Origin of the sequence: Amycolatopsis sp. cg9, from assembly GCF_041346945.1 — a bacterium.
In the GTDB taxonomy this organism is placed as follows: Bacteria; Actinomycetota; Actinomycetes; order Mycobacteriales; family Pseudonocardiaceae; genus Amycolatopsis.
On the sequence record NZ_CP166850.1, the window covers coordinates 3,249,821 to 3,690,340 of the forward strand.

Annotated in this window: 460 protein-coding genes and 1 pseudogene; 266 read left to right on the forward strand and 195 right to left on the reverse strand. The window is 71.6% G+C overall.

The genetic code is table 11. The annotated features are described in order from the left end of the window. Positions 1–235: 235 nt before the first annotated feature. The 39 genes from rpsL to truA all read left to right on the forward strand — a co-directional run bounded on the left by rpsL (position 236) and on the right by truA (position 24,607). Positions 236–610: a 30S ribosomal protein S12 gene (rpsL, locus tag AB5J73_RS15585; protein ID WP_003102113.1), complete on the forward strand. Its 375-nt coding sequence runs from the start codon at positions 236–238 to the stop codon at positions 608–610. Beyond that, on the forward strand, positions 610–1,080 hold the full coding sequence (gene rpsG, locus AB5J73_RS15590) for a 30S ribosomal protein S7 (protein WP_003102106.1): 471 nt from the start codon (positions 610–612) through the stop codon (positions 1,078–1,080). Before rpsL ends, rpsG begins: the two co-directional genes overlap by 1 nt. 63 nt (positions 1,081–1,143) lie before the next feature. After that, positions 1,144–3,243, forward strand: a complete 2,100-nt coding sequence (gene fusA, locus AB5J73_RS15595; protein WP_370970417.1) for an elongation factor G — start codon at positions 1,144–1,146, stop codon at positions 3,241–3,243. 129 nt (positions 3,244–3,372) lie between these two features. Further along, entirely contained in the window at positions 3,373–4,566 is a 1,194-nt protein-coding gene (gene tuf / locus AB5J73_RS15600) for an elongation factor Tu (protein WP_370970418.1), read from the forward strand. 408 nt (positions 4,567–4,974) lie between these two features. After that, positions 4,975–5,280, forward strand: a complete 306-nt coding sequence (gene rpsJ, locus AB5J73_RS15605; RefSeq protein ID WP_003102098.1) for a 30S ribosomal protein S10 — start codon at positions 4,975–4,977, stop codon at positions 5,278–5,280. 34 nt (positions 5,281–5,314) lie between these two features. Beyond that, positions 5,315–5,971 (forward strand): 50S ribosomal protein L3, encoded by a 657-nt coding sequence (gene rplC, locus AB5J73_RS15610; protein ID WP_086675504.1) that lies wholly within the window; start codon positions 5,315–5,317, stop codon positions 5,969–5,971. Continuing rightward, entirely contained in the window at positions 5,968–6,657 is a 690-nt protein-coding gene (gene rplD / locus AB5J73_RS15615) for a 50S ribosomal protein L4 (protein ID WP_370970419.1), read from the forward strand. The genes rplC and rplD overlap by 4 nt, the downstream gene beginning before the upstream one ends. Beyond that, positions 6,654–6,965, forward strand: a complete 312-nt coding sequence (gene rplW, locus AB5J73_RS15620; RefSeq protein WP_003102087.1) for a 50S ribosomal protein L23 — start codon at positions 6,654–6,656, stop codon at positions 6,963–6,965. The genes rplD and rplW overlap by 4 nt, the downstream gene beginning before the upstream one ends. 15 nt (positions 6,966–6,980) lie before the next feature. Further along, the gene (gene rplB, locus AB5J73_RS15625) at positions 6,981–7,817 is read left to right on the forward strand and encodes a 50S ribosomal protein L2 (protein ID WP_086675502.1); all 837 of its coding nucleotides are present in this window, start codon (positions 6,981–6,983) and stop codon (positions 7,815–7,817) included. A 17-nt stretch (positions 7,818–7,834) separates the two neighbouring features. After that, complete coding sequence (gene rpsS, locus AB5J73_RS15630) at positions 7,835–8,116, forward strand: 30S ribosomal protein S19 (protein WP_003102083.1); 282 nt, start codon at positions 7,835–7,837, stop codon at positions 8,114–8,116. A gap of 31 nt (positions 8,117–8,147) precedes the next feature. Then, positions 8,148–8,564 carry a 50S ribosomal protein L22 gene (rplV, locus tag AB5J73_RS15635; protein WP_370970420.1) on the forward strand — a complete coding sequence of 139 codons (417 nt, stop codon included), beginning with the start codon at positions 8,148–8,150 and terminating at the stop codon, positions 8,562–8,564. After that, entirely contained in the window at positions 8,564–9,391 is an 828-nt protein-coding gene (gene rpsC / locus AB5J73_RS15640) for a 30S ribosomal protein S3 (protein WP_086857324.1), read from the forward strand. The genes rplV and rpsC overlap by 1 nt, the downstream gene beginning before the upstream one ends. Before the next feature lie 3 nt (positions 9,392–9,394). Further along, a complete protein-coding gene (rplP, locus tag AB5J73_RS15645; RefSeq protein WP_004558864.1) occupies positions 9,395–9,814 on the forward strand; it encodes a 50S ribosomal protein L16 in 420 nt (139 codons plus the stop codon). Next, positions 9,814–10,059, forward strand: a complete 246-nt coding sequence (gene rpmC, locus AB5J73_RS15650) for a 50S ribosomal protein L29 (protein WP_086675500.1) — start codon at positions 9,814–9,816, stop codon at positions 10,057–10,059. The genes rplP and rpmC overlap by 1 nt, the downstream gene beginning before the upstream one ends. Then, positions 10,056–10,334, forward strand: coding sequence for a 30S ribosomal protein S17 (rpsQ, locus tag AB5J73_RS15655; RefSeq protein ID WP_004558866.1), 279 nt, complete (start codon positions 10,056–10,058; stop codon positions 10,332–10,334). Before rpmC ends, rpsQ begins: the two co-directional genes overlap by 4 nt. Positions 10,335–10,412: 78 nt before the next feature. Continuing rightward, the gene (gene rplN, locus AB5J73_RS15660; protein WP_004558867.1) at positions 10,413–10,781 is read left to right on the forward strand and encodes a 50S ribosomal protein L14; all 369 of its coding nucleotides are present in this window, start codon (positions 10,413–10,415) and stop codon (positions 10,779–10,781) included. Beyond that, positions 10,781–11,095, forward strand: coding sequence for a 50S ribosomal protein L24 (gene rplX, locus AB5J73_RS15665; protein ID WP_086857322.1), 315 nt, complete (start codon positions 10,781–10,783; stop codon positions 11,093–11,095). The genes rplN and rplX overlap by 1 nt, the downstream gene beginning before the upstream one ends. Then, on the forward strand, positions 11,095–11,658 hold the full coding sequence (rplE, locus tag AB5J73_RS15670; protein ID WP_125306115.1) for a 50S ribosomal protein L5: 564 nt from the start codon (positions 11,095–11,097) through the stop codon (positions 11,656–11,658). Before rplX ends, rplE begins: the two co-directional genes overlap by 1 nt. A 4-nt stretch (positions 11,659–11,662) precedes the next feature. Next, positions 11,663–11,848, forward strand: a complete 186-nt coding sequence (locus tag AB5J73_RS15675; protein ID WP_004558870.1) for a type Z 30S ribosomal protein S14 — start codon at positions 11,663–11,665, stop codon at positions 11,846–11,848. 91 nt (positions 11,849–11,939) lie between these two features. Further along, positions 11,940–12,338: a 30S ribosomal protein S8 gene (gene rpsH, locus AB5J73_RS15680; RefSeq protein ID WP_004558871.1), complete on the forward strand. Its 399-nt coding sequence runs from the start codon at positions 11,940–11,942 to the stop codon at positions 12,336–12,338. A 16-nt stretch (positions 12,339–12,354) separates the two neighbouring features. Further along, entirely contained in the window at positions 12,355–12,894 is a 540-nt protein-coding gene (rplF, locus tag AB5J73_RS15685; RefSeq protein WP_093949030.1) for a 50S ribosomal protein L6, read from the forward strand. 2 nt (positions 12,895–12,896) lie between these two features. Beyond that, a complete protein-coding gene (rplR, locus tag AB5J73_RS15690; RefSeq protein ID WP_370970421.1) occupies positions 12,897–13,295 on the forward strand; it encodes a 50S ribosomal protein L18 in 399 nt (132 codons plus the stop codon). A 34-nt stretch (positions 13,296–13,329) separates the two neighbouring features. Beyond that, positions 13,330–13,974, forward strand: a complete 645-nt coding sequence (rpsE, locus tag AB5J73_RS15695; RefSeq protein ID WP_004558874.1) for a 30S ribosomal protein S5 — start codon at positions 13,330–13,332, stop codon at positions 13,972–13,974. 1 nt (position 13,975) lies between these two features. Continuing rightward, positions 13,976–14,161: a 50S ribosomal protein L30 gene (rpmD, locus tag AB5J73_RS15700; protein ID WP_033291195.1), complete on the forward strand. Its 186-nt coding sequence runs from the start codon at positions 13,976–13,978 to the stop codon at positions 14,159–14,161. Continuing rightward, positions 14,158–14,604 (forward strand): 50S ribosomal protein L15, encoded by a 447-nt coding sequence (rplO, locus tag AB5J73_RS15705; RefSeq protein WP_086857318.1) that lies wholly within the window; start codon positions 14,158–14,160, stop codon positions 14,602–14,604. Before rpmD ends, rplO begins: the two co-directional genes overlap by 4 nt. A 431-nt stretch (positions 14,605–15,035) precedes the next feature. Then, entirely contained in the window at positions 15,036–15,884 is an 849-nt protein-coding gene (locus AB5J73_RS15710) for a hypothetical protein (protein WP_370970422.1), read from the forward strand. Positions 15,885–15,906: 22 nt separating this feature from the next. After that, positions 15,907–16,530, forward strand: coding sequence for a LysE family translocator (locus AB5J73_RS15715; protein WP_370970423.1), 624 nt, complete (start codon positions 15,907–15,909; stop codon positions 16,528–16,530). Positions 16,531–16,786: 256 nt separating this feature from the next. Then, positions 16,787–18,094, forward strand: a complete 1,308-nt coding sequence (secY, locus tag AB5J73_RS15720; RefSeq protein ID WP_370973164.1) for a preprotein translocase subunit SecY — start codon at positions 16,787–16,789, stop codon at positions 18,092–18,094. Then, the gene (locus AB5J73_RS15725; protein ID WP_086862317.1) at positions 18,091–18,645 is read left to right on the forward strand and encodes an adenylate kinase; all 555 of its coding nucleotides are present in this window, start codon (positions 18,091–18,093) and stop codon (positions 18,643–18,645) included. Before secY ends, AB5J73_RS15725 begins: the two co-directional genes overlap by 4 nt. A 44-nt stretch (positions 18,646–18,689) precedes the next feature. After that, positions 18,690–19,466 carry a type I methionyl aminopeptidase gene (gene map / locus AB5J73_RS15730; RefSeq protein WP_370970424.1) on the forward strand — a complete coding sequence of 259 codons (777 nt, stop codon included), beginning with the start codon at positions 18,690–18,692 and terminating at the stop codon, positions 19,464–19,466. 262 nt (positions 19,467–19,728) lie between these two features. Beyond that, positions 19,729–19,950 carry a translation initiation factor IF-1 gene (gene infA / locus AB5J73_RS15735; RefSeq protein WP_004558881.1) on the forward strand — a complete coding sequence of 74 codons (222 nt, stop codon included), beginning with the start codon at positions 19,729–19,731 and terminating at the stop codon, positions 19,948–19,950. A 37-nt stretch (positions 19,951–19,987) separates the two neighbouring features. Then, positions 19,988–20,101: a 50S ribosomal protein L36 gene (gene rpmJ / locus AB5J73_RS15740; RefSeq protein WP_004558882.1), complete on the forward strand. Its 114-nt coding sequence runs from the start codon at positions 19,988–19,990 to the stop codon at positions 20,099–20,101. 206 nt (positions 20,102–20,307) lie between these two features. Beyond that, on the forward strand, positions 20,308–20,688 hold the full coding sequence (rpsM, locus tag AB5J73_RS15745; protein WP_004558883.1) for a 30S ribosomal protein S13: 381 nt from the start codon (positions 20,308–20,310) through the stop codon (positions 20,686–20,688). Further along, complete coding sequence (locus AB5J73_RS15750; protein WP_323329534.1) at positions 20,685–20,870, forward strand: hypothetical protein; 186 nt, start codon at positions 20,685–20,687, stop codon at positions 20,868–20,870. Before rpsM ends, AB5J73_RS15750 begins: the two co-directional genes overlap by 4 nt. A gap of 18 nt (positions 20,871–20,888) precedes the next feature. Continuing rightward, entirely contained in the window at positions 20,889–21,296 is a 408-nt protein-coding gene (rpsK, locus tag AB5J73_RS15755; protein ID WP_004558885.1) for a 30S ribosomal protein S11, read from the forward strand. A gap of 23 nt (positions 21,297–21,319) precedes the next feature. Next, positions 21,320–21,925, forward strand: coding sequence for a 30S ribosomal protein S4 (gene rpsD, locus AB5J73_RS15760; RefSeq protein WP_160695227.1), 606 nt, complete (start codon positions 21,320–21,322; stop codon positions 21,923–21,925). 105 nt (positions 21,926–22,030) lie between these two features. Next, positions 22,031–23,101, forward strand: coding sequence for a DNA-directed RNA polymerase subunit alpha (locus AB5J73_RS15765; protein ID WP_004558887.1), 1,071 nt, complete (start codon positions 22,031–22,033; stop codon positions 23,099–23,101). Between the two features lie 41 nt (positions 23,102–23,142). Further along, positions 23,143–23,703, forward strand: a complete 561-nt coding sequence (rplQ, locus tag AB5J73_RS15770) for a 50S ribosomal protein L17 (RefSeq protein WP_370970425.1) — start codon at positions 23,143–23,145, stop codon at positions 23,701–23,703. 73 nt (positions 23,704–23,776) lie between these two features. Then, a complete protein-coding gene (gene truA, locus AB5J73_RS15775) occupies positions 23,777–24,607 on the forward strand; it encodes a tRNA pseudouridine(38-40) synthase TruA (protein WP_370973167.1) in 831 nt (276 codons plus the stop codon). A 63-nt stretch (positions 24,608–24,670) separates the two neighbouring features. On the opposite strand, the gene AB5J73_RS15780 is transcribed toward truA, so the two are convergent. Next, positions 24,671–25,390, reverse strand: a complete 720-nt coding sequence (locus AB5J73_RS15780; RefSeq protein WP_086862313.1) for a hypothetical protein — start codon at positions 25,388–25,390, stop codon at positions 24,671–24,673. Beyond that, complete coding sequence (gene eccE, locus AB5J73_RS15785; protein WP_370970426.1) at positions 25,387–26,568, reverse strand: type VII secretion protein EccE; 1,182 nt, start codon at positions 26,566–26,568, stop codon at positions 25,387–25,389. Before eccE ends, AB5J73_RS15780 begins: the two co-directional genes overlap by 4 nt. Before the next feature lie 663 nt (positions 26,569–27,231). Here eccE and eccB point away from each other — a divergent pair. The 3 genes from eccB to AB5J73_RS15800 all read left to right on the forward strand — a co-directional run bounded on the left by eccB (position 27,232) and on the right by AB5J73_RS15800 (position 30,313). Beyond that, positions 27,232–28,869 carry a type VII secretion protein EccB gene (eccB, locus tag AB5J73_RS15790; protein ID WP_370970427.1) on the forward strand — a complete coding sequence of 546 codons (1,638 nt, stop codon included), beginning with the start codon at positions 27,232–27,234 and terminating at the stop codon, positions 28,867–28,869. A gap of 62 nt (positions 28,870–28,931) precedes the next feature. Next, positions 28,932–29,252: a hypothetical protein gene (locus AB5J73_RS15795; protein WP_370970428.1), complete on the forward strand. Its 321-nt coding sequence runs from the start codon at positions 28,932–28,934 to the stop codon at positions 29,250–29,252. Then, positions 29,249–30,313, forward strand: a complete 1,065-nt coding sequence (locus AB5J73_RS15800) for a WXG100 family type VII secretion target (RefSeq protein ID WP_370970429.1) — start codon at positions 29,249–29,251, stop codon at positions 30,311–30,313. The genes AB5J73_RS15795 and AB5J73_RS15800 overlap by 4 nt, the downstream gene beginning before the upstream one ends. Positions 30,314–30,355: 42 nt before the next feature. On the opposite strand, the gene AB5J73_RS15805 is transcribed toward AB5J73_RS15800, so the two are convergent. Then, positions 30,356–31,957, reverse strand: a complete 1,602-nt coding sequence (locus tag AB5J73_RS15805) for a S8 family serine peptidase (protein WP_370970430.1) — start codon at positions 31,955–31,957, stop codon at positions 30,356–30,358. A 20-nt stretch (positions 31,958–31,977) separates the two neighbouring features. Then, the gene (eccD, locus tag AB5J73_RS15810) at positions 31,978–33,342 is read right to left on the reverse strand and encodes a type VII secretion integral membrane protein EccD (RefSeq protein ID WP_370970431.1); all 1,365 of its coding nucleotides are present in this window, start codon (positions 33,340–33,342) and stop codon (positions 31,978–31,980) included. A gap of 473 nt (positions 33,343–33,815) precedes the next feature. Between eccD and eccCa the strand changes: the two genes are divergently transcribed. From eccCa to AB5J73_RS15835, 5 genes are all read left to right on the forward strand, one after another. Then, positions 33,816–37,829, forward strand: a complete 4,014-nt coding sequence (gene eccCa / locus AB5J73_RS15815) for a type VII secretion protein EccCa (RefSeq protein WP_370970432.1) — start codon at positions 33,816–33,818, stop codon at positions 37,827–37,829. A gap of 103 nt (positions 37,830–37,932) precedes the next feature. Then, entirely contained in the window at positions 37,933–39,924 is a 1,992-nt protein-coding gene (locus AB5J73_RS15820; protein WP_370970433.1) for a type VII secretion-associated protein, read from the forward strand. Between the two features lie 11 nt (positions 39,925–39,935). Continuing rightward, positions 39,936–40,283 (forward strand): hypothetical protein, encoded by a 348-nt coding sequence (locus AB5J73_RS15825; RefSeq protein ID WP_370970434.1) that lies wholly within the window; start codon positions 39,936–39,938, stop codon positions 40,281–40,283. A gap of 254 nt (positions 40,284–40,537) precedes the next feature. Beyond that, positions 40,538–40,858 (forward strand): WXG100 family type VII secretion target, encoded by a 321-nt coding sequence (locus AB5J73_RS15830; RefSeq protein WP_290058923.1) that lies wholly within the window; start codon positions 40,538–40,540, stop codon positions 40,856–40,858. Between the two features lie 56 nt (positions 40,859–40,914). Further along, the gene (locus AB5J73_RS15835; protein WP_086857634.1) at positions 40,915–41,208 is read left to right on the forward strand and encodes a WXG100 family type VII secretion target; all 294 of its coding nucleotides are present in this window, start codon (positions 40,915–40,917) and stop codon (positions 41,206–41,208) included. A 78-nt stretch (positions 41,209–41,286) separates the two neighbouring features. On the opposite strand, the gene AB5J73_RS15840 is transcribed toward AB5J73_RS15835, so the two are convergent. After that, on the reverse strand, positions 41,287–42,021 hold the full coding sequence (locus AB5J73_RS15840; protein ID WP_370970435.1) for a DUF4333 domain-containing protein: 735 nt from the start codon (positions 42,019–42,021) through the stop codon (positions 41,287–41,289). Positions 42,022–42,050: 29 nt separating this feature from the next. Next, a complete protein-coding gene (locus tag AB5J73_RS15845) occupies positions 42,051–42,944 on the reverse strand; it encodes a hypothetical protein (protein WP_370970436.1) in 894 nt (297 codons plus the stop codon). A 260-nt stretch (positions 42,945–43,204) separates the two neighbouring features. Between AB5J73_RS15845 and rplM the strand changes: the two genes are divergently transcribed. The 3 genes from rplM to glmM all read left to right on the forward strand — a co-directional run bounded on the left by rplM (position 43,205) and on the right by glmM (position 45,700). After that, a complete protein-coding gene (rplM, locus tag AB5J73_RS15850; RefSeq protein WP_086857631.1) occupies positions 43,205–43,657 on the forward strand; it encodes a 50S ribosomal protein L13 in 453 nt (150 codons plus the stop codon). A 14-nt stretch (positions 43,658–43,671) separates the two neighbouring features. After that, positions 43,672–44,193 carry a 30S ribosomal protein S9 gene (gene rpsI, locus AB5J73_RS15855; protein WP_086857630.1) on the forward strand — a complete coding sequence of 174 codons (522 nt, stop codon included), beginning with the start codon at positions 43,672–43,674 and terminating at the stop codon, positions 44,191–44,193. Between the two features lie 172 nt (positions 44,194–44,365). After that, on the forward strand, positions 44,366–45,700 hold the full coding sequence (gene glmM, locus AB5J73_RS15860) for a phosphoglucosamine mutase (protein ID WP_370970437.1): 1,335 nt from the start codon (positions 44,366–44,368) through the stop codon (positions 45,698–45,700). A gap of 25 nt (positions 45,701–45,725) precedes the next feature. Here glmM and AB5J73_RS15865 read toward each other — a convergent pair whose 3' ends face one another. After that, on the reverse strand, positions 45,726–46,610 hold the full coding sequence (locus AB5J73_RS15865; protein WP_370970438.1) for a cytochrome P450: 885 nt from the start codon (positions 46,608–46,610) through the stop codon (positions 45,726–45,728). A 30-nt stretch (positions 46,611–46,640) separates the two neighbouring features. On the opposite strand from AB5J73_RS15865, the gene AB5J73_RS15870 reads away from it, so the two are divergent. From AB5J73_RS15870 to AB5J73_RS15890, 5 genes are all read left to right on the forward strand, one after another. Beyond that, on the forward strand, positions 46,641–48,218 hold the full coding sequence (locus tag AB5J73_RS15870; protein ID WP_370970439.1) for a fatty acyl-AMP ligase: 1,578 nt from the start codon (positions 46,641–46,643) through the stop codon (positions 48,216–48,218). Continuing rightward, positions 48,211–48,471 carry an acyl carrier protein gene (locus tag AB5J73_RS15875; RefSeq protein WP_370970440.1) on the forward strand — a complete coding sequence of 87 codons (261 nt, stop codon included), beginning with the start codon at positions 48,211–48,213 and terminating at the stop codon, positions 48,469–48,471. The genes AB5J73_RS15870 and AB5J73_RS15875 overlap by 8 nt, the downstream gene beginning before the upstream one ends. Before the next feature lie 176 nt (positions 48,472–48,647). Beyond that, positions 48,648–48,929 carry a hypothetical protein gene (locus AB5J73_RS15880; protein WP_370970441.1) on the forward strand — a complete coding sequence of 94 codons (282 nt, stop codon included), beginning with the start codon at positions 48,648–48,650 and terminating at the stop codon, positions 48,927–48,929. Further along, positions 48,929–51,436 carry a hypothetical protein gene (locus tag AB5J73_RS15885; protein WP_370970442.1) on the forward strand — a complete coding sequence of 836 codons (2,508 nt, stop codon included), beginning with the start codon at positions 48,929–48,931 and terminating at the stop codon, positions 51,434–51,436. The genes AB5J73_RS15880 and AB5J73_RS15885 overlap by 1 nt, the downstream gene beginning before the upstream one ends. 19 nt (positions 51,437–51,455) lie before the next feature. Next, positions 51,456–51,923: a hypothetical protein gene (locus tag AB5J73_RS15890; protein WP_370970443.1), complete on the forward strand. Its 468-nt coding sequence runs from the start codon at positions 51,456–51,458 to the stop codon at positions 51,921–51,923. A gap of 34 nt (positions 51,924–51,957) precedes the next feature. On the opposite strand, the gene AB5J73_RS15895 is transcribed toward AB5J73_RS15890, so the two are convergent. Then, on the reverse strand, positions 51,958–52,782 hold the full coding sequence (locus AB5J73_RS15895) for a dienelactone hydrolase family protein (RefSeq protein ID WP_370970444.1): 825 nt from the start codon (positions 52,780–52,782) through the stop codon (positions 51,958–51,960). Positions 52,783–53,088: 306 nt separating this feature from the next. Here AB5J73_RS15895 and glmS point away from each other — a divergent pair, with 306 nt between their 5' ends. The 8 genes from glmS (at position 53,089) to tsaE (ending at position 62,610) form a co-directional block, all read left to right on the forward strand. Beyond that, a complete protein-coding gene (gene glmS / locus AB5J73_RS15900) occupies positions 53,089–54,951 on the forward strand; it encodes a glutamine--fructose-6-phosphate transaminase (isomerizing) (protein WP_370970445.1) in 1,863 nt (620 codons plus the stop codon). A 17-nt stretch (positions 54,952–54,968) separates the two neighbouring features. Next, complete coding sequence (locus AB5J73_RS15905) at positions 54,969–56,408, forward strand: NAD(P)H-hydrate dehydratase (protein ID WP_370970446.1); 1,440 nt, start codon at positions 54,969–54,971, stop codon at positions 56,406–56,408. Between the two features lie 135 nt (positions 56,409–56,543). Beyond that, positions 56,544–57,380: a DeoR/GlpR family DNA-binding transcription regulator gene (locus AB5J73_RS15910; protein WP_370970447.1), complete on the forward strand. Its 837-nt coding sequence runs from the start codon at positions 56,544–56,546 to the stop codon at positions 57,378–57,380. Further along, the gene (gene xylB / locus AB5J73_RS15915; protein WP_370970448.1) at positions 57,370–58,800 is read left to right on the forward strand and encodes a xylulokinase; all 1,431 of its coding nucleotides are present in this window, start codon (positions 57,370–57,372) and stop codon (positions 58,798–58,800) included. Before AB5J73_RS15910 ends, xylB begins: the two co-directional genes overlap by 11 nt. Before the next feature lie 3 nt (positions 58,801–58,803). After that, positions 58,804–59,895, forward strand: a complete 1,092-nt coding sequence (locus AB5J73_RS15920; protein WP_370970449.1) for an ABC transporter ATP-binding protein — start codon at positions 58,804–58,806, stop codon at positions 59,893–59,895. A 29-nt stretch (positions 59,896–59,924) separates the two neighbouring features. Further along, complete coding sequence (alr, locus tag AB5J73_RS15925) at positions 59,925–61,055, forward strand: alanine racemase (RefSeq protein ID WP_370970450.1); 1,131 nt, start codon at positions 59,925–59,927, stop codon at positions 61,053–61,055. Then, the gene (locus tag AB5J73_RS15930) at positions 61,052–62,152 is read left to right on the forward strand and encodes an alpha/beta fold hydrolase (RefSeq protein WP_370970451.1); all 1,101 of its coding nucleotides are present in this window, start codon (positions 61,052–61,054) and stop codon (positions 62,150–62,152) included. The genes alr and AB5J73_RS15930 overlap by 4 nt, the downstream gene beginning before the upstream one ends. Beyond that, entirely contained in the window at positions 62,149–62,610 is a 462-nt protein-coding gene (tsaE, locus tag AB5J73_RS15935; protein WP_370970452.1) for a tRNA (adenosine(37)-N6)-threonylcarbamoyltransferase complex ATPase subunit type 1 TsaE, read from the forward strand. Before AB5J73_RS15930 ends, tsaE begins: the two co-directional genes overlap by 4 nt. A 33-nt stretch (positions 62,611–62,643) precedes the next feature. On the opposite strand, the gene AB5J73_RS15940 is transcribed toward tsaE, so the two are convergent. The 3 genes from AB5J73_RS15940 to AB5J73_RS15950 all read right to left on the reverse strand — a co-directional run bounded on the left by AB5J73_RS15940 (position 62,644) and on the right by AB5J73_RS15950 (position 66,439). After that, a complete protein-coding gene (locus AB5J73_RS15940; RefSeq protein WP_370973170.1) occupies positions 62,644–63,606 on the reverse strand; it encodes a serine hydrolase in 963 nt (320 codons plus the stop codon). Between the two features lie 87 nt (positions 63,607–63,693). Then, positions 63,694–65,022: a carboxyl transferase domain-containing protein gene (locus AB5J73_RS15945; protein ID WP_370970453.1), complete on the reverse strand. Its 1,329-nt coding sequence runs from the start codon at positions 65,020–65,022 to the stop codon at positions 63,694–63,696. After that, complete coding sequence (locus tag AB5J73_RS15950; protein ID WP_370970454.1) at positions 65,015–66,439, reverse strand: acyl-CoA synthetase; 1,425 nt, start codon at positions 66,437–66,439, stop codon at positions 65,015–65,017. The genes AB5J73_RS15945 and AB5J73_RS15950 overlap by 8 nt, the downstream gene beginning before the upstream one ends. A gap of 99 nt (positions 66,440–66,538) precedes the next feature. On the opposite strand from AB5J73_RS15950, the gene tsaB reads away from it, so the two are divergent. From tsaB to tsaD, 3 genes are read left to right on the forward strand one after another with little or no spacing between them, the layout of a single operon-like run. Then, positions 66,539–67,201, forward strand: a complete 663-nt coding sequence (gene tsaB / locus AB5J73_RS15955) for a tRNA (adenosine(37)-N6)-threonylcarbamoyltransferase complex dimerization subunit type 1 TsaB (RefSeq protein ID WP_370973172.1) — start codon at positions 66,539–66,541, stop codon at positions 67,199–67,201. Beyond that, positions 67,198–67,677 carry a ribosomal protein S18-alanine N-acetyltransferase gene (gene rimI, locus AB5J73_RS15960; protein WP_370970455.1) on the forward strand — a complete coding sequence of 160 codons (480 nt, stop codon included), beginning with the start codon at positions 67,198–67,200 and terminating at the stop codon, positions 67,675–67,677. The genes tsaB and rimI overlap by 4 nt, the downstream gene beginning before the upstream one ends. Then, positions 67,677–68,723 carry a tRNA (adenosine(37)-N6)-threonylcarbamoyltransferase complex transferase subunit TsaD gene (gene tsaD / locus AB5J73_RS15965; RefSeq protein WP_370970456.1) on the forward strand — a complete coding sequence of 349 codons (1,047 nt, stop codon included), beginning with the start codon at positions 67,677–67,679 and terminating at the stop codon, positions 68,721–68,723. Before rimI ends, tsaD begins: the two co-directional genes overlap by 1 nt. Positions 68,724–68,800: 77 nt before the next feature. Here the strand turns inward: tsaD and wecB are convergent, their stop codons facing one another. From wecB to AB5J73_RS15980, 3 genes are all read right to left on the reverse strand, one after another. Beyond that, on the reverse strand, positions 68,801–69,952 hold the full coding sequence (gene wecB, locus AB5J73_RS15970; RefSeq protein WP_370973175.1) for a non-hydrolyzing UDP-N-acetylglucosamine 2-epimerase: 1,152 nt from the start codon (positions 69,950–69,952) through the stop codon (positions 68,801–68,803). Between the two features lie 197 nt (positions 69,953–70,149). Continuing rightward, positions 70,150–70,329, reverse strand: a complete 180-nt coding sequence (locus tag AB5J73_RS15975) for an LPXTG cell wall anchor domain-containing protein (RefSeq protein WP_086861812.1) — start codon at positions 70,327–70,329, stop codon at positions 70,150–70,152. A gap of 11 nt (positions 70,330–70,340) precedes the next feature. Further along, the gene (locus AB5J73_RS15980; protein ID WP_370970457.1) at positions 70,341–71,108 is read right to left on the reverse strand and encodes a choice-of-anchor P family protein; all 768 of its coding nucleotides are present in this window, start codon (positions 71,106–71,108) and stop codon (positions 70,341–70,343) included. 363 nt (positions 71,109–71,471) lie between these two features. On the opposite strand from AB5J73_RS15980, the gene xrtP reads away from it, so the two are divergent. From xrtP to AB5J73_RS15995, 3 genes are all read left to right on the forward strand, one after another. Continuing rightward, entirely contained in the window at positions 71,472–71,981 is a 510-nt protein-coding gene (gene xrtP, locus AB5J73_RS15985; RefSeq protein ID WP_370973178.1) for an exosortase P, read from the forward strand. Further along, complete coding sequence (locus tag AB5J73_RS15990) at positions 71,978–73,354, forward strand: glycosyltransferase family 2 protein (protein ID WP_370970458.1); 1,377 nt, start codon at positions 71,978–71,980, stop codon at positions 73,352–73,354. The genes xrtP and AB5J73_RS15990 overlap by 4 nt, the downstream gene beginning before the upstream one ends. An 86-nt stretch (positions 73,355–73,440) precedes the next feature. Next, positions 73,441–75,315, forward strand: a complete 1,875-nt coding sequence (locus tag AB5J73_RS15995; RefSeq protein WP_370970459.1) for an N-acetylmuramoyl-L-alanine amidase — start codon at positions 73,441–73,443, stop codon at positions 75,313–75,315. On the opposite strand, the gene AB5J73_RS16000 is transcribed toward AB5J73_RS15995, so the two are convergent. The 5 genes from AB5J73_RS16000 to AB5J73_RS16020 are packed head-to-tail and all read right to left on the reverse strand — an operon-like array spanning position 75,312 to position 78,253. Next, positions 75,312–76,052: a methyltransferase domain-containing protein gene (locus AB5J73_RS16000; protein WP_370970460.1), complete on the reverse strand. Its 741-nt coding sequence runs from the start codon at positions 76,050–76,052 to the stop codon at positions 75,312–75,314. The two genes, AB5J73_RS15995 and AB5J73_RS16000, sit on opposite strands and share 4 nt — an antisense overlap. Next, positions 76,049–76,369, reverse strand: a complete 321-nt coding sequence (locus AB5J73_RS16005; RefSeq protein WP_370970461.1) for an ArsR/SmtB family transcription factor — start codon at positions 76,367–76,369, stop codon at positions 76,049–76,051. The genes AB5J73_RS16000 and AB5J73_RS16005 overlap by 4 nt, the downstream gene beginning before the upstream one ends. Positions 76,370–76,428: 59 nt before the next feature. Further along, positions 76,429–76,836, reverse strand: a complete 408-nt coding sequence (locus AB5J73_RS16010; RefSeq protein ID WP_370970462.1) for an arsenate reductase ArsC — start codon at positions 76,834–76,836, stop codon at positions 76,429–76,431. Next, entirely contained in the window at positions 76,833–77,894 is a 1,062-nt protein-coding gene (gene arsB, locus AB5J73_RS16015; RefSeq protein ID WP_370970463.1) for an ACR3 family arsenite efflux transporter, read from the reverse strand. The genes AB5J73_RS16010 and arsB overlap by 4 nt, the downstream gene beginning before the upstream one ends. Further along, positions 77,891–78,253, reverse strand: coding sequence for a metalloregulator ArsR/SmtB family transcription factor (locus tag AB5J73_RS16020; protein WP_370970464.1), 363 nt, complete (start codon positions 78,251–78,253; stop codon positions 77,891–77,893). The genes arsB and AB5J73_RS16020 overlap by 4 nt, the downstream gene beginning before the upstream one ends. Before the next feature lie 83 nt (positions 78,254–78,336). On the opposite strand from AB5J73_RS16020, the gene AB5J73_RS16025 reads away from it, so the two are divergent. The 3 genes from AB5J73_RS16025 (at position 78,337) to groL (ending at position 81,012) form a co-directional block, all read left to right on the forward strand. Beyond that, positions 78,337–78,816, forward strand: coding sequence for an ArsI/CadI family heavy metal resistance metalloenzyme (locus AB5J73_RS16025; RefSeq protein ID WP_370970465.1), 480 nt, complete (start codon positions 78,337–78,339; stop codon positions 78,814–78,816). Positions 78,817–79,007: 191 nt separating this feature from the next. Beyond that, positions 79,008–79,301, forward strand: coding sequence for a co-chaperone GroES (groES, locus tag AB5J73_RS16030; RefSeq protein WP_004559922.1), 294 nt, complete (start codon positions 79,008–79,010; stop codon positions 79,299–79,301). 97 nt (positions 79,302–79,398) lie between these two features. Further along, entirely contained in the window at positions 79,399–81,012 is a 1,614-nt protein-coding gene (gene groL, locus AB5J73_RS16035; RefSeq protein WP_370970466.1) for a chaperonin GroEL, read from the forward strand. 112 nt (positions 81,013–81,124) lie between these two features. Here the strand turns inward: groL and AB5J73_RS16040 are convergent, their stop codons facing one another. Further along, on the reverse strand, positions 81,125–81,445 hold the full coding sequence (locus tag AB5J73_RS16040; protein WP_013222678.1) for a WhiB family transcriptional regulator: 321 nt from the start codon (positions 81,443–81,445) through the stop codon (positions 81,125–81,127). 230 nt (positions 81,446–81,675) lie between these two features. Here AB5J73_RS16040 and AB5J73_RS16045 point away from each other — a divergent pair, with 230 nt between their 5' ends. From AB5J73_RS16045 to AB5J73_RS16065, 5 genes are all read left to right on the forward strand, one after another. Further along, a complete protein-coding gene (locus AB5J73_RS16045; protein ID WP_370973181.1) occupies positions 81,676–82,581 on the forward strand; it encodes a MerR family transcriptional regulator in 906 nt (301 codons plus the stop codon). A gap of 77 nt (positions 82,582–82,658) precedes the next feature. Beyond that, on the forward strand, positions 82,659–84,086 hold the full coding sequence (locus AB5J73_RS16050; RefSeq protein ID WP_370970467.1) for a hypothetical protein: 1,428 nt from the start codon (positions 82,659–82,661) through the stop codon (positions 84,084–84,086). A 131-nt stretch (positions 84,087–84,217) separates the two neighbouring features. Continuing rightward, positions 84,218–84,814 carry a response regulator transcription factor gene (locus AB5J73_RS16055; protein ID WP_003073605.1) on the forward strand — a complete coding sequence of 199 codons (597 nt, stop codon included), beginning with the start codon at positions 84,218–84,220 and terminating at the stop codon, positions 84,812–84,814. 396 nt (positions 84,815–85,210) lie between these two features. Beyond that, complete coding sequence (locus AB5J73_RS16060) at positions 85,211–85,783, forward strand: sigma-70 family RNA polymerase sigma factor (RefSeq protein ID WP_026468912.1); 573 nt, start codon at positions 85,211–85,213, stop codon at positions 85,781–85,783. Then, the gene (locus AB5J73_RS16065) at positions 85,784–86,713 is read left to right on the forward strand and encodes an anti-sigma-D factor RsdA (RefSeq protein ID WP_370970468.1); all 930 of its coding nucleotides are present in this window, start codon (positions 85,784–85,786) and stop codon (positions 86,711–86,713) included. It begins immediately after the preceding gene. A gap of 62 nt (positions 86,714–86,775) precedes the next feature. On the opposite strand, the gene AB5J73_RS16070 is transcribed toward AB5J73_RS16065, so the two are convergent. Continuing rightward, the gene (locus tag AB5J73_RS16070; protein ID WP_086856224.1) at positions 86,776–87,171 is read right to left on the reverse strand and encodes a DUF5319 domain-containing protein; all 396 of its coding nucleotides are present in this window, start codon (positions 87,169–87,171) and stop codon (positions 86,776–86,778) included. A gap of 129 nt (positions 87,172–87,300) precedes the next feature. Here AB5J73_RS16070 and guaB point away from each other — a divergent pair, with 129 nt between their 5' ends. The 6 genes from guaB (at position 87,301) to AB5J73_RS16100 (ending at position 92,305) form a co-directional block, all read left to right on the forward strand. After that, on the forward strand, positions 87,301–88,812 hold the full coding sequence (gene guaB / locus AB5J73_RS16075) for an IMP dehydrogenase (protein WP_370970469.1): 1,512 nt from the start codon (positions 87,301–87,303) through the stop codon (positions 88,810–88,812). Positions 88,813–88,883: 71 nt separating this feature from the next. Beyond that, on the forward strand, positions 88,884–89,333 hold the full coding sequence (locus AB5J73_RS16080; RefSeq protein ID WP_370970470.1) for a DUF3574 domain-containing protein: 450 nt from the start codon (positions 88,884–88,886) through the stop codon (positions 89,331–89,333). Between the two features lie 74 nt (positions 89,334–89,407). Beyond that, positions 89,408–89,932 carry a hypothetical protein gene (locus AB5J73_RS16085; RefSeq protein ID WP_370970471.1) on the forward strand — a complete coding sequence of 175 codons (525 nt, stop codon included), beginning with the start codon at positions 89,408–89,410 and terminating at the stop codon, positions 89,930–89,932. An 81-nt stretch (positions 89,933–90,013) separates the two neighbouring features. Then, on the forward strand, positions 90,014–91,147 hold the full coding sequence (locus AB5J73_RS16090; protein WP_086856222.1) for a GuaB3 family IMP dehydrogenase-related protein: 1,134 nt from the start codon (positions 90,014–90,016) through the stop codon (positions 91,145–91,147). 115 nt (positions 91,148–91,262) lie between these two features. After that, entirely contained in the window at positions 91,263–91,688 is a 426-nt protein-coding gene (locus AB5J73_RS16095; protein WP_370970472.1) for a hypothetical protein, read from the forward strand. Positions 91,689–91,696: 8 nt separating this feature from the next. Then, positions 91,697–92,305: a DUF3558 domain-containing protein gene (locus AB5J73_RS16100; protein WP_370970473.1), complete on the forward strand. Its 609-nt coding sequence runs from the start codon at positions 91,697–91,699 to the stop codon at positions 92,303–92,305. A 71-nt stretch (positions 92,306–92,376) separates the two neighbouring features. On the opposite strand, the gene AB5J73_RS16105 is transcribed toward AB5J73_RS16100, so the two are convergent. Beyond that, positions 92,377–92,577, reverse strand: coding sequence for a DUF397 domain-containing protein (locus AB5J73_RS16105; RefSeq protein WP_370970474.1), 201 nt, complete (start codon positions 92,575–92,577; stop codon positions 92,377–92,379). Between the two features lie 166 nt (positions 92,578–92,743). On the opposite strand from AB5J73_RS16105, the gene AB5J73_RS16110 reads away from it, so the two are divergent. The 3 genes from AB5J73_RS16110 (at position 92,744) to AB5J73_RS16120 (ending at position 96,803) form a co-directional block, all read left to right on the forward strand. Further along, complete coding sequence (locus AB5J73_RS16110; protein ID WP_370970475.1) at positions 92,744–94,456, forward strand: FAD-dependent oxidoreductase; 1,713 nt, start codon at positions 92,744–92,746, stop codon at positions 94,454–94,456. A gap of 10 nt (positions 94,457–94,466) precedes the next feature. After that, positions 94,467–95,177: a maleylpyruvate isomerase family mycothiol-dependent enzyme gene (locus AB5J73_RS16115; RefSeq protein WP_370970476.1), complete on the forward strand. Its 711-nt coding sequence runs from the start codon at positions 94,467–94,469 to the stop codon at positions 95,175–95,177. 99 nt (positions 95,178–95,276) lie between these two features. After that, complete coding sequence (locus tag AB5J73_RS16120) at positions 95,277–96,803, forward strand: FAD-binding oxidoreductase (RefSeq protein ID WP_370970477.1); 1,527 nt, start codon at positions 95,277–95,279, stop codon at positions 96,801–96,803. On the opposite strand, the gene AB5J73_RS16125 is transcribed toward AB5J73_RS16120, so the two are convergent. Both AB5J73_RS16125 and AB5J73_RS16130 read right to left on the reverse strand, forming a co-directional pair. Then, on the reverse strand, positions 96,800–98,245 hold the full coding sequence (locus tag AB5J73_RS16125) for an aldehyde dehydrogenase family protein (RefSeq protein ID WP_370970478.1): 1,446 nt from the start codon (positions 98,243–98,245) through the stop codon (positions 96,800–96,802). The genes AB5J73_RS16120 and AB5J73_RS16125 overlap by 4 nt on opposite strands. Before the next feature lie 55 nt (positions 98,246–98,300). Beyond that, entirely contained in the window at positions 98,301–99,335 is a 1,035-nt protein-coding gene (locus tag AB5J73_RS16130; RefSeq protein ID WP_370970479.1) for a zinc-dependent alcohol dehydrogenase family protein, read from the reverse strand. Positions 99,336–99,410: 75 nt separating this feature from the next. On the opposite strand from AB5J73_RS16130, the gene AB5J73_RS16135 reads away from it, so the two are divergent. Further along, a complete protein-coding gene (locus AB5J73_RS16135; protein ID WP_370970480.1) occupies positions 99,411–100,022 on the forward strand; it encodes a rhomboid family intramembrane serine protease in 612 nt (203 codons plus the stop codon). A 25-nt stretch (positions 100,023–100,047) separates the two neighbouring features. Here the strand turns inward: AB5J73_RS16135 and AB5J73_RS16140 are convergent, their stop codons facing one another. Then, positions 100,048–100,479: a hypothetical protein gene (locus AB5J73_RS16140; RefSeq protein ID WP_370970481.1), complete on the reverse strand. Its 432-nt coding sequence runs from the start codon at positions 100,477–100,479 to the stop codon at positions 100,048–100,050. 69 nt (positions 100,480–100,548) lie between these two features. After that, positions 100,549–101,094 (reverse strand): DinB family protein, encoded by a 546-nt coding sequence (locus AB5J73_RS16145; protein WP_370970482.1) that lies wholly within the window; start codon positions 101,092–101,094, stop codon positions 100,549–100,551. Between the two features lie 109 nt (positions 101,095–101,203). On the opposite strand from AB5J73_RS16145, the gene guaA reads away from it, so the two are divergent. Next, positions 101,204–102,760, forward strand: coding sequence for a glutamine-hydrolyzing GMP synthase (gene guaA, locus AB5J73_RS16150; protein ID WP_370970483.1), 1,557 nt, complete (start codon positions 101,204–101,206; stop codon positions 102,758–102,760). Between the two features lie 75 nt (positions 102,761–102,835). Here guaA and AB5J73_RS16155 read toward each other — a convergent pair whose 3' ends face one another. After that, positions 102,836–103,078, reverse strand: a complete 243-nt coding sequence (locus tag AB5J73_RS16155) for a hypothetical protein (RefSeq protein ID WP_370970484.1) — start codon at positions 103,076–103,078, stop codon at positions 102,836–102,838. Continuing rightward, on the reverse strand, positions 103,071–104,339 hold the full coding sequence (locus AB5J73_RS16160; RefSeq protein WP_370970485.1) for a PspC domain-containing protein: 1,269 nt from the start codon (positions 104,337–104,339) through the stop codon (positions 103,071–103,073). The genes AB5J73_RS16155 and AB5J73_RS16160 overlap by 8 nt, the downstream gene beginning before the upstream one ends. Before the next feature lie 134 nt (positions 104,340–104,473). On the opposite strand from AB5J73_RS16160, the gene AB5J73_RS16165 reads away from it, so the two are divergent. Together AB5J73_RS16165 and AB5J73_RS16170 are read left to right on the forward strand one after the other, a co-directional pair. Beyond that, complete coding sequence (locus AB5J73_RS16165; protein WP_370970486.1) at positions 104,474–105,766, forward strand: PspC domain-containing protein; 1,293 nt, start codon at positions 104,474–104,476, stop codon at positions 105,764–105,766. A gap of 7 nt (positions 105,767–105,773) precedes the next feature. Next, a complete protein-coding gene (locus tag AB5J73_RS16170) occupies positions 105,774–106,454 on the forward strand; it encodes a response regulator transcription factor (protein WP_103353375.1) in 681 nt (226 codons plus the stop codon). On the opposite strand, the gene AB5J73_RS16175 is transcribed toward AB5J73_RS16170, so the two are convergent. Further along, positions 106,451–107,353: a DMT family transporter gene (locus AB5J73_RS16175; protein ID WP_370970487.1), complete on the reverse strand. Its 903-nt coding sequence runs from the start codon at positions 107,351–107,353 to the stop codon at positions 106,451–106,453. The genes AB5J73_RS16170 and AB5J73_RS16175 overlap by 4 nt on opposite strands. A gap of 104 nt (positions 107,354–107,457) precedes the next feature. Between AB5J73_RS16175 and AB5J73_RS16180 the strand changes: the two genes are divergently transcribed. Then, the gene (locus tag AB5J73_RS16180) at positions 107,458–108,360 is read left to right on the forward strand and encodes a LysR family transcriptional regulator (protein ID WP_370970488.1); all 903 of its coding nucleotides are present in this window, start codon (positions 107,458–107,460) and stop codon (positions 108,358–108,360) included. Here the strand turns inward: AB5J73_RS16180 and AB5J73_RS16185 are convergent. From AB5J73_RS16185 to AB5J73_RS16215, 7 genes are all read right to left on the reverse strand, one after another. Then, positions 108,357–109,448, reverse strand: coding sequence for a serine/threonine-protein kinase (locus AB5J73_RS16185; RefSeq protein WP_370970489.1), 1,092 nt, complete (start codon positions 109,446–109,448; stop codon positions 108,357–108,359). The genes AB5J73_RS16180 and AB5J73_RS16185 overlap by 4 nt on opposite strands. Positions 109,449–109,461: 13 nt before the next feature. Then, positions 109,462–111,084: a serine/threonine-protein kinase gene (locus AB5J73_RS16190; protein WP_370970490.1), complete on the reverse strand. Its 1,623-nt coding sequence runs from the start codon at positions 111,082–111,084 to the stop codon at positions 109,462–109,464. Between the two features lie 215 nt (positions 111,085–111,299). Further along, positions 111,300–112,157 carry a hypothetical protein gene (locus AB5J73_RS16195; RefSeq protein ID WP_370970491.1) on the reverse strand — a complete coding sequence of 286 codons (858 nt, stop codon included), beginning with the start codon at positions 112,155–112,157 and terminating at the stop codon, positions 111,300–111,302. 259 nt (positions 112,158–112,416) lie between these two features. Beyond that, entirely contained in the window at positions 112,417–113,511 is a 1,095-nt protein-coding gene (locus AB5J73_RS16200) for a hypothetical protein (RefSeq protein ID WP_370970492.1), read from the reverse strand. A gap of 589 nt (positions 113,512–114,100) precedes the next feature. Then, positions 114,101–114,418, reverse strand: coding sequence for a hypothetical protein (locus AB5J73_RS16205; protein ID WP_370970493.1), 318 nt, complete (start codon positions 114,416–114,418; stop codon positions 114,101–114,103). A 64-nt stretch (positions 114,419–114,482) separates the two neighbouring features. Next, positions 114,483–114,779 carry a chorismate mutase gene (locus tag AB5J73_RS16210; RefSeq protein WP_103342490.1) on the reverse strand — a complete coding sequence of 99 codons (297 nt, stop codon included), beginning with the start codon at positions 114,777–114,779 and terminating at the stop codon, positions 114,483–114,485. A 166-nt stretch (positions 114,780–114,945) separates the two neighbouring features. Further along, on the reverse strand, positions 114,946–115,371 hold the full coding sequence (locus tag AB5J73_RS16215) for a DUF1707 domain-containing protein (protein WP_370970494.1): 426 nt from the start codon (positions 115,369–115,371) through the stop codon (positions 114,946–114,948). Between the two features lie 279 nt (positions 115,372–115,650). Here AB5J73_RS16215 and pcrA point away from each other — a divergent pair, with 279 nt between their 5' ends. Then, positions 115,651–118,065: a DNA helicase PcrA gene (pcrA, locus tag AB5J73_RS16220; protein WP_370970495.1), complete on the forward strand. Its 2,415-nt coding sequence runs from the start codon at positions 115,651–115,653 to the stop codon at positions 118,063–118,065. Between the two features lie 786 nt (positions 118,066–118,851). On the opposite strand, the gene AB5J73_RS16225 is transcribed toward pcrA, so the two are convergent. Further along, on the reverse strand, positions 118,852–119,532 hold the full coding sequence (locus AB5J73_RS16225; protein ID WP_370970496.1) for a M23 family metallopeptidase: 681 nt from the start codon (positions 119,530–119,532) through the stop codon (positions 118,852–118,854). Between the two features lie 1,323 nt (positions 119,533–120,855). Here AB5J73_RS16225 and AB5J73_RS16230 point away from each other — a divergent pair. From AB5J73_RS16230 to AB5J73_RS16270, 9 genes are all read left to right on the forward strand, one after another. Further along, positions 120,856–122,658, forward strand: a complete 1,803-nt coding sequence (locus AB5J73_RS16230; RefSeq protein ID WP_370970497.1) for a hypothetical protein — start codon at positions 120,856–120,858, stop codon at positions 122,656–122,658. Beyond that, positions 122,648–122,941, forward strand: a complete 294-nt coding sequence (locus AB5J73_RS16235) for a hypothetical protein (RefSeq protein WP_370970498.1) — start codon at positions 122,648–122,650, stop codon at positions 122,939–122,941. The genes AB5J73_RS16230 and AB5J73_RS16235 overlap by 11 nt, the downstream gene beginning before the upstream one ends. 132 nt (positions 122,942–123,073) lie before the next feature. Then, entirely contained in the window at positions 123,074–124,243 is a 1,170-nt protein-coding gene (gene sucC / locus AB5J73_RS16240) for an ADP-forming succinate--CoA ligase subunit beta (RefSeq protein WP_370970499.1), read from the forward strand. 1 nt (position 124,244) lies between these two features. Beyond that, on the forward strand, positions 124,245–125,135 hold the full coding sequence (sucD, locus tag AB5J73_RS16245) for a succinate--CoA ligase subunit alpha (RefSeq protein ID WP_370970500.1): 891 nt from the start codon (positions 124,245–124,247) through the stop codon (positions 125,133–125,135). Between the two features lie 207 nt (positions 125,136–125,342). Next, on the forward strand, positions 125,343–126,122 hold the full coding sequence (locus AB5J73_RS16250) for a DUF5336 domain-containing protein (RefSeq protein ID WP_370970501.1): 780 nt from the start codon (positions 125,343–125,345) through the stop codon (positions 126,120–126,122). A 143-nt stretch (positions 126,123–126,265) separates the two neighbouring features. Beyond that, positions 126,266–127,717, forward strand: coding sequence for a DUF6350 family protein (locus AB5J73_RS16255; protein WP_370970502.1), 1,452 nt, complete (start codon positions 126,266–126,268; stop codon positions 127,715–127,717). A 78-nt stretch (positions 127,718–127,795) separates the two neighbouring features. Further along, positions 127,796–128,413, forward strand: coding sequence for a phosphoribosylglycinamide formyltransferase (gene purN, locus AB5J73_RS16260; RefSeq protein ID WP_370973184.1), 618 nt, complete (start codon positions 127,796–127,798; stop codon positions 128,411–128,413). After that, positions 128,403–129,971 (forward strand): bifunctional phosphoribosylaminoimidazolecarboxamide formyltransferase/IMP cyclohydrolase, encoded by a 1,569-nt coding sequence (gene purH, locus AB5J73_RS16265; protein ID WP_370970503.1) that lies wholly within the window; start codon positions 128,403–128,405, stop codon positions 129,969–129,971. Before purN ends, purH begins: the two co-directional genes overlap by 11 nt. Before the next feature lie 90 nt (positions 129,972–130,061). Continuing rightward, positions 130,062–130,814 carry a hypothetical protein gene (locus tag AB5J73_RS16270; protein ID WP_370970504.1) on the forward strand — a complete coding sequence of 251 codons (753 nt, stop codon included), beginning with the start codon at positions 130,062–130,064 and terminating at the stop codon, positions 130,812–130,814. On the opposite strand, the gene AB5J73_RS16275 is transcribed toward AB5J73_RS16270, so the two are convergent. Together AB5J73_RS16275 and AB5J73_RS16280 are read right to left on the reverse strand one after the other, a co-directional pair. After that, positions 130,811–131,569: a hypothetical protein gene (locus AB5J73_RS16275; RefSeq protein ID WP_370970505.1), complete on the reverse strand. Its 759-nt coding sequence runs from the start codon at positions 131,567–131,569 to the stop codon at positions 130,811–130,813. The two genes, AB5J73_RS16270 and AB5J73_RS16275, sit on opposite strands and share 4 nt — an antisense overlap. Positions 131,570–131,633: 64 nt before the next feature. Next, the gene (locus AB5J73_RS16280; RefSeq protein ID WP_370970506.1) at positions 131,634–132,095 is read right to left on the reverse strand and encodes a GNAT family N-acetyltransferase; all 462 of its coding nucleotides are present in this window, start codon (positions 132,093–132,095) and stop codon (positions 131,634–131,636) included. 216 nt (positions 132,096–132,311) lie between these two features. Between AB5J73_RS16280 and AB5J73_RS16285 the strand changes: the two genes are divergently transcribed. The 4 genes from AB5J73_RS16285 to AB5J73_RS16300 all read left to right on the forward strand — a co-directional run bounded on the left by AB5J73_RS16285 (position 132,312) and on the right by AB5J73_RS16300 (position 139,141). After that, a complete protein-coding gene (locus AB5J73_RS16285; RefSeq protein ID WP_370970507.1) occupies positions 132,312–133,010 on the forward strand; it encodes a hypothetical protein in 699 nt (232 codons plus the stop codon). 373 nt (positions 133,011–133,383) lie between these two features. Further along, entirely contained in the window at positions 133,384–134,946 is a 1,563-nt protein-coding gene (locus tag AB5J73_RS16290; RefSeq protein WP_370973187.1) for a DNA polymerase Y family protein, read from the forward strand. A 2-nt stretch (positions 134,947–134,948) separates the two neighbouring features. After that, positions 134,949–135,830 (forward strand): hypothetical protein, encoded by an 882-nt coding sequence (locus AB5J73_RS16295; protein ID WP_370970508.1) that lies wholly within the window; start codon positions 134,949–134,951, stop codon positions 135,828–135,830. Continuing rightward, positions 135,830–139,141 (forward strand): error-prone DNA polymerase, encoded by a 3,312-nt coding sequence (locus AB5J73_RS16300; protein ID WP_370970509.1) that lies wholly within the window; start codon positions 135,830–135,832, stop codon positions 139,139–139,141. The genes AB5J73_RS16295 and AB5J73_RS16300 overlap by 1 nt, the downstream gene beginning before the upstream one ends. Before the next feature lies 1 nt (position 139,142). On the opposite strand, the gene AB5J73_RS16305 is transcribed toward AB5J73_RS16300, so the two are convergent. The 3 genes from AB5J73_RS16305 to AB5J73_RS16315 are packed head-to-tail and all read right to left on the reverse strand — an operon-like array spanning position 139,143 to position 141,136. After that, positions 139,143–139,871, reverse strand: coding sequence for a trans-aconitate 2-methyltransferase (locus tag AB5J73_RS16305; protein WP_370970510.1), 729 nt, complete (start codon positions 139,869–139,871; stop codon positions 139,143–139,145). A 31-nt stretch (positions 139,872–139,902) separates the two neighbouring features. After that, positions 139,903–140,334: an acyl-CoA thioesterase gene (locus AB5J73_RS16310; RefSeq protein ID WP_370970511.1), complete on the reverse strand. Its 432-nt coding sequence runs from the start codon at positions 140,332–140,334 to the stop codon at positions 139,903–139,905. Continuing rightward, positions 140,300–141,136, reverse strand: a complete 837-nt coding sequence (locus tag AB5J73_RS16315) for a helix-turn-helix domain-containing protein (protein WP_370970512.1) — start codon at positions 141,134–141,136, stop codon at positions 140,300–140,302. Before AB5J73_RS16315 ends, AB5J73_RS16310 begins: the two co-directional genes overlap by 35 nt. 77 nt (positions 141,137–141,213) lie before the next feature. On the opposite strand from AB5J73_RS16315, the gene AB5J73_RS16320 reads away from it, so the two are divergent. Beyond that, a complete protein-coding gene (locus tag AB5J73_RS16320; RefSeq protein ID WP_370970513.1) occupies positions 141,214–141,681 on the forward strand; it encodes a VOC family protein in 468 nt (155 codons plus the stop codon). Between the two features lie 28 nt (positions 141,682–141,709). Next, positions 141,710–142,297, forward strand: a complete 588-nt coding sequence (locus AB5J73_RS16325) for a pentapeptide repeat-containing protein (protein WP_370970514.1) — start codon at positions 141,710–141,712, stop codon at positions 142,295–142,297. A gap of 63 nt (positions 142,298–142,360) precedes the next feature. Here AB5J73_RS16325 and AB5J73_RS16330 read toward each other — a convergent pair whose 3' ends face one another. Then, positions 142,361–145,321: a TNT domain-containing protein gene (locus tag AB5J73_RS16330; protein ID WP_370970515.1), complete on the reverse strand. Its 2,961-nt coding sequence runs from the start codon at positions 145,319–145,321 to the stop codon at positions 142,361–142,363. A 229-nt stretch (positions 145,322–145,550) separates the two neighbouring features. Between AB5J73_RS16330 and AB5J73_RS16335 the strand changes: the two genes are divergently transcribed. Next, a complete protein-coding gene (locus AB5J73_RS16335; protein ID WP_370970516.1) occupies positions 145,551–146,408 on the forward strand; it encodes a bifunctional methylenetetrahydrofolate dehydrogenase/methenyltetrahydrofolate cyclohydrolase in 858 nt (285 codons plus the stop codon). Beyond that, complete coding sequence (locus AB5J73_RS16340; RefSeq protein WP_370970517.1) at positions 146,405–146,728, forward strand: DUF3017 domain-containing protein; 324 nt, start codon at positions 146,405–146,407, stop codon at positions 146,726–146,728. The genes AB5J73_RS16335 and AB5J73_RS16340 overlap by 4 nt, the downstream gene beginning before the upstream one ends. 52 nt (positions 146,729–146,780) lie before the next feature. On the opposite strand, the gene AB5J73_RS16345 is transcribed toward AB5J73_RS16340, so the two are convergent. Together AB5J73_RS16345 and AB5J73_RS16350 are read right to left on the reverse strand one after the other, a co-directional pair. After that, the gene (locus AB5J73_RS16345) at positions 146,781–147,962 is read right to left on the reverse strand and encodes an MFS transporter (RefSeq protein ID WP_370970518.1); all 1,182 of its coding nucleotides are present in this window, start codon (positions 147,960–147,962) and stop codon (positions 146,781–146,783) included. A 183-nt stretch (positions 147,963–148,145) separates the two neighbouring features. Next, positions 148,146–148,469, reverse strand: coding sequence for an ArsR/SmtB family transcription factor (locus AB5J73_RS16350; RefSeq protein ID WP_370970519.1), 324 nt, complete (start codon positions 148,467–148,469; stop codon positions 148,146–148,148). A gap of 107 nt (positions 148,470–148,576) precedes the next feature. Between AB5J73_RS16350 and AB5J73_RS16355 the strand changes: the two genes are divergently transcribed. Next, a complete protein-coding gene (locus AB5J73_RS16355; RefSeq protein WP_370970520.1) occupies positions 148,577–149,743 on the forward strand; it encodes an MFS transporter in 1,167 nt (388 codons plus the stop codon). On the opposite strand, the gene AB5J73_RS16360 is transcribed toward AB5J73_RS16355, so the two are convergent. Beyond that, complete coding sequence (locus tag AB5J73_RS16360; RefSeq protein ID WP_364518082.1) at positions 149,740–149,928, reverse strand: DUF1918 domain-containing protein; 189 nt, start codon at positions 149,926–149,928, stop codon at positions 149,740–149,742. The two genes, AB5J73_RS16355 and AB5J73_RS16360, sit on opposite strands and share 4 nt — an antisense overlap. A gap of 112 nt (positions 149,929–150,040) precedes the next feature. On the opposite strand from AB5J73_RS16360, the gene AB5J73_RS16365 reads away from it, so the two are divergent. Then, positions 150,041–150,556 carry a TrmH family RNA methyltransferase gene (locus AB5J73_RS16365; protein ID WP_370970521.1) on the forward strand — a complete coding sequence of 172 codons (516 nt, stop codon included), beginning with the start codon at positions 150,041–150,043 and terminating at the stop codon, positions 150,554–150,556. Next, a complete protein-coding gene (locus AB5J73_RS16370; RefSeq protein ID WP_370970522.1) occupies positions 150,553–151,107 on the forward strand; it encodes a hypothetical protein in 555 nt (184 codons plus the stop codon). The genes AB5J73_RS16365 and AB5J73_RS16370 overlap by 4 nt, the downstream gene beginning before the upstream one ends. On the opposite strand, the gene AB5J73_RS16375 is transcribed toward AB5J73_RS16370, so the two are convergent. Genes AB5J73_RS16375 through AB5J73_RS16385 form a run of 3 tightly spaced genes read right to left on the reverse strand, consistent with a single transcriptional unit; the run spans position 151,104 to position 152,992 of the window. Then, positions 151,104–151,685, reverse strand: a complete 582-nt coding sequence (locus tag AB5J73_RS16375) for an HhH-GPD-type base excision DNA repair protein (RefSeq protein WP_370973189.1) — start codon at positions 151,683–151,685, stop codon at positions 151,104–151,106. The genes AB5J73_RS16370 and AB5J73_RS16375 overlap by 4 nt on opposite strands. A 5-nt stretch (positions 151,686–151,690) precedes the next feature. Then, on the reverse strand, positions 151,691–152,194 hold the full coding sequence (locus AB5J73_RS16380; RefSeq protein WP_370970523.1) for a DUF2165 domain-containing protein: 504 nt from the start codon (positions 152,192–152,194) through the stop codon (positions 151,691–151,693). 21 nt (positions 152,195–152,215) lie between these two features. After that, entirely contained in the window at positions 152,216–152,992 is a 777-nt protein-coding gene (locus tag AB5J73_RS16385) for a helix-turn-helix domain-containing protein (RefSeq protein WP_370970524.1), read from the reverse strand. Positions 152,993–153,042: 50 nt separating this feature from the next. Here AB5J73_RS16385 and AB5J73_RS16390 point away from each other — a divergent pair, with 50 nt between their 5' ends. Beyond that, complete coding sequence (locus AB5J73_RS16390) at positions 153,043–153,456, forward strand: DUF2000 family protein (protein ID WP_370970525.1); 414 nt, start codon at positions 153,043–153,045, stop codon at positions 153,454–153,456. Between the two features lie 84 nt (positions 153,457–153,540). Beyond that, complete coding sequence (locus AB5J73_RS16395; protein ID WP_370970526.1) at positions 153,541–154,029, forward strand: hypothetical protein; 489 nt, start codon at positions 153,541–153,543, stop codon at positions 154,027–154,029. Here AB5J73_RS16395 and AB5J73_RS16400 read toward each other — a convergent pair. The 4 genes from AB5J73_RS16400 to AB5J73_RS16415 are packed head-to-tail and all read right to left on the reverse strand — an operon-like array spanning position 154,019 to position 156,244. Next, on the reverse strand, positions 154,019–154,705 hold the full coding sequence (locus tag AB5J73_RS16400) for a hypothetical protein (RefSeq protein ID WP_370970527.1): 687 nt from the start codon (positions 154,703–154,705) through the stop codon (positions 154,019–154,021). The genes AB5J73_RS16395 and AB5J73_RS16400 overlap by 11 nt on opposite strands. Next, on the reverse strand, positions 154,702–155,319 hold the full coding sequence (locus AB5J73_RS16405; RefSeq protein WP_370970528.1) for a class I SAM-dependent methyltransferase: 618 nt from the start codon (positions 155,317–155,319) through the stop codon (positions 154,702–154,704). The genes AB5J73_RS16400 and AB5J73_RS16405 overlap by 4 nt, the downstream gene beginning before the upstream one ends. A 9-nt stretch (positions 155,320–155,328) precedes the next feature. Further along, positions 155,329–155,709, reverse strand: a complete 381-nt coding sequence (locus AB5J73_RS16410; protein WP_370970529.1) for a DUF2203 domain-containing protein — start codon at positions 155,707–155,709, stop codon at positions 155,329–155,331. A 25-nt stretch (positions 155,710–155,734) separates the two neighbouring features. Continuing rightward, positions 155,735–156,244, reverse strand: coding sequence for a hypothetical protein (locus AB5J73_RS16415; protein ID WP_370970530.1), 510 nt, complete (start codon positions 156,242–156,244; stop codon positions 155,735–155,737). Between the two features lie 257 nt (positions 156,245–156,501). Between AB5J73_RS16415 and AB5J73_RS16420 the strand changes: the two genes are divergently transcribed. Both AB5J73_RS16420 and AB5J73_RS16425 read left to right on the forward strand, forming a co-directional pair. After that, positions 156,502–157,725, forward strand: a complete 1,224-nt coding sequence (locus AB5J73_RS16420) for an NADP-dependent isocitrate dehydrogenase (RefSeq protein WP_003064245.1) — start codon at positions 156,502–156,504, stop codon at positions 157,723–157,725. A 184-nt stretch (positions 157,726–157,909) separates the two neighbouring features. Beyond that, complete coding sequence (locus AB5J73_RS16425) at positions 157,910–158,206, forward strand: hypothetical protein (protein WP_086858088.1); 297 nt, start codon at positions 157,910–157,912, stop codon at positions 158,204–158,206. A gap of 4 nt (positions 158,207–158,210) precedes the next feature. Here the strand turns inward: AB5J73_RS16425 and AB5J73_RS16430 are convergent, their stop codons facing one another. The 3 genes from AB5J73_RS16430 to AB5J73_RS16440 form a co-directional block, all read right to left on the reverse strand. Next, complete coding sequence (locus tag AB5J73_RS16430) at positions 158,211–158,759, reverse strand: permease (protein ID WP_370970531.1); 549 nt, start codon at positions 158,757–158,759, stop codon at positions 158,211–158,213. A gap of 79 nt (positions 158,760–158,838) precedes the next feature. Further along, a complete protein-coding gene (locus AB5J73_RS16435) occupies positions 158,839–159,414 on the reverse strand; it encodes a TetR/AcrR family transcriptional regulator (protein WP_370970532.1) in 576 nt (191 codons plus the stop codon). Between the two features lie 669 nt (positions 159,415–160,083). Beyond that, complete coding sequence (locus tag AB5J73_RS16440) at positions 160,084–160,824, reverse strand: MBL fold metallo-hydrolase (protein WP_370970533.1); 741 nt, start codon at positions 160,822–160,824, stop codon at positions 160,084–160,086. A gap of 55 nt (positions 160,825–160,879) precedes the next feature. Between AB5J73_RS16440 and AB5J73_RS16445 the strand changes: the two genes are divergently transcribed. Beyond that, positions 160,880–161,686: an exodeoxyribonuclease III gene (locus AB5J73_RS16445; protein WP_370970534.1), complete on the forward strand. Its 807-nt coding sequence runs from the start codon at positions 160,880–160,882 to the stop codon at positions 161,684–161,686. Between the two features lie 496 nt (positions 161,687–162,182). On the opposite strand, the pseudogene AB5J73_RS16450 reads toward AB5J73_RS16445, so the two are convergent. Beyond that, positions 162,183–162,800, reverse strand: a pseudogene (locus tag AB5J73_RS16450) (chitinase); the annotation flags it as partial. A 565-nt stretch (positions 162,801–163,365) separates the two neighbouring features. Here AB5J73_RS16450 and AB5J73_RS16455 point away from each other — a divergent pair. From AB5J73_RS16455 to AB5J73_RS16480, 6 genes are all read left to right on the forward strand, one after another. Next, the gene (locus tag AB5J73_RS16455) at positions 163,366–163,719 is read left to right on the forward strand and encodes a hypothetical protein (protein ID WP_370970535.1); all 354 of its coding nucleotides are present in this window, start codon (positions 163,366–163,368) and stop codon (positions 163,717–163,719) included. 704 nt (positions 163,720–164,423) lie between these two features. Continuing rightward, positions 164,424–165,458: a tryptophan--tRNA ligase gene (gene trpS / locus AB5J73_RS16460; RefSeq protein WP_370970536.1), complete on the forward strand. Its 1,035-nt coding sequence runs from the start codon at positions 164,424–164,426 to the stop codon at positions 165,456–165,458. Beyond that, positions 165,455–165,955, forward strand: a complete 501-nt coding sequence (locus tag AB5J73_RS16465) for an AAA family ATPase (RefSeq protein WP_370970537.1) — start codon at positions 165,455–165,457, stop codon at positions 165,953–165,955. The genes trpS and AB5J73_RS16465 overlap by 4 nt, the downstream gene beginning before the upstream one ends. A gap of 45 nt (positions 165,956–166,000) precedes the next feature. After that, positions 166,001–167,011, forward strand: coding sequence for an inner membrane protein YhjD (gene yhjD, locus AB5J73_RS16470; protein WP_370970538.1), 1,011 nt, complete (start codon positions 166,001–166,003; stop codon positions 167,009–167,011). A gap of 57 nt (positions 167,012–167,068) precedes the next feature. Then, positions 167,069–168,175 carry an acyl-CoA dehydrogenase family protein gene (locus AB5J73_RS16475; RefSeq protein ID WP_370970539.1) on the forward strand — a complete coding sequence of 369 codons (1,107 nt, stop codon included), beginning with the start codon at positions 167,069–167,071 and terminating at the stop codon, positions 168,173–168,175. Next, positions 168,172–168,609, forward strand: coding sequence for a helix-turn-helix domain-containing protein (locus AB5J73_RS16480; protein WP_160700278.1), 438 nt, complete (start codon positions 168,172–168,174; stop codon positions 168,607–168,609). Before AB5J73_RS16475 ends, AB5J73_RS16480 begins: the two co-directional genes overlap by 4 nt. Here AB5J73_RS16480 and AB5J73_RS16485 read toward each other — a convergent pair. Next, complete coding sequence (locus AB5J73_RS16485; protein ID WP_370970540.1) at positions 168,606–169,850, reverse strand: D-alanyl-D-alanine carboxypeptidase family protein; 1,245 nt, start codon at positions 169,848–169,850, stop codon at positions 168,606–168,608. The two genes, AB5J73_RS16480 and AB5J73_RS16485, sit on opposite strands and share 4 nt — an antisense overlap. Before the next feature lie 43 nt (positions 169,851–169,893). Here AB5J73_RS16485 and AB5J73_RS16490 point away from each other — a divergent pair, with 43 nt between their 5' ends. Further along, positions 169,894–170,127, forward strand: coding sequence for an SCO4848 family membrane protein (locus AB5J73_RS16490; RefSeq protein WP_370970541.1), 234 nt, complete (start codon positions 169,894–169,896; stop codon positions 170,125–170,127). Between the two features lie 63 nt (positions 170,128–170,190). Then, entirely contained in the window at positions 170,191–171,585 is a 1,395-nt protein-coding gene (locus AB5J73_RS16495; protein WP_370970542.1) for a S8 family serine peptidase, read from the forward strand. Positions 171,586–172,108: 523 nt separating this feature from the next. On the opposite strand, the gene AB5J73_RS16500 is transcribed toward AB5J73_RS16495, so the two are convergent. Genes AB5J73_RS16500 through sdhC form a run of 4 tightly spaced genes read right to left on the reverse strand, consistent with a single transcriptional unit; the run spans position 172,109 to position 175,511 of the window. After that, positions 172,109–172,879: a succinate dehydrogenase iron-sulfur subunit gene (locus tag AB5J73_RS16500; protein WP_370970543.1), complete on the reverse strand. Its 771-nt coding sequence runs from the start codon at positions 172,877–172,879 to the stop codon at positions 172,109–172,111. After that, positions 172,879–174,633 carry a succinate dehydrogenase flavoprotein subunit gene (gene sdhA, locus AB5J73_RS16505; RefSeq protein ID WP_370970544.1) on the reverse strand — a complete coding sequence of 585 codons (1,755 nt, stop codon included), beginning with the start codon at positions 174,631–174,633 and terminating at the stop codon, positions 172,879–172,881. Before sdhA ends, AB5J73_RS16500 begins: the two co-directional genes overlap by 1 nt. 19 nt (positions 174,634–174,652) lie before the next feature. Further along, the gene (locus AB5J73_RS16510) at positions 174,653–175,066 is read right to left on the reverse strand and encodes a succinate dehydrogenase hydrophobic membrane anchor subunit (protein ID WP_086861783.1); all 414 of its coding nucleotides are present in this window, start codon (positions 175,064–175,066) and stop codon (positions 174,653–174,655) included. 1 nt (position 175,067) lies between these two features. After that, positions 175,068–175,511 carry a succinate dehydrogenase, cytochrome b556 subunit gene (gene sdhC, locus AB5J73_RS16515; protein WP_370970545.1) on the reverse strand — a complete coding sequence of 148 codons (444 nt, stop codon included), beginning with the start codon at positions 175,509–175,511 and terminating at the stop codon, positions 175,068–175,070. Between the two features lie 668 nt (positions 175,512–176,179). Between sdhC and AB5J73_RS16520 the strand changes: the two genes are divergently transcribed. From AB5J73_RS16520 to AB5J73_RS16545, 6 genes are all read left to right on the forward strand, one after another. Further along, a complete protein-coding gene (locus AB5J73_RS16520; protein WP_370970546.1) occupies positions 176,180–177,322 on the forward strand; it encodes a BMP family protein in 1,143 nt (380 codons plus the stop codon). An 80-nt stretch (positions 177,323–177,402) separates the two neighbouring features. Next, positions 177,403–178,974: an ABC transporter ATP-binding protein gene (locus AB5J73_RS16525; protein ID WP_370970547.1), complete on the forward strand. Its 1,572-nt coding sequence runs from the start codon at positions 177,403–177,405 to the stop codon at positions 178,972–178,974. After that, on the forward strand, positions 178,971–180,062 hold the full coding sequence (locus AB5J73_RS16530; RefSeq protein WP_370970548.1) for an ABC transporter permease: 1,092 nt from the start codon (positions 178,971–178,973) through the stop codon (positions 180,060–180,062). The genes AB5J73_RS16525 and AB5J73_RS16530 overlap by 4 nt, the downstream gene beginning before the upstream one ends. 47 nt (positions 180,063–180,109) lie before the next feature. After that, positions 180,110–181,339 carry an ABC transporter permease gene (locus AB5J73_RS16535; RefSeq protein WP_370973191.1) on the forward strand — a complete coding sequence of 410 codons (1,230 nt, stop codon included), beginning with the start codon at positions 180,110–180,112 and terminating at the stop codon, positions 181,337–181,339. Beyond that, positions 181,339–181,737 (forward strand): cytidine deaminase, encoded by a 399-nt coding sequence (locus AB5J73_RS16540; protein WP_370970549.1) that lies wholly within the window; start codon positions 181,339–181,341, stop codon positions 181,735–181,737. The genes AB5J73_RS16535 and AB5J73_RS16540 overlap by 1 nt, the downstream gene beginning before the upstream one ends. Further along, a complete protein-coding gene (locus AB5J73_RS16545) occupies positions 181,734–183,017 on the forward strand; it encodes a thymidine phosphorylase (RefSeq protein WP_370970550.1) in 1,284 nt (427 codons plus the stop codon). The genes AB5J73_RS16540 and AB5J73_RS16545 overlap by 4 nt, the downstream gene beginning before the upstream one ends. Positions 183,018–183,187: 170 nt before the next feature. On the opposite strand, the gene AB5J73_RS16550 is transcribed toward AB5J73_RS16545, so the two are convergent. Further along, on the reverse strand, positions 183,188–184,312 hold the full coding sequence (locus tag AB5J73_RS16550) for a PA containing protein (RefSeq protein ID WP_370970551.1): 1,125 nt from the start codon (positions 184,310–184,312) through the stop codon (positions 183,188–183,190). Between the two features lie 213 nt (positions 184,313–184,525). On the opposite strand from AB5J73_RS16550, the gene AB5J73_RS16555 reads away from it, so the two are divergent. Both AB5J73_RS16555 and AB5J73_RS16560 read left to right on the forward strand, forming a co-directional pair. Further along, positions 184,526–185,620 (forward strand): adenosine deaminase, encoded by a 1,095-nt coding sequence (locus AB5J73_RS16555; protein ID WP_370970552.1) that lies wholly within the window; start codon positions 184,526–184,528, stop codon positions 185,618–185,620. A gap of 111 nt (positions 185,621–185,731) precedes the next feature. Then, the gene (locus AB5J73_RS16560) at positions 185,732–186,940 is read left to right on the forward strand and encodes an MFS transporter (protein ID WP_370973194.1); all 1,209 of its coding nucleotides are present in this window, start codon (positions 185,732–185,734) and stop codon (positions 186,938–186,940) included. Positions 186,941–187,243: 303 nt separating this feature from the next. Here the strand turns inward: AB5J73_RS16560 and AB5J73_RS16565 are convergent, their stop codons facing one another. Then, positions 187,244–188,509, reverse strand: coding sequence for a primosomal protein (locus tag AB5J73_RS16565; RefSeq protein ID WP_370970553.1), 1,266 nt, complete (start codon positions 188,507–188,509; stop codon positions 187,244–187,246). 147 nt (positions 188,510–188,656) lie between these two features. Here AB5J73_RS16565 and AB5J73_RS16570 point away from each other — a divergent pair, with 147 nt between their 5' ends. After that, complete coding sequence (locus AB5J73_RS16570) at positions 188,657–191,161, forward strand: DEAD/DEAH box helicase (RefSeq protein ID WP_370970554.1); 2,505 nt, start codon at positions 188,657–188,659, stop codon at positions 191,159–191,161. Positions 191,162–191,262: 101 nt separating this feature from the next. Then, complete coding sequence (locus AB5J73_RS16575) at positions 191,263–192,306, forward strand: C45 family autoproteolytic acyltransferase/hydolase (protein ID WP_370970555.1); 1,044 nt, start codon at positions 191,263–191,265, stop codon at positions 192,304–192,306. Between the two features lie 226 nt (positions 192,307–192,532). Here the strand turns inward: AB5J73_RS16575 and AB5J73_RS16580 are convergent, their stop codons facing one another. From AB5J73_RS16580 to AB5J73_RS16595, 4 genes are all read right to left on the reverse strand, one after another. Beyond that, positions 192,533–193,150, reverse strand: a complete 618-nt coding sequence (locus tag AB5J73_RS16580; protein WP_370970556.1) for a hypothetical protein — start codon at positions 193,148–193,150, stop codon at positions 192,533–192,535. A gap of 2 nt (positions 193,151–193,152) precedes the next feature. Then, complete coding sequence (locus AB5J73_RS16585) at positions 193,153–194,118, reverse strand: hypothetical protein (RefSeq protein WP_370970557.1); 966 nt, start codon at positions 194,116–194,118, stop codon at positions 193,153–193,155. Further along, the gene (locus tag AB5J73_RS16590) at positions 194,119–194,748 is read right to left on the reverse strand and encodes a hypothetical protein (protein WP_370970558.1); all 630 of its coding nucleotides are present in this window, start codon (positions 194,746–194,748) and stop codon (positions 194,119–194,121) included. A gap of 131 nt (positions 194,749–194,879) precedes the next feature. Next, positions 194,880–195,461: an NADPH-dependent F420 reductase gene (locus AB5J73_RS16595; protein WP_370970559.1), complete on the reverse strand. Its 582-nt coding sequence runs from the start codon at positions 195,459–195,461 to the stop codon at positions 194,880–194,882. Positions 195,462–195,529: 68 nt separating this feature from the next. On the opposite strand from AB5J73_RS16595, the gene AB5J73_RS16600 reads away from it, so the two are divergent. After that, positions 195,530–195,853, forward strand: coding sequence for a winged helix-turn-helix transcriptional regulator (locus AB5J73_RS16600; RefSeq protein ID WP_370970560.1), 324 nt, complete (start codon positions 195,530–195,532; stop codon positions 195,851–195,853). Here the strand turns inward: AB5J73_RS16600 and AB5J73_RS16605 are convergent. Together AB5J73_RS16605 and AB5J73_RS16610 are read right to left on the reverse strand one after the other, a co-directional pair. Beyond that, positions 195,744–196,394 (reverse strand): hypothetical protein, encoded by a 651-nt coding sequence (locus tag AB5J73_RS16605; protein WP_370970561.1) that lies wholly within the window; start codon positions 196,392–196,394, stop codon positions 195,744–195,746. The two genes, AB5J73_RS16600 and AB5J73_RS16605, sit on opposite strands and share 110 nt — an antisense overlap. Before the next feature lie 120 nt (positions 196,395–196,514). Beyond that, complete coding sequence (locus AB5J73_RS16610) at positions 196,515–197,501, reverse strand: sugar-binding transcriptional regulator (RefSeq protein WP_370970562.1); 987 nt, start codon at positions 197,499–197,501, stop codon at positions 196,515–196,517. Between the two features lie 129 nt (positions 197,502–197,630). Between AB5J73_RS16610 and AB5J73_RS16615 the strand changes: the two genes are divergently transcribed. From AB5J73_RS16615 to AB5J73_RS16635, 5 genes are read left to right on the forward strand one after another with little or no spacing between them, the layout of a single operon-like run. Beyond that, entirely contained in the window at positions 197,631–198,635 is a 1,005-nt protein-coding gene (locus tag AB5J73_RS16615) for a zinc-dependent alcohol dehydrogenase family protein (RefSeq protein ID WP_370970563.1), read from the forward strand. Continuing rightward, on the forward strand, positions 198,622–199,962 hold the full coding sequence (locus AB5J73_RS16620; protein WP_370970564.1) for a sugar ABC transporter substrate-binding protein: 1,341 nt from the start codon (positions 198,622–198,624) through the stop codon (positions 199,960–199,962). Before AB5J73_RS16615 ends, AB5J73_RS16620 begins: the two co-directional genes overlap by 14 nt. After that, complete coding sequence (locus AB5J73_RS16625; RefSeq protein WP_370970565.1) at positions 199,962–200,894, forward strand: carbohydrate ABC transporter permease; 933 nt, start codon at positions 199,962–199,964, stop codon at positions 200,892–200,894. The genes AB5J73_RS16620 and AB5J73_RS16625 overlap by 1 nt, the downstream gene beginning before the upstream one ends. Then, positions 200,891–201,727, forward strand: a complete 837-nt coding sequence (locus AB5J73_RS16630; RefSeq protein ID WP_370970566.1) for a carbohydrate ABC transporter permease — start codon at positions 200,891–200,893, stop codon at positions 201,725–201,727. Before AB5J73_RS16625 ends, AB5J73_RS16630 begins: the two co-directional genes overlap by 4 nt. Positions 201,728–201,729: 2 nt before the next feature. Then, positions 201,730–202,803, forward strand: a complete 1,074-nt coding sequence (locus AB5J73_RS16635; RefSeq protein WP_370970567.1) for an ABC transporter ATP-binding protein — start codon at positions 201,730–201,732, stop codon at positions 202,801–202,803. Between the two features lie 60 nt (positions 202,804–202,863). Here AB5J73_RS16635 and AB5J73_RS16640 read toward each other — a convergent pair whose 3' ends face one another. The 3 genes from AB5J73_RS16640 to AB5J73_RS16650 are packed head-to-tail and all read right to left on the reverse strand — an operon-like array spanning position 202,864 to position 205,525. Further along, on the reverse strand, positions 202,864–203,058 hold the full coding sequence (locus AB5J73_RS16640; RefSeq protein ID WP_290056061.1) for a ferredoxin: 195 nt from the start codon (positions 203,056–203,058) through the stop codon (positions 202,864–202,866). A 38-nt stretch (positions 203,059–203,096) separates the two neighbouring features. Next, the gene (locus AB5J73_RS16645; RefSeq protein WP_370970568.1) at positions 203,097–204,290 is read right to left on the reverse strand and encodes a cytochrome P450; all 1,194 of its coding nucleotides are present in this window, start codon (positions 204,288–204,290) and stop codon (positions 203,097–203,099) included. 11 nt (positions 204,291–204,301) lie between these two features. Then, complete coding sequence (locus AB5J73_RS16650) at positions 204,302–205,525, reverse strand: cytochrome P450 (protein WP_370970569.1); 1,224 nt, start codon at positions 205,523–205,525, stop codon at positions 204,302–204,304. Positions 205,526–205,704: 179 nt separating this feature from the next. Between AB5J73_RS16650 and AB5J73_RS16655 the strand changes: the two genes are divergently transcribed. Both AB5J73_RS16655 and AB5J73_RS16660 read left to right on the forward strand, forming a co-directional pair. After that, positions 205,705–206,343, forward strand: coding sequence for a TetR/AcrR family transcriptional regulator (locus AB5J73_RS16655; RefSeq protein ID WP_370970570.1), 639 nt, complete (start codon positions 205,705–205,707; stop codon positions 206,341–206,343). A 226-nt stretch (positions 206,344–206,569) separates the two neighbouring features. Next, positions 206,570–207,268, forward strand: coding sequence for a hypothetical protein (locus AB5J73_RS16660; RefSeq protein ID WP_370970571.1), 699 nt, complete (start codon positions 206,570–206,572; stop codon positions 207,266–207,268). On the opposite strand, the gene AB5J73_RS16665 is transcribed toward AB5J73_RS16660, so the two are convergent. From AB5J73_RS16665 to deoC, 4 genes are all read right to left on the reverse strand, one after another. Continuing rightward, positions 207,265–207,771, reverse strand: a complete 507-nt coding sequence (locus AB5J73_RS16665) for a hypothetical protein (RefSeq protein WP_370970572.1) — start codon at positions 207,769–207,771, stop codon at positions 207,265–207,267. The two genes, AB5J73_RS16660 and AB5J73_RS16665, sit on opposite strands and share 4 nt — an antisense overlap. A gap of 131 nt (positions 207,772–207,902) precedes the next feature. Beyond that, positions 207,903–208,769 (reverse strand): aldehyde dehydrogenase family protein, encoded by an 867-nt coding sequence (locus AB5J73_RS16670; protein WP_370970573.1) that lies wholly within the window; start codon positions 208,767–208,769, stop codon positions 207,903–207,905. Then, positions 208,762–210,195: an aldehyde dehydrogenase family protein gene (locus AB5J73_RS16675; RefSeq protein ID WP_370970574.1), complete on the reverse strand. Its 1,434-nt coding sequence runs from the start codon at positions 210,193–210,195 to the stop codon at positions 208,762–208,764. Before AB5J73_RS16675 ends, AB5J73_RS16670 begins: the two co-directional genes overlap by 8 nt. Continuing rightward, positions 210,195–211,169 carry a deoxyribose-phosphate aldolase gene (deoC, locus tag AB5J73_RS16680; RefSeq protein ID WP_370970575.1) on the reverse strand — a complete coding sequence of 325 codons (975 nt, stop codon included), beginning with the start codon at positions 211,167–211,169 and terminating at the stop codon, positions 210,195–210,197. The genes AB5J73_RS16675 and deoC overlap by 1 nt, the downstream gene beginning before the upstream one ends. Before the next feature lie 173 nt (positions 211,170–211,342). On the opposite strand from deoC, the gene AB5J73_RS16685 reads away from it, so the two are divergent. Then, the gene (locus tag AB5J73_RS16685; protein WP_370970576.1) at positions 211,343–211,915 is read left to right on the forward strand and encodes a Uma2 family endonuclease; all 573 of its coding nucleotides are present in this window, start codon (positions 211,343–211,345) and stop codon (positions 211,913–211,915) included. Between the two features lie 3 nt (positions 211,916–211,918). Here AB5J73_RS16685 and AB5J73_RS16690 read toward each other — a convergent pair whose 3' ends face one another. Next, entirely contained in the window at positions 211,919–212,533 is a 615-nt protein-coding gene (locus tag AB5J73_RS16690; RefSeq protein ID WP_370973197.1) for a DUF1707 domain-containing protein, read from the reverse strand. Positions 212,534–212,618: 85 nt separating this feature from the next. On the opposite strand from AB5J73_RS16690, the gene AB5J73_RS16695 reads away from it, so the two are divergent. Genes AB5J73_RS16695 through AB5J73_RS16705 form a run of 3 tightly spaced genes read left to right on the forward strand, consistent with a single transcriptional unit; the run spans position 212,619 to position 214,619 of the window. Further along, the gene (locus tag AB5J73_RS16695; protein WP_370970577.1) at positions 212,619–213,041 is read left to right on the forward strand and encodes a protein-tyrosine phosphatase family protein; all 423 of its coding nucleotides are present in this window, start codon (positions 212,619–212,621) and stop codon (positions 213,039–213,041) included. Positions 213,042–213,046: 5 nt separating this feature from the next. After that, positions 213,047–213,670: a uracil phosphoribosyltransferase gene (gene upp, locus AB5J73_RS16700; protein ID WP_370970578.1), complete on the forward strand. Its 624-nt coding sequence runs from the start codon at positions 213,047–213,049 to the stop codon at positions 213,668–213,670. A gap of 4 nt (positions 213,671–213,674) precedes the next feature. Continuing rightward, positions 213,675–214,619, forward strand: coding sequence for a pentapeptide repeat-containing protein (locus AB5J73_RS16705; RefSeq protein ID WP_370970579.1), 945 nt, complete (start codon positions 213,675–213,677; stop codon positions 214,617–214,619). On the opposite strand, the gene AB5J73_RS16710 is transcribed toward AB5J73_RS16705, so the two are convergent. After that, the gene (locus tag AB5J73_RS16710; RefSeq protein ID WP_370970580.1) at positions 214,601–216,001 is read right to left on the reverse strand and encodes a hypothetical protein; all 1,401 of its coding nucleotides are present in this window, start codon (positions 215,999–216,001) and stop codon (positions 214,601–214,603) included. The genes AB5J73_RS16705 and AB5J73_RS16710 overlap by 19 nt on opposite strands. A 76-nt stretch (positions 216,002–216,077) precedes the next feature. On the opposite strand from AB5J73_RS16710, the gene AB5J73_RS16715 reads away from it, so the two are divergent. Together AB5J73_RS16715 and AB5J73_RS16720 are read left to right on the forward strand one after the other, a co-directional pair. After that, entirely contained in the window at positions 216,078–216,653 is a 576-nt protein-coding gene (locus AB5J73_RS16715; RefSeq protein ID WP_370970581.1) for an RNA polymerase sigma factor, read from the forward strand. Then, positions 216,650–217,888, forward strand: a complete 1,239-nt coding sequence (locus AB5J73_RS16720; protein WP_370970582.1) for a hypothetical protein — start codon at positions 216,650–216,652, stop codon at positions 217,886–217,888. Before AB5J73_RS16715 ends, AB5J73_RS16720 begins: the two co-directional genes overlap by 4 nt. Here AB5J73_RS16720 and AB5J73_RS16725 read toward each other — a convergent pair. Continuing rightward, positions 217,861–218,478 carry a TetR/AcrR family transcriptional regulator gene (locus tag AB5J73_RS16725; protein WP_370970583.1) on the reverse strand — a complete coding sequence of 206 codons (618 nt, stop codon included), beginning with the start codon at positions 218,476–218,478 and terminating at the stop codon, positions 217,861–217,863. The genes AB5J73_RS16720 and AB5J73_RS16725 overlap by 28 nt on opposite strands. A gap of 83 nt (positions 218,479–218,561) precedes the next feature. Here AB5J73_RS16725 and AB5J73_RS16730 point away from each other — a divergent pair, with 83 nt between their 5' ends. The 8 genes from AB5J73_RS16730 (at position 218,562) to AB5J73_RS16765 (ending at position 227,118) form a co-directional block, all read left to right on the forward strand. Next, positions 218,562–218,963, forward strand: coding sequence for a MerR family transcriptional regulator (locus tag AB5J73_RS16730; RefSeq protein WP_086673859.1), 402 nt, complete (start codon positions 218,562–218,564; stop codon positions 218,961–218,963). 50 nt (positions 218,964–219,013) lie between these two features. Beyond that, positions 219,014–219,937 carry an aldo/keto reductase gene (locus tag AB5J73_RS16735; protein ID WP_370973200.1) on the forward strand — a complete coding sequence of 308 codons (924 nt, stop codon included), beginning with the start codon at positions 219,014–219,016 and terminating at the stop codon, positions 219,935–219,937. Between the two features lie 122 nt (positions 219,938–220,059). Further along, complete coding sequence (locus tag AB5J73_RS16740; RefSeq protein ID WP_370970584.1) at positions 220,060–221,601, forward strand: NAD(P)-binding domain-containing protein; 1,542 nt, start codon at positions 220,060–220,062, stop codon at positions 221,599–221,601. Then, positions 221,601–222,671: an alpha-hydroxy acid oxidase gene (locus AB5J73_RS16745; protein WP_370970585.1), complete on the forward strand. Its 1,071-nt coding sequence runs from the start codon at positions 221,601–221,603 to the stop codon at positions 222,669–222,671. Before AB5J73_RS16740 ends, AB5J73_RS16745 begins: the two co-directional genes overlap by 1 nt. Then, on the forward strand, positions 222,668–223,933 hold the full coding sequence (locus AB5J73_RS16750; RefSeq protein ID WP_370970587.1) for a cytochrome P450: 1,266 nt from the start codon (positions 222,668–222,670) through the stop codon (positions 223,931–223,933). The genes AB5J73_RS16745 and AB5J73_RS16750 overlap by 4 nt, the downstream gene beginning before the upstream one ends. Beyond that, positions 223,930–225,210, forward strand: a complete 1,281-nt coding sequence (locus tag AB5J73_RS16755) for a cation:proton antiporter (protein WP_370970588.1) — start codon at positions 223,930–223,932, stop codon at positions 225,208–225,210. Before AB5J73_RS16750 ends, AB5J73_RS16755 begins: the two co-directional genes overlap by 4 nt. A gap of 64 nt (positions 225,211–225,274) precedes the next feature. After that, the gene (locus AB5J73_RS16760) at positions 225,275–225,922 is read left to right on the forward strand and encodes a response regulator transcription factor (RefSeq protein WP_370973202.1); all 648 of its coding nucleotides are present in this window, start codon (positions 225,275–225,277) and stop codon (positions 225,920–225,922) included. Beyond that, entirely contained in the window at positions 225,919–227,118 is a 1,200-nt protein-coding gene (locus tag AB5J73_RS16765) for a sensor histidine kinase (protein ID WP_370970589.1), read from the forward strand. Before AB5J73_RS16760 ends, AB5J73_RS16765 begins: the two co-directional genes overlap by 4 nt. Before the next feature lie 83 nt (positions 227,119–227,201). Here AB5J73_RS16765 and AB5J73_RS16770 read toward each other — a convergent pair whose 3' ends face one another. From AB5J73_RS16770 to AB5J73_RS16810, 9 genes are all read right to left on the reverse strand, one after another. Then, positions 227,202–228,506: a hypothetical protein gene (locus AB5J73_RS16770; RefSeq protein WP_370970590.1), complete on the reverse strand. Its 1,305-nt coding sequence runs from the start codon at positions 228,504–228,506 to the stop codon at positions 227,202–227,204. Positions 228,507–228,538: 32 nt separating this feature from the next. Then, positions 228,539–229,828, reverse strand: coding sequence for a histidine--tRNA ligase (hisS, locus tag AB5J73_RS16775; protein WP_370970591.1), 1,290 nt, complete (start codon positions 229,826–229,828; stop codon positions 228,539–228,541). Between the two features lie 26 nt (positions 229,829–229,854). Further along, on the reverse strand, positions 229,855–230,244 hold the full coding sequence (locus tag AB5J73_RS16780) for a hypothetical protein (RefSeq protein WP_370970592.1): 390 nt from the start codon (positions 230,242–230,244) through the stop codon (positions 229,855–229,857). 91 nt (positions 230,245–230,335) lie between these two features. After that, positions 230,336–231,505, reverse strand: coding sequence for an amidohydrolase family protein (locus AB5J73_RS16785; protein WP_370970593.1), 1,170 nt, complete (start codon positions 231,503–231,505; stop codon positions 230,336–230,338). 1 nt (position 231,506) lies between these two features. Further along, positions 231,507–232,586, reverse strand: a complete 1,080-nt coding sequence (locus tag AB5J73_RS16790) for an MAB_1171c family putative transporter (protein WP_370973205.1) — start codon at positions 232,584–232,586, stop codon at positions 231,507–231,509. Positions 232,587–232,719: 133 nt separating this feature from the next. Then, the gene (locus AB5J73_RS16795; protein ID WP_370970595.1) at positions 232,720–233,241 is read right to left on the reverse strand and encodes a hypothetical protein; all 522 of its coding nucleotides are present in this window, start codon (positions 233,239–233,241) and stop codon (positions 232,720–232,722) included. Next, positions 233,238–233,642 carry an XRE family transcriptional regulator gene (locus AB5J73_RS16800; protein ID WP_370970596.1) on the reverse strand — a complete coding sequence of 135 codons (405 nt, stop codon included), beginning with the start codon at positions 233,640–233,642 and terminating at the stop codon, positions 233,238–233,240. Before AB5J73_RS16800 ends, AB5J73_RS16795 begins: the two co-directional genes overlap by 4 nt. A 305-nt stretch (positions 233,643–233,947) precedes the next feature. Then, positions 233,948–234,400: a flavodoxin family protein gene (locus tag AB5J73_RS16805; RefSeq protein ID WP_370970598.1), complete on the reverse strand. Its 453-nt coding sequence runs from the start codon at positions 234,398–234,400 to the stop codon at positions 233,948–233,950. Beyond that, entirely contained in the window at positions 234,400–236,034 is a 1,635-nt protein-coding gene (locus AB5J73_RS16810; protein ID WP_370970599.1) for a phospho-sugar mutase, read from the reverse strand. Before AB5J73_RS16810 ends, AB5J73_RS16805 begins: the two co-directional genes overlap by 1 nt. Positions 236,035–236,064: 30 nt before the next feature. Here AB5J73_RS16810 and AB5J73_RS16815 point away from each other — a divergent pair, with 30 nt between their 5' ends. Further along, positions 236,065–237,225, forward strand: coding sequence for a glycosyltransferase (locus AB5J73_RS16815; protein ID WP_370970600.1), 1,161 nt, complete (start codon positions 236,065–236,067; stop codon positions 237,223–237,225). Between the two features lie 80 nt (positions 237,226–237,305). On the opposite strand, the gene AB5J73_RS16820 is transcribed toward AB5J73_RS16815, so the two are convergent. Genes AB5J73_RS16820 through AB5J73_RS16830 form a run of 3 tightly spaced genes read right to left on the reverse strand, consistent with a single transcriptional unit; the run spans position 237,306 to position 239,438 of the window. Next, positions 237,306–238,085, reverse strand: a complete 780-nt coding sequence (locus AB5J73_RS16820) for a purine-nucleoside phosphorylase (protein WP_370970602.1) — start codon at positions 238,083–238,085, stop codon at positions 237,306–237,308. After that, entirely contained in the window at positions 238,078–238,500 is a 423-nt protein-coding gene (locus AB5J73_RS16825) for an ABA4-like family protein (protein WP_370970603.1), read from the reverse strand. The genes AB5J73_RS16820 and AB5J73_RS16825 overlap by 8 nt, the downstream gene beginning before the upstream one ends. Continuing rightward, positions 238,497–239,438 carry a hypothetical protein gene (locus AB5J73_RS16830; protein ID WP_370970604.1) on the reverse strand — a complete coding sequence of 314 codons (942 nt, stop codon included), beginning with the start codon at positions 239,436–239,438 and terminating at the stop codon, positions 238,497–238,499. Before AB5J73_RS16830 ends, AB5J73_RS16825 begins: the two co-directional genes overlap by 4 nt. Before the next feature lie 120 nt (positions 239,439–239,558). Here AB5J73_RS16830 and AB5J73_RS16835 point away from each other — a divergent pair, with 120 nt between their 5' ends. Continuing rightward, positions 239,559–240,188 (forward strand): MerR family transcriptional regulator, encoded by a 630-nt coding sequence (locus tag AB5J73_RS16835; protein ID WP_370970605.1) that lies wholly within the window; start codon positions 239,559–239,561, stop codon positions 240,186–240,188. Positions 240,189–240,216: 28 nt separating this feature from the next. Here the strand turns inward: AB5J73_RS16835 and AB5J73_RS16840 are convergent, their stop codons facing one another. Beyond that, complete coding sequence (locus tag AB5J73_RS16840; RefSeq protein WP_370973208.1) at positions 240,217–241,908, reverse strand: serine/threonine-protein kinase; 1,692 nt, start codon at positions 241,906–241,908, stop codon at positions 240,217–240,219. Between the two features lie 186 nt (positions 241,909–242,094). Here AB5J73_RS16840 and AB5J73_RS16845 point away from each other — a divergent pair, with 186 nt between their 5' ends. From AB5J73_RS16845 to AB5J73_RS16865, 5 genes are all read left to right on the forward strand, one after another. Next, entirely contained in the window at positions 242,095–243,930 is a 1,836-nt protein-coding gene (locus AB5J73_RS16845) for a methylmalonyl-CoA mutase family protein (protein WP_370970606.1), read from the forward strand. After that, entirely contained in the window at positions 243,927–246,095 is a 2,169-nt protein-coding gene (gene scpA / locus AB5J73_RS16850; RefSeq protein WP_370970607.1) for a methylmalonyl-CoA mutase, read from the forward strand. Before AB5J73_RS16845 ends, scpA begins: the two co-directional genes overlap by 4 nt. A gap of 3 nt (positions 246,096–246,098) precedes the next feature. After that, positions 246,099–247,094: a methylmalonyl Co-A mutase-associated GTPase MeaB gene (gene meaB, locus AB5J73_RS16855; protein ID WP_370970608.1), complete on the forward strand. Its 996-nt coding sequence runs from the start codon at positions 246,099–246,101 to the stop codon at positions 247,092–247,094. Between the two features lie 49 nt (positions 247,095–247,143). Further along, the gene (locus AB5J73_RS16860; protein WP_370970609.1) at positions 247,144–247,446 is read left to right on the forward strand and encodes a hypothetical protein; all 303 of its coding nucleotides are present in this window, start codon (positions 247,144–247,146) and stop codon (positions 247,444–247,446) included. Positions 247,447–247,643: 197 nt separating this feature from the next. Beyond that, positions 247,644–248,945 carry an amidohydrolase gene (locus AB5J73_RS16865; RefSeq protein ID WP_370970610.1) on the forward strand — a complete coding sequence of 434 codons (1,302 nt, stop codon included), beginning with the start codon at positions 247,644–247,646 and terminating at the stop codon, positions 248,943–248,945. Positions 248,946–249,242: 297 nt separating this feature from the next. Here the strand turns inward: AB5J73_RS16865 and AB5J73_RS16870 are convergent, their stop codons facing one another. Further along, positions 249,243–249,695, reverse strand: coding sequence for a gamma-glutamylcyclotransferase (locus AB5J73_RS16870; RefSeq protein ID WP_370970611.1), 453 nt, complete (start codon positions 249,693–249,695; stop codon positions 249,243–249,245). A gap of 128 nt (positions 249,696–249,823) precedes the next feature. Between AB5J73_RS16870 and AB5J73_RS16875 the strand changes: the two genes are divergently transcribed. The 5 genes from AB5J73_RS16875 (at position 249,824) to AB5J73_RS16895 (ending at position 254,075) form a co-directional block, all read left to right on the forward strand. Next, on the forward strand, positions 249,824–251,224 hold the full coding sequence (locus tag AB5J73_RS16875; RefSeq protein ID WP_370970613.1) for an NAD(P)H-quinone dehydrogenase: 1,401 nt from the start codon (positions 249,824–249,826) through the stop codon (positions 251,222–251,224). Between the two features lie 237 nt (positions 251,225–251,461). Next, positions 251,462–251,761, forward strand: coding sequence for a hypothetical protein (locus AB5J73_RS16880; RefSeq protein ID WP_370970615.1), 300 nt, complete (start codon positions 251,462–251,464; stop codon positions 251,759–251,761). A gap of 151 nt (positions 251,762–251,912) precedes the next feature. Next, entirely contained in the window at positions 251,913–252,455 is a 543-nt protein-coding gene (locus AB5J73_RS16885) for a hypothetical protein (protein WP_370970616.1), read from the forward strand. Positions 252,456–252,537: 82 nt separating this feature from the next. Then, on the forward strand, positions 252,538–253,185 hold the full coding sequence (locus AB5J73_RS16890; RefSeq protein ID WP_370970617.1) for a class F sortase: 648 nt from the start codon (positions 252,538–252,540) through the stop codon (positions 253,183–253,185). A gap of 86 nt (positions 253,186–253,271) precedes the next feature. Next, the gene (locus tag AB5J73_RS16895) at positions 253,272–254,075 is read left to right on the forward strand and encodes a VOC family protein (RefSeq protein WP_370970618.1); all 804 of its coding nucleotides are present in this window, start codon (positions 253,272–253,274) and stop codon (positions 254,073–254,075) included. Positions 254,076–254,155: 80 nt separating this feature from the next. Here the strand turns inward: AB5J73_RS16895 and glpK are convergent, their stop codons facing one another. Beyond that, positions 254,156–255,670, reverse strand: coding sequence for a glycerol kinase GlpK (gene glpK / locus AB5J73_RS16900; protein ID WP_370970619.1), 1,515 nt, complete (start codon positions 255,668–255,670; stop codon positions 254,156–254,158). 31 nt (positions 255,671–255,701) lie between these two features. Further along, on the reverse strand, positions 255,702–256,451 hold the full coding sequence (locus AB5J73_RS16905; RefSeq protein ID WP_370970620.1) for an MIP/aquaporin family protein: 750 nt from the start codon (positions 256,449–256,451) through the stop codon (positions 255,702–255,704). A gap of 235 nt (positions 256,452–256,686) precedes the next feature. Between AB5J73_RS16905 and AB5J73_RS16910 the strand changes: the two genes are divergently transcribed. After that, positions 256,687–258,420: a glycerol-3-phosphate dehydrogenase/oxidase gene (locus AB5J73_RS16910; protein ID WP_370970621.1), complete on the forward strand. Its 1,734-nt coding sequence runs from the start codon at positions 256,687–256,689 to the stop codon at positions 258,418–258,420. Between the two features lie 321 nt (positions 258,421–258,741). Here the strand turns inward: AB5J73_RS16910 and AB5J73_RS16915 are convergent, their stop codons facing one another. The 7 genes from AB5J73_RS16915 to AB5J73_RS16945 all read right to left on the reverse strand — a co-directional run bounded on the left by AB5J73_RS16915 (position 258,742) and on the right by AB5J73_RS16945 (position 264,691). Then, positions 258,742–259,272 (reverse strand): GNAT family N-acetyltransferase, encoded by a 531-nt coding sequence (locus tag AB5J73_RS16915; protein ID WP_370970623.1) that lies wholly within the window; start codon positions 259,270–259,272, stop codon positions 258,742–258,744. A gap of 59 nt (positions 259,273–259,331) precedes the next feature. Further along, positions 259,332–260,324, reverse strand: coding sequence for a hypothetical protein (locus AB5J73_RS16920; RefSeq protein WP_370970625.1), 993 nt, complete (start codon positions 260,322–260,324; stop codon positions 259,332–259,334). Between the two features lie 110 nt (positions 260,325–260,434). After that, the gene (locus tag AB5J73_RS16925) at positions 260,435–261,454 is read right to left on the reverse strand and encodes a hypothetical protein (RefSeq protein ID WP_370970627.1); all 1,020 of its coding nucleotides are present in this window, start codon (positions 261,452–261,454) and stop codon (positions 260,435–260,437) included. 72 nt (positions 261,455–261,526) lie between these two features. Continuing rightward, positions 261,527–261,913, reverse strand: a complete 387-nt coding sequence (locus AB5J73_RS16930; protein ID WP_360772688.1) for a DUF1707 domain-containing protein — start codon at positions 261,911–261,913, stop codon at positions 261,527–261,529. Positions 261,914–261,920: 7 nt separating this feature from the next. After that, positions 261,921–262,460 (reverse strand): DUF1707 domain-containing protein, encoded by a 540-nt coding sequence (locus AB5J73_RS16935; protein WP_370970629.1) that lies wholly within the window; start codon positions 262,458–262,460, stop codon positions 261,921–261,923. A 58-nt stretch (positions 262,461–262,518) separates the two neighbouring features. Further along, positions 262,519–264,309, reverse strand: coding sequence for a biotin carboxylase N-terminal domain-containing protein (locus AB5J73_RS16940; protein ID WP_370970631.1), 1,791 nt, complete (start codon positions 264,307–264,309; stop codon positions 262,519–262,521). Between the two features lie 106 nt (positions 264,310–264,415). Continuing rightward, the gene (locus AB5J73_RS16945) at positions 264,416–264,691 is read right to left on the reverse strand and encodes an SAV_915 family protein (RefSeq protein WP_370970633.1); all 276 of its coding nucleotides are present in this window, start codon (positions 264,689–264,691) and stop codon (positions 264,416–264,418) included. 129 nt (positions 264,692–264,820) lie between these two features. Here AB5J73_RS16945 and AB5J73_RS16950 point away from each other — a divergent pair, with 129 nt between their 5' ends. Then, positions 264,821–265,555 carry a hypothetical protein gene (locus tag AB5J73_RS16950; RefSeq protein ID WP_370970635.1) on the forward strand — a complete coding sequence of 245 codons (735 nt, stop codon included), beginning with the start codon at positions 264,821–264,823 and terminating at the stop codon, positions 265,553–265,555. Positions 265,556–265,590: 35 nt separating this feature from the next. Here the strand turns inward: AB5J73_RS16950 and AB5J73_RS16955 are convergent, their stop codons facing one another. Beyond that, a complete protein-coding gene (locus AB5J73_RS16955; RefSeq protein WP_370970637.1) occupies positions 265,591–266,943 on the reverse strand; it encodes a dicarboxylate/amino acid:cation symporter in 1,353 nt (450 codons plus the stop codon). A gap of 100 nt (positions 266,944–267,043) precedes the next feature. Next, complete coding sequence (locus AB5J73_RS16960; RefSeq protein WP_370970638.1) at positions 267,044–267,673, reverse strand: nucleoside triphosphate pyrophosphatase; 630 nt, start codon at positions 267,671–267,673, stop codon at positions 267,044–267,046. Between the two features lie 111 nt (positions 267,674–267,784). On the opposite strand from AB5J73_RS16960, the gene AB5J73_RS16965 reads away from it, so the two are divergent. Then, a complete protein-coding gene (locus tag AB5J73_RS16965) occupies positions 267,785–267,910 on the forward strand; it encodes a hypothetical protein (RefSeq protein WP_370970640.1) in 126 nt (41 codons plus the stop codon). A gap of 183 nt (positions 267,911–268,093) precedes the next feature. On the opposite strand, the gene AB5J73_RS16970 is transcribed toward AB5J73_RS16965, so the two are convergent. The 3 genes from AB5J73_RS16970 to AB5J73_RS16980 form a co-directional block, all read right to left on the reverse strand. Further along, positions 268,094–269,707, reverse strand: a complete 1,614-nt coding sequence (locus AB5J73_RS16970) for a DHA2 family efflux MFS transporter permease subunit (protein WP_370970641.1) — start codon at positions 269,705–269,707, stop codon at positions 268,094–268,096. Beyond that, entirely contained in the window at positions 269,688–270,314 is a 627-nt protein-coding gene (locus tag AB5J73_RS16975; RefSeq protein WP_370970643.1) for a helix-turn-helix transcriptional regulator, read from the reverse strand. Before AB5J73_RS16975 ends, AB5J73_RS16970 begins: the two co-directional genes overlap by 20 nt. Positions 270,315–270,453: 139 nt before the next feature. Beyond that, positions 270,454–272,031, reverse strand: coding sequence for a TROVE domain-containing protein (locus tag AB5J73_RS16980; protein WP_370970645.1), 1,578 nt, complete (start codon positions 272,029–272,031; stop codon positions 270,454–270,456). Positions 272,032–272,437: 406 nt separating this feature from the next. On the opposite strand from AB5J73_RS16980, the gene AB5J73_RS16985 reads away from it, so the two are divergent. The 3 genes from AB5J73_RS16985 to AB5J73_RS16995 all read left to right on the forward strand — a co-directional run bounded on the left by AB5J73_RS16985 (position 272,438) and on the right by AB5J73_RS16995 (position 275,249). Further along, positions 272,438–273,331: an LLM class flavin-dependent oxidoreductase gene (locus AB5J73_RS16985; protein ID WP_370970647.1), complete on the forward strand. Its 894-nt coding sequence runs from the start codon at positions 272,438–272,440 to the stop codon at positions 273,329–273,331. Positions 273,332–273,340: 9 nt separating this feature from the next. Next, positions 273,341–273,793, forward strand: coding sequence for a MarR family winged helix-turn-helix transcriptional regulator (locus AB5J73_RS16990; protein ID WP_370970648.1), 453 nt, complete (start codon positions 273,341–273,343; stop codon positions 273,791–273,793). Positions 273,794–273,863: 70 nt separating this feature from the next. Further along, positions 273,864–275,249, forward strand: coding sequence for a hypothetical protein (locus AB5J73_RS16995; protein ID WP_370970650.1), 1,386 nt, complete (start codon positions 273,864–273,866; stop codon positions 275,247–275,249). On the opposite strand, the gene AB5J73_RS17000 is transcribed toward AB5J73_RS16995, so the two are convergent. Together AB5J73_RS17000 and AB5J73_RS17005 are read right to left on the reverse strand one after the other, a co-directional pair. Beyond that, the gene (locus tag AB5J73_RS17000; RefSeq protein WP_370970652.1) at positions 275,246–275,464 is read right to left on the reverse strand and encodes an acyl-CoA carboxylase subunit epsilon; all 219 of its coding nucleotides are present in this window, start codon (positions 275,462–275,464) and stop codon (positions 275,246–275,248) included. The two genes, AB5J73_RS16995 and AB5J73_RS17000, sit on opposite strands and share 4 nt — an antisense overlap. Next, on the reverse strand, positions 275,461–277,098 hold the full coding sequence (locus tag AB5J73_RS17005) for an acyl-CoA carboxylase subunit beta (protein WP_370970653.1): 1,638 nt from the start codon (positions 277,096–277,098) through the stop codon (positions 275,461–275,463). The genes AB5J73_RS17000 and AB5J73_RS17005 overlap by 4 nt, the downstream gene beginning before the upstream one ends. Positions 277,099–277,153: 55 nt before the next feature. On the opposite strand from AB5J73_RS17005, the gene AB5J73_RS17010 reads away from it, so the two are divergent. Next, entirely contained in the window at positions 277,154–277,939 is a 786-nt protein-coding gene (locus AB5J73_RS17010) for a GNAT family N-acetyltransferase (protein ID WP_370970655.1), read from the forward strand. Here the strand turns inward: AB5J73_RS17010 and AB5J73_RS17015 are convergent. The 5 genes from AB5J73_RS17015 to AB5J73_RS17035 all read right to left on the reverse strand — a co-directional run bounded on the left by AB5J73_RS17015 (position 277,920) and on the right by AB5J73_RS17035 (position 281,740). Beyond that, positions 277,920–278,621 carry a hypothetical protein gene (locus AB5J73_RS17015; protein ID WP_370970656.1) on the reverse strand — a complete coding sequence of 234 codons (702 nt, stop codon included), beginning with the start codon at positions 278,619–278,621 and terminating at the stop codon, positions 277,920–277,922. The two genes, AB5J73_RS17010 and AB5J73_RS17015, sit on opposite strands and share 20 nt — an antisense overlap. A 97-nt stretch (positions 278,622–278,718) precedes the next feature. Next, positions 278,719–279,366: a response regulator gene (locus AB5J73_RS17020; protein ID WP_370970657.1), complete on the reverse strand. Its 648-nt coding sequence runs from the start codon at positions 279,364–279,366 to the stop codon at positions 278,719–278,721. Then, positions 279,363–280,466 carry a sensor histidine kinase gene (locus AB5J73_RS17025; protein WP_370970658.1) on the reverse strand — a complete coding sequence of 368 codons (1,104 nt, stop codon included), beginning with the start codon at positions 280,464–280,466 and terminating at the stop codon, positions 279,363–279,365. The genes AB5J73_RS17020 and AB5J73_RS17025 overlap by 4 nt, the downstream gene beginning before the upstream one ends. A 34-nt stretch (positions 280,467–280,500) precedes the next feature. Further along, positions 280,501–281,292, reverse strand: coding sequence for an SRPBCC family protein (locus tag AB5J73_RS17030; RefSeq protein WP_370970659.1), 792 nt, complete (start codon positions 281,290–281,292; stop codon positions 280,501–280,503). Positions 281,293–281,323: 31 nt separating this feature from the next. Then, positions 281,324–281,740, reverse strand: coding sequence for a MarR family winged helix-turn-helix transcriptional regulator (locus tag AB5J73_RS17035; RefSeq protein WP_086857143.1), 417 nt, complete (start codon positions 281,738–281,740; stop codon positions 281,324–281,326). A gap of 78 nt (positions 281,741–281,818) precedes the next feature. On the opposite strand from AB5J73_RS17035, the gene AB5J73_RS17040 reads away from it, so the two are divergent. Further along, on the forward strand, positions 281,819–282,382 hold the full coding sequence (locus AB5J73_RS17040) for a flavodoxin family protein (RefSeq protein WP_370970660.1): 564 nt from the start codon (positions 281,819–281,821) through the stop codon (positions 282,380–282,382). On the opposite strand, the gene AB5J73_RS17045 is transcribed toward AB5J73_RS17040, so the two are convergent. Next, on the reverse strand, positions 282,379–282,951 hold the full coding sequence (locus tag AB5J73_RS17045) for a TetR/AcrR family transcriptional regulator (protein WP_370970661.1): 573 nt from the start codon (positions 282,949–282,951) through the stop codon (positions 282,379–282,381). The two genes, AB5J73_RS17040 and AB5J73_RS17045, sit on opposite strands and share 4 nt — an antisense overlap. A gap of 73 nt (positions 282,952–283,024) precedes the next feature. Between AB5J73_RS17045 and AB5J73_RS17050 the strand changes: the two genes are divergently transcribed. Next, positions 283,025–284,209: an FAD-dependent monooxygenase gene (locus AB5J73_RS17050; RefSeq protein WP_370970662.1), complete on the forward strand. Its 1,185-nt coding sequence runs from the start codon at positions 283,025–283,027 to the stop codon at positions 284,207–284,209. On the opposite strand, the gene AB5J73_RS17055 is transcribed toward AB5J73_RS17050, so the two are convergent. Then, positions 284,175–284,540: a winged helix-turn-helix transcriptional regulator gene (locus tag AB5J73_RS17055; RefSeq protein WP_370970663.1), complete on the reverse strand. Its 366-nt coding sequence runs from the start codon at positions 284,538–284,540 to the stop codon at positions 284,175–284,177. The genes AB5J73_RS17050 and AB5J73_RS17055 overlap by 35 nt on opposite strands. A gap of 83 nt (positions 284,541–284,623) precedes the next feature. On the opposite strand from AB5J73_RS17055, the gene AB5J73_RS17060 reads away from it, so the two are divergent. Together AB5J73_RS17060 and AB5J73_RS17065 are read left to right on the forward strand one after the other, a co-directional pair. Then, the gene (locus AB5J73_RS17060) at positions 284,624–285,481 is read left to right on the forward strand and encodes an NAD(P)-dependent oxidoreductase (protein ID WP_370970664.1); all 858 of its coding nucleotides are present in this window, start codon (positions 284,624–284,626) and stop codon (positions 285,479–285,481) included. Next, positions 285,478–286,227: an SDR family oxidoreductase gene (locus AB5J73_RS17065; protein WP_370970665.1), complete on the forward strand. Its 750-nt coding sequence runs from the start codon at positions 285,478–285,480 to the stop codon at positions 286,225–286,227. The genes AB5J73_RS17060 and AB5J73_RS17065 overlap by 4 nt, the downstream gene beginning before the upstream one ends. On the opposite strand, the gene AB5J73_RS17070 is transcribed toward AB5J73_RS17065, so the two are convergent. Then, positions 286,211–286,987 (reverse strand): NAD(P)H-dependent oxidoreductase, encoded by a 777-nt coding sequence (locus AB5J73_RS17070; RefSeq protein ID WP_370970666.1) that lies wholly within the window; start codon positions 286,985–286,987, stop codon positions 286,211–286,213. The two genes, AB5J73_RS17065 and AB5J73_RS17070, sit on opposite strands and share 17 nt — an antisense overlap. 71 nt (positions 286,988–287,058) lie before the next feature. On the opposite strand from AB5J73_RS17070, the gene AB5J73_RS17075 reads away from it, so the two are divergent. After that, complete coding sequence (locus AB5J73_RS17075) at positions 287,059–288,057, forward strand: GlxA family transcriptional regulator (RefSeq protein WP_370970667.1); 999 nt, start codon at positions 287,059–287,061, stop codon at positions 288,055–288,057. A 19-nt stretch (positions 288,058–288,076) separates the two neighbouring features. After that, positions 288,077–288,946, forward strand: a complete 870-nt coding sequence (locus AB5J73_RS17080) for a transglutaminase domain-containing protein (protein WP_370970668.1) — start codon at positions 288,077–288,079, stop codon at positions 288,944–288,946. Here AB5J73_RS17080 and AB5J73_RS17085 read toward each other — a convergent pair. After that, a complete protein-coding gene (locus AB5J73_RS17085) occupies positions 288,903–289,802 on the reverse strand; it encodes a LysR family transcriptional regulator (RefSeq protein ID WP_370970669.1) in 900 nt (299 codons plus the stop codon). The genes AB5J73_RS17080 and AB5J73_RS17085 overlap by 44 nt on opposite strands. 96 nt (positions 289,803–289,898) lie before the next feature. Here AB5J73_RS17085 and AB5J73_RS17090 point away from each other — a divergent pair, with 96 nt between their 5' ends. Continuing rightward, positions 289,899–290,282, forward strand: coding sequence for a nuclear transport factor 2 family protein (locus tag AB5J73_RS17090; RefSeq protein WP_370970670.1), 384 nt, complete (start codon positions 289,899–289,901; stop codon positions 290,280–290,282). Between the two features lie 472 nt (positions 290,283–290,754). On the opposite strand, the gene AB5J73_RS17095 is transcribed toward AB5J73_RS17090, so the two are convergent. The 3 genes from AB5J73_RS17095 to AB5J73_RS17105 all read right to left on the reverse strand — a co-directional run bounded on the left by AB5J73_RS17095 (position 290,755) and on the right by AB5J73_RS17105 (position 293,151). Continuing rightward, a complete protein-coding gene (locus AB5J73_RS17095; protein WP_370970671.1) occupies positions 290,755–291,357 on the reverse strand; it encodes a TetR/AcrR family transcriptional regulator in 603 nt (200 codons plus the stop codon). A 25-nt stretch (positions 291,358–291,382) separates the two neighbouring features. Beyond that, a complete protein-coding gene (locus AB5J73_RS17100) occupies positions 291,383–292,201 on the reverse strand; it encodes a class I SAM-dependent methyltransferase (RefSeq protein ID WP_370970672.1) in 819 nt (272 codons plus the stop codon). An 89-nt stretch (positions 292,202–292,290) separates the two neighbouring features. After that, a complete protein-coding gene (locus AB5J73_RS17105) occupies positions 292,291–293,151 on the reverse strand; it encodes a sigma-70 family RNA polymerase sigma factor (protein ID WP_370970673.1) in 861 nt (286 codons plus the stop codon). A 65-nt stretch (positions 293,152–293,216) separates the two neighbouring features. On the opposite strand from AB5J73_RS17105, the gene AB5J73_RS17110 reads away from it, so the two are divergent. Next, on the forward strand, positions 293,217–294,284 hold the full coding sequence (locus tag AB5J73_RS17110; protein WP_370970674.1) for an alkene reductase: 1,068 nt from the start codon (positions 293,217–293,219) through the stop codon (positions 294,282–294,284). On the opposite strand, the gene AB5J73_RS17115 is transcribed toward AB5J73_RS17110, so the two are convergent. Genes AB5J73_RS17115 through AB5J73_RS17125 form a run of 3 tightly spaced genes read right to left on the reverse strand, consistent with a single transcriptional unit; the run spans position 294,245 to position 295,374 of the window. Further along, positions 294,245–294,649, reverse strand: a complete 405-nt coding sequence (locus AB5J73_RS17115) for a nuclear transport factor 2 family protein (protein ID WP_370970675.1) — start codon at positions 294,647–294,649, stop codon at positions 294,245–294,247. The genes AB5J73_RS17110 and AB5J73_RS17115 overlap by 40 nt on opposite strands. A 55-nt stretch (positions 294,650–294,704) precedes the next feature. Next, the gene (locus tag AB5J73_RS17120) at positions 294,705–295,043 is read right to left on the reverse strand and encodes a VOC family protein (RefSeq protein ID WP_370970676.1); all 339 of its coding nucleotides are present in this window, start codon (positions 295,041–295,043) and stop codon (positions 294,705–294,707) included. Positions 295,044–295,053: 10 nt separating this feature from the next. Next, entirely contained in the window at positions 295,054–295,374 is a 321-nt protein-coding gene (locus AB5J73_RS17125) for a DUF6223 family protein (RefSeq protein ID WP_370970677.1), read from the reverse strand. A 152-nt stretch (positions 295,375–295,526) separates the two neighbouring features. Here AB5J73_RS17125 and AB5J73_RS17130 point away from each other — a divergent pair, with 152 nt between their 5' ends. Continuing rightward, positions 295,527–296,627, forward strand: a complete 1,101-nt coding sequence (locus AB5J73_RS17130; RefSeq protein ID WP_370970678.1) for a sensor histidine kinase — start codon at positions 295,527–295,529, stop codon at positions 296,625–296,627. Beyond that, positions 296,624–297,301 (forward strand): response regulator, encoded by a 678-nt coding sequence (locus AB5J73_RS17135; protein ID WP_370970679.1) that lies wholly within the window; start codon positions 296,624–296,626, stop codon positions 297,299–297,301. Before AB5J73_RS17130 ends, AB5J73_RS17135 begins: the two co-directional genes overlap by 4 nt. Here the strand turns inward: AB5J73_RS17135 and AB5J73_RS17140 are convergent. Continuing rightward, positions 297,274–298,296, reverse strand: a complete 1,023-nt coding sequence (locus tag AB5J73_RS17140) for a C40 family peptidase (RefSeq protein WP_370970680.1) — start codon at positions 298,294–298,296, stop codon at positions 297,274–297,276. The genes AB5J73_RS17135 and AB5J73_RS17140 overlap by 28 nt on opposite strands. Before the next feature lie 81 nt (positions 298,297–298,377). Here AB5J73_RS17140 and AB5J73_RS17145 point away from each other — a divergent pair, with 81 nt between their 5' ends. The 5 genes from AB5J73_RS17145 (at position 298,378) to AB5J73_RS17165 (ending at position 301,968) form a co-directional block, all read left to right on the forward strand. Beyond that, on the forward strand, positions 298,378–299,175 hold the full coding sequence (locus AB5J73_RS17145) for a biotin--[acetyl-CoA-carboxylase] ligase (protein ID WP_370970681.1): 798 nt from the start codon (positions 298,378–298,380) through the stop codon (positions 299,173–299,175). A gap of 85 nt (positions 299,176–299,260) precedes the next feature. After that, positions 299,261–299,839 (forward strand): PH domain-containing protein, encoded by a 579-nt coding sequence (locus AB5J73_RS17150; RefSeq protein WP_370970682.1) that lies wholly within the window; start codon positions 299,261–299,263, stop codon positions 299,837–299,839. After that, on the forward strand, positions 299,839–300,768 hold the full coding sequence (locus AB5J73_RS17155) for a hydroxymethylglutaryl-CoA lyase (protein WP_370970683.1): 930 nt from the start codon (positions 299,839–299,841) through the stop codon (positions 300,766–300,768). The genes AB5J73_RS17150 and AB5J73_RS17155 overlap by 1 nt, the downstream gene beginning before the upstream one ends. A 31-nt stretch (positions 300,769–300,799) precedes the next feature. Then, on the forward strand, positions 300,800–301,708 hold the full coding sequence (locus tag AB5J73_RS17160) for a TNT domain-containing protein (protein WP_370970684.1): 909 nt from the start codon (positions 300,800–300,802) through the stop codon (positions 301,706–301,708). Beyond that, the gene (locus AB5J73_RS17165) at positions 301,708–301,968 is read left to right on the forward strand and encodes a hypothetical protein (protein ID WP_003105220.1); all 261 of its coding nucleotides are present in this window, start codon (positions 301,708–301,710) and stop codon (positions 301,966–301,968) included. Before AB5J73_RS17160 ends, AB5J73_RS17165 begins: the two co-directional genes overlap by 1 nt. On the opposite strand, the gene hisN is transcribed toward AB5J73_RS17165, so the two are convergent. Then, on the reverse strand, positions 301,965–302,750 hold the full coding sequence (gene hisN, locus AB5J73_RS17170; protein ID WP_370970685.1) for a histidinol-phosphatase: 786 nt from the start codon (positions 302,748–302,750) through the stop codon (positions 301,965–301,967). The genes AB5J73_RS17165 and hisN overlap by 4 nt on opposite strands. 42 nt (positions 302,751–302,792) lie before the next feature. Between hisN and AB5J73_RS17175 the strand changes: the two genes are divergently transcribed. Further along, positions 302,793–303,488, forward strand: coding sequence for a response regulator transcription factor (locus tag AB5J73_RS17175; RefSeq protein ID WP_086862134.1), 696 nt, complete (start codon positions 302,793–302,795; stop codon positions 303,486–303,488). A gap of 3 nt (positions 303,489–303,491) precedes the next feature. Beyond that, positions 303,492–304,775, forward strand: a complete 1,284-nt coding sequence (locus AB5J73_RS17180; RefSeq protein WP_370970686.1) for an ATP-binding protein — start codon at positions 303,492–303,494, stop codon at positions 304,773–304,775. Here the strand turns inward: AB5J73_RS17180 and AB5J73_RS17185 are convergent. The 7 genes from AB5J73_RS17185 to AB5J73_RS17215 form a co-directional block, all read right to left on the reverse strand. Further along, a complete protein-coding gene (locus tag AB5J73_RS17185) occupies positions 304,772–305,404 on the reverse strand; it encodes a response regulator transcription factor (protein ID WP_370973210.1) in 633 nt (210 codons plus the stop codon). The two genes, AB5J73_RS17180 and AB5J73_RS17185, sit on opposite strands and share 4 nt — an antisense overlap. A 118-nt stretch (positions 305,405–305,522) precedes the next feature. Further along, the gene (locus AB5J73_RS17190; RefSeq protein ID WP_370970687.1) at positions 305,523–306,167 is read right to left on the reverse strand and encodes a response regulator; all 645 of its coding nucleotides are present in this window, start codon (positions 306,165–306,167) and stop codon (positions 305,523–305,525) included. Positions 306,168–306,185: 18 nt separating this feature from the next. Beyond that, positions 306,186–307,040, reverse strand: a complete 855-nt coding sequence (locus AB5J73_RS17195) for an NAD(P)H-binding protein (protein ID WP_370970688.1) — start codon at positions 307,038–307,040, stop codon at positions 306,186–306,188. A 10-nt stretch (positions 307,041–307,050) separates the two neighbouring features. Continuing rightward, positions 307,051–308,298 carry an MFS transporter gene (locus AB5J73_RS17200; protein WP_370970689.1) on the reverse strand — a complete coding sequence of 416 codons (1,248 nt, stop codon included), beginning with the start codon at positions 308,296–308,298 and terminating at the stop codon, positions 307,051–307,053. Positions 308,299–308,570: 272 nt separating this feature from the next. Continuing rightward, complete coding sequence (locus tag AB5J73_RS17205) at positions 308,571–309,095, reverse strand: GtrA family protein (RefSeq protein WP_370970690.1); 525 nt, start codon at positions 309,093–309,095, stop codon at positions 308,571–308,573. A gap of 38 nt (positions 309,096–309,133) precedes the next feature. Next, positions 309,134–309,631 (reverse strand): GtrA family protein, encoded by a 498-nt coding sequence (locus tag AB5J73_RS17210; RefSeq protein ID WP_370970691.1) that lies wholly within the window; start codon positions 309,629–309,631, stop codon positions 309,134–309,136. A gap of 10 nt (positions 309,632–309,641) precedes the next feature. Continuing rightward, the gene (locus AB5J73_RS17215; RefSeq protein ID WP_370970692.1) at positions 309,642–311,840 is read right to left on the reverse strand and encodes a sigma-70 family RNA polymerase sigma factor; all 2,199 of its coding nucleotides are present in this window, start codon (positions 311,838–311,840) and stop codon (positions 309,642–309,644) included. 269 nt (positions 311,841–312,109) lie between these two features. On the opposite strand from AB5J73_RS17215, the gene AB5J73_RS17220 reads away from it, so the two are divergent. The 5 genes from AB5J73_RS17220 (at position 312,110) to purE (ending at position 317,305) form a co-directional block, all read left to right on the forward strand. Then, on the forward strand, positions 312,110–312,958 hold the full coding sequence (locus AB5J73_RS17220) for a GGDEF domain-containing protein (RefSeq protein WP_370970693.1): 849 nt from the start codon (positions 312,110–312,112) through the stop codon (positions 312,956–312,958). Positions 312,959–313,029: 71 nt separating this feature from the next. Further along, positions 313,030–314,373: a glycosyltransferase 87 family protein gene (locus tag AB5J73_RS17225; protein WP_370970694.1), complete on the forward strand. Its 1,344-nt coding sequence runs from the start codon at positions 313,030–313,032 to the stop codon at positions 314,371–314,373. Next, a complete protein-coding gene (locus AB5J73_RS17230) occupies positions 314,348–315,595 on the forward strand; it encodes a glycosyltransferase 87 family protein (protein ID WP_370970695.1) in 1,248 nt (415 codons plus the stop codon). The genes AB5J73_RS17225 and AB5J73_RS17230 overlap by 26 nt, the downstream gene beginning before the upstream one ends. A gap of 13 nt (positions 315,596–315,608) precedes the next feature. Further along, positions 315,609–316,793, forward strand: coding sequence for a 5-(carboxyamino)imidazole ribonucleotide synthase (locus AB5J73_RS17235; RefSeq protein WP_370970696.1), 1,185 nt, complete (start codon positions 315,609–315,611; stop codon positions 316,791–316,793). Between the two features lie 14 nt (positions 316,794–316,807). Beyond that, positions 316,808–317,305, forward strand: coding sequence for a 5-(carboxyamino)imidazole ribonucleotide mutase (gene purE / locus AB5J73_RS17240; protein ID WP_086857853.1), 498 nt, complete (start codon positions 316,808–316,810; stop codon positions 317,303–317,305). 17 nt (positions 317,306–317,322) lie between these two features. Here purE and AB5J73_RS17245 read toward each other — a convergent pair whose 3' ends face one another. Continuing rightward, complete coding sequence (locus AB5J73_RS17245; RefSeq protein ID WP_370970697.1) at positions 317,323–318,999, reverse strand: class I adenylate-forming enzyme family protein; 1,677 nt, start codon at positions 318,997–318,999, stop codon at positions 317,323–317,325. A gap of 114 nt (positions 319,000–319,113) precedes the next feature. Here AB5J73_RS17245 and AB5J73_RS17250 point away from each other — a divergent pair, with 114 nt between their 5' ends. From AB5J73_RS17250 to AB5J73_RS17260, 3 genes are all read left to right on the forward strand, one after another. After that, entirely contained in the window at positions 319,114–320,271 is a 1,158-nt protein-coding gene (locus tag AB5J73_RS17250; protein WP_125307160.1) for an acyl-CoA dehydrogenase family protein, read from the forward strand. Positions 320,272–320,519: 248 nt separating this feature from the next. Next, positions 320,520–321,449 carry an esterase/lipase family protein gene (locus tag AB5J73_RS17255; RefSeq protein WP_370970698.1) on the forward strand — a complete coding sequence of 310 codons (930 nt, stop codon included), beginning with the start codon at positions 320,520–320,522 and terminating at the stop codon, positions 321,447–321,449. 68 nt (positions 321,450–321,517) lie between these two features. Next, positions 321,518–321,943, forward strand: coding sequence for a hypothetical protein (locus AB5J73_RS17260; RefSeq protein ID WP_370970699.1), 426 nt, complete (start codon positions 321,518–321,520; stop codon positions 321,941–321,943). Here AB5J73_RS17260 and AB5J73_RS17265 read toward each other — a convergent pair. After that, a complete protein-coding gene (locus tag AB5J73_RS17265) occupies positions 321,940–322,332 on the reverse strand; it encodes a hypothetical protein (RefSeq protein ID WP_370970700.1) in 393 nt (130 codons plus the stop codon). The genes AB5J73_RS17260 and AB5J73_RS17265 overlap by 4 nt on opposite strands. Before the next feature lie 80 nt (positions 322,333–322,412). Between AB5J73_RS17265 and AB5J73_RS17270 the strand changes: the two genes are divergently transcribed. Next, a complete protein-coding gene (locus tag AB5J73_RS17270; protein WP_370970701.1) occupies positions 322,413–323,228 on the forward strand; it encodes a DUF1206 domain-containing protein in 816 nt (271 codons plus the stop codon). On the opposite strand, the gene AB5J73_RS17275 is transcribed toward AB5J73_RS17270, so the two are convergent. Beyond that, complete coding sequence (locus AB5J73_RS17275; protein WP_370970702.1) at positions 323,225–325,078, reverse strand: GTP-binding protein; 1,854 nt, start codon at positions 325,076–325,078, stop codon at positions 323,225–323,227. The genes AB5J73_RS17270 and AB5J73_RS17275 overlap by 4 nt on opposite strands. A 247-nt stretch (positions 325,079–325,325) precedes the next feature. Between AB5J73_RS17275 and AB5J73_RS17280 the strand changes: the two genes are divergently transcribed. Then, a complete protein-coding gene (locus tag AB5J73_RS17280) occupies positions 325,326–325,763 on the forward strand; it encodes a DoxX family protein (RefSeq protein ID WP_370970703.1) in 438 nt (145 codons plus the stop codon). Here AB5J73_RS17280 and AB5J73_RS17285 read toward each other — a convergent pair. Further along, entirely contained in the window at positions 325,760–326,470 is a 711-nt protein-coding gene (locus AB5J73_RS17285) for a TIGR03089 family protein (protein ID WP_370970704.1), read from the reverse strand. The two genes, AB5J73_RS17280 and AB5J73_RS17285, sit on opposite strands and share 4 nt — an antisense overlap. A 108-nt stretch (positions 326,471–326,578) precedes the next feature. On the opposite strand from AB5J73_RS17285, the gene AB5J73_RS17290 reads away from it, so the two are divergent. Further along, a complete protein-coding gene (locus AB5J73_RS17290; protein ID WP_370970705.1) occupies positions 326,579–327,415 on the forward strand; it encodes an NAD(P)H-binding protein in 837 nt (278 codons plus the stop codon). Between the two features lie 81 nt (positions 327,416–327,496). Here AB5J73_RS17290 and AB5J73_RS17295 read toward each other — a convergent pair whose 3' ends face one another. Together AB5J73_RS17295 and AB5J73_RS17300 are read right to left on the reverse strand one after the other, a co-directional pair. Further along, positions 327,497–328,768 carry an LCP family protein gene (locus AB5J73_RS17295; protein WP_370970706.1) on the reverse strand — a complete coding sequence of 424 codons (1,272 nt, stop codon included), beginning with the start codon at positions 328,766–328,768 and terminating at the stop codon, positions 327,497–327,499. A 37-nt stretch (positions 328,769–328,805) separates the two neighbouring features. Beyond that, positions 328,806–330,332, reverse strand: a complete 1,527-nt coding sequence (locus tag AB5J73_RS17300; RefSeq protein ID WP_370970707.1) for an LCP family protein — start codon at positions 330,330–330,332, stop codon at positions 328,806–328,808. 138 nt (positions 330,333–330,470) lie between these two features. On the opposite strand from AB5J73_RS17300, the gene rfbB reads away from it, so the two are divergent. Both rfbB and rfbD read left to right on the forward strand, forming a co-directional pair. Beyond that, complete coding sequence (gene rfbB, locus AB5J73_RS17305; RefSeq protein ID WP_370970708.1) at positions 330,471–331,460, forward strand: dTDP-glucose 4,6-dehydratase; 990 nt, start codon at positions 330,471–330,473, stop codon at positions 331,458–331,460. 9 nt (positions 331,461–331,469) lie between these two features. After that, positions 331,470–332,360 carry a dTDP-4-dehydrorhamnose reductase gene (rfbD, locus tag AB5J73_RS17310; RefSeq protein WP_370970709.1) on the forward strand — a complete coding sequence of 297 codons (891 nt, stop codon included), beginning with the start codon at positions 331,470–331,472 and terminating at the stop codon, positions 332,358–332,360. Here rfbD and AB5J73_RS17315 read toward each other — a convergent pair. Beyond that, positions 332,339–332,914, reverse strand: a complete 576-nt coding sequence (locus tag AB5J73_RS17315) for a TetR/AcrR family transcriptional regulator (RefSeq protein ID WP_370970710.1) — start codon at positions 332,912–332,914, stop codon at positions 332,339–332,341. The two genes, rfbD and AB5J73_RS17315, sit on opposite strands and share 22 nt — an antisense overlap. A gap of 75 nt (positions 332,915–332,989) precedes the next feature. On the opposite strand from AB5J73_RS17315, the gene AB5J73_RS17320 reads away from it, so the two are divergent. Next, positions 332,990–333,727: an ABC transporter ATP-binding protein gene (locus AB5J73_RS17320; protein WP_370973212.1), complete on the forward strand. Its 738-nt coding sequence runs from the start codon at positions 332,990–332,992 to the stop codon at positions 333,725–333,727. Here the strand turns inward: AB5J73_RS17320 and AB5J73_RS17325 are convergent. From AB5J73_RS17325 to AB5J73_RS17335, 3 genes are read right to left on the reverse strand one after another with little or no spacing between them, the layout of a single operon-like run. Beyond that, entirely contained in the window at positions 333,721–334,806 is a 1,086-nt protein-coding gene (locus tag AB5J73_RS17325) for a glycosyltransferase family 4 protein (RefSeq protein WP_370970711.1), read from the reverse strand. The two genes, AB5J73_RS17320 and AB5J73_RS17325, sit on opposite strands and share 7 nt — an antisense overlap. Next, on the reverse strand, positions 334,799–337,300 hold the full coding sequence (locus tag AB5J73_RS17330; RefSeq protein WP_370970712.1) for a glycosyltransferase: 2,502 nt from the start codon (positions 337,298–337,300) through the stop codon (positions 334,799–334,801). Before AB5J73_RS17330 ends, AB5J73_RS17325 begins: the two co-directional genes overlap by 8 nt. A gap of 30 nt (positions 337,301–337,330) precedes the next feature. Continuing rightward, positions 337,331–338,266, reverse strand: a complete 936-nt coding sequence (locus AB5J73_RS17335; protein WP_370970713.1) for a glycosyltransferase family 2 protein — start codon at positions 338,264–338,266, stop codon at positions 337,331–337,333. Positions 338,267–338,275: 9 nt separating this feature from the next. Here AB5J73_RS17335 and AB5J73_RS17340 point away from each other — a divergent pair, with 9 nt between their 5' ends. Beyond that, on the forward strand, positions 338,276–339,352 hold the full coding sequence (locus AB5J73_RS17340; protein ID WP_370970714.1) for a glycosyltransferase family 4 protein: 1,077 nt from the start codon (positions 338,276–338,278) through the stop codon (positions 339,350–339,352). Positions 339,353–339,424: 72 nt separating this feature from the next. Then, positions 339,425–340,555, forward strand: coding sequence for a glycosyltransferase family 4 protein (locus tag AB5J73_RS17345; protein WP_370973214.1), 1,131 nt, complete (start codon positions 339,425–339,427; stop codon positions 340,553–340,555). 112 nt (positions 340,556–340,667) lie between these two features. Here AB5J73_RS17345 and AB5J73_RS17350 read toward each other — a convergent pair whose 3' ends face one another. Further along, positions 340,668–341,201 (reverse strand): hypothetical protein, encoded by a 534-nt coding sequence (locus AB5J73_RS17350; RefSeq protein ID WP_370970715.1) that lies wholly within the window; start codon positions 341,199–341,201, stop codon positions 340,668–340,670. A 135-nt stretch (positions 341,202–341,336) separates the two neighbouring features. Here AB5J73_RS17350 and AB5J73_RS17355 point away from each other — a divergent pair, with 135 nt between their 5' ends. Then, complete coding sequence (locus tag AB5J73_RS17355) at positions 341,337–342,194, forward strand: glycosyltransferase family 2 protein (RefSeq protein WP_370970716.1); 858 nt, start codon at positions 341,337–341,339, stop codon at positions 342,192–342,194. On the opposite strand, the gene AB5J73_RS17360 is transcribed toward AB5J73_RS17355, so the two are convergent. Next, positions 342,191–342,643 (reverse strand): hypothetical protein, encoded by a 453-nt coding sequence (locus AB5J73_RS17360; RefSeq protein WP_370970717.1) that lies wholly within the window; start codon positions 342,641–342,643, stop codon positions 342,191–342,193. The genes AB5J73_RS17355 and AB5J73_RS17360 overlap by 4 nt on opposite strands. Before the next feature lie 142 nt (positions 342,644–342,785). Here AB5J73_RS17360 and AB5J73_RS17365 point away from each other — a divergent pair, with 142 nt between their 5' ends. Both AB5J73_RS17365 and AB5J73_RS17370 read left to right on the forward strand, forming a co-directional pair. Continuing rightward, the gene (locus AB5J73_RS17365; RefSeq protein ID WP_370970718.1) at positions 342,786–343,865 is read left to right on the forward strand and encodes a sugar phosphate nucleotidyltransferase; all 1,080 of its coding nucleotides are present in this window, start codon (positions 342,786–342,788) and stop codon (positions 343,863–343,865) included. A gap of 3 nt (positions 343,866–343,868) precedes the next feature. After that, on the forward strand, positions 343,869–344,765 hold the full coding sequence (locus AB5J73_RS17370; protein ID WP_370970719.1) for a DNA-3-methyladenine glycosylase: 897 nt from the start codon (positions 343,869–343,871) through the stop codon (positions 344,763–344,765). Between the two features lie 147 nt (positions 344,766–344,912). Here the strand turns inward: AB5J73_RS17370 and AB5J73_RS17375 are convergent, their stop codons facing one another. Genes AB5J73_RS17375 through AB5J73_RS17405 form a run of 7 tightly spaced genes read right to left on the reverse strand, consistent with a single transcriptional unit; the run spans position 344,913 to position 349,715 of the window. After that, positions 344,913–345,191, reverse strand: a complete 279-nt coding sequence (locus AB5J73_RS17375) for a hypothetical protein (protein WP_370970720.1) — start codon at positions 345,189–345,191, stop codon at positions 344,913–344,915. After that, positions 345,191–345,556 (reverse strand): GntR family transcriptional regulator, encoded by a 366-nt coding sequence (locus AB5J73_RS17380; protein WP_370970721.1) that lies wholly within the window; start codon positions 345,554–345,556, stop codon positions 345,191–345,193. The genes AB5J73_RS17375 and AB5J73_RS17380 overlap by 1 nt, the downstream gene beginning before the upstream one ends. Further along, a complete protein-coding gene (locus AB5J73_RS17385; protein WP_370970722.1) occupies positions 345,553–346,050 on the reverse strand; it encodes a hypothetical protein in 498 nt (165 codons plus the stop codon). The genes AB5J73_RS17380 and AB5J73_RS17385 overlap by 4 nt, the downstream gene beginning before the upstream one ends. 27 nt (positions 346,051–346,077) lie before the next feature. Beyond that, complete coding sequence (locus AB5J73_RS17390) at positions 346,078–346,623, reverse strand: NUDIX hydrolase (protein WP_370970723.1); 546 nt, start codon at positions 346,621–346,623, stop codon at positions 346,078–346,080. Continuing rightward, a complete protein-coding gene (locus tag AB5J73_RS17395; protein WP_370970724.1) occupies positions 346,620–348,014 on the reverse strand; it encodes a coenzyme F420-0:L-glutamate ligase in 1,395 nt (464 codons plus the stop codon). Before AB5J73_RS17395 ends, AB5J73_RS17390 begins: the two co-directional genes overlap by 4 nt. Beyond that, positions 347,950–348,939, reverse strand: coding sequence for a 2-phospho-L-lactate transferase (cofD, locus tag AB5J73_RS17400; protein WP_370970725.1), 990 nt, complete (start codon positions 348,937–348,939; stop codon positions 347,950–347,952). The genes AB5J73_RS17395 and cofD overlap by 65 nt, the downstream gene beginning before the upstream one ends. Further along, the gene (locus tag AB5J73_RS17405; protein WP_370970726.1) at positions 348,936–349,715 is read right to left on the reverse strand and encodes a GNAT family N-acetyltransferase; all 780 of its coding nucleotides are present in this window, start codon (positions 349,713–349,715) and stop codon (positions 348,936–348,938) included. Before AB5J73_RS17405 ends, cofD begins: the two co-directional genes overlap by 4 nt. A gap of 59 nt (positions 349,716–349,774) precedes the next feature. Here AB5J73_RS17405 and AB5J73_RS17410 point away from each other — a divergent pair, with 59 nt between their 5' ends. The 3 genes from AB5J73_RS17410 (at position 349,775) to dapC (ending at position 351,466) form a co-directional block, all read left to right on the forward strand. Further along, positions 349,775–349,948 carry a hypothetical protein gene (locus AB5J73_RS17410; RefSeq protein ID WP_370970727.1) on the forward strand — a complete coding sequence of 58 codons (174 nt, stop codon included), beginning with the start codon at positions 349,775–349,777 and terminating at the stop codon, positions 349,946–349,948. Between the two features lie 109 nt (positions 349,949–350,057). Further along, a complete protein-coding gene (gene fdxA, locus AB5J73_RS17415) occupies positions 350,058–350,378 on the forward strand; it encodes a ferredoxin (RefSeq protein WP_360772467.1) in 321 nt (106 codons plus the stop codon). After that, on the forward strand, positions 350,375–351,466 hold the full coding sequence (gene dapC, locus AB5J73_RS17420) for a succinyldiaminopimelate transaminase (protein ID WP_370970728.1): 1,092 nt from the start codon (positions 350,375–350,377) through the stop codon (positions 351,464–351,466). Before fdxA ends, dapC begins: the two co-directional genes overlap by 4 nt. Here the strand turns inward: dapC and AB5J73_RS17425 are convergent. Continuing rightward, a complete protein-coding gene (locus AB5J73_RS17425; protein ID WP_370970729.1) occupies positions 351,460–352,077 on the reverse strand; it encodes a TetR/AcrR family transcriptional regulator in 618 nt (205 codons plus the stop codon). The two genes, dapC and AB5J73_RS17425, sit on opposite strands and share 7 nt — an antisense overlap. Positions 352,078–352,158: 81 nt before the next feature. On the opposite strand from AB5J73_RS17425, the gene AB5J73_RS17430 reads away from it, so the two are divergent. Next, complete coding sequence (locus AB5J73_RS17430) at positions 352,159–353,565, forward strand: FAD-dependent monooxygenase (RefSeq protein ID WP_370970730.1); 1,407 nt, start codon at positions 352,159–352,161, stop codon at positions 353,563–353,565. On the opposite strand, the gene AB5J73_RS17435 is transcribed toward AB5J73_RS17430, so the two are convergent. The 4 genes from AB5J73_RS17435 to AB5J73_RS17450 all read right to left on the reverse strand — a co-directional run bounded on the left by AB5J73_RS17435 (position 353,566) and on the right by AB5J73_RS17450 (position 356,371). Beyond that, positions 353,566–353,742 (reverse strand): hypothetical protein, encoded by a 177-nt coding sequence (locus AB5J73_RS17435; RefSeq protein WP_370970731.1) that lies wholly within the window; start codon positions 353,740–353,742, stop codon positions 353,566–353,568. A 242-nt stretch (positions 353,743–353,984) separates the two neighbouring features. Beyond that, the gene (locus tag AB5J73_RS17440; RefSeq protein WP_370970732.1) at positions 353,985–354,923 is read right to left on the reverse strand and encodes a CHAD domain-containing protein; all 939 of its coding nucleotides are present in this window, start codon (positions 354,921–354,923) and stop codon (positions 353,985–353,987) included. A 28-nt stretch (positions 354,924–354,951) separates the two neighbouring features. Continuing rightward, the gene (gene dapD / locus AB5J73_RS17445; RefSeq protein WP_370970733.1) at positions 354,952–355,935 is read right to left on the reverse strand and encodes a 2,3,4,5-tetrahydropyridine-2,6-dicarboxylate N-succinyltransferase; all 984 of its coding nucleotides are present in this window, start codon (positions 355,933–355,935) and stop codon (positions 354,952–354,954) included. Positions 355,936–355,963: 28 nt separating this feature from the next. After that, on the reverse strand, positions 355,964–356,371 hold the full coding sequence (locus tag AB5J73_RS17450; RefSeq protein WP_370973215.1) for a hypothetical protein: 408 nt from the start codon (positions 356,369–356,371) through the stop codon (positions 355,964–355,966). 44 nt (positions 356,372–356,415) lie between these two features. Here AB5J73_RS17450 and dapE point away from each other — a divergent pair, with 44 nt between their 5' ends. Beyond that, positions 356,416–357,486, forward strand: a complete 1,071-nt coding sequence (gene dapE / locus AB5J73_RS17455) for a succinyl-diaminopimelate desuccinylase (protein WP_370970734.1) — start codon at positions 356,416–356,418, stop codon at positions 357,484–357,486. Here the strand turns inward: dapE and AB5J73_RS17460 are convergent. Further along, positions 357,483–357,950, reverse strand: coding sequence for a hypothetical protein (locus tag AB5J73_RS17460; RefSeq protein WP_370970735.1), 468 nt, complete (start codon positions 357,948–357,950; stop codon positions 357,483–357,485). The two genes, dapE and AB5J73_RS17460, sit on opposite strands and share 4 nt — an antisense overlap. A 226-nt stretch (positions 357,951–358,176) precedes the next feature. Between AB5J73_RS17460 and AB5J73_RS17465 the strand changes: the two genes are divergently transcribed. After that, positions 358,177–358,986 carry a DUF3152 domain-containing protein gene (locus tag AB5J73_RS17465; protein WP_370970736.1) on the forward strand — a complete coding sequence of 270 codons (810 nt, stop codon included), beginning with the start codon at positions 358,177–358,179 and terminating at the stop codon, positions 358,984–358,986. 1 nt (position 358,987) lies between these two features. On the opposite strand, the gene AB5J73_RS17470 is transcribed toward AB5J73_RS17465, so the two are convergent. The 7 genes from AB5J73_RS17470 to AB5J73_RS17500 all read right to left on the reverse strand — a co-directional run bounded on the left by AB5J73_RS17470 (position 358,988) and on the right by AB5J73_RS17500 (position 369,385). Then, positions 358,988–360,040 carry a chitinase gene (locus AB5J73_RS17470; protein ID WP_370970737.1) on the reverse strand — a complete coding sequence of 351 codons (1,053 nt, stop codon included), beginning with the start codon at positions 360,038–360,040 and terminating at the stop codon, positions 358,988–358,990. 142 nt (positions 360,041–360,182) lie between these two features. Beyond that, a complete protein-coding gene (locus AB5J73_RS17475) occupies positions 360,183–361,787 on the reverse strand; it encodes a M28 family peptidase (RefSeq protein ID WP_370970738.1) in 1,605 nt (534 codons plus the stop codon). A gap of 85 nt (positions 361,788–361,872) precedes the next feature. Beyond that, positions 361,873–364,137: a M4 family metallopeptidase gene (locus tag AB5J73_RS17480; RefSeq protein WP_370970739.1), complete on the reverse strand. Its 2,265-nt coding sequence runs from the start codon at positions 364,135–364,137 to the stop codon at positions 361,873–361,875. 109 nt (positions 364,138–364,246) lie between these two features. Next, positions 364,247–364,417, reverse strand: coding sequence for a hypothetical protein (locus tag AB5J73_RS17485; protein ID WP_370970740.1), 171 nt, complete (start codon positions 364,415–364,417; stop codon positions 364,247–364,249). Between the two features lie 43 nt (positions 364,418–364,460). Further along, positions 364,461–365,726: a helix-turn-helix domain-containing protein gene (locus tag AB5J73_RS17490; RefSeq protein WP_370970741.1), complete on the reverse strand. Its 1,266-nt coding sequence runs from the start codon at positions 365,724–365,726 to the stop codon at positions 364,461–364,463. 79 nt (positions 365,727–365,805) lie between these two features. Beyond that, positions 365,806–367,836 carry a M4 family metallopeptidase gene (locus AB5J73_RS17495; protein WP_370970742.1) on the reverse strand — a complete coding sequence of 677 codons (2,031 nt, stop codon included), beginning with the start codon at positions 367,834–367,836 and terminating at the stop codon, positions 365,806–365,808. Positions 367,837–368,092: 256 nt separating this feature from the next. Beyond that, on the reverse strand, positions 368,093–369,385 hold the full coding sequence (locus AB5J73_RS17500; RefSeq protein ID WP_370970743.1) for a tetratricopeptide repeat protein: 1,293 nt from the start codon (positions 369,383–369,385) through the stop codon (positions 368,093–368,095). 106 nt (positions 369,386–369,491) lie between these two features. Between AB5J73_RS17500 and AB5J73_RS17505 the strand changes: the two genes are divergently transcribed. The 3 genes from AB5J73_RS17505 to AB5J73_RS17515 are packed head-to-tail and all read left to right on the forward strand — an operon-like array spanning position 369,492 to position 372,703. Continuing rightward, on the forward strand, positions 369,492–371,324 hold the full coding sequence (locus AB5J73_RS17505; RefSeq protein WP_370970744.1) for a glycoside hydrolase family 9 protein: 1,833 nt from the start codon (positions 369,492–369,494) through the stop codon (positions 371,322–371,324). Between the two features lie 9 nt (positions 371,325–371,333). Beyond that, the gene (locus AB5J73_RS17510; protein ID WP_086860961.1) at positions 371,334–372,119 is read left to right on the forward strand and encodes a TIGR00730 family Rossman fold protein; all 786 of its coding nucleotides are present in this window, start codon (positions 371,334–371,336) and stop codon (positions 372,117–372,119) included. Beyond that, the gene (locus tag AB5J73_RS17515) at positions 372,119–372,703 is read left to right on the forward strand and encodes a TIGR00730 family Rossman fold protein (RefSeq protein ID WP_370970745.1); all 585 of its coding nucleotides are present in this window, start codon (positions 372,119–372,121) and stop codon (positions 372,701–372,703) included. Before AB5J73_RS17510 ends, AB5J73_RS17515 begins: the two co-directional genes overlap by 1 nt. A gap of 15 nt (positions 372,704–372,718) precedes the next feature. Here the strand turns inward: AB5J73_RS17515 and AB5J73_RS17520 are convergent, their stop codons facing one another. Continuing rightward, positions 372,719–373,393 (reverse strand): lysophospholipid acyltransferase family protein, encoded by a 675-nt coding sequence (locus tag AB5J73_RS17520; protein ID WP_370970746.1) that lies wholly within the window; start codon positions 373,391–373,393, stop codon positions 372,719–372,721. A 51-nt stretch (positions 373,394–373,444) separates the two neighbouring features. Here AB5J73_RS17520 and AB5J73_RS17525 point away from each other — a divergent pair, with 51 nt between their 5' ends. Further along, positions 373,445–374,347 carry a glucosyl-3-phosphoglycerate synthase gene (locus AB5J73_RS17525; RefSeq protein WP_370970747.1) on the forward strand — a complete coding sequence of 301 codons (903 nt, stop codon included), beginning with the start codon at positions 373,445–373,447 and terminating at the stop codon, positions 374,345–374,347. Here AB5J73_RS17525 and cydC read toward each other — a convergent pair. The 4 genes from cydC to AB5J73_RS17545 form a co-directional block, all read right to left on the reverse strand. Beyond that, a complete protein-coding gene (gene cydC, locus AB5J73_RS17530; protein WP_370973217.1) occupies positions 374,283–375,842 on the reverse strand; it encodes a thiol reductant ABC exporter subunit CydC in 1,560 nt (519 codons plus the stop codon). The two genes, AB5J73_RS17525 and cydC, sit on opposite strands and share 65 nt — an antisense overlap. A 184-nt stretch (positions 375,843–376,026) precedes the next feature. Then, complete coding sequence (gene cydD, locus AB5J73_RS17535; protein WP_370970748.1) at positions 376,027–377,589, reverse strand: thiol reductant ABC exporter subunit CydD; 1,563 nt, start codon at positions 377,587–377,589, stop codon at positions 376,027–376,029. A gap of 10 nt (positions 377,590–377,599) precedes the next feature. Then, entirely contained in the window at positions 377,600–378,586 is a 987-nt protein-coding gene (locus AB5J73_RS17540; RefSeq protein WP_370970749.1) for a cytochrome d ubiquinol oxidase subunit II, read from the reverse strand. Between the two features lie 3 nt (positions 378,587–378,589). Then, positions 378,590–379,750 (reverse strand): cytochrome ubiquinol oxidase subunit I, encoded by a 1,161-nt coding sequence (locus AB5J73_RS17545; protein WP_370970750.1) that lies wholly within the window; start codon positions 379,748–379,750, stop codon positions 378,590–378,592. Between the two features lie 140 nt (positions 379,751–379,890). Between AB5J73_RS17545 and AB5J73_RS17550 the strand changes: the two genes are divergently transcribed. Genes AB5J73_RS17550 through AB5J73_RS17570 form a run of 5 tightly spaced genes read left to right on the forward strand, consistent with a single transcriptional unit; the run spans position 379,891 to position 382,204 of the window. Continuing rightward, a complete protein-coding gene (locus tag AB5J73_RS17550) occupies positions 379,891–380,208 on the forward strand; it encodes a helix-turn-helix transcriptional regulator (protein ID WP_125307115.1) in 318 nt (105 codons plus the stop codon). Then, positions 380,205–380,873 (forward strand): permease prefix domain 1-containing protein, encoded by a 669-nt coding sequence (locus tag AB5J73_RS17555; RefSeq protein ID WP_370970751.1) that lies wholly within the window; start codon positions 380,205–380,207, stop codon positions 380,871–380,873. The genes AB5J73_RS17550 and AB5J73_RS17555 overlap by 4 nt, the downstream gene beginning before the upstream one ends. After that, positions 380,870–381,193, forward strand: coding sequence for a DivIVA domain-containing protein (locus AB5J73_RS17560; RefSeq protein WP_370970752.1), 324 nt, complete (start codon positions 380,870–380,872; stop codon positions 381,191–381,193). Before AB5J73_RS17555 ends, AB5J73_RS17560 begins: the two co-directional genes overlap by 4 nt. Next, positions 381,190–381,648, forward strand: a complete 459-nt coding sequence (locus AB5J73_RS17565) for an SRPBCC family protein (RefSeq protein WP_370970753.1) — start codon at positions 381,190–381,192, stop codon at positions 381,646–381,648. Before AB5J73_RS17560 ends, AB5J73_RS17565 begins: the two co-directional genes overlap by 4 nt. Beyond that, on the forward strand, positions 381,641–382,204 hold the full coding sequence (locus AB5J73_RS17570) for a DNA-3-methyladenine glycosylase I (RefSeq protein WP_370970754.1): 564 nt from the start codon (positions 381,641–381,643) through the stop codon (positions 382,202–382,204). The genes AB5J73_RS17565 and AB5J73_RS17570 overlap by 8 nt, the downstream gene beginning before the upstream one ends. A gap of 19 nt (positions 382,205–382,223) precedes the next feature. Here the strand turns inward: AB5J73_RS17570 and AB5J73_RS17575 are convergent, their stop codons facing one another. Then, positions 382,224–383,018, reverse strand: a complete 795-nt coding sequence (locus tag AB5J73_RS17575; RefSeq protein WP_370970755.1) for an enoyl-CoA hydratase/isomerase family protein — start codon at positions 383,016–383,018, stop codon at positions 382,224–382,226. 198 nt (positions 383,019–383,216) lie between these two features. On the opposite strand from AB5J73_RS17575, the gene AB5J73_RS17580 reads away from it, so the two are divergent. Together AB5J73_RS17580 and AB5J73_RS17585 are read left to right on the forward strand one after the other, a co-directional pair. Further along, positions 383,217–383,384, forward strand: a complete 168-nt coding sequence (locus AB5J73_RS17580) for a DUF3117 domain-containing protein (RefSeq protein ID WP_013222969.1) — start codon at positions 383,217–383,219, stop codon at positions 383,382–383,384. Between the two features lie 90 nt (positions 383,385–383,474). Beyond that, positions 383,475–384,929, forward strand: coding sequence for a M17 family metallopeptidase (locus AB5J73_RS17585; protein ID WP_370970756.1), 1,455 nt, complete (start codon positions 383,475–383,477; stop codon positions 384,927–384,929). Here the strand turns inward: AB5J73_RS17585 and AB5J73_RS17590 are convergent. After that, positions 384,854–385,843, reverse strand: coding sequence for a LysR family transcriptional regulator (locus AB5J73_RS17590; RefSeq protein ID WP_370970757.1), 990 nt, complete (start codon positions 385,841–385,843; stop codon positions 384,854–384,856). The genes AB5J73_RS17585 and AB5J73_RS17590 overlap by 76 nt on opposite strands. A 50-nt stretch (positions 385,844–385,893) precedes the next feature. Here AB5J73_RS17590 and AB5J73_RS17595 point away from each other — a divergent pair, with 50 nt between their 5' ends. Next, complete coding sequence (locus AB5J73_RS17595; RefSeq protein WP_370970758.1) at positions 385,894–387,078, forward strand: MFS transporter; 1,185 nt, start codon at positions 385,894–385,896, stop codon at positions 387,076–387,078. A gap of 88 nt (positions 387,079–387,166) precedes the next feature. Here the strand turns inward: AB5J73_RS17595 and AB5J73_RS17600 are convergent, their stop codons facing one another. Beyond that, positions 387,167–387,811, reverse strand: a complete 645-nt coding sequence (locus AB5J73_RS17600; protein WP_086865531.1) for an O-methyltransferase — start codon at positions 387,809–387,811, stop codon at positions 387,167–387,169. 190 nt (positions 387,812–388,001) lie between these two features. On the opposite strand from AB5J73_RS17600, the gene sigE reads away from it, so the two are divergent. From sigE to tatB, 4 genes are all read left to right on the forward strand, one after another. Next, positions 388,002–388,613 carry an RNA polymerase sigma factor SigE gene (sigE, locus tag AB5J73_RS17605; protein ID WP_370970759.1) on the forward strand — a complete coding sequence of 204 codons (612 nt, stop codon included), beginning with the start codon at positions 388,002–388,004 and terminating at the stop codon, positions 388,611–388,613. Further along, a complete protein-coding gene (locus AB5J73_RS17610) occupies positions 388,610–389,263 on the forward strand; it encodes an anti-sigma factor (RefSeq protein WP_370970760.1) in 654 nt (217 codons plus the stop codon). Before sigE ends, AB5J73_RS17610 begins: the two co-directional genes overlap by 4 nt. A 180-nt stretch (positions 389,264–389,443) precedes the next feature. Beyond that, on the forward strand, positions 389,444–390,961 hold the full coding sequence (locus tag AB5J73_RS17615) for a trypsin-like peptidase domain-containing protein (RefSeq protein ID WP_370970761.1): 1,518 nt from the start codon (positions 389,444–389,446) through the stop codon (positions 390,959–390,961). Between the two features lie 78 nt (positions 390,962–391,039). After that, positions 391,040–391,450, forward strand: a complete 411-nt coding sequence (gene tatB, locus AB5J73_RS17620; RefSeq protein ID WP_290051750.1) for a Sec-independent protein translocase protein TatB — start codon at positions 391,040–391,042, stop codon at positions 391,448–391,450. 105 nt (positions 391,451–391,555) lie between these two features. Here the strand turns inward: tatB and AB5J73_RS17625 are convergent, their stop codons facing one another. The 4 genes from AB5J73_RS17625 to AB5J73_RS17640 are packed head-to-tail and all read right to left on the reverse strand — an operon-like array spanning position 391,556 to position 395,413. Then, positions 391,556–392,701, reverse strand: a complete 1,146-nt coding sequence (locus tag AB5J73_RS17625; RefSeq protein ID WP_370970762.1) for an Mrp/NBP35 family ATP-binding protein — start codon at positions 392,699–392,701, stop codon at positions 391,556–391,558. Positions 392,702–392,711: 10 nt separating this feature from the next. Then, a complete protein-coding gene (locus AB5J73_RS17630; RefSeq protein WP_370970763.1) occupies positions 392,712–393,221 on the reverse strand; it encodes a DUF1003 domain-containing protein in 510 nt (169 codons plus the stop codon). Further along, positions 393,214–394,491, reverse strand: a complete 1,278-nt coding sequence (locus AB5J73_RS17635) for a magnesium transporter MgtE N-terminal domain-containing protein (protein WP_370970764.1) — start codon at positions 394,489–394,491, stop codon at positions 393,214–393,216. The genes AB5J73_RS17630 and AB5J73_RS17635 overlap by 8 nt, the downstream gene beginning before the upstream one ends. Before the next feature lie 10 nt (positions 394,492–394,501). Then, on the reverse strand, positions 394,502–395,413 hold the full coding sequence (locus AB5J73_RS17640; RefSeq protein ID WP_370970765.1) for an aminoglycoside phosphotransferase family protein: 912 nt from the start codon (positions 395,411–395,413) through the stop codon (positions 394,502–394,504). A gap of 92 nt (positions 395,414–395,505) precedes the next feature. Here AB5J73_RS17640 and AB5J73_RS17645 point away from each other — a divergent pair, with 92 nt between their 5' ends. Beyond that, entirely contained in the window at positions 395,506–396,357 is an 852-nt protein-coding gene (locus AB5J73_RS17645; RefSeq protein ID WP_370970766.1) for a slipin family protein, read from the forward strand. On the opposite strand, the gene AB5J73_RS17650 is transcribed toward AB5J73_RS17645, so the two are convergent. Together AB5J73_RS17650 and AB5J73_RS17655 are read right to left on the reverse strand one after the other, a co-directional pair. Next, the gene (locus tag AB5J73_RS17650; protein WP_370970767.1) at positions 396,354–397,013 is read right to left on the reverse strand and encodes a DUF4190 domain-containing protein; all 660 of its coding nucleotides are present in this window, start codon (positions 397,011–397,013) and stop codon (positions 396,354–396,356) included. The genes AB5J73_RS17645 and AB5J73_RS17650 overlap by 4 nt on opposite strands. 34 nt (positions 397,014–397,047) lie before the next feature. Continuing rightward, positions 397,048–397,398, reverse strand: coding sequence for a DUF4190 domain-containing protein (locus AB5J73_RS17655; RefSeq protein ID WP_370970768.1), 351 nt, complete (start codon positions 397,396–397,398; stop codon positions 397,048–397,050). A gap of 131 nt (positions 397,399–397,529) precedes the next feature. On the opposite strand from AB5J73_RS17655, the gene AB5J73_RS17660 reads away from it, so the two are divergent. The 6 genes from AB5J73_RS17660 to AB5J73_RS17685 all read left to right on the forward strand — a co-directional run bounded on the left by AB5J73_RS17660 (position 397,530) and on the right by AB5J73_RS17685 (position 403,946). Then, a complete protein-coding gene (locus AB5J73_RS17660) occupies positions 397,530–398,726 on the forward strand; it encodes an acyl-CoA dehydrogenase family protein (RefSeq protein WP_370970769.1) in 1,197 nt (398 codons plus the stop codon). A 133-nt stretch (positions 398,727–398,859) separates the two neighbouring features. Continuing rightward, entirely contained in the window at positions 398,860–399,375 is a 516-nt protein-coding gene (locus AB5J73_RS17665) for a general stress protein (protein ID WP_163046823.1), read from the forward strand. A gap of 255 nt (positions 399,376–399,630) precedes the next feature. Then, entirely contained in the window at positions 399,631–400,953 is a 1,323-nt protein-coding gene (locus AB5J73_RS17670; protein ID WP_370970770.1) for an ABC transporter substrate-binding protein, read from the forward strand. Next, positions 400,950–401,921 carry a carbohydrate ABC transporter permease gene (locus AB5J73_RS17675; RefSeq protein ID WP_370970771.1) on the forward strand — a complete coding sequence of 324 codons (972 nt, stop codon included), beginning with the start codon at positions 400,950–400,952 and terminating at the stop codon, positions 401,919–401,921. Before AB5J73_RS17670 ends, AB5J73_RS17675 begins: the two co-directional genes overlap by 4 nt. After that, positions 401,921–402,760 (forward strand): carbohydrate ABC transporter permease, encoded by an 840-nt coding sequence (locus AB5J73_RS17680; protein WP_086858878.1) that lies wholly within the window; start codon positions 401,921–401,923, stop codon positions 402,758–402,760. The genes AB5J73_RS17675 and AB5J73_RS17680 overlap by 1 nt, the downstream gene beginning before the upstream one ends. A 4-nt stretch (positions 402,761–402,764) precedes the next feature. Beyond that, positions 402,765–403,946, forward strand: coding sequence for an ABC transporter ATP-binding protein (locus tag AB5J73_RS17685; protein WP_370970772.1), 1,182 nt, complete (start codon positions 402,765–402,767; stop codon positions 403,944–403,946). Between the two features lie 67 nt (positions 403,947–404,013). On the opposite strand, the gene AB5J73_RS17690 is transcribed toward AB5J73_RS17685, so the two are convergent. Then, entirely contained in the window at positions 404,014–404,874 is an 861-nt protein-coding gene (locus AB5J73_RS17690; RefSeq protein WP_370973218.1) for a hypothetical protein, read from the reverse strand. Positions 404,875–405,159: 285 nt separating this feature from the next. On the opposite strand from AB5J73_RS17690, the gene AB5J73_RS17695 reads away from it, so the two are divergent. Further along, complete coding sequence (locus AB5J73_RS17695) at positions 405,160–405,354, forward strand: PspC domain-containing protein (RefSeq protein WP_370970773.1); 195 nt, start codon at positions 405,160–405,162, stop codon at positions 405,352–405,354. A 19-nt stretch (positions 405,355–405,373) separates the two neighbouring features. Continuing rightward, entirely contained in the window at positions 405,374–407,146 is a 1,773-nt protein-coding gene (locus AB5J73_RS17700; protein ID WP_370970774.1) for a hypothetical protein, read from the forward strand. A gap of 3 nt (positions 407,147–407,149) precedes the next feature. Here AB5J73_RS17700 and AB5J73_RS17705 read toward each other — a convergent pair whose 3' ends face one another. After that, on the reverse strand, positions 407,150–407,815 hold the full coding sequence (locus AB5J73_RS17705) for a TetR/AcrR family transcriptional regulator (protein WP_370970775.1): 666 nt from the start codon (positions 407,813–407,815) through the stop codon (positions 407,150–407,152). Positions 407,816–407,935: 120 nt separating this feature from the next. On the opposite strand from AB5J73_RS17705, the gene AB5J73_RS17710 reads away from it, so the two are divergent. Continuing rightward, positions 407,936–409,435, forward strand: a complete 1,500-nt coding sequence (locus tag AB5J73_RS17710) for an MFS transporter (protein WP_370970776.1) — start codon at positions 407,936–407,938, stop codon at positions 409,433–409,435. Between the two features lie 41 nt (positions 409,436–409,476). On the opposite strand, the gene AB5J73_RS17715 is transcribed toward AB5J73_RS17710, so the two are convergent. Genes AB5J73_RS17715 through AB5J73_RS17725 form a run of 3 tightly spaced genes read right to left on the reverse strand, consistent with a single transcriptional unit; the run spans position 409,477 to position 412,087 of the window. Then, complete coding sequence (locus tag AB5J73_RS17715; RefSeq protein WP_370970777.1) at positions 409,477–410,133, reverse strand: response regulator; 657 nt, start codon at positions 410,131–410,133, stop codon at positions 409,477–409,479. Beyond that, positions 410,130–411,263, reverse strand: a complete 1,134-nt coding sequence (locus tag AB5J73_RS17720; protein WP_370970778.1) for a sensor histidine kinase — start codon at positions 411,261–411,263, stop codon at positions 410,130–410,132. Before AB5J73_RS17720 ends, AB5J73_RS17715 begins: the two co-directional genes overlap by 4 nt. After that, positions 411,260–412,087 (reverse strand): lysostaphin resistance A-like protein, encoded by an 828-nt coding sequence (locus AB5J73_RS17725; protein ID WP_370970779.1) that lies wholly within the window; start codon positions 412,085–412,087, stop codon positions 411,260–411,262. Before AB5J73_RS17725 ends, AB5J73_RS17720 begins: the two co-directional genes overlap by 4 nt. Before the next feature lie 179 nt (positions 412,088–412,266). Between AB5J73_RS17725 and AB5J73_RS17730 the strand changes: the two genes are divergently transcribed. Together AB5J73_RS17730 and AB5J73_RS17735 are read left to right on the forward strand one after the other, a co-directional pair. Further along, positions 412,267–412,761: a SigE family RNA polymerase sigma factor gene (locus AB5J73_RS17730; RefSeq protein WP_370970780.1), complete on the forward strand. Its 495-nt coding sequence runs from the start codon at positions 412,267–412,269 to the stop codon at positions 412,759–412,761. After that, the gene (locus AB5J73_RS17735) at positions 412,761–413,501 is read left to right on the forward strand and encodes a hypothetical protein (protein WP_370970781.1); all 741 of its coding nucleotides are present in this window, start codon (positions 412,761–412,763) and stop codon (positions 413,499–413,501) included. Before AB5J73_RS17730 ends, AB5J73_RS17735 begins: the two co-directional genes overlap by 1 nt. Positions 413,502–413,600: 99 nt before the next feature. Here AB5J73_RS17735 and AB5J73_RS17740 read toward each other — a convergent pair whose 3' ends face one another. The 3 genes from AB5J73_RS17740 to corA all read right to left on the reverse strand — a co-directional run bounded on the left by AB5J73_RS17740 (position 413,601) and on the right by corA (position 416,354). Then, positions 413,601–414,440, reverse strand: coding sequence for a chromosome partitioning protein ParB (locus tag AB5J73_RS17740; protein ID WP_086857204.1), 840 nt, complete (start codon positions 414,438–414,440; stop codon positions 413,601–413,603). Beyond that, a complete protein-coding gene (locus tag AB5J73_RS17745; RefSeq protein ID WP_370970782.1) occupies positions 414,437–415,087 on the reverse strand; it encodes a metallophosphoesterase in 651 nt (216 codons plus the stop codon). The genes AB5J73_RS17740 and AB5J73_RS17745 overlap by 4 nt, the downstream gene beginning before the upstream one ends. A gap of 184 nt (positions 415,088–415,271) precedes the next feature. Further along, positions 415,272–416,354, reverse strand: a complete 1,083-nt coding sequence (gene corA, locus AB5J73_RS17750; protein ID WP_370970783.1) for a magnesium/cobalt transporter CorA — start codon at positions 416,352–416,354, stop codon at positions 415,272–415,274. Positions 416,355–416,663: 309 nt separating this feature from the next. On the opposite strand from corA, the gene AB5J73_RS17755 reads away from it, so the two are divergent. Together AB5J73_RS17755 and AB5J73_RS17760 are read left to right on the forward strand one after the other, a co-directional pair. Next, the gene (locus AB5J73_RS17755) at positions 416,664–417,167 is read left to right on the forward strand and encodes a MaoC family dehydratase (RefSeq protein ID WP_013223004.1); all 504 of its coding nucleotides are present in this window, start codon (positions 416,664–416,666) and stop codon (positions 417,165–417,167) included. 7 nt (positions 417,168–417,174) lie between these two features. Then, complete coding sequence (locus AB5J73_RS17760) at positions 417,175–418,269, forward strand: DUF2332 domain-containing protein (protein ID WP_370970784.1); 1,095 nt, start codon at positions 417,175–417,177, stop codon at positions 418,267–418,269. A 510-nt stretch (positions 418,270–418,779) separates the two neighbouring features. Here AB5J73_RS17760 and AB5J73_RS17765 read toward each other — a convergent pair. Continuing rightward, positions 418,780–419,193 carry an NUDIX hydrolase gene (locus tag AB5J73_RS17765; RefSeq protein WP_370970785.1) on the reverse strand — a complete coding sequence of 138 codons (414 nt, stop codon included), beginning with the start codon at positions 419,191–419,193 and terminating at the stop codon, positions 418,780–418,782. Positions 419,194–419,378: 185 nt separating this feature from the next. On the opposite strand from AB5J73_RS17765, the gene AB5J73_RS17770 reads away from it, so the two are divergent. The 7 genes from AB5J73_RS17770 to AB5J73_RS17800 all read left to right on the forward strand — a co-directional run bounded on the left by AB5J73_RS17770 (position 419,379) and on the right by AB5J73_RS17800 (position 426,038). Beyond that, positions 419,379–419,543 carry a hypothetical protein gene (locus AB5J73_RS17770; RefSeq protein ID WP_163046845.1) on the forward strand — a complete coding sequence of 55 codons (165 nt, stop codon included), beginning with the start codon at positions 419,379–419,381 and terminating at the stop codon, positions 419,541–419,543. Positions 419,544–419,563: 20 nt separating this feature from the next. Then, the gene (locus AB5J73_RS17775) at positions 419,564–420,124 is read left to right on the forward strand and encodes a PH domain-containing protein (RefSeq protein ID WP_125307077.1); all 561 of its coding nucleotides are present in this window, start codon (positions 419,564–419,566) and stop codon (positions 420,122–420,124) included. 50 nt (positions 420,125–420,174) lie between these two features. Beyond that, positions 420,175–421,038, forward strand: a complete 864-nt coding sequence (locus AB5J73_RS17780; RefSeq protein ID WP_370970786.1) for a PHP domain-containing protein — start codon at positions 420,175–420,177, stop codon at positions 421,036–421,038. A gap of 1 nt (position 421,039) precedes the next feature. Then, positions 421,040–421,669 carry a MarC family protein gene (locus tag AB5J73_RS17785; RefSeq protein WP_125307075.1) on the forward strand — a complete coding sequence of 210 codons (630 nt, stop codon included), beginning with the start codon at positions 421,040–421,042 and terminating at the stop codon, positions 421,667–421,669. A gap of 125 nt (positions 421,670–421,794) precedes the next feature. Further along, positions 421,795–424,257, forward strand: a complete 2,463-nt coding sequence (locus tag AB5J73_RS17790) for an alpha-L-rhamnosidase C-terminal domain-containing protein (RefSeq protein WP_370970787.1) — start codon at positions 421,795–421,797, stop codon at positions 424,255–424,257. Between the two features lie 274 nt (positions 424,258–424,531). Continuing rightward, on the forward strand, positions 424,532–425,383 hold the full coding sequence (locus AB5J73_RS17795) for a RecB family exonuclease (protein ID WP_370973220.1): 852 nt from the start codon (positions 424,532–424,534) through the stop codon (positions 425,381–425,383). A 10-nt stretch (positions 425,384–425,393) separates the two neighbouring features. Further along, entirely contained in the window at positions 425,394–426,038 is a 645-nt protein-coding gene (locus AB5J73_RS17800) for a hypothetical protein (protein ID WP_370970788.1), read from the forward strand. On the opposite strand, the gene AB5J73_RS17805 is transcribed toward AB5J73_RS17800, so the two are convergent. Together AB5J73_RS17805 and AB5J73_RS17810 are read right to left on the reverse strand one after the other, a co-directional pair. Next, positions 426,031–427,374 carry a hypothetical protein gene (locus AB5J73_RS17805; RefSeq protein WP_370970789.1) on the reverse strand — a complete coding sequence of 448 codons (1,344 nt, stop codon included), beginning with the start codon at positions 427,372–427,374 and terminating at the stop codon, positions 426,031–426,033. The genes AB5J73_RS17800 and AB5J73_RS17805 overlap by 8 nt on opposite strands. A 25-nt stretch (positions 427,375–427,399) precedes the next feature. Then, entirely contained in the window at positions 427,400–428,869 is a 1,470-nt protein-coding gene (locus AB5J73_RS17810) for a DEAD/DEAH box helicase (protein ID WP_370970790.1), read from the reverse strand. Between the two features lie 555 nt (positions 428,870–429,424). Between AB5J73_RS17810 and AB5J73_RS17815 the strand changes: the two genes are divergently transcribed. After that, complete coding sequence (locus AB5J73_RS17815; protein ID WP_370970791.1) at positions 429,425–430,078, forward strand: ferritin-like fold-containing protein; 654 nt, start codon at positions 429,425–429,427, stop codon at positions 430,076–430,078. Between the two features lie 119 nt (positions 430,079–430,197). Further along, positions 430,198–430,428, forward strand: coding sequence for a DUF3107 domain-containing protein (locus AB5J73_RS17820; protein ID WP_125307071.1), 231 nt, complete (start codon positions 430,198–430,200; stop codon positions 430,426–430,428). Positions 430,429–430,481: 53 nt separating this feature from the next. Here the strand turns inward: AB5J73_RS17820 and AB5J73_RS17825 are convergent, their stop codons facing one another. Continuing rightward, entirely contained in the window at positions 430,482–430,841 is a 360-nt protein-coding gene (locus AB5J73_RS17825) for a DUF4440 domain-containing protein (RefSeq protein WP_370970792.1), read from the reverse strand. A 25-nt stretch (positions 430,842–430,866) separates the two neighbouring features. Here AB5J73_RS17825 and AB5J73_RS17830 point away from each other — a divergent pair, with 25 nt between their 5' ends. Beyond that, on the forward strand, positions 430,867–431,247 hold the full coding sequence (locus AB5J73_RS17830) for a winged helix-turn-helix transcriptional regulator (RefSeq protein WP_370970793.1): 381 nt from the start codon (positions 430,867–430,869) through the stop codon (positions 431,245–431,247). 43 nt (positions 431,248–431,290) lie between these two features. Continuing rightward, the gene (locus tag AB5J73_RS17835; RefSeq protein ID WP_370970794.1) at positions 431,291–431,740 is read left to right on the forward strand and encodes a pyridoxamine 5'-phosphate oxidase family protein; all 450 of its coding nucleotides are present in this window, start codon (positions 431,291–431,293) and stop codon (positions 431,738–431,740) included. Between the two features lie 20 nt (positions 431,741–431,760). Here AB5J73_RS17835 and AB5J73_RS17840 read toward each other — a convergent pair whose 3' ends face one another. Both AB5J73_RS17840 and AB5J73_RS17845 read right to left on the reverse strand, forming a co-directional pair. Then, positions 431,761–432,078, reverse strand: a complete 318-nt coding sequence (locus AB5J73_RS17840) for a DUF4873 domain-containing protein (RefSeq protein ID WP_370970795.1) — start codon at positions 432,076–432,078, stop codon at positions 431,761–431,763. After that, positions 432,075–432,842, reverse strand: a complete 768-nt coding sequence (locus tag AB5J73_RS17845) for a TetR/AcrR family transcriptional regulator (RefSeq protein ID WP_370970796.1) — start codon at positions 432,840–432,842, stop codon at positions 432,075–432,077. The genes AB5J73_RS17840 and AB5J73_RS17845 overlap by 4 nt, the downstream gene beginning before the upstream one ends. Before the next feature lie 55 nt (positions 432,843–432,897). On the opposite strand from AB5J73_RS17845, the gene AB5J73_RS17850 reads away from it, so the two are divergent. Together AB5J73_RS17850 and AB5J73_RS17855 are read left to right on the forward strand one after the other, a co-directional pair. Further along, positions 432,898–433,806 (forward strand): diiron oxygenase, encoded by a 909-nt coding sequence (locus tag AB5J73_RS17850; protein ID WP_370970797.1) that lies wholly within the window; start codon positions 432,898–432,900, stop codon positions 433,804–433,806. Beyond that, a complete protein-coding gene (locus tag AB5J73_RS17855) occupies positions 433,803–434,714 on the forward strand; it encodes an alpha/beta fold hydrolase (RefSeq protein WP_370970798.1) in 912 nt (303 codons plus the stop codon). The genes AB5J73_RS17850 and AB5J73_RS17855 overlap by 4 nt, the downstream gene beginning before the upstream one ends. 75 nt (positions 434,715–434,789) lie before the next feature. On the opposite strand, the gene AB5J73_RS17860 is transcribed toward AB5J73_RS17855, so the two are convergent. Continuing rightward, positions 434,790–435,416 carry a TetR/AcrR family transcriptional regulator gene (locus AB5J73_RS17860; RefSeq protein WP_125307066.1) on the reverse strand — a complete coding sequence of 209 codons (627 nt, stop codon included), beginning with the start codon at positions 435,414–435,416 and terminating at the stop codon, positions 434,790–434,792. A gap of 113 nt (positions 435,417–435,529) precedes the next feature. On the opposite strand from AB5J73_RS17860, the gene AB5J73_RS17865 reads away from it, so the two are divergent. The 5 genes from AB5J73_RS17865 (at position 435,530) to AB5J73_RS17885 (ending at position 440,418) form a co-directional block, all read left to right on the forward strand. Further along, entirely contained in the window at positions 435,530–436,507 is a 978-nt protein-coding gene (locus AB5J73_RS17865) for an alpha/beta fold hydrolase (protein WP_370970799.1), read from the forward strand. Positions 436,508–436,587: 80 nt separating this feature from the next. Then, positions 436,588–437,739, forward strand: coding sequence for a DUF3152 domain-containing protein (locus AB5J73_RS17870; protein WP_370970800.1), 1,152 nt, complete (start codon positions 436,588–436,590; stop codon positions 437,737–437,739). Positions 437,740–437,835: 96 nt separating this feature from the next. Then, positions 437,836–439,011 (forward strand): adenylyltransferase/sulfurtransferase MoeZ, encoded by a 1,176-nt coding sequence (gene moeZ, locus AB5J73_RS17875; protein WP_160699676.1) that lies wholly within the window; start codon positions 437,836–437,838, stop codon positions 439,009–439,011. A 132-nt stretch (positions 439,012–439,143) separates the two neighbouring features. Beyond that, positions 439,144–439,941, forward strand: a complete 798-nt coding sequence (locus tag AB5J73_RS17880; RefSeq protein ID WP_370970801.1) for a TIGR02569 family protein — start codon at positions 439,144–439,146, stop codon at positions 439,939–439,941. Between the two features lie 51 nt (positions 439,942–439,992). Next, complete coding sequence (locus AB5J73_RS17885) at positions 439,993–440,418, forward strand: hypothetical protein (protein ID WP_370970802.1); 426 nt, start codon at positions 439,993–439,995, stop codon at positions 440,416–440,418. Positions 440,419–440,520: the final 102 nt, after the last annotated feature.

Consider the following 440,520-nt stretch of genomic DNA (forward strand, 5'->3'; position numbering starts at 1 on the left):
CGGATCCGGGCGGGTATCTTTGGAGACCGTGCCCGGCATGCGTCGGGCCGCTCCGCGTGCCGTGCGGCATGGGCGGGGTGCTCAGGCACCCGGTCACCGGCTTCGGCAGGTCGGGGTTCCGACGGAAATCCCTCCGGGAAGTTACCGGTCGTCAGACCGTGACGCGGGTCGACACGCCCGACCGCGGGGGCCGGTGAAGACACGAAGAAGCAGATCACGACAGGAAGCTGGTCCATTGCCCACGATCCAGCAGCTGGTCCGCAAGGGCCGCCAGGACAAGGCTGCCAAGCAGAAGACCGCGGCCCTCAAGGGGAGCCCGCAGCGGCGCGGCGTGTGCACCCGCGTGTACACGACCACCCCCAAGAAGCCGAACTCGGCGCTGCGCAAGGTCGCGCGTGTGAAGCTGACCAGCGGCATCGAGGTCACCGCCTACATCCCCGGTGAGGGCCACAACCTGCAGGAGCACTCGATGGTGCTCGTGCGTGGTGGTCGTGTGAAGGACCTTCCGGGTGTCCGTTACAAGATCATCCGCGGTTCGCTCGACACGCAGGGTGTCAAGAACCGCAAGCAGGCGCGCAGCCGGTACGGCGCGAAGAAGGAGAAGAGCTAATGCCCCGCAAGGGTCCGGCCCCGAAGCGGCCGCTGATCTCCGACCCCGTCTACGCCTCCCCGCTGGTCACCCAGCTGGTGAACAAGGTGCTGAAGGACGGGAAGCGGTCCCTGGCCGAGCGCATCGTGTACGGCGCGCTCGAAGGCGCTCGCGAGAAGACGGGCACCGACCCGGTCGTCACGCTGAAGCGCGCTCTCGACAACGTGAAGCCCACCATCGAGGTGAAGAGCCGCCGCGTCGGTGGTGCCACCTACCAGGTGCCGATCGAGGTCAAGCCGGGCCGCTCCACGACCCTGGCGCTGCGCTGGCTGGTCTCCTTCTCGCAGGCTCGCCGCGAGAAGACGATGATCGAGCGCCTGCAGAACGAGCTCCTGGACGCTTCCAACGGCCTCGGTGCCTCCGTGAAGCGTCGCGAAGACACGCACAAGATGGCCGAGTCCAACCGGGCCTTCGCGCACTACCGCTGGTGATGACCGCCCGGCTGTCGACCAAGCCATGCCGGGCCCCAAGCTTGAGAACAGGGGAACACTCTCGTGGCACGTGAAGTGCTGACCGACCTGAACAAGGTCCGCAACATCGGCATCATGGCCCACATCGACGCCGGCAAGACGACGACCACCGAGCGGATCCTGTTCTACACCGGGGTCAACTACAAGATCGGTGAAGTCCACGACGGCGCCGCCACCATGGACTGGATGGAGGAGGAGCAGAAGCGGGGTATCACCATCACCTCGGCTGCCACCACCACCTTCTGGGCCGACCACCAGATCAACCTGATCGACACCCCCGGGCACGTCGACTTCACCGTCGAGGTGGAGCGCAACCTCCGGGTGCTCGACGGCGCGGTCGCGGTCTTCGACGGCAAGGAAGGCGTCGAGCCGCAGTCCGAGCAGGTCTGGCGGCAGGCGGACAAGTACGACGTCCCGCGCATCTGCTTCGTCAACAAGATGGACAAGCTGGGTGCGGACTTCTACTACACCCTGAAGACCATCACGGACCGCCTCGGCGTCAAGCCGCTGGCGATCCAGCTGCCGATCGGCGCCGAGAACGACTTCGAAGGCGTCATCGACCTGGTCCGCATGAAGGCGCTGACCTGGCGCGGCGAGGTCCAGAAGGGCGAGGACTACTCGGTCGAGGACATCCCGGCCGACCTGGCCGACCGTGCGGCGGAGTACCGCGAGAAGCTGATCGAGGCCGTCGCCGAGACCGACGACGCGCTGATGGAGAAGTTCCTCGAGGGCGAAGAGCTGTCGACGGACGAGATCAAGTCCGGTATCCGCAAGCTGGTCATCACCCGCGAGGCGTTCCCGGTCCTGGCCGGCTCCGCCTTCAAGAACAAGGGCGTGCAGCCCATGCTCGACGCGGTGATCGACTACCTGCCGTCGCCGCTGGACGTCCCGGCCGTCGAGGGCCTGCTGCCCGACGGCGAGACCGTGGTGACCCGCAAGGCCTCCGTGGACGAGCCGTTCGCCGCGCTCGCGTTCAAGATCGCCGCGCACCCGTTCTTCGGCAAGCTGACCTACATCCGGGTGTACTCGGGCAAGGTCGCCGCCGGCGCGCAGGTCATCAACGCGACCAAGGAGCGCAAGGAGCGCATCGGGAAGATCTTCCAGATGCACTCCAACAAGGAGAACCCGGTCGACGACGCCCAGGTCGGCCACATCTACGCGGTCATCGGGCTGAAGGACACCACCACGGGTGACACCCTGGCGGACCCGCAGAACCCGATCGTGCTGGAGTCGATGACGTTCCCCGAGCCGGTCATCCGGGTCGCGATCGAACCGAAGACGAAGGCCGACCAGGAGAAGCTGTCCCTGGCGATCCAGAAGCTGGCCGAAGAGGACCCGACGTTCCAGGTCAAGCTGGACGAGGACACCGGCCAGACGATCATCGCGGGCATGGGTGAGCTGCACCTCGAGGTGCTGGTGAACCGGATGAAGTCCGACTACAAGGTCGAGGCGAACATCGGCAAGCCGCAGGTCGCCTACCGCGAGACGATCAAGAAGACGGTCGACAAGCTCGACTACGTCCACAAGAAGCAGACCGGTGGTTCCGGCCAGTTCGCGAAGGTCATCGTGAAGCTGGAGCCGCTCGAGCGCACCGACGGCGCGCTCTACGAGTTCGACAACAAGGTGACCGGTGGTCGCGTGCCGCGGGAGTACATCCCGTCGGTGGACGCGGGCGCGCAGGACGCGATGCAGTACGGCGTCCTGGCCGGCTACCCGCTCGTCGGGTTGAAGTTCACCCTGTTGGACGGTGCTTACCACGAGGTCGACTCTTCGGAGATGGCGTTCAAGATCGCCGGTTCCATGGCGATGAAGGAAGCCGCGAAGAAGGCCGGCCCGGTGATCCTGGAGCCGATGATGGCGGTCGAGGTGACCACGCCCGAGGACTACATGGGTGACGTCATCGGTGACCTCAACTCCCGCCGTGGTCAGATCCAGGCCATGGAGGAGCGGTCGGGCACCCGCGTCGTGAAGGCGCTGGTCCCGCTGTCGGAGATGTTCGGCTACGTCGGCGACCTGCGGTCCCGCACCCAGGGCCGGGCGAACTACTCCATGGTGTTCGACTCCTACGCCGAGGTTCCCGCGAACGTCGCGAAGGAAATCATCGCGAAGGCGACAGGGGAGTAACTCCCCCGAGCGCTCGCGGGCATTAAGGGACTCTCCTGAACGTCCGCAGCACCGACGAAGGAACATTCACGGGGCGGCAGCCACGCCGCCCCGTGAGCACGAAGCAAATCAGTCCAGGAGGACATTCCAGTGGCGAAGGCGAAATTCGAGCGGACCAAGCCGCACGTCAACATCGGCACCATCGGCCACGTTGACCACGGCAAGACGACTCTGACCGCGGCGATCACCAAGGTGCTGCACGACAAGTACCCGGAGCTGAACGAGTCGCGGGCGTTCGACCAGATCGACAACGCGCCGGAAGAGAAGCAGCGCGGCATCACGATCAACATCTCGCACGTCGAGTACCAGACCGAGAAGCGTCACTACGCGCACGTCGACGCCCCCGGTCACGCGGACTACATCAAGAACATGATCACCGGTGCGGCGCAGATGGACGGCGCGATCCTCGTGGTCGCGGCGACCGACGGCCCGATGCCGCAGACCCGTGAGCACGTGCTGCTCGCCCGCCAGGTCGGCGTGCCCTACATCGTGGTCGCGCTGAACAAGGCCGACATGGTCGACGACGAGGAGATCCTGGAGCTCGTCGAGCTCGAGGTCCGCGAGCTGCTGTCCTCGCAGGAGTTCCCCGGCGACGACGCCCCCGTCGTGCGCGTTTCGGGCCTCAAGGCGCTCGAGGGCGACGAGAAGTGGGCCGACGCCGTTCTCGAGCTGATGACCGCCGTCGACAACAACGTGCCGGACCCGGTGCGCGAGCTCGACAAGCCGTTCCTGATGCCGATCGAGGACGTCTTCACCATCACCGGTCGTGGCACCGTGGTGACCGGTCGCGTCGAGCGCGGCCAGATCAACGTCAACGAAGAGGTCGAGATCGTGGGTATCCGCGAGAAGTCGACCAAGACCACCGTCACCGGTGTCGAGATGTTCCGCAAGCTGCTCGACTCGGGCCAGGCGGGCGACAACGTCGGCCTGCTGGTCCGCGGCATCAAGCGCGAGGACGTCGAGCGCGGCCAGGTCGTCGTGAAGCCGGGCACCACCACCCCGCACACCGACTTCGAGGGCCGGGTCTACATCCTGTCGAAGGACGAGGGTGGCCGTCACACCCCGTTCTTCAACAACTACCGCCCGCAGTTCTACTTCCGCACCACCGACGTGACCGGCGTCGTGACCCTCCCCGAGGGCACCGAGATGGTCATGCCGGGCGACAACACCGACATCTCGGTCCAGCTGATCCAGCCGGTCGCGATGGACGAGGGTCTGCGCTTCGCCATCCGCGAGGGTGGCCGGACCGTCGGCGCGGGTCAGGTCACCAAGATCAACAAGTGATTTCACGCCCCGGCCGGGGGGTAATACACCCCCGGCTCAAGGGCGTCAAATCACGTGTGCGACACTATTCAGGTTGCTCGTCCTGGGGCGGCCGATCCTCGTCGGGGTTTTCCCCGCGGGGGTCCGGCCGCCCTGGCGCGAGTGGCCACGGTCCGCCGAGCCTCTTCCTTCGGGTAGGCGAGCGGGCAAAGGCGGTGAGACGGCCAGCCGGCTCATAGCCTCCTCACGTTGAGGAAGACCAGGCAAGACGACGATCCCGCGGGATCCGTCTGTGCGTCGGGCGCGACACGCCCGACCGCGTGGACCGGGGACAGGGCCGTTGAACTGCGGAAACCCAGGCTCAGGGTGGCAACACCCAGCGGGGTTTGTGAGATAGCGGCACGAGACGACAAGGAACGAGCAGCCACCATGGCGGGACAGAAGATCCGCATCCGGCTCAAGGCCTACGACCACGAGGCGATCGACACCTCGGCGCGCAAGATCGTGGAGACGGTCACGCGCACCGGCGCCCGGGTTGTCGGGCCGGTGCCGCTGCCCACCGAGAAGAACGTTTACTGCGTCATCCGCTCGCCGCACAAGTACAAGGACTCGCGCGAGCACTTCGAGATGCGCACGCACAAGCGTCTGATCGACATCCTCGACCCGACGCCGAAGACGGTCGACGCGCTCATGCGCATCGACCTGCCGGCGAGCGTCGACGTCAACATCCAGTAGTAGCGGCGGGCGAGCGGCGGAGAGTAAGAGACTCATGTCTGACAGGCAGATGAAGGGCATCCTGGGCACCAAGCTCGGCATGACCCAGGTCTTCGACGAGCAGAACCGGGTTGTCCCGGTCACCGTCGTGAAGGCCGGCCCGAACGTGGTGACCCAGGTTCGGACCCAGGAGAAGGACGGCTACAAGGCCGTGCAGCTGGCGTTCGGCGCGGTCGACCCGCGCAAGGTGAACAAGCCGCGCACCGGCCACTACGACAAGGCGGGCGTGACGCCGCGCCGGTTCCTCGCCGAGCTGCGCACCACCGACGCCGAGACCTACGAGGTCGGCCAGGAGATCACCGCCGAGGTGTTCGCCGCCGGCGTCGAGGTCGACGTGACCGGTACCAGCAAGGGCAAGGGCTACGCGGGCGTCATGAAGCGCCACGGCTTCAAGGGCCAGGGCGCGAGCCACGGTGCCCAGGCCGTGCACCGCAAGCCGGGTTCCATCGGTGGCTGCGCCACCCCCGGCCGCGTCTTCAAGGGCCTGCGCATGGCGGGCCGGATGGGCAACGACCGGGTCACCACGCAGAACCTGACCGTGCACGCCGTGCGTGCCGAGGACGGCCTGCTGCTGATCAAGGGCGCCGTGCCCGGTCCCAAGGGCGGCCTGCTGTTCGTGCGCAGCGCCGCGAAGGGTGGTAACTCCGAATGACAAGCGTCGAGCTGAAGACCCCGGCCGGTAAAGCCGACGGCACCGTGGACCTCCCCGAGGAGATCTTCGACGTGCAGGCCAATGTCGCGCTGATGCACCAGGTGGTGGTGGCCCAGCAGGCCGCCGCGCGCCAGGGCACGCACGACACGAAGACCCGTGGTGAGGTCTCCGGTGGCGGCAAGAAGCCGTACCGGCAGAAGGGCACCGGCCGTGCCCGCCAGGGTTCGACCCGCGCGCCGCAGTTCGTCGGCGGTGGCGTCGTTCACGGCCCCACGCCGCGTGACTACTCGCAGCGGACCCCGAAGAAGATGAAGGCTGCCGCTCTGCGTGGCGCCCTCTCCGACCGGGCCCGCGCCGGCCAGCTGCACGTCGTCACCGAGCTGGTGACCGGCGAGAAGCCGTCCACCAAGGCCGCCAAGGCCGCTCTCGCCGCCGTCACGGCCGCGAAGCGCGTGCTCGTGGTGCTGCACCGGGACGACGAGCTGAGCTGGGTTTCCCTGCGGAACCTGCCCGAGGTGCACATCCTCTGGGCGGACCAGCTCAACACCTACGACGTGCTGGTCAACGACGACGTCGTGTTCACCAAGGCCGCGTACGACGCGTTCGTCGCCGGCCCCGTCCGCGGCAAGGCCGTCAAGGCTTCCGCGCGGTCGGGCGAGGTCACGGAAGGGAGTGACGAGAAGTGAGTTCGGTCGCCATTCCGGACCCCCGCGACATCCTGCTCGCGCCGGTCATCTCCGAGAAGTCCTACGGGCTGCTCGAGGACCACAAGTACACGTTCATCGTCCGCCCGGACGCCAACAAGACCCAGATCAAGATCGCGGTCGAGAAGGTGTTCGGCGTCAAGGTGGTCAGCGTCAACACGGCCAACCGCCAGGGCAAGCGGAAGCGGACTCGCGCGGGCTTCGGCAAGCGCAAGGACACCAAGCGCGCCATCGTGACTCTTTCGCCCGAGAGCAAGGCGATCGAGATCTTCGGCGGACCCACCGCGTAAAGGACTGAGCTGACAATGGGCATCCGCAAGTACAAGCCGACGACCCCGGGTCGTCGCGGTTCGAGCGTCTCGGACTTCGCCGAGATCACCCGCTCCACCCCGGAGAAGTCGCTGCTTCGTCCGCTGAGCGGTTCGGGCGGTCGCAACTCGTCCGGCAAGATCACCACCCGGCACAAGGGTGGCGGCCACAAGCGCGCGTACCGAGTCATCGACTTCCGTCGCAACGACAAGGACGGCATCCCCGCCAAGGTCGCGCACATCGAGTACGACCCCAACCGGTCCGCTCGCATCGCGCTGCTGCACTACGCCGACGGCGAGAAGCGCTACATCATCGCGCCGGAGAAGCTGAAGCAGGGCGACACCGTCGAGAACGGCCCCCGGGCCGACATCAAGCCGGGCAACAACCTGCCGCTGCGCAACATCCCGGTCGGCACCGTGATCCACGCGATCGAGCTCCGCCCCGGCGGCGGCGCGAAGATGGCGCGGTCCGCGGGCGCGAAGGTGCAGCTCGTCGCCAAGGACGGTCCGTACGCCCAGCTGCGTCTCCCCTCGGGCGAGATCCGCAACGTGGACGTGCGCAACCGCGCCACGGTCGGCGAGGTCGGCAACTCCGAGCACGCCAACATCAACTGGGGCAAGGCCGGCCGCAACCGCTGGCGCGGCAAGCGCCCCACGGTCCGCGGTGTCGTCATGAACCCGGTCGACCACCCGCACGGTGGTGGTGAGGGCAAGACCTCCGGTGGTCGCCACCCGGTCAACCCGAACGGTAAGCCCGAGGGCCGCACGCGCCGGCGCAAGCCGTCCGACGCCCTCATCGTCCGCCGCCGTCGCACCGGCAAGAACAAGCGCTGAGCAGGGAGGTAGAAGCAATGCCACGCAGCCTTAAGAAGGGCCCGTTCGTGGACGACCACCTGCTCAAGAAGGTGGACGCGCTGAACGAATCGGGCAAGAAGACGGTCATCAAGACCTGGTCGCGCCGCTCGACGATCATCCCGGACTTCCTGGGTCACACGATCGCCGTGCACGACGGCCGCAAGCACGTCCCGGTGTTCGTCACCGAGGCCATGGTGGGTCACAAGCTGGGCGAGTTCGCCCCGACGCGGACCTTCAAGGGCCACATCAAGGACGACCGCAAGTCGCGCCGCCGCTGAGCGGGCACGAAACCAGACAAGGGAAGTAGCGATGAACGCCCAGAACGACGCGACGGTCGAGGCCCTGCCTACGGCTTACGCGCGGGCTCGCTTCGTCCGGGACTCGCCGACCAAGGTGCGCCGGGTGATCGAGCTCATCAAGGGACGTAGCGCCGCCGACGCCTTGGCCGTGCTCCGGTTCGCCCCGCAGGCGGCCAGCGAGCCGGTCGCGAAGGTGCTCGCCAGCGCCGTGGCCAACGCCGAGAACAACCTTCAGCTGGACCCGGAGACGCTCTGGGTCAAGAACGCGTACGCCGACGAGGGCCCCACCCTCAAGCGCATCCGGCCGCGGGCCCAGGGCCGTGCGTACCGGATCCGCAAGCGGACCAGCCACATCACCGTCGAGGTGGAGTCGCGTCCGGCCGTCACGCAGAAGGCGCAGAGCAAGAAGAAGGCAGGTGGCCGGTAGTGGGCCAGAAGATCAACCCGCACGGTTTCCGCCTGGGTATCACCACGGACTGGAAGTCGCGCTGGTACGCCGACAAGCAGTACGCCGAGTACGTGGCCGAGGACGTCAAGATCCGCAAGCTCCTCGCCACGGGCATGGAGCGCGCCGGCATCTCCAAGGTCGAGATCGAGCGCACCCGTGACCGCGTCCGCGTGGACATCCACACCGCCCGGCCGGGCATCGTCATCGGCCGCCGCGGCGCGGAGGCCGACCGGATCCGCGGCGCGCTGGAGAAGCTGACCAAGAAGCAGGTCCAGCTGAACATCCTCGAGGTCAAGAACCCCGAGGCCGACGCCCAGCTGGTCGCCCAGGCGGTCGCGGAGCAGCTCTCCAACCGCGTGGCGTTCCGCCGCGCGATGCGGAAGGCGATCCAGACCTCCATGCGCTCGCCGCAGGTCAAGGGCATCCGCGTGCAGTGCGGCGGTCGTCTCGGCGGTGCCGAGATGTCCCGCTCCGAGCACTACCGCGATGGCCGCGTCCCGCTGCACACGCTGCGCGCCGACATCGACTACGGCTTCTTCGAGGCCAAGACGACGTTCGGTCGCATCGGCGTCAAGGTGTGGATCTACAAGGGTGAGCTCGTCGGTGGCCTGAAGGCCCGCGAGGCCCGTGACGCCGCCGAGCGCGCGCCGCGTCGCGAGCGCAGCGACCGGCCGTCCCGCCCGCGTCGTTCCGGCGCGTCGGGCACCACGGCCACCTCGACCGAAGCCGGTCGGGCGGCCGCTGCCGCCACGACCGAGGCCCCGGCGGCCCCGGCCACCGAGACCGCAGAAAAGACGGAGGGCTGAGACGTGCTCATCCCGCGCAGGGTCAAGCACCGGAAGCAGCACTCCCCGAAGCGCCACGGCGCCGCCAAGGGTGGCACGAAGGTCAGCTTCGGCGAGTACGGCATCCAGGCGCTTGAGCACAGCTACGTGACGAACCGGCAGATCGAGTCCGCTCGTATCGCCATGACCCGTCACATCAAGCGTGGTGGCAAGGTGTGGACGACCATCTACCCGGACCGCCCGCTGACCAAGAAGCCGGCCGAAACCCGCATGGGTTCCGGTAAGGGTTCGCCCGAGTGGTGGATCGCCAACGTGAAGCCGGGCCGCGTGATGTTCGAGATCTCGTTCCCGAACGAGGAGACCGCCCGTGAGGCGCTCCGCCGCGCGATCCACAAGCTGCCCATGAAGTGCCGCATCGTGACCCGTGAAGGTGGTGAGTTCTGATGGCGAACGCTGGTGCTCTGGCATCGGAGCTGCGTGAGCTCACCGCGGAAGAGCTCGTCCTGCGTCTGAAGGAATACAAGGAGGAGCTCTTCAACCTCCGCTTCCAGATGGCGACCGGGCAGCTCGACAACAACCGCCGTCTGCGCACCGTCCGCACGGACATCGCGCGGATCTACACGGTCATGCGCGAGCGCGAACTCGGCCTGTCCGTTGCCCCCGACGCCGAGAGTGAAGGTGCCGCATGAGCGAGCCCACCACCGAGACGCCGGCCCGGAACGACCGCAAGGTCCGCGAGGGCTACGTCGTCTCGGACAAGATGAACAAGACGATCGTGGTCGAGCTCGAGGACCGCAAGAAGCACCCCCGTTACTCGAAGGTCGTCCGCACCACCTCCAAAGTGAAGGTGCACGACGAGAACAACGAGGCGGGCGTGGGCGACCGGGTCACCCTGATGGAGACCCGCCCGCTGTCGGCATCGAAGCGGTGGCGCCTGGTGCAGATCGTGGAGAAGGCCAAGTAAGCAGGGCTCTTTCGAGAGTTCTTAGTTCCGCAAGGCTCGCTCGTCGGGCGAGAACCGGCGCGACATACAGGAGTTGACGTGATCCAGCAGGAGTCGCGGCTTCGGGTAGCCGACAACACGGGTGCGAAGGAAATCCTCTGCATCCGGGTTCTCGGTGGTTCCGGGCGGCGCTACGCCGGCATCGGCGACATCATCGTCGCCACCGTGAAGGACGCCATCCCGGCTGCCGGGGTGAAGAAGGGCGACGTCGTCAAGGCTGTCATCGTCCGCACGGTCAAGGAGCGTCGTCGTCCGGACGGTTCCTACATCCGGTTCGACGAGAACGCCGCCGTGCTCATCAAGAACGACAACGAGCCCCGCGGCACCCGCATCTTCGGCCCGGTGGGCCGCGAGCTGCGCGACCGAAAGTTCATGAAGATCATTTCGCTCGCGCCGGAGGTGCTGTGATGAAGGTGAAGAAGGGCGACACGGTCGTCGTCATCGCCGGCAAGGACAAGGGCGCCAAGGGCAAGGTCATCCAGGCTTACCCCGAGCGCGACCGCGTGCTGGTCGAGGGCGTGAACCGGATCAAGAAGCACACGCGGATCAGCCAGACCCAGCGCGGCGCGCAGTCCGGCGGCATCGTCACGCAGGAGGCGCCCATCCACGTCTCGAACGTGATGGTCGTCGACTCGGACGGCAAGCCGTCCCGGGTGGGTTACCGCATCGGCGAGGACGGCAAGAAGGTCCGGATCTCGCGCCGGAACGGTAAGGACATCTGATGACCACCGCAGAGAAGGTCGCGCCGCGCCTCAAGGTGCGCTACCGCGACGAGATCAAGGGCCAGCTGCAGGCGGAGTTCTCCTTCGCCAACGTCCACCAGATCCCGGGCGTGGTGAAGGTCGTCGTGAACATGGGTGTCGGTGACGCCGCCCGTGACAGCAAGCTGATCGAGGGCGCGGTCAAGGACCTCGCCCTGATCACCGGTCAGAAGCCCGAGGTCCGGAAGGCCCGCAAGTCCATCGCGCAGTTCAAGCTGCGCGAGGGCCAGCCGATCGGCGCGCGCGTCACGCTGCGCGGCGACCGGATGTGGGAGTTCCTCGACCGGCTGCTGACCATCGCGCTGCCGCGTATCCGCGACTTCCGCGGGCTTTCGCCGAAGCAGTTCGACGGCCACGGCAACTACACGTTCGGTCTCAACGAGCAGTCGATGTTCCACGAGATCGACCCCGACTCCATCGACCGCCCGCGCGGCATGGACGTCACCGTCGTCACGACCGCCACGAACGACGACGAGGGCCGGGCGCTGCTGCGCAAGCTCGGCTTCCCGTTCAAGGAGAACTGAGCCGATGGCCAAGAAAGCACTGGTCCACAAGGCCGCGAAGAAGCCGAAGTTCGCCGTGCGCGCCTACACCCGCTGCCAGCGGTGCGGCCGCCCGCACGCCGTGTTCCGCAAGTTCGGGCTCTGCCGGATCTGCCTTCGCGAGATGGCACACGCGGGCGAACTGCCCGGCGTCCGCAAGTCCAGCTGGTAAGAGCTTCTTTTTAACTCCCACTTCGCCACAGGCCCTGCCGCCCGTGTACCGGGCGGCGGGGAACCAGGGCGAGAAAGGTTGACAGGTCACCATGACGATGACCGACCCCATCGCAGACTTCTTGACGCGTCTGCGTAACGCGAACTCGGCGTACCACGACGAGGTCAAGCTCCCGCACTCGAAGCTCAAGGCGAACATCGCCGAGATCCTCAAGCGCGAGGGTTACATCGCGGGCTACCACGACGAGCCGGGCGAAAAGCACAAGAACCTCGTCGTCGAACTCAAGTACGGCCCCAACCGCGAGCGGAGCATCGCCGGCCTGCGGCGCGTCTCCAAGCCCGGTCTGCGGGTCTACGCAAAATCGACCGAACTGCCGTCCGTTCTCGGCGGCCTGGGCATCGCGATCATCTCGACGTCCGGTGGCCTCCAGACCGACCGGCAGGCCAAGCGCAACAGCGTGGGCGGCGAAGTCCTCGCCTACGTCTGGTAAGGAAGGGGGCACAGACATGTCACGCATCGGAAAGCTGCCGGTCGCCGTCCCCTCCGGGGTCGAGGTGACCATCGACGGCCAGCACATCAAGGTCAAGGGGCCCAAGGGCACCCTGGAGCACACGGTCGCCGAGCCGATCGTCGTCGAACGCGACGAAGACGGCACGCTGCTGGTCAAGCGCCCGGACGACGAGCGCAACTCCAAGGCGCTGCACGGGCTCACCCGCACGCTGGTGAACAACCTCGTCGTCGGCGTCACCGCCGGCTACGAGAAGAAGATGGAAATCCACGGCGTGGGTTACCGCGTGCAGGCCAAGGGCTCGGACCTCGAGTTCGCCCTCGGCTACTCGCACCCGGTGAAGATCGAGGCCCCGGAGGGCATCACCTTCAAGGTGGAGACCCCGACCCGGTTCTCGGTCTCCGGCATCGACAAGCAGAAGGTCGGCCAGATCTCGGCGGTCATCCGCCGGCTGCGGCGCCCGGACCCGTACAAGGGCAAGGGCCTGCGGTACGAGGGCGAGAAGATCCGCCGCAAGGTCGGAAAGACGGGTAAGTGATCATGAGCGACACGACTACGAAGCGCAAGCCGGTGGGCAAGGACATCTCGACCCGCCGCCGCGTCGCGAAGGCCCGTCGGCACTTCCGCCTCCGCAAGAAGGTGTCGGGCACGGACCAGCGTCCGCGCCTGGTCGTCAAGCGGTCCTCGCGGCACATCGCCGTGCAGGTCATCGACGACCTGGCCGGCCGCACGCTGGTGTCGGCGTCCACCCTCGAGGCGGACGTCCGGACGCTCGACGGCGACAAGAAGGCCAAGGCCGCCAAGGTCGGGGAGCTCGTCGCCGCGCGCGCCAAGAACGCCGGGATCTCGGCTGTGGTGTTCGACCGTGGGGGCAACGCCTACCACGGCCGCATCGCCGCGCTCGCCGACGCCGCCCGCGAGGCGGGGTTGGAGTTCTGACGATGCAGAAGCTTGTTAACGGAAGGAAAGCCTGATGCCGGGACGTACACGGCAATTCGGCGGCGGCCAGGGTGGACCCGGCGGGCAGGGCGGCAACGACCGCGGTGACCGTCGCGACCGCCGTGACCGGCGCGACAGCGGTCGTGGCGGGGCGGCCCAGGACAAGACCCCGCACCTCGAGAAGGTCGTGACGATCAACCGCGTCGCCAAGGTCGTCAAGGGTGGTCGTCGCTTCAGCTTCACCGCCCTGGTGGTCGTCGGTGACGGCGACGGTCAGGTCGGCGTCGGCTACGGCAAGGCCAAGGAAGTTCCCGCGGCCATCGCCAAGGGCGTCGAGGAAGCGAAGAAGAACTTCTTCCGCGTCCCGCGCGTCGGCGGCACCATCCCGCACCCGATCCAGGGTGAGGAAGCCGCCGGTGTCGTGCTGCTCCGTCCGGCGTCCGCCGGTACCGGCGTCATCGCCGGTGGCCCGGTGCGCGCGGTGCTGGAGTGCGCGGGTGTCCACGACGTGCTGTCGAAGTCGCTCGGCTCCGACAACGCGATCAACATCGTGCACGCGACCGTGGCGGCCCTCAAGGGCCTGCAGCGTCCCGAAGAGGTGGCGGCCCGCCGTGGCCTGCCGCTCGAGGACGTCGCCCCGGCCCGGATGCTGCGCCAGCGTGCCGGCCAGGGGGTCTGACATGGCTCAGCTCAAGGTCACGCAGGTCAAGAGCAAGATCGGCACGAAGCACGCTCACCGCGAGTCGCTGCGCACCCTCGGGCTGCGCAAGATCCGCCAGAGCGTCGTGCGTGAAGACACCCCCCAGGTGCGCGGCCTGATCCACACCGTCCGCCACCTGGTGGAGGTCGAGGAGGTCAAGGCATGACGGCCATCAAGATCCACCACCTGCGTCCGGCTCCGGGCGCCAAGCGCGACAAGATGCGCGTCGGTCGTGGTGAGGGTTCGAAGGGCAAGACGGCCGGTCGCGGTACGAAGGGCACCAAGGCCCGGAAGAACGTGCCCGCCGGGTTCGAGGGTGGGCAGATGCCCATCCACATGCGGCTCCCGAAGCTGCGTGGGTTCAAGAACCGCTTCCGCACCGAGTACCAGCCGGTGAACGTGGGCGACATCGCCCGCGTCTTCCCGGACGGCGGCAAGATCGGCGCCGAGGAGCTCGTGCAGGGCGGCCTGGTCCGCAAGGGCAAGCTGGTGAAGGTCCTCGGCAACGGCGACCTCAACGGCGTCAAGCTGGACATCACGGCGGACGCCTTCTCCGGCTCCGCCAAGGAGAAGCTCGAGGCGGCCGGCGGTTCGGCCACCACCAACTGAGCGGTTCCACGCTTTCGAAGGCCCGTCTGGCTCGCGCCAGGCGGGCCTTCGGCGTACCCGGGTTCCTTGCCGGGAGGCGGATCCGGACGGAGGATCGGGGAGTGGACAGATCACCGCAGGAGCCCCCTGACCCGGCAGGGCCGCCGGAACCGCCCGGATCGCCGTTGAGCTTCCCGGTCGAGGCACCCCGCCCGGCCGGGCTGGAGCCAGGCGCGGGCGCACCGGCGGGGGAGTCGCCCCTCGAGCCGCTGCAGTTCCCGGTGGAGGCTCCGCGGCCGTCGGATGTTGCGGGTGCAGCCGCGCCGCTGCAGTTCCCGGTGGAGGCTCCGCGGCCGTCGGATGTTGCGGGTGCAGCCGCGCCGCTGCAGTTCCCGGTGGAGGCTCCGAGGTCGCCGGATGTTGCGGGTGCAGCCGCGCCGCTGCAGTTCCCGGTGGAGGCTCCGCGGCCGTCGGATGTTGCGGGTGCAGCCGCGCCGCCGAGCTTCCCCGGCGCGGACCCGCAGCCGCCGGACGCGGCCGGGCCGCCGCCGGCGTCGTTCGGTGGCCCGGTGGACGCGGTGCACCCCCTCGGTGAGCCGCCACAGCCTTCGGTACCAGCGCCGTTCCCCGTCGCGCAGCTGCCCGGCCTGCCAGCCCAACCGCCACCACCGTCCCCGCAACCCCCCGTCGAAGCCCCCGCACCGGCCCCCGCCGCCGGTGTCCTGCGCTTCCTCCCGCCCGCCCTCACCCTCCTCGCGGCCCTCCTGACCGTCGCCGGGACGCTGTTGCCGCTGTTCCGCGTCCAGGAGCAGCTCAGCATCCGCCAGCGGGCCTTCGAAACCCGCCTGGTCATCACCGAGACCGCCTGGGGCACCAGCATCGAAATCCCCGGCCAGGACGCCACCGACCGCGCCGGCGCACCCCTGGGCGTGCCGCTGGTCCTCGCCGCCGTCCTGCTGTTCGCCGCCGCCTTCGTCGCCTTTTCGCGACGGGACCGCGGGCGGTGGCTCATCGGGGCGGGTGCCGTCTTCATCGCCGGCGTGGTCACCACCGTCGGGATGAACCGGTTCGAGCTGAGCGCCCTCGTCGGCGACGTCGACCTCGAAGTCGTCACCGCGGCCGGCATGTGGCTGCTGATCCTGGCCACCGCCGTGGCCGTCGCCGCCGCGGTCGTCGCGTACCTGCCCCTGCGGAACCGCGACTGGGCCGATCCGGCCGTCGCCTACGCCGACACCCCGACGCCGCCGAGCGGGGTCGCCATCACCGTGCTCCCGCCCGAAGAACCCCAGCAACCCGGTTGACCGACGGCGTTACCGTGAAGACGTGTCGTGGCTACTGGTCTTCTTCGGGGCATCGCTGCTCATCGCGCTTACGCCAGGGGCGAACAACCTGCTGGGGCTCCACCACGGCATGACGCACGGTGTTCGTCCCGCCCTCGCCGGATTGGGCGGCCGGCTGGCCGCGTTCACCCTGTTGATCACGGCCGTCGCCGCCGGGCTGGGGCAGCTGCTGGCCGCCTCCGAGACCGCGCTCACGATCATCAAGTGGGCCGGTGTCGCCTACCTGCTGTACCTCGGCGTGCGCCTGCTTTGGTCCACTTTCCGGGGCACCGCCGAACCGCGCGAACCGGACACCCAGCCCGCCGGCCCGTGGCGCGCCGCCCGCAAGGAGTTCGGCGTCGCGATCACCAACCCGAAGGCGATCCTGATCTTCACCGCGTTCGTCCCGCAGTTCATCGACGCAGGTCGCGGGCCGGTTCCGGGGCAGATCGCGCTCCTCGGCGCGGTGTACCTGCTGGCCGAGTTCCTGGCCGGCTCGGTCTACGTCGGCGTCGGCGCCGCCGCGCGGTCGGCCAGGCTCTCGCGCCGGGCCCGGCGCAACGTCGACCGCGGCACCGGCGTGGTCCTCGTCGGGCTGGCCGGCGTGCTGGCGTCGGCGAACGCTTGATCCACAATCTGTCAAGGAATTCCGCCAAGACGGCGATGTGGATCAACCCGCCGGAGCAACCTTGGTACGGAAAACGCACACGGACTGCGGACACGCCCTGTGAAGCTGTTAGAGTCGGCGACACGCTTCGGGACGAGTGTGCCCCGAAGCGTTCCTGGCTTGCGTGCCAGTAGTGCTGTGTGTTCCCGCCGGCCACCGTGCCGGCCAAGCCGATCGTCGGTTGAGGACGGCCGACGACGCCGAGGAGGTCCCCCGCGTGTTCAGCGCCTTCCGCTCGGCTCTCGCGACGCCGGATCTACGCAAGAAGATCCTGTTCACGCTAGCCATCGTCGCGGTCTACCGAATCGGTGCGACCATTCCGGCACCCGGGATCTCGTACGGAGCCGTGCAGGCCTGTAGCTCCCAGGGCGGCCAGGAAGGCGTCTACCAGCTGCTGAACCTGTTCAGCGGCGGTGCGCTGCTGCAGCTGTCGCTCTTCTCGACCGGGATCATGCCGTACATCACGGCGAGCATCATCATCCAGCTGCTCACCGTGGTCATCCCGCGGTTCGAGGAGCTGAAGAAGGAAGGCCAGTCCGGCCAGGGCAAGCTGACCCAGTACACCCGGTACCTGACGATCGCGCTGGCGATCCTGCAGGCCACCGGCGTGGTCGCGCTCGCGGACCGCAAGCAGCTCTTCCCGGACTGCGACCAGCCGATCATCCCGGACAACAGCATCTACTCGCTGTCCCTCATCGTCATCACGATGACCGCGGGCACCGCCGTGATGATGTGGCTGGGCGAGCTGATCACCGAGCGCGGCATCGGCAACGGCATGTCCGTCCTGATCTTCCTGAACATCGCGGCGCGCATCCCGGCCGAGGGCGGCAACATCCTCAGCAACGCCGGTGGTGTCGGCCTGGCGGTCGTCTGCGTCTTCGGGCTGATCATCATCGCCAGCGTCATCTTCGTCGAGCAGGGCCAGCGCCGGATCCCGGTGCAGTACGCCAAGCGCATGATCGGCCGCCGGATGTACGGCGGCACGTCGACCTACCTGCCGATCAAGGTGAACCAGGCCGGTGTCATCCCGGTCATCTTCGCGTCTTCCCTGCTGTACCTGCCGGACCTGATCAGCCGCCTCGTCGGCGACCAGAACGCCAACTCCGGCTGGCAGGTCTTCATCAAGAACTACATCGTGAACCAGTCCAGCTGGGTGCACATCGCGCTGTACTTCGCGCTGATCATCTTCTTCACGTACTTCTACATCACGATCACGTTCAACGTGGACGAGCGTGCGGAAGAGATGAAGAAGTTCGGCGGGTTCATCCCGGGCATCCGCCCCGGCCGCCCGACCGCGGAGTACCTGAGCTTCGTGCTCGGCCGGATCACCCTGCCGGGCTCGCTGTACCTGGGCATCATCGCGATCCTCCCGAACTTCTTCCTGTCGTTGACCGGTAGCGGGAACAACCAGAACTTCCCGTTCGGCGGCACGGCTGTGCTGATCATGGTCGGTGTCGGGCTCGACACCGTGAAGCAGATCGAAAGCCAGCTGATGCAGCGCAACTACGAAGGGTTCTTGAAGTGACGCGGCTGGTTCTCGTGGGTCCGCCCGGCGCGGGCAAAGGCACGCAGGCGGTGGCCCTGTCCGAGCAGCTGCGGATCCCGCACATCTCGACCGGCGACCTCTTCCGCGCGCACGTCGGCCAGGAGACCCCGCTCGGCCAGGAAGCGAAGCGCTACCTGGACTCGGGCGAGCTCGTGCCCGACTCGGTGACGAACGAAATGGTCCGCGAGCGGCTCGCCGAGCCGGACGCCAAGGTCGGCTTCCTGCTCGACGGCTTCCCCCGCAACACCAAGCAGGCCGAGGTCCTCGGGGAGATCCTGGGCGACACGGACGTCTCGCTCGACGCGGTGATCCAGCTGCAGGTGCCGGAGGACGTCGTCGTCGGCCGGCTCATGTCGCGCGGCCGCGCGGACGACACCGAAGAGGTCATCCGACGCCGTCAGCAGATCTACGTGTCGGACACCGCGCCGCTGCTGGAGTACTACGCCGACATCCTCGTGACCGTCGACGGCGTCGGCAGCGTCGAGGAGATCTCCGGCCGGGTCCTGGAAGCGCTGCGCGACCGCACGTGAATCTCGGAGGGTTGCGTGTTCTGCAAGTGCTCCGGCGTGGGCGCATGATCGAGGTCAAGACCCCGGACGAGCTGCAGGCGATGCGGGCGGCGGGTCTCGTCGTGGCCCGCACGCTGGCGGCCGTCCGCGCCGCGGCGAAACCGGGCGTTAGCACCGCCGAGCTCGACGAGCTGGCGGAGCAGACGATCCGGGACGCCGGCGCGGTGCCGTCGTTCCTGGGCTACCACGGTTTCCCGGCGTCGATCTGCGCCTCGGTGAACGAACAGATCGTCCACGGCATCCCGGCGAAGACGCAGGTGCTGGCCGACGGCGACATCATCTCCGTCGACTGCGGGGCGATCCTCGACGGCTGGCACGGCGACTCCGCGGTGACGCTGGCCATCGGCGACGTCTCCGACGCCGACCTGGCGCTGTCCGCGGCGACCGAAGCGGCGATGTGGGCCGGCATCGAGGCGGTCAGCGCCGGCGGCCGGTTGACCGACATCTCCTACGCCGTCCAGTCGGCCGCCGAACGCGCGGGCCGCGACGACGGCATCGAGTACGGGATGATCCTCGAGTACGGCGGCCACGGCATCGGCCGCCAGATGCACATGGACCCGTTCCTGCCGAACGTCGGCAAGCCCGGCAAGGGCCCGCGGCTCAAGCCCGGCATGGCGCTGGCGATCGAGCCGATGCTGACCGGCGGCGGCGGCGAGACCCGCGAGCTGGACGACGGCTGGACGGTCGTCACGGCCGACGGCTCCCGCGCGGCCCACTGGGAGCACACCGTCGCGATCACCGAAGAAGACCCCTGGGTGCTCACCGCCCCGGAAGACGCCTGACCTGCGCATTCACCCACAAGGGGTGATCGCGATCACGTCCACCTGCACGGTCCTTTAGCATGGTCACCCCCGGTTTGGGGGTCGCGACACGACATGCGTACACTGTCAAGTCGGCGCACTTATCGCGCCCGGATCCTGCGCGCTCGTGAACTCACGATCTTGGGAGCCGGGCACCAGTGTGCCACGCAACACCCAACCCAGCACTGTGCTCGAGTTGATCAGGTGTGGCGACAGACGCTGTTGACAAGGAAATGCGGAGGACATGGCGAAGAAAGACGGGGCCATCGAGGTCGAAGGCCGCGTAGTCGAGCCGCTCCCCAACGCGATGTTCCGCGTCGAGTTGGAGAACGGTCACAAGGTCCTGGCACACATCAGCGGCAAGATGCGGCAGCACTACATCCGCATCCTGCCGGAGGACAGGGTTGTCGTGGAGCTCTCGCCCTACGACCTCTCTCGTGGTCGCATCGTCTACCGCTACAAGTGATCACGAAGAGCAGCTCAGAAGCAGGAGAGCAGAAGACGTGAAGGTCCAGCCGAGCGTCAAGAAGATCTGCGACAAGTGCAAGGTGATCCGCCGTCACGGCCGGATCATGGTGATCTGCGAGAACCTGCGGCACAAGCAGCGGCAGGGCTGATCGCCCAGCACTCGACCAGAGTGGATTGACGGCTACACAACCTCCCCGCACCTGCCGGGCCACGCGAGTGGCCCGGTTCACCCCCGGACTTCAGGCCGGGGCCGGGACACCCGAAGCGCAAGCCGAGGGCACGACAGGCGAGTCGGTCCCGGAACCGGACGGGGAGCAGACCTGAAGAGGAAACCTACGAAGGAGCATCAGCGCCAATGGCACGACTCGCTGGCGTAGACCTCCCCCGCGAGAAGCGGTTGGAGATCGCGCTTACGTACATCTACGGCATCGGCCGTACCCGCTCGAAGCAGCTCATCAAGGCTGCCGAGCTGAACGCGGACACCCGCGTCAAAGACCTCAGCGATGACGACCTCGCGAAGCTGCGTACGTACATCGAAGAGAACTTCAAGGTCGAGGGTGACCTTCGCCGCGAGGTGAACGCCGACATCCGTCGGAAGATCGAGATCGGGTGCTACGAGGGCCTTCGCTGGCGCCGCGGACTTCCCGTCCGTGGTCAGCGCACGAAGACCAACGCCCGTACCCGCAAGGGTCCGAAGAAGACGGTCGCCGGCAAGAAGAAGGCTGGCAAGAAGTGAGCGTCCAGGGCAAGAAGGTCGTGCAGATGGGCGGCGCCCAGCGCCGTGGCACGGCTTGCGTTTCGCCCAAGGCGCTCTACGCCCGCCCGATGGCGCTCCGCAACCTGTACACCGACGCCGGTTCGATCATCCGGCGCGGCCAGGCCGAAGCGGTCGCCGCTCACCAAGAGAACGCGCGCTAACAGGAGAACCCTCAGAACATGCCACCGAAGTCTCGTACTGCGGCCGGGGCCAAGAAGGTCCGCCGCAAGGAAAAGAAGAATGTCGCGCACGGTCACGCGCACATCAAGAGCACCTTCAACAACACCATCGTCTCGATCACGGACCCGACCGGTGCCGTGATCGCGTGGGCGTCGAGTGGTCACGTGGGCTTCAAGGGCTCGCGCAAGTCCACCCCGTTCGCCGCGCAGATGGCCGCCGAGAACGCTGCCCGCAAGGCCGCCGAGCACGGCATGAAGAAGGTCGACGTCTTCGTGAAGGGCCCGGGTTCGGGCCGCGAGACGGCGATCCGCTCGCTGCAGGCGGCCGGCCTCGAGGTCGGCACCATCCAGGACGTGACCCCGCAGCCTCACAACGGCTGCCGCCCGCCCAAGCGGCGCCGGGTCTGAGGAACGGGGAGGAGTAAGAAGAAATGGCTCGTTACACCGGCCCCGCGACGCGTATTTCGCGTCGCCTCAAGGTTGACCTCATCGGCGGCGACCAGGCTTTCGAGCGTCGCCCCTACCCGCCGGGCCAGCACGGCCGCGGGCGCATCAAGGAGTCCGAGTACCTCCTGCAGTCGCAGGAGAAGCAGAAGGCTCGCTACACCTACGGCGTTCTCGAGCGCCAGTTCGTCCGGTACTACAAGGAAGCCGTCCGGCGTCCCGGTAAGACCGGTGAGAACCTGCTGCAGATCCTCGAGTCCCGCCTGGACAACGTGATCTACCGCGCCGGCATCGCCCGCACCCGCCGTCAGGCGCGTCAGCTGGTGAGCCACGGCCACTTCCTGGTCAACGGCGTCAAGGTCAACGTCCCGTCCTACCAGGTCACCAAGTGGGACATCATCGACGTGCGGCCGAAGTCGTTCGCGATGCTGCCCTTCGTCGTGGCCAAGGAGTCCTTCGGCGAGCGCCCCATCCCGGCGTGGCTGCAGGTCGTCCAGTCCAACCTCCGCGTGCTGGTCCACCAGCTGCCGGAGCGTGCGCAGATCGACGTTCCGGTTCAGGAACAGCTGATCGTCGAGCTCTACTCGAAGTAGTCCGGCCCCGGTCGGAATACGGGCGGCGGCGCAACAGGTGCGCCGCCGCCGCGCCATCCCTTCGACGTCATATGGCGGGCGTCGTCTGGAAAGGAATTTGGAAGAATGCTGATTTCCCAGCGGCCGGCTCTCGGCGAAGAGACGGTCAACGAGACCCGCTCCCGGTTCACCATCGAACCGCTGGAGCCCGGCTTCGGCTACACGCTCGGCAACTCGCTGCGTCGTACGCTGCTGTCGTCCATCCCGGGCGCGGCCGTGACGAGCATCCGCATCGACGGCGTGCTGCACGAATTCACCACCGTTCCCGGGGTGAAGGAAGACGTCACCGACATCATCCTGAACCTCAAGGAGCTCGTGGTGTCCTCGGAAGAGGACGAGCCGGTCACCATGTACCTGCGCAAGCAGGGCCCGGGTGAGGTCACGGCGGCCGACATCGTGCCGCCGGCGGGTGTCACCGTGCACAACCCGGATCTGCACATCGCGTCGCTGAACGGCAAGGGCAAGCTCGAGATCGAGCTCGTCGTCGAGCGCGGCCGCGGTTACGTTCCGGCCCTGCAGAACAAGCAGGCGGGCGCGGAGATCGGCCGGATCCCGGTCGACTCGATCTACTCGCCGGTGCTCAAGGTGACCTACAAGGTCGAGGCCACCCGTGTCGAGCAGCGCACCGACTTCGACAAGCTGATCCTGGACGTCGAGACCAAACCGTCGATCACGCCGCGCGATGCGGTCGCGTCGGCCGGCAAGACGCTGGTGGAGCTGTTCGGTCTCGCCCGCGAGCTGAACGTCGACGCCGAGGGCATCGAGATCGGCCCGTCGCCGCAGGAGGCGGACACCATCGCCGCCTACGCGATGCCGATCGAGGACCTGGACCTCACCGTCCGGTCGTACAACTGCCTCAAGCGCGAGGGCATCCACACGGTGGGCGAGCTCGTCTCGCGCAGCGAGGCGGACCTGCTCGACATCCGCAACTTCGGCGCCAAGTCGATCGACGAGGTCAAGCTCAAGCTCGTCGGCCTCGGCCTCGCGCTGAAGGACAGCCCGCCCGGGTTCGACCCGACCGCGGCGGCCGCCAGCTACGACGGTGAAGGCTGGTCGGAGGGTGTCGGTGGCATCGCCGACGGGATTTCGGACGGCCACGACGATGGCCAGGACTACGCAGAGACCGAGCAGCTCTGAGGCGCTGAGCCTGGACGCTGTGAGCTGAACTAGGAGAACCAATGCCCACCCCTACCAAGGGAGCCCGGCTCGGCGGGTCGTCCGCGCACGAGCGGCTGATCCTGGCCAACTTGGCCACGCAGCTGTTCGAGCACGGCAAGATCACGACGACCGAGGCGAAGGCGAAGCGGGTCCGCCCGCTGGCCGAGAAGCTGATCACGAAGGCGAAGCGGGGCGACCTGCACAACCGCCGTCAGGTGCAGAAGGTCGTCCGTGACAAGGACGTCGTGCACAAGCTGTTCGCCGAGATCGGTCCGCACTTCGCGGAGCGGGCGGGCGGCTACACCCGGATCACCAAGACGATGCCGCGCAAGGGCGACAACGCCGCCATGGCCGTCATCGAGCTGGTGGCCGAGAAGACGGTGACTTCGGAAGCCGAGCGCGCTCGCAAGACGAAGTTCGCCAAGGACGAGAAGGCCGCCGCTCCGGTCGCCGAGGAGACCACCGAGGCGCCCGCCGCCGAGGAGGCTCCGGCTGCCGAGGAGGCCAAGGCCGAGGACACCGCCGCCGAGACCGAGGCTCCGGCTTCGGACGACGCGGACGCGGACGCCAAGAAGGACTGACGTCCTGACGGCCGATTCGACACCGGACGAGCCCGCCACTCCCGCTGGGGAGGGCGGGCTCGTTCGTCTGCGCCTGGACGTCTCCTACGACGGCACGGACTTCTCGGGCTGGGCTCGCCAGCCGGGCCGCCGGACTGTCCAGGGGCTGCTGGAGGACGCGCTGCAACGCCAGCCGCCAGGGGCGTCCGTGCCGAAGTCCGTGGTCGTGGCGGGCCGCACGGACGCCGGAGTGCACGCGACCGGGCAGGTGGTGCACGTCGACGTCGTGCCGCTCGCCCCGGGCGCCGCGGGCCGGATTCCCGTGTCCCCCGAAGGCATCCCGGACCTGACCCGCATGGCGGGCCGCTGGAACCGCCTCCTGCCCGGCGACGTCCGGGTGCTGGGCGCCCGCGTCGCCCCGGCGGGCTTCGACGCGCGCTTCTCGGCGATCCGGCGGCACTACCGCTACCGGGTCTCCGACGCACCGTGGGGCGTCGACCCGTTGCGCCGCCACGACACCCTGGCCTGGAACCGTCCACTGTCGACGGACGCGATGAACGCGGCGGCCGCCGGCCTGCTGGGGCTCAACGACTTCGCGGCGTACTGCAAGCAGCGCGACACGGGCACGACGATCCGCGAACTGCAGCGCCTGGAGTGGAAGCGGGTGGACGAGCACCTGCTGGAGGTCGAGGTCTCGGCGGACGCGTTCTGCCACTCGATGGTCCGCAGCCTGGTGGGCGTGCTCCTGCTGGTCGGCGACGGCCGCCGGACCGACGCATGGCCGTCGAAGGTGCTGGAGAGCGGCATCCGCGACAGCGCGGTGGCCCCGGCCCACGGCTTGACGCTCCTGGGCGTGGATTACCCGCCGGACGAGGAACTCGCTGCACGGGCTGAGCAGACGAGGAACGTCCGCACCTCACTCTGACCAACGAAAAGCGGGTGGCTCCCCGAGGGGAAGCCACCCGCTTTCGGCTGTCCGGAAAGGACTTCAGTCGCCGCGGCGGACCGGGCCCAGGAGCTGCTGCTCCTTGCCCGTCGTGACCAGGCGCAGGGGGCGCCACAGGTTGCGGCCCAGTGCCACCACCTGGTCGTCCTTCAACGTCGTCAGCTGCCGCATCATCTGCGGCGGGAGGCGCCAGATGCGGGCCGCCAGCTCGGCCTGGCCCGCCGGGAGGCGCTGCATCAGCACCAGGTCCGCCGCGTTGGCCGTCGCGCCCGCCTGCGGGTGCAGGTACGGGAGGACGTAGATCGTCGTCTGCCACGGCGACCGCGGGGGGAACAGGTCCTGCGGGGTCGGGCCGCCGTCGGTGACGACCAGCAGCGGTGCGTCCTCCGAGGGGCGGGGGAGCTCGACCGGGGACAGGCGGCGGATCTGCACGAGCGGCGACGGCCGTCCGTCACGGCTGCCGGCCGCGCGGGACAGCACCTGCCACTCCGTCGGGCGGCCCGTCGCCACCACGACCCACGCGCCGACCGCCATCGCGCGCATCGCCACCTGGCGGGCCAGGTAGAGCCCGCCCACGAGCACGATCCGGGTCGGGGTCGAGCGCAGCGCCGAGATCGTCAGCGGCTCGCCCTTGAGGCCCGAGCCGAGCACGATGCCGCCGCGGTCGCCCGAGGGGCTGATCGCGTCGAGCATCGCGGGGTCCACGGTGAACTCCGGCGAGACCCCGGTGTTCTGCCCGGCGTCACGGACGCGGGAAGTCATGCCGTACCTCCGATCGGCAGCGTCGCGGCGAACGCGGAAACCTGCAGCCCGCGCAACGGCGTCAGGTCCACGCCCAGCCGCTCGGACAGCGCGTTCAGCCGCTGGTCGGCGGCGTCGAGCTCACGCGGGTTGCGCGCGCTCACCCGGACCACGCCGCGCAGCCCGATCTTGCCTTCGTCGGACGCCGGGGAAATCGACATGGCGAGCGTCGCCGACAGCGCGCGGACGCTCGTCAGCGCGTCGAGGCTGCCGGAGATCTTGCCCTTCGGCCAGCCGGTGATCGCGTAGCTCGCGTGGCCGATGCCGGCCGCGGTCACGCCGGACCAGCGTTCCTGCAGCGTGACCTTGTTCGGCGAACCGGCGACGGCGGTGAGCTCGGCGGCCGAGATGCCGGCCCGCAGTAGCTCGTCCGGGTCGAGCGGCCGCGTCGGCACGCCCTGCGACTCGAGCGCGTTGCGCACCCGCGAAAGCGCGCCGATCAGCGCGCGGTGGGCGCCGACGACGCCGCCGCCGCGCTCCCGGATCGCCGCCGGGCAGCGCTTCGGGTCCAGCCGGATCGCGACCCACGTCGTCCGCCGCGCCGCCGCGGGCAGCGGCCCCAGCACCTCCATGTAGGAGCTGAGCGCCGGCGAGTCCGACGGCAGCGCCGCGCTGCCCGGGTAGCAGTGCCAGATCATCTGGATGGAGTCGAGCACGACGCCGCGGTCTTCGAGGCACGGGGCGAGCGCCGACAGCGGCAGGCTGGGCGCGCCGCCGGCCTGGGTGATCAGCGCCGGCGTCGGCTCGACGAGCAGCACCGCCGTCCACGTGCCGTCGTTCCAGGCGAGGCCGACCTGCTGGCGCTCGTGGTCGACGCCGTGCGCCACGACGAGGTCCGGCACCGCGATGCGGAGCAGGTTCACGCGGGCGTCGTCCGGGCCGGTCACCGTGGTCTCTTCGGCCGCCAGCTCCTCGACGGTGCTCGGCGGCAGCGGGTTCGCGGTCCGGTCGTGGGACCGGAACGAGTAGCGCATCGTGAGGCCGATCCACTGGGTGAACCAGCGGCCGCGCCAGCGCAGCAGCGCGACGATCAGGGCGAAGCCGACGATGCCGATCCCGACGTACTTGAGCGACATGTCGATCGCGAGCAGCACCAGCCCGATCGCGAGGCCGACCTCGAGCACGACGAGGTTCGCCACCGGGAGCGGGCCGAGGTTGACGCCGGACGAGCGGCGCCGCGCCGGCGGGGCCAGCCGCGTCGCGCCGGACGGGGGAGCGGGGCTGCCGCTGTCTTCGGGTCCCTGCGGGCCGCTCGGGCCGCCAGGCCCACCAGGACCGCCGGGGCCACCGGGACCGCCGCCACCGGGACCACCCGGGCCACCGGGACCGCCGCCACCGGGACCACCCGGGCCGCCAGGCCCACCAGGGCCACCAGGACCGGGGCCGCCGGGCCGCCCACCGGGACCGGGGCCGGGACCACCGGGACCGGGACCACCAGGACCACGCGGGGGCATGCCGGGACCGCCCGGGCCACCGGGACCGCCACCGGGCCCACCGGGCCCACCGGGTCCGCCAGGTCCACCGGGGACGCCTCCGGGGCCACCGGGACCACCGGGTCTCACCGGACGCGGCGGCGGGCCCGGCTGGCGGCCGGGCGGCGGGGGCCCGGGCGGGCCAGGCGGACGTGGAGGGTTGGTGACGGACATCCGCGCTTTCTCTTCCCCTCGTGCTTGCTGCGTACCCGGAAGCCGGGTCCCGGGGTGTCCGACACTAGCTTGAGTTGGTAGAAACCCCACACCAGACGGTCCCCGTACGGCTATCCTGCGGAACCGTACCGCGACGGGGAGAGCTGTAGGTCGAGAATGCCATCAACACCCACGACTAAGTCTCAGGTTCAGGCGTATCAGTTCGTCCTACGGAGGATGCAGTCGGCGCTGGTCCGGCGGGACGCCGTGATGCTGCACGACCCGATGCGCACCCACACGAGGGCCACCATCGTGGGGGTCGTGCTGGGCGCGCTGGGCATGATCGTGTTCGTCGTCTGGGGCCTGCTCAGCCCGGCGCCTTCGGTGCCCGAGGCCGGGAACATCGTGATCGGCGAGCAGTCCGGCACGGTGTACGTCGTGACGGGCAACCCGAAGAGGCTCATCCCCACGTTCAACCTCGCGTCCGCGCGCCTCCTGCTGCTGGCGCAGCAGAAGCAGTCGAGCGCGGGCAGCGGCGGCGCGACCGCGGCACCGGCCGCGCCCGCGGCGGCGAGCCCGGCGAGTGTGAAGAACCCCACGGTCGTTTCGGACGCGCAGCTGGAGTCCATTCCGCGCGACAAACTCACCGGAATTCCGGACGGCCCGCAGCTGATCCCGTCGGATTCGCAGCGCATTTCCCCGAATTGGGCGGTGTGCGACCAGGTCCAGCTCGACACGTCACTGCCGAACCCCGACACCGGCAGGACCAACACCTACGTCTTCGGCGGCATCGCGCCGTCCGGGCTCGGCACCGAACTGGGTGAGAACGAGGCGTTGCTGGCGAAGGCCGACAACGGCAAGACCTACCTCGTCTACCGCCTGCCGAGCTCGCGGAACCGGCCGAACGCCAACACCGTGCGCGCGGAGATCGACGTCGACAACGCCAACGACGCCGTCCGGACGGCGCTGCAGCTGCCGCCGACGGCGCGGAAGATCACGCCGGGCCTGCTGAACGCGATCCCGGAGGTCGCGAAGCTGTCGCCGCCGCAGATCCCGAGCGGCCAGGCCCCGGCCGACTTCGACGGCCTGACCGCCGGCGACGTCTTCTCCACGCAGCCGACCGGCGCGCAGCCGGACTACTGGGCGATCACGACCACCGGCATCCAGAAGGTGTCCAACGCGGTCGCCGACATCATCCGCGTCGCGAAGAACGGCAGCGCGGGCCGGATCCAGGTCCTCGGCCTGGACAAGCTGGCCGGTGTGCGCGTGCTGCAGCCCACCGACAAGGACTACATCGCGGTCGACGACTTCCCGCGGTCGGTCCCGACGGTCCTCGACGCGACGAAGAACTCGTCGGTCGCCTGCCTGGGCTGGTCCCTGGTCGGGTCCGGCACCGACCGGGACGCGCACACCTCGGTGTACGTCGACACGCAGCTGCCGGGCCAGAAGGGCACCGGCGACAAGTTCACCCCGATGACGGTGACCACGCCGGGCCCGAACCGCGTGCCGATCAACGGCTTCTACCTCAAGCCGGGCTTCGCCGCGGTGGTCCAGTCCGCGACCGGCAAGGACAGCTTCGGCAAGGGCGCCATCCAGCTGATCTCCGACCGGGGGATCCGCTACAGCGTCCCGGACGCGGCGACGGCGGACGCGATCGGCCTGAACAACCGGCAGCCCGCGCCCGAGTCGGTCATCGGGCTGCTGCCGACCGGGGCGTCGCTGAACACCCAGGACGTGCGCAAGCAGTTCGACTCCGTGCCGATCGACCCGAACGCCGGCTCGTTCGCGACGCCGACCGCCCCGGCGGGGAACTGACCGGAACCGCCGGTCCGCCGCGGGCGTCACACGCCCACACGCAACAGCTGAGCGGAGGTGCCGTGGCCGGCTTGAGGATGGACGGCGTCGTCGTCGCCGAGTACGCCAAGACGGCCGAGGCGGCCGCAGGCGACTTGGACGCGGCGGCGGGCGAGATCGGGGGCGAAGGCGTTTCCGCGGAGTCCTACGGGCCGCTGGGGGCCGGGATCGGCCTCGGCGCGTCGTACGGGCGCGCGGCCGGGGCGCTGCGGCGGCAGCTGACCGACGGCGCGGAAGCGCTGCGCTCGGCCGCGGAGGCGCTGCGGCAGGTCACGGTGCGCCACGACGGCCAGGACGCCGACGCCGCCGAGCTGATCAAGCGGGCCGGGAGGCTCGAAGGATGATCGCCGAGAGCTCGACCGAGTCCATCCCGCACCCCTTGGCGAAGCAGCAGCCGGTCGCGGTGGCCGTGCCGCAGGGCGAGGACATCACCGCGGCGGCCGAGCCGTACCTGGGCTACCTCACCGACCTCGCCCGGCAGCTGGGTGTCCTCGATCCCGTCGAGACGTACTTCCGCCCGCTGATCGGCCGCTGGGCCGACCTCGGCGCCGAAGCGGACCGCCTGCGCCAGGCGGCGTCCGTCGCGGCCGAGGTCTCCTCGCGGCTCGACGACCAGCTGGGCCGCCTCGACGCGGGCTGGGAGGGGCGCGACGCGGACTCGTTCGTGGCCTACATCCGCGAAATCGGCGCTGCGGGCGGCGACCTCGAGGAAGCGCTGAACGTCCTGGCGGGCGCGCTCGACGAGCTGGTCGAGTCGGTCCGCCACGTCGTCGTCGACCTCGTCGAAGTCCTGGTGGACACGGCGGACCTGACGTCGGAGACGATGCTCCTCCCGAGCGGCGGCGCCCGGCGGGCGCGGGCCCAGCTGGCGGAGACGCAGGAGTCGGCGAAGGCGCTGTACGAGACCGCGCGGGACGTGATGGAGGCGTTCGACCGGCTCTGCGACGGCGTCGACGACCCCGACGCGGCTTCGCGGAGCATCGAGATCCGGCACCGGTACCCGCAGGAGCGGTTCAAGCTGCACGACGGCGCGCTGAACGACGCCGCGGCCGAGGAAGCGACGACGCCGTCGTCGGCCGGGGCTTCGGACGAGGTCACGTCGCCGTCTTCGGCCGAGCCGAAGCACACCGGCGCGGGCACCCCGGACACCGCGCAGCCCGCCGACGCCCCGCCGCCCGCGCCCGCCCCGGAGCACGCGGCGAACCAGACGACGTCGGGTGTCCCGATGATGCCGATGATGGGCTTCGGCGCGTTCGGCGGCGGTGGCCAGGGCCGGCGTCAGCCGAAGACGCGGCCGGTGACGAAGCCGTCGGAGCTGCTGGGCGAGCCCGGGCTGGTCGCCCCGCCGGTGATCGGCGAAGACGAGAAGCCGGCGCAGGACCAGAAGAAGCCGCCGGCGCAGTGATTTCCCGTGGCCCGCGCGGGAAGCGCGGGCCACGGGCCGTCGTCAGCGGCGGGCCGGCCCGGTTTCGGCCGGGCGGTTGCGGCGGATCGTGTGCATCACGAACAGCGTGATCAGCAGCGCCACCACACCACCGCCGGTCCCCGCCAGCGCCACGATCACCGGGGTCGAGCTGCGGTCGTTCGCCGGGGGCAGCTGGGCCATCTGCTGGGACGGGATCGGGGCCATGCCGCCGACCTCGGAGGGGAGGGTCGCCGTCAGCGCGGCCACCGGGTCGATCACGCCGAAGCCGACGAAGTTGTCCCGCCCGCCCGGTGCGGCCGGGTGCTGCGCCGTCTCCTTGATGCGGTTGACGATGCCCCGCCCGTCGAGGTTCGGGAACTTCGCCTTGACCAGCGCCGCCAGGCCGGCGACGTACGGCGCCGCGAAGCTGGTGCCCTGGATCTCGCTGGCCTTGTCGCCGCTTTCGAACGTCAGGTTCGCCAGGCCGTTGGAGCCTTCGGCGGGGTCGAGCGAAATGATCTTCGTGCCGGGTGCCGCGACCCCGACCCACGGGCCGTGCACGCTGAACGCGGCCACGCCGCCGGTTTCGTCGATCGCGCCCACCGACAGGACGTCGTCGGCGAACCACGGCGGCGTCACGATCGTCTTCGGCTTCTTCGCGTCGGGCTGGTCGTTCTGCGGGCAGGTGTCCGTCGCGTTGCCCGCGGCGGCGATGATCACGACGCCCTTCTCCGCCGCGAAGTGCACGGCGGCCTGGACCTGCTGCTCGCCTTCGGTGATCGACCCGGTCGCCGGACGGCAGTTGTCGACCGACATGTTGATGATGTCGGCTTCGTTGCGCTCGGCGATGCCGCGGATGATCTCGGCCAGCGTCTTCAGCGTGCCCGCGGTGCCGGCCTTCTCCAGCTGGCGCCCGCCGTTGGACTGCCCGGGCGAGGTCTGATCGCCTTCGCTGCTCCCGCCACCACCGCCGCTGGGCGGCAGCGACGATTCCGACCCGGACGGCGGGTTGGTGCTCGACGAGGGCGTGCCCCCGGTGCTGGACGACGGCGGCGGTGCCGCCGTCTCGGTGTTGGGCTCGTAGTTCTCGCTCAGCTGGCGGTAGGACACGATCGTCGCGTCCGGGGCGACGCCGACGAACCCGACCTCGGGGTTGTCCGGCTTGCCCGCGATGATCCCGGCGACCTCGGTGCCGTGGCCGTCGCAGTCCTCGAGCCCCGGCGGCTGGTTCTTCGTCGTCGGGGCGACGTAGTCACCGCCGGGCAGGAGGTTGGGCAGCCAGGGGTGCCGCGTCACGCCGGTGTCGACCACCGCGACCCGGACGCCCTTGCCCGCGCCGCCGCCGGTGGCCGCCTTGACGATGTCCTGCGCCTTGGAGATCTGCAGGTACTCCTGGCCCCACGGCCGGTTCTTGAGCACGATGTTCTCGCCGAGGCTGCGCTGCACGCAGCCCTTCGACTGCTTGTAGCTCTTGTCCGGCTTGCGCTCGTCCGGGATCAGCTTGCCCGGGTCGACCGGCGGCGGGGTCGCGAAGTAGCCGTCGGCCGCCGTCTGCGCCCACCCCGGCACCGCGATCGCCAGTGGCGACAGGACGCCGATCGTGCCGGCCAGCAAAGCCGTCGTGGTCCGCCGTGCCACTGACATCCGAGATTCACCCGATCCGGTCACTTGAAGTTCAGGTGCCGCAGGGTGGTGTAGAGGTCCATCACACCCAGGGCGAGCGGGAGCACCGACGCGATGCAGAGCGCCTCGATGATCTCCACGGTCCGGCGCAGCGGCGGCGAGAAGCGCTGGTTCGGGAAGATCACGCCGACCACGAGCGCGCCCGCGGCGAGCAGGATCAGCGCGCCGAAGACGTAGAGCAGGCGGTTCTGGGCGCTCGCCGAGACCAGCCAGCCGATGCCGATCCCGGTCGCCGAGACCAGGCCGGTGGTGAGCAGGGCGATGGCCTGGCTGCCGTTGGCGTACGCGCGGGCGCGCAGCAGCAGGACGAGCGTCGCGACGACGCCGAGGATGATCCCGAACGCGCCGGGCGCGCTCGCGGCGATCACCGCGGAGATGGCGACCGTGGCGCCGCAGCCGACCATCAGGCCGGTCATGTAGTTGTGCGCGACCGCCGTGCGGCGTTCGATCGCCCGGTAGTCGGGGAAGCCGGAGTCTTCCTTCAGCTCTTCCGCGTTGCTCGGGACGTGCGGCAGCGGCAGCTTCGCGAGCCAGATCGTGGCGCGCGGCAGGATGGAGATGCAGGCGAGGGCGACCGCGACGGTGCCGGCCGCGATGCCGGCCGCCGGGTGCGCGATGAGCGTGCCGAAGAGGAACGCCAGCGCCCCGAAGGTGCCGGCGGTGGCCGCCGCGATGAACGTCGTGATGCCGGCGCCGATGACCATGATGCAGACGGACGCGACGATGATCACGAGGACCGCGCCGAGCAGCAGGTTCGCCCGCAGGGACAGGCCGGGCACGATGTAGAAGCCGCTGACGAAGGCCAGTGGGAGGCCGCCGGCCGCGGCGATCAGCACGCCGGTCGCTTCCGCCTGGTAGCCCTTGGCGAGCGTGGCGCCGACCGCGACGCACGCGATCGCGCCGATGCCGCCCGCGATGGCCGCGCCGAGCGCGCTGCCGCCGTAGAAGGAGCCGCTCATGAACAGCGCGACGGCGGCGACGACCAGCGCCAGCCCGCCCGCGACGTGCCCGAAGCGGTTCGCCGTCTCCTTGGTCCACGGCCGGAAGCTGTCGGGGGAGGACTCGGCGATCGCGTCGACGACGTCGTCGTACAGCGGTGGCGGCGGGTTCTCGTTGCGCTTGCGCAGCTGCAGCAGCTCACCGTCGACGACGCCGAGCGAGGCCAGCGTCCGGCTCGGGTCGAGCGGCGCGTCCCCGAGCTTGGCGAGCGCCCAGCCCCCGTGGCGGGCCCCGCCGTCGGGCGACGTCTCCTTGGCCATGTCCAGCAGCATCGGCAGGAGGTCGGCCACCGCGACGTCGGCGGGCAGCGCCACGTCGATCCGCGTGGAGGGCGCGACGACCGTCACCCTGCTGAAAACTGTCGTGCCCGTAGCCACTGCACTGCCCCCGCTCGGTTGAGACTGCTCCCGGGGGAACTTATACCGGACCGCGGTGCCCGCATCACCGAACGTCCGAAATTCACCGCCGGGCCCAGCTCAGGTCACCGGTGGTCCGGGCCGCGGACGTCATGAACGGGTCGTTCATGACGTCCGGTGCGGTGAAAGGGTCGTTCACCGCGTCCGACGGGAGCGGTCGCGGCGCCGAGCAGCGGCTCCGAGTGCCGCCGGCATCCGGGCGTCCGGCGAACGCAGGTCGGCGACCGGACGGCGGCGTTACTGTCGGTGCCGCGCCGTACACTCGCCTGGCGAGGTCGGACCGGGTTCACGAGGGCGTTACGGCATCCGCCGGAATTCCGCCGCGGCGTTCGATAGGTTGATCCGCGCACCTTGCGCACCAAAGCGGTGGCAGCCATCGTCGAGTTTGAATGAGGGGTCCTTCGATGAGCACGCTGCAGTTCAAGAAGTCGCCGCGGCTGGCGGCACCGCGCCCACCGGGCGGTGAGGTGCACCTCGAGCCGCCGCCCGAGGTGCCCCGGGTCATCCCCGGGAACATCGTGATGAAGGCGCTTCCGGTCGTCATGATCGTCGCGTCGCTCGGGATGATGGTCTTCATGTTCCAGGCCAGCAACCGGAACCCGATGATGATGGCCATGGGCGGCATGATGGTCGTCGGGACGCTCGGGATGATGGCCGGCGGCGGTGGCAAGGGCGGCGGCGCCAAGCGCGCCGAGATGGACGAAGACCGCAAGGACTACCTCCGCTACCTGGGCCAGATGCGCGACCGCGCCCGTGAGGCGATGGTCGACCAGCGCGCCGCGCTCGAGTGGGTGCACCCCGACCCGCAGTCGCTGTGGTCGCTGGCCGCGAGCCGCCGGATGTGGGAGCGCCGCCAGAACGACCAGGACTTCCTGCACCTGCGCGTCGGGCGCAGCTCGCACCGCCTCGCGACGCGGCTGGTCCCGCCGCAGACCGGGCCGGTCGACGAGCTGGAGCCGATCGCCACCCTCGCGCTGCGCCGGTTCGTGCGCGCGCACTCGATCGTGCCGGACCTGCCGACCCAGATCACCCTCCGCGGGTTCGCCGCGGTGAGCATGCAGGGCGACCGGGCGCTGACCCGCGGCCTCACCCGCGCGATGCTCGCGCAGATGGTCACCTTCCACAGCCCCGACGACGTGCTGGTCGCGGTCGCCACCGCGGGCCGCGCGAAGGAGGAGTGGGAGTGGGCGAAGTGGCTGCCGCACGCCCAGCACCCCACGCTGTCGGACGGCATCGGCCAGCTCCGCATGATGGCCGGTTCGCTGGCCCAGATCGAAAACTGGCTCGACGAAGAACTCCGTGACCGCCAGCGGTTCTCCCGCAACGCCACGCCGGCGCCGGACCAGCCGCACGTCGTCATCATCATCGACGACGCCGAGGTCACCCGCGAAGAGCAGATCGTCCTCGAGGAGGGCCTGGTCGGCGTCACGCTGATCGACCTGTCCGACTCGCTGGGCAACCTCGCCGCCCGCCGCGGCCTCCGGCTCGTCGTGGAGGCCGACCGGCTCGGCGCCCGCAGCGCCGGCGGTGTCGAGTGGTTCGGCCGCCCCGACACGTTGAGCCTGGTGGAGACCGAGTCGCTGGCCCGGCTCATCTCGCCGTACCGCGTCGGCGGGGCGGCGGGCCAGGACGTCGGCGACGAAGAGCCGCTGCTGTCCAACCCGTCGCTGCTCGAACTGCTCGGCATCCCGGGCGACCCGATGACCTTCGACGTCCAGCAGGCGTGGCGGCCGCGGCCGATCCGCGACCGCTACCGCGTCCCGTTCGGCGTCGGCGAGTACGGCCAGCCGGTCGAGCTGGACATCAAGGAAGCCGCCGCCGAGGGCATGGGCCCGCACGGCCTGTGCATCGGCGCCACCGGTTCCGGCAAGTCCGAGTTCCTCCGCACCCTGGTGCTGGGCCTGCTGGCCACGCACTCGTCGAGCACGCTCAACTTCGTCCTCGTCGACTTCAAGGGTGGCGCGACGTTCATGGGCCTGGACAAGGCCCCGCACGTCTCCGCGGTCATCACCAACCTCGCGGACGAGGTCACGCTGGTCGACCGCATGAAGGACGCGCTGGCCGGCGAGATGAACCGGCGCCAGGAAGCGCTGAAGAACGGCGGCAACTTCAAGAACGTCTGGGAGTACGAGAAGGCCCGCGAGAACGGCGCGGACCTCGACCCGCTGCCCGCGCTCTTCATCGTCTGCGACGAGTTCTCCGAGCTGCTGTCGGCGAAGCCGGACTTCATCGACCTGTTCGTCGCCATCGGCCGGCTGGGCCGGTCGCTGCAGATGCACATGCTGCTCGCCTCGCAGCGCCTCGAGGAAGGCAAGCTGCGCGGCCTCGACTCGCACCTGTCGTACCGGATCGGCCTCAAGACGTTCTCGGCGGCGGAGTCCCGCGCCGCGATCGGCGTGCCGGACGCGTTCGAGCTGCCGTCGGTCCCCGGTGGTGGCTACCTGAAGTACGACACCTCGACGCTGGTGCGGTTCAAGGCGTCCTACGTCTCGGGCCCGTACCGCCCCGCCGGTCTCAAGGCGGCCGGCCCGGCGGCGACCGTGGTCCGCGCGGACAAGCGGCCGCAGCTGTTCGTCCCGGACTTCGTCGAACTGCCGAAGGAGCCGGAGCCGCAGTTCATCGAGGAAGCCCCGAAGGAAGAGCAGCGGCAGTCCGAAGAGGCGGTCGAACCCAGCGAGCTGGACGTCATCGTCTCGCGGCTGGTCGGGCAGGGCCCGCCGGCGCACGAGGTGTGGCTGCCGCCGCTGAAGGACCCGAACTCGCTCGACACGCTGCTGCCGAACCTGAACCCGACCGACGACCGCGGCCTGTCCCCGGTCGGCTTCTTCGGCAACGGGCGGCTGCAGGTGCCGCTCGGCATCATCGACCGGCCGTACGAGCAGCGGCGCGACCCGCTGTGGGCGGACTTCTCCGGTGCGTCCGGCCACGGCGTGATCGTCGGCGGCCCGCAGTCGGGCAAGTCGACCATGCTGCGGACGCTGATCATGTCGATGGCGCTCACGCACACCCCCGAGGAAGCGCAGTTCTACTGCCTCGACCTCGGTGGTGGCACGCTGACCGGGCTGGCCGACCTGCCGCACGTCGGCGGGGTCGCGGTGGCGCGGCGCGAGCCGGACAAGGCCCGCCGGATCGTCGCCGAGCTGACCACCCTGCTCACCGAGCGGGAAGGCCGGTTCGGCGCGATGGGCATCGACTCGATGACCGAGTTCCGCAACCGGAAGCGCCGCGGCGAGATCCGGCCGGACCAGGACCCGTTCGGCGACGCCTTCCTCGTCGTCGACAACTGGCGGGCCCTGCGCGACGACTTCGAAGAGCTGGAAACGACGATCACCCGGCTGGCCACGCAGGGGCTGTCCTACGGCGTGCACGTCATCGTGGCCGCCAACCGGTGGGCGGACATCCGGCCGGCGATCAAGGACATGCTGGGCACCCGGTTCGAGCTGCGCCTCGGTGACCCGACCGAGTCGGACATCGACCGCCGCGTCGCGGTCAACATCCCGGCCGGGCGGCCGGGCCGCGGCCTGACCCGCGAGAAGCTGCACATGCTGGGCGGCCTCCCGCGGATCGACGGCTCCAGCGACCCGGAGACGATCGCGGCGGGCGTGGCCGACGCGGTGGCGAAGATCAAGGGCGCCTGGCGCGGCCGCGTCGCGCCGCAGGTCCGCCTGCTGCCGGAGATGATCACCTACGAAGAGGTGCTCAAGCTCGACAGCGCGCGGGACTCGAAGCTGGTCCCGATCGGCGTCAACGAGGAAGACCTGCAGCCGATCTACCTCGACTTCAACGCCGAGCCGCACTTCTACGCGTTCGCGGACGGCGAGTCGGGCAAGACGAACCTGCTGCGGCAGATCGCCCGGGGCATCTCGGAGCGGTACACGTCGCAGGAAGCGCTCATCCTGCTCGTCGACTACCGGCGCACGATGCTCGGCTTCGTCCAGGGCGACGCGCTGCTCGGGTACGCGGTGTCGGCGAACCAGCTGGAGAGCATGGTCGGCGACGTCTTCAACTCGATGACGCGGCGCCTGCCGGGCCCGGACGTCACCCAGGAGCAGCTGAAGACGCGGTCCTGGTGGAAGGGCCCGGAGCTGTTCATCCTGGTCGACGACTACGACCTGGTGGCCACGTCGACGACCAACCCGCTGCGGAAGATCTCCGACTTCCTGCCCCAGGCGAAGGACGTCGGCCTGCACCTGGTGGTCGTGCGGCGCACCGGTGGTGCGAGCAAGGCGATGTACGACCCGATCATCGGCAAGCTCAAGGAGATCGCGGCGCCGGGCATGGTGATGAACGGTTCCCGCGACGAGGGCGCGCTGGTCGGCAACATCAAGCCGAGCGCGATGCCGCCGGGCCGGGGCAACCTGCTCACCCGGAAGAACGGCAAGCAGCTCATCCAGGTGTCGTGGATCCAGCCCGACTGAGGACGGCGGCGGGACGCCTCGCGGCGGGAGGTAGGTTCCTCCCCGTGGAGGCGCCCCGCCGGCGGGGTGTGGGGGATCGCGACGAAATGTGCGGGAGCTGCTGGTGACGGTCCGGGTTGCGGTGGACTTCGGGACATCGAGCACCTGCGTCGTCGCCTCGGTGAACGGGCGCGAGCCGCAGGTCGTGGTGATCGACGGCCAGCCGCTGATGTCGTCGGCGGTGTTCGCGGCCGCGGACGGCACCCTGTTCGTCGGCCAGGAGGCCGAGCGGCAGGCGGCCGTCGACCCGTCGCGGTACGAGCCCAACCCGAAGCGGCGGATCGACGAAGGCGAGCTGCTCCTCGGGGATAGCGTCCTGCGGGTGACCGACGTCGTGCACGCCGTCCTGGGTCGCGCGGTGGCCGAGGCGCGCCGCCTCGCCGGGGACGCCGAGATCGACCTGCTGGTGCTGACCCACCCCGCGGACTGGGGCGCGATCCGCACCCGGCTGCTGCGGCAGGCGGCGGGCGGGCTGGCGCGCGAGGTCGCGCTGGTGCCCGAGCCGGTCGCGGCGGCGGTCTACCACGCGGCGACGTTCGCACCGCAGGACGTCACGAACGATCGCACCGTCGAGTTCAGCGGCCGCCCCGGCGACGCGCTCGCGGTGCTGGACCTCGGCGGCGGCACGGTCGACGTCAGCGTGGTCCGGCGGCTGCCGCCGGAGACCGCGCGGGACCGCGCCGGCCGGCCGCAGCGCGGCGGGTTCCAGGTCCTCGCCACCCGGGGCGACCCCGGGTTCGGCGGCGCGGACATCGACCAGGCGCTGCTGGAGCACGTCGGCTCGCTGGTGGCCGCCGCGGACCCGGACGCGTGGCGCCAGCTCGTCGAGGGACGCGAGCTGGTCGACCGGCGCCGCCGGCGCGTGCTGCGCCAGGACGTCCGGGGTGCGAAGGAGACGCTTTCGCGGCACGCCTACACGGACGTGCCGATGCCGCCGCCGTTCGCCGACGCCCACGTCACCCGCGAGGACCTGGAGCGGCTGATCGCCGCGCCGCTGGGCCGCGCGGTGGAGCTGACCGTCGCGGCCATCGGCGACGCGGGGTTGCGGCCGAAGCAGCTCACGGCGATCTTCCTGGTCGGCGGGTCCAGCCGGATCCCGATGATCTCGCGGCTGGTGCACGAGCGCACCGGCGTCGTGCCGACGAGCCTCGACCAGCCCGAAACGGTCGTGGCGCGCGGTGCGCTGCGGGCGGTGCTGGTGGACCCGGACCGCACCGGCGCCCTCCCCGGCGAAACGATGGCGCGGCTCGGCGCGGTGCCGGGCGGCGCCCACAGCCCGGCGGCGCAGCGCACGGAGGTCGTCCGGCCCGGCGACGTCGCCCCGCGCCAGGCACCGGTCCCGCCGCGCACGCCGCCCGCGCCGGGCGGGTTCCCGAACCGCCAGGGGCCGCCGCCGTCGCCGCCTCACGGGCAGCCCGCGGCCCGCCCGTGGACCCCGCCCGCCGGGCAGCCCGCCCAGCCGGGCCCGCCGCCGGTGCGGTCCACGCCGGAACCGGCGGGGAAGAGCAAGCGGAAGCTGTGGGGCGTCGTCGGGATCGCGGTGGTCGTCGTGGCCGCGCTCGTCGTCGCCGGCATCTTCGTTTTCAAGAGCTCCGGGAACGACGCCGCGACCGGCCGCACGCTTTCGCAGTACGACTTCAAGTTCGTTTCGCCGGGGGACTGGGTCCAGACCGACGACCGGGTCGCCGACCGGCAGGTGGTGATCCACCCGCAGGAGTCCCGCGACGGCAACGACCTGCTCGTCGCGCAGGAATACGTGATGGACTACGACGCGACCGCCGATCCGCAGAAGCTGGTCGACGAGCTCAAGCGCAGCGCGGACGCCGACACCGAGCGCTGGAGCGCGTTCACGCCGAACCTGACCTACGCCGGCCGGACCGTGATCGGTTACCACGAAAGCAAACCGGACCGGCCGGATCTCCAGGTCGACTGGTACGTCGTGGCGAAGGGCAAGGTGCGGGTGCACATCGGCTGCCAGTACGCCACGGCCCAGCTGCGGGACCGGGTGGCCGTCGCGTGCACGCAAGCCGTGTCCACGGTCGAAATCCTCAACTGAGAGAGCACGCGGTGCCGTCCGAAGAATTCGAAAGCGCCGCGGCGTCCTTCAAGCGGACCGGGCAGGACGCGGTGACGCACGCCCGTCGCGTCGCGGGGAACGCGAAGGCGCGCAACCAGCGGCGCCGGAGCGAAAACGCCGAGCTGCTGAAGCGCAGCGGCCGGGACGCGAAGTCCGGCGACCCGACGCCCGGTGCGCTGCGCGCCGCCGCCGAACGGTTCCGCCGCGCCCGCGGCCTGGCCGTCCCGGCGGTTCCCGATCCGGTTCCTTCGCTTTCGCAACCCCCGGCCCGGACCCCTCGATCGGGTGACGAAGACGAAGACTTTTCCCAGATGCGAATCATGAAACGCGATCAGTGAGCGCGCCCGGCGGTCGCTGTGCGTGTGCTAACCCCGCTGGTAGAGAACACATTTTCGGGTGACGCTTCGCCGGGCCGGTGCGCCGGCCGAATACCCGCGGCGAGCGGTTCCCGCGGGGAGCGTTAACGCAAGCAACTACTTGCCGGCAAACCACGACAAGGGGGAACCGGGCATGGCAATGTCTGCGTCGTAGGGCCGTACAAACGAACAAGCCTGGTACGGACGACCATCAATCTTGCGAAGGGGGTTCCGGCATGACTGTCGGATTCCAGGGAACACCGGCTCAGTTCACCGAGGCCGAAGGCCGCGTCACCGAGGTGCGCGCCAGCATGGACGCCAACCTCTCGACGCTGCGCGACCGCATCGAGGCCACCCGCGCCGGCTGGCAGGGCGAGGCGCAGAAGGCGTTCGACCACGTCATGCAGCGCTTCGACGAGGACGCCCGCGGCATGAACCAGGCCCTGCAGAAGATCGCGGAGCTGCTCAAGGAAGCCGGCTCGAAATACGAGCGCTCCGAGCAGCAGCAGCAGGAGATCATGCAGGCCGTCAACCGCGGCTTCGACCGGCTCGGCTGACCCACCCCGTTCACCCAAAGACCACCTGACTTCCGCATTCTCAAAAGGAGCACACCATGCCTGATGGCGCCGGCATTGTCGTCAATTACGCCACCATCCACGCGGCCGCCGAAGACTGCAGCACCACCGGCAACGAGCTGCAGCAGGCCTTCGACCGCCTGAAGGACGACCTCAAGCCGCTGGTCACCACCTGGACCGGTGCCGCGAAGGACCAGTACGACCAGGCCCAGCGCAACTGGGACCAGAAGTTCGAAGACCTGAAGCAGGTTCTGGCGCAGATCGCCGCCGCCCTGCCGCAGATCGCCGACGGCTACCAGAGCACGGACAAGGCCGTCGAGGGCCTGTTCTGAGCCGCTAGCCCCGGAAACCACGGCGGGCCCGCACTCCGGTGCGGGGCCCGCCGTTTTCCGTTGTGCGGCGGGGAAAACTCAGTGCGGGGCGCCGACCTCGTACTCCGGCCGGTCGTTGAGCACCCGCACGGTCACCTTCTTCGCCTGCCCGCCGATCGTGACGGTGCAGTCGAAGGTCGTCCCGTTCCGGGCGGCTTCGTTCGCCGGGCACTGCGCGTCCTTCACGTCCGGCTCGCCGTAGTTCTCGTTGAGGACCTTGACCACACCGTCCTGAAGGGACTGTTGCTCGAGGACGTCCCCGCGGAACGCGCCGAGCAGCCACGCCGTTCCGCCGCCGACGACGAGCACCAGGACGGCCGCGCCCGCGATCAGCGCCGGCTTCTTGGACTTCGGCTTCTTCTCGGGCTCCGCGGCGAACGCGCCGAGCCCGCCGTACTGCGTCGGCTGGAACCCGCCGCCGTACTGCTGCCCTGGCTGACCCGGCTGCCCCGGCGCGGGTTGCGCCGGCCAGCCACCGCCGGGCGTGCCCGGCTGCTGCGGCGTCGGCTGGGACGGCGGCTGCCACGGGCCGCTGCCCGGCGCCCCGGGCTGCCACGGCCCCGAGAACGACCCGCTCGTGCCGGGCTGCTGCCCCTGGTTCCACTGGCCCGTGTAGGACCCCGTGCCCGGGTCGGCGTTCTGCTGCTGCCACTGCCCGGCGTGCGGGCCGGTCGCCTGCTGCTCGGGCTGCCAGGCGGGCTGGCCGGCCTGCTGGTTCGGCTGTGGCTGCGGTTGCCACCACTGCGGCTGCTGCTGGTCCGGCGGCTGGGTCATCGGAGCTCACCTCGGGTCGTGGTCACGCTTCAGCTGCCTTGGGCTTCGCCGAGCTTGCGGTAGAACTCGTTCATGGCCGCTCGGTCGGGCAGCACGGTGATCTGGGACGCGTCCGGCAGCTTCGGCATGTCCTGGAGGCTCGCCTTGCCGGTGAACCGGAAGTCGTACTTGAGCTCGAGGTTGTGCCCGTCGCCGGAGAACTTGGCTTCCATCCCGAACGAGACCAGGCTGCCGTCCGGGTTCAGCGTGATCGTCGCGGGGACCGGCGCCTTCTTGAGCTCCGGCCCGATCTGGTCGGTGATGCTCTTCGGCAGGATCTCGACCCGGTTCTTGACGAAGACCTCGAACGGCACGGTGACCGTCAGCGCGGTCTTGCCGTCGCCGAGGCTCTTGGCGCCGCGCACGGCCCGCTTGTCGGCCTGGTAGGCGGCGATGGTCGAGTCAGCCATCCGGCACGGCGTCAGCACGCCGCCCCAGACGCACGGCTGGACCAGCCCGGCCTCCGGCTTCGGCATCGACACCCACGCCGTCGGCGAGACGCCCTTCTGGACGTACATCGGGCCGAGGTAGGTGTACTCGACCGTGCCGTCCGCCGGCGTGTAGGTGTCGATGATCTCGTCGGGGTTCTTCTGCGAGCGGTGCCGCACCGCGCGGCTCTCCGGGCTGCCGGTGCGGGCCGACGTCACCGTGCTGTGGATCCACTTGTCGTCGAACTTGAAGTAGGCGTCCAGCGAGTTGGTGACGTCGCGCGTGTCGGTGATGGCGTCGCTCAGCTTGCCGATCACCTGCTCGAACTTGCCGCCGACGTAGTCCGCGGCGTCGTCGCCCTTCGCCAGCGCGGTGCCCGCCTTCGCCTGGCCGCAGGCGCTGACCAGGGCCAGGAGGGCACCCAGGACGAAGGTCGCCGTCGGTCGTTTCCTCATGCCGTCCCCTGCTCGCGTGTGCCGCCCGGATGGTCCCATCCTCGCGTGTCGTGGCGACGCGTGCAGGCGGTTCGGCCGGAAAACCGGGTAGAGTCCGGCTGCGCCCGGGCCGGTGGAAGCCTAGTATGGGCACTCCCACCCACCCCCGATGCACGGGCGCGGTGGACGTGGGGGTATCTTCATATGTCGTTGTGCGTTGCGGCGCATCAGCGCTAGGCCCGCACAGAACCCACACGCAATGTTGACGACGAGGTAGACCCTTGCCCACGTACAGCCCCAAGCCCGGCGACGTCACTCGTGCCTGGCACGTGATCGACGCCGAGGATGTCGTGCTCGGCCGGCTCGCGACCGAGGTCGCCACGCTGCTGCGCGGTAAGCACAAGCCGACCTACGCCCCGCACGTGGACACCGGTGACTTCGTCATCATCGTCAACGCCGAGAAGGTCGCGCTCACCGGAAACAAGCGCGAGCAGAAGTTCGCGTACCGGCACAGCGGTTACCCGGGCGGTCTGCGGAAGCGCTCGTTCGGCGAGCTGCTGGACACCAAGCCCGAGCACCTTGTCGAAAAGGTCGTCAAGGGCATGCTGCCGAAGAACAAGCTCGGCCGCGCCCAGGCGAAGAAGCTCAAGGTGTACGCAGGCCCGCAGCACCCGCACACCGCGCAGCAGCCGCAGGTGCGCGAGATCACCAAGATCGCGCAGGTCGCGCAGTGAGTGAGGAACAGTCTGTGACCAGCACCGAGACCGAGACCCCCGAGGTCGTTGAGGCCACCGAGGCGACCGAGACCGGCGCCGTGGCCACCAGCGAGACCCCGGTCGCCACCAGCGAGTCGGAGGCCGCGCCGCGGCCGTCGCGTGCCGCCGGCGGCAACGCGCAGACCGTCGGCCGCCGCAAGGAAGCCGTCGTCCGCGTGCGGGTCGTGCCCGGCACCGGGCAGTTCAAGCTCAACGGCCGCACCCTCGAGGAGTACTTCCCGAACAAGGTGCACCAGCAGCTCATCAAGGACCCGCTGGTCCTGGTCGAGAAGCCGGACTCGTTCGACATCTTCGCCAACCTGCACGGTGGCGGCGTTTCGGGCCAGGCGGGCGCGCTGCGCCTCGCGATCGCCCGTGCGCTCATCGAGGTCGACGCCGACGACCGCCCGGCCCTCAAGAAGGCCGGCTTCCTGACCCGTGACGCGCGCGCCACGGAGCGGAAGAAGTACGGCCTCAAGAAGGCCCGCAAGGCCCCGCAGTACAGCAAGCGCTGATCGCGCCCTCAGGCGCAACCCACCGGAGCGCCCATCCGTCCATCGGATGGGCGCTCCGGCGTTTTTTGGTGGATGTGTCGTTTCCGGTCTTCGGAGCGACACTCGGGGGTGGGGTTACGCGGTCCGTCAGGATCGCTAGGTTGTCGTGGTAGGTCCACAAGGAGGTCGATCGATGGCACGCCTGTTCGGTACCGACGGGGTACGTGGCCTGGCCAACGCCGAGCTGACGCCGGAGCTGGCGCTCGCGCTGGCGGCCAGCGCCGCCCGGGTGCTCGCCGCGCACGACCGCTCGCACCGGCCGGTCGCCGTCGTCGGCCGCGACCCGCGCGCCAGCGGCGAGATGCTCGAAGCCGCGGTGGTGGCGGGCCTCACGTCCGCCGGGGCCGACGTCCGCCTCGTCGGCGTCCTTCCCACGCCCGCGGTCGCGTACCTGGTCGGCGCGCTCGAAGCCGACCTCGGCGTGATGATCTCCGCGTCGCACAACCCGATGCCGGACAACGGCATCAAGCTCTTCGCCGCGGGCGGGCACAAGCTCCCCGACGGCATCGAGGACGAGATCGAGGCCGGCCTCTCCGCCGGCGCGGTCCGCCCGACCGGCATCGGCGTCGGGCGCGTCACCGCCGTCGAGGACGCGCTCGACCGCTACGCCGCCCACCTGCTGAGCGCGACCCCGCACTCGCTCGCCGGGCTGAAGGTCGTCGTCGACTGCGCGAACGGTGCGTCGTCGGGCGCCGCGCCCGAGGTCTACCGCCGGGCGGGCGCCGAGGTCGTGGCGCTGCACGCCGACCCGGACGGCGTCAACATCAACGAGCACTGCGGCTCCAACCACCCCGAGAAGCTGCGCGAGGCGGTCGTCGCGCACGCCGCCGACCTCGGCATCGCGCACGACGGCGACGCCGACCGCTGCGTGGCCGTCGACTCCGCCGGCGAGCTCGTCGACGGCGACCAGATCATGGCGGTGCTGGCGCTCGCGCTGGCCGACGCCGGTGAGCTGACCAAGGACACCCTGGTCGCGACCGTGATGAGCAACCTGGGCCTGCACCTGGCGATGAAGGCCAACGGCGTCAACGTCGTGACGACGGCGGTCGGCGACCGGTACGTCCTCGAGGAGCTCCGCGCCAGCGGTCTCGCCCTCGGCGGCGAGCAGTCCGGCCACGTCGTGCTCCCGGCCCACGCCACCACCGGCGACGGCCTGCTGACCGCGTTGCGCCTGATGAGCCGCATGGCCGAGACGGGCAAGTCCCTCGCCGACCTCGCGGCCGTGATGAACCGGCTGCCGCAGGTGCTGGTGAACGTCCCGGTCGCGGACAAGGCGGCGGTCGCCGGCTCCACCGAGGTCCGCGACGCCGTCGGCGCGGTCGAAGCCGAGCTGGGCGAGGAGGGCCGGGTGCTGCTGCGCCCGTCCGGTACCGAGCAGCTGGTCCGCGTGATGGTCGAGGCCCCGGCCCAGGCCACCGCCCAGGCGGCGGCCGACCGGCTGGCCGGCGTGGTCTCCGCGGTCTCGTAACCGGTCGGGAGCGGGAAACAGCGTTCTAACCCTGTTTCCCACTCACGACCACGTGCGCCGAGGCCAGGCCGTGGAACACCGGGTGGGTCTTCCAGACCACGTCGGTGACTTCGCAGCCGGCGGTGAGCAGCTTCGCCAGCGCTCCCAGCGCGGCCTCGCCCTCGGCCAGCGCGACGGCCGAACCCGGGCACGCGTGGCGCCCGAGCCCGAACGGCAGGCCGTCGGCCAGCGAGATCGCGACCGGGCCGCCGGCGCCGAAGCGCAGGACGTACCGGGCCGGGCAGATCGCCGCCACCAGCTCGCGCACGGACTTGGGTCCCGAAGTGGCCAGCGCCAGCCCGGCGCAGGCCAGGAAGTTGAGCGAGTTCTCGTAGGCGGCGTGCGCGAGCACGACCGGGGTGAACGCCAGCTCGTCCTCGTCCAGCCGCCCGGCCGCGTGCGCGTCCCGCAGCGCCGTCAGCCCGCCGGGCCCGGCCGGGGCGCGGCCGAGCTGCACCGCGAGCCGGAACGCGGCCGCCTGCCCGGCCCGGTCCGTGCCGCCGAAGACGTCGAGGTTCGCCGTCGTCGCCGCCAGCCGGTCCAGGAAGCCGTCGTCGAGAGCGATGCCCAGCACCGCCGACGTCACCGCGCCCGCGACCGGCCGCGCGAAGTCGCGCACCAGGTCGAACGCCGGGCCCAGCCCGGCCACCACGGCCTCGATCCGGGCGAGCACCGGCGCCGGCAGCGGCTCCAGCCCGGCGATGATCTCCCGCAGCACCCCGCGCAGCCGGGTGTGGTCCTCGCCGTCGCGCAGCAGCACGCTGGGCGAGCCGCCACCCGGATCCGACGTGAGGTCCGGTGAGCGCAGTGCCCGCGCGCTCGCGTCGCGTCCGGTGACGACGCCGATCCCGTGCTCTTCGAACTGGTCCATCGCCCGCCCACGGTAGGGCAGGATGGGGCCGTGCCGCCCGCAGCCGTCCCGGACGAGGTCCTGGCCACGCCGTTCACGGACTACCTGCTCCGCAACGCCGCCGAAGACCGCCCGGCCTTCACGTGCCTGACCTTCCCCGGCCCGGCCGAGCACACGCTGAGCTGGCCCCAGGTGCTCGCGCGCGTCCGCGGTGTCGCCCGCGAGTTGCGGCGCCACACCCGGCCGGGTGATCGCGTGGCGATCGTCGCCCGCCAGGACCTCGAGTACGTCGTCGCCTTCCTCGGCACGCTCTACGCGGGGCTCGTCGCGATGCCGCTGTCGGTCCCGACCGGCCGCACCCACGGCGCCCGGATCGAGTCGGCCTTCGCCGACGCCCGGCCGTCGGTGTGCCTGACCTCGAAGAACCTGCTGGAGAAGACCGCCTCGCTGGCCGGACGGCCCGACGTCGTGCTCGCGATCGAGGACATCGGGCCCGACGACGCCGAGCCGCCCGCCGCGGTGGCGATGTCCGACCCGGCCTACCTGCAGTACACGTCGGGCTCGACGCGCCGCCCGGCCGGTGCGGTGATCTCGCACCGCGCGCTGGTGGCCAGCTGCTGGCAGACCACCCGTTGCTACCACGCCGACGCGTCGACCCCGCTGGCCGGCTGGGTCCCGTTCTTCCACGACATGGGGCTGGTCCTGCTCATCGGCACGCCGGTCTTCCTCGGTTCGCGGTCGGTGTTCTTCACGCCGATGGAGTTCGTGCGCGACCCGCTGCGCTGGATCCGCCTGCTGGCCGAGCACCCGGGTGCGGTGACGGCCGCGCCGAACTTCGCCTTCGACCTGGCCGCCGAGGCGGCGGGGGACCTGGAACCCGTCGACCTCTCGCACGTGAACTCGGTGCTCAACGGCAGCGAGCCGGTCCGCGCGGCCACCGTCGCGGCGTTCGAGCGGGCGTTCGCGCCGTTCGGGCTGCCGCGCGCGGCGCACAAGCCGTGCTACGGGCTGGCCGAGGCCACGGTCTTCGTCACGAGCACCGGTGCCGAGGGCCCGACCGTGTCGACGTCCGGCCTGGTGTCCGCGGGGCGCCCGTACGGCCAGCGGATCCGCATCGTCGACCAGGGGACCGGTGCGCTCCGAGCGGACGGGGAGGTCGGCGAGATCCAGGTGTCCGGCCCGAACGTCGCCGACCGCTACTGGGGCCAGGACGGTCCCTTGGCGACCGGCGGCTGGCTGGCCACCGGCGACCTCGGCTTCGTCCGCGAAGGGCTGCTGTACGTCACCGGCCGGCTCAAGGACCTGATCATCGTCGACGGCCGCAACCACTACCCGCAGGACATCGAAGCCACGGTCGAGGCCGCGCACCCGGCCGTCCGGTCCGGCCGGGTCGCCGCGTTCGCCGTCCAGGAGGCGGGCGGCGAAGGGGTCGCGGTCGTGGCCGGCTGCACGGCGCCGGACGAATCCGTGGCGAAGGCCGTGCGGCGGGCCGTCTCGGCGGGGCACGACCTGCCGCTGCGCGCGCTGTGGCTGGTTCCCCCGGGCGCGGTGCCGCGCACCTCCAGCGGCAAGGTGGCCCGGGCCGCGGCCCGCGACCGCTGGTGGGGCGAGAATGGGCGGCATGGCTGACCCGGGTACCTACGTCGACGAGATCAAGCGGACCATCTGCTTCGCGCTCGAGATCCCGCCGGAGCGGCTGACGGACTCGACGCCGTTCGACGAGCTCGGCATGACGTCCCGGCAGCGGATCCAGCTGCTCGCCCGCGTCGAAGTGACGTACGGCGTTTCGGTCGACCTCGACGAGCTCGACCGGCTGGTGGACGTCCGCGGCGTCGCCGAGGTGATCTCCGAGGCGGTCGACGCGCAACGCCCGACCGGGTGAGGGCAGTTCGGTTGAAGCCCAGGTAGACCGCGGGACCGACCGCTAGACTCTGTGTGCATCTGCGACGGCACCGAACGGCGGCCGGGCGCGTCACAGTCCGGAAACCCGAGCCAGGGACTGTGGGATCGAAGGGGGCAGCGACCATGCCAGACGGGTATGCAGCGAGTTCGGAAGCGATGACGCGGGCGCAGATCCGCCTCGCGGACGCCGCCGACGACCCGGCGGCCGAAGCGAAGAAGGTCGCGCCGACCGAGATCGCCGCCGCCGACTTCGGCCGCGTGCACCAGGAGGGTTTCGGCAAGTACAAGTCCGGGATCGACGAGATCGGCGCGGGCATGACGGGGCTGTCGAACGCCCTCATGAACCTCGGCAGCGGGATCGGGACGGCCGGCTCCAAGTACACCGCGCAGGAAGCGAACGCCGGCGCGCAGGCGAACCAGGCCGGGGGTAACCGCTGATGGCTGAATGGGCCGAAATCAAGAAGGTCCTCGACGACCCGAACGTGTCGATGGAAGCCAAGTCCAAGCTGATGGAGGAATACAGCGAGGACACGGTCAACTTCAACGACGAAGAAGAAGAGTACGCGAAGAAGTACATCGAAAACTACTCGGACACCTGGAGCTTCAACGACGACTGGCTCCCGGGTTCGTCCTCCGACGTCGACGAGGCGCTGAAGGAAGCCCAGCAGGAAGCGGCGGCCAAGAACCAGGAGCACCAGCGCCAGACCGACGAGCGCGACCAGGCGAAGAAGAACCTGGACGGGATCGCACCGCCGACGCTCGGAGCCGGCGCGAAGAGTTCCGACGAGCAGCTCGACCAAGGCAACGTCGCGGTCGACATGCTCGCGAAGTGGACCGACGAGGTCTGGAACCAGATCAAGGGCGCCGAGAGCGAAAAGAAGAATTCCCAGACGGACCTCAAGGACAAGTTCCACGAGAACCGCGGGATCCAGTACCAGAAGTTCCTCTCCGACGCCGACGACCTGACGAAGGCGCACAAGGTCGTCGAAGACGCGCTCGGCAAGAGCGACACCGAGCTCCAGACCCTCTTCGGGGAGTGGAAGGGCAAGGGCGCCAACGCGGCGGAGATCAAGTACGACGAGACGATCAAGCCGCACGCCAAAGAGCTTTCGCAGCAGATCGACGGCGCGGCGAAGCTGATCCCGCAGACCGTGACGCACGTCTACGACGCCGTCAAGAAGAAGGTCGACGAGGTCCTGCAGCTGCACCGCCCGGTGATCGCCGAGGCCGACATCCCGATGGCGAAGGACGTCCTCAAGATCGCCAACGGGGAAACCGAAGAATTCGACGACTTCATGAAGGTCGCCGGCTGGATCGACTCGGTCAACGCGAAGAACAACAACCCGTCGAACCTCGCCGAGCGCCTGCAGAACGACGACGGCTGCTTCAACGACGAGAACATCACATACGGCCGCCAGGTCACCCGCTACTGGCGCGACGGTGCTTTCTCGAAGGAGTACAAGGGCCTGATCAACGCCTTCGAGGGCTCCTGCAAGACCGCCAAGGAAACCATCGACCAGCAGTTCGGCGCGCTCGCGCGGTACATGGACGGCTACCGCAACCAGCTGACCGAGGCGAAGAACGAGGGCAAGCCCGACGACGGCGGCGGCGACAAGGGTGGCAACACCGGTGGCGGCGACAAGGGCGGCAACACCGGCGGTGGCACGGGCGGCGGGACCGGCGGGGGCACCGGTGGCGGCACCGGCGGTGGCGGCACGACGCCGTCGGCGACCGAGCCGCCGAAGACCGAGGACCCCGCGAAGCCGGAGGAGGGCAAGAACCCGATCACCGGCAAGCCCCTCGAAGTCGACCCGGCGACCGGCGAGCCGTACCCGATCGACCCGAAGACCGGCGAAGCCATCAAGGACATGGACGACACGGACACGGTGTCGGTCAAGAAGGGCGACAACACGATCGAGATGTCCGAGCCCGACAAGGAGGGCAAGCAGGACATCTCCGTGGACGACGGCCACGGCAACAAGAAGGACTACCACCTCGACTGGGGTGACGACGACAAGGCCGAAGCCGGCAAGGACGGCGCCAAGGCCGACGGCAGCTTCGGCCCGCAGGGCAGCCAGCAGGCGGTCAAGGAGGGGCAGCCCTCGGCTGACGGCAGCTACAAGCCCGGCCCGGACGGCAAGATCCACATCCAGGACGGCAACCTCAAGATCACGGCCGAGCGGCCGGAGGGCCCCGACGGCCCGACGATCGTGACCGTCGACGACGGCAAGGGCGAGCCGACCACCTACACGCTGGACGAGAAGGACGACCCCAAGGCGGACGACCTCAAGGCGGACGGCAAGACCGACCCGGCGGGCTCGGACGTCAAGCACGACCCGAAGGCCGAGTCCCCGCTGACGAAGGACCCGGCGCCGCCCAACCCGGACCCGGGCTTCACGCGCAGCGAAGCGGCCGGTGGCGGGGCGAGCGGGTTCAGCGCCCCGGGCGGTGTCGACGTCAGCGGTGACTTCGGCGGCGGCAGCAGCGTCGGGGCCGAGCCCGCCGTGGCGACGGCCGACGCGGGCGCGGGTGCCGGCGGCGACGCGACGACGACGGCCGGGGCGAGCGACTTCGGCTCCGCCGTCACCGGCGGCGGGGCGACGGCGGACTTCGCCGGCGCGGTCTCGCTCGACCCGGGCGCCCAGACGGGCAGCGACGCGTCGATGCCGATGTCCGACGGCGGCGGGCTGGGCGCGACCCCGGTCGACGCCGGCGCGCACCAGGCCGCGGCGAGCAGCTCGTCCGGCATGAGCGGGATGAGCGGCATGGGCGGGATGATGGGCGGCATGGGCGGTGCCCCGGGCGGCGGTGGCGGCGGCGACCAGCAGCGCGGGCCCAGCCAGTACCGCATCGAGGGTGGCGTGTTCGAAACGAGCGGCGCGAAGGGCCGGATCAGCGGCTCGCTCGACGACGAGGGTGACCGTTCGATCCGGTACGACCGGTGACGAGGGCTGAGGAGGGCCGATGAGCAGCGCCGAAGACCGGTATCGCGCGGCGATCTCGACGATGGAGGCCGCGGCGCGGGAGCAGGACGAGCAGCGGGGGCTGCGCGAACGCCGGGTCGCCGAGGCCACCGCGGAGGCGCGCGAAGGGCTGCAGCGGGAGATGGGTGCCGCGCAGAAGTACGCCGAGCACATGGACGAGCTCAACAAGCGCAAGCAGAGCGCGGGCGGCTGGGCGACGGAGAAGACGCTGGCCGACAAGTCCCGCGAGTCGCTGATGGAGTTCGGCGTCCAGGACGAAGAGGCGGACACGGGCTACACGGCGTACCCGACGCCGAGCTACGGGACGCCGGCGCCCGCCCCGGCCGCGGTCGCCCCGCGTCCCGAGCCGGTACCGGAACCCGCGGCACCGGAGCCGCCCCGGCGGGGCAGGCACGCCCGGCAGCCGGACGACGAAGACGATTTCTCCAGCACCAGCTGGCTGGTGTGAGAAAGGGCCCGGCTCCGGCCGGGCCCTTTCCGCGTCAGTGCGCGGGTTCTTCCTCGCGCTCGATGGGGGCGCGCTTGACGTCCGCTTCGAGCAGCGGCCGGTACTTGTCGGTGCCGGTCAGGTGCGTCAGGAAGAAGGCGGTGAACAGCGCGCGGACCAGCTGCTGCGTCCCGCGGTGCGGCTTGCCGTGCATGATCAGCTGCGACCAGTGCCTGCCCTCGGTGACGCCCAGGTGCGACGCCTTGCCGAGCAGCCGCAGCTGGACGTCGTCGCCACCCCAGCCGTTCGCGATGGCTTCGGCGTGCCCGACGGCGGGCGCGACCAGGTCCCCGTCCGCGGCGAGGTGCATCCCGGGCACGGTGATGGCCTGAGCGGCCTCGTGCGCCGGCGGCAGCGTCTGGGCGGCGGTGATGGTGGCGACCGCGCGGATCCGCGGGTGCTCGGCCTGGGCGTCCTGCGCCGCGGCGAGCACGGCGGAGCCACCCCCGGTCGAGTGCCCGGCGAGCCCGAGCTTGGCGGGATCGACGCTGATGCCGTCCGGCCCGAGCCGCACGGTGGTGACGACGTCGAGGGTGGTCAGCAGATCGGCGGCGAGCAACCGGTGCGACGGCAGCGGCCCCCGTTGCGTGGCCGGCGCGGCGGCGACGATGCCCCAGCTGGCGAGGTGCCGCAGCAACTGCCGGTACCGATCGGGCGGCTGCAGCCACCCGTGCCCGAAGGCGACGGCGGGGAGACCGAGACCGGCGCGGGGGGTGAACACCACACCGGGCAGTCCGACCAGGGCGAGGTTGCCCCGCAGGACCTCGTGCGGACCCGGGTGCGTCAACTCCGCGAGCAGCTGCTTGGGCTTGCTGGCCATGGCCGAACCCTACTGTGCCCGGTCGCGAGTGGCGCGCCGCCGCCCCGGCAAGCCTCGGGAACGCCGCCGCCCGCTTCGCCCACCTCAAGCGCCCCAATGTGGCGTTCGGTGCGTCCAGCGCACCCAATGTGGCGTTCGGTGCGTCCAGCGCAACCAACGCCACATTGGGGCGCTCGCCCCGGCCGTGCGGCACCCGAGTGGGTGACCTCGCATTGGTCCGGACCACGGGTAAGCCAATCCGTGCAGGTCAAGAGGCCTTTCCGGACCCAGTCAGCCCGCTGAATGTCCCTCGTTAGGCTGGTGCGCGTGTGTGGAATCGTGGGATATGTCGGGCACCGCCCGGCTCTGGACGTCGTCCTCGGCGGGCTCCGGCGCATGGAGTACCGCGGTTACGACTCGGCCGGGGTCGCGGTCCTCGACGGGGCCGGTGCGCTGACCGTCGAGCGCAAGGCGGGCCGGCTGGCGAACCTGGAAGCCGAGCTCGACAAGGTCGGGCGGGACGCTTTCGCCGGGACCGCCGGCATGGGGCACACCCGCTGGGCCACCCACGGCGCGCCCGTCGACCGCAACTCGCACCCGCACCGGGACGCCTCGCAGCGCGTCGCCGTCGTGCACAACGGCATCATCGAGAACTTCGCCGCCCTCCGGGCCGAGCTCGAAGCCGTCGGGGTCGAGATGACCAGTGACACCGACAGCGAAACCGCCGCGCACCTCGTCGCCCGCGCCTACGCCGACGGGGACACCCAGGGTGACCTCGCCGCCAGCGTCGCCGCCGTCTGCCGCCGGCTGGAAGGCGCCTTCACGCTGGTCGTGACGCACGCCGACGAGCCCGACACGATCGTGGCCGCGCGGCGGTCGTCGCCGCTGGTCGTCGGGGTCGGGGACGGGGAGCACTTCGTGGCTTCCGACGTCGCCGCCTTCATCGAGCACACCCGCGAGGCCGTCGAGCTCGGGCAGGACCAGCTCGTCGTCATCACGCGCGAGGGCTACGACGTCCGGGACTTCCACGGCGACGCCGCCCAGGCCAAGCCGTTCACCGTGGACTGGGACCTGTCCGCCGCCGAGAAGGGCGGCCACGAGTACTTCATGCTCAAGGAGATCGAGGAACAGCCCGAAGCGCTGGCCAACACGCTGCGCGGGCACTTCGAGTCCGGCCGGATCATCCTCGACGAGCAGCGCATCTCCGACCAGGACCTCCGCGACGTCGACAAGGTCTTCGTCGTCGCCTGCGGGTCGGCCTACCACTCCGGCCTGGTCGCGAAGTACGCCATCGAACACTGGACGCGGCTGCCGGTCGAGGTCGAGCTGGCGTCCGAGTTCCGCTACCGCGACCCGGTCCTCGACCGCGACACGCTGGTCGTCGCCGTGTCCCAGTCCGGCGAAACGGCGGACACGCTCGAAGCCGTCCGGCACGCGCGGGAGCAGAAGGCGCGCGTCCTCGCCGTCTGCAACACCAACGGCGCGCAGATCCCGCGCGAGTCCGACGCCGTGCTCTACACCCACGCCGGGCCCGAGATCGGCGTCGCGTCGACCAAGGCGTTCCTCGCCCAGATCGCGGCGAACTACCTCGTCGGCCTGGCGCTCGCGCAGGCCCGCGGCACGAAGTACCCGGACGAGGTCGCGCGCGAGTTCGCCGAGCTCGAGGCCATGCCCGCGGCCGTCCAGAAGGTACTGTCCACTGTGGACCAGGTGCGCGACCTCGGCCGCCGGATCGCCGACTCCAAGGCGGTGCTGTTCCTCGGCCGCCACGTCGGGTTCCCGGTCGCCCTCGAAGGTGCGCTCAAGCTCAAGGAACTCGCGTACATGCACGCCGAGGGCTTCGCGGCCGGCGAGCTCAAGCACGGCCCGATCGCGCTGATCGAGGACGGCCTCCCGGTCGTCGTCGTGATGCCGTCGCCCAAGGGCCGCGCGGTGCTGCACTCGAAGCTCGTGTCGAACATCAGCGAGATCCAGGCCCGCGGCGCCCGCACGATCGTGATCGCCGAAGAGGGCGACGAGACCGTCCGGCCCTTCGCCGACGAGCTCATCGAGGTCCCCGCGGTGCCGACGCTGCTGCAGCCGCTGGTGTCCACGGTGCCGCTGCAGGTGCTGGCCGCGGAGATCGCCCGCACCCGCGGGTACGACGTCGACAAGCCGCGTAACCTGGCGAAGTCCGTCACAGTCGAGTAATCGCGGGAGGCCCCGCCGTGCAGGGAATCTGGACCACGGAACGGATTCGCGAGGCGGAGGGGCGGGCGTTCGCCGTCACGCCGGAAGGCGAGCTGATGCGGCGGGCGTCGTTCGGCTTGGCGGTGCAGGTCGCCGACCTGCTCGAAGACCACACCGGCGGTGTCTCCGGACGCCGGGCCGTGCTCCTGGTCGGCTCGGGGGACAACGGCGGCGACGCGCTCTGGGCGGGCGCCTTCCTGCGCCGCCGCGGAGTCGCCGTCACGGCCGTCCTGCTCAAGCCCGAGAAGGCGCACACCAAAGGACTCGACGCGCTCAAGCGCGCCGGCGGCCGGGTGGTGCCCGCCGCGGACGGTCCACAGTGGATCGCCAAGGCCGACGTCGTCGTGGACGGCATCATCGGGATCTCGGGCAAGGGCTCGCTGCGCCCGGACGCGGCCCGCCTGGTGGCGCTGGTCGAGGCGCCGATCGTCGCGGTCGACCTGCCCAGCGGCGTCGACCCGGACACCGGCGCGGTCGACGGCCCCGCGGTGAAGGCGGCCCGCACGGTGACGTTCGGCGCGCTCAAGCCGGTGCACGCGCTCGCGCCCGCCCAGTGCGGCGAGGTCGTGCTCGTCGACATCGGCCTCGAGCTGGCCGACCCCGACCTGCGGCGGCTCGACATCGTGGACGTCGCCGCCGCGTGGCCGGTGCCCGGCCCGGAGGACGACAAGTACAGCCAGGGGGTCGTCGGCGTCGCGGCGGGCTCGGCGACGTACCCGGGTGCGGCGGTGCTGACCGCGGGCGCGGCGGTGCGCGCGACGGCCGGCATGGTCCGGTACGCGGGGCACGCGGCTGACGTCGTCCGGGCGCGGTGGCCGGAGGTCATCGCGACCGGCACGGTCGCGGACGCCGGGCGGGTCCAGGCGTGGGCGGTCGGCCCGGGCATCGGCACCGGCTCGGAGGGCCGCGACGTGCTGCGGTACGTCCTCGGCCAGGGCCTGCCGGTCTGCGCGGACGCGGACGCGACGACGATCATCGCGAAGTCGCCGGACGTCCTCGACGCCCGCGACCCGGACACGCCGCTGATGCTGACCCCGCACGCGGGCGAGTACGAACGCCTGATGGGCCGCAAGCCGGGCGCCGACCGCGTGACGGCCGCGCGTGAAGCGGCGAAGAAGTACGACGCGGTGGTGCTGCTCAAGGGGCACGTGACGGTGGTGGCGGCTCCGGACGGCCGTGCGGCGGTCAACACCCCGCGCGGCGCCTGGCTGGCGACGCCGGGCTCGGGTGACGTCCTGTCCGGCCTGATCGGCGCCCTGCTGGCGGCGGGCCTCGAACCGTGGCTGGCCGCGGCCGCCGCGGCGCACGTCCACTCGCTGGCGGGCGCGATCGCCGCCCAGAACGCCCCGACGTCGTCGTCCGCGCTGGTCCACGCGATCCCGGAGACCCTGCGGTCGATCCGCTCCCTCACCACCTGACCCGCACTTTCACGTGAAAGTGAACCGGAGTGAGCACTCCGGGTCACTTTCACGTGAAAGTGCCGGCGTGGGGGCTTGAGAAGAGTTATCGAGTTCTCTGTTAACTCCGGGCGGCAAATCTGGTAAGAATGCCGTGTGAGCGGCGGCACAGCACCCGGAGACCGGAAGACCCGGCCGTCCGACGCTGCCGTCGAGCAGCGGCGGCAGGAGATCCTCGACCACGTCATCGAGCAGGGCGAAGTGCGGATCGACGATCTGACCGCGCGCTTCAAGGTCAGCCTCATGACCATGCACCGCGACCTCGACGACCTGGCCGAACGCCGGCTCCTGCGCAAGCTCCGCGGCAAGGTCGAGGCCTACCCGGCGCTCACCATCGAGTCCGCCGCCCGCTTCGGCGACACCCTCCACCACGGCGAGAAGGACGCTCTCGGCGAGGCCGCCGCGAAGCACGTCCACCCCGGCCAGACCGTCTTCGTCGACGACTCGACCACCCTCCTCCCGCTGGTCAAGCGGCTCGCGGAGATCGACGGCCTCACCGTCGTCACCAACTCCCTGCGGGCCGCGCGGGTGCTCGGCGACGGCGGAGCCGACGTGGTGCTCGCCGGTGGCCGCTACTCCCGCGAGTACGACTCCTGCGCCGGCCCCGAGGTGCTCGACCTGCTCGACTCGATCCGCGCCGACGTCTCCTTCGTCTCGGTCACCGCGGTCGCCGTCGGGCGGCTCTTCCACCCGGACCGCGACTACGCCGAGCTCAAGAAGGCGGCGCTCAAGGTCGCGAACCACAACGTCCTGGTCGTCGACCACTCGAAGTTCGGCCGCACGGCCACCTACGCCCACGGCGACGTCGGCGACTACGACCTGCTGATCACCGGCGAAGCCACGCCGACCGAGGAGATCGAGGCCGCGCTCAACGCGGGCACCGCGATCGAGATCGTCGAACACGTCGCAGAGGGGCAGCCCTATGACAGCTGAGCTGGTCGCCGGCATCGACTCGTCCACGCAGTCGACCAAGGTCGTCGTGTGCGACGCCGAAACCGGGGAGATCGTCCGCACCGGCCGCGCGCCGCACCCCGAAGGCACCGAGGTCGACCCCGCCGCCTGGTGGGACGCCTTCCAAGAGGCCACGAAGGGTCTGCTCGACGACGTCAGGGCCATCGGCGTCGGCGGTCAGCAGCACGGGATGGTCGCCCTCGACGAGGACGGCGAGGTGGTCCGGCCCGCGCTGCTGTGGAACGACACGCGCTCCGCGCAGTCGGCGCTCGACCTCATCGAGGAGCTCGGCGGGCCGTCGGTCTGGGCGAAGTCCGTCGGCTCGGTGCCGGTCGCCAGCTTCACCGTGACGAAGCTGCGCTGGCTGGCCGACCACGAGCCGGAGCTGGCCGACCGCGTCACGCGCGTGCTGCTCCCGCACGACTGGCTGACCTGGAAGCTCACCGGCGGCGACCCGGTCACCGACCGCGGCGACGCGTCGGGCACCGGCTACTTCTCGCCGTCCGACAACGCCTACCGCCTCGACGTCCTGAGCCACGCCTTCGGCGGCCGGACGCCGGAGCTGCCGGCCGTGCTCGGCCCGGCCCAGGCCGCCGGCCACACCGACGGCGGCGTGCTCGTCTCGGCCGGCACCGGCGACAACATGGCCGCCGCGCTCGGGCTCGAACTGCAGCCGGGCGACGTCGTCGTTTCGCTCGGCACCAGCGGCACGGTGTTCGGCGTCGCCGAGACCGGCGCGGCCGACGCCACCGGCGAGGTCGCCGGGTTCGCCGACGCCACCGGCCGGTTCCTGCCGCTGGCCTGCACTCTCAACGCCGCCCGCGTCCTCACCGCGACGGCGTCGATGCTCGGCGCGACGCTGAGCGAGTTCGACCGGCTCGCGCTGGCCGGCGAGCCCGGCGCCGAGGGCCTCACGTTCCTGCCGTACCTGGACGGCGAGCGCACGCCGAACCTGCCGGACGCCACCGGCTCGCTGACCGGACTGACCCGGGCCAACATGACCCCGCAGAACCTCGCGCGCAGCGCCGTCGAGGGCATGCTCTGCGGCCTCGCCGCCGGGCTCGACGCGGTCCGCGCGCACGGCCTCGACGTCCGCCGCGTGCTGCTGATCGGCGGGGGCGCGCAGTCGGCCGCCGTCCGCGCGGTCGCGCCGCTCGTGTTCGGCGTGCCGGTGCAGCTGCCCGAAGTCGCCGAGTACGTCGCCATCGGCGCGGCGCGGCAGGCGGCGTGGGCGCTGGCCGCCGGTGCGGAACCGCCGTCCTGGCAGCGGAACCAGAAACTTCGGCTCGAGCTGGACGAGCCGACCGAGGCGCAGCGCGCCGAGGGCCACCGGATCCAGCAGCGCCACCTCGAAGCCCGCGAAGCGGCGTACGGGGTCCGGCGGAATCTCGGAGAGGACTGACCGATGGCTTCCATCACCTACGACAAGGCGACGCGGCGTTACGCCGGTTCGGAGCGCCCCGCGGTCGACGCGCTGGACCTGGAGATCGCCGATGGCGAGTTCCTGGTGCTGGTCGGCCCGTCCGGCTGCGGCAAGTCGACCAGCCTGCGCATGCTCGCCGGCCTCGAGGACATCGACGACGGCGCGGTCTGGATCGGCGACCGCGACGTCACGCAGCTGCCGCCGCGCTCGCGCGACATCGCGATGGTGTTCCAGAACTACGCGCTGTACCCGCACATGACGGTCGCGCAGAACATGGGCTTCGCGCTGAAGATCGCCGGCCGCCCCGCGTCCGAGATCAAGCAGAAGGTCCTTGAGGCCGCGAAGCTGCTGGACATCGAGCAGTACCTCGACCGCAAGCCGAAGGCGCTCTCCGGCGGTCAGCGCCAGCGCGTCGCGATGGGCCGCGCGATCGTCCGCGAGCCGCAGGTCTTCCTGATGGACGAGCCGCTGTCGAACCTCGACGCGAAGCTGCGCGTGTCGACGCGTACGCAGATCGCCGCGCTCCAGCGCCGCCTCGGCGTCACGACGGTGTACGTCACGCACGACCAGGTCGAGGCCATGACGATGGGTGACCGCGTCGCGGTGCTGTCGGACGGCCTGCTGCAGCAGTGCGACACCCCGCGTGCGCTGTACGACCGGCCCGCAAACGCTTTCGTCGCCGGGTTCATCGGCTCTCCGGCGATGAACCTCGCCACCGCGAAGCTCACCGCCGACGGCGCCGAGGTGGGTGGCGCGCGCGTGCCGCTGACCCGCGAGACGATCGCCGCGGCCGACGGCGACACCGTGACCCTGGGCTTCCGCCCCGAGGCCCTCGAGGTCGTGACGAACGAGGACGGCGCCCTGCCGATCAAGGTGGACCTGGTCGAGGAGCTCGGCTCGGACGCGTTCGTCTACGGCAAGCTCGCCCAGACCGACGCCGACGACACCCGGCCCAACGTCGTCGTCCGGGTCGACCCGCGCACGCCGCCGGCCATGGGCGACACGCTCCACCTGCGGATCCGCCCCGACGAGCTGCACGTGTTCTCCGCCACGTCCGGGCTGCGCCTGCCCTGACCTCGGGTCATGGGAAACTGGAGGGCGTCATGACCTCCAGTTTTTTCCATGAACACAGCCCCCGCGCCCAGGTCGACATCGACCTCGACGCGATCCGCCACAACCTCACCCTGCTGGGCGCCCGCGCGCCCGGCGCCGAGGTGATGGCCGTGGTGAAGGCCGACGCCTACGGCCACGGCGCGCTGCCGGTGGCGCGCGCCGCGGTCGAGGCCGGCGCGAGCTGGCTCGGCACCTGCTCGCTCGGCGAAGCCCTCGCCCTGCGCGAAGCCGGGATCACGACCCGGCTGTTCAGCTGGCTGGACACCCCCGACGTCGACTTCGCGCCGGGCATCGAGGCCGGCATCGACCTCGCCGCCAGCTCGCTGGGTGAGCTACGCCGCATCGCGGCCGCCACGCCAGTGGGTACCCGGGCCCGTGTGCACCTCAAGATCGACACCGGGCTCTCGCGCAACGGCTGCCCGCCCGCCGCGTGGGCCGAGCTGGTCGAAGCGGCGGCCGCCGAACCGCGGGTCGACGTCGTCGCGATCTGGTCCCACCTCGCGTGCGCGGACGAACCCGAGCACCCCTCGATCGACATGCAGGCCAAGCGGTTCGCCGAGGCCTACGACGCCGCCCGCGCCGCCGGCCTGGACCCGAAGCGGCACCTGGCGAACTCCGCGGCCCTGCTCACCCGGCCCGACCTGCACTTCGACGTCGTCCGGCCGGGCATCGCGATGTACGGGCTCAACCCCGTGCCGCAGGCCGAAGACCTGCGCCCGGCCATGACGTTCCGGTCCGCGGTCGCGCTGGTCAAGCGCGTCGAAGCCGGCGAATCGGTGTCCTACGGGCACACCTGGACCACGCCGCGCGACACGAACCTCGCGCTCGTCCCGGCCGGGTACGCCGACGGCGTCCCGCGGTCGCTGTCCGGGCGGATGGACGTACTCCTCGGCGGGCGGCGACGGCCGGTGGCCGGACGCGTCTGCATGGACCAGCTGGTCGTCGACTGCGGTGACGACGAGCCGTCCGTCGGCGACGAGGTCGTCCTGTTCGGCCAGGGGGCGCACGGCGAGCCGACCGCCCGCGAATGGGCCGACAAGCTGGGCACCATCGACTACGAGATCGTCACCTCGATGTACCGCCCGCGGGTCCGGCGCCGGTATCTGGGGGAGCGCTCGTGACACCTTCACGTCGACTGCTGGCCATCGCCGGCGGGGTCGGGGCCGTGGCCACGGGGACCGCCGCCGCCGCTATCGCCGTCGCCGCGCAGCAGCGGCGGCACAGTGAGGATCCGTACGTGGACGAGCCGCTGGGGGAGCTGAAGCCGGACCGCACGTCCACGGTCGCGGCCGAGGACGGTACGCCGCTTTCGGTCGAGGAGATCGACCCGGGGGACGGCGGAAAGCCCGAACTGACGGTCGTGGGGGTGCACGGCTTCGCGCTTTCGAAGCGGTGCTGGCACTTCCAGCGTCGCGACCTCGAGTCGCTTCGGCTGCCTCGCGTGCGCCAGGTGTACTACGACCACCGCGGCCACGGCCTGTCCGGCGCGGCGTCGGCGGAGAACTCGACGATCGAGCAGCTGGCGCGCGACCTCGACGTCGTGCTGCGGTCCGTGGTCCCGGACGGGCCCATCGTGCTGATGGGGCACTCGATGGGCGGCATGGTGATCATGGAGCTGGCCGCCGAGTTCCCCGAGATCTTCGAAGACCGCGTCGAGGGCGTCGCGTTCATCGCGACCGCGGCGGGCGAAGTGGGCGCACGCGGGTTGCCGCGCTCGCTGCTCTCGAAGTACAACCCGCTGACGCGCGCCGCCGGTGGTCTCGCCGGCTGGCAGCCGGGACTGGTGGAGTTCGTCCGCGCCGCGGGCGGGCAGCTGACGCGGCAGGCCGTGCGCCGGCTGGCGTTCGGCAGCCGCGACGTCGCGCCGCGGCTCGTCGACTTCATGCTCGAGATGCTCGAGGTGACGCCGGTGCGCGGGCTCGTCAACTTCGTCGACACGCTCGGCAGCCACAACCGGTACGCGGCGCTCGCCGGGCTGAAGCACGCGGAAGTGCTGGTCATCGGCGGCGACTCGGACCGGTTCACGCCGTTCGCGCACGCCGAGCGGATCGCGGCCGAGCTGCCCGACGCGGAGCTGGTGCGCGTCCGCGGCGCCGGCCACATGGTCCAGCTCGAACAGCCCGAGCTGGTCAACAGTCATCTGATCGATCTCCTGCAACGCTGTTCCGGTGCGGACGGCGAAAACTCGTCCCGGCGAACCTGGTGGTGGCAGCGTTGAGCATGGTGTTTCCCACGCCCGAAGAGACCATGGACTTCGGGCGCGCGCTCGGCCGGGCGCTGCGCGCGGGCGACCTCGTGCTGCTCGCGGGTCCGCTCGGCGCGGGCAAGACGACGCTGACCCGCGGCATCGCCGACGGCCTCGGCGTCGGCGGCCGGGTGAGCTCACCGACGTTCGTGCTGGCCCGCGTGCATCCGGCGGGCGCTTCGGGCGTGCCCTTGGTGCACGTGGACGCGTACCGCCTCGGCGGCGACCTCTCCCAGCTCGACGACCTGGACCTGGACACGGACCTGGAGCGCTCGGCGATCGTGGTCGAGTGGGGCGAGGGCTCGGCGGAACGGCTTTCCGACGACTACCTGGTCGTCCGGCTGGACCGGCGCGAGGACGACGTCCGCGAGATCACCCTCGAGCCGCACGGCACGTGGACCGAGCGGGTCCCGGAGCTGGTGCGGGCGTAAGTCCACACCAGCTCCGGGACTGCCGTCGGCTGCTCAGCCGCCGTTGGACGGCTGGTAGGCCGGTGCCCGGAACGCCCTGGTGCCGGCGCCCGCGATCTTGTCGACCGCGCGCAGGAACTTCGGCCCCATCTTCGCGCCGGCCTGCCGGACCGGGTGCGTGGCCCCGAAGTCCTCCGGGTTCGCTTGGCCGTGCGCGAACATCGAGTAGATCACCACCGGCTTGCCCGCGGCGTCGAACATGATCCCCGCCTCGTTGCGGCCGTCGTTCAGCCAGCCCGCCTTCGTGGCGATCCTCGCCCGATCGGCGGACGACATCTCACGGCGGATGCCGTCGGTGAACGCCACCTGCGACCGCAGGATGGACAGGAGGTAATCCGTCGACGCCGGGCTCAGCAAGGTGCCCGCGACCAGCGCCTTCAGCAGGTCGTGGGTCTCGCGCGGAGTGGTCTGGCCGAGGAAGTAGCGGTTCGGGTTGGCCACCGGCGTGACCTGGGTCTTGGGGAAGCCCTTGGTCACCAGGATCTGGTTGATCTCGGCCGCCGGAACCACGAGCCCCACCAGCCGGACGCACGTGTCGTCCGAAACAGTGAGGAACAGCGACAGGACGTGGCCCAGCGTGAAAGCGCTCGGGTACGCCTTGTCCAGGATGATGATGCCGTCACCACCCGGCACGACGATGCTCTCGGGCACCTGGACCTGCTGGTCCAGCGTAAGCAGGCCACGGTCGATCTTGTCCATCAAGGTGACCGCGACGGCCACCTTGTTGACGCTGTACGCCTCGACGATCTCGTCGGACGCCACGTCGACGGCCACCTGGTCGGCCACGCTGATGTAGGAGTTCCAGATGCCGCCCGCTTCAGCGGCCGCGTCGTCGTAGACGCGCTTCACCTTCTGCCTGGCCCGGTCCGGTGTGGCCGGGCTGGCCTCGATGTCTGCTTCCTGCGCGAACGCGGGAGAGCCGGTCAGAACGCTTCCAGCGACGACAGCGGTCCCCAAACCGAACGCCGCTCGCCTGTTGAGTCGATACCCCATCGCAAGATCCAACCACGGATGGACCCGCCGGCGGGCCTGGTCGGACGTCGATCATCGAGCCGGACTCACGACCGCTCGTGCCACGCCCAGGTCCACCAGGTCCTGGGGGCGCAGGTGCAGCCGGTTCGCGATGTCCGGCACCTCCGCCGCCGGCCGTTTGAGGATCGCCGCCGCGGCTTCCGGGGACGTCACCGAGAAGTACGCGTCCGGCGTCACCCACGTCGACTCCGCCGCGGCGAACGCCAGAGCGCCGCCCGAGCCGCCTTCGCCGATCACCAGCGTCGTCACCGGGATCGAGGCCGTCGCGACCGCCTCGAACATCGCCGCGATCGCCGCGCCCGCGCCCGCTTGCTCGGCGGCCGCGTCGTTGGCCGCGCCCGGGGTGTCGACCAGCGTCAGCACCGGGAAACCCAGCCGGGACGCCAGTCGCACCAGCCGCGCGGCCGTGCGGAAGCCCGCCGGGGACGTCGGTGTGCCGCACTGGGCCGCGTACGCGATCGTCCGGCCGTCGCGCCAGCCGAAGCCGCACGCCACGCCCGGGTCGACGCCGCCCGCGCGGTCGCCGCTGATGTCCTCCCGCCAGTCGAAGTACGCGTCCAGGTACTCCGCGGCCCGGGCTCGCGAAGGTGACCGCGCTGCCTGAACCGCTTCCCAGCCCGTCGAAGGCAGCGAAGCGGCCCGAAGCGCGGAAGGTGGCGGAGCGGCCGCCGACGAACGCGCGGTCAGCAGCCGCAGCCACCGTTCCAGCGTCGCGCCGAGTTCGTCCGGGGTGACGACGGCGTCGGCCTGACCCCACTCGAGCTTCGCCTCCGCGGTGTACGCCTCCGGAGCTTCCGGCGGCCGCACCCGCGAGCCCGCGAACCCGACCTGCGCTTCCGGCAGGGCGAGCACGACGTCGGCGCCCGCGCCGAGGGTCGCCCAGCCGCCGCCGGTCGTCGGGTCGCGCAGCACCGAGATCTGCGGGATGCCCGCCGCGCGGGTCAGCGCCGCCGCCCGCGCCACGCGCTGCAGCTGCATCAGCGCCCGCATGCCCTGCTGCATCCGGCTGCCGCCGGTCGCGATCAGCGAAACCACCGGCAGCCGCGCGTCGCGGGCGTGCGCGAACGCCGCCTCGATCCGGTCGCCGGTGCGCTGCCCGAGCGACCCGCCGAGGAACCCGAACTCGAACGCGATCAGCACCGCCTCGACGTCGCCGATCTTCGCCGTCCCGCAGACGACCGACTCCTTCTCGCCGGTGCGCGTCTCCGCCGCGGAGCGGGCTTCGCGGTAACCCGGCCAGCCGATCGGCCCGTCGGCCGGCTCGTCGCGCAGCGGCGTCGGGAACTCCGTGAAGCCGTTCGCGATCGCGCCGACGACTTCGCGTGCCGGCAGCCTAGACACCGAGCGCCCGCTTCATGACCTTGCCCATGTCGTTGCGCGGCAACGCTTCCAGGTACCGGACGACCCGCGGGCGCTTGTGCGGCGCGAGCAGCTTCGCGACGTGGTCGGCCAGCTCGTGGGCCGGAGGCGGCGGGCCGTCGGGCACGATCCACGCGACGATCCGCTCGCCGAGGTCGTCGTCCGGCTCGCCGGTGACGGCGGCTTCGGCGACCCCGGGGTGTTCGAGCAGCGCGTTCTCGATCTCGCCCGCGCCGATCTTGTAGCCACCGCTCTTGATCAGGTCGGTCGCCTTGCGCCCGACGATCTTGACGTAGCCGTCGGCGTCGCGCGTCGCCATGTCGCCGGTGCGGAACCAGCCGTCGTCGAAGGCGGCCGCGGTGGCGTCCGGGCGGTTGAGGTACTCGGTGAACAGGTTCGGCCCGCGCACCTGGATCTCGCCGACGGTCTCGAGGTCGTCGACCACCTCGCCGGCGTCGCCGACCAGCCGCAGGTCGACCCCGCCCAGCGGGACGCCGACCGTGCCGGGCTTGCGCTCGCCGCCGGCGCGGACGCTCGTGTTCATCAGGGTTTCGGTCATCCCGTAGCGCTCGACGACCTGCTGGCCGGTCGCCGCGGCGATCCGCTGGTGGTCGTGCACCGGCAGGGCCGCCGACCCGGACACGAGCAGCCGCGCCCCCTTGAGCGCGTCCGCCAGCGCGGCGTCCGCGCCGACCTCGCCCGCGATGCGGTGGTACATCGTCGGGACGCCGAACAGCATGGTGGCGCCGGCCGCGAGTTCGCGCGCGACGCCTTCGGTCGAGAACCGGCCGAGGTGGCGCACCGAGCCGCCGCGCCGCAGCGGCCCGAGGATGCCGAGGATCAGGCCGTGCACGTGGAACAGCGGGAGCCCGTGCACGAGGACGTCGCCGGCCGTCCAGCCCCAGGCGTCTTCGAGGGCGTCGAGCGTGGTCGCGATCGCGCGGCGGGGGAGGACGACGCCCTTGGGCGGCCCGGTGGTCCCCGACGTGTAGACGATCAGCGCGGGTGTCTCCGGATCCGGCTCTTCGGCGTCGAGCGCTTCCCCGCCGGTCAGCGGGATGTCCCGCCGCGGCAGCCCGCCGAGCGCGGCAGGCAGCTCGGCGCCCGGTTCGGCGAGCACCAGCTGCGGTTCGCTGTCGGCCAGGATGTGCGCGAGTTCGCGCTCGCCGATCTTCGGGTTGAGCGGCACGGCGGGCACCCCGGCGAGCAGGGCGGCGACGACCGCGACGCTCGTGTGCACGGTCGGGGTCGCCCACACCGCGACCCGGCCGCGCGGCAGCTCGCGGGCGAGCCCGCCGGCGACGGCCGCGAGGTCGTCGTAGGTCAGCACGTGGTCGCCGAAGCGCAGGGCCTCCCGGCCCGAACCGGCGGCGAGGGTGGGGAACAAGGGGTCGGGCACCGCGGGGACCTCCCAGTGTCGGACTCGAACCGCACGTTACCGTGCGGATCCTTCCCCTGCAGCGAGGTGTCGAAGACGCTGGTCGTAGGCTGGGACACCGTGTTGGTACTGGCGATCGATACCTCGACCCCGGCGGTCACCGCGGGCGTCGTCGAGGTGGACGGCGACGGGGTCGAGACGCGCGGTGACCGCGTGACGGTCGACCCGCGCGCCCACGGCGAGCTGATCACGCCGCACGCGCTGGCCGCCGCCGAAACCGCGGGGGTCGCGCTCAAGGACCTCGACGCGATCGTCGCCGGCGTCGGCCCCGGTCCGTTCACCGGCCTGCGCGCCGGGATGGCGACCGCGGCCGCGCTCGGGCACGCCCTCGGCATCCCGGTGTACCCGGTCTGCAGCCTCGACGCGCTGGCCGCCGACGTCACCTCGGCCGATCCCTTCCTGGTCTGCACCGACGCGCGCCGCCGCGAGGTCTACTGGGCCGCCTACGACGGCGCCGGGAACCGCACCGACGGCCCGCACGTCCAGCGCCCGGCCGAGCTGGCGACCGACGTCAAGGTCGCGGCCGGGGACGGTGCCGTGCTGTATTCGGCGGCGCTGGGCGTCCAGCCGATCGAGCCGCGCTTCCCGTCGCCCGCCGGGCTGGTGAAGGCCGCCCGGAGCGCGTTGCTGGCGAAGGCGGATCCGGCGCCGCTGACACCGCTCTACCTGCGCCGCCCGGACGCCGCCGAGCCCACCGCGCCGAAACGGGTGACCGCGAGGTGAGACTCGAGCCGCTGCGCCGCCGGGACATCGCCCGGTGCGTCGAGATCGAGCAGATCCTCTTCCCGGGCGACGACCCGTGGAGCTCCCGCGCGTTCCACTCCGAGCTGGACGCGGGCCACTTCTACCTCGCCGCGCGCCCGGACGAGGGCGCCGAGCTGCTCGGCTACGCCGGGCTGGCCGTCGTCGGGCGCCGCCGCGGCGAATACGAGGCGACCGTGCACACGATCGGCGTCGCCCCGGAGTACCAGGGCAAGGGGATCGGCAAGGCGCTGCTGCGCGCGCTGCTGGAGCGGGCCGACGAGTTCGAAGCGCCGGTCTTCCTCGAGGTCCGCACGGACAACACGACGGCGCTCGGCCTGTACGAGAGCCACGGTTTCGAACGGCTCGGCATCCGGAAGCGCTACTACCAGCCTTCCGGCGCCGACGCGTACACGATGGTCCGCCCGGCGCGGACGCGAGACGGGGTGGCGGGCTGATGGCACGCATCATCATGGGCATCGAGAGCTCGTGCGACGAGACGGGCGTCGGCCTGGTCCGCCTGCACGACGACGGCACGGTCGAGCTGCTCGCCGACGAGGTGGCGTCCAGCGTCGAGCAGCACGCCCGCTTCGGCGGCGTGGTGCCGGAGGTCGCGAGCCGCGCGCACCTGGAGGCGATGGTCCCGACGACTTCGCGGGCCTTCGAGAAAGCCGGGCTCGCACTGTCCGATGTGGACGCGATCGCCGTGACGGCCGGGCCCGGCCTGGCGGGCGCGCTGCTCGTCGGCGTCTCGGCGGCGAAGGCGTACGCGACGGCGCTGGACGTGCCGCTCTACGGCGTCAACCACCTGGCCGGGCACATCGCGGTGGACACGCTGCAGCACGGGCCGCTGCCGACGCCGTGCCTGGCGCTGCTGGTTTCCGGCGGGCACACGCAGCTGCTGCGCGTCGACGACATCGCGTCGTCGATCACCGAGCTGGGGTCCACTGTGGACGACGCGGCGGGCGAGGCGTACGACAAGGTCGCGCGCGTGCTCGGCCTCCCGTACCCGGGCGGCCCGCCGATCGACAAGGCGGCGAAGAACGGCGACCCGGCGGCGATCGCGTTCCCCCGCGGCATGACCGGCCCGCGCGACGCCAAGAACGACTTCTCCTTCTCCGGCCTGAAGACCGCGGTGGCCCGCTGGGTCGAAGGCGCGTCCCGCCGCGGCGAGGAGATCCCGGTGGACGACGTCGCGGCGTCGTTCCAGGAGGCCGTCGCGGACGTGCTGACGATGAAGGCGGTCCGCGCGGCGAAGGAGCAGGGGATCGGCACCATCGTGATCTCCGGCGGCGTCGCGGCGAACTCACGGCTGTCGGCCCTGGCCGCCGAACGCTGCGCGGCGGCAGGCATCGAGCTGCGCGTCCCGCGCCCCCGCCTGTGCACGGACAACGGCGCGATGATCGCGGCACTGGGCGCGCACGTCGTGGCGGCGAAGCGCCCGACGGCGAAGCTGGACTTCAGCGCGAACCCGGCCCTCCCGGTGAACGTGGTCTCGCTCTAGCGCACTGAAGGGGACGTTCCTGGCATCTGGTGAGCTGAAGGGGACTTTCCTCGCATCAGATGCGAGCAACGTCCCCTTCAGGACGCCGCGGCGTGGCGGGGGGCCGCCGTTCGCACGCCGAGGAGTTCCTCGATCGCCGCCACCGCCAGCGTGGCCGCATTGCCTTCGCCGTACGGGTTTCCGACCTGGGCCGGCCGCAGGTCGCCGCTCAACAGCCGGGCTGCCGTGTCGGCGATGCGCTCGGTGTCCGTGCCGACCAGCCACGCGCAGCCCGCCTCGACGACCTCGGCGCGCTCGGTCACGTCGCGCAGCACCAGCACCGGGGTGCCGAACGTCGGCGCCTCCTCCTGGATGCCGCCCGAGTCCGTCAGCACCAGCGACGCCAGCCGCAGGGCGCGGACCAGGTCCGGGTACTCCAGCGGGTCCGTGACCGTCACCCGCGGCAGGCCGTCGAGCGCCGCCTCCACCTGGGCGCGGACCTGCGGGTTGGGGTGCGCCGGGAACAGCACCTGCACGTCCGGGTGCTCGGCGACGATCAGCTGCACCGCGGCCAGCGTCCGTTCCAGGGGCTCGCCCCAGGACTCGCGGCGGTGCGACGTCACCAGCACCAGCCGCTCGCCGGCCTCGGCGATCTCCATCTCCAGCAACGCCAGCGCCGTGTCGCGGGCCGGCAGGTCGCGGGCCGCGATCTCCAGGACGGCGTCGACGACCGTGTTGCCGGTGACCGCGATGCGTTGCCGCGCAACGCCTTCCGCGCGCAGCTCCGCCGCCGCGCCGAGGGTGGGAGCCAGGTGCAGCGCCGCGAGTCGCGACACCATCTGGCGAGCGCCCTCCTCCGGGAACGGCGCCGCGAGGTCGTGCGTGCGCAGCCCGGCTTCCAGGTGCACCACCGGGATGCCCAGCCAGAACGCGGCCAGCGCGCCCGCGAGCGTCGTCGTGGTGTCGCCCTGGACCACCAGCGCGGCGGGGGCGTGCCGGCGCAGGAGGTCGTCGAGCGCGGGGAGCAGGCCGGCCACCAGCTCCGCCTGGCCGCCGGTGACCCGCGGCGGCACGTCCAGCCACGCGTCGACGGCCAGCCCGAACGGTTCCAGCGCCTGCTCGACCATGCCCGGGTGCTGGCCGCTGTGGACCAGGACCGGCCGCAGCGCCGGGTGCGCGTCGAGCGCCAGCGCCAGCGGAGCGAGCTTGAGCGCTTCCGGCCGCGTCCCGGCCAGCAACATCACGTCCACCCCGCGGTGCCCCTTCTCCACATCGTCCAGTTTCCCTGACTGTGCTGATCATTCCCAACCCGACCACAGTCACGGCCGAATGGCTTCGTGCCAACGGTTACCTACCGTGCGGGCGGTCGGCCTACTTTTGGCCGGCTTGGGAATTGCCACCGTAGGGGCCGCCGGCGTGCGAGGGGCGCACGCCGACGGCCCTTTTCTCAATCCCGCGCCTGGGAGAGACGGCGGTTGCGGCGGTGGACGGCGATCAGCGCGGTGGTCCCGAGCAGGACCAGGAGCACGCCGACGGCCAGCCACCACCCGATGTCGGCGCCGGTGGCGGCGAGGGTGCCCACCCCGCCACCGGCCACGCCGACGCCGGCGCCCGGCATCTTGTACATGCGGGCCTCGCTCAGGCCTGCGCGGAGCGGCGGCGGAAGATGCGCGTCCCGACCGGCACCGCGACGGCGCCGAGCAGGCCGAGCCCGATCCACAGCCCCGCACCGGACGCCAGCGGCATCGGCGGTGCGGCCGGTCCGCAGGTCGCCGACGACACGACGACGTCGCCCGAGCCGAGCGCGCCGACGACCCCGCCGAGCAGCTTCACGTGGATGGCGTTGACCGTGAGGCTGCCGTCCTTGTTCTGGATCTGCTCGTTGAGGATGACCGTCGCGACGTTGATCCCGGCGATCGCGACCTTGACCTGGGTGTTCGGCGCCGGGGTCGCGTCGACCGCGCCCGCGCTGCCGAGGTTCGCGCCGACCAGCGTGGTGCTGCCCTTGACGCCTTCCTGGGTCGCCGTGCAGACCGCTTCGACGGCCTTGGCGCCGACGTTGTTCCCGAGGGCCTTGAGCAGCGGCAGCCCGACGTCGGCGGTGCTCGCCTTGGCCGTCACCGCGCCGGAGTTGTCGTCGCGCTTGGCTTCGGTGTTGATCACGCCGGTGGTCAGGATCCCGGGCAGGTTCACCGTCGCCGTGCTGTTGCTGGTCGGGCCCGCGGTGTTCGCGGCCGCGAGGGGCCCCGCCTTCACCGCCGGCTGCCCGAGCAGCGTCACGTCGACGTTCACGCCGTACGCCGACCCGTCACCGGGAGCGGCCGACGCGGGGGCCGCGCCGGCGAGCACGACGCTCGCCACGACCGCGGCGAGCAGACCGCCGCGGCGCACGAGGGAGCTCTTCATCAACTGTCCTCCGAATTCGCTGGATTTTTCCGGGGGTTTCGCGTGACGGCGGCGCGGATCGATACCGGCTTGCCTCGAGTCGGCACGCGAATCGACTATCGCGAAGAGCGGCCCGAATAGCACACGAAATTTCCCGAATCACCGGATCGGGTATGACATGGGGAAGTTTCCGCAGGTCGTTTTCGCATCACTCGGATGGCCTAGCAAGTTCGCGACCCGATCTGCCGAATGGGCGGCTAAACCACACCTCCGGGTGGAAGCCGGGGCCGGTCGTGTTTTACGCTCGCCCGGGGTCCGCAGCTTGATCCGAGAATCGACACCGAGAGGAACGTCGTGGCCGTAGCGAGCGCTCCGAACGCAGGTATGGCACGGTTTCCGCTGGTCATCGCGCTGAGCGCGCTGGCGGCCGCGGGTGCCGTGGTGGTGCTGGCCGAGCGGTTCTACCGCGAGCTGGAAGTGCGGCTCGCGGGCGCGATCCTCGACGTGATCACTACATCGGGTGTTTATGTGGCCCCGGATCGGGAGTCCGTTTACTTTGGGTTGACGAGCGCTACTCCGTTCGGGTTGAGAATGACGCCGGAATGTTCATCGGCGTTCCTTTTGCTGCCACTGCTCGTTGTGACCATGGTCATGGTGTACTTCCGTCCCGCGAATGCGAAGCGGCTCTTCTTTTCGCTCGGCATTTCCGCGCTCGTCGTCGTGCTGGTGAACCAGCTGCGCATTCTCACGATCGTCGGGCTCGTCAACGGGTTCGGCACGGACGAGGGCTACTACTGGGGCCACACGCTGCTCGGCTCGATGGTCAGCGTGTTCGGCGGCGCCGTCTCGCTCGTCCTGTTCGTCTGGCTGGCCACGCGGAAGAAGAAGGCATGAGCGTCAAGGTCCTGCTGGCGATCACGCAGGCGTTCGCGCTCACGATGAGCGTGGCGTTCCTGGTCTACGTCGTCGTGATCGTGGTGCCCTACCTGCGCCGCAAGCCGGCCCCGGTCGGCGACCCGGCCGAGTTCACCTGGCACTTCTTCGTCCCGTGCCGCGACGAGCAGACGGTCATCCGCGAGACGATCCGCTACCTGCGCACGACGTTCCGCAAGGCGCACGTCTGGGTCGTCGACGACGACTCGGAGGACCGCACCGCCCGCGTCGTCCGGATGCTGTGGCGCCGCCACGGCGGGTACGACCCGTACCTGCACCTGGTGCCGCGCACGCGGCCCGAGGCCCGGACCGGCAAGGGGGACGCCCTCAACGCGGCCTACCGCGCGCTGAACGACTGGATGGGCCCGGACGCCTCGCGGGACGACGTCGTCGTGGTGGTCGTCGACGCCGACGGCCGCCCGGCGCCGAACTGCCTCGAGGTGTGCGCGGCCGGCCACCTCTTCGGCGACCCGGACGTCGGCGCGGTGCAGCTGGACGTCTGGATGAGCAACGTCGGGACACCACCGCCGACGGGCAACCCGGTCGGGCGCTGGTTCGGCCTCAAGCTCGCGCAGCTGCAGGACCTGGAGTTCCGGACGGCCATCGCGGCGATCCAGACGTCCCGCGGCTTCACCGGCACGATCTCCATGGGCGGCAACGGCCAGTTCACCCGGCTCACCGCGCTGGACTCCATCGCGGGCACCGACGCACAGCCGTGGCGCGGCTCGCTGCTGGAGGACTTCGAGCTCGGCGTCCACTTGCTCACGGCCGGCTGGCGCACCGGGTTCACGCCGGATTCGCACGTGGCGCAGGAAGGCCTCTACAGCCTGCGGCGCTTCCTCGTGCAGCGCACCCGGTGGGGCCAGGGCACCATGCAGTGCGCGCGGTACCTGCGCCGGATCTGGGACTCGCCGCACGTCAGCACGCTCGGCGCGGCGGAGATGATGTACTACCTCGCCCAGCCGTGGCTGCAGCTGCTCGGCTCACTGCTGTACCCGATCCCGTTCATCCTGCTGGTGGCGAGCACCGCGGGCGACCCGGCGCAGATGTGGACGTGGTTCACCGGCGGCGCGTGGATCCTGTTCGCCATCTACGGCTCGTTCGGGCTGCTGCCGTTCCTCGTCTGGGGCCCGATCTACCAGCTGAAGTGCTTGCGCAGCAAGAACATCCTGCGCGGCATCGGCCTCGGGTTCGCGTACGCGGCCTACATCTACACGTTCTACGTGACGTCGTGGCGGGCGCTGTTCCGCCTGGTCCGCGGCCGCAACGGCTGGGCGAAGACGCGCCGCAACACCGAACAGGCGGCGGGGGCGAAGGTCGCGCTGGACGCCTGAGCGGGGGCCGGGCCGCGATGCCTCTTACCCCCGCCGTGAGTTTCTGGTTAGGTTCTCACGGTCTGGCACCTGAACCCTGGGGGTTTATGCCCATGTCCGCTCGGTCCGTTCCCAGAGCGGCGGCCCTCGCCGCCGCCGTCGCCCTCCTCTCCGGGCTGGCCGCCGCGCCGGCCCGAGCCGATACCGCCGGTCAGCGGCAACGCGACTTCGCGGCCGCCGCCGCCGAGTTCGGCGTCCCGGAGAACGTCCTGCTCGGCGTCTCCTACCTGGAGTCCCGGTGGGACTTCAACGCCGGCACGCCCAGCACGTCGGCCGGCTACGGCCCGATGCACCTCACCGACGTGCGCGAGGCCGGGGTGGCGACCAGCCACCACGACGAAGGCACCGAAGACCCGCGCGGCGACGACGCGCGGCCCGCACTGCACCCGCAGGCCGGGCCCGCCGCGCCGCCGGCCGGGCTGCAGACCGTCGACGAGGCCGCGCAGCTGCTCAAAACGGACGCGAAGACCCTTCGCACCGACCCGGCCCAGAACATCCGGGGCGGCGCCGCCCTGCTCGCGAAGTACCACGCCGGCCAGACCGGGTGGTACGACGCGGTCGCCCGCTACAGCGGGTCCGACCAGGCCGCCGCCCGGTCCTTCGCAGACGAGGTCTTCGAGACCGTCAAGAGCGGCGTGGCCCGGACCACCGACGACGGCCAACAGGTCACCCTCGCCGCGACGCCGGACGTGCAGGTGCCGGCGCCCGCCGGGAACCCCGCCGGCGTCGAGTGCCCCCGGACCGTCGCCTGCGAGTCCGTCCCGGCGCCCTACCAGGAGCTGCCGAACGACGACTACGGCAACCACGACCTCGCCGACCGGCCGGAGAGCCAGAAGATCGACCACATCGTCATCCACGACACCGAGGGCTACTGGGACAACGTCCTCGACCTCGCCCAGGACCCGACGTACGTGAGCTGGCACTACACCATCCGCTCCAACGACGGCCTGATCGCGCAGCACGTCCCGACCAAGGACGTCGCCTGGCACGCCGGCAACTGGTACGTCAACGCGAAGTCCATCGGCATCGAGCACGAGGGCTTCGCCGCGAAGGGCACCTGGTACACCGAGGCGATGTACCGCTCGAGCGCGAAGCTCGTCGGCTACCTCGCGCGCAAGTACGGCATCCCGCTCGACCGGGCGCACATCATCGGCCACGACAACGTGCCGGGCACGGTCCCGTCGACGATCAAGGGCATGCACTGGGACCCGGGCCCCTACTGGGACTGGTCGCACTACTTCGACCTGCTGGGCGCGCCGCTCGGCGGGTTCGGCCTGCCCGGCTCGTCGCTGGTCACCATCGACCCGGACTTCGCGAAGAACCAGCCCGCGTTCACCGGCTGCGACAGCCCCGGGACCCCGTGCGCGCCGCGCGGGTCGGAAGCGGTCGTGCTGCACTCGGAGCCGAGTGAGTCCTCGCCGCTGCTGAAGGACGCCGGCCTCCACACCGACGGCTCGCCGTCGACGATGGACGTCTCCGACGTCGGCAGCCGCGCGGCGACCGGCCAGCGGTACGCGGTCGCGGACGTCAGCGGCGACTGGACGGCGATCTGGTACCTCGGCCAGAAGGGCTGGTTCCACAACCCGCGCGGAGCGAAGGTCGCGAAGCCGGCGATCGGCTGGGTCGCGACGCCGAAGCCGGGTCTCGCGACGGTGCCGGTCTACGGCCGCGCCTACCCCGAGCCGGAGGCCTACCCGGCGAACGTGCCGGTGCAGGCCATCACGCCGTTGCCGTACACCCTGGCCGCCGGGCAGAAGTACTCGTCGGCAGGCACGGTCGGGTCGGAGTACTACTACGCGGTGACCTTCGACCTCGCCGACCACGTGGTCGTGAAGGGCAAGCTGAAGTACGTCCAGATCCAGTTCGGGCACCGGATCGCGTTCGTCAAGGCGGACGACGTCCGGATCGTCCCGGCGTTCTAGGCGGTGTCCGGCGCCGGCCGCGTTCCCGCCGGGGCGCGGCCGGCCCGGATGATCGCGGAGTGCAGTTTCTCGCCGGCTTCGTGGGTGATCCGGACGTCGATGCCGGCGAACCCCGCGTCGCGGAGCAGGGCCCGGTAGCGGCCGGCGGTCAAGGCACCGCCCAGGCATTCGGCCGCTCGGGCCGCGCGGTCGGCGTCGGTGACCGCGTCGTCGGCGACGACGTCGGTGATCCCGAGCCGGCCACCGGGTCGCAGGACGCGGGCGATCTCGGCGAACACCGCCGGCTTGTCGGCGGAGAGCGCGATGACGCAGTTGGAGATGACGACGTCGACGGAGGCGTCCGGCAACGGGATCCGTTCGATCTCCCCTCGGATGAACTCGGCGTTGGTGACGTCGGCCCGCTCCGCGTGGCGGCGGGCGAGGGTGAGCATGTCGTCGGTCATGTCCAGGCCGATGGCGCGGCCGGTGGGACCGACCCGGCGAGCGGAGAGCAGGACGTCGAGCCCGCCGCCGGAGCCGAGGTCGAGCACGGTCTCCCCGGGCCGCAGGTCCGCGACGGCGAGCGGGTTGCCGCACCCGAGGCTGGTGGCGGCCACCTCGGCCGGGATCCCCGCCCCGGCGTAGTGGCCGGTCCCGAGCCGATCGGCGTCGGTGCGCAGGCCGGTTCCCCCGCCGGCCAGTGCGCGACGGGCGGCGGCGGCGTAGCGCTCGCGGACGGCTTCGCGGTCGGGGTTCACCGGCAGACCTCCGAGAACTCGACGGCGGCGTGGCCCATGACCACGTCGGCGGCGGTCGGGAAGCAGGACACGCAGCGCTGGTTGACCCGGTAGAGCCGGGCCGTGCCGCGCGGTTCGGCGAGCACGAACCGGGCTTCGGTGAGGACCTTCAGGTGGGCGGACACGGTCGACTGCCCGACCGCGACCCGGTCGACGATCTGCCCGACCGTCAGCGGGGAGCCGGTGGACGCCAGCAGGTTGAGGATCTGCACCCGGGTCGGGTCGGCCAGCGCCCGGAACCAGCCGGCGTAGGTCTCCGCGGTCGCACGGTCCAGCACGGCGGTCTCCCTTCCATCGTCCATCGACGATAAACGATGGAAGGGGTCGTGCGGAAGCCTCAGGGCGCGGCCGGCACCAGCTCGGCGAGCAGGGCCCGGACGCGGCGGTCGATCTCGTCGCGGATCGGGCGGACCTGCTCCACCGGGCGGCCGGCGGGGTCGTCGAGCTGCCAGTCGAGGTAGCGCTTGCCGGGGAAGACCGGGCAGGCGTCGCCGCAGCCCATGGTGATCACGACGTCGGCGGCTTCGACCGCGCCGGTGGTCAGGCGCTTGGGGAACTCGCGGGAGACGTCGATCCCGAGCTCGGCCATCACCGCGACCACGGCCGGGTTGACCGCGCTCGCGGGAGCCGACCCGGCGGAGCGGACGGTGACGCGCCCGGCGGCGTGGTGGTCCAGCAGGGCCGCGGCCATCTGCGAGCGGCCGGCGTTGTGGACGCAGACGAACAGCACTTCGGGGGTGTTCACGGGGTGACCTCCACGGGAGCCGGGGTGAAGCGGCGGCGGCGCAGCGCCAGTGACACGTAGACGAGCGCGACGAGCACGGGTACTTCGATCAGCGGCCCGACGACCCCGGCCAGCGCCTGCCCGCTGGTCGCCCCGAACGTCGCGATGGCCACGGCGATGGCGAGTTCGAAGTTGTTGCCCGCCGCGGTGAACGCCAGCGTCGTGGTGCGCTCGTAGGACAGCCCGACGGCTTTGCCGAACGCGTAGGACCCGGCCCACATCAGTCCGAAGTAGACCAGCAGCGGCACCGCGATCCGGACCACGTCCCACGGCCGCGCGGTGATCCGATCGCCTTGCAGCGCGAAGAGGACCACGATGGTGAACAGCAGCCCGTAGAGCGCCGCCGGGCCGATCTTCGGCAGGAACTCCGACTCGTACCAGGTCCGGCCCTTGGCGCGTTCGCCGAGCCGGCGGGTCAGGTAGCCGGCCACGAGCGGGATGCCGAGGAAGATCAGCACGCTCTTGGCGATCTGCCACCCGGACACCGCGAGATCGGCCTGGGGGAGGCCGAGCCGGCCGGGCAGGAACGCGAGGTAGAACCAGCCGAGCAGGCCGAACGCGAGCACCTGGAACACCGAGTTCAGCGCGACCAGCACCGCGGCGGCTTCGCGGTCACCGCAGGCGAGGTCGTTCCAGATGATCACCATGGCGATGCAGCGGGCCAGCCCGACGACGATCAGCCCGGTCCGGTACTCGGGCAGGTCCGGCAGCAGCAGCCAGGCCAGCGCGAACATCAGCGCGGGGCCGATCAGCCAGTTCAGCACCAGCGACGGCCAGAGCAGCCGGCGGTCCCGGGTGACCGCGCCGAGCCGGTCGTAGCGGACCTTCGCCAGGACCGGGTACATCATCACGAGCAGCCCGAGCGCGATCGGCAGCGAGATCCCGTCCACCCGCACCGCCGAGAGCCCGGTGTCCAGGCCGGGGATCCAGCGGCCGGCGAGCAGCCCGGCGACCATCGCGGCCGCGATCCAGCCGGGCAGGAACCGGTCCAATGTGGACAGCTTGCCGACGACCCTCACGTCAGGACCGGGGTGTCGCCGGTGACCAGGACGGCCGACAGGCGGGCCAGCACCTCGGGGTGGACGCGGTAGTACACCCAGGTCCCGCGGCGCTCGCCGGTGATCAGGCCGGACTCGCGCAGCACCTTGAGGTGGTGGGAGATCGTCGGGCCGGTCAGGTCGAACGCGTCGGTCAGGTCGCACACGCACGCCTCGCCCCCGGCGTGGGAGGCGATCAGCGACAGCAGGCGCAGGCGCACCGGGTCGGCCATCGCCTTGAACAGCTTCGACAATTCGACGGCCTGCGGTTCGGTCAACGGCTCGCGTGCCAGCGGGGAGCAGCAGGCGTCCATCGCGACGATGGGCAGCTGGTTCGGCATACGTCTATGTTGACACACGTCTATATAGAGAGCAATCTAAGTCCCGTCGCTGTTTTGATGAACGTCTATCCAAGGAGGACGGGATGTCACGGGTGCAGCTCGCACTGCGGGTCGGAGACCTCGAAGGCTCGATCGACTTCTACTCGAAGCTGTTCGGCACGGAGCCGGCCAAGCTCCGGCCCGGCTACGCCAACTTCGCCATCGCCGAACCGGCCCTCAAGCTCGTGCTCCTGGCGGGCGAGCCCGGTCAGGCGACCGTCATGGACCACCTCGGCGTCGAGGTCGAATCCACCGACCAGGTCAGCGAAGCCAGCAAGCGCCTGACCGGCGAAGGGCTGGAGACGCTGACCGAAGACGACACCACCTGCTGCTACGCGGTCCAGGACAAGGTGTGGGTGCACGGCCCCGGCCAGGAGCCCTGGGAGGTCTACACCGTCAAGGCCGACTCGCAGACCTTCGGCACCGACAGTGCCGCGCTCGTGACCCCGGCCACGTGCTGCACGCCCGACGCCGAAACCGGCCAGGTCGACAAGGCCGCCCAGCCCGAAGGCTGCTGCTCCTGACCCGAAACGGCCGGTCAGGCGAGCGTGGCCGGCATTTCGGCACGCCGGGTGGACCCTCCTTGCGAAGCTGGCACTCCCGTGGCTAGAGTGCTAATCGCACGGCCCGACAGCCCCGGCACCCGCGACGGCGGGGGTGGTAGAGCCGTAACCACATCCTGCCAACGCTTTCGACGACCGTGGAGGTCAACCCGGTGAGCGTGAACATCAAGCCGCTCGAGGACAAGATCGTTGTCCAGACGAGCGAGGCCGAGGAGACGACCGCTTCCGGCCTCGTCATCCCCGACACCGCCAAGGAGAAGCCCCAGGAGGGCAAGGTTCTGGCCGTGGGCCCGGGCCGGATCGACGACAAGGGCAACCGCGTCCCGCTGGACGTGAACGTCGGCGACGTCGTCATCTACTCGAAGTACGGCGGCACCGAGGTCAAGTACAACGGTGAGGACTACCTCATCCTGTCCGCCCGCGACGTGCTGGCCGTCATCAACTGACGTCCGCTCGCAGCGCATGACGCCCCGGGCCCCGCACAACGCCGGGGAGCGGGGCGTTTTTGCGTCCAGACCCACCGAAAGGTAAGCGGAACACGCTATGCCCAAGCAGATCAGTTTCGACGAGGACGCTCGTCGCGCGCTGGAGCGCGGGGTGAACAAGCTCGCCGACGCGGTCAAGGTCACCCTCGGCCCGCGCGGTCGCCACGTCGTGCTCGACAAGAAGTTCGGCGGCCCGACCATCACCCTCGACGGCGTGACCGTCGCCCGTGAGATCGAGCTCGACGACCCGTTCGAGAACCTCGGCGCGCAGCTCGCCAAGAGCGTCGCCACCAAGACCAACGACGTCGCCGGCGACGGCACCACCACCGCGACCGTGCTCGCGCAGTCGCTGGTGAAGGTCGGCCTGCGCAACGTCGCGGCCGGCGCCAACCCGACCTCGATCGGCCGCGGCATCGAGGCCGCCGCGGAGAAGGTCATCGAGGTCCTCAAGGCCAAGGCCACCCCGGTCAAGGGCCGCGAGAACATCGCCCAGGTCGGCACCGTGACCTCCCGCGACGCCAACATCGGCGCCCTGCTCGGCGAAGCCGTCGAGAAGGTCGGCGAGGACGGCGTCATCACCATCGAGGAGTCGTCGACCCTGGCGACCGAGCTGGTGATCACCGAGGGCGTCCAGTTCGACAAGGGCTTCCTCTCGGCGCACTTCGCGACCAACCCGGAGGAGCAGAAGGCGATCCTCGAGGACGCCTACATCCTGCTCGTCCGCGAGAAGGTCTCGTCGCTGGCCGAGCTGCTGCCGGTGCTCGAGAAGGTCGTCGAGGCCAAGAAGCCGCTGCTCATCATCGCCGAGGACGTCGACGGCGAAGCGCTGTCCACCCTCGTGGTGAACTCGCTGCGCAAGACGATCACCGCCGTCGCGGTCAAGGCGCCGTTCTTCGGCGACCGCCGCAAGGCGTTCCTGGACGACCTCGCGGTCGTCACCGGCGGCGAGGTCATCTCCGCGGAGATCGGCCGCAAGCTGGCCGACGTCGACCTCGGCGCGCTGGGCAAGGCCCGCCGGATCGTCGTCACCAAGGACGACACCACGATCGTCGACGGTGACGGCACCAAGGACGCCATCGCCGGGCGGGTCGCGCAGATCCGCAAGGAGATCGAGACGACCGACTCCGACTGGGACCGCGAGAAGCTGCAGGAGCGGCTCGCGAAGCTCGGCGGCGGCGTCGCGGTCATCAAGGTCGGCGCGGCCACCGAGACCGAGCTGAACGAGCGCAAGCACCGCATCGAGGACGCCGTGGCTTCGACCAAGGCGGCCGTCGAGGAGGGCATCCTGCCCGGCGGCGGTTCGGCGCTGGTGCACGCGGTCAAGGAGCTCGACGGCGGCCTCGGCCTCGAGGGCGACGAGGCGACCGGCGTCCGCATCGTGCGCGACGCGCTGTCCGCCCCGCTGTTCTGGATCGCGACCAACGCGGGCCACGAGGGCGCGGTCATCGTCAACAAGGTGCGGGAGCAGAGCTGGGGCCACGGCTTCAACGCCGCCACCGGCGAGCTCACCGACCTGCTGGCCGCCGGCATCGTCGACCCGGTCAAGGTGACCCGGTCCGCGGTGGCGAACGCCGCCTCGATCGCGCGTCTCGTGCTGACGACGGAGTCGTCTGTCGTCGAGAAGCCGGCCGAGGAAGAGCCCGCCGCGGCGGGCCACGGCCACTCGCACTGAGTCCGACGAAAACGGGGCGGTACTCCCAGGGAGTACCGCCCCGTTTCCGTGCCCGGAGAAGCACGGAGGGCGGCACCCCACCCGGTGCCGCCCTCCGATGTCCGGTGTCCGCTCAGCCGCCCGACATGCTGAGCGCGCGTTTGTCCGCCTTGATGAGGTGCTCGCGTTCGGACTCCGAGAGCCCGCCCCAAATGCCGTACGGCTCGTGCACCGCCAGCGCGTGGCTGCGGCACATCTCCAAGACCGGGCAGCTCAGGCAGACCGCCTTCGCCCTGGCCTCCCGTCGTGCTCGCGCCGGGCCGCGCTCGCCGTCCGGGTGAAAGAAGGACGCGCTGTCCATCCCCCGGCACGACCCTTCGAGCTGCCAGTCCCACATGTCGGCGTTGGGTCCTGGGAGCCTGCGCGTGTCTGCCATCCTGACCGCCTCCGTCATCCGGTCGATGCCGCTAGCTGCTCTGCTGTGGTGCCGATACTCCATTCGGTGCAACGGCGGTAACGTTAGAAGCGCGCCAATAGTTGTTCAAGCGATTCGGTTCGATTCAGCCGTTAGGCATCCCCCGGATGTGTGAGCAGGGGTTTCGCCTCCGGTTGCCGACGACGCCGGGTGCCTGGATATTGAGGCTCGTGGGAGCTGGGTCGGGCACCGAAGAACCCACCCTGCCGGTGGCCTCGGTCGCCCGCCGGCTCGGGGTCGCCCCGTCCACCCTCCGAACCTGGGACCGCCGCTACGGGCTGGGGCCCAGCCGCCACACGGACGGCCGCCACCGCCGCTACGGCAGCTCCGACATCGGCAGGCTCGAACTGATGCAGCGCGCGCTCCTCAGCGGCGCTTCGACGGCCGAAGCCGCGAAGTACGCCCTCGAGCAGATGCCGCGCTCCGGGCCGCCGCAGCCGGAGGAGCCCGACGAGCCTCCGGGGGTCCCGGGTCCCGACGACGGCCTCGAGGTGCGGTCCCGCCTGGCCCGCCGCCTGAGCACGGCGGCGCTGGCGATGGACGTCGGCGCGGTCCAGCGCATGCTCGCGGACACGATCGACGAGCTCGGCGTGCTCCCGGCGTGGGCGGGGGTGATCGAGCCGGTGCTGTCGGCGCTGGGTGCCCGCTGGCGCGGCGCGAGCGCGGGGGCGGAGGTCGAGTACCTGCTCGCGGAGTGCGTGTTCGCGGCGCTGGTGCGCGCCACCCCGGTGCTGGACGAGCCGCGCAACACCCGCCCGGTGCTGCTCGGCTGCGTCCCGGAGGAACGCGACAGCATGCCGATGTACGCGCTGGCGGCCTCGCTCGCCGGCCGGCGGATCGGCGCCCAGCTCTTCGGCGTCCCGCTGCCGGCGGAGGTACTGGCGGTGGCGGTCCGCCGGAGCGCGCCGGCCGCGGTGGTGCTCTGGGCGCACCGGCGGGGCGTGGCCGACACGAGGCTGTTCGCGCGCGTCTCGCGGGGGCGGCAGCGGAGCCGGCTGTTCGCGTGCGGACCGGGGTGGGACCCGGCGACGCTGCCGGACAAGGTGGAGCTGCTGACGGACCTCCCGGCGGCGGCGGACCGCATCGAGCACGTCTTGGTGGGCGGGCGGGAGTAGCCCTGTTCCTGACGTCCGGGCGCGCGGGACGGCAGTTCGATCATGTTTCCGTCGGTGGGAACCGCTAGAAAGGACGGGTGCACGAACCCGCCCTGAGGGCCGCCGCGTTCGGGAGCGACCCGCTGCCCGATCCCGCCGTCCTGCGCGGGGCCGGAAGCCCGCGCGAGCGACTGCTCGCCGCCATCGTGCTCGGCGCCCAGGGCCGCTACGCCGCCGCGGCGGCCCTCCTGGACGTCCTCCGCCACGACCCCGACCCGGTGACGGCCTCCCTGGCCGCCAGCACCCTCGGCGCCCACCGCCGCCAGCTGGGCGGCCACCGGCAGGCCCGCGCCCTCGACGGCGAGGCCTTCGCGAAGGTGGCCGCGCTCGAATCGGGCGCTGGTGCCGGCGGCCTCGGCGTGGCGGGGGTGAGGGCCGCAGCGTTGGAGGTCGGTCTCGGCACCGGTGCCGGCGGTCGCGGTCTCGGCGGCGAGGCCTTCGCCAGGGTCGCCGCGCTCGAAGGCGATCCCGACCCCGAGGGTCTCGGTGCGGGGTCTGCCGCGCGCGAAACCGGCCCCGAGGGTCTCACCGCGGCCCGCACGAGGACCGCGGCTGGTCCCGGCCCCGGCGGTCTCGATGCGTCCGGCGCCAAGGTCGCCCCGCCCGGAACCGGCCCCGACTCCGAGTGGCTCGCCGCGGCCCGCGTGAAAGCCGCGGCGTCCGAACCCGGTCCCGACTCCGGCGGCCTCGCCACGTCCGGTGCCAAGGTTGCCCCGTCCGGAACCGCCCCCGACCCCGAGGGGTCCGCCGCGGCCCGCGCGAGGGCCGCAGCACCCGAGCTGAGTCCCGGCTCCGGCCGCTCCGGAGTGGCCGCTGCGGAGGCTGCCACGCCCGGAACCGGTCCCGCGCCCACCGCTCCCGGCCAACCCGGCGCCAAAACCCTCCCCAACGCCGCCCACCCCGAGTCCGGCCCCGACCCCGACGGTCTCGACGCGGCCGGCGCGAGAGCAGACGCCCTCCTCGGTCTCGCCGCCGACAACCTCGCCCTCGGCCGGCTCCGCGCCGCCCGGCGGCTCGCCGCTCGGGCCGCCGAACAGCACGCCGGGTGGCGGGCCTGCGTCCGCGGGGGCTGGGTCGGGGCCGAGATCGAGCTCGCCGCAGGTCAGGGCGCTGCCGCCGTCCCGCACGCCGAGCGCGCATTCGAAACGGCGCTCGCGCGGGGTGCGCGGCGGCACGCGGTGAAATCCGGGATTGTGCTGGCTGTCGCCGTGCGGGCGGCCGGGCGTCCCGATCACCGGGAGATTTCGGACGGTCTTGTCGGAAATGCGTTGGCGACCGCCGAGGAATGCGAACTGCTTTCACTTTTGTGGCCCGCCGCCCTCGTCGCGGCCGACCTGCGCCCAGGACACGCCGAGGAGTATCGATTCAGAGTCGCCCAGGTGTTGCACGCAGTGTTACGAAGCGCAGATCCTTGCGGGAGGAGGATCGCGGGGGAATCGCCATGGGTGCCCGACCCGGGTGGTTGAGCCGTCGGAATGGGGTGTTCCGGCATCCGGGCTAAGAAACTTCAAAAAAAGCCACCGGATCGTGTCAAGGTTCGGGCTAAAGCGTCCGATAGGGGAAGAGGAATGTCACCCGGCTGCAGGAAGGAAACCCCGTGACGACGGTCTTGATCTGCGATGACCGACGCAGTGTCCGTGAAGGGCTCACCCGAGTGATGTCCGCGGTCCCTGGGGTCAGTCGCATCGACTGCGTAGCGCACGGTGACGAGCTGCTGGCCCGGTACTCCCGTCAGCCCGTCGACGTCGTGCTGGTCGGAACGCAGCGCGCGGTCCCGACAGGTGTCGAAGCCACCCGGCGGCTCGTCTCGGCCAACCCCCAGGCGAACGTCATCGTCTTCGGCGCCCCGGACGACGCGGGCAGCATCGCCGCCGCGATCGCCGGCGGTGCGCGCGGCTACCTCCGCTGGGACGCGTCCCGGCCGGAGCTGGTCGCCGCCCTCGCCCACACCCTCGCGAGCACTTCGGTGCCCGCGCCCCGTCAGCCGTCCGACCCGGGCGTCCAGCTGACGGAGCGCGAGCTCCAGGTGCTCCGCGGGATGAGCCAGGGCAAGAGCAACGGCCAGATCGGCCGCGAGCTGTACCTGTCCGAGGACACGGTGAAGACCCACGCCCGGCGGCTGTTCCGGAAGCTCGGCGTGCGCGACCGCGCGCAGGCCGTGGCGCACGGCTTCCGCCGCGGCCTGGTCAGCTGACCCGTCCCCGCGGCAGTTCTCCCCGATCCTGACACGGCCGGAATACAGGTGACGACGGGCCAGGGCGCACCGCCCTGGCCCGTACCTGTGTGGTCCCCATCACACTCCGGCGCCCGATGAGGCAGCCCCCGCGACGGTTCGCCGCCGCGGCACCCGTCCCTCCGACGGATCTCGTACCCGTGGCCCCGTTCGCTCGTTGAATCGTCGGATCCGGCCGCGGGTCTGCAGGAAGAACCGTATTTTCGCGGCTCCGGCGAGCACGGCGCGCCGGGGAACACCGCGCGCGTCGGTCCGGTGCGGGCCGAAGGTACGGTAGCGGTCACCGGTTCGAGGTGGAGGCGACCACGGGCCGGGTTCTTTGCACACCTACGCGTAACACTGGGACTGTTGTCTGCGATGGCCAATGTGGGGGATGGACTGGATGAACCGGTCGCCGCTGCTGTCGAGGGAGATCCCCAGGCAGTGGAGCGGCTGCTGGCTGCTATCCGTCCACTGGTAGTGCGGTATTGCCGCGCCCGGGTTGGCAGGCAGGAGCGATCGTTCGCTTCGGCGGACGACGTTGCGCAGGAGGTGTGTCTCGCGGTGTTGACGGCATTGCCCTCGTACCGTGACCAAGGCCGCCCATTCCTGGCGTTCGTCTACGGAATCGCTCAGCACAAGGTGGCCGACGCGCACCGCGCGGCGGCGCGCAACCGGGCCGAGCCGGTGGCCGAGATCCCCGACGAGGTCGAAGGCGGGGTCGGCCCCGAGCAGCGCGCGCTGCAAGGTGAGCTGAACGAGCGGATGTCCCAGTTGTTGCAGGTGCTGCCGGACAAGCAGCGGGAGATCGTGGTGCTTCGCGTGGTCGTCGGCCTGTCGGCGGAGGAGACCGCGGACGCGGTCGGCTCCACCCCGGGTGCCGTCCGCGTCGCCCAGCACCGCGCCCTCGCGCGGCTGAGAAAGGTCCTGGCCGCGGAGGAGGTGATCTGAGTGACCGGTCACGAGAGAGGTTTCGAGCCGGATGACGTCTTCGCCAGTGGCCTGACGGCGTCGGAGGCGGAGTTCGCCGCCGACTTGTCGGCCGTGCAGGCGGATGACGCGCTGCTCGACGCGCTCGGGGGTTCCGACCCGGCGCTGGCCGACGGCCTCGGCGACCAGGAGCTCAACGCGTTGCTGGTGGCGTGGCGAAGAGACATCGACAGCGAGCCGCTGGCCGAGCTCGTCGACGTCGACACCGCCGTGCGCACCGTCAGCACCGCCGCTCTCGCGAAGCGGCACGCCTCGAGCGGACGCCGCCGCAGGCTGCTCGTCCCCGTCGCCGTCGCCGCCGCCGTGCTGGCGATCGCGTTCACCGGGACCGGGCTGGCCGCGCGCTCCGCGGAACCGGGCGACACCCTCTGGGGCCTCGCGAAGGTCCTGTACTCCGACCACACCCGCTCGGTCGAGGCCGCCGCGAACGCGAAGCTCGACCTCGAGAAGGCGAACCTCGCCATCGCCGGCGGCAACCTCGACGCCGCCCGCGAAGCCCTCGACGCCGCCCAGGCCGCGCTGTCCCAGGTCAGCGACGAGGACAACCGCGACCAGCTGATGGAGCAGCACCGGCAGCTCGCCGCGCAGCTGCAGAACCCGGAAGCACCGGTCCAGGGTCCGATCCAGACGACGGTGCCGACGGTGCCGCCCGGCGCGTCGTCGACGCAGGTGCCGCCGGCGGGCTCGGCGACGTCCATCCCCGGCAGCGGCAGCGGCACCACCAGCCTGCCCGGCAGCGGGACGCCGACCCCGACGCCCCCGCCGCCGACCACCGAGACCCCGACCCCGACGCCCACCCCGCCGCCGACCACCACGGGGGCGACGGGTAACGAGCCGGGCACCCCGCGCAGCGAGACCGCGGGCGGGCAGCAGAGCGTCAGCGGCGAATAACGGCTACGAAAAAGCCCTGGTGAGCAAACTCACCAGGGCTTTTTTCGTCGGTGCGGAGGCGCTCAGTAGGCGCTTTCGTTGGCCGTCACGCCGTCGGCGAAGCCGCGGCAGTAGTCCCAGCTGACGTAGTCGCCGGGGTTCGGGTCGTAGGCCGGCTCGTGCGGGCGCATCCGCCCGTCGGCCAGCAGCTGCTCGAGACTGGCCCGCAGCAGGTGCCAGTCGTGGTAGTGCGGTTCGTCGCATTCACCGCAGTCCACGACGATCCCGCGGACCCCGCGGGGTTCGAGGAGCGCCTGGTAGACGGCGAGATCCGAGAGGTCGGCCAGCAGTTCGGTGCGTTCGGAGTCGCTGATCGGCTCGTCCAGCCGGTCCTCGTCGTCACCGAAGGCGCGGGCCGGGTCGTCCGGATCGTCCGCGAACGGGTCTGGGGGCAGGACATCGTGCGCCACGGCCTGCACGGTACCCGGCGGTCGCGGCGGCTCGCCCACCGCCCGGGGCGGGCGTGGCGCCCCGATATCATGAGGAGAAGGCTCCGAGTCGCCACAGCGACCCCGCTCATCCCGCGCCAGGAAGGCCCTTCACCCGCTATGACCAGCGACGGCACCACCGCCCCCGTTCCGGCCAAGTTCGCCATGCTCGGCCTGACCTTCGACGACGTGCTGCTGCTGCCGGCCGAATCGGACGTCGTCCCCAGCGCCGTCGACACGAGCTCCCGGCTGACCCGGAACATCACCCTCGGCGTCCCCCTGGTGTCCGCCGCGATGGACACCGTCACCGAAGCGCGCATGGCGATCGCCATGGCCCGGCAGGGCGGCATCGGCGTCCTGCAGCGCAACCTGCCGATCGACGAGCAGGCCGCCGCGGTCGAGGTCGTGAAGCGCTCCGAGGCGGGGATGGTGACCGACCCGGTCACCTGTTCGCCGGACGCGACACTGGCCGAGGTCGACGCCCTGTGCGCGAAGTTCCGCATCTCCGGCGTGCCGGTGACCGACGCGGCCGGGACGCTGGTGGGCATCATCACCAACCGCGACATGCGGTTCGAGGTCGACCACTCCCGCCCGGTGTCCGAGGTGATGACGAAGCCGCCGCTGGTCACGGCGCAGGTCGGGGTCTCGGCGGACGCGGCGCTCGGGCTGCTGCGCCGCCACAAGATCGAGAAGCTGCCGATCGTCGACGGCGCGGGCAAGCTGCGCGGCCTGATCACCGTCAAGGACTTCGTGAAGACCGAGCAGTACCCGAAGGCGACGAAGGACCCGGACGGCCGGCTCATCGTCGGCGCCGCGGTCGGCGTCGGCCCGGACGGGCACCAGCGCGCGATGGCGCTGGCCGACGCCGGGGTCGACGTGCTGATGGTCGACACCGCGCACGGGCACTCCCGCGCGGTCGTCGAGACCGTCTCGCTGCTGAAGAAGGAGCTGGGCGACTCGGTCGACATCGTCGGCGGCAACGTCGCGACGCGGGCGGGCGCGCAGGCGCTGGTCGACGCGGGCGCGGACGGCATCAAGGTCGGCGTGGGCCCGGGCTCCATCTGCACCACCCGGATCGTGGCCGGCGTCGGCGTGCCGCAGATCTCGGCCATCTACGAAGCCGACCAGGCCGCGCGCCCGGCGGGCATCCCGGTCATCGGCGACGGCGGCATCCAGTACTCGGGCGACATCGCCAAGGCCATCGCGGCCGGCGCGTCCACGGTGATGCTGGGCAGCCTGCTCGCCGGCACCGCCGAGTCGCCCGGCGACCTGATCCTGGTCAACGGCAAGCAGTTCAAGGTCTACCGCGGCATGGGCTCGCTGGGCGCGATGCAGTCCCGCGGCCAGGGCAAGTCCTACTCGAAGGACCGCTACGCCCAGGACGACGTGCTCAACGAGGACAAGCTGGTCCCGGAGGGCATCGAAGGCCGGATCCCGTTCCGCGGGCCGCTGGCGAACGTCGTGCACCAGCTGGTCGGCGGCCTGCGCGCCGGCATGGGCTACGCCGGTGCCGAGACGATCGCGCAGCTGCAGGACGCGCAGCTGGTCCGGATCACCGCGGCCGGGCTCAAGGAGAGCCACCCGCACGACATCACGATGACGGTCGAGGCGCCGAACTACACGACCCGCTAGTCCGCCCCTTCGATCATTCCCCCCGGCCGCCGCGGCCGGAAAACTCGGCCGCGGCGACCGAGGAGGGACGCATGGCGATGCCACGACGGACTGTGGTGACGGCGGCGGTGGCGGCGCTCATCGGGCTCGGCGGTGGCATCACCGCGTCCGCGGCGGCCACTCCGGAGGCCCCGCCGGCCCAGGCGCAGTCGCCGGGCGAGCTCTGGAAGCGCACGGAGCTGTTCTTCGGCACCGGCAAGCCGGACGGCACCGAGGTGACCGACAAGGAGTTCGCCGCGTTCTCCGACCGGGAGATCACCCCGGCGTTCCCGGACGGCTTCACGCGCCTCGACGGCAGCGGCCAGTGGCGCGGCGGGTCCGGCTCGATCGTGCGCGAGCACACCCACGTGATCGTGCTGCTGTACCCGTTCGCCGATCGTGCGGCCGAACGGGAGATCGAAGAGATCCGCGCCGACTACCGGAAGCAGTTCGAGCAGGAGTCGGTACTGCGTTCGGACTCCGTGGAGCGGGTCTCATTCTGAGTTACCGTGACCTAGCGTGCTTACGGTAATCGGCCTATCGCCTTGCGTGGCGGTCGTAGTGTGCACTGAGGGGCATGACGGTCGGCCGCTTGACGCGGGTGCTGCGCACGGTGTTCTTCACGGCCGTCGCGCTGGTGTCGTTGTTGCTCGGCGGCATCGTCTGCCTGATGTGCCAGGTGCTGGCGGGCCGGGACGCCCCCACGTTCCGCGTCGAGGGGTTCGTGGTGTCCCACGAGCGCGGCGCGCTCCCGGTCGGCGGGGAGGGCGGGCTCAGCCACACGCTCTCGGTCGTCGCGGGCGGGCGGCAGTACCGCGTCACCGCCGTCGACTCCGGCCTCGACCTGCCGGCCGGCCAGTCAGTGGTGCTCGACGTCTCCACGGCGGACGGCAGCATCGCCTACCTCCGCGCGGGCGGCGGCGTGGTCGACCTGCGCCCGGGCGTCGTCCGGCCGGTCCTGCTGATCGCCGCGGCCCTGCTCGCGCTCGGCGCGGTGTACTTCGGCGCGGTCCGGCTCAACGTCTATCCACCGGTGGCGACCTGGCTGGCCTTGGCGCTGGGGGCGACGCTGGCGCCGATCGCGGTCTTCGTCCGGCTGTAGTGCCACCCCCGTGCGCAGGTCACCCACGCGGACTAGCGACAATGGGGCACGGCAGATTGTCGTCGTCGGAGGAGGCTTCACGTGCGGGACCTGGTCGAGATCGGGATGGGCCGCACCGCGCGGCGGGCGTATGACCTCGACGACGTCGAGATCGTGCCGTCGCGGCGGACCCGGTCGTCTTCGGTGGTGTCCACCTCCTGGCAGATCGACGCCTACCGCTTCGACCTGCCGCTCGTCACGCACCCGACGGACGCGATCGTCTCGCCCGGCACCGCGGTCGCCGTCGGCGAGCTGGGCGGCCTGGGCGTGCTGAACGCCGAGGGCCTCTGGGCTCGGCACGCGAACGTCGAGGACGCCATCTTCCAGCTGGTCCGCGCGGCCGAGGACCTCGAGGACCCGACCGCGGTCGGCCGCGTGCTGCAGGAGCTGCACGCCGCGCCGATCCGGCTGGACCTGCTGAGCGAGGCCATCAAGACGGTCCGCGAGTCCGGCGTCACCGTGGCCGCGCGGGTCAGCCCGCAGCACGCCGCCGAGCTGACCCCCGACCTCATCGCGGCCGGCGTCGAGATCCTGGTCGTGCAGGGCACGATCATCTCCGCCGAGCACGTCCAGCGCGACGCCGAGCCGCTGAACCTCAAGGAGTTCATCGGCCGCCTCGACGTCCCGGTGATCGCCGGCGGCGTCAGCGACTACCGCACGGCGATGCACCTGATGCGCACCGGCGCGGCCGGCGTCATCGTCGGCCACGGCTACACGCCGGGCGTCACCAGCACCGACCGCGTCCTCGGCATCGGCGTCCCGATGGCCACGGCGATCATCGACGCCGCGGCCGCCCGCCGCGACTACCTCGACGAGACCGGCGGCCGCTACGTCCACGTGCTGGCGGACGGCGGCATGACGACATCGGGCGACATCGCGAAGGCCATCGCGTGCGGCGCGGACGCCGTCATGCTCGGCTCCCCGCTGGCCGCCGCCCAGGACGCCCCGGGCCAGGGCCTGTACTGGACCGCGGCGGCCGCGCACCCGTCCCTGCCCCGCTCACGCGTGGCGGCGGGCCCGGACTACGCGGTCGACCTCAAGACCCTGCTGTTCGGCCCGTCCTCCGACGCGGAGGGCGTGGTGAACCTCTTCGGCGCCCTCCGCCGCGCGATGGCGAAGACGGGCTACTCGGACCTGAAGGAGTTCCAGCGGGTGGGCCTCACCGTCCGTCGGTGAGGGGCGGCGTCCCCCGAAGGAGTTAGCGCCGGAGGGAACCTCGCTGGTGTTCTCCTCGTCCGACAGCGCATAGTGTCCGTGGTGGCGCACAGCGTAGTCAGGGGAGGGTGGAGCGATGGTGCCTGATGCCCAGTCGCCCGCATACGACCCCAGCCGGACGTGGTCGATGCCGGAGCCGAACGGTGTGCCGGCGCCGGGTTCCTACGGTGTGCCGGCTTGCTCGGGGGGTTCCGGCTTCGCCTACGACGAGGCGACGCTGCGGGAGCTGGCCAAGGACTGGGACGACCTGGCCGACGAGTTCAGGGCAGACCGCCAGAAGGCGTACTACGTCGTCGGCGCTCAGGGGCCGGGACTGGAGTACGCCAGCCAAGGCAATGCCGAGCTGGTGCGGGCATCTGGTGAAGCGTTGCTGGAGACGCTGGCCGGGCGGGAGAAGTACTGCCGGGCGATGGCGGCGAGGTTCCGGGCTGCACTGGGTGAGCAGGCTGCGGCCGAAGAAGCGCATCGGACCGAAATCGACCAAGCCGGAGGCAGTCTGTGACGCGCCGCATGATCGTTTCGCTGGGCGCCGCGTTGCTCATGCTGGCGGCTTGTAGCACCACCAGCGGCGGGACGCCGGTTCCGGTTTCGTCGGCGCCGAGTGTTTCGCCTTCCGCCACGGCTTCGGACGAGGTACCCGGTCCGGGGGTGCCGAAGGTGGCGAACCCCGTCGACCTCACGACGCTTGAGCAGTCGCCGTGCAATGCGTTGACGCCGACCCAAGTTGCCGGGCTGCTCGGTTCGGGAGTGGAGACGAAGCCAGAGCCTGGAGCAGGCGTAGGTCCTGTTTGCAACTGGGAGGCGCCCGGCCGGGCCGGCATCGGCATCATCTTCGGCAAGCTGGACAAGCGCGGCCTGACCAGGGTGTATGCCGAGAAGGGCAAGGCCTATCCCTTCGTCGAGCCCTTGGAGCCGGTTGGCGGCTATCCGCTGGCCGCGTACGACGGGCTGGGGGACCGGCGGGCCGAGGGGGAGTGCACGGTCGCCGTCGGGACCAGTGACACGCAGACCATCGACATCAGCGTCAACCAGTCGGAGAAGAACATCGGCAAGAGCGACCCCTGCGAGGCCGCCCGCGAAGTCACGGCGATGGTCTTGGGCAACGCGCGCGCGAACTAGCGGCCGCCCCACCTTCACGCAGGTGGGGCGGTCAACTCGCCTTCGGGGTTACTCGGACCTCGAGATGGGCCTCACCGTCCGTCGGTGAGGTGGTCGAGGAACGCGCGGAAAGCCGTCGTCGAATACACGAGCACCGGGCGGGCGGCCAGTGCCGCCTGCTTGGTGTCCCGTACGCCGACGACGCCTGGGCCGGTGCCGACCTCGACGCACGCGTTCTCCTCGAAGTGGCTGTGGCTCGACTTGCGCCAACCGGTGAGCTTTCGTGGGCTCATCGTGGTGCCTCCTGGGATCGTGTCCCGCTCGGCGGTGAATCGCCGACGTGGACATCGAGCTCTCTGATAAGTACCCACCCGCGGCGCTCGTGTAAGCGTCCAGAAGGGTGACTGACGAGTAACTTACCTCTGGTCAGAACCTGGACCCCGGGTTACGCTCCCAGGTGTGACTGCCAGTAACACCACCACCAGTGCGGGTGGCCCCGACTACGACGTCGTCGTGGTGGGGTCGGGGTTCGGCGGCAGCGTCGCGGCGCTGCGGCTCACCGAGAAGGGCTACCGGGTAGCCGTCGTCGAGGCCGGGCGGAGGTTCGCCGACGACGAGTTCGCCAAGACGTCGTGGGACCTCAAGCGCTACCTCTGGGCGCCGCAGGTCGGCTGCTACGGGATCCAGCGCATCCACATGCTCAACGACGTCATGGTGCTCGCGGGCGCCGGCGTCGGCGGCGGGTCGCTCGTCTACGCGAACACGCTGTACCGGCCGCTCAAGCCGTTCTACCGCGACCGGCAGTGGTCCCACATCACCGACTGGGAGGCCGAGCTCGCGCCGCACTACGACCAGGCGAGCCGGATGCTGGGTGTCGTCACGAACCCGACGACCACCCCGTCGGACGTCGTGATGCGCGCCGTCGCGAAGGACATGGGCGTCGCCGATTCGTACCACCCGACGCCGGTCGGTGTGTACTTCGGCAAGCCGGGGGAGCGCGCGAAGGACCCGTACTTCGGCGGTGCCGGACCCGAGCGCGTCGGCTGCACCGAGTGCGGCTCGTGCATGACCGGCTGCCGCGTCGGGGCGAAGAACACCCTGGTCAAGAACTACCTCTACCTCGCCGAGCAGGACGGCGCGAAGGTCATCCCGCTGACGACCGTGACGTCCGTGCGCCCGGTCGAGGGCGGGTACGAGGTCGACCTGAAGAAGACCGGCACGACCTCGAAGAAGTTCCGCACCACGATCACGGCCGAGAAGGTCGTCTTCGCCGCGGGCACCTGGGGCACGCAGAACCTGCTGCACAAGATGAAGGACACCGGCACGCTGCCGAAGCTGTCGCGCCGGCTCGGCGAGCTGACCCGGACGAACTCCGAGGCCATCATCGGCGCCGCCCGGACCGACGTCGACGAGAGCCGGAACTTCAGCCGCGGGGTCGCGATCACGTCGTCCATCCACCCGGACGAGAACACCCACATCGAGCCGGTCCGCTACGGCAAGGGCAGCAACGCGATGAGCCTGCTGCAGACGATCGCGACCGACGGCGGTTCGCCGGTGCCGCGCTGGCGGCAGGCCGTCAGCTTCATGGTCAAGCACCCGCTCCAGACGGCGAAGCTGCTCAACGGCTACCGCTGGTCGGAGCGCACGGTGATCCTGCTGGTGATGCAGAGCCTCGACAACTCGATCACGACGTACACGCGGCGCGGGCTGTTCGGCCGCCGCAAGTACACGTCGAAGCAGGGCCACGGCGAGCCGAACCCGAGCTTCATCCCGGCCGGCCACGAAGCGAACGAGCGCACGGCCGACCACATCGGCGGCATCGCGGGCGGCACCTGGGGCGAGATCTTCGACATCCCGCTGACGGCCCACTTCATCGGTGGCGTCCCGATCGGCGCCACCGCCGACGAGGGCGTCATCGACCCGTACCACCGCGTGTTCGGCTACCCGGGCCTGTCGGTGGTCGACGGCGCGGCGATCACGGCCAACCTCGGCGTGAACCCGTCACTGACGATCACGGCGCAAGCCGAGCGGGCGTTCTCGTTCTGGCCGAACAAGGGCGAACCGGACGCCCGGCCCGCGCAGGACGCGCCGTACGCGCGGCTGGAGCCGGTCGCGCCGAAGAACCCGGCCGTCCCGGCGGAAGCGCCCGCCGCGCTGCGCCGATCCTCCTAGACTCGAGGCCGTGACGACGGCATCGGAAAAGGCACGCGAGCTCCTCGGCGGGGTGCGGAAGCTCGACGACGAATGGGCCAGGGTCATCGGTGGCCTCGGCGAACCCGAGCTGCGCGCGCCCAGCGCGTTGCCCGGCTGGTCGCGGGCGCACGTGCTCGCCCACCTCGCCCGCAACGCCGATGGTCTCAAAAACCTGCTGAGCTGGGCGGACACCGGGGTCGAGGCGCCGATGTACCCCAGTGCCGAAGCGCGCGAAGCCGACATCGAGGCCAGCGCGCAGCACTCGGCCGCCGACATCCTGGCCGACTTCGTCGCGTCCGCCGGGCGCTTCGAGCAGTACGCCGCGGCGATGCCGGACGACGCCTGGGCGCGCGAGGCCCGCAACCGGCAGGGCGCGCCGGTCACCGGGGCCGTCGTCGCGCGGATGCGGCTGTCCGAGCTGACCATCCACCTCGCCGACCTCGACCGCGGCTACGACCTCGACCGCGTGCTCGGGCTGCTCGGCCCGCTCACCGAGGACGTCGTGCAGCACGCCATCAGCTCCCGCAGCGCGCACCTCCCCGCGCTGCGCCTGGTCGCCGGCGGGTTCGAGTGGACGATGGGCGCCGCGCCGGGCGAGACCGTCTCCGGCACCGCCGGGCAGCTGCTGGCCTGGCTGAGCGGGCGCTCCGACGGCTCGGCCCTGGACGGCGCCGTGCCGCGGATCCCGGCCTGGTCGTGAACGCGGCGCCGCCGCGGCGCGTGTACCCGGTGGGCCGTCGAGGTGTTGACGTCCGCCCGCCGACCTAGACTGGGCGTCCCCGGCCCCGAGGAGTCCGCTGTGGACAGTGAGCACGACCAGGCGCAACCCGCCGGACGGCCGCGCGTCCACCACCGTGTGGACAGAAGGACGTTCCTGCGGGTGGCGGGGGTGTCGGCCGCCGGTGCCGTCGCCGCCGCGTGCGGGCCGGGCGGCTCGCCGTCGCCCGTCGCCTCGAGCTCGCCGGCGCCCACGACCTCCGCGCCGCCCACCTCGCGGCTGCCGACCGGGCCGCCGAACTGGGACGACCTGCGCGGCAAGCTGACCGGGAACCTGCTGCGCCCGGGCGCCGACGGCTACGACACCGCCAAGCGCGCGTTCAACCAGCTCTTCGACACCAAGAACCCGGTCGCGGTCGTGACGGCGTCGACCGCCGAGGACGTCCAGGCGAGCGTCCAGGCCGTGGCCGGGCGGGCGTCCATCGCCGCGCGCAGCGGCGGCCACAGCTACGCCGGCTACTCGGTGCCCGACGGCGGGCTGGTCGTCGACGTCGCCGGGCTGAACAAGATCGACGTACAGGGCAGCCAGGCCGTCATCGGCGCGGGCGCGAAGCTCAAGGACGTCTACGCCGCGCTCGCGCGGGCGGGGCGCGCACTGCCCGCCGGGTCCTGCCCGACGGTCGGGATCGCCGGGCTGACGCTGGGCGGCGGCATCGGCGTGCTCTCCCGCAAGTACGGCCTGACCTGCGACCACCTCGGTTCCGCGCAGGTCGTCACGGCCGACGGCCGGGTGCTCAAGGCGTCCGCGGACTCCGAGCCGGACCTGTTCTGGGGGCTGCGCGGCGGGGGCGGCGGCAACTTCGGCATCGTCACCGAGTTCACCTTCGACACCGACCCGGCGCCGGACCTGACGGTCTTCTCGCTGCACTTCCCGGCCGGGTCCGCGGCCGACGTGCTGGGCGCGTGGCAGCAGTGGATCGCCGCGATGCCGCCGGAGCTCTGGGCGAACTGCGTCATTTCGGGCGGTTCGCCGGTCCAGGTCCGCGTCGGCGGCTGCTACGTCGGCGGGGCGGCCGGGCTGAACACGCTGCTCAACAACCTGACCACCAACGCCGGCGCGCGGCCGGCCCAGCGCACCGTGAAGAGCCTCGACTACCTCGGCGCGATGAACTACTTCTCCGGCAGCTCGAACCGGCAGTCGTTCGTGGCGTCGTCGCGGATCATCACCAGCCCGGTGGACGCCGCGAAGGTCGTCGCGCTCGCCGACGGCCGCACCGGCACCGACCTGCTCATCGACGGCCTCGGCGGCAAGGTCGGCGAGCCGGCGAAGAACGCGACCGCGTTCTGGCACCGCGATGCGCTGGCCAGCGTCCAGATCTACGCGCCCGCGACCGCGAAGACCCAGCAGAAGGTCGCGGCGTCGGTGGGGGAGGTCGCCGCCGGCCTGGCCGCGGCCGGTGCGGGCGGCGGGTACGTCAACTACATCGACCCGGCCCTGCCCGACTGGAAGTCCGCCTACTACGGCGACAACGCGAAGCGGCTGCAGGACGTCGCGAAGAAGTACGACCCCGACAACGTCTTCCGGTTCGGGCAGGGCGTGGTGGCTTAGAGGTCGATGCCGGTGAAGACCGTGACGCGTTCTTCGGTCAGGTCGTGCATCGCCGCGAGCACGCCTTCGCGGCCGACGCCGGAGCCCTTCACCCCGCCGTAGGGCATCTGGTCCGCGCGGTAGGACGGCACGTCGCCGATGATCACGCCGCCCACTTCGAGTTCCGCCGCCGCGTGGAACGCCAGCTGGACGTCGGTGGTGAAGACGCCGGCTTGCAGGCCGTACGCGGAGTCGTTGACCGACCGGAAGGCGTCGTCGACACCGTCCACAACGGACACCGCGAGCACCGGCCCGAAGATCTCCTCGGCCCACGCCTTCGTGCCCGGCGGGACGTCGGTGAGCAGGGTCGGGGCGACGGTCGCGCCGTCGCGAGTGCCGCCGGTGAGCACCTTCGCGCCCGCCGCGACGGCCTCGTCGACCCACGCGACGATCCGTTCGGCGGAGGCTTCGTCGACGACCGGGCCCACGTCGGTGTTGCGGTCGTAAGGGTCGCCCGTCCGCTGCGCCTCGACGGCTTCCCGCAGCGCGGGCACGAACTCTTCGGCCACGGCGGCGTCCACGATCACCCGCTGTACCGCGATGCAGGACTGGCCGGCCTGGTAGTTGCCGAAGGTGGCGATGCGGTGCGCGGCGCCTTCGGGGTCGGGCCAGTCGCGCAGCACGACGGCCGCCGCGTTGCCGCCGAGTTCGAGCACGACGTGCTTGCGCGGCGCCGCGTCCTTCAACGACCAGCCGACCGGGCCCGAGCCGGTGAACGACACGACGGGCAGCCGCGGGTCCGCGACGAGCCGCTGCGTCTCCTCGTTCCCCAGCGGCAGCACCGAAAACGCGCCTTCCGGCAGGTCCGTCTCGGCCAGGATCTCGCCGAGGATCAGCGCCGACAACGGCGTCCGCGGCGCGGGCTTGACGATGATCGGCGCGCCGATCGCCAGCGACGGCGCGACCTTGTGCGCCACCAGGTTCAGCGGGAAGTTGAACGGCGCGATGCCGAGCACCGGCCCGCGCGGGACGCGGCGGGTCAGCGCCAGCCGCGCTTCGCCCGCGGGATCGGTGTCGAGGCGCTGGACTTCGCCGGTGAACCGGCGGGCCTCCTCGGCGGCGATGCGGAACACCGACACCGCGCGCTTGACCTCGGCCTCGGCCCACTTGAGCGGCTTGCCGTTCTCCGCCGTGATCACCTCGGCGATCTCCTCGGCACGCGCGGCGAGCACGCGCGAGACGTGTTCGAGCGCGCCGGCGCGGACGTGCGCCGGTGTACCGCGGAACTCGCGGGCGACCGACGCCGCGGCCGCGACCGCGCGCTCGACCTGCTCCGGCCCGGGCACGGCGACCGTGGCGACCTCGCTGCCGTCGTACGGGTGGTGCACGACGAGGGTGGTGGCGCCCGCCTCGGGGCGGCCGGCGATCCAGGCGGGGCGCGGCTCGGGGGTGATCATGTCCATGCGTACCAACGTAATCCGGGTGGCGGACCGGGCGTGGGACCCCCACCCGGACGGGTCACGGCTTGATGAGCACCTTCAGCGCTTCGCGGTCCGCCATCGCGCGGTAGCCGTCCGGCACGCCCTCGACGTCGATGGTCCGGTCGAAGACGCGACCCGGCCGGTACTTGCCCTCGAGGACGTCCGGCAGCAGCTCGGGGATGTAGTGCCGGGCGGGGGCGACCCCGCCGGTGATCGTGACGTTGCGGCGGAACACCCCGACGCCGGCGGGCGCGTCTTCGTACTGCGGCAGGCCGACGCGGCTGACCGCGCCGCCCGCGCGCACGACCCCGACGCCCATCTCGAACGCGCCCTTCGTGCCGACGCACTCGAGCACGGCGTGGGTGCCCTGGCCGTTCGTGAGCTCGCGCACCTTCTCGATGCCCTCGTCCCCGCGCTCGGCGACGACCTCGGTCGCGCCGAACTCGCGGCCGAGGTCGGTGCGCGCCCGGTGCCGTCCCATCAGGACGATCCGGTCGGCGCCCAGGCGCTTCGCCGCGAGGACGGCGGACAGCCCGACCGCGCCGTCGCCGATCACGGTGACGTTCTGGCCTTCGCTCACCCGTGCCTTCACGGCGGCGTGGTGGCCGGTGGAGAAGACGTCCGAGAGCGTCAGCAGGGACGCGAGCAGGTCGTCGTCCTCGGTGTGGGGCAGCTTGACCAGGGTGCCGTCCGCCTGCGGCACGCGCACGGCCTCGCCTTGGCCGCCGTCGACGCCCTTCGCGCCCCAGCCGCCGCCGTGCAGGCAGGACGTTTGGAGGCCTTCGCGGCAGAACTCGCAGGTGTTGTCGGACCACACGAACGGCGCGACGGCGAGGTCGCCCTTCTTGAGGGTGGTGACGTCGGCGCCGGTCTCTTCGACGACGCCGAGGAACTCGTGGCCGATCCGGCGCCCGTCCTCGCGCGGCGGCATGTCGGCGTACGGCCAGAGGTCGCTGCCGCAGATGCAGGACCGCACGACCCGCAGGACGACGTCGGTGGGTTCGGCCAGCTTCGGGTCCGGCACGGTCTCGACCCGGACATCACCGGCGCCGTAGATGACTGTCGCTCGCATACTGGGGGCCTTCCCTGGGCTGAACGTGACAAACGTCGGGGGTGCGGCGGCGGGGACGCGCCTAGATTTTCGTCCATGAGCACGCGCACCGCATCCCGCAACCCGCCGGCGGCCCTCGCCGTAGCCGCCCGCCGCCCGTACCTGACGGTCGCGGTGTTCGCGGTGACGCTGGCGTGCGGGATCGCGCAGCTGGCGGACGGCGGGCTGTACGACCACGTCGTCCGCGACGCCGCCCGCATCGACGCGGGCGAGTGGTACCGCCTGGTCACGGGGATGTTCTTCCAGGACGGGCAGGTGTTCGGCCTGGTGTCGAACCTGATCTGGCTGGCGGTCTTCGGCACCGTCGCCGAGCGCGTGTTCGGCCGCGCCCGCTGGCTGGTCCTCTACTTCGGCTGCGGCCTGTTCGGCCAGTTCACGAGCTACGTGTGGCTGAACCCGGTCGGGGCGGGCAACTCGATGTGCGTCGCGGGCCTGATCGGTGCCCTGGCGGCGGTGGTGATGGTGGCTTCGCGCCGATACGGCGTGGTGCTGCCGGTGCAGTTCCGGGTCCTGGCGTACGCGGTGCCGGTGCTGGCCGTGGTCGACACGCTGGTGCACGACAACCACGGCCTCCCGGCCCTGCTCGGCCTGGCCCTGGGCTTCCTGCTCCTGCCCCGCCGCCCGGTCGTGAGTGTGGAACAGGGTTAGAACCCTGTTCCACACTCACGAGGGCTCAGTCGGGGTAGCAGCCGCCGAGCCGGCACCAGTGGGCGACCAGGTGCGGTTGCGGCGGTACCGCCAGGAGCTCGGCGAGGTCCAGTTCGGCCTGGCGGGCCGCCCGCTCGCTGCGGTCCCACTCCAGGTCCTCGTCCACGCTTTCGCCCCGCTCCGCGCGGGACTGCGCGGCGGCGATCCGCTCGCACCGCAGCTCGTCGGCGCGGCCCAGGTCTTCGGTGTGCCGGGCGTCCAGGACGATCCCGCTGCCCGATCGAGCGCCGTAGCGCAGGGCGATCCGCAGCAGGTCGGTGCTGAACGCGCGGGTCTCGGCGGGCACCCACGACAGCCGTTCCCAGTCGGGCGGGGGCTGGTCGTCGGCGCGGCAGACCACGTACCCGGGCACGTCACACCAGGTCAGAGCGCCTTTCGGGCGGAGTCGGTACAGCATGCGCAGGTCCCCCTCGGAGCCGTCCTCGATACCCGGTGAATCGGGCCGACGGTGACTCCCCGTTACAGCTCACCGATTGCGGTACAGGTCGCGCAGCAGCAGGACTTCGGCGCAGTGGTGGATCATCTCGCGGTGGATGTGCAGCACCAGCGTCGCCATCGGGTACTCCGCGTACGGGCCTTCGGCGGGGCCGCACGGCCGCGCGAGCGCCGCTTCGTCGAGTGACCGGACGCCGGAAACCCACCGGGCGTAGTACTCGTCCAGCAGCGCCAGCACTTCCGCGGCCGTCCCCGGGTACGGGTAGTCGTCGTAGGTCATCGCCGGGCCGCCGAAGTGCGACGCCACCCGCATGCCCAGGACGCCGACCAGGATGTGGTTGAGCCGCCACGCGATCGTCGTGACCGGCGGCGGGGTCGGCTCGGGGAAGGCGAAGTCGATGGTGAACGGGCCCGTGCCGGGCTCGTCGTCCGACTTCCGCGGCCGCACGGTCCAGCAGCCCGCGACCGGCTCCCAGAAGTACTCGTCGTCGGTGAGCCCCTCGAGCTTCGGGCGCGTGTGGACGTTCCAGTGGAAGTCGAGCTGGTCGGTCAGTTCCTTGGTCCAGTTCACAGCCATACGCGGACCGTAGGCCGGATCGCGGACAGGGGCGGCCCTGAATCCCGGGTGACCCAGCCCACCTGGGACGATGGACCTCGATTCCCGCTTCTCGCCAGGAGGTCGTCAGGTGCCCAACCCCACCGGTCCGGTTCTCGTCGTGGACTTCGGGGCGCAGTACGCGCAGCTGATCGCCCGGCGCGTCCGCGAGGCGCAGATCTACTCGGAGGTCGTGCCGCACAGCGCGTCCACCGAAGAGATCCTCGCGAAGAACCCCGCGGCCATCATCCTCTCCGGCGGCCCGTCGAGCGTGTACGCCGAAGGCGCCCCGGGCATGGACCCGAAGCTCACCGAAGCGGGCGTCCCGATCTTCGGCATCTGCTACGGCCACCAGCTGCTCGCCAGCGCGCTCGGCGGCGTCGTCGAGCCGACCGGCGTCCGCGAGTTCGGCCGCACCGAGGTCCGCGTGACCGGCGACGGCGGTGTCCTGCACGCCGGCCTGCCCGCGCACCAGCCCGCGTGGATGAGCCACAACGACAGCGTCACCAAGGCCCCGGAAGGCTCGGTCGTCACCGCGTCCTCCGACGGCGCCGAGGTCGCCGGCTTCGAAGACGTCGAGCGCCGCTTCGCCGGCGTCCAGTACCACCCGGAGGTCGCGCACTCGCCGCACGGCCAGGAGGTGCTGCGCCGGTTCCTGCACGACATCGCGGGCATCAAGCCGCAGTGGACGACGTCGTCGATCGTCGAAGAGCAGATCCAGCGGATCAGCGACCAGATCGGCGACGGCCGCGCGATCTGCGGCCTGTCCGGCGGCGTCGACTCCGCCGTCGCGGCCGCGCTGGTCCAGCGGGCCATCGGCGACCGGCTGACGTGCGTGTTCGTCGACCACGGCCTGCTGCGCGCGGGGGAGCGCACCCAGGTCGAGCGCGACTTCGTCGCCGCCACCGGCGTCAACCTGGTGACCGTGGACGCGCGCGAGCGCTTCCTCGACGCGCTCGCCGGCGTCACCGACCCGGAGCAGAAGCGCAAGATCATCGGCCGCGAGTTCATCCGCGTCTTCGAGCAGGCCGAGCGCGACCTCAAGGCCCAGGGCGACTACAAGTTCCTGGTCCAGGGCACGCTGTACCCGGACGTCGTCGAGTCCGGCGGCGGCGAGGGCACGGCCAACATCAAGAGCCACCACAACGTCGGCGGCCTGCCGGACGACCTGGAGTTCGAGCTGGTCGAGCCGCTGCGGCTGCTGTTCAAGGACGAAGTCCGCAAGGTCGGCACGGAGCTGGGCCTGCCCGAGACGATCGTGCAGCGCCAGCCGTTCCCCGGCCCCGGCCTGGGCATCCGCATCATCGGCGCGGTCGACCAGGAGCGCCTGGACACCCTGCGCGCGGCCGACCTGATCGCCCGCGAGGAGCTGACGGCGGCCGGGCTGGACCGCAGCATCTGGCAGTGCCCGGTGGTGCTGCTCGCGGACGTCCGCAGCGTCGGCGTCCAGGGCGACGGCCGGACCTACGGGCACCCGGTGGTGCTGCGGCCGGTGTCGTCCGAGGACGCGATGACCGCGGACTGGACGCGCCTGCCCTACGACGTCCTGGAGCGGATCTCCACGCGCATCACCAACGAGGTGGCGGAGGTCAACCGGGTCGTCCTGGACGTGACGTCCAAGCCGCCGGGCACCATCGAGTGGGAATGAGTCCGCTGTAGACAAGGCTCGAGGCCCCGGCGTGGGATCCGGGGCCTCGAGGGTTTTCGGTTCGGCGCGGCCGGTTCAGCGGCGGCGTTTGCCGCCGAAGGACGCGCCGAGGAGCAGCAGCCCCACGAACACCGCGCCGCCGGCGATCACCCAGCGGAAGTCGAACGAAGGCAGCCAGCTGGCGCCGTCCGAGAGGACGTAGGCCGACACCAGCAGGGTCGCGATCCCGACGATCAGGGTGAAGACGTCGAAGCCGCCGCGCTTGGCGGGCTGGGTGTCCGCCGGTTCGTCGTAGAGGTAAGGGTTCTGCTCAGCCACGTCGCACCTCCACGCTGCCCACGCTGTTGTCCACCTTCAGGGTGATCTTCTGGCCGCCGACGCCGTCGGGGCCGTTGTCCGTGCCCTTCAGCGCGGCCTGGCTGATGCCGTCGGTCGAGCGGTCGAAGCACTCCGTCGAGCCGGCGCCGGTGTGGCACTCGTAGGTGACGTCCGCGTTCTCCGGCACGATGACCTTGGTGTCGCCCGCGCCGTTGGAGACGGTCGTCGAGTACGGGTCCCCGGCCGGCACCTTGCTCAGGTCGAGGTCGATGTCGCCGGCCGCGTGCTGGTAGAGCGGCTGCACGTCGGCGATGGTGGCCGGGGTCTGCTTGATGTCGCCGACACCGCCGCGGAAGTCGAGGTTCTCGAACGGCGCCGTCGTCAGGATCATCCCGACGATCGCCAGCGGCACCGCGAGCCCGATCAGGCCGCGCCCGCCGCGGGCGAACGCGCCGGAGACGAGGCCGATCCCGGTCACGCCGAGCACCAGCCCGATGATGTGCTGCGCGGAGAACCAGGTCACGTCGTTGAGGTTCAGCAACACCCCGGCGCCGGCGGTCAGCACGGCGAGCGCGAAGGTCACCGAACCCACCTTGGAGTGCGGCCGCCGCTCGATTGCGCGGTACGACGGCGGCGGGGTCGGCTGCGGCGGCTCGGCCGGCGCGTCGGGCAGGTCCCAGCCGGCCGGGTCGGCGGCGAGGGGATCGAACCCCTGCGCCGGCGACTGCGCCTCGGCGGTGTCGGTCATGGTGAAGGCTCCGTTCCCGGTGAAGGCCTCGGTCCGCGGCCGCAGCACGACCGGCGCCGGCCGGTTCAGGTGCCCGCGGCTGCGGTGCAGCAGGTAGAGGGCGGTGGCGATGAGCGCGAAGCCGATCAGGCCGCCACCGTCGAACCAGGTGGAGCTGAACATCCCGCCGGCACTGACGACGGTGAGCACGGCCAGCACGACGGCGAAGGCGGGCGACACCGACGACCGGCCACGCCCGATGAGGCCCTCGAAGCCGGAAACCTCGTCGTTTTCGCCCGGCAGGAACAGCCACGCCAGCAGGTAGAAGGTCAGGCCGAAGCCCCCGAAGATCGTGGCGACCACCAGCGCGATCCGCACGACGACGGGATCCACCCCGTACCGGTACCCGATCCCGGCGGCCACCCCGGCCACCTTCCGCCCCGCCTGCGGCCGCCTCGGCCGGCTGGCCCAGAAGTCCTTGACGGTCTCCTCGAAGCCGTTCAGGACCCCCGGCTTCTCGCTCGCACCACTCATACCGAGAAGCATGCGGCACCGGCGCCGGCGGGACATCCGGGATGGTCCCTGAGGTTTCCCCGGTCCCGGAACCCGGGCCTGGACCAGTGGATCAGGGGTTTCCCCGATGGAACCCCAAGCCCCTGCGTGTGACCATGGACGGCGTGCAGGACTCCCTCGACCTCGTAGCCACCGACCAGGCGGTCGTCGTCCCGGAAAAGCCCAAGATGTTCCGGCGGCGCTCCGGGCGGGCGATCGCCGGGGTCGCCGGTGGGCTCGCCGATCACCTCGGTGTGCCGGTGCTCTGGGTGCGCACGGCGTTCGCGCTGCTCGCCGCGCTCAACGGTGCCGGGTTGCTCGCCTACGGGCTGCTCTGGGTGTTCGTGCAGCAGCAGTCCCAGGAGGCCGCGGGCTCGCCCACGCCGAAGGAACGGCAACAGGCGTTCGGCCTGATCGCGCTGGGTGTCGGCCTCGCCGTCGCCAGCGGGACGCTCACCGGCTTAATCAGCGGCTGGGTCGCCGTGCCGCTCGCCGTCGCCATGATCGGTCTCGCGGTCGTCTGGCGGGAGGCCGACGAGTCGCAGCGCCGCCGCTGGCGGGTCGGGGCGAAGGACGGCTTCGCGGGCGCCTTCCTCGGCGGGGGTGGCTGGTCGGCCGCCATCCGGATCGTCGCCGGCGTCGCGCTGGTGATCACCGGCATCACCGTCGTCGTGCTGCGCAGCGGCACCCTCGACCAGGTCCAGTTCGCGCTCATCGCGGTGCTCGCCACGCTGATCGGCGTCGCCGTGCTGACCGTGCCGTTCTGGCTGCGGCTGGTCCGCGACCTCTCCGACGAGCGCAAGGCCCGCATCCGCACCGACGAACGCGCCGAGATCGCCGCCCACCTGCACGACTCCGTACTGCAGACCCTCGCGCTCATCCAGAAGCAGAGCGAGCAGCCCCGCGAGGTCGCGCGCCTGGCCCGCAGCCAGGAACGCGAGCTGCGCGGCTGGCTCTACGGCCCCAACGGCTACGGCAAGCCCGCCGAGAAGGTCGAGGAGGAAACCGGCCAGCTGTCCGAAGCGCTCGCGACGGCGTGCGGCGAGGTCGAGGACACCTTCGCGATCTCGGTCGGCCAGGTCGTCGTCGGCGACGCGGAACTCGACGAGGCGCTGGTCGCGCTCGTCCAGGCCGCCCGCGAGGCCATCGTCAACGCCGCCAAGCACGCCGGGGTCGACGAGGTCAGCGTCTACGCCGAGGTCGAGCCGACCGCGGTGACCGTGTTCGTCCGCGACCGCGGCAAGGGCTTCGACCCCGACCTCGTCCCGGACGACCGCCACGGCCTCGCCGACTCGATCCGCGGCCGGATGACCCGGCACGGCGGCACGTGCAAGGTGCGGACCGCGCCGGGCGAGGGCACCGAGGTGCAGCTCGCCATGCCGGTGAAAGCGGGCAAGGGAGCGGCGTGAGGCGGCTATGCTCGACGACGTGACGGACAGCCAGCGTGAACCGGTCAAGGTGTTCCTCGTCGACGACCACGCGCTGTTCCGCGCGGGCGTGCGCACCGAACTCGACTCGATCACCGACGAAGTCCGCGTCGTCGGCGAGGCCGGTTCGGTCGCCGAAGCCGTCGCCGGCATCGCGCGGACGAAGCCCCAGGTCGTCCTGCTCGACGTGCACATGCCCGACGGCGGCGGCGCCGAAGTGCTGCGCCGCGTCCGCCCGGAGCTGCCGGACGTCGTCTTCCTGGCGCTTTCGGTCTCCGATGCCGCCGAGGACGTCATCGCCGTCATCCGCGCCGGCGCCCGCGGCTACGTGACGAAGACGATCTCGTCGAAGGAACTGGTCCGCGCGGTGGTCCGCGTCTCGGACGGCGACGCGGTGTTCTCCCCGCGCCTGGCCGGCTTCGTACTGGACGCGTTCGCCGACCGCCCCGGCTCGGCCCCGATCAACGACCCCGAGCTCGACCTGCTCACGCCCCGCGAGCGCGACGTCCTGCGCCTGCTGGCCCGCGGCTACGCGTACAAGGAAATCGCGTCGGAGCTGTTCATCTCGGTGAAGACGGTCGAGACGCACGTCTCGAGCGTGCTGCGGAAGACCCAGCTTTCGAACCGCTACGAGCTCTCCCGCTGGGCTTCCGACCGCCGGCTCGTCTAGACCCGTTCCAGCACCGGCTCCACCGGCGCCCGTTTCGGCAGCCGCGTCAACGCGACCCCGCCGAGCACGACCACCATGCCCGCGATCACCCGCAGGTGCAGCTGCTCGCCCAGGAACAGCGCCCCCAGCAGCACCGACACGACCGGCAGCAGGTAACCCACCACCGAAGCCGCGACCGCGCCTTCGCTCGCCAGCAGCTGGTAGTTGAGCGCGAACGCGAAGCCCGTCGACCCGATCCCCAGCACCAGGATCGCCAGCAAGGGCCCGGGGGACACGTGCACCGGCGTGAGCCCGCCGACCGGCAGCGCCAAGACCAGGAAGCCGCTCGCCAGCAGCATCTGGCCCGCCGCGGTCGCGTACGGCGACAACGACGAGTCCGAGAGGTACTTGCCCTCGTAGACGAACGCGAAGCCGTAGCTGGCCGCCGCCGCGAGGCACGCCAGCGCGCCCCAGCTCAGCAGGCCCGACGCCTGCCACGGCGCGAAGATCAGCAGGATCCCGCCGAGCCCGATCAGCAGGCCCGCCAGCCGCGCCCCGGTCATCCGCGACGACGTCCCCATCAGCGGCGCCGCCAGCAGCACCCACAGCGGCGTCGTCGAGTTCAGCACGCCGGTGATCCCCGAATCGACCGTCGTCTCGCCGATGGCGAACAGCAGGAACGGCAGCGCGTTGTGGAAGAACGCCGCCACCGCCAGGTGCCCCCACATCCGGCGGTCGCGCGGCAGCCGCGCCCGCTGCAGCCGGCACAGCACCAGCAGCATCGCCGCGCCGAGCACGAGCCGCGCCAGCACCAGCTGGACCGGCGAGAACATCCCCAGCCCCAGCTTGATCCAGAAGAAACTCGAGCCCCACATCAACGCCAGCGCGCCGATCCTCAGCAGGGTCTTCGTCTCGCCCACCCCAGGCCTCCTCAGCCGATCAAGCGTCAGCTTCGCCCGAGCCAGACGTAAGGACAAGCGAAAATAACTGCAGAAACACTTAAGCCCAGCTGTAAGATCCGGTCATGCTCGACGTCCGCCGCATGCAGGTCCTCCGCGCCGTGATCACCAGCGGGTCGATCACCGCCGCCGCCCGCAACCTGGGCTACACGCCGTCCGCGATCAGCCAGCAGCTGTCCGCGCTCGAACGCGAAGCCGGCACCGAACTCCTCGAACGCGTCGGGCGCGGCGTCCGGCCGACCCCGGCGGGGGCGCTGCTGTCCGAGCACGCCGAGACGCTGAGCACCGAGCTCGCCAAGGCCGAGGCGGCGCTGGCCGAGCTCAAGGAGGGCCGCACCGGCCGCGTCTCGATCCGCTACTTCGCCACGGCGGGCGCGTCGCTGGTGCCGCCCGCGATCGCCGCGGTCCGCCGCGAGCACCCCGGCGTGCACCTCGACCTCAAGCTCGTCGAGCCCGACGACCCGATGACGGACGTCGAGGCGGGCCGCGCCGACGTCGCGATCACCGTCTTCCCGCGCAAGACCCCGCCCGGCAAGGGCGTCGAGCTGGTGCACCTGCTCGACGACCCGTACCGGGCGGTGCTGCCGAAGGCCCACCCGCTGGCCCGCAAGCGCGTGCTGGACCTGACGGAGTTCGCCGACGAGCCGTGGGTCGGCGTCGACGGCCTGCCCGGCATCTGCCGCGACATCCTGGACAGCGCGTGCGCGTCCGCCGGGTTCGCGCCGAACGTCGTCGTCGAGTCCGAGGACTACCAGACGGCGCAGGGATTCGTCGCCGCCGGCATCGGCGTCGGCCTGATCCCGGAGCTCGGCCTCGGCGCGCAGCACCCCGGCGTGGTCGTCCGCCGGATCCGGAACCCGGAGCCGGTCCGCGCGATCCACGCCGCGGTCGCGTCCCGGGCGGCGGGCCACCCGGCCGTCCGCACGCTGCTCGAAGCCATGCGCGCGGCGACCGCCAAGGTGGCTTAGACGAAGAACAGCTCCGAAACGAGGATGCCGACCAGCACCGCCGCGAGGATCGCGGCCACGGTGATCAGCGTCTTCTTCGACACCGGCAGGTTCCACGCCTCGGCCTGCTGCACCGGAGCGGCGGGCGGCGGTGCGTACTGCGTCGCGTGCGGCGGAACCGGCTGCATCCGCTGCGTCTCTTCCGCGGGGGAGTAGCCGGGTGCCACCGGGATCTGCTGCTGGAACTGCGGCCCCGACGGCGGCATCGGCGGCGCGGCGGGCGCCAGGCCAGGGTTGAACGGCGGGGGCGGTGGCGGCGGCAACCCGGGCGCGGTCGGCGGGATGAACGCCGTCTCGCGGCCCTCGGTGATCGCCTTCAGCGAGCGGACGGTGTCCGCCATCGTCGGGCGCGTGGTCGGGTCCGAGCGCAGCATCTTGCGCAGCGCCTCGGTGAGGACGCCCGCGTTCTGCGGCGGGCGCTCGGACGACTGGCCGTCGTCACCGAACGGCGGCACGCCCTCGACGGCGGTGTACAGCGTCGCGCCGAGGGAGAAGACGTCCGCGGCCGGCGTCGGCGGCAGTCCCCGCACGACCTCAGGCGCCACGTACGCCGCGTGGGGCCCGCCGCCGCTGATGCCGATGTCGGTCAGCTTCACGCCGCCGTCGTCGGCCAGCAGCACCGTGCCCGGTTCGAGGGTGCGGTGGACGAACCCGGCGGTGTGGATCGCGGCCAGCGCGTTCCCGAGCTGGATGCCCAGCGCCGCCGCCTGGTCCGAGGTGAGCCTGCCGTGCTCGGCGAGGAACGTCGCCATGCTGCGCGAGGGGATGTACTCCATCACGAGCCAGACGTCCTGGCCCTCCGGCAGCACGTCGAACACCTTGATCGCGCACGGGTGCTCGATCCGGGCCGCGTCCTTGCCCTCCTGCATGGCGGCCGCGCGCGCCTGCTCGGCGCGGTCACCGCCGCCGACCGGCAGGTACATCCGCTTCATCGCGACGGTGCGGAACAGCCGCGTGTCGAACGCCAGCCACACGATGCCCGCGCGGCCGCGGCCGATCGGCTGGTCCAGCCGGAACCGGCCGCCGACGATGGTGCCTTCAGAACTCAAGTCGGATCCTCGGTCATCCGCCAGCCGGAGGTGTGGTCGTCCCGCCGGGCGTTGTCGTGTCAGGCGGTGGAGTCGTGGTCGGCTCCGAAGTCGTGGGCTTCGGAGTCGTCGTCTTCGGCGTCGTGGTCCGCTCCGGTTCGCTGGCCCGCGAGGTCGTCTTCTTCGACGAAGACGTCGCTTCCTCCGTGCTCGACGGCAGGTCGACCGTGCTGGTCGGCAGGTCCGTCGTCGACGGCAGCGACTCCGACGTCGCGGCGGGCGTCGGCTTGCTGCTCGACACCGGCGCGGCCGGCGCCTCCGGGTTGTTCGGGCTCAGCAGCCAGACGACGAGGGCGACCAGGCCCACCACCACGACGCCGCCGATGATCGCCGGGCGCTTCCACGCGCCGGGCTTCTCGTCGTCATCGTCGGGCCTCGCCTGCGGGCGGGGCCGCGGCGGGGGCGGCGGGGCCGGCTCGTCGTCGTAGTCGTCGTACTGGTCGTCCGCGTACGGGTCCTGGCCGTGCGGCGGCACCGGCACCGCGCGGGTCGCGGCCAGCCCGGGCGGCACGCCCCCGTGGCGGTTGTCCTCGGGGTAGTGGTCGTACCCGTCGTAGTCGTCTTCCGGGTAGCCGGTGCCCTCCGGGTAGTCGTCCTCGTCGTAGTACGGGACGGCCTGGGTCGGCGCCTGCCCGTCGAGCAGGCTGCCCGAGTGCCCCGCGGGGACCTCGTCGAACATCTGGGTCGCGTTCGGGTCGGCGAGGGCGGCCGCGCCGAGCACGCCGGCGGCCGGCGCCAGCATGGTCTCCTCCGCCGGGCCGCCGAGCGGCGTCTCGCCGCGCGCGACGGCCGCGAGCAGCTCCTCGCACTCCTCGGCGGTCGGCCGGTGCTCGACGTCCGGGTGCAGCAGCACGGCCAGCACGCTGGCCAGCGGCCCGGACTGGCGCGGCGGGTTGATCTGCCCGGCCGCGACCGCGTGCAGCAGGCTCAGCGTGTTCTCGGACAGCCCGAACGGCGGCTGGCCCTCGCACGCGGCGTACAGCGTGGAGCCGAGCGAGAAGACGTCGGACTCCGGGCCGGGATCGCCGCCGATGGCGACCTCGGGGGCCAGGTAGGCGGGCGTGCCGGCGATCATCCCGGTCTTGGTGACCGTGACGTCGTCCTTGGCGCGCGAGATGCCGAAGTCGGTGATCTTCACGGTGCCGTTGCCGGCGAGCAGGATGTTGCCCGGCTTGATGTCGCGGTGGACGATGCCGACCGCGTGCGCCTCGCGCAGCGCCGCGGCGACCTGGGCGCCGATGCGCGCCACCTCGGTCGGCGGCAGCGTGCGGCGTTCCTGCAGCACGGCGGCCAGGCTGGTGGAGTTGAGGTACTCCATGATCAGGCAGGGCTGGCCGTTGTCGTCGGTGACGACGTCGAAGACGGAGATCGCGTTCGGGTGGTGCAGCCGCGCCGCGATCCGGCCCTCGCGCATGGTGCGCTGCCGGGCGTCTTCCTTGTCGTGCTCGTCCAGGTGCGGCTGGAGCAGGAGCTGCTTGATCGCCACCGTGCGGCCCAGGACCTCGTCGTGCGCCTGCCAGACGGCCCCCATCGCGCCCGTGCCGATCCGGCCGACGATGCGGTACCGATCGGCGACCAGACGACCCTCGTCGCTCACGCGACCTCCCTTTGGGCTCCGACTTCACCAGGGCGTGAGGATAGGTGCCTGGTGACGCGGCCACGAGCACGCCGCGTCGCTGGAGCGTATGCACATGTCGTGGGCTCTGTGCCGGCTTTTCCGAGACCGGCCCGTGACAAGGCTAGGCGCTCACTCTGCGCACACGAATCCGGCACGGGCACTTGAACCAGGGGTGAAGGGATGATCGCCGAGGGCTACATGTACTGGGCCGAGACGAGCTCGGCCTCGGTGATCAATCCGCCGGTGTCGGCGACCCGGAACAGCTGGGTGACGCGCACGAGCGCGCCGTCCGGCCGGTGCAGCGTCGCGACCGCGAGGATCGAGCCGTCCGGCTTGATCTGCGTGTCGGCTTCCTGCACGTCGATGGCGTCCATCGCGCTCCAGGTGCGGACGAGTTCACCGGCCGCGCCACCCGCCAGGTCGGGGCTCAGCAGCGCGAGCGCGCCCGACGAGTCCCGCGCGATGGCGGCGTAGAAGTCCTTGACCGCCTGGATCTTCCGGCTCGCGCTGCGCGCGTCGGCCGCCTTGTCCGGAATCGGCTCGGCGGTGCTCGGCGTCGTCTCCCGCCGCGAGCCCTCGGTGGTCTGGGCGACCGGCGAGCCGGCGTCGGCGGGCGAGTCCTCCGTCGACTGCCCGGGTCGCGCCGGGGTGCCGCCGCCGGCCTGGTGCTGCGGGACGGCGAGGCCGCCGAGCTCCGCGGCCCCGCTGAAGCCGGCCGGGGTGGACTGGCCGCCGGCGGACACCGCGCGGTGCGAGCTGGTCAGCATCGGCGCGGCGATGACCGCGCCGGCGACGAGCGCGCCCGCGGCGACGAGACCGGTCAGCTTGGCGCGGCGGGCGAACCTGCTTTCGGGCTCGCCGGAGTCCTCGGCCTGCTCCGGTTCGCGCACCGGTTCGGGCCGCGGCGGCAGGAACTTCTGCGGGTCGCGGAAGACCTGCTCGAGATAGTCGCGGTCGGCGTCACCGACGCCGTCGAGAATCTCGGCCGGGATGACGTCCTCGACGCGGACGGCGTGGGGTGTCTCACGCCGTGTGCGCTGCCGATCAAGCACGAAAGTCCTCGCTCTGGGTTCCGGGGACGGTCGCCTGGCCGTTCGGCCGAGCTTCCGTTGGTCCGGATGGCCGACTCGTGGCCGGTTCCGGATCCGCTGTCGTCAGGTAACCCTGTGCGGACGGCGACCACCAGGCTCTGTCGCCGGAATGCCGTCGCGATACGACGAGCGGCAGCTTATGTCACCCACCCGGACCAGGCATTACCGCTCGGCGATCCGCACGTGCATCAGAACGGGCGAACCGCACGTGCAGGACCGGTTACTGGCCGTCAGCCGCGATCTTGTCGCCATCGCCGAACGTCAGCGTGCGCTGTTCGATCGTCTTGGTCCCGTCCTTGTGGGTGACCTCGACGGTGTTCACGGTGACGCCGCGTTGCTGGTCGATGCTGACCTTCCTGACCTCGAAGTAGGCGATGTCGGCGTACCGCTCCGCGAGCGCCTGCGGCCCCTGGTCGTGCAGCTCGCCGGTGGTCACCGCCGACGCCGAGGCGGGGTCGGTGGTGACCGTGTTGAAGAACTTCTCCGAGTTGTCGCCCATGGTCTGGGCGTCCGGCGGGAAGGAGTACCACCACGGCGGTTTGACCGGGGTCTCGCGCTGCGCGGGCGTGACCGGCGGCTTCTGCGGCGCGCTGCTCGGCGTGGCCGTGCCGGGCGTCGGCTCCGCGGGGCCGGACGTGCTGCTGCCCGGGATGGCGGCCGAGTCGTCGACCGGCCCGGAGCCGCCGTTGCCACTGGTCTTCTTGTCGCCGGCGTTGTCGTTGTCCGGCCGGGACGAGCTCTCCGGGCCGGGCGCGGAACCGCCTTCCGAAGGCGGCTGGTGCTCCCCGGTCGGGTCGATGACCGTCGGCACGCCCTGGTAACCGGGCCATGAGCCCTGGACGGCCTGGTCCACCGGCGGCTTCCCGACCAGGAAGGACCCGGCGCACAGCAGCCCGACGACGACGGCGCCGGACGCGCCGGTGGCGAACCACGCGGCTTTCCGCCACGTCTTCGGCGGCGTCACGGACGCGGGCACCGAGCCGATGGTGAAGCCGCCCAGCCCGTCGAGCGGCGGCGCGCTGTAGATGCGGACGTCGTCTTCGTCCAGGTCGACCCCGCGCGGCTTCGGCGCGGTCAGCGAAACGCGGGTGCGGCGCGCGGCCAGGTCGGCGCGGGACTCGGCGGGCGGCGCCTCGGCCGGTTCCGGCTCGAAGTCGTCGTAATCGTCGTCGTAATCGTCGTGGCCGGTGCCGACGGGGAGGCTGCCGTGCGCGGGCGGGAACAGCGGCCGCCCGTCCCGCGGCTGGGGCAGCGGGAGCGACCCGGAGACCGAGCCGCCGCCCGGCTGCGGGAGCGGCGGGAGCGAGCCGGGCATCGGGGTGGCGGAAAGGGTGCCTGGTCCGCCTTGCCGGCGAAAGGGGCGTGCGCCGGAACCCGGTGCCGGGGCGGGCGCCCCCGGCTGGCGAAGGGGGAGCGAGCCGGACGCCGGCGGGTCGACCGGGGTCGCGTGGTGCCGCACCGGACGGTGCGGCGGCAGCGGCGGCGTCCAGTTGTCCGCGCCGCCGGGCCGGTGCCGTCCGGGGTGCGCGGGAGCGGCGCCGCGTCCGTGGAACTCCGTGCCGTTGCTCATGTGGGCTCGACCACCCGGCGGAGCGGTCCTGACGCCATCCGGCGGCGGGACGACCCGAAAGGAGCACCCTCACGCGCGGAATCGCGTTCGGAATCCTGCGCAGATGCACGCGCACGCGACAGCGGACGCGCGGGGCCAGTGCCCCCGCGCGTCTCACGGGCACCGCCCGACCCAGACGCAAGGGTCCTCACGGCGTCAACCCTAAAAGCATCCGGCGGCGAAAGTCGCCCCCAAACCTGCAAGTTGCAGAGGTTTCACTCGGTCGGGCGCGACCGATCGGGCGAAGGTGACGCTGCGAAGTTTCACGCAGCGCCATCAAGCCAGCTCAGGGGATTCAGCCTCCGGTGCGGTAACGATCCCGAGTGGATTGCAGGGCCTTCGTGGCCACCGCACCGCTACCCGCAGCGATCAGGATCGCCACGACGTCGAGCGTCGTTCCCCCGGCCGTGAGCAACCAGGCGAACAGCGAAGCCGCGGTGGTGCCCCCGGCGACGGCCCACCGGCTGCGGACGTACTGCCCGACCGGAGCGCCGCTGGCACCGCGTTTGCCCGCCGCGCTGTTCAGCAGCGCCAGATACCCCACATGGCCCAGCGCGGCCAGCACGCTCGCGAGCGCGACGATGACGGCGATGAGGTTCACGAGCCAGTCCATGACCCCAGTCTGCCCGTGCCCGGGCCGCCGGTGCCTCCGGGAAGTCCCCGAATTCGGCCAACCGTTACCGGCCGAGCCTGCCCCGGCCGAGGTTCAGCAGCGCCATGGCGAGCTGGCGGCCGTCCGGGCCGAGTTCGCGGTAGCGTGCGAGCACGTCCATCTCGCGGTTGTAGACGATGCGCGTGCCACCGGCGGCCATCCGCGCGGCCCCGATCGTCTTGGACACCTCCACCCGGCGCTTCACCAGCCGGAGGATCTCCTTGTCCAGCCAGTCGATCTCTTCACGGAGCGCCGAGATGTCGTCGCCGGCGGGGGTGTGCTCGGCGGGCTGGCCGTCGGCGTTCGTGGCATGTGCGTTCATCGGGACCTCTTCCTCGAATCCCGGACCCGCCCGGCCCCAGGGAAGGCGGCAGCCCCGGGTCCGTGGACTCCGGGGCTGGCTGTGATGGCGGTGGTGGCACTACGCGATCACGGGAGCCGGAGTCCGGGTCCCGTAAAAAAATCGCTCTGCGTGGTGCCGCACACGCTCAGTATGGCACAGCGGCACCGGCGCGCTCCCGGAACGACCGCGCGCCCGCGTGGACCACGAGGCTCACGGTGAGCCAGAACATCGGGAAGGCCGGCCAGAAGAAGCCGGCGCCGAGCACCGCCCACCGGACGACGGCCAGCACCGAGATCGCGACCACGACGGCGAGGTGGAACCGCAGCGCCGGGTGCCGCCGCAGCGCGTCCCGGGTGAGCGGGAACCCCGGCCGCGGCGGCACGGGCCGCGGCAGGTCGGTGGTGAGCGAGGCCAGTTCGTCGGTGAACCGCGCGGCGTAGACGCGGGCGAGGCGCTCTTCCACCTCTTCGAGGGTGAGCCGGCCTTCGGAACCGGCGGACTGGACGGTCTTCGCGACGCGCTCACGATCGGCGTCGGCGGCCCGGAGGCGGGCGGGGTTCGGTTCGTTCATGTCCACCGATGCTCCGCGCGCCGCGGCCCCGGCGCGTCGGGCCCCAGGCGACACTCCCCGCTACGCCCGTCGCGGTACCCGGGCGGCCCGCGATGCCGTGAACGACTCTTTCATGTCGTCGGAGGCCGTGAACGAGTCGTTCACGGCGTTCGGCGCCGGACCACCCCCGGGGTGCGGCGCCCTCGCGGGCGGACGCACGTCCGCCCGTCCGCGCGCGAGACCCGCCGCGTGGGCACGCTCTGCCGCCCTCCCACCCACCCGGGGTAGCGTGGACGGACGATGGACACCCTCTTCGATCTCCCCGCCGAGACCCCCGCGCGCAAGCCCGCTTCCGGCGGGCAGGCCGATCTGCTCGACGACCTGAACCCCGCCCAGCGCGAAGCCGTCACCCACGCCGGTGGCCCGCTGCTGGTGGTGGCGGGTGCGGGATCGGGCAAGACCCGGGTGCTGACCCGCCGGATCGCCTACCTGCTCGGGCAACGCCGCGTGCACCCGGGCGAAATCATGGCGATCACGTTCACCAACAAGGCGGCCGCCGAAATGCGCGAGCGCGTCGCCGCGCTCGTCGGGCGCCGGGCGAACGCGATGTGGGTGTCGACGTTCCACTCGATGTGCGTGCGGATCCTGCGCCGCGAAGCCAAAACGCTCGACATGTCCTCGAGCTTCTCCATCTACGACTCCGACGACACCAAGCGGCTGATCACCCTGGTGGCGCGGGACCTCGACATCGACCCGAAGCGGTACGCCGCGCGCACGCTCGCCGTGCACATCTCGAACCTCAAGAACGAGCTCACCGACCCGGAGACGGCGGCGGCGAACGCGGGCAACGACCTCGAGCGCCGCGTCGCCGAGGTCTACGCCGAGTACCAGCGGCGGCTCAACCAGGCCAACGCCTTCGACTTCGACGACCTCATCATGCGCACGGTCTCGCTGCTGCAGGCGTTCCCGGACGTCGCCGAGTACTACCGGCGCCGGTTCCGCCACGTGCTCGTCGACGAGTACCAGGACACCAACCACGCGCAGTACACGCTGGTCCGCGAGCTGGCCGGGACCGCGCCGAACGAAGCGGGCGTCGAGCCGGCCGAGCTGGTCGTGGTCGGTGACGCGGACCAGTCGATCTACGCCTTCCGCGGCGCGACGATCCGCAACATCGAGGAGTTCGAGCGGGACTTCCCGAACGCGCACACCATCCTGCTGGAGCAGAACTACCGCTCCACGCAGACGATCCTGTCCGCGGCCAACGCCGTCATCGAGCGCAACCCGAATCGGCGGGCGAAGCGGCTGTGGACGGATTCGGGCGACGGCGAGAAGATCGTCGGCTACGTCTCGGACAACGACCACGACGAAGCCGCGTTCGTGGCGGGCGAAATCGACGCGCTGGCGGAGCGGGGCGAGGCGGACTACTCCGACGTCGCCGTCTTCTACCGCACCAACAACCAGTCGCGCGTCTTCGAAGAGATCTTCATCCGGCTCGGCCTGCCGTACAAGGTCGTCGGCGGCGTGCGGTTCTACGAGCGGCGCGAAGTCCGCGACATGATCGCGTACCTGCGCGTGCTGGCGAACCCGGAGGACACGGTCAGCCTGCGGCGCGTGCTGAACGTGCCCAAGCGCGGCATCGGCGACCGCGCGGAAGCCGTCGTGGCGACGCACGCCGAGCGCGAGCGGATCTCGTTCGCCGCGGCGCTGCGGGACGCCACCGAAGACAAGGTCCCCCTGCTGAACCCGCGCTCGGTCAAGGCGATCAAGGGGTTCGTCGCGATGCTCGACGAGCTGGGCGTGCTGATCTCCGAAGGCGCCGAGGTGCACGACGTCCTGGAAGCCGTGCTGGAGAAGACCGGCTACCGCATCGAGCTGGAGGAGTCCGAGGACCCCCAGGACCACACGCGCGTCGAGAACCTGGACGAGCTCATCACCGTGGCCCGCGAGTTCACCGAGATCACCGCCGAGATCGTCGCGGACGAGAACGCCGAGCTGGTCGTGGACGACGGCGTCCCGGCGCCCGGTTCGCTGCCCGCGTTCCTGGAGCGCGTTTCGCTGGTGGCGGACGCCGACTCGGTGCCTTCGCCGGACGGTGGCGAGGAAGGCGACGGCGGCGCGGGCGTGGTCACGCTGATGACCGTGCACACCGCGAAGGGCCTGGAGTACCCGGTGGTGTTCTGCACCGGTTGGGAGGACGGCGTTTTCCCGCACATGCGGGCGCTGGGCGACCCGACGGAGCTGGCCGAGGAACGCCGGCTCGCGTACGTCGCGATCACGCGGGCGAGGAAGCGGTTGTACGTCTCGCGCGCGATCACGCGCTCGGCGTGGGGCCAGCCGTCGATGAACCCGGCTTCGCGGTTCCTCGACGAGCTGCCGCCGGACCTCGTCGACTGGCGGCGCCTCGAGCCCTCCAGCCCGGGCTTCGGCTTCGGCGGCGGCTCGCGGGGTACCCCGCGAGCGGCGACCACCTGGGGCGGCAGGCGGACTTCTTCTCCGTCGTCTTCGTCCGGCACGCCGTCGTTCGGCAAGGGCTGGAAGGACACGGTGGCGCTGAAGCTCGACGTCGGCGACCGGGTCAGCCACGACAAGTACGGCCTGGGCACGGTGATCTCGTGCGACGGCGTCGGCCCGCGCGCGACGGCGACGATCGACTTCGGCGCGGCGGGCAAGGTCCGCCTGATGCTGATCGGCAGCGTCCCGATGGTGAAGCTCTAGCACAACCCGGACGAGTGAATCCGGCGTCGATCCCCGCGATCGCCGCCGGAATCGTCGTACCCACCCGGTACAACTGACCCTGCGATCGAACAAAGGTTCGACGGAGGGGGTAGTGTGGTGTGGACGCGGTGCTGTTTCACCTGTTGGCCGAAGGGGTACAAAAATACCTGCGGGGAGTCCTGCGGACGACGGTTTCCGATCGGGGTCGGGAGCCATCGGGGGCCTCAGGAACCGCCCCGCGTGCGGGAGCGGAGGCGTGCCGGCTGGCCGCCGCCTGGCGAGCGCTGCTCAGGCAGCACGAGCTGGGCGCGGACGGGCACTGCGTCACCTGCGGCCGGGGACGCCGCTGGACGACCAGGGCCCGGAGTGCCGCGCGTGTCCGCTCCGCGGGGGGCGCAGGGGGAGTCGCGCCCTGGGGCTGGCTGCCCGTGCGGCGGCCGGCGGAGCTGTGCTCGGTGTGGCAGGTCGCGGTGGCGTACTTCATCCGCCGGTTGCCGGGTGAGCGCCGCTAGTGCGTTGAGGGCGCTGAGGGGCCTGTGGCGGGTTTTTCGCGGCCTCGGCGTGGTTCCGGGTGTCCCGGTGGGTTCCGGCGCTCCTGTGGCCGGCTCCGCGCCCGATGAGGTCCGGACCATTGCGCGTGCCCGGACGACCGGAGTGCGCTGCTCACTCGTTCACGCCGCGGCTCCGCCGTGTTTCAGCGGGCCCCCGACGGCGGAACCTGGTTCGACGGCGGGATTTCCCGTGTTCCCGGCTGTCCTGCCGGACGGCCGGGGTGGAGTGCTCGGATCAGAGAACGATGCCGCGCGCGGCCAGCCACGGCCGGGGGTCGATCTTCTTGGTGCCGTTCTGCCACACCTCGAAGTGCAGGTGCGGGCCGGTGCTCTGACCGCGGTTGCCGATCTCGGCGATCTGCTGGCCGCACTTGACCTTCTGCCCCTCCTTGACGGAGAAGCTGTTCATGTGGCCGTAGACCTGGATCGTGCCGTCGTCGAGCTGGACGCGGACCCAGAGGCCGAAGCCGCTGGCCGGGCCGGCCTCGATCACGGTGCCGTCGGAGGCGGCGTAGATCGGGGTGCCGATCGAGTTGGCGATGTCGATGCCGAGGTGGCTCGTGCCCCACCGGGCACCGAAGCCCGAGGTGAAGGTGCCGTGCGCGGGCAGGCAGGTCTTGGGGCGAGCGGCTTCCTCGGCGGCCTTGCGGGCGGCGTCGGCTTCGCGCTGCTCACGGGCCTGCGTGATGGAGGCGGAGTCCGCGATCTTCGCGGCTTCGGCGGAAGCGTCGACGGCGTGGCCGGTCGGCAGGAGCTCCGGGGCGCCCCCGGTGCCCGCACCTCCCGCGGTCAGGGAAGCGCTGGCGTCCTGGCTGTTGGCCAGCGGCGTCACGGCCGCGTCGGAGTCGGTGACGGTCTTGAGGGTCTGCCCTGCCGCTGCGGCAGCGAACGCTCCGGCCGCAACCGCGGCAACCACGACCCGGCCACGAAGGGCCGAGGAGGGCGGGGCGATGCGGTGCGCACCCCGGACACGAACGACCGCACCTTCCAGTGCGTCCTTCAATGCCGGGGAAGGAGCTTGGCCGCCGGGGGAGCGGTGTGAAGCCAAGACAGGGCCTTCCATCGTCGGGGAGCCGGGTCGAGGACTGCGGGCGGGGGAACCCGGTGAGCCAACCTCGGGGGCGGTTTGCTCGGTGTCCTACTTCGTGACCTGACTGTAATGGGGACCCGGGGACAGTAACGAAGGGGCACCGGTGTCGGCAAGATCTGCCCCACCCGTCGGCCGATCGGGTGGCGCCCGGGCGACGCTCACCTGTGGGAATTACCCAAAGTTAGAAGGGGTTTACTGCTTTGGTTGTGACTTGCCTTACAGCTCTTGCGGACGGTTTAAGCCAACCAACGGTCGGGGAGGCCCCGGAGGGGTGGAATAAGGGTTTGCCAGGGGATGTTTAACGTCTTCGACTCCCTCGAGTCGGTTGTGGACGCTTCCGGTCCCTGCTCGAGGCTGGTCCCGCGGTGCGCGAAGTCGACCGTTCATCGACGCAGGAGAACCGCTCGCCGACTGATTGAGCAAGATCGCGGTTGCGTGCCGGATTTGTCCCCTTGCGCCCCCGTCTTCGGCCACCCGAGAGCCGCGAGGTCACGCTCAACCGGCGGTGAGTGATGCATCCGCGCCTGAGACCCGCGCTGCGTATCCGGCTGCCCGCCCGCCCGCCCGCCCCCGCTCGCCGACCCGCCGCCCACCCGGGTCCGGCTCACCCGGCCGACTCCGCCCGGCCCGCGGCCCGTGCAGCGCGCCTCTTCGCTGCTGCCTGCGCCGAGCCACCACTGACTCGCGTCCGCCCCGCCAGGCTGCCTCGTGCCGACCCCGCTCGGCCGGTGGCCGGTGCAGCCGCTCCCGGCTGCCTCCTGCGCTGCCCCGCCGCCGACTCGAGTCAGGCCCGTCACCAGTGCGGCGTGCCTGCTCACTGCCTCTTGCGCTGCCCCGCTGCCCACTCGAGTCCGCCGCCCGGCCACCGCTCCCCGGGGCCAACCCGGCGCCCCGCCTCACCCCGCCTCGTGCCGACCCCGCTCGGCCGGTGGCCGGTGCAGCCGCTCCCGGCTGCCTCCTGCGCTGCCCCGCCGCCAACTCGAGTCGGGGCCCGCGCCCGGCCGCCCGGCCACCGCTTCCCCGGGACCAACCCAGCGCCCACCGCACCCCACCCCGCTCACCGACTCCCGCCACCCCGCTCAGCCCGTTCGCCGACTCGCGCCCCGCTGACCCCTCCCGTCCCGCCCAACCTTGCTAGCGTCGCCAGCAATGCCCCCACGCTCAGAACCCCCAGGCCGGAGCACCCCCCGCTCCCCGGCCCCCGCGGCCTCTCCCACCGGCGAGCGGACACCACCGCAGACCTGGGTCGAAGACGACCGCCCCCAGACCGTTGCCCTCGGCCTCGCCGCCGCCGGGGCGATCGCCCTCACCGCCGGTGCCATCGTCCGCGTCTCCCCGGATGCCGGTCCCGGGTTCGCCGCCTGGCCCTGGCTGGCCGTCCTCGCCTTGGCTCCCGTCGTCGCCGCGGTCGTGGCCGCCGGCAAACGGCCCGCGCTGGCCGGTGGGATCGTTCTCGGGCTCGCCGCGCTCGCGCCCGGGCGGCTGGTGCTCGACCTGCAGTTCGCCGTCAACGGGCCGCTCGCCGTGCGGCCGGAGCTTTACCTCGCCGACCGGTTCGTCGGCGGGTCGGCCGTCGGTGCCGGGTTCTGGCTGCTGATCGCCGGGCACCTGCTCACCGCGGCCGCCGGGGTCGCGGCCTGGCGGGCCGGGCGGACCGGGGAAGAGCCCGAACGGCGGCGGTGGCGGCTGCTCGTGCCGTTGCTCGCCGTCGCGGCTTCGGTGGGCCTGCTGACCATGCCCGTCTTCTCCACCAACGGCTTCCTCCTCGCGCGCGCGTCCTTCGAAGGACCCTGGCCCGCCCTCGGCGGCTACCTCCTGCTCGCCGCCGCCCTGCCGCTGGCCGCCGCGCTCGCGCTCGCCGCGCCCGCCGAACGGACCGCGCGCGGGACGCTGGTCGGGCTGGCCGCCGGTGCGTTCAGCGTCGCCCTGCCGCCCGTGCTGGCCGGGCTCTACCGGACCGACCTGGAAGTCACCTGGGGGCCCGCCCTCGTCCTCCTCGCGGCGGCCGTCATCGCCGCGCTCGCCTTCACCCGGCTCTCCGAACAGCCCGCGAACGACGAAGCCGACCTGAAGATCCCCGGCCTCTTCTGGTGGCGGCTCGTCACCGGGCTGCTCGGCCTCACCACCGCGGTGGCCGCGCTGATCGGCAGCTTCGCGCCGCAGGTCGCGGTCACCGCGCTGAACCCCGGGGCCACCGCGCCGGTCAGCGCCGCCGCCGAAAGCCCCGCGCGCTGGTTCCTGCTCGTCGCCGCGATCGTGCTGGTCGTCGCCGCCCTCGGCGTGCTCGTCCCCAAGACCGCTCCCGGCGCGCGACCGCTGCTCGGGCTCCTCTGGGCCGGGATCGTCCTCGCGGGCACGGCCGTCCTCAACACCGCGCTGACCGCCACCCAGGCCGGCAACCTCGGCGGCTTCGGCGGCTTCGGCGGCACCGCCGCGCCCGCCTTCACCTACGACCTCGGGGCCGGCGCCGCCTGGACGTTCGCCGCGCTCGTGCTCGCGGCGCTCACCGCGCTCGCCGCCGCCGGGGCCGGGGTCGTCGAACGCGAAGACGCCGGGAACGCCGCCGAGCCGGACAAGAACGTGCTCACGCCGGTCGTCGCCGGGGCCGTGCTGGCCGTCGCCGGCTTCGGGCTGCCCGTCTTCACCGTGCCCGGCTACGTCGCCCCCGGGCTGTGGTCGGACTTCGACACCCCGTCGTGGGGGTTGCTGACCGCCGCCGTGGCCGTCGTCGGCGCGGCCGCGCTCGCGCTGCGGTCCCGGCCGAAGCCCGCGGCCGCGCTGCTGGCCGGCGCCGCCGTGCTCACCGGGCTGCACGCCGCGGAGCTGCCGCTCGTGGGCGGGACGCTCGGCGGCGCGAGCCCGGCGACCGGGTTCTGGCTCACCCTCGCCGCCGCGGTCGCGCTGCTGATCGCGGCCGGGCTGGCCGCCGCCGGCGGACGCCGTGGCGCGTGACCGGCGCCGGGTGCTGCTCGTCGAGTTCGCCCGGCCCGATCCGGCCGCCGTCGCGCTGGGCCGCCTGCTGCGCGACGAAGGCGTCGAGGTCGTCCACGCCGGACCCCTGGACACCGAAGAGCAGATCCTGCGCACCGCGGAGCAGGAGGACCCGGACGCGGTGGGCGTCCTCGGCGCCGCGCCGTCGGAAGCGCTCGCGGCCGCACTGACGGATTTCCACGTCTTCACCACCCCGGAAGAGGCGGCTCGGTGGGCGGTCTCACACCGCGGGAACACCGTCTGACCGCGTACGGTGACCGACTTCACCAGGTGCGGAGTCCCCGCCGTTCACGCAGGTCGCTAACCTCGACTGGTCCGACAGCGCGGTCCGGTAACGCGGACCACCACAGTGGCGTGTCGTCAGGAGACTGGAGTAGTGGACCTCTACGAGTACCAGGCGAGGGATCTCTTCGCCGCCCACGGAGTACCGGTTCTGCCGGGTGCCGTGGCTAGCACCCCCGAAGAAGCCAAGACCGCCGCGGAGCAGATCGGTAACCAGGTCGTCGTCAAGGCGCAGGTGAAGGTCGGCGGCCGTGGCAAGGCGGGCGGCGTCAAGCTGGCCCAGACGCCGGACGAGGCGAAGGAGAAGGCGGAAGCCATCCTCGGCCTCGACATCAAGGGCCACATCACGCGCCGCGTGCTCGTGGCGGAAGCGTCGGACATCGCGTCCGAGTACTACTTCTCCTTCCTGCTGGACCGCGCGAACCGCACGTTCCTGGCGATGGCGTCCTCCGAGGGCGGCATGGAGATCGAGCAGCTCGCCGTCGAGCGCCCCGACGCGCTCGCGAAGATCCCGGTCGACGCGATCGCCGGGGTCGACAAGGCGAAGGCGCTCGAGATCCTGAAGGCCGGCAACTTCCCGGCCGAGATCATCGACGAAGCCGCCGACGTGGTCGTGAAGCTCTGGGAGACCTTCGTCTCCGAGGACGCCACCCTGGTCGAGGTCAACCCGCTGGTCCGCGACCCGCAGGACAAGATCATCGCCCTCGACGGCAAGGTCACCCTCGACGAGAACGCGGACTTCCGCCAGCCGGGCCACGAGGCCTTGGTGGACAAGGAAGCGGAGAACCCGCTCGAGGCGAAGGCCAAGGCCAAGAACCTCAACTACGTCAAGCTCGACGGCCAGGTCGGCATCATCGGCAACGGCGCGGGCCTCGTCATGTCCACTTTGGACGTCGTGGCGTACGCGGGCGAGAAGCACGGCGGCGTGAAGCCGGCGAACTTCCTCGACATCGGCGGCGGCGCGTCGGCCGAGGTCATGGCGGCCGGGCTGGACGTCATCCTCAACGACACCGACGTGAAGAGCGTCTTCGTCAACGTCTTCGGCGGCATCACCGCCTGCGACGCGGTGGCGAACGGCATCGTCGAGGCACTGAAGATCCTGGGCGACGAGGCCAGCAAGCCGCTGGTCGTCCGCCTGGACGGCAACAACGTCGTGGAGGGTCGCAAGATCCTGGCGGACGCGAACCACCCGCTGGTCACCGTGGTGGACACAATGGACAACGCGGCCGACAAGGCTGCCGAGCTCGCCGCGGCAGGTGCGTGAGATGTCGATCTTCATCAACGAGAACAGCAAGGTCATCGTCCAGGGGCTCACCGGCTCCGAGGGCATGAAGCACGCGACCAAGATGCTGAAGTCCGGCACGAACATCGTGGGTGGCGTCAACGCCCGCAAGGCCGGCCAGACCGTCACCATCGAGAGCAAGGACCTCAAGGTCTTCGGCACGGTCGAAGAGGCCATCAAGGAGACCGGCGCCGACGTGTCGGTCATCTTCGTGCCGCCGAAGTTCGCGAAGGACGCGGTCATCGAGGCGATCGACGCCGAGATCCCGCTGGCCGTCGTCATCACCGAGGGCATCCCGGTGCACGACTCGGCCTACTTCTGGGCGCACGCCGTCGCGAAGGGGAACACGACCCGGATCATCGGGCCGAACTGCCCCGGCGTGATCAGCCCCGGCAAGTCGAACGCCGGCATCATCCCGGCCGACATCTCCGGCCCGGGCCAGATCGGCCTCGTGTCGAAGTCCGGCACGCTGACCTACCAGATGATGTACGAGCTGCGGGACATCGGCTTCTCCACCGCGGTCGGCATCGGCGGTGACCCCATCATCGGCACCACGCACATCGACGCCCTCGAGGCGTTCGAGGCGGACCCCGAGACCAAGGTCATCGTGATGATCGGCGAGATCGGTGGCGACGCCGAAGAGCGCGCCGCGGCGTACATCAAGGAGAACGTGACGAAGCCGGTCGTCGGCTACGTCGCGGGCTTCACCGCGCCCGAGGGCAAGACCATGGGCCACGCCGGCGCCATCGTGTCGGGCTCCTCCGGCACGGCCGCCGCGAAGAAGGAGGCCCTCGAGGCCGCCGGCGTCAAGGTCGGCAAGACCCCGAGCGAGACCGCCGTCCTCGCGCGTGAGCTGTACAACAGCCTCGGCTGACGACAGCGCGTAACCGCAGGTAGAGCCGGGCACCCCCAAGGTGTCCGGCTCTCCTCCGTTCGGGGACGAAACCTCCTGAGGTATTCACGCGTCTGGTGGGCTGAGGGCTTGAGAGTGCGCTAGCGTTCTGCGCACACAAGCCGCCTCGTCTTCCCCCGGGTGCCCGCGTGCCCCGGAGTGCCGGTCGAACCGACAGGAGTGCATCCGATGACCTTCCCCAGCGGCGGGCCTGGCTACCCCCAGCAGGGTGGCGGCCAGCAGCCCCCCGGTCCCCCGTCCAGTGGCTTCCCGGCGCAGCAGTCCCACGCGCACCCGGCGCCGTCGGGCTCCGGCGGCCTGCCGCAGAACCTGCCGCTGCTGCTCGCCCTGGTCGTCACCGGCCTCAGCCTCGTGCAGTACTTCCTCGGGTTCGTCGACACCGGCGAAGTCGGCCTCGGCGGGGTCTTCCTGCTCGGTGGCGGTCTGCTCGCCGCGCTCCAGGTGCTGCCGAAGGGGCCGCGGACGCTGCCGTTCGCGGCGCTGTTCAGCGTGCTCGGCACGCTCGACGTCCTGGACACGCTGATCGGTCTGCAGACGACGCCCGGGGTCGTCATCGTCATCCTGATCCTGGCGTTCCTGCAGGCGGCGGCCGCGGTCGGCGCGCTGCTCATCGAGCACGGCGTGATCAAGCCGCCGTCGCCGAAGCCCGCCGCGCCCGCCTACGGCGGTCAGCAGCAGTTCAACCAGCCCGGCCAGCAGCAGCAGTACGGCCAGCCGGGTCAGCAGTTCGGTCAGCCGGGGCACGGCCCGGGCCCGGTCGCCCAGGCCGGGGAGCCGTCGGCGCCGTTCTCGCAGCCGGGCCAGTACGGCTCGCCGAACCCGCCGTCGACCACGCCGCCGCCGGGGCAGCAGGCCACGACCTACGCCCCGCAGCAGGGCTCGTTCTTCCAGCAGCCGCCGTCGGACAACCCGGGCACTCCGCCCGGTGGCTTCGGCAAGTCGAACTGACGCAGTCCCGGAACACCCGCTGTGACGCAGAGTGTCACGGCGGGTGTTCTGCACTCCGGGGGTTACTCGACCGGGTGGGTTAGCTTCCCCACGTCGGACGGCGGCGGCGTGGCTCACTCGGACGGACCAGCCCGGATGTCAGGGTGCGGATCATGGACCTGCTCACCGACGCCCGCGAGGAGCCGGTGAGCGACCTCGATCCCGACGTCGGGCTCTCCCGGGCGGCGCGGGTGCGGGTGTTGCTCGCCGCCGCTCTCGGCCCGCTGGTCACCGGCTACGCCGCCGTCGCGACCGTGCTGACCCTGGTCGCGCTCACCGCCGACCGCACCGTCTTCTCCGGCACTGGCGTGCTGCTGGCCGCCGGCCCCGGCTGGCTCGCCGCGCACCAGGTCCGCCTCGGCTTCGGCGGTCACCCGCTCGGCGTGCTGCCGCTGCTGCCGACGCTCGGCGCCGCCCTGCTCGCCGCGCGCACCGCGACCGGCGCCGCCCAGCGCCTCGGCTGCCGCTCGGTCCGCGACGCGCTCCCCGTGCTGCTCACGATCGCCGGCGCGCACGCCGTGTTCGGCCTGGTCGTCGCGCTCGGCACGCGCGGCTCGCCGGTGACGGCGAACCCGCTGGCGGCCTTCTTCGTGCCCGGGCTGCTCGCCGCGGCCGCCGCGTTCGTGGGCGTCACCCGGTCCTGCGGGCTGCCGGACGTCGTCGCGGACCGCCTCGACCCCCTCGCCCTGCGCGGGCTCCGGGCCGGCGCGCTGGGCTTCGCGGTGCTCGTGGCCTGCGGTGCCCTCGTGTTCACCGTCGCGACCGCGGTGTCCTGGGCGACCGTGTCCGACATCTACGAGCCCGCCTTCGGCACCAGCTTCGGGCTCTTCCTGCTGTCGGTGCTGTACCTCCCGAACGCCGTCGCCGCCGCGCTGTCCTTCGTCACCGGGCCCGGGTTCTCGATCGGCGACCTGAACGTCGGGATGTTCGGCTACCGCGGCGGCGCCGTGCCCGGCGTCCCCCTGCTCGGCGGCCTGCCCGAGCACCACGCGGCCTGGTGGCCCGCCCTGCTGGTACTGCCCGCGGCGACCGGCGCGCTGGTCGGCTGGTCGCTGCGCAAGGTCGACGCCGACCCGGCGCAGCGCATCCGCGCGGTCGCGGTGGCCGGCGCGGTCGTCGCGCTCGGCTGCGTCCTGCTCGGCACGCTGTCCGGCGGGCGGCTCGGCGACGGCCCGTTCGACCCGGTGAGCGTGCCGGTGGGCGTCGCGTCCGTCGTCGCGTTCTGCTGGATCGTCATCCCGGGTTCGTTCGTCGCCTTCTTCACCGGCGAGCACGAGCCGCCCGCGCCGCCGCCGGAAGCGCTCGAAGACAACGAAGCCTTCGAGGACGCCGACGAGGTCGACACCGAAGCGGCCGCCGAAGCCGTGGAGGAACTGGAAGCGTCCGATCCGTCCGATCCGTCCGATGGGGACGATGAAGAAGCCGCCGAAGACGCGGAGTTCGAGGCGGAAGCCGACGCCGAACTCGGCCTCGACGACGAGCCGGCCGAGGACGAAGCTGTGACCGGAGGCACCGAGACCTGCGGCGACGTCGAGCCGGACGAGACCGACCGTTAGGGTTGACGCGACCTGGTGAAGCGCCGTGCGCACCGGCTGCGCACCGCCCGCGGCAAGGAGCCCGCTCTGTCTCAACGGTTGGAGCTGCCCACTCCGGTGAAGCTCGTCGTCCTCGCGTCGGGCTCCGGCACCCTCCTGCAGGCGGTGCTGGACGCCACCGGGCGGTCCGGCTTCCCGGCCAAGGTCGTCGCCGTCGGCGCCGACCGCACCGGCATCGAAGCCCTCACCCGCGCCGAGCGCCTCAGCGTCCCGTCGTTCACCGTCCGCGTCGCCGACCACCCCGACCGGGCCGCCTGGGACAAGGCGCTGACCGAGGCCGTCGCGGCGTACCAGCCCGACCTCGTCGTCTCCGCCGGGTTCATGAAGATCCTCGGCGAACAGTTCCTCGGCCGCTTCACGGTGGTCAACACACACCCGGCGCTGCTCCCGTCGTTCCCCGGCATGCACGCGGTCCGCGACGCGCTGGAGGCCGGGGTCAAGGTCACCGGCTCGACCGTGCACTTCGCGGACGCCGGGGTCGACACCGGGCCGATCATCGCCCAGGAAGCCGTCGTCGTGGAGTACGACGACACCGAAGACGTCCTGCACGAACGGATCAAGGCCGTCGAACGCAGGCTGCTGGTGGAAACGATCGAGCGACTCGGCCGCGGTGGCTGCACCGTGGACGGACGAAAGGTGACATTTCGTGAGCACTGACCTGGGACGGCGCCCGGTCCGCCGGGCGCTGATCGGCGTCTCGGACAAGGCGGGCCTCCTGGACCTCGCGACCGGCCTGCACGCGGCCGGCGTCGAGATCGTCTCCACCGGCGGCACGGCGAAGGTCATCGCCGACGCGGGGGTCCCGGTCACGCCGGTCGAAGACGTCACCGGCTTCCCCGAGTCGCTGGACGGGCGCGTCAAGACGCTGCACCCGCGCGTGCACGCCGGCCTGCTGGCCGACCAGGGCAACCCCGACCACGTCGAGCAGCTGCGCACGCTCGGCATCGCGGCGTTCGACCTGCTCGTGGTCAACCTGTACCCGTTCGCGCAGACCGTCGCGTCCGGCGCGAGCGCCGAGGACTGCGTCGAGAACATCGACATCGGCGGCCCGGCCATGGTCCGCGCGGCGGCGAAGAACCACGGCAGCGTCGCGGTCGTCGTCGACCCGGCCCGCTATGGCTGGGTCATCGAGCGCGTCGCCGACGGCGGCTTCGACTTCGAGGACCGCAAGCGGCTCGCGGCCCGGGCGTACGCGCACACGGCGGCGTACGACACGGCCGTCGCTTCGTGGTTCGCCAGCGCGTACGCGCCCGACGAGGACACCGTCGACGCCGGCTTCCCGGACTTCCTCGGCGCCACCTGGGAACGCGCCGACGTCCTGCGCTACGGCGAGAACCCGCACCAGAAGGCCGCGCTGTACAAGAGCCAGAACCCCGGCCTGGCGCACGCCGAGCAGCTGCACGGCAAGGCCATGTCCTACAACAACTACGTCGACACCGACGCCGCCCGCCGCGCCGCGTACGACTTCGCCGAGCCCGGCGTCGCGATCATCAAGCACGCCAACCCGTGCGGCATCGCGGTCGGCGTGGACGTCGCCGAGGCGCACCGCAAGGCGCACGCCTGCGACCCGGTTTCGGCCTACGGCGGCGTCATCGCGACGAACCGGCCGGTCAGCCGCGAGGCCGCCGAGCAGATCGCCGAAGTCTTCACCGAGGTCGTGCTGGCGCCGGACTTCGACGCCGAAGCCCTGGAGATCCTGCAGCGCAAGAAGAACATCCGCCTGCTGAAGCTGCCGGCGGCCCCGGCGTTCCCGGTCGAATTCCGCCCGATCTCCGGCGGCGTCCTGCTGCAGACGGTCGACGCGATCGACGCTTCCGGCGACGACCCGGCGAACTGGACGCTCGCCACCGGCGCCGCGGCCGACGAGAACACCCTGCGCGACCTCGAGTTCGCGTGGCGCTCGCTGCGCGCGGTCAAGTCGAACGCGATCCTGCTGGCCGCCGACGGCGCGACCGTCGGCGTCGGCATGGGCCAGGTCAACCGCGTCGACTCCTCGCGGCTCGCGGTCTCGCGGGCGGGCGACCGGGCCAAGGGCTCGGTCGGCGCGTCGGACGCCTTCTTCCCGTTCCCGGACGGCCTGGAGGTGCTGGTCGAGGCGGGCGTCCGCGCGATCGTGCAGCCCGGCGGCTCGGTCCGCGACGCCGAGGTCATCGCGGCCGCGGAGAAGGCGGGCGTCACCATGTACCTGACGGGGACGCGCCACTTCGCGCACTGACCGCTTTCGGGGGCTCCGGGTGGCGGAGCCCCCGGCCCCGGGGCGAAGCCCCGGATGTCACTGACCCCGCGCTTCGAGAGGGAGGGCTCGATGCAGCAACCGCCGCCGTACGGACAGGGTCAGCAGGGGTACCCGGGCCAGCAGCCCGGGTACCCGGGCTACCCGCCGCAGCAGGGGTATCCGCAGGGTTACCCGGGTTATCCGCCGCCCGGGTACGGCCCGCCGGTGCCGCCGCCGAAGAAGAAGCGCACCGGGCTGGTCCTGGGGATCGTCGGCGGCGTCGTCGTGCTGCTCGGCGCGGGCATCCCGCTCGGCATCTTCGCGAGCGACTACTTCGCGAGCACGGGCAAGGCGCCCAGCTCGGTGCCGCCCGCCGCGGAGTGCTCGATCCCGGCGCAGGTGCTGGAACAGGCCGGGTTCCCGAGCTACGTCGGCGGCAACCCGGGCAGCAGCGAAACGTTGCCGGGCTTGAAGCAGATCGGCTGCGGCTTCAAGCCGGGGCCGGACGAGAACGTCCGGGACGCCACCCTGAACGTCCGCGTCGTCGAGTACTCCGGCGAAGACGCGGAGGAGCAGGCCAAGGACAACTTCATGACGACGAAGCCGGAAGTGCCGCCGATCGACGTGCCCGGCATCGGCGACAAGGCGGCGCTGGTCCGGCTGATCACCAAGAGCGCGTTCAGCGGCGCCGAGCTGCACGTGCTCTCGGGCGCGAACCTCGTCACGGTCGAGGTTTCGGGCTGGGACAAGGGGTTCTTCTCGAACTCGCCGATGCCGCAGGAGGAGTCCGACGCGACCGTGAAGGCGATCGGCGCCGAGGTCGTCAAGAAGCTGCCGCGTTAGGCGGGCGCGGGCAGCGCCTTGCAGAGCGCGACCGGGAACTTCGGCTCGGCCGCCCGGATTTCCGCGCAGCCCGCGGACTTGGTCTGCGCGAACGACGTCCAGCCGCCGTCGCCCCAGCGGAACGCGGTGCGGGACGGGGCTTCGGTCTGGCGCACCAGGAGGTCGACGACCAGCCAGGCCGGGTCGCAGGCGCGGGTGGTCCCGGCGCTTTCGGCGCCCGCGGCGGACACCGCGGCGCCGATCCACGCGGGGTCGCAGTGGTCGGCGGGCGGGGCGCAGGTGCCCTGGCGGTCGCAGTGGCCCCAGCCGGCGCCGAGCTTGTGCCAGGCGTTGCCGGTGTCGGCGTTGAGGATCACGGTCCGGTCCGCGACCGGCGCGGAGGTGGTGAGCCGCAGCTCGGCGGGCACCTTGTCCTGGCAGCCGCCCGCCGCGGGCCGGGTCGAGTAGACGACGTCGGCGCGGATGTCGGTCTTCGCCTCGACGAGCTGCTCGATCCGCGGCTCCCGGACGCAGCCGGGGTCCTTGCCGGGCAGCGCCACCTGCACGAACAGGGTGGTCTCGTCCGGTCCGGGGCGGATCCCGGTGACGTCGGCGCGGAACGACCGCCACTCCGCGCCCATGGTCGTCGGCCCGGGGGCCGCGGCCGTCGCCCCGGGTACCCCGCCGCCGGCGGTCAGCACAACGGTGAGCACCGCTCCCGCCGCGACGAGCGCGCCGGCGATCCACAGGACCGGCCGTCTCCGCCGTTCGGTCATCGCCCACCCCCCAAGTCCACCGGGCAATCTAGCCGACCCGGCGGCGCCCGGTGGCCGGACCGGGCTATTGGCGGTCCTTCGCCAGGTACACGGCGCCGGCGATGTGGCCGCCGGCTTCGGGTGCGTCGGTCAGCTGGTAGCCCGCCCGCTGGTACATCCTGATGTTGCGGGCGCTGCGGGCCCCGGTGAAGAGGGCGAACCGGCGCGCCTCGGCGGGCGCCTGCGCTTCGGCGTGGGCGAGCAGGCGGCGACCGAGCCCGCGGCCGGCGAAGTCCGGCGCGACCATCAGCCTGCCGAGCTCCCAGGTGCCCGCTTCGAGCCGGGCGCGGACGGCGCCGATCAGGCGGTGGCCGTCCCGCAGGACCCACACGGACCAGGTCTTGGTCCAGTCGCGCACGTCTTCGAGCGATTCGTGCAGCGCGGGGATGTCGAGGGTGTCGTTCAGGAGGGCTTCCTGGACCCAGCAGCAGCGTTGCAGGACCAGCAGTTCCGGGACGTCTTCGGGCCGGGCGTCGGTGAGCTCCACGCGGGTCTGTCTAGTTGTTCCGCCGGGACCCGGGCAACTGGTTTGTGTGCCGCTTTCGAGTGACTTGACAGGGTGTCGGGTTCGCGGTTTCATGGTTCATGTCGAACACGTGTTCGACGTAGTGCCGCCGCCTTCCCCGCGGCGAACCAGTGCCGTCGGTCGTGTTTTGGGAGAGGCCCGACCGCCGGCCCAGTCCGTGGTGGGGAGGTGCGTGCGGTGACCGCTGTGGTGGAGCCGCCGGTGGCCCGGCTGGCGGCCCTGCCCGGGGTCAGCACGGCGAGCCGGGTGGCGGCCCAGGCCGAGCGTGCGCGGGCGACGGGAAGGGTGCTCCCGGTCGCCCCGGCACTGGCCGGGCTGCTGCCCGCCGCCGGGCTCCGGCGCGGGAGCACGGTGGCGGTCCACGGCTCGACCTCGCTGCTGCTCGCCCTCCTCGCCCCGGCCACGGCGGCGGGTTCGTGGGCGGCGGTGGTCGGCATGCCGTCCCTGGGCCTGGCGGCAGCGGCCGAGTACGGAGCCGACCTGACCCGGCTGGCACTGGTTCCCCGCCCGGGCGCGGAGTTCCCCGGGGTGGTGGCGGCCCTGCTCGACGGCGTGGACGTGGTGGCGGTCCATTCGGAGACGGTCCAGCCCTCGGTGGCCCGACGCCTGTCGGCCCGCGCCCGCCATCGCGGAGCGGTGCTGCTGACGTCGGGGGCGTGGCCGGGAGCGGACGTCGAGCTGTCCTGCCGCCGCGAGGCGTGGACGGGCCCGGAAAACGGCTACGGTCACCTGCGCGACCGCCGGGTACTGGTCCGAGCCCACGGCCGCGGCTCGGCGGCCCGCCCGGTGTCGGCGGAGCTGTCGTTGCCCGGCCCGGAGGGCGGGGCGACCCCAGCGGTGCCCGCGGCGCAGCTCGGCGACGAGGCGACGGCATGAGCGTTGCCTCACGTCCGATGCGGACGGCCTTGCCCGAGTGGCGGCCCTCGTTCGGCTGCGATGCTTCGCGGTGGTGTGCCGCCAGCTCGCGGTTGTCTTCGGCGCCCTCCGCGTACCGGTCCTTCGGCGGGGCCGTGGTCGCGGCCCCGTGTGACGTCGCTGTTCGTGGACGATCCGCACACCGGTCCTTCGGCGGGGAACGGTTCCGTGCGGTGCCGGGCAGGCGGGCCATGGTCGTGTGCGGTACCGCTGCTCGGAGACCCTTCATGAACCGGTCCTCCAGTGGCGTCCGCCTCGGTGTGAGCCGAGCCAGTGGGCAGGCGGCCGCATGACCGTTCCCGCACAGCGCGGCACCCCCGACACCGCCACCCGGATGCTCGTCCTCTGGTGCCCGGACTGGCCCGCGGTCGCCGCCGCGGCCGTCGCGGGGACCGCCGTGACCGAACCCGCCGCCGTCTTCAGTGCGAACCGGGTTGTCGCCTGCAACGCCGTCGCGCGCCGGAGCCGGGTTCGGCGGGGGATGCGGCGGCGGGAGGCGCAGTCGAACTGCCCCGAGCTCGTCGTCTTCGCCGCGGACGACGGTCGCGACGCGCGGCTCTTCGAGGCCGTCGCGCGGGCGGTCGAGGCGCTCGTCGTCGGTGTCGAGGTCGTGCGGCCGGGGCTCGTCGCGGTCCCCGTCGACGGCGCCGCTCCCTACTTCGGCGGCGAACACGCGCTCGTCGAGCGGCTCGTCGACGAGGTCTCGGCCGCGGCCGGCGTCGAATGCCAGGTCGGGATCGCCGAGGGGCTCTTCGCCGCGACGCTCGCCGCCCGCTGCGGGGAGTTCGTCGAACCCGGGCGCGTCGCCGAGTTCCTCGCGCCGCTGCCCGTCACCGAGCTCGACCAGCCCGGCGCCGACCGCGCCGAACTCGTCGACCTCCTGCGCCGCCTCGGGCTGAAGACCCTCGGCGCGTTCGCCGAACTGCCGGAACGCGACGTCGCCAACCGGTTCGGCACGGCCGGGCTGCTCGCCCACCGGCTGGCGCGCGGCCGCTCCGAACGGCCGCCGCTGCGCCGCCGTCCGCCGCCGGAGCTGACTCTGACCGAGGAGTTCGACCCGGTCGTCGAGCGCGTCGACGTCGCCGCGTTCCTCGCCAAGGGCCTCGCGACGCGGTTCTGCGCGGGCCTCGCCGGGCGCGGCCTGGCCTGCACGCGCCTCGGCATCTACGCGGTCACCGAAGAAGGCGAACACCTCGGCCGCGTGTGGCGCTGCGCCGAACCGCTGACCCCGGCGGGCGTCGCCGACCGCGTGCGCTGGCAGTTCGAGGGCTGGCTGCGCGCGGCACCGGGTCAGCGCCCGACGTCCGGCGTGGTGCGGCTGCGGCTCGAACCGGAGGAGACGGTCGAAGGCCGGTCGCTGCAGCTCGACCTGTGGCAGAACGGCGGCTCCGAGGAGGAGGACGAGCGCGCGGCCCGCGCGTTCGTCCGGGTCCAAAGCCTCCTGGGCCCCGAAGCCGTGCTCACCCCGCTGCTCGACGGCGGCCGCGATCCCGCGGGCCGCGTCCGCTTGGTGCCGTGGGGCGACCCACGCGAGCGCACACACCCCCCGGACGCGACCTGGCCGGGCCGGCTGCCCTCCCCATCCCCGGCGACGGTCCTGGACCGGCCGGTCCCCGCCCAGGTCTTCGACGCCGACGGCCGCGGCGTCGGACTCACACCCCGCGACCAGCTCACGGCACCCCCCAGCGGCCTGACGATCGCCGGCGGCCGGCGCCGGAACGTCGTGGGCTGGGCGGGCCCGTGGCCGCTGACCCCGGATCGCCACCGCCCGGGCCCCCGCCGAGCCCGGCTCCAGCTGGTGCTCGCCGGCGAGGGCGACGAGCCACCCGAGGCGGTGCTGGTGCACTGCGCGGGCACGGAAAATCCACTGTGGACGGTCGAGGGAGTGTACGACTGAGCATGGACGAGGACTACGCACGACGCCTGCGCGACTGGCTGCGAGCCGAACCCGAAGCGGCACCCCACCAGTGGCTGCGGGAAATCCCGGCCCCGGAGGAGCCCGCCGAACCGGACCCGGCGCACCGCTGGTCGGTGCGCGGCCAGCTGCCGCCCGTCGATCCGATGGTCGACAAATCGACAGGCGACGAAGCGGAAGGCTTGGCGGTGGTGATCCCGCTGCCGCGCCCCTCGCGGGAAAACGGCTGCCGTCTGAGCGGTCCGGTCCGCCGAACCCGCCGCGAGCACGCCACCGATTCGCGCGACTTCGGCCGGGTGGGCGAAGTCGAGGCTGAGCCACACCGCCGCGAGCAGGGCACCGAGTCACAGCGCGCTCGGCCGATGAGCGAGGCCGAAGCCCGCAGCCGCTGGAACCACCCGTCGAACGCAGTGCGCCGCGAGGAAGCCGCCCGAAACGAAGCCGCCGAGCCGCGGGGTCCCGCGGGCGCGGCGGAGGCGCGCGGCGGTTGGGGCCACCTGTCCAACGGCCACCACCGCGAGGATGCCGCCGAGCCGCGGGGGCGAATGGGCGAGGCGGAGGCTCGCAGCCGCTGGAACCACCCGTCCAACGGCCACCACCGCGAGGATGCCGCCGAGCCGCGCGGCCGAACGAGCGAGGCCGAGGCCCACCGCCGCTGGAACCACCCGTCGAACGCGCCGCACCGCGAGGAAGCCACCGACCACCGTGGCGAAGCCGCCCGAACCGAACCCGTCGAGCCGCGCGGTCCCATGAGCGAAGCCGAAGCACGCAGCCGCTGGAACCACCCCGCCAACTGGCACCGCCGCCGCCGCGCTGCTGCCGCCGATCAGGAGCGGCGGCGGCAGGATGAGCCCGGGAGCCACTGATGGGCTGGAACAACCCGCCCGTCCGCTGGAAGGACCTCGCCCGCACCCTCGCCGGCGACCTCCCGCCCGGTGACCACGGGGACAGTCCCGCCTGGGGCCGCCACCGCGAGGGCTACCAGCGCCCCCAAGACCTCCCCGCGCGCGGCACCGACGACGGCGGCGAGGCCGTCCGCGTGCCCTACGCCGAACTGCACTGCCACTCCAACTTCAGCTTCCTCGACGGTGCCAGCCATCCCGAGGAGCTCGTCGAGGAAGCCGCGCGCCTCGAGCTCGATGCCATCGCCCTCACCGATCACGACGGGATGTACGGCGTCGTCCGGTTCGCCGAAGCCGCGCGGGAACTGGGCGTCAACACCGTCTTCGGCACCGAGCTCAGCTTCGGGCTGCGGAACCCGCAGAACGGCGTTCCCGATCCCGAAGGCGAGCACCTCCTCCTGCTCGCCCGCGGCGACCAGGGCTACCGGGCCCTCTGCCGCGCCATCACCGCCGGGCAGATCCACGCCGAGGCCGAGAAGGGCAAGCCGCGTTACGACCTCGGTGCGGTCGCCGAAGAGGTCGCCGGGCAGTGCGTCGTGCTGACCGGGTGCCGCAAGGGGGCCGTGCGGTCGGCGCTCGTCACGCACGGTCCGGCGGCCGCAGCCGAAAAACTCCGGGAACTCGTCGACCGGTTCGGTCGCGACCACGTCTACGTCGAGCTCACCGACCACCGCCAGCCGCTGGACAGCACGCACAACGACCTCCTCGCCGAGCTCGCCGGGGAACTGGACCTGCCGACCGTCGCCACCACCGCCGCGCACTACGCCCGGCCCGAGCGGGCGCCGCTGGCCGACGCGCTCGCCGCGATCCGGGCGCGGCGGGGCATCGACGAGCTCGAAGGGTGGCTGCCCGCCGCCGGCACGGCGTTCCTGCGCAGCGGCGCCGAAATGGACGCCCTGTTTCGCCGCTACCCGGGCGCGGTGCGGCGCAGTGCGTTGCTGGGCATGGAATGCGCGTTCCCGCTGAAGCTGCTCGCCCCGAAGCTGCCGCCCTTCGACGTCCCCGAGGGCCGGACCGAAAAGACGTACCTGCGCGAGCTGACGTGGAAAGGCGCGGAGGAACGCTACGGCGGCAAAGCCCACGAAGAAAAGGCGAAGGCCCAGATCAAGCACGAACTGCAGATCATCGAGGAGCTCGGCTTCCCCGGGTACTTCCTCATCGTCTGGGACATCGTGCGGTTCTGCCGCGACAACGACATCCTCTGCCAGGGCCGCGGCTCGGCGGCGAACTCGGCCGTGTGCTACGCGCTCGGCATCACGAAGGTCGACTCCGTCGCCTACGAACTCCTCTTCGAGCGCTTCCTCGCCCCGGACCGCGACGGCTACCCCGACATCGACCTCGACATCGAGTCCGACCGCCGCGAGGAAGCCATCCAGTACGTCTTCGCCAAGCACGGCCGGCTGCGCACCGCCCAGGTCGCGAACGTGATCACCTACCGCGCCCGGTCCGCGGTCCGCGACGCCGCGCGGGCGCTGGGCTATTCACCGGGCCAGCAGGACGCCTGGAGCAAGCAGATCGACCGCTGGGGTTCGCTGCGCAGCACCGAAAAGGACCACGACCACGACATCCCGGACGAGGTCGTGCAGCTGGCCTTCGCGCTCGAGGACTTCCCGCGCCACCTGGGCATCCACTCCGGCGGGATGGTGATGTGCCAGGAGCCGGTGAGCCAGGTCGTGCCGGTCGAGTGGGCGCGGATGGCCGACCGCAGCGTCATCCAGTGGGAGAAGGAGGACTGCGCCGCCGCCGGGCTGGTCAAGTTCGACCTGCTCGGCCTCGGCATGCTCTCCGCGCTGCACTACATGATCGACCTCGTCCAGGAGTACAAGGGCGAGCGCGTCGACCTCGCCGAGCTGGACCTCGCCGACGAGAAGATCTACGAAATGCTGTGCCGCGCCGACGCGATCGGCGTCTTCCAGGTCGAAAGCCGGGCGCAGCTGGCGACCTTGCCGCGCCTGCGGCCCACGGAGTTCTACGACCTCGCCGTCGAGGTGGCGCTGATCCGGCCCGGCCCGATCCAGGGCGGCTCGGTGCACCCGTACATCCGCCGCAAGCAGGGGCGCGAGAAGTGGAGCTACGACCACCCGCTGCTGGAGAAGGCGCTGCACAAGACCAAGGGCGTGCCGCTGTTCCAGGAACAGATGATGCAGATCGCGCTCGACGTCGCGAACTTCACCGCGGCGGAGGCCGACCAGCTGCGGCACGCGATGGGCTCGAAGCGCTCGGACCGCAAGATGGACCGGCTGCGGCAGCGGTTCCTCGAGGGCGCCGCCGCGAACGGCGTCGACGACGAGCTCGCGCAGAAGATCTTCCTGAAGCTGAAGGCGTTCGCGAACTTCGGCTTCCCGGAGAGCCACGCGCTGAGCTTCGCGCACCTGGTGTTTTCCAGCGCCTACTTCAAGCTCTACCACCCGGACGCGTTCCTGGCGGGCCTCCTGCGCGCGCAACCGATGGGGTTCTACTCGCCGCAGTCGCTGGTCGCCGACGCGCGGCGCCACGGCGTCACCGTGCACGGCCCGGACATCAACCGCAGCCTGCCGCACGCGACGCTGGAACCGTTGCCGGACGGGGGAAAGCTGCACGCGGTCCGGACCGGGCTGAGCACCGTGCGGAAGATCGGCGAAGACGTCGCGAAGCGGATCGCGGCCGAGCGGACGGAAAACGGCGAGTACCGCGACCTGGCCGACGTCGCCCGCCGCGTGCGGCTGACCACCCCGCAGATCGAGGCGCTGGCCACGGCCGGCGCGTTCGCGGGGTTCGGCGGCGACCGCCGCCAGGCGCTGTGGACCGCGGGCGCGGTCGCCGGCGAACGGCCGGAGAAGCTGCCCGGCCTGGTCGGCACGCGGGCCCCGGTGCTGCCGGGCATGGACGGCCTCGACCTCGCGGCGGCGGACGTCTGGGCGACCGGCGTGTCCCCGGACAGCTACCCGACCGAGTTCGTCCGCGATCACCTCGACGAGCTCGGCGTCGTCCCGGCGAACGGCCTGGCGGCCCTCGACGACGGCGCCCGCGTCCTGATCGGCGGCGCGGTGACCCACCGCCAGCGCCCGGCGACCGCGGGCGGGGTCACCTTCCTCAACATCGAGGACGAAACGGGGATGGTGAACGTGATCTGCACGCTCGGCCTCTGGCAGCGCTACCACCGCGTGGCGCGCAGCAGCCCCGCGCTGCTGATCCGCGGCGTGGTGGAGAAGGCCGACGGCGTGGTGAGCGTCCTCGCCGACCGCGTCGAGCCGCTGCAGCTGCGGATCAAGGCGAAGTCCCGCGACTTCCGGTGAGTCAGGGCCGCCGGACGATGGTGATGATCTCCGGACCGGCCGGGCGGCGGTCCCAGTGGCCGTACTGCTCGTCGACCACCAGCCCGGCCTCCGCGATGAACTCGCCCAGCGAGGGGACGTCGAGGAACCGCAACGTGCTTTCGCTGTACTGCGGCGCGTCCCAGGCCGGGCTCTCGTACGTCGTCGTGAAGCTGACGTACCCGTTCTCGAACGGCCCCGCCTCGTTCCACGACCGGACCGTGATCCCGTCGGCCGTGACCACTTCGGACGCGTTGGCGGACGTCCACCGATCCCAGCCGCGAGCCGCCGGGTCGCGGGTGTCGAACCCGAAGCGGCCGCCGGGTTTCAGCGCGCGTCGGATCGCCGCGAACGCCGTCCGCAGCTCGGCGTCGGTCAGCAGGACCTGGAACGCGTGGCCGGTCATCACGGCGAAGTCGAACTCGCTGTCCCAGGTGGCGGTCGACAAATCGCCCAGCACCCACTCGACGTCGTCGCGACGGTGGGCTTGCGCGAGCATGCCCTCGGCCGGGTCGAGGCCGACCAGGCGCCCCTGGTGCCCGGATTCGCGAGCCCAGTGCAGCAGTGAGCCGGTGCCGCAGCCGACGTCCAGCACCGAGTTCGCCGCCATGATCATCGGCAGGTAGAACTCGAAGTCGCCGGAGATTTCGCGCGGGTTGAAAGCGTCGTAGAGCGCTGCGAGGCCGGGGTCGACGTAGTCGTGGTCGGGCACGCCGCCACCGTAGTGACCGGCGCGGCGAAGCTCACCCGGTTTTCGGGGCCAGCCCGAGCAGTTCCGGTCGCGCGGCCAGCTCCCGCCAGTGCGCCGCCGGGTCGCTCACCAGCCGCCGCCGGTCGAGGTCGAGCAGGCCCGACACCGACGACACCGAAGCCACCAAAGTGCCGTCCGGGGCGTGGAACTCCTGCGTCACCCGCGAAGTCTTCCCCGCGCCCCACTCGAACGAGCAGCTGACCGTCACCTCACCGCCCGGGACGAGCTCGTGGTGGAACCGCACCGTCGTCTCCAGGTTGACCGGGCCGATCCGGCGCGCGGCCAGCTCCGCCAGGTCGATCCCCGCCGCCTGCACGCACGACCAGCGCGCGTGATCGGCGTACGCCAGGTAGGCCGGGCCGCGGACGTGGCCGTTGGCGTCGATGTCGTCACAGCGCACGGGAATCGTCACCTGGAAAGCCATGCCCCGGATCCTGGCCCGGCGCCGCGGCGGGCGTCTGGAACTTTTCGGCCACCCGGACGAGCGCGGCGGGCGAAGAACCCGACAGGCGGCGGCAGTCGCGGCCGAGGTGGGACTGGTCGGCGTAGCCGAGGTCCGCCGCGACGCCCGCCAGCGACGCCCGCTGGACCGCCAACGGCTCGAGCCGGCGCAGGAACCGCTGGAACCGCCGGATCCGGTGCACCTGCTTGGGCCCGGCGCCGACCGCGTGCGCGAAGTGCCGCCGCAGCGCGCGTTCGCTCACGCCCAGTTCGGCGGCGACGTCGGTGGCGCGCACGGCGGGACGGCCCAGCGCGTGGATCGCGGCCAGCACCCGGCGGTCCGGCGCCGCACCCCGGCCGGCGACGAGTGCTTCGAGGATTTCGCGCTGGGCCACCGGATCGGCGGTCGCGGCGAGGGCGCCTTCGGCACGGCGGGCCGGCGCGCCCCAGAGGTCGCTCAGCCGGGTCGTGCCCGCGGGCAGCTCCGGCATCGGCGTGCCGAGGACCGCCGCCGCGGCGCCGCAGCGCAGCCGGACGCCGACGCGGGTTCCCGCCGCCGGGAGCCACAGCCGCAGCGGGACGCCGACGGTGACGGCCACCGTGAGCGCGTCGCCGTCCCAGACCCGGTCCGCGCAGCCGTCGGGGAGGACGCGCAGCGGCCGCGCCCAGCCGGTGCGCCCGTGCCAGCCGCAGACCAGCACGTCGGCGAGCGCGGCCGGTGGGGCGACTTCGCGGTACACCGACCGTGCCCCGGCCACGGCCAGCGGCCGCAGGGGAACTCCCATGAAGCCCAGTATGCAGCGGCCGGGAGCTGTCCTAATTCGGCACTAGCGTGCCCAGCACCCGACCGAGGAGGAAAACCATGGCCAGCCCCGTTCCCGCCGGCTACACGACCGTCACCCCGTGGATCATCGGCCGCGACACCGCGGCGCTGCTCGACTTCCTGAAGCGGGCCTTCGACGCCGAGGAACTCGGCCGGGTCGTCGGCGACGACGGGAAGATCGGGCACTCCGAGGTCCGCATCGGCGACGCCGTCGTGATGGCGTTCGACGCACCCGCCGACTGGGCCGAGACCCCGGCCTTCCTGCGGCTCTACGTGCCCGACAGCGAGGAAACCCAGCGCCGCGCCATCGCCGCGGGCGCCACCGAGGTGACGCGTCAGACGGTGCTCTTCTTCGGCGACCGCGTCGGCCGCGTCCGGGATCCGTTCGGCAACCTGTGGTGGATCCAGACTCGGCTCGAGGACCTCGACGAAGCCGAGATGGCGCGTCGCGCTCAGCTGTCAGAGCACATCGAGGCCATGGCGTACGTCCAGGGTGCGAAGCTCTGACGGCCGGCGCGTGTGAAACCCTGGGCCGGTGCTGGAGACCGGGGAGGACTACCGCGAAGCGGTGTTGTCGGGTCAGTGGTGGGAAAAGCGCCGGTTCACCGGCTGCGACTTCACCGGGGCGGACCTCAGCGGGCTGCGGACCCGCGGCTGCACCTTCGACGACTGCGTGTTCAGCCGGGCCGACCTGTCGCGCTCGCGCCACGACGCGTCGGCGTTCCGCTCGTGCACCTTCGAGCGCACGGTGCTCGCCGAAAGCCGCTGGACTTCGTGCTCGCTGCTGGGCACTTCGTTCACTGACAGCGGGTTCGGCGGGATCGCGCTGACCGAATGCGACCTGTCGCTGGCCTCGCTCGCGAAGGCGCGGCTGCGCAAGCTCGGGCTGTCGGGGCTGCGGCTGCGGGAAGCGAACCTGACCGAGGCCGACCTGTCGGGCGCCGACCTCCGCGGCAGCGACCTGACCGGCGCCCGCTTGCAGGGCGCGAAGTTCGACGGCGCCGACCTGCGCGGTGCGCGCCTCGACGCGAACGCCCTCGTCCAAGCCGACCTGCGGGGCGCCGACGTCGACGTCGAGACGGCGCTCGCCTTCGCCGCCGCCCACGGCCTCGTCATCCGCTGAACGCGCTGAAGGCCACCATCAGGGCACGGGATGCGCTGATGGTGGCCTTCAGCCGCGACTACGTCAGTCGACCGGGGGTTCGCCCGGGTCGAGTTCGATCAGGTCGCCCTCGGCGAGGAGCTCCTCGATCGACGCCGGGAGCAGGTACGCCGACCCGCCGCCGGGCTGGTTGAACCACGGGATCGCGACGCCGGCGAGCGCCTCCAGCGGCCGCTGCACCCGGTAGACGTGGTACGGGCGGTTGACCCACTCCGGCACCAGCGACCGCTCGGCGAACGGCGTGCCCGCCGCGTACGTCAGATTGCCGGTCGGGCCGCCGAAGCGGTCCAGCTCGCTGCCCGCGGGCAGCTCGCGCAGCTCCTTGCCGCGGAACAGCGTCAGCGGCGGCTCACCGGCCATCGGCCCGATCGGCCACTGCTGCTGACCGCCGCCACCACCGCCGTTGACGGCCGGGCGAGCGGGTTCCTGGCGCGGCGGCACCGGCGGCTGGACCGGCGGGACACCCGGCGGCACCGGGGCCAGGACGGTCGGCGCCGACGGCGGTTCACGCCGCGGCGGCGCGGGCGGCGGGGCGACCTGCTGCTGCGCCATCGGCGGCGGCCCGGCCGGCACCGGCGCCGGCGGGACGGGCTGGCGCGGCGGGGCCGGCGGCTCGTCGTCTTCGAGGTCGCCGAACAGCTCCTCGGCGCTGGTGAACGCCGTCTGCTCCTGCGGGGGCACCGGTTCGGGCTTGCGGACCGGGTACGAGCCGGTCGCGACCTCGGGCGACAGCGTCGCGACGACCCGCTGCGGCGCCGGTTCCGGCTCGGGCTCGGGTTCGGGCTCCGGTGCGGGCGGCTCCTCGGCCGGCACGTGGCCTTCCGGGTTGAGCAGCAGCTTGCCGAGCATGAACGCGGCCGCGTCCTCGGCGTCGCCGAACACCGCGGGGTTGCTGAGCTTGCCGTCGTACCAGCCGACGCGCCAGCCGTCGTCGACCTCTTCGACGCTCCAGCCGTGCTCGGCGGGCTCACCCAGCTTGTAGCCGCTCTCGGGCACGTCGAGCTCGTCGAGCTTGGCCTGCAGCCCGGCGAGCACCGGGTGGTCCGGGGTCTCCCGGCGCAGCGCCCGGCGGCCCGGCCGGGGCGCGGCAGCGGCCGGCTCCGCCTGGGCGGCGGGCTGCGGGGCCGGCGGTTCCGGCACCGGCAGGACGCCGGGGATCTCGGGCTGGGTGATCATGGTCGGCGGGCCCGGGTCGAACGCGGGCTGCTCCTCCCGCCGCGGCGGGAGGCCGGGCTGGAAGGAGTGCGCGGCCTCGTCCTCGTGCCGAGCCTGACCGGGCTGGAAGGAATGTGCGGCTTCGTCCTCGTGCCGGGCTTGGCCGGGTGTGAAGGAGTGCGCGGCTTCGTCCTCGTGACGCCGGCCGGGTTCGTCCTCGTGCCGGGCCTGGCCGGGCGCGAAGGCGTGGGCGGGTTCCTCGTCGTGGTGCGGCTCGTCCTCGTCGTGGGCCTGGAACGGCGACTCCTGGCCGGACTGGAAGGCTTCGTCGTCGCCGGGCTGGAACGGCGGCTCTTCGCCGTGCCGTGCTTGCCCCGTTGCGAAGGCGTGCGAGGACTCGTCGTCGTGGCGCGCCGGGAAGCCCGTGGGCTCCTCGTCGTGCCGCGGCGGCTGGAACGCGGCGCGCGCTTCCTCGTCGTGCCGGGACGCCTGGCCGGCGTCGAACGCGTGCCCGGCCTCGTCCTCGGCCGCCTCCGCGGGCGCACCGGACCGGAACGCGGCGTGCTCGCCGTCCCGCGGCTCCTGCTCGTGCCCGATCGGCTGGTCGGGCACGTACTCCGCGGTCTCGTCGAGGTCGGGCACCCGGCCCGGCTCCGGCGACGAGCCGTTCGTCCCGGCGTGCTCGGCCTGCTGGTCGTACTCGTCTTCGGCGTACTGGTCGTCCTCGGCGAAGCGGTCGTCGAACTCCTGGTCGTCGTAGCCGTCCTCGGCGTACTGACCCTCTTCGGCGTACTCGTGCTCCTCGGCCGGGGCCTCCGGCTCGACCGGCGCGTGCGCCGCGAGCGGAGCCTCCACCGGCGCGGGCGGCTGGGGCGGCACGACCGGCGGCGGGACGGCCGCGGCGGGCGGCGGGCCCGCGGGAGCCTGCTGCTGCGGGGGCGGCCCCTGCGGCGGCGGGCCCTGGGGCGGCGGCCCGGCCGGGCGCTGCTGCGGCGGGGGCGGCGGCTGGTTCCCCCGCGTGAGGTAGCCCGCGGCGGCCTGCAACGTCGGCTCGTCGACCGGCGGCAGCTTGAACCCGACCGCGCGGACGTGCTCGACGAGGTCCGGTTCGGGCGAAACGCCGTACTTGTGCAAGTAGAAGTTGACGGCGGCGGGCCAGATCCACTGGCCGTCGCTGTGGAAGGCGACCGGGACGGTGGCCTCCGGAGTCGCGGCGAGCCGGTCGATGTCGTACCCGCGCTCGGGCACCACCAGCGGCGCGCGCTCGAGGTACTCCAGCAGCCGGTCCTGCTCGTCGACCTCGAGGTCGGGCCGGTTGATGACCGGACGGCCGGCCGGGCCGACGGTGTCGAAGATCCGGGCGATCCGGAAGTGCGGCCCCGGCTGCTCCGGGCCGAGCCCGGACATCCGCCGGATCAGCCACTCGGGCACGTTGTCCTCGGTGCGCGGGAACATCCGCAGCTCGTCCGAGTAGGCCTGCGGCGGCGGCGCGAGGTTCCACACCGGTTCGTCGCGGTTGTACTCGAGGTTGTAGCTGGACGGGTGGTCGAGCTGGTAGCGCGCGTTGAACCAGGTGCCGCGGCCGTCGCGGTACATGCCGCCGCGGAGCCTGCCGAAGAGCGTGGCGATGTCGTGGGTGGCGAGCCACTCGTGGACCGTCCCGTCTTCGGTGACGATCTCGCCGGTCAGCTCGTGGTACCTCCCGACGGCTCGGTACTCCGCGGTGACCTTGCGCCAGTCGCGCGGGGCGGCACGCAGCAGGGCAAGTCCGATCTGCTTGACCAGGGTGTCCTGCTCGGTCGCGTTCAGCTGCGTCGTCGGTTGTGCCACGGGGACATTTTGACTGTTCGCGCGCGCGTGTGCACCCCGCATGTGGGTTTTGCCGCTCGGCGACCCGGCGGCACCCGGTCTGACCTCGCGTGATGCGAAGTGCGGTAGATCACAGCTTGATCGCGGCGAGCGTCGCGAATGGACCGTGTGGGGTAGCGGCCAGTCTACGGGCAGCGACCACGCGCGCCTGGAAGCGACGCGCGGGGGTCGCTTTGCCAGAATGGGCGGCGTGACGGCGAAGATTCTCGACGGCAAGGCCACCAAGAACGCCATTTTCGCGGAGCTCGAACCCCGCGTCGCGGCTCTGGCCGCGAAGGGGGTGACGCCGGGCCTGGGCACCGTCCTGGTCGGCGACGACCCGGGGTCGCACTCGTACGTGCGGATGAAGCACGCCGACAGCGGCAAGATCGGGATCAACTCGATCCGCCGCGACCTGCCCGCGGACATCACCCAGGAGAAGCTCGAAGCCGTCGTCGACGAGCTGAACGCCGACCCGGCGTGCCACGGCTACATCGTCCAGCTGCCGCTGCCGAAGCACCTCGACGCGAACCGCGTGCTCGAGCGGATCGACCCGGAGAAGGACGCCGACGGTCTCGCGCCGGTCAGCCTGGGCCGTCTGGTGCTGGGCCAGCAGGGCGCGCTGCCGTGCACGCCGTACGGGATCATCGAGCTGCTCAAGCGCCACGGCGTCGAGCTGAACGGCGCCCAGGTCGCCGTGGTCGGCCGCGGCATCACCGTCGGCCGCACGCTCGGCCTGCTGCTGACCCGCCGCAGCGAGAACGCCACCGTCACCCTGTGCCACACCGGCACCCGCGACCTCGCCGCCGAGGTCCGCCGCGCCGACGTCGTGATCGCCGCGGCCGGGGTGCCGGGCATCATCACGCCGGACATGGTCGCGCCGGGCGCCGCGGTGCTCGACGTCGGCGTGTCCCACGTGGACGGCAAGCTCACCGGCGATGTTCACCCGGACGTGGCCGAGGTGGCCGGCTGGCTTTCGCCGAACCCCGGCGGGGTCGGCCCGATGACCCGGGCGATGCTCGTCAGCAACGTCGTCGAAGCGGCGGAGCGCTCGCTCCAAGGCCGATGACGATGACCGAAGACCGGCGGGACATCGGCGACCGCCGGGGCAGGCAGGCCCGCTTCACGCAGCTGCCGTTCGCGCTGGTGCTGCTGGTGGTCGCCGTCGCCGTGCTGCGGATCGTCCAGTACCACTGGCGGGAGGGTGCGGCGCTGATCGGCGTCGCGCTCCTCCTCGCCGGGGTGCTGCGGGCGGTGCTCCCGGCCGCCAGGGCGGGCCTGCTCGCGATCCGCGGCCGGGTCGTGGACGTCGTGACCTACACCGGCCTGGCGGCCGCGGTGCTGTACGTGGCCTTGACGATCATCGGCGGCCCGTTCGCGTCGTCCTAAGACGCCAAAAGCGCCACTTTCATAGGGAAAGTGGCGCTTTTGGGAGTCGCTGTCAGGAAGCGAGGGCGAGTTCGCGGCGTTCGGCCTTCGCCTCGCGCCGGTCCAAAGTGCCCGAGACGATCGCCAGCGACAGGCCGAAGACCGCCAGGAGCGCGCCGACCCAGTTCGGGGCGACCAGGCCGAGGCCGCCCGCGATCACCAGGCCGCCGAGGTACGCGCCGATCGAGTTGGCGATGTTGAACGCGGACTGGACGGCGGCCGACACCAGGGACGGTGTGCCGCCCGCCTTCTCCATGATCCGCGCCTGCATCATCGGGCCGATCATGAACCCGGCGACGCCGACGAAGAAGATCGTGATCGCGGCGCCGACCTTGCCCTGCGCGGTGATCGTGAAGATGCCCAGCACGCAGGCCAGCGACAGCAGCGCGGCGTACAGGCCCGGCATCAGCGCGCGGTCGGCCAGCCGGCCGCCGAGCAGGTTGCCGATCGTCATGCCGACGCCCGCCAGGGACAGCAGCAGCGTGACGTTCGACGGCGAGTAGCCGGCGACGTCGGTCAGCATCGGCGTGATGTAGGACAGGCACGCGAACACGCCGCCGAGCCCGAACGTGACGATCGCCAGCGCGAGGTGCACCTGGGGCCGCTTGAACGCGCCGAGCTCACCGCGCAGCGACGCGTCGGCGGGCTTGCCCTGGTGCGGGACGAGCTTCGCGATGGCGGCGACGGCCACCAGTCCGATCACGGCGACGACGCCGAACGTGGCGCGCCAGCCGACCTGCTGGCCCAGCAGCGTGCCGAGCGGTACGCCGATGACGTTCGCCAGGGTCAGGCCGAGGAACATCATCGACACGGCCTTGGCGCGCTGGCCGGGTCCGACCAAACTGGATGCGACGACCGCGCCCGCGCCGAAGAACGCGCCGTGCGGCAGGCCGGCGAGGAACCGGAACGCGACGCCGAACTCCTGGTTGGGGGAGAGCGCGAAGAGGGCGTTGCCCAGGGTGAACAGGCCCATCATGGCCAACAGCATGGTCTTGCGCGGCAGCCGGACGGCGGCCGCGGTGAGCAGGGGGGCGCCGATGACGACGCCGAGGGCGTAACCGGAGATGAGGTAGCCGGCGGTCGGGATGTCGACGCCGAAGTCGGCGGCCGCCTGGGGCAGCACGCCCATCATGACGAACTCGGTGGTCCCGATGCCGAAAGCTCCGATGGCGAGCGCGAGCAGCGCGACGGGCACGGCACTCCTTCCAGGGTGAGAAATCGATTTCTTAGCCGATGTCTGGATCGGTTCAGTTCGGGGGCATTAAGAAAGGCAGTCATCCGGCCCCAGCGCCGTGAGCTGCCTACGGACAGTCCAACAAGCGAGGGGGGTCGTTGTCATCCCGATATCGGGTGACGATCCACACCGTAACGCCGGTGATCAGCGCGGGGCGGCCAGAACCCCGTCGAGCAGACCCGGGAACAGGGCGTTCAGGTCGTTGCGGCGCAACGAGTTGAACCGGGTTGTGCCTTCCTGGCGACCGGCCACGACCCCGGCCTGGCGCAGGATGCTCAGGTGGTGGGTGATTGTGGACTTGGTCACCGGCACGGTCAGCCCGCCGCACGCGATCTCGTGGTCCGCGGCCGCGAGCTGCCGCACGATCGCCAGCCGCACCGGGTCGGCGAGGGCGCGGAGCACGCCTTCGACGGTGATCTCGTCCCGCTCGGGGTGGACGAGCGGCGGCAGGGTGACGGACTTGGCCATGCGGCCATTGTACGACGCCGATCGAAATTGCCGGAGTTACGTAGTACGGTGGTCGTCGAACTACGACGTTCATCGAACCAATCCCGCTCCGCTTGGGGGACCCACCCATGTCCGCACCCTCGTCCTCGAGGATCTCGGTGCTGGCCTTCGGCGCGTTCGGCGTCGGGACCAGCGGCTACATCGTCGCCGGGCTGCTGCCCGCGCTGACCGGCGAGCTGCACGTCTCGGCGACCGCCGCGGCCCAGCTCGTCACGGCCTTCGCCATCGCGTACGCGATCGGGTCGCCGCTCTTCGCCGCCGTCACCGGCACGTGGGAGCGCCGGACGCTGCTGGTCGCCGCGCTCGCCGTCACCGCCGCCGGCAACCTGTTCGCCGCGCTCGCCCCCGGCTACGGCTCGCTCCTGGTGGCCCGCGTGGTGACCGCGGTCGGCGCCGCGGTGTTCACGCCGGCGGCGAGCGCCGTCGCGGCCCAGCTCACCGCCCCGGAACGCCGGGGCCGCGCGATCGCGCTCGTGTTCGGCGGCCTGACCGTCGCGCTCATCTTCGGCGTGCCGCTCGGCAGCCTCATCTCGCAGCACCTCGGCTACCGGACGGCGTTCGCGCTGGTCGCGGCGTTCTCGCTGGCGAGCGCGCTGGCCGTGCGGCTGGCGCTGCCCTCGGTCGCCGCCCCGCCGCGGGTGAGCTTGGCCGAGCGGTTCGCCGCGGGCCGCGACCCGCGTGTCCTCGTCATGCTGGCCGTGACGGTCCTCGGCTGCCTCGCCGCGTTCATGGTCTACACGTTCGTGTCCCCGCTGCTGGCCGCGACCGCGGGCCTGCACGGCACGGCGGTCACGGTGCTGCTCTTCTGCTACGGCGTCGGCGGTGCGGTCGGCAACTTCGCCGGCGGCCGGGCGGCCGACCGCTGGGGTTCGCGCGCGCCGCTGCTCGTCGTGACGGCCTCGATCACCGTCGTCATGGCGCTGCTGCCGATCGCGACGACGACCCCGATCGCGGCCGGCGTCGCGCTGTTCGTCTGGGGCATGGCGACGTGGTCGTTCAGCCCGCCGGTGCAGCACCGGCTGATCGAGCTGGCCCCGGGCCACGCCGGCCTCGTGCTCTCGCTCAACGCGTCGGCGATCTACCTCGGCGTCGGCCTGTCCGGCGTGGTCGGGGGCGCTGTGCTCGACTCCGGCGGGCCGCTGATCCTGCCGGAGGTCGCGGCTGCCCTGACGCTGCTCGCGCTGGTGCTCGTCGGAGCGGCGTGGGGGCGGGTCCGCGAGCCGGTCGCCGCTTAGTCCGCGCGGGCCTGGACTTCGCAGTCGGGCCCGGGGTAGACGAGCGCCTCGTGCCCGTCGGCGAACCGGACCAGGTAGGGCGGCGCGCCGTCGGGCCCGCGGACTTCGAGGATCTCGCCGCGCTGCTCGGCCGACCCGACCGTCCGGCCGTGCACCTGGATTTCGTCTCCCACTCCTGCGTGCATGGGCTTCACCTCCGCATCCAGGGTAGGAGCGAAATCCGGTGCCCGGTCCCGGCGAACGGGTTAGGCTCCACGGCGTGATCAGCGAATTCGGAGGCGCCGCGCCTCGGCGCCGGTGAGCCCGTCGGTCCGGGTCCGCACGCCGGGCGAGCTGCGGAAGGCCCGGCGCAAAGCGCATCCCTGCTGGGGCCACCTGGTGGCCGCCCCGCTCTGGCCGTTGCACGGCGCGAACCTGGGCACGCTGCTGCGCACGTGCGACGCGGTCGGCGCGTGCCTGGCCGTCCCGCGGTTCCCGTGGGTGCCCGAAGCGCTGCGACGCGGGAACACGTTGCGGCGCCCGGCATGCGTGCACTGGGTGCACGACCCGCCGGGCTGGCTGGCCCGCGAACGGGCGGCCGGCACCCGGGTGGTCGGCGTCGAGCTGGCGGAGGAAGCGGTGCGGCTGGCCGACCTGCCGGCGGCCCGCGGCCGCACGATCGCCGTGCTCGGCCACGAGCAGACCGGCATCCCGCCGGAGGTGCTGGACCTGCTCGACAGCGTCGTCGAGATCCCGATGGTCGGCATCGGCGCCAGCCTGAACGTCGCCGTGGCCGGCAGCCTCGTGCTCTACAAACTCTCTGGACTGGTGTGAGCGGAACTCTGAAGTGGACAGTCGCGGAAAACGCGTCGTGGTGCGACCTGGTGTGCGGTGGGCGGTTCGGCCCGCGGGCGTGGACCAGCCCCACCCGCACCCGGGAGTACTACCCGGACGCGGTGACCCTGACCCACGACACCACCGCCGCCGATGTGCTCCCGTACATCGACGATTCCGCGGGCTGCTCGGTGAAGGACAGCTTCGCGACCCTGGACCTGCCGGGCTTCTCGGTGCTGTTCGAAGCGACGTGGCTCGCCTGCGGCCCGGGCGTCCCCGAACCGGGCTGGCACCGGACGGCGTCGCCGCTGGGGCCATCGGTGGCGCTGCTGTCCCACGGCGAGCACCGGGTGGTGGCCCACCGCGGCGAGAACGTGGTCGGGCTGTACGACTTCTCGGCCCCACCCGAATCCTGGCCGGGCGCGGTCGCGGCGGTGGCAGCGGCGTTCCCCGGCGTCCCGGTGGTCGGCTACGAACACGGCGACACCCTGCGGCTCGCACTGCACCACGGCGCGCGGCCGCTGGGCCCGTTGCGCGTCTGGGTGCGTTAGCTCGTCTTGGCCGCGGCCTTGGCGGCCTTCTTGAACGCCCGGACCTCGGCCAGGGTCTCGGCACTGGTGACGTCCGCGATCGACCGGCGCGAGCCGCGGTCCCCGTACGCGCCGGCGGCTTCGCGCCAGCCCTTCGGCTGAACGCCGCGCTGCTTGCCCAGCAGGGCCAGGAAGATCTTGGCCTTCTGTTCGCCGAACCCGGGCAGGGCCCGCAGGCGCTTGAGGACCTCGGGGCCATCGGGCTTCGGACGGCCGTCGAGCCAGATTCCTTCGGTGCGGCCGTCGTAGTTCTCGATGATGTGCTGCGCGAGCGCGTGGACGCGGCGGGCCATCGAGCCGCCGTAGCGGTGGATGGCGGGCGGTACGACGCACATCTCGACGAATGCCTCGACGTCGGTGGCGGCGATCTTCTGCAGCGAGAACCCGTCCATCCGGTCGGCGATCTTCCGCGGGCCGGCGAAGGCGTGCTCCATGGGGTACTGCTGGTCCAGGAGCATCCCGACGAGCAGGGCGAACGGGTCTTCGTTGAGCAGCTTGTCGCCCGCCGGGTCGCCGGTCAGGTGGAGTTCGCGCAGCATGCCGGTCATCTTGACACAGCTTGCTTCTCCGGCAGGTGCGCGACGACCAGTGCCACCGTCGCGATGAGGAAGTTCTGCAACGCCGGCTGCAGCCCGTTCCACTTCTCCGACTGCCACATCTGGAACCACTCGCCGCCGATCGCCAGGAAGCCGACGCCGAACAGCAGGATCCACATCACCCAGCCGAGGGTGGCGAGGCGCCGGGCGGTCGCGTCGCGGCCGCGGAGCCACTGGACCAGTGCCGCGATCAGCGCCAGCGCGCTCAGCGCCTCCCACGCGATGATCACGACGTACGCGGTGTTCTGCAGGCCCGGGCTGGTGATCGCGCGCCACATCATGTCCGGCGAGCGGAACGTCGTGTCCATCGCGAGCACGTGCTGGACGAACGCCTGGTTCGTGCCGAAGTCGGTGATGTTGCCGAACGCGATGAGCGCCATCTGGAGCGCGGTCATCGCGGTGAGGACGACGACCGCGGAGCGCAGGCCGCCGATCCTGGCTGAAAACCCCATGTCCGCAGCGTAACGACGCCGTCACCGGGTTTTCGCGTACCGCGACGGCGTCGTCCCCAGGTACCGCTTGAAGTGCCGCGTCAGGTGCGCCTGGTCGCTGAACCCGGCCGCGGCGGCGACCTCGGCCGCCGGGGCGCCGTCCAGCAGCAACCGGCGGGCGCGGTCGACGCGGCGGCCCGTCAGGTAGCGGTGCGGTGGCAGCCCGAACCGCGCCCCGAAGCAGCGGACGAGGTACGCCGGGTGTGCGCCGAGCGTCTCGCCGGCTTCGGCGAGCGTCAGCGCTTCGGGCAGCTTCGCGTCGAGGAGGTCCCGCAAATCCTCCGCCAGCCCGCGCTTCGGTTCCGGGGAGACCGGCCGGCCCAGGTGGGTTCGCAGCCGGTCGGCCACCAGGGCGAGCCGGCTCTCGGCCTCCAGCGCGTCGCCGGGGTGGGCGAGGGACTCGTGCAGCTGGTGGATGCGGGTCCGCAGCAGGCCGTCGGCGACGCTCGGCCGGTCCACCGCGGCCCCGATCAGGTCGTCGCCCAGCACCGACGTGTCCAGGTACAGCACGCGCTTGCGGAAGCCGTGGCTGGTCGCGGCCCGCCCGTCGTGGGCGACGTTCGGCGGCAGCAGCGTCACGGCCGGCCCGAGGGCGCCGTGGTGGTGGCGGTCGAGGTCGTAGCGGATGACGCCGTCGTCGACGATCAGCAGCGTCCACGTGTCGTGCGTGTGCAGCGGGTACGCGTGCGTCGTGAAGCGGGCGTGGAAGACCTCGGCGATCCCGGGGATCGCCGGCCGCCAGGCTTCGACGTGCGCCATGTCAAGAACGTACAAGACGCACGGGTGGCCGGCGGGCGAGTCTTCGGGGCATGAGTTCCTTCGACACGAAGATCGCCGTCCTGCTCCGCGACGACCTGGCGTCCTGGCAGCGGCTGAACGTCACCGCGTTCCTGGTGAGCGGGATCGCCCACGTGACCCCGGAGCTGATGGGCGAGCCCTACGAAGACGCCGACGGCACGGCGTACCTGCCGATGTTCGGCCAGCCGGTGATGGTCTTCTCGGGCACCGCGGACGTCCTCACCGCGGCGCACACGCGCGCCCTGGGCCGCGGCCTGCGGATTTCGATCTTCACCGACGAGCTGTTCCACACCGGCAACGACGTCGACAACCGGGCCGCGGTGCGCGCGGTGCCGGGGGAGAAGCTGGCGCTGGCCGGGCTCGCGGTCCACGGCCCGAAGAACGCGGTGGACAAGATCCTCAAGGGCGCGTCCCTGCACCGTTGAGTAGAAATCCCCTGTCCCCGTGGGCCCGGCGCTGCCAGCATGATCGGCGAGCCGCGAAAAAGCGGCCGGAAATGGGGAGAATCCGTGAAATCACTGCATCGCGCCGGCGTGGTCCTGACGGCGGCGGCCGGGCTGGGCCTGGCGCTCGTCCCGGTCGCTTCGGCGGACCCGGCGCAGACGGTGAGCTACACCTCGGAAGACGGCGCCTGGCCGATGCAGGGCAGCGTCCAGTACTCGTCGCCGGGCGCCGAGATCACCGTGCGGGAGCGCGACGGCAAGCTGGTGATCGACGTCGACGCGGGCTTCGACTACCTGCGCGTCGAGCTGAGCGCGCCGGCCGGGGAAACCCTGCACACCGGGCAGTACACGGGTGCGCGCTACCGCGGCCCGGAAGACCCGGCGCTGAGCACACCGGGCTTCTCGGCGATCACCGCCGGCTTCGGCTGCGGCGACGACTACGCGGACTTCACGATCGACCGCCTCGACGCGACCGGCGTGGACCTGACGTTCGTCCAGCACTGCGGCAGCCCGGACGGCCCGGCGACCCGCGGCGAGGTCCACTTCACCGCCTGAGCCGCTCGACCGGCGGCAAGACCCCGGTGGTCACCCAGGTGACCCAGTCCGCGGGCTCGAACACGCAGTTGCCGGACGACACCCGGCTCGCGTGCCTGCCGAGCAGCTGCACCGAGCGCCACAGCTCGTCGTCGGCGTCGTGGCGCTCGAACGCGACCGGGGCGGTCGCCCGGCAGAAGACGCCGGTCAGCGAACTCGCCAGCCGGTCCCGGCGCTGGAGGAACCAGCCGCCGGGATCGGTGGGCGTGCCCGCCTCGCCGCCGTAGGTGCGCCACACGACGTCCCGCTCCAGCCGCGTCGCGAGGCCGAGCGCGTCGGCGGACTCGAAGGCGCAGCGATCCGGGTACGGCGAGGGCGGCACCGGCCGCGGCTCGACCCCGAGCGACTCGAGCTCGAAGGCGGCAGCCGTCACGCGGATCCGCAGCGGGGCGAAGAACTCGACCGTCACGAGGCCGTCGTGTTCCCAGCTCCACGGTTCTTCCAGCGAGTGGTCCGCCGACGGCGGCTCGGCCGCTTCCAGCTCGGCCGGGTCGGCGCTCAGCTCGAAGACCTCGACGACCGAGACCTCACCCGGTACGAGCCGGTACTCCACGTACGCCTCGAGCCGCAGCGAGACCCGGCTGCCGTCCGTGGTGACCTCCGTCAGGTGGCCGTCGACGAACCGCTCGAGGTTCACGGAGCCGTCGCGTGCACCAGGAACACGCTGCGCACCCGGTCGCCGCCCTCGACGGTGAACGTCCGCGCCGAAGCGTCCACGAACCCCGCTGACGTCGCCAGAGCCGCCGCTCCGGCGTCGTCGGTCGGGAACGACAGGTCCCGCGGCACGAAGTCCGCGAACGCCCCCGACGGCTTGAACCGCGCCCCCGAAACGACCGAAAACGCCAGCCGGCCGCCCGGCCGGAGCACCCGCAGCCAGTCCTCGAACGCGACCGCCCCGAGGAAGTGCAGCGACGACGCGCACAGCACGACGTCGGCCGAGCCGTCCGCCGCCGGCATCGGGACCGCGGGCGCGACCTGCCACGAGATCACCCCGGACGGGTCCAGCGTGGGCGCCTTCGCCGTCGCACGGGCGAGCATCGCCGGCGACAGGTCGACCGCCAGCACCCGAGCCGGCTTCAGACGCAACGCCGCGTACGCCGCGAAGCCGGTCCCGGTCGCGACGTCGAGCACCAGCTCCGGCTCCGGCGGCAGCGGCTCGACCAGCGCCTCGGCCACGGAAACGTGGAAGGTGTCTTCGTCGTAGTGCTCGGCCGTGCCGTCGAAGAGGGCTGCCCTCGCGTCGTGGTCCACGGACCCAACCTAGCCGGGCCCACCAGTCGTTTTCAGCGGACGACGGCCGGCGAACCCCAGGTCGGTGCGGTGGTACCAGCCCAGCTCGCGATCACCCTCGAGCCAGCACAGCAGCACGTCGGTGCCGTCGAGCTCGGCCGGGAAGTCGACCAGCAGCGGCGCGAACCCCTTGAGCTCGGCGCCGGTGCGCTGGACCGTCGTCATGAGCTCGTCGAGGCGGGCCTGCGCGGCCTTCCACTCGGGCAGTCCGCCCAGCTCGGTGGTCCGGCCGCCCGGGCGCAGCGACGCCGCGAGCTCGGCGGCGTCGGCGCGGACGCGCACCAGTTCGTCGAGGACCGGCCGCAGCCGCGCCAGTTCGTCGCGTGCTTCCGCGACGGTGAACAGTCCCATCCGCCGATTTTGCCACCGGCGGGGTTCAGGCCTCCCGGCGCCGCCGCACCAGCGCGTTGGCCAGCCCGCTGCCGACCAGCAGGAAGCCCACGCCGAGCAGCCCGCCGATGAAGAGGAAGTCCATGACGCCGTAGGCGATGTCGCTCTTCGGCATCAGGTTGACCAGCCGGAACCCCCACTCGGGCACCGCCATCGAGGCGACGCCGGGCAGCACGCCGTAGATCAGCCCGCCCAGGATCGGGCCGACCGCGGACAGCGCGCCGAGCGCGGCGACGACCAGCAGCAGGATCGCCCCGCCGGCCAGCAGCGCGATGCCCAGCGCGTCGCGGTTGGTGCTGAGGGTGGCTTGGATCAGCTGCTGCTGGCGCAGCCCGCCCCAGCTCAGCAGCCCGAGGGCCACCGGTGTGAGCACGAGCCCGCCCAGTGCGCTGACGACGTGCGCGCCACCTCGGCGCGGCCGTTCGTCGCGAACGTCGGTGCTGTCTTCGTAGTCTTCGTAGTCGTCTTCGTAGTCGGCGTACCGATGGGTCGACATGGCCGTCACCTCCCGCATGATGAGTTCACGGGTGGCATCGTGCCTTGGTTCACCGCGGAACGCGACGCTCTCTCGGCGAGCGGTCGGCTGAGCCGAACGGTCGGCTCGGCCCCGTGAGCTGTGCCACAACGGGCGGGTGGAGACTTGATACCGGCCACTACTGGAACCATCCAGCTCGGTCAAGCAGTACGCTTGTACCGCTACCGGCGAGACTTAAAAGAAGAACGCGAAGATCCGCGGAAGGAGCACCGCTGCTCATGGCCAAGATCAAGGTCCAGGGCACCGTCGTCGAACTCGACGGCGATGAGATGACCCGCATCATCTGGCAGTTCATCAAGGACAAGCTGATCCACCCGTACCTGGACGTGAACCTGGACTACTACGACCTGGGTATCGAGGAGCGGGACCGCACCGACGACCAGGTCACGGTCGACTCCGCGAACGCGATCAAGAAGCACGGCGTGGGCGTCAAGTGCGCCACGATCACCCCCGACGAGGCCCGCGTCGAGGAGTTCGGCCTCAAGAAGATGTGGCTGTCCCCGAACGGGACGATCCGCAACATCCTCGGCGGCGTGATCTTCCGCGAGCCGATCGTCATCCAGAACATCCCGCGGCTGGTGCCGACGTGGACGAAGCCGATCATCATCGGCCGCCACGCCCACGGCGACCAGTACAAGGCCACCAACTTCAAGGTGCCGGGCCCGGGCAAGCTGACCGTCAGCTACACCCCGGACGACGGCTCCGAGCCGATGGAGTTCCAGGTCGCCCAGTTCCCCGAGGGTGGCGGCGTCGCCATGGGGATGTACAACTTCAAGAAGTCGATCGAGGACTTCGCGCGCGCGTCGCTGCAGTACGGCCTCGACCGCGGCCTGCCGGTCTACCTCTCCACCAAGAACACCATCCTCAAGGCCTACGACGGCCAGTTCAAGGACGTGTTCGAGGAGATCTTCCAGAACGAGTTCAAGGCCGACTTCGACGCCAAGGGCATCTCCTACGAGCACCGCCTGATCGACGACATGGTCGCCGCGGCGATGAAGTGGGAGGGCGGCTACGTCTGGGCGTGCAAGAACTACGACGGTGACGTCCAGTCCGACACGGTCGCGCAGGGCTTCGGCTCGCTCGGCCTGATGACGTCGGTGCTGCGCACGCCGGACGGCCGGACCGTCGAGGCCGAGGCCGCGCACGGCACGGTGACCCGGCACTACCGCCAGCACCAGCAGGGCAAGCCGACGTCGACGAACCCGATCGCGTCGATCTACGCCTGGACCCGCGGCCTCGAGCACCGCGGCAAGCTGGACGGCAACCAGGAGCTGATCGGCTTCGCGAACAAGCTGGAGCAGGTCGTCGTCGAGACCGTCGAGAGCGGCCAGATGACGAAGGACCTCGCGCTGCTCATCAGCAAGGACCAGCCGTGGCAGACGACCGAGGAGTTCCTCGCGACGCTGGACGACAACCTGGCGAAGAAGATCGCCCAGGGCTGAGTTCTCCCCTCGAGAAAGCCCCCTTCCCGATTCGTCGGGAAGGGGGCTTTCCTTCGTTCACAGCGCGTCACCTCGCGGTGACTTCGTTGGCGCCTCCGGGTGGTTGCTGCGTACGGCGCTGTCGGTCCGGGTAAAGGATTGCCTACCCTTGGCGGAGGACGGGGCTCGCGGGTTGGAGGAAGGCATGTCGAAGAAGACTCTGATCATCTTGGGCGCCATCGTCCTGGTCATCGTCGTGTACGCCATGAACACGGGCAAGCAGGCTTCGGGCGCTTCGGCCACCGGCTGCAAGGTGACCGTGACCGCGGACGTCCTGAACGCCCGCGAAACGGCGGACGGCAACGCCAAGATCGTCGGCAAGTACCTCCGCGACGCCCAGTTCGACGCCTTGCCGGGCGTGCAGAACGGCTTCCGCAAGGTCGCCGACGACAAGTGGGTGGCGGCCGCGTTCACCCAGCCCGTCGAGGGCTCCACCTGCTGATCCGTCAGACGCCGAGCAGGTCGGCCGCGAGCGTGGCGACACCGAACGCCGCGGCCGACAGGCCGAGCGTGCGAGCGCGCTTCGGATCGCGCTTCGCGGCGGCGCGCCAGTAAAGGCCGATGCCGACGGCCAGCACCAGCAGTTCGACGACGGCCGAGACGGCGGGCAGCCGCCAGAGCCCGAAGCCGAACGTGGGCAGGTCACCGGCGTTGCCGGGCAGGATCGGCAGGTCGGCGCGGTGCACGACCAGGTCGAGCAGCCAGTGCGAGAACACGACTCCGCCGAGGACGAGCCCGGCTTCCCGGCCGAGCCAGCGGCTCGCGACCGCGCCGAAGAGGGCGGCGAGCACGAGCGCGCCGACGAGCGAGTGCGTGTAGTCGGCGTGGATGACGCCGCCGCCGTAGCCCGCGCCGTCGACCGTCTCGACGCCGCTCAGGTAGAGCGGCACGAACACGACGTCGAGCCAGGCGGTGGCGAGCATGAGCGTCCAGACGGGGATCGACGGCCGGCCCGCCTTGACGGCGGCGGCCAGCCCGAAGTGGCCGGCGATCATCTGCGGGCCTCCGTCCAGGGGAAGCGGGCGTCGAGCACGCCCAGCCCGACGGTGAAGAGGAGCACGGCGAGGATGAAGCTCATGGTTTCTCCGCGTAGTTCGTGAGGCCTTGGACGAGCATGGATTTGAGGACTTCGAAGCTCTGGTCGACGTCTTCGGGCCGCCCGAAGCCGCCGGACGCTTCGAGCCCGGCGAAGCCGTGCACGGCCGCGCGGATGCAGCGGGTGGCGTGAACGGCCTGGACGTGGTCGAAGCCGAACGGCCTGAGCACGGCGAAGACGACCTCGGCGACGGCGTGGGTGGCCCGGCTGAGCTCGGTGTCCGTTTCGTCGGGCGCGGTCGTCAGCGCGTTGGTGCGGTGCGGGTGGCGGTGCAGGTAGGCGCGGTAGGCGTCGGCGAGGGCGCGGACCGCGGCCGCGCCTTCACGCCCGGTGGCGGCGGTCCGCAGCGCTTCGGCCATCTCCTGGACGACCGTGAGGTCGATGAGCCGGCGCAGGTCGGCGAGGTTCTTGACGTGCTTGTACAGCGAGGGCGCGGCCACGCCGGCGCGTTCCGCGACCTTGGCGAGGGTCAGGGCGTCGGCACCGGAGTCGTCGACGATCTCGAGGGCCAGGCCGACCACGGCGGTGGTGGTCAGCCCCGCTCTAGGGGACATCGGGTTGGCTACTTGGCATAGCTTTAAAGCTAATGACCGTAGCTTCGGTCGTCAAGGCGCGGTTTTTGTCGGTGGTCGCTGGTAGAACTCGGGGAGTCGGAAAACGCAGGTGAGCGGAGGTGGCGGCGACGTCCCGGGGGCGGGCGACAACTGAATGCGGCATGGGCTGAGGCGGGTGTCCGCGGGGTCTCCAGGGGGAGTTCCGCGGGCGCCGGGGCCGGCGGAGTGGAGCTAGGGGATGTGCTCGGACGGGGGTCTGAGCACGGCGGCGAGACTCCTCCGGCCTGCCGGACGGCGTGTTCCGTTCGCGTGGAGCTGGACTTGCCACCGCGGGACTCCTGCGGCCTGCCGGATGGCGGGGAGGGCGTGGTCCGCCCGCGACAGGCCGGACTTGCCACCGCGAGCCGTGTGGGCCGGGCCGGTCCCGCGCCGTCAGAGAGGGCGGGTTCCGCCGGGGGTTTCCCGGGCCGCGCTTGGGTGGGGGCAGGTTCTCCCGCGCCTGCCTTGGGCGGCAGCGGACGCGAGCCGAGATGTCCCGTCGGTGCTCGGCCGAGGCGTGGTGCGGCAGCACCCTCGCCGCTGCGAGCCGTGCCAGGGGCCACCGCCGCGGGCCGTGCGAGAGCCTGGACCGGCCACCGCGAGCCGTGCCAGGGCCCGGACCCGTGGCCGTCAGAGCGTGAAGGTCGCGTCCTCCTCCGCGACCAGCACCTCGCCGCCGAACTCGGCGCGTGCCTCGGCGGCCGCCGCCGCGCGGTCGGTGTCCGGCCAGAAGTGGGTCAACAGTAAGCGGCGTGCTCCGGCGCGCTCCGCCCAGTGGCCCGCCTCTGCCGCGGTCATCAAGAACCGGGGCTCTCCCTCCGCCGGTGGGGTGCGGAGGGTGGCGTCGCAGATGAACAGGTCCGCGTCGCGGCCGAGGTCGGCCAACACCGGCGACGGTCCCGTGTCCCCGGTGTACGCCACCGTGAGCCCGGGCGCCGTCAGCCGCACGCCGAAGTTCGGCACGTAGTGCGGCAGCTCGTGCGTCGTGAGGCGGAACGGTCCGAGGTCGGCCGGTGCGCCGAGGTCGTGCACCTCGAACAGCTGCTCCGGGTGCGGCCGCGGCTCCATCGCCGCCAGGCGCCGGACGGTGCCGGGCGTGCAGTGCAGCGGAAGCCGGCGCGTCGAACCGTGCGGCTCCTGGACCGTGTAGTACCAGGCTCGCCCGAGCGCGCTCACGTCCGCGAGGTGGTCCGGGTGCTCGTGCGTCACCACCACGGCGTCGGGCAGCCCGTGGGCGAACAGGCGCGACGCCGCGCCGTAGCCGAGGTCGAGGACGACGCGGAACCCGTTGTGCGACAACAGGAATCCCGCGCACGCCCGTCCGGGCTCCGGAAACCCGCCGCAGCTGCCGAGAACCGTCAGCTCACCCATGCCCGGCAGTCTGGCAGAGCGGCCACCGGCGGGCACGCGAGTTCCGGCCGGTAGCGTGCAGCAGGTGCTGACCGTCTCCACCGTGAACGTCAACGGCCTCCGCGCCGCCGCCAAAAAGGGCTTCGTCGAATGGCTCGCCGCCACCGAAGCCGACGTCGTCTGCTGCCAAGAGGTGCGCGCCACCGCGGAGCAGCTCCCCGCGTCGGTCGTCGAGCCCGAAGGGTGGTTCACGGCGCACGCACCGTCGGCCGTCAAGGGGCGCAACGGTGTCGCCGTGTACAGCCGCATCGAGCCCGAGGAGGTGCGCGTCGGCTTCGGGGAGCCCGAGTTCGAGGACAGCGGGCGCTACCTCGAGGTCCACCTGCCGAACGTCGTGGTCGCGAGCCTCTACCTGCCCAGCGGGGACGTCGGCACCGAACGCCAGGACGAGAAGGAGCGCTTCATGGCGGCGTTCCTGCCCTACCTCGTCGAGCTGCGGGCGAAGGCCGCCGCGGCCGGGCGCGAGGTCGTGGTCGTCGGCGACTGGAACATCGCCTACGACACCGTCGACCTGAAGAACTGGCGCGGCAACCGCAAGAACTCCGGCTTCCTGCCCGAGGAACGCGAGTGGCTCGGCCGGGTCTACACCGAGGCGGGCTACACCGACGTCCAGCGCCGGCTCGACCCCGAAGGCCCCGGCCCCTACACCTGGTGGTCCTACCGCGGCCAGGCCTTCGACAACGACTCCGGCTGGCGCATCGACTGCCAGCTCGCGACGCCGGGTCTCGCCGAGAAGGTCGTCGAAGTCGTGGTCGAGCGCGCGGCCACGTACGACCAGCGCTGGTCCGACCACGCGCCGGTCACCGCGACCTACGACATCTAGGCCGCGCTGTCCACGAAGTGGTTGTCGAACCGGTCCTGCGACGCCAGGACCTCCGCCGGTGACGCCTCGCCCGCCGGATCCGGTCGATCATCCGGAAGTACTCGAAGCGCTCGACGCCGGGCGTGAACACTCGCCGGTCCGACGAGGTGTGGGAGTGCGGCGTCGCCCCGTCGCGCCCGCGGCCGAGGGACGCGCGGTTCGTGCTCAGCCGCCCGCCGGTCTGCGGAGCGTCCGCGAGCAGGGTCATCGTGTCGGGGGTCGAACCGAGTACGCCGTCGACGCGGTCGTGTCGGCTGGGCACCGTGAACGCCCCGACCTCGACCCGACGCCGCGATGACCGAGCACACCGCGAACGTCTCCGAACTGCTGTCCGGACCGGAGCTGGGCCTGCTGGACAGTCCTGCGCAAGCTGCGGGGCCACCTCGATCCCCAGGCGTGACCGCGAAAAGGGCCTCCCCGGCAGTGCACCGGGAAGGCCCTTCTCGCCGCGCCCGGCTCAGCAGGACAGGTTGCCGCCGGTCGGGACCCCGAGGATCCCGGTGATCTGGGTGTACTTGTCGATCCGGCTCTGCACCTGGGCGGGGTTGCCGCCGTTGCACTCGATCGACCCGTTGATGCTGCGGATGGTCTCGCCGAACCCACGCTGGTTGACCATCGCGTCGTGCGGCGTCATGGTGCCCGGCCCGGTCTGGGTGTTCCAGTACCAGAGCCCGGTCTTCCACGCGACGGCCGAGTTCTGCTCGACCTGGTACGGGTTGCCGAGCAGGTCGATGCCGAGCGCGTCGCCCGCGGCCTTGTAGTTGAAGTTCCAGCTGAGCTGAATCGGACCGCGGCCGTAGTAGGCGGCCTGGCCGGCCGGGCAGCCGTAGGGCTGGCTCGCGTCGCAGTAGTGCGGGTAGTTCGCGGTGTTCTGCTCGACGATGTAGACGAGCCCGCCGGTCTCGTGGTTGACGTTGGCCAGGAACGCGGCGGCTTCCTGCTTCTTGACCGTGTCGTCGCCGGTGTTGGCGAAGCCGGGGTAGGCCGACAGCGCGTCGGTCAGGCCGCTGTAGGAGTAGAAGCTGTTGCGGTTCGGGAAGATCTGGTTGAACTGGGCTTCGCTGACGACGAACGAGGCGTCGGCCGCGGCGGACGCGGTCGTGGCCGGGAGCACGACGGCGGCGGCCGCCGCGGCGAGCGCGCTCACCGCCACTGCGGTGCGCTTCAAGAACCGGGTAATCGGCATTCGGGACTCCTCTTGATCACGCCGGTCGTGCGCGGTCCGACCGAGCCGAATGGGCTACTCCAAGAGGTATAGACCAATCACTATTGAGTGAAAAGTTTTCCGAATAAGACGACGCGATCGGAGCAGCGGACGCTGCGGCGAATGGCACAGCGTGAGCCGTTGTTGAGACGAATGGGTGACAGGTCGGTGGACACGAATCAGTCAGGCTCTACTTTGAGTGTGAGCGTTCCGTCTTCCGCAACACCCTCTTGGGCGGTTGGAGTGAACCGCAGGGGTGCCCGGACCGTGTTCCCGGTTGGGCGCTAGTCTCGGCCCCCGAGCCGATCGGGCCGGCAGGCCTTGACACGCTCGGTAGCTTTTTGACCAGCAACACGCAATGTCTCACTCGTATGGGTGAGCGTTTCGCTCGTCAATCGCGGGAGGCACTCCGGTGCGCAACCCAGGTCATCTCCTGTTGCGGTCCACGCTGCGCGGCTTCCGCGCGGCCGCGGTGGTCGCGCTGGTCCCGGCCACCCTGCTCATCGCGGGTGGCGGCAGCGCGTTCGCCGACGTCACGACGACCGCACAGGCCGAAACGACCGCGGAGAGCTTCGGCGTGCTCGGCCCGGTGGGCCTGGTCGCGGTCGCGCTCGGCATCGTCGGCATGACACTGGGTGTGCTGCGCCAGCGCCGCAAGAACCGCGTCGCCGAGGCCGCCCCGGCCACCCCCGAACCCCCCGGCCCGGTAACGGCCATGGCGGAAGCCGTCCTCGGCGAGCCCGACGCGACGCCGACCCGCCCGTTCCTCACCCAGCACCCGCAGGCCTGACCCGTCGGCTGGGCCCACGCGCTTCCGGCTGCCCGCGCCGCTGAGGTCGCTCACTTGCCCGCGCTGGCGGGCGCCCGCCGCGGAGTCGGCCTCGTCCGCTGAGCCACTCACCGCGCGGACCTGCGGGCCCGAGCCGCCGAGCGCGCCCCGCTGAACCTGCGCTGCACTGGTCCGCTTGCCCGCCTGCCTCGCTGCGTGGGCCGGCCTGCCGAGCCGCCGAGCCTCGAGCGGGCCGGCCAGTCGCCTGACTGGTCGCGCGGATCTGCTCGTCCGAGCTGCCGAGCGCGCCCCGCTGAACCTGCGCTGCACTGGTCCGCTTGCCCGCCTGCCTCGCTGCGTGGGCCGGCCTGCCGAGCCGCCGAGCCTCGAGCGGGCCGGCCAGTCGCCTGACTGGTCGCGCGGATCTGCTCGTCCGAGCTGCCGAGCGCGCCCCGCTGAACCTGCGCCGCACTGGTGCACCCGCCCGCCTGCCTCGCTGCGTGGGCCGGCCTGCCGAGCCGCCGAGCCTCGAGCGGGCCGGCCAGTCGCCTGACTGGTCGCGCGGATCTGCTCGTCCGAGCCGTCGAGCCGCCCAGCTGTCGAGCCGCCGCCGCGCCAGCCGCCGACCCGCCGGCGCCACCCTCCACGCCCCTGAGCTGCCGCGCCACCCGCCCTCCGAGGGACCTCGGCGCCCACCTCCTCGCCCGGCCTGAAAGAATCTCGGCGTGTCCGAAGAGCAGACCGTCGCAGCCGCACGCCGTCCGCGGGTCCTGTCGGGGATCCAGCCCACCGCCGACTCGTTCCACCTCGGGAACTACCTCGGTGCCCTGCGCCAGTGGGTGCGGATGCAGGACACGCACGAGACCTTTTACTGCGTGGTCGACCTGCACGCGATCACCGTCGAGCAGGATCCGAAGGTGCTGCGGCAGCGCACCCGCGTCTCGGCCGCGCAGCTGCTCGCGATCGGCATCGACCCGCAGCGCAGCGCCCTGTTCGTGCAGAGCCACGTCCCGGAGCACGCGCAGCTGAGCTGGGTGCTCGAATGCCAGACCGGCTTCGGTGAGGCCGGCCGGATGACGCAGTTCAAGGACAAGTCCGCCAAGCAGGGTTCCGACCGCTCCAGCGTCGGCCTCTTCACCTACCCGATCCTGCAGGCCGCGGACATCCTGCTGTACCAGGCCGACGCCGTCCCGGTCGGTGAGGACCAGCGCCAGCACCTGGAGCTCACGCGCGACCTCGCGCAGCGCTTCAACAACCGCCTTGGCAAGACCTTCGTCGTGCCCGAGCCGTTCATCATCAAGGACACCGCGAAGATCTACGACCTGCAGGACCCGACGAGCAAGATGAGCAAGTCGGCGTCCACCGCGAACGGTCTCGTCGAGCTGCTCGAAGACCCGAAGCGCTCGGCGAAGAAGATCCGCTCGGCGGTCACCGACACCGGCCGCGAGGTCAAGTTCGACGCCGAGAACAAGGCGGGCGTCTCGAACCTGCTGACCATCTACTCGGCGCTCACCGAGCGGACGATCGCGGACCTCGAAGCCGCCTACGAAGGCAAGGGTTACGGCGACCTCAAGAAGGACCTCGGCGAGGTGTTCGTCGAGTGGGTCACGCCGATCCAGGAGCGCGTCAAGTCCTATTTGGACGATGTCGCGGAGCTGGACAAGGTCCTCGCCGCCGGTGCCGAGCGCGCCCGCGAGGTGGCGTCGAAGACGCTGGCCAAGACCTACCAGCGGATCGGGTTCCTGCCGCCGGTGCGGTGAAGCTGATCCTGCTCAACGGCCCGCCGGGCAGCGGCAAGTCGACGCTCGCCCGGCGCTACGCCGACGACCACCCGCCGGCCCTGGCGCTGGACGTCGACCGGGTCCGGGCGATGCTCGGCGGCTGGCGCGCGAATCCCGGTGAGGCGGGTCCGTTGGCCCGGGACATCGCGGTCGCCGCCGCGCGCACGCACCTGAGCGCGGGTCACGACGTCGTGGTGCCGCAGCTCCTGGCCCGCCCGGGTTTCGCCGAGCGGCTCGAAGCGCTGGCCGACGAAACGGGCGCCGCGTTCCACGAGTTCGTGCTGCTCCCCGGCCGCGAACTGGCCCGCCGCCGCTTCGAGGCGCGCGGCCCGTCGGAAATCGAGACGGCGACCCCGTTGAGCAGCGCCGAACTCGACCGGAGCTATGCAGCCGTCGAGGCGTTCGCCGCGAGCCGCCGGGCGCGGGTCCTGGCCGGTGCGGACGCCTACGAAGCGCTGCGAACCTCCCTCACCTGAGCCGCTCGCGTTGCAGGAGTCACCGGGCGTGGTTAGCGTTTCACAGTGGCGAACGAAGAGAAGGAAAAGCTCCTGCCGCGCCTGCGCAGGAAGTACCCGTGGCTCGATCACCTGATCCGCGCCAACGACGCCTTCACCGAGCGGTACGGCAACCACTACGCCGCCGCGATCACCTACTTCAGCGTGCTGTCGGTCATCCCGCTGCTGATGGTCGCCTTCGCCGTGGTCGGGCTGGTCGTCAACAACGACCCGGCGATCATCAAGCAGATCTCCGACAGCATCAACAACTCCGTCCCCGAAGGCCTGCGCAGCCTGGTCAAGGGCATCGTGGACGCCGCGCTCAAGTCCGGTGGCGGGGTCGGGATCTTCGGTCTGCTCATCGCCCTCTACTCCGGCATCGGCTGGATGGCGAACCTGCGTGACGCGCTCACCGCGCAGTGGGGCCAGGAGAAGCAGCCGCAGCCGTTCGTCAAGCAGACCGCCAAGGACCTCGTCGCGCTGGTCGGGCTCGGCGTGGCGCTGGTCGTTTCGTTCGCGCTGACCGCGGTCGGCGGCGGGGTCGGGCAGTTCCTGCTCGAGCTCGTCGGGCTCGAGCAGCAGACCTGGGCGATCGTCCTGCTCCGCGGCGCGACCATCGTGCTCGGCCTGGCCGCCAACACCCTCGTCTTCCTCTGGGTGATCGCGCGGCTGCCCCGCGAGCGCGTCGCCCTGCGCAGCGCCGTGAAGGGCGCCGCGTTCGCCGCCGTCGGGTTCGTCATCCTGCAGCAGGCCGCCACCTTCTACCTCGCCAGCGTGACGAAGTCGCCGGCGTTCGCGCTGTTCGGGCCGGTCATCGGCCTGCTGGTGTTCGCGAACCTCGTCTCCCGCTTCCTGCTGCTCGTGACGGCGTGGACCGCGACGGCGAAGGAGAACCAGCGCAAGATCGTCGAGCCCCCGCCGCCGGTGCGGCTCGAGCAGAGCGTCACCGTGCAGCGCGGGCCGGGCCTCGGCGCCGTTGCGGGCGCGTTCGGCGCCGGGGCGCTGCTCGCGTGGTTCGGGGGCCGCCGCAAGCCTTGACAGCGGGTGGGTCGGTAAAGAAACTGAACCGGTAAGAAATCTGAACCGGGGGGTTTCATGCTGGACGCCGCCCGCGAGTGCGCCGCGCTCGCCAAGACGCTCGCGCCGGTCACCGAGCGGGACCGCGCGCTGCCGGCCGAGCTCGTCGCGAAGCTGACCGACGCCCAGCTCCTGCGCAGCGGCGTCCCCGGCCACCTCGGCGGGCCCGAAGCGCCGCCCGCCGTCAGCCTCGAAACCGCGGAGACGGTCGCGCGCGGCGACGCGTCGGCCGGCTGGTGCGTCTCGATCGCCGTGACGAGCAGCCTGCTGTCGGCGTACGCCCCGCGGAAGTGCGCCGAAGAGGTCTTCGGCGACCCGCGCACCGTCGCCGCCGGGGTCTGGGCGCCGCGCGGCACCGGTGAAAAGGTCGACGGCGGGTACACCGTGTCGGGCCGGTGGGCGTTCTGCAGCGGGATCCCGCACTGCGACTGGCTTTTCGCCGGGTTCGTCCACGAAGGACAGCTCTACGTCGCCGCGCTGCCGAAGACCGGGATCGCCGTGCTCGACACCTGGCACACGAACGGCCTGCGCGGCACCGGCAGCCACGACTGCGTCGCCGACGCGCTGTTCGTCCCGGACCACCGCGTCTTCTCGGTCATGGGCGGCCCGCCGCCGGAAGCCGGTGCGCTGCACCGGTTCCCGCTCTTCGGCTTCTTCGCGCTGTCCGTCGCCGCGGCCGCGCTGGGCAACGCGCGCGGCGCGATCGACGACCTCGTCGAGCTGGCCGCCACGCGGAAACCGCTCGGCTCCAGCCGGTCGCTGGCCGAACGGTCCCAGACCCAGGCCGCCGTCGCGGAGGCCGAAGCCGCTTTGCGCGCGGCGCGGCTGTTCTTCTACGCCAGCATCGACGACGCCTGGCAGGCCGCGCAGGGCACCGAACCGGTGCCGGACGCGCTCAAGCTGGGCCTGCGCCTCGCCGCCACGCACGTCACGCGCACCGCCGCGAAGGTCGCCGAAAGCATGTACGACCTCGGTGGCGGCGCCGCGATCTACGAGACTTCCCCGCTGCAGCGCCGGTTCCGCGACGCCCACACCGCCACCGCCCACTTCCAGGTGAACCCGGCCAGCTTCGAGCTGTCGGGGAAGCTGCTCCTGGGGGTCCCGGCCCGCACGGAGCAGCTGTGACCGACCTCGGCCACCGGTTCACCGCGGACTCCGTCGGGCGCGCGCTCGACCTGGTCGGCGAGCGGTGGAGCCTGCTCATCCTGCGGGAGGCGTTCTTCGGCGTGCGCCGCTACGGCGAGTTCGCGCGCACGCTCTCGATCCCGCGCCCGACGTTGTCCGCCCGGCTGAAGACCCTCGTCGACGCCGGTGTGCTCGACCGCGTGGACCCGGTGCCCGAATACCGGCTGACCCCGGCCGGGCGCGACCTCTTCGGCGCTGTCGTCACGCTGATGCAGTGGGGCGACCGGCACCTCGCCGGGCCGGAGGGGCCACCGATCCTGTTGCGGCACAACGACTGCGGCGAGATCGCCGAGACGTTCGTCGCCTGCGGGCACTGCGGCGGCGCGATCGCGACCGACCGGGTGACCCCGGAACCCGGGCCCGGGTTCCGCTAGTTCGCGGCCTTCTTGCGCTGGTGCCCGACGGCGAACCCGCCGACGATGATCAGGAACACGACCAGCGTGATGATCCAGCCGGTGACGCCGAACGGGTCGTCCTCGGCCGAGGCGGCCGTGGACGTTCCGCTGTTGCCGGTGCCGCCGTCGGCCAGCACCGACGGGTCGCTGCCGGGCGCGTCGGTCGACGGCGCCTGGTAGGTGATCTGCCCGACCTGCTCGGCGCGGTCGTCTTCCAGTGCGAAGCCGTAGTCGAGCAGCTTCGCCGCCTGGTCGACCACCTTCGTCGGCTTCTGCTCGGCGCGCAGCATCACGACCGCGAGCCGCTTGCCCTTGCGCTGCGCGGCGCCGACGTAGGTGTGGCGGGCGTCGTCGGTGAAGCCGGTCTTGCCGCCGAGGAAGCCGGGGTAGACGCCCAGCAGCTTGTTGTCGTTGAAGACCGGGATCGCGGGCTTGCCGCCGGCCGGCGGGATCTCGAAGTTCTTCGTCGCGACGACCTTCGCGAACTCGGGCTGCTTCATCGCGTAGTGGAAGATCAGGCTGAGGTCGTAGGCCGACGTCGACATGCCCGGCCCGTCGAGGCCCGACGGCGTCGCGGCCCGCGTGTCCAGCGCGCCGATGCGGGCCGCCAGCGCGTTCATCTTCGCCACCGCGGAGTCGACCCCGCCGAGCGCGGTCGCCAGCGCGTGCGCGACGTCGTTGCCCGAGTGCATCAGCAGGCCGTGGAGCAGCTGGTCGACCGTGTACTGGCCGCCGGCGACGAGGCCGACGCAGGTGCACTCCTGCTCGGCGTCCTCCTTCGTCGCGACGAGCACCTGCTGCGGGTTCAGCTGCGTGACGACGACGAGCGCGAGCAGCGTCTTGATGAGCGACGCGGGCCGCTGCCGGGCGTGCGGGTCCTTCGCCGCGACGACCGCGCCGCTGTCGAGGTCCTGCACCAGCCAGGACGCCGCGGTGTTGCCGTCCGGCGGGTTGAGCGCGCCGTCCGGGGTGATCAGGCCGCACTCGGCCATCCGCGGGCCGCCGACCGGGGCGGCGGGCACGGCCAGCGGCGCCGGGGCCTGCTTGCCGGGCGCGGGCTTCTCCGACGTGTCGACCGGCGGCGGGGGAGCGAGGTGGTTCGCGCACTGGCCCTGCTGCTGCGGCGCCGCGCCCGCGGTGACCGGGGTGCCCAGGGCCAGGAGGGCGGCGGCGAGCGTCGTCGTGAAGACCTTGAGCGACCGGGAGACAGCGGAGTGCACCCACGCAATCTAGCGCCGCGGCCGTCGGCGCATACTCAGGGGCATGCGCCTTTCCCGACGAACCTCGCTGTTCCTGCTGGCCTTCGGCGTGTGGTCGTGGATCATCTGGATCACGTTCGCCAAGAACCTGTGGGAGAGCGACCGGGCGTGGGCGCCCGACGGCTCGCCGACCGCGTACTTCGTCGTGCACGCCGTGCTGACCGTCGTCTCGTTCGTGCTGGGCACGATCATCGGCGTGCTGGGCTGGCGCGGGGTGCGCACGCGCGCGTCCTCCTGACTTTGGTCGGTGGCGCGGTCCCCGGGGCCGGTTTAGGTTGGCGCCACCGACTCTGGAGGTGGAATGTCCCGTTTACGCCGAATGGCGGCCCCGCTCGTGCTGGCCGTCGGGGGCGGCCTGTTCGCGGCGGCCCCGGCCGCGGAGGCCGCACCGGTCGCCTGCGACACGACGAGCACGCCGTACACCTACGTGGTGACGTACCAGCCGGGCACGCGCGCGTCGGCCGTCGACAAGGAACTGGCGGCCAAGTGCGGCACGAAGGTCGCGTACTACGCGGAGATCGGCGTCGCGATCGCCAGCTCGCGCAACGCGGACTTCCAGCAGAAGATCGGCGTCTACCGGGCCTACTCGGGTGGCAAGGACGTGGCTTCCACTTCGGGTGCCGCGGCCCGTTCACTCGGTGCGGTGAAGACGCTGGAGGACACGCGGTCGGTCGCCGCGGCCGGTGACGTGTCGGCGCAGCAGTGGGACATGAAGGCGATCCACGCGCCCGAGGCCAACAAGAAGTACCAGGGCAGCTCTTCGGTGACCGTCGGCGTGCTCGACTCGGGCATCGACGCGACGCACCCGGCGCTGAAGGCGGCCGTCTCGGCTTCGGCGTCGGCCGGCTGCATCACGGGCGCGCCGGACACCGCCCCGGCGGCGTGGGCCCCGACGACGTCCGACCACGGAACGCACGTGGCGGGCACGATCGCGGGCAAGGACCAGGCGGCGGGCTTCACGGGCATCGCCCCGGGCGTCAAGCTGGCCTCGGTGAAGGTCGTGAACGACGAGGGCTACATCTTCCCGGAGTCGGCGGTCTGCGGCTTCGTGTGGGCCGCCAAGCACGGCTTCCCGGTGACGAACAACAGCTACTACATCGACCCGGGCATGTTCTTCTGCTCCCGCGAGCCGGGCGACGCGGCGGCGTACGAGGCCGTCCGCCGCGCGATCGAGTTCTCGACCCGCCACGGCGTCCTGAACGTGTCGGCAGCGGGCAACTCGGGCTTCGACACGACCAAGCAGACGACGGACCCGAACCGCCCCCACCCGGTCGACTCGTCCTGCGGCATCCTGCCGAAGGCGATCGACGGCGTGGTGAAGGTGTCGTCGGTGGGCTACGCGGGCACGAAGTCGTCGTTCAGCAACTACGGCGAGATCGACGTGACGGCCCCGGGCGGCGACTTCATCCAGACCCCACCGGCCGGCGAGGGCCCGTCGTGCCCGCTGTCGACGGTGTTCGGCGGCGCGTACGGCGCCAAGTGCGGCACATCGATGGCATCCCCGCACGCGGCTGGGGTGGCGGCACTGCTGGCTTCCCGGTTCCGCGGGTTGCCGCCTTCGCTGCTGGCCCGCGTGCTGACGGGCGAGGCCGACGCGGTGAAGTGCGCATCGACGGAGACGGAGTGCACGGGCCCGGCGAAGAACAACTCGTACTACGGCCACGGCCTGGTAAACGCCCTGGACGCGGTGCGCTGACGCAACACCCGACAAAGGAGCTGCGTGGTCATCCCGTCGCCTGAGGCCGTCAAATCACTTTGAGCCGGGCCCGCAACACAGAGTTCAACGCGAGAAGACAGCGCAAGCTTGCGGGCCCGGCTCAAAGTGATAGGCCTCGTTCAGGCGACGGGATGACCACCCAGCGGCCCACCTCGAAAAGGTGAGGGGACAGCGGGACGGGTGGTCATCCCAGAGCCTGCCCGTCCGGCGAGGACAGTTTTTGTCTTTTCTCCCGCGGCTTCGACCGCGCGGGAGAGCGGGTCCGACCTCCCCCGCCCCTCCGGTGGGATTCTCAGCCGCCGGTCGGGTTCGTCAAGGCGGGAAAGCGTGCCTTGACAAACCCGACCGCCGACTGAAGAGCGGCTTGGTATGAGGGGCGGGGGAGGTCTGGTGACGTCGTGGTCGGCTTGCGTTGCCGGCCGCCGGTTCGCGAGTGGGACGGCAAGACGAGAAGGCCCTCCGGCGGAAGTCGCCGGAGGGCCTTTTCGGATGTTGCGGAAGCTCAGACGCGCTTGAACAGCAGAGCGCGCTTCACTTCCTGGATCGCCTTCGTCACCTGGATCCCGCGGGGGCAGGCGTCCGTGCAGTTGAACGTCGTCCGGCAGCGCCAAACACCCTCACCATCGTTGAGGATGTCCAACCGCTCCTCCGCCCCCTCGTCCCGGGAGTCGAAGATGAACCGGTGCGCGTTCACGATCGCCGCGGGCCCGAAGTAAGACCCGTCGTTCCAGTACACCGGGCACGAAGAAGTGCAGCACGCGCAAAGGATGCACTTCGTCGTGTCGTCGAACCGGTCGCGGTCCGCCTGGGACTGGATGCGCTCCCGCGTCGGCTCGTTGCCGTACGTGATCAGGTACGGCTTGATCGCGCGGTACGCCTCGAAGAACGGGTCCATGTCGACGTACAGGTCCTTCAACGTCGTCAGGCCCTTGATCGGGGCGATCGTGATCGTCGTCGGCTTGCCGGACGCCGACAGCAGGTCCTTCATCAGGACCTTGCAGGCCAGCCGGTTGATGCCGTTGATCTGCATCGCGTCCGAGCCGCACACGCCGTGGGCGCACGAGCGGCGGAACGAGAACGTGCCGTCGATGTAGTCCTTGACGTAGAACAGCAGGTTCAGGAGGCGGTCGGTGCGCTGCGCCGGGACGTCGTAGGACTCCCAGTGCGGCTCCGAATCCACCTCCGGGTTGAACCGCAGGATCTTCAGCGTGACGGTGATCGGCGTGTGCTCGTCCGAAGCAGCGGGAGCGTCCTCAGTGGTTGCCGCAGTCATCAGTACTTCCGCTCCATCGGCTCGTAGCGGGTGAAGGTGACCGGCTTGTAGTCGAGCCGGATGTCGGACGACAGACCCGAGCCCTGCTTGTAGGCCATGGTGTGCCGCATGAAGTTCGTGTCGTCGCGGGTCGGGTAGTCCTCGCGGGCGTGGCCGCCGCGGGACTCCTTGCGCGCCAGGGCGCCGACCACCAGGACCTCGGCCAGCTCCAGCAGGAAGCCCAGCTCGACGGCCTCGAGGAGGTCGGTGTTGTAGCGCTTGCCCTTGTCCGACACGGTGATCCGCTGGTACCGCTCCTTCAGCGCCTGGATGTCGGTCAGCGCCTGCTTCAGCGTGTCCTCGGTCCGGTACACCGACGCGTGCGAGTCCATGGTCTGCTGCATTTCCTTGCGGATGTCGGCGACGCGCTCGTCACCGTGCTCCGACAGCAGGCCCGCCAGCTGGTCCTCGACCAGCTTGGTGGGGTCCGAAGGCAGCTCGACGTGCTCGTGCGCCAGCGCGTACTCCGCGGCCGCGATGCCGGCGCGGCGGCCGAACACGTTGATGTCCAGCAGCGAGTTCGTGCCCAGGCGGTTCGAGCCGTGCACGGACACGCACGCGACCTCGCCCGCCGCGTACAGGCCGGGGATGACGTTCTCGTTGTCCCGCAGCGCTTCGCCGTGGACGTTGGTCGGGATGCCGCCCATCACGTAGTGGCAGGTCGGGAACACCGGCACCGGCTCCTTGACCGGGTCGACGCCCAGGTAGGTGCGGGAGAACTCGGTGATGTCCGGCAGCTTGGTCTCCAGGACCTCGACCGGCAGGTGCGTGACGTCGAGGACGACGTAGTCCTTGTTCGGCCCGCAGCCGCGGCCCTGCAGCACTTCCTGCACCATCGAGCGCGCCACGATGTCGCGCGGCGCGAGGTCCTTGATGGTGGGGGCGTAGCGCTCCATGAACCGCTCGCCGGACGCGTTGCGCAGGATCCCGCCCTCGCCGCGGACGGCTTCCGAGATCAGGATGCCCAGGCCCGCGAGGCCGGTCGGGTGGAACTGGAAGAACTCCATGTCCTCCAGCGGCAGGCCCTTGCGGAAGATGATGCCGAGGCCGTCACCGGTGAGGGTGTGCGCGTTCGACGTCGTCTTGAAGATCTTGCCCGCGCCGCCGGTGGCGAACACGACCGACTTCGCCTGGAAGACGTGCAGCTCGCCGGTGGCCAGCTCGTAGGCGACGACGCCGGAGGCGACCGGGTTGCCGTTCTCGTCTTCCGACGTGATCAGGTCGAGCACGTAGAACTCGTTGAAGAACTCCGTGCCGTACTTGACGCAGTTTTGGTACAGCGTCTGCAGGATCATGTGGCCGGTGCGGTCCGCGGCGTAGCAGGCGCGGCGCACCGCGGCCTTGCCGTGGTCACGCGTGTGCCCGCCGAAGCGGCGCTGGTCGATCTTGCCCTCGGGCGTGCGGTTGAACGGCAGGCCCATCTTCTCCAGGTCGAGGACGGCGTCGATGGCCTCCTTGGCCATGATCTCCGCGGCGTCCTGGTCGACGAGGTAGTCGCCGCCCTTGACCGTGTCGAAGGTGTGCCACTCCCAGTTGTCCTCTTCGACGTTCGCCAGCGCGGCGCACATGCCGCCCTGGGCCGCGCCGGTGTGGGACCGGGTCGGGTAGAGCTTGGTGAGGACCGCGGTGCGGGCGCGCTGGCCGGACTCGATGGCCGCGCGCATCCCGGCGCCGCCGGCGCCGACGATCACCACGTCGTACTTGTGGAACTGCATGGTGGGAGGTCTCCGGGGGTCAGTTCGCGGGCATGTTCGGGTCGAAGGTGAAGATCACCATCGTGCCGACGGCCAGGATCAGCACCATCGAGACGTACAGCACGATCTTCAGCCAGAACCGCGTGCTGTCCTTGCGCGCGTAGTCGTCGATGATGGTGCGCAGGCCGTTGCCGCCGTGGATCTCGGCCAGCCAGAGCATGGCCAGGTCCCAGAACTGCCAGAACGGCGAAGCCCAGCGGCCGGCGACGAAGCCCCAGTTGATCCGGTGCACACCGCCGTCGAGGATGTTCATGATCAGCAGGTGGCCGAGCACCAGGATGACCAGCGCCAGGCCGGAGATCCGCATGAACAGCCAGCTGTAGAGCTCGAAGTTGCTCCGGCGGGCGGCGGGCCGCTTCGGCGCGCGGGGGTTCGCGAGGGCGAGGTCGGCCATGTCAGTTACCCCCGAAGAGCGTTTCGGCGGTGCGCTTCAGCATGAAGAAGGCACCGGGGACCATCACGACGACCCAGACCACGCCGATGACCCAGAGCATCGCCTTCTGCAGCTTCGGGCCCTTCGACCAGAAGTCGACCAGCATGACGCGGATCCCGTTGAGCGCGTGGAAGAGGACCGCGCCGACGAGGCCGACCTCGAGGAGGTTGACGATCGGGGTCTTGTAGGTCTCGATGACCTGGTCGTAGGTGTTCGGCGACACGCGCACGAGCGCGGTGTCGAGCACGTGCACGAACAGGAAGAAGAATGTGAGCACGCCGGTGATGCGGTGCAGCACCCAGGACCACATGCCGGGGTCGCCCCGGTAGAAGGTTCCCTGCCGGCGTGAGGCACCCGCCCGATCGCTCGCCCCTGCCTCGGTGGCAGTGCTCGCCGTGGTGGACATCGGTGAACGGCCTCCAACGTCTGACTATGTGCCCGGGTGACCGGTGAGGTCCGCACTGATCGTCGTCGTCCACCTGGGACGACTACGGCGGCAATGCCGAGATCAAGGGTCATCGAGCGTGGATGAAAAGGATGCTAGACCCGACCCGGACGGACGGCTCACCTCCGGGTTCCTCTCTGTGATGGACCAGACACCTGGGCGCACACCGGTTGTGGGCGCCGTCACAGCACACGGGGTCCACTGTGGACGCATCGCGGTCGTGGGAGGCCGGCTCGCCCGCTCGGCTGACGCCCGATCGAGTGGCATCGCCCGAACCGGCACTGGAACGATTCGGACGAGCAGCGGTTGGAGCGTCGTCTCACAGAGTGATCGGGGTGGTCCACTCCTCGGTCGGCCTGGCACACTGAGTGACAGCAAACGGCATTTCGGCCGTCCCGTAGCCCGGGAGTCCGCCGAAAGAACGCGCCCCGTGAGCCTTTTGATCACGGTGGGTGCTCGTCCGGTCGCGCGTGCGACTCGTGAGTAAACGTTTGTGTTACGTAGCGTGCCTTTCCTATGGCGCTTTCCTGTCCGCCGGGTACGGTCTGGCGGTCGACCCGGCAGTAGGGCCGGGTCGTGCCCTTGACCATCCGCTGGATCAGCGGGGAGGGAGAAACACGTTGCGTCGCATGCGTGGAACCGCGCTGGCCGCCGCGGCCATGGCCGGGGTGCTCGCCCTGGCCGGGTGCGCCAAGGACTCCAGCGGTGGTAGCAGCTCGAACAACACCGCGGCCTCTTCGGGCGGTTCCGACTGCGTCACCGCGCAGAAGCCGCCCGCCGCGCCCGCCGCGGCGAGCAGCTCGACGGCCGCCGGGGAGAAGGTCGACGGCAGCAAGCTGAAGATCGGCCTGGCGTTCGACGTCGGCGGCCGGGGTGACGCGTCCTTCAACGACGCCGCCGCCGCGGGCACCGACAAGGCGAAGGCCGAGCTCGGCGTGACCACGGTCAACGAGAGCACCGCGTCCGCCAGCGAGGCCGAGTCGGCCAAGCAGCAGCGCCTCGACCAGATGGCCGCCTCCGGCCTCAACCCGATCATCGCGGTCGGCTTCGCCTACGCGCCGTCGGTCAAGGTCGTCGCGGCCAAGTACCCGAACACCAAGTTCGCGATCGTCGACGACGACTCGATCACGCTCCCGAACGTGACGCCGCTGGTCTTCGCCGAGGAGCAGGGCTCGTTCCTGGCCGGCGTCGCCGCCGCGTACAAGAGCAAGAACTGCCACGTCGGCTTCGTCGGCGGTGTCAACACCCCGCTGATCCAGAAGTTCGAGGCCGGCTTCCTGCAGGGCGCGAAGACGGTTTCGTCCAAGATCAAGATCGAGGACGACTACCTGACCCCGGCCGGTGACTTCTCCGGGTTCCAGGACCCGGCGAAGGGCAACGTCAAGGCCGCGGCCGAGATCGCCAAGGGCGCGGACGTGATCTACCACGCCGCCGGCGCCTCCGGCAAGGGTGTGTTCGACGCCGCCAAGGCGGGCAACGCGCTGGCCATCGGTGTCGACTCCGACCAGTACAACCAGAAGACCGTCGCCGCCGACAAGGACGTCATCATCACGTCCATGCTCAAGCGCGTCGACGTCGCCGTCTTCGACTACGTGCAGGCGCTCGCCAAGGGCGACCTGACCACCCTGCCGAAGCGGTTCGACCTCAAGGTCGACGGCGTCGGCTACGCCACCTCCGGTGGCAAGGTCGACGACATCAAGGACGTTCTGGACGGCTACAAGGCCCAGATCATCTCGGGTGCCATCACCGTCTCGGACAAGCCGCAGAAGTAGCTCACTACGCGTCGGGGCTCGGAGGATTTTTTCCTCCGGGCCCCTCACGCGTTTAGACGAGATATGGAATTCTCCCGCCCATGAGCACTGCCGAGGCCCCGGCCGAAGCCGTCCCCGACCGGGGCGCGCCCGCCGTCCAGCTGACCGGGATCACCAAGCGATTCCCCGGCGTGGTGGCCAACTCCGACGTCAACCTCACCGTCACCGCCGGCGAGGTGCACGCCATCTGTGGCGAGAACGGCGCCGGCAAGTCCACCCTGATGAAGATCCTGTACGGCATGCAGCCGCCGGACGAGGGCACCATCGCGATCAACGGTGACGAGGTGAAGCTGCGCAACCCGCAGGACGCCATCCGGGCCGGCATCGGCATGGTGCACCAGCACTTCATGCTGGCCGACAACCTCACCGTCGGCGAGAACGTCTTCCTCGGCGCCGAGGGCCTGCACGGCATCGGCCGCGCCGCCCGCGCGCGGCTGGCCGAGCTCGCGGAGCGGACCGGCCTGCACGCGAAGCCGGACACGCTGCTGGAGGAGCTCGGCGTCGCCGACCGCCAGCGCGTCGAGATCGTCAAGGTGCTCTACCGCGGGGCGAAGATCATCATCCTGGACGAGCCGACCGCGGTGCTGGTGCCGCAGGAGGTCGACGCGCTGTTCGCGACCGTCCGGGAGATGAAGGCCGACGGCTACACCTTCCTCTTCATCTCGCACAAGCTCGACGAGGTGCGCGCGATCGCCGACACCGTCACGGTGATCCGGCGCGGCACCACGGTCGGCACCGCCGACCCGAAGACCATCACCTCCCGCGAGCTCGCGGAGATGATGGTCGGGTCCGAGCTGCCCAGCCCGGAGACCCGCGAGTCCACGGTCACCGACCGGGACGTGCTGCGGCTGACCGGCCTGACGCTCGGCGCCGAGGGCTCCGACCGCAACGCGCTCGACGACGTCACCTTCACCGTGCGCGCGGGCGAGGTGCTCGGCATCGCCGGCGTCGAGGGCAACGGGCAGACCGAGCTCGTCGAGACCATCATGGGCATGCGCAAGCCGTCCGGCGGCACGATCGAACTGGTCGACGCCGACGGCAAGGCCCGCGATCTGACGAAGGCGGGCACGCTGGCCCGGCGCGAGGCCGGCATCGGCTACATCGCCGAAGACCGCACGCGGCACAGCCTGCTGCTCCAGCAACCGTTGTGGGTCAACCGGATCCTGGGTTACCAGACCCGCGAACCGGTCTCGAAAGGACAGTTGCTCGACATCGCCGGCGCCCGCGCCGACACCGAGCGGATCGTCCGCGACTACGACGTCCGCACGCCGGGCATCGACGTCCCGGCCGCGGCGCTCTCGGGCGGCAACCAGCAGAAGCTGATCGTCGGGCGCGAGCTGTCCGGCAACCCGGTGCTGCTGGTGGCCTCGCACCCCACGCGCGGCGTCGACGTCGGCGCGCAGGCGCTGATCTGGGAGCAGATCCGCCAGGCCCGCGCCGCCGGCCTCGCGGTGCTGCTGATCTCCGCCGACCTCGACGAGCTGATCGGCCTGTCCGACACGATCCGGGTCATGCTGCGCGGGCGCCTCGTCAGCGAGGCCGACCCCGCCACCGTGACCCCGCAGGAACTGGGCTCCGCGATGACCGGCGCGGGGGAGGGTGACCAAGAATGACGTCCTGGCGCACGAAACTGCTGCCGCCGCTGCTGGCGATCGTCTTCGCCGTGCTGCTGTCGGCGATCGCGCTGATCATCTCCGGCGCCGACCCGCTCACCGCGTACGGCACGATGATCGGCCAGATGTTCAAGGGCTCCACCGCGGTCGACACGGTGAACCTGGCGACGGTCTACTACCTGTCCGGGCTCGCGGTGGCCATCGGCTTCCAGATGAACCTCTTCAACATCGGCGTCGAGGGTCAGTACCGCTTCGCCGCGGTCGTCGCGGCCATCACCGGCGGCGCCTTGAAACTGCCGCCGGTCATCCACACGCTCGTCATCCTCATCGTGGCCGTCGTCGCCGGCGCGGCGTACGCGGCGATCCCGGCGATCCTCAAGGTCACCCGCGGGGTGAGCGAGGTGATCGCGACGATCATGCTCAACGCGATCGTCGGCGGCATCATCGCCTTCCTCATCAACGCCGACCAGTTCGGCGTGCAGACCGGCAACAACATCGGCACCCGCGTGATCGAGCCGTCCGGCCGGATCCCGGGCATCCCGCTCGGCTCGGGCACACTGTTCGGGTTCGTCTTCATCGCCGCGCTGATCGGCGGCGCCTACTGGTTCATGCTCAACCGCACCCGGTTCGGCTTCGAGCTCAAGGCGTCCGGCGAGTCCACCACCGCGGCCGCCGCGGGCGGCGTCAACGCCAAGAAGATGACGCTGATCGCGATGCTGCTCTCCGGCGGTGTCGCCGGCCTGGTCGCGATGCCGGAACTGCTCGGCCGCGACTTCAGCTACGGCATCACCTCGACCCAGATGTACGGCTTCACCGGCATCGCGGTCGCGCTGCTGGGCCGCAACCACCCCGGCGGCATCGCGCTCGGCGCGCTGCTGTGGGCGTTCCTCGACACCTCCGCGGTGTCGCTGGAGCAGATCAACGTGTCCAAGGAGATCGCGACGATCATGCAGGGCATCATCGTGCTGTCGGTCGTCGTGGCGTACGAGATCGTGCGGCGCGCCGACCTGGCCGCGGAGCAACGCCGGGTCGGGCGGGCACTCGCCGGCCGCAAGGGTTCCACGGTCGCCGAAGGGGGTGCCGTCTGATGGCCGTCACCGACGTTTCCCGGCCCGACGCGGGCAGCCCCGGCACGATGCCGGTGCGCCGCAAGCGGTCCCGGATCCCGGGCTGGCTGCGCGGGGTCATCTGGGCGGTCATCGCCATCGCCGTCCTCTCGACGGCGTCGTACTCCACCGGCGTCTCCGCGCTGACGTCGTCGAACACCGCGCAGACGGCGTTGCGGCTGGCCCTGCCGATCCTGCTCTGCGCGCTCGGCGGCCTCTGGGCCGAACGCGCGGGCGTGGTCAACATCGGGCTCGAGGGCATGATGATCCTCGGCACGTGGGGCGCCGCCTGGGGCGCGTACTACGGCGGGGTGTGGGCCGGGCTGCTGGCCGCGCTCGTCTTCGGCGCGCTCGGCGGCCTGCTGCACGCCGTGGCGACGGTGACGTTCAACGTCAACCACATCGTCTCCGGCGTCGCGATCAACCTGCTCGGCCTCGGCGTCACCAAGTACCTGGCGAACCTGATCTTCGAGCCGCTGTCGGGCAACCCGCGGCAGTCGCCGGTGGTGCCGAAGTTCGACACCTACTCGGCGACGTTCCTCTCGGACTGGCTCGGCGACCTGGAGAAGGAGCAGCGCGTCGGGATCTCCGACGTCGCCGGCATCCTGCGCGGCCTGGTCACCGAGGTGGCGCCGCTGACGATGATCGCGATCATCCTGGTCCCGGTCAGCTTCTGGGTGCTCTGGCGGACGCGCTTCGGCCTGCGGCTGCGCTCGTGCGGCGAGAACCCGGTGGCCGCGGAGTCCCTCGGCGTCAACGTCTACCGGCACAAGTACATCGCGATGCTGATCTCCGGCGCCTTCGCCGGGATGGGCGGCGCGTCCCTGGTGCTGCTGCGCGGCGGCGCGGACTACCTGGAGAACCAGACCAACGGCCGCGGGTACATCGGCCTCGCGGCGATGATCTTCGGCAACTGGCGGCCGGGCGGCCTGCTCGGCGGCGCGGCGCTGTTCGGCTACGCGGACGGCCTGCAGCTCTCCGGCGGTGGCGAAGCGGTGCTCGCGCTGCTGTACGGCGCGGTCATCCTGGTCGGCGTGATCGTCGTCGTGCAGCTGTTCCGGCGGCAGTGGATCGCGGCCGGGCTCGGCGTCGTCGGGGCCGGCGTGCTGTACGCGATCTACTGGGCGAACGACACGCTGCCGTCGGACCTGATCCCGTACACCGCGCACTTCGTGACGCTGATCGTGCTGGCGGTGGCTTCGCAGCGGCTGCGGCCGCCGAAGGCCGACGGCCAGCCGTACCGGCGGGGTGAGGACTGATGCCTGCTGTGTCCTCTGTGGACTGGGACGCGCTGCGCGCTCGGGCGATCGACGCCGCCTCCCATGCGTATGCGCCTTATTCGGGTCTGCACGTGGGCGTCGCCGGGATCGTCGACGACGGGCGGGTGGTCACCGGGTGCAACGTCGAGAACGCGTCCTACGGGCTCGGGCTGTGCGCGGAGTGCACGATGGCCGGGCAGCTGCGGCTGTCCGGCGGCGGCCGCCTGGTCGCCGTCGCGTGCCGCAGCGGCGCGGGCGACCTGCTGATGCCGTGCGGGCGCTGCCGGCAGATCCTGTTCGAGCTGGGCGGGTCCGCGTGCCTGGTGGACACGCCCAGCGGGATCCTGCCGATGTCGGACGTCCTGCCGGACGCGTTCGGCCCGGACGACCTGCCGTGACCGCCTTCGCCGCGGTCGACGTCATCCGCGCCAAGCGGGACGGCGGCCGGCTCTCGGACGAGCAGATCGACTGGGTCGTCGACGCGTACACGCGCGGTCTGGTGGCCGAAGAACAGATGTCGGCGCTGGCCATGGCGATCTTCTTGCGGGGCATGGACTCCGGCGAGATCTCGCGCTGGACCGGGGCGATGATCGCGTCGGGGGAGCGGCTGTCGCTTTCCGTTTCCCGGCCGACGGTCGACAAGCACTCGACCGGCGGGGTCGGCGACAAGATCACGCTGCCGCTGGCGCCGCTCGTGGCCGCGTGCGGGGCGGCGGTGCCGCAGCTGTCCGGGCGCGGGCTCGGGCACACCGGCGGCACGCTCGACAAGCTGGAGTCGATCCCTGGCTGGCGGGCTTCGCTGACCACCGCGGAGATCGCCCGGCAGCTCGAGGACGTCGGCGCGGTGGTCTGCGCGGCGACGTCGGGGCTGGCTCCGGCGGACAAGAAGCTGTACGCACTGCGGGACGTCACGTCGACCGTGGAGTCGATCCCGCTGATCGCCAGCTCGATCATGAGCAAGAAGATCGCCGAGGGCGCGTCCGGGCTGGTCCTGGACGTGAAGTTCGGGTCGGGCGCGTTCATGAAGACGCTTTCCCAGGCCCGGGAGCTGGCGTCGACGCTGACCTCGATCGGTGTCGACCACGGCGTCCCGACGACGGCGCTGCTGACCGACATGAACGTGCCGCTCGGGCGGGCGGTCGGCAACGCGGTGGAGGTCGCGGAGTCGGTCGACGTGTTGCAGGGCGGTGGCCCGTCGGACGTCGTCGAGCTGACGCTCGCCTTGGCCCGGGAGATGCTGGCGCTGGCCGGGATCTCCACGGACCCGGCCGCGGTGCTGGCTTCGGGGGAGGCGTACGAGGTCTGGTGCCGGATGATCGCCGCCCAGGGCGGCGACCCGTCGGCGCCGTTGCCGACGCCTTCGCACGTCCACACGGTGGTCGCGCCGGCCTCGGGCGTGCTGGCTTCGCTGGACGCGTACGCGGTGGGTGTCGCGGCGTGGCGGCTGGGCGCGGGCCGGGCCCGCAAGGAGGACCCGGTCCAGGCCGCGGCGGGCGTGCTGTGCCTGGCCAAGCCCGGTGCGTCCGTCACCGAGGGTGAGCCGCTGCTGGAGCTGCACACGGACACCCCGGACGCGGTCCCGGCCGCCTTGGCGGCGCTGGAGGGCGGCTTCACGATCGCTTCGTCAGCACCGGCTCCGACCCCGATCGTGCACGAGACGATCCGCGGCCAGCTGTGACGATCATCGCGAAGATGATCACCCACCCGAGTGACCCCCGGGCTGGCACTTTCACGTGAAAGTTCCCACCTGGGGGCCGCACTTTCACGTGAAAGTGAGCCGGAGGGGTTACTCCGGAACGTGAAAAGGCCCCCATCGGCGAACCGGTGGGGGCCTTTTCGTGGGGCTGGTTACTCCGTGGGCTCTTCCGAGCCTTCGCCCGACTTGGCCTTGGCGTCGGCCGGCTTCGGCGCGCGGCCGTTGCGGGAGCTGCGACGCGGCTGGCGCGGGGCCGGCGGGGGCGGGGCGATCTGCTGGACGGCCGGGCCGCCGCCGAGCATCAGCTCCGCGAACGTCGCCATCGCCTCGTCGAGCTGGCCGCCGATGCGGCGGACGCTCTCGTCGTTGCTCTTGCGGACCAGCGTGTCCACCGAGTCGGTGTCCGGCTGCTTGGACAGCGTGCCCTCGACCTTGGACAGCCCGGCCTTGAGCGCGCCGTCGAGGTCGCCGATGCCGGAAAGGAAGCCGTCCTCCACCTTGTCGAGGCGGCCGGCGAGGTCGTCGAGGCGGGTGGTGACCGTTTCGAGGCGGTTGCCGAGGTTCTCCAGGCGGTCCGAGGCGTCGATCATCTCGCCGGTCTCGGTCAGCGCCACCTTGAGCGCTTCGGTGTTCGCGTCGATCCGCTCGTGCGTGGTGCGGCCCAGCTCGCCGACGCGCTCCTGCGTGACGCGGCTGAGCTCGTCGACCTTGCCGCGCAGCTCGTGGTCGGTGCTGTCGACGCGCTCGCGCAGCGTGCCCTCGGCCTGCTCGATCCGCTCGCGGACCGGGCCGGTGACCGACTGCGGGATCGAGTCGAGCTTCGCGTCCTGCTTGTCGAGGTGGCCGCCCAGCTCGTCGAGCCGGCGGTGGATGTTCTGCAGCTTGTCCTCGAGCCCGTCCATCCGCCCGGCGACACCCTCGAAGCGCGCGGCGACGCCGTCGAGGCGGCCGTCCAGCTGCGCGAAGGGCTTGGCGAGCTTGTCCGGGAGGCTCTCGATCGCGCGGGTCAGCGCCGCGATGGCGTTGTCCTGCGCTTCGAGGCGGGACATCGCCTCGTCGAGGCGCTCGGCCAGCACGCCGACCTCGGTGCGGTCGGGGAGCTCGGACAGCCGCTTGCGGACCGCGCCCAGCGAGTCCACCGGCGCGAGGCGGGCGTAGATGTCGTCGAGCGCGTCGAAGATCTGCTGCTGCTCGCTCTCACGCACTTCGGCCGCGCGCACCAGCATGTTGCGCATCCGGTCGAAGGACGGGGCGGCAATGTGGTTGTCAGTGGTCACTGCTGTGTGTCCTTCGTCGGCGGGGAAATGGAGGGACGTGCCACGAAGCTTATCGATTGCAAAAATTGCTGTCTGTATGGCCCCCGTGAAGAGCCTATTGCGGAGGCTGCCCCCGGATGGCCGATTCGTCGCATGATCGTCAACGCTGAGGGTTAGCCCGAGCCTGAGAGTTACGGCCATGTAGGGGAATGACAACGAGGTTACCGTTGGGAGATGCCTGACGAAAGCCCTGTTCTGCCCACCGAGACGCTCCGCCGCGCGCCCAAGGTGCTCCTGCACGACCACCTGGACGGCGGCCTCCGCCCGGCGACCGTCGCCGAACTCGCCGACGAGACCGGTTATGCCGGCCTGCCCACCAGCGACCCGGCCGAGCTGGGCAGCTGGTTCCGCCGGGCGGCCGACTCCGGCTCGCTCGTGTCCTACCTGGAGACCTTCGCGCACACCTGCGGGGTGATGCAGACGGAGGATGCGCTGGTCAGGGTCGCCGCGGAAGCGGTCGAAGACCTGGCCGCCGACGGCGTCGTCTACGCCGAGGTGCGCTACGCACCGGAGTTGTTCGTCGAACGCGGTCTGTCACTCGATGCGGTGGTCGAGGCTGTCCAGGCGGGGTTCACGGAGGGCACTCGCCGCGTGGCCGCGAACGGCGGCAGCATCCGCATCGGGACGTTGCTCTGCGCGATGCGCCAGCACGCCCGCGCCCTCGAGATCGCCGACCTGGCCGTCCGGTACCGCGACGCCGGGGTCGCCGGGTTCGACATCGCGGGCCCGGAAGACGGATTCCCGCCGACCCGCAATCTCGACGCGTTCGAATATCTGCGCCAGAACAACGCGCATTTCACCATTCACGCGGGCGAAGCGTTCGGTTTGCCGTCCATTTGGGAAGCGATTCAGCACTGCGGCGCCGAGCGGCTCGGGCACGGCGTGCGCATCATCGAGGACATCAAGACGGACGCGGACGGCACGGTCCACCTTGGACGGTTGGCCGCGTATGTCCGCGACCGCCGCATCCCGCTGGAGATCTGCCCGACGTCGAACGTCCAAACAGGCACGGTCCGCTCGATCGCCGAGCACCCGATCGGCCTGCTCGCCAAGCTGCGCTTCCGGGTGACCGTGAACACGGACAACCGCCTGATGAGCGGATGCACGATGACCAGCGAATTCGCCGCGCTGCACGAGACCTTCGGGTATGGCCTGGCCGACTTCCGCTGGTTCACCATCAACGCGATGAAATCCGCGTTCATCGATTTCGACGCGCGGATCGCGCTGATCGACGACGTGATCAAGCCCGGGTACGCCGCGCTGGCCTGAGCCGCCGCTCGCCGGGACCGCGGCCGCCGAACGGTGGTTGCGGTCCTTAGGCACGCCAACTATCGTTCACCATGTAGGAATTGTTTCTCAATATTTGAGACGGTGACGACGATGGCGCAGGTCGCGGACGGCTCGGTGGAGCGGGTGCAGGCGAGTTCACGGCGGTGGCTCATCCTCGCGCTCGGCCTCGCCGCGCAGACCGCGAGCTGCTCGTTCCTCTACGGCCTCCCGTTCCTCGTCCCCGCCATGCGCGCCGCGGACGGGCTCACCCTCGCCCAGGCCGGCACGGTCGTCGCGGCCCCGAGCATCGGCCTGTTGTTCACCCTGATCGTGTGGGGTGCGGCTGCGGACCGTTACGGAGAGCGCCTGATCATGGCCCTCGGACTGGGGGCCTCGGGGTTACTCCTGGTGTACGCCGGCGTCGGCGATCACTCGGTCGGGCTCCTCTTTGGGGTGTTCCTGGCGGCCGGTGCCTGCACGGCTTCGGTGAACGCGGCGAGCGGCCGCGTGGTGATGGGCTGGTTCGCGAAGTCCGAGCGCGGCGTCGCGATGGGGATCCGCCAGACGGCCCAGCCGCTCGGCGTCGGCGTCGCCGCGCTGGGGCTGCCGCCGCTGGCCGCGCACTTCGGGTTCCGCGCGGCGGTGCTGCTGCCGGCCGGGCTGGCGATCGCCGTGGCGCTGCTGGTCGCGTGGCTGGTGACGGACCCGCCGCGGCCCCCGCGGGCGTCTACGGGTGAGAAGCCGCCTTCGCCGTACCGGCACTCGGCGCTGTGGCGGGTGCACGGGGCGAGCGCGCTGCTGGTGGTGCCGCAGTTCGCGGTGTCGGCGTTCGCGCCGGTGTACATGGTGTCGGTGCAGCACTGGAGCCCGCTGTCGGCGGGCTGGTACCTGGCGGTGGTCCAGGTGCTGGGCGCGCTGGGCCGCCTCGGCTCGGGCTGGTGGTCCGACCGCGCCGGCAGCCGGCTGCGCCCGATGCGGCTGCTGGCGGTGCTCAGCTGCTTCGTGATGCTGCTGGTGGCGCTGGGGGACGTGTCGTGGCCCTGGCTGGTGCTGCTGGCCCTGGCGCTGGCGGGCGTCATCACGGTGGCCGACAACGGCCTCGGCTTCACGGCGTCGGCCGAGCTGGCCGGCCTGGCCTGGTCGGGCCGCGCGATGGGCACGCAGAACACCGGCCAGAATATCGCGGCCTCGCTGACCCCGCCCCTGCTGGGCCTGGTGATCGGCGACAGCCGCTACGCACTGGCGTTCTGCGTGGCGGCGATCTTCCCGGCCCTGGCGGTGGCGGTGGTCCCGGTCCGCGCGGAACACGAGCGCGACTGACCACCCGCCCGCGGGGGCGCCCCCCGTCTCCAGCGTATCGGCGGCCACTGACGGAAACCGGCCGCCGGAGCCGCCCCGGACCCGAGTTGTCCACAACCGGCGGGGCCTGTGGACAGCTGCGTTGCGCCAAAGCCAGGGCCCGAGCGGCGGCGACCGCCGGAGGTCGCGAATGACTCATTCGGGACTTCCCAGGTCCCCAATGACTCATTCGCGACGTCCGAAGCCTCGGCGATCGAGCCACCGCGACCCCGGACACGACGAAGGCCGCCACCCCGACCAGCGGGGCAGCGGCCTCCGGAAAACTCAAGCCACCGTCAGGCGGTTCTCGAACGTCTCCACCAGCTTCCGCCAAGCGCTCTGCTCGGCGTCGAACGGCGCGCTCGGCTCGAGGCGCGTCGGGTCCGGGCGGAGCACGAACGACACCAGCCAGCCCAGGCTTTCGTTCGACGCCAGCGCCGTTTCCACGCTCTCGTCGCCCGCCCAGTCGGCCGCGTCCGTGATCAGCTCGACCGCCAGCTCGAGCTGCGTCGGGTCGATCGCCTCCGGGCCCTCCGCGATGTCCGCGTCGAGGCCGGTCAGGACGTACGTGTTCTCCGCGTCGACCTCGATCTCGAGCTCGCCCGCCGTGGCCTTCGCCAGCACCTCGTCCCACGTGGACACGTCGGCGAGGTCGGTCTCGGCCAGGTCCTTGCCGTCGGCCAGGGCCCGCGCCAGCGCCTTCTCCGACGTGAACACGTCGATCTCGCCCTCGCTGCCGAGGAAGACCGGGGTGTCGTCGAGGTAGCAGCGCAGCGTGTAGTACTCCGCGCCGGACGTGATGATCTTGATCGGGTCGATGCCGACCTCGGCCCAGAAGCCGACCGGGCCCTCTTCTTCTTCTTCTTCGTCCTCGTCGTCCGAGTCCGCGGAATCGATCGCCTCGAGGTCCTCTTCGCCCTCCGCGCCGGCCTCGGCCTCGGCGGACTCCTCGTGGAACGCCGCCAGCTCCTCGGCGGTCTGCTCCAGGACCTTCTCGTCGACGTCCGGCACCGTCACCAGGCCGTCGATCGCGTCCAGCACGGTGTCCCACTTCGTCGACACCGTCTCGGACAGGTCGTTCCACACCTGCACGCCGACGCTCCCGGTGAACGGGAGGGTGCCCTGGTCGAGCAGCGAGAAGCCCTCGGTCGAGTCGAGGATCTCGTGGACCTCTTCGAGGTCGCAGACGTCGGCGAGCGAGCGCACGATGCCGACGATCTCGGCCAGCTCGGCGATGTGCCAGACGTCCGGCTCCTCGGCGACGAGCTCCGGCACGCCGACGAGGTCGTACGTGTGGTCTTCGTCCGGGATCAGCTCGGGCACGTTCAGCGACGGCACCGCGTCCCACGCCGGGTGGTCGATCAGGTCGTGCCGCTCCGACGTGCGGACGAAGGCGGCCAGGTGCGCGGCGTCCGGGAAGGCGTACAGGTCGTCCTCGTCGCCGAGGAACGCTTCCCACTCCTCGCCGTCTTCCCGCCAGCGCGGGGCCCACAGGGTGACGACGTCGCCCTGCGGCAGCCCGAGTTCGATCGGGATGATGTCCTGTGCCATTCCTAAGCCCTCCGGTGTACCGCCCGTGTGCGCGCGACACCGTATCTCCCGGTCGAAGCGCGGTAACGCGAAGCCTACGGGTTTACCACGCGCGATGCGATCGCCCCTGCCGACTTTGCGACGAGCGGATGGCACGATGGACGCCTGATGACTCTCACAGACCTCCTGCCTGCGGATCCCGACCCCGACGCCCTCTTCGAAGCGTTCACGACCTGGACGGCCGATCGGGGCATCGAGCTGTACCCGGCGCAGGAGGAGGCGGTGATGGAGGTCGTCTCCGGATCGAACGTCATCCTCTCGACGCCGACCGGCTCCGGGAAGAGCCTCGTCGCCGTCGGCGCGCACTTCACCGCGCTCGCCCAGGGCCGCCGCAGCTACTACACCGCGCCCATCAAGGCCCTCGTCTCGGAGAAGTTCTTCCAGCTCATCGAGATCTTCGGCGCCGACAACGTCGGGATGATGACCGGTGACTCCAGCGTCAACCCGGACGCCCCGATCATCTGCTGCACGGCCGAAATCCTGGCGAACATCGCGTTGCGGTTCGGCGCCGAGGCGCCGGTCGGGCAGGTCGTGGCCGACGAGTTCCACTTCTACTCCGAGCCCGACCGCGGCTGGGCGTGGCAGGTGCCGCTGCTGGAGCTGCCGAAGGCCCAGTTCGTCCTGATGTCGGCGACCCTGGGCGACGTGTCCTTCTTCGAGAAGGACCTCACCCGCCGCACCGGCAAGCCGACCGCCGTCGTCACGTCGGCGCAGCGCCCGGTGCCGCTGACCTTCCGCTACGCGCTGACGCCGTTGCACGAGACCATGTCCGAGCTGCTCAACGGTGGTCAGGCGCCGGTCTACGTCGTGCACTTCTCGCAGGCCGCGGCGATCGAGCGGGCGCAGACGCTGATGAGCATCAACGTCACGACCAAGGCCGAAAAGGAGGCCATCGCCGAGCTGATCGGCGACTTCCGGTTCTCCGCCGGCTTCGGCAAGACGCTCTCGCGGCTGGTCCGCCACGGCATCGGGGTGCACCACGCCGGCATGCTGCCGAAGTACCGCCGATTGGTCGAGACCTTGGCCCAGTCCGGGCTGCTCAAGGTGATCTGCGGGACCGACACCCTCGGCGTCGGCATCAACGTGCCGATCCGGACGGTGGTCTTCTCCGCACTGACCAAGTACGACGGCGTCCGCCAGCGCCACCTCAAGGCGCGCGAGTTCCACCAGATCGCCGGCCGCGCCGGGCGCGCGGGCTACGACACCGACGGCTACGTCGTCGTGCAGGCGCCCGACCACGTCGTCGAGAACGCCAAGGCCCTGGAGAAGGCGGGCGACGACCCGAAGAAGAAAAAGAAGATCGTCCGGAAGAAGGCCCCGGAGGGGTTCGTCAACTGGACCGAGAGCACCTTCGACCGGCTCATCGCGGCCGAGCCCGAGCCGCTGACGTCCAGCTTCAAGGTCACGCACTCGATGCTGCTCAACGTGATCTCGCGGCCGGGCAACGCCTTCGACTCGATGCGCCACCTCCTGGAGGACAACCACGAGGACCGCGCGTCGCAGCGCAAGCTGATCCTGCGCGCCATCGCGATCTACCGCGCGCTGCTCGCCGCCGGCGTCGTCGAACGGCTGTCCGAACCGGACGAGCAGGGCCGGATCATCCGGCTCACCGTCGACCTGCAGTTCGACTTCGCGCTCAACCAGCCGCTGTCGCCGTTCGCGCTGGCCGCGATCGACCTGTTCGACCTCGAGTCGCCGAGCTACCCGCTCGACGTCGTGTCCACTGTGGAATCCACTGTGGACAACCCGCGGCCGGTGCTGTCGCAGCAGCAGTTCAAGGCGCGCGGCGAGGCCGTGAACGCGATGAAGGCCGAGGGCATCGAGTACGACGAGCGGATGGAGCTGCTCGAGAACGTCACCTACCCGAAGCCGCTGGAAGAGCTGCTGCAGGGCGCGTTCCACAGCTACCGGCAGGGCCACCCGTGGGTCGACGACTACGAGCTTTCGCCGAAGTCCGTGGTGCGCGACATGTACGAGCGCGCGATGAACTTCGTCGAGTACATCGGCTTCTACCAGCTCGCCCGGTCCGAAGGGCTGGTGCTGCGTTACCTCGCCGACGTCTACGACGCGCTGCGCCACACGGTGCCGGACGAGGCGAAGACCGAACCGCTGCAGGACCTCATCGAGTGGCTCGGCGAGCTGGTCCGGCAGGTCGACTCCAGCCTCCTGGACGAGTGGGAAGCGCTGCGGCACCCGTCGGAAGAAGGGCCGGTGTCGCACCGGCCGCCGGAGCTGCCGCCGGCCGTCACGCGCAACGAGCGCGCGTTCCGCGTTCTGGTGCGCAACGAGCTGTTCCGCCGGGTCGAGCTGTTCGCGCGGCGGGCGTGGAACGTGCTCGGCGAGCTGGACGCGGCGTCCGGCTGGGACGCCGAGGCGTGGGAAGACGCGATCGAGGACTACTTCGAGGAGTACGAGACGCTCGGCACCGGCCCGGACGCGCGCGGTCCGGCGCTGCTGATGATCGAGCAGCAGCCGGACGTCTGGAAGGTGCGGCAGATCTTCGACGACCCGGCGGGCGACCACGACTGGGGCATCAGCGCCGAAGTGGACCTGGCGGCGTCGGACGAGGCCGGGTCCGCGGTCATCCGGGTGACCGCGGTCGGCGCGCACTGACTCTTTCCGGGGGTTCCGGGTGGCGGAGCCCCCGGCCCGGGGCGAAGACCCGGATGGCGCCGCCCGTTGCGGATTCCTGACCGCTCAGTCATCGTGATCACATGGTGGCGACAGTGCGGGAGCACCGGATCGGCGACGTGCGCTGGACGATCGTCCGGGGGCCCCGGGAAGCCGCTTTCCGCGAGCTGGGGGCGTACGCCGCCGCCGACATCGGGACCGTCCTGGCGGGGCTGCCGTCGTGGCCGGTCACCGCGCGGGCCCGGCACTCGCCGGTGCGGTTCCGGGCGGTCGAATCGGCGTCGCAGGTCGAGCACCCGGACGCCTACGCCGAGCTGACGGCGCTGGCCGAGGGCGCCGGCGTCCCGTTCGACGACCTGCTGCTGGCCAACCTGCGCGGCGACCTCGGCGCGGGCGACGGCACCGGCTGCACGGACCTCGCGTGGGCCGGCGAGCCGTCGCTGCTCGGCCACAACGAAGACGGCGCCCCGGTGTTCGACGGCATCGGCCGGCTGCTGACGCTGCTGATCGACGGCGAGCCGGGCGTGTGCGTCTGGTGGTACCCGGGCTTCCTGCCGTCGAACACGTTCACGCTGACCACGCACGGGCTGGTGTGGGGGATCGACAGCGTGAGCGTGGCGGCCCCGTCGCCGTGCGCCGGCCGGCACTTCGTGGCGCGCACGGCCCAGCGCGCGACGTCCGTGGCGGAAGCGGTGTCCCTACTGCGTTCCCACGCTTCGGCGGGCGGGTTCGCGTACACGATGGGCGCCCTCGGCGCCCCGGCGGTGACGGTGGTCGAAAAGGCGGGCCACGACACCGCGGTGACCACTGTGGCCAGTGGGCTTTCCTGGCACACCAACCACTTCCGCCAGCTGCCCCCGCACCTGGACGTCGCCGCGGAGGAGAGCCTGGACCGCGCGGAGGTGTGCGCGCACCTGGCGCCCACGTCCCCGGACGCGAAGTGGCTGCTTTCGGCGTTGACGAACGACGTCCACCGCAACGCGACCGGCGGCGACGAGCTGATGACGTTGAGCACCCTGGTGACGGACCTGGGTTCGGGCGAAGTGACCCTGGTGGCCCGCGGCGGGGAGCCGGTGCGGGCGCGGGCGGTGGACCTGGCCGCGGGGAACGTCGACGAGGTGGGCTGAATCGGCCTGCACGAGCTGTCCACATGGGGTCTGGTTGTCCACAGATTTGGGTCGTCACCCTTTCGTGCAGGTCGGGGCCGGTAGGCTGGAATCGGGACGCGCCCCCCAGTGGAGGGCGGGGGTGCGCTCAGCCCGCGTCGGCCGCATCGACGGTGGAGTACGCGCTGCTGGCGGGCACCAACGCCACCGCCATCGAATACGGCCTCTGACGCTCAGCCCGCCGGGGTCAGTCCTGGCGTCGACCCACGGCGAGGGACTCCACCGCCTTGACCAGGTCTTCCGGCAGGTCGACCACAGCGTCCGCTGCTGCCGCGGACAACTCCTCCGCCACCGCCGCGGCGTCCAGCGTGTAGACGACGACGGGGATGGTGTTTCCGGCTGCTCTCGTCTCCCGGATGAAGTCCAACCCGGCCCGGGGGTCTCCGGAGCGGGTGAGGTCGGTGATGACGACGGCGAATTCCAGCTGGGACAGGTAGACGCGCGCGGCTTCCGTCGACGTCGCGACGGTGACCAGCTTGCCGAGGCGTTCGAGGGCGAGCGTTTCGTACACGTTGTTGTCCGGGACGTCGTCCACCCAGAGGATGCGGGCGAGCACGCTGTTCGTGCCGATCGACGTCAGATCGGGCCGGGCGGTTCCCCGCCCCTTGTCCTTGGTGGCCTCCAGCGCCGCTTCTTCGGCCTTCGCCGTGTTCAGGGGCGAAAGACTGAGGTCCATCTCGAAAACTTCCCCCAATGAGAACTTGAGGGTGCTGTGCCCGGAACCGTGCTGCCCGCGCCAGAGGAGGATCAGGACGCCGATCACCAGTACCAAGCCGACAACCAGCAAAATGATGTTCGTATCCACCGCTACCCCCTCTCGAAACGGTCATCGGATCCACCTGCCAGGGCTGCGCCCAGTTCGATCGGCATGCGTCCGATGGGGCTGAGGTCGCGGCCGCCAGGTACCTCGGCCAACGCGTTCAGCAGGGTGTCCTGGCCGAAGGCCCTCGTCGTCAGTGCGGCGATCCCGCAGATGTCCAGATCCGCGACGTCCACCGGAGCCGCTCCGTTCCGCCACAGGTAGGTGTTGGTCCGGGCGAGACTGATCGTCTCTTCGTACGAGCGGCACATGGCGACGACGTGCTGGGCGATGCGGTGGGCATCTCTGCGGCGCCCCCGGAGCAGGTGTTGAGCCACGGACCAGAACCGGTGGATGGGGGTGCCCAGGCTTCCCACGGGCAGTACGCCGGAGCGGTGCGGAGAGGAGTCCAGCATGTTCGACAGCGCCTCGGTGAGAGGATCGAACTCGCGTACGTGCTCTCCGGAGAAACGTGCCCTGCTGGCTACGCCACTCGCGGTCAAGACCAGGTAGGCCTGCTGCTGCTGCTGCTGGTGCAACTGGATGTCGGGCAAGGGGGCCGGAGCCGGTGCGGAAGTGGCACGGTCCGGCGGCAGTCCTGAGGCTTGTCGAACAGCTTGAGCGAGAACGCTGTAGTCCTCGTCGTGCTCCCGTCCGGTGGTGACGACCTCGAGGTACATCCCGAAGGCATGACCCAGCGCGCGGAAGAGTGCTCCCGCGCGCTGGAGGAGCTCACCTGCCCGTACCGGATCCAGGAGCAGCGCCCATTGCCCGGCTTCGCGCAACGCGCTGGCCGTATCGGCGATCAGCGTGAACGTCAGGTCGTCTGCGCCTGGGCGAATTACCGCCTGCTTCACGGTGGAAATGGACTCGAGTTCGAGCGCTGCGGTCGTCGCGTAGGCTTCGTGGAACTGTGCTGTCGCGCGGACCTGTTCCGGGTCGAGCCCGAGGTGTTCGAGGTGTTCGACGGTCACTCAGATCAGCTCCCGGACGTTCGTCAAGATCTCCGGTGGGGTGAACCGCGGGTTGTGCTGGGTCCAGACCTTGACGAATTTCTTCCGATTGCCGCCGCGGAGCTCCCATTTTTCGCAGTGGCTGATCTGGTTGTCGGGAACGATGATCTTGGCCGCGACTTCGCCCTCGGTCTGGTAGGCCGAGTACCGTCGGTAGGCGTTGAGATCGCGCACCTCCTCGGCCACTCCTTCGATGCCGACCGCGGTGCGCGGCGCTAGGATGACCCAACACGTGTAGAGGTACGCGACGTCACGTCGGCCGAACTGGGTACCGAACCACAGTGCCGTCTTCCTGGCGCGGTGCACCAGGTTCGTCGCCGCCAGGACGTCACGCTCCACCGTGCCGGCCGAGAGGGAGATGAACGGGCTGTTCTCGGAGAAAGGAATTCCGGTCGTGGGGTCGTTTTCCTCGAAATGATTGACGTGCCGATCGATGTTCGCCGGCGTGAGCTTGTCCCTGACCTCGACTGGTCTGATCTGGTGGACCTTTCGCCACCAGTTGCAGTGCAGACCGTCTCCGTCTGCGATCAACTGCCGTGCTTCGTCGTCGCCGGGCAGGTGGATGCCCTTGACGCACCACTGAATGATCATTTGCCCTGCTGCCCCTCGGCGAACGTGGCATCGGCGATTTTCGGCCGATTTGTCGAGTCCTAAGTCGCGTCCGGGATCGAAAACGTTTCGCTCACTTTCGCCGGCTCTGAGGACCGGCTATTTCCTGACGCTCAGCCCGCCGGGGTCAGGATCGCCTGGGCGTCCTCGCCCGCGAACCACAGCCCGATGACGAACGCCGCCGTGGCCTCCAAGAGGGCCGCGCGGTCCAGGCCGCCCGCAGGCACCGGCTTCGCGCCGATGTCGTGGACCAGCGTGCTCACCGCTTCGAGCGCCGCCGGGTCGTCGCCGCACAGGGGGACCGACAGCGGGCGGCCACCGAACACCGGGGGTGTCATCCGCCAGACGTCGACGTGCGCGAGGTTGAACGCCTTGACCACGTGGGCGTCCGTGGCGATCCGCGAAGCCACCGGCGCGCCGGTCAGTGCCGGGTCGTTGGTGCAGTCCACCAGGACCTTCCCCGCGAGCGGGCCCGCCGCCGCGACGACCTCGGCGATCGCGGAAACCGGGACGGCCAGGAGCAGGACGTCCGCGAATTCCGCCGTGGAACGCCAAGACCCGTGAGAAGCGCCGAGTCGTGCGGCCAGAGCTGCCGGGTCGGACCGGCCGCTCACCCTCAGCTCGTGCCCCGCTCGCGCCCACTGCGTGCCGAGCGCGTCCGCCATCCCGCCCGTGCCGAAGATCCCGATCCGCATGCGTCCTCCTTGTGCTTGGCTGGTACCAGCACGACGGTAGGAACCCGGGAAGGAACCGAACGGTAACCATGGACTTCCTCGCCGACTGCCGGACGCGGCTCGCGTTCGACCTGGTCGCCAACACCTGGAACCCGGTGGTGCTCTGGGCGCTGCGCCACGGGCCGCGGCGGCACGTCGACCTGCGGCGCGAGATCGGCGGGATCAGCGCCAAGGCGCTCACGGAAACCGTGCGGCGCCTGGAGTCCGACGGTCTCGTCGAGCGTCGCGAAGGCGCGTACGCGCTCACGTCGTTGGGCTCAAGCTTCCTGGAGCCGATCGAGGGCTTCGGGCGCTGGGCCGCTGAGCACGGCGACGCCGTCGTCGCCGCTCAAAGCCGAGCACGACCAGCGTGACCAGGGACAACGCGGGCAACGGGTAGCCGATCAGGAGCCCGGCGGTGACGTCGAAAACCGGTGCGGCGACCCCGGCCACGAACACCCACGTCGGCGCGGTCGGCGGTTTCGCGGCCGGGGACCACGGCGTCTTGCGGCCCGGCTTCGCGACCGAAAGCCACGCCTGGAACGCCAGCGCGCTCGCCATCGACGCCGCCCCCGCGATCTGCGGCCAGGCGACGGTGCCGGTGTCCGCGGATTCGTGCAGCGCGGGGGAGAGCAGGAAGATCCCGGCGTAGAGCTGCACCAGTGTCAGGGCGAACTTCGTGAGCACCCACCAGTGCCGGAAGTAGCCCCACGCGGTCGCGCCGGCGAGCAGGAGGCCGGTGAACGCGGAGGCGTTCGCCATCGGCGCGAGCAGCACGGTGTCGAGCCGCTCGGCCATCGCGGGCGCGCCCGTGGCGGTCAGCACGACCAAGGCGAGGGCCTGGCTCATCCAGGCGACGGACGACACGACGTGCAGCCAGACGACGGCCTGGCGCCAGCGGGGAGAAGTCTTCACGCCGTTCAGGCTCGCCGAACCGACGACCACGGCACATCGGGCGCGACCCGGGTTTCGCCCCGGAGCCCGGGAGGCCGCGCGTACTCCCGGCGGAGTACGAACCCGCGGCGGCCGTACGCCTCAGGTGGTCGTGACCGGGTTTTTCGCGGCCAGGGCCAGGAGGGGGACCGCGGCCGCCGCGTCGGTGATGAGCGTCGAGACCATGCCCGACCGCAGGACCGCGTCCACCGCCGCCGCCTTCGGCTTGCTGTAGCCCAGCGCGATCACCTCCGGCACCGCCGTCAGCTCCTCGTGGCTGATCGCCAGCACGTGGTGCGCCAGCCCGGTCGACAACGCGTTCCCGGCCGCGTCGAACAGCCGCGCGGCCACCTCCGCGGTCGCCCCGCGGGCCGCGATCGCCGCCCGCTCGGCCTCGTCCAGCGCGTCGTACACCGTCGATTCGCCGGGCTGCCACGCGCCGATGCTGACCACCGCCTTGGTCAGGTTCCGGAACTGCCCGAACGTCTCCGCGATCCCCGGCTGCCGCCGCAGCGTCTCGGTCGTGCGGCGGTCGGGCAGCACCAGCGGGCCGAAGATCGGGTAGGGGTCGCCGCCGGACACCGCCGTCACGCGGCTGACCGTCTCCACCGAGCGGCCGCGCATGTCCATCCCCGCCTGCACCCCGCACAGCTGGACGACCGGGCAGCGCGGCAGCGTCCGGATGGCCTCGGTCATCGCGTTGACCGAGCGCGCCCACGACAGCCCGATGACGTCCGACGGGGTCGCGATCTCCTCCAGCAGCCGGGCGGCCAGCGCCCCGATCTTCGCCCGGACGACCTCCTTCGGCTCCCGCTCGGTTGAGCGCTCGAGCACGAGGGCCCGCTGCAGGCCGTACGCCGAGCGCACCTCGTCCGACAGCGCCAGGTCCACCGGTGCCGGCAGGGCGAACTCCACCCGGACCAGCCCGGACTCCATGGCCGTGTCGAGCATCCGCGCGACCTTGAACCGGCTGACCCCGAACTCGTCGGCGATCTCCAGCTTGGAGCGTCCCTGCACGTAGAAGCGCCGGGCGACGGTCGCCAGCAGCATAGCTTCGGTGAGCGACGACTGCTTCCTAGTGGTGCTCATATGAGCACTATAGCCAGAAATATTCCCGAAAGGTTGACGTAACACACATGTCAGACCTGTAATGCCTTCACATGTTCTCGACGCCATAGGTCAATGCCGCTCATATGAGCGCGAGGAAAGGGGCTTGGCATGCGTGCCGCCATCATCGACCGGCCCGGCGAGATCAGGGTCGGTGAGGTGCCCGATCCGAAGCCGCGGGAACGCGAGGTGGTCGTCAAGGTCGGGGCCTGCGGGATCTGCGGGACCGATCTGCACATCGCGGACGGGCACTTCCCGCCCACCCCGTACCCGATCATCCCCGGCCACGAGTTCTCCGGGGAGATCGTCGAGCTCGGCTCGGACGTGCCGGGCGGCTGGCAGGTCGGTGACCGCGTCGCTGTCGACCCGTCGCTGTTCTGCGGCTACTGCGGCCCGTGCCGCTCCGGCCACGGCAACCTGTGCGCCAACTGGAACGCCACCGGCGACACCGTCGACGGCGCCTTCGCCGAGTACGTCGCCGTCCCGTCGGCGAACTGCTACCGCATGCCCGACACGATGACCTGGGAACAGGGCGCGCTGGTCGAGCCGGTCTCCTGCGCGGTGCACGGCGTGCGCCGCGTCGGCGTCGAAGCCGGCGAACGCTTCCTGGTCGTCGGCGCCGGCACGATGGGCCTGATCATGCAGCAGCTGCTGCAGCGGGCCGGCGCGCACGTCACGGTGGTCGACCGCAACGCCGACCGGCTGCCGCGCGCGTCCCGGCTCGGCGCCGTCGCCACCGCGGCGGACGTCGGCGAGCTGAACGACGAGAAGTTCGACGTCGCCGTCGACTGCACCGGCGCCGCGCCCGCCATCGAAGCGGCCTTCGACGCCACCCGCCGCGGTGGCCGGCTGCTCGTCTTCGGCGTCGCGCCGGCCGAAGCCCGCGTCGCGCTCTCGCCGTTCCGCATCTACAACGACGAGATCACCATCGTCGGCTCGATGGCCGTGCTGAACAGCTACGGCGCCGCGCTCGACCTCGTCGGAGGCGGCGCGATCGACACCGAAGAGCTGCTCACCGACCGGCTGCCGCTCGAGCGGTACCCGGACGCGCTGGCCAAGATGCGCAGCGGCGCGGGCCTCAAGGTGCAGGTGCTCCCGGGAGGTGGCCGTGCGTAAGCTGCTCACCCTCCTCGCCGCGACGTCGCTGGTGGCCACCGGGTGCGCGGGCGCCGGTTCGGTCGGCCAGGGCAACTCGACACTCGTCATCGCGATCGTGTCCAACCCGCAGATGAAGGACGCGATCTCGCTCGCGCCCGAGTTCGAGAAGGTCACCGGCATCAACCTGAAGTTCGTGTCGCTGCCGGAAAACCAGGCCCGCGCGAAGATCACCGCGTCGACCGCCACCGAGGGCGGCGAGTTCGACGTCGTCATGATCAGCAACTACGAGGCCCCGCAGTGGGCGGCCAACGGCTGGCTCGAGAACCTCGAACCGCACATGGCGGCCACCCAGGGCTACGACGAAGGCGACTTCATCCCCAGCATCAAGCAGTCGCTGTCGTACCAGAACCAGATGTACGCGGTGCCGTTCTACGGCGAGTCGTCGTTCCTGGCCTACCGCAAGGACCTCTTCGAGAAGGCCGGGCTCACCATGCCGGCCAAGCCGACGTGGCAGCAGATCGCCGGCTTCGCCGCGAAGCTCGACGACAAGGCCAACGGCGTCGCCGGCATCTGCCTGCGCGGCAAGCCCGGCTGGGGCGAGAGCCTCGCGCCGTTCACCACGGTGGCCAACACCTTCGGCGCCCAGTGGTTCGACAAGGACTGGAACGCCAAGCTGACGTCGCCGGAGTTCGAGGAAGCCGCGAACTTCTACGTGAACCTGATCCGCGAGCACGGCGAGGTCGGCGCCTCCAGCGCCGGGTTCTCCGAGTGCGGCACGCGCTACACCCAGGGCAACGCGGCGATGTGGTACGACGCGACGGTCATGGCGGGCACCAACGAGGACCCGTCGAGCAGCAAGATCGTCGGCAAGTCCGGGTACACGGCGGCGCCGGTCGTCAAGACGCAGGCCAGCGGCTGGCTCTACACCTGGGCGCTGGGCATCCCGAAGGTCGCCAAGGACAAGGACGCGGCCTGGAAGTTCATGGCCTGGATGACCGACAAGGCGTACGTGCAGAAGGTCGGCCAGACCTACGGCTGGAACCGCGTCCCGCCGGGCGTGCGTCAGTCCACTTACGACATTCCCGACTACGCCAAGGCCGCCGCGGCCTACGCGAAGCCCACTTTGGACGGGATCGCGGACGCGAACCAGCAGAAGGTCATGGCGAACCCGGTGCCCTACCCGGGCATCCAGTTCGTCGGCATCCCCGAGTTCCAGGACCTCGGCACCCGGGTGAGCCAGCAGCTGTCGGCGGCGATCGCCGGGCGCCAGTCCGTCGACGACGCGCTGAAGCAGTCCCAGGACTACGCCCAGACCGTGGGCGACTCCTACAAGGCGGTGCAGTGATGTCCACGCTCTCGGTAGATACGCCCAAGCCCCAGGCACACGCCAAGACCGCGGAGAAACGCGGCCTGAGCACCGCGGCCAAGCGGCGGCTGCCGCTGCTGCCCGCGCTGGTCTTCGTCATCGCGGTGACGCAGCTGCCGTTCCTGCTCACCGTGTTCTACTCGTTCCAGTCGTGGAACCTGGTCCGCCCGGGTTCGCGGCACTTCGTCGGCCTGGACAACTACATCGACGTCTTCAGCGATACGACGTTCCTGGTCGCGCTGCTCAACACCGTGGTGCTGACCGTGGTGTGCGTGCTGGTCGCGCTGCTGCTGGGCCTCGGCCTGGCGATCCTGCTCGACCGGAAGTTCTTCGGCCGCGGCGTCGTCCGGACGCTGCTGATCACGCCGTTCCTCATCCTGCCGGCGGCCGGCGCGCTGCTGTGGAAGACGACGATGTTCGACCCGACCTACGGGCTGCTGCACTTCGTCTTCGGCACCGACGTCGACTGGCTTTCGGAGTTCCCGCTGGCCTCGGTGATGGCGCAGATCGTGTGGCAGTGGACGCCGTTCATGATGCTGCTCATCCTGGCCGGCCTGCAGAGCCAGTCCAAAGAGGTCCTGGAAGCGGCCGCTGTGGACGGTGCGAGCCGGTGGCGGACGTTCGTGTCCATCACGCTGCCGCACCTGTCCCGGTTCCTGCAGCTGGCGACGCTGCTGGGCGCGATCTACATCGTGAACAGCTTCGACGCGATCTTCCTGATGACCCAGGGCGGCCCGGGCACGGCGAGCACGAACCTGCCGTACTACATCTACCAGCGCGCGTTCGAAGGCTTCGACGTCGGCCAGTCGTCCGCGATGGGCGTGGTCGTCGTGATCCTGACGATGATCGTCGCGACCTTCGCGCTGCGCTTGATGTTCCGCACGTTCTCCGTGAGCGGAGGGATCAAATGACCACGACCGCCGCACCCCGCAAGCGGGCCTACGGCAAGGGGTCGCTGACCCTGGCGACCTGGGTGATCGCGATCCTGTTCGTCTTCCCGCTGCTGTGGATGATCCTCACGGCGTTCAAGCAGGAGGCGGACGCCTACACCGACCCGCCCAAACTGCTGTTCACCCCGACGTTCGACCAGATCGGCAACGTCCTGAGCGGCGGGTTCCTGCCGTACGTGTCCAACTCGGCGTTCGTCACGATCCTTTCGACGGCGCTGGTGCTGCTCTTCGGCGTCCCGGCGGCGTACGCGCTGTCGCTGGCGCCGGTCAAGGGCACGTCGAACGCGCTCGGGTTCTTCCTCTCGACGAAGATGCTGCCGATCGTGGCGGCGATCATCCCGCTGTACATCATTTCCCAGAACACCGAGCTGCTCGACACGGTGTGGGCGCTGGTCATCCTCTACACGTCGATGAACCTGCCGCTGGCGATCTGGATGATGCGGTCGTTCTTCCTCGAGGTGCCGCACGAGATGATCGAGGCGGGCCGGATCGACGGCGCGAACCTGCCGACGCTGCTGCGCAAGATCATCATGCCGGTGGTCGCGCCCGGGATCGCGGCGACGGCGCTGATCTGCGTCATCTTCTCCTGGACCGAGTTCTTCTACGCGGTCAACCTGACGGCGGCGCGGGCCGGCACGGTGCCGGTGTTCCTCGTCGGGTTCATCACCAGTGAGGGCCTGTACTGGGCCCAGCTTTCCGCCGCCGCGCTGCTGGCTTCGCTGCCGGTGATGATCGTCGGCTGGATCGCCCAGAACCACCTCGTCCGGGGGCTGTCGATGGGAGCGGTGAAGTAGTCATGGCGGGAGTCAGTTACGAACAGGCGTCGCGGATCTACCCGGGCACGCACGAGGTGCGGGCGGTCGACCAGCTCGACCTGTCGGTGCCGGACGGCGAGTTCCTGGTCCTGGTCGGGCCGTCGGGCTCGGGCAAGTCGACGGCGCTGCGGATGCTCGCCGGGCTGGAGGACGTCGACGAGGGCGCCATCCGCATCGGCGACCGCGACGTCACGCACCTGCCGCCGAAGGACCGGGACATCGCGATGGTGTTCCAGTCCTACGCGCTGTACCCGCACATGACGGTGGCCGACAACATGGGCTTCGCGCTGAAGCTGCGCGGACTGTCCAAAGCGGACATCGACGCCAAGGTGGCCGAGGCCGCGAAGATGCTGGACCTGACTCGCTTCTTGGACCGCAAGCCGAAGGCGCTGTCCGGCGGGCAGCGGCAGCGCGTCGCGATGGGCCGGGCGATCGTGCGCGAGCCCAGTGTGTTCCTGATGGACGAACCACTGTCCAACCTGGACGCGAAGCTGCGGGTCGAGACCCGGGCGAACATCGCTCAGCTGCAACGCCGGCTCCGGACGACGACCATCTACGTCACGCACGACCAGGTCGAGGCGATGACGATGGGCGACCGGGTGGCGGTGCTCAAGGACGGCGTGCTGCAGCAGTGCGCGTCACCGCGGGAGCTGTACGAGAACCCGACGAACTCGTTCGTGGCGGGCTTCATCGGATCCCCGGCGATGAATCTGGCGACGCTGCCGCTGACCGAAGGCGGCGTCCAGCTCGGTGACGTCACCCTGCCGCTGCCGCGGTCGGTTCTGACGGCCGCCGGGGACCTGCGCGAGGTCGTCTTCGGCGTCCGCCCGGAGTCGCTGCAGCTGGTGTCCGAGGGCGGCTTCGAGCTGGTGGTGGAGCTGGTCGAGGAGCTGGGCGCCGACGCGTACCTGCACGGCAAGGTGGGCGACGACCGTTTCGTCGTCCGCGTCGACGGCCGCACGCCGCCCCGGATGGGCGACAACGTCCGGGTGGGCCTGCGCGGCGAAGGTGAGACGCACGCGTTCCACCCGGAGACGACGCTGCGCCTCTCCTGAAAGAACAGGCCACGGCCACCTCGCGGGAACCCCTTACCCGCGAGGTGGCCGTTTCCCTCGCTACTCCTGCAGGGAGAGGGCCTGGCTGGGACAGACGTGCACCGCTTCGCGGGCCTTCTCGACCAGCTCGCCCTCCGGCGTCTCGTTCAGCACGATGACCGTGCCGTCGTCCTCGCTCTGGTCGAACAGCGCGGGCTCGGTGAGCACGCACTGACCGGCGCCGACGCACTTGCCGGTATCCGCGATGATCTTCATGGTCCTTCTTTCCTGTGGTGGGATGGCAGGTTCGATCTCTACCAGGTCACCGGCAGCCGGTACAGGCCGTAGATGTTCGCGTCGTCCTTGAACGGCAGGTCGTCCACCGGAGCGCCCAGTGCCAGCGAAGGCACGCGGCGGAACAGCGTGTCGAACACGATCTGCAGCTCCATGCGGGCCAGGTTCTGGCCGAGGCACTGGTGCGGGCCGAAGCCGAACGCGACGTGGTGGCGGGCGCCGCGTTCGATGTCCAGCTCGTCGGCGTTTTCGAACGCCCGCGGGTCGCGGTTGGCGGCGTAACCCAGCGCCAGCACGCCTTCGCCGGCCCGGATCAGCCGGCCGCCGACCTCGATGTCCTCGACGCACAGGCGCGCCGTGGCCGCGTCCACGATCGTCCAGTAACGCAGCATCTCCTCGACCGCGTCGAGCGTCTTGCCCGGGTCGGCCTTGATCGCCGCGAGCTGCTCCGGGTTGCGCAGGAACGCCACGGTGGACAGCGAGATCATGTTCGCCGTCGTCTCGTGCCCGGCCACCAGCAGCAGGAACCCGGTCGCGGCCAGCTGCTCCCGCCGGTAGGTGCCGTCTTCGCGGAGCTTGACGATCTGCCGCCCGAGCAGGTCGTCCGGCGGGTTCGCCTCCTTCGTGGCGATGAGGTCGGCCATGTAACCGCGGATGGTGTCGAACGCCGCCCGCCGGTCTTCCGCCGACGTCGAGCGCTTGATCAGCTTCGCCGTGTGGGTCTGGAAGAAGTCGTGGTCGGTGTACGGGACGCCGAGCATCTCGCAGATCACCAGCGACGGCACCGGCAGCGACAGCGCCTCGACCAGGTCACCGGGATTCGGGCCGGCCAGCAGTGCGTCGATCCGCTCGTCGACGATCTCCTGGATCCGTGGCCGCAGCGCCTCCATCCGGCGGACGGTGAACTCGCCGAGCACGGCCTTGCGGGCCGGCCCGTGCTCGGGCGCGTCCATGGTGATCATGGTGCGCTCGTCGCCCTGCCGCCGGAACCCGCCCTTGACCAGCTGCGGGAAGTCCGGGTGCTGGCGGTCGGCGCTGAAGCGCCGGTCGTTCAGCACCGTGCGGACGTCCTCGAGGCGGGTGACCGCCCAGGCCTGGCCGCCGTCGGGCAGCCGCACCCGCGAGACCGGCTGCTCCTCGCGGATCTCCTCGTACGCCGGCGGCGGCGCGAACGGGCACGTGCGGGTCATCGGGAACTCGTGGACCGCGGTCATGGCGTCCCCCTTCACCAGGTCACGGGCAGGCAGTAGAGACCGAAGATGGACGAGTCGTGCTTGAACGGCAGCCGGTCGACGGGCGCGGCCAGCTTGAGCTCCGGGATCCGGCGGAAGAGCGTGTCGAAGACGATCTGCAGCTCCATCCGGGCCAGGTTCTGGCCGAGGCACTGGTGCGGCCCGAAGCCGAAGGCGACGTGGTGGCGCGCGCCGCGCTCGAGGTCGAGCTCGTCCGGGTTGTCGAAGGCCTCCGGGTCGCGGTTGCCGGAGTAGCTCAGCCCGAGCACGCCCTCGCCCTCGCGGATCAGCTGCCCGCCGATCTCGAGGTCCTCGGTGGCGACGCGCGAGGTCGCGAACTCCGCGATGGTGAAGTACCGCAGCAGCTCCTCGACGGCGTCGAGCGTCTTGCCGGGGTCGTTCTTGATGATGGCGAGCTGGTCCGGGTTCTCCAGCAGCGCGACCGTGCCCAGCGAGATCATGTTCGCCGTGGTCTCGTGGCCGGCGATGAGCAGCAGGAAGGCCAGCGAAACCAGCGAGTCGTGGTCGGCGTCGCCGTGCTCTTCGCGCTGCTTGAGGATCTGGCGGCCGAGCAGGTCGTCGGTCGGGTCGGCTTCCTTCTTCGCGACCAGCTGGTCGAGGTAGCCCTGCAGCTCGTCGACGGCCTTGACCCGGACTTCCTGGTCGACGTCCCGGTTGAGCAGCGTCGAGCTGCGGACCTGGAAGAACTCGTGGTCGTCGTAGGGCACGCCGAGCAGCTCGCAGATGACCAGCGACGGCACCGGCAGCGACAGCGCCGTGACCAGGTCGGCGGGCTTCGGCCCGGCCAGGATCGCGTCGATGTGCTCGTCGACGATCTGCTGGATGCGCGGCTCGAGGGCCTTCATCCGGCGGACGGTGAATTCGCCGACGACCTCGCGGCGGGCCGCGCCGTGCTCCGGCGGGTCCATGTTGATCAGCGACGCGGTGAAGTTGTTCCGCCGGACCGGCCGGCCCTGCTTGGTCAGGAACGGGAAGCCGGGGTTGAACCGGTCGGAGCTGAACCGCGGGTCGGTGAGCATCTGCCGGACGTCCTCGAGCCGGGTGATCGCCCACGCTTCCTGGCCGGACTGCAGCTCGACGCGGTGCACCGGGCCCGCCTCGCGGAGCTTCCCGTAGGCCGGCGGTGGGGCGAACGGACAGCTGCGCTCCATCGGGAACACGTCGCCCTGGGTGGTGGGTTCGGCGACTTCGGTCATTTCGGGCCCCCTAAATCGGACGTACAGTATGCGGAGGATTACATTCCGGTTCCTCAACCCAAGGTACCGAAGCGGAAGGAAGTCGTCCACTAGCTAACGGGTGACTCGATGCGGATCCATTGTGTGGCCGTCTGACCATGCGAGAATCAGCCCGCGCGATTCAGCGAGGAGCGAACGGCATGACGGCAGACCCCGAGACCACCCTGCGAGCGGACGCGCGGCGCAACCGCGACCAGATCCTCGCGGCGGCGAAGACCATCTTCGCCACGTCCGGTGCCGAGGTGCCGATGGAGGAGATCGCCCGGGCGGCCGGCGTCGGCGTCGGCACGCTCTACCGCCGCTTCCCGGACCGCGACGCGCTGATCCGCGCCGTCGCGATGGACAACTTCGAGCGCGTGCTGATCGACGCCAAGGTGATCGCGGCCGAGGAGACGTCGTCGTGGCGCGCGCTGGAGCGCCTGCTGCGGCAGTCGGTGGAGCTGCAGCTGAGCGTCCAGCTGGCGATGGTGTCGCCGCGGGCGCTGGTGATCCTGAAGAGCGACCCGGAGGTCCGCCGCCTGCGCGACGAGATCCTGGCGGTCCTGGACGACTTCGTCGACGGCGCGCAGGCCGAGGGCAAGCTCCGCCAGGACGTCGCCGCCGGCGACATCGCGATCCTGTTCGCGACGCTGCTGCGCCAGATGCGCGCGAAGTCCCCGGACGTCGCGGAAATGGCGGCGCGCCGCTGCGTCGGCATCATGATCGACGGCCTCAGCGCCGACCCGGGAACCGAACTCCCGGGGCGGCCGATCACATCCCGTGACCTGGACCCCAGCTGATTCCTGCGATTTCCGTGTTAATGTTCCGCCTCGTTCTGCCTGATTCTGGCCGTGGGGCGGGAAAATGCGACGAAGATCCGCGTTGTTGGTCATTCCCCTGCTGTTGCTCGTGAGCTGCGGTCAGGAGGGCGGCACGCCGGTCGCCGGGTCGGCTCCACCGGCGCCGACGACGTCCAGCGCGTCGCTCGCCCCGGCGACCTCGGTGCCGCCGAGCACGTCCCGATCCGTGCCGTCACCTGCGCCGACGCCGACCGCGCCGTCGGTGACACCGGCCCGGAACTGCGGCAGCCCGGAGTTCACCACGAGCGACCCGGACGGCGGCTGGTCCGACGGCGGGTACTACGTGCACAACAACATGTGGAACGCGGGTGAAGCGGGTCCGGAAACGCTGCGCGCGTGCGCGTACGACAACTGGTTCGTCGATTCCGTCCAACCCGATTCCACGTCGGTGAAAACCTATCCGAACGTGCACAAGGACATCAATGACCAGAACGGGAAACCGGTCAACGACTTTTCGGTGATCAGGTCGACCTTCGCGGGCCGCGGCCCGGGCGTCGGCATCTACGACGTGGCGTACGACCTGTGGCTGAACGGCGTGGGCAACGGCAACGGCGTCAGCGAGCTGATGGTCTGGACGGAGAACCGCAAACAGGTCCCGGCGGGCGACAAGCTGACGACGTACACCGCGGGCGGCTTCACCTACGACGTCTGGGCGGAGGACGAGGGCTACGTGGCGTTCGTTTCGCGGACGACGCAGTACTCGGGAACGGTGGACCTGAAGGCGATGATCGCGTGGGCGATCGGGAAGGGCCTGATCCCGCCGAACCCGACGGTGAACCAGATCGGGTACGGCATCGAGTTCTGCTCGACGGGCGGGGGCAAGGCGCGGTTCACGTTGACGGACTTCTCGGTGACGATGAGCTAGCGGGCGTAGCGCTCGATGGTCCGCTGGGAGGGGCGGAAGAGGGGCCAGGCGACCAGGACGTTGACCACGCACAGCGCGACCGCGACGGCCGGGAGCGTCAGGTAGGCCGCGACTCCCGGGGTCACGAGGTGGAGGGTGCGGGTCACGTTCTCGGCAGACCAAGTGAAGCGGCCGAGGAAGGTCACGTAGAAGAAGAGCGACGTGAAGAGGCCGGCGCCGACCGGTACGCCGAGCGGGTAAAGCGCCATGCCCGACTTTCGCCGGTCCAGGACGTCGCCCTGCGGGATCGTTGTCACCCACTGCCGGGCCAAGGTCATCGTCGCGCCGGAGACCAGCAGGAACAGGCCGAGGAAGACACCCGTGGCGGCCGTCATCGCGAACATCGGGCCGGAGCCGCCCGGCAGCAGGACGCCGCCGATCGGGAGTCCGAGCCCGATCAGCACGCCCGCGGCAACCGTGACCGCGCCCAGCGTCAGGCACGGGCCGCGGAGACGCGCGGCCATCCGCGGTGGGATCAGGATGGGTCCGTTCACAAGCTCCCCCGAAATACTCTGCGTATCCATTCGGGAGCATAGTGTCGTCGGATGTCACGGAGGCCACCACCCGGACCGGGTGGTGGCCTCCGTTCGTGAACTCAGACGCCCAGCGGGTGCCAGACCGTCTTCGCCTCCAGGTACCGCCGCAGCCGGGTCAGGTCCGGGGCTGTCGTCCAGTCCGGCTCCGCCTCCGGGACCCTCAGGACCCGCTTCACCGTGTTCGCCGCTTCGCGGGCCAGGTCCGGGCGGTCGGCCGGGGTGGCTCCCGTCGGGTCCAGCGCGTTGACGTCGCCGTGCGAAGCCAGCCACGAGCCCAGCTCCGAGGCGTGGCCCGTCAGGATGTTCGCCACGCCGCCCGGGACGTCCGACGTCGCCAGGACCTCGGACAGCGTGATCGCCGGGAGGGGGCGCTCCGCGCTCGAGACCACCACCGCCGTCGAGCCGGTGGCCAGGACCGGGGCCAGGACCTCGACCAGGCCCAGCAGGGACGAGCCCTGCGGCGCCAGCACCCCGACCACGCCGGTCGGCTCCGGGACGGTGAACGAGAAGTACGGGCCCGCCACCGGGTTCGCCGCGCCGAGGACCGTGGCGATCTTGTCCGTCCAGCCCGCGTACCAGACCCAGCGGTCGATCGCCGCGTCCACAATGGACTCGGCCTTCTTCGGTGCCAGTCCCTCCGAAGCGGACACTTCCGCGACGAACTGGTCGCGGCGGCCCTCCAGCACCTCGGCCACCCGGTAGAGCACTTGGCCGCGGTTGTAGGCCGTGGCGGAAGACCAGCCGGGGAACGCCTTCCGGGCCGCCACCACCGCGTCGCGGACGTCCTTGCGGGACGCGTGCGCCGCGTTGGCCAGGAACTTGCCCTTCGCGTCCGTCACCGGGTACACCCGGCCGGACTCCGAACGCGGGAATTTGCCGCCGATGTACAGCTTGTACGTCTTGGCGACGGAGATCCGATCAGACATCGAGGTAAGCCTCCAGCCCGGTGCGGCCGCCTTCGCGCCCGAAGCCGGATTCCTGGTAGCCGCCGAACGGGGCGGCGGGGTCGAAGCGGTTGAAGGTGTTGGCCCAGACCACGCCGGCGCGCAGCTGGTTCGCCATCCACAGGATCCGGGAGCCCTTTTCGGTCCAGATGCCCGCCGAAAGCCCGTACGGCGTGTTGTTCGCCTTCGCCACGGCCTCGTCCGGCGTGCGGAACGTCAGCACCGACAGCACCGGGCCGAAGATCTCCTCGCGGGCGATCCGCATCGACTGGTGCACGTTCGCGAACACCGTCGGGGCGAAGAAGAACCCGCGGTCCGGCACCGGGCACGGGCTGGTCCAGCGCTCCGCGCCTTCGGCGTCGCCGGACTCGACGAGCCCGCGGATCTTCGCCAGCTGCTCGGCGGAGTTGATCGCGCCGATGTCGGTGTTCTTGTCCAGCGGGTCGCCGATGCGCAGGGTCGAGACCCGGTAGCGCAGCTTCTCCAGCACCTCTTCGGCGACGGACTCCTGCACCAGCAGCCGCGAGCCCGCGCAGCAGACGTGGCCCTGGTTGAAGAAGATGCCGTTGACGATGCCCTCGATCGCCTGGTCCAGCGGGGCGTCCTCGAACACGATGTTCGCGGCCTTGCCGCCCAGCTCCAGCGTCAGCTTCTTCGGCGTGCCCGCGACCTGGCGCTGGATCGCCTTGCCGACCTCGGTCGAGCCGGTGAAGGCGATCTTGTCGATGTCGCCGTGCTCCACGATGGACGCGCCGATGTCGCCCGCGCCCGGGAGGATGTTGACGACGCCCGGCGGCAGCTCGGCCTGCTGGCAGATCTCCGCGAAGACCAGCGCGGTCAACGGCGTCGTCTCCGCGGGCTTGAGGACGACGGTGTTGCCCGTGGCCAGCGCCGGCGCGATCTTCCAGGCCAGCATCAGCAGCGGGAAGTTCCACGGGATGATCTGGCCCGCGACACCCAGCGGCTTCGGCGACGGCCCGTACCCCGCGTACTCGAGCTTGTCCGCCCAGCCGGCGTGGTAGAAGAAGTGCGCCGCCGCGGTCGGGACGTCGGAGTCGCGCGACTCCTTGATCGGCTTGCCGTTGTCGAGGCTCTCCAGCACCGCCAGCTCGCGCGAGCGCTCCTGGATCAGCCGGGCGATGCGGAAGAGGTACTTCGCGCGCTCGGTGCCCGGCATCTTCGACCAGACGCCGGTGTACGCCTTGCGCGCGGCCTTGACCGCGGTGTCCACATCGGACTTCGACGCGGTGCCGACCTCGGCCAGCACCTCTTCGGTGGCCGGGTTGACCGTCTTGAGCGGCTCACCCGAGCCGTCGACGAACTCGCCGTTGATAAACGGCTTGTAGTGGTCCTTGAGGTTCGCGATGGCGCGCGACTCCGGCGCCGGTGCGTACTCGAAAACGGGCATCAGTCCACCGTCACGTAGTCGGGGCCGCTGTAGTGGCCGTCCACCTGGGTGCGGCGCTGCAGCAGCAGGTCGTTGAGCAGGCTGGACGCGCCGAACCGGAACAGGTCCGGCACCAGCCACCGCTCGCCGGCGACCTCGTGCACGGCGACGAGGTACTTGATCGCGTCCTTCGTGGTCCGGATCCCGCCGGCGGGCTTGACGCCGCGCAGCTCGCCGGTCTGGACGTGCCAGTCGTGGACGGCCTGCAGCATGATGTGCGTGACCGGCAGCGTCGCGGCGGGGGAGACCTTGCCGGTGGAGGTCTTGATGAAGTCGCCGCCGGCCAGCAGCGCCAGCCACGACGCGCGCCGGACGTTGTCGTAGGTCGCCAGCTCGCCGGTCTCGAGGATGACCTTGAGGTGGGCGTCGCCGCACGCGGCCTTGATGGCCTGGATCTCCTCGAAGACGTCCATGTAGCGGCCCTCGAGGAAGGCGCCGCGGTCGATCACCATGTCGACTTCGTGCGCGCCGGCGTCGACGGCGATCTTGGTGTCGGCCAGCTTGATCTCCCGGCTGGTGCGCCCGGCGGGGAAGCCGGTCGCGACGCTCGCGACGTGGACGCCGCTGCCCTCGAGCGCTTCGACGGCGGTGGCGACCATGTCCGGGTACACGCAGACGGCGGCGACGCGCGGGGTGTCCTGGCGCTCGGGGTCGGGGCGGACGGCCTTCGCGGCCAGCGCCCGGACCTTGCCGCGGGTGTCGGCGCCCTCCAGGGTGGTCAGGTCGACCATGGAGATGGCGGTGTCGATGGCCCACCGCTTGGCGTCCTTCTTGATGCTGCGCGTGCCGAGGCCCGCCGCGCGCTGCTCGACGCCGACCTGGTCGACACCGGGCAGCCCGAGCAGGAAGCGGCGCAGGCTCGCGTCGTCGCGAGTCGCGTCCGCCAGCGGTGCCGGGGTGGCCGGCGCCGCTGACGTGCTGGTCGTGGCTGTCATGCGCCTGAGTCTAGGCGGCGGGTACGACAGTGCGCGGCGTCCGGAGGTGGGTCACCCGGTGTGACGTTCTCGACGGTCTGTGTCACGTCGACCATCTCCGGTCGGGGCAATTCGCCACAACTGTGGTTCTATTTCTGTGACGGTATGAAAGGTACGGGTTGGGAGTTGGGGTCATGACCGCTCTGCCTGACTGGATGGATCTTCCGGTCACTGGCTTGAGTGCGAACGATTACGATGCGTTGCCGGAAGAAGTCTGCCGTCGCATCGAGATCGTTGATGGAGCCATCCTCGTGAACCCGTCACCACGCCGTTCGCACCAGAACTTCGCGCGGCGCTTGGCCCATGCCTTCGAGGATGCTTGCGGCCCGCAGTTCGAGGTCTCAACCGGTGTTGACCTGCGGCTACGAGATGTCCCGCTGCTGAACCGGCGGCCGGACATCGTCGTCTACGACGCGTCGCTGCCCGACGAGGTCGTCCTCAGGCCGGAGTACTGCGTGCTCGTGGTCGAGGTCATGTCCCCGGGCTCGGTCACCGCTGACCAGATCGACAAGCCCGGCGAGTACGCGGCCGGCGGGATCCAGCACTTCTGGCGGGTCGAGAACACCGACGATCCCGAGAAGCTCCGCGTGTTCCGCTACCTCCTCGACCCCACCACCAGGACCTACGCACCCGCGGCCGTGCACGACGGGCCGTTCACCGTGACCGATCCCTTCACGGTGAACGTCGACCTCGCCAAGCTGCTCTGAAGGTCAGCCCTTCTCGATCCGCGGCGGGTCCACCCGCTGGGCCGGCCGCCGGTACACGACCACCCCGCCCCAGAAGCCGAGGCCGTTGATCTTCACCGTCGGTGCCGTCGGGGGCGCGGGCGGCGCTCCCGACTTGTCCTCCAGCACGAAGCCGCCCATGAAGCCGATGCCCGTCACGTCGACGTTGATGTCGTCCGGGACCGTGATCTGGATGCCGCCCATGATCGCGATCGCCGTGATCGTGCAGTGCTTGTCCGCGAACCGGGCTTGGCGCAGGTCGATCTCCGCGCCGCCCCAGAAGGCGATGCTCGTGTGCTGCGGGGGCAGCACCCAGCTGCCCTTGCGGACCGCGCCCGACATGACGCCGATCGACACCGGGGAGCCCGCGTAGCCGCCGATGCGCTGGTCGGGGAAGCCCAAAGCACGGGATGTCGCCGGCTCGACGACGCCCGACGACGCCGGCAGGTCCACCGTCACCGGTTTGAGGTCACCGATGGTCTTCGCCGCGTAGACCGTCGACAGGCGCTCTTCGAGCTCGTTCACCGTGATCCGCCCTTCCGCGAGGGCGTTGTGCAGCACCTGGGCGACGCGCTCGCGGTCGGCGTCGGAGGCCCGCATCTGGTCGGGCGTCAGTTCGCTCACCCGGGGCAGCCTATCGGCGAAAACCACCCTCCGTGTCCACCTTCTGGAGGACACTGCTCCGATGGTGCGATTCCCTGACGGCGTCGAGGTCCGCGGCCGCGGTCTCGGCCGCCCGCGACCCGACGAACCCGAGCCGGATTTCGGGCTCTACCTCGGCACGAGCCGGCTGCGGCGCAAGCACGGCGGGGGTATCACCTGGCCGCACGAATGGGTCACCTGGCCGGACTTCCTGCTGCCGGTGAACAGCGCGGACGCGACAGCCAAGATCAAGGCCCTCCACGAACGAGCCAAGACCGAAACCGTCGAGGTCGCCTGCTACGGCGGTGCGGGCCGCACCGGCACCGTCATGGCCTGCCTGGCCGTCCTCTCCGGCGTCCCGGCCGGCGAAGCCGTCGCCTGGGTGCGAAAGCACTACAACGAACGAGCCGTCGAAACGCCCTGGCAGCGCAGCTGGGTGAAGCGCTTCGCCAAACGGCTAGATTGACCCGCATGGATGTGCACGTCGTCGACCACCCCCTCGCGAAGGCCCGGCTCTCCACGATGCGCGACGCGCGCACCGACAGCGCCGCGTTCCGGGCCGCGCTGCACGAGCTGACCGTCATGCTGGTCTACGAAGCCACGCGCGACGTCCCGGTGAAGACCGAGCGGATCCACACGCCGGTCGCCCGCACCGACGGCTTCAAGCTGGCGAAGCCGCCGCTGCTGGTGCCCGTGCTGCGGGCCGGGCTCGGCATGGCCGACCAGGCGCACAAGCTGATCCCGGACGCGCAGATGGGCTTCGTCGGCCTCGCGCGCGACGAGGAGACGCTCAAGCCGACGCCGTACCTCGAATCGCTGCCGGAGTCGCTCGCCGACCGGCCGGTGCTGGTGCTCGACCCGATGCTCGCCACCGGCGGCTCGATGGAGTACACGATCCGGCTGCTCACCGGCCGCGGCGCCGACGACGTCACGGCCATCTGCGCGCTCGCCGCGCCGGAAGGCCTGGCGCACCTGGAGAAGACCGGCCTGCCGGTCCGCGTGGTCACCGCCAGCGTCGACGAGCGCCTCAACGACTCGGGCTTCATCGTGCCGGGCCTCGGCGACGCCGGTGACCGCCAGTACGGCGCCGTCTGAGCCCTTGCCGATCCTGAAGCGGCGGTGGGTCGCCGCGGCCGGCGCCGCGGTCGCGGCCGTCACCGCCGGGCTGCTGTGGCTGCTGCTGGGCTGGTCCGGGTCGCCGGACGCGCCGGTGCGCATCGACGCGGTCAAGACGGCGTTCGGCGTCGGCGCCGGCGCGGGCGGCGTGTTCGCGCTGTGGCTCGCGACGCGCCGCCAGCGCACCCTCGAACTCCAGCTGGCCGAGACCACCCGCGTGGCCGGCGTGACCGAGCGGGACCTCGAGGAGCGGCGGGTCACCGAGCTGTACACGAAGGCCGTCGAGCAGCTCGGCAGCGACAAGGCGCCGATGCGGTTCGGCGGGCTCTACGCGCTGGAGCGGCTCGGGCAGGACAACCCGAAGCAGCGCCAGACGATCGTGAACGTGCTGTGCGCCTACCTCCGGATGCCGTTCGCGGCCCCGGCCACGGGCCTGCGCGGGCGGACCGGCGAGGAGCTCGGCGAGGACACCGATCCCGAACTGCTGGTTCGCCTGGCCGTGCAGGAGCTGCTCAAGACGCACCTGAGCCACGACGAACCGGGCTACTGGCCGGGGATGTCGGTCGATCTGCAGCGGGCCGTCCTGGTCGACTTCCGGCTGAGCGGCTGCACCCTGGCCGCCGCGGACTTCAGCCGCGCCCGGTTCGTCGGCGCGGTCCACATCCGCGGCACGACCTTCACGCGCCGGGCGGGGTTCTACGGCACGGAGTTCACCGACATCGCGAACTTCGACCGGTCGGTCTTCGCGGAGGGCGCGTTCTTCTCCTGGGCGCACTTCGCCCGGGACGTCCGCTTCACCCGGATCCGCTCGGGCGGCCCGTTCGAGTGCTCCCACACGCGGTTCGACGGGGGAGCCGACTTCGAGGGCGGCGAACACCAGGAGCTCGACCTCGCGGACGCGCGGTTCCCTCAGGACGGCACCAGGTAGAGCTCCTGCGGCCCGAGCGTCGGCGCGTCGAGCGTCCAGTGGGCCAGCGCGTCCGGCGGTGGTGCCGGCAACCGGCGCAGCACCAGGTCGGGCCGCCGCGGCCGGACGTCGAAGTCGAAGAACGCGTAGTCCACGCGCAGTGCCGCGCGGAGCCAGCGGTTGCCGGCCCCGCGGGCTTCGATCGCCGCCGGCAGCAGGCCGCGGTCGGCGAAGACGTCGACGATCGCGCACTCGCAGGTGTAGGCCAGCACGCCGATCTCGCCGGCGCTGCCGATCACGCGGCCACCGGCCAGCGCGCGGAGGTCGCGGCCGATCTCGGTGTACTTCGCCGTCGAGGCGTAGTTCGACGTCAGCGGGGCGAACTCGCGCGGCAGTCCCGGCGCCGCGTACGCGACCGCGGAGGCGACGACCACCGCGAGGACGGCACCGGTCGCGACGCGGTGCGAAGCCGCCCAGGCGCAGGCGAACAGCGTCGCCGCGGTGATCCCCGGGCCGTAGTACCAGTGGTACGGCGGAACGGTCAGCAGCACGTACACCCCGTGGTACAGCGCACCGCCCAGCGCCAGGAGCGCGAACGGCCGCGGCGCGCGTCGCCGCACCGCGAGCGGCACCACCGCCAGCGGCAGGAACGACAGCACGGTCGTCCACAGCGCGGTCCGGGCGTAGAAGAGCGGACCGTCGGCGAAGTCCCAGCCACCCCACGCCCGCTGCGCGCCCTGCAGCGTCTTGATCACGAACGTGTCGGGCACCGCTGCGCCCAGCACGACCCAGCTGAAGGCGAACCACGGCACCGCGACCGCCGCCGCCCCGAGCAGGGCCCGGCCGGAGCGCAGCGAGAAACCCAGGACGACGGCGAAGACCAGCAGGTCGAGCCGCACGAGCACGAGCACCCCGGCCGCCGTCCCGAAGGCGAGCGGCCGCCGCGCGGTGGCGAACACCGTCAGCCACGCGAGCACCGCGGCGCCCAGCGCGACCTCCAGGCCGAGGGACGAAAGCAGCAGCGGGTTCACCGTCAGCGCCGCGAACGCGAGCGCCGGGAACCACCGCGGCAGCGCCGTGCCGAGCCGGCGCAGGGCCAGGACGAGCGCGACCTGACACAGCACGTACAGCACTCCGGCCGCGAAGACGGCATCGCGCAGCACGAACGTCAGCGCGGCCAGTGCGAGGACGTTCGCCGGGGACGTCGCCGAGTTCGACGTCGCGTCGGCCAGCAGTCCCCAGTGCCCGTGGAACGCGAGGTTCCGCGCGTAGGCGAGGGTGATGAAGGTGTCGTCGACGAGGTGCGGCCGAGCCAGCGCGAACACCACCGCCGACACGCAGGCCGCCGTCACGGGCAGCCGCCGGCCGCGGGTCTGGTGGTCCGTGGTCCGGACCTGGTGCATGATCACGACCGGAAGTGGCCGCCCGGTGCGCGGAAGTTGCGCGCAACGTTCCCGCCGCGGCCGGCCACTGAAGGGTGTGACCAGCCATGCGACGGGGGTGCCGGTGGGCGACCGTGCCCTGTGGGACCGGGCGGCCGACGGCGACGAAGCGGCCTTCGGCGAGCTCTTCGAGCGGCACGTCGAAGCCGTCTGGAACCACGCCTACCGGCTGACCGGCTCGTGGGCCGCCGCCGAAGACCTCACCTCGAGCACCTTCCTCACCGCCTGGCGCCGCCGCGCCGACGTGACGCTGGTGCGGGACAGCGCCCTGCCCTGGCTCTACACCGTGGCCGGAAACGCCGCCCGCGACGAACACCGCGGCGCGAGACGGCGGCTGCGGCTGCTCCGGAAGATCCCCGACCCGCCGGTGGTGTCCGACCACGCCGACGCGGTGGCCGAGCAGCTGGACGGCGAGCGGCGGCTGCGCGAGGTCGTCGAAGCCGTGCGGACGCTGCCGAAGGCGCAGCGCGCGGTCGTCGAGCTGTGCCTGCTCGGGGACCTGAGCACCGCCGACGCGGCCGCGTTGCTGGCCGTCGCCGAGGTCACCGTCCGCGCCCACCTGTCCCGGGCCCGCGCACGACTGCGCTCGCTGCTGAAGGAGACGGAGAAATGAGCGACGACCTCGGCCTCCCGCCCCGGCGCGCGCTGCCCGACGGCGTCCGGGCCCGGCTGCGGGCGGAAGTCCGTGCGGGAGCGGGGAAACCGCGGCGGTCGAAGCACGCCTGGTACGCCGCCGCGGCCGCGGTGCTCGTCCTGGCCGCGGGTGCGGTCGTCGTGACGCGGCAGCTGCGGCAGCCCGCCGAGGTGGTCCCCGCGGCGCCCGGTGGGCTGGCCCTCGACGGCGAGCTCGCGACGGCGTCGCTGGACCGCTGCTGGGCCGCGGTCCGGGCGGCGGGCAAGACCGACCGGGTCCCGCCGCGCGCGGACTGGGTCCCGCTGTTCACCGAGGAGCTGAACGGCGACGCGGTGGTCGCGGCCACCGCGGCGGGCAAGCCGATGTTCTGCGAGACGACCGTGACGACGGTGACGCTGTCGGATCCGGGCGCCACCCCCGCCTACGCGCCGGGCACCGGGTCCGGGCTGCTGCTGCACAGCGCGACCGGGCTGGTCGGCGGGGTGATCGACCCGAAGTGGGCGAAGGCGGTCTTCTCGACGAAGACGGCGGGCGGTACCTCGGGGGCGAGCGACGTCGGCTTTTCGCCGGTCAGCCGCCAGTTCGCGGTGTTCACCCGCACGGTCCCCGCGCGGACGGAACTGGCCGTGGGGGACGGCCTGGACGGCCGGCCGCGGCCCACGCTGCCCGCCGCGCCGGCACCGCTGCTTTCGGTCACCGACCGGCCGGCCGGCGCCGAACGCGGCTCGGCCGCGGGCGAGGCGCTGGGCGACTGCCTGGCCGGCGCGGAAGAGGTCATCCCGGACGCCGCCGCCTACCGGGCCGGCCCGCTGCTGGCCGAGGCCGGGTACGAAGTGGTGCTCGGCCGCCTGGGCGACCGGGTCGCGGGCTGCACGATCGAGCCGGGGCCCTCGGGGCAGCGCGTGCGCGCCTACCCGGACTTCTACGGTCCGCGCCAGCCGGTGCGCACGCTGGTGTTCGACTCGCTGGGCGCGACCGAAGCCGGTGGCGGGCCGAACCGGCCGCGGACGCCCTTCGCGGCGGTCGTCCCCGGCGCGGCGAGCACCGTGTCGGTCGACTTCGGCGGCGGTGCCACGGCGGACGCGGCCGTGACCGACGGGATGTTCGCCGTCTGGCTGCCGGCGGGCCAGTACGAGGCGGACGCGAAAGCGCACGTCGTCGCCCGGGACGCCGCGGGCACCCTCGTCTACGACGGATCGCTGCCGGTGTTCTGAGGCCGCAGCCAGCCGGACGCGTTCGCGCGCAGCGCCCGCTCGTACGAGCCGGTGACGTCGAACCCGTCCGGCAGGTTGCCGGTCAGCTCCAGCGAGACGAGGCCGTGCACGATGGCCCAGCAGCCGACCGCGACGGTCTCCGGCGGGACGTCGGAGAAGACGCCGTCGGCGATGGCCCGGCGGATGACCGCCTCGAGGGGCTCCAGCGTCTTGCGGGCGAGCTTTTCGGCGTCTTCGTTCGGCTCGAACCCGGGGACGGACCGGCTGAACATGATCCCGTACAGGTGCGGGTCGGCGAGCGCGCTCGCGCGGTAGGCGCTGCCGAGCGCGACCAGGTCGTCGACGGCGTCGCCGGTCAGCGCGGTGCCCGCCATCCGGGCGCCGAACCGGCGGAAGCCCTCGGTGTAGAGGGCGTTCACCAGATCGGGTTTGCTGCCGAAGAGGGAGTACACGGCGGTGGTCGACGTCCCCGCGTCGGCGGCCAGCTTCCGCAGGGAAAGCGCCTTCGGCCCGTCGGCGGCGATGAGCTCACCGGCGCGGTCGAGGAGCTTCAGCCGGAGCGCTTCGTCGTGCGTGCGGGGTCGAGCCATGCACGCAGCGTATCGCAACGCTGTTATGAATGGCCAGACGAGCAGTTGACCTGGAGTGCACTCCAGGTCGTAGTGTCGAGCTCATGAGCTACTCGATAGCGGAAGCCGCTCGACGTAGCGGACTGTCCATCGACACCCTCCGGTACTACGAGCGCATCAAACTGCTCGACCCGCCCGCGCGGGACACCGCGGGCCGCCGGGCCTACTCGGACGACGACCTGAACTGGCTCGGTTTCCTGACCAAGCTGCGCACCACGGGGATGCCCATCAAGAGCATGCGCGAGTACGCGTCGCTGCGCCGCCACGGCGTCGCCAGCGCGGGCCGCCGCAAGGCCTTGCTGGTGGAGCAGCGGCGGTCGGTGGCCGAACGGATCGCCGAGCTGCAGGGCTGCCTCGACATCCTCGACTACAAGATCGACAACTACGCACAGGTCGAGCGCAACGTGCTCGGCGTGGAACCCGGCAGGGAGGAAATTTCCGCGTGAAGACCAGGAAGCTCGGCGGACTGGAAGTGGGTGCCCAGGGGCTGGGCTGCATGGGGATGAGCCAGGCGTACGGCGTCCGCGACAACGACGACGAGTCGATCGCGACGATCCACCGGGCGCTCGACCTCGGCGTGACGCTGCTGGACACCGCGAACGTCTACGGCGGTGGCGTCAACGAAGAACTGGTCGGGCGCGCGATCGCCGGCCGCCGCGACGAGGTCGTGCTGGCGACGAAGTTCGGCATCGTGTGGACCGACGGCTCGATGGGCGCCCGCGGCGACGCGGCGTACGTCAAGCAGAGCTGCGACGAGTCCCTGCGGCGGCTCGGCGTCGACCACATCGACCTCTACTACCAGCACCGCGTCGACCCGGACACCCTGATCGAGGAGACCTGGGGCGCGCTGGGTGAGCTGGCCGAGGCCGGGAAGATCCGGTACGCCGGGATTTCCGAGGCGAGCGCCGCGACGATCCGCGCCGCCCACGCCGTGCACCCGGTGACGGCGCTGCAGAGCGAGTGGTCGCTGTGGACCCGGGGGATCGAGGGCGAGATCCTGGACACGTGCCGGGAGCTCGGCATCGGCGTGGTGCCGTTCTCGCCGCTGGGCCGGGGCTTCCTCACCGGCGCGGTGACGTCGGTGGCGGACCTGCCCGAGGACGACATGCGCCGCGGCCTGCCGCGCTTCGCCGAGGGCAACTTCGAGCGCAACACGGCGATCGTCGACGCGCTGCGGAAGCTGGCGGAGGAGAAGGGCGTCACGGCGGGGCAGCTCGCGCTCGCCTGGGTGCAGTCCCACGGCGAGGACGTCGTGCCGATCCCGGGCACCAAACGCCGCAAGTACCTCGAGGAGAACGTGGCGGCGGCTTCGCTGGAGCTGACGGCCGGCGACCTGGCCGCGATCGAGGCCGCCGCCCCCGCCGACGCGATCGCCGGCGAGCGCTACCCCGAACGCCTCGCCCGCGCCGCCGGCCGGTAACGCCGCACTTCCACCAGGGGCTCGCACTTTCACGTGAAAGTGCGGCTCTGAGGCTTTTCTGAGATCTCCGGAGCAGGCTCGGCGCCGATCAAGCGGTCGGTGCCGAGCCTCAGGAGGTCGTCGTGGCGGAGGAAGTGCTCGATTATCTGGTGGTCGGCGCCGGGCCGGCCGGGCTGCAGCTGGGGCAGTTCCTCGGCCACGCCGGGCACCGGTACCTGGTGCTGGAGGGCGGTTCCGCGCCCGGGCACTTCTTCGAGACCTTCCCGCGGCACCGGACCCTCATCTCCATCAACAAGAAGCACACCGGCTACACCGACCCGGAGCTCAACCTCCGGATGGACTGGAACTCGATCCTCGCCGACGGCGACGCCGACCCGGTCCTGTTCACCGACTACAGCGAAAAGCTCTTCCCGGACGCCCCGGACCTGCTGCGCTACTTGGCCGATTACGCCGAGAAGTACCAGGTGAACGTCCGTTACGACACCCGGGTGACGCGCATCCGCCGCGATCCGGAAAGCGCTCTCTTCGTTCTCACCGCCGGTGACGAAGAGTTCAAAGCCAGGCGGCTCATCATGGCCACCGGCGTCACCAAGCCGTACCTCCCGCGGTTCCCCGGCGTCGAGCTGATCGACCAGTACGTCGACGTCGGCGTCGACCCGGCCGAGTTCACCGACCAGCGCGTCCTGGTGCTCGGCAAGGGGAACTCCGCGTTCGAGACCGCGGACAACCTCATCGAGCAGGCCGCTGTCGTGCACGTCGGCGGCCCGCGGCCGGTGAAGCTGGCCTGGCGCACCCACTTCGTCGGCCACCTGCGTGCCTACAACGCGGGCATCCTCGACATGTACCAGCTGAAGCTGCAGCACGCGATCCTCGACGGCGACGTGCGCGAGGTCCGCAAGGACGCCGACGGCTACCACGTCAAGTTCGCCTTCGCCCGCACCGACGAGGTGATCAAGGAGATCCGCTACGACCGCGTGATCGGCTGCACCGGCTTCCGCTTCGACGCGGAACTGTTCGACGAGGACTGCCGCCCCGAACTCACGATCGACGACCGCTTCCCGGCGCAGACGCCGAGCTGGGAGTCGGTGAACGTGCCGGACCTGTACTTCGCCGGCACGATCACGCAGGTCCGCGACTTCAAGAAGGCCACCAGCGCGTTCATCCACGGCTTCCGCTACGGCGCCCGCGCGCTGGTCAAGGTGCTGAACGAGCGCTACCACGGCACGCCGTGGCCGAACACCGAGCTCCCCGCCAAACCGGACGCGCTGACCGACGCCGTGATCACCCGGATCAACCGGACTTCCGCGCTGTACCAGCAGTTCGGCTTCCTCGGCGACGTCGTGGTCGTCGACGGCGACACCGCCCGCTACCTCGAAGAGGTGCCCGTGGACCGGGTGCTCGACGACCCGCCGGAGGACGCCTACGTCGTCACCCTCGACTACGGCCCGGACCACGACAAGATCGACCCGTTCGACTTCGTCGCGCGCGCCGCGCAGGACAAGGCGAACGACCACGGCGAGGGCCACTACCTGCACCCGATCGTCCGGCACTACCGCCGTGGCGAGCTGGTCGCCACCCACCACGTCACCGAGAACCTCGAGAACGAGTGGGACAAAGAGGTGCACGTCGAACCGCTGACCGCGTTCTTCTCGCGGGAGCTCTGATGCGCACCATCGCGGAGTTCGAGGCGGCCGCCCGCGAGCGCCTCGACCCGGCGCACTACGACTACTTCGCGGGCGGCGCGCAGGACGAGATCACCGTGGCGGAGAACGAGGCCGCGTTCCGGAAGCTGCGGCTGCTCCCGCGGGTGCTGCGCGGCAGAGACAAACGGGACCTGAGCGTCGAGCTGCTCGGGACGTCGTCGTCGATGCCGATCCTGGTCGCCCCCACGGCGTTCCACCGGCTCGCGCACGCCGACGGCGAACTCGCCACGGCCCGGGCGGCGGCGCGGGCGGGCACGATCATGGTCGTCAGCATGGCCGCCACCACGGCGATCGAGGACGTCGCCGCGGCGGCCCGCGAGGTCGCGCCGGACCCGGGCCTGTGGTTCCAGCTCTACCTGCAGCCGGACCTGGAGTTCACCGAGGCGATCGTGCGCCGCGCGGAAGCGGCCGGGGTCAAGGCGTTCGTCGTCACCGTCGACTCGCCGGTGCTCGGCCGCCGCGAGCGCGACGACCGCAACGACTTCCACGACCTGCCGTCGGGGCTGGTCGTGGAAAACCTCCGCAACATCGGCGAGAACCGCAGCGGCGGCAACGCCAGTCATGTCCGCGACATCGTCATGTCGGCCGGGCTGAACTGGGACCACATCGCGTGGTTGCGCGGCAAGACCAAGCTCCCGGTGCTGATCAAGGGCGTGCTGCACGCCGAGGACGCGCGGCTGGCCGTGCACCACGGCGTCGCCGGGATCTTCGTGTCCAACCACGGCGGCCGCCAGCTCGACACCGTGCCCGCCACCGTCGACGTCCTGCCCGACATCGCCACCGCGGTCGGGGGTGCCGTCCCGGTGCTGGTGGACGGCGGGATCCGCCGCGGCACGGACGTCGTCAAGGCGCTGGCGCTCGGTGCGGACGCGGTCGCGGTCGGCCGTCCGATCGTGTGGGGCCTGGCCGCGGGCGGGCGCGAAGGCGTCACGCAGGTCTTGGAGCTGCTGCGGGAGGACTTCGACCAGGCCCTCGCCCTCTGCGGCGGGCGGCACCCGGCCGACCTGACCCCGGACCAGGTGCGGCGATGATCGGCAAGGTGCTGGCGGCGGCCGCCGCGCTGACCGCGCCCGCGTGGCTGCCGAGCCGGGTCGTGGCGCTGCGGATGAAGATCTTCTCGCTGGTCAACGGCCAGGAGACGGTGACCATCCCCGGCGAACGGGTCGGCGTCGAGGACTTCCGGCGCGTCTACGCCGACCCGGCGGCGAACGGCCGGAGCCGCGGCGCCGCGCTGTCCGACCTGTTCTGGTACTGGCTCGCGCCCGGCCCCGAGGTGCACCAGGAGCACCTCGAACCCGGGCCGCGCTACGACGAGGTCGCCAAGTGCACCCGGCACATCCTGGTCCGGTCCAAAAAGGACTCCGAGGACCTGGCCCGGCGGGTGGCGGCGCACGTCCTCGACGGCGTCCGGCCGGGGCTCGTCCGGCTGCGCGACGAAATGATGCCGATCTGGGCCGAGCTGTACTACGAGCTGGTCTTCGAGGAGCCGTGCCCGCCGGAGGCACGGGACCTGATCGTCGCGCACGCCGACGACGTCGTCTCGGCGCTGAAGTGCGTGCGGCCGCGGAACATGCGCCGCCGGGCCCGGCTGACGAAGTACCTGCGGCGGCGCCTCGGCGACGTCCCGCACCCGCTGCCGCAGTCCCTGACCCCCGAGGAGCAGGCCTACTACCTGCAGGGCACGTTCTTCAACACGGCCGTGGTGCAGATGTCCGAGGCGATGGCGCACCTGCTGATGATCATCGCCAAGTCGCCGGACACCCAGCGGCGGCTCGCCGAGCACCCGGACGACGACGCCCACCTCGACCGCGTCATCGACGACGGCCTGCGCCGGTACCCGCTGTTCGGCATCGCGCACCGGATCTCCACCGCCGACATCGAGCTCGCGGACCTGACCATCCCGGCGGGCACGGTGCTGTGCTTCAGCTACCCGGAGTTCGCGGCCCAGTCCGAAAAGGACGCGTTCATCCCCTTCGGCGTCGCGCAGAACCGGGCCTGCCCGGCCCGCGGGCTCGCGCCGCCGACCATGCGCGTGGTGACGCGCGAAGTGCTGCGCCGGTTCAGCCTCGCCTCCACGGCCGGCCACACGCGGTCGATCCCCAACCGCGGCCCGGCGCTGCTCACCCCGCGCGGCGCCCGGCGAAAGCGCTTGCCGCTGCTCCGGCTGGCGGTGCGCGACCGCTGGGAAGACGTCTGGCGCAGCTTCGCCCAGCTCGTGTTCGGCACGTACATGGTTCTCGACGCCCGTCGCCAAGCCTTGTGCACCACCTACTTCGCCGGAGGTAACCGATGAGCCCGTCCGAGGCGGCACCCACGTTCTTCCTCGCCGTCGTGGCGATCCTCGTCGTGGTCCGGCTGGTCTGCCTGGTCGCGGTCAAGCTCGGCCAGCCGCCGGTGGTCGGGGAGATGATCGCCGGCGTGCTCCTCGGTCCCTCGCTGTTCGGGCTGGTGCTGCCGGACGTCCAGGCGGCGCTGTTCCCGGACGCGATCCGGTCGCTGCTCTACGTCGGCGGCCAGATCGGCCTGGTCATCTACATGTTCGGGGCCGGCTACGAGTTCAACCTGGGCAGCATCATGAAGTCGCGGAAGTCGGTCGCGGCGATCTCCTCGGCCGGCACGCTGGTGCCACTGGCGCTCGGGATCGGGGTCGCGGTCCTCGGCACGACCTGGGTCGGCATCGGCAAGGAAGGCGTTTCGCCGGTGACGTCGGCCGCGTTCGTCGGGGTGGCGGTGGCGATCACGGCGTTCCCGATGATGGTCCGGATCATCACCGAGCGCGGGATCGGGTCGACGCGGTTCGGCTCGCTGGCGCTGGCCTGCGGCGCGCTCGACGACGTCCTCGCGTGGCTGCTGCTGGCGGTCGTGCTGGGGATGCACGCCGGGTCGCTGGGGCCGATCGCGCTCGCCCTCGGCGGCGGGCTGCTGTTCGCGCTGCTGGTGTTCATCGTCGGGCGGCGCCTGCTGGCCCGGGTGATGGGCAGCGACCGGGTGAGCGTCGACCAGCGGGTGCTGATCACCGCGATGACGTTGTTCGCGGCCGCCTGGTTCACCGACACCATCGGGCTCTACGCGGTGTTCGGCGCGTTCACCGTCGGGGTGGCGTTCCCGCGCGGCGCGGCCTCCGACGCCGTGCTCGCGAAGCTCATGCCGATCGGGTCGATCGTGTTCGTCCCGCTGTTCTTCACCTATTCCGGCCTGAACACCCGGTTCGCGCTGCTCGCCGACCCGAAGCTGCTCGCCTTCGCGCTGGTGACGGTGGCGGTGGCGATCATCGGCAAGCTGGGCGCGTCCTGGGGTGCGGCCCGGCTGGCGGGGGAGCCGCCGGCGATCGCCACGCGCGTCGGCGTGCTCGTCAACGCGCGGGGGCTGATGCAGCTGATCGCGCTCAACGTCGGGCTCGCCGCCGGGATCGTCTCGCCGGCGTTGTTCACGGTCCTGGTGCTCGTCGCGCTGGTCACCACGATCATGACGGCGCCGGTGCTCGGCTGGCTCGACCGGCGCGATGCCCGCAGGGGGAGCAGCGAGGTGCTCCTGATGGCCGAACCGGTGCCGGTGAGCGGGAAAAGTTGATAGTTCAAATTTAGAAAATCACTGCCAGTATGGACTCGTGCACGATGGGGCGACGAAACCGCGGGTGCTCGTGGTCGAGGACGACCGCGAACTGGCGGGCATGCTCGCGGAGCTGCTCGGCGACGAAGGCTACGAAACCGAGGCGGCGCACGACGGGCAGCGCGGCCTGCACCTCGGGCTCACCGGGCGGTACGACGTGATGATCATCGACCGCCGCCTCCCGGTGCTCGACGGCCTGGAGCTGGTGCGGCAGCTGCGGGCCAGGGCGGTGACCACGCGGGTGCTGGTGCTCTCGGCGCTCGGCGAGCTGGCCGACCGCGTCGGCGGGCTCGACGCCGGCGCCGACGACTACCTCGTCAAGCCGTTCGAAGCCGAGGAGCTGCTGGCCCGCCTGCGCGCGCTGGGCCGGCGCGACCTCGAAGGCGCGGAGTGCCTCCCGCTCGGCACCGCGGCCCTCGACCTGCGGCGGCACGAGGTCGTGCTGCCGCGCGGCGAGCGGATCACGTTGTCCGGGCGGGAGTTCGAGCTGCTGCGGACCCTGGCGCAGCGGCCCAAGGCGATCCACCCTCGGGCGGCGCTGCGGACGAACGTCTTCGCCGACTCGACCGGAGAGTCTATTGTGGACACCTACGTGTACTACCTGCGGCGCAAGCTCGGGCGGGACGTCGTGCGGACCGTGCACGGCCTCGGGTACCAGATCGGCGCGGTGTGAGACCCGGCGGCGACCCCGAGGACCGGGCCCTGCGGCGGGCGCGGTGGGCGATCACCGCGCAGATCTCCGTCGTGGTGTCGCTGCTCGTGGCGGTCGCGGGCGCGATCGCGTACGGGATCCTGCTGGCCGGGCAGCACGCCGACGCCGACCGGGTGCTGGCCCGCACGATCCAGCTCGGTCCGGCCGAGACCCCGCCCGGCTGCGTCTGGCTGTTCACGCCGGTGCTGCACGCGCCCGCCGGACCGCCGCCGGCCGGGATGCCGCTGGCTTCCCTGGCGTCGACCGTTCCCGCGCCCGGCGACGTCCACACGGAACGGCGCCCGATCGGCGCGATGACGTACACGATCCGCGTGGAGAACCGCGGTGGCGTCGTTTCGCAGGCGTACTTCGAGGAGGTCTACCAGATCCAGGACCGCTCGTCGCTGGTGTTCGGCCTCGGCGTCGCGGAGGTGCTCGCGCTGCTCGCGGCGGTGCTGTGCGGCCGGGTCATGGCCGGCCGCGCGATCCGGCCGCTGGCCGACGCCCTGCGGCGGCAGCGGACGTTCGTCGCCGACGCGTCCCACGAACTCCGGGCCCCGCTGACCCGCCTGCACACCCGCGCCCAGCTGCTGGCCCGGCGCGCGTCGGGACGGGACGCCGACGACCTCGACCAGCTGGTCCGCGGCACCCGGGAGCTCGGCGAAGTCGTCGAAGACCTGCTGATGTCGGCGCAGGCGGGAGACCGGTCCTCGCTGGAGCTGGTGGACCTGGGCTCGCTCGCGGAAGAAGCGGTCGCGGCGGAAACGGACCGCGCGGGGGAGGGCCAGGTCCGGCTCGCGGTGACCCGCGAGCGGCGGCCGTACGTCGTCCAGGGCGTGCCGACGGCGTTGCGGCGGGTGCTGTCGGCGTTGCTGGACAACGCGCTCGGCCACACCCCGCCGGGCGGCTCGATCGAGGTGTGGCTGGGCGTCCCCGACGAGCGGCACGTGGAGCTGCGCGTCCACGACACCGGCGTCGGCTTCCCGGCGGCCGACGCGGACCGGATCTTCGAGCGCTTCGCCCGCGGTTCCGACGGCGACGGCCGCCGCTTCGGCCTGGGCCTCGCATTGGTGCGCGAGGTGGTGAACGGCCACGGCGGCACCATCGCGGCGGCGGGCCGGCCGGGCGCGGGAGCGACGTTCACGTTGACGCTGCTCCGCGCGGACGCGGCCACGTGATCGGGATCGGGCGGGCCGAGCGTCGGGCGGATCGAGCGGGCCGTGACCGGTTGATGTTGCGCCGTGCGGATGCGGCCACGTGATCAGGCGCGGAACCGGGCGGACCCGAGCATCGAGCGGATCCAGCGGGCCGTGGCCGGGTCGAGGCCGGTGCAGGCGGTCTCGATCTCGGTCCGGAGCCGGGCCGGCGGTTTGGTGTAGACACCGGCCAGGTGCTGGTGACACGACCGCAGGTCCTGCTCGGCGTCGGCGCCCAGGTCCGCGTCGGGCAGCAGCGTCAGGTTCGTGTGCAGGCGCAGCCAGGTGTCGCGGTCGCGGAGCAAGGCCGCGCCGGCCCGCCGGGTGTGGCGCGGGAGCCCCGGCGCCAGCAGCTCTCGCAGGGCGGGCACGCCGACGAGCGCGGGCTTGCCGCGCAGGAACGCCACCACCTGGCGGGTGACCGCGGGCGACGGGTCGGTCAGCAACGGCCGCACCGCGGCCGATTCCGGCGCGATCCGGCGCAGACCGCGGACCGCGAACGCGCGGACCCGGGGCCGTTCGTCCGCGAGGTGCTGTTCGAGCCGCCACGCGTCTTCGGCGGTGCCGGTCTCGCCGAGCCCGGCGATCGCGCCGGGCGAGGCGGGCAGCGTCCGGTAGTGCGCGGCGGGATCGCCGCCCGCCTTGAGGACGAGGGCCTGGGCCATCGAGCGGACCAGGGAGGAGCGGTCCGCCAGGTGGTCTTCGACGGTGGCCTCGCCGACGAGCGTCAGCGCGCGCAGACGGACCTTCGGCGACCCGGCGGCGAGGAGTTCGCCGACGAACTCGCCGCGGTCGAGCAGCGCGGTGCCGCACAGCGTCCGGACCACGAGGTCGTGGTCCCGCCGCGCGATGTCCAGCAGCCGCTCGCGGGGGAGCAGGCCGAGTGCTTCGGCGTGTGCCCAGCGGCGGCTCGCGCGATCTTCCAGCGCCAGTGCGGCGTCGAGCATGCGGGGCAGGTTGTCGCGGAACAGCGTGGTCATCCACGCGTCGACCTGCCGCCGCGCCAGGACGGCGATGAGCGGCAGCATCGCCCGGAGCGCGGAATCGTCCAGTTTGGACAGCGTTGCGGCCCGCGCCGCCGCCCGGACCGGCTCCACCCAGTCGACGCAGCGGATCAGCAGCAGCGGCAGCGCTTCCGGCTGGCGGCCGGCCGCCAGCCGCTCGACCGCGGCCTGCCGCACCCGCCCGTCGCCGTGGCAGGCGGCTTCCGCCAGCACCTCGCGCGGTGGCCGGCGGCCGAGGCCGGCCCCGCGAAAGACGAGATCGGGTCGCCACCAGCGCCGCACGGCGAGGTCGAAGTCCGCCCACCGGCGGACGTCACCCCCGGCGAGCGACTCCAGCTCCTCGAACGAAAGCGGCGCATCGAACACCCCTTCAGCGTGCCAGGGGCGTCGAGCGGGTTTCAGGCCAGCAGCGCCTGGACCGCCGCGGGGGCGTCCGCGATCGCGACCGGGTTCTGCTCGCGCGTGGCCAGGCTGCGGACCGTCACGTTGCCGGCCGCCCAGTCCTCCTGGCCGACGATCACGACCGCGACCGCGCCCGCCTTGTCCGCGCGGGTCAGCTCCTTGCCGAGCTTGCGGTGCTCGATCGGCGTCGACGTCCGCAGACCCGCCGCGCGCAGCGCCCGCGCGACCGTCCTGGCCTCGTCCGCGAGGTCTTCCGTCACCGGGATGACCATGACGTCGACCTCGCTGCGCGGCGCCGGGGTCAGGCCGTGGGTGGCGAGGAAGTCGATCAGCGTGACGTCGCCCATGCCGAAGCCGATGCCCGGGATCTGCTGCGGCGTGAACATCGACGCGAGGTCGCTGTACCGGCCGCCGCCGAACAGCGCGCGGCGGTTTTCCGGCGAGGTGTCGAAGACCTCGAACACGGTCGACGTGTAGTACGCCAGCCCGCGCACGATCATCGGCTCGTACTTCACCAGGTCCTTGGCGCCGCTGTTGAGCACCTTGACGAGGTTCGACTGCTCCCGCACTTCGGCGGGCAGCTCGTCGAGCAGCGCCTCGCCCATGTCGAGCGTCTCGGCCAGCTTCTCGAACTGCTTGTCCGACAACCCGATCTCGCCGGCGCTCTCGGCGAGCTTCTCGCGCGGGTACTTCTCCCACCGGTCGACCAGCGCGAACACCTGCGCCAGGTGGTCCTCGGACACCCCGGCGACGTCGGTGAGCGCCGACGTCAGCAGGTTCCGGTCGTTGACGCGCAGCACGAACATGTCCGGCGTCGCCCCGAGCGCGGCCATCAGGTCGTGCACCAGCTCGAAGATCTCGATCTCGCAGTTGGCGCTGTCCGACCCGAAGATGTCGGCGTTGATCTGCCAGTGCTCCCGCACCCGCCCGCGCTGCGGCGCCTCGTACCGGTGGCAGTTCGGGTGGCTGTACCAGCGCACCGGGAAGGAGAGGGACTTGGCGCTCCCGGCGATCATCCGCGCCACCGACGGCGTCATCTCGGGCCGCAGCGCCAGCCGCCGCCCGCCCTTGTCGGTGAGGGTGTAGAGCTGCTTGTCCGCGATCTCCTGCCCGGACTTCCGCTCGTAGATCTCGGCCGACTCGAGGATCGGCCCGTCGTAGCGGAGGAAGCCGCGGCGCTCGAGGACGTCGTAGAGATGACCGAACACCTGGGTCCGCACGGACATTTCGGCGGGCAGGAAGTCCCGGGTCCCCTTGTAGGGCGCGGTCGGCAGGTATTCAGGCACGTCGTCAAGCTTAACGACCGGTTTCGTCAGGCGAAGGCGACCCCATAGGCGGTGAGCAGCACCGCGGCGGCGAGGAGGGCCGCACCCGCCGTCGTGACGCGGCCGCCGAGCTTGTTCTGGTTCGGGAGCAGGTGGAGGAAGAAGCCGCCGGACTGGGCGAGGATGCCGAAGAGCAGCAGGAAGCACGTGATCCAGACGGTGGTGCCGGTCAGCGTCGTGCGGCTCAGGATCTGGAGCGCGACCAGCGCGAGGACCAGGAGGACGCCGGCGTGGGCGTGGCCGGCCCGGAACATCGCGCGCTGGTGTTCGGTGAGCTTCCGGTCGCGCAGCACGCCCATGAGGGCGTAGCCGCCGTACATGACGGTGGGGAGCGAGACCAGGGCGATCACCGTGAAGAGCTGGGTGGGTCCGTGCATCGGGGGACTCCTCGGGTTGGGGTGGCGCTAACAGTAACACTGTTTTAAAACGCTGTCACCAAACTGGGCATTCCCTGCTCGGGTCGCCGGTCTACGCGGCGCGCCCCCGAGCCAGCACGAGCAGCGGGTTGCGGAGCGCGGCGAGCGACGCCAGCGGATCCCCTTCGACGACGAGCACGTCACCCGCCAGCCCGGCCTCGAGCCGGCCGGTCACCGCCGACAGCCCGAGCCCGGCCGCGCTGTCCTCGGTCGCGATCTCCAGGATCCGCCGCCGCGGGAACCCGAGCCACTCGTACAGCTCCAGCGCCCCGACCGGATCGTCGAACACCGATCCCGGCAGCCCCGCGTCCGTCCCGGCCAGCAACCGGACCCCGTGCTCCTCCAGCCACGGCAACCGCCCGTACATCGCCTCCGCCGTGGCCTCGCCCAGCTTCTCGACGATCACCCGCCAGTTCCGGCTGCTGGTCGAGCACGCCGAAATCCCCTCGGCGGCCATCCGCGCCGCCACCGAGTCCCGTCGGTCGAAGGTCCGCGGGCCGGTCAGGAAGCTGCAGTGCTCCACCGTCGACACCCCGGCCGACACCGCCGCCGAAATCGCGTCGGCGCCGTGGGCGTGCGCCGCCACCGGGAGGCCGTGCGAAGCCGCGTGGGAGACGATCACCGACAGCCGGCGGGCGTCGAACTGCGACTCCCACATGTCGGCGCCGCCCTCGGTGAGCTGGCCGCCGCTGGCCATCACCTTGATCACGTCCGCGCCCGCCGCCGCGTTCTCGTCGATCAGCTCGCGGATCGCGGAGTCCGACGCGACCGCGCCGCCGAAGAAGTGGCAATGGCCGTCCGGCACCGTGATCGGCGGGCCCGACACCAGCAGGCGCGGGGCCGCCACCGAGTCCGGGAACGACCGGCGGACCGCCGCGCCCAGGTGACCGCGGTCGCCGAGGTCCCGGACCGTCGTCACGCCGCTGCGCAGCATCGACGTCAGCCGCGAGCGCGCGTCCTCGACGGGAAAACCATCGGCGGAAAAGTGCGCCAGCACCTCCCGGGACGCGTCGAAGGCCAGGTGCACGTGGACGTTGAACAGCCCGGCCAGCGCGGTCCCGGTGGGGAAGTCGTGCCGGACGGCGTCCGGCGCCGCCTGCGCGACGACGTCGGCCCGCGGGCCCGCCGCCACGATCACGCCGTCGCGGACCAGGACGGCGCCGTCGCGCACCGGGGCCGACGGCCGGGGCAGGACCCGGCCGGCCGTGATCAGCGTGTCCACGTCAGGAATCCAGCGCGGCCGACAGCGCGAGCAGCGGCCGGACGTCGGATTCGATGTCGTCCGCGAGCGCGGGCAGGACCTGCTTGGCGCGGCCGTCGGTCTCCTCGCCCGCCGCGTGCCGCTCCAGCGCCGCCTTCAGCGCGGCCGCCGCGGCGCCCGGGTCGGTGGCCACGACCTCGCCGAAGTCCGCCGCCAGGTACGGCGACAGCTGGACCAGCCCGTCCCGGATCTCGATCACCCGCCGGTAGTGCACGCGGTGGATGCCACGCGGCGAGAACCGGTCGCGGCGCGGCGGGGTCCGTAGCACGATGCTGGGGAACGCGCGGACCAGGAGCGTCCACAGTGGAGCGAGGGTCTGGTGCTCGCGCCGGTGCTGGCGGCGGCGCCGCAACGCCGAAAGCCGCGCTCGCACGCCGGGGTAGGTCATGCCGGCCAGGAACAGCATCCCGCCGATGATCACGAACGGCACGCCGAGCAGCAGCAGGACCTTCACCACCGGCCCGAACGCCCACGCCACCACGATGTACAGCGCGCGGAAGATGCTGCCGGCCGCCGCGCCGGCCATGCCGATCGCGCTCAGCTTGAGGCCGATCCGCAGGTTCCGGTCGGCCACCCGCAGGTACCGCACGATCCACGCCGAGCACGCGATCAGGCCGTAGATCAGGTACAGCCCGGCACCGAGGTAGAAGAGGGCGACCCCACTGTCGTGGACCGTCGACGGCCCCAGCGGGAGGCCGCGCAGCTCCGGCGGCGTCACGGCCATCGCGACGATCATCAGCGCGATCGCCGCCAGCAGCGGCACCAGCTCGGCCGTCACCCGGCGGTACCGGCGGGGGCCCAGCGTGGAGCCGAGGAAGAAGATCACCAGCGCGCAGATACCGCACGCCAGCAGCGCGTTGTTCGCCACCCGGGCCGCGCCGCGGCCGAGGAGCGCGTCCACTTCGTCGGAGATCGTCGTCTGCTGCAGCAGGAACGCCGTGGCGAACCCGGCCACGCACGCCGTGACGGCCCAGTTCGGCACCGTCGGCGCGCGCTGCACCTGGTAGATCCGCCACGCGAGCGCGGCGGCGAACAGCACCATCGCGATCAGGTTCACGGGGCTGACTGTGCCGTCGGTTGCCAATCCGGCGGCAGTCACGGCGGAAACCCCTGCCTCGTGCGGATCGGCTGCGGACCGTGTCCGCCTGCTTTCGGCCGGATCGGCGACAGTGTGCTCACAACCACCCTTGGTGATCGCCGAGCGCCCCCTGGATCCGGCGGAGATCCCGGTCCGCAGCGCGCCGCGGGATCGTGTAGTTCAGGACCGACGCCCACTCGAGGATGATGGTCGCGACGGTCTCGGCTTCCCACTCGTGCGCATCATCGTAGGACGAGCGGCGCAGGGCGCGGTGCACGGCATCCGGGTCGAGGTCGGTCGCCGGGCCGCGCAGGAAGTCCGCCGGCTCGGCGTCGCCGTGCGGGTGGTGGTCGGCCAGCATGTGCCCGAGCTCGTGCAGGATGATGTGGTCCTGGTGCGATTTCGTCGTTTCGGCCTGGTAGAAGATGTAGTCCGCGGACGTCGTCGCGATCCAGCAGCCGAACGGCCCCGGCACTTCGAGCGGGTACGCCATCAGCCGGATCGGCTTGCCGCGCCGCTCGCCCAGCCGCGAGCACAGCACCTCGACGTCGAGCGGGGGGCCGATGTCGAGGTCCTTGAGCAGCTTCCGGCACCGGCGGCGCAGCTCCCGCTCCTTCATCGCGCCGCGTCCTCCGGATTCCGGCCTTCGCGTTCGGCCCGCTCGTAGCGTTCGACGAGGTCGAGGAGGTCCATCACCTGACGGCGGCCCTGCGGCGACAGCTCCTGCGCCCGCATCGCCATCAGCTGGGCCTCGCCCGCCGGCGGCGCGGCCGCCTCTTCGTCGAAGAAGTACGTCACCGGCACGCCGAACAGCCGCGCCAGCGCCTCGACGTAGTGGATCTTCGGGTTGACCCGCTTCCCGGTCGCCAGCTGCTGCAGGTAGGCGGGCGACATCGCCGGCCCGCCCGCGCGCTCGACGGCCGCGGAGATCTCCCGGTAGCTGTGCGGCGCGCGGCCGTCCAGCCGGGCCGCCTCGATCAGGGCACTCAGCCGTTCCGCGAAGGTGCGTTCCCGTGCCATCCCCGCCCCCTAGGTTTCCGCCGTGAAAATTCTAGCCGGGAAACCACTGTACGCACACGTTGACAGCTATCGTATGCAGTGGTTTACAGTTGGCACGCCTCTCGCCCGGCGGTCCGTGCCCTGGGGGTGTACGGAACAGCTGGGCGAGGGGCTTGTCGTGCCTCCGGCTCGTCATGATCGGCGGTCTGTAGTACGCTGCACAGGCCAAGGTCGATCGCCCTCGGGTGGGTCCCTTGGCAACGGCCTGTTGCCGGAGGTCGACCCCCAGGGCTTCCGGTGACAGGCCTTCTTATTTCCGCGTTCGCTCAGCCCAGCAGGGTCGCGGCCAGCGTGCCGCCCAGTTCCGCGCACGCTTCAAGAGTCTTTTTGTCCGGTTCGCCCGTGCTGATCACCGGTTCCGCCGCCTGGCTCCACGCCAGGCCCGTGGTGATGGAGCGCAGCTGGCGTTCCGTCCCCGACGTGTCGCTCCCGCCGTGGATCCAGTACCCGAACGGGCGGCCCCGCGTCGCGTCCAGGCAGGGGTAGTAGACGGTGTCGAAGAAGTGCTTCAGCGCGCCGCTCATGCTGCCCAGGTTCGCCGGCGTGCCCAGCAGGTAGCCGTCCGCCTCGAGGACGTCGGGGACGGTCGCCGCCAGCGCCGCGCGGCGGACGACCTCCACCCCTTCGACGTCCGGGTGCGTCGCGCCCGCGAGCACGGCCTCGAACAGCGCCTGCGTCGACGGCGACGGCGTGTGGTGCACGATCAGCAGCCGCGGCATCAGGCGAGCAGCTCCTCGACGTCGGCCCGCACCGCCGCCAGCCGCTCTCGCGCCGCCCCGCGCGCGTCCGCGAGCGAGCCGGTGACCGGGGCCACCACCTGCAGGTACGCCTTCAGCTTGGGCTCGGTCCCGGACGGCCGGATCACCACGCGCACGCCGTCGCCGGCCAGGCGCACGACGTCCGCGTCCGGCAGCAGGTCCTCGAGACCGACCTCGGTGCCGCCGAGCCGCGACGGCGGCGCCTTCCGCACCTTCGCCATCAGCTGCCCGCGGACGGCGAGGTCGGTGACGCGCAGCGAAACCTGGTCGGTCAGGTGGACGCCGTGGCGCTGCGCCAGTTCGTCGAGCACGTCCAGCGGCGTGCGGCCCTGCGCCTTGAGCTGCGCGGCGAGCCCGGCGGCCAGGGTCGCGGCGGCGATGCCGTCCTTGTCGCGCACGAAACCCGGGTTCACGCACAGGCCGAGCGCCTCTTCGTAGGCGAACACGAGTCCTTCGCCGGCGCGCACCAGCCACTTGAAGCCGGTCAGCGTCTCGGCGTAGCGGGCGCCCTCGGCCTTCGCGATCTCGCCGAGGAGCGACGACGACACGATCGTCGTGGCCACCAGCGGGTCCGGCAGCTGCGTGCGGTCCACTGTGGACAGGACGTACGAGCCGAGCAGGACGCCGGTTTCGTCGCCGCGCAGCATCCGCCACGACCCGTCGCGCTCGCGCACGCCGAGTGCGCAGCGGTCGGCGTCCGGGTCGAGCGCGATCGCCAGGTCGGCGTCCACATCGGACGCCAGCGCCAGCAGCAGGTCCGTCGCGCCCGGTTCTTCCGGGTTCGGGAACGACACCGTCGGGAAGTCCGGGTCCGGGGTGGACTGCGCGGTCACCAGGTGCAGGTCGGTGAACCCGGCCCGCTCGAACGCCGCGCGCAGCGTCTCGGCGCCGACGCCGTGCAACGCCGTCGCGGCCACCCGCACCGCGCGCCCCGCGCCGAGCGGCAGCGTCGCGACCTCGTCGAGGTACCGGTCGACGAGGTCGACGACCTCGGCGCCGTCGGCCCGCTCCACGCTCACCGCGGCGGGCGCGGCCTGGATGGCGCGCTCGATCTCGCCGTCGGACGGCGGCACGATCTGGCCGCCGGTGGCGTCGTAGAGCTTGTACCCGTTGTCCGCCGGGGGATTGTGCGACGCGGTGATCTGGATCCCGGCCACCGCGCCGAGCCGCCCGACGGCGAACGCGAGCACCGGCGTCGGCAGCGGGCGGGGGAACACCTTGACGTCGAAACCCGCCGCGGCGAGCACCTCCGCGGCCGCGGTCGCGAACGCCTCCGAGCCGTGCCGCGCGTCGCGGCCGACGACGACCAGCGCGCCCGCGTGCCCCTGCGCCTTCAGCCAGTCGGCCACCCCGGCCGTCGTGCGGGTGACGACGGCGACGTTCATCCCGTTCGGCCCGGCGCGCACCGGGCCGCGCAGGCCGGCGGTGCCGAACTCGAGCGGCCCGGCCATCCGGTCGGCCAGCTCGGCGGCGGCGTCGGCGTCGCCGCCCATCGCCTTCGCGAGGACGGCCTGCAGCTCGGCGCGCGAGGCGTCGTCCGGGTCGTCGGCGATCCAGCGGAAGGCGGCGTCACGCAGGGTGGAATTCACTGTCACCGCGCCAGCCTACGGGCTAGGGTCGGGTGAGTGCGCTTGCTCTTCACCTCACTGGGGTCCTTCGGTCACACGTTCCCGCTGGTGCCGCTGGCGGTCGCCGCGCGCGACGCGGGCCACGACGTCGTCTTCGCCACTTCGGAAGACTTCCTGCCGCAGCTGACGAAAGCCGGGCTGGAGACGGCCGCCGCCGGGCTCGCGATCGCGGACGCGTTCGGGCAGGCCTTCGCCGAGTCCGGGCCGCCCGGTCCGCGGCGGCCGCCCGGCGAGATCCCGCCCGAGGTGCTCGGGCCGATCGTGGCGAAGGTGTTCGGCGAGGTCATGCCGGAGCGGTTCGTCGCCGACCTGCTGCCGCTGTTCGAGCACGTCCGGCCGGACCTGGTGGTGAGCGAAGCCGGCAACTCCGGCGGCGCGTTCGCCGCGCTGAAGGCCGGGATCCCGGTGGTGGCGCACGGGTTCGGCCGCGTGTCGAGCGAAGACCCGATGGTCACGCGGATCCGCGACGCGATCCGCGCGCACGCCGCGACGCTCGGGATCGAGGTCGGGGAGGACCTGGCGTTCGCCGGCCCGTTCATCGACATCTGCCCGGAGTCGGTGCAGGAGCCGGGGTTCCTGGCGCGCGCGACGCGCGTCCCGTTGCGGCCGGTCGGCTGGAGCGAGCCGGGCGACCTGCCCGCGGGTGTGCTGGACAAGCGGCGGCCGCTGGTCTACCTGACCCTCGGCACGGCGATGGGCCACGCGGGCGTGCTGGGCGCGGCGATCGCCGGTCTGTCCGGTTTGGACGTCGACGTCCTGGTTGCCACCGGCCCGACGGTCGACCCGGCGGTGCTCGGCGAAGTCCCGGAGAACGTCCGGCTGGAGGCCTGGGTCCCGCAGTCGGAGCTGCTCCCGCACGTCGACCTGGTGGTCCACCACGGCGGCAGCGGCACGACGCTCGGCGCGTTCGGCGCGGGCCTCCCGCAGCTCCTGCTGCCGCAGGGCGCGGACCAGTTCAGCAACGCGGACGCGGTCGTCGCGGCCGGCGTCGGCGCGCGGCTGCTCGCCGCCGAAGTCACCGCGGACGCCGTCGCGTCCCAGGCCCGCCGCCTGCTCACCGACACCGCAGTCGCCGACGCCACCCGCGCCCTGGCCGCCGAGGTCGCGGCCATGCCGTCCCCCACCGACGTCGCCGCCCACCTCCCCACCTTCACCTGAACCCAAGCGGCACTTTCACGTGAAAGTGAGGTGGAGGACCGGCCTCCGGATCACTTTCACGTGAAAGTGCGGCGTTTGGGTCAGGCGCGGGTGATGAGGTCGCGGAGCAGGGAGCCCATCTTCGTGGCCGCGGCGCGGCCCGCTTCCAGGACTTCCTGGTGGTTCAGCGGTTCGCCGGTCATGCCCGCGGCGAGGTTCGTCACCAGCGACAGCCCGAAGACCTCGACGCCGGCCGCGCGGGCGGCGATGGCTTCCAGGACCGTCGACATGCCGACCAGGTCCGCGCCCAGCGTGCGCAGCATCCGGATCTCCGCCGGCGTTTCGAAGTGCGGGCCGGTCAGTCCCGCGTAGACGCCTTCTTCGAGCGACGGGTCGATCTCGCGCGCGATCTTCCGCAGTCGCGCCGAGTACAGGTCCGTCAGGTCGACGAAGTTCGCGCCGACGATCGGCGAGCGCGCGGTCAGGTTCAGGTGGTCGGCGATCAGCACCGGCTGCCCCACCTGGAAGCCTTCGCGCAGCCCGCCCGCCGCGTTCGTCAGCAGCACCGTCCGGACGCCGGCCGCCGCGGCGGTGCGCACGTTGTGCACCACCGGGTCGATGCCCTTGCCCTCGTAGAAGTGCGTCCGCCCCAGCATGACCAGGACGTTCTTGTCGCCGATCTTCAGCGAGCGGATGGTGCCGCCGTGGCCCACCGCGCCGGGCGTGGTGAAGCCGGGCAGTTCGGCGAACGGGATCTCCGTCTCGCACTCCCCGATGACGTCCGCCGCCGGGCGCCAGCCCGATCCCAGGACCACCGCGATGTCGTGCGCGGCCACGCCGGTGCGCTGCGCGATGGCGCTCGCGGCCTCTTGTTCAGTCATGCCGGGAGCGTAACCGGATGCTTCTCGCCAGCAGGAACACCACCAGCCCGAACGGCGACAGGAAGATCGTCACCGCCAGGATCGGGCTGACGAGCCACGGCGAGAGGCCCCGCTCGCGGCCTTCGAAGTACATCCACCGCGCGATGAACAGGTCGAACGCGATCAGGTGCGCCCAGACCAGCCCGGCGCCCCACGGCGTGGCGAGCAAGGTCTGGAGCACGCCGAGGTCGGGCCGGAGCATCGCCCGGCCCCACTCGCCGAAGTGCGGGAGCACGAGCGTGAAGTAGCAGGCCAGCGGCAGCAGCGGCACCCACGGCGACGCCATGGTCCGGGCCGTCCACCGCCAGTTCGGCGCGAAGATCAGCAGGGCCCAGAACGGCGCCGCCAGCGGGAACGCCAGGTCGAAGAGGGTCATCGGACGCGCACCGCGGCCCACGAACCCAGCCCGACCGCCCCGGCCAGCAGCGCGGCCGCGCCCAGCGTCGTCGCGTCCGGGTGGACGATCGACTGCGCCCGCAGCGCCTGCCACGTCACCAGCGCGATCAGCCCCGCGTACCCGGCGGCCCCGATCAGGACGAGCCGCGCGCGGACGGCGTCGTCGCGCAGCCGCGGGAAGCGCGAGGCCAGTGCCAGCAGCCCGATGGCCAGCAGCGGCAGCGCCTGCAGCGCGTGCATCCCGACGAAGTGCGGGATCCGCAGGTCGCCCGCCACCGTGCTCCAGCCGAGGATCGGCAGGCCGGGTCCGCCGTCGGCGAGCCCGACGGTGTGCGCGCCGACCATGTCCGGCCGCCCGCCGGCCTGCCACTGGGCGAGCTGCCGCGCGGTCGGGTTCGTCATCAGGATGCCGAGCGAAATGCCCACCAGGGACAGGACGGCGCCGGCACGCACGGCCCAGAAGCCGGCCCGGTCTTCGAGCTTGGTGAACATCATCAGCACGGTCAGCGCGAGCGTCGCGACCTGCAGCCCCATGATCATCTTGCCCATGACGTTGTAGAGCAGCTCGTCCTGCGGGGTCGCGATGTTGAAGTGGCTCGCCCGCCCGCGCGCGGCCTGGAACGTCAGCAGGACGTACTCGGCGGCGAAGATCAGCACCAGGAAGTTCGTCAGCCACCCGGCCGTCCGCCGGAACCGCGGGAGCAGTGAGACGAGCCAGCTCCAGGTGGCGAAGTAGAGCGCGCCGGACACGGCGAACTTGAACGGCTTGGCCCAGATCGGCGCGCCGGCGAGCGTCCGCTGGTCGACGAGCAGCGCCGCGACGCACAGCACCGCGATGGCCCCGAGGGTGGCGGCGAAGACCGCGGACGGCCGGTGCCACCCGCGCGTTCTGCTCCGGACGTCGGCAAGGATGGTCATGGTTCCCTCCCAGAATGGATAGTCAAGCTCTCCGTTATGGGAAGTTAAACTCTCCATGCTGAGAAGTCTTCAGGGTTGCCCCGGAGGCCGCCCCTGGGATCGGAGCGGATGCGCATGCGGATGGCCGAACTGAGCGCCGAGTCGGGGGTGCCGGTCGCGACCGTCAAGTACTACCTGCGCGAAGGCCTGCTCCCGCCGGGGGAACGCACCAGCCCGAACCAGGCCCGGTACTCCGCGGACCACGTCCAGCGCCTGCGGCTGATCAAGGCGCTCACCGACGTCGGCGGCCTCCCGCTGGCCTCGGTCGGCGCCGTGCTGAGCGCGATCGACGACGACCGCACGCCGCACGAGACGATGGGCGTCGTCCAGCTGGAGCTGGCCGGCGAGCCGCCGAAGGTCTCGGAGGAGGCCGCGGCGTGGGCGTCGGAGCTGCTCCGGGAGCTGGCCCAGCGGTACGGCTGGAAGTGGCACGGCGCGGAGGACCGCACGGTCGCCAACCTGATCGCCGCACTGGCCACGGCTAAGGAACTGGGCCACGAGAAGCTCGCCGAGCGCCTCGACGAGTACTTCGAGCTGGCGCTCCGGGTGGCGGAGCTGGACGTCGAGGTGGTGACCGGGCTGACGTCGTTCGACAAGATCATCGAGGCCGGCCTGATCGCGACCGTCCTGGGCGACCGCATCTTCACCGGCCTGCGGCACCTCGCGCAGGAGTACGTCTCCCGCGAGGTGCTGGGCCGGGCGCCGAGCTGACGAGGCCGGTTCGCAACGGCCGGGCGCCCTAGTCCGAGACGCTCAGCGTGGGCGCCACGCGGTCGAAGACGTCCCGCCTGGTCGCGTCCTCCTGCTCGACCGGCGCCGTCACCGAGAGCACCCACAGGCTGTCGCCCGCCTGGACCAGGTTCATGAACGTCACCCGCGTGACGCGGCCGTCGTCGCCGTTGCCCGGCAGCAGCCCGCTCTCCAGCGTGCGGTAGGTGAACGTGGTGCCCTTGCCGCCCGCGTCGGGGGAGGGGCCGAACAGCTCGAACCCGTCGCCGGAGTACGTCTGCTTCAGCCAGGCGACGTACTCGGCGTCGTCCGGGAACTTGCCGAAGTAGTTCGCCAGCCGCTCGACGCGGATCGAGCGGCGGCCGTCCGGTGAGACGTACTGGACGGCGGTGCTCGCCCCGAACTTCGTGGTGTTGTGGGGCGCGACGAACTTCTGCCAGCCCTGCGGCACGTCGAGGCCGAACTGGCCGCCCTCGCCGGTCGCGTAGCTCGCGTCGCCGGACTGGCGGACCAGCGACGGCGGCGGGACGTCGGTGAGCCCGTTCGAGGGGTCTCGCGGCTCGGCCGCCGGCGGCAGCAGCGACTGGCCGCCGACCGCCCTGGCCAGCGCGAACCCGCCGCCCGCGGCGACGAGGAAGAGCAGGATCGCCACCGCGACGAGCACCGCGGTGGCCCGTGACCCGCGGCGGGCGGGCCGGGGCGGGGCGACGAACACCGTCGGCGCCGGGCCCGCGTTCGGGGCGGCCGGGGTGGGCGGGCGCAGGAACGGCAGCGGGCCGGGGTCGGTGGCGAGCTCGCTGCTCGACCCCTCGGCCTTCTTCTCGGCCTTGTCCTTGTCCTTCTCGGGCAGGACGGTCTTGATCACCTGCGTGTCGGTCGCGTCCGGCTGCGCGGACGTCTTCTTGCCGTCCGGGGTGCGGAACAGCTCGGGCCCGAACAGGTCGAGCGGCGTCTTCGACTGGAGCGGGTAGAGCCGGTGCCGGACCTCGCGCAGGGTGATCCGGTCGCCGGGCTCCTTCTTCATCAGCGCGGAGATGACCTCGGCGAGCGGCCCGGCCTTCGGCTTGGGCACCTTGCCGTTGACGACCTTGCCGACGGTCTCCAGCGGGTCGCCGTCGGCGTCGTACGGCGGCGCGCCCTCGACCGCGGCGAACAGCGTGGCGCCGAGGCCCCAGAGGTCGGCGGCCGGGATGACCGCGCCGCCGGAAGCGACCTCCGGCGCGATGTAGGCGGGGGAGCCGAGCATGATCCCGGTGCGGGTCATGGTCGCCTCGGAGACGTTGCGGGCGATGCCGAAGTCGGTCAGCTTGATCCGGCCGTCGCTGGCGACCAGGACGTTGCCCGGCTTGACGTCGCGGTGGGTGATCCCGGCGGCGTGCGCGGCCTCCAGCGCGGACGCCACGGCGATGCCGACCGCGGCGGCCTGCTCGACGGTCAGCGGCCCGTGGTCGCGCAGGATGTGCGCCAGGCTGCGCGAGGGCAGCAGCTCCATGACCACGAACGGCTGGTCGTCCTCGCGGGCGACGTCGTGCAGGATGATCACGTTCGGGTGGGACAGCACGGCGATGGCGCGGGCCTCGCGCAGCGTGCGCTCCCGCAGCTCGTCCGCCTGCGACGCCGGGATGCCCGGCGGCACCTTCATCTCCTTGACGGCCACCTGCCGGTGCAGGAACTCGTCGTAGGCCGACCACACGGTGCCCATCGACCCGGAGCCGAGCACCGAACGCAGCCGGTAGCGACCGGCGACCACTCGTGTCTCTTCGCTGGAGGGGGGCACGCGCCAATTGTGTCGTACCCGCGCGACCGGCCCCTAACCTGCCCGGGCCGTCCCCCTAGCGCGACCAGACTCACAGGGCGAGCGCGGCGAGTGCCTCTACCATCACTGGGTATGACTGAAGTGGCCGGTCCGGAGTCAGTGCCGATCTCCGAACTCGACCTGGCGGCCGAGTTCCCCCAGGCGACGCGCGAGCAGTGGCAGGAGCTCGTCGCGGGTGTCCTGCGCAAGAGCGGCAAGCTCCCCGAGGACTTCGCGGGTGCGCCCGAGAGCAAGCTCGTCACGCGGACCTACGACGGGATCGAGATCCAGCCGCTCTACACGGCGGACGACGTCCCGGGCGAGACCGGCTTCCCCGGCCTGCCGCCCTACGTGCGCGGCGCGCGCCCGGAAGGCCAGGTCAGCACCGGCTGGGACGTCCGCGCCCGGTTCGCCGGCGACGACGGCCGCGCGGTCAACAAGGCGATCCTCGCCGACCTCGAAGGCGGCGTGACGTCGATCTGGCTCTCGGTCCCGCCGGCCGCGCTCGGCGACGCGCTCAACGAGGTCTACCTCGACCTCGCGCCGGTCGTCCTGGACGCGGGCGCCGAGTACGAGGCCGCCGCTTCGGAGCTGCTGGCGTTGTTCGACGAGCGCGAGATCCCGGCCAGCGAAGCCACCGCCGTGCTGGGCGCGGACCCGATCGGGCTGGCGGCCCGGTCCGGCGCGGCCGCCGACCTCGGCCCGGCCGCCGCGCTCGCCGCGCGTGTCGCCGCGAAGTACCCGAAGGTGCGCACGATCGTCGCCGACGGCCTGCCGTTCCACGAAGCGGGCGGGTCGGACGCCCAGGAGCTGGGTGCGCTGGTCGCCGCCGGCGTCTCGTACCTGCGCGCGCTCACCGACGCGGGCCTCGACGCCGAAGCCGCGGCCGGCCAGCTCGAGTTCCGGCTCGCCGCGACCGCCGACCAGTTCTCCACCATCGCGAAGCTGCGCGCGGCCCGCCGCCTGTGGGCCCGCGTCGCCGAGGTGTGCGGCTTCTCCTCGCCGATGCGCCAGCACGCCGTGACCTCGCCGGCGATGCTGACCCGGCGCGACCCGTGGGTGAACATGCTGCGCACGACCGTCGCCTGCTTCGGCGCCGGGGTCGGCGGCGCGGACGCGGTCACCGTGCTGCCGTTCGACGCCGCGATCGGCCGTCCCGACGCGTTCTCCGCGCGGATCGCCCGCAACACCCACGCCGTGCTGCTGGAGGAGTCCAAGCTGGCCGGCGTCGTCGACCCCGCGGGCGGCTCCTGGTACGTCGAGAAGCTCACCGACGACCTCGCGCACGCGGCCTGGGCCGAGTTCACCGCCGTCGAAGGCGCGGGCGGCCTGGTCGCCGAACTCGCTTCGGGTGCGCTGGCCGCGCGGCTGGCCGAGACGTGGGCGAAGCGGTCCCGGCGGATCGCCACCCGCCGTGACCCGCTCACCGGCGTCAGCGAGTTCCCGAACCTGGCCGAAAAGCCGGTGACCCGGGAGCCGTCCGAGTCCACTGTGGAGGGCGGGCTGCCGCGGCACCGGTACGCCGAAGGCTTCGAGGCCTTGCGGGACGCATCGGACGCCTACCTCGCTTCGCACGGCGAGCGGCCCAAGATCTTCCTCGCCACCCTCGGCCCGGTCGCCGCGCACACCGCGCGCGCCGGCTTCGCCGCCAACCTGTTCCAGGCCGGCGGGATCGAAGCCGTCAACCCGGGCGCGACCGACGACCTGCCCGGCGCGTTCCGCGCGTCCGGCGCGAAGATCGCCTGCCTCTGCGGCACCGACGACGCCTACGCCGAGCAGGCCGCCGAAGTGGCCGCGTCCCTCGGCGCCGACCACGTACTACTGGCGGGCAAGGGCTCGTTCGACGGCGTGGCCGGCAACGTCTTCGCCGGCTGCGACGCCCTCGACGTCCTCAACGGCCTGCACGCCAAGCTGGGAGTCACCCGATGAGCATCCCGAACTTCGCCGGTCTCGACCTCGGCACGCCGACGGCGGGCGATCGCGACGCGTGGGCCAAGGCCGTGCAGGAAGCCACCGGCAAGGGCCCGGACGCCCTGGACTGGGAGACGCCCGAGGGCATCGGCGTCAAGCCGGTCTACACCGCCGCCGACCTGTCCGATGTGGACTTCCTGGGCACGTACCCCGGAATCGCGCCGTTCCTGCGCGGGCCGTACCCGACGATGTACGTCAACCAGCCGTGGACCATCCGCCAGTACGCCGGGTTCTCGACGGCGGAGGAGTCCAACGCCTTCTACCGCCGCAACCTCGCCGCGGGGCAGAAAGGGCTTTCGGTCGCCTTCGACCTGGCCACCCACCGCGGCTACGACTCCGACCACCCGCGCGTCTCCGGCGACGTCGGCATGGCGGGCGTGGCGATCGACTCCATCTACGACATGCGCCAGCTCTTCGACGGCATCCCGCTCGACAAGATGTCGGTGTCGATGACGATGAACGGCGCGGTGCTGCCGGTGCTGGCGCTCTACGTCGTAGCGGCCGAGGAGCAGGGGGTGAAGCCGGAGCAGCTCGCGGGGACCATCCAGAACGACATCCTCAAGGAGTTCATGGTCCGCAACACCTACATCTACCCGCCGCAGCCGTCGATGCGGATCATCTCCGACATCTTCTCCTTCACTTCGCAGCACATGCCGAAGTACAACTCGATCTCCATCTCCGGCTACCACATGCAGGAAGCCGGGGCGACCGCCGACCTCGAGCTGGCGTACACGCTCGCCGACGGCGTCGAGTACATCCGCTCGGGCGTCGCCGCCGGGCTGAGCGTCGACAAGTTCGCGCCGCGGCTGTCGTTCTTCTGGGCCATCGGCATGAACTTCTTCATGGAGGTCGCGAAGCTGCGCGCGGCGCGCCTGCTGTGGGCGACGCTCGTGAAGGGCTTCGACCCGAAGTCGCAGAAGTCGCTTTCGCTGCGCACGCACTCCCAGACGTCGGGCTGGTCGCTGACCGCGCAGGACGTCTACAACAACGTCGTCCGCACCTGCGTCGAGGCGATGGCCGCGACCCAGGGGCACACGCAGTCGCTGCACACGAACGCCCTCGACGAGGCGCTCGCGCTGCCGACGGACTTCTCCGCCCGGATCGCCCGCAACACGCAGCTGCTGCTGCAGCAGGAGTCCGGCACCACCCGCGTGATCGACCCGTGGGGCGGCAGCGCCTTCGTCGAGAAGCTGACCTACGACCTCGCGCGCAAGGCGTGGGGCCACATCAGCGAGGTCGAGCAGGCCGGCGGCATGGCCAAGGCGATCGACGCGGGCATCCCCAAGCTGCGCATCGAAGAAGCCGCCGCACGCACCCAGGCGCGCATCGACTCCGGGCGGCAGCCCGTCATCGGCGTGAACAAGTACCAGGTCACCGGCGACGAGGACATCGAAGTCCTCAAGGTCGACAACGCCGGCGTCCGGACGCAGCAGCTGGAGAAGCTCCGGCGGCTGCGCGAAGAACGCGACGGCCAGGCGACCGAGGACGCGCTGCGGCGGCTCACCGAAGGCGCCGGCAACGGCGGCAACCTGCTGGAGCTGGCGATCGGCGCCGCCCGCGCGAAGGCCACCGTCGGCGAGATCTCCGACGCGCTCGAGAAGCTGTGGGGCCGCCACTCCGGGCAGATCCGGACGATTTCGGGCGTCTACCGCGAAGAGGTGGGTAAGTCGCAGAACGTCGAACAGGCCCGTGAACTGGTCGAGAAGTTCGCCGAGGAGGAGGGCCGCCGTCCCCGCATCCTGGTCGCGAAGATGGGCCAGGACGGCCACGACCGCGGCCAGAAGGTGATCGCCACCGGGTTCGCCGACATCGGCTTCGACGTCGACGTCGGCCCGCTGTTCTCCACCCCGGCCGAGGTCGCCCGCCAGGCGATCGAGGCGGACGTGCACGTCGTCGGCGTCTCGTCGCTGGCCGCCGGGCACCTCTCGCTGGTGCCGGCGCTGCGCCACGAACTCGCCGAGCTGGGCCGCGAAGACATCATGGTGGTCGTCGGCGGCGTCATCCCGCCGCAGGACTACCCGGCGCTGCGCGAAGCCGGCGCGGCGGCGATCTTCGGCCCCGGCACGGTGCTCGCGGACGCGGCCATCGACCTGCTCGGCCAGCTGACCGCGCAGGAGTCCTGACCCTTGCCGCGCAAGATCGACGTCACCGCCTACGCCGAGGGCGTGCTGGCGGGGGACCGCGGGACGCTGTCGAAGGCGATCACGCTGGTCGAGTCGCAGCGGGCGGACCACCGGGCGCAGGCGCAGGAGCTGCTGGTCGAGCTGCTGCCCGCGTCCGGTGGCGCCCGGCGCATCGGCATCACCGGCGTCCCCGGTGTCGGCAAGTCGACGTTCATCGACCAGCTGGGCACCGACCTGACGGCGGCCGGGCACAAGGTGGCCGTGCTCGCGGTCGACCCGTCGTCCACGCGGACCGGCGGGTCGATCCTCGGCGACAAGACCCGGATGGCGCGCCTCGCGGTCGACGAACGGGCGTTCATCCGGCCGTCGCCGACGTCGGGGACGCTCGGCGGCGTCGCGCGGGCGACCCGCGAGACGATCGTGCTGATGGAAGCCGCCGGCTACGACACCGTGCTGGTCGAGACGGTCGGCGTCGGGCAGTCCGAAGTGACCGTGGCGAACATGGTCGACTGCTTCCTGTTCCTGACGCTCGCGCGCACCGGCGACCAGCTCCAGGGCATCAAGAAGGGCGTGCTGGAGCTCGCCGACGTCATCGCGGTCAACAAGGCCGACGGCGACCACGAACGGGACGCGAAGCGGGCGGCGCGGGAGCTTTCGGGCGCCCTGCGGATGATCTACGGCCCCGAGGCGTCCTGGACCCCGCCGGTGCTCACCTGCAGCGGCCTGCACAACCTGCGCCTGGACGAGGTCTGGGGCGCGATCGAGCAGCACCGGGACACGCTTTCGGCGTCCGGCGAGCTGGACGCGCGGCGCCGGCGGCAGCAGGTCGACTGGACGTGGGCGATGGTGCGCGAGCAGTTGCTCAGTCGCTTGGCGGCGCATCCGGACGTGCGAACGGTCGTTCCCGACGTCGAACGGGCGGTGCGCGACGGTGAACTGACGGCTACCCTCGGTGCACAGCGGATCCTCGACGCGTTCGGTCCACCTCGTGGCGGCTGACGCGCGGGCGTTCCGCGGGCAGAATGCCTGGTCGTGGCGAAGGGATGACATGGCGAAACTGCGGGGTCTGGTCCTGGTCGGAGTGCTCGGCGCGGTGCTGTTCACCGCGTCCCCCGCGCTGGCCGGACCAGCGCGGCCGGCGACCGTTTCGGTGACCGCGGCGCACGTCGCGGCGGCGCCCGTCCCGGCGCAGACCCAGCCGCCGGGCCCGGTGCTCGACCCGGCGCAGACCGACAAGGCGAACACCGAGAAGACGAAGAACAAGCTGGTCGCGGGCCTGCTCGCGGTCGTCCTGCTCGGCATCGTCATCTGGGGCAGGCGGATCCGTTCGAAGAAGGCGAAGAAGTCCTGAAGCGTTCGGCTTTGCCGAACTACTGCACGCCGTTCAACGCAGATCCGCTACCGGCCATCTAGGACGGCCGTTTTCGAGGCGCGGCTTGCCGCCTGCATGGTGCACGATCGTCTGCAAATGCGTACAACAGATCGATCGGCACGATGCGTGACCCCAGCCGCTGCGCGGGTTACCCGTGTTGCGGGAGGAGGTGCGGCGTGACGGTGCTGGACTCACGACCGGACGTTCCAGGCGACCCCCATGGGCGCATGATGACCCCTATGGAGGGGCCTGAAGCGCTCATTTCCGAAGCCGGCGTAAGCATGGCTCCCGTGGAGGACCTTGGTGCGGGCCGCGGCCCGTTCTGGCTCGACGACTGGCTGCGCGCCAACGCGACCGACGTGCTCGCCTGGCGCCGGCACATCCACGCGCACCCGGAGCTTTCGCGGCACGAGTTCGCGACCACGGAGCTGGTCGTCACGCTGCTGCGCACCGTCGGGCTCAAGCCGTGGGTGCTGCCCGGCGGCACCGGCGTCGTCTGCGACATCGGCAGCGGCGAGCGGTGCGTGGCGCTGCGCGCGGACATGGACGCGCTGCCGCTCACCGAGGCGACCGGGCTGCCCTACGCCTCGACGGTCGAGGGCGCGGCCCACATGTGCGGCCACGACGCCCACACGGCGATCCTGCTCGGCGCGGCCCGCGCACTGGCCGGCGCGCCGGAGCTGCCCGGCCGCGTCCGGCTGATCTTCCAGGCCGCCGAGGAGGTCATGCCCGGCGGCGCGCTGGACATGATCGCGGCCGGCGCGCTCGACGGCGTCGAGCGGATCTACGGCCTGCACGTCGACCCGCGGCTCGAAGTGGGCTCGGTCGGCATGCGCGTGGGCGCGCTGACCTCGGCGGCGGACCTGATCGAGCTGCGGCTCACCTCGCCGGGCGGCCACACGTCCCGGCCGCACCTGACGGCCGACCTGGTCCACGCGCTGGGCACGGTGATCACCTCGCTGCCCGCGGTGCTGTCGCGCCGGGTCGACCCGCGCTCCGGCACCGTCCTGGTGTGGGGTGCGGTCCACGCGGGCCAGGCGGCCAACGCGGTGCCCCAGGACGGCGTCCTGCGCGGCACGCTCCGCACCGCCGACCACGAGGTCTGGACGTCGCTGGAGCCGCTGGTGGCGTCCTCTGTGGAGTCCCTGCTGGCCCCGACCGGCGTCGGCTTCTCGCTGGACTACCGCCGCGGCGTGCCGCCGGTGGTCTCGGACGCGGACTCGACGGCGCTGATGCGCGCGGGCGTCGAAGCGGCCCTCGGCGAGGGCGCGGTGGCCGGCACCGAGCAGTCCTCCGGCGGGGAAGACTTCGGCTGGTACCTGGAGCACGTCCAGGGCGCGTTCGCCCGCCTGGGTGTCTGGTCCGGCCCGCCGGCACCGCAGTCGGACATCCACCGCCCGACGTTCGTCCTCGACGAGCGAGCCCTCCTCTGCGGGGTCCGCACCCTGGTCCACACCGCTTTGGCCGCTCTCGCCTGAGCGGAGTTGTCCACAGCTTCACCGAGTTGTCCACAGGCCGTGAACCGGCCCTTCCCTCGATCGGGGGAAGGGCCGTTTTGCGCGCCCGCGGACCGGCGGGCAGACTGGTCGACGGCCCGCCGCGCGGGCCCCGCAGACCCGGCGTTTTCGTTGTACCGCAAGGAAATTCACGTTCGCCGGGAGCGGGGCCGAGGCCGGCACGCACACGTGGTCCGGCGCGCTGACCGGGGTGCCCGCGCGAGGCCGCGCGGGCTCGTGGTAGCGCTCAGGCCACCGAGTTGTCCACAGGGTGTGGAGTCAGCCGCTGATGCCCGAACAGGGGCGGGTCCGCAGGTCGTCGACGTAGTCCGCCGGCGCCCCGGCCGCCTCCGCGGCATCGGCCAGCACGCCCAGGTAGCGCGCCGAGGGCAGCCCGCCCTCGTACGCGTCCAGGACGTACAGCCAAGCCAGGGCCGAACCGTCCATGGTCTGCACGCGGAGCCGGATCTTCGAGTGCATCCCGAGCTCGCCGCCTTCCCAGCGGTCCAGCCCGTCCTCGTCCAGCGACGTCACGTCGTAGAGGACGACGAAGACCCGGGCTCCCGGGTCTTCGACGATCGTGGCCAGGGCACCTTCCCAGCCGAGGTCCTCGCCGCCGAAGGTCAGGCGCCACCCCTCCAGCCAGCCGGTGCCGGCCATCGGAGAGTGCGGCGCGCGCTCCAGCATCTGGGCGGGCTCCATGTTCGATCCGTACGCGGCATACAACGGCACGACGACAGCGTAGCGACCTCTCCCCCTCCCGAGTGGACGCACTCGCCGTGTTCGCCCACTTCAGTCTCCGGACACCTGTGCCGCGTACGGTGAGAGCACCGCACACGAGCACATCGAGGAGGACCCAGGTGACCAGGATCGTGATCATGGGCGGGGGCCCGGCCGGCTACGAAGCCGCGCTCGTCGCGGCCCAGCACGGCGCCGACGTCACGATCGTCGAACGGGACGGCCTGGGCGGCGCCTGCGTGCTCTACGACTGCGTCCCGTCGAAGACGTTCATCGCGAGCTCGGGCGCGCTGGCGAAGATGCACGACCTCGGCGAGCTCGGCATCAACACCGACCTGGCCGACACCAGCATCGACCTCCCGACCGTGCACGGCCGCGTGAAGGGCCTCGCGCTCGCCCAGTCCGCCGACATCCGCGCCCGCGTCCAGCGCGAAGGCGTCCGCGTCCTCATCGGCGAGGCGCGCTTCTGCGACGAGGAAACCGGCCTCGCCACCCACAAGGTCGCCGTCACGACCAAGGACGGCACCGAAGCCCTGCCCGCCGACGTCGTGCTGATCGCGACCGGCGCCACCCCGCGCGTCCTCCCGGGCGCGGTGCCGGACGGCGAGCGCATCCTCGACTGGCGCCAGCTCTACGAGCTCCAGGAGCTGCCGGAGCACCTCGCCGTGATCGGCTCGGGCGTCACCGGCGCCGAGTTCGCGTCCGCCTACACCGAGATGGGCGTCAAGGTCACCGTCGTCTCCAGCCGCGACCGCGTCCTCCCGCACGAGGACGCCGACGCGGCCGCGGTGCTCGAAGAGGTCTTCTCCCAGCGCGGCACGACCGTGGCGAAGCAGGCGCGCGCCGACCGCGTCGAGCGCACCGACAAGGGCGTCGAGATCCACCTCGCCGATGGCCGCGTGATCGAAGCCAGCCACGCGCTGATGACCGTCGGGTCGGTCCCGAACACCCAGGACATCGGCCTCGACAAGGTCGGCATCGCGCCCGGCCCCGGCGGGTTCATCACCGTCGACCGGGTTTCGCGCACGTCCGTGCCCGGGATCTACGCCGCCGGCGACTGCACCGGCGTGCTCATGCTGGCCTCGGTGGCGAGCATGCAGGGCCGCATCGCGATGTGGCACGCGCTGGGCGAGGGCGTCGCGCCGATCAAGCTCAAGACCGTCGCCGCCAACGTGTTCACCCACCCGGAGATCGCCACCGTCGGCATCAGCCAGCAGGCGATCGACTCCGGCGAGGTGCCCGCGCGCACCATCATGCTGCCGCTGGCCACCAACGCGCGCGCGAAGATGGAGGGCCTCCGCCGAGGCTTCGTGAAGCTGTTCTGCCGCCCCGCCACCGGCGTGGTCGTCGGTGGCGTCGTCGTGGCGCCGCAGGCGAGCGAGCTCATCCTCCCCATCGCGCTCGCCGTCCAGAACCAGCTCACCGTGGACCACCTGGCACTGACGTTTTCGGTGTACCCGTCGCTGTCGGGGTCGATCACCGAGGCCGGGCGCCAGCTCATGCGCCACGACGATCTCGACTGATCCCGGCCGATCCCGTAGGCAACCCGTCGCGCCCCGTCGCGTCTTGTCGGTGGTAAGGCTGAAGGACGCGAAGGGTGCGATGGTGCGCAAGACGGTGGTTTTCGTTGCGGCAGCGGTGATCGGGGCGACGGCGCTGGCGGCGCCCGCGACGGCGCAGAGCAGCAGTCCCGCGGCGCCGGCGCGGCGCCGGCCGGCAGCGTCCAGCTCAACGTCAACACCGCGATCAACCAGTCGCTCGTGGACAAGTACGTCCGCGACGCGCCGAACGTCGCGCTGGCCAAGTGCGAAGGCGCTTCGCCGAAGTTCTCCTCGCCGGCACTGGACTTCGCGAACTACACCCCGGGCCCGTTCATGGGCGCGGACGCGAACATCAGCGCCGACGCCACGCTCAAGCCCGGCACGGCCGCGGGGGAGTACCCGCTGACCGTCACCTGCGGCGGCCAGACCTACACCACGAAGTTCACGGTGCCGGCCGCGCAGGTCGCGAAGGTGCCGTCCGGTGCCGCGAAAGCGGGCGACGGCAGCATGGCCGGCTGATTCTTTCTTTTCCCAAAACCGCCCCGGAGTGCGCTCCGGGGCGGTTTTTCATGTCGGATTCGTGACCTCCGGGCGCAACCGATCGCAGGTGGAGACGTCTTTGGAGGCATAAGCGAGCGGAGGCCGCTTTCATTCCACAGGGGAGAAAAGAATGAAGAAGACTGCCGTTGTCACGGGTGTTGCCGCCGCATTCCTCGTCCTCGCGCCCGGTGCCGCACTGGCGGCCACACCCACCACCACGCCGTCCGCCTCGCCCACGTCGACGGTGCCGGTGGACCCGGACGGCCCGTTCTCGCGGATCACCCGGCTGCTGACCGTGAGCCCCGCCCAGGCGCAGCCGGGCGCGCGGGTGAAGCTGGACTTCGCCTGCCAGACCCGCGAGCCCGCGGAGAAGGTCACCGTGCGGTCGGCGGCGCTCGTCTTCGGCAAGGGCATGTGGGCCACCGGCACGGTGAAGGACGTCAAGCCCGGCAAGTACGCCGTCACGCTGCACTGCGGCCCCGAGACCTCGAGCGCGACGCTGGAAGTCCTGCCGGTGAAGAAGCAGGTCGTGAAGGTGCCCGCGGGCGCACCGCAGACGGGCGGCACCGACGTCCCGGCCGACAGCTCCCCGCTCGCGGCGGCGGCCGCCATGGGCGCGCTCGCGCTCGGCGGCAGCGGCCTCGTGCTCGCCCGCCGGGCCCGCCGGCGCTGACCGCGGCCGAGGTACCGTCGGGACTCAACCGAAGAGACCACCCGGACGTGTGAACGGCAGGCGAGGAACCACGGGGGAGAACATGTCGACGAGGAGCACGAGCAGACGGGGTTACCTGATCGCCCTCGTCCTCGCGTTGCTGGCCGCGCTGGTGGTCGTGGCACTGGTGTTCGGCGGCGGGACCGAACCACCCGCCGCCCAGCCGCCGCCCGCGCGGCCGGTCGCCGTGCAGCCCGAACCCGCGGCCGCCGGCCAGGACGCCGTCGCGGCCCTGCCCAAGTCCGACCCGGTTTCGATCGACATCCCGAAGATCGGCGCGCACTCGTCGCTGGTCCCGCTCGGGCTCAACGCCGACAACACCGTCGAGGTGCCGCCGGTGACCACGCCACTGCAGGCCGGCTGGTACACCTACGCGCCGACCCCGGGCGAGACCGGCCCGGCCGTCGTGCTCGGGCACGTCGACGGCAACCACCAGAAGGGCATCTTCTTTCGGCTCAAGGAGCTCGCCGCGGGCGACCGCGTGTCGGTCGCCCGCAAGGACGGCACCACGGCGGTGTTCGAGGTGACGAAGGTGCACCAGGTGCCGAAGAAGGACTTCGAGGGCGAAGGCGTCTACGACGACACGCCCGGCCCCGAACTGCGCCTGATCACCTGTGGCGGCGTCTTCGACCGGAACGCGCGCAACTACGTCGACAACATCGTCGTCTACGCCAAGCTCGTCGGGCACTGAGTCCTTCGGCCCTGGTTTTGTCGGTGGTGGGTGCCAGACTGTGTCGGCCGTCACCCCGGCGGCGTTCACGAGGGTTGGGAGTCGACATGGTGTTCCGGGACGAGCGGTGGCCGGACGGCACGCCCAGTTGGGTGGACCTGATGGTGCCGGACCAGGCGAAAGCGGTGGCCTTCTACAGCGGCCTGTTCGGCTGGGACGTGCGGACGGGCGGTGAGGAGACCGGCTTCTACGGCATGGCGGAGCTGCGCGGCCGCCCGGTCGCCGGCATCGGGCAGACACCACCGGGGCAGGAGCTGCCCGCGGTGTGGACGACTTACCTGTCGGTGTCCGACGTGGACAAGACGGTCACGGCGATCACCGAGGCCGGCGGCCAGGTCCTCATGCCGGTCATGGAGGTCATGAAGGAGGGCCGCATGGCGATCGCGGCCGACCCGGCGGGCGCGGTCTTCGGCCTCTGGGAGGCGGGGAACCACATCGGCACCCAGGTCACGGCGGCCCCGGGCACGCTGGCCTGGAACGAGTGCATGAGCCGCGACTACCCGGCGGCGAAGGCGTTCTACGAGCAGGTCTTCGGCTTCGGCTTCCAGGACCTGTCGAACGACGACTTCACGTACGCGGTCCTGCTGCTCGACGGCCGCCCGGTCGGCGGCCTCGGCGCACTGCCGGCCTCGGTCCCGGCGGAGGTCCCGTCGAACTGGTCGGCGTACTTCTCGGTGGCGGACGCCGACGCGAGCGCGGCGAAGGTCGTCGAGCTCGGCGGGCAGGTGCTGGACCAGCCGTTCGACTCCCCGTACGGCCGGCAGGTGCGGGTGCTGGACGACCAGGGGGTGCCGTTCCTGGTGATCGCGCCGAACGAGCAGTCGGGCAAGCCGGAGGGCTGGGAGGAGTGAGCCCGGTCCGCCACCGGTGAGGGGGCCGGCCCACCGCGAGCAGGCCGGAGGCGCGCCACCGCGCCCCCGGCCCGGATCGGTCAGTCCTCGTCGGACACCCAGTCGAAGGTCTTCGTCACCGCCTTCTTCCAGTTCCGGTACTCGCGCTCGCGGCGGGAGTCGTCCATCGACGGGTCCCACTGCTTGTCCTGCGCCCAGTTGTTCCGGATGTCGTCCTCCGACTTCCAGAACCCGACGGCCAGGCCGGCGGCGTAGGCGGCGCCCAGCGCGGTCGTCTCGTTGACCACCGGGCGGATCACCGGCACGCCGAGGATGTCGGCCTGGAACTGCATGAGCAGCTCGTTGACGACCATGCCGCCGTCCACCTTGAGCGACTTCAGCGGCACCCCGGAGTCGGCGTTCATCGCGTCGATGACCTCGCGCGACTGGAACGCCGTCGCCTCCAGCACCGCGCGGGCGAGGTGGCCCTTGTTGACGAACCGGGTGAGGCCGACGATCGCGCCGCGGGCGTCGGAGCGCCAGTAAGGAGCGAACAGGCCCGAGAACGCCGGGACGAAGTACGCGCCGCCGTTGTCCTCGACGCTGCGGGCGTGCTCCTCGATCTCGGCCGCCGTGGCGATCATGCCGAGGTTGTCGCGCAGCCACTGCACCAGCGAACCGGTGACGGCGATGGAGCCTTCCAGCGCGTAGACCGTGTCGTTCGAGCCGATCTTGTAGCAGACCGTGGTGAGCAGCCCGTTCTGCGACATCACCTTTTCGGTGCCGGTGTTGAGCAGCATGAAGTTGCCGGTGCCGTAGGTGTTCTTGGCCTCGCCGGGTGACAGGCAGGCCTGGCCGAACGTCGCGGCCTGCTGGTCGCCCAGGATGCCCGCGATCGGGACGCCGGCGAGCGCGCCCTTCTCGCGGACCTTGCCGTACTCCTCGGACGAGGAACGGATCTCCGGCAGCATCGAAAGGGGGATGCCCATCTCGCCGGCGATCCCGGCGTCCCACTGCAGGGTGTCGAGGTCCATCAGCATGGTGCGCGAGGCGTTGGTCGGGTCGGTGACGTGCACCCCGCCGTCGGCGCCGCCGGTCATGTTCCACAGCACCCAGGTGTCCATGTTGCCGAAGATCAGGTCACCGGCTTCGGCCTTCTCGCGCGCGCCTTCGACGTTGTCGAGGATCCACTTGATCTTCGGCCCGGAGAAGTAGGTCGCGAGCGGGAGCCCGACCTTGTCGCGGTAGCGCTCCTGGCCGCCGCCGAGGTTGCCGAGCTCGGTGACGATCTTGTCGGTGCGGGTGTCCTGCCAGACGATCGCGTTGTACACCGGCTTGCCGGTCTTCTTGTCCCAGACGAGCGCGGTCTCGCGCTGGTTGGTGATGCCGACGGCGGCGATGTCCTTCGCGGTCAGGTCGGCCTTGGCCAGCGCGCCCGCGGCGACCCGGCGCGTGTTCTCCCAGATCTCCTCGGCGTTGTGCTCGACCCAGCCGGCCTTCGGGAAGATCTGCTCGTGCTCGCGCTGGTCGACCGAGACCACGCGGCCTTCGTGGTTGAAGATCATGCACCGGGTCGACGTGGTGCCCTGGTCGATCGCGGCTACGTACGAAGTCATGTGCGCTCCAGGAATTCGGTGGGTGGGGCGATCAGGTCAGGTTGTGCACGCCGAGGTACAGCAGCGCGGCGAGCGCGCCGCCGACGAGCGGGCCGACGACCGGGATCCAGGAGTAGCCCCAGTTCGCGTTGGCCTTGTTCTTGATCGGCAGCAGGAACGCGTACGCGATGCGCGGGCCCAGGTCGCGGGCCGGGTTGATGGCGTAGCCCGTCGGCCCGCCGAGCGACGTGCCGATCACGAGGACGACGAACGAGACGCCCGCGTAGCCCAGCGCGGAGTTGCCGAAGTTCGGCGTGCCGCCGTCACCGGTGGCGAAGACCGGGCTGAGCAGGATCCACGCGACCAGCACGAAGGTGCCGATGATCTCGGTGACGAGGTTCCACGCGGTGTTCGGGATCTGCGGTGCGGTGGAGAAGATGCCGAGCGTGTTCTCCGGCTCGGGGTGGTCGTCGAACTGCAGCTTGTAGGCGGCCCAGCAGAGCACGGCGCCGAGGATGGCGCCGACCATCTGGCCGAGGAAGTAGAACGGGACGTCGGCCCACTGGGTCTTGCCCGAAATGGCCAGGCCCAGCGTCACCGCCGGGTTGAGGTGCGCCCCGCTGGGCGCGGCGATGCTGGCACCGGTGAAGACGGCGAAGGCCCAGCCGAAGTTGATGAAGAGGAACCCTGCGTTGTGACCGTTGTTCTTACGGAGGACGTGGTTCGCGACCACACCGTTGCCGAGCAGGATCAGCGCGGCCGTTCCCAGTATTTCCCAGACGATTATTGCCCCAGCACTCACCGCTGCACCTCCACACTGGACACTCTGCGCAGGGTCGATCACGGCGTGCCACGGCACCGTTGCCGACCCACGTCCGGGCGACGTTACCGGTGTGCCGAAGATCATTCCAGGCACCGGGTAGCCGAATCTTTTCAAGATCGCGGAGGGTTACGCCACAAGTGTCATCCGTGGACGGGCGGAGGATCACCAGGTCGTGCGATGCTGGAAGCCTCGCCGGCACGAGGAGGAATGTCACGTGGCGCAGCACGCAGCGGAGACCAACCCGGCTCGACTGGGCCCGGTCAAGCGGGAAGAGACGTGGCGGCGCCTCGGCAAGGAGACCTTCGACGTCGTCGTCATCGGCGGCGGTGTGGTGGGCGCGGGCACGGCCCTGGATGCCGCGACGCGCGGGCTGCGCGTCGCGCTCATCGAAGCCCGCGACCTCGCTTCGGGGACGTCGAGCCGGTCGAGCAAGCTTTTCCACGGCGGCCTGCGCTACCTGGAACAGCTCGAGTTCGGCCTGGTCCGGGAAGCACTTCGCGAGCGCGAGCTGATGCTGACGACGATCGCGCCCCACCTGGTGAAGCCGGTGAGCTTCCTCTACCCGCTGACGCACCGCGTGTGGGAACGCCCGTACACCGCCGCCGGCCTGCTGATGTACGACACGATGGGCGGCGCCCGCAGCGTCCCCGGCCAGAAGCACCTGACCCGCGCGGGCGCGCTGCGAATGGTGCCGGCGCTCAAGCGGTCCGCCCTGATCGGGGGAATCCGCTACTACGACGCCCAGTCCGACGACGCCCGCCACACCATGACGGTGGCCAGGACGGCGGCGCACTACGGCGCGGTCGTGCGGACGTCGACCCAGGTCGTCGGGTTCCTGCGCGAAGCGGACCGGGTGTCCGGCGTGCGCGTGCGAGACGTCGAAGACGGCCGCGAGACGGAGATTTCGGCGGCCGCGGTGATCAACTGCACCGGGGTGTGGACCGACGAGCTGCAGCGCCTTTCCGGTGGCCGCGGGCGGTTCCGGGTGCGTGCCAGCAAGGGCGTGCACATCGTCGTGCCGCGCGACCGGATCGTCTCCGAGTCGGGGATGATCCTGCGCACCGAGAAGTCGGTGCTGTTCGTGATCCCGTGGCGCAACCACTGGATCGTCGGCACGACGGACACGGACTGGAACCTCGACCTCGCCCACCCGGCGGCGACGAAGCACGACATCGACTACCTGCTGGAGCACGTCAACAGCGTGCTGGCGACCCCGTTGACGCACGACGACATCGAAGGCGTGTACGCGGGCCTGCGCCCGTTGCTGGCGGGGGAGAGCGAAGAGACGTCGAAGCTTTCGCGCGAGCACGCGGTGGCGCGGGTGGCCCCGGGCCTGGTGGCGATCGCGGGCGGCAAGTACACGACGTACCGGGTGATGGCGGCGGACGCGGTCGACGCGGCCGCGGTGGACCTGCCGGGCCGCTCACAGCCGTCGATCACGGACAAGGTCCCCCTCCTCGGCGCGGACGGCTACCACGCACTGGTCAACCAGGCCGACCACGTGGCCGCCGAGCACGGCCTGCACCCGTACCGCGTCCGGCACCTGCTGGACCGCTACGGCTCCCTGGTCAACGAGGTCCTGGCGGCGGCGAACGGCCGCCCGGAGCTGCTGAAGCCGATCGAGCACGCCCCGGACTACCTCGGCGTCGAGGTGGTGTACGCGGCTTCGCACGAGGGAGCGCTGCACCTGGAGGACGTCCTGGCCCGCCGGACGCGCATCTCGATCGAGTACGCCCACCGCGGCGTGGACTGCGCGGAGCAGGTGGCGTCGCTGGTCGGCGACGTCCTCGGCTGGTCACCCGAGACGGTGAAGCGGGAGATCGAGGTCTACAACGCCCGGGTCGAGGCAGAGCGCGAGTCCCAGTCCCAGCCGAGCGACGAAGCGGCGGACGCCCTGAGGTCGGCGGCCCCGGAGGCACGGGCGGGCATCGTGGAGCCGGTGAGCTGAGCCCCGTCGATCCCGGGTGAGCGTGGCTTGCGTCCGCTGCTCACCCGGCTGCACGGCGGCCGCCGTGCAGCCCCACTCGCCTGCGCCGATTTCGCGGTCTTGGCTCGACCCCGGACGGGGGAGCCGGCCGGGGCATCCCCCGCAGAGGAATTCCGCGAGCGGCGATGCTCGGTGCGGGGTTGTGGAACCTGTTCGAGGAATCCACAGCCCCCGCGAGTTGTGGACAGCGGCGGTGGTGGGGCGGCGAGGAAGCGGTTTTGGTCCGGGGGCGCCGATAGACTGGCCACGGGGCCGCCCCCCTGGGAGTGGCGGGGGCTGTGGTCAGGACGTCCGGTGCCACCGCATCAGGCGTTCACCCGTCGGGGCGAGCTCGTCCTCCGGGCCCAGCGGGGTGAACCCGCACCGCTCGGCCACGATCGCCGAAGCCGCGTTGCTCTCCTCGTACCGGTAGCTCACCTCGGTCAGGCCCAGTCCGCCGAAACCGAAGCGCAGGGCCGCGCTCAACGCCGTCGTCGCGATTCCCTTGCCCCGTTCCGCCGGGTGGACCCAGATGGTCGCCTCCGCGTACGCCGCGTCCAGGTTCAGCTCGCGCAGGCCGACCTCGCCCAGCAGGCGGCCGGATGTCGGCTCGGCGATCGCCCACGAACAGCGCTCGTCGCCCGCCCACTGGGCCGCGCGCAGTGCCACGTACTCCGTGGCCTCGTCCAGGGTGCGCAGGCGGTAGTTCAGCACGTACTTGCGGTGCGTCGGGTCGGCGAACGCCTCCATCAGCAGCGGGCGGTCGTCCAGGTGCCGGTCGGCGCGCAGCTGGCGCAGGTAGTAGGTGCCCGCGTTGATCTCCACCGGTTCCACTCCGCCCAGCCTAGCCAGGCCGGGAGCGCGCCGCTCCCGGCCTGGTGATCAAGGCCTGATCAGGGGGTCAGGTGCCAGACCACCGGCACCCCGCCCTGGTCCACCGAGCCGCTCGTCGCGAAGCCCGCCAGGGACCCGTCGTCCGCGGCGAGGCTCGCCTGGAACACCGGGTACGTACCCGGGCGCTGGACTTCGCCGGGGACCGTTCCCCGCCACGCCGTCGCGTTGCCGCCGGGGAGCAGCCCTGTCGTCAGGCCCACCTGGTTGACGCTGATCGCCGACGCGCCGCCCTCCAGGCCGACCGTCGCGTCCGGGGTCGACCACCGGGCCCCCTGCTCGACGCCGCCCCAGGACCGCTTGCCGACGACGACCCCGTTGCGGATCGCCAGTGCTTCGGCCCACGCCGCCGGGCTCGGCGACAGCTGCCGGATCACCCCGTTCTTCCACAGCGCCGACGTCGCTCCCGAGTCGAACAGGACCGTGCCGTCGTCGTCGAGGTCGCGCGCGTAGTACGTGTCGTTGCCCGACGGGATGATCGTCGGCGCGGAGCCGTCCGCCGGCCACAGGACCGTCGCCGCGTACGGGCCGGTGCGGTTGGCCCTGGCGAGGACGTCGCCGCGGGCGTTGACCGCCACCGCGTACAGGTTCTCCCAGGTCGGTGGGTTCTCCTTCACGTGGAACCCGGTCGCGTCCAGGACGAACACGCGGTTCGCCTTCGTCTCGTGGTCGTAGGCGGTGCCCACCACGACCCCGGACGCGTTTTCGTCCACCGCGTCCGCGCGCTCGTACCCGCCCGGCAGCCCGCGCACCACCGGCTGCCCGCCGCGCCAGCTCACCACCTGCTGGACGCCGTTCACCGCGAACGTGCCCGTGTACTCGCCCTTCCCGTTCGACCCGGTCAGGAACCCGCTGCCGCCGCCGGCCGGCAGCGGCAGCACGGTGGGCCGCCACGGGATGCGGATCCCCAGCGCGCCGGCGGGCTGCGCCAGCGTCACCGCCGCGAGCACGGCGACGGCGGGCGCGAGCGCGCGCACCCAGGACTTGCTGCTCATCGAATCTCCGTTTCCCCCGACCTGCACCGGATACATCGGTGCAGGCGGGGGACCGTTGCCGGGCAAACGGAGCAATCTTGATCAAGAACCGGAGGAATCTCCCGAACCGGTCACGGGGTCAGGCGCCAGACCACCGGCACGCCGTGCGAATCCTCCGGGCTGTTCGCCGCGAAGCCCGCCAGGGAACCGTCGTCCGCCGCCACCCGGGCTTCGAACTTCGAGTAGCCGCTCGGCGCGCGGACCTCGCCCGGCGTCGTCGTGCGCCACACGATCGCGTTGCCGACGATCACCGGACCCGACGGGTTCGGCACCAGCCCGGCCGTCAGGCCCGCCTTGTTGACGCTCAGCGCGCGCCCGCCGCCCGGCAGTGCGGCCCACGAGCTCGTCGCGGAGGACCAGCGCACCGCCTGCTCGACGCCGCCCCGGATCGCCGTCCCGACCACGACGCCGTTGCGGATCGCGTAGCCCCAGGCCTGCAGGGACGGCTCCGGCGAGAGGTACCGGAGAACGCCGTCCTTCCACAGCGCCGAGCGGTTGCCCGCGTCGAACAGGATCGTGCCGTCCTCGTCGATGTCGCGCGCGTAGTACGTGTCCGGCGTTTTCGGGATCAGCACCGGCGCGCTGCCGTCCGCGCGCCACAGGACCGCGGCCTCGGCGCCCCCGCTGCCGAACTGCGTGGCCCGGCCGAGCAGGTCGCCGCGGGCGTTGATCGCGACGCCGTAGACGTAGTCGTAGCCCGCCGGGACGTCCCGGATGTGGAACCCGGCCGCGTCCAGCGTGTACGCCCGGCTGATGAAGGTGTCGTAGTCGTGCACCGTGCCGGCCACCACACCGGCCGCGTTCTCGTCCGCGGCGAGCGCGGCTTCGTACCCGCTCGGCACGCCCCGCACCACCGGCTGCCCGTTGCGCCAGCTGACGACCGTCTGCACTCCGTTCACGTCGAACGTGCCGGTGTATTCGCCCTTGCCGTCCGATCCGGTCAGGACGCCGGTGCCCGCGCCGGACGGCAACGGCAGGACCGTCGGCCGCCACGCGATGCGGATCGCGGCGTCCGCGGGCTGCGCCAGCACCGCCACGGAAAGCGCGGCGACGACGGGCGCCACGACCCGCCCCCAGAACTTGCTCTTCATGTCTCTCCCTTGTCCCCGACCTGCACTCCCACCACGTCCGGGGCGGCGGTTCGGTTGCCGGGAAAAGGAAGATCAGCGCGGGCGGCGGACCCGCGCGAGCGCCGCCACCACGAGCGGCAGCGCGACCGAGATGATCAGGAGCCTGCCCCGCGAAAGGATCAGCACCGCGATCGCCAGCACGATGGCGATCGGCACCGCGCTGCGCGTCAGGAACTGCGAGAGCGCGGTTTCCCCGGCCGGTGCCGCCACCGGTGCGGAAGCCCCGTTCAGCAACGCGCTCGGCCGCGGCGACGGCAGGTCGTCGAACAGCGGGACGAGCTCGCTGACCCGCTTGGCCGCGGTGACCTTCGCGGTGCGGGACCCGTACTCGTCGATGTCGAGGCGGCCGCTGCGGACGTGCTCTTCGAGGACGTCGAGGGCGTCCTGGCGCTCGGCGTCGCTCAACCGCATGTCGCCCACGGCGGGGTCAGCGGCCCAGCTCGCGCCGGTAGGAGTCGCGCAGCTCGCGACGGCGCTCCCGGTCGCGCAGGTGGCGGTCGTGGCGGCGGCGGTGCTGCTCGTCGTGGTTCCAGCCGTGGCCCCACATCGCCTTGCCGAAGACGCCGACACCGATCGGGAGGAAGATGATCGGCCACGCGAGCGTGCCGGTGGCGATCAGCGCGATCGCGGCGATGAGGGTCAGGGGGAAGATCGCGGCGACGAACCGCTGCGGGGGTGTCCAGTTGTCCGGTCCGCCCGAGGACCGTGGCGCCGGGGCGGCGGCCGGCTCGGGTGGCGGCGCGACGGCGGCCTGCGGGACGTCGTCGTACCGGGGGTGCGGGGCCGGGAGGTCCGCGAAGACCTCGCCGAGCTCGCCGCGCGTCTTGGCCGCGGTGATCCGGGCCGAGCGCTCGCCGTACTCGTCGATGTCCAGCCGCCCCGCGGTCATGTGCTCACCGAGCGCGGACAGCGCGGACTCGCGGTTCTGGTCGCTGATCCGCAGCTGCGGAGACGGGACTTCGGTCACGTAGTCGATGGTAGGCCGCCTCGGGGGCGGCCCACCACGACATCTGTAACGAACCGTCCTACTTGAGCTCGAGCAGCTGCGTGCCCTGCGTCACGGCGGCGCCGACCTCGACGGAAAGTCCGGTCACGGTGCCCGCTTTGTGCGCGGTGACCGGGTTCTCCATCTTCATCGCCTCGAGGACGACGATCAGCTCACCGGCTTCGACCGCCTGGCCCTCTTCGACGGCGACCTTGACGATGGTGCCCTGCATCGGCGCCGTGACGGCGTCGCCGCTGACCGCGGCCTTGGTGCCGCCGGCCCGCTTGCGCGGCTTCGCCTTGACGGCGGTGCCGCCCCCGCCGCCTTCGAGCGCGAACCCGCCCGGCAGCGAGACTTCCAAGCGCCGCCCGCCGACCTCGACCACGACGTTCTGCCGCGGTTCTTCTTCGGCGGCTTCGACGTCCGGCGCCACGAACGGCTCGATCTTGTTGTCGAACTCCGTCTCGATCCAGCGCGTGTGCACGCTGAAGCCGTTCTCGTCGCCGATGAACGCGGGGTCGTCGACGATCACGCGGTCGAACGGCAGCACCGTCGCCATGCCCTCGACGACCATCTCGGCCAGAGCCCGGCGGCTGCGCTCGAGCGCGTTGTTCCGGTCCGACCCGGTGACGATCAGCTTCGCCAGCATCGAGTCGAACTGCCCGCCGATGACGCTGCCGGACTCGACGCCGGAGTCGACGCGGATGCCGGGGCCGCTCGGCGCGACGAACTTCGTCACCGTGCCCGGCGCGGGCAGGAACCCGCGGCCGGCGTCCTCGCCGTTGATGCGGAACTCGATCGAGTGGCCGCGCGGCTCGGGGTCTTCGGTGATCCGCAGCTTCTCGCCGCGGGCGATGCGGAACATCTCGCGGACGAGGTCGAGGCCGGTGGTTTCCTCCGACACCGGGTGCTCGACCTGCAGGCGCGTGTTGACCTCCAGGAAGGAGATCGTGCCGTCGGTGGCGACGAGGTACTCGACCGTGCCGGCGCCGTAGTACCCGGCTTCCTTGCAGATCGCCTTCGCCGACTCGTGGATGCGCTTGCGCTGCTCGTCGCTCAGGAACGGCGCGGGCGCCTCCTCGACGAGCTTCTGGTGCCGCCGCTGCAGCGAGCAGTCGCGGGTGCCGACGACGATCGCGTTGCCGTGCATGTCGGCCAGCACCTGCGCCTCGACGTGCCGCGGCTTGTCCAGGTAGCGCTCGACGAAGCACTCGCCGCGGCCGAACGCGGCGACCGCCTCGCGGGTGGCCGACTCGAACAGCTCGGGGATCTCTTCGCGGGTGCGCGCGACCTTGAGGCCGCGCCCGCCCCCGCCGAACGCGGCCTTGATGGCCACCGGCAGGCCGTGCTCGTCGGCGAACGCGACGATCTCGGCGGCGTCCTGCACCGGCTCCTTGGTGCCCGGCACGAGCGGTGCGCCCGCGCGCATCGCGATGTGGCGCGCGGTGACCTTGTCGCCGAGGTCGCGGATGGCCTGGGGGCCGGGGCCGATCCAGGTCAGCCCGGCGTCGAGGACGGCCTGGGCGAAGTCCGCGTTTTCGGAGAGGAAGCCGTAGCCCGGGTGCACCGAGTCGGCGCCCGAGCGCTTGGCGGCGTCCAGGAGCTTTTCGATGTTGAGGTAGCTCTCGGCGGCCGTGGTCCCGCCGAGCGCGAAGGCTTCGTCCGCGAGGCGGACGTGCGGTGCGTCCCGGTCCGGATCGGCGTACACCGCGACGCTGGCCAAACCGGCGTCCTTGGCCGCTCTGATCACGCGTACCGCGATCTCGCCCCGGTTGGCGACCAGGATCTTGGTCACCGGACCACCGGTGGATTCGCCGACCTGCTCGGCCACCCCGCACCTCCTGCGTCCCGACAGCTGCATTGCTGACCGCCCACGCGGTACCGGGGAGTCTACGGATATGACGTCGCGAGTCAGTTGAGTGAGAGGTGAACCACGCTCAGACGTGGTGGCGCAGCTGCTGGGGCAGCGGCGAGTCGAGCACGATGACGTCGTACGGGTTCGCCGCGTGGACCTTCGGCAGGTGCTCGGTGTTCACCAGCACCCACGGCTGGTGCTCGCCGCAGCAGTCGATCAGCCGGTCGAGCGCGGTGAAGGCGACCAGCGCGGTGCGGCCGTCCGGCGTCCGGCGCAGCTCGATCGACGCGCCTTCGGTCTCGGCGCTGGCCGGGCCGGTGGGGAGGTAGAGGGCGGGGGGAAGGTTCGGGTTCGTCACCCGGACAACATAGACGGACACGCTCCGCTAGCCGCGCCCTAGTCGATCGGGTGCACCGCCGGGGGATTTCAGCCACATCGGCCCGGGCGTCGCCCACACACCGTCGCGAAGCGGCTTACGCTCTGTCTTATGCGGACTACGGCAGCGCGGACGCCCCGGTCGGCGCTGCTCACGGCGGTGCTGGCCGCGGTGGTGACGCTGGGCGCGATCGGCGCCGTGTTCGCGCTGCGCCCGCGTCCCGAAGCGCCCGCCGGCGCGGCCGAACCCGCGGCGGCGCCGGTGGCACCCGCGGTGACCTGCGGCGGCGGCCCCTGCCGCCAGCTGGCGGCGGTCACGGTCGGGGGCACGCCGGTGGTGCTGCTGACCGACACCTCGGGCGGGTCGGCGCGGCTGCGCGTCGGGCCCGAGCCGGGCACGGTGTTCGAGCTGGCGATCGCGCAGCTGGGCGTCCGGCTGGACCAGGAATCGCTGCGCTGCGTCGACGGCTCGGCCCCGGCCTGCCTGGTCCGCGGCGACGTCGGCGACGACAGCGACGACGGCACGGCCGCGTACGGCGAGCTGCTGGTCGGCAGCGGGGGAGTGTGGCGCGACCCGGGCAAGCCGTACTACGCGGACGCCGGGACGCTGTCGCTCTACGACGTCACGGCCGACGGCCGCGCGGACGTGATCGTGGTCCGCCACGACTGCCCGGGCGCGGCGTCCGGCACCCCGAAGTGCGAGGCGTCGCCGGTGCTGGGCGAAGTGTACGACCTGGCGGGCAAGTCGGTCGGCTGCACCCGCCGCTACACGGCGCCGTCCGACCTGCGCGGCTGGCCCGACATCCGCCTGACGCGCGCCGACCTCCGCCCCTGCCCCACCTCCTGACCCTCAACCCGTCACTTTCATGACGAAAGTTGCGCTCAGGCGGGGGCGGGCTCGGTGTGGCGGGCCTCGGTGCCGTCGTCGCTGTGCTGCGGGTTGTCGGTCGGGGTGTTGAGGACCTCGTCGTCGAGGAGGCCTTCGCCGCGGGCCACGATGACCGGCACCGTGATCTGGCCGGCGACGTTCGTGGCGGTCCGCATCATGTCCATGATCGGGTTGACGGAGTAGATCAGCGCCAGGCCGAGCGCGACCTGCTTGGCGTCGAGGCCGATGAACGACGTCGTCAGCGTGAACGCCGTCAGCCAGCCGGTGGTCCCGGCCGTCGCCAGCGCGCCGACCACGGCGACCACGACGATGCCGGCGTACTGCCAGAAGTTCAGCGACACCCCGGCCAGGTTGGCGACGAAGATCGCCGCGATCGCCGGGAAGACCGCCGCGCAGCCGTCCATCTTGGTCGCGCTGCCGAGCGGGGTCGCGAAGGCCGCGTAGGCCGGCTGGACGCCGAGGTTGACCGCGGACTGGCGGGTCAGCGGCAGCGTCGCGGCCGAGGACTGGGACGCGAACGCGAACTGGATCGCCGTCCCCGCCTTGGCGAAGAACTTCAGCGGGCTGACCTTGGCCACGAACTGCAGCAGGATCGGGTAGACGACGAAGAGCACCAGGAGGCAGCCGACGTACACCGCGAGCGTGGTGGAGAACAGCGGCCGGAACAGCGCGTCGCCGTAGTTGGACACGGCCGCGCCGATCAGGCCGATGATGCCGATCGGGGCCAGCCGGACGATCCAGCCGAGGTAGCGCTGGATGATCTCGAAGACGCTCGTCGTGAAGTCCACGAACGGCTTGGCCTTGTCACCGAGGCTGTAGGCGGCGGCGCCGATGACCAGCGCGAGGAAGAGCACCTGCAGCGTCTCGCCGTCGGCAAACGCTTTCACGAAGTTCTCCGGCAGCAGGCCGTTCACGAAGGCGCTCCACGAGCCCCAGTGGTCGACGCTGGCCGCCGCCTTGTCGGCGTTCTTCGCGGTCGCTTCGACGCCGCCGAGACCGCCCGCGCCCGGGTTGAAGATCTTGCCGACCGCGATGCCGATCAGCGACGCGATGAACGACGTGATGGCGAACCACAGCACCGTCTTGCCGCCGAGGCGCGCGGCGGTGCGGCCGCCGCCGAGCTTCCGGAGGCTGTTGATGCCGACCACGATGGCGGTGAAGACCAGCGGGATCACCGCGATCTGCAGCAGCGTGGTGAAGATGGTGCCGATCTGGTCGAGGAGATCGGTCAGCCAGCCGGCCTCGGTCTGCCGTGCGACGACGCCGAGGGCGGCGCCGACGACGAGCGAGCCGAGAACCGCGGCCGCGAACACCCGCGGTTTGGTGTATGTCCGTACGAAAGACACGGGGCGACTCCGGTGCTCGAAAATTTCTCGTATTGCCTCGTCAGGAGAACGTTAGGCAAGACGGGACTCTTCCGGATCACCCGTTCGTGTGGCGCCTTTCTCAGGATGCGGGACGCGCCCAGAGATCCACGACACCCACCCCGACCTCGGCCAGCAGGCGGCGCGTCAGCGGCAGGCTGATCCCGATGACGCTCGTGTGGCCGCCGTCGAGTCCTTCGACGAACCAGCCGCCCCGGCCGTCGATCGTGAAGCCGCCCGCCACGTGCAGCGGCTCGCCGCTGGCGACGTAGGCGTCGATCTCGTGCTCGCTCGGCGTGCCGAACCGGACGGTGGTCGATTCCCAGCCCGCGGCCTCCTTCGCGCGCGTCCCGCCGTCGAGCCGGACGACCGCGTGGCCGGTCAGGAGTTCACCGGATGTCCCGGCCATCGCGGCCCATCGCTGCCGCGCGATGTCCGGATCGGCCGGTTTGCCGACCATCTGCCCGCCGATGTTCAGCATCGAGTCGCAGGCGACGACGACGGCGTCCGGGTGCACCGAGGCGACCTTGTCGATGACGGCTTCGGCCTTGGCCGCGGCGAGGGCGGCGACGAGCTCGGACGGCGAGGGATCGGTCAGCGCGGCGGCGACGGCGTCCTCGTCGACGCCGGAGACGAACACGGCCGGATCGAGGCCCGCGGAGCGCAGGAGGGCGAGCCGGGCGGGGGACTGGGAGGCGAGGACGAACTGCACCCGGCGAACGTACCCGGCCGCCTGTCGTGACCGGATTGTGACCGGCGGCACTCCGGGGGAGAGTTATTTTGTTGTTGCTCGCAACATATGGATCCGGTGCGGGAGGTGCCCATGACCGTACGCGTGACGGAGTCGACACCGGCGCCGGTGCCGCGCTCGCCGTGGTGGGCGAAACGCCGCGCGCCGAAGACCAGCCGGGCCGGCTCGGCCCCGGCACCGAAACTGACCTCGGGCTGACGACCACCGCTCCCGCGGTCCGGGCGGGCTTCCGGCACCCGACACCGGAGGCTCGCCCGGTTTTCAAGCCGCGGCAGTCGGCGCCGGGTGTGCTGAAGGGGACGTTCCTCCGATGCGACGCCAGGAAAGTCCCCTTCAGCGCATCGGATGAGAGCAACGTCCCCTTCAGCCCCGGCTGTTCGGTCAGGCCGCGGCGGCTTCGGGGGCCGGTGCCGGGGTTTCCCAGCGCGGCTTGACCCGGCGCAGCAGCGCCGCCGAGAGGATCCCCAGCAGCAGCACGCCCATCGGCAGCAGCATCGTCACGCGGGCCGCGTCCGTAAGTCCACTGTGGACCGCGTCGGTGGCCAGCTTCCCCGCCTGCGCGGCGATTTCCGCCGGCAGCCCCGGCATCGGCGACGGCCCGCCGGCCGAGCCGAACTCGCCCGTGCCGGCCGCGGCGTGCGCGATCCCCTCCGCGAACGGTGCCCGGTATTGCTCCGGCAGCTGCGAAGCCGCCTTCGTCGCTTCGTCCGCGATGGACGCGCTGATCCGCGCCTGCAGCAGCACGCCGATCGCCGCGCTGCCCAGCACGCCGCCGACCTGGCGCGCGGTGTTGAAGATGCCTGACGCCGTCCCGGCCAGCCGCGGCTCGACCGACCCCATCGTCATGTTGCTCATCGGCGAGAAGATGCAGCCGATGCCGAGCCCGCACACCAGCAGCGCCGGGACGAACGCCCAGGGGCTGCTCGTCGGCGTCGCCTGCAGCGCGATGATCCCCAGCCCGGCCGCGAGCGCGGCGAGGCCGAACACCACCAGGTACTTGCCGTTCACCCGGTCCGACGCGCGCCCGACGAACGGCGCCACGATCCCGGACAGCAGCGACATCGGCGCGGTCAGCAGGCCGCCCATGGTCGGGGTCAGCCCGAGCACCGACTGGATGTAGATGACCAGCGGCAGGAACATGCCGGTCATCGCGAAGCCGACCGTGGTCGCGGTGAGCGTCCCGGCGGAGAAGTTCCGGTTCGAGAACACCTGCAGCGGCAGCAGCGGCTCGCGCTTGTTGAACCGCTGCCACACCAGGAACGCCGCCAGCAGCACCACGCCGGCGCCGATGATCTCGAAGACGGTGATGCCGCCGAAGACCGTGCCCCAGTCGTACTGCTGGCCGTTCTGGACACCGAACACGATGCAGAGCAGCGCCGCGCTCGACAGGAAGATCCCCAGCAGGTCGAACGAATGCGAGTGCTTCGGCTGCCAGTCCGGCACCAGCAGCAGCGTCAGCACGATGGCGATCACGCCGATCGGCACGTTGACGAAGAAGATCCACTCCCAGCCGAGGTGGTCGACCAGCACGCCGCCGAGCAGCGGGCCGGCGATCGTCGCCAGGCCGGCGACGCCGCCCCACATGCCCATCGCCGGCCCGCGCTTGGCCGGCGGGAACAGGTGCGTGATGAACGCCAGCGTCTGCGGCGTCATCAGCGCGGCCCCGAGCCCCTGCACGGCCCGCGCGGCGATCAGCATCTCGACGTTGCCGGACAGGCCGCACCACAGCGACGCGCCGGTGAACACGACCAGCCCGGCGAGGAACACCCGCTTCGGGCCGAAGCGGTCACCGAGCCGGCTGGTGAACAGCATCGGCACCGCGTAGGTGAGCAGGTAGACGCTGATCACCCAGACGACCGAGTTCAGCCCGGCGTTCAGCTTGTTCAGCATGGTCGGGATCGCGATCGACACGATCGTCGTGTCGAGCAGGATCATGAAGAAGCCGAGGCACAGCGCGCCGAGCGCGGCCCACGGGTTAGCTTGTCTGGCGTTCATCGTCGTCTTCCCTGGTGATGAGCGTGAGCTTGGGTTGTTCGCAGTCCTGGAACGGGATCCGCCCGGACTTGAGGTCGGCGAGCAGCCGCTCGGTCCACTCGAGCTCGAACTTCCGGTGGTCGCACTGGTAGCGCCAGTCGAGCCAGTAGATCGGCGGCGTGTCGTCTTCGGCCAGCCGCTGCAGCACGGCCTGGTCGGCGGCCACCGCGGCGCGCAGCCGCGTGACCCGGTGTTCGAGCTCGATCAACGAGGTTTCGCGCCCCAGTTCGTCGATCACGGCGAGCCCGGACAGGTAAGCGGGGAACTCGGCCACGAGGTCGCCGAGCAGCTCGCGACCCCGCTGGTTGAACTCGTCGAGCCCCGCCTGCGTCATGCCGTAGACGGTCCGTTCGGGCCGCCTGCCGTCACGCTGCGTGTCGACGACCTCGATGAATCCGTCGCGCCGCAGGCGTTCCACGGTGTGGTAGAGCGAGCCCGCTTTGACGTTGACCCGCGTGTTGACGTACCGCTCACGCATGAGCTGGGCCATCTCGTACGGGTGCATCGGCTTCTCGTGCAGCAGCTCCAGCACGGCGATACCGAGCGGCGTCAGCTTGGCCGAGGCCATGGTGAGGTCCCTCCAGATCGGTTATTCCACGTGGACTATACGACGTGGGGTAGTGGTGGGTCCACGACCATTGCTGTGACCGTCCGTACACAGCGTGAAGGCCCCCATGATGTCGTCATGGGGGCCTTCACGGCGTCTCTCAAAACGGCCAGTCGGCGTTCTCGCCCGCCTCGAGCAGCGGGATCATCCGGAACGCCTGGTCGGTCAGGCCGCCGAAGGTGTGCCGGTGCGGGACGCCGGAGGGCGCGTGGCCGAACCGGTAGCCCGCCAGGTTCCACGTGTACAGCGGAACGCGCGCGGGCAGCGCCTGCCCGACGTCGCCGTAGCCGGCCTGCTCGTCGGTGAGGATGACGACGCGGTCGTGCTTCGCGAAGTGCTTCCGCACCGCGCCGGCGGTGTTGGTGCCGCCGCCGAGGAAGAACCCGCCGGACTTCCAGCGCCCGACGTCGCTCAGCAGCGACCCGCCGGGCCGCAGCCTGAACGTCTTGGTGCGCGTGCCGCCGAGCAGCCGGTCCGAGAACGACACGACGTCGGCATCGGCGCACCGCCGGCCCAGCGCGAGCCCGAAGACCGCGGCGGCGTCCCACCGCAGCAGGGTGCCGTCGCGGCTGAAGCCCATGTTCATCGACGTCGAGGTGTCGACGAGCACGAGCGTCCGCCCGGGCAGCTCCGGGACGCCGCTCAGCGAGTGCGCGATCGCCTGCTCCAGCGCCCACGCCCACCGCAGCGACGGCGCCGCCCGGTAGGCCGACAGGAACCGCATCGGCAACTGCCGCGACTTCGCGACCTGCGCGGGATCGGCGAGCTTCGCGGCGACGCGCCGCGCGACCTCGTCGGAGACACCGGCCTCGTCGAAGTTGCGCAGGTTCCGCAGGAGCGCCATGTAGCCCATGGACGGGATCAGCGCCTCCCAGACGCGCGCGTCCAGGGGACCCTGCAGCCAGCCGGCGACCGACTCCCACGTCATCCCCGCCGCGCGCAGGACGTCCGCCGCGTCCGGCCGCGCGAACAGCGCACGCCGGCGCGGCGCGTCCCACGCCGTCAGCTCGGCGCGGGCGCGCAGCACCCGGAGCGCGTCCGGGAGCGGGTTGCCGCGGTCGTGGCGCTCGTCGAGGACGTGCTTGAACAGCGCGCTCTGGGCGGCGTCGCGGTTGGCCGGGTGCGTCAGCTCGAGGACGTCGGCGAAGCGGAACGTCCGCGCGGCGGAGTCCCACTTGGCGTAGGAGCGCTCGTCGTAGAGCTTCCGCGCCGCGTCGGCCACGCCGCGCTTGACCGGCTTCGGGATGTTCTTGCCGTGCGCGGAAGTCCAGTAGGCGAGCAGCTCCCCCGGCTCGTCGGCCCGCTGCAGGACGTCGGCGACGACCTGCCGGCCGAGCCCGTCGAGCCCGGCGTCGAGGCGGGCCTTGGCGAACTCGGCCGCACCGACGAGGGACGCGGTCCGCAGGTTCGCCTCGGAGCGCAGCCAGCGCAGGAACCGCGCGGTCCACTGTGGATCCTCGAGGGTCGCGGCGTGGACGAGCGCGGAGTAGCGCGTGTCGCGCGCGTTCGCGGACTCGTAGAAGGTGTGCTCGCCGACCATGTTCGTGACGGCGAGCAGGAAAAGCTCGGACCGGGCGTCGCGCGCGTAACCGGCGCCACCTTCGTAGGTGACACCGGGCGCCTCGCTGCGGACGGGTGAGGTCGCGGCGGGCGCGCGTGCGGTGTTGAACTTGCTCATTTCTCCCCCCTGATTTTCCTGGGGAGCCACGGCCGCGGCGATGCCCGAGATCGAATTCGGTGAAGGTACGTTGCTGCTCTGCCGGGCTGAGCTACCGGACCTGCCGGCCCGGGAGGGATTCGAACCCCCGACCTGCCCATTACAAGGAAGTAACCCTCGCCTGCGCACCGGGCATCGATGCGGCCGTGACTCCGCCCGAGATCGAAGTGGTGAAGGCTTTCGGGAGTCGAACCCAAGGGATACCAGAGAAGTAACCCTCACCGCCGCACCGGGCGAGAGCAACGTTAGCCGCCGCGGCGCCGGGGCGAAACCGAATATCCGACCGGCCGCCTGGCGAGCAGGCGGTAGTTCGCGCTAAGAACTATGTATAGTAAGTTCGTAGCACGAACTACCACTGGGAGGAATCATGACGCACTTCGGCATCGGCGTCTCCACCGCGGTCGCCGCCGTCCCGGACACCCTCGACCTCGCCGTCCAGGTCGACCGCGCCGGCCTGGACCTGCTCACCGTCTCCGATCACCCCTACCACGCCGACCGGCTCGACGCGTACGCCGAAATCGGGGTTCTGCTCGGACGCACCGAACGGATCTCCGGCCTGGTCAGCGTCACCAACCTGCCGACGCGCCCGGCGCCGATGCTCGCGCGCGCCATCACCAGCCTGTCCGCGCTCACCGGTGGCCGGATCGTGCTCGGCATGGGGGTCGGCGGTCTCTGGGACGACATCGCGCGGCTCGGGTTCACCAAGCTGACCCCCGGCCAGGCCGTCCGGGCCTTCGAGGAAGGCATCCGGCTCGTCAAGATGCTCGGCGGAGGCGGCGAACCCGTCACCTTCGACGGCGAGTTCCACCAGGTCACGAACCTCGAGCCCGCCGCCGAAGAAATGCCGCCGGTGTGGACCGGGTCCGTCGGGCCGAAGTCCCTGGCCGTCACCGGGCGGGTCGCCGACGGGTGGATGCCCGGTCACGCCGCCGACTGGCTCAGCGAGCGCTTTCGCACCTCGCGGCCGCTGATCGACAAGGCCGCCGCCGACGCCGGGCGCGATCCCGCCGACATCGCCACCGTCTACAACTTCCCCGGCCGCATCACGGCAAAGCCGCTCCCGAAGACCCGCACCGACGACGGGCGCTGGATCGGCGGCTCGCCGGACCAGTGGATCGAGGAGCTGACCGGCGCTGTCCTGGAGCACAACGCTGCCGGATTCGTCCTCTTCGGCCCGGGCGGCAGCACGCCCGACGCGGAGTCCGCCGCGCGGTGGGCCGGCGAGATCGTGCCCGCCGTGCGGGAAGCCGTCGCGAAGTAGGCTGGTGCGATGGGGAAACACGGGGAGGACCTCGGCGTGGTGGCCGGGCTCGTGCGGGCGTCGTTCCTGGTGAACGCCGTCTACGCCGAGTCGGCCCGCGAGTACGGGCTGACCGTGCAGCAGGGCCAGCTGCTGTGCGTGCTGATGGCGCAGCCGTACGGCATGGGCGAGCTCGGCGCGACGCTCGGCCTCGAGAAGTCCAGCCTCACCGGCCTGGTCGACCGCGCAGTCCGGCGCGGGCTCGTCCGCCGCGAACCCGACCCGGACGACCGCCGCGCGGTGCACGTCGTGCTGACCGAGGAGGGGCGCGACCTGGCGGAGGAGTTCTACGCGGCGACGTGCCGGCGCGTGGACGAGCTGGCCTCCGGGCTGCCCGCCCCGGACCGCGACCGGCTCGCGGCGCTGCTGGGCCGGGTCGTGCGGGACAACGAAGTCCCGACCGTGTTCCTGGACGTGGTCTGAACCCGACTTTCGTCGGGCCGCGGCCGGGTGACAGTGGGAGCGCCCAGGTCCCCTTTCGCCGAGGAGCACCATGAAGCGCCTCATCCCCGCCGCCGTCGCCACGCTCGCCGCGGGCCTGCTCGCCGCCGCGCCCGCGCACGCCGCCGCCGTTCACCGCGTCCTGTTCGACAACACCAAAGCCGAGACCGCCGGCAACGCCGATTGGATCGTCGGCACCGCCCAGCCCGACCCGACGGCGCAGAACTCCGCGCCGCAGAAGGAAACCGACTGGACCGGCGCGCTCTCGGCGTGGGGTGTCGCGCTGCAGAAGACCGGGCAGTACAGCATCAAGACGCTGCCGGCCGGCAACACCATCACCTACGGCACCGGCGGCGCGCTCGACCTCCAGAACTTCGACGAATTCGTGCTGCCCGAACCGAACGTCGTGCTGAGCGCGTCCGAAAAGACCGCCGTCATGCGGTTCGTCCAGAACGGCGGCGGGCTGTTCCTGATTTCGGACCACACCGGCAGCGACCGCAACAACGACGGCTGGGACTCCCCGGAGATCATCAACGACCTGATGACGAACAACGGCGTCGACAACACCGACCCGTTCGGGTTCTCGGTCGACCTGAAGAACATCTCCAGCGACCACCCGGTGGCCCTCAGCGACACCACGAACCCCGTGCTCAACGGCGCTTTCGGCACGGTGAAGCACAGCCTGATCGCCAACGGCACGACGTTCACCCTCAAGCCCGCGGACAACGCGAACGTCAAGGGGCTCGCCTACCTGAGCACGTCGTCGCCGGGGAACTCCAACGCCTTCTTCGTGACCAGCACCTTCGGCTCCGGCCGCGTCGCGATCTGGGGTGACAGCTCGCCGGCCGACGACGGCACCGGCCAGTCCGGCAACACGCTCTACAACGGCTGGACGGACTCGACGGCCGACAACGCGGCGCTCGGCCTCAACGCGACGGCGTGGCTCGCGGGCGGCGGCACCACCACGCCGCCGCCGGGCGGGTGCACGGCCGGGCAGCTGCTCGCCAACCCGGGCTTCGAGTCGGGTGCGACGGCGTGGACGGCGTCCGCGAGCGTGATCGGCCAGCACGGCACCGACGAGCCCGCCCGCACCGGGACGTGGAGCGCCTGGCTCGACGGCTACGGCTCGGCGCACACGGACACCGTGAGCCAGACCGTGACGCTGCCGAGCGGGTGTTCGGCGTACACGTTCTCGTTCTGGCTGCACATCGACACGGCGGAGACGGGCACGACCGCGTACGACAAGCTGACGGTCAAGGCGGGCAGCACGACGTTGGCGACGTACACCAACCTCAACGCGGCCGGCGGGTATCAGCAGCGAAGCTTCTCGTTGTCCGCGTACGCGGGCCAGTCCGTGACGCTCAGCTTCAGCGGCGTAGAGGGCTCACAGCTGCAGACGTCCTTCGTCGTCGACGACACCGCCGTCACCGTGAGCTAGCTGGGGAAGCCCGAAGCGCGCCAAGCACCTTCGCCGGGGTGGAGCGGTCTACGCAGCGATGCAGCGTGATCGCCCCACCACGACGTGCGCGGCTTCGGCTTCTCCGGCGCCTTCGCGGCCGACGCCGCGGCGACGACCGCCGTCAGCGCCGCCAGCTCGGCGTCGCTCGGGTTCCCGCGGACCACCCGCAGCAAGGGCCGCTTCTCGTCGCTCACAGCGGGATGTTCCCGTGCTTCTTGGGCGGCAGCGACTCGCGCTTGTTCCGCAGCAGCGACAGCGCCCGCGCGACGTGTCCACGGGTGTGCGCCGGCACGATCACCGAGTCGACGTAGCCGCGCTCGGCCGCCGCGTACGGGTTGAGCAGCGTGTCTTCGTACTCCTGGATCAGTTCGGCGCGCAGCGCGTCGACGTCCTTGCCCTCGTTCGCCGCGTTGGCGAGCGTCTTGCGGTGCACGATGTTCGCCGCGCCCTGGGCGCCCATCACCGCGACCTGCGCGGTCGGCCACGCCAGGTTGATGTCGGCGCCGAGGTGCTTCGAGCCCATGACGTCGTACGCGCCGCCGTACGCCTTGCGCGTGATGATCGTGACCAGCGGGACGGTCGCTTCCGCGTAGGCGTAGATGAGCTTCGCGCCGCGGCGGATGATGCCGTTCCACTCCTGGTCGGTGCCCGGCAGGAAGCCCGGGACGTCGACGAAGGTGAGCACCGGGATGTTGAACGCGTCGCAGGTGCGCACGAACCGCGCGGCCTTCTCGGACGCGTCGATGTCGAGGCAGCCGGCGAACTGCGTCGGCTGGTTGGCGACGACGCCGACGCTCTGGCCGTCGACGCGGCCGAAGCCGACGATGATGTTCGGCGCGAACAGCTCGTGGACCTCGAGGAAGTCCCCGTCGTCGACGACGCGGATGATCACCTCGTGCATGTCGTACGGGGTGTTCGGCGAGTCCGGGATGATCGTGTCCAGCTCGCGGTCGGAGTCCGTCACGTCGTCGAAGAACCCGGCCGGGCTGTCCGACGGCTCGAACACCGGGGCGTCCGACAGGTTGTTCTGCGGCAGGTAGGAGAGCAGTTCCTTGACGTAGGCGATGGCGTCCTCGTCGTCGGAACCGAGGTAGTGCGCGACGCCTGACTTCGTGTTGTGGGTGCGGCCGCCGCCGAGCTCCTCGAAGGTGACGTCCTCGCCGGTGACCGTCTTGACGACGTCCGGGCCGGTGATGAACATCTGCGAGGTCTCGTCGACCATCACGATGAAGTCGGTCAGCGCGGGGGAGTAGACGTGCCCGCCCGCGTTCGCGCCCATGATCAGCGAGATCTGCGGGATGACCCCGGACGCCTTGACGTTGCGGTTGAAGATCTCGCCGTAGAGCCCGAGCGAGACGACGCCTTCCTGGATGCGCGCGCCGCCGCCCTCGTTGATGCCGATGATCGGGCGGCCGGTCTTGATGGCCAGGTCCATGACCTTGACGATCTTCTCGCCGTAGACCTCGCCGAGGCTGCCGCCGAAGACGGTCACGTCCTGGCTGAACACGCAGACCGGGCGGCCGTCGACGGTGCCGTAGCCGGTGACGACGCCGTCACCGTAGGGCCGGTTCTTCTCCTGGCCGAAGTTGGTCGAGCGGTGCCGGGCCAGCTCGTCGAGCTCCACGAACGAGTTCTCGTCGAGCAGCAGCTCGATCCGTTCTCGCGCGGTTTTCTTGCCCTTGGCGTGCTGCTTCTCCACCGCGCGGGCCGAGCCCGCGTGCACCGCCTCGTCGTAGCGGCGGTACAGATCGGCCAGCTTGCCGGCCGTGGTGTGGATGTCCGGTTCATCCTCGGGCGGCGTCCCGAGCGGCTCCGTCGCACTGCTCATGCCACGGGAGCTTAGCTACTTGCCGGTCACTTCGCGTGTGGCGTAGGCAACGTCCATGGACATCCGGACCCTCGGCGTGCCCGACCTGCCCGCCTGCTCCGACCTGGCCGAATCCCGCTCGTGGCCGCGCGAGCCGCCGAAGTGGGCCCTGCTCCACCAGGTCGGGCGCGTGTTCGGGGTGACCGCCCCGGACGGCTCCGGCCTGGCCGCCACCGCGGTCCTGGTGCCGTTCGGCTCGGTGGCGTCGATCTCGATGGTGCTGGTCGCACCCCGCTACGAGCGGCAAGGGCTGGGCCGCGCGATCACGGCGCACGCGGTCGCGGCGGCGGGCGGGGCGGTGGTCTGGCTGCACGCGTCGAAGTCCGGCCGCCCGCTGTACGAGTCGATGGGCTTCGTCGCCGACGGCGGCTGCCAGGGTCACGTGGGTCGATTTGTCGACGACGGCGGCCCGGGTGCGGCGCCGGGGACGGTGTCCGACGTCTTCCGGCTGGACCGCGCGGCTCACGGCGTGGACCGGAGGGCACTGCTGGAGCGGCTGGGAACCCCGTTCGTGGTCGGCGGCGGCTTCGCGTTCGGGACGGACATCGGGCACGTGACGGTGATCGGCCCGGTCGTGGCGGAGACGGCGGAGCAGGCGAAGGCGCTGATCCGCGGGGTGGCGCGGAGGGCGCCGGGGGAAGTCCGGGTGGACCCGGACTTCCGGTTCCCGGCGCTCACGGCGTGGGTCCGGGACCGCGGGCTGGTCCCGGGCGCACTGGCGCCGCGCCTGGTCCTCGGCGGGCGGCCGCTTCCCGGAGACGCGGGGAAGCGGTTCGCCCCGTTCACCCGGGCGGTGGGTTAGCGGGCACTTCCGCCGGGGGTGCGGTGGTTCCCGTGATCGCGGCCTGCTCGGCACCGGTGATGGCGAATTCGATCGTTTTCGCGATCCAGTACGCGCTGAACACCCAGAGTCCGGCCGCTTCCACCCAGAAGAGGTTGACCCAACCCGCCCAGTCGAAAAGGCCGACCAAGGCGGGCAGCCCGATCATCAGCCAGCCGATGGTCCGGTACGCGACGCGGAAGATCTTCTGCTTTCCCGGCGGGAGCAGCCCCAAGGTTTTCTTCGCGCAGAGAATCGCGGTCAAGCCGATGCAGCCGAAGGTGATGATCGCGAAGATCGCGTGGCCGGCCGGGAAGGTGAAATCGGCGGGCGGCCTGCCCTCCGGCACCGCGCACGGCAGCATGGCGACCAGGATCGCGCTGACCCCCGCGATGTTCAGCAGCCAGTTCTCGAGCGGGGTGAAGATCTTGTACAGGATCATGAAGGTCCCCGTGGTGACCAGGGCGCCGACGAACACGTCCCGCAGCGGCGTGTGGTAGTAACCGCTGATCGAATCCGGCTGTGCGCCGGAATCGGCCAGCGGGCCGACGATCCAGAGGAAAAAGGGCAGGAGAAAGGCGATTCCCGCCATTCCCCAACGCAGCGCGAAGTACGTTTTGGCGATGTAGGTCCGCAGGGTTTCGCTGTTCGGTGGAATGTTCATGGCCGGCACCTCGGAATCTCGTGTGCCGGTGAGTCGCCCGCGGCGCGGCCGCGGTTACGTCGTTTTCTCCGTTGACAGCCGAACGGAAACACTCCCGTTACTGCGCTGTAGGCCGGATCAATCCCGATTCGTACGCCGCGATCACCAGCTGCGCCCGGTCCCGCGCCGCCAGTTTGTGCAGCAGCCGTCCGATGTGGGTCTTCACTGTCGCGATCCCCAGGTGCAGGCGCGCGGCGATTTCGTCGTTCGACAGCCCCCGTGCGATCAGCGTCAGCACCTCCTGTTCCCGCGCCGTCACGCCGGCCAAGCGGGTCACCGGGCCTGTCGGCAGCCGGGCGAACTCCGCGACCAGGCGGCGGGTCACCGAGGGGGCCAGCAGCGCGTCGCCGGCCGCCACCACGTCGATCGCCGCCAGGAGGTCCGCCGGGCGGGTGTCCTTGAGCAGGAAGCCGCTCGCGCCCGCGCGCAGGGCCGCGTAGACGTACTCGTCCAGGTCGAACGTCGTCAGCATCAGCACCCGGACGTCGGTCTCCGCGCAGATCCGGCGGGTCGCCTCGATGCCGTCCAGCTCCGGCATCCGGACGTCCATGAGCACGACGTCCGGCTGTTCGCGCCGCGTCAACGCGATCGCTTCGACGCCGTCGGACGCCTCGCCGACGACCTCCAGGCCCGGGGCGCTGTCGACCAGGACCCGGAAGCTGCCGCGCAGCAGCGCCTGGTCGTCGGCGATCAGGACGCGGGTCACCGGGCCACCGCCGGCTCGTAGGGCAGCCGCGCGAAGACGCGGAAGCCGTCGCCGGACGGGCCCGCGGCGAACTCGCCGCCGTAGACGGCCACGCGTTCGCGCATCCCGATCAGGCCGTGGCCCGGGGTCGCGACGCCGCCGCGGCCGTCGTCGCGGACTTCGATGCCGACCTCGCCGTCGCCGCCCGTCACGCGGATCCGGCACGTCGTCGCGGCCGCGTGCTTGACCACGTTGGTCAGCGCCTCCTGCACGATCCGGTACACCGACTGGCCGACGCCGCCGGGCAGTTCGTCGAGGTCCTCGACGGCGAGGTCGACGGCGAGGCCCGTCACCTGCGCGCGGTCGGCGAGCGCGCGCAGGTCGGCGAGCGTCGGCGCGGGCGCCAGTGCCGGGACGCCGGTGCCGTCGCGCAGCACGCCCAGCACGCGCCGCAGCTCGGCCAGCGTCTCGCGGCTCGTGTCTTCGATGACCCGCAACGCTTCCCGAGCCTGGTCGGGTTGTTCGAGGGCGACGTGGTTGCCGACCGCCGCCTTCACCGCGATCAGGCTCATGCTGTGCGCGACGACGTCGTGCATCTCGCGCGCGATCCGCAGCCGTTCCGCGGAAACCGCTTCCCGCGCGTGGTTTTCCCGCTCGATCGCGGCGTACTCGCGGCGGCCGTGGACGGCGATGCCGAGCGCGAACCCGACGATCAGCGCCGACGCCCCGAAGTTCACCGTCGTCGCGGTGCTCGGGTTCGGCACCACGATGCCGAGCAGGCCGATCCCGAGCAGCCCGGCCGCGAACCCGATCCGCGAGGCGCGGCTGCCGCGGTGCACGACGAACGTGTACAGCGCGCACCCGGCGGACACCACGGCGATCGCCAGCACCGGCCCGCCGATCGGGATCGCCGCCGCGGTCAGCACCAGGGAAAAGACGTAGGCGGGCCGCGGCCACCAGCGCCGCAGCAGGATCGGGGTGACGCTCGTCAGCAGGATCGCCCAGCCGAGCCAGGCGGGCAGCCACGGCGGCAGCGCCCACGCGCCGGCGGCGAGGTTGCCGCCGGCGCCGATCGCCAGCACGAGGACCGCCAGCACGTCGAGAACCACGCGGATGCGCATGAACCGAACGTAACGCCGACCCCGGCGGCGCGCGTCAACCCTGGGTCGGACGCTCCGCGTAGTGCTTCCGCACGGCCTCGACGCGGTCCGGCGGCCAGTCCGGCAGGGCGACGTCGTGGGTGGCGGCGAACAGCTTGTCGAGCTGTTCGTGCCGCCGGGTCAGCTGGGCGGCGACGTCGGCTTCGGGCGGCTCGGTCAACTCGACGCGGGTGCCGTCCCGGGGATCCTGGACGACCGCCCAGCCGGGTTCGTCCGGCAGCAGCGCCCGGACTTCGGCCACCGGCTTCCAGACCAGGTCGCGGCGGAAGCGGATGGTGCCGTCGGCGAGGACCTCGCCCTCGCCGAGGCCGAATTCCGCCACGTAGGACGCCATCCGGTCGTGCCATTCCCGTGGCTGCTCGAAGTCCCGCCCGGCCAGGCGCGCGTCGAGGGCGTCGAGGCAGACGTCCCAGCCGGCGGCGTTGCGGCCCGCGGCGAGCTTCGCGATGGCCGGGTCGCCGCGGCCGAAGGTGTGCGTGAACTCCAGGAGGCTGCCTTCGCCGTCGGGGGAGATCAGCCAGCGCAGGGTGTCGTCGTTCCAGACGAAGGTGAACTCGCGCGGCGGGTCGGCCGTCACGACCCGCCCGGTCGTCGAGGTGTCCTCGCCGGGGAAGGTGAACCGGATCGCACCGCCGTCGCGCAGTTCGACGTCGACCTTCGCCGGGAACCAGTGCTCGAGCTCGGCCGGGTCCGTGATGGCCCGCCACACCTTCTCGGGTGCGTGCTTCAGCCGGCGTTCCAGCCTGAGCACCGGGCGTTCCTCGACGGTCTGCAGTTTCGCGGGCATGCCCGTATATAACCACCGAGGCATATACGGGTCAAGCGCCGCGGACGGCGGCGACCGCGCCGGCGAGCTCCGGGTCGCTCGCAGCCTTGTCGAGCGCCGTGCGCAGCACCGCGCAGTACGTCGGCTCGGTTTCGGCGTAGCGCTTGCGGCCGGCGTCGGTGATCACCGAGTAGACGCCGCGGCGGTCGTCCTCGCACAGGTCGCGGATGGTCAGGCCGGCGTCCTCGAGGCGGGCGCACATCCGGCTGACCGAGCTCTGGTTGAGCCCGATCGCGTCCGCGAGTTCCTGCATCCGCAGTCCGCCGCGCGGCCCGGCGACCAGCTTGCCGAGCGCGCGGTACTCGGACAGGCCGAGCCCGTGGCGCCGCTGCAGGGCCTTCGCGAGGTCCTGCTCAATCCGGGCGTGCAGCACGAGTACGCGTCCCCACGCCTGTTCGTCGACGGTCATTTCGCGCCTCCTCTTGACGTCAGGATAGTCCATGGGCAGTCTTTATATGTACATGCAAGTAACTGGAGGGGTTCCGAGATGAGTGACCGCAGCTTCCTGTTCCTGGTGGGTGCCGCGCGGGCCGGCGGCAACACGGAGATGCTGGCCCGGCGGGCGGCGAAGGAACTGCCCAAGGACGTCGAGCAGCGGTGGATCCGGCTGCCCGAGGTGCCGCTGCCGCCGTTCGAAGACCGCCGCCACGGCGCCGGTTCGCACCCCGAGCCGGGTGAGAACGAGCAGCTGCTGATGGACGCGACCTTCGCCGCGACCGACATCGTGGTCGTGTCGCCGGTGTACTGGTACTCGGTCGCGGCGAGCGTGAAGCTCTACCTCGACTACTGGTCCGGGTGGATGCGCCTGCCGGTGGAGTTCAAGCCGCGGATGCGCGGGAAGTCGTTGTGGGGCGTCAGCGTGCTGAGCGAGACCGCGCGCGAGGCCCAGCCGCTGATCGGCACGCTGGAACTCTGCGCGGAGTACCTGGGCATGAACTGGGGCGGGGTGCTGCTCGGCAACGGCAGCCGCCCCGGCGACGTGCTGCTGGACGAAGCCGCGATGGCGGCCGCGCCGGCGTTCTTCGCCGGCGCGGACCTGGTCACCGCCTAGTCCAGGACGGCCTGCGCGATCCGGCGCAGGCCGTCGATCAGGTCGGCGCCCGACGGCGCGTGGTCCGGGTCGATCAGCCACTGGAGCATCACGCCCGAGAGCAGGGCCTGGTGCACGGTGCCGGCGGCCCGGGCCGCGTCGCTGCCGTCGTCGAGGCCCTGGAAGAGGTTCGCCAGGCCGTGGCGGGCCAGCTCGAGCGCGTTCGCCAGTTGCGCCCGCACGGCCTCGTCGAGATCCGGCTGCGAGTACGCCTCGAACGTCATCGCCCACATCCGGCGGTGTTCCGGGAACGACTCGATGACCCGCTGCCAGATCAGCTCGAACCGCTCGGCCGGCGACGCGTCCGCGGGTGTCCCGGCCTGCAGCGTCTTCGCGAGGGTTTCGCCCCACTCCTCGTTCGCCTCGATCAGGGCCGCGTTGAGCAGCGCCTCGCGCGAGCCGAAGTGGTACCCGATCGCGGCCATGCTCACGTCCGCCGCCGAGGCCAGGTCCCGGACGGTCGTGCGGGCGTAGCCCTTCTCGTTCAGGCACTGCTTCGCGCCGGTCAGGAGCGCTTCCCGGTTTCCCATGCCGCCAGCCTAGCACGAACGCCTTAGGCGATCGCCTTGCGCGATCGCCCAAATCGGGGTTACCGTTCCCGGCATGCCGAACAACCGAGTCCTCATCTCCGGCGCGAGCGTCGCCGGCCCCGCCCTCGCCTTCTGGCTCCGCCGGTACGGCTTCACGCCGACGGTCGTCGAACGCGCCCCCGAGCTGCGTGACGGCGGCTACGCGGTCGACTTCCGCGGTGCGTCGCTGGAAGTCCTCGACCGCATGGGCCTGCTCGGCGCGGTCGAGGCGGCCGCGACGCGGATGGGCGAAGTGACCTATGTGGACGGTGCGGACCGGCCGCTGGTCGTCACGCCCGCGACCTACCAGAGCGGCGAACTGGAGATCCTGCGCGGCGACCTCTCGCGCATCCTGTACGACGCGACGAAGGACGACGTCGAGTACGTCTTCGGCGACTCGATCACCGGCATCACCGAGCACGGTGCCGGGGTCACGGTGACCTTCGCCCACGGCGAGCCGCGCGAGTTCGACCTGGTCGTCGGTGCCGACGGGCTGCACTCGAACGTGCGCTCGCTCGTCCTCGGCGACGAGCGGCGGTTCCGCCACGACCTCGGCTACTACGTCTCGATCTGCACCGTGCCCAACCACCTCGGGCTCGACCACGTGGGCCGGTTCTACAACGAGCCCAACCGCACGGTCGGGGTGTACAGCGCGCGGGACAACACCGAGGCCAAGGCCCTGTTCTGGTTCGGCGCCGACCGGCTCGACCACGACCACCGCGACGCCGGGCAGCAACGCCGGATCGTCGAGGAGCGCTTCGCCGGCGTCGGCTGGGAGACGCCCGCGCTGCTCGAGGCCATGCGCACGGCGCCGGACTTCTACTTCGACTCGGCGAGCCAGATCAAGCTCGACTCGTACGCGCGCGGCCGCGTCGCGCTGGTCGGCGACGCCGCCTACTGTGCCGCGCCCCTCTCGGGGATGGGCACGAGCCTGGCGGTCGTCGGCGCCTACGTGCTGGCGGGCGAGCTGGCTTCGGCGTCGTACGAAACGGCGTTCGCCGACTACGAAAGGGAAATGCGGCCCTTCGTCGACGCGTGCCAGAAACTGGCCGAGGGCAACGGGAAGTGGTTCGTCCCGCCGACGCGCGCGTGGCTGAAGTTCCGCAACCTGAACTACCGGCTGCTGCCGTACCTGCCGTGGCGCAAGCTGATCGAGGAGCTGCCGCTCAAGGCGGGCAACGCGATCACGCTGAAGCGGTATGCGGGGGCGCCGGTGTGACGCCGCGGCGCTTCGCGATGCCGGCCATGTTCTCCTCGCCCCAGTCGCCCAGCGGCAGCAACGCGGTGTTCAGCCGCTGACCCAGCTCGGTCAGCGAGTACTCGACCTTCGGCGGGATCTCGTGGAACACCTCGCGGTGCACCACCTCGTCCGCCTCCAGTTCCCGCAGCGCCTGGATGAGCATCTTCTCGCTGATCCCGCTGACTTTCCGCTTCAGCTCGCCGAACCGCAGCGGCTCGGCGTGCAGTGCCCACAGGATCAGGGCCTTCCAGCGCCCGCCGATCACGTCGACGGCCGCGTCCAGGCCGCAGCGGTAGGTTCGAGGCTGCATGCAGGATCCTTACGTTTTGGTGGGTACCTGACTTATTAGTCGGTACTTGTCCAGTGTAAAGCGCTGCCCGCAGCATGGAACCCATGGGAGAAAGCAAGAAACAGGTGGGCGTGCTCGGCCTGGGGCGGATGGGCGCCGCCCTCGCCGGCGCGCTGCTGGGGGCGGGGCACGACGTCTCGGTGTGGAACCGGTCGCCGCTCAAGGCGGGTCCGCTGCTCGACCGCGGCGCCCGGCTCGCGGCCACGCCGGCGGAGGCGGCATCGGCGGACGTCGTCGTCAGCTGTCTGTCCACATACGACACCCAGCAGCCGGTCCTCGACGCGGCCGCGTTGCGGGGCCGGACGCTGGTGAACTTGACGTCCGGGACGCCGGAACAGGCCCGTGGCGCCGCGAAGTGGGCGGCCTCGGAAGGCGTCGACTACGTGGACGGCGTCATCATGGCGGTGCCGCAGGGCATCGGGACACCCGGCGCGCGAATCCTCTACAGCGGCTCGGAAGCCGCGTTCGCGGCGCAGCGGAACGTCCTGGAAGTGCTGGGAGAACCGGTGTTCCTCGGCGAGGACGCCGGACTGGCGGCCCTGTACGACTTGGCGCTGCTCGGGATGATGTGGTCGGCGATGGGTGGCTACCTCCACGCGCTCGCCCTGGTCGGCAGCGAAGGCGTCACGCCGGGGGAGTTCACACCGATGGCCCTGGACTGGCTGTCGTCGGTCGGCGGGTTCCTGACCGGCATCGGCGCGCAGGTGGCCAGCGGCGACTACGAGACCGACGTGTCCGCGTTGGACATCAACGCGGCCGGGCTCGGCCTGCTCGTCGAGACGAGCCGTTCGCAAGGGATCAGCACGGAGGTGCCCGCGGCGTTGCGGGCGTTGTTCGACCGCGCGGTGGCGGCGGGCCACGGCGCGCACGCGATCGCGAGCGTCATCGAGGAGATCCGGTGAAGTACCTGGGGAAGAAGGCCGTCGTCGCCGGCGGCACGCACGGCATGGGCCTGGCGGTGGTGCGCGCCCTGCTCGACGGCGGCGCCGAGGTACTGCTGACCGGCCGGGACGTCTCGCCGCTGGCGGGGAAGCTGCCGGGCAAGGCGCACCTGCTGTCGTCGGACGCGGCCCGCCTGACCGACGTCGACGAGCTCGCCGCGGTCGCCGCTTCGGCGCTCGGCGAAGTGGACCTGGTGTTCCTCAACGTCGGCTTCTCGACGCTGACGCCGTACGAAGCGGCGACGCCCGAGGTCTACGACCGCACCTTCGACGTCAACACCAAGGGCGCGTACTTCACGGCGCAGCGCCTGGCCCCGCTGGTGCGCCCCGGCGGCTCGTTCGTCTTCACGACGTCGGTCGCGGCCGGGGCCGGGATCGCCGGGATGGGCCTGTACTCGGCGGCGAAGGCCGCGGTGCGCTCGTTCGCGCGCACCTACGCGGCCGAGCTGGCGCCGCGCGGGATCCGGGTCAACGTGGTCAGCCCGGGCTACACGGACACGCCGACGATGGGCGTCACCGGCGTCCCGGCCGAGGTGCTGGCGGAGTTCAAGACCCACGGTGACGAGATCACGCCGTTGAAGCGCCACGCGACGGCCGAGGAGGTGGCGGCGGCGGTGCTGTTCCTGGCCTTCGAGGCGACGTTCACCACCGGCGCCGACCTCCCCGTCGACGGCGGTCTCGGCCAGCGCCTCACCCTGCCCGCGTGAGGTGGACGTCCAGGCCGGTGGTGCCCGGCGCGCGATCGGGGCGGAGGACGAGGTCGTCGTCGTAGTCGCCGCCGTTCTGCGTGCGGAACGGGATGGGCTCGGTCGTTCCCAGTGCGCTGAGGCGGCTTCGCAGTAGTTCGCGGGCTTCGGCGAACTCCACGTCGGACACCCGGTCGGCGCCGAAGACCGGAACGGGCGGCAGCACGGACATCCCGGCGTAGAACAAGGTCCCGTGGTGCAGCGGGAACAGGACGTCGGCCAGCGCGCCGTTCACCCCGCGCGGCCCCATGGCCGGTTCGCGGGCACCCGCGGTGAGCACCACCACCGCGCGCTTGCCCGCGAGCCGGCCTTCGCCGTAGCGCAGCGTCCGCCCGTCCTCGCCGCGGACGCCGTAGCCGAAGCCCTTCACGAAAACGCGGTCGAACCAGCCCTTCAGGATCGCCGGCAGGCCGTACCACCACAGCGGGAACTGCACGACGACGGCGTCCGCCCAGCTCAGCTTTTCCTGCTCGGCGACGATGTCCGCGCTCAGCTCGCCCCGCGCGTGCGCACGGGCCGACGTCGCCCCGACGACCAGCCGCTCGTCCCCGGCCTCGGCCCTGAAGTCGGCGGCGTCGACCACGGGGTTCCACTTCATCGCGTACAGATCCGACTCCCGGACGTCGTGCCCGAGTGCCTGGAGCGTCCGGACGCCGTCGTCGCGGAGGGCCCCGCTCAGCGAGCGCGGCTCGGGATGCGCGAAAACCCACAAGACGTTCATGACCTCGATGATCGAGCTCGCCGGCGCCGCTTTCGAGTGGCCCGATGGCCAACCTGTGCAAGAATCGGGCCATGGCCGAATTCGTGCACCCGAACCGCCACCACATCGCCGTCCTGGTCCGCCACGGCATGCTCGTGATGGAGCTGGGCATCGTCCACCGGCTGTTCGGCCAGGCGCGTTCGGCGTCGGGCGAGCCGCTGTACGAGGTCGTGACCTGCACGCTCGAGCCCGGCCCGGTGCGCACCGACTCGGACGTCACCATCCCGGTCGACCGCGGCCCCGAGGTGCTGGCCGAGGCGGACACGGTGATCGTCCCCGCGTCCCTGGCCGAGTACGAGCCGATGGCCCGCGTGCTGACCCCGCCGCTCAAGGCCGCGCTCGCCCGCATCCCGGAGCACGCGCGGATCGCGTCGATCTGCACCGGCGCGTTCGTGCTCGCCGCGGCCGGGCTCCTCGACGGCCGCCCGGCCACCACCCACTGGCGCTCCGCCGAGGAGCTGCAGGACCGGTTCCCCGAGGTCGACGTCGACCCCTGCGTGCTCTACACCGACGACGGCGACGTCCTGACCTCGGCGGGCGTCGCCGCCGGCATCGACCTGGTGCTGCACATGATCCGCCGCGACCACGGCGCGGCCGTGGCCAACGAGGTCGCCCGCGGCACGGTCGTCTCCCCGCACCGCGAAGGCGGCCAGGCCCAGTTCGTCCGCCGCCTGGTCCCCGAGCCGCGCACGTCGTCGACGAAGGAAGCCCGGGCGTGGGCACTGGAAAACCTGCACCGGCCGCTGACCCTGCGCGAACTCGCCGCCCGCGAGGCGATGAGCACCCGTACGTTCACCCGCCGCTTCCGCGAAGAAGTCGGCATCTCGGCCCTGCAGTGGCTGACCCAGCAACGCGTCGAGCGCGCCCGCCAGCTCCTCGAGGAAACCGACCTCGCGGTCGACCGCGTCGCCACCGAAGCCGGCTTCGGCACGGCGGCGTCCCTGCGCCAGCACTTCCAAGCGGCCCTCGGGGTGTCGCCGAGCGCGTACCGCACGACGTTCCGCGGCGAACTGGCCACGCAGGCCGGGTAAATCCCGCTAGCGTCGGCGCATGGACGACTGCTACGTCAGCCACAGCCGGTTCTCGGACCCGGGCGCGCAGGCGTCCTGGCTCGACGCGGCTCCCCGGGACGTCGCCGCCATGCGCGAGGCCGCGTACCAGCTCGTGTTCCACTACTGGGCCCACGGCGACATCACGCAGCACGGGTTTCCGGCGTCACGCCGCGAAGAGATCACCCTGCGCTACGCGTCGGACATGTTCGCGTGCCTGCGCGAACTCGACCCGGCGCCACCCGGCGGCCCGCGCCCGCCGCTGCACCGGATCGTCGGCTGCTGCCGCGACTACACCCTCCTGTTCGTCTCGATGGCCCGCCACCACGGCATCCCGGCCCGCGCCCGCGTCGGCTTCGCCGGCTACCTGATGCCCGGCTGGTACCTCGACCACGTCGTCGCCGAAGTCCACGACGGCGCCGGCTGGCACCTGGTCGAGCCGGGCTTCGGCGAGCCGGGCGACGTCGGCTTCGACCTCCTCGACGTCCCCCGCGACCAGTTCCTGACCGGCGCCGACGCGTGGACGGCGGCCCGCGCGGGCGACCTCGACCCCGCCCGGCTGGTCGTCTCCCCGGACCTGGACGCGCCGTTCCTGCGCGGCCTCCCGTACGCGCGGCACAACCTCGTGCTCGACCTCGCCGCGCTCAACAAGCACGAGATGCTCCAGTGGGACCTCTGGGGCGACCTCGACACCGCCCCCGAGCTCGGCCCGGCGGCCCTCGCCCGCACCGACGAGCTGGCCGAGCTGATCGCCGACGCGGACGTCGATCAGCTTCGGGTCGCGTTCGAGGCCGACGACGTCCGGGTGCCGCCGGTCATTCGTTCGCTTACCCCGCCGGCACAGCTCCCGGTCGAGGTCGTGCTTCGCTGATCTCGACGGCGGTCCGCACGAACCGCGCGATCCGCAGGTCACGCGCGGTGGCCGCCCAGGCGAGCGCGAGCGCGTACGGCGTCGCGTCCACCACCGGCCGGTAGACGACGTCGTTCCGCGACCGCAGGTCGGCCACGGACGCCGGCAGCAGCGCGATCGCCTGCCCGAGCGCGACGGTCTCCAGCAGCTGGGCGCTGTCGCGCACCACGGGCCCCGGCGTCACCGGCCCGCCGGTGACGTCCTGCCCCGACCAGTACGCCCGCTCCGCGGCGGACGAACCCGGCCAGAACGGCGTGGCCCGCCCGGCGAAGTCGGCGCAGGTCAGCACCGAGCGCCGAGCCAGCTCATGCCCCGAAGGCAACGCGGCGACCCGCGGCTCGCTGACGAGCACCTCGACGTCCAGCCCGTCGTGGTCACCCGGGCAGCCGAGCACGGCCACGTCGGCCTGACCATCGCGCAGCAGGTCAGCTTGCTCGCCGAACCCGCTGACCCGGATCTCCACCGGATCCGGGTGCGCGTCGGCGATCCGCCGCAGCAGATCGGTCGCGACCCCGGGCTTCGCGGTGACGACGAGCGCCGGCATCCGCTGCCCCGCCCGCCGGGTCCGCCGCACCGCCGCGGCGACGGCGTCCAGCGCCTTCGCGGACTCGACGAACAGGACGTCCCCGGCCGGCGTCAGCGCCACGTGCCGGCTGGTCCGTTCGAAGAGCTGCACGCCGAGCCGCCGCTCCAGCAACCGGATCGCCCGCGACAGCGGCGGCTGCGCCATCCCGAGCCGCTCGGCGGCGCGGGAGAAGTTCAGCTCCTCGGCGACCGCGCGGAAATAGCGCAGCTCACGGACCTCGACATCGTCCATACCGGGAGGGTATCGCGGCAGAGTCCACAGGTCTTTCCCTTTCTGTTTCGCGAATGGTGGGGTTGGTGTCGATAACTCCACAAAGGACGGACAGTGATGACGGATTCGCAGCGGAACAAGGAAGTGGTCCTCGGGTTCCTCAGGGTGGCGTTCGAGGAGAAACGGCCGGTGGAGGCGTTCGAGTCGTACGTGGGGGAGGGGTATGTCCAGCACAACCCGCACGCGCCGGGCAGCGCGGCGGAATCGGCCCGGTACCTGGCCCGGTTCGTGAGGGAATTTCCGGAGTTGAGGTTGGAGGTGAAGCGAGTGGTCGCGGAGGACGATTTGGTGTGCACGCACAGCCTGATGCGGTTGACGCCGGATGCGCGGGGGAGCGCGATCGCGGATGTGATGCGGGTGCGGGAAGGGCGGATTGTGGAGCATTGGGATGTGGTGCAGGAGGTGCCTGAGGACACGGTGAGCGGGAATTCGATGGTTTAGGTGGGTTGCGGGCCGGGGTGTGTGGGTGGATGGAGGTTCCGGGCGGGGCGGGTTGCTTGGGCGGGCGGAGGTTGCGTCGCGGGCTGGTTGCCCGGGGCGGGGCGCGGGTCGTGTGGGCGGGGCCGGATGTGCGCGGGTGGGGCGGAGGCTGTGCGGGCGGGCCGAGTTTTGGCGGGCGGGGCACCGGCTGGCTGGGCAGGCGGACGGTGGGCGGGCGGCAGTGGGCGGGCGAGGTGCACGCCGGCTGGGTAGGCGGGGGCGTGGGTGGTCGGGTTGTGTGGGTGCGCGGAGGCCGTCCGGGTAGGGCTGGGTGGGCAGGGGGCGTGGGTGGTCGGGTTGTGTGGGCGCGTGGAGGCCGCCCGGGCAGGGCTGGGTGCGCGGGCGGCCGGCGTGCGCCGGTTGGGTGTGCTCGGCCGCGGGGGCGCAGTGGGGCGCGGGGCGGTGAGCTGTGGGGCTGGTGGGTCGATGGCCGCTACGGGGCTATGCCGTTGAGTACCGTGCGGATCACCGCGTCCGGCTGTGGGGGGTTGGTTCGGCTTGCGTGGGGGAAGATCGTGCCCAGCACCGTCTCGTGGCAGTAGCCCACCAGCAGGGCCGCTGCTGCGTCCACATCGGACTGGGGAGCGAGCCTGCCCAGGGCTCGCTCCTCCTTCAGGTAGGCCAGCAGGCGGTCGCGCCAGTAGCCGGGGCGCTCGCCGATGTCCGCGAAGCGTTGGAGGATCTCCGGGTTGCCGTGGAGGCCGCTGAAGGCCGGGACGATGACGCGGTGGAGGCCGAGGCCGTACTCCAGGTGGCGGTGGAGGTTGTCCGCCACCGTTCCTTCGCCCGCCACCGGCAGCTCGCCCAGCAACACCTCCGCCGCGCGTATGTGGCGGTCCAGGGCCCAGGCCACCAGCTCCTCCTTGTCGGAGAAGTGGTTGTACAGCACGCCGTCGGCGACGCCTGCCGTTCGCGCTATTTCGCGCACCGTCAGGCCCGCGGTGCCGCGGGTGGCGATCAGCTTCTCGGCGGCTTCGACCAAGAGGTCGTGCAGGGACTGCCCGTCCTTCTGGGCCGCGGCTTTCCTCGGTGACATCACCGCCATCGTACGGGGACCCGCGTCACGACCTCCGTCCCGTGACCAGCCACGCCGTGCCGCGCAGGCGGATCGCGTCCGGGGTCGCGAACTGCTCCAGGGCCGCCGTGAGGGCTTCGGTCGCCTTGGTGGCCGTCGCGCCGTCGAGCCGGCCCAGATGGTGGCGGACCGGGCCCCAGTCAGCGATGAACTTCGCCGCGTCCGGGATGTCGCGGCCCCAGACCTGGTCCGCCTCGACGTGGGTGCACGCCACGTCTTCGAAGCCCGCTTCGGTCAGGACCGCCTTCGTGCGGTCCGGGTCCGCGAACGATGTCGGGCCGCTGCCGTCCGGGCCGGTCGGCTGGGGCAGGTACGCCGCCATCGCGCCGAACAGCCGGCCGAGGTCCGTACCTGACAGGGCTGTCATGCACAGGAACGCCAGGCGCCCGCCCGGGCTCAGTGCTCGCCGGACGTTGGCGAACGCCGCCACCGGGTCGGCGAAGAACATCACCCCGAACCGGCTGATCGCCAGGTCGAACCCGCCGCCGGTGAACGGGTGGACCTGGACGTCGCCCTGCTCGAACGTCACGTTCGGCACCTCCGCCGCCCGGGCTCGCGCGGTCGCCAGCATCGGCCCGGACAGGTCCACGCCGGTCGCGGACCGCGCCCGCGCCGCGGCCAGCCGGGTCAGCTGGCCGTTGCCGCAGCCGATGTCGAGCACCCGGTCTTCCGGACCGGCCCGATCGAGCAGGTAGTCGTTGAAGCCGCTGTTCACCGCGTCATAGCGGTCGGCGTTCGTCGCCCAATGTTCCCCCTCGTACCCGTTCCACGCCTCGGCCTGCGCGGTGTTGACGATCCCGGTCATCCCCATCCTCCCCACCATGAACAAGCGTTCATGAACATGTGTTCATGGTGGCGCGCAACCGAGCCGGCTGTCAAGGAAACGAGCGTCGATCACCTGTTCGAGTGGAACACCGCGATGTGCAGTGAAGCGAGGCGGGCGGGCGACGCGATCACCTCGTACCCCGCCACCCGGTCGCCGTCGACCACCACGGTGAGGACGAGCGAAAGCCGTCCGCGCGGGGCGACGACGACCCCGACCGAGCCGTCGATCAGCGCCGCTTCGGCGAACCGGGCCCGCTTCCCGAACACCCGCGTTTCCGCCGCCACCGCACCGGCTCCGCGCACCTCGAGCGCCGCTCCCGCCGGCAGCGCGGCCGCGTCGGCGCGGCGGACGACGTCCGGCGCCAGCACCTCGAGCAGCGCGGCGAGGTCGCCGCCGCGGGCCGCGGTCAGGAACGCGTCCACCACCCGGCGGTGCCGCGCCAGATCGGCCGGCGGCAGCGGGGACGTGCCCCGCACCCGCTGCCGCGCGCGGCTGGCCAGCTTCTTGGCCGCCACCGGCGTGCGGTCCAGCACCGGCGCGATCCGGTCGAACGGCACCGCGAACAGGTCGTGCAGCACGAACGCGATCCGCTCGGCCGGCCCGAGCGCGTCCAGCACGACGAGCAGTGCGCGGCCCACCGAGTCGGCCAGCTCGGCCTCACCGGCCGGATCGGCGTCGTCCACCGGCTCCGGCACGACCGCGAAGGGTTCCTCGCCCCGCGACTTCCGGGTGCGCAGCACGTCCAGGCAGACGCGGGAAACGACCGTGGTCAGCCACGCCGCCAGGTTGTCGACGGACCCGGCCCGGGTGAGCCGCAGCCACGCTTCCTGGACGGCGTCGTCCGCTTCGGCCGCCGAGCCGAGCATCCGGTAGGCCAGCCCGCGCAGCCTGCCGCGTTCGGCCTCGAACAACTCCGCCAGCTCGTCCATCGGTCACCTTTCGCCGCTGCCCTCCGTCGCCTTCATGACGAACATCGACGAGCAGAGGTGACCGAATGAGTTTGCTGACCCCCGCCGACCTGGGCGGCTGTCGCCTGCCGAACCGCGTGGTGCTGGCGCCGACCACCCGGGCCCGCGTCCCCGGCGGCGTGCCCGGCGACCTCCAGGCCGCCTACTACGCGCAGCGCGCCGGCGCCGGGCTCGTCATCGCCGAAGGGACCTGGGTGAGCGAACGGGCCATCGGCTTCGAGAACGTTCCGGGCCTGTACACCGAAGCGCAGGTCGCGGGCTGGCGGCGGGTCACCGACGTCGTGCACTCGCTCGGCGGGCGGATCGTGGTGCAGCTGTGGCACACGGGGGCGGTCTCGCACCCGGACTTCCTCGGCTCGCGGCCGGCCGGGCCGTCGGCGGTGAACCCCGGGGAACCGGTGCACACCGCCGCCGGACGAACGTCGACGCCGACACCGCGCGAGCTGAGCGCGGCCGAGATCCGGGCCACCGTCGCGGACTACGGCGAGGCGGCGAAGAACGCGCGCCGCGCCGGGTTCGACGGCGTCGAGATCGCGGCCAACGGCGTGTACCTGCTCGCCCAGTTCCTGCACCCGCGGCTCAACCGCCGCACCGACGCCTACGGCGGGTCCGCGGCCAACCGCCGCCGGCTGCTCGCGGAAGTCGTCGACGCGGCCCGCGCGCACGGCCGCGTCGGCGTCCGGCTGTCGCCGTGGTGGACCGGCGGACTGTTCACTGTGGACGAAGAGCTCCGCGCCGAGTACGACGCGCTGGTCGCCGCGCTCGACGTGGACTACCTCCACCTCCGCGGACCCGACAGCGGACCCGACAGCGGACCGGACTTCGCCGCCTTCGCCCGGTACCGGCGGCTGTTCGGCGGTTTCGTGATCGTCAACAACGGCTTCGGCCGCGACAGCGGGAACGCCGTGATCGACGCGGGGATCGCCGACGCGGTCTCCTACGCCCGGCACTTCGTCGCGAACCCGGACCTGGTGACGCGGTTCGCGCTCGGCCTCCCGCTCGCGCCCGGCGACCCGGCGACCTACTACGGCGGCGGCACGGCCGGGTACCTCGATCAGCCGCAGGCGGCGGCGATGGCGGCGGTGTCCCAGTAGAACGGGCGGACTTCGGTGATGCGCCCGCCGGTCACGGTGATCGTCTGGAGGATCGGGAAGTCGAGTTCGCGACCGGTGGCGCGGGCCCGCGCGTGCACGTGGGTCAGGACGACCAGCGGCGAGGTCGTGGCGAGGAACGCCTGGTCCACCAGCTCGAAGACGTCCCAGGTGCCGCTCATCGCGGCGAAGAACGCCTCGATGCCTTCGTGGCCGCGCCACTCACCGCCGTACGGCAAGGCCGCGGCCTGGTGCAGGACGACGTCCGGTGCGAAAAACGGGGTCAGGGCCGCGAAATCACCTCCGGTCAGGTAGTCGGTTTCGGCCGCGTACATGCCTTCGAGTACGGCGACGGGATCGGTGCGCATGTCCGCCACCGTGCCGCACCGGCGGGCGCGCCACCGGCGGGAAACGGACGGCGAGCTACTCCGCCGGGCACCACACCGCCAGCTCGCTCCCACCCGGCTCCCGGAAGTGGAACCGCCGCCCGCCGGGGAAGGCGAACGGTTCCTTCGTCACCTCGCCGCCCGCGGCCACCACCGCCTCGCGGGCGGCGGGCAGGTCGTCCGTGCGGATCGTGATCAGGGGCGCGCTCGGCCGCTCCGCCGCGTCGGACTGGAACCCGAACGTGAGGCCCGCGGCCCGGACGTCGGTGTAGTCCGGGCCGTACGGCGTCACGCTCCAGCCGAACGCGCGCTCGAAGAACTGCCCGGACGCCGCGGCCGATGCGGACGGGAACTCGGCGAAGTCGACTTCGTACATGCCGCCGACGCTAGCGGTGACCACCGACAAAACCGCGCGAGCGGGCGGCGGCCAGCGCGCCGAGGGCCACGGCGACCAGGCCGATCACCAGCGCCGCGTAGCCGCCGACGATCCCGTAACCGGTACCCGGACCACCCTCGGCCGCGGCCACGACCCACCCGCCGACGACCGCGCCCGCCACCCCGGCGACCAGCGCGACGACCGCTCCCCGGCCGAGGCGGAGGGCCAGCCCGCCCGCGACCACGCCGGCCAGGCCCAGCGCCACACCCACCAGGGACCACAGCCGTCCGGGCGTCAGGTCGTACGTGCTCGCGGCGGCGACGATGTTCATGAGCTGCTCCTTCGCTTCCCGGATCGGACGTCCCCGAGCTTGGCCGCGAAGTCGCCGCTGGTCGTCGTGCGGACGTCGGCACTGCGCTACCGCGTCCGCGGTAGCCGGAAGATGCTCCCCGGGCGGCAGTTCCGCGCGGCTAGGGTGCGGGGGTGAGCCGCGCGCGGATCGTGGACGGGGTGATCGCCGCCGGTGTGGCGGTGGCGTTGCTGAGCGCCGGGCTGTCCGCGGACCACCCGCCGTCGGTGCCGGGGTACGCGGCATTGGTCGCGGGCGGGCTGGCGTTGGCCGCGCGGCGCCGGGCGCCGGTCGCGGTGCTGGCGGCGACCGCGGTGTGCGCGCTGGTCTACCAGGCCGCCGGCTTCGAAGTGCCCGTCGTGGCCTACCTCTTCGCCGTGTACGCGGCGGTTCGCGCGGGCCACCGGATCGCCGCGGTGGTGGCGTCGGTGGGCATGCTGGCCGCGGTCCCGCTCGCGCTGCTGGTCTCGGGCCTGCCCGACGCGAGCCAGGCCTTCACGCAGTCGCGGGACGTCCTGCAGCTGGCGTGGCTGATCGCGGCCGGCGCGGCGGGCGAGGCGCTGCGGCAGGCCGAGCGCCGCGCCGACGAAGCCGAGCGCACCCGCGAGGAGACCGCGCGGCGGCGGGCCGACGAGGAACGCCTGCACATCGCGCGGGAGCTGCACGACTCGCTCACCCACCAGATCTCGGTCATCAAGGTGCAGGCCGAAGTCGCCGTCCACCTGGCCCACAAGCGCGGCGAGGACGTGCCGGAGTCCCTGCTGGCGATCCGGGACGCCGGTCGTGAAGCGGCGCGGGAACTGCGCGCGACCCTCGAGGCGTTGCGCGACGACGACAAGAACCCGCCGCGCGGTCTCGACGACGTCCCGGACCTCGTGCGCCAGGCCCGGACCGCGGGCCTCGACGCGCGGCTCACGATCGAAGGTGACGGCGCCGGCGTGCCGGCCGCGGTGGGCCGGACCGCCTACCGGATCGTCCAGGAGGCGCTGACCAACGTCGCCCGGCACGCCGCCGCGGCCACCGCGTCGGTCCGGATCGACCACCGGCCCGGCGCGCTCGTCATCCGCGTCGACGACGACGGCCGGGCCACCGCGGGCGCCGCACCGGTGCCGGGTGTCGGCCTGCTCGGGATGCGCGAACGCGTCACCGCGCTCGGCGGCCGGCTCGAAGCTGCTCCGCGCACCGAAGGCGGCTTCCGCGTCGAGGCCGAGCTGCCCGTGGACCACCCGGCATGATCCGCGTCCTGCTGGCCGACGACCAGCCACTCATCCGCAGCGGCTTCCGCTCGCTCCTGGACGCCGAGGACGGCGTCGAGGTGGTCGCCGAGGCCGCCGACGGCCGCGAAGCCGTGGCGCTGGCCCGCGAACACCTGCCGGACATCGTGCTCCTCGACGTCCGGATGCCGGGCGTCGACGGTCTGGAAGCGACCCGGCGCATCGCGTCGGACCCGGCGCTGGCCGCGGTGCACGTCGTCATCCTGACCAACTACGGCCTGGACGAGTACGTCTTCGATGCCCTGCGCGCAGGCGCGGCCGGCTTCCTCGTCAAGGACATCCGGCCGGAGGACTTCCTGCACGCCGTCCGCGTCGCCGCCCGGGGTGACGCCCTGCTCGCGCCGTCGATCACCCGGAAGCTGATGGACCGGTACGTCACCCAGCCGCCCGCCCCCGGCGCCGGGCTCGCGGAGCTGACCAACCGCGAGCGCGAGGCCGTCGCCCTGGTCGCGCGGGGCCTGTCCAACGACGAGATCGCCGCGCGGATGGTGATCAGCCCGCTGACCGCGAAGACGCACGTCAACCGGGCCATGGCCAAGCTGCGCGCCCGCGACCGCGCGCAGCTCGTGGTGTTCGCCTACGAGTCCGGGCTCGCGCCGCCGGGACCTCAGGCCGGCCGGCCCGCGCCCGCGTAGTCGTCGCCCTTCGAGTGGTATGTGTGGATCTGGATGGCCTGGCCCTCGGTCGGCGCGTTGATCATCAGGCCGTTGCCCAGGTACAGGCCCACGTGGTGGATGCGCGTCGCCGGGCTGCCGTAGAACACCAGGTCGCCCAGGCGCGGCTCGTCCGACGCCGGCACCGGCGGGAGCGCGCGGAACTGGCTGTCCGCCGTCCGCGGCAAGCCCACGCCCGCGCTGTCGTAGGACGCCTTCGTCAACCCCGAGCAGTCGAAGCCCGCCGCGCCCGCGTCCGGTCCGTTGCCGCCCCAGACGTACGGGAGGCCCAGCTGGCCGAGCGCGAAGCGGGTCGCCTTGACCCGGGGCGAGCTCGCCGAGGCCGGATCCAGCGAGAGCGTCGCGTACAGCTGGGCCATGCCGAGGACCCGCTGGCGGAACAGCTCCGAGTCGCTGCCCGGGTGGTACGCCGCGATCGCCTTCCACCAGCCCGTGCCGGCGCCGAGGTCCGTGCCGCCCGCGCAGAGCGCCCGGCCGGCCGCGGCCGGCGCGTCGTCGCCGTACTTCTTCGCCTGCGCCGAGGACAGCCCGAGCAGGTTCTCGCCGCCGCGGCCGTGGTTCGACGCCGCCGAGCCCACACCCGCGAGGGTGACCCACGAGAGGTGGCAGGACGGGGCTTCCTTCCGCAGCGCCAGCTCGCCGTTCGCGTAGCCGATCAGGGCGTCCGCGGGGATGTCGAGGGGGCCCGCCAGCTGCTCGGCCCACTGCTGCAGCGGGCTCTTGCCGCCCTGGCCGGACGCGCCCTGGCCCGGCTCCTGCGCCTTCACGGGTGCGCTGACCTCGAGGACCGACGGGCCCGAAGCCACGTCCCGGGCCACGGGCAGCGGAGCGGGCGCGGGTTCCGGCGAGCGGTCGGCCAGCAGCCAGCCCGCCGTCACCAGCCCCGCGACGAGCGGCAGCGCGACCAGGCCGCGCAGGGCCGCCCCACGGGCCCAGGAACTCGGCTTCGTCGTCACGGGGTCCAACTTAGAAGAGCGCACCTCCAAGTGAACGACTGAGTAGCTTGCACGTTAGGGGGACTCCCATATGGTGGGCAGATGGCTGAGATCGACGCTGCCCGGTTGACCGCGGCGCTCCAAGATCGGTACGCGAAGGTCGACGTCGTCGAGCGCACCGGCTCCACCAACGCCGACCTGCGGAAAGCCGTCGAAGAGGGTGCTCCGGACCGGACCGTTCTGCTCGCCGAAGAGCAGACCGCCGGGGTCGGGCGCCGGGCCCGGTCGTGGAGCTCGCCGAAGGGCGCCGGGCTGTACCTGAGCGTCGCGCTCCGGCCGGGTGTGCCGTTCGCCGCGCTCGGCTCACTCTCCGTCGTCGCCGGGCTCGCCGTCCGCGCGGCCGCCGCGTCCGTCGGGGTCGACGCCGCGCTGAAGTGGCCGAACGACGTCCTCGTCGGCGGCGCCAAGTGCGCCGGGATCCTCGCCGAAGCCGTGGCCGGCCCCGACCCGTCGATCGTGCTCGGCATCGGTCTCAACGTCCTGCCGCTCGGCGACGTTACGCCGGGGCCCGGCGGGCTGCCCGCGACGTCGCTCGCCGAGCAGGGCGCCACCACCACCGACCGCACCGACGTCGCCGTCGCGCTGCTCACCGGGTTCGCCGACCTCGAACAGCGCTGGCGGCTGGCCGGCGGCGACCTCACCGAGGCCGGGCTGCTCGGCGACTACCGCGCCCACTGCGCGACCCTCGGTCAGGACGTCGAGGTCCAGCTGCCGGACGGGACGTCGCTGACCGGGCGCGCGGCCGACATCGACGCCGCCGGGCAGCTGCAGGTCGACATGGCGGGCGGCCAGCGGCACACGGTGTTCGCGGGTGACGTGGTGCACGTCCGCCCGGCCTGATTTCTCGGGGCGTTGCACTCACCGGCCGAGCGTCTCGCCGGTACGGTGGGACGACACCGCCGCACCGACCTTGGGAGCGTCCGCCGTGGCTTATCCGGACGATTTGCTCAGCGAGCAAGAGCACGTCGTGGTGCACAGTCACCCGCACTTCAAGATGCTGATCTTCCCGACGCTCGCGTTCCTGGTCACCCTGGGCGCGGGCATCTGGCTCGCGATCCTCGCGAAGGACGCCGGCTCGCCGTGGAACACGGTCGGGCTGATCGCCATCGCGGTCGTCGCGCTCGTGCTGATCGTGTGGCTGTTCCTGGCCCCGCTGGTGCGCTGGCGGACCACCCACTTCATCGTGACGACGGACCGCCTCATCGCCCGCGAGGGCGTGCTCAAGCGCACCGGCATCGACATCCCGATGGGTCGCATCAACAGCGTCCAGTTCGAGCACGGCCTGCTGGACCGGGTGTTCGGCTGCGGCACGCTGATCATCGAGTCCGCGTCGGACGAGCCGCTGCGGTTCGAGGACATCCCGCACGTGGAAAAGGTGCACACGGTGATCTACCGCGAGGTCAACGACAACCCGTACGACGACTACCGGCCGGGCGCCCAGCAGACCGCGCCGCTGCCGCCCCAAGGTGGCGGGCACCCGCCCCGCGGCGAGCGACGTCGCTGATGGGCACTCGCGAACTGGGCCTGCCGGAACGCTCGCCCGCGGTGGCCGAGCTGCCGGAGCGGGTCACGATCTGGGAGGTCGGCCCCCGGGACGGCCTGCAGAACGAGAAGACGATCGTCCCCGTCGAGGTCAAGCTCGAGTTCCTCGACCGGCTCGCCGGCGCCGGGCTCACCACGCTCGAGGCGACCAGCTTCGTGCACCCCAAGTGGGTGCCGCAGCTCGCCGACGCCGAGCAGCTGCTCGCCGGGCTCGACCGCCGCGAAGGCGTCCGGTACCCGGTGCTCGTGCCGAACGAAAAAGGCCTGAACCGGGCCCTCGACGCCGGGGTCGAGCACATCGCGATCTTCGCCAGCGCCACCGAGACGTTCGCGCGCAAGAACCTCAACTCGTCGCTGGACGAGCAGTTCGCGATGTTCGAGCCGGTCGTCACGCGGGCCCGGGAAGCCGGCCTGGACGTGCGCGGGTACCTCTCGATGTGCTTCGGCGACCCGTGGGAGGGCGTCGTGCCGGCCAAGCAGGTCGCCGCCGCCGGGCGCCGCCTGCTCGACATGGGGTGCTCGCAGCTGTCGCTGGGCGACACCATCGGCGTCGCGACCGCCGGCCAGGTCGAAAACCTGATCGGGCTGTTCGGCGATGTCGGTACTTTGGCCGTGCACTTCCACGACACCTACGGTCAGGCTCTCGCGAACACGCTGGCGGCGCTCCGATGTGGAGTGTCGACTGTGGACTCTTCGGCGGGTGGGCTGGGCGGCTGCCCGTACGCCGAGTCGGCGACCGGGAACCTGGCGACCGAGGACCTGGTCTGGATGCTGGACGGTCTCGGGGTGGCGACCGGTGTCGACCTCGACGCGCTGGTGGCGGCCAGCTCCTGGATGGCGGGACAGCTGGGCCGCCCGAGCCCGTCCCGCGTGGTCAACGCGCTGAGCTGACGCGGACCACGGTGCACGACCGAGCCGGAGGATGTGGGTGACGGAGCCTTCCGAGGCGGGCGAGGACGACCTCGACACGGGGCCGGTGCGACTGCCCGGGTACGAGGACGCCCCGACGCCGCCCTCGGGCAGTCCCGCCGCGTGGCCGCACGCCGTGTCGCCGTTGCTGCCGCCGTTCCCGCTGCCCCCGGCCCCGCCGATGCCCGCGGCCCCGCCGCCCCCGGTGTCGCCGGCGCCGATCGCGCCCGCGCCGCTGCCGCCGCTGGGTTCGCCGCGCACCGAGCGGGAAAGCGTTGTCGCGCTGTTCCTGGTGCACATGTTCCCGATCGGGCACCTGCCGGTCGCCATGGACAAGCCGGCGCGGCAGCTGCCGCTGCCGGACGACCCGGAGGGCTTCGGCCCGAACGACCACCCGGACGCCCGGCTGATCTTCGACGACCAGGCGCTCACCAACGTCACGGCGGGCTTCCGCCGGTCGCCGACCGCGCCGTCGCGGCCGGTGCCGCGGCACCTGACCGAGGGCTACGTGCCGTACGCCCACGCGACGCAGGCGGTGTGGATCCGCCGGTTCGTCGTCGGGCACAGCGAGCTCGGGCCCGAATACGCGTGGCCGCCGGGCGACCACTACCCGGAGGGCAGCGTCGACCACGGCGAGCCGGTGATGGTCCCGATGAACACCGTGCTCGACCGCTTCGGCCCGGCGTACGGGCGCGTGTTCTTCGCCGACGGCACGCCGTTCGCGGAACGCTCGCTGCCGCCGGGGATGCTGGACGCCGAGTACCGCCGGTACGTCGTGGTGCGCGCGGTGCCGATGTGGCGCTCGGAGACGGCGAACTGGTTCGGACAGGTCGGCGGGGGTACCCGGTACCGTGCCCTGCTGGCCGCGGACGAGCTCGTGACCCTCGGCTACCTCGCCGAGGCCAAGGGGGAAGAGGATTGATGAACACCCAGTCGATCCAGCGCTGGCTAGGCGTGCTGGGCGTGCCGCCGGAGGTCGTTTCGCTCGGCGCCGAGGTCGACAACGCCTGGTGCCTGATGCAGGGCGAGGACGAGGCGTGGGAGGTGTTCTGGCGGGAGCAGGGCAACCGCTACGACTGGGCGCGGTTCACCAGCGAACAGGTCGCGTGCCACTACCTCTTCGGCCGGCTGGCCTGGGCCCAGGTGGCTCGCGGGGCGGTCGGCCTGCTCCCGGGTTCTTAACGCTTGAGGGTCCGCAGCGCCTCGTCGTGCAGGAGGCCGTTGGTCGACAACGCGCTCCCGTTGTCGTAGCGCCCGACGCCGTCCAGGTCGCTGAACCGCCCGCCCGCCTCGGTGACGATCACCTGCGCCGCCGCGACGTCCCACGGGTTCACGATGCACTCCGCCGCGACGTCCACCGCGCCCTCCGCGACCAGGACGTGCGACCAGAAGTCGCCGAACGCGCGCGATTCCCAGCACGCGTTCACCAGGTCCAGGTACTTTTCGCGCGAGTGGTACTCGACCCACGAGTTCAAGTCCGTTGTGGACAGATAAGCGTCCGAAAGGGACGAAACACCGGAAACCGACAGCCGGCGGGTCCCCGCGGAATCCGACGAGAACGCGCCGGACCCCGTGGCCGCCCACCAGCGGCGGCCCAGCAGGGGCGCGCTGATCAGGCCGACCACCGGGTCGCCGTCCTCGACGAGCGCGATCAGCGTCGCCCAGACGGGTACCCCGCGGAGGAAGTTCTTGGTCCCGTCGATCGGGTCGAGCACCCACGCGCGGCCGGTCGCCGCGGAACCGCCGCGCTCTTCGCCGAGCACCGCGTCGGCCGGGCGTTCCGCCGCCAGCAAGTCGCGGATCGCGTCCTCGACCGCGGTGTCCGCGTCGGTCACCGGCGTGCGGTCGGGTTTGCGCGACACCGCCAGGTCCAGGGCGCGGAACCGCGCCGTCGTGATCGCGTCGGCGGCGTCAGCCAGCCGGGTGGCGAGGGCCAGATCATCTCCGTAGCCAGGCACGGTCACGATGGTTTCACGCCCTCGCGCCGTAGAGTTGACCAGGTGAGCATGGTCCTACTTGCCGAAGACGATCCGGCCATCGCCGAACCGCTCTCCCGCGCCCTCGAACGCGAGGGATACGAGATCCACGTCGTCACCGACGGCCCTTCGGTCCTCGACGCCACCGCCGCCCAGCGAGTCGACCTGCTCGTGCTGGACCTCGGCCTGCCCGGGATGGACGGCTTGGAGGTGTGCCGGCGGCTGCGCGCCAACGGCACCGAGCTGCCCGTCCTGATGCTCACCGCCCGCACCGACGAGGTCGACTTCGTCGTCGGCTTGGACGCGGGTGCCGACGACTACGTCGCGAAGCCGTTCCGGCTCGCCGAGCTGCTGGCCCGGATCCGCGCGCTGCTGCGCCGCCGGGTGCCCGAGGTGCTCGAGGCGGGCGGGGTCCGGATGGACGTCGGCGCCCGGCTCGTCACCGTCGACCTGCACGAGGTGCAGCTGGCGAACAAGGAGTTCGAGCTGCTGCGCGTGCTGATGAGCCGCGCCGGGCAGGTCGTCAGCCGCGACGAGATCCTGGCCGAGGTCTGGAACGACCTCGAGTCGAAGACCTCGAAGACCCTCGACATGCACATGTCGTGGCTGCGGCGGAAGCTCGCCATCGCCGCCGACGAAGCCGCGGGCCGCACCAGCAAGGCCCACGACGGCGAACGGCGGATCGCGACCGTCCGCGGTGTCGGCTTCCGCTTCAACGCCGAATAAGCCGTGCGCCGCCGCATCCTGCTGGCCATCCTGCTCGCGGTCGCCGTCACCGCGGCGGTCCTCGGCATCCCGCTGGGCATCGTGGCGAGCTGGCAGATCGAGTCGAGCTACCGCGAAACGCTGGCCGAGAACGCCCGCGCGGCGGCGGCGATCCTCGACACCGAAATCGCCAACGGCCAGGAGATCGACCTCGACCAGGTGCGCGCTGCGGTCCCGGCGAACGGGCTGCTGACCGTGCGGGCCAGCGGCCAGATCGAGAAGCGCTACGGCAGCGACCCGGGCAGCGTCACCGTCACCGAGACGGCCGACCTCGCCCGCGACGGCAAGGTGGAGATCGCCGTGCCCGCCGGGCCGATGCACGAGCGGCAGACGACGGTGACGCTCGTCGTCATCCTGCTGGTGCTGCTGTCGATCGGGACCGGCGCGGTGGTGGCGATCGCGACGGCGCGCCGGCTCGCGAAACCGCTGCGGCACGTCGCCGAACGCGCGGCCCGCCTCGGTGGCGGCGACTTCCGGCCCGACCCGAGCCGCTACGGCGTCGGCGAGCTCGACATGGTCGCCGAGGCGCTGGACGCGTCCGGGACCGCGCTCGCCCAGCTCGTGCAACGGGAACGCCAGCTCGTCGGCGACGTCTCGCACCAGCTGCGCAGCCGGCTGACGGCGTTGCAGCTGCGGCTGGAACCGCTCACCGTGCACCCGGACGAAGAGGTCGCCGACGAGTCGAAGGCCGCCCAGGAGCAGGCGGACCGGCTCGCCGAGGCGCTGGACGAGCTGCTGGCGGCGGCGCGCGCGGCCCGCGAGGTCGGCGCGGAGCCGGTCGACCTGCCCACGCAGCTGCCCGAAATGGCCCAGGAGTGGCGGGAACTGCTCCGCGCGGAGGGCCGCAACCTCCGGACGCGCCTGGCCGACGGGCTGATGGCGCGCGCCACGCCCGGCCGGCTCCGCGAGGTCATCGGGGTCCTGCTCGACAACGCGCTGCGCCACGGCTCGGGCACGGTGACGCTGGTCGCCCGCCGCGGCGACGCCGAGGGCACGGTGGTGATCGAGGTGAGCGACACCGGCTCCGGCGTGCCCGACGAGCTCGCCCCGCACATCTTCGAACGCGGCTTCTCCGGCGGCGGCTCCACCGGCGTCGGACTGGCGCTGGCCCGAGCGCTGGTGGAGGCCGACGGCGGGCGGCTGGAGCTGTCCAACCGCCGCCCGGCCGTCTTCAGCTTGTTCCTCAAGGTCCCGCGGCCCAGCGACGTCCCGGAAGTCCGCTGGCCCGCCGAACGCGTCCCGCGCTAGATCAACCCTTCCCGCAGCGCGTACGCGACGGCGTGCGACCGGTTGCGCAGCTGGAACCGGTTGGTCACGTCGTGCAGGATGCTCTTCACCGTGCGCTGCGAATAGCACAGCTGGTCGGCGATCTCCTGCGTCGAGTACCCGGCCGCGACCAGCCGGAGGACCTCCGTCTCCCGGTTGCTCATCCCGCCCATCTGCAGGCCGCGCGGCTGGAGGACCTGGCGCTGCAGCCGGGAAACCCGGTTGAGCAGCCGGCCGAGCAGATCGGGCGGCAGCGCGCCCTCGCCCGCCGCGGCCGCCTTGATCAGCCGGACGAGCACCTCCGGCCCGGCGTCGGCGCGGCGGGCGACCGCGCAGACGCCGTGCTCGACGGCGTTGAGGACCTCGTTGTCGTCGACTTCGCCCGCGATCAGCACGATGCGGGTGAAGCCCTGGTGGTGCAACGCGGACAGCAGCTGGGTCATCGTCTCGTCGAGCCGGTCGGCGACCAGCAGCGCGACCACGGCGGGACCGGCCGCGTCCCCGTCGACCACCCGGACCTCGTCGCGCGAACGCAGCGCCACGCAGACGCCGTTGTGCAGGATCGGATCGGTGGCGCGGACCACCACCGGCGTCCTGTCGGATTCGAACATCGTCACCCATTCCCCTCGAACGGTGCGAAGGGGTACACCCCCCACGTCACCACAGTGCCCGTCGAGGTGTCCCGGGCGCATGGGACCGGCGTCCCGATGTTGCCCGGAAAGCTGCCCGTCAGGACCGGCCGAGGCCCGCGTCCCTGGCCCGGACGATCGCCCCGGCGCGGTCGGTGACGTGCAGCTTGGCGAAGACGTTCGAGATGTGGTTGCGGACGGTCTTGGGGCTCAGGCACAGCGTGTTCGCGATGACGCCGTTGCTGTGCCCGGCCGCGATCAGCTCCAGCACCTCGCGCTCGCGCGTGGTCAGTTCGGGGAACACCGGCTCGCTGGCCGGCGCGGGCTGGTTGAAGAAGCCGAGCACGCGGTTGGCGATGTCGGGCCCGAAGATGGCTTCCCGCCGCGCCACCGCCTGCACCGCGCGGATGATCTCGTCCGGCTCGGCGTCCTTGAGCAGGTAGCCCCGGGCACCGGCGCGCATCGCCGCGAAGACCGACTCGCTTTCGTCGGCCATCGTCAGCATCAGCACGCCGGTGTCCGGGTTGGCCGTCACGATGTGCCGGGCCGCCTGGATCCCGGAGAGGTCGGGCAGGTGCAGGTCCATGACGACGACGTCCGGGCGCAGCGCGGCGGCGGCGTCGACCGCGTTCGCGCCGCTCGCGGCCTCGCCGACGACCTCGATCCCCGGCTCGTTCCCCAGCAGCGTCACCACGCCGAACCGGAACAGCGGGTGGTCGTCCACGACCAGGACGCGCAGGCCCATCCCGTCACCTCCCCGCCGTCACCCCCTGTAAGGGTAGGGGAATGCGGCCGCGTTCTCACGTGCCCATTTCGCGAAGTTCAGCGGCGGCCTGCCGAGCACGCGTTCCACGGTGTCGAAAACGACGTGTTCGCGCTCGGCGGACTCCCGCTTGAGCGCGAAGAAACCGTCGACGGCTTCGGCGGGCCAGCCGTACTTGCGCATCATGCGCGCACGAGCGGCGCTTTGCGGTTCTTCGACGTATTCGATCGGGCGACCGAGAGCGTCGGAAAGGATCGCGACCTGCTCCGCGGTGGTGAGGGCTTCGCCGCCGGTGAGTTCGTAGGTCGCGCCTTCGTGGTCCGGCGTCGTGAGCGCGAGGGTCGCGACCGCGGCGATGTCCCGGACGTGGACCAGCGCGGACGCCGGGTCGCCTTCGGGTGCGTACACGGTGTTCTCTTCGCGGATCGAGTCGCACCAGGCGAACCGGTTGTCCATGAAGGCGCCGGGCCGCAGGATCGTCCAGGCCGGTCCGGCTTCCCGGATCGCCTGCTCGGCTTCGGCGTGGGTGCGCGTGATCGGGTCCGTCTGTCCGAAGTGGACACCGGTGGTGGACAGCTTGACCAGGTGCGTGGCCCCGGCCCGGGCGGCGGCCTGCGCGACCGCCGCTTCCCGGCCGGCGCTGTGCCCCTGCGTCAGCACGAAAACGCGGTCCGAGCCGTCGAGCAGCGCGGGCAGGTCGGCGGTGTCCAGGTCGCCCCGCACGACTTCGGCGCGCGGGTCGATCCGGGCCTTCGCCGGGTCGCGGGTCAGGGCGCGGACGGCGGCGCCGGCGTCGAGGAGGGCGGGGACGAGGGCGCGGCCGACCTTGCCGGTGGCGCCGAGGACGAAGATCATCGTGGTTCTCCTAGCGGTGGAGCGGGACGTGGGGGAGCGCGAACGCCGTGACGAGGGCGAGCGCGAGCACGGGCAGCAGGGCGAGGAAGACGCCGTGGGCGCCGGCGCTGTAGGCGAAGCCGAGCGCGACCGGTCCGAGGGCCGAGCCGAGCGCGCGGGCGAGGTTGATCGCGGCGGCGACCGCGCCGCGGTCGCCGGGTGGCGCGGTGTTCTGCGTGGCCAGGGCCGGCACCTGGAGGTTCAGGCCGGCCGCGAGGCCGAAGACGACCAGGCAGGCCACGACTTCCGGAAGGCCGTGCAGCGTCGTCAAGCCGAGGACCGCGAGCAAGCCGAGGGCCGTGCTGAGCCGCGGCGCCCACCGGTAGGCGCCGGTGCGGGCGATGATCTTGCTCGCGACGACGGAGGAAAGCGCCACGGCGAGGGTCATCGGCACGAGGAGGAGGCCGCCCTCCGCCGGACCGGCGTCGGCCTGCAGGTAGCCCGCGAAGTAGTTGACCGAGCCGAGGAACGCGAACCCGGCGAGCACGCTGAGCAGCACGGACACGGTGAAGGTGCGGTCACCGAAGAGCCGGAGCGGGAGCACGGGTGCGTCGGCTCGGCGTTCGACCAGCACGAACCCGACGGCCGCGACCGTCCCGGCGAGGACCGACCACGGCGTCAGCAGCGTGAACCCGGTGATCGCGACGCCGAGGAGGACGACACCGGCGAAGTCGAACGGCGAGTCCTTCCGCCGTCGCGGTAGCTCGAGGGTCGTGAGGCAAGCCGTGGCGACCAGGCCGAGCGGCAGGTTGACGAGGAAGATCGACCGCCAGCCGGCGAGCCCGGTCAGGAACCCGCCGGCGACCGGCCCGGCGAGGGAGGCGACGGCGAAGCAGATCGAGAACCACCCGAAGTACTTCGCGCCTTCGCGCGGCGAGAACATTTCGCCGAGCGAAGCGCCGACGGAGACGAACAGGCCGCCGGAGCCGGCCCCCTGCAGCACCCGGCCGGCGATGAGCCACGCGGCCGACGGCGCCAGCCCGCAGGCGAGCGAGCCGAGCAGGAAGAGGGCGAGCGCCCCCAGGAGCACGCGTTTGCGGCCGTGGACGTCACCGAGCTTCCCGTAGAGGGGAGCGGTGACGCTGCCGGCGAGCAGGTAGGCGGTGGTGACCCAGGCGTAAGCGCCGGTCCCGCCGAATTCGGCGGAAATCTCCGGGAGCGCGGTGGCGACGGCCTGTGCGTCGAGCATCGCGAGGAAAACGGACAGGAACAGGCCCACGAGAGCCGTTTTTAGGGCGCGCTGAGGCGCGATGGTGCTCAAGAAGAAGTCCTTGTTTCGTCAGAAGGGACGAGAGGTGCGGACGCGCGCGAAAACGCGTCCCGTCGAGCCGGGAAAAGGTTCCATCGTCACCCGCTGGGCGGGTGCGACCTCTTCGCGCTCGGAAACCACCTCGAATCGTCCCGCTCGCCCGGCCGAACCCGGACGGCGTCCTCACGAAGGAACACTGACGAAGATGACTGTAGACAACTACATGTCAGAAGACAAGTAGTTCAGCGGATCCTGGTGACGTCGCTGTCCCGCCGCCGCTCGCCCAGCTCGTCCGGGAACACCCACTTCTTGAAGCCCCAGAACCGGAAGAACATCGCGAGCAGCATGCCGATGATCGACCCGCTCGCGAAGTCCGCGACCTCCTGGACCAGCCGCGTCACGTGCGGGACCTCGAGGTCGAGCACGTACCTCGACACGTACAGCGGGATCAGGTTCACCACGACCGCGATCCCGCTGATCACGAAGAACAACGCCGCTTCGTGGTGGCGTTCGCGGCCGCCGCGGGTGCGGAAGGACCACTCGCGGTTGAGGATGTACGACACGATCGTCGCGACGATGATCGCGATCGCCTTCGCGGTGGTCGGTTTCGGCTCCAGCACCGTCAGCTTGAGGAGGTACCAGACCCCGTTGTCGACCAGGAACGTCGTGCCGCCCACGATCGCGAACTTCAGCAGCTCCCGGTGCTTGATCAGCACCGAACGCAGTGGTTCCGGCGTGCGCTTCAGCACGGTTTCCACAACGGTCACACCACGCAGTCTAGGAGCACACCGCGATGACCTGTGGTTCAGGCGGCTTTCCGGTCCTGAATGTCCGGATCCTCCGAGACCTCGGCGAACCGCGCCTCCTCGTCCGGGAACACCCACTTCTTGAACGCCCACCAGCGGAACACCGTCCCCAGCAGCGTCCCGATGACGATGCCGCTGACGAAGTCGGCCACCTCGACGCCGAACGGCGACAGCCGCGGCGCCTGCAGGTCCAGCACGTACCGCGAGAACCACTGCGGCAGCGCGTTCAGGCCCAGCGCGATGCCGCTGAACAGGAAGAACAACGCCGCTTCGTGCGCCCGCTCGCGGCCGCCGCGGGTGCGGAACGACCACTCGCGGTTGGCGACGTAGGAAAAGATCGTCGCGACCAGGACGCCGAGGATCAGCGCCGTCACCGGGTGGGTCCGCAGCACGGTGAACTTCAGGCCGTAGTCGACGGACATGGTGATCACGAAGCTGATCCCGCCGACGACGGCGAAGCGGAGGAGCTCGCGATGCTTTTTCAGCAGCTCGCGCACCGCGCGGACGCTACCCCGTCAGCCAGCCGAAACCCTTCTCGGGGGTGACGGTCGGCTGCTTGGGGCCCGGGTTCGTCCCCGGCCGCGGTGGCGCGCTGGTCGTGGTCGTCGACGCCGGGGGCTCGCTCGTCGGCTTGGTCTCGGTCGTCGTCGGCGGGGTCGACGACGGCTTGGACGGAGTCGGCTTCGACGGCTTGGTCGGGGTGGTCGACGACGACGGCGGCGTGGTCGTCGGCAGCGGGTCCTTGCCGCACCAGTGGTGCCAGCAGCCGAAGTCGACGGTCACCGGTTGCGCGGAAGCCTTGCCGAGCGTCGCGGTGATCGTCACGCGCCCGTCGTCGGGACGGCCCTTCAGCCGTACCCACAGGTTGACGTGCTGGCCGGGAGCCAGCGCGCTGTTCGTGGTGCAGGTCGCGCCGTCACCGGCGGGCGTGCAGGGGAAGCCGCGCAGGCTCCACCACTGCCAGAGCGGGTGGTCGAAGGTGACCGTGACCGGCTTGGTCGTCTCGCCGGTGTTGCGGACGCGCACGTAGACCAGCGGGTTGCGGGTCCACGGGAACGCCGAAAGCCCGTCGCCCTGCGCTTCCAGGACCACTGCGTCCGGTGGCTGCTTCACGGTGACGTTGACGCTGATCCGGACGTTCACCTGAACGCCCGCGGTGACCGACCCGGTGACCTCGCCGCCCTTGGCGTCGTCGTCGGCCTTGAGCCGGAAGTTCAGCGTGGCGCTCTGACCGGGCTCGAGGCCGCTGCCGGTCTTGCAGACGACCTTCACGTCGCCGCCGGGGCAGTTCACCGAGATCGGGGCGCCGCCCTGCGCGAACGCCATCGGCGCGCCGCCACCGGCCGCGTCGACCGCGTGCACGCCCTGCGGCAGCGTCAGCGCGACGGCCACCGGCTCCGACATGCCGCCGCCGTCGTTGCGGACCGTGATCGGCAGGTTCGTCGCGGCGCCCGGGCTCAGCTCGACGCCGTCCGGCGGGGTCGTCGCGGACATCGACGGCTTGGGCGGCGCGGGTGGGGCCGGGGGTGCCGGCGGCGCGGGTGCGGGCGGCTCGACGGGCGCCGGCGCGGGCTGGACGGCGGGCGCCTCGGGCGGGGCCGGGGGCTGCGGCGGGGCGGGGGGCGCCGGCGGCTGGGGCTTCGGTGCGGGCGGCTGGACGGGCTGGACGACCGGCGGCGGCACGGCAGCCGCGACCGGGACCTCCTGGGCCCCGCCGGCGGAGGTGAGCGCGATGACGACGGCCGCGACGACCGCCGTGCCCGAGGCGGCGACCCCGGCGAACTGGCGGGGTCCGGCCGCGGCGGCTCCCGCGGCCGCGCCGGCCTTGCCCCCGGCGGCCGCCCCCGCCGCGGCGGCCGCACCGGCGGCCGCCGCCGTGGCCGCGCTCGCCTTCGCGGCGCCGATGGTGGCGAGGTACCCGAGGGCCGCGCCGCCCAGGACGATCGGAGCGATGATCGCGCGCAACCCGCCGTTGACGTCGGCCAGCTCGGCCGCCAGCGCCCGGCAGTTCTCGCACTCGTCGAGGTGGTTCTCGACCTGGGAGCGTTCGCGCTTGGACAGCCCGTCGCGCGTCCAGGCACCCAGCCGGTCGGCGCAGGCGCGGCAGCGTTCCTCGGCGTTCTCCTGCAGGTGGACCTGCAGGTAGGCCTGCCGGAGGCCTTCGCGGGCGCGGTAGGCGAGCGCGGAGACGCCGTTCGCGGTCAGCCCGAGCAGGGGCGCGACTTCGGCCGGGCTCTGCTGCTCGATCTCGGTGTGCCAGAGCACCGCCTGCCAGCGTTCGGGCAGCCGCGCGAACGCCTTCGCGGCCATCGTCCGTTCGAGGCCGGCGACGGCGGTGTCGGAGAACGGCACGGTCAGCGCCTCGGCGGCGGCCCCGCCGACCTCGGTCATGTCCTCGTTGAGGTCGACCCGGCGTTCCTTGCGCGTGCGGTCGTACGCCGTGTGACGAAGTGCGGTCAGCAGGTACGCCCGGAAGGCGGTGTCCGGGCCCTTGCCGCCACGCAGCGTGTCCAGCACCTTGGCGAACGCTTCGGACACCAGGTCGTCCGCTTCGGAGCTCGAGCGGGCCAGCTGGCGGGCCAGGTTGTGGGCTGCACCGGTGTGCCGTTCGTAGAGCGCGCCGTACGAGGCGATCTTTCCCGAGCGGACCTCCGCGATCAGCTCGGCGTCACTCTTTCCGCTGAGATCGGCGGGAACGGTGGACACGGCACTCCTCGGTCGGCTAGGGCCAGGACCTGCCATTACAGGCCGGTCCGGGGCGCGAGACAAGTGTGACTGACCCACCCCGGGCCGTCACGCGGTGGTCGGGGTGTTGACTCCGACGGCGCAGCAAAATCACCCACCCCCGGGTCGCGGCGTGGAAAAGCTTCTTAACAAAACTCGCGAGTACGCGTCACGGGGTCCGGTGGGGCACGTCCTCACCGTGAAGCACCGATCAAGATCAACCCGCACCGGACGAAAGGGATGGGGGGCCAGTGGACGTTCCGGCTACGCGCTCCGGCCCCGGTGACGTCCCGCCCAAGGCCCAGTCCGAGCGCGATCGCTCCCTGCGTGCGTTGCGCGCCCGCTGGCGCACGGCCAGCCTGGCCGCGGGCTGGCGGTTCCCCAGCGACTGGGCCCTGCCCGAGGTCGACGCCGTCTGCGCGGCCGTGATGGCGAAGGGCCGGGTCGAAGCCGCCGAAACCGCGCTCGCCGGGCTGGCCAGGGCGCGGGCGGCGGCCGGCGCGGGGCTCGCGGAGACCCTCGCCGACCTCGCCGCGCTGCACGCCGTCCTCGACCACGGCAGCGACGGCTTCGTCTCGCCGGACGTCGACGCCACCCCGGCGCGGCTGCTCCGGACCACGGCGCTGGCCTGGGCCGACGTGGCCACCGACCAGCTCGTGCACACCGAGGTCACCGACCCGCTGACCGGCCTGCCCTCGGCCGCGTACCTGCGCACCCGGCTCTACGAGGTCTACCGGTCGGCCGCCGCGCGGGAGCGGACCGCCGCCGAGGAGCACGTGCTCCTGGTCGTCTCGCTCGACCTCAGCACCGTCGCCGGGTTCCCGCGGCTGACCGGGATGATCCTGGTCGCGGACGCGCTGCGGTCGGTGTTCGACAGCGGGCAGAGCGTCGCTTCGCTCGGGCCGTCCGTCGTCGCCGCGCTGGTCCCGAAGGACGACCGGGTCGGTTCGCACGGCGTCGCGCTGCGGCGGGCGCTGAACGAGCGCCTGTCGGTGGACGCGCAGCTGGCGGACGCGGGGAAGCCGCGGGTGTCCGCGGTGCGGCTGCCCGCCACCCACGAGCTCGCGTGCGACCTGCTGGCCCAGCTCGCGCGAGCGTAGAACGCCCGAAAAGTCCGCTTCCGCCCGGACCTCGCTGACCTGGACCGGGCCGGTCATGATTTCCTGGTGCGGTGACCAGGACCGTACCCACCGACGTCGACGGCGAAGTCGTGGCCAGATCGCAGCACCGGCTGGCCCTGCGGAAGTCCCTCGCCCGCCTGTCCGTCCGCCCGCGGTCGATCCTGATCCTGTCGGTGATCCCGCTGGTCGCGATCGGGTACGGCATCTACGGCTGGCAGCACGACTGGGTGCTCGGCGTGGACAGCGCGGTGTACCGGGCGGGCGCGCTGACGCTGCTGCACGGCGACTCCCTCTACGACGCGAACACGCTGCCGAACGAGCCGTGGTGGGCGCTGCTGCCGTTCACCTACCCACCGACGGCGGCGCTGATCTTCGTCCCGCTCGCGGCCTTCCCGACGCAGATCTCGTGGGGCCTGATCACCGCCGTCTCGCTGGGGGCGATGGCGCTGTCGATCCGGATCGCGATCGGCGCACTGCCCCGCCCGGCCGCCGACGGGCCGCGCTGGTGGGCCTCGCCCGCCCGCTCGACCATCGTGTTCTTCCTGGTCTTCCTCGGCCTCGAGCCGGTGTGGCGGACGATCTTCCTCGGCCAGATCAACCTGATCCTGATGGCCATGATCCTGCTCGACATGCTGGTCATCGGCGCCCGCGGGAGCCGCTGGGGCGGCGTGCTGGTCGGCGTCGCGGCGGCGATCAAGCTCACGCCGCTGGTATTCCTCGGGCACCTGTTCGTCACCGGCCGCCGGATGGACGCGATCCGCGGCTTCGCGACGTTCCTGCTGCTCCAGGGCCTGATGTTCCTGATCAACGCGCACGACGCGGCCAAGTACTGGACCGTCACGCTGCCGGACACCGGCCGGATCGGGCCGGTGCACTGGGCGGGCAACCAGTCGCTGAACGCGCTGATGAACCGGGCCACCGACCTCGCGCCGTGGGCGTCGAAGGCGGCGATGGGCATCGGCTTCCTGCTCGCCATCCCGGCGCTGTGGCTGCTCATGCGGTTCCACCGCAAGGGCCAGGCGCTGGCCGCGCTGCTCGTGACGGCGTTCTGGACGCTGCTGATCTCGCCGATCTCGTGGACCCACCACTGGGTGTGGGTCATCCCCCTGATCGTGCTGCTGGTCTCGCGGCTGCCGAAGACCACCCCGAAGACGGCGTGGAAGCGCTGGGTCGGGACGTTCCTCGCGGCATTCGTGTTCGTCAGCTGCGTGCTGCTGATCCTGCCGAACGGGCGCAACGTCGAACTGCACTGGACGGTCTGGCAGAACATCCTGGGGGACGCCTACATCCTGATGCCGGTGGTGCTGGCCGTGGCGCTCATCCTGCGCTGGGGCCTGCAGCGGCGGGCGCGGAAGAAGGCGGCCGCGCGTGTCGACGTCGAAGCCGGCGTCTGAGGCGCGCACCGGCCGGGTGCTCGCGGGGGTTCTCGCGCTCGCTGTGCTGGCGCTGGGGGTCGTCGGCTGGCTGGCCGGGTGGCACCTGGGCGCGGACAGCGCCGTGTACCGCGCGGGTGCGCTGACGCTGCTGCACGGCGACCCGCTCTACACGCGGGACGTGCTGACCGCGCTGCCCGACTGGGTGCGGCTGCCGTTCACCTACACCCCGGCCGCCGCGCCGCTGTTCCTGCCGCTCGCCCTCGTGCCGTCCGGCCTGGTCTGGGGCGTGATCGCTTTTTTGTCGGTGGTCGGTCTTATGGTCGTGATCACGGTGGTTTCGTCGTCGCCGGGGGGCCCGTCGCTTCTGGGAAGAAGCCGGTGGGCGCTGCCGGCGGGAACGGCCATCGCGCTGGCGCTGGAACCGGTGTGGAAGACCCTGTTCCTGGGCCAGATCAACTTGATACTGATGGCGTTCGTGGTGCTGGACGTCCTGGTGCTGTCGGCGCGCGGCAGTGCTGATGGGCCCTCGCCGGGAAAGCGTGCCTCGGGCCGCCGCTGGGCGGGCGTCCTGATCGGCGTGGCGGCGGCGATCAAGCTGACCCCGCTGATCTTCGTGCCGCACCTGTTCTTCACGGGCCGGTGGAAGGACGGGCTGCGGGCCCTGGGCACGTTCGTGGCGCTCGAAGCGGTGATGTTCGCGGTCATCCCGGTCGACGCGGCGCGGTTCTGGCGGGATTCGGCGACCGACCCGAGCCGGGTCGGGTCGGTGCACTGGATCTTCAACCAGTCGCTCAACGGGCTGGTGAACCGGGCCTCGGCGCTGGCTCCCTGGTCGCTGGCGGTGGCGGTCGGGGTGGCGGCGGTGCTGGCCGTTCCCGCGGTGTGGCTGGTCGTGCGGCTGCACCGGCGCGGCGAGGACGCGGCCGCGCTGCTCGTGACGGCGTTCTACGGGCTGCTGCTGTCGCCGGTGTCGTGGTCGCACCACTGGGTCTGGTGCGTGCCGTTGCTCACGCTGCTGGTGGTCAAGGCGCGGTGGTGGGCCGCGGCGGCGGTGGCGGCGCTGTTCCTCTCGCAGATCGTGATGCTGGTGCCCAACGGCGGCGACCGGGAATTCGGCTGGGGCCTCGGCTGGTCGCTCCTGGGCAACGTCTACGTCCTCGCGGCGGCGGCCGGGATCCTCGGGCTGGCGGTGCGTGAGCTTCGCCTGGTCCGGCGGTCGACCCGCCTCGTGACCGTTTAGGCTGATCGGCGCTATGGACAAACACACCGGTCTGCCCGTCGTGGGCATGGTGGGCGGCGGCCAGCTGGCCCGGATGACCCATCAGGCGGCGATCTCCCTCGGCCAGTCCCTGCGCGTGCTCGCGGCGGGGGAGAACGAAGCCGCGGGTCTCGTCGCGGGCGACGTCACCCTGGGGCACCACACCGACCTCGACGCGCTGCGGAAGTTCGCGGCCTCGGTGGACGTGCTCACGTTCGACCACGAGCACGTGCCGGGCGAGCACCTGCTGACGCTGGCGATGGAGGGCTACGTCATCCGGCCGGCGCCGTCGGCGCTGGGCTTCGCGCAGAACAAGCTGGTGATGCGCGAGATGATGGCGGGCCTCGGCGTGCCGGGCCCGGCCTTCGCCGAGGTGTCCACTGTGGACGACGTGGTGGCGTTCGGCGGCGAGCACGGCTGGCCGGTCGTGCTCAAGGCGTCCAGCGGCGGTTACGACGGCCGCGGCGTCTGGATGCTGGACACCGCGCAGCACGCCCGCGAGACGGTGCCGGAGCTGCTCGAAGCGGGCACGGCGCTGCTGGTCGAGGAGAAGGTGGCGATGCGGCGGGAGCTGTCCGCGCTCGTCGCCCGCTCGCCCTTCGGCCAGGGCGCGGCGTACCCGGTGGTCGAGACCGTCCAGGAGGGCGGCATCAACACCGAGGTGCTGGCGCCGGCGCCGGGGCTGTCCGAATCGCGGGTGCACGAGGCGCAGGACCTGGCGCTGCGGGTGGCGTCGACGCTGGACGTCACGGGCCTGCTGGCGGTCGAGCTGTTCGAGACGGACACCGGGCTGCTGGTGAACGAGCTCGCGATGCGCCCGCACAACTCCGGCCACTGGACCATGGACGGTTCGCGCACGTCGCAGTTCGAGCAGCACCTGCGCGCGGTCCTCGACTACCCGCTGGGCCGCACCGACCTGGTCGCGCCGGCGTGCGTGATGGCGAACGTGCTGGGTGCCGCGGAGCTGCCCGAAATGGGGCCGGACGAGCGGCTGCACCACCTGTTCGCCCGGTACCCGGAGGTCCGGGTGCACCTGTACGGCAAGCAGGAGCGCCCGGGGCGCAAGCTCGGGCACGTCAACTTCACCGGCGAGCGCATGGACGACCTGCGCAACCGCGCGCTGCTGTCGGCGCACTGGCTGTCCCACGCCGTCTGGCTCGACGGCTACGAGATCCACTGACGGGAGTGACGGGTATGGCGCCGCAGGTGGGCGTGATCATGGGCAGCGACTCGGACTGGCCGACCCTGGAGGCGGCCGGTGCGGCGCTGGACGAGTTCGGCGTCGAGTACGAGGTCGGCGTCTACTCGGCGCACCGGACCCCCCAGCGCATGCTGGACTACGCGACCTCGGCGGTGGCCCGCGGCATCCGGGTGATCATCGCGGGCGCGGGCGGCGCGGCCCACCTCCCGGGCATGGTCGCCTCGGCCACGGTCCTCCCGGTGATCGGCGTCCCGGTCCCGCTGAAGTACCTGGACGGGATGGACTCCCTCCTGTCGATCGTCCAGATGCCGGCCGGCGTCCCGGTGGCGACGGTCTCCGTGGGCGGCGCCCGCAACGCCGGGCTCCTGGCCGTCCGCATCCTGGCGGCGTCCGACGAAGGCCTGCGCTCGAAGATGGCGAAGTTCCAGCAGGACCTGGAGAAGCTGGTCCTGGACAAGGACGCGGCGCTGCGCGCGAAGACCGGCCACTAGCTCGGGCCGGCCCACCGTCAGCCGTCCAGCTTGCCGATCAGCTGCTGCCGCAGTTCGCGCTTGAGCACCTTCCCGGCCGCGGACACCGGGATCTGCTCGACGACGTGCACCTCCCGCAACCGCTTGTAGGGCAGCACCTTCTCGTTGACCGCGGCCATCAGCTCGTCCGCGTCCAGCGGCCCGCGCGGCACCACGAACGCGACCGGCAGCTCGCCGACCTCGACGTCCGGGCGGCCGACGACCGCGGCCGCCGCGACGCCGGGCATCGTCACCAGGAGCTCCTCCAGCTCGCGCGGGAAGACGTTGTAGCCCTTGTACAACAGCATGTCCTTCTTGCGGTCCACGATGGACAGATAGCCGTCGGTGTCGAGGATGCCGATGTCGCCGGTGTGGAGCCAGCCGTCGACGAGGGCGTCCGCCGTTTCCTCCGGACGGTTGCGGTAGCCCTGCATGATCTGGGGGCCGCGGAGGCAGACCTCGCCCTTCTCGCCCGCCGGGAGGGGGTCTTCGCCGCCCTCGGCCGGGACGATCTTGACCTCCGTGTCGAAGATCGGGACGCCCACCGAGCCGACCTTGCGGGTGCCCGAGCGGTACGTCGGTGAGATCACCGCGCCCATCGTCGCCTCGGTGAGGCCGTAGCCCTCGCTGACCACGACGCCGGGGAAGCGCTCGCGCAGCGCGTTGATCATCGCGTGGTTCATCGGCGCCGCGCCCGAACCGATCGAGCGGACCGACGACAGGTCGGCGGTGTGGAACGACGGCGTCGCGAGCAGCGCGGCGAACAGCGCCGGGGCGCCGCCGATGCCCGTGATGCGCAGGCGTTCGGCGTCGGCGACGTAGGCCGGTGGGTCGAAGCGCGAGTGCAGGACGATCGTCGTGCCCGCGAGGACCGCCGCGTTCAGGCCGCCGATGATGCCCATCGCGTGGAACCACGGCGTCAGGTTGATCGCGACGCCGGTGCCCAGGCGCGTGGCCCACTCGTCCTCGCTGCCGATCTGGTCGAGGGTGATGTCGCCGTGCGCGTCCAGCGCCGGCACCGAGCCCGAGCCCCAGCAGGCGTGCTGGAGGGTGTTGACCACGACGTTGCGGTGCGTGAGCCGAACGCCCTTCGACCGGCCCGTGGTGCCGCCCGTGTAGGCGAGGTGCGCGAGGTCTTCGCGGACGTCGGTGTCCACCTCGGGCCGCGTCTCCGGCCGGCCGTCCTGGAAGGCCTCGAACTCGACGGCGCCCTCGGCCAGGTCGCCGGCGGGGGCGACGACGACGGTGAGCCGGGCCGGGATCCGGTCGGCCACGGCGGCCAGCGCGCCCGCGACCGGGCCGAACGTCACCACGGCCGCGGCCTCGCAGTCGGCGAGCTGGAAGGCGAGGTCGGCCGGCGGGAGCAGCGGGTTCGCCGGGCTGAAGGTGGCCCCGGCCAGCAGCGTGCCGTAGTAGGCGACCGGGAAGGCGAGGCAGTTCGGCAGGTGCAGCGCCACGACGTCGCCGCGGCCGATGCCGTGGGCCCGGAGCGCGTGCGCGAACCGGCACGCGGCGTGCCACGTCTCGGTGAAGGTGAGGCTGCGGCCGTCGTGTTCGAAGGCGATCCGGTCGCCCCAGCGGGTGGCGCCCGCGGCGAGGATCGAACCGACGGGGACTTCGGGGTAGTCGAGGGAGGCGGGCAAACCGGGCGGCGTCGTCGGCGCGGTGAGCGGCATCACTCGACCATACGAATTCTGCGGTCAACGACACAAGGACGAGGGCGCCACCGCCAGTGAACGAGCGCTAACATCGACAGAACTCTTCCGACGTTGCAGAGAAGGTGACCCGAAGTGACCGACGGCCTGTACCAGCTTGCCGAGGAGCACGAGGAGCTGCGGGCCGCGGTCCGGGCTCTGGCCGAGAAGGAGATCGCGCCCTACGCGGCCGAGGTCGACGAGAACGAGCGCTACCCGATCGAGGCGTACAACGCGCTGGTCAAGTCGGGCTTCAACGCCGTCCACATCGGCGAGGAGTACGACGGCCAGGGCGCGGACGCCGTCGGCGCCTGCATCGTGATCGAAGAGGTCGCGCGGGTCGACGCGTCGGCGTCGCTGATCCCGGCGGTGAACAAGCTCGGCACGCAGCCGATCATCCTGTCCGGCTCGGAGAGCGTGAAGAAGCTGGTGCTGCCCTCGATCGCGTCGGGCGAGGCTTCGGCGTCGTACGCGCTCTCGGAGCGCGAAGCGGGCTCGGACACCGCGTCGATGCGCACGCGCGCCCGCCTCGACGGCGACCACTGGGTGCTCAACGGCACCAAGTGCTGGATCACCAACGCGGGCGAGTCGTCCTGGTACACGGTGATGGCCGTGACCGACCCGGACGCGGAGAAGAAGGCCAACGGCATCTCGGCGTTCGTCGTGCACAAGGACGATCCGGGCTTCTCGGTGGGCCCGAAGGAGAAGAAGCTCGGCATCAAGGGCTCGCCGACGCGCGAGATCTACTTCGAGAACTGCACGATCCCCGAGGACCGCATCATCGGCGAGCCGGGCACGGGCCTGAAGACGGCGCTGCGCACCCTCGACCACACCCGCCCGACGATCGGCGCCCAGGCACTGGGCATCGCCCAGGGCGCCCTCGACGCGGCCGTGGCGTACGTGAAGGACCGCCGCCAGTTCGGCAAGGCGATCGCGGAGTTCCAGGGTGTCCAGTTCATGCTGGCCGACATGGGCACCAAGATCGAAGCGGCCCGCCACCTGGTCTACGCCTCAGCGGCGGCAAGCGAGCGCGGCGACAAGCGCGCGGGCTTCATGGCCTCGGCGGCGAAGGCCTACGCGTCGGACATCGCGATGGAGGTCACGACGGACGCGGTCCAGCTCTTCGGCGGCGCCGGCTACACCCGCGACTTCCCGGTGGAGCGCATGATGCGCGACGCGAAGATCACGCAGATCTACGAAGGCACCAACCAGATCCAGAAGGTCGTCATGGCTCGCGCCCTGCTCAAGGGCTGACCCACGCACGAACGACGCCCCCGGAACCCGCGCGGTGCCGGGGGCGTCGTCGTGTCCGGGCCCGGCCGGCGGGGACGGGCCCGCGCTTTTGTCACGGCCATGAGTGCCGGCCACGCTCAATCGTGTCGCTCTTACCAGGTCAAACGCCGAAAGAAAATCACTCACCAAGGGGAGTGTCCGGACAAGTTACTCGCGCGTTAACTCATCGGTGACGCGGATCACCATCGGTTCACAGAGAGGTGAAACGGATGGGCGCAACGACGCGCAGGTGGCTCACGGCGGCCGTCGCCACGGTGGCGGCGCTGACACTGGGGGCCGGGACCGGCCAAGCGGCCGAACGGGAGCCCACCGGGCCCGTGCAGCCGAACATCCTCACGGCCGCGCTCTACTCGCTGGGGGCGCCCACCATCGCGCCGCCCGGGGCGAACGACTGGAACTGCAAGCCGTCCGCGCAGCACCCCAATCCTGTGCTGCTCTCCAACGGGACCACCGCCAACGCCTACGAAAACTGGGCCAACCTCTCGCAGAAGCTCGCCAACGCCGGCTACTGCGTCTTCGCCGGGAACTTCGGTGGGGCGCCCGGGTCCTTCCTGCAGACCGTCGGGCCCGTCGCCGACACCACGAAAGCGCTTGCCGCGTTCGGGGACAAGGTCCTCAGCGCCACCGGGGCCCGGAAGCTCGACGTCGTCGGGCACTCGCAGGGCGGGATGAACGTCCGGTACTGGATCAAGTACCTCGGCGGCGCGAGCAAGATCAGCCGGCTCGTCGGGCTTTCGCCGTCCAACCACGGGACCGATCTCTTCGGGCTGCTCAGCACCCTCGAGCGGATCCCCGGGGTCCCCGCTGCGCTCGGGACCGTCTGTCAGGCGTGCAACGAACAGGCCGTCGGGTCGGACTTCCTCACCGACCTGAACGCCGGGGGCGAGACCGTCGACGGCATCCAGTACACCGTCATCCAGACCCGCTACGACGACGTCGTCACGCCGTACACCAGCGCGTTCCTGCCGGCCAAGCCGAACGTCAAGAACATCCTGCTGCAGAACGTTTGCGGGCTCGACTTCACCGACCACCTCGGCATCACCTACGACCCCGTCGCCCAGGGGCTGGTGCTCAACGCGCTCGACCCCGCGCACGCCAAGACGCCGCCCTGCGTGCCGGTGCCGCCCGTGATCAGCTGAGTTTCGCCACATGAGACATAACCCACCGCCGGGGCGGATTTCCGCTCCGGCGGTGTCACCCTCGAAGCATGTACTGGCCGGTTCCGGCGTCCTGGACGCCCCACGACGAAGCCGAGCTGGTCGCCGGCTGGCGGCTGTGGCTCGAGCTGTCCGATCGCGCCTGGCCGACGGCCGCCTGGGACGGGACGCCGGCCGGGGCCGTCCGGCAGCTGCGGGAACTGCTCGCCGCGTGCGACGAGATCGAAACCGCTTACCGCGCGGACGCCGATGAGCCGTCGGACGGCTTCCTCCGGCTGACGCAGGGGCTCGCCGTCACCGCCGGTTCGGTGATCTCGCTCTGGTTCGACGACGTCGACCAGCTCGACGGGGACCGCGCCGCCCTGCTGCACGACGACCTCGCGCGGTTCGCCGAACAGGCCGAGCAGGTGCTGACGCTGCTCGCCGTCAACGGCGGCTGGACCGGTCTCGACGAAGTGCGCCGCCGCCCCGCTTAGGCGAGCGTCGGGTCGGTGCCGCCGCCGGGGACGAAGAGGAACTCCGTGCCGCCGAGCATTTCGTCGATCGGCCGGTCCAGCTCCAGCCGCGGCTCGCCGGTCAGCGAGCAGCGCAGCGTCAGCCGCGTTTCGACGTGCTCGCGGCGCTCGACGCGGTGGCGCGTCCGCTCGCCGTCCAGCGACCAGGTGCCGTCCAGGACCATGCCGAGCCGGATCGCGAGCCGGTCCGCGGCGCCGTCCCACGTGAAGCGGTGGACAACGAACTCCGTGCTCCAGCTCGACCAGTACTGCCAGCCCGTTCCGTCGGCGCGGAAGCCGAGCTCGGTGTACTCGGTCGAGCCCGGGTGCACCTCCGACTCCGACCAGTAGCCGATCAGTCGCGCGTCCATACCGCGATCGTCCCATCGCCGCGCCGGATTGGGCCGCTCAGCCCAGCGGATTCCGCGCCGATCTGGGTACCCCAGCAAGCATGAACCGGACAGAGGCCACGGCCGCAAGAGGCGAGAAGAGCGACACCGCGCAACTGCTCGGCCGGGCGGGCATGGCCTGCTACGGCCTGGTCCACCTGGTCCTCGCCTACCTCGCCCTGCAGGTCGCCTTCGGGGACAGCGAGCAGGCCGACCAGAAGGGCGCGCTGCAGGAGATCGGCTCGACGGCGTTCGGGCAGGTCCTGCTCTGGGTGCTCGCCATCGGGCTGGTGGCCTTCGGGCTCTGGCAGTTCCTGATGGCCGCCACCGGCTACACCTGGGTCAGCGGCGGCAAGCGGACGCGCAAGCGGATCGGTGCCGCGGCCCGCGGGGTCGTCGTGGTCGTGCTGGGCTTCTCCGCGTTCCGGATCGCCATCGGCAGCGGCAGCGGGGGCTCGAGCAACCAGACCCAGCAGGAGTTCACGGCCAAGCTGCTGCAGCTGCCGTTCGGGCCCGCGCTGGTGGTCATCGCCGCCGCGGCCGTGCTCGGGGTGGCGATCGCGGCCGGGGTCAAGGGCGTGAAGAAGAAGTTCCTCGAGGACCTCGACATGAGCGACCTGCCCGGCAAGACCAAGCGCTGGGTCAGCTGGCTCGGCACCACGGGCTACCTCGCCAAGGGCGTCGTGTTCGCGATCGTCGCCATCCTCCTCGCCATCGCCGGCTTCAACGCCGACCCGAACCAGGCCGGCGGGCTGGACGCCGCCCTCAAGACGCTCGCCGCCCAGCCCTTCGGCCCTGTGCTGTTGACCGTCGTGGCGCTCGGCCTCGCCGCGTTCGGCGCGTACTGCTTCGGCGCGGCCTGGGCCCACAAGCGCTAACGCCGGGCGACCTGCGCCAGGTATTCTTTGCGGTCCAACGGGTTGTCGCCGGTCCGGGGGCGGACCGGCGGCGGCCCCGGACACGGCCGGTACTCGCAGAACTCGCTGAGGAAGACGCCCTCGCCCTGCCCGAGCGCCGGCAGCGCCTGCTCGAACTCGTGGACGTGCTCCGCGGGGATGGTGCCGCGGAGCGTGCAGGAACCGCCCCCGGCGACGGGTTCGCCGGGGACCGCGCGCAGCTCGGCCAGCTTGGCCAGCACCGCGCTGACGGCGGGTACCGGGACCTCCAGTTCGAAGCGGTGCACCGGTTCGTGCACCCGCGTGCCGGCTTCCTTCAACGCCGCCATGAGCACCAGCGGCGTCATCTTGCGGAAGTCGCCCGCGGCGCTGAGCGGGCTGAAGAACGCCGTGTGCGTCAGCGTCACGGCGATGTCCCGCACCTCCCAGCCGTACAGCCCCTGTTCGAGCGTGCTGTGGACGGTCTCCTCGATCGCCTTGTGGAACGCCAGGGGCAGCGAACCCAGCTGCACCGACAGGCCGAACGCGACCCCGGGCCCGGGCTCCACCCGCAGTCCGACCGTGGCGAAGAAGTACAGCCGCTGCTCCGGGTCCAGCTCCTCGAGGGCCTCGCCGCGGGCGACCGGTTTCTCGACGTACAGCGTGCGCGTCCGCTCGAAGGTGACGTCGATGCCGGCGCCGTCGGCCAGCATCGAGCGCAGCACCTCCTTCTGCACTTCGCCGTAGAGCCGCACCGAAACGTCGTGGCCGTCCCGGCGGACGTCGATCAGCGGGTCCTCTTCGGACAGTCTGGTCAGCGCGGTGAACAGCGCCGCGGCCTGCCCAGGCCGGACCGGCCGCACGACGGTTTCCAGGCTCGGCGGCGCGAACCCGCCGTCGCGAGCGGCGCCGGGTGAACCGAGCCGGTCGCCGATCCGGACTTCGCGCAACCCGCGCACCCGGGCGACGTCTCCCGCGAGCGCGACGTCGTCGCCGGCGACTTCGACCGCGGTGACCCGGCCGGTGAGCTCGGTTTCGCCGCGGTAGAAGGGGATCCGCTGCCGTGGCGCCAGGGAGCCGGAGTGCAGGCGGGCGTACGCGATCTTCTCCCCGGCGCGGCCGCGGTCGATCTTGAACACCGTCGCGGCCAGCGGCCCGTCGCCGGTGCGCTCGGTCGCCGGGAGCAGTTCGGCCATCGCCGTCACCAGGTCCGCGACGCCGGCGCCGGTGATCGCCGAACCGGTCAGCACCGGGTGCAGCGTGCCGCGGCCGACCTGCCGGGCCAGCTCGGCCCGGCGGGCCCCGGCGTCGACCTGGTTGTCCACATAGGACTCCAGGAACGTGTCGTCCCCGTCGGCCAGCAGCTCGGCCAGCTCGTCGGGTGGGGTCGCGTGCAGCGCGAACGCCCGCGGCGCCAGCTTCGCGCGGATGTCGCCGAGCTGGTCGCGGGCGCCGCGCCGGTCGATCTTGTTGACGAAGACGAGGGTCGGGATGGCGAGGCGGCGCAGGGTGCGCATGAGCACGCGGGTCTGCGCCTGGACGCCCTCGACGGCGGACACCACGAGGACGGCGCCGTCGAGCACGCGCAGGGCGCGTTCGACCTCGGCGATGAAGTCCGGGTGACCGGGGGTGTCGATCAGGGTGATCCGGGTGCCGCCGGTCACGAAGGACGCCACCGCGGAACGGATGGTGATGCCGCGACGGCGTTCGAGCTCGAGTGAGTCGGTCTGGGTGTCGCCCCGGTCGACGCTGCCGAGGTGGCCGAGGACGCCCGCTTCGAAGAGCAGGCGCTCGGTCAGGCTGGTCTTACCGGCGTCGACGTGCGCGAGAATGCCGATGTTCAGGGTTTTCACGGTCGTGAGGAGTCCTTTGTGATGCGGGTGACAGGCCGGGTCGGACGGTCTGTCGGCGCATCGGGGTCTCCTCACGGTCGTCGGCGCAGGTCAGGGCGAAGATAACGCTCGGTCCCGCCGTCGCCAACCGCTTTTCCGGTCCCTGTCGGTTCCCTGTCGATCACCCTCCGGAGCTTCGATCGGGCGTCCCGGAGCCCTAGCTTGGGGCGGGTCAGTTGAAAATTCACCCACCGGGGAGCTGAAACCGATGTTCGGACGATTCAAGGACGTGGCCCTGTTGCTGGGGAGGATCGGCGTCGCGGTCGTCTTCCTCGCGCACGGCATCCAGAAGTGGAACAACGGCATCGACGGCACGGCGAAGTTCTTCGAGATGACGGGCATCCCGCTGCCCACGGCCGCCGCGGTCTTCGCGATGACCGTCGAAATCCTCGGGTCCGTCGCGTTCATCGCCGGTTTCCTGCTGCCGCTGGTCGGCATCGGGTACGTCGTGATCTCGGTCGGCGCGCTGCTCTCGGTGCACATCGACAACGGCCTGACCGGGCAGGGCGGCTACGAGCTCGTCCTGGTGCTGGCGCTGGCCGGGCTCGCCCTCGGCTTCAACGGCGGGCGGCTCTCGCTGGACCACCTGCTGTGGGGCCGCAAGCGCGCCCGCCGCGCCGAGGTCGGCGAACTGCAGAACGCTTAGGCCGGGAGGTCCGCCGTGGTGCGCTCCGCATCACGGCGGGCACCCAGTTTCGCCTCGTCCGCGTTGCTGATGTGGACCAGGTGGGCGCCGGCGGCGAGGGGGACGAGGAGGCCGTCGAGGATGCCCGCCGGCCCGTCCCAGTCCCTTGTGGACAGCACGCGGTCGTCGGCGGACAGTCCCAGTTTCGCCGCGCGGGCGCGGGCTTCGGCCAGTACTTCGTCCACAGTGGAGTCGAAGAGCGCCGCGGTGTCGCCGGGGACCGGGAAGAGCGGGCTGTACTGGTCGCCCGCCATCCGGGACTCCGTCAAGTAGTCGAACGCGCCGCCGCCCGGCGGTTCGGCGAGGCCGCGGCCCATCGGGTCGAGCGTGACGACGGCGGTCGCGGTCGCGCCGGTCGGCTCCGGGTCGTCCGGCCCGACGAACGCCACCCGCGCGCCGGCGCCCTCGGTCACCACGCGCGCCCCGCACCACCACGCCCCGAGCAGCACGCCGACGGTCTGCCAGTGCGCCGGGAGCTGCACGGCCACCGCGTCGCCCGGCTCGACGTCGAACTCCTCGGTCAGCCAGTTGGCCGTCTTCGCCGCCCAGTTGGCGGTGGTCGCCACGGACAGCTCGACGCGGCTGCCGAGCTGGTCGTCGTAGTGGGTGATCAACGGTCGGGCGGGCGAGGCCAGCAGCGGGCGCAGCAGCTCGTCGGTCAGGCTCATGGGGACAAGGCTAAAGCGCGGACCAGGGGCCTCGCCGGTTGACACCGGATCCTCGGGCTGAGTAGCTTTGCTTTGCAAGCAAAGCTATCTGGGAACTGGGGAACAGCCATGACCATTCTCGTCACCGGAGCCCGCGGGAACGTCGGGCGGGCGGTGCTGGAGGAGCTCGTCGCCGCAGGTCAGGACGTACGCGCGGCGAGCCGGGACGCGACGTCGCTCGACGTCCCGGACGGCGTCGCGAAGGTGAGCGCGGACCTCGAAGACGCCTCGACGCTGGACACCGCGCTGGCGGGGGTGTCCGCGGTCTTCCTGTACACGCGGCCGCAGGGGATCGAGGGGTTCGTGAAGGCGGCCGAGGCGGCCGGCGTCGGGCACGTGGTGCTGCTGTCGTCGGCGGCGACGCTCGAGCCGCAGTCCGCGCAGAGCCGGATCGCGCGGCTGCACCACGCCGTCGAGCAGGCGTTGGCGGCGGCGCCGTTCGCCTCGACGGTGCTGAACCCGGGCGCGTTCGCGACGAACACCCTGGGCTGGCGCGCGGACATCGCGGAGGGCGTCGTCCGCACGGCGTACCCGGACTCGAAGATCGGCGCCGTCCACGAGCGCGACATCGCGGCGGTCGCGGCCCGGATCCTGATCGACGGCTCGCACGTCGGCGAAGCCCTCGCGCTGACGGGCCCGGAGCCGATCTCGTTCCGCGAGCAGGCGGCGGTGCTCGCGGACGTCCTCGGGCGGCCGTTGCCGGTCGAGGAGCTGACGCCGGAGCAGGCGGCCGAGCGGATGACCGCGCTGGGCTGGCCGCCCGAGGTCCCGCCGGAGATCCTGCGGGCGTGGGCGCGGACTTCACGGGAGCCGTCGCTGGTGACGGACGTGGTGCGCGAGGTGACGGGCCGCGCGCCGCGCACCTTCCGCCAGTGGGCAGAGGACCACCGCACGGACTTCGCCTGACGGGACCCGCACTTTCACGTGAAAGTGCCGCGTTGGTTCCGTGTGAGGTGGCCGCACTTTCACGTGAAAGTGCGGCTTGGGTCAGTTGACGCAGGGGACGCCGGGGGTGGCTTGGTGCAGCGGTGCCGCGGCGGGGGCGGCGGGGGCGGCGCCGCTGCCCGAGCCGCCGCCGGCCGGAGCCGGGGTTGCCGTGCGGCCCGCCAGGCCGGCCACGTACTCCCGGACCGCCTTCGGGTCGATCTCCACGATGCTCTGCCCGTCTTCGCTCCGCCCGTTCGCCGTGATCACCGGGATCGTCGCGAACGCCAAGTCGCCCGACGCGATCCCCTTCGCCTGCTGCGCGAACTGCAGCAGGTCGAGTCCCGGGTCGATCGTCAGCGCGCGGTGGACCGCGTCCATCAGGCCGTTCAGCGTTCCGGGGCTGGTCAGCGTCCCCGCCGACAGCACCTGGTGCAGGGCCGACGACAGGAACGCCTGCTGGCGCACGATCCGGTCCAGGTCGCCGCGCGGGAGGTTCTTGCGCTGGCGGACGAACGACAACGCTTCGCCGCCCGACACCGTTTGCTCGCCGCGGCGGAAGTTCGCGCCCGAGTCCTTGTCCTCGGTCGCGTGGTTCAGGCAGACCTTCACGCCGCCGAGTGCCTCGGTCAGCAGGTAGAAGCCCAGCAGGTTGACCTCGGCGTAGTGGTCGATCCGCACCTGCGTCAGGTCCTGGACCGCCTGCACCAGCACCCGGCGGCCCTCGGTGTCCGAATCGCGCTCGATCTTCGCCTGGTCGCGCTCGCCCTGGCCGCGCAGCTCCTGCGCGAAGTGCGCCTTCGCGATGCCGTACGCCGAGTTGATCTTCGCCTTGCCGCGGCCGGGGATGTCGGTCCACGTGTCGCGCGGGATTGAGACCGCCGACGGCTTGCCGCCGTTCTTCGGCACCCGCAGGACGATCACCGTGTCGGTGTTCACCGCGCCGTTGTTGGCTTCCGTGCGCAGCTGCCGCAGGAGCCGCGCCGGGAGGGGGTTGCCCTGGGCGTCCGTTCGCGCGTCGCTCCCGACCAGGAGGATGTCGTCCGCGCCGTCGTCCGCCGGAGGTGGCGCGGGCTCGCCGGCGCGCGGGGTCAGCGCGTCGGTCGTCGGGACCGTGCTCTGCAGCTGGTCCTTCGTCACGTACGCGTAGCCGCTGGCGCCGAGCGCGAGCAGCGACACCAGGCCGACCGCGACCCGGCGGGTCACCCGGCCGGCTCGTCGCGCGCGCGACGGCACCGGAGCGGGCGCTTCCCGCGGAAACGGCGACGGCTTCCACTCGTCGCTCTGCGTCACCGGTTCGGCGGCCGCTTCCGGCTTTTCCTGCTCGTCTTCCACCCTGGCCTACCTCCCCCGACCACCCTGCGTACGCAGTCTAGTTGACGCAGGGGACGTCGCCCGCCGTGATCGGCGGCGCGGCGGGGGTGGTGGCCGCCACGGAGGACGCCGGCGGCTTCGCGGCCGTCGACGTCGGCGCACCGCCCGGGCCGGCGGCCGAGTTCCGGAAGTCCTTGCCGAGCAGCACGCGCACGTGCCCGGCGGTGACGTCCCGGTCCGGCTCGGCCTGGACCGTGGTGCCCAGTGCCTGCTTGACCAGGGCCAGCGCGCTGTCGTCGGCCGGGTTGTACCGGACGATCGTCGTGTTGCGGGTGCTCAGCTTCTGGTCCGCGGCGAGCGTGAAGCCCTTGCTCTGCAGCATCGCGTGCGTCTGGGCGGTCAGCGTGGGGGCGCCCGTGCCGTCGAACAGCTCCACCGTGACGGCCTTCGCGCCCGGCAGCTGCGTCGACGTCGGGGCCGCCGGGGTGTCGCCGTCCGACGTCAGCCGGGCGACCTCCGCCGCCACCGACGGCTGGTCGACGCGGAGCACGTCCGCGCCGCCGATCACCGCGTTGCCCAGCGTCGGGATGGTGTGGAACTCGATGTTGCCGCCGGTCAGGCCGCGCATCTGCTCGGCGAACTCGGTCAGGTCCCAGCCCTGCGAGAGCACGACCGACTTCTTCACCGCCGCCACGAGGTCGGCGATCTTCCCCGGGCTGGTCAGCACGTCGGTGGAGATGACCTTGCGGGCCAGCCCGGACAGGAACGCCTGCTGGCGGGCGATCCGGTCGAGGTCGTAGTTGGGCAGGCCGTAGCGCTGGCGGACGAACGCGAGCGCCTGCACGCCTTCGATCGTCTGGCGGCCGCCCGGCAGGTCCACGCCGGACTTCACTTCCTTGACCGGCCCGTTGAGACAGACCTCGACGCCGCCGATCGACTTCGTGATCTCGTAGAAGCTCGCCAGGTTGACCTCGGCGTAGCGGTCGATCATGCCCGGCTTGCCGATGAACTTCTCGATCGTCGCGATCAGGTTCTTCCGCCCGGCGACCTTCGCTTCCGCGTCGGCCTGCTTCAGGTCGGTCACACCCTGGCGCTGCAACGTTTTGTAAGTGTCCGTGTACGCGTAGACGAACGCGCTGTTGAGCTTGTGCTTGCCGTAGCCGCCGGCCAGCTCCACCCAGGAGTCGCGGGGGAACGAGATCGCGATCGCGTGCTTCCCGTTCTGGGGGATGTGCACGAGGATCATCGTGTCGGTGTTCAGCTCGCCGTCGGAGACCCCGGCGTGCAGCATGTCCAGCACCTCGCGGGGCAGCGGGTTGCCCTGCGCGTCGGTGCGGCTGTCCTGGCCGACCAGGAGGATGTCGATCGCGCCGTCGAGCGGCTTCGCGTGCGCTTCGGTGTCGGCGAAGACGTTCGTGGTGGTCAGGCCGGTGTTCGGGTCACCGATGAAGTGCCAGCCGTACCAGGTCAGGGCCAGGATCGCGACGGACAGCAGCGACACGACGACCTTGCCGCCGCGCCGCGCGTAGAGCGCGGCACCGCTGCCGCGGCGCGCCGGGACGGGCGGCGCAGGCCATTCGGTCACGCGCTTCCTCCCCTGTGAAACCCCGTACTTCCCCCAGGGCACCAGTGTGCCTCCAGTGAGACTCTACTGAGGGTGTTGTAGGACCTCCGTAGGCTGGGGGCGGATTGCCCCGTCCGGGGCGCGAGGAAAGGCGGGGTTATGCGGGTCCTGGTCACCGGTGGTGCGGGCTTCATCGGGTCGCACTACGTCCGGCAGGTGCTGACCGGCGCCTACCCGGCGCTGCGTGACGCCGAGGTGGTGGTGCTGGACAAGCTCACCTACGCCGGCAACGAGGCCAACCTGGCCCCGGTCGCCGCCGACCCGCGGTTGCGGTTCGTCCGCGGCGACATCTGCGACACCGCGCTGGTCACCGACGTCATGCGCGGCGTCGACCTGGTCGTGCACTTCGCCGCGGAGTCGCATGTGGACCGCTCGATCCTCGGCTCCGCCGACTTCGTGCTGACGAACGTGCTCGGCACCCAGAACCTGCTGCAGGCGGCCGTCGAGGCGGGCGTCGGCAAGTTCGTGCACGTGTCCACCGACGAGGTGTACGGCTCGATCGCGGAGGGTTCGTGGACCGAAGACCACGTGCTGGAGCCGAACTCGCCGTACTCGGCGTCGAAGGCGTCGTCGGACCTGGTGGCACGCTCGTTCTTCCGCACCCACGGGCTGCCGGTCTGCGTCACGCGGTGTTCCAACAACTACGGTCCGTACCAGTTCCCGGAGAAGGTCATCCCGCTGTTCGTCACCAACCTGCTGGACGGGCGGAAGGTGCCGCTCTACGGCGACGGCCTGAACGTCCGTGACTGGCTGCACGTGGACGACCACTGCCACGGCATCCAGCTGGTCGCCGAGGGCGGGCGGCCCGGCGAGATCTACAACATCGGCGGCGGCACCGAGCTGACCAACCGCGCGCTGACCGAGAAGCTGCTGTCCGCGGTGGGGGCGGACTGGGACAGCGTCGAACCGGTCGAGGACCGCAAGGGCCACGACCGCCGGTACTCGGTGGACATCACGAAGATCAACCAGGAGCTGGGGTACGCTCCGCGCGTGTCCTTCGAGGACGGTCTGGCCGCGACAGTGGCCTGGTACACGGACAATCGCGCGTGGTGGGAGCCCCTGGCGGAGCGGGCCGCGCTGAAGAAGTAAGGACTTTCTGTGCGGCTGACGGTGCTCGTGCCCGGTGGTTCCGGACAGCTCGGCCGGGATTTCGCCGCGCTGGCGTCTCCTTCGGTGGACGTGGTGGCCCCGGGTTCCGCGGAACTCGACGTGACGGCGACGGGCCAGGTCCTCGCGGCGGTCGGCGCGCTGGCCGACCGGGCGAAGGAGTCCGGCTCGGCGCCGGTGGTCGTCAACGCGGCGGCGTACACGGCCGTCGACGCGGCGGAGAAGGACGAAGAGCGCGCGTTCGCGGTGAACGCCGACGGCCCCCGCGTCCTGGCGGCGGCGTGCGCGGCCCGGCGCGTGCCGCTGATCCACGTCTCGACGGACTACGTGTTCTCCGGCGAAGCTTCGGCGCCGTACGAGCCGTCCGACGAGCTGGGGCCGCGGTCGGCGTACGGCCGCACGAAGGCGGCGGGCGAGGACGCGGTCCTCGGTTCCGGGGCGTCGTCCTGGGTGGTGCGGACCGGCTGGCTGTACGGGAAGTCCGGGTCGAACTTCGTGAAGACCATGGCTTCGCTGGAGGCTTCGCGGGACACGCTGTCCGTTGTGGACGATCAGGTGGGCGGTCCCACGTGGACCGCCGACCTGGCCGCGGGGCTGCTGGAGCTGGCGTCCCGCGTGGCGGGCGGGGACGGCCCGGAAGCACGGGTCCTGCACTGCACGAACGCCGGTTCGGTGAGCTGGTGCGGCTTCGCCCGCGCGGTCTTCACGCGGCTGGGTGCGGATCCCGCGCGGGTGCACCCCTGCACGACGGCGGAGTTCCCGCGCCCGGCGGCGCGTCCGGCGTACTCGGTGCTGTCGCCGTCGTCGTGGAAAGAGGCGTGGCTGACGCCGATGCGGCCGTGGGAAGCGGCGCTGGACGCCTACTTCGCGGCCGCCAAGTAGGCGAGCGCTAGTTCGGTCGTCTCGGCGGCCCACGTGGTCCAGTCCAGGCCGTCGGGCCAGTAGCGGCAGGTCGCGGCCCGGTGCACGCAGGCGCCGATGACCGTCCGCGCGGCCATCCGGACGGCCGGGCTGTCCCCCGCCGTTTCGACGAACGCCCGCTGGATCGCGGCCAGCGCCCGGAGACCGCGTTCGCGGCCGTCGGCGCGCTGGCCGTCGAGCAGCTCGGGGAAGATCCGGTCGTGGGCGGCGAACGTTTCCGCCAGGGCCCGTGTGAAGGCGGCGACTGCCTCGCGCGGGCCTGACTCGCCGAGTGCTTCGGCGACGTTCGTTTCCAGCCGGCCGAGCAGCTGGTCCTTCACGGCGAACAGCAGCTGGTCCTTGCCGTCGAACCGGCGGTAGATCGCGCCCACCGACAGCCCGGCCCGCTCGGCGACCGCGCCGATCGTGAACTCCTCGTGGCCGCGGTGGGCCAGCACGTGCTCGGCGGCGGCCAGCACTTTCTCCAGCGACGCCCGGCTGCGGGCCTGCTGGGGTGGGTGAAAGCCCTGCGACACGGATACCTCCCACGGACGGGGTCAGATGCGAATGATAACTTGCGTTCGCATTCGAGCCGTGGAGGGGTGGCAGCTGTGGTGAGCATCGAGGTGCGCAACGCCTACGTCGACTTCCCGATCTTCGACGCCAAGACCCGGTCGCTGAAGAAACGCGTGCTGGGCAAGGTCGGCGGGAAGATCGGCACCGGCACGAAGACGCCGATCATCGAGGCGCTGCGGGACATCACGCTGTCGCTGGCGGACGGCGACCGCGTCGGGCTCGTCGGGCACAACGGCGCCGGCAAGTCCACCCTCCTGCGCCTGCTTTCCGGCATCTACGAGCCGACCCGGGGCCACACCCGGGTCGTCGGGCGGATCGCGCCGGTGTTCGACCTCGGCGTCGGCCTCGACCCCGAAGCCTCCGGCCGCGAGAACATCCTGATCCGCGGCCTGTTCCTCGGCATGAACCGCGCCCAGATGGAGAAGCGCGTCGACGACATCGCGGAGTTCACCGAACTCGGCGACTACCTGCACCTGCCGCTGCGCACCTACTCCGCGGGCATGCGCGTCCGGCTCGCGCTCGGCGTCGTCACCACCATCGACCCCGAAATCCTCATCCTCGACGAGGGGCTCGGCGCCATCGACGCGGCCTTCCTCGCCAAGGCCCGCGAACGCCTGGTCGACCTCGCCCGCCGCTCCGGGGTCCTCGTCTTCGCTTCGCACTCCGACGAACTGCTCAACGAGCTGTGCACCAGTGCACTGTGGATGGACGAAGGCCGGATCCGGGCGAGCGGTCCGCTCGACGAGGTCCTCGCTGTCTACAAAGGTCAGTGACGGCCGGAGGCCAGGCGGTACGCGCCCACCGTCAGTTCCGCGCACGTGCGCCACGTGAAGCCCGCCGCGTGGGTGCGGCGGGCCGCCGACGTCGCCACCGCGTGCGGGTCCGTCACCGCGGTCCGCAGCGCCGAGGCCAGGCTGTCCACGTCGCCGTACGGGACCAGGCTCGCGCAGTCGCCCGCCACTTCGCGCAGAGCCGGGATGTCCGTGCACACCACCGGGACGTCCGAGGCCATCGCCTCCAGCACCGGCAGGCCGAAACCCTCGTCGCGCGAAGGCAGCACCAGCGCCGACGCGCCCGCCACCACCGTGCGCAGGTCCACATCGGACAGGTAGCCGGTCTGGCGGCGGCGGGGGCCGTGCGGGAACGGGCCCGGGCCGGCGAACACCAGGTCCGGCAGGTCCGGGGCCGCGTCGTGGGCGCGGGTCAGCCAGTCCAGGCCCTTGCGCGGGCCCGCCGCGCCCGCGAACAGCAGATAACGCGCGGGCAGGCCCAGGCGGGCGCGGCGCTCGTCGTCCGGGGGCCGCGCGGTGAACCACGCCGGGTTGACGCCCAGCGGGGTCACCACGATCTTGTCGCGGGAGACGTCGAGGCGCTCCGCCACCGCGTCCGCGACCGCGGCCGTCGGCGTGCAGATCACGTTCGCCCGGCGCGCGCCGCGGCGGACCAGTTCCGGGAGGTCTCGGTCGCTCGGCGCGAGCTCGGCCGGGTTGTCCAAAAAGGCCAGATCGTGGATGGTCACCACGCCCGCCGCGCGGAACCGGGCCGGCAGCACGAAGTTCGTGCCGTGCACGACGTCGGTCGGGCCGGCGAACAGCTCCACCGGCGGGAAGTTCGCCCGCAGCCACGCCATCCGCAGCAGCCGCGCCGCCACCGGCATCCCGCGGGCACGGGCGCCGTACGGGAGCACGTGCCGCAGCCGCCGCCAGCCGCGCAGCGTGAAGGCCACCGCGCGCGTGTCCACCTCGGGGATCGACACCAGCTCTTCGATCAGGGCGGACGTGTACCGCCCGATCCCGGTGCGCGCGCCGAGGAGCGGGGTGCCGTCGAGGAGGACGCTGAGGGACCTACCCACGGCGGAGCCGTTGCTTCGCGACCTTGAGCACGCGGCCGCCCGCGCGCCGGGCCAGTTCGCCGGCCCCGCCCGCGGCCAGGTACTCCCGCACCAGGTCGACGTCCCGGCGCAGCAGCGCCCGCCCGCGCACCGCCGGCGTCGTCACCAGGTCGGCCGAGCCGGGCAGCCGGTCGGCCGCCGGGCGCGGGTCGCGGCAGAACTCCACCAGCGGCTTCAGCGCTTCGGGCCACGCGAACCGCTGCGCGACGACGGCGATCCGCTCGACGCAGGCCGCGGCGAACTCCTCGTCGTACAACGACTTTTCGAGCGCGTCCGCCAGTGCGGAGGCGTCCTCGGCCGGGACGACGACCCCGAGCTTCTCCGCCCGCACCAGGTCGGCGAAGGCGTCGCCGTCGGTGGTGACGATCGGCAACCCCGCCCACAGGTAGTCGAGGACTCGGGTGCGGAACGCGAACGTCGTCTCGACGTGCTCGTAGTGCGTCGTCACGCCGCAGTTCGCGTCGAGCAGCCAGTTCTGGCGCTCGTGGTAGGGCACCCACTGCTCGTTGAAGTAGACGTGCTTGCCGGTCAGCCCCAGCGAATCCGCGAGCCGGATCGTCCGGGCGCCGATGTCCATCTCGGCGACCTCGGGGTTCGGGTGCTTCATCCCGAGGAACACCAGCCGGACGTCGCCGCGGCGGCGGCGCAGCTCGTCGATCGCGCGGACCAGGGTCAGCGGGTCGAACCAGCTGTACACCCCGCCCGCCCAGAGCACGACGTGGTCGGTGCCGCCGATGCCCAGCGACGAGCGCAGGCCCGGCCCGGTGCGCACCGGCGGTTCCGGCGACAGGCCGAAGGGGACGACCGCGAGCAGCGACTGCGTCGTCGGGTCGGCGTCGTAGAGCCGCGGCGAAAGCCGGCCCAGCGCGGCCAGGTGGCCGAGCCAGAAGTGCCGCTGCCGCTCGGACGCGCAGAGGAAGAAGTCGCCGCGCTCGAGCTGCGCGTCCAGCACCTTCGTGACGCCCGCGAGGTCGGCCGCGCGCTGGTCGTCGGCGACGCCCTTGCCCTGCTCCAGCAGTTCGAGGTGCATCGGGTCGTAGAGGTCGGCGACGACGATCTTGCCGCTGTGCTGCTTCTTCAGCGTCGGCGCCAGTTCCAGCACGTGACCCTGCAGGACGACGACGTCGGCCCAGGCGATCGGCGCGTCCAGCTCGCGGTGCTTGCCGGCGCTGACGCGGAACGGCGCGGGCGGCGGCGTGGCGAGCGGGTTGGTGGTGACGAGGTGGACGTCGTGCTCGGCGGCCAGCGCCAGCGCGATGTTCCAGGCGCGGATCGCCGGGCCCGCCATCCGCTCGGTGAGCGCGTCGCCGGTGATCACGAGGATCTTCCGCCGCTGCCCGAACGCCTTCTCGATGCCGAACGCCTCGACGAGGATGTCGTGCGCGGCGAGGTAGCGCGGCAGCGGGTAGGCGGGCTCCAGCGCCTTGCGCAGCAACGGAAGCAGGTCGGCGTCGGTGCGGACGCGGGCGGCCTGCTCGATCGCCCGTGACTCGGCGAGCGAGGGCAGCTGCTCGACGAACTGGTCGATCGCCAGCAGTCCGGCCAGGGTGCTCCGCGGGACGGCGACGTCGCCGGACTCGATCGGGCCGACGCCCTGCTCGAGGTCGAGCTGGGTCGCGTCCAGCTCGCCGCGGGCGGTCGCCCGGCGCACGGCCAGCGCGAGCGCGGCGGGCAGCGCGCGCGCCAGGGTCTCGTCGGACAGGTTCTTGTAGAGCGCGGCGAGGGCGTTGCGCTCCAGGAGGAAGGTCTCGCGGCCGGTCTCCGGCGCGTCGACCGCGGACATCGTGCCGTGGTGGCGGTGGAACGCCTGCGATTCCGGGACGTACCGGACCCGCCAGCCACGCAGGTTGAGCCGCCAGCCGAGGTCGACGTCCTCGTAGAACATGAAGAACCGCTCGTCGAAGCCGCCGAGCTCGGCGAACACGCCGGCCCGGACGAACATCGCCGAGCCGGTGCCGAACAGGACGTCCTTCGCGACCTCGTGCTCGGCGGCCGGGACGTCGGCCAGCGGGCTGCCCGCGTGGCGCTTGTAGCCCATGCCGAACCAGGTCAGGCCGCCGTCGACGAAGTCGGTGCCGGTGCCGTCCCAGTCGAGGACCTTGCTGGCGACGGCGGCGACGCGGGGCTGGGCTCGCAGCTCGGCGACGGCCGCGGCGACCCAGCCGGGCGCCGGGCGGGCGTCGTTGTTGAGGAAGCCGAGGACGGTGCCCTTCGCGTGCTTCGCACCGAGGTTGCAGCCGCCCGCGAAGCCGGTGTTGCGCCCGGCTTCGATCACCTGGGCCTGGGGGACGGCTTCGCGGATGCGCGCGGCCTCGTCCGAGTTGTCGACGCAGACCAGCTCGAGCTCGGCGTAGTCGTGCTCGGCGAGCGCGCGCAGACACGCGATCGTGTCGTCGGCACCGCGGTAGTTCACCACGATCACCGAGACGAGCGGTTGCGGTTCCCCCTGCGCCAAAGCCTGCTCCTTCGTCGGGTGGGCGCCAGCTTAAAGGCCCGCCCAAGCCTCCCAGACCGCGCCTCGGCCCAGCGCCGCGCCGCGGCCGATCTTGCGCCGCGCGAGCAACGTCGCTGGTAGCCGCGCGGTCACCTCGGCCAGCACCCGGCAGCGCAGCCCGAACCGGAAGTTCGCCGCGGCGGGCCGCCCGGGCCGCAGCGGCAGCACCGCTGTCACCACGGCGAACCTGACCAGCTGGTTCACCGCGACGCCGCGGGGTGCGCAGCGCAGCAGCATGAGCAGCCGGTTGCGCTCGTTCCAGCGGTGGAACAGCGGCGAGCCGGGTTTGCTGCTGAGGCCGTGGGCGTGCCGGACGCGGGCGTCGGGCGCCGCGACGACGTCCCAGCCGGCCAGCCGCAACCGCCACGCGGTGTCGGTGTCCTCGTAGTAGCAGAAGAAGGCCGCCGGGACGCCGTGCACGCCGCGGAGGGCGTCGGTGCGCAGGAGGGCGGCGCCGCCGCAGAAGCCGAACACCTCGCCGGCGGGCTCGGTGAGGTCGGCACCGTGGCCGTCGGCGGTCAGCCGGACCCCGGCGGACTGGGTGGTGCCGTCGGGCCGCACGAGCAGCGAGGTCGCCGCGGCGGCCAGCGGCGCTTTTTCGAGGGTGTCCTCCAGCGTCGCGAGCCAGTCGGGCTCGGGCTCGGCGTCGTCGTTCAGCCACGCGATCAGCGGCGTATCGACTTTCTCGAGCGCGACCGCGAGGGCGCCCGCGTAGCCGGTGTTGCGCGGGAGGCGGATTACTTGCGGACGCGAAGGATGGGCTTCGAGCAGGGCGGCGGTGCCGTCGTCGGAGGCGTTGTCCACCACGAGCGTCCGATGTGGACGCGGCTGCGCGGCGAGCGCGTCGAGGCAGGCGGTGACGTGCCCGGCACCCCGCCAGGTCACGACGACCACCGTGGTGGCGGGATTCGCGGTCACGTCCCGCACAATAGCCGCGTGCCCAGATTGGTCGTGCTCGCCGAGCAGCTCCTCGCGCCCGTGCCCGGTGGCACCGGGCGCTACACGGCGGAGCTGCTCCCCGCGCTCGCCAAGACCGCGCCGCCGGGCTGGACGGTGTCCAGCGTCGTCGCGCGGCACGCCGACGTGACCGCGGCCGAGCTCGACGGCGTCGAGGGCCCGCGGGTGCTCCGGATCCCGCCGCGCGCGCTGGTCGCCGCGTGGCAGCTGGGCCTGCGCTGGTGGCCGGGCGGCGACGCGGTGCACGCGCCGACCCCGTTCGCGCCGCCGCGCGCCCCGGCCGGGAAGACGCTGAGCGTGACCGTGCACGACACCGTGCCGTGGACCCACCCCGAGACGCTGACCGCGCGCGGCGTGAGCTGGCACCGGTCGATGATCGCCCGCGCCGCGCGGCGGGCGTCCGGGCTGGTCGTGCCGACGCGGGCGGTCGCCGACGAGCTGGCGGTGCTGATCGACCTCGACGTCCCGGTGCGCGTGGTCCCGCACGGCGTGCGCGTGCCCGCCGGCGACGCGGACCTGGAGCTGCCCGCCCAGTACGTGCTGGCGGTCGGCACGATCGAGCCGCGCAAGGGCATCGACGTGCTGATCGACGCGGTCGCGGCGCTCGACGGCGCGATGCTCGTGCTCGCCGGCCAGCCGGGCTGGGGCGACGTCGACCCGGTCGCGCTGGCCGCCGAACGCGGGCTGCCCGCGGACCGGCTGCGGATGCTCGGGAAGGTGTCGGACGCCGAGCTGGCGACCGCGCTGCGCCACGCGAGCGTGCTGGCCGTGCCGAGCCTCGCCGAGGGGTTCGGGCTCGGCCTGCTGGAGGCCATGGCGGCCGGGGTCCCGGTGGTGCACACCGACGTCCCGGCCCTGGTCGAGGTGGCCGGCGGCGCGGGCGTGACGGTGCCGCGCGGCGACGCGGCGGCCCTGTCGGCCGCGCTCCGGGAGGTGCTCGGCTCGCCGTCGCGCGCGGCCGAGCTGGTGCGCGCGGGCCGGGAGCGGGCGAAGACGTTCACCTGGCGCCGCGCCGCGGAAGCCGTCTGGGCGATCCACCGGCGGGCTCACGATTAGCCCGGTTTGCCAGTTCCCCACCAGCGCGAAGGGCCGCCGCCGTACCCTGCAGGGGTGAGCGATGACCCCCGGGTGCTGATCGACGCGACCGCGGTGCCCGCGGACCGCGGCGGGGTGGGCCGGTACGTGGACTCGCTGGTCGCCGCCCTCGACGCGGACGGCGCGCGGCTCACGGTCGTCTGCCAGCCCCGCGACCTGCAGCTTTACGATCGGCTGGCGCCGCGCTCCCGCGTCGTCCCGGCCTCGCCGTCGACGACCACCCGCACGGCGCGGCTGACCTGGGAACAGGCGACCCTGCCGCGGCTGACCCGCCGCCTCGGCGCGGACGTCGTCCACTCGCCGCACTACACGATGCCGCTCGCGACGTCGGCGGCCTCGGTGGTCACGCTGCACGACGCGACGTTCTTCACGGACGCGGTGCTCCACTCGTCGGTGAAGGCCCGCTTCTTCCGCGCCTGGACGGCGACGGCGCTCCGGCGCGCGACGCTGTGCGTGGTCCCCTCGGCGGCGACGGCGACGGAGCTGGCCCGCGTCGGCCCGGTCCGGCACGCCTCCTTGGAAGTCATTCACCACGGCGTCGACACCGAACGCTTCCACCCGCCGTCCCCGGCGGAGATCGCCGCGGCGCGGGCGGCTGTCGGGCTGGGGCGGACCCCGTACGTGGCGTTCTTGGGGGCGCTGGAGCCGCGGAAGAACGTGCCGGCGTTGATCCGGGGGTTCGCCCGGGCGGTGGCCGGGCGGGCGGACGCGCCGGCTCTGGTGCTGGCCGGGCAGCCGGGGTGGGACACGCAGGTGGAGCGGGCTTTGGACGCCGTGCCGCACCGGCTGCGGGTCATCCGGGCGGGGTACCTGCCGTTCGGGACGCTGGCGGGGTTCCTGGGGGGTTCCGAGCTGGTGGCTTATCCGTCGCTGGGGGAGGGGTTCGGGTTGCCGGTCCTCGAGGCGATGGCTTGCGGGGCTTGTGTGCTGACGACCCGGCGGCTTTCGTTGCCGGAGGTCGGTGGGGACGCGGTGGCGTACTGCGGTGTCGGCGCCGGTGATGTGGCGGCGGCGATCAGCGAGCTGCTGGCGGACCCGGGGCGACGGGCGGAACTGGCGACGGCGGCGCAGCAGCGGGCGAAGGAGTTTTCCTGGGCGACGACGGCGGAGCGTCACCGGGAGGCTTACGGGAAGGCCTGGTCACGGCACCTCCGCAGCCGCTGACCCGTTCCGGGCGGTGAGCGACGGTGGTACGCTGGGTGGGCGAGGTCCCCGTGGGACCGAGTATGGAAGCCCGTGACGCGTCCGGACGGTCGTCTCACGGGCTTTTCGCTGTCTACACCTCGAAGCGTTCGGTGACCAGCGGGCTCGCGCGGCGCCGCCAGTCGCCACCCGCCCCGACGCACCAAGCCACCGCATCGGAAATCCACAGGAGCGGTTCCGCGGTCGAGTCGACGTGCTCATAGGTGAGTTCGGTCTTCGACGGCCGTGCGCCGAGGGCTCGTTGGAGGGTCTGGCGGTCGTGCGCGTCACGGTGGTCCCGGCTGTCGAGCACCAGCCGATGGGCCTGCGCCCCGAGCAGATCCTGGGCGAGCAGCGCCAGGCAGCGTTGCCGGGCCGTTTCCTCGGTCTTGGGCGCGCAGGTGGCGAGGTAGATCCAGGAAGTCACCGGCAGCGCCGCCATCCGGTCGATGAGCATTCTGCGGCGAGGTTCTTTTTCCTTCTTGAAATGCAGCTCGCGCCCACCGCGCAGCAGGAGCGGCAGCAACGCGCGCCGGGTGGGGGTCAGATGGGCCGGCTCCACGATGGTCGCGCAGAGTAGATAGCTGCCGGCACGTGCTGACTCGTCGACGAAGGCGTGCACCGTCATCCCGACATCATGACGTGCGGTGTTGTACGTGACGAAGTCGGGTGACTACCTGCAGTGACCGCTGCTGATTTCTCCGAGCGTGCCTCTGACCCGGGGTGCCGGGGAAGCGCTGCGTGACGAAGGGACAATGGCCCGGTGACTGAGCAGACCCGCTACGGCGACCAGATCGGCGTCGTCACCGTGACGTACTTCTCCGGCGAAACCCTCGAGCGGTTCCTCGACACGCTCGAGAAGGCCACCGATCGCGACGTGCAGGTCGTCGTCGCCGACACCGTCTCCACCGATGGTGCGCCTGAGAAGGCCGCAAAGCGCGCGAACGTGCACCTGCTCAGCATCGGCGAGAACGTCGGGTACGGGACCGGGTGCAACCGCGGGGTCGCCGAGCTGGACGACCGGTACGGGTGGATCGTCATCTCCAACCCGGACCTCGAATGGGAGCCCGGCTCCCTCGACACGCTGCTCGACGCCGCGAAGCGGTGGCCGCGCGGTGGGTCCTTCGGGCCGCTGATCCACGAGCTCGACGGGACCACCTACCCCTCCGCCCGGCTGCTGCCCTCCTTCGGGCGCGGGATCGGGCACGCCGCGCTCGGGAAGGTCTGGCCGGGGAACCCCTGGACCAAGCAGTACCGGCAGGAGACCGGGACACCCGTCGAGCGCACGGCCGAGTGGCTGTCCGGGTCCTGCCTGCTGCTGCGCCGGGAGGCGTTCGAGTCGGTCGGGGGCTTCGATTCGCGGTACTTCATGTACTTCGAGGACGTCGACCTCGGGGACCGGCTCGGCAAGGCCGGCTGGCTCAACGTCTACGTGCCCTCGGCCGGCGTCATGCACCTCGGCGGGCACTCGACGTCGCAGGCGTCCAAGAAGATGCTCGCCGCGCACCACGCGAGCGCGTACCAGTACCTCGCCGACCGGCACCCCGGGCTGCTCTGGAAGCCCGTGCTGGCCGCGACGAAGCTCGGGCTCGCGCTGCGGCTGAAGCTCGAAACCCGCTAGATCCCGTCGAGCCGGCGGGACAGGTCGGACTTGCCGTTGGTCTGCGTGACCGTCGGCACCAGTCCGGTGTCCTCCGGGTCGGGCTCCTTCAGCGGGCTCGTGATCGGCTCGGCCTGGGGACGGCGCGCCAGCGGCGTGGGCATCGGCGTCGTCGGTGTCGGCGTGCTCAGCGGCGTCGTCTGCTGCGGGCGGCGGCCGCCCGGGACCTCCAGGCGGCGCGTCGGGGACGAGCCGGCCAGCGGGTGGTCGTTCTCCTCGATCAGCGACGCCGGCAGCTGCGTCGTCGTGTCGGGGTCCCGGCTCCGGTCGAGGCCGTCGATCGCCGCGCGCGGGATCTGCTGGGTGTTCGACGAGTCCATCGGTGACGTCGCGCTGTCGGGTGTCACCACGAACACACCACGCGCCTGGGCTCGTGCGAGCAGGGCGTCCGCCCGATCGCGGGGGTCCATCCCCTCGGCCTCCCGACTGACCCGGGGGCCCTCTGGGGAGGGGCCCGCCTGTTTCCTGTCTAGGGTAGGCCCTCCGGGCGACCTCCGTCAGGGTTTCCCGCGGCTTGTCGCTCAGCGGTGCGTGATACAGGAGGAGATTTCCGTGACGTCCGAGGTCGAGGTCGACGCCGTCGTGCTGGTCGGGGGCAAGGGCACCCGGCTGCGCCCGCTCACCCTTTCGGCGCCGAAGCCGATGCTCCCGACAGCCGGGACGCCCTACCTGAGTCACCTGTTCTCCCGCATCCGCGAGGCCGGGATCCGGCACGTCGTGCTGGGGACGAGCTACCGGGCGGAGGTGTTCGAGGAGTACTTCGGCGACGGCAAGTCGATCGGCCTCGACCTGGAGTACGTCGTCGAGGAGGAGCCGCTCGACACCGCGGGCGCCATCCGCAACGTCTACGACAAGCTGCGCGCGGAGCACGTGATCGTCTTCAACGGCGACATCATCTCCGGCTCGGACCTCGGCGAGCAGCTGCGCGTGCACCGCGAGTCCGAGGCCGACGTCACCCTGCACCTGCAGCGCGTGCCGGACCCGAGCCGGTTCGGCTCGGTGCCCACCGACGAGACCGGCCGGGTGCAGGCGTTCCTCGAGAAGACGCCGAACCCGCCGACCGACCAGATCAACGCCGGCTGCTACGTCTTCCGCCGTCCGGTGATCGAGGCCATCCCGACCGGCCGCCGGGTGTCGGTCGAGCGCGAGACGTTCCCGCAGCTGCTGGAGCAGGGCGCGCACGTCCACGGCTTCGTCGACGCGTCCTACTGGCTGGACGTCGGCACGCCGGAAGCGTTCGTCCGCGGCTCGGCGGACCTCGTGCGGGGCGTCGCGCCGACGTCGGCGCTGCCCGGCCGGCCCGGCGAATTCCTGGTCCTCGACGGCGCTTCGGTGGCCGAGGACGCCCAGCTCTCCGGTGGTTCGACCATCGGCGGCGGCGCGGTGGTCGGCTCGGGCGCGAAGATCGACGGCTCGGTCCTGTTCGACGGCGCGGCCGTTTCCGAAGGCGCCGTCGTCGAGCGCTCGGTGCTCGGGCACGGCGCGCGCGTCGGAGCCGGCGCGGTCCTGCGCGGGGTCGTCCTGGGCGACGGCGTGTCCGTCGGCGCCGGCTGCGAGCTGCTGGAAGGCGCCCGCGTCTGGCCCGACACGGTGCTGCCCGACGGCGCGATCCGCTTCTCGAGCGACGCGTAGCCGATGTTCTGGCGCCCCGCGTTCGAGGTCGACCTGGGCCGGGTCCTGGGTCCGCTGAAGCGCGGCCGCGGGTCGCTGAACATCCTCACCGACGAGCGCGGGATCACCTGGCTCGCTTCGAACACCCCGGACGGCCCGGGCACGCTCGCGCTGCGCCGGCTCGCCGACGGCCGCGTCGAGGCGGCGGCCTGGGGGGACGGGGCGGACCGGCTGCTCACCGGCGTCCCGGCGTTGCTGGGGGCGAACGACGACGACACCGGCTTCGTCGCGCACCACGACGTCGTCGCGCGCGCCCGCCGGGCGAACCCCGGCCTGCGGCTGGGTGCGACGGGTGTGGTGTGGGACTGGCTGGTGCTCGCGGTGCTGGAGCAGAAGGTCGCCGGCAAGGAGGCGATCCGGTCGTGGGCCGAGCTGTGCCGCCGGTTCGGCGCGCCGGCACCCGGGCCCGGGCCGGAGCGCCTGCGCGTGCCGCCGACGCCGGTGGCGCTGCGGTCGCTGCCGGACTGGCACTGGCACCGCGCGGGCGTCGACATCAAGCGCCGGACGGCGCTGCTCAACGCCGCTCGCGTGGCCCCGCACCTGGAGCGGGCCGTGGACCTGCGCGGGCTCGAGGGACGGCACTGGCTGCGCCAGGTCCCGGGCATCGGCGTCTGGACGGCCGCGGAGATCGCCCAGCGCGCCTGGGGCGACCCGGACGCGGTGAGCTTCGGCGACTACAACATCCCGTCGATGGTCGGGCACGCCTTGGCGGGCACGAAGACGGACGACGCGGGGATGGCGGAGCTGCTGGCGCCGTACGCCCCGCAGCGGCAGCGGGCGGTCCGGTACCTGGAGGCGGCCGGGCACACGCGCCCGCGGTTCGGCCCGCGCATCGAACTGCGCGACTACCGCGCCATGTGAGGTCCCGGGGACGCCGTGCAGGTGCCCCTCATGGACTTGACCGAGCCGTGCCCGCGCGGTTTGCCGGCGTGGCGTGGGACGTCATGAACGGGTCGTTCATGACGTCCGGCGCGGTGAAAGGGTCGTTCATGACGTCGGGCGACCCGGTCACCTCGTGGCGGCCGGCTGCTGCGGCGGCGGGGGGTAGCCGCCCGGCGGGGGCGGGTACGGGGGCTGCTGGCCCGGGTAGGGCGGCTGGGGCGGGTAGCCCGGGGGCTGCTGGCCGGGGTACGGGGGCTGCGGCGGGTAGCCCGGCTGCTGGTAGCCCGGGTACTGCGGCGGGTACGGCGGCTGCTTGGGCTTGCTCGAGTTGACGATCAGCAGCACCACCCCGACGATGCCCGCGAGCACCACCACGATGATCAGCAGCATCAGCACGCTCACCATCAACCGTTCCCCTCGTCGAGTGCGGCGCGGACGATCGACAGCGCCTCGGCGGAATCGAGGCCCAGCTTACGAGTGATCTTCGCGTACTCCGCCGCGGCCTCCTGGGCGCGGCGGCGGCTCTGGTCACCCGACGCCGCGACGAAGCTGCCCGCGCGGCCGCGCGTCTCGATCAGGCCCGCTTCCTCCAGCTCGCGGTAGGCCCGCGCGACCGTGTTCGGGGCGATGCCCAGGTCGGCCGCGAGCTGCCGGACCGTCGGCAGTTTCGTGCCGACGGCCAGGCTCCGGTCGTTGATCCGCGCCGCGAGCCCGGACCGGACCTGCTCGAAGGGCGGCACCGCCGAGCCGCTGTCGAAGGGGACGATCACCAGCTCTGCGGCCCCGCACCCGGGCCCGGCAGCTGCTGCTGCGGGAACGACGGCCCCTGCGGCGCGTACTGCTGCGGCGCGGGCGGGTACCCCGGCTGCTGCGGGAACCCCTGCTGCGGCGAAGGCGGGTAACCGGGCTGCTGCGGGAATCCCTGCGACGGCGGCGCGAACCCCGGCGGCGGCGGACCCGCCTGCCCCGGGGCGAACCCGGGCTGCGGCGCGGAACCCGCCGGTGCGAACCCCTGCTGCTGCGGCGCAAACCCTTGTTGCTGCGGTGGGAACCCTTGCTGCTGCGGGAAGTTCGGGTTCGGCGGGAACTGCCCGCCGTTCTTCATCGCCTCTTCCCGGCGCATCTTCGACACCCGGACGATCACCGCGACGATGAACACGATGACGCCCAGGATGATCAAGCCGAGCACGATGTACCCGAACACGCCGGTGTCGCCGCCACTGCCGGAGTGGTAGTGCACCCGCTCGGGGAACTGCGTAGCCATGTGGTCCCTCCCTGTCCGCGATCCAGGCTAGTGCCCGGCACCGACAGGAATGGCCGCTTTCACCAGATCGGCGAGATCTTCCGACCCCGCGGGAAGCGCGTCCGCCGGCCACCACCGCAGGTCGTCGGATTCGCTGCTCCGCACCGGCGAAGCGCCCGGCGGGGCGTGCACCGCGAACCGGACGTCGAAGTGCCGCGTCGGCACGCCGAGCGAGCACGTGATCGGGTGGACGTCCAGGTGCACCGGCTCGGCGGAGATCCGCAGCCCCTCGATGCCCGACTCCTCGGTGGCCTCCCGCAGCGCGGCACCGGCCAGCGACGTGTCCGACGGCTCGCAGTGCCCGCCGAGCTGCAGCCAGCGGCCGACGCGCGGGTGCAGCGTGAGCAGCACCCGCGTGCCGGTGTGGTCCAGCAGCACCGCCGACGCCGTGAGGTGCCCGGCCGCGCACGAGCGTTGACAGCTGTCCTCTCGCGCCGCCAGGAAGCCGAGGAACGCCTGCCGCAGGGATTCCTGCGAAGGCTCAGCCGGCCGCCACGAATCCAGCGTCTCGACGGCGTTCGCGTGCAGGGTCACAGCTCCAGCAACCCTTCGCCCGGCGAAACTTCCCCGCGCGGGGGCGGCGAGTCCAGCGGGACGCCGATCGCGACCGAGCCCAGCGGCTGCCAGCGGTCGTCGAGGCCGAGGACGTCGCGGACGAGGTCCGCGGCGAAGATCGTCGACCCGATCCAGCACGAGCCGAGCCCTTCGGCGGCCAGCGCGACCAGCAGGCCCTGCACCGCGGCGCCGCCGGCCACGGTGAACATCGTCTTCTCGCAGTCGTTGCGGCGGTCGTCGCGGTAGGTGTGGGCGCCGTCCGGCACCAGGAACGGGATGACGACTTCCGGCGCCCGGTACAGGATGTCGCCGCGGCTGAGCCGCTTCGCGATCTGCTCCTCGGTGAACTCGTCGCCGGCCAGGTCGGCCCGCCACGATTCGCGCATGGCGTCGAGCAGCTTCTTGCGCGTTCCGCCGTCGCGCAGCCAGGCGAACCGCACCGGGTGCGTGTGGTGCGGCGCGGGCGCGGTCAGCGCCGACCCCACCGCGCGCCGGATCGCCGCGGGATCCACCGGCTCGTCGGCGAACTGCCGCACCGACCGCCGCGCCGGGACGGCTTCGCGGCGCCCCTGCGCGATGGCTTCGTTGGTGCCCAGCCGGAAGAGGTCCTCCGCCAGGGGCCGGATCAGGTTCCGCGCGGTCGAGCCGTCGTCGACGAGGTCCAGCCCGCGCACGACCGCGACCGGCGTCCCGCCCAGCTTGCCCTTGACCAGGTCGGCGGCCGCGGCCAGCTCGTCGGCCACGGCGACCTCGGTCACGGCGAGCTCGTTGCCCTGCCCGTCGATCTGCCCGCGGTAGGCGTGCAGCACGCGCAGCCCGGACGCGCCGATCGCGTTGTCGGTCTGCCCGACGCGCCAGGCGCGGCCCATCGTGTCGGTGACGACGACGGCGACCTCCACGCCGAGCCGTTCCCGCAGGCCGTTGCGCAGCGCCAGCGCGGAGGCGTCGGGATCGGCGGGCAGCAGCGCGACCTCGTCACCGGCGACGTTGGACGCGTCGATCCCGGACGCGGCCTGCACGATGCCCAGCGGGTTCTCGGTGATCACCGTGCGCGCGATCCGCGCGACCACCCGGACGGCTTCCTGCTCGACGAGCTTGCGGCGCTCGGCGTCGCGGGCCTCCGGGTCGGTGGGCACGCGGACGAGCCTGCCCTCGGCCTTGGAGACGATCTTGCTGGTCACGACCAGGACGTCGCCCGAGCGCAGCCACGGCGCGGCCGCCACGATCGCGCCGGTCAGGTCGTCGCCCGGCCGGAACTCCGGCAGCCCGGGGACGGGCAGGATCTCCAGCTTCGGCGAAGCGTGGTCACTCAACAGGGGCTCCAGCGAGTTCGAGCGCGGCGCGGGCCATCGCCGCGGTCGCGTCCACATCGGACATCAGCAGCGGGACGTCGCGGACGGTCACGCCCGGCACGTCGGCCGTCTCGCCCTCGGCGATCAGCCAGCCGTCGAGCACCCCGCCGTCCCGGCGAGAGCCGTAGTGGCGGCCGACCGCCTCGGCCGAGGTCTCGACGCCGATCGCGGTCAGGCACGCGTCGGCCATCCCGCGCAGCGCCTTGCCGCCGATGATCGGCGACACCCCGACGACACCCGCGGACGTCTTGCGCAGCGCGTCCCGGACCCCCGGCACGCCCAGCACGGTGCCGACCGACACGACCGGGTTCGACGGCGCGAACAGCACCGCGTCGGCGTCCTTGAGGGCCTCGAGCACGCCGGGCGCGGGCTTGGCCTCGTCGGCGCCGACCGCGACGATCGAGTGCGCCTTCGGCTCGGCGCGGTAGCGCACCCACCACTCCTGGAAGTGGATGGCCTTCTGCTGGCCGTCCTGCTCCGGGTCGTCGATCACGACGTGCGTCTCGACGCGGTCGTCCGACATCGGCAGCAGCCGGACGCCGGGCTGCCAGCGGTCGCACAGGGCCTCGGTCACCGCCGAGAGCGGGTAGCCCGCGCGCAGCATCCGCGACCGGATGAGGTGGGTGGCGATGTCCTTGTCGCCGAGCCCGAACCAGTCCGGGTCGGCGCCGTAGGCCGCCAGCTCCTCCTTGACCACCCAGGTCTCGCCCGCGTGCCCCCAGCCGCGTTCCTTGTCGATCCCGCCGCCCAGGGTGTACATGCAGGTGTCCAGGTCGGGACAGATCCGCAGCCCGTGCATCCAGACGTCGTCGCCGGTGTTGACCAGCGCCGTCACCTCGTGCTCCGAGTCCCCGGAACCTTCCGCCGGCATCCCCAGCGCCGCCTTGACACCCAGCAGGAAACGGGCCCCGCCCACTCCGCCGACCACTACCACGATCTTCACGACGTCGAATCCTCGCACGAGCCGGGTGCGGGCACCCAGTACCGGTATCTGTGGTGCGGGGCGCAGCCGAGCCCCGCGTAGAGCGCGAGCGCGCCCGAGTTCCCCTCCGCCACCTGCAACACCGCGCGGTCCGCTCCCTGTTCCACGCCCCAGGCTGCCAGTGCCGCCATCAGCGCGGACGCCAGCCCGCGCCGCCGGTGCTCCGGGCGCACGGCCAGGCGCCCGACGTGCAGCCAGCCGTCCACCAGCGCGCCGCGGACCGCGGCCGCCGTGACCCCGCCGTCGGTCACGACGCCGTAGCCGACCTTCCCGCCGGTCAGAACGGCCCGCGCGGCTTCGGTGCCGGCGTCCGACCCGAGCGCCAGCTCCCACCACCCCGCCGTCGCTTCGTCCCGCACTTTCACGTGAAAGTGCGCACCTGGGGGCCGCACTTTCACGTGAAAGTGCGGCTTCTCGAGCGGGGCGGTCAGGACGACGACCTCGTGGCCGGCGCCGTGCGTGGTGGCCGGGACCCAGCCGGAGGCGGCGATCGCGTGCTCGTTGGGGCTGTCGCGGACCACCTGGGCCATCGGCGGGATCCCCCGATCGTGGGCGAAGTCACACACCGCCCGCAGCGCCTCGGGCACCGGCCGGCCGGGGTCGCCGACGGCCAGGACGCTGTTGGCGCGCCCGGTGAACCCGTCCGCCCAGCGCAGGCGCCAGCCGCCCAAGCGCTCCTCGACCAACGGCGGCCATGCTCTGCTGCAGGTGATTTCGAGCGACTCGGGTGCGTTCACCGCTAGATTGTGACCGAGGCGGTGAAAGTCGCGGAGCGGATATTCCCGAGGAGGTGGCCGTGGGCATCCAGCGCAAGGACGAGCGGCACAACGAGAAGCTCGTCGACGAGATCTCCGAAGGGTTCAACCGGGCCGTGGGGGAGAAGAAGACCGAGGACGAGGCCCCCAAGCCGCGCTTCGTCATCACCGGCGACGCCCGGGCGACCCCGCCCCCGCGCCGCCGCGAGCGGTGAGCTCCATACCCGGGGTATGGCTAAGGCTTGCCTCACCAACCGAACGGGTGCCGATGCCGCGTAATGTCGGCACGGACTGGCTGTTTGCAGAGAAAAGCAGGAGTGCGCAGTGACCTACGTGATCGCCGAGCCCTGCGTCGACGTGCTCGACAAGGCGTGTATCGACGAGTGCCCCGTGGACTGCATCTACGAGGGCGAGCGGATGCTGTACATCCACCCGGACGAGTGCGTCGACTGCGGCGCCTGCGAGCCGGTCTGCCCGGTCGAGGCGATCTACTACGAGGACGACGTCCCGGACAACTGGTCGGACTACACCAAGGCCAACGTCGACTTCTTCGACGAGCTGGGCTCGCCCGGCGGCGCCTCCAAGGTGGGCAAGACGGCCAACGACCCGTCGTTCGTCAAGGCGCTGCCCCCGCAGGGCGAATGAGCCCGGTCGCGCTGCCCGACTTCCCCTGGGATTCGCTCGCCGAGGTCAAGGCCACGGCGCAGGCGCATCCCGGCGGGGTCGTCGACCTTTCCATCGGCACCCCGGTCGACCCGGTCCCGGCCGGCATCCGCGACGCGCTGGCGTCGGTTTCGGAGATCCCCGGGTACCCGACCACGCACGGCATCCCGGCCCTGCGCGCGGCCGCCATCGCCGCGCTCGGCCGCCGTCACGGGGTGACGGGCATCGAGCCGGACGCCGTGCTCCCGACGATCGGGTCCAAGGAGGCCGTGGCCTGGCTGCCGCGCCTGCTCGGCTTCGGCGCCGGTGACCTCGTCGTCATCCCGGAGCTGGCGTACCCGACGTACGAGGTCGGGGCGCTGCTGGCGGGCGCGTCGATCCTGCGTGCCGACAGCACGGTCGCGCTCGGCCCGCAGAAGCCGTCGATGATCTGGCTGAACTCGCCGTCCAACCCGACCGGCAAGGTGCTCCCGGCCGAGCACCTGCGCAAGGTCGTCGAGTGGGCGCGCGAGCGGGACGTCATTGTGGTCTCCGACGAGTGCTACCTGGCGCTCGGCTGGGAGACCGAGCCGCTGTCGGTCCTGCACCCGGACGTCTCCGGCGGCCGGACCGACGGGCTGATCGCGGTGCACTCGCTGTCGAAGTCGGCGAACCTGGCCAGCTACCGCGCCGGGTTCCTGACCGGCGACCCCCGGCTGATCAAGCAGCTGCTCGACATCCGCAAGCACGCGGGCATGATCGTGCCGCGGCCGGTCCAGGAGGCGATGGTCGCCGCGCTGACCGACGACGAGGCCCTCGAAGCCCAGCGCGGACGCTACGCGCGCCGCCGGCTCGTCCTGCGCAAGGCGTTGGAGGACAACGGCTTCCGCGTCGACCACTCCGAGGCCGGCCTGTACCTGTGGGCCACCCGGGACGAAGCCGCCGCCGCGACGGTCGAATGGCTGGCCCAGCGGGGCATCCTGGTCGCGCCCGGCACGTTCTACGGCCCGAAGGGCGGCAACCACGTCCGCGTCGCGCTGACCGCGACCGACGAGCGCATCGACGCCGCCGTGGAGCGGCTCACTCAGTAGTCGCGGCCGGTCAGGCCCCGGTAGACGAACCGGGTCAGCAGCTCGATCGCTTCTTCGTCGGTCGGCGGTGTCCAGCCCGGCGGTGAGCCGTGCAGCCACGTGGCGGCGAACGAGTCGACGAGGTTGTACATCAGCATCCCGCAGCGGTCCGGCGTCGTGGGCAGCTTCAGCCCGGCGCGGGTGACGTGCGCGAGGTGGTCGTCGAGGTCGGCGGCCTGGGACGCGCCGAACTGCGCCAGCGTGCGCGCGAACGACTCGCTGACCATCGCCGCCTGGCGCAGGGCCAGCATCGTCGCGGCGTTGTCCCGGTAGAAGTCCCAGTACTGCTTGACGTGCCAGCGCACCGCCGCCGGGTCGCTGAAGTCGGTCAGGTGGTCCTCGCGCTCGGCGCTCTCGTCGCCGGACGCCGCGATGTCGGCCATGAGCGCTTCGAGCAGCTCTTCCTTGCCCGCGAAGTGGTTGTAGAACGACCCCGCGGCCCGGCCCGCCTCGGCGGTGATGTCGGTGATCTTGGTGTTCAGGTAGCCCTTGCGCGCGAAGACGCGCTTGGCGGCGGCCTTGAGCGCGCCCTCGGTCTCCGCGGCCTTCTCCTTGCGGCTCGTCGCCGTCATCGGCACCTCCCTTGACACGGGACGCTAGCAGCGCCATTCTGAATCCAGATTCACTGAATCACAATTCACTGGGAGGACGACGTGGACACACGGGTGCTGATCGCGGGGGCGGGACCGACCGGGCTGACCCTGGCCATCGAGCTGGCGCGGCGCGACGTCGCCGTGCGGATCGTCGACAAGGCGGAGACGTACTTCGTCGGCTCGCGCGGCGACGGGATGCAGCCGCGGACGCTGGAGGTGTTCGAAGACCTGGGCGTGCTCGACGCCGTGCTGGCCGCGGGCATGGCCCCGGTGCCGATGAAGATCCACCTCGGCGGCGAGGTGGTCGGCGAGCGGATGATGTTCGACCCGATCGAGCCGACGCCGTCGAAGCCGTACCCGACCGGCTGGTTCCTCGGCCAGTCGCAGACCGAGGGCATCCTGCGCGACCGGCTGGCCGAGTTCGGCGTGCGCGTCGAGCTGAACACCGGGCTGACCGGGTTCGAGCAGGACCCCGACGGCGTCACGGCCACGCTGAGCACGGGCGAGACCGTCCGGGCGGAGTTCCTCGTCGGCGCCGACGGCGGCAAGAGCTTCGTGCGCAAGACGCTGGGGATCGCGTTCGAGGGCACGACCGACGAGTCGATCCGGATGCTGCTCGGCGACGTCCGGGCGGAAGGGCTCGATCGCGCGTACGGCCACTGGTTCGCGACCCCGGACGAACCGATGAACGGCATGATGTTCACCCCGCTGGCGGGCACCCCGCACTTCCAGTTCGGCGCCTCGCTCGGCGACGGCGAGACGGACGTCGAGACGGCGCTGCCCGCGGTCCAGGCGCGGCTCGACGTGCTGAGCGGCGGCACGGTCAAGCTGTCCGACCTGGCCTGGTCGACGGTCTGGCGGCCGAACGTCCGGCTCGCGGCCCGGTTCCGCGACGGCCGCGTGTTCCTGGCCGGCGACGCCGCGCACGTCCACCCGCCGACCGGTGGCCAGGGCCTCAACACCGGCGTCCAGGACGGCTACAACCTGGGCTGGAAGCTCGCCGACGGCTCACCGGAGCTGCTCGACAGCTACGAGCCGGAGCGGCGGACGGTCGCGGCTCGCGTGCTCGGGGTCTCGACGGCGCTGCTGCAGAAGTACGTCGACGGCGACGAGGACGCCCACCACCGCGGCGAAGACACGCAGCAGCTGGACGTCGGCTACCGCGGCGGCCCGCTGTCCCCGGCGGGGACCGGTGCGCTGCGGCCGGGTGACCGGGCCCCGGACGCGCCGCTGGTCGACGCGAACGGCAAGCGGGTCCGGCTGTTCGAGCTGTTCCGCGGCCCGCACTCGACGGAGCTGGTGTTCGGCGACGGCGAGACGTCGGGGTACCGGATCCTGCCCGCGGGCAGCGCCCCCGCCCCGGACGCGCTGATCGACGAGGGCGGCCACGCGTACGCGGCTTACGAGGCTTCGGACGGGCGGCGGGTGCTCATCCGGCCGGACGGCTACGTCTGGTCGATCGCCTGATCACGACATCCCGTTGTGCGTGGAGTTGTCGTAGGTGCCGTTCGGCTTGGCGCGGTACGGGTAGCGGCCGTGCTTCCGCCCGCGCCGCACCCGGCGGCCGGCGAGGACGCCGATGGTGAGGATGACCAGGACGAGCAGGACGACGCCGCCGATGGCCAGGGTCAGCGCGGTCGCCATCCCCCGAGCCTAGGGGCGCCGGCGCCGGTTTGGGGGCGGCCGAAATGCCATGAAAGGGTCGTTCATGTCGTCAGGCGAGGTGAACGACCCTTTCCTGACGTGCAGGCAGCCGGGCCCGGCCGGCCCCGGCCCAAGCCGCCGTCGTGCGAGCTGCCGCGACTTTGCCGGGGATCGGCCGTGCGGACCCGACTTGGCCGGGCCCCGTCGTCGGAGGTCCTGAATGACTCGTTCAAGACCGCTGGTCAGGCGTGGAGGGCGCGGGCGGCGGTGTCGACGGCGGCCCAGGAAGCCCGCCAGGTCGCGCGGGCCTCGGCGCGGCGGGCCAGCTCGCGCTCGGCGATCCGGCCGGCGACGAAGCCGACCTCGCCGTCGGCCGACGCCAGCACCGAACGCATCCGCTCGGCCGCGACGACCGCGTCCTGGTGGTCGCCCAGCACGGTCTGGAAGTCCCGCGTCGCCTTGATCAGCACCTTGATCCGCTTCGCCCGCTTCTTCCTCGCCGACGTCTGGGCCAGCTCGGCGGCGTAGCGCAGCTTCTTGCCGTGGATGCGCAGGGCGTGCAGGTCGTCGTCCGGCGGGTCGGCGGGCAGCGCGCGGACGGCCTTGGCGAGCTTGCGGTGCGGCTTCGCCAGGCCGGCGACCAGGTCGTGGGGCTCCTCGGCCGCGGCGGCGGACGCCTCCCGGGCGCGGGTCAGCAGGCTGACCTCACGCAGCAGCGTCGAGTAGCGGGCGCTGGTCAGGGCCTGGGTCAGCCGCCGCTTCGCCGCCGCGCGCTCGGTGACGAACCGGGTCACCAAGCGGTGCCCGGCGGCCTGGTCGCGGACCTCGAAGTCGGCGATGACCTCGCGCAGGTGCCCGATCAGGACGTCGTAGTCGCGCACCTCGCCGAGCGACTGCCCGAGCCAGCCCAGCTCCGCGCGCACCGGCTCGGCGCCGTCGCCGACCAGCCCGCCGGACAGCTTGAGCACGCTGCGCATCCGCCGCAGGGCGACGCGCATCTGGTGCAGGTCCTCGGGATCGGCGCCGGAGCGCGTGCCGGGTTCGTACGCGAGCAGCGCGCGGATCTCCCGGTCGAGCTTGGCCCGCACGTGGTGCCCGGCCGGATCGGCGGGCCCGGCTTCCACCGGTGCGTCGGGCAGGCCCAGCTCGGCCGGGGTGCGAGGCAACGATTCGGTGGTCACCCCATGAATGGTAGGTGAATTCGCAGCCTCAGTCGTTGGCGTGCAGCATCGCGTTCAGCTCGACCCCGGTGCCCGTCCGCGGCACGACCTCGACCGCGCCGGTGCCCGAGTTGCGGCGGAACACCGCGCCGGAAATGCCGTTGAGCTCGCGGGCCTTCACGACCTTGCCGTCGACGACGACCTTCGTCCCCGCCGTCACGTACAGGCCGGCCTCGACGACCGAGTCGTCGCCCAGTGAGATGCCGATGCCGCCGTTCGCGCCGATCAGGCAGCGCTCGCCCAGCGAGATCGTCTCCTTGCCGCCGCCGGAGAGCGTGCCCATGATCGACGCGCCGCCGCCGACGTCCGAGCCGTCGCCGACGACCACGCCGGCCGAGATCCGGCCTTCGACCATGGACGCGCCGAGCGTGCCGGCGTTGAAGTTGACGAAGCCCTCGTGCATGACCGTGGTGCCGGACGCCAGGTGGGCGCCGAGCCGGACGCGGTCCGCGTCGCCGATCCGGACCCCGGACGGCAGGACGTAGTCGACCATCCGCGGGAACTTGTCCACGCTGTACACGGTCACCGCGCCGCGCGCCCGCAGCCGCAGCCGCGTCTGCTCGAAGCCCTCGACCGGGCACGGGCCGTGGTTGGTCCACACGACGTTGGCCAGCAGGCCGAACATGCCGTCGAGGTTCTGGCCGTGCGGGCGGACCAGCCGGTGCGAGAGCAGGTGCAGCCGCAGGTACATGTCGTGCGTGTCGGCCGGGGCGTCGGCGAGCTTGCCGATCGTGGTCCGGACGGCGACGACCTCGACCCCTCGGTCGGTGTCCGGGCCGAGCAGCGCCGCGGCGGCCTCGCCGAGCAGCTCGGCGGCCTCCGCCGCGCTCAGGCGCTCGGTGCCGGGGGTGCCGCTCTCGACGAGCTTGGGCTGCGGGTACCAGGTGTCGAGGACCGTTCCGTCGGTCGCGACGGTGGCCAGCCCGACGCCGCTGGCGCCGGTCGTTTCGGGGTTCGGGCTCTGCTCGCTCACGGCCCTCACCGTAGTGGAGTGACGCGGATCAACCACTCGTGGGCCGGGCGTCTACCTGCCCCTTCAGGCCCGAAAGCGCGGCGGCGACGTCGACCAGCGCCTGCGTGCAGGGGCCGCCCGCGTCCGGCACGGTGGTGCAGCCCGCGCTCCGGAACGACTTCACGGCGGTGTCGAGCTTGTCGGCTTCGGCGACCAGCTGCGGGTCGCGGTCGTTCGCGCGCTTGCGGGCCGCGCCCGGCACGTTGCCGACCTCCGTGACGTACTTCTCACAGCCCTTCGGCAGCTGGGTGCGTGGGCTCGCGTAGCACTGGTCGGCGGTCAGCGCGTCGAGCTTCGTCGGGAGCGCGTCCGGGCCCGGCTCGCCGCCCTGCTTGGGCGTCGGGCCGGCCTCGCTGCCGCAGCCGGACAGGACGAGGACCAGCAACGCGCCGCCCACGGCGACTCCGAACCTACGCACGTCCCCACGGTAGCGTGCGTGGCATGAGCCTCGACCTGCACGCCGATCCCGTCGACCTGACCGCGGCCCTCGTGGACGTCTTCAGCGTGTCCGGTTCGGAGGCCGAGCTCGCGACGCTGGTGCAGGGCGCGCTCCAGGAGCAGGCGCCGCACCTGGAGGTCGTCCGCAACGGCGACGCCGTCCTGGCGCGCACGAACCTCGGCCGCGGCTCGCGGGTCGTGCTCGCCGGGCACCTGGACACCGTGCCGGAGAACGGCAACTTCCCGTCGCGGCGCGAAGGCACCGGCGACGACGAGGTCCTGCACGGCCTCGGCACGGTCGACATGAAGGGCGGCGACGCCGTCTTCCTGCACCTGGCTGCGACGCTGACGGCGCCGAAGCACGACGTCACCTTCGTGTTCTACGACAACGAAGAGGTCGAGGCGGTCAAGAACGGCCTCGGCCGGATCGAGCGCGAGCTGCCGGAGTGGCTGGCGGGCGACCTGGCGATCGTCGGCGAGCCGTCGAACGGCGTCATCGAGGCCGGCTGCCAGGGCACCATGCGCGTCGAACTGCGGTTTTCCGGGAAGCGCGCGCACACGGCACGGGCGTGGATGGGGGAGAACGCGATCCACGCGCTCGCCGGGCCGCTGCGGCGGCTGGCCGAGTACGAGCCGCGGATCGTCGACATCGACGGCCTGACCTACCGCGAAGGCCTCCAGGCGACGTCGGTCACCGGCGGCGTCGCGGGCAACGTCGTCCCGGACGCGGCGGTCCTGACGGTGAACCACCGCTTCGCCCCGGACCGCTCGCCGGAAGCGGCCGAGCGTCACCTGCGCGAGGTGTTCGACGGGTACGAACTGTCCGTTGTGGACCTGTCGCCGGGCGCGCTCCCGGGCCTGTCGGCCCCGGCGGCCGCGGAACTGGTGACAGCGGCGGGCGGCCGCGCGGCGGCGAAGCTCGGCTGGACGGACGTGGCCCGCTTCGCGGCGCTCGGCATGCCGGCGGTGAACTTCGGCCCGGGCGACCCGACGCTGGCGCACACGAAGCAGGAGAACGTCCGGACGGCGGAGATCCGGCAGGTGGCGGACGTGCTCCGCAAGTTCCTGGGCTAGGCGTCGGCTTTGTAGAGGCCGACCACGTGTTCGCGGCTGACGCCGGTTTCCGGGTACCCCAGGTCCTTGCGCGCGGCGAGGATGAAGTCCGCGTACAGCTGCCACATGTCGGCCCCCGGGTCACCGGGACCTTGCTTGAACCTGCGGAAAGCGGCGATCGCTTCGTCGGACCCGTAGATGAGCACCCAGGTCGAGAAGCTGCGGAGGCGGTGGAGGGCTTCTTCCGCATCGGTGCCCACCGGGGGTGCTTCTGTCAGGAGCTTCTGGAACGTCGTCAGCATGGGCTCGTACATTTCGTGCTTCTTGCTGTGGACGCGTTCCTCGAGGTCGCGCACCTGCTGAGCCTTGATCTCGGCGCGGCGAGCGCTTTTCGAAGCCCGGCTCGCGATGATCGCCGCGTTGACGGCCGCTACCGCGGGTACGCCCGCGGCGACGATCGTGACCCACCAGTCTGGACTCGACACGGAGAAGCTCCTCACTTTCGGCGGTTGGACTACGACGTAGTCGGAGCGTGCCGAGCGCGTGTTACCGAAAGTGATCACTTGTCGCTGTTCGTGTCTTCGGGACTTGTGGCCGTCGTCACACCCGCGGGTCCTGAGCTGCGGTGACGCAGCGTCGCCACAGGTCACCGCAACTTTTCGCGGTTCCCGCCCGTATCCACAAGTGAAGCCGCGCACCCGGGGAGGACTCATGCCCAAAACCGCTGGACGAGCCGCGGTTGCCGCCGTGCTCGCCGTGGTGGTGGCCGGGGTGCTCACCGCCTGTGAGCAGCAGCCGGTGGCCGCGCCCGCGGCCGGGCCGATCCTCACCGCCATCGGGGAGGCCACCGCCCTGCCGCCGCCGCCCGACGAGGCGGCGGTGCCCGTGACGCAGGCCGCGCCCGCCGAGGTCGCCATCACCTTCCCGCGGACCGGGTCCGGGCAGTGGATGTTCACCCCCGGCAGTGACGAAGTCGCCGGCACCCAAGGGCGCCTGATGCGGTACCGGATCGCGCTCGAGACCGACATCGACGGCGTCGGGCCCGCCGACTTCGCGAAGAAGATCCGCGGCATCCTCGGCGACTCCCGCGGCTGGACCGCCGGCGGGCAGTGGCGGCTGCAGCAGGTCGGGCCGGCCGACAGCGCCGACTTCACGATCTACCTGGCCACCCCCGCCAGCCGCGACAAGCTGTGCGGCGGGACCGCGGACAGCTACACGTCCTGCCGCAACGGCAGCAACGTCGTGCTCAACGTCGCCCGCTGGGCCAACGCCGTGCCGAACTACGGGGCCCCGCTCGACGTCTACCGCCAGTACATGGTCACGCACGAGACCGGGCACCGGCTCGGCCAGGGCCACGAGCTGTGCCCCGGCCCGGGAAAGCCGGCGCCGGTGATGGAGCAGCAGACGCTCGGGCTGCACGGCTGCGTCCCGAACCCCTGGCCCTTCCCGGACGGCGGCGGCCGCGAATACGCCGGCCCGCCGGGGGAGTACGACGACCCCATCCCGGCGGGCGACTCCTGAACTACCGGCCCTGCAGGGACTTGACGTTGTCGCCGAAGGTCCAGCCCTTCGAGCCGTCCCAGTTGATCGACCAGTCCATCAGGCCCTTGAGGCCTGGAACCGACCGCCACGCCTGGGAAACCAGGCTCGGCGACATGTACCCGCCGCCCGCGCCGGGCTGCGCCGGCAACCCCGGCACCTGCTTGTCGTACGGGACGCGAATCGTCGTGCCCTGCACCACAAGACCGTTGTTCAGGCACTGCGTCTGCACGGTGAAGCCCTGCACGGTCCCGGCCTGGTACGAATCGCCGGCGCAGCCGTACATGGATCCGTTGTAGTACTGCATGTTCAGCCACCACAGCCGGCCGTTGTCCGCGTACTTCTTGATGATCGGCAGGTACGCGCCCCAGATCGAGCCGTAGGTGATGCTGCCGCCGGTCACGTACGCGGTCTCGGGCGCCATCGTGAGGCCGAAGCCCGCCGGCATCTGCGCGAGCACGCCGTCGATGATGCGGACCAGGTTCGACTGCGACGCCGACAGTGTCTTGATGTTCCCGCTGCCGGTCAGCCCGGTCTCGATGTCGATGTCGATCCCGTCGAAGTTGTACTGCTTCAGGATCGGCACGACCGTGGCGACGAACTTGTCCGCCACCGCCGACGACGAGAGGTCGATACCGGCCGCCGCACCGCCGATGGACATCAGGATCGTCGCGCCCGCGGCCTTCGCCGCGCACATCTCGGTGGGCGTCGACACCTTCACGCCGGCGTCCATCCCGTTCTCCCACAGCACCGTGCCGTCGGAGCGGATCACCGGGAAGGCGGCGTTGATGACGTTGTAGCCGTGCTGGGCCATGCGGCTGTCGGTGATCGGGACCCAGCCCATTCCGGGGTGGACGCCGTTCGCGGCGCCGTCCCAGTTCTCCCAGTACCCCTGGAGGACCTTGCCCGCGGGCCGCGGTTTCACCGCGCACGTGTCGGCCTGCACCGCCCCCTGCGCGGGGGCCGGCACGAGCAGCGGGACGGCCAGCGCCGCTGCCAGAAGGGTTCCGAACAGGCGGGTAAAGCGACCGGACATACCGATTCCCATCGTCGTTGAGGGCGAACGCGGCGTGTCCAGCCAACATAAGCGCCGCGGGGAACCGGTGACTACCTACGAACGGGTGGTCTAGACAAATTTGGGAGGGCGGCACTTTCACGTGAAAGTGCCGCCCTCGGGGTCACACGGTCAGGGTCCAGGAGGACAGGTAGCCGGTGTCGGCCGGGCCGACGTCCCGGAGCCGCAGCTGCCAGGCCCCGTTCGCGGCTTCCGAAGAAGCGTTGACGGTGTAGGTGGTGTCGAGGTTCGGCGTCGAGTCGCTGCTGGAGTTCTTCAGCCGGTACGCCGTGCCGTCCGGGGCGACGAGGTCGAGGACCAGGTCACCGCGGTAGGTGTGGGTGATGTGCACCTCGACCTTGGTGGTGCCGGACGCGTTGCGCGCGCAGCCGCCGACGTTCGCGGTGCTGTTCACCGCGGCACCCGGGTAGTCCGGGATGTCCAAGCGGGTCGAGTTCGTCACCGGCGCGCACGACGACGTCCCGACGCCGAGCGAGAACGACGCCGTGTGGTCGGCGTTCGCGCCGTCGGCCGTCACGGTGATCGGGAAGGTGCCGGTCGGCGTGCTCGACGACGTCGAGATGGTCAGCGTCGAGGACCCGCCCGAGGAGATCGTCGCCGGGCTGAACGACGCCGTCGCGCCCGCGGGGAGGCCGGCCGCCGACAGCGAGATCGACTGCGCGCTGCCGGACGTCGTCGTGGTGTTCACCGCGACCTGCAGCGACTGTCCCGGTTGGACGGTCCCGGCGGTGGGGTTGAGCGCGACGGAGAAGTCGTTGCCCTGCGTGGTGGCGACGGCCAGCTTCCAGAGCGCGTACCCGATCGCGTCGGAGTTCTTCTCCAGCGGGGTGTCCGGGATGTTCGAGGTCGTGTCGCACGCGCGGTGGTAGCAGTTGTCGAACGCCGCACCCGCGGTGCCGCCCCACTTCTGGGCCTGCGCCGAGCTCTTGATGTCGCCGGCGCCGGTGGCCAGGCCGCCGACCGGGATGCCCGCGCTCTTGAACGACGCGTGGTCGGACCGGCCGTCGCCTTCGCTGTCGCCCTCGGTCTGGATGCCGATGGAGGAGAAGTACTCGTCGAAGATCGCCTTGACCGAAGCGACGTCGTCGTAGACGAAGTAGCCCCAGTTCTTCGAACCGATCATGTCGAAGTTGAGGTAGGTCTTGATCTTCGTGCGCTCGGTGCTCGGCAGGTTGTTGACGTAGTACTTGGAGCCGACCAGGCCGGACTCCTCGTCGGCCCACCAGGCGAACCGGACGCGCTTGGCCATCGCCGGGTTGGTGCGGGCCAGTGTCAGCGCGGTCTCGAGGATCGACGCGCTGCCGGAGCCGTTGTCGTTGATGCCGGGGCCGGCGCTGACGGAGTCGAGGTGCGCGCCGAGCATGATGACCTGGCTCGCGTCGCCCTGCGGCCACTCGGCGATCAGGTTCTGCGACTGGCCGATGCAGCTCGTGCAGGTCTGGCGGGTGGTGGTGAAGCCCGCGTTCTTGAGCAGGTTTTCCACATAGGACACCGAGGCCGCGTAACCGCCGCCGCGCGGCGACCGCGTGCCACCGTTGTTGTTGGCGATGGTCTGCAGCTGGTTGAGGTGGGTCTTGATGTTGGCCAGCGAGATGTCCGGCGCGGCGAGCGCCGTGGCGGGCGCGGCGGTGGCCGCGGGCGCGGATACGACGCCCAAAACGGCGGCCAGGGCGGTGACCCCGGCGCCGAGTCGTGTCTTCCACTTCATGGCGGTGAGTTCCTTCGATGGGGGTTGGGGAGAACGGCCGTGAAGGCCGCACCGGGCTGGTGCGGCCTTCACGGGGTGGGGCGTGCTACACGGTCAACGTCCAGGAGGACAGGTAACCGGTGTCGGCGGGGCCGACGTCTCGGATGCGGAGCTGCCACGCGCCGTTCGCGGCCTCGGACGAGGCGTTCACGGTGTAGGTGGTGTCGATGTTCGGGGTGGAGTCGCTGCTGGAGTTCTTCAGCCGGTAGGCGGTGCCGTCCGGCGCGACCAGGTCGAGGACCAGGTCACCGCGGTAGGTGTGGGTGATGTGCACCTCGACCTTGGTGGTGCCGGACGCGTTGCGGGCACAGCCGCTGACGGTGCTGGTGCTGGTGACCGCGCTCGCCGGGTAGTCCGGGATGTCCAGGCGGGTCGAGTTGGTCACCGGGGCGCACGACGAGGTGGTCCCGACGGTCAGCGTGTACTGCGCCGTGTGGTCGGTGGTGGCCCCGTCGGTGGTGATGGTGATCGGGTAGCTGCCGGTCGGGGTCGACGCGGTCGTCGCGATGGTCAGCGTCGAGCTGGCGCCCGACTGGATCGTCGCCGGGTTGAACGTCGCGGTCGCGCCGGCGGGGAGACCCGACGCCGACAGGGTGATCGACTGGGCGGCGCCCGAGGTGATCGTGGTGCTGAGCGTGGTGGTCGCCGAGGCGCCCGGCTGCACCGAACCCGAAGCCGGGTTCAGCGCGACCGAGTAGTCCGCGCCGCCGCCGCTGCACGACGTCGGCTCACCGGTCGCGGCCGTGACGGAGACGGCGTCCCACGCGGCCTTGGTGGTGTTGTACTCGGTGCAGCTGCCCGGGAAGAGCGCGATCGCGGCTTCGAGGGTCGCCTTGCGGGCGGCCTTGTGGTTCCACGACGAGGTCTTCTTCAGCAGGCCGTTGTAGAAGATCTTGCCGGCCTTCTGGATGCCGACGCCGGTGACCGAAGAGTTGTTGCAGGTCGGGCTGGCCGGCTTGCCGCCACCCGGGTTCGAGCCCTCGGCCAGCAGGTAGAACCAGTGGTTCTGCGGGCCGGCGGCCGCGTGCACCTCGGTGCTCGGGATCGACGACGAGTAGCAGTTCGGGTCGCCGACCTTGGACGGCTGGTACATGTAGCGGATCGGGCCCTGGCCGACCAGGTTGACGCCCTCGCCGACCTCGTAGTCCGGGGTGTCCTTGGCGTTGTTCGCGTACGCCTCGGTCAGCGCGCCGAAGATGTCACCGGTGGACTCGTTCATGCCGCCGTTCTCGTTGCCGGAACCGGCACCGCCCGGGGTGAACTGGAAGATGCCGTGGCCGAACTCGTGGCCGACGACGTCCATCGAGGTGGCCTGGCGCTGGTTGTCCTGCGAGTGCCCGAAGTGGGTCGAGGAGCCGTTCCAGTAGGCGTTGACGTCGGAGAGGCCCACCGAAGCCGGGTAGCCGGTTCCGCTGCCGTTGATGCCGTTGCGGCCCAGCCAGTCGGCGAGCATCTTCCACTCGGTCTGGACGCCGTAGAGCGTGTCGACGCAGGCGGTTTCGAGGTCGGTGCCGGAGCCGTTGCCCCACGCGTTGTCGGGGCCGCTGTAGACGGAACCGCCCTCGCGGCCGCAGCTGATGCCGGTGCGGCCCGGGTCGCGCATCGTGTACGTGCTGCCGGACTGCGTCGTGTCGATGGAGACGTTGCCGACGTAGTAGCTGTTGCCGGTGCCGGCGACGTTCACCGTGCCCGGCTGGGCCTGCGTCCGGGCGCCCGAGGAGAACGTCTTCACGTCGTCCCGCTTGTCGAGCACCGCGCCGGTCGCCGCGTCGACGAACACGTGGAGGTTGCTGGGTGCCGTGGCGGTGCGCCCGGCGACGACGACCTCGTAGGCGAGCTTCGGGCTCGTCCCCGCCAGCACGACCTTCTCCGGCGAGCTCACACTGTCCACAGTGGCCAGTTGGGCGCGCGCGGTGGCCGCGGCCTTCGCGGCGTCGACGAGGGCCTGCGTCCCGACGGCGATCGGAGCGGTCTCGGCGGCGCTGGTGCCGCGCACCCGCCCGGCCCCGTCGGCGACGACGACCGCGTCCCCGCCCACGACCCGCAGGCCCTGGTAGGTCCGCTGGTAGGCGCCGTAGAACAGGCCGCCGCCACCGGCGGTCAGGCCGACGCGCTGGAAGGCTTCGGCCGGCCCGCGCTTGAGGGCGTCGAGGCCGTTCGCGGCGGCCTGGTCGGCCGCGCGGGCCGCGGCCACGTCCGGGGCTGCGGGCTGTGCTTGGGGAGTCGCGCTCGCCGGGGTCACCGGTAGCGCGAGCGTCATGGCGAACCCGGCGGCGGCCGCCAAGCCCGTCCTGAACCCACGATGGGTCATCGAGGTCAACCTTTCATGAAGGCAGAATCGTGGTCCGGTAAGGGAAAGAGGGGAGACGTGTCCGGCGGGTCAACACGAGGTATGCGTCCGGACGCATCCGAGTAAAGGATCAGCGGATCTGGGCGTCAATGCGCCGAACGGACCAACGCCGCGTTCCGGATTCTCGGATCAATTCGTACAAAGCCCGCCGCAGCAGGGGATTCACGGTGTGTTCCGTGCCGGAACGACTTTCGTAGGGATTGTCCCCGACACCATCCGAACGCCGGACGATCTCGATCATCGGGAATCGTTAGTGCTGCAAAGGAAAACGTTGTCGTGCCTGCTCAGTCGGCTTCCGCGCCCAGCGCGATGAGGCCGTCGCGCAGCACGTCCGCCGCCTCCGCCTGCTTCCCGGTCTCGCCGAGCAGCTCGCTCAACGGCCGCAGCGCGCGCACCAGCACCCCGCGTGCGCCCAAGCCGGTGGCCAGCTCGACGGCGGCGCGCAGGTCCTCGGCCGCGCGCCGGGCGTCCCCGCGGGCCCTGGCCAGCGAACCCAGCTGCAGCCGCAGTTCCGCGGCCAGCGCCGTGCCCGCCACGACCGAAGGGCGGACCTGGTCGAGCAGCGTGGCCGCCGTCTCCAGCCGGCCCGCCGCCAGGTATTCGGCGGCGAGCTCGACGGTGATCGCCGGGACGTCGTCCGGCCACGCCGTCTCCCGCGCCGCGCCGAGGTCGGCCAGCGCGCCCTCGACGTCGCCCGCGCGGCCGCGGACCCGGGCCCTGGCCAGCAGGCAGTGCGCCATCGCCGGGTGCAGGGCCCGCTCCTGCATGAGGTCGTAGGCCGCGGCGACCGACGCGGCCGCGTCGGCGAACCGGTCGGCCGCCAGGTGGCTGCGGCACACCTCGACGTGGCTGCGGGTCAGCTCGGCCAGCACCGCGGGACCGCCCCGGGTGAGCCGCAGCGCCGAATCCGCGTACTCCGACGCCCGCTCCAGGTCGCCCTGGCGCAGGTGCCGCTCGGCCAGGCAGGCCCGCAGGGTGAGCAGCATCGACGGCTGCGGGTAGCCGTCGCGCAGCAGCTCCGCGTGGCAGGTTTCCAGCAGGTGCAAGGAATACTGCGATTCGCCCCAGCCGCTGAGCACCGCCGCGCGCAGCGGCACGACCATCGCGCGCACCGGCGGCGGCTCGCCCGACAACGCCGATTCGGCCTCCGCGACGTACTTGGTGCGGACGTCGCCCGTCGAGTACCCGGCCAGCCACAGCAGCGCGATCCCGGCCTGCCGCGGCCGGTCGAGGCGTTCGGCGTGCCGGCGGATCCGCTGCATGCGGGGCGCCGCGCGGCGGACGTCGCCGGCCAGGAACCGCTCCGCCGTCTCGATCAGGTCGAGGTCGAGTTCGAGCAGCTCGCGCGGGGAGCGGCCGCCGAGCAGCTCGTCGGGGTCGACGGCGAGCTGCCGGGCGAAGAACCGCAGCGCGTCGCCCGAGGGCGTCCGCGCGCCGGTTTCGACCGACGACACGTAGGCCGCGGAGTACTGCGGCCCGGCGAGCTGGCGCTGCGTGAGCCCGCGTTCGGTGCGCAGCTCACGCAGGCGTTCGCCGACGCTCTCGCTCACTCAGGTGCCTTTCCGCCGTGGACGTTCCAGGGTAGGCCGCGCGGTGGCGGGGGAGTCGCCCGCCACCGCGCGACCGGGATCAGCAGGTGCCGCTGTCGCTCCACACGGCCCACGAGGTGGGCGCGCCGGGCTCGGCACCGGTCGAGTACCACAGGGACGTCCACTTGTGACCGTTGTGGCCGACGACGTCGTTGGGCACGTACGCCTTCGCCACGTCCCACTCGGCGAGGCCGTCGCAGCCGGTCGGCGGGGTGCCGGTGCCGACGGTCAGCGAGAACTGCGCGCTGTGGTCGGCGTCGGGCCCGTCGCCGGAGACCGTCACCTGGCTGGTGCCCTGCGGCGTGCTCGCCGAGGTGGTGATGGTCAGCGTGGCGGTGCCGCCGGACTGGACGCTCGCCGGGCTGATCGTCGCCTTCGCGCCCTCGGGCAGGCCGCTGGCCAGCAGCTGGACGGTCTGGGCGGTGCCCGACGTCACCCGGGTGGTGATGGTCGTGGTCGCCGTCTGTCCGGGCTGGACGGACGCCGAGGTCGGCGACAGCGTCAGCGAGTAGTCGTTGCCGGCCGGCGGCTGGCCGCTGCACGTCGGCTCACCGCTGACCGCGGGGACGCTCACCGCGTCCCAGGCGGCCTTGGTGGAGTTGAACTCGGTGCAGCTGCCGGGGAACAGCGCGATCGCCGCTTCCAGCGTGGCCTTGCGGGCCGCGCGGTGGTTCCACGACGACGTCTTCTTCAGCAGGCCGTTGTAGAAGATCTTGCCGGCCTTCTGGATGCCGACGCCGGTGACGCTCGAGTTGTTGCACGTCGGGCTGGTCGGCCCGCCGGACCCGTTGCTGCCCTGGGAAAGCAGGTAGAACCAGTGGTTCTGCGGGCCGGCCGCCGCGTGCACCTCGGTGCTCGGGATCGACGACGAGTAGCAGTTCGGGTCGCCGATCTGGCCCGGGTTGTACATGTAGCGGATCGGGCCCTGGCCGACCAGGTTGACGCCTTCGCCGACGGTGAAGTCCGGGGTGTCGACCGGGTTGTTGGCGTAGTACTCGGTCAGCGCGCCGAAGATGTCGCCGGTGGACTCGTTGAGGCCGCCGTTCTCGTTGCCGGAACCCGCGCCGCCCGGGGTGGTCTGGAAGATGGCGTGCCCGTACTCGTGGCCGACGACGTCCATCGGGGTCGCCTGGCGGCGGTTGTCCTGCGAGTGCCCGAAGTGCGTCGACGAGCCGTCCCAGTAGGCGTTGACGTCGTTGAGGCCGACGCTCGCGCGGAAGCCGCCGCCGGCCCCGTCGATGCCGTTGCGGCCGAGCCAGTCGTTGAGCATCTTCCACTCGGTCTGGACGCTGTAGAGCGTGTCGACGCAGCCGGTTTCGAGGTCGGTGCCGGAGCCGTTGCCCCAGCTGTTGCTGCTCTTGGTGAAGATCGAGCCGCCCTCGCGGCCGCAGGCGATGCCGCGGCGGGCCGGGTCGGTCATCGAGTAGGAGCTGCCGGAGCCGGACGTGTCGATCGAGACCGTCCCGGCGTAGTACGAGTTGCCGGTGCCCGCCTCGCGGACGTCGTCCCGGGTGTCGAGGACGGCGCCGGTCGCGCTGTCGACGAAGACGTGCAGCTTGGTCGGGTGGCCGCCGGTGCGGCCGCTGACGACCACCTCGTAGGCGAGCTTGGGGGCGTCCCCGGCCAGCACGACCAGCTTCGGCGTCTCGGTCTTGTCCACTGTGGACACCTTGGCCGTTGCGATCTTGGCCGCCTGCGCGGCGTTCAGCGTGGCCTGGGTGCCGACGGTGATCGGCGCGGTTGCGGCGGCTTCGGTGCCGCGGACGCGCCCGGCCCCGTCGGCGACGACGACCGCGTCCCCGCCGACGACCGGCAGGCCGTGGTAGGTGCGCTGGTAGGAGGCGAAGTAGAGCCCGCCGCCACCCGGGGTGACCCCGGTGCGGACGAAGGCCTCCCCGGCGCCCTTGGCGAGCCGGTCGGCGCCACTGAGGGCGGCCTGGTCGGCGGCTCGCGCGGCGAGCGCCTCGGGTGGGGTGGCGACGGGAGGTGCGGAGGCGGCGGCCGGGATCACCGGCACCGCGAAACTCAGGGCCAGGCCGGCGATCGCCGCCAGCCCTCGTGGGGATCTCATGGGGAACCTTTCCGGGGACCGTGGGGAGTGTGTCCGCCGGAATAACTGCTGTTATTGCGCCGGACGCGTCCGAGTAAAGGGTTCCGGTCGTGCGCCGGTCAATGGGCCGGATGGCGTAGTGGTGGCCGGGGAAGATCGCGGCGTTCGGGGCAAAACCGCAGGAAACGGCAGGGGTGCGGACTGGTCTGAACCAATTCACAGACTTTCGTAGGAATTTGGTTCCGGTCCGGACCACCGAGACCGGTGGTCCGGCGAATCAGCCTTCGGTGCCCGCCGCCGAATCGAGGCCGCGGCGGTAGGCCTCGATGGCCTCGGCCAGATGACCACGTTGTCGGAGCGCGTCGCCGAGCCGCAACGACGTCGAGACCGCCGCCCCGTGCAGGGAAGCCCCCCGCTGGATCTCCGCCGCTTCGCGCAGCAGCCGGATCGCCGTCTCCGGGTCGCCCTGGGCCAGTGCGATCTGCCCGCGCAGGCCGGTCGCCTCGCCCAGCGCCTCGACGTCGCGGGCCAGCAGCGGCCAGACTTCCGAAACCAGTGCCGCCGCTTCGTCGGGCGCGCCCTGGCGGAGGCGGACCTCGGCCAGCTCGACCGTCGCGCCGGCCAGGCCTTCGTCGGAACCGATCGCCGCCAGCTGGTCGCGCGCCTCCGTCAGCTCCGAGCGGGCTTCGGTGAGCCGGCCCAACCGCCGCAGGAGGTAGCCGCGGGCCCAGCGGCAGCGGGCCGCGTCGCGGTCGAAGCCCACCGACGCGAACAGCCGGCACGCCTCCGTCAGGTCTCGCAGCGCCCGGTCCGCGCGCCCGATCGCCTGCCACACCTGCGATGCCTGGCGGTGGAAGCGCGCCACGAAGTCCGGCCGGGTGGCCGCGCGCGCCAGGCGCCGTCCGTCCTCGGCCGCGCGGCGGGCGCGGTGCAGGCCGCCCATCTCCATCAGCGGGTGGATCAACGCGCTGAGCAGGCACAGCTCCGCGTCCGGGTCGGCCGGTCCCGAAGCCAGCTCGGCCTCGACGCGCGCGATCGCCGTGCCCGCGTCACCGCTCAGGTACCGGCAGCCGGACCAGCGGTGCACGATCATCGCCCGCAGCCACGGCGGCGCCGCGCCCGCCAGCTCCTCCGCGTGCTCCAGCTCCGCCTGCGCACCGGCGACGTCGAAGAGCTGCCACTTCACCTCGGCCCGGCAGAACCGCGCGTAGCACTCGACGTCGTCGAGGTGGTAGCCGGCGGCCTGCTTCGCCACGGCGGCGAACCGCGTCTCCGCGTCGGCGACGCGGCCCTGCTCCAGGTCGCGGTAGCCCTCGTCCAGCGATGCGTGCAGCTCGTCCGCGACACCCGAGGGCCGGCCGAACCGCAGCTCGTCGACGGTCAGCCCGAAGCGTTCGGCCAGGTAGGCCAGCATCTCGCCGGACGGCGGCCTGCTGCCGGTCTCGACCTTCGCCAGGAAGCCGCGGTCGTAGCCGGGCTCGGCGAGCTCGCGCTGGGTCCACCCACGGTCGGTGCGCAACCGCCGGATCCGCGCGCCGAGCGGTTCGGTCATCTCCCCACGGTAGGTCATCGGCGCCGCCGTCGCGGAAACGGACATATTGACGCCCCGGCCGCCGCCAGGCTAGCGTTCGGGCGACATTAAATAGGAAACTTTCCTAACAAAGCGGAGGCCGATCATGCGCCTGCTTCCCCTCGCGACGGCGGCCGCGCTCGCCGTGCCCCTCGCCGCCGCCCCGGCCGAGGCCGCAACCCCGGCTGAGGTGCGCGTCGACCAAGTCGGCTACGCGCTGGGGGAGGCGAAGCACGCGTACCTGCTCGGGGGCGCGCCGGGGACGTTCACCGTCGTCGACGAGCGCGGGCACCCCGTCCGGAAGGGGCGCACCGGCCCGAGCCTTGGCGCCTGGAACGCCCGTTACCCGGCGGTGTTCGACCTCGATCTGTCCACTCTGGACCGGCCGGGCACCTACCGGGTCGAGGCCGCGGGCGCGACGTCGCCGCCGTTCCGGATCGACACCGCGAGCCGGCTGTTCCGGCCGCTCGTGCGCGCCACCACCGAGTTCTTCCAAGCCCAGCGCGACGGCCACGACGTCATCCCCGGCCGCCTCGACCGCAAGCCGTCGCACCTGGCCGACCGGACGGCGACCGTCTACGCGGAGCCGAAGTTCGCCGGCGAGGGCGGCGACGAAATCGTCGAACCGCTGAAGCCCCAGGGCGGCCCGGTCGACGTCGAAGGCGGCTGGGTCGACGCCGGCGACTTCGTGAAGTTCACGTCCAACACCGCGTACTCGCTGGCCGAACTGGGTTTCGTGCTGCGCGAGGACCCCGACCCGGTGCTGGCGAAGGAGGTCCGGTTCGGCCTCGACTGGCTCGACAAGGTGTGGGACGGCCGGACCAAGACCCTCTACGCTCAGGTCGGCATCGGCACCGGCAGCGAGGAGTTCGGCTTCCTCGGCGACCACGACGTCTGGCGCAACCCGCAGGACGACGACGCGCTCGACGTCGGGCCCGGCGACCCGGCCTACTTCGTCAAGCACCGCCCGGTGTTCCCGGCCGGTCCGGCGGGCGCGCCGCTGTCGCCGAACCTCGCCGGCCGCGTCGCCGCGGCGTTCGCGCTCGGCGCGCAGGTGTACGCGCACCGCGACCCGCGGCTCGCCCGCCACTACCTGGCCGAAGCCGCGGCGGTGTTCGGCCAGGCCAAGACGGCCGGTGTCGGCGAGCTCGTCACCGCATTCCCGCACGCCTACTACCCGGAGTCGTCCTGGGAAGATGACCTGGAGCTGGGCGCGACGCAGCTCGCCCTCGCCGCCCGGGCGGTGAAGGACCCGCGCGCGACCGGCTGGGCCCGCGACGCGGCGAAGTGGGCGAAGGCGTACATCGGCAGCGGCGACACCAGCACGTTGAACCTCTACGACACCAGCGCGCTCGCCCACGCCGACCTCGCCGGCCTGCTGCGCACCGGCGTCCCCGGCGCCGCGCTCGGCGCCGGGGAACTGGCCGCGGACCTGCGGCGCCAGCTCGACTCCGGCGTCGAGGCGGCGAAGAAGAGTCCATTCCGGACAGCAGTCGCCGTCACCGACTTCGACGCCGCCGGCAAGAGCTTCGGCTTCGCCGCCACCGCGCGGCTCTACCAGCGCGTCACCGGCGACACCCGCTACGCCGCGTTCGGCGCGCGGCAACGGGACTTCACCCTAGGGGCCAACGCCTGGGGCGTCTCGCTGGTGGTCGGTGTCGGCACCACGTCGCCGCGGTGCCCCCACCACCAGGCCGCGAACCTCGCCGGCCCGTCGAAGGTGCTCCACGGCGCGGTCGTGAACGGCCCGAACGGCGCGGACAACTTCGCCGACCTGCCGTTCCCCGCGGGAGCCAGGGAGTGCACCCGTCCGTATGAATCCTTCGACGGGCAGGGAAGCCGCTACGCCGACGACTTGAGTTCATGGCCCAGCAACGAGCCGGCCATCGACTTCACCTCGACGGCGCTCTTGGCGTTCTCGCTGGCGGGCAGGCCGTAGCATGGGGAAGTGAGCGATCAGTCTGAATGGCCGGACGGCCAGTACCCCGAACGCCCGGTGGAGCGGCACAAGGGCCCGGTCGTGCTGCGCCGCGACCGCCGCGACCAGGGCAGCACCACCGACCAGCGGCTCCTGGATTCGCGTGGCCCGAGCGACTGGGTGCACACCGACCCGTGGCGCGTCCTGCGCATCCAGGCCGAGTTCGTCGAGGGGTTCGGCGCGCTCGCCGAGGTCCCGCGCGCGGTCACGGTGTTCGGCTCGGCCCGCACCAAGCGCGACAACCCGGAGTACGAGCTCGGCCGCAAGATCGGCGGCGCACTGGCCAACGCGGGCTTCGCCGTGATGACCGGCGGCGGGCCGGGCGCGATGGAGGCGGTCAACCGCGGCGCGGCCGAGGCCGGCGGCTTCTCCGTCGGGCTCGGCATCGAGCTGCCGTTCGAGCAGGGCCTGAACCCGTGGGTAGACCTCGGCGTCAACTTCCGGTACTTCTTCGCCCGCAAGACGATGTTCATCAAGTATTCGCAGGCCTTCATCTGCCTGCCCGGCGGCTTCGGCACGCTCGACGAGCTGTTCGAGGCGCTGACGCTGGTGCAGACCAAGAAGGTCACGAAGTTCCCGGTGGTGCTGTTCGGCAGCGACTACTGGGGCGGCCTCTACGACTGGATCGCCAAGACCGTGCAGGCCGAGGGCAAGATCAGCCCGCACGACCTCGACCTGCTGCACGTCACCGACGACATCGACGACGCCGTCCGCGTGGTCCAGGAGTCCTACCAGGCTTGGGAGGACACCCACTGATGAGCCGGATCTGCGTGTTCTGCGGCTCCTCCATGGGGTTCTCGCCGCGCTACGCCGAGCAGGCGGCGGCGCTCGGCAAGCTGCTGGCCCAGCGCGGCATCGGGCTGGTCTACGGCGGCGCGAGCGTCGGCACGATGGGCGTGGTCGCCGACGCGGCCCTCGCGGCGGGTGGCGAAGTGATCGGGGTGATCCCGGAGGCGCTGTCGAGCGTCGAGATCTCCCACGCCGGCCTGTCCGAGCTGCACGTCGTGGCGGACATGCACGAGCGCAAGGCCAAGATGGCGGCCCTGTCCGACGGCTTCCTGGCGCTGCCGGGCGGCGCGGGCACCCTGGAGGAGCTGTTCGAGGTCTGGACGTGGGCCCAGCTGGGCCTGCACGGCAAGCCGATCGGCCTGGTCGACGTGGACGGCTACTACGGCCCGCTGCTCGCCTTCGCCGACCACATGGTGACCGAAGGGTTCGTCAAGCCGGAGTACCGGCAGCTCCTGATGGCCGACGCCGACGCGGCGGTGCTGCTGGACCGGTTCGAGACCTACGTTCCCCCGGCCCCGCCGAAGTGGGCCAAGGAACCGCCGGGCATCTGACGCCGGGGCCCGGCGTCAGGCGACCCCTTCGCTCGGCCGCTTGTGGTAGGTGTCCACGTACTCCTGGCCCGAGATCTCCAGGATCGCGTACATCACCTCGTCGGTGACCGACCGGCGGATCGCCGGCGCGTAGTCCTGGCCCTCGTAGCGCGAGAAGTCCAGTGGCTTGCCGAACGTGATGGAGATCTTCGCGGGCCGGGGGATCTTCGCGCCCTTCGGCTGGAGGTGCTCGGTGCCGGTCAGCGCGACCGGCACCACCTTCGCGCCGGTCGCCAGCGCCAGGGCCGCGACGCCGGTGTGGCCGCGGTGCAGCCGGCCGTCCAGCGACCGGGTGCCCTCCGGGTAGATCGCGAAGACGCCGCCCGCGTCGAGGACCTTGCGGGCCGCTTCGAGCGCGGCGAGCCCGGCCTGGGCGTTGCCGCGCTCGACCGGGACGTAGCCGAGGCCGCCGAGGAAGCCGGCCAGCGCCTTGCCCTTGAGGCCCTTGCCGACGAAGTACTCCGCCTTGCCGAGGAACTTGACCTGCCGCGGCGTCGTGAACGTGATCACGCCGGTGTCGAGCGCAGCCCGGTGGTTGGCCGCCAGCAGCACCGGGCCCGTGGCGGGCACGTTCTCCACGCCGTGCACCTCGGGCCGGTACAGCGCCCTGGCCAGCGGCCCCAGCACGAAGCGGACAAGCTGCGCGATCAAGTGGTCCTCCTCCTCGGTGGCGGTGACACCAGCATGGCACGATCGTTACTCGTGAGTTGGTTCGAGCGGCGTACGTGGCAGGAGCCCGGTTGGACGCCCGAGGACATCGTGACCGCGAAGGGTGACCGCACGGTTTCCGTCGTGCTACCGGCCCTCGACGAGGAGCGGACCGTGGGTGCCGTCGTCGCGTCGGTCCGCCCCCTGGTCGGTTCGGTCGTCGACGAGCTCGTCGTCGTGGACTCGGGTTCCACGGACGCGACGGTCGAAACCGCCGAGGCCGCGGGCGCCCGGGTGGTCCGCCGCGAGGACGTGCTGCCGGACCTGCCGCCGGTCCCCGGCAAGGGCGAGGTGCTGTGGCGCTCGCTGGCCGCCACCAGCGGCGACCTCGTCGTCTTCCTCGACTCCGACCTGGTCGACCCGGACCCGGCGTTCGTGCCGTCGCTGCTCGGGCCGCTGGTCACCGAGCCCGGTGTGCACCTGGTCAAGGGCTTCTACCGCCGCCCGCTGCGGCTGGAGAGCAGCGGCGGCGGGCGCGTCACCGAGCTGCTGGCGCGGCCGGTGCTCTCGGCGCTGCGCCCCGCGCTCGGCGGGCTGGTCCAGCCCCTCGGCGGCGAGTACGCGGGCACCCGCGAGTTCCTCGAATCGGTGCCGTTCGCCGCCGGGTACGGCGTCGAGATCGGGCTGCTCCTCGACGCCGAGGCGCGCTACGGCCTCGACGGGCTCGCCCAGGTCAACCTCGGCGTCCGCAAGCACCGGAACCGGTCGCTGCCCCAGCTGGGCGTGATGTCCCGGCAGATACTGGGCACGGCGCTGGAGCGCTGCGGGGTCCCGGCCGCCGACGCGCCGTTCACGCAGTTCGTCCAGGTCGACGAGGAGTGGCTGCCGGACGTCACGGACGTCCGGGTCGCCGATCGGCCGCCGATGCGGGAAGTGCTCGCCCGTCCTCGAGGGTGAGGACCTCGTCGAAGCCGTCCAGGTGCTCGGGCCGGTGGGTGACCAGGACGACCGTGCCCTTCGCGTGCGCGAGGACGTTCTTGAGGACGGCGTCGCCGTGCGCGGGGTCGAGACCTTCGACGGGCTCGTCGAGCACCAGGACCGGCGGGGCCGCCAGGACCGCGCGGGCCAGGACCAGCCGCTGCCGCTGACCGCCGGAGAGGGCGTCGCCGTCCGGGCCGGTCGCGCGGTCGAGGCCCAGGTCGAACCCGGCGACCGCGCAGGCTTCCCGCAGCTCGTCGTCGGTGGCGGCCGGCTTCGCGAGCAGGAGGTTCTCGCGGACGGTCGTGGAGAAGACGTGCGCGTCGGCTTCGGCGCCCGAGATGACCTTCGACAGGTCCGCGTATTCGCCGAGCGGGTGGCCGTCGAGGAGCACGCGGCCTTCGGTGGGGGTCCGGCTGCCGAGCAGCAGGCGGAGCAGCGTCGTCTTGCCGGCGCCGCTGGGGCCGAGGATCCCGACGCGCCTGCCGGGCGGCAGGTCGAGGTCGACGTGCTGCAGCGCCGGGGCTCGGCCCGGGTGGCGGACGCCGGCGTTTTCGAGCCTGAAGTGTCCTTTTTCCGGCGTCCGGGTGCCCTTCGGCGTGGGCGGCTGGGCCAGGACGGCCCGCACCCGGGCGGCCGACGCGCGGATTTCCGGCACCCGCCGGGCGGCGCCGATCAGCGGGAGGACGACCTCGAAGCTCGTCATGGCGGCCAGGGTGAGCGCGGCGGTCCAGGGCACGGAGGCGTCGGCCAGCAGCGCGACGGCGACGGTGGTGCCCAGCTGGACGAGCACCCCGGCGGCGCCGAGCAGCGCGGACGTGCCCGAGGTGGCCCGCTCGCCGTCGGCGATCTCGCCGGCGACACCGGTCGCCCGCGCCCGGTGCTCGGCCAGCGCACCGGCGGCGACGAGCTCCCGGTGCCCGGTGACGAGCTCGACCGCGCGCTCGGCCAGTTCGGCCCGCTTCGGGGCGCTTTCGGCCGCGGCCCGTGCGGTGGCGCGGACGACCAGCCAGGGGAGCACCCCACCCGCGACGACCAGCCCGGCGGCGAGCGCGACGGCGGCGCTCACGGAGGCGGTGGCCGTGACGGCGACGGCGGCGCTCCCCACGAGCGCGGCGACCCCCGCGGGCAGCAGCCACCGCAGGACCGCGTCCTGCAGCGCGTCCACATCGGACACGAGCCGGGTGACGAGGTCGCCGCCGGAGTACCGCGAACCGGGCGCGAGGGCCTGGTAGACGCGGGTGCGCAGGCCCCCGAGCCACCGCAGGACGACTTCGTGCCCGGCGAGGCGCTCGGCGTACCGGAGCCCACCCCGGAGCAGCGCGAGCGTCCGCACCCCGACGATGGCGAGGGTCAGCGCCCCGAGCGGCGGCCGTTCGGCGGCGCGCAGCAACAGCCAGGCGGCGGTGGCCATGAGCGCGAGGGCGGCGAGTTCGGCCCCGGCACCGAGGAGGGCGGCGCGGACGAGGCGCATGGTGTCCTTTGTGGACACAGCCCAGATCGTCCTTTTGCCCGGAGTCGTGACGGCGCGGTTCACGCGGTCACCTCCGGCAGCCCAAGCGCCCCAATGTGGCGTTGGTTGCGTTCAACGCACCGAACGCCACATTGGGTGCGCTGGACGCACCGAACGCCACATTGGGGCGCTCGGGTCGTGTGGCTCACGCGGTCACCTCCGTGCGGATCCGGCCGTCGCGGAGTTCGACCACCCGGTCGGCCAGTGCCAGCAGCGCCGGTCGGTGGGCGACGAGCACCGCGGTGCGGTCGGGCAGCAGCCGCCGGGTCGCCGAGAGCACCGTCTCTTCCGTCCGGGAGTCCAGCCTGGTCGTCGGCTCGTCGAGCAACAGCAGACCCGCCGACGTCCGGGCGAGTGCCCGTGCCAGGCCGACCCGCTGTCGCTGGCCTGCCGACAGGCCTTCGCCCAGCTCGCCCACCTGGGTCGCGTAGCCCGCGGGCAGGCCCGCCGCCACGGAGTCCAAGGCCGCGGCGCGGGCGGCGGCCGGGACGTCCGCGGACGGCAGGCCCAGCGCGACGTTCTCCGCCAGCGTCCCGCGGAACAGCGTCGGCCGCTGGGGCACCCAGGCCACCTCGGCGAGCCAGTCGGCGGGCGACAGCGATCGCAGGTCGACCCCGTCGACGAGCACCCGCCCCGACGACGGCGGCACGAACCCCAGCAGCACCGCCAGCAGCGTGCTCTTCCCGGACCCGCTCGGCCCCACCACGGCGATCCGCGCGCCCGCGGGCACCGTCAAGTCCACTTCGGACAACGCCGGAACGCCGTCGTGGCAGACCGAAACCCGTTCCAGGACCAGCGAAGGCGCGCCCCGGCGCCGGGTGGCCGTCGCCGACCGGGGGGACACCACCGGTGCCGCGAGGGCCTCCCGCAGCGCCGTCAAGCCCTCGGCCGCCGCGTGGAACTTCGCGCCCGCCGCGCGCAGCGGCAGGTAGGCCTCCGGGGCGAGCACGAGCACCAGCATCGCCGTCCGGGCGTCGAGGCCGCCGTCCAGGAGGCGGAAGCCGATCGGCACCGCGACCAGCGCCACCGACATCGTCGCCACCAGCTCCAGCACCAGCGCCGAAAGGAACGCGATCCGCAGCGTCTTCATCGTCGCATCGGCGTGCGCGGCGGCCATCGACCGGACCGTCGACGCCTGTGCCGCCGCCCGGCCGAACAGCCGGAGCGTCCCCAGTCCCCGCACCACGTCGAGGAAGTGGCCGCCCAGCTCGGTCAGCAGCGACCACTGCCGCTCGGTGCGCGTCGCGGTGTGCTTGCCGACCAGGATCGCGAAGACCGGGATCAGCGGCAGCGTCGCCGTGACGACCAGCGCCGACACCAGGTCCGTCGTGAACAGCCGCACGATCACCGCGGCCGGCACCACCACCGACACGACCAGGGATGGCAGGTACCCGGTCAGGTAGCCGTCCGTGGCGTCGACCCCGCGCGTCACCTGCGTGGCGACGACGCCCGCGCGGTCGGCGCGGGACTCGAGCAACCGGCGGCGCAGACCGTCGCGCACCGAGGCCGCGAACCGTCCACTCAGGACGCCGTGGCCCCACGAGAGCAGTACTCGCGCGGCGATCGCGACGACCAGGACCAGTGGGACACCGTCACCGGTGAGCAGCGTGGCGAGGCCTTCGGCCTGCAGGAGCACCGACGCGGCGGTGCACACCCCGAGCGCGGCCAGCACGGCCAGGTAGCGCCGGAGTCCGGGCAGAGCGGGCACGGCGTTCCCCCTAGAAGTGCAGCAGCGAGCGCTGGTCGACGGGGTGGCGGTGGGCGCGCCAGGTCAGCCACTGCACGACCAGCAGCACCAGCAGCGACGGCGGCGCGAACCAGGCCAGCACCGCGAACGTTCCCGGTGCCGTCGCCGCCTGCTCGACCGTCAGCGCGTAGCCGGGCGAGACCAGCACCGCGGGGAACCTCAGCGTGCCGGCCAGCAGGGCCGGGCAGGCGGACAGCACCATGGAGCCGAGCAGCGCGACCCGGTAGCGCTTCGCGGAAATCCCGAGCCGGGTGACGGCGAGGGCGGCGAACGCCAGCACCGCGACACCCACGCCGAGCGCGGTCACGCCGTCGAGCGCGAAGGCGCCCCACCCCGTCGCGATCACGAGGAACGCGAGCACGGGCGCGGTGAAGGCGCGGGCCAGCCGCACCGCGCGCCCGGTCAGCTCGGCCGGGGCGCGCACCGCGAGGAACGCCGCGCCCTGCAAGGCGAACAGGGCGACGAACCCGAGTCCCCACAACACGGCGTACGGGCTGAAGAGCGCGAGGACGTCACCGGACGGCGAGCCGTCGGCGGCCAGCGGCAGTCCGGTCACGAGGTTGCCGAGGAACAGGCCCCACGACAGCGCCGTGACCAGCGCGCCGCCGACGATGCCCGCGGTCCAGGCACCGCGCCGCGCGTCCGGGCGGCGGCTGCGCAGCTGCATCGACGCCGTGAACGTGACCAGGCCGAGCAGCAGCGTCACGACCAGGACGTAGGCCCCGGCGAACACCTTGCCCTCCAGGTGCGGGAACGCGCCGAACAGCAGTCCGACCGCCGCGACCAGCCACACCTCGTTGGCCAGGAAGAACGGGCCGAGCGCGCCGAGCGTCTGGCGCCTTCGCCGCTCGCCGGTTTCGAAGGCGGGCAGGAGCAGGCCGACGCCGTAGTCGTAGCCCGCGAGCGCGAAGTACCCGCAGGTCAGCAGGCCGAGCACGCACCACCAGAAGGTCGCCACCGGTCAGACTCCGCTCAGGACGGGCTGCCCGGCGGGCTCGTCGACCGGGTCCGGGCCGAGCTTGGCGACCCGCGCCATGAGCACCCAGTCGGCCACCGCGAGCGCGGCGAACAGCAGTGAGAAAGCGATGAAGGAGAACAGGATCTGGCCCGCCGGGACGTCCGCGACGGCGTCGGCGGTGCGCAGCTTCCCCCAGACCAGCCAGGGCTGGCGGCCGAGCTCGCGCACCAGCCAGCCCATGATCGAGGCGAGGAACGGCAGCGGGATCGCCGCGACCATCAGGTAGTGCAGGAACCGGGCCTTGGTGAGCCAGTTCCGGAACAGCAGCAGCGTGCCCAGCAGCGAGCAGAGCAGCATCGCGAACGCGATCATGATCATCAGGCCCAGCGGGAGCCCGACCGCGCCCGTCTTGAGCTTGTCGGGCTGGTACTTCGCGAGCTCCCCGAACTGCGCGAAGCCCTGGTTGATCACGAAGATCGAGCCGATCAGCGCCGTGACCACGCCGAGGCGCATCGAGCGGCGGAAGAACCCGACCTCGGTGGTGCGCTTGAGGAAGTGGTAAGCGCTGACGCCGACCACGAAGAACCCGCCGGTCACCAGCGCGGCGCCGACGACGTGCGGCAGCGACGCGATCAGCGCCGGGTTCGAGAACAGCGCGCCGAAGTCGTCGAGGTGCAGGGTGCCGCCCTCGAGCCGGCTGCCGACCGGGTTCTGCAGGAACGAGTTGGCCAGCATGATGAACAGCGCCGACGCGTACGCGGTCAGCGTGACCAGCCAGATCAGCGCCAGGTGCGGCCACTTGCCGAGCCGCCCGAAGCCGAAGATCCACAGGCCGAGGAAGGTCGACTCCAGGAAGAACGCGACCAGCGTCTCAATGGCCAGCGGCGCGCCGAAGACGTCGCCCGCGAATGCGGAAAGGCCGGTCCACGTCAGCCCGAACTGGAATTCCATCACGATTCCGGTGACGATCCCCAGCGCGTAGTTGATCACGTATAAGCGACCCCAGAAGCGGGTCATCCGCAGCAGTTCGGGCTTGCCGCCGACCGCCGCGCGCGTCTGCATCACGGCCACCATCGTGACCAACCCCAGCGTGAGCAGCACGAACAGGAAGTGGAACGAAGTCGTCGTCGCGAACTGGAGTCTCGCGACCGGGAGTGCGTCCATGGCGCCCGACTATATACGTAGGCTGTCTACATGTAGCCACCAAATCCATGAGATCCGGGTCATCTCCGGGAAATCCCCGGGTGTGCCCCCTGCGTCCGGCCAATAGCCTCTCCGGGGTGGGATGCGTAGACTGCGTACCTATGAAGGCGGACACCTTGCGCGGGCACCTCGACGCGTTGCTGCTGGCGGTGCTCGACGGCCGGAAGCTCCACGGCTACGCGATCATCGAGGCGCTCCAGCTGCGCAGCGACGGCGCGCTCGACCTGCCGACCGGCACGGTCTACCCGGCGCTGCGCCGGCTCGAGCGGGCCGGCTGGCTGGCCAGCGAGTGGGACGTCGTCTCCGGTCGCAAGCGGCGCACCTACCGGCTCACCCGCTCCGGCCAGCAGGCCCTGGCCGCCGAACGCGCCGAGTGGCGGGAGTTCACGACGGTCATCGGGGGAGTGCTGGGGGCATGATCGACGAGTACCTGGGGGACCTCGACCGCAGGCTGCACGGCTGCGGCCGGTTCAAGGCCGACCTGCTGGAAGAGGCCCGCGACGGCCTGCACGACGCCGCCGACGCGTACCGCGCGGGCGGCTGGAGCGACGAGGACGCCGAGCGCCGCGCGGTCGCCGACTTCGGCCCGGCGGCCGTCGTCGCCCGCGACTACCAGGCCGAGCTCGGCATGCTCAGCGGCGTCCGGACGCTGTGGAAGCTCGTCATCGGCGTCCCGGCGATGCAGATCGCGTGGGACTACGCCCGGATCCTCACCTTCGGCGAATGGACGAGGATCTCGACGCCGACGCCGGAGTGGTACAAGGTCGTCACGCACGTCACCCACGGCGCGGTGTTCGTCGTGCCGGTGATCGGCGTGCTCGCGCTGCTCGGCATCCGCTGGCTGAGCCGGCGCCTCGACGGGTCCGGGCTCGCGCGGTTCTGCGGCATCCTCATCGCGCTCGCGGTCGGCGTCAACCTGGCCTCGGTCGGGCTGCTGATCGGCGCGACCGGGTTCGTGGACGCGTCACGGCTGTTCTTGAGCGTCCCGTGCGCGGTGCTGATGGTCGCCTGGGTGCTGCTTTCGCTGCGGCTCGTCGTGCTCGCGAGACGATCCTGGGGTGGGTATGCCACGATCGTCGCGTGACGACCGCGCTGATCTACCTCGTAGTCATGCTGCTGGTGGCCGCCGTGGTGTTCCTGCTGGCCGCCGTGGTCTTCGGCCGGGGTGAGGAGCTCGCCCCGCTGCCGCCGGGCAGCTCGCCGACGCGGCTGCCCGCCGAGGACATCACCGGCGAGGACCTGACCGAGGTCCGCTTCCAGCTGGTGCTGCGCGGCTACAAGATGTCCGAAGTGGACTGGGTGCTGCGGCGCCTCGGCGTCGAGCTCGACGAGCTGCGCGCCCGGGTCGCCGAGCTGGAGCAGCGCGAGCGCGAGCGGGAGAGTTCGCCCGAAGGCGCCCAGTGACGGATCTGATCCTGTCGGTCGACGTGCGCGCGCCGGCCGGGACGACCTGGCTCGCGCTCACCGACTGGACGCGCCAGGGCGAGTGGATGCTCGGCACCGAGGTCGAGGTCGTCGAGGGCAACGGCCGCAGCGTCGGGTCGCGCCTGCAGGCGTTCACCGGCGTGGCCGGCATCGGGTTCACGGACGAGATGGAGATCACGAGCTGGGAGCCGCCGGTGCGGTGCGCGGTCCGGCACCTCGGGAGCGTCGTGCAGGGCACCGGCGTGTTCCAGGTGGTGCCGAAGGGCGCGACGCGCTCGACGTTCGTCTGGGCCGAGCACCTGCGCCTGCCGTTCGGGCCGCTGGGCCGGCTCGGCTGGCCGGTGGTGCGGCCGGCGTTCGCGCTGGGCGTGCGCCAGTCGCTGCGGCGGTTCGCCCGGTTCGCGGAGGACTATTCGGTGGGTGGGGATGACTGAGCTGTTCGGCACCGACGGCGTCCCGCGGTGCAGCTGGGGCAATTCGGCCCCGGACTACGTGGCCTACCACGACGAGGAGTGGGGCGTGCCGCTCCACGGCCAGGACGAGCTGTACGAGCGGCTGTGCCTCGAGTCGTTCCAGTCGGGGCTCTCGTGGATCACGATCCTGCGCAAGCGCGAGAACTTCCGGAAGGCGTTCAAGCGGTTCAAGCCGGCGAAGGTGGCGAAGTTCGGCGACGCCGACGTCGAGCGGCTGATGCAGGACGCGTCGATCGTGCGGAACCGGGCCAAGATCCTGGCCGCGATCAAGAACGCGCAGGCGATCGCTTCGCTGGACACCCCGCTGGACGACCTGCTGTGGTCGTTCGCGCCCTCGTCGCACAAGCGGCCGGCGACGATGGCCGACGTCCCGGCCATCACCGACGAGTCCAAGGCGATGGCCAAGGAACTGAAGAAGCGCGGCTTCGTCTTCCTCGGCCCGACCACGTGCTACGCGCTGATGCAGGCCACCGGCATGGTCGACGACCACGTCGAGGGCTGCTTCCGGGCCGCGTGACCCGGAAGCAGCCCGGCGCTCACTTGCCCTGGAAGGCGGGCTTGCGCTTGCCGACGAAGGCCTCGACGGCCTCGGTGTGGTCGGCGGTCGCGCCGAGCGCGGTCTGGGCGGCGTCCTCGGCCTCGAGGGCCTCGTCGAACGTCGACTGCGCGGCCAGGTTGAGCACGCCCTTGATCTTCGCGTAGGCCACCGTCGGCCCGGCCGCGAGCTTCGCCGCGACCGCCTGGGCCCGCGCCGGCAGCTCCTCGTCCGGCACGACCTCGCCGACCAGGCCGAGGCGCAGCGCCTCCGCCGCGTCGACGGTCCGGGCCAGCAGCATCAGCTCGGCGGCGCGGCCGTAGCCGACCAGCCGCTGCAGCGTCCACGACGCACCCGAGTCCGGGCCGAGCCCGACGTTGGCGAAGGCCATCAGGAACGACGACGATTCGGCGGCGATCCGCAGGTCACTGGCATAGGCGAAGGCGGCCCCGGCGCCGGCGGCGGTGCCGTTGATCGCGGCGATCACCGGCTTCTCCATCGACACGATCGCCTGGACGATCGGGTTGTAGTGCTCCTTCACCGTGTGTAGCGGGGCGGGGTCACCCGCCTGGAGCAGCCCGACGTGCTCCTTCAGATCCTGGCCGGCGCAGAACGCCTTGCCGGACCCGGTCAGCACGACCGCGCGGACGGTTTCGTCGCCGGACGCCTCGCGCAGCGCCGCGAGCAGTGCTTCCTTCAGCTCGACGGTCAGCGAGTTGTACGCCTGCGGCCGGTTGAGGGTCAGCGTGCGGACCCCGTCGGCGTCGGCGGTCAACAGGACGTCGGATGTGGTCACGTCATCTCCTTGCGCGGAAAACTTCGGTCGGCCGAGAGTCTTCCACCTCCCCCGGGCCGCATACCAGCACCGATACGGCGGCAAAAGATCGGTCCGCTGATGCGCCCGGCCGCTGATGAGGGACAATGGACACCAGACCCGGCTGGCTTTCACGCGAGCGCGACCCGGGCGCGCCGGTTGAGACGGAGGGAGCACGCTATGGCGGCCATGAAGCCCCGGACCGGAGATGGTCCCCTCGAAGTGACTAAGGAGGGGCGGGGCCTCGTGATGCGCGTACCGCTCGAGGGTGGTGGGCGACTCGTCGTCGAACTCTCCGCGGAAGAAGCGAAGGACCTCGGCGCCGCTTTGGCGGAGGTCACCGGCTAGCAAGCCTCCCTCGAACCGTCCTTCCGTCGCACCCCGGTCTCCCTTCGGAGGCCGGGGTCGCGGTTCCTCAGCGCCCGGAGGTTGCTCACTGTGCGTAATCCGCTACCCCCCGTTCCGACCAGTCTGCTCGACATCGAGGTAACGGCGGAGCTCCGCCGCGGCACCCCGACGGCCCGGCTCGTGACCGCGCCCGCGGACGACGTCGAGTCCGAGCCGCTCGAGGTCGGCGGCATCCGGATCACCGGCAAGGCGGGCGACGTGCAGACGATCCCCGGCGACGGTCCCCGCTGGGTGGCGGGCCTCGGCGACGGCGAGCCGAAGCAGTACCGCAAGACCGGCGCGGCGCTGGTCCGCGCGGTGAAGGCGGCGTTGGCCGAGGACCTCGACAACGGCGGCAAGGCATTCCGCGCGGTGCAGGTTGCGCTGCCGGAAGAGGCGTCCGGCGAGCACGTGACCGAGCTGGCGCTCGGGCTGTTCCTGGGCGGGTACCGCTTCAAGGTGTCCGGCGAGGACCCGAAGCCGTCGGTGCGGACGGTGCGGCTGGTGACCGCGGACCCGGCCGTCGGCGAGCTGGTCGCCCGCGCTTCGGCGTTGGCGGCGGCGACGGCGCTGACCCGCGACCTGGCGAACACGCCGTCGAACGTGAAGAGCCCGGCGTGGCTGGCGGACACGGCGGCGAAGGTGGCCGGCCCGGGGGTCGAGGTGACGATCCGGGACGAGAAGTGGCTGGCGACGCAGGGCTTCGGCGGCGTCGTGGCGGTCGGCGGCGGCTCGGCCCGCCCGCCCCGCCTGATCGAGATGGCCTACAAGCCTTCGGGGGCTTCTCGCCATCTGCTGCTGGTCGGCAAGGGCATCACGTTCGACACCGGCGGCCTGTCCATCAAGCCGGCCGACGGCATGCACCTGATGCGCACGGACATGGCGGGCGGCGCGGCGGTGATCGCGGCCACCCGAGCGATCGCGGCCCTGGGCCTCCCGGTGCGCGTGACGGCGCTGGTGCCCGCGGCGGAGAACCACGTGTCGGGCTCGTCGTACCGGCCCGGCGACATCGTCCGCCACTACGGCGGCAAGACGACCGAGGTCTCGAACACGGACGCGGAGGGCCGCATGGTCCTGGCGGACGCGCTGGCCTACGGCATCCGCAAGTTCAGCCCGGACTACGTCGTCGACGCGGCGACCCTGACGGGGGCGATGAAGGTCTCGCTGGGCCTGCGAACGGGCGGGTTGTTCGCTTCGGATTCTTCGCTGGCCACCGCGGTGATCGAGGCGGGCGCGCGCGTGGGCGAGGCGTGGTGGCGCATGCCGCTGGTCGAGGACTACGCGGAGAACGTCCGCGGCGAGTTCGGCGACGTCCGGCAGACGCCGGGCGGCCCGGGCAGCATCACGGCGGCGTTGTTCCTGCGCGAGTTCACATCGGGGCTGCCGTGGGCGCACCTGGACATCGCGGGCCCGGCGCGGTCGGAGAAGAACTACGACGAGGTGGTCCCGGGGGCGACGGGCTTCGCGGCGCGGACCCTGGTGGAGCTGGCCGCGTCGCTGGGTTGAGGGGCGGAGACCCCGGTCAGCACATGGTCGCGGAAACCCGTCACCGCCGGGGTCATCGGCTCCTCCGCCCGCCAAGCCAGGCCGATCGTCCGGTACGGCCGCGGCGACAGCGGCACTTCCGCCACCCCCGCCGGGCTGCCCGGGCCGAACCGCGGTAGCAGTGCCACCCCCAGGCCCGCCGCCACCAGGCCGCGGACCGTGTCCGACTCCTGGCCCTCGAACGCGATCCGCGGCGTGAAGCCCGCCTCCGCGCAGAGCTCGTCCGTCAGGGTCCGCACGCCGTAGCCCTGCTCCAGCAGCACGAACTCCTCGTCGGCCAGCTCCGACACCCGCACCGACCGGCGCTCGGCCAGGGGGTGGCCGGCCGGGACCGACAGCAGGATCTCCTCGTCCACCAGGCCCGCCGAGGCCAGCGACGGCACCCCCGACGGCAGCGGCGCCAGCAGCGCCAGGTCCAGCTCGCCGGCCACCAGGCGGTCGACCATCTCCTGCCGCGAGCCCTGGACCAGCGTGAACCGCACCCCCGGGTGTCGCGCCCGGTGACCGCGCAGCAACGACGGGACCAGTGACCGGCCGAGCAGGTGCAGGAACCCGAGCACCACGTGCCCCGACTCCGGTGACACCTCCTCCCGTGCCAGCCGGACGCCGGTGTCGAGCACCGCGAGGCCGCGCTCCGCCGCCTCCGCCAGCAGGTCCGCCGCGCGCGTGAGGCGGATGCCGCGGCCGTCCGGGACCGTCAGCGGTGCGCCCAGCGCGTCCGCCAGCGCCGCGAGCCGGCGGCTGACCGTCGGCTGCGGGACGCCCAGCAGCTCGGCCGCGCGTGTGACGTTCCTCGTCTTCCGCAGGGCGGCCAGCAGCGGCAGGTGGGGCGCGACCTGCGCCGACAGCGAGTCATACGTCACCGCATGAATCATGCCAGGTGAACGCATTGGACGTATTGGTTAGCTCTGCTTACTTTCAGGTCGTGACTTCCACGCGCCGAGTCAAGACCGCCGTCGCCGCGGCCGGGATCTCCTCCTTCGCCCTGCTCTACGCCCCGCAGCCGGTGCTGCCGCAGCTCGCCGCGCAATACCACCTCGACCCCGGGGGAGCGGCGCTCGCGGTCAGCGTCGCGACCGGCGCGCTCGCCATCGCCGTGCTGCCGATCGCGGCGCTGTCCGAAGTGGTCGGACGGCGGCCGGTGATCCTGACGTCGGTCATCGCGTCGGTCGTGTTCGGCCTGCTGCTGCCCCTGATGCCGACGTACCCGGCGCTGCTCGTCCTGCGGGCGCTGCAGGGGATCGCGATCGCCGGCTTCCCCGGCGTCGCGGCCGCCTACCTGGCCGAACGCCTGGGCCGCGCGGGCGTCGCCGCCGCGGTCGGCGCCATGATCGCCGGCAACACGATCGGCGGCATGCTCGGCAGGCTGGCCAGCGGGTTCACCGCGGGCCCGCTCGGCTGGCGCGGCGCGCTGTACGTCGTCGCGGGGGTGGGCGCGGTGTGCTCGGCGATCACCGTCGTGACGCTGCCGCCGGGGACCCGCCCGCGCGGGAACGTGCAGCTCCGCGCGGTCGCCCAGGGCCTGGTCACGGCGTTGGGCAAGCCGGTGCTGCTCGCGCAGTACGCGGTCGCGCTGCTCGCGATGGGCTCGTTCGTCGCGCTCTACAACGCCGCCGGCTTCCGCCTGACCGGTGACCCGCTCGACCTGTCCCCGGCGATCGCGTCGCTGGTGTTCCTGGCCTACGCGACCGGCTCGGTGTCGTCGGCCGCGGCCGGCCGGCTGGTCGCCCGGGTCGGCCGCCGCCGCGCGCTCGTCGGCGCCCTGCTGCTGACGGCCGCCGGCGCGGCGCTGACCCTGCCCGACTCACTGCCGCTGGTCATCGCGGGGTTCTTGGTGCTGACCTGCGCGTTCTTCGCCGCGCACGCGGTCGCGAACGGCTGGGCGGCGGCCGACGCCCCCGAGAACGCGCGCGGCCAGGTCGGCGGCATGTACACGGCGACGTACTACCTGGGCAGCAGCGTCGGCGGCGCGGCGGGCGCGTGGGTCTACGGCCACGAGGGCTGGCCGTGGCTGATCGCACTGGTGGTGGTGTGGCTCCTGCTGGCGGTCGCGGCGGTCGCCGCCGGGACGCGGGTGCGCGCGGTGCGGCGGGAGCTCGTGGCGAGCTGAGTCGGAGCGGCAGGGATTCGGCGCCCCGGCGGTACCCTCCGCGGAAAGCGAGTTGTCCGCAGGCTCGCGAGGGCTGTGGCGAGCTGAGTCAGATCGCCGCCGCGACCAGCAGGCCGCCGCCCACCGGGAGCAGGGCCGGGACCAGGCGGTCGTCTTCGCGGAACGCTCGCGCCACCTCGCGCAGCGCCAGCGTCTCCGGGTCCCGGTGCGACGGGTCGATCACCCGGCCGCCCGCCAGCACGTTGTGGAACGCGATGATCCCGCCCCGCCGCAGCAGCGAAACGCCCAGCTCGTAGCACCCGGGGTACTCGATGTGCGCGGAATCGACGAACACCAGGTCGTACCCGCCCGGCGTGAGCCGCTGCAGCACGTCCAGGGCGCGGCCGATGATCAGCCGCGTGCGGCCCGGTGCGTAGCCGGCCTCGCGGAACGTCGCGCGCGCGGCCCGCTGGTACTCCGGCTCGACGTCGATCGAGGTCAGGATGCCGTCGGGGGCCATGCCGCGCAGCAGGCTCAGCCCGCTGACGCCGGCGCCCGTGCCGACCTCGACGACCGCCTTCGCCCGCAGCGTCGCGGCCAGGAAGCGCAGCGTCGCGCCCGCACCCGCGCTGAGCGGGACGCAGCCCAGGTCCTCGGCCCGTGCCCGCGCCGAAGACAGCACCTCGTCGTCGGGCAGGTACCCGTCGACGAACCCGGAATCGGCCGGTGCGGCCGCAGGGGTGGGCGTGTTCACGCACGGAGGTTAGCGTTGGTTGTCGATAAATCCTCGCAGGCTCCCTGGTAAGCACCCGGGAAGAACTTCTCAGCCTGCTCTCAGTCCAGTCTCACTAGAACCATAAGGAACCCCGACAGACTGAAATCCGGACACACGGGAACACCGTGGCGACAGCCCGCGTTGGGTGGAGCAGACAGGAGAGACGCAGATGGAGGTGCCTGCTCCCGCGATGCAGAACGCCGTTGCCGATGCCGGGGCTCAGCCGGTGACCCTGGACGAAGCGGCCTGGACGCCGCCGTCCTGGGACGAGGTCGTGCGCGAACACGGCGACCGGGTCTACCGGCTCGCCTACCGCCTGACCGGCAACACCCACGACGCCGAGGACCTTACGCAGGAGACCTTCATCCGGGTCTTCCGCTCGCTCGCGTCGTACAAGCCGGGCACGTTCGAGGGCTGGCTGCACCGGATCACCACCAACCTCTTCCTGGACATGGCCCGCCGCCGCTCGCGCGTGCGGATGGAAGGCCTGCCCGAGGACACCGACCGCATCGTGGGCGACGACCCGAGCCCCGAGCAGGTCTATTCGGACACCCACCTGGACCCGGACCTGCAGGCGGCGCTCGACGAGCTGCCCCCGGAGTTCCGCGCCGCGGTCGTGCTGTGCGACGTCGAAGGCCTGTCGTACGAGGAGATCGGCGCGACCCTCGGTGTCAAGCTGGGCACCGTCCGCAGCCGGATCCACCGCGGCCGCCAGGCGCTGCGCGCGTCGCTCGAGCGACGGCGCGCTTACGCACCGGAGTCTGCGAAGGTGTCGGTATGACCGCACCGCGAGGCTGGGGACTCCCCGAGTCGCACCTTCTCCCGGACGTCGTCGTGGCGTTCGTCGACGGCGAGCTTTCGCACGGCGCCCGCGACCGCGCGGCGTCGCACATCACGCGCTGCCAGGCGTGCGCGGCGGAGGTCCGCGCCCAGCGGCAGACGGTCGACACGATCCGGCACGCCGGTGCCCCGTCGATGTCGGCGGGGTTCCTCGCGAGCCTGCAGTCGATCCCGCAGCACACCGAGCTGCCGGGCACCCCGGACAACCTGGCGATCACGGCCGACGGCCAGCTCGTCGCCGTCCAGCGCCCCGACCGGGTCGCGGGCCTGCGTGACGCCGGCGTGCTGGGCGGTGTGGCCCCGTTGGGATCATCGGCTCCGCTGGGCCAGTCGCCGAACGTCCTCGGTGGTGGCCGGTTCAAGCGCCGGGCCGCGCAGGGCGCCGGGGTCGTCGTGTCCGGGCTGGTGCTGAGCGCACTGGCTCTGGTCGGGACGTCCGCGGACGGTGACGGCGGCCCCGAGCAGGGTGGCGGCGCACCGCAGCCGGCGAACCTGCTCCCGGCCCAGCTGGCGGTGCCACCCCAGCCGAAGCCGGCACCGACCTCGACCCCGGTGAGCTCACCGGCGGCGGTTCCGGCCGGGATCCGCTGAACTGCTTGACCGAGGCCGCTCCGAGGAAACCCTCGAGGCGGCCTTCGTCGTGTTCGGAGGCGAGTCACCCCTCCTGGCGCGGCCCAAGAAACAGCCACTTCACCGGCGGACCGGCAGACTCGGAGCACTGGGCTTGGGTATCGTCACGCCCAGCCACCTGATCTTCTTCTGCACCGGGGAATGATGACCGAGCCGAACGTGAATCCCGAGCAGCCCGGCGCGCCTGATGCCGACCGGCTGGGTCCGCGGCCGCTCGCGCGGCCCGCCGTCGATCCCGCCCAGGCCGCCGTGTTCGGCCGGCCGCAGGGCGTCGACGGGGCGTTCGACAAGCTCTACACCCCGCAGCGGGCCAACGGCGTCAACCTCGCGCCGCCCGCGCCCGAGTCGCTCGCCGAAGCCTTCCGGCGGCCGCCCGGGGCCGAGGGGGTGCTGCTCGAACGGCCGCGCGAAGCCACCGGTGAGCCGAAGGAAGCCGATCCGCCGCTGTGGAACAGCACGAGCGACCCGTGGCGCGATCCGGGCGCCGGCGCCGTGCTGGCCGGGCCCGCCGTGCCCGCCGAGGACGAGGAAAAGCCCGCCAAGCGGCCGCCGGGGGCGCTGCTCAGCCTGCCCGAGGTGCTCTTCGGACGGCGCGTGCAGCCGAAGGCGCTGGCCCTGCTCGGGGTCGTCGCGCTGCTCATCGGCGCGGTCGGCGGCCTCGTCGGCTGGTGGGTCGGCGACACCGGCACCGAGCTCACCGGGTCCGCGACGATCTCGGAAGCCGAGGCCGCCAAGGAACGCCCGGCCGGTTCGGTCGCCGAGATCGCCAAGCGCGTCGCGCCCGCCGTCGTTTCGCTCGAGGTCTTCAAGCCGGGCGCCGAATCCGGCGAGCAGGGCTCCGGCGTGATGATCGACCCGCAGGGCTACATCCTCACCAACGAGCACGTCATCGCCTCCGCCGCCGCGGACCAGGGCGTCAAGGTCACCGCGATCTTCGTCGACGGCACCCGCACCGAGGCCAAGCTCGTCGGCGCCGACCAGAAGACCGACCTCGCCGTCGTGAAGGTGAACGTCACCAACCCGACCGTGCTGCAGATCGGCAAGTCCGCGGACCTGCAGGTCGGCGACACCGTGATGGCGATCGGCTCGCCGCTCGCGCTGCAGAACTCCGTCACCGCGGGCATCGTCAGCGCGCTGAACCGGCCGATCACCGCGGGCGGCGACAGCGGCGCCCCGCCGGTCACCTACGAGGCCATCCAGACCGACGCCGCGATCAACCACGGCAACTCGGGCGGCGCGCTCGTCGACTCCACCGGCGCGCTCGTCGGCATCAACTCGTCGATCCGCTCGTCCAGCGCGGACGGCGGCAGCATCGGCATCGGCTTCGCCATCCCGAGCGACTACGCGATCAAGATCGCGAAGGCGCTGATCAAGGACGGCAAGGTCCAGCACGCGGACATCGGCATCAACGCGTCGTCGACGGTCGCCGGCTCGTCCACGATGGGCGCCCAGGTCAAGAACGTCGCCCCCGGCGGCCCGGCCGCGAACGCGGGCATCAAGGAGGGCGACGTGATCACGAAGATCGGCAACCGGCTGGTTCGCGACTCCGCGGAACTGACGGTCGCGGTCCGCGCGCACGACGTCGGCGAAGTGGTCCCGGTGTCGCTGGCCCGCGACGGCGCGAGCTTCGTCGTGGACGTAACCCTGGCTTCCGACTGAGTTCCCGTGTTCGGCCTGCCGGCGCACGGCGGGCTGCGGGTACCCTGGGCGGGTAGGTTCAGCTGCGGAGGTTGACTGGTGTTCGACAGCGTCGGGTGGGGCGAAATCCTCGTCCTCATCATCGCCGGTCTCTTCATCCTCGGCCCGGAACGCCTCCCCGAGGCGGCCTCCTGGCTGGCGAAGAGCGTGAAGAAGGTCCGCGACTTCGCGACCGGCGCCCGTGAGCAGCTGCGCGAGGAAATGGGCCCGGAGTTCGACCAGCTCCGCAAACCCCTCGAAGACCTGCGCGGCCTGCGCAACTTCGACCCCAAGCGCGTGGTGACGCAGCACCTGTTCGACGGCGACGCGGACCCGCTGGGCCTGAAGGGCATCACGAACGGCACCAACGGGACGAACGGGTCCAACGGCACGACGGTCGGTCAGACCCAGTCCCAGCCGGAACCGTTGAAGCCGGGCGAGCGCCCGCCGATCGACCCCGACGCCACGTAGCCCGCCACTTCTCAAGCGCCCCAATGTGGCGTTCGGTGCGCTGGACGCACCGAACGCCACATTGGGTGCGTTCAACGCACCCAACGCCACATTGGGGTGTTCGGGTCAGCGGCCGGCCGGGGTCACGTTCAGCATCATCCCCGCCAGGCCGCGCGCCCGGACCGAGAGCTTCTTCGCGACGTCGTTCAGCACCACCGACGCCGGTGCTTCCGGCTCGGACAGCACGATCGGCGTGCCCGCGTCGCCCTGGGCGACCACCCGGGGGTCCATCGGGACCTGGCCGAGCAGCGGCACCTCGGAGCCGATCGACTTCGTCAGCGAGTCGGCCACCGTCTGGCCGCCGCCGGCGCCGAAGATCTCCAGGCGGGAGCCGTCGGCCTGCTCCAGCCACGACATGTTCTCGATGACGCCCGCCACGCGCTGGCGCGTCTGCAGCGCGATCGCCCCGGCGCGCTCGGCCACCTCGGCCGCCGCCTGCTGGGGGGTGGTGACCACCAGGATCTCCGCGTTCGGGATCAGCTGGGCCACCGAGATCGCGATGTCGCCGGTGCCCGGCGGCAGGTCCAGCAGCAGGATGTCCAGGTCGCCCCAGAACACGTCCGCCAGGAACTGCTGCAGCGCGCGGTGCAGCATCGGGCCGCGCCACACCACCGGCGTGTTGCCCGGGGTGAACATGCCGATCGAGATCACCTTCACGCCGTGGGACTGCGGCGGCATGATCATCGTGTCGACCTTGGTCGGCTTCTCGCGCGCGCCCAGCATGCGGGGGATCGAGTGGCCGTAGATGTCGGCGTCCACGACACCCACCGAAAGGCCGCGGGCGGCCATCGACGCCGCCAGGTTCACCGTGACCGACGACTTGCCGACGCCGCCCTTGCCCGAGGCCACGCAGTACACGCGGGTCATCGAGCCCGGCTGCGCGAACGGGATCACCGGCTCCGCCGCGTCCCCGCGGAGGGACTTGCGCAGCTCGGAGCGCTGCTCGTCACTCATGACGTCCAGCTCGACGCGCACGTCCACGACGCCCGGGAGCTTCGCGACGGCTTCCTTCGTGTCGTTGGTCAGCGTCGCCTTCAGCGGGCAGCCCGCGACCGTCAGGTAGATCCCGACCGTCACGACGCCGTCGTCGCCGACGACCACGTCCTTGACCATCCCCAGGTCCGTGATGGGTTTCCGGATCTCCGGGTCTTGCACGCTCTTCAGCGCGCTGCGGACGTCGTCGACGCTGGGGAGCTGCTGAGTACTGGTCACCCCGTCCATGTTACGAGCCGGTAGGACTCCGGTCCGCCTTGGCCTTCCGCGGCTTCACCGCGAGGTCCTCCCGGAGCCGGTCCAGTTCGCTGCGCAGGTAGTCCCGGGTGGCCACCTCGCCGACCGCCAGCCGCAGCGCCGCCAGCTCCCTGGCCAGGTATTCGGTGTCGGCTTTCGTCTGCAGGGCCCGGTTCCGGTCCTCCTCCAGGGAGACGCGGTCGCGGTCGTCCTGGCGGTTCTGCGCGAGCAGGATCAACGGCGCCGCGTACGCCGCCTGCGTCGAAAAGGCCAGGTTGAGCAGGATGAACGGGTACGGGTCCCACTGCAGCGAGACCGCGGCCAGGTTCAGCACGATCCAGACGATCACGATCATCGTCTGCCAGAACAGGTACTTCCCGGTGCCGAGGAACCGCGCCAGCCGCTCGGACAGCCGGCCGAAGGTGTCCGGGTCGATGTTCAGCCTGAACCGGTTCTGGCCGCGGGGCTGGTCGAGCCGCCGTCCCGGCGTCAGCTCAGGCACGGTGTTCCTCCATGGAGTCGTGCAGCCCGGTCTCGCGCCAGTCCTCGGGCAGCAGGTGGTCGAGGACGTCGTCGACGGTCACCGCGCCGATCAGGTGGTCCTCGGTGTCGATGACCGGCCCGCAGGTCAGGTTGTAGGCCGCGAAGTACCGCGTGACCTCGGCCAGCGAGGCGCCCGGTTTCAGCGGTGGCAGCCCGGTGTCGACGGCGCTGGCCACGAGCTCCGCCGGCGGTTCGCGCAGGAGCCGCTGGAAGTGGACGACGCCGACGTAGCGCCCGGTCGGCGTCGCGGTCGGCGGGCGGCAGACGAACACCATGCTGGCCAGCGCCGGGGGCAGCTCGGGGTTGCGGATGTGGGCGAGCGCCTCGGCGATCGTCGTGTCCGGGGTGAGCACCACCGGCTCCGGCGTCATCAGACCGCCCGCGGTGTCCGACGAGTACTCCAGCAGCCGCTTGACCGGCGCGGACTCCTCGGGCTCCATCAGCTCGAGCAGCCGGCTCTGGTCGGCCGGGGCGAGCTCGGCCAGCAGGTCGGCCGCGTCGTCGGGGTTCATCGCCTCCAGGACGTCGGCGGCGCGCTCCTCGGCCAGGTACGCCAGCAGCTCCTTCTGGTCGTCGTCCGGCAGCTCTTCGATGACGTCGGCGAGGCGCTCGTCGTCCATCGCGTCGGCGACCTCGTGGCGGCGCTTGAGCGGCAGGTCGCGCACGGTCGCGGCGATGTCGGCCGGGCGCATGGTGTCGAACAGCATGAGCAGCTGGCCGGCGCCCTGGGGCTGCGCGCCGAGGTCGGCCAGGCCCAGCCCGGAGACCTCCGACCACGGCAGCACCTGCATCGCCGCGCGGCGGCGGCCCAGCCCGCCCCGCCGCTCCCGGATGGCCAGCTTGGCCAGCACCCAGTCGCGCGTGCGGGTCGGCTCCATCCCGGCGTCGACGACGGTGATGCGGGTGCCGGACGCGGTGAGCGCGGCGTGCGCGTCGAGCAGCTGGCCGAGCACCAGGACCTCGTTGGGCCGCTGGACGAACTGGCGCATGTTCACCGAGCCGGTGGCGAGCGTCACGGCGGTCGGTTCGATCCCGGTGACCCGCAGCATCGGCACGAAGACGCGCCGCCGCGTGCTCAGCTCGACGACCAGCCCGAGGATCCGCGGCGGCTGCGCGTCGAGCCGCAGCCCGGCCACCAGGTCGCGGACCCGGCCGATCGACTCGCCGTCCGGCCCGAACACGGGCAGACCGGACAGCTGAGCTGCGAAAACCCTGTTGACCGCGGCCATGCCGCTGACACTATCGGCTGGCTGCCCAGACAGCGATTTCCGGCACTGTGACGAACGCCGGGTCGTCGCTCTCCTCGCCGGTCTCGGCGAACTCCTCGACCAGCCAGATCCAGTTCTGCACGGCTCGCACGAGCGTCCAGGCGCGCGCCTTCGAGGCGTCCAGCTCGTGCGAGGCGACGATCAGCGCGAACCGTTCGTCCAGTGTGGACTCGGTGAAGCGGTTCCAGAACAACGGGATGACGCCCCACTCGAGGTCGCCGGCGAGCGGTTTCGGGTCGATGACCAGCCACGGCTCGCGCGTGCCCGCGAGGACGTTCTCGAAGTGCAGGTCCTCGTTCACCAGCAGGTCACCCGCCGACGGCCCGAGTTCGCGGCAGATCGCGACGGCGTCGTCGACCAGCCGCTTCTCGAACGGCTCGCCGAGTTCGGCCCAGCGGCGGGGGAGCTCTTCGGCGAGGATCCCGGCTTCGGTGCGCAGCCGCCGCCGCATCGACGACGGCGCGGGGACGGCGAGGCGCCGCGCCAGCCCGCCGACGAGCGGGATCGCCTCGGTCAGCGGGAGGTCGTCCAGGGTGCGGGCCGCGTCGAGCCGTTCGAGCAGCAGGACGCCGTCGGCGGGCGCGGAGTCCAGCAGCAGCACCGCACCCCGACCGGCCCATGTGGACAGTGCGAGCGGCTCGTCGGCCGACTCTTCGTCGCGCCAGCCGAGCTTCAGCACCACCGGCGTGCCGTCGGGAAGGCGCGCGGGCTGCGCCACGCCGACGTAGCCGTGCATCGCCTCGCCCTCGAACGTCAGGCCCCACTCGCGCGCGTACCGGGCGGCGAGCCGGGGCAGGTCCGCCAGCCACGGGACGGCTTCCGGGCCGAGCACCCGGGGCGCGCGGGCGGCGAACAGGGGAGGCACGCGAAGGTCGGTCACCACCCCAGCCTGGCAGTCCCGTCCAGCGCGTTTCGTCATGGTCGTGGCGGGCGTACGCTGGGATTTCAGGGGAAAACGCAACCCCGGGAGCAGTCATGGTGGTGGAGATCCTCAGCGCCGTCGTCGTCGCGGGAGGGGCTTGGCTCGCGGCCAGCTTGCGCGTGGTGAAGCAGTACGAACGCGGGCTCGTGTTCCGGTTCGGCCGGGTGCGGGCGAAGGTCCGGGAGCCGGGGCTGGCGGTGCTGGTGCCGTTCGCGGACCGGATCCAGAAGGTCAACATGCAGATCATCACCATGCCGATCCCCGCCCAGGACGGCATCACCCGCGACAACGTCACCGTCCGGGTCGACGCGGTCGTCTACTTCAAGGTCATCGACCCGGTGGTCGCGGCGGTCAACGTGCAGGACTACCGGTCGGCGGTGGGCCAGGTCGCGCAGACGTCGCTGCGCTCGATCATCGGCAAGAGCGACCTCGACGACCTGCTCTCCAACCGCGAACGCCTCAACGAGGGCCTGGAGCTGATGATCGACAGCCCCGCGCTGGACTGGGGCATCCACATCGACCGCGTCGAGATCAAGGACGTCGCGCTGCCGGAGGCGATGAAGCGCTCGATGTCGCGGCAGGCCGAGGCGGAGCGGGAACGGCGCGCGCGCGTCATCTCCGCCGACGGCGAGCTGCAGGCGTCGCACAAGCTCGCGCAGGCCGCGGCGACGATGGCCGACACCCCTTCGGCGCTGCAGCTGCGGCTGCTGGAGACCGTCGTGCAGGTGTCGGCGGAGAAGAACTCGACGCTGGTGCTGCCGTTCCCGGTGGAGCTGCTGCGGTTCCTGGACGCCCAGACGCCGAAGCCCGCGCCGGCCGAACCGCCGGCCGAGGCGAAGCCGGAGGTGAACGGCCACGCGACCCCGGCACCGCGCAGCCCGGGCGACGCGGTGCTGCCGGACTAGGTCAGCTGCCCGTTCGCGCTCAGGACGATGAAGGTGGTGAAGAACCCGACCCAGAGCGCGATGACGACGTAGCCGACGATCACGGCGGCCGTGGCCAGGCCGCGGCCGCCCGCTTCGCCGCGGTTCGTCTTGCTCAGCGCGATGTGGCCCATGACCAGCCCGGCGATCGCGGTGACGCCGGAGCAGAAGCCGAGGATCGAGCAGACCAGGGCGCCGATCGCCAGCGCGTTGTCCTGCCCGCGGGCGACGGCCCCGTACGGCTGTGGGTACTGCGGCGGCGTCACGTACGACCGGTACTGCGGGTACGGCTGCTGCGGGTAGGCGGGCGGCGCGTACACCGGCTGCGGCTGGCCCGGAGCGGCGTACGGCGTGCCGGGGATGTGCGCGGCCGGCGTTTCGAACGAGCCGGGCGGCAGCGGGCCGGGCTGCTCCGCAGCGACGGCAGGCTCGGCCGCGTCCGCGGCCGGGCCGGGCTCGGTCGTCGTGCCGGTCTCGGTGGCCGGGCCGGCGACGGTGGTGTCCGCGATCGTGGCGTCGCCGGCCGGCGGGTCGTAGGACTCCGGCTCGTAGGACGCCGGTTCGGCGGCCGGCGGCGGGTCGTAGGCCACGGTCGGGTCGGCGGCCGGACGGTCCTTGTCCCCGGACGGGTCGGTCATGACGGGTCCCCTCGGTGCGTGCGGGAAGCCAAGGCTAGCGCCAGCCGTTGAGCGCGCCGATGCCGATGAACAGGGCGAGCAGGCCGATGTTCAGCGCGATCGAGGCGTAACCGATGATGATCCCCGCCAGCGCGAGGCCCTGCCCTTCGGCGACGCCGCGCTTGGCCTTGCCGTAGGCGATGTGGCCCATGATGATGCCCGCGATCCCCACGACGAAGCACAGGACGAGGCCGAGGATCGAGCAGACCAGCGACCCGACCGCGAGGCCCGAGCCCTCCACCGGGCGCTGCATCCCGCCCGGGTAGCCGGGGTACTGCGGGTAGCCGGGCTGCTGGTAGCCGTACTGCTGACCGTACGGGTTGTTCGGGTCCTGCGGATAAGTCATGGTGCTCCCCTCCGCGCCGCACTCTACGGCGGGAATCGTGAGCGCCCTCATAGCAGGGTCCGGCTTTTCGGGTCATACTCACCGGTAACCCAGCGCCGGGAGCGGCGTCGTATTCCGGAAAGGGAGCCGTGATGGCCCGTCTCGCCCAGACCGCCGGCCTCACCGACGTGCAGTCGGAGATCCTCGCGACCGTCCGCCAGTTCGTGGACAAGGAGGTCATCCCGCACGCCCAGGAGCTCGAGCACTCCGACACCTACCCGGCGGACATCGTCGAGGGCATGAAGGAGATGGGCCTGTTCGGGATCACGATCCCGGAGGAGTACGGCGGGCTCGGCGAGTCACTGCTGACGTACGCGCTGGTCGTCGAGGAGATCGCGCGGGGCTGGATGAGCGTGTCCGGCGTGATCAACACCCACTTCATCGTGGCGCACATGATCTCCCGCCACGGCACCGAAGCGCAGAAGCAGCACTTCCTGCCGCGCATGGCGACCGGCGAGGTCCGCGGCTCGTTCTCGATGTCGGAGCCGGACCTCGGCTCGGACGTCGCCGCGATCAAGACCAAGGCGAAGAAGACCGGCGACGGTTACGTCATCGACGGCTCGAAGATGTGGCTGACCAACGGCGGCTCGTCGAACCTGATCGCGCTGCTCGTCAAGACCGACGAAGGGGCCGAGAAGGCCCACCAGAACCTGACCACGTTCCTGGTCGAGAAGCCGGAGGGCTTCGGCGAGGTGGCGCCCGGCCTGACCATCCCCGGCAAGATCGACAAGATGGGCTACAAGGGCGTCGACACGACCGAAGCGGTCTTCGACGGCTTCGGGATCGGTGCGGACATGGTCCTCGGCGAGGCGCCGGGCAAGGGCTTCGCGTACATGATGGACGGTGTCGAGGTCGGCCGCGTGAACGTCGCGGCGCGGGCGTGCGGCATCGCGATCCGCGCGTTCGAGCTCGCGGTGGAGTACGCCCAGCAGCGCAAGACGTTCGGCAAGGCGATCGCCGAGCACCAGGCCGTGGCGTTCAAGCTGGCCGAGATGGCGACGAAGGTCGAGGCCGCCCACCTGATGATGGTGAACGCGGCGCGCCTGAAGGATTCGGGCGAGCGCAACGACGTCGAGGCCGGGATGGCGAAGCTGATCGCTTCGGAGTACTGCGCGGAGGTCACGCAGGACGCGTTCCGCATCCACGGCGGGTACGGGTACTCGAAGGAGTACGAGATCGAGCGCCTGATGCGCGAGGCGCCGTTCCTGCTGATCGGCGAGGGGACGAGCGAGATCCAGAAGACCATCATCAGCCGCGGCCTGCTGCGGGAGTACAAGTCCCGCTCCTGAGGCCGCCACTTTCCCAGGGAAAGTGCGAAACGACTTGTCGACATGGGAAGTGTCCGGCCTTTCGGGGTAAGCGGCTCGCACGGTCCGGGCGTTCTTGACAAGATGGACGCCCGAGACCACGAGTGCGCAGGTGATGATGGTGAGTAGTCCCTTCGGCGGGAACCGGGCGCCCGGCAACCTGCCACGGCTGCCGACCCCGCCGACCGGCTGGCCGATCGGGTCGTACGCGACCTACGGCGAGGCGCAGCAGGCCGTCGACTTCCTCGCGGACAGCGAGTTCTCCGTCTCCGACGTCACCATCGTCGGCGTCGACCTGATGCTCGTCGAACGCGTCATCGGGAAGCTGTCCTGGGGGCGCGTGCTCGGCACCGGCGCGGTGTCCGGCGCCTGGTTCGGCCTGTTCGCCGGGCTGCTGCTCGGGCTGTTCGTCAACCAGGGGTTCGCGCTGCAGCTGCTCACCGGGCTGGTGCTCGGCGTGCTGTCCGGGCTGATGTTCGCCGCCATCGGGTACAGCATGTCGCGGGGGCGGCGGGACTTCTCCTCGGCGAGCCAGCTCGTCGCCGGCCGGTACGACGTGCTGTGCCAGCCGCGTTCCGCCGAGCAGGGGCGCGAATTGCTCGCCAAGCTCGCGCTCAAACCGAACCCCTAGCCGCCAACCCCTAGAACTGCGCCTCTACCAGCGAAAAATCACGATTCGGCGCGCGGTGGGCTGAATCGTTACCGATACTGCTTGCGGGGTGTGATCGCCCGGCATAAGTTGTCCGACACCAGTCGGGCGGCCTCGCCCAACCAGCGCGGCGGCCCGAGCACTAGCACGTCGGGGTGCTGGCGCGGTTCGCCTCATCGCGTCGCGGTGCCCACCGGGTACCGCGGTAACCGGCGTGCACGCGGGTGAGGAGGCCTTATGGGGAAGAGGATCGGCGCGGGCGAACGGGGACGCTCGCCCGGCCGTGCCGCGGTCCTGCTGGGGGCAGGGGCATTGGTGACCGGTCTGCTGGCCGGTTGCGGATCGGGCGGTGGACTGAAGATCAACGTCTACTACGCGCCCGAAGACAGCTTCCAGAAAGTCGTCGACAACTGCAACCAGGCGGCGAACGGCCGCTACGAAATCGTCTACAACAAGACGCAGCGCGCCGCGGACGACCAGCGCCTGCAGATGGCCCGGCGGCTCGCCGCCGGGGACACCTCGATGGACGTCCTCGGTCTCGACGTGACCTGGGTTTCGGAGTTCGCCGAAGCCGGCTGGGTCGACGAGTGGACCGGTGCGGCCAAGGCCGAGGCGTCGCAGGGCGTCCTGCAGGGGCCGCTGGAAACGGCGACCCACAACGGGAAGCTCTACGCGGCTCCGAAGAACACGAACGTCCAGCTGCTCTGGTACGACGACCGGATCACCCCGACCCCGCCGAAGACGTGGGACGAGATGATCCAGGAGGCGAAGGAGCTCAAGGCGCAGGGCAAGCCGTACGACATCGGTTTCCCCGGCGCGCAGTTCGAAGGGCTGGTCGTCTTCTACAACAGCCTCGTCGCGTCGATGGGCGGGCACATCCTGTCCGACGACGGCAAGTCCGTGGTGATGGACGACGGCGCGGTCAAGGCGCTCGAACTGCTCAAGACGCTGTCCTCGAGCGGGATCACCGACCCGTCGCTGTCCAACTCGAAGGAGGACCAGGTCCGGCAGGCGTTCCAGCGCGGTGACGCCGCGTTCCAGCTGAACTGGCCCTTCGTCTACCCGGCCTACGCCAAGGAGAAGCCGCAGGACCTCTCCCACTTCAAGTGGACGGTCTACCCCGAAGCGGTGCCCGGCACGCCGGCCAAGACCACCATCGGCGGGTTCAACCTCGCGGTCAGCTCGCTTTCGCAGCACAAGCCGGAAGCGTTCGAAGCGGCCCTGTGCCTGCGCAACCCGGAGAACCAGAAGTTCTCCGCGATCAACGACGGCGTGCCGCCGACCATCGAATCGGTGTACCACAACGACACGCCGCTCGACGCGGCCAAGCCGGCGAGCGACGACAACCCGAACATGGCGATCAAGTACCCGATGCGCGACTCGATCCTCGAGGCGCTGAAGGACGCCGCCGTGCGGCCGCTCACCCCGGCGTACCAGAACCTGTCGACGGTGATGTCGAAGCTGCTTTCACCGCCGGCCGAAATCGATCCGAAGGCCACCGCGGACAAGCTGCGGGAACAGCTCAGTGACGCGCTTCAGTCGAAGGGAGTGGTCCCGTGACCGTTCAGGACTCGACCCCGGCCGACGCCGCCGGGGCCACCGTCGCCAAGGAGGCGACGTCCCACAAGAAGGGCAAACCCGCGCTCTCCGAAGGGAAGAAGGCCGAACGACGGCTCGGGCTCTGGCTGTGCGCGCCCGCGTTCGTCGTGATGATCGCGGTCACCGGCTACCCGATCCTCTACTCGATCTGGCTGTCGCTGCAGCGGTACGACCTCCGGTTCCCGGCGCAGCAGGAGTTCGTCGGCTTCGACAACTACGGGGCCGTGCTGTCCAATTCGTACTGGTGGACCGCGTTCGGCACCACGATGTTCCTCACCGTGGTGTCGGTGGCGATCGAGTTCGTCCTCGGCATGGCGCTGGCGCTGGTGATGCACCGGACGCTCGTCGGACGCGGGCTGGTGCGCACGGTCGCGCTGATCCCGTACGGCATCGTCACGGTCGTCGCGGCGTTCTCGTGGTACTACGCGTGGACGCCGAAGACCGGCTACCTGGCGAACTGGCTGGCCGCCGACGGCGCACCGCTCACCGAGCAGTGGCCGTCGCTGTTCATCATCATCGGCGCCGAGGTGTGGAAGACCACGCCGTTCATGGCGCTGCTGCTGATGGCCGGCCTGGCCCTGGTGCCGGACGACCTGCTCAAGGCCGCCGCGATGGACGGCGCCAGCGCGTGGCAGCGGTTCACCAAGGTGATGCTGCCGGTGATGAAGCCGGCGATCCTGGTGGCGCTGCTGTTCCGCACACTGGACGCGTTCCGCATCTTCGACAACATCTACGTGCTCACCTCGGGCGCGCAGGACACCGGGTCGGTTTCCATGCAGACCTACAACAACCTGGTCAAGGGGCTCAACCTCGGGATCGGATCGACGATGGCGGTGCTGATCTTCCTCACGGTCGCGATCATCGCCTTCATCTTCATCAAGGTGTTCGGCACGGCCGCGCCGGGCACGGACGACGGGGGTAAGCGCTGATGGTGATGGGAACCGTCACGACGGGCCGCAAGGTCAGGTGGGGCCTGGTCGACATCCTCGTGCTGGTGTTCGCGCTGGTGCCGGTGCTCTGGGTGGTTTCGCTGTCGTTCAAGACCAAGGACACGCTGACCGACGGGAACTTCATCCCGCGGTCGTGGACCTGGCAGAACTACGCGGACATCTTCCAGACGTCGGAGTTCCTGCTGGCGCTGGTGAACTCCATCGGCATCGCGATCATCTCGACGGTGATCGCGGTGGTGCTGGGCACGATGGCCGCGTACGCGATCGCGCGGCTGGAGTTCCCCGGCAAGCAGCTGCTGGTCGGGCTCTCGCTGCTGATCGCGATGTTCCCGCAGGTGTCGCTGGTGACGCCGCTGTTCAACATCGAGCGGAACCTGGCGCTGTTCGACACGTGGCCGGGGCTGATCCTGCCCTACATCACGTTCGCGCTGCCGCTGTCGATCTACACGCTGTCGGCGTTCTTCCGGGAAATCCCGTGGGAGCTGGAAAAAGCGGCGAAGATGGACGGCGCGACGCCGGCCCAGGCCTTCCGGAAGGTGATCGCGCCGCTGGCCGCGCCGGGCGTGTTCACCACGGCGATCCTGGTGTTCATCTTCTGCTGGAACGACTTCCTGTTCGCCATCTCGCTGACGTCGACCACGGCGTCGCGCACGGTACCGGCGGCACTGTCGTTCTTCACCGGGTCCTCGCAGTTCGAGGACCCGACCGGGCAGGTGAGCGCGGCGGCGGTCGTGATCACCATCCCGATCATTGTGTTCGTGTTGTTCTTCCAGCGTCGCATCGTGGCGGGGCTGACCTCCGGTGCGGTGAAGGGGTAGCGCTATGGCAGAGATCGTGCTCGACAAGGTGTCGAAGAAGTACCCCGACGGCGCCCTCGCAGTGTCCGAAGTGGACATCACCATCGCCGACGGCGAGTTCATCATCCTGGTCGGCCCGTCCGGCTGCGGGAAGTCGACGACGCTGAACATGGTTGCCGGCCTGGAGGACATCTCCTCGGGCGAGCTGCGCATCGACGGCAAGCGCGTCAACGAGAAGGCCCCGAAGGACCGGGACATCGCGATGGTGTTCCAGTCCTACGCGCTCTACCCGCACATGAGCGTCCGGGAGAACATGGCCTTCCCGCTGCGACTGGCCAAAGTGGACGACAAGACGGTGCGGGCGAAGGTCGAAGAGGCGGCGACGATCCTCGACCTGACCGCGCACCTGGACCGCAAGCCGGCCAACCTCTCCGGTGGCCAGCGCCAGCGCGTCGCGATGGGCCGGGCGATCGTCCGGAACCCGAAGGCGTTCCTGATGGACGAGCCGCTGTCCAACCTGGACGCCAAGCTGCGCGGCCAGATGCGGACGTCGGTGTCGAAGATCCAGAAGCAGCTCGGCACCACGACGCTGTACGTGACGCACGACCAGACCGAAGCCATGACACTGGGCGACCGGGTCGTGGTGCTGCGGGCCGGGTACGTGCAGCAGATCGGCTCGCCGCAGTTCCTCTACGACAACCCGGCGAACCTGTTCGTGGCCGGGTTCATCGGCTCGCCGTCGATGAACTTCGTCCCGGCGACGCTGGAGAACAACGAGCTGCGCAGCGCACTGGGCACGACGCCGCTGACCGACCGCGTCCGCCGGCTGGTGGAGCGGGCCGACGCCCCGCGTGAGCTGATCGTCGGCATCCGGCCGGAGCACTTCGAGGACGCGGCACTGGTGGAGGCCGGTCAGAAGTCCGGCGGCGCCACCTTCACCGCGCACATCGACGTGCTCGAGTCGATGGGGTCGGAGAAGTTCGCCCACTTCACGCTGGAGGGCGAAACGGCGACCTCCGAGGAACTGGCGGAACTGGCCGCGGACAGCGGTTCGTCCGACGTCCCGGGCGGCGAATCCCAGGTCGTGGCCCGCCTGTCGGCCGAGTCGTCCGCGGCGGAGAACGCGGACCTCGAGGTCTGGTACGACGCGGACAAGATCAAGCTGTTCGACCCCTCGAACGGCAAGAACCTGACGTACGAGGACTGAGCCGCCGGTGGTTCGTGAAGGCCACCTCGAGGAACGAGAAGTTCCTCGAGGTGGCCTTCACGGCGTTTCAGGGGGTCGGCAGGCGCGGGAAGATCGACGTCGCCGCCGTGCGGGCCAGTGCGCACGTGGCGTCGTTCGCCGTGCCCGCCGTCTCCACCACGCTGATCTCCGCCAGCTCGCGGCGGCCCGGCAGGCCCGGGGCCGGCTGGGTGGTGTCGACCAGGCAGAACGCGCCCGCGGTCCGGACCCGGGCCGGGCGGCCGCCGAGGGTTTCCGGTGGGGTGGCGGCCGGCGTCGTCTCCACCGTCAGCTTGAGGCTGACCTTGCCGCGGATGCAGCTGTGCCCGGACAGGCCGGTCGTCGGCTTGCTGCCCGGGCCCGCGGCGCCGTCGAGGTCGTGGTTGTCGAGCAGCACGCACGGCGCCACCCGCCCCCACGACCGGTCCGGGAACGTCAGCCGGCCGACCTTGCCCGCGGTGACGGCGGTCAGGACCGAGCCGATGGTCGCGTCCGCGACGCCGCAGCGGCCGGCCTGGTCGGTGCCGGTGTCGGTGACCGACAGGTCGAGCCGGTTGCCGTCGGCGAAGGTGATCGCGCGGGTGCACGCGCTGCGGTCGTTGAACATCGACTGCTGGATCGCCACGCCGTCGGGCACCGGGCCGGCGTAGGCGTAGGGCTTGAGGTTCGGATCGGAGTCGAACGCCAGCGGCCCGAGCTGGATCGCCTGCGCGCCGCGGGCGGCCTGGCAGGTCTCGAACGTCGGCACGGCGACCGCGCCGGGCGCCACTTCGGCCACGTTCAGGAGGCTGCAGAAGTCGATCGTGCCGAAGTCGCCGAGCGCGGTGGACGTCGTCAGCGGCGACGGGCCGGACCGGTCGGGCGCCGCCTGCGTCGTCGAGCACGCCGCCGTGAGCAGGGCGCAGAACATCGCGACGGCCAAGCTTTTCGCACGGGGGTACACGGGGTGCAAGTATCACCACATCGGCCGGAAAAACCAGCCCTGACGGGGACATCTCTCAGTATTTCCGGTACCGCGGGCGGCGAACCCGCAGTTCAGGCGATTTCCGGCCGGGCGGCCGGGTTTTGCCGGGCTCACGAATGTTTTTCGGCTTTACCGTCCCCTAAGGGAGCGGTCCTTCCCGCGAGCGATGCGGCGGCGGGTCCTCCGGTGGTGAACTGGGTTCATCGGAACTTCGAGGAAAAGGAAACGACGATGAGCGCACCGGTCACCCGGCGACTGTCCCGCCCGCACCACGGCCGCATGATCGGCGGCGTCTGCGCCGGCTTGGCGCAGCGGTGGGGCATGAAGCCCGGCACGGTCCGGCTGCTGGCCGTGCTGTCCTGCCTGCTGCCCGGCCCGCAGTTCGTGGCCTACCTGGTCCTGTGGGCGGTCATCCCGTCCGAGTGATCGCCGCTACCCTGCGACGGTGCGGTGGGACGGGGCGCTTCGCGAATTGCTCGAAGGCGAGCCGACGCTGGGTTTCCTGCACCTGGCGGACGCGCTCCGGCCGGCACCGGGGGAGTGGCTGCCGGCCGCGTCGGACGCGCTGCCGGAGCTGCTGCGGCACGTCGAGGACCGGCGAGCCCCGATGCGCCCCGAAGTGCTTTTCGTCGTCGAGGAGGTCGCCCGCGCCGCCCGCGCCGCGACGCCGGACGAGCGCTGGCCCGCTGTCTGGGCGGCGGCGGTCCCGAGGCTGACCGCCCTGCTCGACGATCCGGCCGCCGAGGTCCGGCGAGCGGCCGCGCTGGTGCCGGCGGCCGATGGCGCGGCGCTGCTCGACCGCTTCGGGCGGGAACGCACCGATGCCGTCCGCGTCGGGCTCGTCGTCGCGATCGCCGAGCAGGGCGGCGAGAGCGTGCTGCCGTGGCTGGCCGAGCGGGCCGCCGAAGCCGTGCTCACCCTCGCCGCGCTGACGTCGATCGCCCGGATCACCGGCGAAGCCCCGGTGGACCGGCTCATCGGAGCGCTGCGTGGCGACCTGTCCGCATACGAAGGCCTGCACGGCTTTCACGAGCCGGCGCACGTCCTGGAGTGGGCGGTCGCGCCCCTGGCGCCGGGGCCGCGGGCGGCGGTGCTGCTCGCGCTGACCACGCACCCGCCGCTGCACGCCGCGGTGTTCGACGTCGCCTTCGCGCTCGTCTCCGCCCGGCGATCGGTGACCGGGGCGCTGGTCCCGGTGTTCGGGCGGTTGCTGGAAACGGCGGAGCGGGGCCGGGCCGCCGCGGTGCTCGCGTCCGTGGCACCGGCGTCGGCCGCGTACGCCGACCGGCTGTTCGCGCTGACGGAGGACGACTCCCCGGCGGAGCAGCTCGGCGCGTACGTCGTCGCCGAGGTCCGGGACGTGGCGTTGTGGGCGCTGCTGCGGCTGCGGGATCGCCGCGCGGTGGCGCCGCAGCTGGCCCGGATCCCCGACCGGGTGCGGGCAGCACAGCTCGCCGTCAACGGGGCCTGGCACCTGACGCCGCTGGGGCAGGCGCCGCTGCTGCGCGAGCTGTTCGGCGGTGTTCCGGAGTTCGCCGCCGAGATCCTGCCGTGGCTCGGCGACCTCTTGCGGCACCCGGCGGACGCGCCGACCGTGCTCCAGGTGACGCGCTTGCTGACGGCGTGGGGCCCGGTGGCCGCTCCGGCGGCGCACTACCTGATCCCGCACCTGGGTTCGGCCGACCCGCGAGTCGTGGAATGGTGCGCCGACGCGCTCGGGGCGCTGGGCGCCGGCGACGAGCGGGTGCTGAGCGAGGCCGCGCACCGCGCGGAGCTGCCGTGGGCGGCCCGCAGTGCGGCTGCGACCACGTTGGCTCTCCTCGGCGGCGATCCGGCGGCCGCCGACGACCTCCTGGCCGAAGGTCTCGCCCGCCGCGAACCGGCGGCGGTCCGGCGCCTGGCCTCCCTCGGTCCGGCGGCAGCGCACCACGCGCCCGCGCTGCGGCAGTTCGACGGCGAAGAAGTGGCGGTCGCCTGCGCGCTCGCGTGGCTGACGGGAGACGTCGAGGCCCTGCTCACGGAAGCGGCGCGAGGGACGGCCGAGGCCGTGCGGACGCTCGCCGAGCTGGGTCCGCTCCCCGCGGCGGCGGCCCCGGTGCTGCGCGGCCTGCTGGCTAGGGACGAGCGGCTGTCGTCGCCGGGCGGGTGGCGCGGGATCGTCGAGGACGACGCGATCCGCGGGGACGCTGCCCGGGCCTTGGCGAACTGCGTGGACTGAGCCTCAGGGGCGCCAGCAGGACATGGCCTCGTCGACCTCGTCCACCCCGAGCGGCGGGCGGGGCAGCTTCGACGGCTTGCCGGGCTCGGCGCGCAGGCCGTCGAGCAGCATCGCGAGGCAGCGGCGCCACAGGTCCGGCTCCACCGCGGACGTGAACTCGATCACCGAGCCGATCATCATGTGCAGGAGCGGGGTGTCCGTCGGGGAGAAGTCGGCGCGCAGGCCGCCCGCCTCCTTTGCTCGTTCGACGAGCTGTGTGATCAACGGCACCAGGCGGGCTTTTTCCTCCGCGACGTGCTCGTGGCCGAACTTGTTGGACAGCATGATCTCGCGCAGCCCGCGGTCGCCCGAGTGAAGCTCGATCGACTTCCAGGTGAAGTCCACGAACGCCTGCCACGCGTCGTCGGCCTTCAGCGCTTTCTCCGCGAGGTCGCCGATTTCCTCCATGCGCTCGGCGAACATGGCCTCGACCAGGTGTTCCTTGCTGGGGAACCGGCGGTAGACCGTGCCGACGCCGAGGCCGGCGTGGTGCGCGATGTCGTCCAGCGTGGCTTCGAGCCCGCGCTGGCCGAACACCACGCGGGCCGACGCCAGGATGCGACGGCGGTTGAGTTCAGCGTCACGCCGCAGCGGCCGCGCCGGTGCGGCGGGACCAGCGTCCCGTGCCATACCGACCAGTCTAACGCGTCAAGTAGAGGCGCCGTCTCCGGTTTGTGTGTACCTTGGGTCGCGTAAGGGGAGATACCTACTCCACATAGCTTCCTGATCACTCCCAGTGAGGGGACACCCATGTCCGAATCCACTCTCGCCGTCGCGCCGCCGGGGGACGCGCGCGCCGCCGAGAACCCCCACCACAGCCGGCGGTGGCTGATCCTGGTGATGATCGGCATCGCGCAGCTGATGGTCGTGCTGGACGCGACCGTCGTGAACATCGCGCTGCCGTCGGCCCAGGTCGACCTGGGGTTCTCGAACGACGCGCGCCAGTGGGTCGTCACCGCGTACGCGCTCGCGTTCGGCAGCCTGCTGCTGCTCGGCGGACGGCTCGCCGACCTCTTCGGCCGCAAGAACGCGTTCCTGGTCGGCCTCGCCGGCTTCGCCGCGGTGTCCGCGCTCGGGGGCGCGGCCGCCAACATCGAGATGCTGCTGATCGCGCGCGCCGCGCAGGGTGTGTTCGGCGCGCTGCTCGCGCCCGCCGCGCTTTCGCTGCTGACCACGACGTTCACCGACCCGAAGGAGCGCGGCCGCGCGTTCGGCGTCTTCGGCGCCATCGGCGGTGGCGGTGCGGCGATCGGCCTGCTGCTCGGCGGCGTGCTGACCGAGTACCTCGACTGGCGCTGGTGCATGTTCGTCAACATCATCTTCGCCGTCGTGGCCTTCGTGGGCGGCTCGTTCCTGCTGCGCCGCCAGGAGGCCGGCGGCCCGCGCCCGAAGCTCGACCTGCCCGGCACGATCACCGCGTCGGCCGGTCTGTTCGCCCTGGTCTACGGCTTCGCGAACGCCGAGTCGGACTCGTGGTCCGCCGTGTCGGTGTGGGGCTTCCTCGCCGCCGGCGTCGTGCTGCTGGGCGTGTTCGTGTGGCTGCAGCAGCGCGTTTCGCACCCGCTGCTCCCGCTGCGCGTGCTGCTCGACCGCAACCGCGGCGGCTCGTACCTGGCGATGTTCCTGCTCGCCATCGGCATGTTCGCGATCTTCCTGTTCCTGACGTTCTACGTGCAGCAGAACCTGAAGTTCACGCCGATCGAGAGCGGCGTCGGCTTCCTGCCGATGGTCGCGACGCTGATGCTGTCCGCGACGACGGCGACCGCCGTGCTGCTGCCGCGCTTCGGCCCGCGCCCGCTCGTCCCGACCGGCATGGCGATCGCCGCCGTCGGCCTGTTCTGGCTGAGCGGCATCGGCCTCGACAGCACCTACACCTCCGGCGTGCTCGGCCCGCTCCTGGTGATGGGCTTCGGCATCGGCCTGGCGATGGCGCCGTCGATGAGCGTCGCGACCTTCGGGGTCGAGGCGCACGACGCGGGCGTCGCGTCGGCCGCGGTCAACACGATGCAGCAGGTCGGCGGTTCGATCGGCACGGCGCTGCTCTCGACGCTGGCCGGCAACGCGGCGACGGCGTACCTCGCGGGCAAGGTCCCGACCCCGCAGCTGGCGGCCGAGGCGTCGATCGAGAGCTACACGACGGCGTTCACCTGGGCGGCCGTGATCTTCGCGGTCGGCGCGGTGCTCAGCGGCCTGCTGCTGCGCCCGGGCGTCCCGAAGGGCGAAGCCGCTCCCGGCGCCGTCCACATGTAGGACCCCGCCGGAGCGGGCCTTCGGGGGCCCGCTCCGGCGCGTCAGGCGACCAGGCCGTGGCGGTAGGCGTAGACGACCGCCTGGACGCGGTCGCGGAGGTCGAGCTTGGTGAGGATCCGGGAGACGAAGGTCTTCACGGTTTCCGGGCTGATGAAGAGCTTCGCGGCGATTTCGGCGTTCGAAAGGCCGTCCGCGATCAGGCGGAGGACCTCCAGCTCGCGGGGCGTCAGCGGGTGGTCGGGCGCGGTGCCGGCGGGCCGGATCCGGGCAGCGTGCCGTCCCACCAGCCGGCGCGTCACCTCCGGGTCGAGCAGCGCCGCGCCGGTGGCCACGGTCCGGATCCCGTGCAGCAGCTGCTCCGGCGGCGCGTCCTTGAGCAGGAACCCGCTCGCGCCCGCGCGCAGGGCCTCGTAGACGTACTCGTCGAGGTTGAACGTCGTCAGCACGAGCACCTTGACCGGGTGCGCGACGCCGGGCCCGGCCAGCAGGCGGGTGGCTTCGATGCCGTCGAGCACCGGCATGCGCACGTCCATCACCACGACGTCCGGGCGCAGCCGGCCGGCGAGCTCGACCGCGGCCCGCCCGTCCCCGCACTCGCCCGCCACCTCGAAGTCCGGTTGCGCGCCGATGATCGTCACCAGTCCGGTGCGGATCAGCATCTGGTCGTCGCAGACCAGGACCCGGATCGGCGCGGTCACGGGCGGTTCCCGGTGGGGATCCGAGCGCGCACGACGAACCCGGTGCCCTGCCGGTCCGCGCTGAAGTCGCCGCCCAGGACGCCGACCCGTTCACGGAGACCCGCCAGGCCGCGCCCGCTCCCGCCGGGCGACGCGCTGCCCGGGCCCGCCGTGCTGACCGCCACTTCGATCTCCTGTTCGCCGTGGCGCACCCGCACCGAGGTGCGGTTGCCGCGAGCGTGCTTGAGGGCGTTGGTCAAGGCTTCCTGCACGACCCGGTAGGCCACGAGGTCGGCGCTGCCCGCGGCGTCGGACGGCGTGCCCTCCTCGGCGAACTCGACCGGCTGCCCGGCCTCGATCGCGTGCTCCACGAGCGTGCGGAGCCCGCCCGGCGGCGGCGTGATCCCGGGGCCGTGGTCCGGGTTGAGCAGGTCCAGCAGGTGCCGCAGGTCGGCGATGGCCCGGCGGCCGGTGCCGGTGATCGCGGTCAGCGACTCGCCGAGGCGGTCGGGGGCGGCGGTCAGGTACCGGGCCGCTTCGGCCTGCACGACCATCGCCGTCACGTGGTGGGTGACGACGTCGTGGAGTTCGCGGGCGATGCGGGTGCGTTCGGCGGCGCGGGTGTCCTCGGCGACGCGGCGGCGGCGTTCGGCCTCGGCGGTGCGGGCGGCGCGCAGCCACGCGCCGATGCCCCACGCGAACACCAGCAGCAGGTAGAACGTGACGAACTCTTCGACCGGCTCCGTGCCGAGCCGGAAGAGGACGACCGCCAGCGGGACGTACGCGATGGAGAACAGCACCGCGGTGACGCGCCTCCGCGACCCCAGGTGGGCGCCCGCGCTCAGCAGCGCGACGGCCAGTGCCGCGCCCGAGACCGAGTGGTAGCCGCGGAGCTGGTCGACGGCGAAACCGAGCGACACCACCGCGAGGCACCCGGCCGGCCACCGCCGCCGGGCGGCGAGCGGGAGGCACTCGAGGCCGACGGCCACGAAGGCCAGCGCGTCGAAGGGGCGCTGCGGGAGGCCGCCGAGCTGCGTCCCGTGGCTCTGGACCGCGGGCAGGAACGCGGCCGCCAGGAAGAGCAGCCCGAGCGGGAGGTCCCGCGCGGTGACGTCCAACCGGCGCCACCGCTCCAGGAACCGCTCGATCACCGGGAAAGTGTAGTGACGGTGTCGACCCGCTTGGTGCCACCGCGGGGCACCAGGTTGCCGCGCCGGTGGGCCAGCCACAGGAACGCGCCCGTCCCCAGGAGGCAGAACAGCAGCGAGTACAGGCTGCCTTCCGGGCCGAAGGCGCCGCCGGTGACGGCGACCGACCCCGACGTCACGCCGTCCAGCAGGCCCTGCGGCGTGCCGTTGCCCGAGACCTCCGTGCCGAACAGGCCGGCCGCGGCGAAGTTCCAGCCGAAGTGCACGCCGATCGGCACCCAGAGCTTGCGGGTGGCGACGTAGGCGGCGGTCAGCAGGCCGCCGGCCTCGATCGCGATGGCGAGGGCGCCCCACAGCGTCGCGTGCTCGTTGAACAGGTGCGAAAGACCGAACAGCACCGCGGTCAGCACCAGGGCGAGCCAGGTGCCGGCGCGCTCCTCGATGATCCGGAACAGCACACCGCGGAAGAGCAGTTCCTCGGTCACCGCGGCGGCGGCCATGAAGCCGACCAGCCCCACCGCGCCCGTCACCGTGCCCCAGCCGCGGACCTCGTAGTCCCCGAGGAGCGCGATGTTCGCGATGACGGCCGTGAACAGCGCGACCCCGACGAGCGTGCCCCAGCCCAGCCCGGTCGCCGGCCTGGCCAGCTCCGTCACCGGGCGCTGCTCGGTCCGGCGCACCACCCACCGGTACACCACGACCGTGAGGACGGCGGTCACCGCGCCGAGGACCAGCGTGAGCCACGGGTTCCCGGCCACCGCGTTGACGGCTTGGCCGCCGAGGAACGCGATCGCCGCGACGGCCGGCAACTGCCAGAGCAGCCTCATCAGTAACTCCTTCGCCGATTCCGCGGCCGATGTGCCGCGACTGCGACGAACGCTAGGGAGCCGGCGGCCCGGAATCGTCCCCGTGCGGTGGACACCTGCGCGTAGCTCGCACGGGGGACGCTTGAACCTTTCCGGCGGTCCGCGCACTAGTAAGACTGGTAACGGGCGAAGGAGGCCGGGTGGGGGCGTCGAGAGACCTCGATTTCAGCGACTACTTCGCCGCGCGGGTCCAGCGGTTCCGCCGGGTGGCGTTCGCCCTGTGCGGCGACTGGCACGGCGCGGAGGACCTCGTGCAGGCGATGTTCGTCCAGCTGTACCGCCGGTGGCGCCGGGTGCGGCCGGACACGGCCGACGCGTACGCGCGCCGGATCCTGCTGAACCTCTTCCTGGCCGGGCGGCGGAAGTCGGGGCGGGAGTACGTGACGCCGTCGCCGCCCGAAGCGGCGTCGCCACCGGGCCGGGACACCCCGCTGCGCCTCGACGTGGAGCGGGCGCTGGCCGGGCTGACGCCGAGGCAGCGCGCGATGGTCGTGCTGCGGTTCCTGGAGGACCTGCCGGTGACCGAAGTGGCGTCCCTGCTGCGCGTCGCCGAGGGCACGGTCAAGTCCCAGACGGCCCGCGGGGTCGAAGCCCTGCGCACGGCCCTGCCGGCGCCGACGAGCGAGGAGTGGTGATGGAAGACGTCCGGTCCTTGCTGACGACCTACGTGACCGAAGACGAGCCTCCGATCGGCCTGTCGGGCGACGGGGTCCTCGCGGCGGCGCGCGCCTCCCGCCGCCGTCACCTGCTGACGGGAGCGGCGGCGCTGGCCGTGGCGGTCCTCGCGCTCGTGCTGACGGTGGTGGTCCTGCCGGACCGCGGTTCGGTGGCGAACGTCCCGTGCCCCACCGCGTCCGACACGCGGGAAGCGCTGGTCGACCGGTTGAGCTGCGTGGTGGGTCGCGCCGTGCGCTCGCTGCTGCCCGCGGAGGCGCAGATCACGCGCCTGACGATCCCTGGTGAGATCCCGCCGGCGGACCCGTTCCACCTGATCGCCGACCCGGCGGGCGACGCGCCCCGGGAGGCGCTGTTCCACATGGGGGTCCGGGTGACGGACGCGGCGGGCTCCGGTTCGGTGTACGTCCTGATGCTGCCGGGCAACGCGGGCGGGCCGCCGTGCGGCGAGCCGGAGGAAGTCTCCTGCCGCACGGAACCGACACCCCGGGGAGTCATGTGGTTGTCGACCCTGCGCTCCGGCGACGTCACGACCCACCGCGTGGCGCTGGCCGGCGCGGGCTTCCTCGTGCAGTTCTGGTCGAACGACAGCGGGGTGCTGCAGCAGTCGGGCGTCCGGCTGCCGAAGCAGCGCGAGGAACCGACGTTGACGCCGGCCCAGGTGCGCCGGCTGGCGCTGACCCCCGGCCTGGACTTCTGACCCCGGCCCCAAGCGCCCCAATGTGGCGTTCGGTGCGTCAGACGCACCGAACGCCACATTGGGTGCGCTGGACGCAACCAACGCCACATTGGGGTGCTTCTAGTGCCGCCGGGACCGCAGTGTCTCGATGACCTCGTCGTCCCAGCGGTGGGTGCGGATCAGCCGGTACCGCTCCGCCGCCACCCACATGTACGCCTCGGCGTCCGTCCGGTCCCCGATCAGGCCCGCCTGCCGCAGCATCGCCACCACCGGGCCGAACTCCTCGTCGAACCACCGCTGCGCCACGCTCGCGCGGTCGCAGAACTTGCCCTCGTCCTGCATCAGCCGGAAGCCCCACGCCTCCACGTGCTCGCCCAGCCGCGCGTAGTCCCACGGGTCCGACACGATCACCGACGCCCGCGCGTGGCCCGTCAGCGGGACCCGCTCCAGGAACAGGCGCCGGTAGTCCTTGACGATCAGGTCGCCGCGGTGGCGGATGCCGCTCGGGTCCAGCTTGGTCCGGACCACCGTCACCGCGGCCTCTATTGTGGACAGTCCCTGCGCGATCGCGACCGAAACCCGGTGGTGGCCGTCGATGATGAAGTGCAGCTCGCCGACGCGGTAGACCTCGATCGGCGGGATCTCCTCGCCGCGGCGCGCCGCCAGCGCCAGGCGCTCCCAGCGTTCGCGGACGCGGGCCGACGTCGGGCGGAAGCGGCGGTCGAAGTCGCGGCTGCGGTCGACCGTGCCGACGATCGAGTCCAGCTTGATCACCCGCAGCCCGATCCGGTGCTCGCCGAGGTACCCGAGCGCCTCCACGACTTCGTGGAACGGCAGCATGATGTTGACGTCGTCGGGCTCGCGGCGCAGCCACGTCGAGAGCCGCGAAAGCACCTGGCCCCGGCGCGCGCGGAGGAAGTCGTTTTCCGCGTCGGCGCGGGGGAACCCCGTCTCCTTCATGAGAACTCCATGATCCGGTGGCCCACCACGTTGCGGATCCGGGTGTCGCCGACGACCCGGTCCGGCACCGGCTCGCCGTGGGGGTGGATGTGGCCGTGCAGCAGCCACTTCGGCCGCAGCGCGTCGATCGTCCGGTGCAGGCACGCGAACCCGCGGTGCGGCGGATCCGCCCGGTCGCCGAGGTCGAGCGGCGGCGAGTGCGTCAGCAGGACGTCGACGTCACGGCCGTCGCGACGGCGCCGCCACTTCGCGCGCCGCACCAGACCGCGTGCCCGCCGCGCCTGCTGGCGCTGCGTCCACTGGTTCGGCCCGTCGTTGTAGCGGATCGAGCCGCCCAGCCCGGCGAACCGGATCCCGGCGACGTCGACGACCCGGCCGTCGGCGTTGACGCCGCCCGCCGGGCCCGGCCAGACCGTCGGGAAACCGTCCTTCATGGACAGCCCGCCGTAGCGCGTGTAGCCGCTCAGGTCCGGGTCGTGGTTGCCCGGCACGAACACGCACGGCACGTCGAGCGCGCCGGCCAGGAACGCCAGGTAGTCGTAGGGGAGGTCGCCGGCACCGATGACCAGGTCGACGGAGACGGCGCGGACCGCGTCGGTCCACAGCCGCTCGTCGACCTCGTCGGAGACGACCAGCGCTTTCGGCACGCACCCAGGGTACGACGCCCGGGCCTCATTTCATCCCGTGCGCGAACCCCGGGTCGGCGACGATGACGAAAGTGATGACGACGATCCAGAGCACGCTGAGCGCGAGCGCCCAGAACTTGAGGTTGGACAGCATCCGAGGCATCACGAATTCTCCTGCACTGATTCCGGTGGAAAGAAAGGGGACCTAGAGCCAGCCGTTCTTCCGGAATATTCGGTACAGCAACAGGCAGATGCCGAGGATCACGGTGATCACCAGCGGGTACCCGAACTTCCAGTGCAGCTCGGGCAGGTAGTCGAAGTTCATCCCGTAGATGCCGGCGATCATCGTCGGCACGGTGATGATCGCCGCCCACGACGTGATCTTGCGCATATCGGTGTTCTGCTGCAGCGAAATCTTCGCGACCGTCGCGTCGACCAGAGTGGACAGCAGTTCGTCGAACGCCGCCACCCGTTCGGACACCGTCGTGAGGTGGTCGGCGACGTCGCGGAAGTAGGAGCGGACCTCGTCCGGCACCAGCCGGGTGTAGCCCTCGGCCAGGCGCTGGATCGGCGTCGCCAGCGGCATCACCGCCCGGCGCAGCTCGAGGACCTCCCGCTTCATCAGGTAGATCTGCTCGGCGCTGACCTGCGACCGGGGCGCGAAGACCTGCGCCTCCATGACGTCGATGTCGTTCTCGATCCGGCCCGTGACGTCGAGGTAGTGGTCGACGACGTGGTCGGCGATGGCGTGCACGACCGCGGCCGGGCCCAGCTGCAGGCGCTCGGGGTCCTCGTCCAGCTCCCGGCGCAGCCGCGCCAGCCCCGAGTGGTTCCCGTGCCGCACGGTGATGACGAAGTCGCGGCCGAGGAAGACCATGAGCTCGCCGGTCTCGACGATCTCGTTCGCCGTTGTGGGTGACTCGTGTTCGACGTACCGGACGGTTTTCACGACGAGGAACAGCGTGTCGTCGTAGCGCTCCAGCTTCGGCCGCTGGTGCGCTTCGAGCGCGTCCTCGACCGCCAGCTCGTGCAGCCCGAAGGTCTCGGCGATGCCCTGGATCTGCTGCGAGTCCGGCTCGTGCAGCCCGATCCAGACAAAGCCTTCGTGGCGCTTGCGGACCTCCTTGATCGCCTCGATGTGCGTCCAGCGGCCGGGCAGGCGCTCGCCCGCGACGTACACCGCGCAGTCGACGACGTAGGCGGACAGCGGTACCGGGACGGGCCGGACGGGGACGGCGCCCTTGTTGCCGCGGCCGCGAAGGCCGCCGAGCGAGGGAATGGCAGGCATGGGATCTCCTGGGCGTCGTGCGTGGTCGTGCGAGACGACTGACCAGGGGCGGACCGCGTCCGCCCGGCGACACCAGCGTTCCCGGAGGTGGGGAAAGGCCTACCTGGAGACGACCCGTGAGGTGGGAACGCTGGGACTACTAGGGAGCGGACTATCGCCACTGCTCATCGGGTTCCTCACCTCCTTCGGGCCGGGTGCAGAGTGGTGGGGCTCGCGTTGACGCGCGAGAACCGATGGTTGAGGGTACTCCTCACTACGGATGCGTGTCGTACCAGCCTCACGCGGTGTTACGCGGACAGGAGAAGACGAGTGCAGTTCGGTCGGTACTACGAGGAGTTCGAGGTCGGTGCGGTCTACAAGCACTGGCCGGGCAAAACGGTCACCGAATACGACGACCACCTGTTCTGCCTGATCACGATGAACCACCACCCGCTGCACCTGGACGCGCACTACGCCGAAGAGACGACCGACTTCGGCAAGAACGTCGTGGTGGGGAACTACGTCTACTCGCTGCTGCTGGGCATGTCCGTGCCCGACGTCTCCGGCAAGGCCATCGCGAACCTCGAGGTCGAATCGCTCAAGCACGTCAAGCCGACGTTCCACGGCGACACCATCTACGGCGAGACCGAGGTGCTCGACAAGACGCCGTCGAAGTCGAAGGACGACCGCGGCGTCGTGTACGTCGAGACGCGCGGGTACAAGCAGGACGGCCTGATCGTGTGCACCTTCCGGCGGAAGGTGATGGTGCCGAAGCGCTCGTACGGGGAAACTCGGGGCGGGGAGCAGCCGGGCCGGCCGGTGCCGCACGAATGAGGCTCTGATGGACCTGGACGCGATCAAGGACGTACTGCGCACGTTCGCGGAAGTCGAGGCCCGCGGGGTCTCGCCGCTGTACGAGCACCTGGCCATGCAGGCCGCCGAGGACGACGACGTCGCCGGGCTGCTGTCGGTCGCGCGCGACGGCGAGGTGCGCGCGACGCTGCTGATGGCGACGGCGCACCGGCTCGTCCAAGCCGACCCGATCCACCCGCTGTCCCGCTACTACCCGTCACTGGGCGGTTTCGACGGCGTCGACTCCGAGACGTGGCCGCTGTTCCGCTCGTTCCTGCTGGAGCGGTCCGAGAAGGCGCGGGCGCTGATTTCGTCGCGGTACACCCAGACGAACGAGGTCCGCCGGGCGGCGCTGCTGTACCCGGGCGTGGCACGGGCGGCTCGCGAAGCGGGCGGGAAGGTCGCCCTGCTGGAAGTCGGCTGCTCCGCGGGCCTCTTGCTGGGCATGGACCGCTTCGGCTACCGCTACCAGTGCGACGGCGGCGAGCAGCTGACGGCCGGCCCGGCCAAGTCGGCGGTGGGCTTGCACTGCGCGCTGGACCTGGCCCCGGGCGCGGTCGCGCCGAAGCTCCCGAAGAAGCTCGCGGTGACGGACCGGGCCGGCCTCGACCGCGCCCCGGTGGACCTGTCGGACGAGGACGAGCTGGCCTGGCTCGAGGCCTGCGTTTGGGCCGACCAGCCCGACCGCATCCGGCTGCTGCGCACGGCGGCGGCCGAGCAGGCGAAGCACCGGCCTCGGCTGATCACCGGCGACGGGGTAGCGGGCTTCGCTTCGGCCGCCGAGTCGTTGGCGGGGCCGTTGGTGGTCCTGACCAGCCACGTCCTGGCGTACTTTTCGGCTGCGCAGCGGGCCGGGTTCGTAGCGGAGCTGGCTTCGCTGGCGGCTTCCCGGCCGATTTGGTGGGTGTCGGAGGAGTTCTACGGGGCGGGGCTGGAGCAGGTGCTGCCCGGCCGGGCGGATCTCGCCGGTGGGGACGGGCTGGCGACGCTGGGCGTGGTCCGGTGGGAGGACGGGAAGGCGGAGGCGCACGCACTGGCGCGGACGGCCCCGCACGGGCAGCGGATGACCTGGCTCCCGCTCTAGCCTCGCCGGCTTGCTGGCTCCCCGGCTCTAGCTTCGCTGGCTCGCCCGCTGTCCCGCGGCGCGCGGGCCGGCTGCCTGCCTGGCTGCCTGGCTTGCTGCCCGGCTGCCCCGGCTGGCTGCCCGGCTGGCTTGCTGGCTGCCCGGCTGGCTTGCTGGCTCCCCGGCTGCCTGCCTGCCTGGCTGCCTGACTTGCTGCCCGGCTGCCCGGCTGGCTGCCCGACTGCCCGACTGCCCCGGCTGGCTGCCCGGCTGGCTTGGTGCCTGGCCCGCTGCCTGCCTCGCTGGCTCCCGCTGTCCCGCAGCGCGCGGGCTGGCTGCCCGGCTGGCTTGCTGGCTCCCCGGCTCCCTGGCTCCCCGGCTCCCCGGCTCCCCGGCTCCCCGGCTCCCGCGGTCCCGCGGTCCCGCCGCGCGCGGCCCGGCTGTCTCGAATGAGTCATTCAGGGCCTTGGATGTCCCGAATGACTCATTCGAGACAGCCCGGCGGCCCCAGCAAGCCCGCTGGGAGGCCGCTCAAGCCCGCGGCAACGCTCCCCAGTCACGCAACGTCACGTACAGGAGATCCACCAGCTCCCCGGCCGCGTCCATGTCCGAAAGGTCTGCCGCATCGGCCCAACGTGCGTCCGACGCGTCGTCACCCGCCGTGAGCACCCCGCCCGTCACCGCACAGGCGTAGTCGAAGATCAAGTACGGCCCGCGCCGGACGCTCCCGATCACTGTGCCCGGAATCACGTCCAGTCCGGTCTCTTCGCGAAGCTCCCGAATTACCGCCGTTTCGTCCGTTTCGCCCGGTTCAACTCGGCCACCCGGCAGCGACCATTGCCCCGAACCGGGGTCATTGCGGCGCCGGATGAGCAGCAATCGGCCGTGGTCGTCGAACGCGATGCCGCCGACGCAGCGGATCGTGGTGCTGGTGAGACCCTCCATGTCCCCAACGGTAGACGTGACCGAACTGAAAACGGATGTCCTGTACACGGAGAGTAGCCGTACGGTACACTTCGGACCACGTGCTGACCCAAGCGCGGGACTTACCTCCCGTGCGCCAGTTGAGTGCGGTACAACGTAAAAAGTCTGTTGTCCGGTGTCACCGTAAGAGACGGGATTTGATCGCGGTGAACGTGAAGAAGATTGCGGGCCTCGCCGGTATCGCGTTGGTGCTGTTCTTCGTCATTGCCCAGCCGGGGCAGGCCGCTGGCCTCGTCGGCAACATCATCCAGTTCCTCCGTGACTCGGCCGAATCGGTGATCACCTTCGTCAGCAACGTCTTCAAGGGCTGATCGAGGGCTACCCTCGAGCCATGTTCGCGCCACGCGACCCCGACGAGTACCTCCTCGACACCGAGCGGCGGGTCATCCGGATCCGCCGCCACTGGGCGGTGCTGCTGTGGGACACCTTCGAGGCGGCCGCACTGCTGGCCATCTGCGTCCTGGTGTCCTACTTGCTGCCACCGGCGCTTTACATCGGCCAGAACATCCTCTGGTACGTCGCGCTGCTCGTCGTGCTGCGGTTCGCCTACGTGGTGATGGAGTGGTGGGTCGAGCGGCTGGTGGTCACCGACAAGCGGTTCGTCATGACCACCGGGGTGTTCACGACCAAGGTGCTGATGATGCCCATCAGCAAGGTCACCGACCTCAGCTACGTGCGCACCGCCACCGGCCGCATGATGGGTTACGGCACGATGGTCGTCGAGTCGGCCGGGCAGATCCAGGCCCTCAACAAGATCGACTTCCTGCCGCGGCCCGAAGAGTTCTACGACACGATCTCGGAGCTGGTCTTCGGCGACAAGCAGAAGCAGGCCGAGCGCTTCTCCATGATCAAGGCCCAGCGGGCCGCCCGCGGCAAGAAGCCGGTCGGCTGAGTCTCATCCCGCCGAGCGTGTGACGCAGCGCATCGTCGACAATGGACACGATGCGCATCGACCTGCACGCCCATTCCACCGCTTCCGACGGCACCGACTCGCCGGCCGGGCTCGTCGCCGCGGCCGCGAGAGCCGGGCTCGACGTCGTCGCGATCACCGATCACGACACCACGGCGGGCTGGGCGCCGGCCGCCGCGGCCATCCCGCCCGGCCTGACGCTCGTGCCCGGCGCCGAGCTCTCCACCGTCTCGATCGACCCCGAGACCGGCCGCCAGATCAGCGTCCACCTGCTGGCCTACCTCTTCGACCCGACGTCGGAGCCGGTCGTCACCGAGCAGACCCGGCTGCGCGTCGAGCGCCGCACGCGGCTGCGCCGGATGGCCGAGCGGATGGCTGCCGACGGCCTCCCGATCGACATCGACGAGATCTTCGGCCTGCTCCCCGAGGACTCGCCGCCCGGGCGCCCGCACCTGGCCCAGGCGCTGGTCCGGGCCGGGCTGGTCAAGTCCGTCGACGAGGCCTTCGCCGACTACCTCAGCCCGCGCCGCGGCTACTACGTCGCCCGCCGCGACACGCCCGTCGAAGAAGCCATCGACATGATCGACGCGGCCGGTGGCGTCACGGTCATCGCGCACCCCTTCGCCTTCAGCCGCGGTGCCACGATCAGCGAGGACACCCTCGCCGGGCTGGCCGCGCACGGCCTCACCGGCGTCGAGGCCGACCACCCGAACCACGACGAGCCGACCCGGGCCCGCACCCGCGCGCTGGCCGGCGAGCTCGGCCTGCTCGTCACCGGGTCCAGCGACTACCACGGCACGAACAAGACGATCGCGCTCGGCGAGTGCACCACCGATCCCGGGCAGTTCGAAGAGCTGGCTTCGCGCGCGGCCGGGTACCAGGTCGTGAAGGGCTGACATGGCGATCGCCGACGTCTTCGACGCGAAGCTCTTCATGAGCGCGACGATCACCCTCGTCGTCATCATGGACCCGCCGGGCACCGTGCCGGTGTTCCTCAGCCTCGTCGGCCGCAAGCCGGTCGCGACGCGGGCGCGCGCCGCCCGGCAGGCCGTCCTGGTGTCGCTGCTGGTCATCAGCCTGTTCGCGGTCGCCGGGCAGGCGATCCTCGCCTACCTCGGCATCGGCATCCCCGCGCTGCAGGGCGCCGGCGGCCTGCTGCTCCTGCTGATCGCGCTGCAGCTGCTCACCGGCAGCGGGCACGAGCCGGAGGCGGCCGCGGAAGACGTCAACGTCGCGCTCGTGCCGCTCGGCACGCCGCTGCTGGCCGGGCCCGGCGCGATCGCCGCGACCATCGTGTTCGTCCGGCAGGCCGACGGCCACGTCGGCGCGTACATCGCGCTGGCGGCGGCCATCGTCATGACGCACTTCGTGATCTACATCTGCATGCGCTACTCCGGTGTCGTCATCCGGCTGATCAAGGAAAGCGGCATCACGCTGCTGGCCAAGGTGGCCGGCCTGCTGCTCGCCGCGATCGCCGTCGAGCTGGTCGCGAACTCCGTGCGCGGCTTCATCGACGGCGGCAGCTGACCCCGCCTTTCGGGTTGTCCTGCCGGACAGGAACCGGCGGGTTCGTTGACATCGTTGGCACCGCTCGCGCAGCCTGAACCTCAGCTCAGCGCTTGAAACGATTCAATCGCCTTGCGGAGGCCTCGATGAAGTGGCTCAGAGCAGTTCTGCCGGTCGCGGTGCTGGTGGCGAGCGGTGTCACCGCCGTGCCCGCCGACGCCGCGCCCGGCTGGCAGAAGTACGTCGTCGCGCCGCCGAGCCGGGACGTCCGGCCGGTGAAGGTGCTGTCGACGACCGGCGACGTCACGAACCCGGACGGCCTGCTCGGCCGGGGTGTCGCGACGTTCAAGCGGCAGGCGCCGCCGCCGAAGCCGGCGTGGCCCGCGGGGACGACGGCCGCCGCGTCGTCGTTCCACGCGCCGAACAACGGCGGGAACGGCCAGCCGCGCACGTACGACCCGGGCAACGCCGTCGACGGGAACCCGGACACGTTCTGGAACGACGACACGATCGCCGCCTACCCGGACGTCCTGACCATCACCGCGGGCGCGCCGGCCGCGCTGCCCGGCGTCACCGTGCTGTCCAATGTGGACGGCGTACCGCAGGACTTCACGGTCGAGGTGCTGGACGGCGACGCGTGGCGCGTCGCGGCTTCGGTGACCGGCAACACCGCGGTGCAGCGCGCGGTCGCGTTCGACCGGCCGGTGACGACGAGCCAGGTCCGGATCACCGTGACGAAGGACCAGGCCACGCCGTCCGGCGAGTTCAGCCGCGTCGCCGAGGTCTGGCCCGGCCTGGTCGCCGATCCGCCGGTGCCGACGGCCGTCGTCGACTTCGGCAAGGTCGTCGCCGGGTACCCGAAGATCGCCTTCGCGGGCGCGTCGGCGAACCGGCCGGGCGTCCGGCTGTCGTTCTCCGAGACCCAGCAGTACCTGGGCGAACGCTCCGACTTCACGCGTTCGGACTTCTCCGGCGGGCCCGGGAGCGACCAGTACGCCGTGCCCGCGACGCCGGTCGTCTGGCGGGACACGAAGGGCTGCCAGAGCGGCACGCAGGTCTGCGCGGACGGCCTGCACGGCTTCCGCTACCTGCGGATCAGCCTCGACGCGCTGGCCTCGGACGCGCCGCTCGCGCAGCCGTCCGGCGAGGTGCGGATCAGCGGCGTCTCGCTCGACTTCACGCCGTTCCTCGGCACGCCGGACACCTACCGCGGCTGGTTCGAGTCCTCCGACGAGGACCTGAACAAGTACTGGTACGCGGCGTCCTACACGAACGAGCTGGGCATGGACACGTTCCGCGAGTCCGATGTGGACCCGCGCGGCGCGTTTTCCCCGTCGCTGGACGGGAAGCTCGTGCTGCACGACGGTGCGAAGCGTGACCGGGACCCGTACGTCGGCGACGTCGCGGTGTCCGGGCTGACCCAGTACCTGACGCACCAGGACGGCACGGCGGCGAAGAACGTCCTCGCCGATCTGGCCGACCACCAGCGCGCCGACGGCTGGATCCCGCCCGCGTCGATCAACAACTACACGTTGCCGCTGTTCGACTACCCGCTCTGGTGGGTGACGTCGAGCTGGGACTACGTCCTCTACAGCGGCGACACCGCGTACGCGGCTTCGTACTACTCACACCTCGTGAAGACGCTGGACACGTGGTACCCGTCGGTCACCGATTCGCGCGGGTTGCTCGCGAAGGGCCTCAACGGCACAGGCGGCTACGGCGACTACGCGTTCCTCCCACGCACCGGCGAAGTGACGTACTACAACGCGTTGTACGTCCGGGCGTTGCAGGGCGCGGCGGGGCTGGCGCGGGCGACCGGGCATCCCGCCGACGCCGACCGTTGGCTAGCGCGTGCTTCCGGCGTCGCTTCCGCCGTGAACCAGTACCTGTGGGACCCGGCGGCGGGCGCGTACCTCGACTCGGGGACGGGCGCGGTGCGGCACGGCCAGGACGGCAACAGCCACGCGATCCTGGCCGGGATCGCGTCACCGGCGCAGGCTTCTTCGGCGCTGGCGCGGCTCGCGGCCGGCGCGCTGCCGTACGGGAACCCGTTCATGGACAACGACACCCTCGTCCCCGACGGCACGAAGCGGGTGTACGCGTTCACGTCGTTCCCGGAGCTGCAGGCGCGGTTCCGGAGCGGGCAGGCGGCGTCGGCGATCGACCAGATCAAGCGGATGTACGGCTGGATGGCCACGCACGACCCGGGAATCACGGCGTGGGAAGGCATCGGCGAAGGCGGCTCGCACTACGAGCAGGGCTACACGTCGGCGGCGCACGGCTGGTCGGCGGGGGTCGTGCCGGCGTTGACCAACGACCTGCTGGGCGTCTCGCCGGCTTCACCCGGTTTCGCGACGTGGACGGTCGCGCCGAACCCCGGCGGCGTCGCGTGGGCGCGGGGAGCGGTGCCGACGCCGAAGGGCGCGTTGTCGGCTGCGTGGTCTCAGCGGGGTTCGGTGTTCTCGCTGACGGTTTCCGCGCCGCGCGGGACTTCCGGCTCGCTCGTGGTGCCGTCGGGCCGATTGGTGCTGCTGGACGGGCGGCCGCTCCGCGCGGCCGGGCCGGTGGCCGTCTCCGGCGGGACGCACACGGTGCTGGTGGTGCGGTAGCCGCACTTTCCGCGCGGGGCGGCTCGCCCCGCGCGGAAAGTGTCGGTGACATCTGGGGCTTTGCCCCAGGTCGGGGGCTCCGCCACCCGAACCCCCGAAGGAAGTGTCGGTGACATCTGGGGCTTTGCCCCAGGTCGGGGGCTCCGCCACCCGAACCCCCGAAGAAAGTGTCGGTGACATCTGGGGCTTTGCCCCAGGTCGGGGGCTCCGCCACCCGAACCCCCGAAGAAAGTGTCGGTGGTGGTGCGTAGCGTAGGAACCCGTGAAGGAGCAGATGGGGTTCGACTTCGGCGTAGCGCAACCGGTGCGGCTCACGAAGGTCTCGCCGGCGCGGCTGGCGACCTTCGACGACTGCCCGCGCCGGTACCGCCTCGCCTACCTCGACCGGCCGACACCGCAGCGGACCGGGCCGTGGGCGCACAGCACGCTCGGCGCGGTGGTGCACAACGCGTTGCGGGCGCTGTTCGACCTGCCGGTGCTCAAGCGGGTGCCGCAGCGGGCGGTGGCGCTGGTGGCCGAGTTCTGGAAGGACGCCGGCTTCGAGACCGAGGAACAGGCGGCGCGCTACCGGGCGCGGGCCAAGGGCTGGGTGGCGGAGTACGTCGAGGACAACGACGTCACGCACGACCCGGCCGGGCTGGAGCGCTGGGTGTCGGCGCCGGTCAACCCGGTACCGGGGGAGCGGCCGTCGATGATCATCGAGGGCCGCGCGGACCGCATCGACGCGCGGGCGGGCGAGCTGGTGATCGTCGACTACAAGACCGGACGCCGTCCGCCGGACGAGTACGAAGCACGGGCGTCGCAGGCACTGGCGCTGTACGCGGTGGCGGCGGCGCGCACGCTGCGGATGCCGTGCACGACGGTCGAGCTGCACCACCTCCCGACGGGCACGATCGCGGCGGCCGAGCACACCCCGGAAAGCCTGCGGAGGCACCTGCAACGCGCCGACGAGACCGCCGGGGACCTCCGCCTCGCCACGGATACCCTGAAGGCGGGCGGAGACGAGGACGTGCTGTTCCCGGCCCGCCCGGACCGGCGTTGCGCGTGGTGCGACTTCAGGCCGAGCTGCGCGGCAGGCCAGGAAGCCGCCCCGCAGGCGCAGCCGTGGGACCTGCTCGCGCCCTGAACGGGAGGGAATGTTGGCTTCACCGGACACCGACGAGCTGGCGACGCTGCCCTTGCCCGCGGCCACCCCCGAGCCGGCCCCGCCGCGGCGGGAGAAGCCGGAGGGGGCTGAGGGACGGCCTGCGGCGCCGGAGCAGGTGACTCGCGAGGCCGAAAGTGCTACCTCGGCGGGTGCGGCGGGGGCCGAGACCGCGCCGCACGACCTGACGGGCGCGGACCGGCGGGGGGCGCGCGAGGCCGAAGGTGCTGCTTCGGCGGAGGCCGAGACCGCGCCGCACGACCTGGCGGCCGCCGGTGCAGCCGAAACGGGCACCGGGCCGCAAGACCGCGTCGAGCCTGAGCGGATCGAGCCGGAAGCCGAGACACCCGCTGTCCCGGCGAAAGAACGTGGTCGCTGGTGGCGGGGCTTCACCGGCTCACTGGCCGCCGGCCTGGCCGTGCTCGCTCTCGGCGTGCTCGTCGTGGCCGGGGTCTGCCTCTACACCGGCGCCCCTGGCCCAGGGGCGACCCTCCTGGTCGGGCACCCCGTCGCCGCCGTCCTCGCTCTGCTGGCGCAGCGGGTCGCCGATCGTCGCAACGGGCCCGCGGCTGTTGGGGCGGGTGCTGCCGTCGTGCTCTTCGCCGTCTCCGCGTTGACGCTCTTCTGGCTCACTTGAGCGCGGTCAGCGTGTCCCCGCGCTCCTCCAGCAGCACCGGACCGGCCGCGCCCAGGCGGACCACGCCCGAATAGCCGCGCCGGTCGACGCCGACCGTGCGGATCGTCGAGCCGTCGTTCTCGTTCAGGACCGCCAGGCCGCCCTTGATCGGGATCACCAGCTGGTTCGCGAACGTGATGCCCGGGCCCATCGCGCTGCTCAGGGTCCAGCGGGGCGACAGATCGTCGCGGGACAGGGCCAGCACCTTCGAGCCGCTGAACCAGTACACGTTCTCCGCCGTCTGGGTCGTCGCCTCGACGCCCGACGGCGGGTCCTGGGCCAGGTCCGAAGGCGGCACGTCCAAGGGGTACGCCGCGCGCTGGGTGCCGTCGCCGTTGTAGGTCACCAGGAGCTTCTGGTCCGGCAGCACCACCGCCGTCAGGTCGCCCGACATCGCGACCACGCGGGCGCGCTTGCCCGCCAGCACGGAACTGAAGCTGACCTGGGGCTCGTCGTCCTTCTCCGGAGCCGCCTTGTAGACCGTCAGGCGGTCGGCCGGGTCGCCGGGGCAGCGCTCGATCACGCCGACCTTGCCCGACGCCGCCGCCACCGTGCCGTACGTGCAGCCCGTGCGGGGCTGCTTGCCCGCGTTGACCAGCGCCGGGACCTGGCCGTACTCGGCAGACTTCACCAGGTCGTCGCGCCAGGTGTCGAGGAGCTTCTTGCCGGTCGCCGTCACGTGCGAGCCGTCGCTGACCAGCTGCGTGCCCAGTTCCGCGTTGCCGTTGCGCTGCGCGGTGATCCGGCCCGTGCCCGGGTCCAGCTGCGTCACTTCACTGCAGTTGACGTCCTTGTGGTAGACGGCGTTCAGCCGCCCCCACGTCTCGTTCATCGTGCAGAGCTGCAGGTCACGTGCGTAGTGCCAGCGGATCTGGCCGGTGAGCGGGTCGCGGGCGGCGACCTCGCCGCCGTCCGCCGTGGCCACCGCGTCGCCGGCCACCACCGGCACCGGGGTCGCGCCGCTGCGGGCGCTCCACAGCTCCGCCAGCGAGCCCGGCACCTTGTCCGGGGCCGCGGGCAACGGCGGGGGCGGCGCCGCCTCGGTGTGGTCGGTGGCCGCGCTGTCGCTGGTCGCGCCGATGACCAGTGCGACCGCCAGCACCGCGACGGCGATCGCCGCGGCGAGCACCCGGTCCCGCCCGCGGTTCCACGGCGAACGACGCGCCTTGACCCGCGGGGCGGGCGGGGTGGTCTCGACGTCCTCGAGGACGTCTTCGGAGCCGTACTCGGGGGCCGGTTCTTCCGCGGGCTCGACCGGTTCAGGCGCGCTTTCGGGCGCCTTCTCGTCTTCGCTCACTTACCCGACCCCCGCTGCGTAGGCCTCAGTCTGCCGACGCAGGTGTATCAGACGTGGCGGCCGGGCGGCGACGGCGGCGCCGCCGAGCGGGGCGCTCGGCGTTCTCGCCGGCTTCCTTCTCGACGGCCGGGCCGGTCGCTTCCGGGGCGTTGCCGCTGCGGGTGCGGCGGCGCGACCGGGTGCGGCCTTCGGAAGCGGGAGCCTCGTCCGGGGACGCGGTGGCGGCGGCCTTGTCGGCGGCCTCGATCGCCTCGGCCGCCCGCGAGCCACCCCGGGTGCGCTTGCGCGGGGCGCGAGCGCGCTTGCGCGGCGCGTCTTCCGACGCGGACTCGCCGGGCTTGCCGCGGCCACGGCCGCGCTTCTTGCCGCCGAGGTCTTCTTCCTCCTCGGCGGCCAGGCCCGCGCGGGTGCGGTTGGCCAGCGGCAGCCGGCCGGTCGTGCCCGCCGGGATGCCCAGGTCCTCGTACAGGTGCTTCGACGACGAGTACGTCTCCACCGGCTCCGGCTTGTCCAGCCCGAGGGTGTCCGAGATCAGCTTCCAGCGCGGCTCTTCGTCCCAGTCGACCAGGGTGACGGCGACGCCGGTGCGGCCCGCGCGGCCGGTGCGGCCGATGCGGTGGACGTAGGTCTTCTCGTCGTCCGGGCACTGGTAGTTGATCACGTGGGTGACGTCGTCGATGTCGATGCCGCGGGCGGCGACGTCGGTCGCGACCAGCACGTCCACCTTGCCCGAGCGGAACGCGCGCAGCGCCTGCTCGCGGGCGCCCTGGCCGAGGTCGCCGTGCACGGCGGCGGCCGCGAAGCCGCGCTCGACCAGGTCGTCGGCCACCTTCTGCGCGGTGCGCTTGGTGCGGCTGAAGATCATCGTGAGGCCGCGGCCTTCGGCCTGCAGCACGCGGGCGATGACCTCGGGCTTGTCCATCGAGTGCGCCCGGTAGACGAACTGGGTGGTGCGCTCGTGGATCGCGCTCGCGTCGTTCTCTTCGGCGCGGATGTGCGTCGGCTGGCGCAGGAACGTGCGGGCCAGCGTGATGATCGGGCCGGGCATGGTGGCCGAGAACAGCATGGTCTGCCGCTCGTCCGGCACCATCCGCAGGATGCGCTCGATGTCGGGCAGGAAGCCCAGGTCGAGCATCTCGTCGGCCTCGTCCAGCACGAGCCCGCGGACCTTGCCCAGCACCAGGTGCTGCTGCTCGGCCAGGTCGAGCAGCCGGCCCGGGGTGCCGATCACGACGTCGACGCCCTTGCGCAGCGCCTCGATCTGCGGCTCGTACGGGCGGCCGCCGTAGATGGCCAGCGTCCGGATGCCCAGGTGCTTGCCGGCGCCCTTGAGGTCGTTGGCGACCTGGATGCACAGCTCGCGGGTCGGGACCACGACCAGCACCTGCGGGGTGCCGTCGCCGGGGACCTGCACGCGGTGCAGCAGCGGGACGCCGAAGCCCAGCGTCTTGCCCATGCCGGTGCGGGCCTGGCCGATGAGGTCGTCGCCGGCCATCGCCAGCGGCAGCGTCAGCGCCTGGATCGCGAAGGTGCGCTCGATGCCGGCTTCGCCGAGTGCCTTGACGATCTCCGGCTTGACGCCGAAGGACGCGAAGGTCGGGGCCTCGGGCTCGACCTCGACGCCCGCCTGCAGCGGGTGCGAGGTGTCGAGCGCGGCCGGGCCGGTCTCGCTGTGCTCCAGCGCGACGGCGGGGGTCTGTTCGGTTGTGGGAATTTCTGCGGTCAGGGTGATCGCCTCTCTCGTGACCAGCGCGCACCGCCCTGGGTCCGCTCGACACTCGACCGGGAGTAAACCCTGGTCCCTGGCGCTGATCTGAAGCGCGGAACCGGTCCGTCCCGGGAATGCCGGAAGAGGCGTGCACGCACATTGCAGTACGTCGGCAAGCCACGTGACCTGCCTGTTTCCCGACGCCGGTATGGCGTACGGAAGCTTCGATATCAAACGCAGTGTACCTGGTCAGCAGTTTTTCGACAGTACCCGGCGCGCCGGAACCAGTGGGATCGGTCTCGTCGCGGCACGCCCGGGTGCTTCGGCGATACCCTGGCCGCCGTGACCGACCCGAAAGAGATCAGCGAAGGCGTAGTCGACCTGCTGGGTGTGATCGCCTACCTCGAACTGTCCGCCTTCGACCGGCTGGCCGAGGACGCGCGCAGCGCCCCCACCCTGGCCGGGCGCGCCGCGCTGGCGACCATGGCGGCCGCCGAGATCGGTCACTACGGGCTGCTCGCCCAGCACCTGGCCGCCCAGAGCGTCAAGATCGAGGACGCGATGGCGCCGTTCGTGGCCCAGGTCGACGCCTGGCACGCCTCGACGCCGCCGAAGTCGTGGCTGGAATCGCTGGTCAAGGCCTACGTCGGCGACGGGCTGGCCGCGGACCTCTACCGCGAGATCGCCAGCTGGCTCGACCCGGAGACCAAGGACCTCGTGCTCACGGTCCTCGCCGACACCGGCCACTCCGCGTTCGCCGAACGCGAAGTGGCCGCCGGGATCGAAGCCGATCCCAAGACCCGCGACAAACTCGCCCTGTGGGGCCGCCGCCTGCTCGGCGAGGCACTGACCCAGGCCCAGTACGTCGTCGCCGAGCGCGACGGCCTGGCCGAGCTCATCATCGGCGGCTCCGGCGACCTCTCCGGAATTGCGGCGCTGTTCCGGCGGTTGCAGCAGGGGCACACCAAGCGCATGCAGGCGCTCGGCCTGGGCTGACCCCGATGGAGTACCCGGAATTGACGACGCGGTCAGGCGCGGTCATGCGCCACCGGAACGAGCCCGTTCGGTTAGCCTTGCCGAGCACATCCCTTACGAATTTTCAGCGGAGGTCCCACGTGGAGGTCAAGATCGGCATCAAGGACACGCCGCGCGAGCTGGTGGTGTCCAGTGGCCAGTCTCCCGAAGAGGTGGAGAAGCTGGTCGCCGAGGCCCTGACGGCCGGTGACGGGCTCTTCCGCATCAGCGACGAGAAGGGGCGCAAGTACATCGTCCCCTCCGACCGCATCGCGTACGTCGAGATCGCCCCGTCCGACGTCCGCAAGGTCGGCTTCGGCGTCGGCGACTGACCCATCGCGGCCAAGGCCACTCCGGGACGTCCCGGGGTGGCCTTTCGCGTGTTTCAGGGAGCTACGCCGAACGGGTTGTCGATCGCGTAGCGCCACTTGCCGTCCGAGCCGCGGCGAGCGACGTCGGTGGCGGTGCCGTGGACGTCCGTCCCGATGCGCCAGTCGACGATGAGCAGGGCCAGGTCGCCCGCGACGTAGACGTGCCGCGGCCGGACGTCGATCGGGTGGCCGAGCCGCTGCAGGGCGCTGTTGGCCGCGTGCCGGCCGGCCCCGGTGAGCGGCTCGCCCGGCTTCGCGACCAGGATCGCCGAGTCCTCGTAGACCCGGTCGAGCGAGCCGGGGTCGCCGCTGTTGAACGCGGCGGCGAACACGGCGGGGTGCCGCGCCGCGTCGGTGGTCAGTGCGATGTCCATGGCGGCCAGCGAACCGGAGGTGCGCGTGGCTCACCAAACGGTGAGGACCTGGGACGGCGAGCTCGTCCCCTCGGCGGCGGGCCGGACGGACCGCCCGTCCCCGGCGTGCCCGGTGGAAACCGCGCTGGCCGCGATCGCCGGCCGCTGGACGACCCTGGTGCTGCGGGACCTGATGGACGGCCCGCGGTCCTACACCGAACTGCGCGCGGCGCTGCCGTCGATCAGCGACAAGGTGCTGACCGAGCGCCTGGCGGCGCTGTGCGGGCGGGGCCTGGTGAGCCGGGAGCGGCGGCCGGCCTTCCCGGCGCGGGTCACCTACGACCTGACCGACGCGGGACGCCGGCTCCGGCCCCTGCTGATCGAGCTCTACCGCACAGGTGAGCGGCTGCTTTCACCGGATGAGTGAGTGTTCTTTGGTGTGTCGCCGCCGGGCTGCCTAGCTTCGCCCGGTGACCACTCTCGAGCCGACCGCCATCGCGGATCTCGTGCGGAGCACCCTCTCCGCGCACAAGTCGTTGTTCCTCGCCACTTCGGGCAGCTCCGGACCGTGGGTCGGCGGGGTGTACTTCGCCGAGAGCGGCGAGTTCACCCTGAACCTCGTGCTCGAGGACCGGGGCCGGACGCTGGCCGCGATCCGGGAGAACCCGGTGGTGTCGGTGGTCGTTTCGACGGGCTCGCCGATGCAGCCGTTCCTGCAGGCCCAGGCGCTCGCCGAGGTCGTCGGCGCCGACGAGGACGCGCGGGTGCGCGAGCTGCTCGTGGGGAAGGTCCCGGAGGCGGCGCCGTTCCTGTCCGCGCCGGTCACCGCCGTCCGGCTGACCGTCCGGAACTGGCGCGCCACGGACATCGCCAACGGCCTGCTCCCCGGCGTCGAGCTGCCCGGCCCGCGCCAGCCGTGAGACTCGCGAGCACTCCGCCGTTACGCGTTCAGCTCTTCGAGCGACGTCGGGACGTGGAACGGCGGGGTGCTCGTCCCCATGATGCGGTAGCGGCCCCACGGGTCCGGGTCGGACAGCTCGCCGTCCGCCGTGTACTCGCCGGCCTGGATCGTCACCGGCTTCTTCTTGCCGCCCGCCAGCTTCGTCAGCTCCTCGTTCACCGCCACCCGGCCGTACCAGCGGTAGTAGCCGTCGATCGGCTGGAAGTAGCCGCGCAGCTCCACCGTCGCCGTCAGCGAAACGCCGTCGACCACGAGGGTCGCTTCGCCGCTGTAGCCGTCTTCGTCGTGCTCGCTCATGACGTCTCCTCCACCCGTTCCGCGCGGCCCAGCTGGACCACCTTGTTGGCTTCCAGGGGCTGGTTCGGGTCGATGACGACGCCGTTCTGGCGGCTCAGCCCGTCGATGGCCGCCCAGATGATCTGCGTCAGGTACTCCACGACGGCGTCGCGGCTCATCGAGCGCCGGTCCAGCCACCACTCGCCGGTGTTCTGGACCATGCCTACGATGCCGTGCGCCCACGGCTCGGCCGCGCCGGAGTCCATGTTGAACATCCGCATGTAGTCGCCGAGCAGCGCGGTCAGCGCCGACGCGATCAGCTCCTTGTCCTCGGCCACGACGTCCGACGACACCGGCTTCTCCGGCCGCCCGTGCGCGAGCAGCCGGTAGAGGTTCGGGTGCTCCTCGATCACGGTGAAGAACGCGTCGAGCGCCATCCGGATCCGCGGCACCGGGGCCAGCTCGGCGTTGATCGCCGGGATCAGCCGCTCGAACAGGATCTCCGTGCCTCGCTGGCCGAGCGCCACGTAGAGGTCGGCCTTGTCGTCGAAGTGCCGGTACAGCACCGGTTTCGTGACGCCGGCCTCCGCGGCGACGTCCTCCATGCCGAGGTCGGGGCCGTGCGTGTCGAGGGCTCGCAGGGCCGCTTCGACGAACTCCTTGCGCCGCGCGATCCGGTGCTTGCGCCAGCGGTCGCGCCGGGCGTCGCCGGTCGTCTCCTCGCCGCGCGAGGCCTTGCTGGACTGCTTGCCGGAGCGCTTGACACGTTCGATCACGGGAGTCATGCTACGCACAGGTAACTGTTACCTCAAGTTACACATTGCGGAAGGGGTGTCGGCAATGACGCGGACGCTGAAGGAACCGGACCGCGAAAAGACCGCGGACCGCCTGCTGAAGTCGTCGGCGAACAAGTTCTACGACCCGGACGTCGACATCGACTGGACAGCGCCGCTCGTCGAGGGCAAGCGCTACATCCTGGACGAGCGCTCCTCGCTGTACGGCACCGAGCTGTGGGACCAGCTGACCCCCGAGCAGCGCATCGAGCTGGGCAAGCACGAGGTCGCCAGCATCGCGACCACCGGCTTGTGGTTCGAAATCCTCCTGATGCAGATGCTGCTCAAGGAGGTCTACGAAGAGGACCCGACGTCCGCGCACGCCCAGTTCGCGCTCACCGAGATCGCCGACGAATGCCGGCACTCGACGATGTTCGCGCGGATGGCGTCGCGGATCGGCTGCCCCGCCTACGGCCCGGTGCCGTGGCTGCGGCGGCTCGCGAAGCTGATGCCGACGATCTCCTACGGCCCGGCGCGCTACGGCGCGATCCTGGTCGCCGAGGAGGTCCTCGACCGGCTGCAGCGCGAGCAGATGAACGACGAAGGCGTCCAGCCGCTGGTGCGGATGGTCAACCGGATCCACGTCCTCGAAGAAGCCCGGCACGTCACCTTCGCCCGCGAAGAGGTCACGCGCGGCATGGCGAAGCTGTCGAAGGCCGAAATCGCCTACCAGCAGTTCATCATCGCGCTCATCTCGTACTTCGTGACGCGGGCGTTCATCAACCCGAACGTCTACAAGGCGGTCGGCATCCGGCCGCGCGACGGCGTCGAAGCGGCGCTGAACAACCCGCACTGGCACGGGACGATCGCGTGGGCCGGGGAGAAGATCATGCCGTTCCTCGAGGAGTCCGGCCTGGTCGGACTGCCCGGGAAGTACTTCTGGCGCAAGTCGTTCCTGCTCCCGGCGGGCCGGTGACCACCGCGTCGCGGCTGCGCGACCCCTCGCTCGGGCACCGGTTCGTCGCGAGCGACGGCGCCGCGCTGCACGTCGCGGAATCGGGGCCGGCCGACTCGGCGGTCACGCTGGTGCTGGTGCACGGCTGGACGCAGGACCACCGGACGTGGGACTTCGTGCTGCCGCACCTGGACTCCGGCGTGCGCGTGCTGCGCTACGACCTGCGCGGCCACGGCGGGTCGGCGCACGCGCGCCCCGGCTCGGCGACGATCGCGCGGCTGGCCGACGACCTCGCCGAGCTGATCGCCGATCGCGTGCCCGCCGGACCGCTGGTGCTGGCCGGCCACTCGATGGGCGGCATGACGCTCATGGTGCTCGCCGAACGGCACCCGTCGCTGGTGTCGGAGCGGTTGGCGGGCGCGGCGTTCGTGGCGACGTCGTCGGGCGACATGGACAAGCTGACGCTGGGGTTCCCCGGCCTGGCCGGGCGGAGCGTGACGCGCTTCGAACCGCGGCTGGCCCAGCTGCTGGCCCGGTTGCGGAGCGACACCCTGCGGCTGCGGCCGGGCCTGGTCCGCTCGGGCGCGCGGCGGCTGGTCTTCGGGGTGCGCCCGGGTCGTGAGCAGGTGGACAGCGTCGTCGAGCAGCTGCTGGCGGCGCACCCGGCGAGCGCGGGGCTGTTCCTGGACGCGATCGCGGCCCACCGCGGCGTGGGCGGGCTGGGCGCGCTGTGCGACGTGCCGTCGGTGGTGCTGGCGGGGGAGCGGGACCGGCTGTGCCCGCTGGCGCACGCGAAGGTGATCGCGGACGAGCTGCCGCACGCGGAGTTCGTCCGTTACCCCGGCGCGGGGCACATGCTCCCGCAGGAGCGCCCCTTCGAGGTCGCGCGCCGCATCTCCGCCCTGGTCCGCACCGCCACCCACCGCTGACCCCCGAAGCCGCACTTTCACGTGAAAGTGCGCACCAGGGGGCCGCACTTTCACGTGAAAGTGCGGCCTTGGGGGTCAGGAGTCCTTGAGGGGGAAGCCGCCGCCGATGCCGCGCCAGGCGAGGTTGGCCGTCAGGGCCACCGCCTCCTCGCGGCTCATCGACTGGTGGTGCTGCAGCCAGAACCGGGCGCTGACCTGGCTCATGCCGACCAGCCCCACGGCCAGCAGCCGCGCCTTGTCCTCGTCGAGGCCCGCGTCCGCCGTGATCGTCTCCGTGATCGCGTCCACGCTCGCCGACGTCGCCCGGTCGACCGCTTCCTGGACCGCGGGCTCGCCGCGCAGGTCGGACTCGAACACCATCCGGAACGCGCCCGCGTCGTTGCTGACGAAGTCGAAGAACGCGCCGACCGTCGCCGGGACGCGCTGGCGGTTCTCCGTCGTGGAGTCCAGCGCCGTCTGCACACGCTTCACCAGCTCGTCGACGTGGCTCTCCAGCAGCGCGATGTACAGGTCGAGCTTGCCGGGGAAGTGCTGGTAGAGGACCGGCTTGCTGACACCGGCCACTTCGGCGATCTCGTCCATCGCGGCGGCGTGGTAGCCGTTCTCGGCGAAGACCCGCTGCGCCGCGGCGAGGAGCTGGGCCCGGCGCTCCGTCCGGGGCAGCCGCACCCCGCGCTGCTGCAGCCGCGTCATCTCCGTCATGCTCATCCTCCCGTCTTCACACCTTCGACGGGCGGGGTCGCCACCGCGTGAAGTCGTCCTGAAGATTACTCGCCGGTATGTATGCCGTGCCACGGGTCGGGCATCCTGGATCCGTGAACACCGCCGTGACCGCGCGGGCGCCGCTGACGCACGTGCCCCTGTCGACCAGGGAATTGCCGTCTCTGGAGCCGTTGAAACCGCCGTGGCCGGCGACCTTCGAAGAGGTCGGCACCGCGCGCCTCCACATCCGCCGCACGCCGGGCCCCGACGGCGTGCCCGCGGTCTACGTGCACGGCCTCGGCGGCTCGTCGACGAACTGGACCGACCTGGCCGCGCTGCTCGCGCCGGTCGCCGGTGGGACCGCGCCCGACCTGCCCGGATTCGGCTACACCGAGCCCGAAGCGGGGTTCGACTTCACGCTCGACGCGCACGCCGACGTCGTCGCGACGCACATCGAATCGGTGGGCGCGCCGGTGCACCTGTTCGGCAACTCGATGGGCGGGGCGATCGCGCTGCTCGTCGCCGCCCGGCGCCCGGAGCTGGTCAAGACGCTCACGCTCATCTCGCCCGCGGTCCCCGACCGGCGTCCCGACCCGCGGCGGCTGTCGGACCCGCGGATGGCGCTCGCGTACCTGCCGCTGGTCGGCGCGCGCGTGCGGGCCCAGCTGGCCGCGCTCGGGCCGCGGGAACGCGCCGCGCAGGTCATCAAGCTGTGCTTCGCGGACGCGTCGCGGTTCCCGGACAGCCGGCTGGACGAGCTGACCGAGGAGCACGGCGCCCGCGCGGGGTTCGCCTGGGCGGCGCCCGCGATGGCCCGCAGCACGTTCGCGATCTTCCGGGCCTGGTCGACGCTCGGGAAGGCGTCGCTGTGGTCGGTCGCGCCGCGGGTGGCGGCGCCGACGCTGGTGGTCTGGGGCCGGGAGGACCGCGTCATCTCGGTGAAGCGGGCCGTGCGGACCGCGCGGGCGATCCCGCGGGCCCGGTTGCTGGTGCTGCCGCGGACCGGGCACGTGGCCCAGATGGAACGCCCGGTAGTCGTCGCGAAGGCCGTTTTGGGCATGTGGGAGCACGTCGAAGCCGGCACCTGGTAGCCCGATCGAGTGGCAACAACCCCCTGCGTGGTCAGCCAGTCGCCGATAACGGTTCGGTGGCGCTGTGGCACCCTGGTGCGGTGGACCGGGTGAAGCAGGACGCGCGAGGCGACGATCGGCGGGCTCCCCACCGCGCGTCGGGCCGCCGGACCCCGGAGCCCGAGGAGCCGCCGCGCACCGGGCAGTACCGCCCGTCGTCGAAGGCGCCCGCGCTGCGCGTCACCGAGGACCGCTACCGCCCGGGCGGGCGGCGGACCAGCGCCGAGCCGCTGAGCGCGTCGTGGAAGCCCCACGCCGAGACGCCGCGCGAGCAGCCGAAGGAAGCGCCGCCGAAGTCCGGTCTCGCGAAGCTCACCAAGACCTACGGCTGGCGGGTCTACGCGCTGCCGATCCTCGTCGTGCTGACCGTGCTCGTCGTGGTCAACACCGCCAACAGCCCGGCCCAGCCGATCGCCGAGCAGAGCGCCGCGCCCGGCGTCGAGTCGGCGGGCGGCGACGCGGCCGGCGGCGCCATCGACGGCGACGGCGAGGCGGGCATCCCGGAGAACCCGGCCAAGCCGGTCGACCTCAAGGTGCCGACGGCGGACCTGCCGAACGGCAGCCCGTTCACGCAGGCGGGCACCGGCCAGTGGCACGTCGTGCCGGGCAGCGGTCCCAAGGTCGGCAGCGGGAAGCTGTACACCTACACGATCGAGGTCGAGGACGGCATCGACGCGTCGAGCTACGCCGGCGACGACGCCTTCGCGGCCGCGGTCCAGGGCACGCTGTCCGATCCCAAGAGCTGGACGTGGGACGGCAAGATCGCGCTCCAGCGCGTCGACGGGAACTTCCCGAACCCGTCGTTCAAGGTGAGCCTCACCACGCCCGAGACGACGCACCGCGCGGACGCGTGCGGCTTCCAGATCACCTTCGAGGCGTCCTGCTACCGCAAGAGCATGGGCCGGGTGCTGATCAACCTGGCCCGCTGGGTGCGCGGCGCGAAGGCGTTCAACGCGGACATGACCGGCTACCGCCAGTACGCCATCAACCACGAGGTCGGGCACGCGCTGGGCAACCAGCACGTCGGCTGCGGCGGCACCGGCCAGCCCGCGCCGGTGATGATGCAGCAGTCCTTCGGCGTCTCCGACGACTACGTCTCGATGCTCAACGACATCCCCGGCGGCGACAAGGGCAAGGTCGCCAAGGACGGCCGCGTCTGCACGCCGAACGCGTGGCCCAATCCCACTCCTTGAGCGGGTCCCACCATCTGGGCATGGGGGAAGGTCTGTTTGCCTGCGCGTGTTGTGCATAGTGGGATGGACGCGAACCGCGCGCGAGATGGAGGACCCATGTCAGCACTGCCGCCGCTCGTCGAGCCGGCTGCCGAGCTCACCAAGGAAGAGGTGGCCAGGTACAGCCGTCACCTGATCATCCCGGACGTCGGGGTGACCGGGCAGAAGCGGTTGAAGAACGCCAAGGTCCTGGTCATCGGCGCCGGCGGCCTCGGCAGCCCCGCGTTGCTCTACCTGGCCGCGGCCGGCGTCGGCACGCTCGGCATCGTCGACTTCGACGTCGTGGACGAGTCGAACCTGCAGCGCCAGGTCATCCACGGCCAGTCCGACGTCGGCAAGCTCAAGGCCGCGTCGGCGCAGGAGTCGATCGCGGAGATCAACCCGCTGGTCAAGGTGCACCTGCACACCGACCGGCTGGACTCGTCGAACGCGCTGGAGATCTTCGAGCAGTACGACCTGATCGTCGACGGCACCGACAACTTCGCCACGCGCTACCTCGTGAACGACGCCGCGGTGCTGCTGGGCAAGCCGTACGTCTGGGGTTCGATCTTCCGCTTCGAGGGCCAGGTCAGCGTCTTCTGGGAGGACGCGCCGAACGGCAAGGGCCTCAACTACCGCGACCTCTACCCGGAGCCGCCGCCCCCGGGCATGGTGCCCTCCTGCGCCGAGGGTGGCGTGCTGGGCGTGCTCTGCGCGTCCATCGGCTCGATCATGGTGACCGAGGCGATCAAGCTGCTCACCGGCATCGGCGAGCCGCTGCTCGGCCGCCTGATCAGCTACGACGCGCTGGAGATGAAGTACCGCGAGGTCAAGATCCGCAAGGACCCGGACACCCCGAAGATCACCGAGCTGATCGACTACGAGGCGTTCTGCGGTGTCGTGTCGGACGAAGCCGCGCAGGCCGCGTCGGGCAGCACGATCACCCCCGCGGAGCTCAAGGCCAAGTTCGACAACGGCGACAACTTCGCCCTGATCGACGTCCGCGAGCAGCACGAGTACGAGATCGTCAACATCAAGGGCGCGACGCTGATCCCGAAGGACCGCATCCTTTCGGGCGAGGCGCTGGCGGAACTGCCGCAGGACAAGCCGATCGTCCTGCACTGCAAGTCGGGCGCCCGCTCGGCGGAGGCCCTCGCGGCGCTGCACGCGGCCGGCTTCAAGGACGCGACGCACCTCGGTGGCGGCGTGCTGGCCTGGGCGAAGCAGATCGACCCGAGCCTGCCGACCTACTGACAGTGGTTCCCCGTGAAGGCCGCCTCCGGCTTCGGAGGCGGCCTTCACGGCGTTTCGCCCGAGTCGCAAAACACTGTGTGACCAGCGCGTCTTCTCGAACGTGGAACACCCGGCCGGGTAACGTCACGACCCGTGCGGTCAACCCTCGAACGCCCTCCGGCGCACGTCTGCTCGGCCTTCGGCGGCCTCGACGACGTCAGCGAACCGCTGCCGGACTCGACGGCGTGGCGCTGCGGCGACCTCGTGCTCAAGCCGGTCACCGACAAGGCGAAGACGCTGTGGACCGCCCGCGCCCTCGACTACATCGCCGAGCCGGGCCTGCGCGTCGCGAAGCCGGTCGGCTCCAGCGACGGCCGCTGGATCGTCGGCGGCTGGACGGCGTCGCGCTTCGTGGCGGGAACGCCCGAACACCGCGGCGACGAGTCGGTGCTGGCGGCGGTGAAGCTCCACCGCGCGACGATCGGCCTGCCCCGGCCGGACTTCCTCACCGCCCGCCGCGACGTCGACGCGATCGCCGACCGGGTGGCGTGGGAGGAACTCGAGGTCCCCCTGGAGGAGACGAAGGGCGGCCGCTGGTTCGAGGTCCTGGCCGGCGCCCGCCGCCCGATCCGCCTGCCGTCCCAGGTGGCCCACGGCGAACTGCTGGCCGGCCTGCTGTTCGACGGCACCGCGGCCCCGGGCCTGGTGGACTTCGTGCCGTACTACCGCCCCGGCGAGTACGGCGCGGCGATCGTCGCGGTGGACGCCCTGGCGTGGGGCGGTGCGACGCGGGAGCTGCTGGAGCGGTGGGCGCACCTGCCGGAGTGGCCGCAGCTGCTGCTGCGCGCGGTGCTGTTCCGGCTGGCGTCGAACGCGCTGAACCCGAGGTCGACGCAGGCCTCGCTCGATGGGCTGCGCGTGGCGGCGCGCGAGGTGAGCGGGGTCTTGTGACCGCCTTGCCGGGCCGGGAAGATGGAGTGGTGATCAGCTACCGAAAGGGCCATGCCGCGTAGGCGGCCCGGAAGCCTGCGCCGCCCTCGGCGACTCGATGTCGCGGGGCCGCCGCCGGTCAAGATCCCGTACGTCTCCCGCCGCGCTCAGCGCCAACTCGCCTTCGCCGAAGCAGCGGCCGACGGCTCGCCCGGCTTCGTCGCCGGCCTGCTCGAGGACTGGGAGCGCGCCACCCGGCCGCCGTTCCGGCTGGAACTTCCGGCCTCCCCGCACCCCGGCCGTGATCCGGTCGGCACCCGCTGGGTGCTGGCCCGGGTGCTGGACGAGCTCCCGCGCCGCGAGCGGGCGCTGGTGGGGGCCGTGCTGTCCCGGGTCGATCGCCGGTTCGCGGCGCGGACCCTGCCCGACCCGCGCAACACGTCGCCGTGGTGGTTCGAGCGGCGGCTGTTCGAGCAGAACGGCTGGGGACGCTTGTGACCGAGGTCGCAAGCTCGGACGTCACGACCGGCGATGCGCCGCTGACCTCCCGTCTCCCGATCCGTGGACGCGGATCTCACCGGCCGGGCGCCGGAAACACCG

Excerpts from the sequence above, each read along its gene's own strand:
- rpsG (WP_003102106.1), top strand. The coding sequence starts at position 610 with ATGCCCCGCAAGGGTCCGGCCCCGAAGCGGCCGCTGATCTCCGACCCC.
- rpsJ (WP_003102098.1), top strand. The coding sequence starts at position 4,975 with ATGGCGGGACAGAAGATCCGCATCCGGCTCAAGGCCTACGACCACGAG.
- rplC (WP_086675504.1), top strand. The coding sequence starts at position 5,315 with ATGTCTGACAGGCAGATGAAGGGCATCCTGGGCACCAAGCTCGGCATG.
- rplD (WP_370970419.1), top strand. The coding sequence starts at position 5,968 with ATGACAAGCGTCGAGCTGAAGACCCCGGCCGGTAAAGCCGACGGCACC.
- rplB (WP_086675502.1), top strand. The coding sequence starts at position 6,981 with ATGGGCATCCGCAAGTACAAGCCGACGACCCCGGGTCGTCGCGGTTCG.
- rpsS (WP_003102083.1), top strand. The coding sequence starts at position 7,835 with ATGCCACGCAGCCTTAAGAAGGGCCCGTTCGTGGACGACCACCTGCTC.
- rplV (WP_370970420.1), top strand. The coding sequence starts at position 8,148 with ATGAACGCCCAGAACGACGCGACGGTCGAGGCCCTGCCTACGGCTTAC.
- rpmC (WP_086675500.1), top strand. The coding sequence starts at position 9,814 with ATGGCGAACGCTGGTGCTCTGGCATCGGAGCTGCGTGAGCTCACCGCG.
- rpsQ (WP_004558866.1), top strand. The coding sequence starts at position 10,056 with ATGAGCGAGCCCACCACCGAGACGCCGGCCCGGAACGACCGCAAGGTC.
- rplX (WP_086857322.1), top strand. The coding sequence starts at position 10,781 with ATGAAGGTGAAGAAGGGCGACACGGTCGTCGTCATCGCCGGCAAGGAC.
- rplE (WP_125306115.1), top strand. The coding sequence starts at position 11,095 with ATGACCACCGCAGAGAAGGTCGCGCCGCGCCTCAAGGTGCGCTACCGC.
- AB5J73_RS15675 (WP_004558870.1), top strand. The coding sequence starts at position 11,663 with ATGGCCAAGAAAGCACTGGTCCACAAGGCCGCGAAGAAGCCGAAGTTC.
- rpsH (WP_004558871.1), top strand. The coding sequence starts at position 11,940 with ATGACGATGACCGACCCCATCGCAGACTTCTTGACGCGTCTGCGTAAC.
- rplF (WP_093949030.1), top strand. The coding sequence starts at position 12,355 with ATGTCACGCATCGGAAAGCTGCCGGTCGCCGTCCCCTCCGGGGTCGAG.
- rplR (WP_370970421.1), top strand. The coding sequence starts at position 12,897 with ATGAGCGACACGACTACGAAGCGCAAGCCGGTGGGCAAGGACATCTCG.
- rpsE (WP_004558874.1), top strand. The coding sequence starts at position 13,330 with ATGCCGGGACGTACACGGCAATTCGGCGGCGGCCAGGGTGGACCCGGC.
- rpmD (WP_033291195.1), top strand. The coding sequence starts at position 13,976 with ATGGCTCAGCTCAAGGTCACGCAGGTCAAGAGCAAGATCGGCACGAAG.
- rplO (WP_086857318.1), top strand. The coding sequence starts at position 14,158 with ATGACGGCCATCAAGATCCACCACCTGCGTCCGGCTCCGGGCGCCAAG.
- map (WP_370970424.1), top strand. The coding sequence starts at position 18,690 with ATGATCGAGGTCAAGACCCCGGACGAGCTGCAGGCGATGCGGGCGGCG.
- infA (WP_004558881.1), top strand. The coding sequence starts at position 19,729 with ATGGCGAAGAAAGACGGGGCCATCGAGGTCGAAGGCCGCGTAGTCGAG.
- rpsM (WP_004558883.1), top strand. The coding sequence starts at position 20,308 with ATGGCACGACTCGCTGGCGTAGACCTCCCCCGCGAGAAGCGGTTGGAG.
- rpsK (WP_004558885.1), top strand. The coding sequence starts at position 20,889 with ATGCCACCGAAGTCTCGTACTGCGGCCGGGGCCAAGAAGGTCCGCCGC.
- rpsD (WP_160695227.1), top strand. The coding sequence starts at position 21,320 with ATGGCTCGTTACACCGGCCCCGCGACGCGTATTTCGCGTCGCCTCAAG.
- AB5J73_RS15765 (WP_004558887.1), top strand. The coding sequence starts at position 22,031 with ATGCTGATTTCCCAGCGGCCGGCTCTCGGCGAAGAGACGGTCAACGAG.
- rplQ (WP_370970425.1), top strand. The coding sequence starts at position 23,143 with ATGCCCACCCCTACCAAGGGAGCCCGGCTCGGCGGGTCGTCCGCGCAC.
- AB5J73_RS15780 (WP_086862313.1), bottom strand. The coding sequence starts at position 25,390 with ATGACTTCCCGCGTCCGTGACGCCGGGCAGAACACCGGGGTCTCGCCG.
- eccB (WP_370970427.1), top strand. The coding sequence starts at position 27,232 with ATGCCATCAACACCCACGACTAAGTCTCAGGTTCAGGCGTATCAGTTC.
- AB5J73_RS15800 (WP_370970429.1), top strand. The coding sequence starts at position 29,249 with ATGATCGCCGAGAGCTCGACCGAGTCCATCCCGCACCCCTTGGCGAAG.
- AB5J73_RS15805 (WP_370970430.1), bottom strand. The coding sequence starts at position 31,957 with ATGTCAGTGGCACGGCGGACCACGACGGCTTTGCTGGCCGGCACGATC.
- eccCa (WP_370970432.1), top strand. The coding sequence starts at position 33,816 with ATGAGCACGCTGCAGTTCAAGAAGTCGCCGCGGCTGGCGGCACCGCGC.
- AB5J73_RS15830 (WP_290058923.1), top strand. The coding sequence starts at position 40,538 with ATGACTGTCGGATTCCAGGGAACACCGGCTCAGTTCACCGAGGCCGAA.
- AB5J73_RS15835 (WP_086857634.1), top strand. The coding sequence starts at position 40,915 with ATGCCTGATGGCGCCGGCATTGTCGTCAATTACGCCACCATCCACGCG.
- AB5J73_RS15840 (WP_370970435.1), bottom strand. The coding sequence starts at position 42,021 with ATGACCCAGCCGCCGGACCAGCAGCAGCCGCAGTGGTGGCAACCGCAG.
- AB5J73_RS15845 (WP_370970436.1), bottom strand. The coding sequence starts at position 42,944 with ATGAGGAAACGACCGACGGCGACCTTCGTCCTGGGTGCCCTCCTGGCC.
- glmM (WP_370970437.1), top strand. The coding sequence starts at position 44,366 with ATGGCACGCCTGTTCGGTACCGACGGGGTACGTGGCCTGGCCAACGCC.
- AB5J73_RS15865 (WP_370970438.1), bottom strand. The coding sequence starts at position 46,610 with ATGGACCAGTTCGAAGAGCACGGGATCGGCGTCGTCACCGGACGCGAC.
- AB5J73_RS15875 (WP_370970440.1), top strand. The coding sequence starts at position 48,211 with ATGGCTGACCCGGGTACCTACGTCGACGAGATCAAGCGGACCATCTGC.
- AB5J73_RS15880 (WP_370970441.1), top strand. The coding sequence starts at position 48,648 with ATGACGCGGGCGCAGATCCGCCTCGCGGACGCCGCCGACGACCCGGCG.
- AB5J73_RS15885 (WP_370970442.1), top strand. The coding sequence starts at position 48,929 with ATGGCTGAATGGGCCGAAATCAAGAAGGTCCTCGACGACCCGAACGTG.
- AB5J73_RS15890 (WP_370970443.1), top strand. The coding sequence starts at position 51,456 with ATGAGCAGCGCCGAAGACCGGTATCGCGCGGCGATCTCGACGATGGAG.
- AB5J73_RS15895 (WP_370970444.1), bottom strand. The coding sequence starts at position 52,782 with ATGGCCAGCAAGCCCAAGCAGCTGCTCGCGGAGTTGACGCACCCGGGT.
- xylB (WP_370970448.1), top strand. The coding sequence starts at position 57,370 with ATGACAGCTGAGCTGGTCGCCGGCATCGACTCGTCCACGCAGTCGACC.
- AB5J73_RS15920 (WP_370970449.1), top strand. The coding sequence starts at position 58,804 with ATGGCTTCCATCACCTACGACAAGGCGACGCGGCGTTACGCCGGTTCG.
- alr (WP_370970450.1), top strand. The coding sequence starts at position 59,925 with ATGACCTCCAGTTTTTTCCATGAACACAGCCCCCGCGCCCAGGTCGAC.
- tsaD (WP_370970456.1), top strand. The coding sequence starts at position 67,677 with ATGGCACGCATCATCATGGGCATCGAGAGCTCGTGCGACGAGACGGGC.
- AB5J73_RS15975 (WP_086861812.1), bottom strand. The coding sequence starts at position 70,329 with ATGTACAAGATGCCGGGCGCCGGCGTCGGCGTGGCCGGTGGCGGGGTG.
- AB5J73_RS15980 (WP_370970457.1), bottom strand. The coding sequence starts at position 71,108 with ATGAAGAGCTCCCTCGTGCGCCGCGGCGGTCTGCTCGCCGCGGTCGTG.
- xrtP (WP_370973178.1), top strand. The coding sequence starts at position 71,472 with ATGGCACGGTTTCCGCTGGTCATCGCGCTGAGCGCGCTGGCGGCCGCG.
- AB5J73_RS15990 (WP_370970458.1), top strand. The coding sequence starts at position 71,978 with ATGAGCGTCAAGGTCCTGCTGGCGATCACGCAGGCGTTCGCGCTCACG.
- AB5J73_RS15995 (WP_370970459.1), top strand. The coding sequence starts at position 73,441 with ATGCCCATGTCCGCTCGGTCCGTTCCCAGAGCGGCGGCCCTCGCCGCC.
- AB5J73_RS16020 (WP_370970464.1), bottom strand. The coding sequence starts at position 78,253 with ATGCCGAACCAGCTGCCCATCGTCGCGATGGACGCCTGCTGCTCCCCG.
- AB5J73_RS16025 (WP_370970465.1), top strand. The coding sequence starts at position 78,337 with ATGTCACGGGTGCAGCTCGCACTGCGGGTCGGAGACCTCGAAGGCTCG.
- groL (WP_370970466.1), top strand. The coding sequence starts at position 79,399 with ATGCCCAAGCAGATCAGTTTCGACGAGGACGCTCGTCGCGCGCTGGAG.
- AB5J73_RS16040 (WP_013222678.1), bottom strand. The coding sequence starts at position 81,445 with ATGACGGAGGCGGTCAGGATGGCAGACACGCGCAGGCTCCCAGGACCC.
- AB5J73_RS16060 (WP_026468912.1), top strand. The coding sequence starts at position 85,211 with ATGGCCAATGTGGGGGATGGACTGGATGAACCGGTCGCCGCTGCTGTC.
- guaB (WP_370970469.1), top strand. The coding sequence starts at position 87,301 with ATGACCAGCGACGGCACCACCGCCCCCGTTCCGGCCAAGTTCGCCATG.
- AB5J73_RS16080 (WP_370970470.1), top strand. The coding sequence starts at position 88,884 with ATGGCGATGCCACGACGGACTGTGGTGACGGCGGCGGTGGCGGCGCTC.
- AB5J73_RS16085 (WP_370970471.1), top strand. The coding sequence starts at position 89,408 with ATGACGGTCGGCCGCTTGACGCGGGTGCTGCGCACGGTGTTCTTCACG.
- AB5J73_RS16095 (WP_370970472.1), top strand. The coding sequence starts at position 91,263 with ATGGTGCCTGATGCCCAGTCGCCCGCATACGACCCCAGCCGGACGTGG.
- AB5J73_RS16100 (WP_370970473.1), top strand. The coding sequence starts at position 91,697 with ATGATCGTTTCGCTGGGCGCCGCGTTGCTCATGCTGGCGGCTTGTAGC.
- AB5J73_RS16105 (WP_370970474.1), bottom strand. The coding sequence starts at position 92,577 with ATGAGCCCACGAAAGCTCACCGGTTGGCGCAAGTCGAGCCACAGCCAC.
- AB5J73_RS16125 (WP_370970478.1), bottom strand. The coding sequence starts at position 98,245 with ATGGACATGATCACCCCCGAGCCGCGCCCCGCCTGGATCGCCGGCCGC.
- AB5J73_RS16130 (WP_370970479.1), bottom strand. The coding sequence starts at position 99,335 with ATGCGAGCGACAGTCATCTACGGCGCCGGTGATGTCCGGGTCGAGACC.
- AB5J73_RS16135 (WP_370970480.1), top strand. The coding sequence starts at position 99,411 with ATGAGCACGCGCACCGCATCCCGCAACCCGCCGGCGGCCCTCGCCGTA.
- AB5J73_RS16140 (WP_370970481.1), bottom strand. The coding sequence starts at position 100,479 with ATGCTGTACCGACTCCGCCCGAAAGGCGCTCTGACCTGGTGTGACGTG.
- AB5J73_RS16145 (WP_370970482.1), bottom strand. The coding sequence starts at position 101,094 with ATGGCTGTGAACTGGACCAAGGAACTGACCGACCAGCTCGACTTCCAC.
- AB5J73_RS16160 (WP_370970485.1), bottom strand. The coding sequence starts at position 104,339 with ATGAGTGGTGCGAGCGAGAAGCCGGGGGTCCTGAACGGCTTCGAGGAG.
- AB5J73_RS16165 (WP_370970486.1), top strand. The coding sequence starts at position 104,474 with ATGGACGGCGTGCAGGACTCCCTCGACCTCGTAGCCACCGACCAGGCG.
- AB5J73_RS16170 (WP_103353375.1), top strand. The coding sequence starts at position 105,774 with ATGCTCGACGACGTGACGGACAGCCAGCGTGAACCGGTCAAGGTGTTC.
- AB5J73_RS16180 (WP_370970488.1), top strand. The coding sequence starts at position 107,458 with ATGCTCGACGTCCGCCGCATGCAGGTCCTCCGCGCCGTGATCACCAGC.
- AB5J73_RS16200 (WP_370970492.1), bottom strand. The coding sequence starts at position 113,511 with ATGCCCGGCTCGCTCCCGCCGCTCCCGCAGCCGGGCGGCGGCTCGGTC.
- AB5J73_RS16205 (WP_370970493.1), bottom strand. The coding sequence starts at position 114,418 with ATGGACTGGCTCGTGAACCTCATCGCCGTCATCGTCGCGCTCGCGAGC.
- AB5J73_RS16210 (WP_103342490.1), bottom strand. The coding sequence starts at position 114,779 with ATGAACGCACATGCCACGAACGCCGACGGCCAGCCCGCCGAGCACACC.
- AB5J73_RS16215 (WP_370970494.1), bottom strand. The coding sequence starts at position 115,371 with ATGAACGAACCGAACCCCGCCCGCCTCCGGGCCGCCGACGCCGATCGT.
- pcrA (WP_370970495.1), top strand. The coding sequence starts at position 115,651 with ATGGACACCCTCTTCGATCTCCCCGCCGAGACCCCCGCGCGCAAGCCC.
- AB5J73_RS16230 (WP_370970497.1), top strand. The coding sequence starts at position 120,856 with ATGCCCCCACGCTCAGAACCCCCAGGCCGGAGCACCCCCCGCTCCCCG.
- sucD (WP_370970500.1), top strand. The coding sequence starts at position 124,245 with ATGTCGATCTTCATCAACGAGAACAGCAAGGTCATCGTCCAGGGGCTC.
- AB5J73_RS16250 (WP_370970501.1), top strand. The coding sequence starts at position 125,343 with ATGACCTTCCCCAGCGGCGGGCCTGGCTACCCCCAGCAGGGTGGCGGC.
- AB5J73_RS16270 (WP_370970504.1), top strand. The coding sequence starts at position 130,062 with ATGCAGCAACCGCCGCCGTACGGACAGGGTCAGCAGGGGTACCCGGGC.
- AB5J73_RS16275 (WP_370970505.1), bottom strand. The coding sequence starts at position 131,569 with ATGACCGAACGGCGGAGACGGCCGGTCCTGTGGATCGCCGGCGCGCTC.
- AB5J73_RS16290 (WP_370973187.1), top strand. The coding sequence starts at position 133,384 with ATGCTCGTCCTCTGGTGCCCGGACTGGCCCGCGGTCGCCGCCGCGGCC.
- AB5J73_RS16295 (WP_370970508.1), top strand. The coding sequence starts at position 134,949 with ATGGACGAGGACTACGCACGACGCCTGCGCGACTGGCTGCGAGCCGAA.
- AB5J73_RS16300 (WP_370970509.1), top strand. The coding sequence starts at position 135,830 with ATGGGCTGGAACAACCCGCCCGTCCGCTGGAAGGACCTCGCCCGCACC.
- AB5J73_RS16310 (WP_370970511.1), bottom strand. The coding sequence starts at position 140,334 with ATGGCTTTCCAGGTGACGATTCCCGTGCGCTGTGACGACATCGACGCC.
- AB5J73_RS16315 (WP_370970512.1), bottom strand. The coding sequence starts at position 141,136 with ATGGGAGTTCCCCTGCGGCCGCTGGCCGTGGCCGGGGCACGGTCGGTG.
- AB5J73_RS16320 (WP_370970513.1), top strand. The coding sequence starts at position 141,214 with ATGGCCAGCCCCGTTCCCGCCGGCTACACGACCGTCACCCCGTGGATC.
- AB5J73_RS16340 (WP_370970517.1), top strand. The coding sequence starts at position 146,405 with ATGACGATGACCGAAGACCGGCGGGACATCGGCGACCGCCGGGGCAGG.
- AB5J73_RS16350 (WP_370970519.1), bottom strand. The coding sequence starts at position 148,469 with ATGGCCAAGTCCGTCACCCTGCCGCCGCTCGTCCACCCCGAGCGGGAC.
- AB5J73_RS16355 (WP_370970520.1), top strand. The coding sequence starts at position 148,577 with ATGTCCGCACCCTCGTCCTCGAGGATCTCGGTGCTGGCCTTCGGCGCG.
- AB5J73_RS16360 (WP_364518082.1), bottom strand. The coding sequence starts at position 149,928 with ATGCACGCAGGAGTGGGAGACGAAATCCAGGTGCACGGCCGGACGGTC.
- AB5J73_RS16375 (WP_370973189.1), bottom strand. The coding sequence starts at position 151,685 with ATGCTGCGCGAACTCCACCTGACCGGCGACCCGGCGGGCGACAAGCTG.
- AB5J73_RS16380 (WP_370970523.1), bottom strand. The coding sequence starts at position 152,194 with ATGGGGTTTTCAGCCAGGATCGGCGGCCTGCGCTCCGCGGTCGTCGTC.
- AB5J73_RS16385 (WP_370970524.1), bottom strand. The coding sequence starts at position 152,992 with ATGGCGCACGTCGAAGCCTGGCGGCCGGCGATCCCCGGGATCGCCGAG.
- AB5J73_RS16390 (WP_370970525.1), top strand. The coding sequence starts at position 153,043 with ATGAGTTCCTTCGACACGAAGATCGCCGTCCTGCTCCGCGACGACCTG.
- AB5J73_RS16410 (WP_370970529.1), bottom strand. The coding sequence starts at position 155,709 with ATGGGACTGTTCACCGTCGCGGAAGCACGCGACGAACTGGCGCGGCTG.
- AB5J73_RS16415 (WP_370970530.1), bottom strand. The coding sequence starts at position 156,244 with ATGTCGACCCATCGGTACGCCGACTACGAAGACGACTACGAAGACTAC.
- AB5J73_RS16420 (WP_003064245.1), top strand. The coding sequence starts at position 156,502 with ATGGCCAAGATCAAGGTCCAGGGCACCGTCGTCGAACTCGACGGCGAT.
- AB5J73_RS16425 (WP_086858088.1), top strand. The coding sequence starts at position 157,910 with ATGTCGAAGAAGACTCTGATCATCTTGGGCGCCATCGTCCTGGTCATC.
- AB5J73_RS16430 (WP_370970531.1), bottom strand. The coding sequence starts at position 158,759 with ATGATCGCCGGCCACTTCGGGCTGGCCGCCGCCGTCAAGGCGGGCCGG.
- AB5J73_RS16435 (WP_370970532.1), bottom strand. The coding sequence starts at position 159,414 with ATGTCCCCTAGAGCGGGGCTGACCACCACCGCCGTGGTCGGCCTGGCC.
- AB5J73_RS16440 (WP_370970533.1), bottom strand. The coding sequence starts at position 160,824 with ATGGGTGAGCTGACGGTTCTCGGCAGCTGCGGCGGGTTTCCGGAGCCC.
- AB5J73_RS16475 (WP_370970539.1), top strand. The coding sequence starts at position 167,069 with ATGCTGGACGCCGCCCGCGAGTGCGCCGCGCTCGCCAAGACGCTCGCG.
- AB5J73_RS16490 (WP_370970541.1), top strand. The coding sequence starts at position 169,894 with ATGCGCCTTTCCCGACGAACCTCGCTGTTCCTGCTGGCCTTCGGCGTG.
- AB5J73_RS16495 (WP_370970542.1), top strand. The coding sequence starts at position 170,191 with ATGTCCCGTTTACGCCGAATGGCGGCCCCGCTCGTGCTGGCCGTCGGG.
- AB5J73_RS16500 (WP_370970543.1), bottom strand. The coding sequence starts at position 172,879 with ATGACTGCGGCAACCACTGAGGACGCTCCCGCTGCTTCGGACGAGCAC.
- sdhA (WP_370970544.1), bottom strand. The coding sequence starts at position 174,633 with ATGCAGTTCCACAAGTACGACGTGGTGATCGTCGGCGCCGGCGGCGCC.
- AB5J73_RS16510 (WP_086861783.1), bottom strand. The coding sequence starts at position 175,066 with ATGGCCGACCTCGCCCTCGCGAACCCCCGCGCGCCGAAGCGGCCCGCC.
- sdhC (WP_370970545.1), bottom strand. The coding sequence starts at position 175,511 with ATGTCCACCACGGCGAGCACTGCCACCGAGGCAGGGGCGAGCGATCGG.
- AB5J73_RS16520 (WP_370970546.1), top strand. The coding sequence starts at position 176,180 with ATGCGTGGAACCGCGCTGGCCGCCGCGGCCATGGCCGGGGTGCTCGCC.
- AB5J73_RS16525 (WP_370970547.1), top strand. The coding sequence starts at position 177,403 with ATGAGCACTGCCGAGGCCCCGGCCGAAGCCGTCCCCGACCGGGGCGCG.
- AB5J73_RS16530 (WP_370970548.1), top strand. The coding sequence starts at position 178,971 with ATGACGTCCTGGCGCACGAAACTGCTGCCGCCGCTGCTGGCGATCGTC.
- AB5J73_RS16535 (WP_370973191.1), top strand. The coding sequence starts at position 180,110 with ATGCCGGTGCGCCGCAAGCGGTCCCGGATCCCGGGCTGGCTGCGCGGG.
- AB5J73_RS16540 (WP_370970549.1), top strand. The coding sequence starts at position 181,339 with ATGCCTGCTGTGTCCTCTGTGGACTGGGACGCGCTGCGCGCTCGGGCG.
- AB5J73_RS16555 (WP_370970552.1), top strand. The coding sequence starts at position 184,526 with ATGCCTGACGAAAGCCCTGTTCTGCCCACCGAGACGCTCCGCCGCGCG.
- AB5J73_RS16560 (WP_370973194.1), top strand. The coding sequence starts at position 185,732 with ATGGCGCAGGTCGCGGACGGCTCGGTGGAGCGGGTGCAGGCGAGTTCA.
- AB5J73_RS16565 (WP_370970553.1), bottom strand. The coding sequence starts at position 188,509 with ATGGCACAGGACATCATCCCGATCGAACTCGGGCTGCCGCAGGGCGAC.
- AB5J73_RS16570 (WP_370970554.1), top strand. The coding sequence starts at position 188,657 with ATGACTCTCACAGACCTCCTGCCTGCGGATCCCGACCCCGACGCCCTC.
- AB5J73_RS16575 (WP_370970555.1), top strand. The coding sequence starts at position 191,263 with ATGGTGGCGACAGTGCGGGAGCACCGGATCGGCGACGTGCGCTGGACG.
- AB5J73_RS16590 (WP_370970558.1), bottom strand. The coding sequence starts at position 194,748 with ATGATCATTCAGTGGTGCGTCAAGGGCATCCACCTGCCCGGCGACGAC.
- AB5J73_RS16595 (WP_370970559.1), bottom strand. The coding sequence starts at position 195,461 with ATGCGGATCGGGATCTTCGGCACGGGCGGGATGGCGGACGCGCTCGGC.
- AB5J73_RS16600 (WP_370970560.1), top strand. The coding sequence starts at position 195,530 with ATGGACTTCCTCGCCGACTGCCGGACGCGGCTCGCGTTCGACCTGGTC.
- AB5J73_RS16610 (WP_370970562.1), bottom strand. The coding sequence starts at position 197,501 with ATGAGCACCACTAGGAAGCAGTCGTCGCTCACCGAAGCTATGCTGCTG.
- AB5J73_RS16615 (WP_370970563.1), top strand. The coding sequence starts at position 197,631 with ATGCGTGCCGCCATCATCGACCGGCCCGGCGAGATCAGGGTCGGTGAG.
- AB5J73_RS16625 (WP_370970565.1), top strand. The coding sequence starts at position 199,962 with ATGTCCACGCTCTCGGTAGATACGCCCAAGCCCCAGGCACACGCCAAG.
- AB5J73_RS16630 (WP_370970566.1), top strand. The coding sequence starts at position 200,891 with ATGACCACGACCGCCGCACCCCGCAAGCGGGCCTACGGCAAGGGGTCG.
- AB5J73_RS16635 (WP_370970567.1), top strand. The coding sequence starts at position 201,730 with ATGGCGGGAGTCAGTTACGAACAGGCGTCGCGGATCTACCCGGGCACG.
- AB5J73_RS16640 (WP_290056061.1), bottom strand. The coding sequence starts at position 203,058 with ATGAAGATCATCGCGGATACCGGCAAGTGCGTCGGCGCCGGTCAGTGC.
- AB5J73_RS16645 (WP_370970568.1), bottom strand. The coding sequence starts at position 204,290 with ATGACCGCGGTCCACGAGTTCCCGATGACCCGCACGTGCCCGTTCGCG.
- AB5J73_RS16650 (WP_370970569.1), bottom strand. The coding sequence starts at position 205,525 with ATGACCGAAGTCGCCGAACCCACCACCCAGGGCGACGTGTTCCCGATG.
- AB5J73_RS16655 (WP_370970570.1), top strand. The coding sequence starts at position 205,705 with ATGACGGCAGACCCCGAGACCACCCTGCGAGCGGACGCGCGGCGCAAC.
- AB5J73_RS16665 (WP_370970572.1), bottom strand. The coding sequence starts at position 207,771 with ATGGCCGCGCGTCTCCGCGGCCCGTGCCTGACGCTGGGCGCGGTCACG.
- AB5J73_RS16670 (WP_370970573.1), bottom strand. The coding sequence starts at position 208,769 with ATGTCTGATCGGATCTCCGTCGCCAAGACGTACAAGCTGTACATCGGC.
- AB5J73_RS16675 (WP_370970574.1), bottom strand. The coding sequence starts at position 210,195 with ATGCCCGTTTTCGAGTACGCACCGGCGCCGGAGTCGCGCGCCATCGCG.
- deoC (WP_370970575.1), bottom strand. The coding sequence starts at position 211,169 with ATGACAGCCACGACCAGCACGTCAGCGGCGCCGGCCACCCCGGCACCG.
- AB5J73_RS16685 (WP_370970576.1), top strand. The coding sequence starts at position 211,343 with ATGACCGCTCTGCCTGACTGGATGGATCTTCCGGTCACTGGCTTGAGT.
- AB5J73_RS16690 (WP_370973197.1), bottom strand. The coding sequence starts at position 212,533 with ATGCGGGCCTCCGACGCCGACCGCGAGCGCGTCGCCCAGGTGCTGCAC.
- AB5J73_RS16695 (WP_370970577.1), top strand. The coding sequence starts at position 212,619 with ATGGTGCGATTCCCTGACGGCGTCGAGGTCCGCGGCCGCGGTCTCGGC.
- upp (WP_370970578.1), top strand. The coding sequence starts at position 213,047 with ATGGATGTGCACGTCGTCGACCACCCCCTCGCGAAGGCCCGGCTCTCC.
- AB5J73_RS16710 (WP_370970580.1), bottom strand. The coding sequence starts at position 216,001 with ATGCACCAGGTCCGGACCACGGACCACCAGACCCGCGGCCGGCGGCTG.
- AB5J73_RS16720 (WP_370970582.1), top strand. The coding sequence starts at position 216,650 with ATGAGCGACGACCTCGGCCTCCCGCCCCGGCGCGCGCTGCCCGACGGC.
- AB5J73_RS16725 (WP_370970583.1), bottom strand. The coding sequence starts at position 218,478 with ATGGCTCGACCCCGCACGCACGACGAAGCGCTCCGGCTGAAGCTCCTC.
- AB5J73_RS16730 (WP_086673859.1), top strand. The coding sequence starts at position 218,562 with ATGAGCTACTCGATAGCGGAAGCCGCTCGACGTAGCGGACTGTCCATC.
- AB5J73_RS16735 (WP_370973200.1), top strand. The coding sequence starts at position 219,014 with ATGGGGATGAGCCAGGCGTACGGCGTCCGCGACAACGACGACGAGTCG.
- AB5J73_RS16745 (WP_370970585.1), top strand. The coding sequence starts at position 221,601 with ATGCGCACCATCGCGGAGTTCGAGGCGGCCGCCCGCGAGCGCCTCGAC.
- AB5J73_RS16750 (WP_370970587.1), top strand. The coding sequence starts at position 222,668 with ATGATCGGCAAGGTGCTGGCGGCGGCCGCCGCGCTGACCGCGCCCGCG.
- AB5J73_RS16755 (WP_370970588.1), top strand. The coding sequence starts at position 223,930 with ATGAGCCCGTCCGAGGCGGCACCCACGTTCTTCCTCGCCGTCGTGGCG.
- AB5J73_RS16780 (WP_370970592.1), bottom strand. The coding sequence starts at position 230,244 with ATGCACGGACCCACCCAGCTCTTCACGGTGATCGCCCTGGTCTCGCTC.
- AB5J73_RS16790 (WP_370973205.1), bottom strand. The coding sequence starts at position 232,586 with ATGGTGCTGTTCGCCGCCGCGCTCGCGTGGCGGATCTACCAGGTGCAG.
- AB5J73_RS16795 (WP_370970595.1), bottom strand. The coding sequence starts at position 233,241 with ATGAAGGAGCGGGAGCTGCGCCGCCGGTGCCGGAAGCTGCTCAAGGAC.
- AB5J73_RS16800 (WP_370970596.1), bottom strand. The coding sequence starts at position 233,642 with ATGGCACGGGAACGCACCTTCGCGGAACGGCTGAGTGCCCTGATCGAG.
- AB5J73_RS16805 (WP_370970598.1), bottom strand. The coding sequence starts at position 234,400 with ATGCCGCGGCTGCTGATCGTGCACCACACGCCGTCGCCGTCGACGCAG.
- AB5J73_RS16820 (WP_370970602.1), bottom strand. The coding sequence starts at position 238,085 with ATGACTGAACAAGAGGCCGCGAGCGCCATCGCGCAGCGCACCGGCGTG.
- AB5J73_RS16825 (WP_370970603.1), bottom strand. The coding sequence starts at position 238,500 with ATGACCCTCTTCGACCTGGCGTTCCCGCTGGCGGCGCCGTTCTGGGCC.
- AB5J73_RS16830 (WP_370970604.1), bottom strand. The coding sequence starts at position 239,438 with ATGACCATCCTTGCCGACGTCCGGAGCAGAACGCGCGGGTGGCACCGG.
- AB5J73_RS16835 (WP_370970605.1), top strand. The coding sequence starts at position 239,559 with ATGGCCGAACTGAGCGCCGAGTCGGGGGTGCCGGTCGCGACCGTCAAG.
- AB5J73_RS16840 (WP_370973208.1), bottom strand. The coding sequence starts at position 241,908 with ATGGGCACCGTGTGGTCGGCCTACGACGAGTTCCTGCACCGGCAGGTG.
- AB5J73_RS16845 (WP_370970606.1), top strand. The coding sequence starts at position 242,095 with ATGACTGAAGTGGCCGGTCCGGAGTCAGTGCCGATCTCCGAACTCGAC.
- scpA (WP_370970607.1), top strand. The coding sequence starts at position 243,927 with ATGAGCATCCCGAACTTCGCCGGTCTCGACCTCGGCACGCCGACGGCG.
- AB5J73_RS16860 (WP_370970609.1), top strand. The coding sequence starts at position 247,144 with ATGGCGAAACTGCGGGGTCTGGTCCTGGTCGGAGTGCTCGGCGCGGTG.
- AB5J73_RS16885 (WP_370970616.1), top strand. The coding sequence starts at position 251,913 with ATGAAGAAGACTGCCGTTGTCACGGGTGTTGCCGCCGCATTCCTCGTC.
- AB5J73_RS16890 (WP_370970617.1), top strand. The coding sequence starts at position 252,538 with ATGTCGACGAGGAGCACGAGCAGACGGGGTTACCTGATCGCCCTCGTC.
- AB5J73_RS16895 (WP_370970618.1), top strand. The coding sequence starts at position 253,272 with ATGGTGTTCCGGGACGAGCGGTGGCCGGACGGCACGCCCAGTTGGGTG.
- glpK (WP_370970619.1), bottom strand. The coding sequence starts at position 255,670 with ATGACTTCGTACGTAGCCGCGATCGACCAGGGCACCACGTCGACCCGG.
- AB5J73_RS16920 (WP_370970625.1), bottom strand. The coding sequence starts at position 260,324 with ATGAGCAGCAAGTCCTGGGTGCGCGCGCTCGCGCCCGCCGTCGCCGTG.
- AB5J73_RS16925 (WP_370970627.1), bottom strand. The coding sequence starts at position 261,454 with ATGAAGAGCAAGTTCTGGGGGCGGGTCGTGGCGCCCGTCGTCGCCGCG.
- AB5J73_RS16950 (WP_370970635.1), top strand. The coding sequence starts at position 264,821 with ATGCGGACTACGGCAGCGCGGACGCCCCGGTCGGCGCTGCTCACGGCG.
- AB5J73_RS16965 (WP_370970640.1), top strand. The coding sequence starts at position 267,785 with ATGACCGTACGCGTGACGGAGTCGACACCGGCGCCGGTGCCGCGCTCG.
- AB5J73_RS16970 (WP_370970641.1), bottom strand. The coding sequence starts at position 269,707 with ATGAACGCCAGACAAGCTAACCCGTGGGCCGCGCTCGGCGCGCTGTGC.
- AB5J73_RS16975 (WP_370970643.1), bottom strand. The coding sequence starts at position 270,314 with ATGGCCTCGGCCAAGCTGACGCCGCTCGGTATCGCCGTGCTGGAGCTG.
- AB5J73_RS16980 (WP_370970645.1), bottom strand. The coding sequence starts at position 272,031 with ATGAGCAAGTTCAACACCGCACGCGCGCCCGCCGCGACCTCACCCGTC.
- AB5J73_RS16985 (WP_370970647.1), top strand. The coding sequence starts at position 272,438 with ATGACGCACTTCGGCATCGGCGTCTCCACCGCGGTCGCCGCCGTCCCG.
- AB5J73_RS16990 (WP_370970648.1), top strand. The coding sequence starts at position 273,341 with ATGGGGAAACACGGGGAGGACCTCGGCGTGGTGGCCGGGCTCGTGCGG.
- AB5J73_RS16995 (WP_370970650.1), top strand. The coding sequence starts at position 273,864 with ATGAAGCGCCTCATCCCCGCCGCCGTCGCCACGCTCGCCGCGGGCCTG.
- AB5J73_RS17005 (WP_370970653.1), bottom strand. The coding sequence starts at position 277,098 with ATGAGCAGTGCGACGGAGCCGCTCGGGACGCCGCCCGAGGATGAACCG.
- AB5J73_RS17010 (WP_370970655.1), top strand. The coding sequence starts at position 277,154 with ATGGACATCCGGACCCTCGGCGTGCCCGACCTGCCCGCCTGCTCCGAC.
- AB5J73_RS17015 (WP_370970656.1), bottom strand. The coding sequence starts at position 278,621 with ATGAACATTCCACCGAACAGCGAAACCCTGCGGACCTACATCGCCAAA.
- AB5J73_RS17025 (WP_370970658.1), bottom strand. The coding sequence starts at position 280,466 with ATGCGCATCCGCGTGGTTCTCGACGTGCTGGCGGTCCTCGTGCTGGCG.
- AB5J73_RS17030 (WP_370970659.1), bottom strand. The coding sequence starts at position 281,292 with ATGCCCGCGAAACTGCAGACCGTCGAGGAACGCCCGGTGCTCAGGCTG.
- AB5J73_RS17035 (WP_086857143.1), bottom strand. The coding sequence starts at position 281,740 with ATGACCGTCGACGAACAGGCGTGGGGACGCGTACTCGTGCTGCACGCC.
- AB5J73_RS17040 (WP_370970660.1), top strand. The coding sequence starts at position 281,819 with ATGAGTGACCGCAGCTTCCTGTTCCTGGTGGGTGCCGCGCGGGCCGGC.
- AB5J73_RS17045 (WP_370970661.1), bottom strand. The coding sequence starts at position 282,951 with ATGGGAAACCGGGAAGCGCTCCTGACCGGCGCGAAGCAGTGCCTGAAC.
- AB5J73_RS17050 (WP_370970662.1), top strand. The coding sequence starts at position 283,025 with ATGCCGAACAACCGAGTCCTCATCTCCGGCGCGAGCGTCGCCGGCCCC.
- AB5J73_RS17055 (WP_370970663.1), bottom strand. The coding sequence starts at position 284,540 with ATGCAGCCTCGAACCTACCGCTGCGGCCTGGACGCGGCCGTCGACGTG.
- AB5J73_RS17060 (WP_370970664.1), top strand. The coding sequence starts at position 284,624 with ATGGGAGAAAGCAAGAAACAGGTGGGCGTGCTCGGCCTGGGGCGGATG.
- AB5J73_RS17070 (WP_370970666.1), bottom strand. The coding sequence starts at position 286,987 with ATGAACGTCTTGTGGGTTTTCGCGCATCCCGAGCCGCGCTCGCTGAGC.
- AB5J73_RS17075 (WP_370970667.1), top strand. The coding sequence starts at position 287,059 with ATGGCCGAATTCGTGCACCCGAACCGCCACCACATCGCCGTCCTGGTC.
- AB5J73_RS17080 (WP_370970668.1), top strand. The coding sequence starts at position 288,077 with ATGGACGACTGCTACGTCAGCCACAGCCGGTTCTCGGACCCGGGCGCG.
- AB5J73_RS17085 (WP_370970669.1), bottom strand. The coding sequence starts at position 289,802 with ATGGACGATGTCGAGGTCCGTGAGCTGCGCTATTTCCGCGCGGTCGCC.
- AB5J73_RS17090 (WP_370970670.1), top strand. The coding sequence starts at position 289,899 with ATGACGGATTCGCAGCGGAACAAGGAAGTGGTCCTCGGGTTCCTCAGG.
- AB5J73_RS17095 (WP_370970671.1), bottom strand. The coding sequence starts at position 291,357 with ATGTCACCGAGGAAAGCCGCGGCCCAGAAGGACGGGCAGTCCCTGCAC.
- AB5J73_RS17100 (WP_370970672.1), bottom strand. The coding sequence starts at position 292,201 with ATGACCGGGATCGTCAACACCGCGCAGGCCGAGGCGTGGAACGGGTAC.
- AB5J73_RS17105 (WP_370970673.1), bottom strand. The coding sequence starts at position 293,151 with ATGGACGAGCTGGCGGAGTTGTTCGAGGCCGAACGCGGCAGGCTGCGC.
- AB5J73_RS17110 (WP_370970674.1), top strand. The coding sequence starts at position 293,217 with ATGAGTTTGCTGACCCCCGCCGACCTGGGCGGCTGTCGCCTGCCGAAC.
- AB5J73_RS17115 (WP_370970675.1), bottom strand. The coding sequence starts at position 294,649 with ATGCGCACCGATCCCGTCGCCGTACTCGAAGGCATGTACGCGGCCGAA.
- AB5J73_RS17120 (WP_370970676.1), bottom strand. The coding sequence starts at position 295,043 with ATGTACGAAGTCGACTTCGCCGAGTTCCCGTCCGCATCGGCCGCGGCG.
- AB5J73_RS17125 (WP_370970677.1), bottom strand. The coding sequence starts at position 295,374 with ATGAACATCGTCGCCGCCGCGAGCACGTACGACCTGACGCCCGGACGG.
- AB5J73_RS17135 (WP_370970679.1), top strand. The coding sequence starts at position 296,624 with ATGATCCGCGTCCTGCTGGCCGACGACCAGCCACTCATCCGCAGCGGC.
- AB5J73_RS17145 (WP_370970681.1), top strand. The coding sequence starts at position 298,378 with ATGGCTGAGATCGACGCTGCCCGGTTGACCGCGGCGCTCCAAGATCGG.
- AB5J73_RS17155 (WP_370970683.1), top strand. The coding sequence starts at position 299,839 with ATGGGCACTCGCGAACTGGGCCTGCCGGAACGCTCGCCCGCGGTGGCC.
- AB5J73_RS17160 (WP_370970684.1), top strand. The coding sequence starts at position 300,800 with ATGTGGGTGACGGAGCCTTCCGAGGCGGGCGAGGACGACCTCGACACG.
- AB5J73_RS17165 (WP_003105220.1), top strand. The coding sequence starts at position 301,708 with ATGAACACCCAGTCGATCCAGCGCTGGCTAGGCGTGCTGGGCGTGCCG.
- AB5J73_RS17175 (WP_086862134.1), top strand. The coding sequence starts at position 302,793 with ATGGTCCTACTTGCCGAAGACGATCCGGCCATCGCCGAACCGCTCTCC.
- AB5J73_RS17185 (WP_370973210.1), bottom strand. The coding sequence starts at position 305,404 with ATGTTCGAATCCGACAGGACGCCGGTGGTGGTCCGCGCCACCGATCCG.
- AB5J73_RS17190 (WP_370970687.1), bottom strand. The coding sequence starts at position 306,167 with ATGGGCCTGCGCGTCCTGGTCGTGGACGACCACCCGCTGTTCCGGTTC.
- AB5J73_RS17195 (WP_370970688.1), bottom strand. The coding sequence starts at position 307,040 with ATGATCTTCGTCCTCGGCGCCACCGGCAAGGTCGGCCGCGCCCTCGTC.
- AB5J73_RS17235 (WP_370970696.1), top strand. The coding sequence starts at position 315,609 with ATGGACAAACACACCGGTCTGCCCGTCGTGGGCATGGTGGGCGGCGGC.
- purE (WP_086857853.1), top strand. The coding sequence starts at position 316,808 with ATGGCGCCGCAGGTGGGCGTGATCATGGGCAGCGACTCGGACTGGCCG.
- AB5J73_RS17245 (WP_370970697.1), bottom strand. The coding sequence starts at position 318,999 with ATGCCGCTCACCGCGCCGACGACGCCGCCCGGTTTGCCCGCCTCCCTC.
- AB5J73_RS17255 (WP_370970698.1), top strand. The coding sequence starts at position 320,520 with ATGGGCGCAACGACGCGCAGGTGGCTCACGGCGGCCGTCGCCACGGTG.
- AB5J73_RS17260 (WP_370970699.1), top strand. The coding sequence starts at position 321,518 with ATGTACTGGCCGGTTCCGGCGTCCTGGACGCCCCACGACGAAGCCGAG.
- AB5J73_RS17265 (WP_370970700.1), bottom strand. The coding sequence starts at position 322,332 with ATGGACGCGCGACTGATCGGCTACTGGTCGGAGTCGGAGGTGCACCCG.
- AB5J73_RS17270 (WP_370970701.1), top strand. The coding sequence starts at position 322,413 with ATGAACCGGACAGAGGCCACGGCCGCAAGAGGCGAGAAGAGCGACACC.
- AB5J73_RS17280 (WP_370970703.1), top strand. The coding sequence starts at position 325,326 with ATGTTCGGACGATTCAAGGACGTGGCCCTGTTGCTGGGGAGGATCGGC.
- AB5J73_RS17285 (WP_370970704.1), bottom strand. The coding sequence starts at position 326,470 with ATGAGCCTGACCGACGAGCTGCTGCGCCCGCTGCTGGCCTCGCCCGCC.
- AB5J73_RS17290 (WP_370970705.1), top strand. The coding sequence starts at position 326,579 with ATGACCATTCTCGTCACCGGAGCCCGCGGGAACGTCGGGCGGGCGGTG.
- rfbB (WP_370970708.1), top strand. The coding sequence starts at position 330,471 with ATGCGGGTCCTGGTCACCGGTGGTGCGGGCTTCATCGGGTCGCACTAC.
- AB5J73_RS17350 (WP_370970715.1), bottom strand. The coding sequence starts at position 341,201 with ATGACGGTGCACGCCTTCGTCGACGAGTCAGCACGTGCCGGCAGCTAT.
- AB5J73_RS17360 (WP_370970717.1), bottom strand. The coding sequence starts at position 342,643 with ATGGACCCCCGCGATCGGGCGGACGCCCTGCTCGCACGAGCCCAGGCG.
- AB5J73_RS17370 (WP_370970719.1), top strand. The coding sequence starts at position 343,869 with ATGTTCTGGCGCCCCGCGTTCGAGGTCGACCTGGGCCGGGTCCTGGGT.
- AB5J73_RS17375 (WP_370970720.1), bottom strand. The coding sequence starts at position 345,191 with ATGGTGAGCGTGCTGATGCTGCTGATCATCGTGGTGGTGCTCGCGGGC.
- AB5J73_RS17385 (WP_370970722.1), bottom strand. The coding sequence starts at position 346,050 with ATGGCTACGCAGTTCCCCGAGCGGGTGCACTACCACTCCGGCAGTGGC.
- AB5J73_RS17395 (WP_370970724.1), bottom strand. The coding sequence starts at position 348,014 with ATGTGGACGCGACCGCGGCGATGGCCCGCGCCGCGCTCGAACTCGCTG.
- dapC (WP_370970728.1), top strand. The coding sequence starts at position 350,375 with ATGAGCCCGGTCGCGCTGCCCGACTTCCCCTGGGATTCGCTCGCCGAG.
- AB5J73_RS17425 (WP_370970729.1), bottom strand. The coding sequence starts at position 352,077 with ATGACGGCGACGAGCCGCAAGGAGAAGGCCGCGGAGACCGAGGGCGCG.
- AB5J73_RS17435 (WP_370970731.1), bottom strand. The coding sequence starts at position 353,742 with ATGGCGACCGCGCTGACCCTGGCCATCGGCGGCGTCGTCCTGCTCGTC.
- dapE (WP_370970734.1), top strand. The coding sequence starts at position 356,416 with ATGAGCCTCGACCTGCACGCCGATCCCGTCGACCTGACCGCGGCCCTC.
- AB5J73_RS17465 (WP_370970736.1), top strand. The coding sequence starts at position 358,177 with ATGCCCAAAACCGCTGGACGAGCCGCGGTTGCCGCCGTGCTCGCCGTG.
- AB5J73_RS17470 (WP_370970737.1), bottom strand. The coding sequence starts at position 360,040 with ATGTCCGGTCGCTTTACCCGCCTGTTCGGAACCCTTCTGGCAGCGGCG.
- AB5J73_RS17475 (WP_370970738.1), bottom strand. The coding sequence starts at position 361,787 with ATGAAGTGGAAGACACGACTCGGCGCCGGGGTCACCGCCCTGGCCGCC.
- AB5J73_RS17480 (WP_370970739.1), bottom strand. The coding sequence starts at position 364,137 with ATGACCCATCGTGGGTTCAGGACGGGCTTGGCGGCCGCCGCCGGGTTC.
- AB5J73_RS17485 (WP_370970740.1), bottom strand. The coding sequence starts at position 364,417 with ATGATCGAGATCGTCCGGCGTTCGGATGGTGTCGGGGACAATCCCTAC.
- AB5J73_RS17495 (WP_370970742.1), bottom strand. The coding sequence starts at position 367,836 with ATGAGATCCCCACGAGGGCTGGCGGCGATCGCCGGCCTGGCCCTGAGT.
- AB5J73_RS17500 (WP_370970743.1), bottom strand. The coding sequence starts at position 369,385 with ATGACCTACCGTGGGGAGATGACCGAACCGCTCGGCGCGCGGATCCGG.
- AB5J73_RS17505 (WP_370970744.1), top strand. The coding sequence starts at position 369,492 with ATGCGCCTGCTTCCCCTCGCGACGGCGGCCGCGCTCGCCGTGCCCCTC.
- AB5J73_RS17515 (WP_370970745.1), top strand. The coding sequence starts at position 372,119 with ATGAGCCGGATCTGCGTGTTCTGCGGCTCCTCCATGGGGTTCTCGCCG.
- cydC (WP_370973217.1), bottom strand. The coding sequence starts at position 375,842 with ATGCGCCTCGTCCGCGCCGCCCTCCTCGGTGCCGGGGCCGAACTCGCC.
- AB5J73_RS17545 (WP_370970750.1), bottom strand. The coding sequence starts at position 379,750 with ATGGACGCACTCCCGGTCGCGAGACTCCAGTTCGCGACGACGACTTCG.
- AB5J73_RS17550 (WP_125307115.1), top strand. The coding sequence starts at position 379,891 with ATGAAGGCGGACACCTTGCGCGGGCACCTCGACGCGTTGCTGCTGGCG.
- AB5J73_RS17555 (WP_370970751.1), top strand. The coding sequence starts at position 380,205 with ATGATCGACGAGTACCTGGGGGACCTCGACCGCAGGCTGCACGGCTGC.
- AB5J73_RS17570 (WP_370970754.1), top strand. The coding sequence starts at position 381,641 with ATGACTGAGCTGTTCGGCACCGACGGCGTCCCGCGGTGCAGCTGGGGC.
- AB5J73_RS17580 (WP_013222969.1), top strand. The coding sequence starts at position 383,217 with ATGGCGGCCATGAAGCCCCGGACCGGAGATGGTCCCCTCGAAGTGACT.
- AB5J73_RS17590 (WP_370970757.1), bottom strand. The coding sequence starts at position 385,843 with ATGATTCATGCGGTGACGTATGACTCGCTGTCGGCGCAGGTCGCGCCC.
- sigE (WP_370970759.1), top strand. The coding sequence starts at position 388,002 with ATGGAGGTGCCTGCTCCCGCGATGCAGAACGCCGTTGCCGATGCCGGG.
- AB5J73_RS17610 (WP_370970760.1), top strand. The coding sequence starts at position 388,610 with ATGACCGCACCGCGAGGCTGGGGACTCCCCGAGTCGCACCTTCTCCCG.
- AB5J73_RS17615 (WP_370970761.1), top strand. The coding sequence starts at position 389,444 with ATGATGACCGAGCCGAACGTGAATCCCGAGCAGCCCGGCGCGCCTGAT.
- AB5J73_RS17635 (WP_370970764.1), bottom strand. The coding sequence starts at position 394,491 with ATGGCCGCGGTCAACAGGGTTTTCGCAGCTCAGCTGTCCGGTCTGCCC.
- AB5J73_RS17645 (WP_370970766.1), top strand. The coding sequence starts at position 395,506 with ATGGTGGTGGAGATCCTCAGCGCCGTCGTCGTCGCGGGAGGGGCTTGG.
- AB5J73_RS17650 (WP_370970767.1), bottom strand. The coding sequence starts at position 397,013 with ATGACCGACCCGTCCGGGGACAAGGACCGTCCGGCCGCCGACCCGACC.
- AB5J73_RS17655 (WP_370970768.1), bottom strand. The coding sequence starts at position 397,398 with ATGACTTATCCGCAGGACCCGAACAACCCGTACGGTCAGCAGTACGGC.
- AB5J73_RS17660 (WP_370970769.1), top strand. The coding sequence starts at position 397,530 with ATGGCCCGTCTCGCCCAGACCGCCGGCCTCACCGACGTGCAGTCGGAG.
- AB5J73_RS17665 (WP_163046823.1), top strand. The coding sequence starts at position 398,860 with ATGATGGTGAGTAGTCCCTTCGGCGGGAACCGGGCGCCCGGCAACCTG.
- AB5J73_RS17670 (WP_370970770.1), top strand. The coding sequence starts at position 399,631 with ATGGGGAAGAGGATCGGCGCGGGCGAACGGGGACGCTCGCCCGGCCGT.
- AB5J73_RS17680 (WP_086858878.1), top strand. The coding sequence starts at position 401,921 with ATGGTGATGGGAACCGTCACGACGGGCCGCAAGGTCAGGTGGGGCCTG.
- AB5J73_RS17685 (WP_370970772.1), top strand. The coding sequence starts at position 402,765 with ATGGCAGAGATCGTGCTCGACAAGGTGTCGAAGAAGTACCCCGACGGC.
- AB5J73_RS17690 (WP_370973218.1), bottom strand. The coding sequence starts at position 404,874 with ATGTTCTGCGCCCTGCTCACGGCGGCGTGCTCGACGACGCAGGCGGCG.
- AB5J73_RS17695 (WP_370970773.1), top strand. The coding sequence starts at position 405,160 with ATGAGCGCACCGGTCACCCGGCGACTGTCCCGCCCGCACCACGGCCGC.
- AB5J73_RS17705 (WP_370970775.1), bottom strand. The coding sequence starts at position 407,815 with ATGGCACGGGACGCTGGTCCCGCCGCACCGGCGCGGCCGCTGCGGCGT.
- AB5J73_RS17710 (WP_370970776.1), top strand. The coding sequence starts at position 407,936 with ATGTCCGAATCCACTCTCGCCGTCGCGCCGCCGGGGGACGCGCGCGCC.
- AB5J73_RS17725 (WP_370970779.1), bottom strand. The coding sequence starts at position 412,087 with ATGAGGCTGCTCTGGCAGTTGCCGGCCGTCGCGGCGATCGCGTTCCTC.
- AB5J73_RS17735 (WP_370970781.1), top strand. The coding sequence starts at position 412,761 with ATGGAAGACGTCCGGTCCTTGCTGACGACCTACGTGACCGAAGACGAG.
- AB5J73_RS17740 (WP_086857204.1), bottom strand. The coding sequence starts at position 414,440 with ATGAAGGAGACGGGGTTCCCCCGCGCCGACGCGGAAAACGACTTCCTC.
- corA (WP_370970783.1), bottom strand. The coding sequence starts at position 416,354 with ATGCCTGCCATTCCCTCGCTCGGCGGCCTTCGCGGCCGCGGCAACAAG.
- AB5J73_RS17760 (WP_370970784.1), top strand. The coding sequence starts at position 417,175 with ATGGACCTGGACGCGATCAAGGACGTACTGCGCACGTTCGCGGAAGTC.
- AB5J73_RS17765 (WP_370970785.1), bottom strand. The coding sequence starts at position 419,193 with ATGGAGGGTCTCACCAGCACCACGATCCGCTGCGTCGGCGGCATCGCG.
- AB5J73_RS17775 (WP_125307077.1), top strand. The coding sequence starts at position 419,564 with ATGTTCGCGCCACGCGACCCCGACGAGTACCTCCTCGACACCGAGCGG.
- AB5J73_RS17780 (WP_370970786.1), top strand. The coding sequence starts at position 420,175 with ATGCGCATCGACCTGCACGCCCATTCCACCGCTTCCGACGGCACCGAC.
- AB5J73_RS17785 (WP_125307075.1), top strand. The coding sequence starts at position 421,040 with ATGGCGATCGCCGACGTCTTCGACGCGAAGCTCTTCATGAGCGCGACG.
- AB5J73_RS17790 (WP_370970787.1), top strand. The coding sequence starts at position 421,795 with ATGAAGTGGCTCAGAGCAGTTCTGCCGGTCGCGGTGCTGGTGGCGAGC.
- AB5J73_RS17795 (WP_370973220.1), top strand. The coding sequence starts at position 424,532 with ATGGGGTTCGACTTCGGCGTAGCGCAACCGGTGCGGCTCACGAAGGTC.
- AB5J73_RS17800 (WP_370970788.1), top strand. The coding sequence starts at position 425,394 with ATGTTGGCTTCACCGGACACCGACGAGCTGGCGACGCTGCCCTTGCCC.
- AB5J73_RS17810 (WP_370970790.1), bottom strand. The coding sequence starts at position 428,869 with ATGGCCGGCGACGACCTCATCGGCCAGGCCCGCACCGGCATGGGCAAG.
- AB5J73_RS17825 (WP_370970792.1), bottom strand. The coding sequence starts at position 430,841 with ATGGACATCGCACTGACCACCGACGCGGCGCGGCACCCCGCCGTGTTC.
- AB5J73_RS17840 (WP_370970795.1), bottom strand. The coding sequence starts at position 432,078 with ATGAGCGAGCACGACGAAGACGGCTACAGCGGCGAAGCGACCCTCGTG.
- AB5J73_RS17845 (WP_370970796.1), bottom strand. The coding sequence starts at position 432,842 with ATGACTCCCGTGATCGAACGTGTCAAGCGCTCCGGCAAGCAGTCCAGC.
- AB5J73_RS17850 (WP_370970797.1), top strand. The coding sequence starts at position 432,898 with ATGACGCGGACGCTGAAGGAACCGGACCGCGAAAAGACCGCGGACCGC.
- AB5J73_RS17860 (WP_125307066.1), bottom strand. The coding sequence starts at position 435,416 with ATGACGGAGATGACGCGGCTGCAGCAGCGCGGGGTGCGGCTGCCCCGG.
- moeZ (WP_160699676.1), top strand. The coding sequence starts at position 437,836 with ATGTCAGCACTGCCGCCGCTCGTCGAGCCGGCTGCCGAGCTCACCAAG.
- AB5J73_RS17885 (WP_370970802.1), top strand. The coding sequence starts at position 439,993 with ATGCCGCGTAGGCGGCCCGGAAGCCTGCGCCGCCCTCGGCGACTCGAT.